The sequence below is a fragment of the archaeon genome, assembly GCA_016432545.1.
GTDB lineage: Archaea > Thermoproteota > Nitrososphaeria > Nitrososphaerales > Gagatemarchaeaceae > UBA183.
On the sequence record CP066694.1, the window covers coordinates 960,843 to 1,412,232 of the forward strand.

Here is a 451,390-nt window from a genome sequence, read left to right on the forward strand (position 1 = left end):
GGCTTGGAGCAATAATGTTCACCGACGTCGTCGGCTACTCTTCGATTACCTCCGTTGACGAGCGGCGGGCGCTGAGGCTCCTGGACGAGCACAGAGGGGTCTTGAGCTCGGTCTTCCAGAAGTATGGGGGACGGGTCGTCAAGACGATAGGGGATGGTTTCCTCGTGGAGTTCGCGAGCGCCGTGGAGGCGGTCAACTGCGCGGTCGACGCGCAGAGGCAGATGTCAAACGCCAACCAAGGGAGAGAGGCGGGCGACCGGGTCTCGGTGAGGATCGGGATACACGTGGGCGACGTGGTGCACTCTGGGGGCGACGTGCTGGGGGACGCAGTCAATGTCGCGGCTCGGGTTCAGCCGGTGGCTGAGGCGGGCGGGATCTGTGTGACCCGACAGGTGGTCGACCAGGTTGAGAGGAAGGTCGACGCCAAGTTGGTCAGGATTGGCGTCCGCGAACTTAAGAACATCAGATACCCGGTCGAGCTTTACAGGGTTGAGGTGTCAGGAAAGACGGCAAGCGTAGGTGAGCAGACCTTGGACCAGCGCAGGTTGGCCATCCTCCCCTTCACGAATCTGAGCGGCGACCCTGAAGACAGGTACTTCGCGGACGGGATGACGGAGGAACTGATCGCCACTGTGTCGAGAATCGGCGAATTGTCGGTGATCTCAAGGACCTCGGTGATGAGGTACAAGGACAGGTCCGTCTCCATAGGGGAGATCGGGGTCGAGCTTTCGGCTGGGAGCGTGCTCGAGGGGAGCGTGAGGAGGGCTGGGAACAAGGTGAGGATCACGGTCCAACTCATCGACGCTCGGAGCGAAAGGCACCTCTGGGCACAGAGCTACGACAGGGACCTGACCGACGTCTTCGCGATCCAGGCGGACATCGCCGAGAAGGTGGCCGAGGCACTCAAGGTTCAGCTGCTGTCGAAGGAGAAGGCGGGATTAGGAAAGAAGAGGCCGGTGGACCCGGAGGCGTACACCCTCTACCTGAAGGGACGGACGCTGTGGAACGAGAGGACCCAGGATGCGGTGACGACCGCCTTGAAGCACTTCGAGGAGGCGGTGAAGATCGACCCCGGGTTCGCGGAGGCATATTCAGGCCTGGCGGACTGTTACCTGATATTGGCAGACTACAGGCACATCACGGTCGCTACTGGGATAGCCGAGGGAAAGAAGTACGCTCGGAAGGCGATCGAGCTCGATGAGGCCTTGGCCGAAGGACACGCGTCGATGGGGTTGGCGTTGGGGACCGAGTGGGAGTTCGAGGCGGCCGTCGGCGAGTTCAATCGGGCCTTGGAGCTGAGGCCCAACTACGCGTTTGCCCTTCACTGGTCTGCGTTCGACCACTATTTCTTGGGGCTGTACGACGAGTCGTTCGAGTTGGAGCTGAAGGCGGCGGCGCTGGACCCCTACTCGCTCCCGATAGCGTGCTCCCTGTCCGTCTTATACATGGAGAGAGGAAGGCAGGCTGAGGCGTTGGAGAGGCTCGACAGGCTTGCCACCCTGAACCCGAACCACATGCTGGCCTACTTCTGGAGGTCCTTCGCCAGGACTTGGGCTGGGAGGAACGAGGAGGCGATAGCCGATGCGAGGAGGTGCGTTGAGCTGGGAGAAGAGACGATCGCTCTGCTGCAGCTTGCCTGGGTTCTTGCATCGGCAGGGAAGGTCGAGGAGGCGGTTGGAGTGCTCGATAAGGCTCAGTCGCGCCCGGACGCGGCTAACATGTGGGCTGCTTACCTAGGAGCCGTGCAGCTCCTGGTGGGAAGGGATGCGGAGGGGTTCGCCTCGATGCAGAGGGCGCTGAAAAAGCTGGACAACAAGCTGTTCACCTTCGGGGTGGCTCCCTCCGAAAGGAAGTTCCTGGGCGACCCTCGGTGGAAGGCCATCGAGGCGCAACTCAAGAAGTACAGAAGAAGCGCTACCGCTTCCTGACTTCTGGCCCTACTAGGACTCTCTTTGGCTTCGGCCCAAGCGCGAGCACCGCCTTCCCGTAGGCCGACCAAGACACCCCGAGCTTTTGGGCGACCATCATTTCGATCATGGTCGCAAAGTCGTGCTCCTCCCTGTAGGGAGCCCTGGGGTCGTTCCCCGGCTCGGCGTCCATGGGATGGAGGTTGCGGCGCCGCTCAGATTCGAAGTTGACGTCGAAGGCGACGACCTCGCGGTCGCTGATGCCGTTCATCTTGCAGAGCTCGTATTCGATCATCTCGTGGAGGGCGACCAGGAAGACGTACCTCTGGTCCTTCATCTTGCTGACCCGAATCTCGGCAGGCTTACCGGGTATCCAATCCCCGACGGTCTCGTACCTCTGTTTCTTGTGAGGGACCTGAGAAATCGTGAACTCCATCCTTCGGTCCTTCCCGCGGACGAGGCTCCTGGGCCTTAGTGCGCCTTTCGGGGCGGCCTTGCGAGAGCGTCTGAGGGCCTGAGAGGACATTTCGTTCGAGAGAGGCCGCCCGGAGCCGCCCTATGGGGGTGACAGTCTAAAGACGGCCCCTTTTTGGTGAAGCAATCTTGAGCCCCATGAGAGGCTCGGAAGCCCAGGTCTGAAGGTGGCGGGGCCGTTCCGGTTAATACGGGGTCTTGGGACGAGATGAGAGGCCTAATGAGACGTCCGAGGCGTAGGTGGTGGCGGCCTAGCCCTGCTTGGGCATGTCCTTCTCGTGGACGATGGACGCTGAGTTTATGCAGTATCTCAGCCCGGTCGGGTTTGGGCCGTCGTCGAAGACGTGCCCCAGGTGGGCCCCGCAGTTTGAGCAGTTGACCTCGACTCTCTTCATGCCGTAGCTGGTGTCGGTCTCCTCGCTGACGCTTTCCTTCTTGATGGGCTGGAAGAAGCTGGGCCACCCTGTGCCCGAGTCGAACTTTGTGTTAGAGTCGAAGAGCGTCTGCCCGCAGACGGCGCAGTGGAACATTCCCTTTTCGTGGCTGTTCCAGTACTTCCCGGTGAAGGCGCGTTCAGTACCCTTCAGGAAGCAGACTTCGTACTGCTCCGGAGTCAGCTGGTCCTTGAGCTTCTGCTTGAGTGCCGCCCTCTCCTGGTCGTTCATGAATCAGAATCGGCCGACCCCCCAGATAAAGTTTCGAGGAAGCGGAATGAGTTGTGCCCGGATCCTGCGAAAGACCATGTCGAGCCTGATGGTAAACGTGCACGAGTGCGGGCTGTCCAACCTTAAATCGTAATTTGGAGGCGACATACATGTTGGGCGGGGAGCCTTCCGGGCGCTCGAGACGATGGTTAGGGGCCATCGGGAGAGGAGTTGTCGCAGCGGTCCTGCTTGGACTCTTCTCAGCGGGATATTGGGCCCTGAATCAGACCTTGGACTCGGTGACCATCCTTCACAGGGCCTTCGTCGACCTTCCGTTTTCACCTTGGAGGTTGGACGTCTGGACCTACCATGACGTGGCCTTCACCCTCCTTTGGGTTTCCTACGTGGGCTTTGCCTTGTGGGAGGCCTTGCCCTGGAGGTTCGCACAGCACCACGTTGCGAGAGCCGCAATCGCACTCTTCGGCTTCTCCGTCCTTACTGCCGGGCTCTGGCTTGCCCAAGACCTGATGAACGCGGTACTCGTCCTGCGCAGGGGATATGTCGACTTCCCGTTCTTCTTGTCTAGGCCTGACCTTCTGGCGACCAGAGACATAGTGGAACTGCTCGTCCCTGCGGGCTTTCTTTCCTTGTTCGCTCTCAACCGAGTGGCAGGCCTCGTGCCGCGCGACCAGCAGTCCCGCCCAGGCGCTTGAGAAAGCTCGAGCTGGATAATCTTAAGTGCCCCTCGAGGGCATGATGTCACGTCGTTTTGGCAAAGTTCACCTCGGCGCAGCAGGGCTGGAAGGAGCAGCTCGGGACGGTGATGTCCGTCGAGGTCACGAAGCTCTTCGTAGGGAAGACCAACGTCAGGAAGAGCCCCGGCGACGTCGGGGACCTGGTAGACTCGGTCAGAGAGAAGGGGATCCTAGAGCCTGTCATAGCCAGGCCGGTGGGAGGAAGGTTCGAGCTCGTAGTCGGGTCGAGGAGGTTCGAGGCGGCCAAGATTGCGGGGATCAAGAAGATCCCGGCGGTCGTCAGGCCCATGACGGACGAAGAAGCGATCATAGTCTCGCTAGTCGAGAACATCCAGAGGAGGGACATCGAGCCTGAGGAGGAGTACGACGCCATCGCCGCGCTTAGGAAGGCCAACCCGAAGGCCTACGGGACTTCAGAGCAGCTCGCAAAGGCGATCGGCAAGTCGAGGAGGTACGTCGAAGACAGGATCAATGCGGTCGAAGCGGTCAGGAACATCAGGAGGGAGTCGAGGTCAGAGATAACGGTCAAGCAGGCCCCGCTCCCGAGGGAGCGGAGAGAGGGCGTCCTTCCGGTCAAGCACGCCACCTTCCTTCACCGCGCCGAGGAGGCTCCCACTGTCCAAGAGCTTCCCAAGAGAGAGAGGGCCGCCCAGATGAAGGAGCTGGCGGAGACAATCGCACCGATGCGCAGGCCGGAGGCGGAGAGCGTGGTCAGCCACTTCGTCATGGCCCCGCAGAGGCCTGTCGAAGACATCAAGCGGGAGGTCTCCTACCTGCACGCCGTCAAGCTCGAAGTGCTTCTCGATCCCAGGGTGGCGGAAGGCCTGAGGAGGGCCGCTGAGGAGAGGAACACCACGATGGAGGCGGTCGCGACGCTCGCCATTCACTCGTGGCTGAGACTACAGCGGTACGCATAAGCCAAGATTAATACGAATCAGCCGCCTGGCGGGACTGAGCGGAATTTGAGCGTAGAGAAGTCGGCGACCAAGCGGAGGCTTGGGGCGATCATGTTCACGGACCTCGTAGGCTACACTTCCATGTCGTCCAGGGACGAGAGCTCTGCGCTGGAGCTCCTTGGAGAGCTGAAGGGCGTGCTGGGGTCCGTCTTTTCCAGTCACGAAGGACGCATAGTCAAGACACTCGGGGACGGCTTCCTCGTGGAGTTCGGGAGTGCGGTGGAGGCTGTGGACTGCGCCGTGGAGGTTCAGAGGAAGATGGGGAGCTTCAACGAGGGGCGCGAGCGAGATGAAGGGGTAAGGGTCAGGATAGGCATCCATGTGGGCGACATCGTGCACTCTGACGGAGATGTGCTTGGGGACGCCGTCAACATCGCCTCGCGGGTAGAGCCGCTGGCCGAGCCCGGCGGAATCTGCATCACTCGCCAGGTCGTGGACCAGATTGCAGGGAAAGTGAAGTGGCAGATCACCCCGATGGGCGAGAGGACGCTCAGGAGTCTCCCCGGCCCTATGGAGGTCTTCAAGGTCTTGGCGCAGCCCGCAGAGAGAGCAGGGAGGCCTGGAGGCATCCTCGACCCTCACCGGGTGGCGATACTCCCGTTCTCGAACCTCAGCCCCGACCCGAACGACCGCTACTTCGCGGACGGGATGACCGAGGAACTGATCTCGACTGTCTCGAAGATCAGCGGGCTCAACGTGATCTCCAGAGCCTCTGCGATGAAGTACAGGGACACGACCCTCCCGATGGACCAGGTCGGCAGAGAGCTCCGGGTGGGGGCCATACTGGAAGGGAGCGTAAGGAAGGCGGGGAACAAGGTCAGGATCGCGGCGCAGCTCCTGGAGGTGGACATGGACAGATACGTCTGGTCACAGAGCTACGACAGGGACTTGACTGACATCCTCGACGTTCAGGAGGAGATTGCGAAGCAGGTCGCGGAGGGGCTGAAGCTCAAGCTCCTGAACAAGGACGTGCAGGTCCTGGAGAAGAGGTCCACTTCGAATGCGGAGGCGTACACCCTCTATCTCAAGGGGAGGTTCTACTGGGGAGAGAGGACGCTGGAGGGGACGCAGAAGGCGGTCAAGTACTTCGAGGAGGCGGTCAGGCTCGACCCCAAGTTCGCATCGGCATATTCCGGGCTCGCCGACTGCTACCTGATCTTCGCGGACTACGGGTGGATGGCGCCTGCCGCGGCCGGTGACCGGGCTAGGGACTACGCTCTGAAGGCTCTCGAGTTGGACGACTCGCTGGCAGAGGCGCACGCGTCGCTCGGACTGATGCTCGTCAACCACTCCTGGGACTTTGCGACGGGCGAGCGGGAGCTCAGAAAGGCCCTGGAACTGAACCCCAATTATGGGCAGGCCTTCCACTGGTACGGGACTACTCTGATGTTTCAGGGACGCAACGAAGAGGCACTCAAGCTGATCGAGAAGGCCATGGAGTTGGACCCGTTTTCGGTCATCCTTGCCCAGTCGAGAGGCGTCTGTCTCTTCAGGCTAGGGAAGCTGGAAGAAGCCTTCGAACAGTTCAGCGAGGTGAAGAAGGAGAGCCCCGGGTTGCCGTCGATTGACTTTTGGCTTTCGCTGGTCCTGTCGAAACAGTCCAGGTTCGTTGAGGCGATAGAGGCTTCGAAGCACGAGATAGCGGCAAATGGCAACGAGCCCGGGGCGAAGCTCGATCTTGCGTTCATCTACACGTTGGCTGGAAATGGGGACGAGGCGAAGAGGATCCTCGACGAAGTGATGGCACTGAAAGACGTGTATGTGTCTCCGACCTCGTTGGGGATTGCGTTGCTGGGCCTCGGCAAGGACGACGAGGCCTTCGGTTTCCTGGAGAAGGCTGCCACAGAGCATGACTCCAATCTGCTCTACTTCCGTTCGCTGCCTCCATACGAGGCCTTCAGGAAGGGAGCCCGCTGGCAGGAGCTTGAGAGGAAGATCGGTCTCTCCTCGGGGCCGGCTGTCAGCTCACGTACCTGATCGTCCAGAAGTCCGAGGAGAGGCTCGTCCTGGTGACGTATCGGTATGGCATCGTGAAGTATCCCTTCAGCCCGTAGCCGGGCCCCCAGGAGTTCCTGACTATCAGCCTCCTCTTGCGGTGCTCGTACCCGACGGCCATCACCGCGTGTCTCCCAAGGCGCCCCTCGTGGGCCCTCGGCATGTCGAGGCGTCCAGTGTCCCACACCACGTCTCTGAAGAGGTCGTGGGCAACGAAGCCGAAGACGAAGGGATGCCCCTCGGCCAGGCAGGCCCTGAGCTCTCGAACCTCGGGCTGTAGCCGGCGGTACTCCATGGCCTTGTGCCTTAGCGCCTTCTCGTAGCAGGCCTTGGGAGGCTTCTTGTCGAAGTTCTTCTCTGTGTACGGCCAGAGGCTCTCTGGACAGACGCCAAGCTTGTGGACCGACTTTATCGCGTCCCTCACAGAGACGCCAGTGTCTCGCCGCGTGGTTTTTTCGATGGCTCTGGCGTTGTAGAATAGGAAGAGCCGTGAGGGGGAAATGGAGCGGGTCTGGCTTTCTCTCATGAGCTCGAAGCGGACCGCGCCCGCGACCGCGTTCGCCGTGCAGCTGTCGAGGCTCTCCTGGCTGTACACGGGAGGACACTGAGGCCGGAGGTCGACATTTTCTGGGAGGGCGCTTAGTGCCTGAGAGTCGGCCGAGTATGACCAGTCTCTTTTGTCGTCGGAGTCCTCGCGGCACCCGAATCCGTATCTCTGTTCGGCTGGCACCGTCCTCCGAGCGCGAGGTAGAGTATTTTATCGTTCGGACCGCAGTGCTAGGCAGAAGTCTCGACCGCTTCGGTCCAAGCATCCGCCAGCTCGTCGCGCCTGGGCCTGTAGACGACGGCGAAGAAGTCCTCCTTGGACTTCAGGGTCTGCTGGTCGAAACCCTTGACGTAGTCCAGGGCCTCCTTCCATGCCTTTGGGAAGTATCCTCCGAACCTGGCCTTGACCTGCTTCTCGAAAGCGGCCTCGTCCTGGACCTCGCTCCCTATCGTGAAGAAGAGTTTCTTTCCTGGGGCGCGGTATGCCATGTCGTCTCCGAGGGCATATGTCCCCTCTTCTGGACTTGCCCCTCCGGAGGACTTTCCGGTCTTGCTCCCTCCTCCCTTGAATCCACGTCTGGCGGCTGCGACGAAGATTGCCCTGTTGAGGCCCCAGGAGTGCGCGGACTCCAAGGGCATGCCCAGAGTTAGGGCCCGAGCGGCCTGAAGGAGAGCGAAGACTTGGAAGCGCTTGACGACCAAGCTACCTCACCTCACTGAGGCTTGTACGAGAACCACTTGATGCTGCACCCGAAGGGCCTCGTGTCCGGGACTCGGACTTCTCTTCCGGCGACCAGGTCGTCGAGAGCGTTCCTCAGGTCGTGCGTGGTCGTCTTCGACGGGTCTCGCGAGTCGTCGACGCGTCCCCTGTATCTCAGGACGCGGCCCTTGTCGAAGGCGAAGACGTGAGGCGTGCAGACCGCGCCGTAGGCCTCGGCGACCTTCTGAGGCTCGTCTCTCAGGAAGGGGAAGTTGTACCCCTTGTCCTTGGCGCGGCTGACCATGTGGGGGAAGTCGTCCTCGGGGTAGGCCTTCTCGTCGTTGGAGTTGATCGCCACGAATTGCACCCCCTTGGAGGCATAGTCGGATTGTATCGCGACAAGGCGTCCCTCGAAATCTCGAACATATGGGCAGTGAACACAGGAGAATAGCACCACCAGCACGGGACTTTGAAACGAAGACAGGGAGTGCTGTCTGCCGTCCACGCCAGGGAGGTCAAAGTCTGGCGCTGTCGCGCCAAGCGGAATTGTAGGCATCATGACTTCTTCCTCCGCTTTGGCGGCTCTTGATAATTCTGTCGCCATGGGAGCCTGCTCCCTCCATCGTCCCCAGGATGGAGGTCGTCCACGACCTTCTCCAGAGTCTCCATTGCCGTTTCGACAGACCTAGAGACCCTTCGGAAACCAATCAGTTTCGGGCATCTCGACCAGACCATCAGGACCTTCGCGTGCGAGCCCTTCTCGGTGTGGATTTCGTCAGTGTAGACAAGGAGCTTTGCCTCTAGTTCCTTGGCCGCGTCCCTGAACTGCCCCGGCTTCGAGTGAAGCTTGTCCATGCGGACCTCGCCCCGCTCCTCGACGAGGGCCAGAAGCCTGCGACCGTCCGCCCGCAGGTTCCCCATCTGCCAGTCCGCCCTCGACGTCGCCACAGCCAAGAAGTCAGACCAGAGTCTCCGGTGGAGGTAGGTCACCTTCCCGGAGACGAGGCGCGTCACTAGCACGTCCGGGTTCGCCTCCAGATCGTTCAGCTCGTTGTATATCTTGAGGGAGTCCCTATGCCCCCACCAGGAGCCGGTCACTGAAGGTCCTCCGACCATCCTGACTGCGCTGGGGAGTTCCTTATCCGAGAGCATGATGAGCCCCTTTGACTCGAGGGAGGCGAGAAGGCGCTTCGAGGTCAAGGCTGGAGCGAGCTCAGGCTGCCCCCGAACTTCTCGAGGAAGGCCACCTCTGCGAGCGGCTTGCGGTTCTTCCTGCCGAGGAGCTTCTTCTTCGGGTAGCCGAAGCCGACTGCGATCGTAGGACTGAGGTCTTCAGGGACTCCGAAGTCGCGCGCTATCTCGGGGGCCTTCAGTCCGGTGAAGACGCCAGAGCCGACCCCGTTGTCCCATGCGGTCAGCTGCATGTCCTGGACTGCTCTTCCAGCGTCAATCATGTGATAGGACTTCTTGGGGTCAGTGCAGACCACAACCGCGAAGTTCGAGCCCGCGACCCAGCCTCCCCACGAGCTGTCCTCCCCGAGCGTCTTGAGGCTCTTTGGGTCCTGGAGAAGGATGAAGCGCCAGTGTTGCGAATTGGTCCCGCTCTGCGTCAGGCGTGCAGCTTCAAGGACTGCTAATTTGACTGCGGCGGGAACAGGGAGGTCTGAGAATTCTCTGATGTCGAGCTTTGTCTTGACAGCTTCGGTAGCGTGCATGGGCCTGTCGTCGTTTCAGGGCCTGTTAAACTGTCCGTAAGAAAAACGAGGAGAGGCCGCTCGTTGGCGGCCTGCACTGGCGCGGACCTACATCTTCTGCGCTGACTGCCAGAGGCCTATGACGTTGCCCTCTGTGTCCTTGAAGTAGGCAGACCAGCCGATGTTGCCCACCGCGGACTTCTGACCCACGACAGAGCCGCCGAGCTTCTTGATCATATCCAGCTTGGCGTCGATGTCGTCGACCTTGAGGGTCACTGTCGGGACGGACAGGGGGCCCGTCCTCTTGCCCAGGCCGCCGTTGATCGAGCCCGGAGAGGTAGGGGTTCCGTTCTGGTCGGATGGAGTCGTGCCGACCAGGAAGTAACCTGAGTTCTCCCAGTCGTTCAGCTGCCACCCGAAGGCCTTGGCGTAGAAGTCCTTTGCGCGGTTGGTGTCGTCCGCGGGTATTTCGAAGTGAACTACGCTGTCCATTTCGGGACAGGTGAAGGTCGCCCTGTATTTAACGAAAGGGCGGCTAGTCGCCTATGCTCAAGTCGGGTGCATTCAGGAGGACTGCCTCGATCCTCCCCATGATTCCCTCGGTCAGGGCCGGGACGAAGTCAAGGGACGCCATGTTCTCTTTCACCTGCTCCGGTTTGGTCGCGCCCGTGATGACTGTGCTGACGTTCTTGTTGCTCCTCGCCCATGCTAGTCCGAGCTGCGCCATGGTGCAGCCCAGCTCCTTCGCGATCGGCTGAAGCTTGGCTATCTTCTGTACGTTCTGCGGAGTGATGACGCTCTCCTGGAGCCACGCGTACCCCTTCAAGGTCGCGCGCGACCCTTCTGGGAGGCCGTTCGCGTACTTGCCCGTAAGGAGGCCCGAGGCGAGGGGGCTCCATGTGGTCGTCCCGAGACCGATCTCTCTGTAGAGCGGGAGGTACTCTTTCTCGACCCTGTCGCGGTGGAGCATGTTGTACTGCGGCTGCTCCATCTGAGGCGGGTTCAGGCCCAGCCGGGTGGCGATCCCGTGGGCCCTCATGATGTCGGCGGCGCTCCACTCGGAGGTCCCCCAGTACATGATCTTGCCCTGGTGGATGAGGTCATCCATGGCGCGGACCGTCTCCTCGATGGGAGTGTTCGCGTCCGGCCTGTGGCAGAAGTAGAGGTCGAAGTAGTCGAGCTGCATCCGCTTGAGCGAGTTCCTGCAGGCCTCGGAGATGTGCTTCCTCGAGAGCCCTTCGTTGTTGGGCCCCTTGCCGCTCCAACCGCCCCAGAAGACCTTGCTCGAGACGACTACGTCCTCGCGCCTCCAGCCCAGCTTCTTGATGACGTTGCCCATCACGATCTCGGCGTTCCCCCTCGCGTAGGCCTCCGCGTTGTCGAAGAAGTTGACACCGGCCTCGTAGGCTGCCGACATGCACTCCGTCGCGGCGCCCTCCCCGACCTGTCCCCCGTACGTTACCCAGGCCCCGAGGGAGAGCTCGCTGACCTTGAGTCCTGCGCTGCCTAGCCTGTTGTAGTTCAATCGGTGCGCCCGAGGGCCGTCCAGCCCGCTATTAGGATGATTCCTGAGCGGCGACGCGAAGCGTTATTATCGCGAGCAGGGCTTCGCCGGGCATTGGCGACGTCGCCGATCACCTTCCCCGACCTGATTCTTCTTGTGGTGACGGTCACTGCCGCGGTCGTAGCCGCAAGGGTCCTCTGGAACCTCGCCTCATCTAGGCACCGCAGGGCCTACGGCAGGCCCGTCAGGTACGTCTTCCTATTTGCGACGGTGGTCGGACTAGCCCTACCCTGGGACGAGACCGTCGGCCTCATCGGCGCGCTGCTGTCGAGCGTGGTCCTTCTCCTCCTGGCCTCGGCGTACTCGCTCCTCGGGTGGAGGACCAGCAGGTCAAGGTCGCTGGCCCTGGTCTGGATCCCGCGGGAGGCGATGCGGGACTGGTTCCTCTACCTCTCGGTCGGGGCGGGGGTGATCGGGGTCGTGACCACCCTGATCTCGCTCGCGGCGAGCCCGTTCTTGGGGCTCAGCCTGAGTTCGTACGTCCCGCTCGCCTTCGACACGGTGTCGATACTGTCGGCCCTCCTCGAGTTCACGGTCTACGTCCCGTCGTACAACCACATCTTCGCCCTGATCTACGACTTCATCGTCCACACGAGGAGGATCGCACCCGACTCGGGGGAGCCGTTCCTCGACGACCTCGACTTCAAGAGGGTCACCGAGGGGAGCCACTACACGGACTTCGAGGTCAGGGACGCGCTGGAGTTCCTTGTCAGGAGGGGCTTCGCCTCGAAGATCTCGCCGGTCCCGGTCGCGCGGGTCGTGTTCAAGATAGGCCGGTACGGGCTGAGATACCTGAAGTCTGTCTGGGAGGAGGTCTACTTCTCCATGGACAGGGAGAGGGCGCAGATCGAGTCGAGGATGCTCTACCTCAGGGAGAAGCTCAGGTATTCTTCGAACATAGACAGGGAGCTGGAGAGGCGCGTCAGGGACGAGCTGGTTGACTTCCGGAGGAACATCGACGACCTCAGCGCCTACGGAATCTTGCTTGGCGACTCGGGCAGGGCCACCCTGCTTGAGAAGCTCTCAGATCTCGAGAGGGTACTGACCAACGCAATCGGGGAGAAGGCGAGGGCCAAGGAAGAGAAGCGGAAGGCTGCCCGTGAGGAAGGCCCGGGGATCTGACCGCGGCTACCTGTGCTTCATCAGCTGGCCAATCTCTCGGTCGAGCCTGACGACCTCTTCTTGGTGCTTGTCCATCTCGCCCTGGTCGCGCTCGATGCTCTGCTTTTTGCTGGTGACCTGGGCCTTGAGCGAGGTGAGGTTCCTGTTGGTCGTGTCCATCTTGGTAGTCAGGGCGCGCATCTTGGCGTCCATGTCTGCCTTCTGTGACTGGAGGTCTGAGTAGAGCTTCTCGGTGTCTGCGAGCTGGCGTTTCAGCTCCCGCATCTCCTGCTCCTGGCGCCTGACCTTCTCGTAGTAGTCCTTGGCCTTGGCCTCGTTGTTACGCTTTCGTTCCTGCGCGCCGGCGAGGCCGTAGCTCACGGAGGCGACCGGGCGGGCTGATTATTTATTCCTGATATGGGAGGAGGCGAGGCGATTGGGGAAGGCTGGTCGGGGATCAGCTTGAGCAGGGCCACGGTGGTCATCGCCTCCCCGACGATTCCGACCGCGAGGGGGAGATGGTAGCCGTACGTCGCAGAGAGGTACCCGCCGATGATCGGGGCGGGAGCTGAGATCAGGCCTCTGTAGAAGGAGAGCATGCCTCCGATGTTGGCCCTGTCCTCCAAGGGAGCGGCTCTCATTATCAGGGAGGAGACCGAAGGGACCCAGGTCGCGACGGAGATGCCGAAGACCGCGGAGGTCGCTATGAGGACAGGGATGGACTCTGTGAAGAACCAGGCTCCCATGATCACTACGGTTAGGCCCTCGGAGAAGGCCAGGGTCCGCCTTATCCCCACCTTCTGCAGGAACTTGGTCGCGAAGTACTGGCTGACGACAACTGAAACGGAGATGGTCCCAACTATCAGGCCTATGTCGCCGTTAGTGAATCCGGCCTGGTCGGCCCAGGCTCCGTAGATGATCGCACCGCCTACACCGAAGAAGGTCGCGTCCATGGCCATCGGGACGAAGATCATCCAGAGCCCCGGAGGGACCTTTACTGACCTTCTGAGGGAGAAGGTCTTTGCTGGGCGTTCGCTCCCCTTGCCGATCGTCTCTCTCAGTTGTGTGAACATCACAAGGAGGTTCGATGACTCGATGACGGCGGCGACCGCGAAGAGGAGAAGGTAGCCGAACGTCTGGGTGAGGTATCCTGCGGCGAAGGGAATGAAGGCCCCAGGGAGGGCGGTGAAGAAGAAGACGGCGCTGAATGCGATGTTGAGCCTAGCGGGGTCCATCTCCACAGTCTCCGCGATCATGGCCTGTTGCGCTGGGTTGCCGAGGAGGGAAAGGCCCAGCAGGACGTAGCCCAGCGAGAGCGGGAGGAGGCCGTGGGTCATAGCCGCGAAGAGGAAGGAGAGCATGGAGCAGATGCCGACGACGCTCCCCAGAATGATTAGCAGCTTCCGCCCCAAGATGTCCGCCAGGGCCCCGGTGAACGGCTGGACCGACGAGCTGGCGATCCCGAGCGGCCTGGCGCCGACCGCGACCAGGACTCCAAGTATGGCGAGGCTGAACCCGAGGTCCTTGACCACGAAGGGCTGGAGCACGGTGTTTAGGAGGCTCAGGTAGGTCCCGGTCATCATGCTCGTGAAGGCGAGGACCCTCACGTTGCCGCGCAGGAGGGTCCTGGTTATCGAGAGGGTTCCTTGGGGCCTGGTCAAGAGTGCGTCCGCCCGAAGGGCTGAGCAAACGCCGTTTTCATCTTTGGGAAACGGAGTGGCCCTCGCGCCGAAGGCGTAAAAAGGCAGGTAGTCGGGGCCGCTGCATCCGAGTTGGCCAAGAACCCAATCGTCAAGGACATCCTGAAGGGTTATTCCAAGGTCTGGGCCCTGAACTCAGCACAAGCGCTGATGGGATGGGACCTGGAGACGCACATGCCTGAGGGCGCAGCCCGCTCGAGGGGTATGGCTGCGGGTCAGATTGCCATGATGGTCCAGAGAGCCAACATCGACCTCAAGGGCCTCGCGGACAGGGCCGAGCGGAGCAGGGACCTAGACGACGTCGAGTCTGGGATCGTCAGGGGAATCAAGAGGGACCTGCACTACTACACCCACGTGCCGCCTGAGCTCGTGGACGAGATTCAGCGGGTCACGTCAGAGGCGACGGTCGTCTGGAGGACAGCGAGGAAGAAGTCGGACTTCAAGCTCTTCAAGCCGCACCTCGCCAAGATCATAGGGCTCAACAGGAAGGTGGCCGAGAAGCTCGGGTACAAGGGACACCCCTACAACGCGCTGATGGACCTCTACGAGGAGGATTTCAGGGTCAAGGACGCGGACGCGGTCTTCAAGAGGCTGGTCCCGCAGACCAAGAAGATCCTGGCGAAGGTCAGGGCGGAGGGAGTCTACCCGGCCAAGCACCCGCTTGAGTCGGCGAAGTACGACATGAAAGCAATGGAGAGGGTGAACGAGGAGGCGATCAAGCTGCTGCACATGCCGACGGACAGGTTCAGGATGGACGTGTCGACCCATCCGTTTACAGTCGGAATGGCGCCCGACGACGTGAGGATCACCACGAGGTACGAAGGGACCGACTTCCGCGCTTCTCTCTTCGGCACGATTCACGAGTGCGGGCACGCGATCTACGGCCTGGGGGTCGGGCAGGAGCTGGCGTACACCCCTGCGGGCGGCGGAGCCTCCTTGGGAGTCCACGAGTCGCAGTCTAGGTTCTGGGAGAACATCGTGGGAAGGAGCATGGAGTTCGCGAAGCTCGCCGCCCCGATGATGAAGAAGAACCTGAAGTTCCTCTCGAAGTACGATGCGGAGGACCTCTACTACTACTTCAACACGGTCAGGACGAGCTACATCAGGGTCGAGGCGGACGAGCTTACCTACAACCTCCACATAGCGCTGAGGTACGAGCTTGAGAAGAAGATGCTCGCGGGCGAGGCGGACGCGTCTGACATCGCCGAGCTCTGGAACGATACTTTCGAAGAATACCTGGGCATCCGGCCGCCCAACGATGCGCAGGGGGTCCTCCAGGACATCCACTGGAGCGGAGGCTCGATGGGGTACTTCCCCACATATACGCTCGGGAACGTGATGGCAGGGATGATCTGGCACAAGATGGGCGACGGGGAAGCGATTCGGAGCGCGGTTGCGAAGGGCGACCTGATGAAGCTCAAGGCGTGGCTCGGGACGAACATCCACAAGTGGGGGGCAGTGTATCCGCCGAAGGTCCTACAGGAGAAGATCTTCGGGGAGGCGTACAATCCTTCGAGCCTGATCGCGTATCAGGAAGCAAAGTTCCTCCGCTGACGCTCGTAGTCCATAAGATTCTTCGCGGTCCTTTCCACCAACTCAGCAGTCTGCGAGCCCTTAGTATGACTGAGCCGAAAAACCGTTAATTAGGGGCAGGGTTCAAACTGGAAATATGAACATGAGCCCACAGCTCAAAGAGAAGTACACGGCCCACATCGGATCGGACGTGGAGTATCCTGCTTCATGCGATCAGATAGTTAACGCGTGTAACAACATGTCCGAGTTCAGCTCGGAAGAGAAGGCATGGTTCTCTGAGGCACTTCCTCACGGCACCTATGCCAGCCCTGCCGACGTGAACAAGGCAGTCGGCATCTAGACCCCTCTCAAGTCTCCGTTATTTTTTGCGACCCCAGAAGACACTCTAAGACGCAGGACGAGCCTTTGTCGTTCTCGCATCAGACTGCCTAATCCCGGCTGACCCAGCCCTTCCAGTCGCCGTCCCTGGCCCCGTGGGTCTTCTCGATGTGCTCTCTGAGCTCGCGCTCCTTCTCGCACGAGAACCCGCAGTAGCAATTCAAGGCCTCCCTTCAGACCAGATGGCTGGTATTACCCCTTTGCCGAGAACGCTCTCTACGGGGTTGGTCCTGCCTTCCATCAGAAAAAAAGAGAGGCGGAGCGAAGTTCTCTCGCGTCCCCTAGTCTGTGTCTGGGGAGCTCAGCTGAACGAAGAACTCGCTCGAGCCGTTCTTGAAGTCGAGTCGGATCGCGCCGACGTCTGCTGAGGTGGAGTTGCCCTGGAGCCCTGCGACCCTGATCAGGAAGGTGCCGCCGGATGTCGTCCCGGTGCCTATCCCTGACCTGCCGCCGTGGTTCAGGATGACTGAGCCGCCAGTGATGTTGTAGGTGGTCGTCCCGAGCTTGAAGCTCCCGCCTGTCAGCGAGAGTGTGCAGCCGCGGGCGTAGATCTGTGAGACCTTGAAGTCAAAGACTCCAGAGGCGTTGCCTTTGACAGAAGCGTTGGCTGCATTGACGTAGTGTCCTTGAGGAAAGGTGACTGTCAGTGTCTCGTTGGCGGTGAGACGCCAGCATGCGAGACTATGGCTGTTGGGGCCGTGCGGACCATGCGGTCCATCCGGACCGTGCTCTGGGGCCTCGTTCTGATGCCCTGAATTTGCGAGGGCGACAGCACCCAGGCCGGCTACGAGTAGCACGACCAGCGCAGACGCTGCGATAGTAGTCGTTTTCACGGGTTCTTCGCGGGCTGCACTCGATAAGATAGAGCGATTTGGTACGGGGGGACGGCTTGCGTTCAGTTTGTTGAACAGCGTCCGGCTAAGGCTGGGCGATTGTGGCCTTTTTCAGGACCGTGAGCACGACGTTGTCCTTGACGCAGCACCCTTCCTTCGCACGCATGGACTCGATTGCTTCCTTGACCCTGTCTTTTGCGGCCCTGCCGAGCGCCCTGTAGTCTTCTTTGTAGTCGGCGATTAGATCGTTGAGGGCCTCCTTGGACGTGTCGTAGCGGGTCTCGATGGAGAACTCCTCCTCGGAGATGAATGAGAATTTTGTCTCAATCAGAGAGGCGTACTTGAGGGCAAGACGCGACTGCCTGTACCTGTCGTCGTCGACGCTCGTCCCAAACTGGCCCTGGATCAGGTACGGGACCACCCCCTTCCCGAATGGCTGATACAAGGAGGGCTGAAGGTTGAGGAGAGTCCCTCCCGGGCGGAGGACTCTCCACGCCTCGTCGAGGGCCCGCCCAATCGCAGGGACGTCAACGCAGCAGAGCGACCACGAAAAGAAGACCACGTCGAAGGAGCTGTCAGGGAATCGCAGGGCCTCTGCGCGCCCGACCTTGAACTCCAGGTGTTTCTCGCCCTTCCTCTGGCTTCGCCTCGCCGCCCTGATCCTGGCGAGGTCGCTGTCGATGGCGACTACTCGTCTAGCCTTGTGGAAGTACCTGAAGGTCAATCTCCCCTCGCCGCATCCCACTTCGAGGACGTCTTTCCCCTTCAGGCTGACGGCCTTGAGGATATTGCGCAATTCGATGCCTTCGGGGTCGTCCGCGATGGGCATGGACTGGCGCCGATGGGCCGACTTCTTAGGTCTGTTGAGGACGTCGGGCCGAGGGCTCGTACGGAATGAAGTCGTTTAGCTCCCTCTCGCGCTCCCTGTAGTCAGGGCAGACGGACAGGAGTTTGTTCTTGAAGGCCCTGGAGTGGTTGAACTCCGCTAGGTGGGAGAGCTCGTGAAGGACGACGTACTCCCGAAGCCTCTCAGGCAGGGCGATGAGCTGCCAGCTGAAAGAGAGCCGGCCCGTGCGAGTGCAGTACCCCCACTTGCCTATCTCTCTCACGTCGACCTTGCTGGGGCGGACCCCGAGCCGCGGGGAGAGCTCCTTCACCTTCCTTGTGACGTAGGCAGAGGACTCCTTGAGGAACCAGCGGCGGACCAGCTCCCGCACCGACGCGGGGCCTTCGGCCGTGACCCGGACCTCTTTGCTGGCCTCGTCCACTGAGAGGGCCATGCCTGGGCCGTTGGACTGGACGATCTTCATCCGGAGGCCTCCGTACATCACGCTGCCCTCCTCGAGGACCCTCCTGGCTCTCGAAAGCCGGCGGCGCTCAGCAAGGATCCAAGGCAGCTTCCGCTTGATCGCGCTCTCTGCGTCGCCCCTCCTCCCGCGGGGAAGGACGACCTCCAAGGTCAGGTCAGGCCTGAACTTGAAGTAAGTGTAGTGCCTTCCGGCGCCCCTGAGGATGGCGTAGTCGATGCGGTTCTCTCCGATGTCCAGGCTCGGCACTGAGTGAAGAATTTCTGTGGTCGTACATAACCAGTTGGGCTGGGCCGACAAAGACAAAACACCATGGCCGCAGACCATCGTCGCCCATGTCTTCCGGTGAACGCAGGCCCAGGCCTAGGATAGAGACGCTCGCAGACCTGATCTTCGCCCTCTCGCTGTCGATAGGCTCAATCTCGCTGATCGAGAAGGCTCCCACGACGTCGGAAGAGATTCTGAGCCACATCGCGGCGTTCGGGTATACGTTCCTGATCTTGATCACGGCGTGGCTCGTCTACACGACTTACATGTCGGTCCTCCCCCATGAGTCGAGGTGGATCACGTCCCTGAACGTGGCCCTGCTCCTGCTTGTCGCCCTCCTTCCTTATCTGCTGAACAGCGTAGAGCTTGTTAACCCAGCCCTCACCCCGGCCGAGTCCTCTGCCATCCGCGACTTCTCCTCCAGCCTCTTCGCGGCTGACCTGGCGGGAATCATGTTCATCCTTGCTGGGTTCGCCCACATCATCAGCATCGAGGAGAAACAGCTGGTCGCCCCGGAGCTGGCTTCCCTCTTCAGGAACGGAAGGAACAGGCTGGCCATCCTCTCGGCGGTCCTGCTCGTTTCCATCGCCCCGATATTCTGGCAGTGGACGCTCTTCGGGGTACCGGCGAGGCTCTACGTGTGGTACGCGCCCCTGGTGTCTTACTGGCTGGGAAGGGCGGTCAGGCCCCAGAGCCGGACCTACTCACTCGGGACGTAGGCTCGGACTGCTTATCTAGAGTGCCGGGCCCGCGGAATCGTTGGCCTCTAGGAAGGTCGTCTATGCCCTCCTCCCAATCATAGCCATTGCTGTCATTCTCATGGCGTACTTTCGAGCCTTCAGTTCGACCGCTGTGATCGCACTGGTCGTCGTCCTGTACATCGTGGTGAGCGTCATGAACCGCAGGAAGTTCGCGAAGCAGGAACGCGAAGCGAAGTCAGGGAAGGCCCGCTAAAGCCACAGTGCTAGGGGACGGGTCCGACAATCACCGATGGAGAAGGTCTGGGCCTTCTCGCCCTCAGGTAGAGGACTAGCACAACAGTCAGTCCCAAGAGAGCAAGAGCGCCGAGCGCAAGGACGACCCCTCCTGCAGTGGAGGCGCCAAGACTTTCCATCCGAGAGGTTGATGTCGTCGACGGCACTGTCATCGAGGTAGCGGCGGCAGTGACGCTGGTAGTCATGTGGAGAGTAGAGGTCGCCCCGTACGAAGTCGAGACCGTGATGTCGGCGTAGTCGGGGGATTCCATGTAGGGTATCGAAGCGGGCAGGCTGTAGTACTTCTCGACGTCGGACTTGTATCGTGCGGCCGAGAGCTGGTAGAGGACATAGAGGTTGAGGGTGGACGGATGCCTGCGGTAGTCGTAGCTTCCGCTGAAGTGGTTCATCAGGTCGTTGGTGCGGGCGGTGTGCCACAGGCCCAGGCAGTGGCCCAGCTCGTGCTCCCCTATGTCTCGGAGCGCGACGTCGTCCAGCGTGATGTTCCGGTCTAGAGCACCGCCGGTCACTACCAGGTCTATCGAGACGACACAGGTGACGCTCTTGAACTTCTTGTCGGCATCCAAGTTGTAGTTCCAGTAGGCCGAACCCCAGTTCGAGTCACTCTGAACCTGGGAAAACGAGACCTTGATCGGAGCCGAGGAGTTGTTGGACAGAATCAGGTAGTAGACCGGCCGGGAAGGAAGCCCATACTGAGCCTGGAACCACAGCTGGCTGGCGTTCCACTGCGCCATCGCTTCAGCGACGGCAGACCTTGCGAGCGGCGTCCCGCCGTCGAGGTAGACCGCTATCGTGTTGCTCGGCCAGGCGAAACCTCCGGTGGGCTCAATCTCGACCGCGGTCGTCGCTATCGTGAAGAGCTGGTTCTCGACCAGCTTGCCGTCCACGTAGACGTCGACCTCCCAGAGCCCTTGCTTCATGGCTGCGGGGTGCCCAGCTACCTGAATGAACGACCACGCGTAGTAGCTCCTCCAGGTCATGCCTTGCCCCGGGTCAGGAATCGTATACGAGGTCCTGTAAAAATCCGAAAAGTTCTGGTCGAGCCAGACCCAAGTTATGTTGTGAGAGGGTGACGGAACGTTCACGAACTTCAGCCAGGAGTACACAGACTGGTCGAGGACTGAGAAGGTCTGTGTCCGGTTGATCGGCAGGTTGGTGGCCTGGTCGACCGACTGGGTGGTCGCGAAATCGGCGGGTACAAGCTGGGTAGCTCCGACTGCGTTCGGAACGATCGAAGGGACCAAGAGCAGGAGGGCCAGAGACACGGCCAGCTTCCTAATCGGCGCCAAGCCAAGTCGTGAAGACGGGCTCTTGGGACTCAGGGATGCTGCACCCTGGTCCTAGGTCCGTCCACGCCTTATCGCGCCAAGGTAGACGCCTACCAGGACCACCGCGCTGCCTGCGAGGAACACGAGTGAGATGCTCTCTCCTGCGATCGCCGAGGCGACGACGAAGGTGACGAGAGGGGAGAGCAGGGAAGTGTAGGATGAGGCGGAGGCAGTCCAGTGGTAGATGACCCACACGAGGAGGACGAAGGCCACGACGGAGCTCGTAACGAGCCAGCCCAGGGCGATCCAGGTCCGTGCCATGACGGGGTAGGCCTGGTGCTCGCCTGAAACGAGCGAGACCACGAAGAGAATCGCGGTGCCGACAGACATTCCGACCGCGTTGATGCTCACCGGGTGTCCCCGTGGGAACTTCTTGACGATGACGCCGCTCGCCGCTGCCAATGCCGCCCCGAGGAAGATCGCGACGAGAGAACCGAGTGGGTACGAGGAGCCGAGCTGCTCAGCGAAGATGAAAGCTATGCCGACGAGGGCCACGGCGGCCCCGAGCAGCGCGCCCCACCTGAACTTCTCGAGCTTCGCGCCCGCGGCCATCAGGAAGGTCATCGCGGGGACGGTGGCGAAGATTATCGCTGCCGTGGCCGAGGTCACGTGGAGCAGGCCCCAGTAGATCAGGGCGAAGTTGCCCCCGAAGGCGGTCGCGCCGAGCAGGACGGCTCCGGTGAAAGCGCCGTCCTTCGGAAGGGGGACCCTCCTGACGCCGACCACGACGAAGAGGACCGCGGATGCGATTGCGAACCTCAGGGTGGCTCCCCAGAACGGAGGAAGCTCCTGGTTGCTGAACCGGACAGCGACGAAGTTGACGCCAAGGAAGAGGACGACGAGAGTGAACGCGACCAGGACCCGGCTGTCGGGCTTGACTGGCTTCGCCAAGGTGGATGAGCCCCTGGCTGGCATATTTAGCCGGGAAGCTCCAAGTAGGGCCTAGGTCCCAGTATCAGAATTGAAGGCGAAGAATAGGTTCTCTTTCGAGGTCAGGCCGGTCCCGCCCTACGACTTCAGGGCGACGCTCAGGAAGCCTGCGGGCTGGGACTTCATCAACCACGAAGAAGTCTTCGAGGATGAAACCCTCTGGACGGCGGCCTGGGTCGACGGGAGGCTGACCGGTTTCAAGGTCAGGTCAGCAGGGACGGTAGAGGGGCCGGTACTCAGGGCCGAGGCCTACACCAAGCGGAAGCTCACTGCGGAGGAGAGGAGGAAGCTCGAACGGACCTTCAGGGCCCTTGCGGGGGCGGACGACGACCTCGCTGGATTCTACAGGTTCGCGAGGAAAGACGGCATCCTGCGCCATGCGGTGAGGGACCTCTACGGGATGCACGACACCCAGGCCTCCTCCCTGTTCAATTCTGTCGTGCTGAGCATCTGCCTCCAGATGGCGCGCCTTGAGCGGAGCTACCAGATGATGGAGGCCATCAACGAGCACCACGGCGACACCGTCGAGTTCGACGGGAGGGAATTGCTCGTGGGCCCGCCCGCAGAGAGGCTGGCGTTGGTCGACCCCGTGAAGCTGTCAAGGGAATGCAAGCTGGGCTACAGGGGGAAGTACGTCGTGGGCTCTGCGAAGATGATTGCGGACCGGTTCCCGAGCGTCGGCGAGATCTCTGAGATGGACCCTGCCAGGGCTCGAGAGTTGCTGATGGAGCTCCCCGGCGTCGGCGACTACTCAGCGGACATCATCAATCCCAAGGCAGGGTTCCCAATCGACGCCTGGTCCGTGGACGTCTTCGGGAAGCTATTCTTCGGCAGGGAGCCCAAGAACGCGAGGGACGCGATCAGCAGGGTCAAGCGCGAGGGCATCAGGAGATGGGGGCCGTGGGCATGGATGGGTTTTCTCTACGTTGCCCAGGACATAGGCAACCTCTCCAAGAAGCTTGGAATTGAGCTCAGGCTGACGTAGCCTGCTTTGGGCTTAAGAGCGGGTAGGGCGGATATGACTGAGGGGAGGTGAGCGTTACGTCAGAGGAGAAGAGCGAAGAATACTGGGAGCGCGTAGAGGACATCGGCGAAGTCGTGCTGGGCCAGGCGACGACCGTGAAGTTCCAGAGGGGAGTCACGAAGAGGAACGGGCGAGAAGTGATCTCGTTCCGCGTCTGGGTGAAGGGGAACCGCTACACGGGACCCACGAAGCAGGGCTTCAACCTGGAGCCGAAGGTCGCCGAAGAGTTCTACGCGATGCTGGGCAAGGCTCTCGGCAAGTCAGGCTAGGCCTTTCGGCCGGTGAAGAAGACCGTGTGGTCCTTGATCACAAGCTCGTGCCCGGGGGAACCCCCCAGTGCCGCCAGGGCCTCCTTCCTGAAGCTCTGAATTTCTTGCGCCGACATCTCCGCAGCTTCGTCGCGCCAGTCGAAGGCCAGCTCCCTCTCGACGTACGCCAGGGCGTCCCTGTATCTCACCACCCGGTCTTCCTGCGAGGCCTTGGAGTCGGCGTAGCCGAGCCGCCTCATGAGCGCGAGGGCCACTTCCGGGTCCCTGTACTTTTCAACGGCTTCGTTCTGAAGCAGGTCTGCCTCGCGGATCTTTGCGAGCCTCTCTGTCGGGGCCTTGGTCTTGTACTTCTCGAAGATCTCCGAAGTCGTCTCGACCTCCTTCGGGTCGCCGAGCCCGCTGTGGCTGTAAGTGATGCGGCCGCCGGGCTTCAGGACCCTCAGGCACTCCTTCAGGGCGGCCGCGTAGTCCATGAAGCAGCAGAGCGAATAGTTGCCCACGACAAGGTCGAAGGAGTCGTCGGCCAGGCTCAGCTTCTCAGCGCTCATCCCCTCGAACGTTAGGTTTGATGAGCCGGCCGCCTTTCCCTTTCTCATGGCGATTGCAAGCATCTGCTCCACGGTGTCCACGCCCAACACGCTGCCACTATCCCCGACTGCCCTGCTCATCCTGAGCGCAATCTCGCCGGTGCCGGTCCCCACGTCGAGGACTCTCGAACCAGGCGTGGCGCCTGCCCTTCCTGACATCGTGTCGTAGAGGACCTGCCAGAGCGGGACAATGTTCGCCTCGAAGTATTCGGCTGACTTGCTGAAGAGCTCGCAGTTGGAGAGGCACGCGGCTTCCTCTGGGGTCATACGGGAATCCGACTGCCCCGGGCATTAAGAAGCCTCCGCCATTGAATCGAGAACCGATAAATCGAAGCCAATCCGGAGCTTTTCGTTTGTTCTGCCCCAACTGCGGGAAGCAGTCCCTTCCGAACGACAAGTTCTGCCACAGCTGCGGAAGGAGCCTTGAGAGGGCCGCGACGGCGTTCTCTTCCGCCTCTCCAATGGGCCAGCCTTCCCAGGCTTCGCTCCCGCCGTCGGCTCCCTCTGAGCAGGTCAAGAGTCCGGCCGGCGCAGCCGTCCTGAATTTCTTCCTCCCCGGAATGGGCTACGTCTACACAGGCCTCGGAAGGGACGCGGGGGAGGTGGTCTTCGGCTTCCTTGTCTTCCTGTTCTATACGGTGGGCCTCTGGGGGGGAGTCATCGCGGTCAGCCTCTCCAACGCCGGAATCGGGAGCGGCGGGGGAGGGAGCTCGGGTACAGTGTCGCCCTTCGACGCACTGATCCTCCTGGCCTTCCTGCTGCCGTTCGCATTCGCCTACGACGGCTACAGGCGGGCAAAGTTCGCGTAGCGATGAAGTTCTGCACCCAGTGCGGCGTCGAGGTGGAGGAGGGGCAGCCCTTCTGCAGGAACTGCGGTCACGACCTGCTCGCAAGGGAGGCTCCCCGTTCCTTGGAAGCCGTGGCGGACAGACCATTTTCGATGAGAGGGTTGGGGACCAACAGCGAGGTCTTCCTGTCGGAGGAGGGGCTCCTCAAGGTCAGGATCAGGTCCGAATACTTCGTGGCTTTCATCGGCCTTGCGTCCCTGCTGGTGCTCGTCCCGCTCTACTACGTGTTCCAGACACCTTCGTGGGGAGTCTACTACACAGCCTGGTTCGTGCTCGCGGCTCCGGCCTATGAGGAGTTCAAGTGGCGTGGCATGGAGAGACTCGGGAAGCTGCCAATCGAAGAGCTGGCCAGGCGCAGAGGGTCGGTCTTCGTGGCCTGGGCGGAGGTCGACAAGGCGAGGCTGCGCGGTCGCACGGTCTTCGTCACCAGCAGGCGGCTCCGTCAGAGGCTCTCGGCGACTTTCGACGAGGCCGACGTCCAGTTGATCAACCAAGGCCTGGCCTCGAGGTTGGGCGGGAAGCTCAGGGTCGATTCCCCGAGGAGGGCCCTTGCGATCTTCTCCAACTTCCCGGCGCTCGTCGGAGTCCTGTTCGCGGCCAACGTCGCCGTGCTCTTCCTCGCGGCAGGGCTCCCGTTCTTCGCTGGAGAGGAGCAGGCCTACACCGCGACGCTGGGCACGATCAGCCAGACCGCCTCGCTCCCTCTCATTCAGGAGTTCCAGGCGATCTTCCTGAACAACACTAAGGTGGTCTTGATCAGCGGGATACCAGGCCTCGGCCTGTTCTCGCTCCTCTTTTCATCCTACAACACCGGGAGGATTCTGCAGGTCATCGCCATTCAGGGGCACATCACCGGCTGGGCCGCCACCCTGTTCCTCTTCCTCTTCCCCCACACCTGGGTCGAAGAGCTCTGCTACCCCATCGCGACCGCGGCAGGGCTGTACTACGTGTCAAACCGCAACCCGCTCCCGATTGCCGCCCTGGGGACGAGGCTCGCGAGGCGCTCGGTCAGGATGTCCTTCGCGATGCTCGGCGCGGTCTTCCTGCTTGTCGTAGCCGGAGTCCTGGAGGTGATCGAGCCGCCGTTAGGGCTCGGGGCGCTGGTGCTCTGGTTGCCCGTGGGCGTGGGAGCCTTCTTCTTCGTGCAGAGGGTCCTTCCTTGGCTCCGGAGGGCGACGGCATACAAGGCCCCGGCCTAACCTTCTGACTTCGACTCGAGTATCCGTGGCCTGCTCATCTGGAGGAGTGCGAACTCGTTCCCGCTCTTGTCGACGAAGTTGACGCAGGGGCCGTCAGGGATCTCGAAGGGCTCGCCGTCCGGTTCCCAGCCCCTCGCCTTGAGCAATTTGGTGGTCTTCTTGAGGTCCTCCACCTCGTAGATCAGCCTCTTGCTGGGTTCCTTGACGTGGTCGGCGAGGAGGATGTACGGCTCTCCGCCGAGGTCGAAGGCCGCGACCCTCGCTCCGAATTCCTTGAACTCCCACACTAGCCGCGCGCCGAGCACCTCAAGATAGAACTTGTGGTCTCCGTCGAAGTCCTTCGTCCCCGTGTAGACATAGGCCAGGCGCTTGAAGGGGTGCTCAGACGGCATCCTTGCATGACTTGACGACAGTCATAGAAGGCAGTTTCGCCTCGCGGGACAGCGAGCGGCCTTAGGTCACAGACCTAGAATATGGATTCTGGCTCTGGGAAAACGAATAGACGCCAGACTGCTCTTGGCGTGCGTGTTCGGCATCGGCTATAGAAGTCGTCAGAGGCGGCGCGGTTTCAGCCTGGCGGCTCTCACGGGCGCACCGTTTGTTTCAAGAATTTCATTAATCTGTTAGGACTTTTCGATGAAAAAGTAGAAGGAGTAACTTTGATGCCCTTCGTCTCATGTTCACGTACCAGAAGGTGAGGTTGGGTCTGTTCCTGCTGACTGTGACCCTTCCAATCCTCTCAGCGGCCCTTGGGGCATCAATCAGCCCCCTGGACGAAGTAGGCGGCGGCGTCTCCATCTAGGAGGCGCCCTCCGATTTATTAGAACTTCATGAACGGCCGTTTCATCTTCTCTAGGTCGTACTTCCAGACGCCGTCGAACATGTGGTGAGGAATGGTGAAGGCGCTCGCCTCGGTCTTCTTGACGAAGGAGAGCTCCACCCTGCCATACAGGTCGGGGATCTGGCTGTTTAGATAGTCAAAAGTCGAGTTCGCCTCCTGGACCGGGATGCAGAGGGTGGCCACATAGGAACCGTCAGACATCGTGTTCTCTTCCCAAAGGAATGGAATCCTCCCGACTGCGTCCCTGGCCCTCCCGAGCTCTCTTCCGAGTTCCCTGAAGGTGACCCTGGCAAGAAGGGCGCTGTGGGACACCGACCTCTCGATGTCGCGCTGCCACCTGATGAGGTATCCCGAGACCATCCCGGCCTTCTGCACATGGACCCTGTAGTGGTACTCCAGCGTCTTCTGGTGAACCCCAACTTTCTTTGCTATGGAGGCGATGTGCTGGAGCGCGTCAATCTGCAACTCCTTCAAGAGGAGCAGGTCGTTGTAGTCGAGGTGCGCAGGCCTCGTCTTCTTGGTCCGCTCGCCGACGGCGCGTTTAGACTGGCTCAGCTGACTCCAGTCGATGTCCCACCTGTTGGCTTGGAAGTTGAAGTAGCGGGGATTCATGGTCGGATGCCTCAAGTCGATCGCTTCTGTCAGGGCGTAGCTCTGGAGGAGACCCCGGGCCCTGAGGTAGGAGAGGAATTCTCGGTGCTCCCTCGCCCTCTCCTCGGGGACCAAGAATAGGCAAGCGAATGTGCCCTGGGGAAGCAGCTTGCCATAGTAGGCGAGGTATGCGTGCTGGTTCAGCGCCAGGAAGAGGGATCTTGGAGGCACCGAAAGCCTCGGGGATGGTCGGAGCTCTCCCCAGTGTGGCACGAGGCCCAGCCTTCTGTAGTCGGCTTCAGCGTGGACGCGGAACCCAAGCCTCTTGAACCTCTTGTTGAGCTTGTAGCGCACCGTCTCGGCGTGGACGCCCGTCAGCCTCGAAAGCAGCGACACATTCTTCGGCCCCACCTTCTGTATCGCTTCGATTATCCGGGCCTCGACGTCCCCTGAGTCCTTCTGGAACCTCTGGACAGTCTTGGGTCCTTCCAACCCGGCCACCAGGAGTTCCTAGCGATAATTAGTCTTCCGAGGCCATGTCAGCTACGGTCGTGCAGGGGTCCTACAGAGAGAACAGCCAGAGACGCTCTTGGAAGGCCACGAGCCTGCGGTCGTATCTGCGACTTTGGGCCCTCATGCGTGTTGGCTGCATCCACTGGATTTGCTCAAATCTCATGGCGTGTGGCGTTTCAAGTTTGGCGTCCGCTGTGACTTCTGGGCCACATGGCTCGGCCCGCCTTAATGGCCTACTGGATCTAGCGGGGCAACGTTAAATTACGAAGGCCCGGTTTTCACGCCGTCTTGCCCAAGGGGGACATCTTCTCAGAGGTGGAGAAGCAGGCCGACAGCGCGGCGGTCTCAAGAGCTTCATGGCGAGGGGTCCTGAGCCTGGACATCCCTACGCTGGGCCTGGGGGCGGTGGAGTACCACATGAGGGCCGCCAAGGCGCACGGAGACCTCCAGCCAGTGAAGGTGGTGAAGCTTGACAAGAAGTCGGGCAAGGAAGTCGTGAGCAGGGAAGTCCCGCGGATCTATCGCTACAAAGAGGGGCCCAGCGGGGAGCGCCTGGACGTCCAGGAAGTCTCGCCCGAGGAGGTCAAGAAGCACGTCAGGTACAAGGACGGGTTCCCCGTCTTCGCCAAGACGGAGAAGCGCTACTTTCTGAAGTACGAGCTTGAGTTCACCGGCAAGTGGATAGAGGTGCCCCTCGCGCAGACGATGGACAAGCAGGAGGGGGAGGAGGTAGAGCCCTTCGACAGGACCACGAGGATCGAGGTGGAGAAGGACGGCTTCGTCCCGCTTGACAGGGTCGCTGAGTACAAGTTCAAGGAAGTCTACCAGCTCGCGCCCGACACCGACAAGAAGGTAGGAGAGACCAACTCGAGGATCATGCAGCTTGCGCGGTACCTCATCGAGAAGGACATGGCGCTGGTCGCGTTCTTTTCGTGGGGGAGGGGCTACAACTTCTACACGAGCGTCATCTATCCGTACGAGCGGAAGGACGGAAGGCTCTGGCTGTTGATGGGGATGAGCGAGGGGATCCTGAAGCTCGACGACGCCTGGGCCATCTCGGAGGAGAAGGGGAGACAGCGCCTCCCTGCCGTCCCGGTCGCAAGAAAGAAGAAGGCGAAGGCAGTCATCTCGAAGTAGGCCTTGAGCGACCAGCTCCCGAACTATGTCGGGGAGAACTATGCGAAGGCAGTCAAGCAGGACCTCGGGACATGGCTCGTCAAGAACCCCCTGCCCGCTCTCGTCGAGAGGAAGTACGACGGCATCAGGGTCTTCCTCTTCAAGAGCGGAGAGAAGCTGGTCCTGTCGAGCAAGCACGGGGGAGTCTACACCCCCAAGGGGAGCCCGGCCGTCTTCTCGAGGGTCCCCGAATTCCTCCACGCGCCGCACAGGATGATACTCGACGGCGAGTACCTCGCAAGAGAGGCCAAGGGGCTCTTCCTCTTCGACGTGCTCCAGGTCGACGACAGGGACCTGAGGGAGAAGCCTCTGAGGGCAAGAAAGAAGGTCCTCCGAGAGATTCTCAAGGGCACGGGCCTCGAGGTGGACTACATGCAGGCCAGGACCCCTGAGAAGATACTCCAGCTCAAGGACCTCGCAATCAAGAAGGGAGGGGAGGGCGTGGTCGTGAAGAACCCCGAGTCGGCATACGGGCAGCCGGGCTCGTGGCTCAAGCTGAAGAGGTTCGACACCGTCGACTGCTTCGTAGTCGACTTCGAGGAGACCAAGGAGATGAGGCAGACGGGGGTTGCGAGGTCGTGGTGGGTCGGCGTGTACGACGACGCGGGCCAGGTCGTGGACCTGGGGAAGGTGGGGTCGACCTTCGAGAAGGTGGACCCTCGGCAGGTCAAGAAGGGCTCGGTCGTCGAGATCAGGTTCCAGGAGCTGACGCGCGACAAGAAGCTGAGGGCGCCGTACATCCTGAGGGTAAGGCACGACAAGACTCCCGAAGAGTGCCTGATGTCACAGTTCGCTTAGGCAGGAGTCGCTTGTCGCTCAAGAAGGACCTGCCACTCGAGGCCGCAGAGCGCGTGGCCCTTGATTTTCTTGCGAAGACGAAGGGTCTGTACTCGAAGTGTCTGCTCGCGGGGAGCATAAGGAGGAAGGAGCCCGTGGTCCACGACATCGACTTCGCGGTTATCCCGAAGGGAAAGGACTTCGCTGCCTGGAAGGACAGAGTGACGAAGAGGGTGGGAGAGATCGGCGGGTCAGTCGGCCCCTTCGGGGACACGATCTCCACGTTCGTCTACAAGGGCATCCAGGTCAACCTGTTCCTGTGCCTCAACGCGGACGCGTGGGGCGTGACCCAGATGTGGGCGACGGGGCCCAAGGGGCATACGATAGGCATGACCATCAAGGCCAGGGAAAGGGGGCTGATCATCAACTCGAAGGGGCTCTGGACGAGGGACGAGCCGCCGCGCCTCGTGAAGACGAGGACTGAGCAAGAAGTGGGGAGGCTCCTGGGGTGGAAGTTCAAGCCGCCCGATGACCGCGGCAAGGGGTCCAAGAAGGGCCCTGTATACGAAGAGTGAAAGGACGAGCTAGGGTCTTCGATGCAGCCCGCGGCCTAATGGAATTTCATCTCGCCAGCGCGGATTGGAACTGAGAGCCAGTTCTCGTGCGGCGGGAGTGGACAGACGAAGTCGTCGCTGTAGGCGCAGTAGGGGTTGTAGGCGTAGTTGAAGTCGAGCAGGTACTGGTCGTCGTGCTGCACCTCGAGGTCGATGTAGCGCGCGGCGCCGTATGACTCCTTCCCCGAAGTCGCGTCCCTGAACGGGATGAAGAGGTGCGGGTCTTCCCTCTCCGCGGACTGGTAGGCCTGGACGCGCGATGGTTGGCCGCCGGCAGTGAATTCAAAGTAACCGACCTTGTTGAAGAGCTGGCGGGTGCCCTTGCTGGTGGTCATGATTACGCTGTCGGTGCTCTGGTATCTCTGGAGCTTGGCCTCGAACAGAAGGCCCGGATCTGGCTCGAAGTACTTCAGACCGTCGAAAGTAGCCCGATCCCCGTGCGGAAGCGGAGAGTCGTCTCCGGTCTTGTAGAACTCGTCCTTCTGTTCCCTGAACCTCAACAGCGCCCTGTTCCAAGTATCAACATCCTCGGGCTTCATGAGAGACGTACGGAACTCGCCCAAGAAGAATCTTTCTGGGATTTGCGCCTGTTGTGCCCCGCGGCTAGGCCTCGAGTTCTTCGACGGTCACGCTCCGGTCGTGGGCTCTCCGGCCCACCAGCACGGAGAGGGGGTCAGATACCCTGGGAGACCTCCTCACCCGAATTTCTTCTCCAGAGATTGCCACGATGGAGATGATTTCGCCGGCCCTGATGCCGACCTCTTCGCGCACTTCCTTGGGGATGGTCACCTGAAACTTCGACGTCACCTTCGACTTTGGCATCAGCGACAAGCACCCTCAATCGACATTTAACCCATACGTCATACCGTAGGAAATTACCCGCATCCAGGTTCCGCGAATTCAGGTTTGATGAAAGCCTCGCGAAGTCGTGCCCACAGAAGAGCTTTGTCGTCAGCTTGGCGATATTGCAGGGACCTCTGGAGCGCCCGTCTGCGGCCCCTGCTGGGCCCAGGAGGGTTTGACATCCTTCAGGCGGAGCGTGATCACGAATGCCAAGACCCCGAGCAGCGCAGCTGCGACCATCGCCACCTGGAACCCTGCTACGATCCCCTGGGCGACCGCTGAAGGTGACCCCGCGGCCGGCGGGTCGAAAGCCCCTGCGATGGTTAGGAGCACGGCGAGTCCGACAGGAAACCCGATACGAAAAGACGTGTTGACCACGCCGGAGGCGAGGCCCTCCTCTCCGGGCTTCGTCCCCGCCACGGCAGCGATGTTGACGGCTGGGAACCCTATGCTCGCCCCGAAGGCCCAGACCACGAAGCCCGGCATGAGCACGAAGGGGCTGCCGTTGACGGACATCGGCGTCATCAGTAGAGTACCGAAGATGATCAACAGCGCCGACAGGAGGATTGCCCGCCTTGCCCCGAGGCGATTGACCAGGCGCGAAGCCCCCCATCCACCCACGAGGAAGAAGACGAGAGCCGGAGGAAGCGTAAGGATGCCAGAATAGACTGCCGAGTAGCCTAGGACGTTCTGGAAGTAGACCGGGACGATGAACGAGACGCCTCCGACGACCGAGGTCAAGACAAGGGCGATGGCGTTGGCCGTCAGGACCGACCCGCGCCTGACGAAGGAGAGAGGCATCAGAGGCGACTTCGATTTCGATTCGATGGCCACGAATGTGGCCAGGGTGGCGACCGCCAGGCCGAGTGGGACCAAGGTCGAGATTGATGCGAATCCGACGCCCGCCGCGTTGGTCAGCGCGTAAACGAACAGAATGATGCCGGTGGTGACGGTGAGGGCGCCTGGGACGTCGAGGCGCTGGTTCTTCAGCCAGCCTCCTCCTCCAGGAAGGTACCTCTGGCAGAAGAGCACCGTCACAATCCCTATCGGGACGTTGATGAACATCACCCAGCGCCAGCCAAGAAAGGTCGTCAAGACTCCCCCTGTGACGGCGCCGGCCGCAAACCCGCCAGACAGGACGGCGATGATGTAGCCGAAGGCCTTGTTCCGCTCCGGGCCTTCCGGGAAGAGTCTGATGAAGATCGCGAACGCTGTGACAGTGGTCATTGCAGCCCCTATCCCCTGGAGCGCCCTTGAGACGATCAGGAACAGGAGGGACGGCGCGAGACCGCCCGCGAAGGAGGCGACCGTGAACAGGACCAGCCCGGCCATGAATATCTTCTTCTGGCCATAGACGTCCCCCGCCCTCCCCATCAGGAGCAGGAACCCTGCTAGGGTGATCGCATAGGCGCCGTATATCCACTGGCTGGCTGCGATCGAGGCTATGAACTCGGTCCTGATGGAAGGCAGCGCGACAGTGACGATCGACGCATCGATTATGTCCATGAAGAACGCGGCTATGACGAGGATGAAGACCAGGCGGACGTGGGGCGGCCGGCTCGGGGGAGCTGCAGGTGGATTCTCCATTGGAGTTCTTTGCCCGCCCAATTGCGCCGGTTCTTAAGCCACTCTGATGGATTCTTCCCTCCTAGGTTTCTGTCCAAGCTTCAAGGCAACGGCTAGGCCGCTTAGCTCGACAGATTGAAGTCAGGTGGTTGAACTGGAAGTAGTCGTGACCGTCACTTCACAGTTGAAACACGTGACGTTTGTCGACGCCGTCGCCGTAGTGGTCTCGTAAGTAATGACAGTCGAAGTGGACGTAAGGAAGGAGGTACTGGTCACCGTGGTGGCATTGGTGAGCGTGATTGTAGAGAGCGTGGTCGTCGAGGAGACTCGGGGCCTGCAGAGGTCCCCGGTGCTGGCCGTCTGCCCCCCGTTCAGATGTACAAGGGTGACGTCGCAAGTCCTGATCACGATGTTGTCGGTGCCGGGAGTCGAAGCGCCTGTGAAGCCTGATTGAGTGTATCCGACTACGTAGGCCTGCGTCGCGAAACCAATCTTTAGCTGGAAAATCTCGAAAGTGATACCCGCAGCCCCTGACGCGAAGATGTGTATTATTGCCTGGATCTTGTGTCCTCCCAGAAGTGCGTTCACTACACTCGTACTGTAAGAACAAGGTAGGTCGAAGCCGTTAGCGTTCAGGCCGCAGCCTGAGCCCTCCGTGATGTTCACCAAGTTCAGGCCGGCCGCTCCGAGGATGATGTGACCTGCCCCGTTGGCAGAAAATCTAGTCCCTCCCCATACGAAGGTGCTAATCGGAATCCAGGCGGTCTTTGGAGGGTTAGGTCCCTGAATCAGGGCGCATGGATTCTGAGCGATAGTGCAGTCTCTGAGCTCGAGGCTCAGTGACGCTGGGTCAGAACCCAGATCGAGCGTAGTCCCCGGCGTCAGGCCAAGCGAAGGAGCTGAGGAGGGATATCTTCCAAAGGCGGCCAGGGCGCCGATTCCGAGAAGCGTGACGACTACAACCGCTGCAGCGACCATCGGAGACCCTGCTCGCACAGTTCATCCATGGTAGACGAAAATAGTAGGGGATTTTCGCGCGGACCAGGGCTGGGTTTTTTCCCTTTCTAGCTTCGTCAGGGCTGTTCTATGGCATTTTCTTCGATTTGGTATCGAGATTCGAGTCCATTGGCGCCATTCTTATGGAATACACCTCCTTTGGTTAGACGAGGCGTGGAACATGAGATTTCAATTTCGCTCGGCTGGCGGGGAGCTTCAGCAATCTATTAGAATCAAGCCGTCGCCCCAGCGAATCGAGCCAGAGCCTTGAGTCGCTCAGCCGCAGGTGCTTCGCTGAAACTCTCTCGACGGCCGGATGACCAGAGTCGCAGGCTCTTCGAATTCCTTGCCGCTTCGTTCGTTCGGGATTACATGCGGGACCGGCTCGCGCTCGAGAGTTCTGGCTGGAGGAGTTTGACTGAAGCGGCGCGAGGCGCGCACATCTCCCCCAGAAACATGTACGGGGAAACGGGCGGCCTGGGGAGTTTCGTCAGGGCCTTGATCCGCGAAGGGTCTCTAGAGGCCAGGGTCTTCCCAAAGGAGAGGGGGAGGGGCGGGCTCGTCTCCAAGCTTAGGGTGGCCTACGACAGGAAGCCAGTCCAGGCCTTCGTCGATTCCCTTGCCCTGGGGAAGACTCTCCGGAGACAGTCGGGAGGGTTGGACAGGACGAAGATAGCCGTCCTGCCCTTCGCAAGCATGAGCCGCAACCCGAGCGATGCCGACTTCGCCGACGGAGTCTGCGAGGAGTTGATTTCTAGGCTCTCAATCGTCAGCGGGCTCTCCGTCATCTCGAGGACCTCGACTCTGGCGTACCGGGCCACCGACAAGACCGCCCCGGAGATCGGTTCCGAGCTCTCGGCCGGGTCCATCATCGAAGGCAGCGTGAGGAAGTCAGGGAACAGGATACGCGTAACCATACAGCTCATCGACGCGAACACAGACGGCCACGTCTGGGCGCAGAGCTACGACCGGGAGCTCGGGGACATCTTCGAGATCCAGTCGGACGTTTCCGAGAAGGTCACCGAGTTCTTGAAGGTCAAGCTACTGCCCTCCGAGAGCCAGAGAATGGGGACGCCCCCCACTAGCAGCACGAAGGCGCTCGCCCTTTACCTAAAGGGCAGGCACTATTGGGGAGAGAGGACTGAGGCGGGCTTCGAGAAGGCGATAGCGTACTTCGAGAAGGCCGTGGAGGCCGACCCTAACTACGCCCTGGCGTACTCTGGACTCGCTAATTGCTTCTACTTTCGGGCAGCCTACGGGTTCGCCGAAAGGAAAGCGGCTTCAAAAAGGGCGAGGGAGATGGTCCTCCGTGCGATCGAACTAGACCCCGACTTGGCCGAGGCTCACGCTTCCCTCGGTTGGGTGATCTATCATGAGATTGACTGGAATTGGAGAGACGCACAGACCGAGCTTGAGAGTGCAGTCCGATTGAAGCCGAGCTTCTCGTCGGCGCACCAGTGGCTCAGCATACTCCTCAGCGAGAACGGGGTCCACGACAGGGCGATCGACGAAGCGAAGAAAGCCCTCGAACTCGACCCGTTTTCGAACGCGATGCAGACGACACTCGCGCAGGCATACTGGATGGCGCACAGAGAGCGCGAAGGCATCGAGGTGCTGGAGCGCGCAGCCGCGGCCAGCCCCGAGTTCTCCAGTTTCTACAACTACCACGCTTACTTGGGGCTGCTCAGGGTGAGCCTGGGACTTTACAGAGAAGGCGTCAAAGAGATGCAGACCGCGGTCCGCCTCAGCCATGGGCAACCCGTGCTCAAGGCTGACCTGGGCTACGCCCTTGGCAAGGCCGGGAAGAGAGTCGAAGCATTGCGAATACTTCACGAGCTCGAGTCCGGGAAGAGAGGGCTCGTGACAACCCTCAATTTGGCGGAGGTGCATTTGGGGCTGGGGAACTTCGACAAGTGCCTGGGACTCTTGGAAGCAGCTCTCAAACAAAGAGTCCCGGACTTCAGGACCCAAGTTGCGGGGCCGATTTTCGGGGAGCTGAGTGAATCCTCCCGATTGAAGAGAATACTCGAGCTGCTTGAAGTACCGCACTAGCCTGCCGGGAGTACAGCTCCTACTTCAAGGCGGAAGGATCTATGTAGTGAGTTTCAGGCTTGCAGACCTTGCAGCGCTTGGCCCCGAACTCGCGCCCGGCGGTCGCTACGCTGTCGACCCAGAAGTAGCTTCCAGTCCTCCTCTCGTTGAGGATCACCTTGACGTTGAAGTTGTCCGTGGAGATGCACGTTGAGTTGATCTTGTGCACAATCGGGTCGCGAGCGGTGTCCTTGATTACGATGTAGCCGTCGTCGGCGAGCCGAAGTTTGCGCAATTCCTCGAAGGTCGTAATCTCCTTGGACTCAGCCACGACCCACTTAGAAGCTTCCCCGTTATCTTCTTTCGCAGTGGAAACGGTTCAGTTCTTCTTCGGGTTCCTTTCCCCGAAGTAGCGGTCGTACCTGGCCTGAAGGCCTTTCAGCCTCTCTTCTTCCTTCTCTAGTCTCTGCTTCTTGGCCTGGAGCTCTTCAAGGATGTCAGGGGTGTCTCGCCCAAGAACTATCGCATCGAGCCTGCGGAGACTGGCGCTCATCTCCTGAAACTGGTTGACCGTAGAATCTGTTGCTTCGAGCGCTTGCTTGATGCTGGACTTCAGAGAGGTGTGAAGGTTTGCAATGTCCTGGGACGTCCGGACTTCGTTGAACGAAGGCCCGCAACGCCCGACGGCGTTCTTCAGCGCGCTGCGATGGCTAGACCACGAATCGCCCTCGAGCTTCATCAGGCTGGCCTCGAGAGGCCGGAATATCACGCCGTAAGAGGTGAGGAAAGATTCCTGGGTAGCCTGGGAGTCCGCCCTCAGGTCATCGCAAATTTTCCTCTGCTTGGCGATTTGAGCGAGGACCTCCTGCTCGGCCTTCTCCAGCTTGAGAAACTCGCTGTCGGACATCCGGACTACCGAAGCCCTCTCCCCGGCCTATAATGGGGTTTACGGAGATGTACTAGATGTAAGGGCAAGATCAGCGTAGGATACGTGACCAGGACGGGGCCTAGGCGCTGACAGGTGTGGTCTGAACGGAACCAGCGACCTCTGCAATTCTGGTTCGCTCTAAGAGTTGCGCCAGAAGAGCCTTGACGAGTTCCTTGGTGGTCTCGTCTTGCAGGATGAGGCCCTGAGAGAACTTCTCGTGGGCCTTTGCCACTAGGACCTGGGGATGGTTCAAAGGATGCATGTCAAGGTCGACCATTATCTGCCTGAGATGTTCCTGCGCTCTGGCGCCTCCTGTAAGTGAAGTAGAGGCGCTCACTATAGCCGCCGGCTTCCCCTTCCAGGAGTTGTCCCCCCAAGGCCTGTTGCCCCACTCGATTGCATTCTTCAGGACCGCGGAGATGCTGTGGTTGTACTCAGGGGTGGCAAAGACGATCGCGTCGGCAGCGCGGACCTTCTCCTTGAACCTCTTGACCATGGGAGGCATCTGCGACTCGGCGTCCGGGTCGTAGAGTGGGAAACGCGAAACGTCATGGATCTCCATGGAGACACCCTCGGGAAGGAGCCCCATCGCAGCTTTGAGCAGGGCCGTGTTGAATGAGCCCTTCCTGCCGCTGCCCGAAATGGCGAGGATTCGTGCGGAGTTTGTCTGAAGGGGTGTCGCTAACATATCGTTAGTTGCTAACAGAAAGCAAGTTTATAAAACCCGATGGACCCGGTGTCTACCAGATGACATCGCTGTCAGTTGCCCAAGGGGAGGAGATCGCAACCCCTGAAGTCTGCTCACTGGTCCGCGGGATCAAGAGGGCGGGCTCGCCCTGGCACCTGATCGTGGCGGCGTACCTCCTCGACGGGCCGAGGAGGTTCAACCAGATATTGGCCATGGGGAAGAGCGGCTCTCTCAACTCCAGGACGCTCTCAAGGGCCCTACGACATATGGTCGACAGTGGCTTCGTCAGGAGGAAGGTGCTCGACACCCAGCCGTTCGCGGTGGAGTACTCGCTCACGCCTCAGGGGGAGCGCCTCAGGGCCCTCCTGCAGGCCTACAGGGACCTCGACCCTCGGATAGAGGCCTGAATCTCTTTCCGTTCACATGCCGAGCCACACTACGCCAGAAAGTCCCTTGGAGTGTGGGTCGCCCGTGAGGACCTCTGCCTGCTTGATGCACGCAGTAGCGAGCACAATCTCATCAGCTAGGCCGGGCTTGGACAGTCCCCTCTCCTTGGCCCTCTTCGTGAGGTCGAGCGATGCCCTTGCGGATTCTTCGGCAACGGGGATGTTGATCCCGAGCACCTCGGTAGCTCCGTTTGTCAGCGACAACCAGTTTCTGATGGACGACTGCCCTTCGCCTGCCCTCAGGTATTTCGTTGTAAGCTCGGCCGGTATCACGTCGGGTGTGAACGCCTCATCGGAGGATTCTATCCGCTCTTTCGCGACCTCACCGGCGGCGCTCGCCTTGAAGATCTCTACCCAGGCGTAGGAGTAAACCAGGGTCTTCAAGTCGGTCTGACTCCATGAAGACTCTAGACTTCACGTTGTCATCCCCGAAAGCAGACTCGAGAGCTTCGTTTCGAAGTCTCTTGACGAGGACGCGTATGGTCTAGTCCATGTTCTTGGTGTGAAGGGTCTTCTGAAGCGCAGCCAGTTTCCTTACAGTCTCCTTCGAGACCTTCACAGTTGTTGATGCTCCCACTTCGCTCACCGAGCATAACGGTATACCCGTACATAAGAACCGTTGAAGGATGCGGGTCGTTCAGGGGCCTTTGAACAGGCTCTTCGGGCAGACCGGGTTGTACTCGCAGGCCCTGCACTTGCCCACGCTCGTGCTGGAGGTGGGCTCCCTCTCCCCGAGCCAATACCCTCGGGTCTCCATGACGTTCGCCACTGCCGCAGACCTGTCATGCGGAAGGAGGTGCACCTTCATGGTGTCCTTGTACATGGCCTCAAGCTCCACCACCTTGTCTGACTGCAGACGCTCAGACACCCTCTCGACCCAGAGCCTCCGTTCCTCATCAGAGAGTCCTTCGGTCCTCAGTCTGACAAGGGCGAGCCTGAGCCGGGAGCAGTCGAACCCCATCAGATCCAGAAGCAGCGCGTAGATCCGGATCTGGGCCATCTGGTCCGGCCAGAGGGAGGTCGGGTCGCCCCTGGTGGTCTTGAGCTCGACGAGCCAGAGAGGCTTCCCCTGGGACCAGACGATGTGGTCGGGCATCCCCACTATCCTGAGGCCCCCGACGCTTCCCCAGACTCCAAGGACCGCGAAGCTCGGCTTCTTCCTCTCTACCAGGCTGGCGAACTGTTCCTTTGTGATCGGCTCCTGGGGGATGAGCTCGTTGTGGAGCTCCGTGCCTGTGCTCTTTGCCTCAGTGGGAACCTCGCCGAAGGCGAACTCGTTCTCCAGCTTGTACTCGCAGTAGAACTGCTCCGCGATGGAAGAGACCGCTACGAAGGCAGTCTTGTGCCGGAATTCGGGCTTGGCGGACAGGCGGAATCTCTCTTCGCGCTTCCAGAGGTCGTCCCAGAACACAGCCGAGGCCTCAGCACCTGGCTTGGACCTCGTTGGTTAAATCTACCCTGGAGCGCCACCGATGCGTGGTTTCCAGAAAACTTGTGATCAGCCAGAGTTACTATTACGATTCTCCCCCGGAGACCGTGTTCAAAGCGCTGACCGAGCCGAGGCAGCTGGTGAAGTGGTTCCTGGGGAAGGCGAAAATCAAGCCGGTCGAAGGAAGCACCTACACCTTCACTTGGAGAGGAGGGAGCAGCCACACGGGCATCGTCAAGAAGGTCGTCCCAAACAAGAAGCTGGTGCTTACCTGGCCTGACAGAGTGAAGGGCAAGAAGTTCGAGACCCAGGCCTCGTTCACCCTTGCGAAGAAGGGGAAAGGGACTCTCCTGGAGGTCAAGCACACGGGATTCAAGGACGGCGACGACTGGCTCTGGCTCTTCGGGGCGATTCAATCAGGCTGGGCCTACTTCCTGACCAACCTGAAGTCCGTGCTGAGCCAAGGGGTCGACCTACGGTCGGTCCACGACAACCCTTGAGTTTCGCAAGGCCAAGCCGCCGAGGGCAAGGGCGACCTCCAGCCTGGTGGGAGAGAGCTGGGTTGAGACGGAGGAAAAGCAGAAAAAAGCCTTCGGAGGGCGTTGGCGCTGAGCCTTGAGCGAAGAGCAGTTCCGTGAATGGGTAAACAGGAGGTCGCAGCTTCCTCTCGCGGTCAAGGGGCACAGCTTCGTGCTCAAGGGAGACAACGTCATCGCGGTCGACGGGGGTAAGTTCGTCTACGAGGAGGCACTGGAACTGGTGAAGATGCTCAACTCCAGGAGCCCCCTCGCGCAACTGAACGCTACCTTCATGATCTCCGAGCGGAACGGGGCCCTCAGGCTCATCGTGATCGGATTGATAGCGGTGATCGTCGTGGTCGTCATCATCCTCGCCAGGCGCTAGTCCAGGTTCGCTAGGGCTTCACCGTGACGTAGTACAGGTAAGTGACCCCCTGGGCGGGGACTACGAAGACGCCGAAGTTGAGGTCTCCTGAGCTGTCGCTCCAGGAATAGACGGTGTGGTCGACGCTCCCGGGGCCGTAGGTCGTTATCAGGTTGGCCACGAGGGCCTTCGTCTGGTTCTCTCCCGCAGTGCTCAGGGACAAGCTGCCCTGGCTGATGTAGACCGTCGGGTTGACTGAGGTCGCGTTGACCAGGCCGTACCCCTGGGCGGCGATCAGAGCATCTACTTCATGGACCAGGGCCTCCCTGCTGGGAGTCACCCCGGTCGTGGAGTTGCCCGCTCCGAGGTCCTCAAAAGCCGCCACCGCGCTCGGGCCGACCCCGACGGCGCCTGACGAAGGGTTGACCGCAGTCATGAAGGGAAGCTGGGTCACAACTCCTGAGCTGCCCGGGTTCGTGTAGACCGCCACGAAGTATGTGAGCTGACCTCCTACGGAGTAGAGGAGGTAGGAGCCGAACCTGTAGTTGGGGAGCAGGGTCAGCTGGGTCCTAACCTGCTGGTTGGTCGTCAGGGCGTTCTCCGCGGCCGTGGGGCCGATGATCAGCGCCGACTGAGAGGGGTTCTGGTAGAGGTAGACCTGCCCCAGCCTGTCCCCGCCGTAGGCTATGTAGAGCGCCCCCAGGTTCTTGCTGACTACGCCTTGGTACTGCGCGAGCTGCAGACCTACGAAGTATGTCTGGTTCCCGACCGCGAAGGGGATGTACTGCACGCCGCTGTCCCCAGCCCTCTCGTAGAACTGGGTGCCCGACCGGAAGACGAAGGGGTCGCTGATGTGATAGATGAAGTCGTAGTCGAGCTGCCCCGGCACGTCGGGCGAGCCGAGGAGCTGTTCAGGATACCTGAGCTGGGGGACGAGCCAAGCGGGAGGGGCCGTCCAGCTGCTGTAGTACTTCTGGTAGAACTTCGTGATGAAGTCAGAAGAGTTCGTCCCCAGCAGGTTGGAGACCGTGTATCCCTGCACCGCCCCGTCCTGGATGTTGACGAGGGCCACGCCGAAGAACCTCAGGTAGGGGCTCGCGGAGAACCCCGACCGCAGGGGGTAGTCGATGTAGACCTGCACAGCGTAGAAGAGGCTGTGACCGTCTGATACGATGTAGGCCGAGGGGTCCATGGTGAGGCCCGGTATGAGCAGGTCCCCGACCCTTGAGAAGACGTTCCTGTTCCACTGCATGTCCACGGACTTGCCGGAGAAGGCGAAGCCCAGCTGCGCCTCCGCGAAGGTGAACCACATCGACTTTTGCCAGCCGTCCAGCACGTAGTCGGGCGCTCCGGCGTAGGAGGCGTTCTGAATCTCGTCGTAGCCCTGGACGTGGAGGTACACGTTCTGGTTGAACCCGTCCCCTTCGCCGTAATAGATCGGGGGCTCGGAGCCGATGCCGTAGGCGCTCTCAGTCGGGATCACCGAGCCGTTGTGCGTGTTGATCACGAGGACTTTCGCCGCGTGGGTGTAGATCAGGTGCTCGCTGATCCAGTCAGTAGAGGGGAAGGTGGGAGTCGTCGGCGAGACCCAGTACTCTGTGCGGTTGTAGAAGACGATCTCCGAGCTGGCGAGGCCCATCCAGTTGTAGGCGCCTATCTCCTTGGTGTTGGTGACCGTCGCTGCCTGCTGGTCCCACTGCCGGACGAGGTCCAGGGTCGTCATCGGGTTGCTCGTCGGCAGGCTCGTGATGTTGTTGACGTGGATCCCGTCGAGGCCAGCGGCCCACCTCGTGACAGCGATCTGCTTCTCGGTCTGGGGGTGCCACGAGTAGGCGAGGTAGTTGTTGTTCCAGTTGAAGAAATAGACTGCGCCGGCCGCCACCTGGACGAGCAGGAGTATCACGAGGACGACGGCGACGGCCTTGAAGAGCTTCAGCGTCGGTGCCTGGGCGTTCCTCCTAGAGAGGGAGGCGATGCCTAGCGCAGTGAGAAGGAGAGCGCTCCAGGCTATGCCATAGACGTAGGGCGTTGCTATGTTCATCAGCCAGTAGGGCGCGCCCAGTATGACCTCGAAGAGTATGGCGGCAATCAAAGTGAGGAAGTTCCTGATCCAGACGTCGCTCTTCCGTATGGCAAGGTTGGCCAGCAGGCGGAGCAGAGTCCGGACCGCCAGGACCAGGAGGACGGCAGAGAGAGTGTAGGAGAGGACGGCGTACTGGATGGACATCGAGGGCATGAGGGCCACGAACCCGGCACCGGACGCCGGAGCGAAAGGGAGCGTGAAGATGCGCGGGAGGTCAGACCAGCTCCCCAGGCCCATCGACATCATCATGATGGGATTCATGATCTGGCCTAGGAAGGGGAAGCCCCCTGCGGCGGTGAAGAAGTAAAAGCCCATCGCCCACTTCAAGGTCTGCCAGAGGGCCCAGAGCCAGACGTTCATCTTCTCGCTGAGTCTCAGCCCTCCCTGCTCCGATTCGTATGGCCTCGCGAGCCTCTGGAGCACAGTCCCAAGCCTCCACAGGTCGCTGCCTCCGGGCTTTGGGTGCACGAGAAGGAGTGCGAAGAGCCCCGCGGCGATGAAAGTGTACTCGTGGTAGAAGACGATGCCGAACCAGTCGAGGCCCGCCTTGGTTGAGTAGACCGACTCGGCGATTGACCACTGCAGAATCACCCATGCTATCGCCAGGACTATTGCGACCGCGATCAGAACAAGGACGAGCCGGGTCGCCCACTTAATCAGCCGGGAAGGTCCAACCGCGGAGTCAGACTCCAACTCAGTCGGAGGCCCGCGCCGTGGTTATTTAGAGTGGCATCTCAAGGAGCCAGGACAGGAATCCTCTCAACCAGTTTCGTGAATTGCGTCTTGGCGAGAGTCACCTCTGGAGTGAGATTGTCGTGGAGTTCCTCTTATATCGTGGGCCTTGGATATGTGTAGTAATGGCTCCGATTGAGAAGCGGGTCCATCACGACTCCGCATACCAATTTATCATTGGAATCGCCTTGATAACTGCCTTTATCCTGTTTTACGGCGATGTATTGTTCTCCAATGTAGGGACTACGAGTCTCTCCGCCTCCCTGGAGGCCGTAACATCGACCTTTGGTACGCTCGTTGCAGCCGTAGTCGCATTCTACTTTGGGCAGCGCCCCACCCAGACCCTCGCTCAACAAGTTCAGGACTTGACAGGTGAGCGGGAAGGTTTCAAGACGGCAGCGACCAATGCCTTGGGCACATTCCGATCCACCGAACAGGTCGTCCAGACGACGCAGGAACAATTGGAAACGATTAAGAAGATGCTAGGGATAGAATGACTGACATGGGAACCGAGAAAGAACAGATTGCTAAGAAGCTGAAGGATCTGGCGGATGATCCCAAGAAACTCGAGCTGATAGCTGCTCAGATTGCAATTCTGTCAGCCAGCCTGGAAACCGCGAAGGTCAAACTCCGGACTAACAAAGTCGAGTTGGAAAAGCAACTTCTGGCATAGGTTCCGTCAATGAACGGCCGTTGGAAGGAATGAAAGAGGAGGATGGGACGCTTCGTTGGGGACGGTTCCAAGTCATGAGAGTCCGTTGTTGTAAACTGTCCTGACGAGCATCTCGTTCCACCCGGGGCTGGGGGAGAAGTCGTTTCCATAGTCCCCTTCGTCTCCCCAGTGGGAGAGCTCGTGCAGCAGAATCACAATCAATGTGGTCGCGACCTCGTCGACCAGGTTCCTCTCGAAGTTGTCGATGAGGCTCGGCAGGCTTATCCTCACCCTGTTGTCCGTAATCTCGCCTATCACATCCCGCGAGGCCCCGTGGAGGTAGGTCAACTGGTAGTCGTAGGAGAGCCTGCGCATCCTCGTTGAGGCCCCGTTCCCTGATGTCTGGCGCTTCCCGCTTGAGGACGTCTCAAGCCACCCCGGGACTCTCTATCTGAAGTGCCCCGGCTCGGGTTCCCTTTCCGCTGGGAACAGCTTGTAGTAGGTCGGAGGGACTGGGCTTTCTGGCATGTCGATTGATTCGGCGTCCCAGGCGTCCTCGGGCCTGACCTCTCTTCCTTCGAGGCCTGCGAGGATCGTCCTCAGCCATGGGAGCGACATCTCATGGTTGTAGAGCTTGCCGCCCTGGTCTATGGCGGTCTGGACGAGGGTCCTCTGGTACTCGACGCCGCTGGAGTCGAACTTGTGTGTCTCTGTTGGTGGAGATGCCGGAACTGTGTTTTCGACTCGTGGCTCTTGGTCCGCCTCGACCTCTGGCTCAAGCGCCTGGTCTGGGTCCCAGCGCCCGGCTGTCGCGGGCTTGCTGACGGTTCGCCTGATTCGTTCGAACATCGCCAGTGGTATCGTCCGGAGGGCATTTGATACACCACTTTTGAAAGCCAGGCCAGCCCGCGTTTAGCTTGGCTGAACGGCTTCGTCAAGTGTGAACTGTCTTTCTTTCTGGCCAGGCGTTGTAATGTCGCAGAACTGAGATCTGAGACGCTCAAACGGGGGAGCAGCTGACGCAGCAACCCTGAGGAGGCTGAAGGAAGTGCGTTACTTCCCATTCGGACGTGTCTCGCTTAGTTTCTTGTGGACCTGATCAGCCGACTCTTCCTGCGAAGTGCCGGGCTACTGCAGGAGTCAGCAGCAGACCCAGGATTACGAAGTGAACCACGATGTCTATGGGCAGGAGTACGATTGCTGGCCCGAAGAAGGCGCTTACGGCCCCGAAGGCCCCGCCGTACGTGGTCACCCCCGCAGCGAGCAGGAGGTCGACTAGTCCTGCGACGTCCCACACAAGGGCGAGGGCGTACGTCCGAACGCCCCCCCTGCCTAGCATGTAAGCAACGGGAAGCGCTGTCAGCCCTACCGTGGTATCGCCGATGCCGAACGGCACCGCAAAATAAGAAGGCAACTGCCCGTTGAACCCGGCGACTATCAAGAGAGACCCGAGAAGCCTCAGGACTAAGATGACCATCAGGTATCGGGCGTATCGAAGCGTTTTGGGCATCGCCGTAGCGCTCGAGGTTGACTGCATTACTCTCTGACATCTGGTATCGAAAAGTAAGCGATATAAACTCGCACTAACAAGTCTGTAACCGACTTGCAAGAGGAGGAGTTCATCCTCGCAGTGGAGAACTACGCGAACCTGCGCCGCTGCCCGATAGCCACCGGTTTCAAGGTGCTGGGCAAGAGCTGGTCGGTCGACATCCTGAGGGAACTGGTCTTAGGGAGGACCAGGTTCAACGACATAATGAGGCACTCTCGCGGAAGCAACGCCAGGATGATTTCACTCCGGATGCGGGAGCTGATCGAGCACGGCCTCGTCGAGCGGTTGGTCGCCAGGGAGGACCCGGTCCTGATACAGTACAATCTGACTGCGAGGGGGAGGGACTTGATCCCCGTGATGTTCGCGATGGCGAGCTTTTCCTTGAAGCACTTCCCGGAGGAGGTCCTGGCTGACGGGCTGGGCAGGACACCGGACCAGGTAATGAGAGAACTTCGTCGTCCGCAGTCTCTTCGAAATCCGACTTCAGGCCCCTAACTCAGTTACCAAAGGGCCACGCGCCATGAATGGCCCCCTCCAGGCTAACCATTGGCTGCTGAATGCCCTGCCAGGTTTGATACCGCCGGGAATGAATACCGCTGTCTTAGCTTGTGCCATGACGACACAAACTACCTGACGGCCCGTTCTTACCCGGCGAGGGTGTGAACGAGAGGCCGAAATTTGAGCGCGGCACCATGAAATCCTAACCTTATCCTGATGCTCGCGTTCTCGACCTTAAATACGAACTTCGAGACTCGCAAAGCGCACGTGAGACAGACCAGCGGGCCCGTTCCTCCGCTCCGAGCAACCGCCGCGGCGAGTCCTATGGATTCGATGGAGAAGATGATTCCGATGGTCGACGACATGACCTTCTGGCTCGTCGTGAACGTGGTCCTCTTCCTTTACGTGGGAATCTTCCAGCTCGCCTACGGATACGGCCCCGGCACGTTCCTGTCAGCAGGGGCGATTTTGCTTGCGGTACTCTACCTCGTGCTCTGGATGTGGGGGAAGACGAACAAGAAGATGGCCCGCCAGGCGATAATGATGATCTCAGGGCTTGCGGTCCTGGGCGACCTCGTCGTCATTGCATGGCTGAATCATGGAGGCTTCAGCGGGACCAGCGCCCTCCTGGACTTCGCAGGGATTATGTTGTTCCGCTCGACATACAAGCTCAAGGGTTAGGTTCGAGCGGCTAGGCCTTCTCTTGCGATGACGGCACATGCCTCGGGAGTCTTTATTCCGACCCGCCGCTCACCTATGTTAGCTCAAATCCATAGATTTTGGAACCGTCGGCTCGAAGAGGGGCCTGGACCCGCACATAACTACCGGAGGAGAAACCTCTTTGACAAGCTGCTTGCAGCAGAGAAGCTGGCGCAGTAGCCTAGCAGACTAATCCTATTGCTCGACTATTCCAGCCAAGGCGAAATCGTCTCCTGCAACTCTTTCGTTTTCCGAGTTCCGTCATCGGACCATTTGCAAGGGGAACGATAAAGATCGCGACCACCAGCGAACAAGGGGACCTTGCGCTGGCGCTCCCCTCCGCATTGCTCCGTTACAAACCTCCTGAGTACCGCCTTCTCCTCCTCAGTACGATGTGAAGTGACAGTGTACCAGAAATGAGCAAACTGACAGAGAACCCGTCTGTCAGCACCGTCTCGGATAGCACGTACAACTCTTGCGATACCATCATCGCCTCGCCCCTGACTCCCCATGACTCCCAGATATTTGATAAGCAAGTCGGGATCTATTGGGTCGATTCTCAGCGCTCCTTCAATGGTCTCTAGCACTTCCGACAACTTGGCAGCATCTTCGAGTGCGATTATCTTGTTGGTGTAGTAGCCGCGCTCACTTTGACCCGATTCGATTGCTTTGGTGAATTCGAGCAGAGCCTCGTCTTCTCTCCCCGAGAGCCAGAGCACGACGCCTTTGTTATTGTGAATGTGGGACGTATTTGGGGATAGGGAGATTGCTTTGTCGTACACGACGATGGCTTCGTCCTTTCTGTCCATACTGGACAAAGCATTACCCTTGTTAAAGTTGTAGTCTGGACGCTTGGGCTCTATTGCGAGGGCCCTGTCGAATTCATTAATTGCATCTTCATTCCTGAGGACGAACCACAGGGCCACCCCCCTGTTGTTGTGGAGGTCGGGATTGTTAGGGTCAGCCTTTCTCTTCTTCATAATCGTCGATAGCACTCTTGATTGCCTTCAGCATTGCTGCCTTCGGGGACCGATGGCAGAAGGCCCTAAAACTCCTCATCGCCCCAACCTTTCTTCACGTGGCCATGAGAAATTTCCGAACTGGCCCGTTCTGACAAGGCCTGAATGCAACAAGTTGTATCACCTATTGTCTTCGCGGCTTTCTTGCGTAACTCATCCGGCTCAATATGAAACTCTCTCGGAGAGAGGGAGGTTTTCGCATGCGTGCTCCAAGTTCTTAGAGGGTGGTGTTATCAAACATTCATTTGTTGATTTGTCATGGTCCAGTTAGACTTGACCCCTTAGAGAAAGACCCGTTCCGCCCCTTGACATTTCCCCGCGCATAGGGTCACTACGCCTCCGCCGGGAGTGACTCCATCCCTGTGTTGAGCTATGACTAGCGGACGGGCTGAACTGGTCGCCCTTGCGGACTTCCAGCTATCATCTCGAATGAAAGACCTTCTGTGACGGTGCCGATTGTGACTCGCGCCTAACTCAAATAAGGTGCCGTCAAGAGTCGTGGCGACGTGGGAGCACGCCTGGACCCCCTCGAACGTCGGGAAAGCCAGTGTTGAGTGGTGCGGCCCGTCCGCATCGAAAGAATGCCCCATTCGAGGGTGAAGTGAATTAGTTCAGGAGGAAACTCACGACATCGGAGAGGTTGCAAGAGGAGTGTATGTCCTAACCGAGGGCTTTGAGCTTACGGACGGAACCGGCGAGATCCCCTTTGACAGGTTCCTCAATGGATTGAACGGAAAGAAGATGTCAGAGTCGTTCAAAGTCGGTGATAGGACTGTCACTCTCGAGGAAGTTGCCCCGGATTGGGCTAGACGCGTTTCAAGGCGCAGGTATGCAGGAGAAATTAGAGAATATGCAACTGGGAGTTCCATTGACGCGTCGGGCCATGACGAGCTATTGGCACGCATGTTCTTCAGGAAAACGACTCTTCTCACCACGAAGGGACGCAGGGGGCTAAGGACAATCAAGCTCAGAGAGATTCCTGACCTCGAAGTCTCCTTCTCCGAAGCGAATCCCGAGGCAAGAGACCAAGGTCGTCACTCACACAAGCAAATTGTGATGTCTGGTACCCAACCAAGTGATGTGTTGGAGGTAACCCCTACCACGAAAAAGACTGAATGGAGAGCGAAGGCACAGATCCTTCTCCAGGTTCAGACTGCTGAAACCGTCAAATCTGCCGAATTTCAAGAGTCAGAAGGTACCGATTCAGGATCTGAGCGCGAGACTCTCGCGAGGGCGGGAGCAATATCCCTGATTCTCGAGCCAAAGGAGGACAGAGGTGACCTCCTAGAATTCTTCAGCAACACTGACAGGTTACGCGTCGACCTAGGAGGTCTTCAAGGAACTCTCAACGGTCCTGCCCTTAGCGCTGTAATCAAGAACGGATGTCAGGAGTATTTGGAAGGGGAAAGCATTCTACTTGTGGACTTCTTGGCAGCGGTGGCTTGGGTCGAAGTTGTAAAACCTCTCAACTCGATGGTAAAGAGGAAGGGAGATGATTCGAAGGTAGAATCAACAGTACGAAGTTTTGTCAAAGGAATCCATGAATCTAGGAACGAGATATCATTCCATTACAAGGAAGTCGAGATGACGAAGCTTCCGAGCACCCTACAGTCCTCGCCTTCAAATCCATCATGGACAAGGTTTGTGACCAGACTTCTCGGATTCACCAGTGGGTTGGAGCAGGATCAGAATGCATTCGTTGAGAGGAACTTGATCCAGCTGACTCCTCACGCCCTGTTTGTCTTGAATAGAGGTCTCTATCTTTCAGATATCTCAGACCACCCCGAAGCCCTCACGGCCGCGGGGATTCTTGACTACTCAGAATGGGGGCACAAGTGGGGGGTGAGCTGGGCAATCTTGATGAGTGGAATGCTGTGCCTGCTAGCAGAGACTTTCATGATCTACAACAAAGAAATGGAAAAACACGTTAGCGAAAGGAAGAAGACCGCCGAGCTAAGAGACCTAACTCACAAGGCATTCGAGGACTTCGCGTGGTTCTATGACGTTGACTTAATTCAGGCCCACCTCTACAAAGAAGAATTCGAGACTGCCAAAAAGACGTTTGAGATAGGCGACTACTACGATATCTTGGTTAAGCGGCTCAACCTGTTCTCAAACTATGAAATTGCAGGCGAAGCGGCAAAACTCACCAGGATTTGGTTCAGGGTTTCAATTCTGATTGGCGTATCGGGCGTATTGATAGGGATCATCCTGAAGTTTGCCTAATGCGAAAGTGGGGCAAGAACTTGCCCTTTACCGTTCAGAGATGACGCCACAATTGGACGGTTCTGGGCTGTTCTTTATCTCAATCTTGGACTCTGTATGCTTATCCCATGAACAGAACTGAAGATTGCAGTTGTCGAAAGTAAGCTTGTGATTTCCCGACAGGTTATCGAACCGAGCTGACTCGACGCTCTCGCTCCTTCCTCCCCTGGCCCCGGCAAAGGACCACCCGCCAGTCATATGTATGTTGTAGAACCCGACTTGGACTAGCCGCGTCGAATTGAACTGCATTCGCCCCATAACGGCATCTCTGAACCACGTGCCGTCCGCGCCGCAGTCCTTGAATTCGACATCGTCCATTTCGCACCCCTTGAAAAGTGCTCCTGGGAGCTCGCAATCGATGAATGTGCAATGGCGAAATACGCACTTGAAGGAGAAGAGTACTCCTTTGAAACTGCATTTGACGAAACGTATGTTCTCGAGTATCGCCTTCGGCGATTTCCCAGAGCCTATCCAACAACCTGCCCAGTTTGCCCCACGAATCTCCTTGGGCAAGGAGCTCGCAGATTCGATGATTATGTCATCGCTTAGTTGGTTGAGCGAACCTAATGCGTCCTCAATAGTATGCTGTCGGGCCGCAGCCCAATCGATGAAGGGTTTGGCGAACCCGTCGTGAACCAGCTCCCAGACCTTGTCCTTCTTGTAGTCGACACTAGACCTGATGACATTCCCAGCTCCCAGCCGCTCCAGAGCTTCAAGGGCTACCTCCACTAATGTCCTGATTGATTTTGTGCGCGTCCACCCCTTGTCACTTGCCGGTCCTCCCGTAACCTCGTGAACCTCTGGGCCCGAATCTTCATTCTTAGTGAATCCAAAGGAGAACCCTTTGTCCCCAGCTTTGATTTGGGCAGCTAGCTCGTCAATAAGCTTGAATCTCTTGCTTTGGTTGAATCCTTGCGGGAAAAGCCTCCTAAGATCGTCCTCGAGACTTCGGTTGACGAGGTCGCTTTGAAGCACTAGGATTTTGAAGGAGCCTGAAGAGAAATGCGAGGCCATTCTAGTAATGCAGTGGGCCATGATCAGATCTCGGTCCTCCTTCGTGAGTTCCTTTGCTGTGATGAGGGTCTCCTTCAACCTTGTCTGTTCCAGCGAGGTCGTAATCCATCTCTGGAGAGACCCACCCACAAGCTTCTCAAGAGTGTCGGAACCCCGGTAGGATTCGAATGATGAATCGTCCAAATCAACTTCATGTTGCTTGCAGTAGGCATAGTATTCCAACAGGATTGCCTGGAGTGTTAAGAGGTCAGCATATTGCGAAGCGGAGGAGTAATTCCCCTGGGTTGAATCGGGCCGTTGATAATCTTCCAATAGTTTGAGTATCTTTCGGAGAGTGCCCAAGTCTATTCCCTTCTTCTTCTCGGCGCTCTTGATTATCGCCTCTTCGGCCCCTTTGACCGTTAGCGGCCGCAGCCAGAAAGTTCTCCCGTAGAGGCCACCAACGTGGCCCTCAAGGGACCTTAGGTCTTTGTGATACTCCTCTCGCAGCCCGACGAGAATCTTAACCCGGGGATCCCTCCTGTTCAATTGAGAAATTATCGATACAATCTCTTCCGCCGTCTTGTTTCTTAACCGTAGTAGTTCCTCGAACTGGTCGAAGATTATGACAACGCTGCCAAACGCGCTGCAAAGTTCGGAGATGTACTCGTATGGGCTACCAGTCGGCCTGACTGACCGGAATACTCTTCCGTCGGACTTGGACCTCGTTTCGAGTTCCTCCCCCGCGTTCCTGAGCATCGTTTTCAGCACTTCTTCAGGAGCTGCATTCTCGAGGGCGGGACCCCATTCGCGAAGCAATAGCACTGGCCCCACGTCGGGATTCCTGACTCCCTTCCCATGGCGAAGACTTTGTAGCGAGGACACAACTCCCGCTCCGAGCAACGAAGTCTTTCCTGCTCCGCTGGGACCCGTGACAACGACAAACCTCTCTCGCAAAATCCTTTGGACCAGTTCAACAATCTCTGACTCGCGGCCGTGAAATGAATCCCTGAATCTCCAATCGTAGGGCACAGGGCCTGGCCAAGGTGATCCTTCCGACGCCTGAGAGTAGTTCACTCAACCACCACTCAATAGCGAATGTTCAATCATCTTGCCGAGCTCTTCCAAATCGCCCAAATACACTCGTACTTGCAAGGTTCCAAGCAGCGCAGACTTGATGGCATCAATCTTACGGTTCATCGTGTTTCGGAACTCATTACTGGGTTTGTTGATGAAGTGTTCATGGGCCTGACGATAGAGACTAAGCCTTACGTTCCAGTCGCTCAGGGAATATCCAAGGAACCAAAGCTGACGGCGTGACTCTGACATCTCGGAATTCAAGAACTGCGGATAACCCTGTGGGCCCACCATTGATAGAAGATATGACGCCTCCGACAACACTAGGAAAGGTTCCTGCCTGGCGTTTTGGACTGGGTGGAGGGGCGAGCCGTGAAGTTTCACGATTATTGGCCCTTGGACGTCCACCTGCAAGGAGCCGGAGTCATCATCTCTCAGGATTCTGAACCCGCGCTCATCCTTGACCTCTGACAAGACTCCCTTCACCACTTCTCTGGGGCCATCTGAGCTTGGGATGCCTAGGCTTACGAGCCACTTCGTGTCAGGGAGTTGATCGGGCCGGTTCCTTTCAAGTACAGGATAGATTACATGATACTTTGATTGCTGATCGCTGAGGGCGATTTCCAAGCATCTATCGTAGTTTGTAGTGAACGCGATGGGGTAGAGGCCTCCTTCTTGTTTTCCTTCGACATTGTTCCATTCGTACGTCTTGAATTCCTGGACAAGCAGTTCTGCAATATCTCGATGGAAGTCGGTTGTCGATTGATGTTCGTCACCTTCGCAATACTTTAGCCAGTTCTTCAGATGCTCCACGAAGAGTGTTTCCTCTCCAAGTGCGTTCGCTCCCTCAGCCAAAGCTGCTCTTCTTGGGAGATCTTCGGTGTCCAATAGTAGGGATGCAAGGAAAGCGAGTTCGGAGGAAGATGGGTAGGCTGGAATGTCGAATCGCATGGTATACCACAGAAGGTCCCCAAGCCATTGGATTAGACTGAGTCTCATGTGCGGAACCTGGTTCTCCTTGAAGGGATTGCACTCTTCGTAAAGCGCGCTCAACATGGGAAGTTTGGCCTCATGCACCTGTTTCGATTGGTCGTTCTGAATCCACCTCACCTTTGACTTCCCCCAGACTTTACTACTTAGGAGCTTACAGGTGATTACGCCCATTCGTTTGTAGATTATTGAGGTCTCCAGTCTACGGGGCTTTCCCCCAGATCTTGTCTTATCGAGGACAAGGGCGAGCGACGCTTCGACCGCGTCGAAAAGGGGACCAACGATTCTTTCTTGTTCCCCCTCACTCATTTCGACTGAATAATCGTCAGAATCGATTCCGGGATTCTGTTCACGGGAAACGCCTGCTGCGAATGCCGCTATCAAGGCTGAAGCCAGCTTGGCAATCTTCAGCTGGAAGTTGACAATCGGGGTCTGCTTGGCCATCCTTGGCGAGACTCCTTGCGATTGACTTCGTATCCTGTAGTTCATCGCGAGCGATTGAATGTACTTTCTTGTAGTCTCGTTTCCCTTGCCCAGTGCGGATTCCAGAGTTTGGAATCTGCCTTGGACTGTTGCCCAGTAGGATCCTGGTTCGATTTCGAAGTACAAGCCCACAGAGCTTGGAGAGGACGCAGACACCCCTGCCCCTAGAAAGGGAGTGAAGGTGCCTTGCTTTATCGAAGTGGTTAGAAGGTGTTGGATGGCCTGCTTCTGCTCTGGTACGTTGATCTTTATTGGGACTACCCTCGGGCCCGAGCCATAGCTCATAGGCCGTGCCCTCCGTCAGCCTGTGTCACGAGCTAGCCTCAACTCGAGAAGAGGATTTGCTGAAGTGGCTTGCTGAAAAGCCTTCTGTCAGCTTCCTGTACTCTGGGGAAAGACTCAGCCCGTCTTGTGTCACTGATTCGTCGACGTATACCTTTGCCAATACTGCATTGGGTTTGATTCCGATTCCTTTCTGAGGCACTATGAGATACCGATTGGGCCCTTCCAAGGTCCCATTGTCTGTCCTCTCCAGAGTGGAGGGGGTGCAGTTATGGATGATTACTTGCGAAACCCTCCCTTGACTGGACGCCAAGTCCCTGAGATGGTCAATGGGTGGAGGTGTTAACCCTTGAAAGGAGGCTATGTGACAAAGAAAGACGTCTGGCCTATCGAGTTCGGCGTCCAAGCTTGCCGAGAGGGCCGAGGAACCCTGGAATCTGGGATTGACTTCCGCCAAGAGTACCTTCGCGTCGTGAACAATCGCGTCGACTCCGAATGCCCCTAGATAGCCCACCGATGCGAGCCATCTCCCGGTCTTCAGGACAATCTCTTCTAATGAATCTAGAATATTGGCTGGGAGCTCTCGAATTCTGGCGAAGTCGTTCCCGCAATAGCCGAAAGTTCTGCTTGTACATGACGGGACTCCAATTAGCTGTAGTGAGGGAGAATGGAGAGAGACAGTCCCGTCCTTGAACACGCATGCATTGACATTCAGCGGTATGTTGGGGTGGAGAAACGGGGCGACGGCGATGAACCCGTCTGCGTGATCCGGCAAGTGTTGAGATAGCCCCTTCTTGTCATGGATAAGCCCAACCCCCACTCCGCCGTCGGTCCTAGACGTCCTAACGACAACTGGTCCCAGCTCGAGGGCTTCGATGAGCCGGGTGCGATCCTCGTCTTTCACGTATCTCCACGGGACGGTAGGGACGCCAAGCTTCACTAACTCCGACTCCACCCATGGTTTGTACGTGAAAGCCTCCCTTCTTTCGTTGAACAGGCCCAGATATTCGGTCGTTTCCCATCGGGGGTAATAGGCGGCCGTGATGAAACCCCCCGTCGTGTAGGGAACCACAGCGCTGGGCTCGGAGAGGGCCTCGAACAATGCCCGCCGGAACTCGGACGCTTGTATGGTTGTGTCGTCGTCAACGCTGTATCGATCGAGGTCTGGCCGCTCCTTCTTCATGTTCTCCAAGCACGTTTCTCTCTCGACTGAAAGCGACTGGAGTGGCGCTATGATAGAGAAGACCTCCCTGAACTGCTGCAATTCCAACAAGGGAACGGCGTCTGCGCCTCGAATCCCAAACCAGATTAGCTTCCGCCTTCCCAGGCGCCCATCGATCTCTGAAATCATCCGGCGCCTGTTCGTAGACCCACCCCCACTAACTAGGAATAGAAGTAGTCCTTGCTGCCGTCAGGAAATGTAAGGGTGTTATTCTGGCATGGAATACACCGGGGCCCCAGCTTTACGCCATATCTCTCGGCGATCCTCTCCGCTTGAACATAGACGCGCTCTAGATATTCCATTGATGGTGCCTCCACAGCTTCCAGACCAGTTCCTGCGGTCGGCCTGAACGGACTTATGACCGGGTCACATCCAAGTTTGGCGAGAAACTCGATTCCCTCCAGAGTGGTATCAAGAGGCTCCAGCCCCACTACGATCAGGGACCTGACTCTGCCCGGGCCTCCCATGTGTTCGACAGCGAACTTCAGGTTCTCAGAGAGTACTGTCCTTCCCATGTAGCGGTTCTTCAATCGGGTGATTGACCTTGCCGCATCCTCGCCGAAGACTTCCATGTTGAACGAGAAACCATGGATTCCCCAATCAAGAAGTTGACCTGTGAATTGAGTTTCCCTGCGTGGAACCATCATTATGTCCACAGGTATTCCGGCCTGTTTGATCAACGTCTCGCAGGTCTCCGCGAAGTGCGCAAAGTCCCTTTGGGTTGGTGTTCCCCCACTCAACAATAGATGTCTGACACGTAGGGCTTTGTCCTGCTTGGCAATTTCAAGGGCTGCCAACAATTGTCTTGCTGATCTTGGTACGTACCTCAAACCCACGAGGCTGCAGAATTCACAGTCCATAGAACATCCGGATATCAAGGAGAGCCTTGCCCTGTCTGCATGAGTCATCACCACGTCGGTGGCGAGGTTTCCTTCAGAATCGCGGATGTCTAGGTATCCAGGCAGAGGTAGCACACGTGCAAGAAAGTCGGTACCTCTGAATCTTACGTAGTGACCTTGGGTGTCGGGGTTGTACTCCAGTGAGGCCTCTGGGTTCTTGCAGAGTGGTTCGTCGAAGGGCGCGTTGATGTATACCCCACCCTCCAGTTCCACAGTCACACCACCAGTCGTTGAGTATTCGTGCAGGGACAGTGGGACTTTCCCGTCCTGTGTCAAAGACTTCGAAGCGGACGGGCTTACTGCGATTCCTCTACTGAAGCAACTAATCTTGAGTTGTTGAATCGGGGAGAGATCCGTCTTTAGCATCGTTCTACTCCCAACATGCTGGATTGCTCAGCGACTTTCAGGTTTCTCCTACCACCAATGGGAACTCGTCGAAACCCTCATGAAGTTCGAACCCACGCCGGTCGAGGATTCTCGCTGATTTATAACCGCAATCCAACATCAGGTTTGCAAGAGCCTGAGGTCGGAGAAGTAGATACGACTTTACATACTGCGTAAACCACGGACGTCTTCCTAACCTAACGCACAGATAGTTGACCTTGACGCGTCCAAGGTCATATAGGCGGAAGTCCACCCGCATTTCGATACCTTCCCTGTTGACTCTGGTCCCTCGATATGACAATCGATGTTTCTTGAGACCTGGCCAGAGATAGTTGTGTAATCCTACCACACCGATGCCGTGGAGTCGTGTTACACTAGTCATGGCTCGAAGGGAGCGTCTTACCTCATCGAGATCAGCGACCAGAGGAATAGAGTTTCCACAGCAAATGACCGCGTCGAACGTAGAGCCTTTCCATGGTTCGAGGGTCCGGAAATCGGCAAGTGCGGTCGGAATCCTGAGTCTCTTGTCAGCTGCCTTCCTTCCCAGCTGTTTGAGCATCTTGTCTGATATGTCAGAGGCACTGACGTCGTATCCCCCTTCTGCTAGTCCTATAGCCTGAATCCCTGTGCCAGCGGCACAATCTAGTACGGACTTAACCCCGTAACGCTCGAACACTCGACTTAGAGAGTGCGATTCAAGCCGGGTCAATTCATCAGGATTCTGGAAGAGAAGGTCGAAATCGGACGCCATGTCATCGAAATCGGACTTCGGTTGACGGGTCATCGAGGTTAGCTGGAGATGCTCCAATTGTCGTTAGAACTCAACTTTGGCATAGCCGCTCCCCCCGCAGACGGGCCTGGGACGGTGTCGCGACTATCCATGTCTATTATCTCTTGACGCATACCGGCATCTGTGCCAACTGAAGCCAAGCCCTGAACTCATCATGACTTCCCTTGCTACTGACAGCGATAAGTGTTGGGGGGAGCCCTTGCGCCTCAAGAGGCAAAAGGGGCCTGTACACCGTGCATAGGGTTCATTGCGCCTCCGCCGGGAATACCTCATCCTGCGTTGGGCTATAATTAGCGGACGGGCTGAACTGGTCGCCCTTGCGGACTTCCAGCGTACACCCCCGCCATTTCAATGCCATCTTCTATGGCCGCCCTCCTCCATCCGCTCCTCCACCTTGCGGCAGAGGTTAGGACGGATTGATCACTCTTGTCGGGAGTGGCTTCCCGCTTAGATGCTTTCAGCGGTTATCCACAATTGCTTAGCTGCCCGGCGATGCCCTCTCGGACAACCGGTACGCCAGAGGCAACGCTCCGCTGTTCCTCTCGTACTGGGCAGAGCTTCCCCTCAGTGATCATCCCCTTCCATCAGGTAGAGGCCGACCTGTCTCACGACGGTCTAAACCCAGCTCACGTTCCCCTTTGATGGGCGAGCAGCCCCACCCTTGGCCCCTGCTGCAGGACCAGGATGGGAAGAGCCGACATCGCAACTTTACCCAGGCTTACGCCCGGAGTTAGACTATGTCTTCACCCTCCAGCACTTGGAGGGGTCGGCGTATGATGGCCGAAGTTTTGTATGGCGCACCCGAGCGAATGTCGCGACACGTCGGAACGTGACGCGTCCCTTGCGGGATTCTCGAGCTTGCCCTTCGGCATCTCATGACGCACTACTTCTGCGCGCTCAGTCGTTACGGGGTCACAACGGAAATGGTCGTACCTCGCTGATGATCAGAGGCATCCGGGATGTTGGCAACGCGCGACCGAGGGGAGATCAAAGGCCCCCACGGGGTCGTTTGCGCTGCCTCCGCCGTATGCCTGACTGAATCTTTCCTGTCAAAGGAAAAGAAAACCGGTGGACGCTTTCGCGTCTACTTTAGCCAGCTGACGACCTGGTCTCGCCCGAAGGCGACCAGGGTCTCCGACTTTCCGAGGTCTGTTGGAGTTCCCATGTTGAACTTCATCATCGTCTCGGCGTCGGGCGCTTCTGTGATGAACACGGCGTCATACCGGCCGAGCGTCCAGAAGGCGTGGTGCCGTTTGACACCCCACTTTTCTGCCTCGCTCCAGTATGAGTTCATCTTCTCTGTGTCTTCTTTGGTCGGCTTTCGCCTGAACTTGACCAGGACGACGAACCACATGAGCGGTGCGTAGCCCCAGTATGATATAAGAGTCAGGGGACGTCTGCCGTGCCGATGCAACGGCTGATCATCACCTGCGCTGATTGTGGGTGTGCGCCGAGCGAATGCAAGGCGAGCAGCTCCCCGAGGGAGTGCCCGAACTGCAAGCTCGACGAATGTTGCTGCTGGTCTTCGGTTAATCCTTCCATCTGACCGGGTGCTGAAATCCCGTTGGACTTCCCTCGGCGTTGCCCTCTCCCGCTCTTCCCAAAGATCCGATTGCTCGGACTCCTGGATAAAGGAGGTCGGGTTTCGCCGATATAAGCCGATACTCGTTTTTTCTTTCGGAAAACTTCAATCGCGTTACCACGATCTTGCCCCAAGGCCCACTAATGGGCCGAGGTACCAAACCGCGGGGTCGATTGGAGCTCTCGCCCGCGACGAGCCTGTTACCCCTGGGGTAACTTTTCTGTCACATCCAGCCCCCAACAGTGAGGACTTGAATGATCGCTAGGCCAAACTTTCGTTGCAGAAAGCTCTGCGTTTAAGCTTCCTGTCAGGCTGGCTTTTCGCCTTGCCGTCAACTCTGGAGTTCTGACCCAGATGAGCCAACCTTAGGGCCCCCTCGATATCTTTTCAAGGGGGTGCCGCCCCAGCCGAACTGCCCACCTGCCGTTGTCCTCCCTTAGGAGTTAGCGACGCAGTCCTGAAAGACTGGTGTTACATTGTTGCCTCCACGCCACCCGAAGGCAGCGCTTCGAAGGCTCCCAGTTACACTCTGCAACCAAAACCGCATCGCAGCAACAAGCTGCAGTAAAGCTCCACAGGGACTTCTCTCCCCGATGGAAGTTGATGGACTGTTCGTCCACCTTACGTAGGTTCGCCGGGTCGTAGATAGGGACAGCGGGGCCCTCGTTGGTCCATTCATGCACGTCGGAACTTACCCGACAAGGCATTTGGCTACCTTAAGAGAGTCAGAGTTACTCCCGGCGTTTACAGGCCCTTAGCTCGGTTGAACCCAAGTTTTAGGTACCTGCACTGGCCAGGATTCATAAGCCGTACTCATCCTTTCGGACTTGCGGCTTACTGTGTTTTTAGTAAACAGTCGAGACCCCCTTGTTATTGCAACCTGCGAACGCAATTTCACATTACGAACGCAGGCACCACTTCTAGCTAACGTACGTGGCTAATTTGCCGAGTTCCCTTACCTACAGTTCCCCGACACGCCTTAGGCTACTTACCTAGGGGCACCGGTGTCGGATCTGGGTACGATCTTCGACGAACCTTTCCAGCTCCGTTTTCACGGTCTCCGAGAGTCTGGTGAACCACCCCAACGGGCGGCCATTCTCCACTCATCATGGTTCTCGTCATTACGACACTCCCCACGACTAGTTAGATTAGACAGAGCGATAAACTCTGCACACCGTATCTCAAAGCACCGGAGCTGATGTCGAGCCTTGCGGCTCATCGGTCCGTCAAAGGCACTGGAATTTTGACCAGTTTCCCTGGTTCGTGTCTCCCTGTTGAGGATACACTTAGGATCGGCTAACCCCTGGCTGACGACGCATTGCCAGGGAACCCGTGCCCTTGCGGCGGTCAGGACTTGAGAATGTATCGCGACGCGTAAGCTGGTCAGTCCAGAACGTGAATAGCTTTCCGACTATTCCGGAGTTGATCCGGATCGAAATTGTACCATAATTGCTCCGCCCGGCCCCCTTCTTGAGGCGGACGGACGGCTTTCTGAACTTGGCCAGGGGTATGCCCATGCTCTTGGACCAGAATTCCATCAGAGGCTGGACCCTGCCGGTCGAATCCCCGAGGGGGATTCGTATCTGCAATCTTGGAGATATTGTCGATTTGTCAATTCCCAATCGGTCGAGCAGTCTCAGCATGACCGCTACGATCTTGGGGTTGCTGTTTGCGAACTCGAATGGGGTCCCTTTCCCTCCCTTGGTTCCCTCTCCTCCGAAGAGACCGCATCCGAAATTGAAGAGTTGTGTATTGATGAATCTGTTCAGGACGATACAGAACCTTCTGCCGTTGCTGTACCGTCCTGTGAGTTGAATCTGTTTGGTTGAAACTTCCTTTGTGATTCGAGTCCCTGTGATTTCCGCAGGTATCAAACCACTCAGGTCCAGCACAGAATTGGTGCCTCACACGTTGAGGCCCATACCCTATTTACGCGCCGATGCATCATTCTCACCCGACTTAGCTGCTACTACTACCAGGATCTGCACTAGAAATCGGTCCACCGGACCTCACGGCCCGGCTTCCGCCCAATCTCTACGCCCACCTACCACAAACTACTCTCAGAGTAGTTGTCCGGAGTATCGGTATCAGGCTTTAGTCCCGTCCATTTTCGGGGCCCACAAGCTCGGCAGGTGAGCTGTTACGCTATCTTTGAAGGATGGCTGCTTCTAAGCCTACCTCCCTGCTGTCTGAGCTCATAGACGCCCTTTGGCTTGACACTTAGCCTGAATTTGGGGACCTTAACTCCAGTCTGGGTTAATCCCCTCTCGGTTATGAGGCTTACCCCACATAAACCCGCTTCCCCGTTTCTCTTGCGCCGACACATTCGGAGTTTGAAAAAGAAGTGGATCCTTTCGAATCCTTGTTTCTTCATCAGTGCTCTACAGCGTCGGCTACATCCACGGAGACAGGACTGGGATCCGCTTCGGTGGGAACTAGCAATCACCGAGTTAGATAGGCTTTTGGCCCCTTGCCCCCGATCAGGGGACTAAGTTGCACGTTAAGACCCTTGTAGTCTTCCAGCAGGCTTTCGCCCGCCTTCAACTTGTCGAGGGCACGATCACTCGGTTTCTAGTCTAAACCGCCATGACTGTAAGGCACTTTCACACCTCCTCCCTGGGGCCTTGCGGCCTTGCGGAGTATCGCTTTCGCTTCGCCTCCGGGCTTTGAACCCTTAGGCTCGCCATGACAGTTAACTCCCTGGCCCGTGTTTCTAGTCAGCGGAGCTTACGCTCCGCCAATTTCTAGACGGAATGCGCGACCCTGCAGCACTTACCCCCAGATGAGCTCCATTGCTGGAACTCGACCAGGGATCGTGCTCCTTTCGGGCCGCGCACGTCTGTAACCGTATGGTTTCAGGCTCTTTTCACACCCCTTTCGGGGCTCTTTGCAACTTTCCCTCGCGGTACTAGTTTTCTATCGGTCTTGGGTAGTGTTTAGCCTTGGAGGCTGCTTTCCCCCAATCTTCCCTAGCCACTGTCAAGGCCAGGTACTCTGCCTTCAACACGACCTCGTCCCCGCACAGCCTACGTGAGTATCACACTCTTTTCTCTGCCTTTCCAGGCAAGTTCGGCCAGACGGGTCCAGGGTCGCAATCGCTGAAGGCTAACCCCACATCTCCCTCACCTTTCGATAAGGGATTCGGTTTGGGCTCTCCCGGTTTCGCTCGCCGCTAATAGCGGGATCTCAATTGATTTCTCTTCCTGCTGGTACTCAGATGTTTCCTTCCCCAGCGTTCGCGATCCTTGCGGATCACCGGGACGCCTTGCGGCAATCCCGGCAGGTTCTAACCCATTCGGAAATCCCAGGATCAATGGCTGCATGCTCCTCCCCTGGGCTTATCGCAGCTTGCCACGTCCTTCATAGCCACCCAAGCCAAGTCATCCACCATACGGCGTCGGTGCGTACGGATGAGTATAACATCCCGGCGGATGCTTGCGCGAACCCTATGCACGGCTTAATCGCGGGAGCACCGTGCGGGCGCTCCAGCTGGCCCTTCGCATCCAATCCGAGAACTGGACGCTGCATCTTTCGTGGGTCGTGCTCTACATAGATACTTTCCTCGTTGCAGTGCGTGGTCGTATCCCTCGATTGTTACACTAAGGAGGTGATCCGGCTGCAGGTTCCCCTACAGCCACCTTGTTACGACTTCTCCCCCCTTGCCGAACTTAGGTTCGATCGGCCCAATTAGAGCCGGCCTCGCCTAAACCCAACTCGGGTGAAGCGACGGGCGGTGTGTGCAAGGAGCAGGGACGTATTCACCGCGCGGTGATGACACGCGGTTACTAGGGATTCCATATTCATGAGGGCGTCCGCGATATTGCGATCGCGGCTAGCAATTACTGGCAAGGGTCTCGCTCGTTGCCTGACTTAACAGGACGCCTCACGGCACGAGCTGGCGACGGCCATGCACCTCCTCTCAGCTTGTCAAGTAAAGTCTTCAGCCTGACTCTCATACTGCTGTCGCTCCTGGTAAGTTTCCTGGCGTTGACTCCAATTGAACCGCAGGCTTCACCCCTTGTGGTGCTCCCCCGCCAATTCCTTTAAGTGAACTGTGGGTGCAAAGCGATTTCTCGCTCTACACCCAATTCAGCCTTGCGACCGTACTCCCCAGGCGGCGAGCTTAACGGCTTCCCTGCGACACTTCAATCGCGAACTGCGAGTGAATCATCTAGCTCGCATCGTTTACGGCTGGGACTACCCGGGTATCTAATCCGGTTCGCTCCCCCAGCTTTCACCCCTCACCGTCGAGCGCGTTCTGGCGGACCGCCTTCGCCACTGGTGGTCTTCCGCGGATCAAAGGATTTTACCCCTACACGCGGAGTACCGTCCGCCTCTCCCGCCTCCTAGTCCCGCAGTATCCTCTGCAGGCCAGCCGTTGAGCGACTGGATTTAACAGAAGACTTACGGAACCGGCTACGGGTGCTTTAGGCCCAATAATCGTCCCGACCACTCGAGGAGCTGGTATTACCGCGGCGGCTGACACCAGACTTGCCCTCCCCTTATTCCCCGGCCTATTTACAGCCGAGAAAAGCTCCCTTTAGCAGGAAGCACTCGGACTAGCCTCGTCACGCTTTCGCGCATTGCGAAGTTTTCGCGCCTGATGCGCCCCGTAGGGCCTGGACCCTTGTCTCAGTGTCCATCTCCGGGCTCCTTCTCTCAAAGCCCGTACCGGTTACAGGTTTGGTGGGCCATTACCCCGCCAACAGCCTGATCGGCCGCAGTCCCATCCTGGAGCGAAAGGCACGAAGCAAACTCGTGCCGCCTTTTGGACGACCTCTCCTTCCAGATGAGGTCATCTATCGCGGATTAGCCCCAGTTTCCCGGGTTTGTCCGCGTCTCCAGGGCAGGTTGACTACGTGTTACTGAGCCGTACGCTGCGTCCCCTGTAGCCAAGGAACGCACAACTAACATGGCTAAATCCCAATCCGATAGCAGTCGGGTCCGGCAGGATCAACCGGAGTCGATTATCGAGGAGTACGACCACGCATTTCTGCGAGGTGTAAAGCACAACCCACGTCAGATCTAACCAAAGTCAGATCTCCACTTGTGTCCGCGCACCTGGAGGTCGTGCGTTTCATGGCGTTCGGGCTATGCCCTTTGCTCGAGGCAGACGCCGCCAATTAATGCGCAAAACGGCCCACGGTCGGAGGTTCGTATATATGCGTTCCCCAGTGAGAGGGATTTGCCCGTTCGTTCGGAGAAAAAAGTCGGAGGCAGGGAGTCGCACCCTGCCCGCAGGGGCCTTACATCGTGGGCCGCATGGCTTCGTGGAGCTTCTGACCGAGCTCGGCGGAGACCTCGTTCATCTGATGGGTCTCCTTCGCGTGGACCTTCGTCTTGGAGACGACCTCGTCCGCGCTCGAACCGACCACGGCCCAGCTACACCCGCACACCTGCTTTAGGTCTGCTGAGAAACCGTTCATGGACTGAAGGGACTGCCTGAGATAATTAGTGATTTGCCCAGATTGCGCCCGGTTCTGTCCCCAATCTAATCGAATGGCCGCGAGTCTATTGACCTAGGGAGAAGTCCGGTCTTCAGGCTCCTCGGGGTCGGCCACAGGGGGGCGGGCCATCCTGACGGAACCAATGACGATCAGAAACACTCCGACGCCGACGAGGGAGGAGCCCCATAGCCCCGTCGAAGCGGTGCTGATCCAAGTTGGAGGCGAGTAGGCAGCGGGGCAGTCCTGAGGGTTGAAGCAACCCGGAATTGAGGATGAGGTGTTCGTGTCCGGATTCATTGTGAGCTCCCAGGCTCCCAGGGCGAGAAGAGCCACTCCTGCAATTATTAGGAGTCCCCTCATGCTGCTCACTGGGCGGACGAACCGCGTTCCGTATTACTGTTACCTATCCTGCAGGTTCAGAACCCGTAGACGCCGCGGTGGTGCCAGGGGATGAGGGCGGTGAGGACGCACTGCTCGGTCAGCTCGGCGCGGGTCATGCGGTCCTTGGTCAGGTGCTGGATGAGGCCTCCCTTGTCCCCGACCTCGGGGGTCCCGCTCAGGGCCACGGCCCACTCCTCGAGCTCCTTGCCTTCGGCGAGGAGCTTCTCCATCGAGCCCTTAGGGAGCATGTAGCCGGCGGAGTGGCCGAGGGAGGCCTTGCCCGCGGAGTCTACGATGGCGGCGAGCTGCGTGTCGAAGTAAGAGTCTCCGATCTTGAAGAGGCCCGCTTCTACTCCCACTCCGAAGTCGCCCCCGGCGGTGGACATTGCGTGCCTTGCCCTGGCTGTGGCGCCCAGGGCCATCTCTTCGAGGCCGTGGGGCTGGGCCCTGGCTATCGATGAGGCGTCGACAGGCCTGAGCTGGACGTCAGGGTAGTATCTTACGAAGGCCTTGGTGATGCCCTCGAGCTTGGATGGGTTCTCGGTCCCGGCGGAAACTATCACGAGACGCGGAGCTCTTCGAGGAGCTTCGAGATGTTGGTCAGAGGGGTCCCGTCGGGGTGGGCGATCTCCTGGGCTGCGGGCGGGTTGGTCTTGTAGGAGGGGGACCTCTTGGTGAGGCGCTCCTCGTATGTTGGGACGAACTCATTCTGATAGAAGATCCCCAGAGGGGTGTGGTCGCCGAACTCGAATGACTTCAGGACAGCCTGCTGGACCTTCTTCTCCATCTCGGCTGCGTCGGCGTTGTGGACTATCCCGTCGTATCCGGTCTCCTCGAGCTTGTAGGTCCGGGGCTTGATTTTGCCGGCTTCGTCCAGCTGTCCTTCGCCTGCCCAGTACTCCTTGGTCTGGATGTCGTTGTAGGTGGGGCAAGGCTGTAGGACGTCCAGGAACGCGAAGCCCTTGTGGCGGATGCCCTTCATTATCATGTCCTTGAGGTGGCGGACGTCGTAGGAGTAGCCTCTGGCGACCCAGGTGTATCCTGAGGCGATGGCGAGCATGATCGGATTGATCCCCTGGTTGATGTTCGGCAGGGGGAGGGACTTTGTCTTCATCCCGAGGCCCATCGTGGGGGATGCCTGGCCCTTGGTCAGGCCGTAGACTTCGTTGTCGTGGATGATGTAGAGCATGTCGAGGTTGCGCCGCCCGGAGTTGACGAAGTGGCCCGCGCCAATGCCCATGCCGTCGCCGTCGCCGCCTGCGACCACCACCTCGAGGTTGGGGTTGGCGAGCTTGATGCCGGAGGCGAAGGGGAGGGACCGTCCGTGGAGGGTGTGGACTCCGTAGGTCTTGATGAAGTGGGGGACCTTGGAGGAGCAGCCGACGCCGGAGACGACCACGGTGTTGGTAGGGTCGACGTTCATCTCTGCGAGGGCCATCTGTATCGCGTTGAGGATCCCAAAGTCGCCGCAGTTGCCGGAGGCCGTTACGCTCGTAACGAATGTGTGGGATGGGTCGTCCATCGTAAGGTCGTAGACGTGGCCGTCGAACTGGAATGTCTTGATGCTCGAAATCGGGAGGTATGCCTTTCCGTTCTTCAGGACGGTGGACCGCTTGTCGCGCATGGTCTCCCTCCTGTGGGGAACGCCGACTATCTCCGCCAGTTTGTTGTAGTCTCTCCAGTAGCTGACATACAATCGGTATGCCGTCCTGTGGATGCCTCTGGCGGGCTCAGTCTGAGTGATTGGGATGATTCCTTGTCTGAGGAGAAGCATCTTCATCTGTTCGGCGAGGACCACTGAGGTAGTCGTGTATCTGGCCTTGGACTTCTTGAAGTCGCCGTCCCCTCTCCAGAGTCCCCTAATCAGGGCCCTTTGCTTCAAGAGCGGGAGGAACATGAACTCGTGTGGGATCCTCTTGTCCTCGGCGTCCCCTCCGAAGGTCTCCTCGAAAATCTGCGCGAGGTAGGAGGAGTTGAAGACGAGGTCTACCCCTTGCCCGTCTCCAGACCTACGGCCCTTGAGGCTGAATAGCGTCTCCATGAGGCCGTTAGTGTCGTCGATGTACTCGGTCTCGTTCTTGTTGAAGCTGAGAATCAGGGACCGCTTGTGGCTGCTCCCCTCTGCGATGTAATATCCTGAGAGCCTCAGGAAGTCGTCGTCCAATGGCACCTTGGACGGGAGAGGGGCGCTCCGGGTGTCCTTCGCCTTCCTTTGGTATTCGATTTCAAAGTGGGCGAGGTCGGAGATTGTCCGCATCACAGGAAAGACGAGATAGTCGCCTACCATCAGGTCCGAAGCCTTGACTTTTTCCTCGGTGAACCTGGAATTGTGCCTGTGTCTGCCCCAAGTCCTCCTGACGGCCACGAAAGGATGTTCCGGAGTGGCGGTGATTTCCCCAAAGGCTTTCGCACGGACGCGGTACATCAGACCTTGGTGGCGGTGTCTGATCCTCGCAGCCACTCTATTGTACTCGCCGTAGGCATTTAGGACCTTGTCTCCAGGCTGAACCTCTTGAATCTGCTTGACAGAAGGATTGGAGACGACTAAGGTGTCGCCGGTCACGCAGCCTGGGCACCAGTCGTTGTGCGCCGTCGTCTTCAGGTCTGTGAGCTTAAGCGCCATGGGTCAACACCAATTTCTTAGGGGCCTTGCCTTCGTGAATCATCTTCAGGGAGTCGTAGATCTCCTCGGAGGACATGGGGCGCCCGTTGTACTTTACGACCAGCTGCTCAACGGGGATGCAAGTGCGCTCGCGGAGGATCCCGATCAGTTGGGCGGAGTAGTTCATCTCGATACCCACAATTTTCTTTGCCCTGGAGAGGACCTTCGTGACGTACTCTGTGGGGAAGGGATGGATCAGGCGGAGCTGGAGGAAGTTGACCGTGATGCCGTCCGTCTTGAGCCAGTCCATCGCGTCGAGGATGGCCCCCTTCGTGGAGCCCCAGCTGACGACCGTGACTTCGGCCTGTTCGGGCCCGAAGAAGTTGACGCGCTCCTCCATGGGGATCTCCTTGTCGGCGACCTCGAGCTTGCCCATGCGCTTCTCCATCATCAGGTTGCGGTTGGTCGGGTCCTCGCTGATGTGCCCGAGCTCGTCGTGCTCATCGCCGGTGTGCCAGTAGACCCCGCCCTTGGTGCCGACCACCGCCCGGGGGGAGATGCCGTTGGGGACGTACTTGAAGCGCTTGAACTCGCCGTTGACTGCGTCGGTGATCGGGCCCTTGATGAGAAGGCCTCGGTCGATCTTCACTCGGTTGACGTCGAACATCGGCATCGTGGCGTCCGAGTTGGCGATGGCCTTGTCCACCATGTGGATGACTGGGGTCTGGTACTTCTCGGAATAGTTGAAGGCCCTGACCGTGTCGTAGAAGGCCTCCTCTAGGTCCCCGCTCGCGAGTACGATTCGCGGGAACTCGCCGTGCCCCGCGTGGAGGGCGAAGCGGAGGTCTCCTTGCTCGTGGCGCGTCGGGAGGCCCGTGCTGGGGCCGCCTCGTGAGTATAGAGTGACCACGACTGGGACCTCGTTGATCCCCGCGTATCCGAGCCCCTCGGCCATCAGGGAAAAGCCTGGGCCTGAGGTGGAGGTCGAGGAGCGAACGCCCGCGAGGCCTCCGCCAATGGCCATGGTAACCGCCGCAATCTCGTCCTCTGACTGGACGACCGCTATCGAGGCCCTGGCCTTCATCGAGGCAACCTCTGCGACCTGGGGGTTCTCCTGGGCCGAGCCGTCGAGCTCCATCTCTGAGTGCCCCTCGAGGAATTCGCTTTCATCGCTCGCGGGTGTGATGGGATAGTAGGTCTGGAGGCGGCATCCTGCCAGCTGCTTGGCCAGTGCCACGGTCGAGTTGCCCCTGACGAAGAGGCGGACTCCGTCGATCTTGGAGGGAGAGAGCTTGTATGCGAAGCTTCCTGCGTACTTCTGGGCGACGTAGTCGTAGGTTGCGCCCACGGCTTCGGCGTTCATCTCGCCGACCTTGGGCTTGGACTTGAACTGCTTTCGGACTGCGTCCTTGACGAGGTTGGGGTCGTAGGAGAGTAGAGCGTAGGAGGCGGCGACCGCCATGATGTTGAGCATGCGCTGGAGGGTGCTGAGGGAGGTCTCGCCGAACTTGGCGCCGACTGCCTTGAGGAGCTCGTTGTAGGGGACTGGATAGATGTGGACCCCGCGCCTCCGGGCGAGCTCGAGGATGCCCTTGATGTCCGCGGAGAGGCCTGCCTTTGAAAGCTCAGCGGCCAGAGCTATTCGCGCGTCAGCTTCGATCGTCGGGACGCCGTCGAGGCGCTTGGTGTCCTGGTCGGGGTCGTAGATTATCGCACCTTCGGGCCGCACCTCGAGAGCGTGGCGGAAGATCGTTTCCTCCTCGAAGGTCGCGAGCATGTCGACGGTGTCGACGTGGGAGCGGATCTGGTCCTTGGAGACGCGGACCTGGAAGTAGCTGTGCTCACCCTTGATGTTAGAGTAGTATTCCCTCTTGCCGAATACGTAGAGCCCTCCGGACGCTGAGGCCCTGGCGAAGACGTTCGCAGAGGTGTCGACGCCGCTGCCCTGGACTCCACCGATCATCCAGGAGAAGTCGTTTCTCTTCAATTCCTGAGACATGGGGTCGCCTCCTCGTTTAAGAGTATAGCATTTATAGTAGTTATCAGTATATAGAATTCGTGGACGAGCTCAGGAAGGTGCAGAAGGTGGGGTGGTCGACTCTATCGGTGTCGATCCCTCAGGAGTTCGCGAAGAGGATGAGATTGGTGAAGGGGGACAGCCTGCTGGTCAGGGAGGACGTGGATGGGACTCTGAGGCTCATACCAACGACCAAGGCGAAGGAGGCAGGCAAGGCGATCATCAGGGCGGAGCAGGCTGGAGGGGACGAGATGCTGACGAAGCTTATCGTCGGGTCGTATGCGTTGGGGTATGATACGATCGAAGTGGTGGGGAGGGAGCCGCTGGCCCAGATGACAGTGGACCGCGTGGTGGGGACGGTCAAGAGGCTGAGGGGGATGGAAGTGGTGGAGTCGGACAGAAGGAGGATCGTGGCGCAGAGCTTCATGGACCCGACTAGGTTCCCGGTCGACTCGCTGGTCAAGAGGCTCCAGATCCTGGTGTCGCAGAGCCTCGAGTACGTGACGGATGCGCTCGACCTGAAGCAGACGGGGAGCCTCAACGAAGTCGCGAGGGTCCAAGAGCAAATCGACGAGCTTTACTGGCTCATCCTCCGCCAGCTGCTGGTCGCCCTCAACAGGAGGGAACTGGCGTCTGAGATTGGAATCGAGTCGCCGCTCCACGCGTCGGGGGACAGGGTCTCGGCGAAGACGCTGGACGAGATCGGGAGCATCATCAGGGATGTGGCCGAGGAGCTAGTCAGGCTCAGGGGTCAGGGGACCAAGATGGACCCCAGGATCGCAGAGACCATCAAGAAGCTGGCGGCGAAGTCGGGGGAGGCGTTCAACACGACGGTGGAAAGCCTGCTTGCGCCCGACATCAAGTTGGTCGCGAGGTCGGTGGAGCTGGTCGAGGAGGCGATGCAGATGGAGAGGGAGGTCTCTCACCAGATGCTCGAGTCGGGAGAGTACGGGTATGCGAGGGTGCTGGTGTCGCACTTCGGGCAGCTGGCAAGGTACTGCAACATCATCATCGAGATAGCATCCCACAGGCTCCTGAGGAAGACCAGCAGAGTCGCCGTCGTCCAGGCGTAGGCCCGTTCGTCAGGGTAGAACTATAACCGGTGGGCCGCCTCCTAAGCGTGTGGTCGAGCGGACGCTGCTTCAGAACAAGAAGACCTCCCTTCTCATCATAGCCGTCGTAGGGGGCCTCATCATCGTGGCGGCAGCGGCCCAGTACTATCCAACGCTGGCGGGATACCTCGGGCGGAACTCCCCGGCGACCAACTCGGGAGGAGGGAATTTGGTACTAGTCTCGAAGGAGTGCGCCCCAGAGCCTCGGGTGCCGGCAAACGAAAACGGTTCACAGGTCTCCTTCGAGGTGCTGGCAGGGAGCCCGCCAACCCAGACGACCACCGTAGTAGAATATTCGACCGCGACGGTCGGCTCTGGAACGGCGACGGCCAGCCCCGGAGGGTTTAGCGTTCTCAGCACTGGCCAATCGGTGGAGATTCACTGGAACCAGCTGGTGCTTACGGGGTCCTACCAGGTCGCTGATGGAGGCGTGGTAGCCGCGTGCGGGATCGCCTATTGCGAGGGAGCGAGTTGTACGCCTTCGACTGGGCTGACGACCGACAATGAGAACGTGACCACCGTTTACACCCAGACGTCGTGCCTGGAGGTGTGTTATGTGCCGCACACGACCACCACGCTGGGCCTGAAGGCGCTGTCGCCGGTGCTGCAGGTGGGGACGCCGTACACGTTCGCGTTCTACGCGGTCGATGGGACCGGGAAGGCGGCGGTGTGGACTTTGACCGTGACTTTCGTCGGGAACCAGTAGTCCTCCTCTGCTCAATAGATTCTTTATCGCAACCCGCTGAGGAGGCCGCTGTGCGGGGGTAACGAAGCCTGGTCAACCGTGCGGGACTCAAGATCCGGCCTTGCTTCGGATGGGGCATCCCGTCCCTTAGGGGTTCGTGGGTTCAAATCCCACCCCCCGCATTGAATATCGCAAAACCAGACACTCGCCTCTGGTTGGAGTCTGTCAGGACTGTACGGGGGGCCTACGGCCGACTTTTCCAGTCTTGTATGCCACGAGTATCACTGCGACAACGAACGCGACTCCCCCTGCGAGAACGAACCAGCCCACTAAATGGCCAGGGAAGGCGGATGTGGAAGGCTCCTGGAGCCAGTTGGTGAAGTTGTAGCTCGCAACTGGCGAACTCCCATTCGGTCCAAAGATTAACAGCTTCGGAGCTGATTTGGTGTTGTTCAGATGACCCCAATCTGGAATGGAGACCGACACCGTTTGAGAAGGGCGCACAGATATGGACGAAGCGTTGAGAGCTGCATGGGAACTCTGGTTGATTGAAAAGAGGACCATCGTGGTTTCGATGTCACTCGAAGTTGTCATTTCAACCCCGCTCTCAGTCGGGGAGATTGTCAGGTTGAGTGGAAGTTGTGACGAGGTGGTTAGTTGATAGCCCACAATGGACGATTCATTTCGCGGGATGATCACGGTGATCATTGAGGACGACTCTCCTGGATCTTGAATTGAAAACAGGATGCCTTTGGGAATCCCATAGACTTGGATGTTGTCCTCTTCAAACCCTACCACTCCTTGGACAGTGCTATTGAAAGTCAGGGTATTGCCGGGGTTCGTGAAAAATGAAGTTCCCTCAGATGTCACTATCTTTGTCGGTACGCTGGAGAAGACGTACGTATAGTAGGGATTTGTTGAGTTTACCGTAGAACTCCACTGAGAAGCCAGAATCCCCCTTAGTGCTAACCAGTTCCATTGCAAAGTTGTGGGCGTGATGACGTTGAAACTGTTCCACGTGAAGGACCCGCCACCTGCCACTCCCGTGTAGGAGAAGAGCCCATTATGGTAGCTCGCATGACGGGCCTGATTGCCGAAGTTGGGATCGGAGACATCGATGATAATACTACCATTTGAAGTCAGAGCGTACCCCGAAGCAACAACGGCATGTCCTTCCGAAGGACCAAGCGCGAGGATAACAGGCAGTCCGCTCTGTATGCTCTTCTCGAGTGCGAGTACGGAAGCCTGTTCATCCGTTGGGTTCAGCACTTGGTTGTTCGGATCATAGGTCTGATGGATGTAGATTGGGAAGGTGTTTTGCGAAAGACTATTGCCTCCCGTTTGACCAGACAACTCGCTCAAGTGCTTGCCCTGAGATGGGAAGAAGGGAAAGCTTAGGTCCCCTAGAGAGTAATGCCTGAAGTAGAGTATTGAACTGCTTGCAAATCCATAGCAATCTCCGCCATCGTTGAACACTCCGTAGTTTCGGAAGCTGTAGAAGTCAGCTAGGGGGTCCCAATTCGTGGTCACGTTGCCAATTGAGACTGTCAGTGCGCTAGTAGCGCTCGTTGTCGTGATTGTTTTAACGGAACAGGATGTCACTGTGTTGGTTTGACTGGTCGAGCTTGTGGAAGTGGTGAGGTAAGATGTTCGGATTGTTGATGTGACGGTCGAGTTCGACAACAAGGTATTGGTCGATGCAGATGTGCTGGTCGTGGCAATCGGGACTGTAGCAAGAATGGTCTGGTTTGAGGTGTATGTCGAGGTCGTGACCCCAGTTGTTTTCTTGACCGTAACGGTGGCTGAACTAAGAAGAACGCTTGTCGAGCTCGAGAGATAAGTCGAAGTTGTTGTATACGTGGAACCAAGGCTGCTTGATGAAAGAAGAGTGAGCGTTGTTGTAGTCGCAGTTGGGCTTGAGAATGATGTGCTATAGACCGAGGTGACCGTTGTGGTCAAGGGGCCGCCCGAGGTCGAAGTGGTATCACCAGGCAGAGTCGAGGTTGACAATATGGTCACGGTGCTGGTGACTGTAATCGTGCTCGATGTTTTGAAAGTCTGAGTGCTGCCAACGGGAGTCGTCGTCAGGTATTCGGTAGAGGTTGATGTCATCGTCGAAGCAAGGTAGCTTGTGGTGGTCACGTTGACTGGAACCAATACTGTTGAAGTCGAAGTGGATGTCGTTGGCCCGGTAGTGGAGGTCACTAGGTAGGAAGTGGTCACAACCGCAGTGAGTGTTGTCGTGCCCGATATTGTCGTTGTCGACCTTGAAGTGGATGATGAGAGAGTACTAGTGGCTGTCCGGGTAAGTGTGGACGTATGGTAAATTGTTGTAGTAGAGGTGCTAGACACAACAGCTGTCGAAGTTGCGGTAGTTGTGAGTCCTGTCGAGTACACGGATGACGTCACTGTAGTGCCCCCACTTGCCGCGGTGACGATGCTGTTGGAGGTTGTGCTTGTCTTGGATGTAACGGTCCTTAACGATGTACTGGTGGTTGTTGATGGCAAGGTAATTGTTGAGAGAGTGTAGTTGGTTGCGGTCGTGGTCGACTTGACGGTGTAAGTGCTGGTCCCGGTGGTCGTGAGGGTCTTCGTCGACGTAATTCGCGTTGTGGCGGTGGTCAAGGCTGTTGCGTTCGTAATGACAATAGTTTGGGAGGCGGTAATGGTGGAGGTACGAGTCGAACTGGTGGTCGCGGATGTAGTGGTGTAGGTGCTCACTTGAAAGGACGTACTCTTGTTTACGACGTAAAGTGTGGAGGTCGCAACCGAAGAATTGATCGAATATGTCGTGGTTTTGAGACTTGTCACGGTTGAAGTAACTGGAGACTTCGAAGTCAACGTTGTTGAAAGCGGCACAGGGGTTGTGCGCGTCGTCGTGACGGTGGAGCGCACTGTGGTGGTCACTGGAGTACCCGTTTGGCAGATAGTCGAGGATGTAGAAGCTTTGACCGATGCAGGTGCGAGCAGAATCAGTTGGATAACGGTGGATGCCGTCAGGATGAGAAGTAACGTAGTTGAGGCATCCTTGGAGAGTCGCCTCACCTTGTCTCTTCCATCAATCTCCATATTTATGGAAATCAGGAACGGACATGTTACCAAGGTTGTGGTCGTTCAACCGCTCTTGCCTGTTGAACTTGCCACGCCTAGAAGATCCGATACTAGACCTTCAATCCAGATTCGCGTAGGCCCAGATTCGCAGTCCATACACGGTAGAAACTACTCCGACGGGGGCGAGGGGAACGCTAAGGATCAAGAGTTCGGGAAGTCCTGAAACCATGAACAGGCCGGACATGAAGGTCGTGACTGCCCCGAAAGCGGCGAAGGAGAAGCGGGCGACGGCGGAGAGCCTTGTGATCCCAGGCCCCAGAAGGGCCATCCAAGCCACGCATAGGGGGAAGGCGTATGTGAGTAGGACACCGAAGGTCGTCAGGTTGCCTACAGAGGGAGACACGTAGCCGCCCTCGAAGTAGTAGGTCGCGCCCCATTGTGATGCCCAGTAGGCAAGGGACTTCAGACCGGAGGTGTCGCTAAGGCAGACAAAATGCAGACCGCACCTGAACAGGGCAGGGTCGTACAACACGGGGACGAAGATGACGACGAAGGTTCCCATGAGGAGCAGCGCCAATCCTATCCGCAACAGCCTTGAATTTGACAAGTGGGCCAGTCAACGACTTCCTCTGCCTGTCACTTACCCTTTGCGGGGTCAGATGCAGTGAAGGTTTATCACTCGTAAGAGAGGAATTCTGGATGACTTGGCAGGTCAGTCGGAGAAAGCGGAAGCCTTCAGGGCCCTTCACAAAGGGAAGATACTGGTCCTCCCCAACGGCTGGGACGTCCCAAGCGCGAGGGTCTTCGAAGACGCCGGGTTCCCGGCGGTCGCTACGTCAAGCGCAGGCCTGATGGTGTCTCTGGGCTTCCAGGACGGGGAGGAGATTGGGATTGACATCCTCGCAAAGGCAGTCGGGAAGATCGCGAACGCGCTCTCTGTCCCGCTGAGCGCCGATGTGGTCGGGGGATTCGGGCGGACGCCCGAGGAGGCGTCGGCTTCGGTACTGAAGATAGTCGAGGCGGGGGCCGTCGGTGTCAACGTGGAGGACTTTGTCACAGCACGAAGGAGCTTCTCCCGGTCGAACAGCAGGTGGAGAAGCTGAAGGCTCTGGTCGAGCTCAGGAAGAGGTGCGGAGTCCCGTTCGTAATCAACGCGAGGACGGACGCCTTCAGATTCTGCCCGGGCGACACAGAGGCGAAGTTGGCTGAGGCTGTTAGGAGGTCGAATGTGTACAAGGCCCTGGGCGTCGACTGCGTCTACCCGATGGGGCTCGTGGAGTCGGCCCACATAGGCAAGTTCGTAGAAGAGGTCCAGTTCCCGATGAACGTGATGGTCAGGAAGGGCCTGCCCCCTGTCGCAGAGCTCCAAAAGCTGGGGGTGGCGCGGATGAGCTTCGGGCCCGCGGCGTCTTATGCGACCTTCGGGTTTCTGAAAAGGGCCGCCAAGGAGGTGATGGAGAAAGGTACCTTCGAGTCTCTGGTCGAGGGTGCAATCAACTTCGACGAGCTGAACGCGCTTGCGGTACCGAGGAAATAGTCCTCAGACTTTCACTCCCAAGACCTGCTCGATGATGTCGGAGAGAGTGATCATCCCGACCATGTTCTCCCCCTCATAGACGAACGCGAGCGTGGCCGCAGAGTCCTGCATCTTCTCCATGACCGTGGGCAGGGGGTCCTCGGCCAGGACCCGGGCGGGTTGAATCATGTAGTCGTGGATTTCGGAGTCGAGGAGGCCCCGGGACAGGGCCTTTGCGAGCGTCCGGAAGGTGACTGCTCCGACATAGACCCTCTTCCTCGTGTCGTAGACCGGCATCCTGGGGTGGTTGGCTTCCCCCATCTGCTTGAGGGCCTCGAGAATCGTGGAGTCGCTGCCGATTGAGATGATCTGCCCGATGGGGGTGGCCGCCTCCTGGGCGCTGCTCTTGGAGGAGGCCAGGGCAGTCCGGAGGAGCCTGCCCGCGTCCGGCTCGATGTGCCCCGCCTTCTCGAGCATCGTGACCACGTCTTCGAACTCGGCCGCGAGGTCCACCTCTCTGTATCCGGGCTTCCCTACGATCCTCTCCGAGAGGTTGCGGGCGAAGTTGGTCATGGGGACCGCGAGGGGGGCGAAGGCGTCCATCAGCATCTTCGAGGAAGGGGCCAAGAAGAGCGACATCCGAAGGGCGTTCTCAATCCCTATGGCCTTGGGGAGGAGGTAGAGCAAGGTCATGATCACGAAAGAGCCTGCGACGACGCTGATGACCCAACCGAGGGGTCCGAAGAAGTCGGACAGGATGAGGCCGATTGTGCTGGCCAGGACGACGTTGGAGATTGTGTCGATGAAGGTGGTCACGCTGACGAGGCGCGTCTTCTCGCTGACGATTTCGAGGGCCATCGACGCTCTGGAGGAGCCACCTCCGATCGACGAGCTCAGGGAAAGAGGCCTGAGGGTCAGGTAGGTGGCCTCGATCAGGGACGACCAGAAGGCGACGACGACCGCGACCGCCAGGGCGGCGTAGACTACTATTGGTACCAAGTGTTCTCGATGCGCCGCGGCTCCGTGTCAGCTGACAAGCGTGCCTATCTTTTCGCCATGGACGGCCTTCGCGACCCCCCTGGGGTCGGCGCCGTTCATAACAATGAGTTTGACCTTTGACACCACCAGCTGGTCCACCGCGACGGGGTCGACGATGCTGTGGATGCCGGGCTTGTGAGACCCTCCTAGGATCTGCTTCATCTTGTCGTAGGTGAGGTGGTCGAGCTTCTTGGCGTTCTTGTTGACCCTCGGGTCTTCGGTGTAGATCCCTTTCTGGTCGGAGGCCTTGACCATGAGGTCCGCCCGCCATCTTTGAGCCACTATCGCTGCGACCGTATCGGTGGTGATGCCGGGCTTCAGGCCGCCCATCACCGCGACCCTGTTCCTCGAGAGGCGCTGGAGCATGCCGTCGATCGAAGTTGGGACGGAGCTGACCCCGCCGAGCTTCATGGCGACCAGGCGGGCGTTGAGCCTGGATGCGTGGATTGCGATCGTGTCTTGCTGATAAGAGGAAAGGCCCATCTGCGCGGCCGATCTGATGTACTCCCTGGAGACCTGACCTCCTCCGACCACTACTGCGACCGAGTGGCCCTCGTAGTTCAGGTCGGAGACTACCTCAGCGTACCCGTCGACCACCTTTGCGGAGGGCGGGGAGCCCAGCACCGAACCACCGATTCTTAGGACGGTTTTCATTCTCAGAACCTGTAGGATTGATATGTGAATGGTTTTATAAATGGGTAAGGGAGTTTTCGACCGTTCAAATGCCTAGTACGTCTGGATTCGACTACTCGCCTGCCGCCTGACCCAGAGGTATTCCAGCATTGTCGACAAAGGCCGATTCTGTCAGGCTATACAAGGTAAGGAAGCTCATCTCAGAGCTGAGCAGCAAGGAGGGGAGGGGGACCGAGCTCGTGTCTCTCTACGTCCCGCCCAAGAAGCCGGTGCACGAGGTGATCTCCAATCTTAGGGAGGAGTGGGGGACTGCAGGCAACATCAAGTCCGACACGACCAGGAACCACGTCCAGGACGCCCTGACCAAGACCATGCAGAGGCTCAAGCTGTACAGGACTGTCCCAGAGACTGGCCTGGTCATCTTCTCAGGGGCTCTCCCGACCAACGGGTTGGGGAGCGAGGTGGTCAACGTGTACGAGATCATCCCGCCGAAGCCTGTCACGGCCTACCTCTACCAGTGCGACGACCACTTCCACCTGGAGTGGCTCAAGGACATGCTCAGGGCGGAGAAGGTCTACGGGATCCTCGCGATAGACGCGAGCGAGGCAGGGCTGGGCATACTCAGCGGAGACAGGCTGGAGATTCCTGACGTGCTCACCTCCGGCATTTCGGGGAAGACGAGGAAGGGGGGCCAGTCAGCCCGGAGGTACGAGAGGGGCCGAGAGATGGAGCTGACGTACTACTACCACAGGGTCGCCGACCATGCGACCAGGGTCTTCATCGACGGAGGGAAGGTGACTGGGATGATAGTGGGAGGGCCCGGGCCGACCAAGGAGGAGTTCCTGAAGGGGGGGTTTCTGCACTATGAGCTGCAGAAGAAGATCCTCGTCACCCTGGACTTGGGATACTCGGGGCGAGAGGGGGTCAGGGAGCTGGTGGAGAAGGCAGCGGACACACTGAAGGACGTGAGGCTAATCGAGGAGAAGAAATTTGTCCAGAAGTTCCTGGGGGAGGTCAACAAGCAGGGCGGCCTGGCGGTCTACGGCCTTCCGAGGGTTCTGGAAGCGCTCCAGAAGGCGAGCGCGGACGTAGTCCTGGTCTCCGAGGACTTGGACACGGTGAAGGTCGAGGCGAAGTGCAAGAAGTGCGGGACTGTCAAGAGTCAGGTCGTGGAGTCGGCCAAGAAGATCAGGACGAAGCAGGAGATGCTCGCCGTGGGCTGCGAGAAGTGCGGCGCGACGGACTACGAGGCATGGGAGAGGGACTTGGTGGACGTGCTGGAGGAGCTGGCTTTCCAGGCAGGGTCCAAAGTCGAAGTGATCTCGTCCGGGACGGAGGAGGGGAGCATGTTCAAGACCTTCGGGGGCGTCGCCGCCCTGCTCAGGTACAGGTAGCCTAGGAAGCGAGAACGCTCTGGGCCGCCAGGACGTGCGAGCCCACTACCACCACGTAGTATGCGGCTCCTGCCCTGATCCCCGACCGGCCCAAAAGGGTCGAGATCGTGCCGGAGTAGCTGAAGGTCGTGGTGTTGCCTCCAAGTAGCGTGTAGCCGGACGACTGGAGCGCGGTCTTGACGAGTCCCTGGGGCCCTCCCTGTCCGGTGGTCAGGTTGAGGAGCGTGAGCGAGCCGTTGGGTCCAATCACGAAGACAGCGGCCCGGGGAAGCGAGGCCAGAGCCACCGATGGGAGGGCCATCGGAGTGACCTCCGCGATTATGACCAGTTTCAGGGTCACGGGGTCGGAGGACGGGTTGGTCGCGGAGAAGCTGAAGGAAGCGGCGGAAAGGGAGACGGAGCCCAGCGTTAGGTTGTCGGGATTAGATGTGATGAAGGACCGGAACCACGGACGACCAAGCAGAGACGCCCTGAAGCCGACGTGCCTCATCTGCTCCAGCACCTCGTGCGAGGGGACCTGGAACGCCCTAGCGCCGGTGGTAATCACGAAGTCCGGGTTGGTGGCGTTGCCGAGGTTGAGGACCGTCGGCTGGATGTCGACCACGGCAGCTGCTGGGTCGGTGGAGTTAATCGTCAGGCCGCCGAGCAGGGGGACCACAAGCTTGCCGCTGTTGACGGTCGCGCTGTAGTTGGCGCCCTGGTACTTCACTAGAGCGGATGATATGTTGAAGGCGAGGAGGTTGTACCTCCCGCTAGGGACGCTGCCCGCGGAGATCGTCTGGCTGAGGTTCACGAGCCCGAGGGTCTCGATGGTGCCCGAGGAGCCTGTCGAGAACCAGCCTGCGGAGCCGAGGCCCCTTTCGTGCACGGCCACATCTGAGTAGGTGATGTAGACTGCTGTGACACCGTCCGGGATGTTGGGCGGGTCGGTCAGCATTATCGAGAGGAATCCGGGAGAGGAGGGGTTGAATTCGCCCGTATAGAGGCCCAGGCCCGACCCTGAGAGGAGAATGAGGCCTGCGAGCGCGACCCCGGCCAGTCCGTAGGTCGCCGCCTTTGTTCTGGGGCTCAACTCCTATGAGTGGTGAGCGGTCGGGATATCAATCAACGTTTTTGAACGTAGAGAAAAGACGGGGCGGGAGGGACTCTTCGTGAGCGAACCAGCCAGACAGCCACTGCCTGACAAGCCCCCTCAGAGCATGGTCGACGCCGTCCTGAAGGGGAACACGCTGAGGGTCTACGTGTACGCTCTCAAGAAGAGGAAGGTCGGCGTGAGAGAGGTCCAGAGGGCCCTTCTCATGTCAAACCCGTCTCTGGCGCAGTATCACCTCAACAAGCTGAGGGAGTTGGGCCTGGTTGCAGAGAACAACGGAGAGTATGAGATACTGAACGAGGTCAAGGTCGACGTGATGAGAGACTTCCTGAGGGTGGGCACCCTGATCGTGCCGAGGTTCATCTTCTATGCGGCGTTCTTCACGGTCTTTGCGGGATACCTGACGTACCTCGCGGTCCCATACTTCCAGGCGGTGCCGATCCTCGAGTGGTTCGCCGGGCTCATCCTCGCCTCTGCGGCAGTCTTCTGGTACGAGGCACAGAGGGCGTGGCGCTCCGCCCCCTCCCCCTGACAGAACCCCTCGGCTCGCAATCGTTAATATTGCTCGGGGACGGCCAATCATCGGTGGTCGAGGGCGCCCATCAGAATCGGACTGATAGGGAAGACGAACGCCGGGAAGACGACGCTCTTCAACTCGATGACCCTTCTTTCGGGCGAGGTTTCTAACTATCCGTTCACGACCAAGACCCCCGAGACGGGGGTCGCGAGCGCTGTGACGCCCTGTGTCCACAAGGAGTTCGCGCTCACCGACAGCCCGATGAACTCGAAGTGCGAGGACGGGTGGAGGTTCATCCCTGTGGAGGTCACTGACCTGCCGGGATTGATCAAGGGCGCGTGGATGGGCAAGGGGCTCGGGAACCAGTTCCTCAGCGTCGCCGCCCAGTCGGACGCCCTGCTCCACGTGGTGGACGCCTCCGGGAGCGTGGACAAGGACGGGAAGATTTCGGACCCGGGGACGGGGGACCCGATGGCCGACTTCGCGGACGTCGAGCTGGAGCTTGTGCTCTGGTACACGAAGCTCTTCACCCAGAACCTGCCGAAGATCTCCAAACTCTCGAAGACGCCGGGATATGGGGTGCCGAACGCTGTGGAGGAGGTGATGCAGGGAATCGGCGTCCGGAAGGAGCACGTGGTGATGGCGATGAACGACGCAGGGCTGATGGACAAGCCCTTCGATTCTTGGAACGAGAAGGAAGCCCAGGCCTTCTGCTGGTCGCTAAGGGAGTATTCGAAGCCGACGCTGCTCATTGCCAACAAGATGGACCTGCCGTTCGCAGCTGAGAACTTCAGGAAGCTGAGGGAGAAGTTCAAGGGCCTGATCGTAGTGCCTACGAGCGGAGAGGCAGAGCTGACCCTGCGGCGGGCTGAGGGAAGGCACCTGATCAGGTACATCCCAGGCGAGGAGAGGTTCGAGATCCTGAAGCCCCAGGAACTGAACGACGCGCAGAGGAGCGCGCTGGCCTACATCAAGAGGAAAGTCTTCGGGGAGTACCTGAGGACGGGCGTCCAGTTCGCCCTGAACATCGAGGTCTTCAAGCTCCTGAAGATGAATGCGATCTATCCGGTCGCCGACGCGCAGAAGCTCACCGACACGCACGGGCGGGTCCTGCCTGATGTCTACTTGATGCCCACGGGCTCCACGGTCGAGGAGCTTGCGAAGGCGGTCCACACAGACCTGGTCAAAGGGTTGGTGTATGCTGTCGACGTGAGGACCGGGCTGCACCTGCCCACCAACTACGTGCTGAGGGACAGGGACGTCCTCTCGATAGTCTCGACGGCGAAGAGAAGTTAGGAAGAGGCTTAAAGGGCCTAGAAGGCTTCGGGGGCAGACCGATGTCGTACGGAAGGCCCCTACTGTCGGAGTTGGAACTCAAGTATCCGTTTGCGCCGAGCTCGAGGAGGTTCTTCGAGTCGATACCTGTGGAGGACGGGCTCAACAGCAGGGAGGTCGTCGATCAGACCGGAAGTCGGCTCTTGAGCGCCCTGGGGCGGGCCAAGTATGAACCGCACATATCGGAGTTGACGGAGTTTTCGAGTTTCTTTGCCGCCGCCCTGGTCGCGAGCCAGGACCCTGTGCTGACTTCTCGGTTCTCGAAGAAGGAAGCGGAGAGGGCAAAGGAACACTTCCTGGCGGAGGCCCCCAAGGCGAAGGCAGTCGCCCTGGCAGAGTGCTTCGGGGCAGCGGTCATGCTCGAGGAGAGTCAGAACGAAGGCAGGAGATACTCGATGCCCTTCGAAGTCTATCTCTCGGTCGTGTCGAAGCATGAGCTGGGCAAGAACCCGAAGTGGAAGCTTGCAAGGCAGCCGCTATCGGCGGGGACAGTCCACCTCACCGAGAACATGGTCAACGATTTCTTCGGCGACTGCGCCCAAGCCGCCATCGGGGACGGGGTCAGGAACCTCCGCAAGGCGCAGCTGCCGAAGCAGCTCTTGGGCGTGAGGGCTGAGGTCATCCAGTACGTCCCAGCTCCGAGGCCCAGGAGCGGGAAGGGCTACCTCTACGTCGAGGACCTTCTGAAACATCCGGTCTCAGACGGGAGGCACAGGCTCGTGTGGTTGGTATTGGCTCCTTACATGGTCAACGTCAAGAAGGTGGACGACACGGAGGCAGTAGAGAAGATAAGAGCGTTCGTCGCCGCGGCGGGAGAAACGAGTGCCATGAGGCGGTTCGTGGAGTACAACGTCAAGAGGGCACGGAGGAACGGCCTGCTCCCGCCGACCTTCTCGACCCTGAAGCTGGAGCATCCGGACATCTTCGGGCTCCTGCCCAAGGAAGTGGTGGCCGCCGAAGTCGCGAAACAGAAGTGACTGGGCGAGGCCCTAGCGATGAAGCTCAAGGAGTTTGGGAAGACTGGACGCCAGGTCTCCGAAGTAGGGATGGGGACATACTACGACCCGGCCTGGATTGCGACCGCATTTCTAGGATGGAAGAGGGGAGCCGCGGAGAAGGTTAGGGCGTTGAGTGTGGGGTTCGATGCGGGGGTAACAATGGTTGACACCGCCGAGATCTATCAGTCGGAGCCCTTGGTCGGCAAGGCCCTTCGGGGAAGGAAGAGGGACGAGCTCTTCGTGGCTACCAAGGTCTGGTCGAGCCATCTGCGCAGGGAGGCGATGGTGAGGTCGTTCGAAAGAAGTCTTCGTCGCCTGGGGACGGAGTACATCGACCTGTATCAGGTTCACTGGCCCAACCCTGGCGTCCCGATTAGGGAGACCATGGGCGCGATGGAGGAGCTCGTGAACAGAGGGAAGCTCAGACACATAGGGGTCAGCAACTTCAGCCTTGCTCAGATCAGGGAGGCACAGGAGGCCCTGCCCAAGAGCGAGTTCCGCATGGGAACTTACAGACATCGAAGTGCGGGAACTAGACGAGGGCTTCCGGTAATCGCTTAAATCGGCACAGGCGAAGCGGCTGGCAGGCGGGTGAGTGACCTCCACCCGATCCGCCATAGAAATCACGGTGTTGGAGGGAGCAAGAAATAGTGATTCAGAGTCAGGGGGAAACAGAGCCGCCCAGTGCGGCAAGTTCGACAGGCTACTCTGAACCCTCCAATCGCACGAGGAGGCTGGCCTTGGTGGGTGTTCTCACGGCCCTGTACGTCGCTGCCAATGCCGTTCCCATAGACGCCTTCATTGGCGGGGCGGGTTTCATCACCGCAGGAATTCTGATTCTTCCGGTCATCGCGAGGCTTGTGCGACCCATGGAGGCCGTGGTCGTCGGAATCGCAGCTCCGCTTGGCCTCTTCGCGTTCCAACTCTCGGTAATTCCAATCTTCGGTTTCTATGGTATGCTAATCCCGGCGTCCGCGATCGTCCTCGGTTCCCTAGGGTTCTACAAGTCGTACCTCGTCCCCACAGCTTACATCGTCCTTGGCGCCTTCTGGTACCTCGCCTTTTCAGGCGGGACCATCGTCTGGCTCGCTCCTTACGTCCTCGCGGTCTCTTTGGTCATAGTGAACCAAGTGCGCCCCTTCGTCCGCGGGACAAGGGCGGAGGTATTGCTCTTTTGTTTCCTTACCACAATGTGTGAACAGGTCACCATGAACATCGGGTCGGTGAGCCTCCTCCAGCTCCCTGGATTTCTGTGGACAGTGATAGCCCCCTTCATGTTCCTTGAGAGGACGGTGGCGGTGGTTGGGTCCTCTTCCGTCCTGATAGCCCTCATCAGGGTCAAGTCTGCCTTGCGGATGGCGGAAATCTGAATGTGCAGAGCGACCACTCTCTGTTGCTTCAAGTGCGCAGGCTGGTTCGACAAGGAAGGGGTCGAGTCGTGTAGGACCTGCGGAGACTGGAAGTGCCCCCACTGTGGGAGTTGCCTCTGCAGCCTAACTCTGGATGGGAAGAAGATTGCCATCGCCTACATGGCGACCTATGAGAACCTCCTCAGGGAGCTCACCGGCGAGTCCTACGACTTCGGCAGGCACAGGCGGGTCCTGAAGGAGATCGGGGTCGGGCGCAAGATCGTGACCAAGGGGAGGGTGAGCTAGTGGAGACCGATAGGAACGCCATCGACATGATCTCCGGGGGAGTTGACTCGGTCACCACAGCGTACTATGTCAGCAAGGTCCTGAAGCCCAAGGAGCAGATCCTGCTCTTCTGCGACTACAAGCAGAGGACCTACCAGTACGAGGAGTTCTGCATCAAGAAGATCGCGGAAGCGTTGGGCAAGCCCCTCAAGCTTGTCGACCTCAGGTGGCTCGGGGACATCAGTACGTCAGCGCTGACCCATCCGGAGATAGAGATTGGTCCGACCAAGGAGTCAGACCTCTGGGACCCGGACAAGGCGAGGCAGAGGATCCTGAAGTGGTGGGACCCCTGCAGGAACGCGCTCCTCCTCCTGGTGGGGCTTTCGCATGCAGAGTCGCTGTACATATCGACCGGCGCCAGGTACGACGTGCACATAGGAATCCGACGGGAGACGCCCGTCGCGATGAAAGACAACACGCCCGAGTTCCTCGAAGAGATGAACAGGATGGCCGAGCAGGCCACCCATCACGGAGGGTACAGGCTCCTAGCGCCCCTGATCACTTACGACAAGGACAAGGTCGTCAAGCTCGGGGAAGAGCTCGGTGTCCCCTGGGAGTACACCTACAGCTGCTACGCTGGGCACGGCTTCCTAGAGGTCAGCGGAAGGAGGCTCCCGGTGCACTGTGGGGTCTGTTCGAACTGCGCAAGGAGGAAGGTGGCTTTCAGGGACGCGGGGGTAAAGGACCCCTCGCTCTACAACGCATGAGACGTCAGACCCTGATTTCAGAAAACGCATGAAAAGTTGTTCTTAGGTTCAAATAGGTCAGGTGGTCGAGTTTCCGCGTCTGTTGCAGCCACAATTCACAGCGAAGCTTGAGGCGACCACCTGGGACCCCAAGCTGGAGGCAGAGATGAGGCAGATGTGGGACTACGAGCCGCTGTTCGAGTTCAAGCCCAGGAAGAACAAGAGCTCCAACTTCGTGATGGACACGCCGCCGCCCTACCCCTCGGGGAAGCCCTGGCATCCGGGGGCGCTGACGCAGTATTCACAGATCGACATGATGGCCAGGTCGGCGAGGATGAGGGGTCTCGAGGTCCTCTACCCTGTGGGGATTGACCGGAACGGGTTGCCCGTCGAAATCTTCGCGGAGCGCAAGTACAGGGTCCAGATGAGGAAGACTCCCAGGGAAGAGTTCATCAATCTCTGCAAGCACGCGCTGGACGACCTCGAGGCCTACATGGTCGGCCTCCTGAAGACCCTGGGCATCTCCGGGGATTTCCGGAACAAGTACAGGACCGACTCCGAGGACTACCGCAAGCTGACGCAGTGGTCGTTCATTGAGCTCTGGAAGAAAGGCCTGGTGTATCTGGCGAATAGGCCTAACAACTACTGCGTGGATTGCAACACGACCATCGCAGACGCCGAGATCGAGTACGAGGAGCTGCCGACGTATCTGGTCACCAACACTTTCAAGGTCAAGGACGCAAAGGGAGAGCTCCCCGTAGCGACCACCAGGCCCGAACTGCTGGCGACGTGCCAGATGCTCCTGGTGAACCCGACGGACGCGAGGTACAAGAAGTTCATCGGGAAGACGGCCGTCGTCCCTCTGTACAACAAGGAGGTGCCCATCAAGGCGCACCGGAGCGTGGACGCGAAGTTCGGGAGCGGAGTAGTGATGGTCTGCAGCTACGGAGACTATAACGATGTCCTGATGTTCAGGGAGTTCAAGCTGAAGGAGACTGTGGCCATCGACATGGAGGGGAAGATGACCGCCGTGACTGGAAAGTACGTCGGGATCGCGGTCAAGGACGCCAGGGCACAAATCATCCAGGACCTACAGGACATGGGCGTCGCTACGAAGGTGGAGCAGATCCAGCACAGGACTCCCCTCTGCGAGAGGAGCAGGACCCCAATCGAGATCGTCCCGATGGAGGAGTATTACCTCAAGCAGCTCAGCTTCAAGCCGGCTCTTAGGAAGCTAGCGAAGCAGATCGAGTTCCATCCAGAGATGCACAGGCAGATCCTGCTTGACTGGATCGACGTCCTGACTACCGACTATCCCATCTCGAGGAGGAGGTACTACTCCACAGAAATCCCCGTATGGTTCTGCAGCAAGTGCAACACTCCACACCTGCCGAGGCCCGGCGTCTACTACAGGCCCTGGAGGGACGAGGCGCCCTTCAAGAAGTGCAAGAAGTGCGGCAACACGAAGTTCGTCGGCGACTCGAGGACATTCGACACCTGGATGGACTCGAGCCTCTCCACGATGTACATCACGAAGTACCTGAAGAGCAAGCGCTTCCATTCGCTCACCTTCCCGACCACCATCAGGATGCAGGGGAAGGACATCGTGAGGACCTGGCTCTACTATTCGTTGCTGAAGTCCTACCAGCTGACCGGCAAGGCCCCGTTCAAGCACGCGTGGGTCGGAGGCCTGGGACAGGACTCTCAGGGGAGGGCGATGAGGAAGAGTCTTGGCAACTTCGTGGACGTGGAGCCGGTGTTGGCGAGGACCGGCGCGGATGCGTTCAGGCTCTGGGGCGCCTCGGAGGCCGGGCAAGGGTTCGACTTCCGGTTCAGCGAGGAGAGGATCGTGGGGGCTGGAAAGTTCCTCAACAAGCTGTGGAATACGAGCCGGTTCATCAGCTCCTTCCCTGTGCCTGAGTCTGCTCAGCTGACATGGACGGACAAGTGGATGCTCAACGAACTAGGGAAGCTGACCGAGGAGTGCGTGAAGGCGTACGAGAGGTTCGACGTGTTCACAGTCTCCACGAGGATCAGGGAGTTCCTTTGGAACGTCTTCGCCTCGAACTACCTCGAGATGGCGAAGGGAAGGGCCTACGGGGACGGCGTGCCCAAGGAGGAACAGGAGGCCGCCTGGTACACCCTGCACAAGGTGGTGAAGGGCTTGCTTCTCTTGCTCGCACCGATTACGCCCTACATCACGGACTACATCTGGAGGAAGCAGTACGGCGCATCGAGCATCCACCTGGAGGCCTTCCCCCAGGCCGAACGGTTCGAGGTGAGCGAGAAGGTCAGCCAGAGCATTATGGAGTACAACGCCGTGGTCTGGAAGACCAAGAGGGAAAGGGGACTCGCGCTCAAGGACTCGATAGCCAAGAGGGTCCCCGCGAATCTCAAGCACTTCGAGAAGGACCTCGTGCGCATGCACCACCTTACCTAGACGCGACTAGTCTGTGGGAAGCGGGATCAGGCAGTCGCTGCAGGTCTGGTAGGAGACTTCGAGGCTCCTCGTCATGTCCAGCGGCCTGCCGCACCATACGCAATGCTGGACTAGTATGCTCTGCATGTTCGGCTGACTCGACCTTTTCGTATTTATGTTAGGCCTAATGCGTATTGGTCTTCTACAGATGACGACTTCGTCAAATTGGAAGCCGTCGGCGCGTTAGTTAGCCATGGAGAGGTACTCTTCCTGAGTGAAGCGAACGGAGACGGAGTTCGCGTTCTCTTCCATGTGGTCGGCCCTGGCGGTCTTGGGTATTGCCAGGACCCGCTCGCTTCTGGTGACCCAGTTGAGCATCATCTGGGCCGGGGTCATCCCATAGCGTTCGCGGATTGGTGCCGGGAATCGAGATGACGGAATCGAGCCCCTCGCTAGAGGGGTATAGGCGATTAGGGAGATCCTCTCCCTTTCGCAGTAAGGAAGAATGTCGCGCTCGACTCCTCTGCTGACGAGCGAGTATTCGACCTGGTTGGAGGCGAGCTCGTTCTTCCTCAGGGCACTCTTTGCCTCTTCTGTCTGGGGGACGCTGAAGTTGCTGACGCCGATGTACCTGACCTTCCCCTGGTCAACCAGCTCTTCCATCGCACGCATCGTCTCCTCGATGGGGATCGACGGGTTGGGCCAGTGGACCTGGTAGAGGTCGATGTGGTCGGTCCCCAGTCGCTTGAGGCTGCTGTTGCATGAAGAGATTACCGAGGTCCGGCTGAGATTCTCAGGAGAGACCTTGGTCGCGATGAAGGCGTCATCCCGCCTTTCCCTGATTGCCTCGCCCACAGTCTCCTCTGACCTTCCTCCGGCGTACATCTCAGCGGTGTCGATCAGGTTCATGCCCAGGTCGAGTCCCCGCCGTATCGCAGCGGTCTGCTTGGCCTTCTCCTCGGGCGAGCTGAAGACTCCGATGCGCCACGTGCCCATGCCGATTACAGAGAGCTTCTCGTTGGTCTTTCCCAGCCGCCTGTATTCCACATCCCCACCTCGAGTATTGCTTGTCTTTGAAGTATCGGAGGCTGGCATCCAAGAAAGGTGATAAACCGAGCCCCAAGCTCGAGGTGCGAGCCACGGTAGCTCAGCCTGGTTAGAGCACCTGCCTTGTAAGACCGGTCAAGGAGAGCAGGGGGTCGCGAGATCGAAAGCCAGATGGCACGGGAGTCTCGCCCGTGGCTCCATCAATTCGCGGGTCAGCTTCTGCCCAGGACTTCGAAGGTGTCGGCTACAATGGCGGTGAGGTAGGCTGGGTACTCCTCGTCGTCGAACTCGATAATCTCCACCAGGCCGCTGGCAGAGGCAATCTTCAGGCCCAGGAGGTGGTAACAGTACTTGTCGTTGCCCCTCGTGACCTTGAAGTAGAAGTTGCCGCAGGAACAGTAGGGCTTCTCAAGGTCGACGAACTCGTCTCCGAGCTTGCCCACGACCGAGAGGACCTTGCGGCCGCTGGGGAGGAAGCGAGCCTCCTTCACCGAGCTGGTCAGGGCTGCGTCGAGGGCTTTTTCGAACTTGGCCCCGTACTTGGCGAGGTCAGCGAACCTCTTCTTCAGTTCGTCCCGTTGATCGCTCATCCTCGGGTCTCCTGTTCGAACTCGAACAGATTGCTCTGTGCCTCAACTGTCGCGAGTCCGGAGACTCTGACGCCTGCCCTCCGAAGGTCCTTTGCCGAGGCGTTGCACAGGTCGGCCAGCAGGATTTGAAAAGACTCCCGAATCTTTGACCCGTCAGCTATCATCGGCGAGCTGAACGTCTTGTTCTTTGTCATGATTGAGAGGTCGGTCAGGACTCCCATTGCGGTCAGCGTCCTGAAGGAGGACTTTGAGTCGGAGAGCTTCTTCGCCACTGACTCGATGCCCGCTTCGAGTTGCCCAAGGATTTCGTCGGGCCTCCTCGTATCTTGTTTCAGCGTCACCATCCGTCCGAATTGGGTCGGAGCCCGGCCGGCCTGTACGGGTTGGAGGTCGGACCCTGTCGAAGCGGCCAGGAGGTAGCTCGAGAGGTTTCTTCCCAACGCAGCTTCCAACGCCGATGGGTCGGTTCTCGAGAGCTGGAGCACCGTCAGGATCCCGAGCTGCCTCAGCGCGGCAGTGGCTTTGGGCCCCACGCCGTAGAGCCTCTCTACTCGGAGCGGGTCCAGGAAGGAGGATGTGGATTCGGGAGGGATAATCGTCAGCCCGTTGGGTTTCATAGCATCCGATGCCAGCTTGGCAACGACCTTGCTCCTCCCCAGGCCGATTGAACAGGTAAGGCTGGTCTCCTTCAAGACCGCTTCTTTGATTCCTTCTCCGAGGCCTCGCGCCCTGATGAAGTCGCCCCCGGAAGCATCTGTAATGTCGAAGAATGCCTCGTCGATGCCCGTCGGCTCGAGGACGTCCACCCTTTCTCGCACTAGTTCCATGACGTTCTCGGAGACTTTCTCGTATTTCTCGTGCTCCATCTTGATGAAGACCGCGTCGGAGCCGTCGAGTTTCCGTTTTGCGAGGGATATGGGGACTCCCGACTTCACGCCCATCGACCGGGCCTTGTAGTTCGCAGTGGCCACGGCCCCGCTGTCTTCAGTCCTGCCTGAATAAACGCAGACGACAACAGGTCTGTCTCTGATGGACGGGTTCTCGACCTCTTCTACTTGCGCATAGAAGTAATCCAAGTCAAGGTGACCTATGACCCGACGCAAGCAAACCGAGTCGGCGGCAGTCGATAAAAGAGGTTGCTGATGTTCGAGTCGCTAGGATCTTGCCATACATCCATGCGTGACGAGAGATAGAAAGACTTGAAATCGCTAAATAAACAGGGAAGTGGCGCAGTCAGGTTGACTGACCAGGACCTTCAGGGTATTTGGTTTGAGAGGCTCTGCCAAAGGACCGGCGTTCCCTTCTGGGTGGGCGTCTTGCTCTATGGCGTCCTTCCGGTCACCCTGCTACTCCCCGCTTCGTACTTCGCAGCTGGACTCTGGGGGGGATTTGTCTCCGGCGGGGGTCTGGGACTTGTGCCTCTATTGGTAGTCGTTACGATTTACACTTTGTACGCATCGAGATTCGTACGCAGGAGGCTCGAAGGAGTCGCCTCCTACGCAAACACGCTCATCCCAGCTGGACAGGGGATGGAATTGCGAGAACTGTACGGGATCAGAGGGATCGCCGTGACATATGTGGCATTGGTGACAATAGTCCAGTATTTCTACTTGGAATACGAGATTCCGGGGTCCTACAGCCTATTGCAAGGGATGATGATTTCAGCGGCCTTCTTTTACTGGAACGTCTTCATCATCACATTCATCTTCGCATTCGCGTATTCGCTTTACAAGATCTACCAAGCGGGAAAGCTACCACTCGTTCTCAGGCCCTTCACCGAGGACAGGACTCTGGGATTGAGGCCTTTCGGAAGGCTATCGCTCCAGTTGACCGCCTTGTATATTCTGATGGTCGCAATAATCATTGTCCCTCAGACTGGGCTAGGATATCCAGCCGTGCCGCTCGTCGCCTTTGGGGCGATTCTCATGCTTGGGGGAATCGTGTTGTTCATGGTCCCACTACTGAGTTTGCACGGAAGGTTGGTCGAAGCGAAGCGGATGGAGAACGGTCGGCTCGCTCCACAGTACACCGAGCTGGTCCACCAGCTCAACCAGGACGGGGTCAAGAACAGCGATGTAAGGCTCTTCCACCAGCTCATGGGAATCGACAAGGTCCAGAGAGACATTCAGCAGATTCATACTTGGCCTTTCGATGTCGGAATCATAACGAGACTCGCGGCCATAGTGTTCTCAGTGGTCGCGATACTGCTCGCGAACTACCTCAGGCTCATCCTGAAGTTCTGAGCCATCTTACGTCTGTGTGCTCGATTGTTCGAACATCTTCACGACGTTCCCGAGAGCCTTCTCGACTGCGAGTAGCATCTTCGGAGCGTTGGGAGCTCTCGCCAGCTCGGAGCAGAACCCAGTGAGTTCTAGCGCCCGTTCGTGAAGGACGATCCACGCTGCCTGGCTCCTCGGGAGCAGGTAGCTCATCCTGAACATCTCAAACGAAGGGCCTGCCGTGAGGCCTGGTCTGTGGGGTCCGATGGGCATGGTCGTGAGCAGGGTCCCTAGCGGCTTGATCACGGTGACCATGAGTCGGATCGAAGCACCGCTCAGCTTTGACAACTCCTCGTGGCTCGTTTCTACCTGCAGGAAGAACCTGCTGAGGACCTGGAGGAGGACTTCGTAGCTGGCATTGAAGAGGTCGGAGACCTTGGCGGTCATCTCGTCATCGATGAGCTCTGCGATCTCGGCGTCTCCAGGGAGCCTCGTGAAGGCTGCGAGCGCCGGCCTTGAAGGGGAGAATTGGGGGTCCGCCTTCTTGATCTCGAGGAATTCGTTCAGGATTTGCACGAACTTGCCGAAGTGCGCGTCCCTCCAGTCTCCTCTGGCCCCCTCGCCCTCTGTCACGATAGTGTCTATCGCGGCCTTGGCCGATGCCAGGTCCTTCACCGCGATGAGCTTCTTCCATCCGAAGTGCTCCGCGGTCGCCTGCGACTCCTGGGAACCGATGAAGACCTCCTTCTCACCATAGTTCTCGGCGAGGAAGTTGATGCCTTCCTCGACTCCGCGATACAGCTGTCCGATGGTTGCGAATTCCTGGCTTTCAGGGACTATCTCACCTCCCGAGGCTTGCATGCCTTCCCTTACGAACCCGGGCACGTCTTCTATGGCCATGGTCTCGGGTCTTTCCAGGTACAGGAAGTGCCGGAGGGCGACTTCGTCCAGTGGCATCAGGACGAGCCTTACCCTTGAGGGGAAGTACCTCGACTGGAGGGGAAAGTTCGGTCGCCCAAAGTAAGGGGCTGCTCCGATTGAGATTAGCAGGTTGTTGACTAGGGAGAGATGGAGCATCTCCTGTTCGGCGACCTCGGTGATCACCTTGTCCCACCTCCGTACGGCCGCGAGTTGGTCCTCAGAGACCCCTTCGGACGTGTTCCTCTTCAGGGCGAAGGATGCGTAGAGATACTGGCACATCACCATGTGCTCGAGCGTTGCCGCCTCAGAGAGCATGAAGATCAGTTGTTCTCTGTTCCTGATCACAACTGGGTTTTCCAAGCCGCTCACGTTTCCTGCATTAGGGCCTTGCGAGGAGCAGGATTGGCAGGCGACATCCCTGGCACTACTTCACGACAAGGACCGGGCAGGTGGAACTCCTTGTTACACCCGCCGCCACGCTTCCAAGCATCAACTTTGCCACTCCGCCAGTCCCGCGCGTCCCTATCACTATCATCTCGGCGCCATCCTTCGAGGCAAAGTCGCACAAAGCAGAGACGACTGATGTCGTTTTCTCGATGACCCTGCAATCGACTTCCACCCCGCTCTTCTGGGCTGAACTCTGGACCCCAGCAAGTGCCGATTGGCCTCTCTGTGTGAGCTCCTCCTTCAATCTGGAGAGCACGCTTTCAGAGAGATACTGCGGGAGTTGGATGACGTGCAGGGCCACCACCTTGCCGCCCGTGGTCTTCGCGAGCTCGATGGCATACCCTGCCGCCTTCATCGATTCCTCTGAACCATCGACCGCCGCCAGAATCCTGGTTGGAAGATGCTTGGAGGATGACACCTACTACCTCGACCTGTTGTCGGCTAGAGAAGGCCGTATTTATCGCAGTCGGGGAAGAAAAGCCATAGGCAACTCGGAAATTGAAGGCCCGAGCTCCAGGCGTTAGAACTTGAAGAGGTCCCTGATTATTGCGCTAATCAAAATTGCCAGTAGAGAGAAGATCACCGCTGCCAATCGAATAACAATCCCGGTGTCAAAGGGCCAAGTGTGAATCTGTTGGATGTCTCGCTGGACCTTGTCTATCGCCGTGATCTCGTTGACTAGGCGCTGATCTATTTCGGTCCTCTGGGTCGACTTTAGATCCCGAAGCACCGCCGTCGCCCAAGGTTCGAGCCAGGCCATCTCTCGAGACTTGGCCTCCACCAATTTGCGGTGGATGCTGTAGAGCGGCAGGAGGAAGAAGAGGAACCCCGGTGGATAGAGTACTAGAGGCACGAGTAGGGAGGCTGAAAGTGGTAGGGCGCCTCCGAAGATTATTGCCAGCGAAAGGAAAGTCGCGATTGCCAAGTAAATCAAGCTGAACCGCAATGACGCGGCGGCGAAAGGCCTCGTACCGAGGGTCTTGTCCTGGGTGTACGGCTTCAGCCTGAGGGGGAGTTTCCCAATCCTGTAGATCGAGAACATGGAGTAGCCGAATACCCAGAAGAAGGTCGCGATCAAGAAGTTCGAATACAGGTATGGAATCTCCCCTGTGAGGTTGTAGTAGATATCGCCGCCGGGGCCAAGGGTGAACAGTGGAACGAAGAACGAAAGCAGCAAGACCCACACTAACAGGACTCCTCTGATTGAAGACAGTCCTCTGACTCTCGACTCGAATGCTTTCTCTACTGCCTCATCGTCGGTCTCGATGAATTCGTGCAACGCTTCTACGCTATTTCTGAGCCGGATTGCAGTGTAGAATCCAAGGCCGACGTCCACAACTGAGATCAAACTCAGCTGGGCGATGTCAGTTAGAAGCTCTCCCAGCCCGATTGGGATGAAGAAAACCGTAAGAGAACCAAGGGCAGCCGTGGGCACTAGCGCCAAGACGAGAGCACCAACCCATAGAGGCAGGCCGACGCGCCTGGTGAATAGCTCAAACCACAGCTCGTTAGTAGGCGTCTTGACCCCGCAGCGACCTCCTCTGCTTGCCTTTTAACGATGAGACGACTTAGGTAGACTTGAACACCAAAATCGGTTCAAGCATTCGGGCTGGAAGTGAGGGTTAGTGGGGTCGGCCGGATTTGACCTAGCAGTTTTGATGGGGTTGGACTAAATCGGAATATCGATAGGGTATGGGTTCAAATCCTGGCGACCGCAGATTTTCAGCCTCTCTCTCTTCTGTAGGCTGAGCCTGTTTCTGTGAGTTTGTGAGAGATTAACTGCCGCAGAATATCTCAGAAAAAAATAATAGCGGTTAGGTCAGGCTGTCGTCTACCCCAATAATCACTACCCTTCAAACAACGGCGTGAATCAAGAAAAGAAAGGTGATTCCTAACGCACCGAACATCATCTCCTGGTAGTTGAAGTAGACAAAAGTTCGGAAAACATAGCGGGCGGGCTTGCCTACGAGGCGAGCCCAACCAAACCTCTCTATTCCCCACCGGACCAGCATCCCTGTTTCTATTAACGCAATCACAATCGCGACGCCTAATAGAGCAAGATCAAACTCGATAGCATAGGAGATTGCAATGCTTGGGGGAAAAACCGGGGCAAACGGAATCGTGAAGGCTATACCAACCAGCCCTATGAGAAACAGGGTCAAAATAGCGGGCACTGTGAACCTTCTATCCTCAGGAGGGACCCGTACCAAGTTGATGAAATACCCAATTACTGGTATCCAGAGTTCAATTGGGACAATCGCCTTGCTCCATATCTCAACTTCGTTCTCTACTCTGCTGAGGCGATAACCAACCTTGCGCCAAAAGACTTCTGACTCAGGCCCTACATCCCAGGCCTCTATCCTCGATACCCCTTGAGCATGCACTAATTGTGCCAATGCGAATACGAAATACCTGCCATATCCTTTGCGCTCACCATCTGGTCTTGTCTGCATCATTCTAATCGACAAGATGCCTTTTGTTGCATAAGCCAAGGCGTGGACCACAGGCTCCCCACCCACATCAAGCACGTGCGTTGCATCTGGACATCGGCTGAACCTTTGGTCGTCCTGGTCCGTGTCTCTTGCTAGTCTAAGGTCGTAACTTTTCAATCGTGTCGCACCCTGGAAGCTTTGTAATGAAACAATCGTCGTCTGTCTGAATACACCAATAGTGCTTAAAGGACTCGCCTTTGTTCGTTCCCATAATGGCGCCAGAAGATGACGAGATCCGCATTGGAGAAGTAACAGACATTCACCACATTCCACTACCAAGGAACCAGCGCTTCAAGCCAAGCGAGCTCTCCATGAGGGTAGTCAGAGGAGAATGGACAGCTGGGCCTAAGCCGGGCCGCAACGGTCTCAAGGTCCAGTCCAAAATCAATCTGATCCGGCGCAAAATTAGAGAACTCGACAGGTTGCTCACCTTGGCAAAAACTACCGAGGACTAGGCGTGAACGGCTGTGTCCTGCGAACCGGGGAGAGCTAATGCAGCTATGGCTCGTATTGCTTCAGCCTGGCTCGCAGTCTTTCAACCTCTTTCTGGCACTCAGCCAGTTGCTGTTGAATGCTGCTCGCTCTCGCCTCGGCTTCACCCCTTTGCTTTCTGGCCATGATACCCGGCCAAGGATTATCGTATCCCATGTGGACGAAGGTTGGGATGGTCCTCTAATAGTCTTGGAGATTGTGTCTGCTGGTGTACGTCGAAAGAAGTGCCGAATGTTTAATAGAAAACTTCTACCAGCCGTCCAAGGTTGGTCTCAAAGTTCCCGTACACCGTCAAGCAAGGTTCTCTGAAGGATTTCCTTCAGAAAATCCCAACCAACAACGTCCCCCCTAGGGTGGTTCAGGAGACATTGGAGGCACTAGGCTACAAGAGCAAGAATGACAGAGCCATCATTCCGATTCTCAAGTTCATCGGGTTCATTGACCCCAATGGCACACCGACGGAGAAGTATAGACAATTCAGAAACAAGGCTGCGGCAGGTGCTGTAATGGCTTCTACCATCAAGACCGCTTACAGCGATCTATATGCGCTGTATCCAGATGCTCACAATAAGGACACGGAGGCGCTGAGGAATTTCTTCAGCACGCAAGTTAGCGCCGGAGAAGACGTACTTCAACTGACAGTTAGCACCTTCAAGACTCTGTGCGAGTCTGCTAATTTCGAAGCAGAACTTCCAGCTGGTGTGGTACAAGCAGTAGTAACTGAGGGGAAGGCTGTGGTCATACCACAGGCGCCTGCCTCACCAAGTCTAGTGGTCAATCTCAACATTCAGCTGCAATTGCCGTCTACTGAGGATGCCACCGTCTACGACAAGATATTCGAATCGCTCAAGAAGCATCTGCTTTAGCGATGAGTAGCGAGACTGCACTAAAGGACATCATAACCAGAGCCAGGGCCTTCGAGAAGGAGGCAGACAGGATGCTCTCGAAAGAGGAGGCCGCTCCCGAACGTGTGATCAGCATTAAGGAGACTTACAAGCTGCTAACTGGGCTCAGTCTAAAGCAGGATGAACTCATCCGACAGTCCCTAAGGTGCATCGAGAACGAACTGTTCAGGGCCGCTCATGTGCTTTCATGGGCTGCACTCATGGACTTCATAGAAGCGAGACTTAGTAGGAACAAGTTTGGCAGACTAAACCGGATTCGACCAAGCTGGAAGGTGAAGTCCCTTGACGACCTCCGAGAGGTGGGGTCAGACTATCAAATCATAGAGGTTCTGAGGGACCTGAAGCTTTGTAGTAAGATTGAAGACAAGGCATTGAAGGGTCTACTCAATAAGCGGAATGAATGTGCCCATCCGACAGACTACTTTCCGGACCTGAATCAATCGTTAGGTTACGTTTCTGAGGTTCTCCAGCGTCTAAAGACGTTTCAAACCAGATGGAAGAGAGTTTGATGAGAACGCGAGGGTTCTAACTAAAATAAACCTGTTCCGTTGGCCCAAACGATGGCTGACGCTTCAGCGAGTCTGTTCAATCCTCGTACGATTTCACGAATGAGTTCTGCCATCAAAATAACTCCAAAGCAGGTTTTCAGTGCTAAGGAATGGGTCAAACTGTTGGAGTCAGGGGTATTGGAAGACGAGAAGAAGAATTATTTCAGATTCGCTTCGCTTGTTTTGGAGGGTGTGTTGGGGTATTCTATCTCGGAAGAGCTTGATTTTGAAACCGGGAATGTTGAATTCAGCTTTCGAGACTCGTCGGGAAAAGGAGGTGTCTGCATTGAAGTGAAAGGAACCAAGACTAAAGACCTCTTTGCGGATCAGCATAGGGAGAAACCAGAGCACCAGACCCCCATCAAACAAACCTGGGATTATATCGGGAGAGGGAGTTTCGAGTATGGTATTGCGACCAACTACAGGGACTTCGTTCTGATAGATCGGCTGAAGGGTTACTCTAGGTATTATCTATTCGACTTCATGGAGATTCAAGGAAACGAACAGAAGCTGAAAGAGTTCGTGGCAGTCTTCTCACGAGACGCTATCATAGTTAAGAAGCTAATTCCTCAGCTGTACTATCAATCCTCTATAGAAGAGAGATTATTCACTGCCGAGTTCTACAAACTGTATCATGAGACTCGTTTGATGATCCTGCGCGAATTCGAGACAAGGGGGAAGGCGAACCGCGAACAGGCTCTACACAGTACCCAAGTCCTTCTCAACCGACTTGTCTTCATGTTCTTCGCTCAAGGCACAGGGAAGCTTAGGAGACGAATGTTCGCCGAGTCAATTCTGGAAAGCTTGAATCCGAATCTTGTTTCGGAATACTCACACTATGCTTACGATACCATCGTGAATCTCTTTGAAAGGCTTGACAAGGGTTCGAAATCTCCTGTCGAAGTGTTCGGTTTCAATGGAGGCTTATTCAGCGAGAGGCTTTCTTCCGACTTGTTCTTCCTTGATATCCGCAGAGAGTCGTTCTTCAAGGATATTGTGCTCAATTCAAATCTAAAAGGAATGGTTGAGCTTGATGAGCCTTCCAAGGCGGTTGTAGGTCGGTTTCGGAGTAATCTGAACCCAATCATTCGCAATCTTCTGATTCTATCTTCATTTGATTTCCAGTCAGAAGTGAGTGTCAACATTCTCGGTCACATCTTTGAACAGTCTATCATGGACTTGGAGGAGCTTCAAGGGATAAGTGGACCGTCCAAGAGGAAGAAGGAGGCTATTTACTACACACCCACCTTCGTTACAGAGCATATCTGCAGAAATACGATAATCCCTTTGCTTTCGAAGTCTGGGAAGAGTGATGTTCAGAGTCTACTGAAAGAGTATTCCTCTAACATCGACGAGCTGGAGAAGAGGTTCAAGAGCCTCAAGATTCTTGACATGGCTTGTGGGAGCGGTGCCTTCCTTCTTGCAGCAGTTGATCTTCTGCTCGAAATCCATAAGCAAATCAGGATTTCAAAGGAAGTTGCAGGAGGCTACACCACCAAACTGAAAGGCGGGAGAGTAGAGGAAGATTCTGATTTCTGGACGATAACAAGATGGAACGACGAAGAGGAGGCACGAAAGATAATTGAACAGAATATCTTCGGAGTAGATAAGAACGAGGAATCCGTTGAGATTACAAAGCTCAGTCTATTCCTGAAGATGGCTTCAACGAACCGTAAGTTGATCGACCTTTCCAGTAACATCAAGCGAGGGAACAGTGTCATCTCAGATAATGTGATAGCCGATGGGGTAGGTTTTGATTGGCAGAAGGAGTTCAAGGAGACGAAGGAAGGGTTCGACCTTGTCATTGGAAACCCGCCTTACATTCCGTTGGAGAACATGACTGATGCAGAGGCAGAATACTATGCCAGTCACTATGATGGCATCTTCAGAAAGTACGATACGTCAGTTATCTTTGTCGAGGGAGGGCTTGACCTTGTCCGACCCGAAGGAATGCTTGGATTCATAATGCCGTTGACTTGGCAGACGGGAGACAATTACCTGACGTTTCGGAAAATGCTCTTTGTGGACGATAGCGTTTCTCTAACAAACCTTGTCAATCTCCCATTTGATGTGTTTCCAGATGCGTATGTGGACACAGGTATCGCTATTTTCAAGAAGAGTCCAAATGTTCCTAGTTTTGCCGCATTTCAGTACGGGAAGAACGACAAAATCTCTGCCATTGAACCTTCTCAATTTGATGCGGTAGGGAGGAGTCTTATTTTGTCTGAACAGGACCTGAAGATATTTCCAAACAAAGCTACCTACGAAATCCTCCAGAAGGTGAAGAAGAGAAGTGTAATGCTTGGAGCTATCACAGGTTCTGCCCAAGGCATCGTAACCAGCAAGTTTCCGGTTGAGAAAACAAAGAAGTCTGACAATTACTCTCCATTTCTGTTGGAGGCAGATGGAAACAGATACCGATTCATCGTAGAGCGCTCTGCTTTTATCGACTTCAGAAAGGCTGCCAGTATTCATCATCTCTACTCTCAAGACAAGTTGATGATAAGGAGAATCGTCAATCGTCAGAACCGGCTTATGGCATTCTATGACAGTTCGGGGATCATTACGAATAAGGACTACAATCCGTTTGTGGTTCTAGATGAATTCAAGGATCGGTATGATATGTTCTATCTGCTAGCACTGTTGAATTCTAAGCTGTTCTCGTTTCTTTACACCAGCAAGTCCTCTCTTGCTTTGAAAGATGACTTTAGGCAAACAACTTTGGCTGAGGTGAGGAAGTTGCCAGTGAAGGAAATCTCGAAAGCTGAGCAACAGAGTCTTGCCGCGGCAGCTCGACGGCTTAGTGAGTTGCATACAAAGTACTTCGAGCTAAAACGGAAATTGCTCAGAAGGATATCAGAGAACTTCAGGGTCCGGATAACCCAGAAGCTAGAACAGTTAGTAGGTCTCTCTTTCTCTGAATTCGAACTCGAAATCGAGAGGCTTGCCGGGAGAAGGCTAAAGCTAGCTGAACAGGATGAATGGGAGACCTACTTCAGCCAGAATGTAAGGGACCTGAAAGCAATTAGGGACGAGATTACCGCACTTGAGGGGAAATTGGACAATTTGGTCTGTGAACTGTACGAAATCAACGAGGATGAGAGGGCGTTGGTAGAGGTGAGCGTACTGGATTCTCCTCTTTGAAAGCTCGAACAAGAGAGAGTGCGGGAGAGGATAGGGTCTATTTGCTTAGGTATACTGTTTCGACAAAAGGAATAGCCCTAGAGATATCTTCTTCGTTTCTGATGTCTGAGCGGTAGTCCCCAATCCCCCAGTGTCCCTTTCTCGTGAAATCCTGAATGAACTCCGATTTGGGAAGGAGCTCTGGGTTAGTCGTAGAGTAAGTCAGTATCATCTTTTTCTTTTGGACTTCGACGGTACAAATGGATGATCCATCGTCTGTTGAGTAGAACCCGACGTAGTGCTTCTTCTGTTTGACTTCTAGTTTGCCAAACTTCTCAAGAAGTGCGGTTCGAAGTTTCTGGTAGAGTATTCTGGTTTCTGATGTACGTCTGATGTGGTCGTACTTCCCGTTAAGGTAGTCTTCCTCGGAATACTCCTGGGCCACTATTCTTGGTTTAGCAAGCGATTTCTTCGCATGTGCTGTAGCGGCAGGTTTACTCTCGATTCTGTCCAATGTGACAAATCCTCCATCGTATTTTCTAATCTCGTACAATTCCATCGGCAGGACGACGTATTGGCTGGCTCTTCTCTGGTAGGGAGTGAACTTTGGAGAGATGAAGATTACTCGAGTTTCATCCCACTTGATGTCTTTTACATCGTATAGTTTCCGTTTTTCCTTTTGATAAAGTAGTATGAACGCTTCCTTGCTCTCCAATAACAAATTGTAGTAGGTAAGCCCTTGGTCAGTCAAGGCTGCGTTCTTTATGTTCTTGTATTCGATGATGACAAATGACTTCCTGTCGGTGTCGAAGGCAATTGTGTCAGCTCTAAAATCCTCAATTTGGAACTCGCTCTTTACAAACTCAAGGCTAGGAAAGATGTCCGGAAGATTGTGTTCCAGTAGATTCTGTATTACTTTCTCGTAGTCGAAATCGCCCTCCTTTAACTCGGTTACCCTGCTAGAATCGGTGCGAAATAGTTTCAAGGATAGACTACCGCCACCGCATCTTCCAATGTTCGCCCTTTAGCCCTTCCCACGAGAGGCTGCGAGTCTTCGCGGAATAATATGGATAGGCAAGTACTTGTCCGCAACGCAATCAAAGAAAGAACTGTGGAGGAAAACCCAGACTGTGCGGCTGGACTGCAGGCCCTCATAGAGCGACGCATCTCAGACCGAGTCTCTGTAAGTTCGCAGCAGCCTAAATCCTAGGTCACTATCAAATGGGAACGAACTGCGGCGTTTCCCATAGACTGGATGCCTGACCTCGCCTAACCTTTCCTCGACAGTCTAGGTCTTACCATAGTACTCAAAAGTAGGTAATTTCCTTACTATTTGGAACTCTCCCCGGTCATGATATTCTAGCCCGGATTGAGTAGACAGCCCGGTATGGAGCCTCTGCCTTTACACCTTGGACAGATTCTCGCCCCAGAGTTGGAGGTTGTCTTTTGCTCGCATGGGGTTCGGCTTCCCTAGCAGCCATTTCCGCACAATAGGTTGATACGCGCTTCGTCGAGAGCGTTATCCCAATCATCCTTGGAAGCTTGCTCGAGGTTGATTCCCTTGCGTCTAAGAATCTCGGCTGATTCTTTGCCAATAGCGTCCGCATCATATGAAGCCTTTTGCCAAACCGCCCTTAGGGACTCTATCCACTCAGGGCTCAAGACGTTTGCTTCCCTGAGTGACTCCATTGCTAGGTTTGAGGCAAGTTCGTGATCATCTGCACCGTCAGCGTGAGCTAGTTCGTGAAGGAATACGAAAGCTAAGCATGCATCGTCTTTTATCCTCTCGACTGTAGGAACTTCGACATTAATGCTGTTGTCATCAGGGTCCCACCAGGCCAACTCAAGACTCTCAGCTTTCCTACGCTCTTCCCGCTGGTACTGGTACAGCGTGATATCGAACTTCTGGATGTCTATCTTCCCAAACGTCAGGACGGCACTCGCGATCTTCTCCACGAGCGCATCATCGAGGGGCGTCTTTGACTGGGAAAAGGATCCGGAGTACACCAGTCTAGCCTCCTATTAGTTGATCGTGCGAGCCTGAATCGTTTTGACTTGTTCTTGGGCACTCTGCTGCAGTATTTGCTGAAAGTCCTTGCCTATGTATTCCAGTCTGACTTCGCCATGGAAACTGTGGGCGTAATACCAGTACAGGTACTCTCTTCCTTGGCAGTTCCTGACCTTCTTCTGATACAGACCAAATCCCTTACCACCGCATCTCGGACAATTCTCCATAGGGACCGGGGCGGACCTAGGATGTTCCAGACACAACTCAGACCCTCTCCCTCATAGTGACGCCGCATTCACAGGTGCTAGCGACCGCTGTAATCTCTCCGAATGTGTAAACGGGAAACTGGGTGAAGAAATGAGCGTGGGGGGCACTTGGAGTACCCCCAATCTGCTTCGCTAACGATGCGAAAGTCTCGAGGTCGATGGGAGGCGTGAAGTCGAGGACTACCTGTGTCACACGCCTGCCGTGAATCTCGGGGGTCATCCTCATGCCCGTCATCATGGTCCTCGCTCCTTCAGCCACTTCTTGATTAGGGGGGCATACCGTTCCTTGATCCTGTAGAAGGTGTCCCATTCATTCCCCTCGCGTCTTTCTTCCTTGATGTATGGGCTCTCATAGCCCCAGGTACGTGAGCGGATGGAGAGTCCCGCGAGGAGACCGCCCAAGTCCCAGCCGCGGAATCCCGGGTTCTTCAATAGTTTCTTCATCTCGTTCAGGAATTCTTCGCGAGTCACCTCGCCCTTGTCACTCAGCACCTTGAGGGCCACAATCTGGTCTTCACGGGTTTCCTTGCTGAGAAACTGAGTGAGGTCCTGCTCGTTCCACTCCGTCTTGATTCCCTCGTCGGCGGAGCCCAGCGACGTCAAGTCGAAGAACTTCGAAAAATTCTCGACGGCGCTTATGAGCTCCTGAAGGCTGTCCAAGCTCACTGTCTGCTTCAGCTTGAGGGTGGTATTACCAACCTCCACAGAAGTGATGTCTGTTCCTTCTATTACTGGCTTTATTGCAGTCATATGTGACTACTAGTAGAATATTGATAACTATTTAAGTAGTATCTCCGCAGAGCGATGTACCTGGCTACACTGAACCCTACTCCTCTGCTGGGGTACCTGTCTAAGACCTTCGGCGTCTGAGCAATTGCGAACTGAATGAATGTCTGTGGACATGCGTCGAACCCTTGGCGCAGCGAAGCGCTTTCACGATAGTACTATGGGAAGAACGATGCGATTACCAAGGGAACTCCCACCACCAATACACTCGACCCGATATCATAGAATCTGGGAAAGGTCGGCTTTCTCGTCTTGGATGTAAGACTTAGTGAAAGAGACGTGGGGGCAGATTGACCGTTCTTCACCCATACGCCGTAGACGCCCTTGGGAAGTTTCTTTTCGAAACTCTGATGAATCTGAGACCGATCCTCAAGATGAACGGGGAACCACCAATCTGTAGTCCGTGACGAGACTTCGGGGACCACCGGCAGTTCCACAAGCGAGTAATCGAAGACCCCCGAATAGCTCTTGAACGATCCATCTAAGGTCGAATCATCGTCGATGATGAATGTGAATATCTTTTCAGCCTTGTCCGGATAGGGCGCCAGATTAGCACCTTGATTGTCGTAGATTATCCGTACTGCAATGCTTCTTCTTAGCCCAAGAACCATCAAGGCCATACCGGCAATCACAATTGTGATGCCTGTCTCTAACAGGGTGGCCTGTACCATAGGCTCAGCTGACTCCGGCCAGAGTTTAATTCTTCGCAAGCCAAGCAGCCTGCGATGACTATTCTCGAATCAGTCCTAGGAATCGGTCTTATCATAGCATTGGTCGTAATCGTCGTCTTGGCTCGGTACGCACAGCTAGAACATCGGCGCAGGCTGAAGAAGGCCACTGATGCCTTCCGGCTGGGAGGCAGCCAGAAGATTGGTGACATCTCCCAGCTGCTGGGGACATTCGATGTCTTGACCAAGTATGACGAGATATCGCTACTGTCATCAACCTCGGCGCAATCGAGCATGGATCTTCTTGGGAGGAAGGGGAACCAGCTTGACTTCATCGAATTCAAGAAGGCAGGGACGCCGCTCACGAAGTCCGAACGCCAGCTCAAGGGCTACATCGATTCGGGACAGCTCAAGGTCGCCTACAGGATCATAGATGTCAGTTGGCCCGAAGACATCAAGGTCGTTGACCGTCAATAAGACAGCCAAGTAGGGAGCAGTATCAGAGTCTCACCCATTCGTGAACGGAGATAGCCAGGCAGAGGAGGATGAAGCCATTGAACACGAAATACCAATGACCTGACACCGAAGGAGGGATCACGAAGTCGAAAGTTAAGAGGAAGAAGAGAAGCACTCCCGTCGTCTCAGCCCCATCGTTCCGCCTCGTAGATCTCCACGCGTCGTCCTCTCTCTTTGCCTCTCGTCTGACAGCCTCCTTGTTCAGCCTGTAGAGCAGGACCTCTCGCGGGTCGTCATACTTGTCGGGGCCGAGCGCATCATATAGGGTTCTCTTATCGGAGTTGGAAAGGACGGAGTAGGCCTCCGAGACCTCTTTGAATCTCTCCTCAGCCTCTGGGGATCTGTTCCTATCCGGGTGGTACTGGGCGGCCAGCCTCCTGTACGCCTCCTTGATTTCGTCGACGAGTGCAGTCTTCGCGACGCCAAGGACTGCATAGAAGTCTCTGCCCGTCATTCGGTCATGTGCACGGTTGTGTATACTTACGTATGTATATAGCGCCCTACGCATACAACAAACCCATGTATTATAATACGAACCTACCAACGAACATCCTATGACCGCCCAAGCCAAGGTGAAGATCTACTCGTCGAGGGGGAGGCACAGCATCAACCTCCCGACCGAGTTCGTCAGGGACAGCGCCTTTCCGTTCAAGCCGATGGAGGAGTTGGTCGCTAGGATAGACGGCAAGCGGATAGTGATAGAGAAGCCATAACGCGCTAGCCATGCCAGTAGCCGCCTGTCCTCAGATGGTGATAGTGGGAAGCGCGCTCCTCTTTTGAAGGGAAGTGGAGCTGCCTTAAGTGAGCGCAGCGGATGCCACATCAGAAATGACGGCACAAGACGATCTGACTTGGCTTCTATTGAGGATTTACGTGAGGGCTCATCACCGGAACAGGCGAAGGCGACAACGACTTGACGAAGGAATGCGCCAAAATCGAAGTGCTGCGGAGATCAGAATAGCAGAATAGATTACCCTGATGTTGAACTGCACGGGTTGTCGCGAAGCTGGCGGAAGCCTAAAGGGAGGTCTGCTTAACAATAAAGAAGGGTGCGTCGCCGGAAGGAACAGAGCACCGTCGCACACCTGTGGTTGTCGTGACAACGCCGTGACAATAGCGGATGTTCCCCCTTCAAAGCAGTTGGAGGGCCATCTCCATCGTCTCCCTGCACACTCTCTCTGAACGGGGTTCGTTCTCTACAAGATCCAGCGGCGTGGTCAATCCGTTGAACTCCCTCAGCTCTCCCACCGGCATAACCTTGGCCCAAATCCTCCCATTCGTGAGGTTCTGAACGAAAAGGATCATGGGGACGGCATACCTCTGCGCTAGTCTCAACTCTGCGAGCACCTTCCTCCTCGGTATCCATCTCTGCCGGGTCCCATCCTCCTTCAGCGTCAAAGCCTTGAATGCGCCGACCCCCCTCGCAGTGCGCGTGCCAGGCGCATAGAAGACGAAGTCCGGCGTCCCTTCCTTCAGGCTGTTGTCATGCAGCTTCCCCGCGCCGTGAAGTGTCTCTTCGGAGAACTTGAGTTGGGCCTTGTTGCCTTTGTCCCGGTTCGCAATCCCAGCTTCCTTCGTTAGTTTGCCACTCGAAGGAGAGGGCGGAGCCCCACCTTGGGGCATCTGACTCTGGGTAACTTGATTGGTGTTAAGTTCCTTAGGACTGGAGCCTGCTTGCGATTCGCTTCCTCCTCTCCCAAATGAATCGGAGAGTTCGTCTAGTTGGTCCGAGAACATGCCGAACCTCTCCAACATGTCCTGGGCTCTGTCGATCAGAAGATCGAAGCTCTTGATTGCTTCATCGCGTTGTTTGTGCCATTTGTAGTACTGGGTGATTACCTCGCTGTACTGCGCTTCCCTCTGATCGGCTCTTTTGTTTACGGCCTCCATCGCCCTCGTCTGCGCCTGTATGGAGTCGGCAAGGCTATCGTCATACGGCGCCAACTCATCCATCTCCTGGCTCAGCGCGGCGAACTTCGTGGTGAGCTCTGAAAGAGTGGTCTGCATCCCGTTGACCGCGCCGGTCAGAGGCTCCAAACGAGCTTGCAGCTCCTTGTCGATGTGTTCGACCACGCTCAGTTTCACCTGCTCCTCGCTCCTTGTGTTGGTTCGGACTTCATGATAGAGAGTCCACGAGAGGCAGACGAGGAAGATGAGCGTGAACACCCACACCCCGGAGAGGATGGGCCCATCGAGAGCCGGGACTTGTGAATAGATGATGGAAACAGACGCCGCCGAGAAGAAGCTCATGACAAACACGGTCGATATGCGTCGCTTCGCCTCCTGCGAATCTTCGGCCCTCCAACCTACGGATGCGCCGATGTCGGCTGCAAGGTAGGCCAGGAGTATGAACGCGGTCAATGGGGAAAGGAAGGGTTCAGTCAAGTTCAGCCGTCCACCTCCTCCCTGAGGATGGACAACCACGTCCCCAGCTTAGCCGCGAGGTCGGTGATGGAAACTAGGTCGGGCTCGGACAGTATCACCCTCCTCAGAACCGAATCAGGTCTGCACTTGGTAGCCACGAATTCCTTGAGCGGGCGGATGTCGACCTCGACCTCTGGCATAGGTGAGGGGGACGTGAGCGGCCCTTTCACCCCATAATCGGAGAAAACCTCTAGGACTTGGGGTCGGATTTCTCAGATTCAGAGTCCTTGGCTCTGTCTCTGTCAATCACACTCTGAATCAATGAGACGACGTGTGCCTGGTGCCTCTCCCTTGCCTCCGTCGTCATCACCAGCATCAGACTAACGACAACAGTCACTGCAATCAGGTCTAGGGCAACAAGAAGCCCACTGTATGAAGTATCGGCGCTCCACATGGCATAGCTTGGTCCCAGAGCGAGGCCGAGTACCATGGTCATCGTCGAAATGATTAGGACTTCATTCAGGCTGAAGGTTGCCAAGAATGGTCTTAGGGCTCGCCTTCCAAGTGAGGTGACCACGAACTCCTGCGGGTCCAGAATCTCTGATGGAGAGATGACGGGAACATTCGGAGCGGGGGCGATATACTTGTGCTCAAGGAGCCAGCCGAAGCTCTTCCTGATCGTGTCGTATCCCCCGATTCCGACTTCGTCTTTCAGTTTGTCGATCGAAGTGACTCGCTCGTGTCTCTTGCGCGATTCCAGATAGAGTAGGATTTTGAGAGGACTGAGTCTAATCTTCTTCGCTTTCTCTCGTCCAGACACTCTGTCAACAAATCTGACTAATAGTGATTCCTTACTGTTGGGGATCTCTCCATCCACCTGTACCACACGGGACGGTTTTTGGCACCATTGGTGATTTTAGGTGGATGCCGCCTGTGGCATCTCATTGAGGAGAGGGCAAGTCGAAAGTGTAACCGCTTCACCGTCAATTTGGACTTGGCTCTCTTGAGGAAAGAGGCCCCTGAGACTGAAAGAAATCGTATTACTCATTCGTGAACGATCATTCCACGGATAGGAATCAGGGTTCTGGTAGGCTTTCGCTGTAACTGGTCATTCTGTCAATTCCTGTAGCCTAGCGGTCTAGGCTATCATATCATTGTTTATGTATGTTAGCGCAATACTTATAACATCGTATACTCTGCGGTATACTGTTAGTCTATGGGAACACTGACCAGACCAAGGCTGAATGAAGCTATTCTCAACAAGTGGGCCATAGTCGATGCCAAGAGGCCTCTCTCATCGACTGTCGTGAACAAACTGAAGGAGAGTTTCAGGGCAGAGTACGTCTACAACACCAACGCCATCGAGGGGAATACCCTGACGCTCAGGGAGACGCAGCTCCTCATCGAGGAAGGGATAACGGTCCATGGGAAGAGTTTGAGAGAGCTAGACGAAGCACGAAACCATCCCGAGGCGCTAGACTACATAGAGAACCTGGCCACGGAGGGCAAGAGCATCACAGAGTTCGACATCACCACTCTCCACCAAATCCTGATGAAAGGGACAATCGAAGAGAGGTTCGTCGGGCGATACAGGACTGGCCAGATAGGAATCAGGGGCTCAAGGCACGTCCCCCCTCCCGCATACGAAGTCCCCCGCCTCATGGAGGAGTTCGTGAAGATGGTCAACGACAATCCGAGGGAACTCACCACCGTCGAGCTGGCAGCCGTGGCTCTGCATCGTCTTGTCTTCATCCATCCTTTCGAGGACGGGAACGGAAGAATGTCTAGGTTGCTGGCGAACCTTGTCCTTCTAAGGAAGCGCTACCCCCCGGTCATCATCCTCAACGCGGACAGGAAGAGATACCTGAACTATCTGGCGAAGGCTGACGAGGGCAACTACGCACCGCTGGTGAACTTCTTCGCCCAGTACGTGATCAAGCACCTGGACATGATCCTCAGGGCACTGGAACAGAAACCGGAAGACGACCTTCTCACCCTGGTCGAAGCCGAGAGGCTTTCGTCGTTTTCTGCCGCTTATCTACGAGTCCTCGCCAACCGCGGTCTGATTTCGGCGTCGAAGGAAGGCCGTGAGTGGAGAATTTCGAAGCGCGAGCTCCTCGACTACGTTCGGACCCACAAGAAGGCTTGAGCGGACGCTCGGTAGTCAATTTCTAGCTCGAAAAACCCACGTTTCTGGGCAAAACCTACTCTGGAAGGAAGGCCGCCACTTCTGTCAGTTGGGGAGCCTCAGAATGGTCTTCTCATTTGATAAGGAAGCTACGAACTCCCACCCCTTGGTAATGTAGCTCTCCACTTCGCTGACGGGCACTACCTTCTGATGGCTGCCGTTGTCCGCCATTTCTCCGAGGAGCCGCTCTCGCACCAGCTTCTGAATCTCCTTGTCTTCCATACCAGCGAGGTCGAGTTTGCCCACCTCTTCCTTGCTATACCCGCCCACCTTCAGCAGAATCTCTCGCTTGAATTCGGTCTTCAAATCAGGCCCCTCCCTTGTCCCGAAGACGCTGAGGTGCGGCATCAGTCTCAGGTAGTCAGAGGCCCTCTCTTCCTCGCTCTTCTGATAATAAGTGTCCATGTAGAAGCCGTGCCCGCAGAGGGCGTGGGCCGCATGCTCCCCTATGACGTCGCTCCCCTTGGTCAGAAAGTACTTGCGGAAGATGTGGAAGTGGATCTTGTGGATCCTGTGGTTGTCGAGCCTCTCACCGAGCCCTGCCCGTGACACCACCCTCCTGAAGTTCACGGTCGCAATCTTGGTCCTCGACCAGATGTCCCCGGAGTAATCGAAAATGAACCCACCGGATGAAACACTGTTGATGATCTCGTTCATCGCCTGCTTCGCCTCGTCGCTCATGTACGCCACCCTCGCCCTCTTCCCCTTGGTCATCTCAGCACGAAGAGAGGCCCGGGCTGGCTCGGCCTTCAGGTCCAAGTCGTTGATTGTAAGACTCAACGCCTCCGTGAGCCTCATACCGCTGCTCAAGAGAAGCAAGATCAGGGCCCTCATCCTGGCGTTGGGCTTCCCCGTAGTCAGCAACCGCCTGACCTGATCCATCTTCAGCGGCTCCTCGGCTATCTTCATGACCCTGGGGGTGGAGACCTTGTTCCTGAACTTCTTGTCGTCTATCTCGAACCCGCAGAAGACCAGGAACCGCTTGACGGCGCTGAGGTAGTCGACGATGGTCTTGGGCTTCAGTCCCTTCGAGTCAAGCCAGCCAACGAACGCGTCCATCGTCTCGTAGAGGTTCGCTTGGTTGGCGTCGATTCTCTTTTCATCCGCGAACTGTCTGAACTTCTTGATACCGAATGAGTAGAAGTGCTTCGAGTGGACGGAATGGCTCTTTCTGTAGACACCTTCGATGAACCTATCAACTTGGTTCCAATCAATCATGACTGACTAATTGCAGATGATATTTAGCGTCCAATACAACACAAATGCTAGAAGAAATGTCCTAAATGTCCTCTGTGTTATGGTCTTGATGGGGGTTGGATTACATTCAAAGGCGGTCGAATTAGCGTTTAATAGCTGATGCGGAGTTAATGACACGTCTGGCAGCGGCCGAACGCGTCGGGTCAATCCGGCTTGGATTCCACCAGAATGAGCGGGATTGACTGCTGGGCTCACGCGCTCGGACCGCTCTTGCCCAAATCTTCCTCAAGGCTGTCGAGGTTGCCCAGGAACCCATCCATGAACTTCCTGCTCTCTTCCCTGACACGCTCTCGACCAGCAACGAACCCCTTCGTGAATTCGGCCCAATTCGCCCCGACATACTTCACGAACCAAGGTTTTCTCCGCAAGGGACGCAGTCCGTCAAGGTCGAACCCGTGGAGTTGCGCGACCGAGTCACCGGCATCTCTCGCGAACTTGGGAGTTGCAATTTCAACCCCCTTCTCCTTGTAGCGGGCGGCAGATTCGACTGCCCAGTGCACCAGCCTCTCCACATCCGCGAACTGGCTGCTTGTCCACGGATGCGCACTCATGACAAGGCCAAGCTCGTTAATCTCCTTCAGGCCCTTCGACTTGAACGCCTCCCCGACCTTGTATGCCAACGCCCGCTGGATTTCGTGCTGGGGACCAGAGATTTCAGGCGGTATTCTGAAGAAGAGATCCTTGAAGCCCGCAGGCTTCTTGCGGGTTGCTCTCCGCATTGTAACGTATTCAGTCTCCCTACGACGAGACGCTTCGAGTTCGCCCAGGAGTTGGGATACGGACATCTCCAAGTACCTCGAGGTCGAGTCTGCGGTCTTCTGGATGTAGTCGTCGATGGTACCCTCGGAGAGGAAGAAGTCGCTCGTGAGTTCCACGTCGGCCATCTTCCTTCGCAGGGCAAGGTTGTCCCGAACGAACGCCGCAGTCGTGGGAGGTAGCATGTTCGGGCCGAGTGCCTTCAGCAAGGCCTCAGGGTCATCCTTGGAAGCCCGGGAAACGTTCTGTGCCACGCCTTCCGCGATGGAAGTCAGCAAGGCCATCTCGTTGATGCCGACTTCAATCCCCATCCTCCTCATCACCGTCGCATTTCGTATGAGGGACAGAGCATGGAAGATGAATCCGAGCCTTGCAGTCAAGAGCCTAATCAGCTCCTTCTCATCGGGGCGAAGTTCCTCGTCTCTGTAGGCTGGGAACCCGACGATCCGCCCGAAGCCTATCTCAGAGAACATCCCACCGACTTCGAACTCGTAGGCCATTCCAGGGGTTAGTCTGGCGTCGAGCTCGGCAAGGTAGCTGACCGCTATGAATTCCTTCGGTGCCTCCAGCTTCCGATAATAGGAAGCAGATCTATCCCGCCTCCTCTCAAGCACCCCTCTCTTCTCAAGCCTAGCCAGGACTCGCTCAATGGTTCTTGGCTTGACGTCCTTCAGCCTGCGAATGATGTCGCCATGCCGCAGCCAATCGTTCTTCTGGTCCCACAGTGCCATGACCATCCGTTCGCCCTCCGACGCGAGGGCGTCGACCCTGCCGGATCGGAACCTAGGTTTCTTCGGAGCCATAACTGCGGTTGATGATGGGTCACGTCTTAAAGGGGGCCGAACGTGTCACTACTGACACGTTGGGCAGCACTCCTCTGAGCTAGACGAGCGACGTCCAGCTGCCAGTCCTGATGCGTTCCTTCTTCTTGTATAGGGTGTGCACATCATAGCAGACTTCTAGATACTTGGGTGGTATCCTCACCTCCACCGAGCGGATGCTCATTATCCTCCCATCATATCTCCCGTCAAAGAAGACTGGTCGGCCGTCAAGCAGTTCCCGAGGAAACCTCAAGGGTGTTTCGTCATCTGGGTTTGTGTTGGGAGGGAGCCTACCACGAAGGTAAGAGAGGCCGTCGTCTTCACTTGCATACAGATAGAGCCTGCGTTCAGGCTCAAGTGGGACCGACTCGCCATACTGCGCCAGCCTCCACTTTGGCTCGATTGTGGAACGCAGGCCGAACCTTCTGATTGAATCGAGTCTCTTGGTCCGAGTGTTGTGATAGAAGTATCGGTCAACAGGAAGGTCGTGGGAATTGAGGGGTTTTCCCGCATCCTCGGAGGACCACAGTCTGTACTCTCGGCCGTTCCTCGCTACTCCGAAGAGACGGTGCGGTTCTTCCACCCGGACCTTCGTAATCTCTCCATCCCCGCTCTTATCGGAGAAAGCATCCGCTTCGGCCTTGGTCTTGAAGAACCCCCGGTTCCCCTGACATTCCGCTACGTACCTGAACTGGTTAGGCCTCTTGGTTAATTGCTGCACACTTCCCTGGGCCCTTCTTGCAAGTCCGATCCTCAGTTTTGCCGTGATTTGACCGTGAGTTAACTGCCAAGGTCAGTCGTCTCTGACCTCTGGTGTCTGCTCCGGTCTGTCCAATACAACAGAATTGGTGGGGTCGGCCGGATTTGAACCAGCGATCTTCAGCGCCCGAGGCTGAAAGCCTAGACCAGACTTGCCCCTTCGGGCCAGGAGTTCCGGGCCCCAAGGTCTAGCCGACGACCCCTTGGCCCGCGGCCCGGTGAGGTTCGTTTTATATCCTATCTGAGAAGCTGGCAACTCTGTTTGCTTCTCGGTTCTGGAAAGGGAATCACGCAGCAGACCAGTGCGGCGGTTCTCATCATGGCCATCGTGGTCGTCGGAGGAGCAGCCTACATCTTCTATGGTCAGATCACGGGTGGGGGTCCGACAAGTACGAGTTCGACCACACACTCATCCGCGAAGTCCGTGATTCTCTATGTGAACCAAGGAAACGGCAAGGTCAACGACACGAATTTCGCTTCGATGGTCGACTTCGCCATTGGGAAGGGCTTCAACACGGTCTTCTTCCAAGTCTACCGGGGAGGGGAACTCCTCTTCACCCAAGGCCAGCTCGGAAGCTTCGTGCTGACCTCGCATCAGTCAGGGCTGAAGATCTACTTCTCGCTGTACATCACCGCCCCGTCGCAGCCCCTCCCTTCCTTGATCTACGGCATTGGGGAGGACGGCATCAGCCTTGACATGTCAGGCCTCACAACAGCGTCCCAGGAGTCCTTTCTCAACGCTCTGAAGGGCAGCTATTCGGGCTCGACCGCCGTGACCACCACCAACATGACCTCCAGCCTACACCCAGACCTGCTCGTCTTGGAGACCTACCAGTCGTCGCTCCAGTCATTCATCGCGCCTGGGAGCGTCGGAAGTGTGGGGGTCTTCGCGACGACGAGCAAGCAGGACTACCAAGCCAGGTTCATGTACGCTTACACTCACAGTGACGGCGTGATGGTCTTCGACTACGCGGGGCTCGTGAAGTCGGGGTATTAGGTCGACCCCGGTCAATAAATACGAGGCCTGCTCATTGAAGCATGCGATGATTTCAGCCTCATGCTGTGTGGCCTGTCCCGAATGCAACGATGACTACCTGCAGCTCACAGACAGGGAGATGAGGATCTGTGAGACGGTCTGCTCCAGCAGCGCTCCCATAGGCTTCTCGGCTGTGAAGAGGGCCGTGGGACTTCACCAGGAAGTCGTCTCCAGGACCTTGAAGCGACTGGTCAACTACGGGGCCCTAGAAAGGGTCAGCGGGAAGTATCGCCGGAAGACCGGTCAATAACTACCTGCAGTCCCCATACACCTGACGGGGTGAATCGATTGGCGTGTTGCTGTTGCTGCTGTTGTTGCGACGAAGTCGAATCGAAGCCGAAGTAGCAGCTTAGGGGCTCGCGATGATTGTGACGTTGATCATCATCGCTTCGCTCGGGTTCACCGGTTGTTCTGGATAAGGGTCGGTGGACCCATAGACCTGTAGGGCCGCAAGTGCATCGACCACGCTCATCCCAGAGATGACCCGGCCGAAGACCGCGTAGCGCCCGTCCAGGTTCCTGTTGTCCCCAGTGTTGACATAAAATTGGCAACTCCCGCTGTTGTTGTCGTTTCCCCTCGCGAGTCCCAGGTAGCTTCGGTCGTTGTGTAGGCTCGCGTTCGAGACCTCGAGCGGTACCGTTGGAGTAGAACTGCCACCCCCCCATGTGCTTCGGTCGCCTGCGGCATTCCTTGTGCTCGGGTCGCCTGTCTGAATGACAGAAACATCGGGGGCCGCGGCTATTCTGTGCCAGACCAGATTGTCGTAGAAGCCCGTCTGGGCTAGGTGAACAAAGTTGGCAACGGTCTGCGGGGCCGAGGAGGGGTACAGCTCGACCTCAAACGAACCAAGGCTCGTGTAGATCCTTGCATACTTGCCGGTACCGGGGAGAGTCGAAGCCCCAGAGTTGTAGTAATACCATCCGGCGGCTACCACCAGGACGGCCACGACGACCCCGATGAGAAGGTAAGTGGTTCTCCGACTAGTGGGCTTCCTCCTGCCCGGCTTGTTAACCACTTCGGAGCCCACTCCAAACGGCCCGCTGAAATAGGATTCGGTCTTCCTCTCATGCCATGAGAGACTTTATAGCCCAAGTCGAACCTAGACGCTTCATTGGCTTCCGAAGAGAGAAAGACGGTCATCGTTGGCCAATCCAAGCCCATCCTGAACTACGTGACCGCCTGCATAACCATGTTCAACGGGGGCGCCCACCAGGTCGTTCTCAGGGCGCGCGGTGAGGCGATCAACATGTCCGTGGAGGTCGCTCAGATGCTGAAGAAGCGCTTCATGAGCAATGTGGAGATCTCCAACATCAAGATCGACGGTGAGAGCGTCACTTCGAGGGATGGAAGGCAGCTCAACCTGCCGGTCATTGAGATAGAGCTCTCGATACCCCAGTAAGTATTTTAGCCCGAAATCCTCGGCGCTTCACGATTTCTATGGGAGCACGCAAGTTCGCCAAGGTCGGCGGGAAGCTCCCCGGACCCAAGGCCGCGGCCGTCGTCAAGAAGACTGAGAAGTTCCTCTCACCTTCGATTTCACGCTTCTATCCGCTCGTGGTGGAGTCTGCCCACGGCTCGCTTGTGAAGGACGTCGACGGGAACCAGTTCCTGGACTTCGCCGCTGGGATCGCGGTCCTCAGCACCGGGTCGACGCACCCCAAAGTGGTCGATGCCATCCAGAGGCAGGCTGAGAAGTTCATCCACTTCTCTTACACCGACTTCTACTACGACAATCTCGTCGAGCTGACTGAGAGCCTTGTCTCCAAGATCCCGGGCGACTTCCCGAAGATGGCCTACTACGGCAACAGCGGCGCAGAGGCGATCGAAGCGGCGATGAAGCTATCCCGAAACTACACCAGGAGGCCGATCTACCTCGCCCATGGCGGCGCCTTCCATGGGCGGACGATGGGCTCTCTGAGCCTTACGGCGAGCAAGCCTATCCAGAGGAAGGGTTCGCTTCCCCTCGTCCCCGACGTCGTCCACTTCCCTTTTCCCTACTGCTTCAGATGTCCGTGGAAGCAGACCTTCCCGGAGTGCGACTACTACTGCGTCGACTACTTCAAGGAACAGTACCTTGAGAAGTTTGTCCCGATAGACGAGATAGCAGCGTACTTCTTCGAGCCGATTCAGGGCGAGGGTGGCTACGTCGTCCCACCGCCTGAATACTTCAAGAAGATGGAGTTCCTCAGGAAAGAGGGGGTTCTCTTCGTCTCGGACGAGATACAGACCGGAGTAGGGAGGACAGGGAAGTTCTTGGGAATCGAGAATTTCGGGGTCGTACCTGACATAGTGACGATCGCAAAGGGCATCGCGTCGGGGCTCCCTCTGGGGATTATGGTCGCCAAGTCCGAGGTCATGAACAGCTGGAAGCCTGGGCAGCACGCGTCCACCTTCGGGGCCAACCCCATCGCGGTCGAGGCCGCTCTGGCGACCCTGGAGGTCATGAAGACTGAACGGCTGATGGAGAACGCCAAGAGAGTAGGAGGGAAAGCGATGAAGAGGCTCCTCGAAATAAAGGAGAAGTTCGAGATCGTCGGCGACGTGAGAGGCCTGGGCTTGTTCATCGGTGTGGAGATCGTCAAGGACAAGAAGACCAAGACACGCGGCGAAGAGGAGGCCAAGGACATCATGGACTACTGCTTCAAGCACGGGCTCCTGGTGATAATGGCGGGAAGGAACACCATCAGGGTGATCCCACCCCTGAACATCTCCGAAGAAGAGATGACCGAGGGCCTTGACATCCTTGAGGAAGGGATCGCTCTGGTCAATTCGAAGACCGTGAAAGGTTAGGCCATGTATGACTTCGACTCGTTAGTAGGCGACCTGCTTTCGCAGAGGCCTGAGCTCTCGAGAGAGGAACTCTCGAGGAGGATTGAAGAGAAGAAGAAGACCGTGGGTGCAGGCTACCTGACCGACCAGGGGGCCCTCTTTCTGGTCGCGGGGGAGATGGGGATATCTCTGCGTAAGGACGAGACCGGCGCCGACCTCAGGATAAAGGACCTCTACATCGGAGCCAACGACGTAACCGTGGTCGCCAGGGTGCTGGCGGTCTATCCCATTTCTTCGTTCAACAAGAAGGAAGGCGGGGAAGGGAAGTACAAGCGACTTGTCCTCTTCGACGGGAGTCAGACCGCTCGGATGACTATCTGGGAGGAGGGGATCGAGGAGGTAGAGAAACTGAATCTTCAGACTGACATGCCAGTCAGGGTGATGAGCGGCTACGTCAAGCAGGGGCTGGACGGGAAGCCGAACCTCAACCTTGGGAAGAGGGGGAAGGTCGAAGTGGTCGAGGACCAGAAGGTCCTCGCGAGGATCCCGGAGCTCTCTTCTTCCATGGAGAAGACGCCGAAGCTCGACAAGGAGGAACACTTCGTCGCTCTGCAGTTCGTGGTCAGCTCTGAACCGAGGTACAGCGAGTTCACCAGGGCAGACGGGTCGGGAGGGTCTCTCTTCCAGTTCGGAGTCGAGGGAGGCAGAGGCGAGGTGAGGGTCGTGGTCTGGAGCCCGAGTGCGAGGCCCGAGCTAAAGCGCGGTGACAGGGTGGTGGTGACCAACGTCAGAGCGAGGCGCTCCTCCAGCGGGGAGTACGAGGTCCACGGCGACGCGGGCAGTGCGATAATCATCGGTCAGAAGGCGGAGCGGATGAAGCTCAGGGTCGCGGCCGCGACAAGCGGGACGTCCAGGCAGCTGCTGTGTCTCGACGCCGGTGGGAAGGTGACGGTGGTGGAGTTGGGTGAAAAGGCCAGGTCTGCGGCGATGGGCGACGTAGTCGCGCTTGCCCCGGACAGGGAGTCAGGAGGGCGGCTCTACTGCGACTCGCCCGAGTCGTTGAACCTGGTGAACGACGAGTCGCTCCCCAAGCTCGAGGGACTCGTCACGAAGCTCAAGGACGCGAGGCAGGAGGGCAAGCCGATCATGGTAGAGGTGATAGCACTCTCAGCCGGGTCGGTGGATGATGTCCGCCTGACTGACGGATCTTCGGCGCGGAAGGGTGAGCTCTTGCTAGGAGACGACACGGGTGAGGTCAAGCTCGTAGCCTGGAGGGACGCCTCGGGGAAGGTCTCGGCGGTCCAGCCCGGGGAGAAGCTGAGGATAGTCGGCGTTTCGGCCAAGCTGACAAAGATGGGAGCGTGGCTCCTGGAGGCTACGCAGACTACGGTTTTGGAAAGGGTTCGGGTCCGGAACTAAGCCTTCGTCCTGCGGAGGGCTTCGTACTCGTAGACGAAGATTATCACGAGGCCGACCACGAACAGCACTATCATCGTAGTGCTGAGGAAGTTGTAGTAGCCCGCCACGTCAAGGAGAGGGAGCCGCAAACCTTCGACTCAGGCTTCGAACTCCGATAATAAGCGTTGCTGGGTTCCGTGGGCCATTAGGGAGTCGCGTTGGCCCTTTCGAATTCTTCTCTCAGTACGCCCATGCTGACGCCGTCATGGTACTTTCCGTCGAAGTACAAGCCCTCCCTGTGGGTCCCCTCCACCTTGAACCCGTTCTTTTCGGCGGCGTGCATCATCGCCTCGTTGTCGTAACGCGTGAAGAGCTCGACTTTGTGCATGTTGTACTGTTCGAAGGCCGTCCTGGTCAAGAGTCGGAGGACCTCGGTACCAAAGCCCTTGCCCCGGAAATCCTTGTCCATCGCGATACCAAAGTCGGCGGTGGTGTGGAAGGCCCTCCACCACCTGAGCGAGCACCACCCGGCTACCTTCCCCGAGGTCTTCTCGAGTATGATGAAGGTCCTGCGAAGGTCGCTGTCGCCCGCTAATTCCTTCTCGTACTCCTTCTGGAGGGACTCCATGCTCGCAAAGTGATCGGGGCGGAACCTGGCCCAGCCCATCACTTCTTCGTCGTTCTGGAGCCGATGAAGCATCGGCAGGTCCTCTTTCTCCAGTGCCCTGAGGTCGACTAGGCGTCCGCGAATCAAGGGATGCGGAGCGGGATTGTTGGCGATATTAATCCTCGGCTGACGGTTGGGGATTCTAGAAAGCCTGCGAAGAGATGCCGGGGGCGGGACTCTCGTTTCCAATTCGAGCCCGCGATCTCCGAGGACCACGGCCCTCTTCGGATCTCGCATCTTGACCGATTATGAGTTTCGCCGCACTGGCGTGCCCCGACGCAGTAGGCCAAGCTGTGCTACCCCGGCGAGGCAGACGCCGCCTGATTGAGATTAAAAGACTCGCGGAGCCTTTGAGATGAGAGTTTTCCTTCAACGATTAAAAACCGCACTCGGGCGGTCTCCGAAGGGCCGCGGTAGCTCAGCTGGTTAGAGCGTTGCCTTGGTAAGGCAAAGGTCGTGAGTCCGAACCAAAGTGTGCGGAAGTCCCACCCGCGGCTCCATCGAACAACCTTTTTCCTGCCCCGAGGGAGCGGAGGCTCGATGCCCGGGCCCACTGCGCGGCAGCTGAAGTTCTTGAGGGACCACGAGCTCTGCAGGTTCGCGACTGCCTCCAAGGAAGCAAGGCCCCACGTGGTGCCGGTCATCTACGCGATGGACAGGGAATACATCGTGATTGTTGTCGACTATGGGACCAGGAAGCTGAAGAACCTCAGGGAGAACCAAAAGGTCGCGCTCGTGGTCGACGAGTACAGGCCCAACAGGGGCCTCATGGTGGAGGGCGACTGCGAGATCCTTGAGAGAGGGAAGGAGTACCTGCGCCTCCTCCAGGTGCTCTTCGACAAGTTCGCCTATTACAGGAACAACCCCTGGGGCGAAGGCGAGTCTCCGATCCTCAAGATCAGGCCGACGAAGTGCGTGATGTGGTAGCCCCTTACTGCAGGCCGGGGCTCCGGCGCCTCTCGTAGAGCGAGAGCAGGCCGCCGGTCGTCCTCCTCGGGTCGAAGGGCTCGAGGACTGAGGCGCAGGTCGCCGCGAGGAGCTCGATGTAGCGGCGGGCGTCGTACTTCGTCTCGTCCTTGATTACGTCGACCGGCGTGGCCCGCTTCGAGTCGTGGCCCCTGTAGTCTGTGATCACGTACCGTATCCCTTCGCCTGCGTGCAGCTGGGCCCCAGCCCCGACCAGCTGGTCGACGGCCGCACGCTGGACCGTCATGCTGCTGTACTCCTCGGGAGCCTTGGAGAGGTTGGTGGTGAATGCGAGCTCTGAAGCTGGGATCTCGTGGCGCTCGAGCGCTCCTGCTGTCCTCAGGAAGACCTCTGCGCACTCAGGAACCTTGGCCTGCGCTGCCTGGACCGAGTCGGCCTCGGCCAGGACCCTGAGGATCTCCATCTGGCAGCGCGCGAAGGCGAGCGGGGTGTCGTGCCGCCGCGCCTCGATGCCCCTGACCTTCAGCTCTCCGTCTTCGTAGGCCCCGAAGTACCTGTTGAGGACCGGGATGGCGCTGTCGACCTTGGAAGGGAGGAAGGTGACCCACTTGTAGATGCCTTCGAAGGACATCGCGAACCCTGTCTCCGACTCGATCTCGGCCTTCAGGTCGAGGTAGTCGTCCCGGTCGGCCCTCTCTCTCTTGACCCAGAGGGAGTCCACGATTCCGTGGATGACCTCGAAGCCACGCCTCTCTGCGACCCGGGCCGCGTCGAGGAGGACCCTCCTGTCCCAGGCGCAGACTGCGATGTGGGCGTCTATGCGCCCGAACTTCGCGTTGTTGAATCCGAGGTACCCGAAGGTCGTGACCCCGAGCCACTTCAGGGCCGCCTGCCTGGCGTCGTACCTCTCGTAGGCCTGGCCCTGGGCCGACTTCTTGAGCTCCTTGTACCTGAGGCGCTTCTGCACTATAATCTCGATAGCGAGGGGGACGATTCCCTTCCTCCGCTCGCAGACGTTCCAGTCGAGCTCAGGGACCCTGTTCTTCGAGTCGGGGCAGCAGGAGCACCTCACCGTCTCGGCCGAGAGGTTCTTCCTGAGCATTATGTTCGGATAGAGGCCGGAGAAGTCCAGCTCCCCGACGTCTTCGTGGACGCCCATCCTCGGCTCGTAGATGAAGCCGCCCCGGTCGGCCAGGAGGAGCTCGTTCCGGTCCTTGAAGTGCTCCACCAAGGTCGGCTTCCAGGGGACGAGGAGGTCGATCTTCGTGGCGTGGTAGAACTGGAGGCTTGAGAGGGCCTTCCCGATGCTCGCCCTGCTCGAAGTCTGGAGGGGCATCCTGCAGATTCTGCTCAGCTCGAAGAGTCCCTCGAAGCCCGCTTCGGAGTAGGCGAACGAGGTGTTGACGTCGATGTGGATGCGGCCCTTGAGCTTTATCGAGGAGGGCTTGTAGTGGATCTTGCCGTAGCTGAAGTAGGAGGTCCCGCTCTTAGAGGGGACCTTCATGAGGCCCCCGTCCCTGTCGAGGGAGAGCCTCTCAGCCACTCCTGCCGCCTCGGCCCGCCTGATGAGGTACGTAAGCAGGAAGGAGTCCCCGTCCCTCGTCGTGATGAAGTCCGGGTCGGCAGAGCGGACGGTCTTGACCAGCTCCAGAATCATCTCGGCCTCGTCGGAGCTCTGGATGACGACCTCCCCTGAATCGCTCCTGAGCTTAATCGCCTCGACCCTGTCGGAAGGCCTCGCCAGCTTCCCCTCCTTCGCTATCTCGACGTCCAACTCCACCTTCCTCAGGTTCGGGATATCGTATTCGTAGGCCCAGACGTCGTCGCGGAGGTCCCACTGGAGCCTGCCCCCCGAGGACGAGACTTCGCAGTAGGCGAGGGGGAAGAGGTCGCGCTCGTAGAGGTACGTCTGGTTGGGCGGCACGTCGGCGTTGTAGAGCCTGTAGGCGCCGAAGGGTCCGAGGCGCTCTATCCTCCCGGCCACCTGCTGGGCCCTGCGCGCGTCCTTCAGCTTCGCCTCGACGACCTCCGAGCGGGCCCTGTCCGTGACCTTCTCGTACTTCATCACAGTGTTGGTCCAGGCCAGTTCGTGGCCGACCACTCGGAGCGGGACCGCGAGGTCTGTGCCGCGGTCTGCGCCTATGAAGATCGAAGGCGACCAGGAGTCGACGAGCCTGGCGACCGAGCCGTCGTCCAGCTTGAGCCAGACGACCATCTCCCCTGGCTCGCCAGGGCAGAGGTCAAGTATCCAGCCCCGCATTCCTCTCGGCCTTGATCCTCTCTACTTCGGAGGCAAGCCAGACGATGGTCTTGTGCTGCACCAGGAGGAGGCTCATGAAGAGGGCCTCGCTGGGGAAGGGGGATTCCCTGGCCTGCATCGCTGGGAAGTATTCGTAGCAGAGCCTGAGCATCTCCCTGAAGAGGTCCCTGTCCTCTGCGCGGAGGACGTCCGCGAACCGGGCCCAGGAGTCGAGCTCCTCGATGATCTCGACGTCGGTGAGCGTCATCTGCCTTCCTCCCGGGCCGTCTCAGAGAGCGCCCCCGCGGCGCGGGCGATCAGCCTGTAGTGGTGGAAGATGACGGCCATGGCCATCCCCTCGAACCTAGACGACCTTACCGCGGCCGACGAGGCGGAAGTGTAGAGCCGAGCCGAGGTGAGCATCTGGTCGAAGACGGCCCTGTCCCCCTTCGAGAGGGCCCTCCTGAAGGGCCTCCACTCCGAGGCCTCCTGCGCCTCTGCTATCCTGAACGATGGGATCGTCCGGCCCATCAGCGCACCGGCCTCCGGTCCAGCCTGAGAAGCTGGCTCATCTTGAACGTGCACTCGATGGGAGGCCTGGTCCTGTGCTTCACGAGCTCGGCCCTTACCCGCCCCCTCGATGCGGAGAAGCTGACCATCGTGTCGGCCCACGAGGCGACCAGCTCGTCGTATTTGTTGGGCGAGCCGAGAGTCGCCAGGACGAGCGAGTTCTTCTTCGTCTTCGCGATCCCCTCGTCGACTGCCGCGAGGATCCTCCTGGCCTCCCTCTCTTCGAGCTCCGGCTCGTTGAAGGTCCCGAGGACGTCGGAGAGGACCACGAGCCCCGCGGCGTAATCGTCGGCGGCCCTGAGGAGGTGCTTGGAGACCAGGTCGGCGAGCTGGTAGAATGTGAAGATGCGGCAGCTGGCCACCCGCCTCATCGCGGTCGCAGGCTTGAGGCGCCGCTGCCTCGCGAAGGAGGAGAAGAGGTACGGGTCGGAGTTGTTGCCCCCGTCGATGAAGAGGACTGGCGAGTCGAGGCCTCCCTGCTCGAAGGGAAGCTGGGCCCTGAAAGCCGCCAGCTCCGCGACCGCCGAGGCTGGCGCGCCGTCGAGGACGACGAGGCTCCCGGAAGAGAGAGGCCTGAGCATCGAGTCCAGGCGCGGGAAGCCGAGAGAGAAGTGGGGCAGCGAGGAGGCAGGGCGGAAGTTCTCCTGCCTCCTCCGGACGGGAACCTGAGCGCTCAGATAGATGTCGGACCAGTCGTCGGGAATCGGGGCGAGCCTGCACTCTATGTTCCCCTCGAGGGGTCGCCCGCAGCCGAGGCAGCGGCCCTCCAGCGAATCGATCGTCTCGCTCGCCAGTCCCAGCTCGCGCCTGACCCTGAGGACGCAGCTGCAGCTCGCGCAATAGTAGACGAAGCGCTCACTGCCGGTTCCTTGCTGTTCGTAGAGATAGTGAAGTCTCGACATCGCGATGATTGGCTTGCTCCGGGGATTTAACGCGGGAGACAGGCGCGCGGCGTCTGGGCCGGAGGGAGACGCCCGAAAGTGATGAAAACCTCTTGCAAGATTATTAATCGAAGGAATGGCTCGCCGAGGCTGTGCGGGGGTCGCCCAGCCTGGTCAACGGCGTGAGGCTCAGGACCTCATCCCTTAGGGGTTCGAGGGTTCGAATCCCTCCCCCCGCACTACGAAGAGGATGAGACCTTCACTCATTCGACAGAGCGTAAAGCCTGTTGACGGTCCTCCAGTTCCTGGTCGTGGCATGAATCTTCAGTTTCCTTTCAAGGAAAGAGTTCGAGAGTTTAGACTTGCCATATCCGTTCGGGCAGAAGAGATAGACCTCCCTCTCTGAGATCGAGAACTTCTCGTCGGCACTCTTCGCCTCTTCAATCTCTCTCGTCGACATGCCGGGGGGCTTCGCAGAGAGGAACGTCACGTGCAGGCTCTTCTCATCCAGCCCAGCATACGGGTTGTTCTTGATCACTCTCAACATCTCTTTCTTGGTCCTGATGACCACCGATACCTCGAAGCCGAACCTGTCCGCGACCTTCTTCGTTATTTTCTCGACCAGGCCCTGGATGTTCGACCCGTCGTAGTCGAATACGACGTTCCCGCTCTGGATGTAGGTCCTGACTCTCCCGAAGCCTAACGAGTCGTAGCAGTTTGCGAGCTCACTCATTGAAACCGACTTGTGCCCGCCGACGTTAATGCCGCGAAGCATCGAGATTAGTGTCTACATACCTTCACTGCTGTTCGTCTACCTTGGCGCGCTTAAGTGATTCGAGGCATAGGGCGAGCCGGAGTGACTCTGCGCCTGAAGCGCGATGAGTATGCTTGGATGGAGGACCTCACCGACCCTCGGGTCGCGTCCTGGGCTAGGAGTCAAGACAAGGTCGCACGGGCTTCGGTAAGAAAGGACTCGGCCGTCCTCTACAAGCGGATGAGGGAGTACTACAAGCTCCCCATCGCAAGGTCGATCGAGGCGACGAAGGACGGCTACGTATTCTTCTATTCCGACGAGCGGTCCTACAAGGTAGTCCTGATCCGGCGCGACGGGTCGAGGACCAAGCTGGCGGATTCGGCCGGGATGGGCAAGGACACTGTGATACAGGGCCTCCAGGCGCGGGGTGAAGGTGGAGTCTACGCTCTCCACACTTCCGTAGGGGGCAGCGACGAGGGCGTCGTCGACTTCATCGACTACAAGGCCGAGGAGAAACTCGACTCGCTAAGGGGGCACATCGGATCTGTCGTGTGGCTCAAGGGCTCGGCAATCTATTACGTGCGCTCGTACAGGAAGGGGAAGACCCCGGACGGGGTCAAGCCGCCAGCGGACAGGGTCTTTCTCAGAAAGAACGGAAGAGAAGAGATGGTATTCGGAAAGGGGTTGAAGACAGACACCTTCATCGGTTTGAAGAAGTCGGGAGACGGCACAAGAGCGCTCGTGGACCTTGCCTTCGGATGGACCAGAAGCACACCAGTGGCTGGAAGGGTAGGGGAGCCTGACCATTGGGCCCCGCTGCTTGAGAAGAATGCCTCGATCGTCACGCACATCGGCTACAAGGGCGGCAAGCACTACCTCCTTTCCTTCAGGGAGAGCAACGGCTCAGTAGTGACTGCGACATCTGGCTCAGCGAGAAGTGTCGTGGCAGAGGGCAAGGCCCCACTGCAGGACGCCACTCTCGTGGGTGACGAATTACTTTGCACGTACCTGGAGGACGCGTCGATTCGCATGAGGCTTTTCAACCTCGACGGCAGAGCGGGGAAGAAGCTCGAGTTCGAGACGCCCGGCTCTTTGGCGGCCTTCGGCACTCCCAGCTCCTACGGGTCGGAGGCGGTCTTCGTCTTCACGTCGTTTGCCCTTCCCTACAGGATCTACAGGCTCTCCAAGGGACGGATGGACGTCATCGCCTCGGAGGAACTCAAAGGCAGATTCAAGGTAGAAAACCGGTCCGCGAAGTCGAAGGACGGCACCAGGGTCCACTACTTCATGGCCACCAAGGACCGGAGGCCTACCAAAGGAGTACTCCTCTTCGGCTACGGGGGGTTCAGGGTCTCGTTGATGCCGACGTTCAACCCGAGCTACATACCCCTGCTCGAGGACGGCATCGCGTATGGGGTGGCCAATCTGAGGGGTGGCCTCGAGGATGGGGAAGGATGGCACAAGGCAGGTATGAGGGAGAAGAAGCATCACGTCTTCGAGGATTACATCGCAGTCCTGGAGTCGCTCAAGCAGAGGGGGGACCGGGTGGTCGGCTTCGGGAGGAGCAACGGAGGCCTGCTGATGGGGACCACGATGAACTGGCGCCCTGACCTCTTCGCCGGAGTCATAATCGGCTATCCCGTCCTTGACATGCTAGCCTTCCACAGGCTCCTTGCTGGGAAGGCCTGGGTGCCTGAATATGGGGACCCAGACGACCCCAAGGACGCGAGGTTCCTCGCTTCATACTCGCCCTACCAGAACCTCGACGAGAAGAAACACTACCCTCCGGTCTTCATCTACACCGGTCTGAAGGACGACCGCGTCCACCCAGGACATGCCTTCAAGTTCCAGGCCAGGTTGAAAGACATGGGAGTCGATTCTACGATGCGGGTAGAGGTCCAGTCCGGGCACATCGGCACCACGCCGGAGGCGAGGATCAGGGAGGAGGCGGACAAGCTCGCCTTCGCGTACAAGGCCCTGGGAATCCGGGCGTCCAAGAAAGCAGTCTCCAGATAGTCATCGATCTCTCAATTAGTTAATAACCGAGAACGTCGAGCGGCCCTCTCTTCGGGTAAACTTCGCTTGGAAAACGCTGTCGAAACCACCGACCTGACAAAGTCCTACGGCAACGTGAAGGCCTTGGACGGCCTCAACCTCAACGTGAGGCGAGGGGAGATTCTGGTCATCCTCGGGCCCAACGGGTCCGGAAAGACCACCCTATTGCACCTGCTCTCGACTGTCCTCAAGCCTTCGGCCGGGACGGCGAAGGTGATGGGCTATGACATCATCAAACAGCCTCTCAAGGTGAGAGAGGTGATTGGCATCTCCTTCCAGGAGCCACGCGGCTTCTGGCGGCACAAGCCTTACCACATCCTTTCGTTTCATGCGTCGATCTACGGTCTCAAAGGCGAAGAGAGGGAACGGATAGTGGACGAGACGCTCCGTCAGTTCGACCTCTGGTCCTCGCGTAACAAGAGATTCATGGAGCTGTCGGGCGGTCAGGGGAAGAGGCTCGAGGTAGCGAAGCTCTTCGTCCACAGGCCGGGCGTCGCGGTCTTCGACGAGCCCACCGCGATGGTGGACTTGGAAGGGAAGAGGATGATCTGGGACAGGATCAGGGCTCTCCGCGAAGCAGGCTCCACTATCATAGTCGCGACCAACGAAGTCAGGGAAGCGGAGTACCTTGCTGACCGGATCAGCATCATGAAGAGTGGGAAGCAGCTCGTGATTGAAAACCTGAGGACGCTCAAGGACAGCATAACCGGAGGCGACGTCGTCGAGGTCGGGCTCTCGGCGGCGATAACTGAGCAGACGGTCAAGGTCATCTCTGAGGTCCCCGGGACCGTCAGGGTGCTTCAGGAGTCAGAGAACGTACTGAAGGCTTTCGTCAACAGGTCAGAGGACTGGCTCCCGCAGATGATGCCGTCGGTGCAGTCGCTCGGAGCCAAGGTCACCTCGATCAGGGTCTCGGAGCCTTCGCTGGACGACGTTTTCCTGCACTACACAGGAAAGCAGGTGGTCGAACAGAATGCGTGAGCTCTTCTCCCTTCTGAGGTTCGACATGAAGGAGAACTTCGACTCCATCCCGTGGACGGTCTACTTCTGGCTCTTCTTCGCCTTCCAATACTTCATCTACGGACAGCTCGTATCCAGGCTGGTCGTCTCGCTCAACGACTACTACCTGTACTACGGAACGGGCCTGCTCATCATCATGACATTCAACGTGGCCACATGGGCGGGAAGGAGGTTCGTCGAGAGTGCGCACGAGGGAAGGCTGAGGTACATACTCTCTCTGCCCATCAGACGTGGAGAGCTCTTCCTTGAGCAGCTCTTGCTGGGCCTTGTGTCCAACCTCGTCAGGATAGGGCCTCCCCTCGTACTGATACTGGTGGTCAACGGGATGCCCTGGTGGGTCCTGCTCTCCTCAATCGCGGTCCTCCTCGCGATGAGTGTCGGGATAATGGGGATAATGATCTCCCTCTCCTTCATCGCCTTCAAGTCCTTCGACATCTACAGCGCGATCATCGCGGGCCTCAGCGCCCTGCTGATTCGGTTCAGCACCATCCTGTATCCCCTCACCTTCATGCCGAGGGCCTACGCAGGGCCTTCGCTGGCCAACCCCCTCACCTATGGCGCAGACCTGCTCCGGAGCGCCATGAGCATCGATGTTGGTTCGCTCCTCAACCCTGGAGTCTCCACCTTCGTGGTCGTAGCAGTGGGCGTCTGCACCCTCACCCTGGGGATGGTCCTGGTCCCTCGGACCCTTGAAGGGGTAAAGTCTTCATGAGCCAGACGCGCCGAGCCCTGGAGATCGCCAGGGTCGACCTCTCCTACTTCTTCAGGACCAAGTGGCTTCTCGCGACTTTGATCGCCCTCAACGTCACCGACATGCTGGTGGTCGGCATAGTCTACAGAGGGATGATGAGCTTCGACTACTTCGCCTTCTTCGTCCCCGGCGTCGTGATCTCCGGGCTGTTCTTCGCGTCCTTCGACGTGGGACGCAGGGTCCATCTCGGGCTGACCGAGGGCGTCTCCCAGTACTACCTGACGCTTCCAGTGAGTCTCAACGGCCTGGTCTGGGCCCACCTCCTCTCTGCGGGCCTGGGCGGGGCGATCTACGCGGGAATCCTGATGCTCGTGGCCTCGGTCTTCCTGCCGCAGCTCGTCTCGATCTACGCACTGGCCCTGATCCCTGTCATGTTCATCCTTTCCATGGGGCTCGCCGGAATCGCGGCCGTCCTCAACCTCTTCTCCAAGGCGGGCGAAAGATACTTCGTCTTCGCAGAGGGAATCCAGACCGCGATGGTGAGCCTCTCCACGATTGCCTACCCGATAGCCTTCGTCGCGCCCTTCTTCCCCAGCTACTTCCTCCCGGTCGTCGAGCTGAACCCCCTGACCCAGGGCGCGGAGGCGCTCAGGTCGGTCGTCTCTGGGTCGTCGGCGAGCGGCGTCTTCAACCTCGGATATCTGCTCGCCACGTCTCTAGCACTGCTGGTGGTGGGAGTGGTCTCCTACAGGCACGTCTTCACGCGCCTGAGAGAAGTCGGGAAGATCTGACCCGAGACCCTCGAATAATCTTATAGGGCTCGCGCGGGATTTCTTCCGAGTTGACGCCCGAGAGCCCTCCCAAGGAATTCATGAGGTATCACTTCAACCCGAGGAAGAAGACCTGTGTGGGGTCTGTCACCCTGAACAACGTCCCGGGGGCCCTCGCCCAGGTCGCCAACACGCTCGCCTCCAGGAAGGTCAACCTTGTCTCCTCTGAGTCTGCAAATTCGAAAGGCTCGGACACGAGTGTATGGGGGTTCTTCGCTGAGATAGAGGACCCTTCGGTCGAAGTTTCGCAGCTCAAGAGTTTGGTTGCCGGGCTCCCCAACGTGGTCGGAGTCGAGATCTCCGAGGGGATCGACGGCATCGTCGTCGACAAGTATCACTACCCGCTCTACTTCAACTCCGGCGAAAAAGCGATGGTGATAAGCCGCAGGAACCTCGTCGACATGTTCTCGAGGGTAAAGAAGATCTTCGGGTCGGGGGCCGAGGTGATAATCTACGAGATGGGTGCCGCGACCGGGGAAGACGACGCGAAGGAACTCGCCAGGGGACTCGGGAAGGACATCCTAGCGAGGAACATGACCGAGATGGTCTTCCTCTACGCCGCGCAGGGTTGGGGAATGCCGGAGCTGGTCGACCTGACCCTGGAGCCTCTAACCACGATCCTTCGCATCCACGACAACTTCGAATGTGCGTACGTAAGGTCTGGAGCGCCCAACAGCCAGTACATCCGGGGGCACCTCGTCGGGCTCGCGGGCGGGGTCCTGGGGAAGAAGGTGATGATCAGGGAAACGAAGTGCATGGCCATGGGCGACAAGTACTGCGAGTTCCACGGCGAGGAAGTAATCTAAGCAACCTTGGGGGGAGCGGCCGCTGGAGGGGACGGAGGCGGCACCGGGCGCGACTGCGGAGGCTGACCCGTAATCGTCGAGAGCGCGCTCCTTCCTAGGTCGGTCAGCAGGTACTTCGCGGGACCCCCGAACAAGGCCACTGAGAACTCGATGAACCCCAGCGAAGTCAGCTGCCTGACGACCCAGAGCGTCATCCAGTTGGAATTGTCCGCGGTCACGTCGTCGAGCTCAGAATTGCTCAGGCCCGCCTTGCTCTTGGAGACGGCGGTCAAAGCTGCAATCAGGTGAGGCGACGCGCTGACCTTCCGGAGCATCCTCATCTGGGCCTTCTGGTCGGGCGGCCAGACCCAGAGCCCGGACTTCATGGACTGTTCACGAAGTCGACGGTTCATAAACGCTGCGAGGAGCCGACCTCCGTAGCGTGAAGTTGAGCGCGTTATCAATTGTTTTTTGTCAGGTATGACAAGTAAAGCCCCGGGCCGTTGTAACCTCGACAACCATGGAAGTGGTCACTGAATACGCTGACCAAAGGACAGAACTCGAGGAGAAGATCAGGTCGCTAGAAGCCGACAAGGCTTCCCTCCTCGCTGGCATCGCCTCGTTGAAGGAAAAAGTAGCCGGATACGAGCTGGAGAGGGCAGTCACTACGCTGGAAAGCGAAGTGGAAGCGCTCCGGACCGAGAAGGCGGTGTTGGACGAGAAGGCAGCGGCCTACGAAGCCGAAGCGGGATACAGCCTCCCGCCCCCCGGCACTGAAGGTACCTAAGACCCTAGCGGATCTTGGAAGCCTTCTGCTCGAGTTCGCCCTTTTCTTTTCTCAGATAGGCGACGAACTCTTCCAGGTCGGCCACCTTGGCCTTCAAGCGCTTGACTTCGTTCTCTTTCGCAGTCCGCTCCATGGTGTTCTCCATCACCCTCTGCTGCTCGGCCATCCCCTTGACTCGAGTGCCAAGCTCCTCGTTGCCCTTGCGGACTGAGGACAGCTCCTCCTGAATTGATTTCAACTGCTCCTCAGCCACTATCAGGTACCTTTGCTTGTGGATCACCGTCGGGAACTTGGTTCCGCAGTTTCCGCACGTGTACATCCCGACGCGCCGCTCGGTCATGCCCCTCTCGCCCTTCGCGGGTTCGACTATGACTGAGAAGGTCCTTGTGGGAAGGGTTTCTTTGTTCCCGCATTTCGGGCAGTTAGGCAATCGCGAGTCTCTGCGTCGTGAATGTGTTAAACCTTTACTGCTCGCGTATCGATTCCAATTCCGAGACGGCTGACCAAAGCGTGACCCTCGCGAAGGAGGGCATGTTCGGGTCCTGTGCCACCTCGTCGAGGAGGCTGATTGCGTTGGCGGCCCTTACCGCCACGCTCTGCTTCGCATCCTGGAGCATCAGTATCGAGTCCTTGACGATCTTCCTGATGTTCCTGGGCGTGATGTTAGAATCGGCTATCTGGTTGAGGCTCACGGTGGCCTTGGCCATCTTTGCGTCGTTCTCCTGCTGCTTCTTCAACTTGGCGCTCATGTGAGATGTTCCTCGTGAACCGATGCACCCAACGGTGGGATTAAGTGCTTTTCGTCAGGTTTCGTTTTTTTATAGAGGAGCCCGGGGCTCGGAGTGAGATTGGCCTCGACTAACAAGGACAAGACGAGAGTCGCAGCGCTACTGGTCAGGAAGGGCGCGACGATCCTGGGCCAGGCCTGCCCGCAGTGCGGAGGCATTCAGGTCAGGTACAAGGGGAAGGTCTACTGCACGAGCCACGAGGACCTGTCGCAGGTCGCGAAGACAGAGAGCGTCTCCTTCGACACCGTAGCGGCTGGGATGAAGGAAGTTCTGCTCACCAAGCTTGCCGAGGCCTCAGCCGCGCTCGGTTCAGAGGGCGACGTGGCGAAGCAGGAGCAGCTGGTCTCTCTCATGGCGAAGTACTTCGAGCTCCTCTCGAGACTTCCCAAGAACTAAGCGAGGCCTTAAATCGCGACGGGGTCAGTTTCCACCGTTGGCGCTGAGGATAGGACAGAAGGTCCCAGACTTCGCGCTCCCCGACAGTGATGGGAAGGCGCTATCCTTGGATGAACTGACGGAGCAAGGCAGCCTCTTGATTGCGTTCTTTCCATTCGCCTTCTCTGGCACCTGCGACAAAGAAATGTGCACGTTCCGGGATGGCTTCGGGACGCTTGAAAGCTCAGGCTCCAGACTGGTCGGGATCAGCGTCGACAGTGTCTACTCCCTGAGGGCCTTCTCCCAGACGTACGGCCTGCAGTTCCCTCTGCTCAGCGACTTCAACAAGAAGGTCACGAAGCTCTACGGAGTCCTCCAGGACCCCTGGGTGGGGCTCTCGTACAAAGGGGTCGCGAAGAGGTCGGTCTTCCTGGTCGACAAGAAGGGCATCCTGCGGTACAGGTGGGTCACAGACGTCCCCTCGGAGGAGCCGCCCTACCCGGAGGTCATGAGAGCGGTCCAGAAACTGTCACCGTAGGCCACTAATTTTTATACGAGGATGCACGGTCGACAGATTACTTGACTCAAGAGACTGCCGTCAAGCCGATAGTCGAGCTGACCGAGAAGGCTGCAGAGGAACTGAAGCTCTACCTCGGGAGGCAGGGCAAGCCGGAGGCAGCACTGCGAATCTTCGTGACCGCCGGAGGCTGTTCGGGGCTCTCTTACGGGATGGTCGTGGACGACAAGCTCACTGACGACGACTTTGTGATCAACTTCAACGGCGCCAGGGTCGCGGTGGACAGGTCGAGCGCACCGTTCATTTCAGGTTCGACCATCGACTACAAGTCCGAGAAGCTGATGGGTGGCGGGTTCGTCGTGACCAACCCAAACGCTGTCTCGACCTGCGGTTGCGGCGAATCGTTCAAGACCGCATAACCATAAAGACTCGGTCTTCCAGTGCGAGCGGCTATCCCGATTTCGCCTTGCTGGTACGGTAGTATGCGATTGACAGGGCAGTGAAGGCCAAGAAAGCGAGGCCCGAGATTGAATTAAGGAGACTGACAGCCAAAGTCAAGAGAGAGGGCAAGAATGCTGACCCGAAGTAGAAACCTCCCCCTGGCCAAAAGTACAACAACACGAACCCGAAGATAGTCCCGACCAGGCAGCCACTCAGGAGCCCACCGAGCAACTCGAGCTTGTCCTCGAAGAACCCTTCTCGGAGAGAGAGCCCAATCCAATAGAAGACGACGAAAGACAAGACTGGTCGGATTCCGAAGAAAGCTACCTGTGAGGTCAAATTGATAAATTCCAAGCCAACGCGAGGCAAGCCGCCGGGGTTCCTCAGCCAATAGGTGATTGCGAGGGAGGTGCCCCATGAAAGGATGTAAAGGAAGAACGCCGCGAGGGCGGTGAAAGTCGTCAGTTGAGCCCGGGTGCTAATACGCTTCTGGCGAGCGTCGATGGCGGGCCCCGTATCCTTGGCGGCCTCGGGAGTCTCGGTCGAACGAAGCAGGCGCCGGGGGTAGGATTCGAACCCACGAGACCCAAAGGTCACGGGCTGACTGGTCGTACGATCTCGAGTTGCGGATCCGCTTTGTCGCCTGGCGGACTGCCCGCGCATTAACCACTCTGCCACCCCGGCCCGAACCGGTCCGCGTGGCGACCTCTATTATTCCTTTGATGTCCCACGGCCCCGCTTTTTGACCTTAGCCGAGTCCTGGACGATGTAGCTCCACGTGATGAAGCAGTCGATGATTTCAGTGTCTTCCGAGCGTTCTCTCAAGGAACCACCTCGTCAGGTCCCACGACTCGACGGCCGCCCGCCTGTCGAAGACCGCCTTCCTCGTGTCGTTGAAGAAGCCATGCTTCGTCTTCGGGTAGGTCTTCAGGGTCAGGTCCTTCCCTGCCCCGAGCATCGCCTCCACGAACGCGGGGGCCTTCGAATTGATTATCTCGTCGGTCGCCGCGTAGAGCGCCAAGACCGGGACTGTAATCCTGCTCACGTCCTCCGAGGCGGGCGGCTCCCCGTAGAAGCCCACTGCCGAAGTCAGGTGCCTGCTCTTGGTGGCCGACTTGAGGGCAAGGCCTCCGCCCATGCAGAACCCCAGGGTCGAGACCCTGTCGTACTCCTTGCTCGCTTCCTCGACCGCGGCGACAGCCTTCGCCAGGAGGCGGTCCCTGAACCGCTTGTCATAGAGCACAGCCGCCACCTCCTTGATTTCTGCAGCCACTCCCTTCTCCTCGAGGACTTTTGCGACCTTCACCCTATCCCGCCTCTCCTCCAGAGTCAGCTCCCAGACCCCTTCCATGGTCTTCTGGATCTTGTCGGGCGTGAGGATGTCGTCGTGCTCGCTGTACATGTTCGGCGCCCTAGCTGCAAACCCAAGTTTGCCTAAGCGTTTACAGACGTCCTGAGTGTGGGAGACGAGCCCCCAGACCTCGTGGAACACGACCACACATGAGGAGGCACCCTTTGGAGAGAATGAATAGTCAGGTTTGGCCCGGGTCGGCGAATTCCTCGCCAATGCGCAGAGGTCCGCGGCCCATGGTTTAAATCAAATCCGCGTCTGGGTTGATACCACCCTTGAAGGTCTCTCTCGTCTGGTCTTCCCCCAAGCCGGAGAGGACGATAGCGACAGCGATGAGACGATGCTACAGCGCCAAGACGATCGAAGATATTGAAACCGAGCTGGATCAAAAGGGTCCCACCTACTGGAGGTTTCTCCTCACCAAGGCCCTGCAGGACAAGTCCCTGGACGTCCTCGAGCATTACACGATGACCATGCTGGTCGAAGGAGCCGACGAGACCGAAGTGGGGGCCCTCGTCCGCAGCTACCCCTATCTCCGAACCACGCGCCTCAAAGGGTCGGACTGGCTGGTGTCGCTCAATGCCAGGACCTTGGTGGAGGTATGGAAGGACGGGCACGCCAAGCCCTTCGCGGAGGCCTTCGTCGCGGAGCTGGACGCGAAGGGTACCTCTCCTCTGTTCAACGAGCTTGCGTTCGGTGAGAAGATCCATGCGAGTTAAGCTGCTCTACCACACCGACCTCGGGGCCCTGAAGGCAGTCCTCTCCTCCAAGGGTATTCCCTTCGAGCCTGAGGCTCTGATGGACCACGTAGTGTACATGTTCGAGATCGAGGACTGCAGCAGGATTACGACCCACCAGCTGGTCCGCCACAGAGTCGCGTCCTACGACCAGGAGTCGCAGAGATTCTCCGCGGCGACCAGGGAGGGAGTCGTGACCCCCAAGAGCATCGAGTCGAACGAGGCGGCCTACAAGGCCTTCGACGAGGCCCTCAAGGCTGTCTATGCCTCCTACGAGAAGATGGCCGCGGCCGGGGTCCCGAAGGAGGACGCGAGGTACATCCTCCCAGGGGGGATCAAGACCAAGCTCGTGATGACCCTGAGCGCCCGGAGCCTGATGCATATGGTCTGGCAGCGGACGGCGCTTCAAGCCCAGTGGGAGATCAGGGAGCTCGCGGAGACTCTCCTCAGCCAGGCCCGCGAAGCCACGCCAGACCTCTGGACCAAGATCATAGAGAGATAGCTTTGCCCAAGGCCTTCGGGACGGCCGGAGTCAGGGGAGTCTTCAACAAGACCCAGACGCCCGAGCAGGTCTACAGGCTCGCCGAGAACGTCGTCTTCGCGATAGGCAGAGGGAGGTACGGAGTCGGATGGGATGGGCGCAAGTCTTCCGCTTTGTTGGCGAGGACGGTGGCTTCCGCGGTCAGCGCGATGGGAAGCGAACCGCTCCTGTTCGGCCTCGCTCCCACCCCGGTGATAGCTTTCGGGACGAGGTCTCGCTCCTGCCTCGCGGGGTTCGCAGTCACGGCCTCGCACAACCCCGCCGAATTCTCGGGCGTCAAGATCTTCAACGCCAAGGGCATGGAGCTCCCAAAGTCCGACGAGGAGAGGATAGAGAGGGCGATGGGCGTGGACGTCATGAAGCCCTCGGGCTCGTTCGGCCAGATGACGCCCGACGACGGAGTTCTGGATGCATATGTTGAAGCCCTAGTGGCCAGATACCCGAGAGCGACCGAACCGCTGCGAATCGCGGTCGATTGCGCCAGCGGCCCCGGAGGCCTCGTTACCCCCCGGGTCCTGGGCCTGCTCGGACACCACGCAGTCCCGGTCAACGCTCAGGTCTCTTGGATGTTCCCGGCCCGCCCTCCCGAGCCGACCCCCGCCAACCTGGCTGAGTTCGCCCTGATGGTGCCCGAGCTCGGAGTCGACTTCGCCTTCGCCCACGATGGGGACGCAGACCGCCTCGTCATGGTGGACCCCCTGGGGAATGTCGTCCCCGACTCGGTCCTCTCGGTGCTCGCGCTCCGGGCGATGGACCTCTCAGGCGGCAAGGTCGTTCTGTCGGAGAACACTTCCAACGCCGTCGCAGAGGAGGCCCAGCGGCTTGGCTTGAGGGTCGTCCGGAGCAGGGTCGGCAAGACCTTCGCGGTCCTCGAGTCCGAGGGCGGAGCCTTCGCCTCTGAGCCGAGCAAGATAGTCGACCCTGGATGGGGCCTCTGGGAGGACGGGATCAACGCCTCGGCGCTGGTCTCCACCCTCCTCTCCCACGAGCGAGCCCTCCTGAGCAGGGTCCTAGAGGAAGTCCACTGGAAGTATAGGCAGGTCAACCTCGAGGTCGGGGTCGACATGAAGGTTCTTGCTGAAAGAGCGAAAGAGATCTTCAGGAAGTCCAAGGTGATTGAGGAAAGGACCTTGGATGGCCTGAAGCTGGTCTTTAGCGACGCCTCGTGGATAATGGTCCGGCCCTCCGGCACCGAGCCCAAGACCAGACTCTACGCAGAGGCGAGAGACACCCAAGCCCTCGAGGCGCTCGTCCAACAGGGCCTCCACTGTATCGAATCCTCTAATACGAAGTAATCGGGCTCGGACCCGCCGATGTCTGAATCGAAGATTGTCGCAAGAGTCCTCGCATCGGGCTACATGCTGGACGCCAAGGCCTTCGAGATGATCAGCGGGCTTCCCTCGGAGGTCGATGCCGAAGTCCTGGTGGAGAAGCTCCTCGAGCAGAAGGCGGCGGACAAGCGAGAGGCGAAGGTCATCACCGAAGAGGACGTCGCGAGCATCATTCCACGGCAAGAGCCTCCCCCGGCGCCCGAAGAGCAGGCCTTGCCTGACGACGAGAGTCGACTCGAAGTGATCAGCGACCCCACCCAGTCGATAGCCCCGTCAGAGGGGTACGAGGGGTTCGGCAAGCTCTTCCTCGACAGGTACGAGCGCCTCTACTCGATCATCAAGGCCAGGCTCGACACCAAGGGCACTGCGAGCGTGAGTGCGGCCAAGGGCCTCCAGCAGGGAAAGAAGGCCAAGGTCGCGGGCCTCCTCGCAGACAGGTCCAGCAGGCGCGGAGTCGTGGAGCTGAAGATTGACGACCCGACAGGGACCCTCAAGGTCGTCTGCCAGGACCCACTCGCAGAGAAGGCGGCCCTCGAGGCGCCCCTCGACAGCATGGTCGTCGTCGAAGTGACAAGGGCCAAGTCCGGCCAGCTCCTCGCCGGCTCCCTCGTGCTCCCGGACATCGCCAGCAGGCGTCCCGTCTCGTCTTCTCATAGGGCCTACGCTGTCCTGCTCTCCGACCTCCACATCGGGAGTAGAAAGTTCCTCGCGGACGACTTCAACCGCTTCATCCTCTGGCTGAAGGGAGGCCTGGGGGACGCCGACCTAGTCAACCGCATCAAGTACCTGGTGATCGCCGGCGACCTAGTCGACGGAGTCGGGGTCTATCCCGGCCAGGAGTTCCAGCTCGCTGAGAAGGACCCGAAGAATCAGTACGAGATGGCCGCTGAGCTCCTCAAGCAGGTCCCCCCTCACATCCAGATCATACTCTCGCCTGGGAACCACGACGCAGTCCGTCAGGCCCTGCCCCAGCCTGCGGTCTCTGTCGACCTGGCCGAATCGCTCTACGCGATGGACAACGTGCGCTGGGTCGGGGACCCTTCCTACGTCAAGCTCAACGGCGTCATGTTCCTGGTGTACCATGGGAAGAGCCTCGACGACGTCATCGCCACAACGCCCGACTTGACTTACGACAAGCCGACAGAGGCGATGAAGTTACTCCTGCGTTCGCGGCACCTGTCACCTACGTACGGGAAGAGGACCGCCCTCTCCCCCGAGTCCAGAGACTTCATGGTGGTGGACCCGGTCCCCGATGTACTCCACGTGGGTCACGTCCACACGTATGGGGAGCTGAACTACAGGGGGACGCTACTCGTGAATTCAGGGACCTGGCAGGCGCAGACCAGCTTCCAGTCGAACATGGGCCTTGAGCCTACGCCCTCTATCGTGCCGATACTCGACCTTTCGACTATGAAGACCGTCAGGCGGAACTTCGGGGCCGCTGGATTCTAGGCCTTCTGGACTAGACGGTCCTGCCGAAGGTCGTGTCCTCGGAGAGTGTCTTCTCCAAGGTCTCGCTCGGGATCAGCAGCTGGATCCGCTTCGTCCTCCCCCTGCGCCCCTTGCTGACGACCGACGCCTCAATCAGGCCCAGGAGGTCCAGCTCCGCCAGTATCCCGCTGACTCTCCTCTGGGTCAGGACCTCCATCCCCGCCTTCCTGCATAGGTCGTTGTATGCGATGTAGAGGTTCCCGGTGTTGGTCCCTCCTTTGAACCTCGAGACCGCCATGAGTATCACCTTGTTGTGGACGGGCAGGGACCGGATCGCCTCCTCAACCCTGTCGTGCTCCATCTTGTCGGAGGCCCTGCGTATGCACGAGTCGTCGATCTCCCTCAGGCCCTCTCTCTCTGCGACCTCGCCAGCGATCCTCAGGAGGTCTATGGCCCGCCTCGCGTCTCCGTGCTCAGACCCCGCCATCGCAGCGCAGATGTTAATCGCCGCCGGCGAAGCCACTGAAGGCCTGAACGCGACCCTGGCCCTCTCCGTGAGAATTTCCCTCAGCTCCTCCACAGTGTAGGGCGGGAAGACGAGCTCCTCTTCGCTAAGGCTGCTCAGGACCCGTGGGTCCAGGCCTTCCTTGAACTTCAGGTCGTTGGATATGCCCACGAGGGACAGGAACCCAGGCGCGAGCCTCTCGCTGGACCTCGTGAACTCGTAGAGTATCCCGTCGCCGAATGTCTTGACCAAATAGTCGATCTCGTCGAGAACCAGGACCGTGTGAATGCCCCTCGCTTTGATTTCCCTGAAGATCCTCGACACGACTTCCCCGATTGACAAGCCCGTGAAGGGTATCTGGACCCCGGTGGCTTGGCCGAGCTCCGCCAAGGCCCTGTATTCGGTGTTGGCAAGCCGGGTGTTGACATAGGCCACGATGAGGTTCTTCCGATCGGCCTCCTTCTCGAGTTTGGAGAGAACGTACCTTGCGACAGCGGTCTTACCTGTGCCGGTCTTTCCGTAAAGCAACAAGTTAGAGGGCTTTGATCCGTGAAGAACTGGAGCCAGGACCTCTGCGACCTCGCTGGTCTGTGAGTCACGAAAGGGCAACCTGTCTGGGACGTAATCCGGACTCAAGGCGTTGCGGTCAGCGAATAGGGCCTTTCCTTCCTTCGCTCTTCGGAAAATCTCCTCAATCCCGGCAGGCAAGTCTGAATCAGTGGAAACACTGGTTAGTTAAGCCCTCCGCCCCAGGGCTTCTCTTGCTTCCACTCCAGAAACCGCCTTAGTCGAGTGTTCTTCTACGTAAGTAAAGAATCCCGCTCTAGATACGCGGTGCTTACTGGATATGCCTTGGGGTCTATGAAAGAGGTAGGCATGGGTGTGGAATGGTCAACTGAGGGGTCTGTTTGTTCGGGGATCAGGTCCAGTGGAAAGACAGGGGCCGGGGGCCCTGGTGTGAAGTGGAGTGAAACGAGGCGCCGTCGGGCAGGTTTGGGACCCCCCAATTTCCACTGGAGCCACTCCATCCTTAGACAGGCCGAAAACCCTGATTTCAGCCCCAGTGCTTCCACTGGAGCCTGTGGAGGACGATTCACGCATTGATGCGAGTGAACCCCTGTGAACCCTCTGGACGCTATCAATGCATGGTCAAACTATGTTACGCCACCGTTCACAAGTTCACACTACCAGGGGATAAAACGCTAACAAGGCCCCAGCGAAGGACGCGCCTTGCGCAAGCGAATCAAGATCGAGTTGGAGGACGAAGAGGGAACAAAGTACACGCTTGCGTTGGAAGGAAAGGTCTCGCGCGACAAACTGATGAAAGCCATGGACATGCTCGAGGTCATGGACGTCCCGCTCGACCACTCGTACAAGGCCCCGGACGAGGGAACCTTCTTCGGGAAGGTGACAGCCCTGCTGGACTCCGAGTTCGCTGCAGGCGAGTTCTCGTCCTCTGACGTGGCCCGGGCCTTCGAAGAGAAGCACAACCAGCCGGTCAAGCTCAGCACGATCTCGACGTACCTGGCCAGGCTCGCGGAGAAGCAGTTCATCAAGAGAGAACGCTTCGGGAACTCCTGGGTCTACAGAAGGGTGTACCTGAAGACCAACCAAGTGGCTGAAAGGTAACCCTAGTCAAAATTCGCTGTAATTACGCCGTTTCCCTTTGCCGAAGCGGTCGTACGGGAACTGTACGGATTCGAGATTTCAATCAACTCAGTATTGGCGACCCAGTTCCTGAACGGATGAGGGTCCTTCTGAATGGCCTCAAGGGATATCACTTCCCCGACCTTGTATAACCCAGCCCCATAGGGAACTGTCTTGAAGGGACCATTCTGCATCACCGTGACTTTGACCAAACCCTGCCGCCCAAGCTCAACCCTGTGAAGTTCGCTCTCAGACTTCCAGTAATTCCACGAAACCACTCTGAAGGCGAATATTGATGCTATGAAGATGCCCGTGAGCAAGTAACTCCTCGCGAGTCCCGAAGCGACGGCGAGGGCCAACAGCATGATCTGGACGATGCGATAATCTGTTTTTCGCACGACAGGGCATTACATTCATCGACTGAAAAGCTCTGGCCCGATTAATGGCAGTGCGGGACGGGAGTTTTCTCAAGCCATCCTGGCTTCAAATCCTCGTCGGTGACAAGCCTTATATTTTACATCATACATTCTATATCATATGCCCACAGTCGCAGTGACCGAGACAACCCTGGACAAGCTCAAGCGAGCCATGAAGCAGCAAGGGACCCCGACGATGGACGCAACCATCAACTCCCTGCTCGAGAAGGCCGGCAAGGTCCCCCACAGCATGTTCGGGATCGACTCCAAGCGCGGCCTGAGGCTCTCCGTCAAGGAGCACGAAGAATTTCAAAGGTCCCGCTGAGGCATGCCCAGGCCCTACGTAATCGACACCTTCGCCTGGATTGAGTACTTCGCTGGCTCGGTCCAAGGCCAGAAGGCTCAGCCTTACATCGAGGGGCCCGAGCTGATCACGCCGTCCATAGTCGTCGCGGAGTTCACCGACAAGTACACCAGAGAGGGTCTGGACCCCTCGGCGAAGCTCGCCTTCATCAGGACGAGGTCAATGATCTCAGGGCTGGACGACCAGGTGGCGGAGGAGGCAGGGAGGCTCAGCGCGTCGAGGAGGAAGAAGGTCCCAGGGTGGGGCCTTGTCGACTCGGTGGTCCTGGCAACCGCAAGGTCACTAGGGTCGAAGGTGGTGACGGGCGACGCACACTTCGCAGGCCTTGATGAGACAGTGATGATCTAGAGCCCAGCCAGCCTAGCCGAAATACTTCTTTCCTTCTTCGCTCAGGCTGTAGACGAAAGGCTTCTCCGTGTCATCACGGGTCACAAGGCCTCGGTCGAAGAGCTCCTTCAGGACTCGGGCATTGTGTTCCCGGGTATTGCCCAGGGCTTCCTTGACGTCAATCGTACTCTTGGCTCCCTTCGCAAGGAACTCTAAGACCTGCCGCTGGTACTTGTCAAGGCGGAGCTTCGGTTCGATTCTTTCCGGTGCCGGCGAAGAGGTCGCCACTTGGGGGGCGGCGGGGGTAGGCTTGTCATGTTCCATCTGTGGCATTTGCTGGGTAGCTCGAGATGGGATAATGGACCTCATCTCCTTCGGGGTCGGGGACTGATTGATGACCCTGACTTGGACGACTTCAAGTCTGGCCATCAGATCTACAATTCGCTCATCCTGTCGTTTGAGTCGCTGCTCAAGGGATGACCAAAGGTCACGACCCAGATTTGTCGAAGTCGAGATGCGCCGTGAGGCCTCACGATACCTACCTAGAAGAGCCACGGACAGCGCAACAAAGAAGCCCGAAGAGACGATTAGGGCGGCTGTGATGAGGTCGTCCATCACCTGACCTCAGAGGAGTCACATCATAAGCTTAGCGGGTCATCACAGGATAATCTTCTCCAGAAGGGCGTCCAAGGCCTCTCCAACCCTCTGAAGGTCCGATTCCGAGAGCTCGCCAAGTGGTTTCCCTGCCAAATCGAACAGTCTGCGTACTTCCTCAGGCTTGATCAGACCTTCCCAAAGCGCAATCATCAAGGTTACGAGAGATGCCCTGATGTTTTTCCTTCCTTGTTTGACAGTCCTGTAGTAGGATCCTATCGTCACGCTCTTTCCCGACCTTGAAGCAGCCGCCTCTCTGAGACGAATCTGACCGCTCGACACCATTCTGAAACTCTTGAGAGATTCTAGCATCTTCGGAGTCAACAAGGACTCTCCCACGAACAAGTCTGATAGTTCCACGCGTCAACTCTTTAGCCTCAAGAGTATAAATCCACCGAGCCACGTACAAGCATGATTTTCGCGGGAAGCTCAAGATTACTCAATATAATGCATTATTTGCGCCTCCTTCTCAAAATTCATGGAGGGAGGCTCGCCGAAGTACCAACTGACCTCGAAACTATCTTAATTAGTTCAGAATCAAGACTTGCGGGTGAGCAAGGTTGGGTCGACGGCGTAGGAAAACACTCAGAGTAATCAGGCGAACCCTGCCAAAGGTCTTCGCGTGCCCCAACTGTGGGATGACAACGATCAGAATCACATCTGACGAAGAAGAAGAGTCACATGACACTGTCTTTAAGGTCACATGCGGAAATCCTTCTTGTGTCCTCCACAGCGGCCGGGAAATGCGTTATCAGACCAAGCGCGCAGACATCGATGTCTACAACAGCTTCGTAGACGATTTCGCACGCGCCGGTGCCTAGGTTGATCGAGCCAGGAAAGGTCGAAACCACTCTCATCAAACAGACTGGCAAGTCGACCATCTGCGCCGCACTAATCGATCCAGAAGACTTCTCTCCAAAGGAGGCAGCTAAGGTAGTCGAGAAAGCCATCGGAGCAGGCGTTAAAGTCATCTTGGTGGGCGGGTCCACCCTCGCGAACCAGGCGAAGCTCGATTCTGTCCTCAGAGCCATCACAAGTGTCACGAGCAGAGTCACGAGGTCACAGAGCACATCACGCGTCCCTGTCGTACTATTCCCGGGCAACGTCAGTGGGGTTTCCCGGTACGCTGACGCGATTCTGTTCAGCAGTCTCCTCAATTCGACTAATACCTACTTCATCGTCGGGGCCCAGGCTCTGGGTTCTATGGAGGTCCTGAAGTCGGGAATCGAGAGTATCCCAATGGGGTACCTTGTCTTTGGGAGCTCGAGCGCGACAAGCTTCATCGGTCAAGTCAACACCCTGCCAGCATCGAAGCCCCAGTTAGCTGTGATCTACGCGCTGGCTGCGAAGTACATGGGAATGAGGAGCCTGTACCTAGAGGCAGGGAGCGGAAGCGACGAACCGATTCAGGCAGAGACCATCCGGGCCGTGAGGAAATTCTACGAGGGTTTGCTAATCGTGGGAGGGGGGATTACTAGCGCTGAAGCAGCGCGCAAAGCTGCTAGAGCAGGTGCCGACATCGTCGTTGTGGGAAACCTTCTCCAAACAAGAGGCTTCGAAGGGACGCTAGCCAAAATCGTCGCCGCAGCGTCAAAATAGATGAGCTGCCGCTCAAATGACCCCTAGGGTGAGTAATGACAATGACGACGACAGGGAAAGCCTCATCAATCTTCTTGGGAAAAAGACTACTCCGGCACAGAAAGAAGCTAGGAAGCGATTTCTTGCAAGAATCACAGACGAGAAACCTTCACCTCAAGAAGCCCACGATTTGGTGCGCTACATCAACGCTCTCGAAACAACGATTGGATACTATGTCACCCAGGCCAGGTTAGTTCCGCGGAGACAAATCCAAGATGTAAACAAATACAATAGCGAAGACGCTGAACGTGCTTACTTCAAACTAGTGGGGATTGCGGCGGCTAGACCAAAGGAAGCCGAGGACGAATCATCAGGCTAGGGACCAGTTAGGCCCCGATACCTACCATCTGTGCAGGTATTCCCATACGCGCGGCCTGGTGAGGTAGCCCATCAAGAGAACCGTAGAAATCATGCTTGCAACCAACGATTGGGCTAGCGCAGGGCTCCGCAAGTCGCTGGTAATCTGGGTAGAGTAAATCAGTTGGACATACGCACAGTTGATTAGGAGATTGAGAATCGCAATCCCACGGCTAGTCGAGTAAGACCAAGACAAACCCTTCAGGATGCCATAGACCGTCACAAACTGCACAAAGGAGGTGAGGAAAAGCAAGATCGTCAGCATGGCAAAAGTGGTTGCTTCGGGAAAGGCTACGAGTCTCTGTGAATATGTGAGAATGAGGAAAGACAGTCCGAGATGCCTTGCTGAAGCTAGCAGGCCCAGCGAACTCTGAACAATCCACCATAGTGAGATTAGAACGAGTCCAGGTGGGCGCGTCCATTCCTTCTTGACATTTGGATTGCTTGAGAGTTTCTGCGCAATCTTGGATTGGAACGTTATTGCAAAAAGGAACGAAAGGACTGCGACCAGAACTCCAAGGTAGACGGCATCGATTACGATTTGGTCAGGCGCGTTCGGGGTCATGGTCGTACTGAGACTCATCAAAGTAGCTGGGAGGTTCTACACTACTCCTGATGAAGTCGAACTCCGAATCTCCGTTCCACACTTCACGCAGAATCTGTCGGCTAATCCGGCCGGGGTCCCGCAGTTAGTGCAGAACTTCGCTGTACTCACGGGGACTCCCGGGGACATAACAGCCGGCGGCAGGGGAGGTGAAAGCCTTCCCACGTTTGAGTAATAGTACAGCGTCGTCACAATCGGGCTCAGGGGAAGCACAAGTCCATTGAGGAGCTCTGTCACGAAGGTCTCCCCAGGACCGAAGAGCCTGGCGACGGCGCTGAAGGCGATCCCGAAGGCCCCCAGGATCAGCCCCACGAGGAGCAGAAGCCCGAGGGTCTTCAGCCAGCGCCCCGCGACCAGGCGCCGACTCCTCCCGAGCGCATCCAAAGGCCCAGCCCCTTCGATGACTATGGCTTCGTTCACCAGGGAGAACATGGCGACGACTACGAACCCGGGCACTATCAGAGCGATGAAGCCAAGGAGCTCCAGGATTCCTGCAATCAAACCGGCGAGCCAGATCCAGACTATCCTGGAAGCGGTGAACCTCAGAGCCGAAAACGGCGACGCGTCCTTGCCTTGAAGGGCTTCGGACGTCATCCTGACTCCTGACCCGGTCAGGACGGAACCGACGAGCCATGAGATGATCAAGGTGTAGAAGAGGAGCGTTATGATGGAGCTGAAGAATCCGGGAAACCACAGCTGGAAGTCCGCCGGGGTCGGGTTCATCGGAAGGGTCGGCAGCGGGATGTAGTATCTGAGCAGCGAATTGAGGATGCCGAGTACCGCGCTTATCGGCAGAAAGAGCGTCAGGAACCTCGTGAAGTTCTCTCGATAGAGGCCGACTCCACGGCTGAGGATTACGTCCCAGCTCAGCTCTTGCGCGATCGTCCCGCTCTTGACGAGGCTTAGGTCGGGCCCTTTCTGTTGTTCGTCTCCTGACAATCCGACGCCGAGGACGCAAGGCCTCTTTCTATAAACATGGGCCACGGCAGAACTTAAGACCCGCAAGCGCTCCGGCGCGACGATTGTCCTTCTCTGCTGACCTCGCATGGGAGCGCGCTCGCAAGCTCGCCCCGTTCCCAGCCCGCCTCGATTCTTACTACAAGGACATCCTTTCGCAATACGAGTCCGCCCACAAGGTCGCCTCCGACGCGCGGGCCATGGGCCTCGACCCCGTGGAGAGCGTAGAAAGCAAGACGGTCTTCGACCTGGCGGATCGTGTCAACCAAATGCTCCGGCTGGACCAGTTCGAGGGCCTCGTCGACAGGCTCAGGGAGCTGCTAAAGTCGACCTCCAAGGAGCGGGCCGCGCTCACCATTTCTCAGGAGATAGCGCTCGGCAAGTTCGGAGCTCTCCAGCGCCAGGAGGCCCTGAGCTACGGGGTCCGTGCGGGCCTGGCGGTCATGACCGACGGGGTCACGGTCGCACCGCTCGAGGGGATCTCCGGGGTCACGATCAAGCAGAACGACGACAACAGCGACTACTGCTCTGTCTCCTACGCGGGACCGATGCGCTCGGCGGGGGGAACCGAGGCTGCCTTCTCACTCGTCATCGCGGACGTGACCGCGAAGAAGCTGGGCCTCTCCAACTACAGGGCCAGGCAGGAGGAGGTGGACAGGTTCGCGGAGGAGCTCAGGATCTACGAGCGCGATGTGGGGAACTTCCAGTACAAGGTGACTGACGACGACATCAGGCAGGCAATCTCTAACCTCCCGGTGGAGATCGACGGGATCGAGACTGACGCCATCGAGGTGGTCGTCCACAGGGGCCTCAAGCGGGTCTCGACGGACAGGCTGAGGGGCGGCGCGCTCAGGGTCCTCAACGACGGAGTGATCGGACGGGGCCACAAGCTGGAGAAGAAGCTCGCGAGCCTGAGCATCTCAGGGTGGGAGTGGCTCGGGCAGGTCAAGGGCGGGACGCAGCAGACGACCAACGAGACGGAGCAGGCGGGGGCCCACTTCGAGGAGGTCATCTCAGGCAGGGCGGTCCTCTCCATGCCGAGGAGCAGGGGCGGCTTCAGGCTGAGGTACGGGAGGTCGATGAACACGGGGCTCTCGACCATCGGGATCCATCCTGCCGTCGCGATACTGCTCGACTACCCGGTGGTCACTGGGACACAGGTCAAGGTGGACATGCCTGGCAAGGCTGCGACGATCGCATTCGTGGACTCACTCGAGGGGCCGGTGGTCCTCCTGAAGGACGGGAGCGTGAGGCGGGTCTCGACGTCTGAGGAAGCGGAGAAGCTCAGGGAGAACCTGGTCAAGATTCTGGACCTCGGGGACGCGCTGGTCAGCTACGGGGACTTCCTCGAGAACAACAAGGCCCTCCCTCCGTCGGCCTACGTGACGGAGTGGTGGGTCCAGGACCTTAGGTCCGCCCTCCAGATCCCCGGTGCGCTCGAGGGGCTCGCTGGTGCAGGGCTCAGCAGGGAGAGAGTAGCCGAGGTCCTCGCTGGAGCCGCGCCGTCCGGGGCCGAGGCCCTGGCGATTTCAAAGGCCCTCGGCATCCCGCTGCATCCGAGCCACACTCCGAGGCTCGAGAGATTGACGGTCGCGTCGATATCGGAGCTGAGGAAGGCGTTCAGTCAGGTCGACGGGGGGAGGCTGACCTTCGAGGGAGGCGGCTCGGAGGCGGCCCTGAGGGCGGCGCTCGTCGAGCACACGATTGAGGGAGAGCGCCCGGTCGTCTCTGGGGAGGCGGCCGTGGTCCTAGGGAAGCTCCTCAACCTCGGCGACGGGTCTGAGCCTCCGGGGGCCGCTGGCCCGGCCGAATTCGTGCACAGCCTCTCGGGGATCACGATCAGGAAGCAGGTCGCGACCACCATCGGGGTCAGGGTCGGGAGGCCGGAGAAGGCGATGGTCAGGAAGCTCAAGCCGCCGGTGCACACGCTCTTCCCCGTGGGCTTCGCGGGCGGACAGAACAGGGACGTAGTCGCGGCCTCGAAGCAGGGCCCCATCACCATCGAGGTGGCCAACCTCTTCTGCCCCGAGTGCGGGCAGAGGCGCCTGAGCAGCAGGTGCGAGGTCTGCGGCTCCGCCACCGTCCCCTTCAAGTCCTGCCCGAGGTGCGGGACGACCACGGCAGAGGACGTCTGCCCCAACTGCAAGGCCAAGACTGCGGGGCACTCGGAGATGTCGTACGACCTCCACGCCAAGCTCGCGAAGATCGCACGGAGGATGCCGTTCAACCCGAACAAGCCGGTCAAGGGGGTCAAGGGCCTCAGCAGCGCCGCGAAGACCCCGGAGCCATTGGAGAAGGGGGTCATCAGGAGCAAGCACGACGTCTTCGTCTACAAGGACGGGACCCTCAGGATCGACGTGACCAACGCGCCACTGACCCACTTCCGGCCCAGGGACGTGAAGAGCGGGGTGGAGGCCTTGAAGGCCCTCGGCTATGAAACCGACCGCGAGGGGAAGGCCCTGGAGACCGAGGACCAGATCCTGGAGCTGAAGCCCCAGGACATCATAGTGCCTGCGGAAATAGCGGGCGAGCTGCTGAAGATGGCTGAGTTCGTGGACGACGAACTACAGAGCGTCTACGGGCTCTCGCCGTACTACGGGGTGCGGACCACATCCGACCTCCTGGGGAAAATCGTGATCGGGCTCGCGCCCCACACCTCGGTGGGGGTCGCAGGAAGGATCGCAGGCTTCTCCCAGACTCAGGTCTGCTTCGCCAACCCATACTGGCACTCGGCGAAGAGGAGGGACTGCGACGGGGACGGCGACTCCCTGCTCTTGCTGGCGGACGTGCTGCTCAACTTCTCGCTCCAGTACATCCCGCAGAGGATAGGGGGCCTGATGGACACCCCGCTCCTGATCCAGCCCATCCTGATCCCCTCAGAGGTGGACGAGCAGTCGCACAACTTCGACATAGCCAGTTCCTATCCGGCAGAGTTCTACGAGAAGACGCAGGAATCGCCCCCCGCGGCATCTGTCTCAGGCCTCATCGAGAGAATAGGCTCAAGGCTGGAGGACGAGAGGCAGTTCTACGGGTACGGGTTCACCCACGAGACCAGCGTCCTGACAGTAAGGCGCTCGAGGGGAGCCTACTCGACCCTGAGGACCCTCGCCGAGAAGATAGCAAAACAGATCGAGGTGGCATCGGAGATAGAAGCGGTCTCCACCAAGGAGGTCGTAGAGTCGATAATCCGGACGCACCTGATCAGGGACATAATGGGGAACGCCAAGAAGTACGCGACCCAGGCTTTCAAGTGCAAGAAGTGCGGCCTGACCATCCGCAGGCCCCCACTCTACTGGGCCTGCCCCAACTGCGCGGGCGAGATCAAGGGGACGCTCACGAGGGCCTCCGTAGAGAAGTACCTCTCGATAGCGCAAAGGCTCGCTCGGGACTACGACATCGAGCCGTACCTGAAGAACAGGCTCGAGACCCTGAGGCGGGAGCTGGACCAGCTCTTCCAGGGGCCGAGGGAGGCCGACCAGATGGAGTTGACCGACTTCTTGAAGGCCAGGCCTACTTGAAGAAGTAGGCGGGGGTCTCCGAGAAGGAGTACTTCACCTTCTGGAATCCACGCCTGAGCTCTTTGACCTTGGAGAGGGTCGCGCGCTTGCCCTTGCCGGCCATCGCCTGGTGGATGATCTTTGCCACCTCGACCATCTCGCCCCTGCCCATCCCCAGCCGTGTCAGCTCGGCGACCCCGAGCCTGATTCCACCGGGGTTGGTGTAGTGGCGCCCGGCGGCGAGGTCCCCGGGGATCAGCTGCCTGTTGACTATGATGTTCTGGGACTCGAGGAGCTTCTCGAGCGCGCCGCCGTCGGAGTACTTCGTCACGTCCACGGCGACCTGATGGGACATCGTGTACCCGTTCTTCTCCCCGAGGACCTTCTCTCCCAAGGAGGCGAGCTCCGTTGCCAGGGTCTGGGCGTTCCTGACGACGTCCCTCGCGTACCCGCGGCCGAACTGCAGGAACTCTGCGAAGACCATCGCCTTCCCGGCTACGCTGTGGAGGTGGTGGTTGCTGGTGGTGCCGGGGAAGACGGCCTTCTTGAGCTGGTCGGCGAACTCGGCCTTGGACGTGATGGCCCCGCCTTGGGGGCCGAAGAGCGTCTTGTGCGTGCTGAAGGTCATTATCTCGGCGCCCTCGCGGATCGGGTCCTGGAAGCGTCCTCCGGCGATGAGCCCGGCCACGTGGGCGGCGTCGTAACAGACATTCCCGCCCGCGTCCCTGACGACTTCTGCGAGCTCACGGACGGGGTGGGGGAACAGGAAGAGGCTTCCGCCGAACATAGCGAGTCGCACGGACTTCTTTGCTCTGATCCGCTTCTTCGATTCGTCGATGTCGATGTTCATCTCGTCCTTGTCGAAGGCGAAGTATTCTATCTCCAGGGAGTGCACGAGCCCGGCCGACCCTGAGAAGTCCTTTTTGCCGTGAGAAATGTGGCCGCCGTTCGGTATCGAGAGGGCCATCATGGTGTCGCCGGGCCCGCTGAGGGCCGAGTAGACTGCGAGGTTGGCGACGACCCCGGAGGTGGGCCTCACGTCGATGAACTCGGCCTTGAAGAGCTTCTTCCCCAGTGCGATTGCCTGGAGTTCGATCTGGTCGATGTACCTGCAGCCGGCGTAGACCCTCTCGCCTGGCCACCCCTCGGCATACCTGTGCCCAAGGTCGGAGGACATCGCCTCCCTGATGGGCCTGGACGCGACGTTCTCGCTGGCGATCATCGGAAGGCTCTCGGAGAACCACTTCTCGTGGGCCCTGACCTTCGAGACGACCGACCTGAACTCTGGCGCGTAGGAGGGCACGAGGTCGCCGCGCCCGCCTCGATAATTATGCGTTTCAGGGAGGCGGATGCGCGGAGGCGGGTGCGCGCCTGAGCTCCACTACCGCGCTCAGGAGGAGCCACGAAGTGACCGCGACCTGCACGACGAGCCAAAGGACCTGCCCGGTCGTCCCGTACTGATACGAGGCGATCAGGAACAGGGCGGAGCCGAGGATCAGTCTTGTCGCGAAGGCCTTCTTCATGGGTCGGGCCGGGGATGAGGCGTTACCCTTAAGAACGGAGCGGGGTCGCAAAAGTTCCGATGAGCGACAGCAAGAACAAGTCTCCGATGCCCGCCTCCAGCGCAGGCCTGCTCACATTCTTCAACGAAGAGACGCACGGAGTGAAGATCAGGCCCGAAATCGTCCTCGTTGGGTCGATCACTCTGATAGCCGTCTCAATTGCCATCAACGCCCTCTTCCGCTGAGCAAGCTCAAGCGAAGCGCTCGGCGACCGAGGTCCTGGCGAGCAGGTACAGGCATCTCTTCGTCCTCCCGTCCTCCCTGGCCCTCGCCTTCTTTGGCGCAGTCTTCACGCTGCTCCTCAGCGTGGAGGTTGCGGGCGTGGAGGCGCCGGCGCTCTTCGCCGCCACCTTCGGGGTCTTCCTTGGCTCTACCTTCGCGATCTCCACAGTTCTGAGGGGGTTCGACAGGAGCAACATAGGGAACTTCAGGAGGACGAGCGCGGTCCTCCTGACAGGGGAAGTCCTCTGGCTCCTCTGCGCGACGCCGGGCGCCCTTTACGGATGGTCGATCGGGTCCTTCCATCCTCTGGCAAATGCCCTCTTCTTCGGCGCCCTCCTCTGCGCATCGGTCGAATTCCTGGTGATCAACGGCGTCTTCACGAAGAGCACGTCCGGGTCCTTGGCCCTCGCTTCTGTCCACCCTGCACTGTCGCTCCTCCTGGTCGACCTCGCATGGCCGGGAAGGCCCGAGCCCCTCCCCGCTGCGTTGGGGGCGGTCGGCTTCGTCATAGTGGTCGCCTTCGTCTTCCTGCTGAAGCGCAAAAGGACGAGCAAGGGATACTCCGCGCTGGGCCTCTTCCGGTCCTTCATGAAGACCTGGGCGGGAGGCGAGGCGGCGGACCTGGAGGCGATAATCGCGGACCACTCCGAGGAGGCCGAGGTCGAGACCAAGGTCATGAGGTTCCAGACGGAGAAGGAGGGCGTCTTCCTCGTGCTGCCCGGGGTCCATCCTGGCCCCTTCCATCCCATAGGGAGCTACGACCTGCCTGGCGTCATCTCGAGGAGTTTCGGGACCTTGGGGAGGGCGATGACCCTCCACCGGCCCGGGGGGCACGAGAGGAACCTTTCCACAAGGGCCGAGACGGAAAAGTTTGCGGCCGAGGTGAGGAGGTTCGCGGAGAGCGTCAGAGCGGAGGCGGACGGCTCCCTCCGGGGACCCTTCAACGCCCAGATAGGGAAGGCGGCAGTCTCGTCCACAGCTTTCGGAAAGGACCTGATCTTGACGATATCATTCGCGCCCCTGGGGTCGGACGACCTGAGCGCGAGCGTCGAGGACGAGCTCGAGAGGAAGGTCGGAGGCACTGGGTTCGGGCTGAGCGTGGTGGACGCGCACAACTCGATCGACCACAGGCCGGTCTCCCCCGACACCGCTGAAGTGGGTTGGAAGCAGCTCTTCGAGCGGACGACGGAGGAGAAAGCCCGGGCCTTCAAGGTCGCCTACGCGCACTCGAGCGAGGTGGGGTTCCCTCCTGCGGAGGACCTGACTGAGAACGGGGTCGCACTCTTCATGGTCGAGGCGGAAGGCAGGAGGTCGGTCTTCGTGCTCGCGGACGCGAACAACGCCGTCCCCTCGATCAGGGAAGAGGCAGCGAAGGCCCTCGGCGCTGCCGGCACTCAGCTCATAGAATTCTGCACGTCGGACAGCCACAACTTGGCAGCGAGGGGGCTCACGGTCGCCAGGGGCTACAAGGCTCTGGGCGAAGCGACCTCGGTCAGCTCGATAGTCGGCCTCGTCGTGGAGCTCGCCAAGATCGCGGGCGAGCGCCTCGCTCCGGTCAAGTATGGTTCGGGGCAGTTCGTCAGCAGGGTCAGGGTCTTCGGCGCCAAGGCCCTCGAGGAGTTCGCTGAGATCACGCAGGCGAGTTCGAGGTTCGGACGGGCCTACCTCAGGCTCACCGTCTCCTCGGTCCTCCTGCTCCTGACTCTCTCCATCCTTCTCTGAGAAAGGGATTTAGGCGCTGGGAGTCCCGGAGGCCATCCTTGACTCCGAAGAAGGGCCTGCTGGTCGCAGTCGAGGGCATCGACGCGGTCGGGAAGAGGACCCAGAGTTCCATCCTCGAGGCTTGGCTCAGGTCCAGGGGCCTTGCCACTGGGGCGATGTCCTTCCCCGACTATGAGACTGCGATCGGGAGAGAGATCAGGAAGTTCCTGATGGGCGAGAGGGCCTATCCTCACGAAGTGAGGCACATCCTGTTCGCAGCCAACAGGTGGGAGAAGAAGGCGGCGCTGGAGGGGTTGCTCTCGAGCTGTGACATGGTGATCGTGAACAGGTACTCCGAGTCCAACCTCGCATACGGCACTGCCAACGGGCTGCCGATGGACTGGTTGGCGGGGCTCGAGAGTGGCCTCCCGAAATCAGACCTGGTCGTCGTCCTAGACGCACCGCCCAAAGACTTGTTCAGAAGGAGGGCGCTCAACAAGGACAGGAACGAGAGCAACAGGGGGCTACAGGAGGGCGCTCGTGAGGCGTACCTGAAGCTGGCCAAGGACCTAGGCTGGAAGGTCGTGGACGCCGGGCAAGGGATTGAGCCGACCGGCCAGGCCGTCTCATCGGCAGTCTCCCAACTCTTGGCCGCGTCCGGGCGAACCGTTTAAGACGACAGGGCGGAAGATTCTCACAGGATTGATTCTGAGGCCCGTGGCCGAGATCAGGGACCCTGTCCACGGGTACGTCAAGCTGACCGAGGTCGAGCGCGAACTAGTCGACTCGCCGTTCGTCCAGAGGCTCAGGAGGATCCACCAGCTGGCCGGGTCTTACCTGGTCTATCCGGGGGCCGTCCACACGAGGTTCGAGCACGTGGTTGGCGCGATGCACGTCGCTGGGATGATCGCGGAGTCGCTCCACGGGTTCTCCGAGCTGAGCGTCGACCAGGTCCAGGAGGTCAGGATCGCGGCCCTCCTGCACGACATCGGGCACGGCCCCTTCTCGCACATGTACGAGGAGGTACTGGCCGAAGACTCCAAGCTGAGCCACGAGGACATCTCTCAGAGGATAGTCGCGAAGACGTCGGTGGGCGAAGTCCTCGGGAAGTACGGCTTCTCCGCCAAGAAGATGTCCGAGTTCGCGGTCGGGAGGCAGGCCAGCCGCCCTCCCTTCATGAACGAGATAATCTCGGGGGGCCTGAGCGCCGACATCATGGACTACCTTCCCAGGGACTCCTACTTTACCGGGGTCGAGTACGGGAAGGTGGACGTCCAGAGGGTCGTCGACTCCCTGCGGGTCGCAGAGGGGCACCTCGCGATTGACGACGCGGCTCTCTATGCCTTCGAAGCCCTGCTGCTCGCGAGGTACGAGATGTTCAAGGCGGTCTACTTCCACCGCACCGTGAGGGCCGCCGAGCTGATGCTCGTCCACTCGATGAAGCTCGCCGACGAGGCCCTGGGCCTGACGGACCTCTCGGACCTAGACGGCTACCTGGAGCTGACCGATGAGATTGTGATTCACAGGCTCGCGCACCTGGACGAGTCGACGCCAGGCCTCAGGGAGGCACGGCGGCTTGCCCTGGACTTTCAGAGAAGGCGTCTGGTGAAGTGCGTCTTCGAGAGGCTGGTCCAGAGGAAGGACAGGATGGTGGGGCAGATCTTCGCGCGGGAGAGCATGAGACAGAAGGTGACTGCAGACCTGGCGAAGGCGGCAGGGGTCGAACCGATGCAAGTGTACCTTGACGTCCCGACGACCCCCTCGGTCCCCTACACCTCCTCAAGAGAGTCATTCACACAGGTCAGGATGATCAGGGGGGAAGGGAAGAGACGCCAGGCGAGGAAGGTCTCCCTCTCCGAGCTCCCTCCTCTCGGCTCGATAGTCGGGTTCATGGACATGCTGCGGGTCTACACGGCCTCTGGGAGCCGCGAGGCTGTGGCACGCGCGACCTCCGCTCTCTTCAGGGACCAGAGCTTCGTGACAAGGGCCCCCAACTGAGGCTGTAAAATAACCGGGCAGCTTCCAGGCCCGTGGGGATCGAGGCCAGGTTCGCCTACGACGACTTCCGCCCTGGGCAGAGGGAGCTAGCTCAGCGCGTCTACGAGGCCTGCTCTGGAGGGGAGACGCTCGTCGCTGAGGCGATGAGCGGGTTCGGGAAGACGGCCGCGGTCCTGTGCGGGACCCTGAGCGCGGCAGAGGAAGTGGGGGCTCGGGTCGTCTTCACCTGTAGGACGAAGCGGCAGATCAACAGGGTGATAGAAGAGGTTTCGCGGCTTCAGAGGAGGCACCCGTTCAAGGCGGCCTCAATGCTCTCGAAGTTCGACTACTGCCTTCTGCGGCGGGGCCGCCCGATTCCGCAGGGGTCCTTCGGCTGGTACTGCTCGTTCAACGTGAGCAACAACCTGTGCTCGTACTTCCTCAACGTGCCACTGCTGGGGGCAGACCTGGACGAGGTGGTCTCCGGGGCCTCGAGCTCCTCGCCCGCCCACTCCGAGCTGCTCCGGGCCTCGGAGAGGATTCACGTGTGCCCCTACGAGGTGACCAGGCTCGCGATGGCCCAGGCCAGGGTCGCGGTCGTGCCGTACCACTATGTCTTCGACGCGAAGGGCGGCCCGGCATTCTTTCAGAGGGCCTCGATGGAGAAGAAAGGGACAATCCTGGTGGTGGACGAGGCGCACAACCTTCGCGACTTCATGCGCGGCCTCAAAACCGCCACTCTGACGATGGAAGAGGTGGACGGCGCGTCCAGGGAGGCGGAGGCCCTCCTCATGGAGGAGGCCGCGACTTCGATCAGGGTCCTGAAGCGGGTCCTTGAGCGGGCCCTCTCCTCGTCCTCCTCGTGGCTGGTTGACAGGCGCGCCCTCCTGGAGCAGTTCAGGTCAGAGCGCGGTGCCTCCTGGCTCCAGAACCTGGCTCACGAGCTGGAGGCCTGTTCCGCAGCAGCATGGGGGGCTGTGGTGTACGAGCGGAGGATGCCTTCGATGGTCCTGAGGGTCGGCGACTTCCTGGCGCGCCTCTCCTCGTCGGACGGGGCGCTCCTCGTCAAGTGGGAGAGCACCCTGGGGCTCATCGACCCTGACCCGGTGAAGGGCCTCGAGGAGTTCTTCAGCGGGTTCAGGTCCTCGATCCTGCTCTCAGCGACCATCAACCCTTCGGCTCTGTTCAGCAGGTCCCTGGGTCTGGGCTCAGGCTCTTCCACATACGAGGTCAGGACCGAGGCCCTCGTCACGGTGAGGACTGCGATCGACACGGGGGTCTCAACGAGGTACAAGGCGAGGACTCCGGAGATGTTCGCAAGGATCGCGGACAAGGTTGCCGGGATCGTCTCAGGGACCGAGACGGGCGTCGGGGTCTTCGTCCCTTCCTACTCTATTCTGGGCGCAGTATCAGGGATGGTAGAGAAGAGGCTTGCAGGCAGGCCGGTCCTCCACGAGGTCTCTGGACTCTCCAGCCAGGACGCCGCAGACCTCTTCGACATGTTCAGGTCGGTGAAGGGCTCGGTCCTCTTCGCTGTCCAGGGTGGACGGTTCTCCGAGGGGGAGGACTTCGGAGAGGACATGATGGGTGCGGTCGTGGTCATCGGCCTCTGCCTGCCTCCGCCTTCCCCCCTGCTGTACGCAGAGTACGCGTGTCTGAAGAGGGCCGGGGAGACCGAGTCCTTCCTCATGCTTTCGCGCCTTCCGGCCCTCCGCAAGGCCTTCCAGGCCGCGGGGAGACACGTCAGAAGGCCCGGGAAGAGAGGCCTCGTCTTCTTCCTCGACGAGCGCTACAACTCCGACGCTGTTGCGGACCTGATGCCGTCGTGGCTCAAGAAGGACGTAGTGGTCGGGGACTTCAGTCCTGCCGCGCTGGAGGGTCTCTCTCGTGAGTTCTGGGGAGCCCCTGGTTGACTATCACGCCTTTCCGGAACGCTATCTTGGCGGCGGCGCTCTGGTCCCTCTGGACGCCCTTGAACCGCGGGCTACTCGTGGAAGTCCCAGATTCATCGACGAGCTCCACGGCGGCGCCTGGGACCTCGATGGCGAGCACCTCGGCGATCCTCTGGGCGAGGCTGGGGTTCCCGCTCCCGACCCTCACCACGAACCTCTGCGCCTTGATCCCCTTCCAGAAGGCCTGAATCCTCGCGGAGACGCTCTTCACCGAGTTGTAGGTCCCGAAGGCCAGTGGCGTCTCGCCGTAGAAGACCGCCATCCCTGTGCGCGTCCCGGGGTCGACCCCCACGAGGACGGGGAGACCCGCGCCGTCCATGCTCGACAGGAGTTGGCCCTTGAAGACGCCGGGGTTCTCGTCGAGGTCCTCCAAGGAGAGGGCCTTGTCCCCGAAGCGCGAAGCTTCGGACGTCGTGGTGAGAATGAGGGAACAGGCCTTGTAGTCGGAGTCGGGCAGCATGCTCGTGAATGGAAGGCCCGCCCTCCTGAGCCGCGAGACCAGCGCGTAGTACTCATGCCCCTTCTCGGTGACCACGCAGATCCGGTTCATTTTGAAATACTGTCAGACGAGAGACGGACTGGTGGACTATTGAGCTTTGGCGCGGTGGAGGCCGACTCCTTCCTCGGACCGCTCAGGGGGAAGGCTACGACCCTTCTCGTGGAGGACCGCGGGTCGAACCTTGCCCTCGCTGCTGCAATACTGGCTGCTGCTTCCTACACGAGTCGCGGGTGCTCAGTCCTCGACCTTGACGCCCTCTACGCTTCGAACGCGGACCGAGTCACGGGCGGCCTCTCTCCGAGGGCCGCGAGGGCGACAAGGCTCCTCGTCCCCAATCCGGGAGCCAGGGTAGAGCGGGCGTTCGCCACTCTCTGCTCGGCGGAGTCGGACGTGCTCGTCGTGGACAGCCTGAACAGTCTCTACCATCTTCTTTCGGCCGGCGAAGCGGGCTCGAGGACCAGGAGGATAGGATTCGCGGCCGAGGCTCTTTCCTTCGCCGCCAGGACCGGAGGCGCCGTCTCTCTGACCACGATGTACAGGCGCGAGGGTCCCCCGCGAGCGGGAGGGGGCAGGCCCATCTCCCATCTCGTGGAGGTGGTCGCTTCCGTCAGCGTCAGGGGCGGAAACCTAGAGCTGACCTGCGAAAAGGGCGACGCCTGGCCTGGCAGGAAGCTGACTGTCAGTATCCCTTGATTATCGCTACTTGCAGGCCTGTCAGGATTGAAACGATGATTAGCAGCAGAGACAGTCCGAGGTACAAGTTGACTGTCCTGGTCCTTGTCGTCTGCTTTCCGCTCAGGTAGGCCAGGTATATGCCCGCGCCGCCGACCACGATTACGAACGCGTTGATGATCGCCTCGGCCACACTCTGAGCGCCGCCGCTCGGGTAGATGATGAAACCCTGGCTGGGGACCGGGAAGACGATCGCGTTGATGAAGCCCGCCATGAGGCCCACTATCACGAGGACGTAGAGGACTTGGAGGAGGCCCCCTCGCCCTGTGGAGGAGTCTACGAAGCCCCAGAGCCATCCTTTTGCCGCGCCTACCGTCTTGGCATACCCCGAAGCCAGCACGCGTCTAATCAACTGATTCCAACCTCTCAGCTACCTCTTTTACCCACTGCCCCGTTTGTGCGCTGCGTTTAACGTTATCCAAATAATCTTTCCAACCCATCTTCCCATAGGCTTCGACCCACTCTTTGTAGGCAGCCTTGAGTCTCGACTTTGCCTCTTCGTGATACTGGCAGAGGTCGGACTCTGCCTCCCTGCTGCAGAGGGAGCACTTCATTTCTTGGCCCTCTTCCGCCCTGGGCAATCGATGTTGACGCAGAGCCTCCACGGGGTCCTTCCCCCTGAGACATAGACTTCAGGCCACGAGCAGTGCCTACAGGCCTTGCCGGCCCGCCTGATTGCGCCGCGCTGGGGCAGAGGCGAGGAGGCTATACATCCAGTCCTGTAGTTAGAGCATCCCACGAACCGCTTCTTCGTCTTGGCCGACCTGATGATCTTCAGTGTCCCGGTCTTGCAGACAGGGCAGGGTCCGAGGCCGTCCGCGACAGCCTCCGAGGACCGGAGGGCCCGGTCGAGTTCGTCTCCGACCTGGGAGCCATTGGCGGTGAGGCCGATCAGCTGCTCGGCGATGGTCCTGATCGCGTCCCTCAGAATGTCTGCTTCGCCAGAGCCAGAAGCCTCTATGCGCCCGAGTTCCTCCTCGATCTCCTTGGTGAGGGAGGGGCTTACTATCTGAGGGGCGTACTTCCTCATCGCCTCGACCACGGAGAACCCTAGCTCTGTGACTTCCATCTTCTCCCCTCCGACGTAGCCCCTCTGCACCAGGGTCGAGATGATCTCCGCCCGGGTGGCTTTAGTCCCAATGCCGTCCCTCTCCATCCTTTCGAGGAGAGAGGCCTGGTCGTACCTCCGCGGCGCCTGCTCTGTCTTCTCCTCGACGTCGACGCTTTCGACCTTGACGCTGTCCCCCTTGTTCGCCGACGGAAGTTCGGCCTCCCTGGACCTTGCGTATCTGCCGTACGACGCCTGCCAACCCGGTTCGAGGGTCCTGCCTCCGCTCAGTCTGAAGCGGTGCTCCCCGACTGATACCTCCACCTCGAGGACCTCCCTCTTCGCCGCTGGTCCGAAGGCGGCCAGGAAGCGCCTGACCACGAGGTCGTATACTTGCCCGTCCGGGAAGCGCAGGGCCCTGCCCGGCTCTCCCCCGGTTGGATAGATTGCAGGATGGGCGGGGTCGTACCTCTGTCCCTGCGCAGGCCTGAGGGGACTGCGCGTCAGCTCTGCGACGAGCTTGGAGTATTCAGGAGACCGGCCGAGGCCTTTGAGGATGCCCGGGTAGCCTATCGAAGGCGGGAGTCGCTGGCTCTCAGTCCTGGGGTACGAAATCAGCGCCGCCAGGTAGAGGCGTTCGGCTGCCTGCGAGGTCCTGCTCGGCGGCAGGCGGAGGTGCCGATAGGCCTCCTTCTGAAGGTCTCCCAGGTTGAAGGCGGGAGGAGCAGGGACGAGGACAGTTCCCCGCGAAGCCTTCGTCACGGTCCCCTCCCTGCCAGCGCAGGCGGCCTGGACTTCCTCGGCCCCGGCCAGCGTCGGAACCCCCTCCCTGGAGTACTGGCCTTCGAAGCTGACGTCGCCCCTTCTGAAGGTCGCTGCGACCTTCCAGAACGGGACCGGGACGAACTGGCGTACCTCGACCTCGCGTTCGTGCAGGAAGCCCAGGGTCGGGCCCTGGACGCGACCCATGCTGATGGTCGCGTACCTCCGCCCCGGCCTGAGGGCGGAGCGGGAGAGGACTCGCGACAGGTTGACCCCCCACGCGAAGTCGATGACGTGCCTCGCCCTCCCCGCGGCCGCCAGCCCCTGGTGCCTCTGGGCTTCTGCACCATCGAAGGCCGCCACTATGTCGTCCACGGTGAGCGTGGAGAACTTGGCCCTGAGGGCGTCCTCCTCCCTGCCCTCGCACGCATACCTCAACACGTTGAACCCTATGGTCTCGCCCTCTACGTCGAAGTCGCAGGCATTGATCAGTTTCTTGGCGCCGGCAGCGAGGCTCCTGATCGCTGCGACCCTCCGCGCCAGACCTTTCGAACCCTCCTCGACCAGGTCCGAGGGGTACCACTCGGTGTCAAAGACTGGGAAGACGACCCTTTCATCAAAGGGGTCGGAGACGGAGTAGACGTGCCCCAGGGCCGAGCAGACGACGAATTCCTCCACTCCGCGCCTCAGGCGGTACGCGGTAGTCCCTAGCACTACAAAGGGCCTGGCGCGGCCTCCCGACAGGGCGTCCGCGACCCTCCTCGCGGCGTCGGGCTTTTCGCAGACTACGAGGGTGTGCCCCTCGCGCGTCTTCCCGTCTACGAAAAGGAGCCGTCTATCTTCCTGACTTCCACCACATACTTCGCGGTCGAGAGCTTGGTCCCGCACTTCTTGCACCTATAGTCGGACGCCTTCATGACGTCGGCGGGGGACCTCAGGTCGAAGCCCGAGTAAAGAGCGGTCCCGCACGACATGCAGGCTATCTCGTAAGTCAGCGTCGCACCGGCGTACCCTTGGCGTGGAGGGTGTATGAAGATTTCACGACGTGGGACCTGAGTAACCGAGGCTCCGCATGTAGACGCAGTCGCTCATTGCGATGGCGAATCTCCTCGCGGGGTACTCGGCCTTGCGGAGGAGGCTCTTCTTCAGCCCCCTGACCAGCACGATGGGTGCGCCTTCGTCCGACTCTCCCATCAGGACCTCGGCGGCGGAGCTCAGGTCGTCGGCGACGGCCTGCGTGGTGACCTTGAGCACGTTCCCGAAGAGGTCCAGCTTCCCTCTCATGTCCACTATCCCCTCGATTCCCGAGGCAGAAACAGCGACGCCCACGGTTCCCCTCCTGGTCGGCGCCAGCCTGCTGTCGCAGATTACGACCCCTATGGATATGCCCAAGGAGAGCTGGATGGCTTCGCGGAGCCTCCAGGCCGAGGCCTCAGGCCGTCTCGGATAGAGCACGACGGTGCCGTGCCCAATGTTGGACTTGTCGATCCCCGCGTTGGGCGTGAGCAGCCCCTCCTTGGTGGCCATCAGGAAGCCCGGAAGTCCTCCGATGACGAGGTCGGACTCCCTGAGCACGAGTTCGCAGAGCCGAGGGTCGAGCCGATGGATCCTTGCCAGCTCTCTTGCCCTGGCGCCCGGCCTGACTCGGCTCAGGCGCACGACGCGCCCCTCAGAAATCGCGACAAACTTGCTAGAGATCACAAGGACGTCGCCGTCCTTCAGGATCCCTCCGAGGGACTCCTCCACGAGGCTGAGAAGGTCAAAGCCGGAACTCTTGGTCCCGGTCCTTACCGCCTGGAGTGTAAGCAACGGGCAACGAAAGTCACTTCGGCTCTTAAATAGACTAAAGTCTCGCACGGTCCCATGCCGCTGGAGACCCAGCTCCACTCCTACCACGCAGCCCATGCCAAGATGACCGAGTTTGCCGGATACGACATGCCGCTCTGGTACACAACCACGACGGAGGAGCACATGGCGGTCCGCAATGGCTCTGGAATCTTCGACGTCTCCCACATGGGGCGCTTCTCGCTCAAGGGGCGCGGCTCCACCGCCTACCTCGAGGGGATGGTCCCGACCGGGGTCGCGCGCCAGCAGGCGGGGAGGGCGTTCTACACGATGCTTCTGAACGAGAGAGGGGGGATCATAGACGACCTAATCATCGCGAAGCTGGGCCTTGAGGAGTACCTGCTCGTCGTAAACGCGGCCAACGCCTCGAAGGACCTTGAGCACCTCAAGGGCCGCCTGCCCAAAGAGGGGGCCCAGGTCGAGGACCTGACGTCAGGCTCTGCCATGGTCGCCATCCAGGGGCCGCAGGCCCAGGCCTCTCTGCAGCCACTGACCGACATCGACCTTGCGCAGCTGAAGAAGTTCAGGAGCTCGAGGGCCAGGGTCCTCGGAGAGGAGGCCCTCATATCGAGGACGGGGTACACGGGCGAGGACGGGTTCGAGGTGATAGTGTATGGGCCTACGAACGAGAACCCGCAGGCGGCGGTCAACTTCTGGGAGAGGCTGGCGGCGACGTCTGCCCCGTGCGGACTCGGGGCAAGGGACTCCCTGCGGCTGGAGGCAGGCCTGCCCCTCCACGGGTCCGACATCGACGAAGCAACGGACCCCTACCAGGCAGACCTCGCGTGGGTCATATCACCCGACAAGGGGGCCTACGTAGGGTCGGAGGCGATAGAGAGCCTGGCCGCGCAGGGGCCATCATCCGTCCGGAGGGGGCTTGTGCTGGAGCAGGGGATTCCGCGTCACGGGTTCGAAGTCGTGGACGGTTCGGGGAAAGTGGGGACAATCACGAGCGGAGGATTCTCTCCGATACTCAGGAAGGGAATCGCCCTGTCCTATCTCTCTCCCGCTTCGGACGTCGGCTCCGAGGTCGGCGTCGTGGTCAGGGGCTCTAGGCAGGAAGGGAAGGTCGTGAAGCCGCCATTCTACGACCAAGACGTCTACGGTTGGAAGCGCCGGAGCAACGGTAAATAGCCCGCCGCTCGCGGGCGCCTCGGATGCAAGTCGGGGGGTACTCCGTCCCGGACGACCTCCTGTACACCAAGGAGCACGAATGGGCGAAGGCAGACGGCGCGTCTGTCACGGTCGGGATCACTGATTACGCAGCCAAGACGCTCAACGACGTCGTGTACGTGACCTCCCCCAAGGCCGGGGAGAAGCTCATCCAGTTCAAGGTCATGGGGACGGTGGAGTCGATCAAGGCGGTCTCCGAGCTCTACTCCCCCCTCTCCGGGACAGTCGTCAAGGTCAACTCGAAGCTGGACATGAGCCCGGAGCTGGTCAACAAGTCCCCCTATGGAGAGGGCTGGCTGGTAGTCGTCGAGGCCCCGGACTTCGACTCCGAGCGGGGGAACCTCCTCGACGCGAAGGCCTACTCGGCGTATCTTTCCTCTCTATTGAAGTGAGAGAGGGCCACTTTTAATACCCCAGCGCCGTCCGCCGCCCGATTTGCGATTCTCCCTCGGCGGTCTCAGGTCCCTCGTCAAGAGGCCTGAGGTCTCGCGCAGGTCGATCATGCTCGCGATGGTCCTCTCCATCGTCTTCACAGTGGCGGTGACTATCAGGGCCTACTCCGCCAGGTACGGGTTCTATCTGGGCGAGTTCGACCCCTACTACGACTACTACGCTGCCTCGCACATCGCGACGCTGGCCCAGCAGCACGGGCTCTTCTACGCGCTCTTCAACAACCCGGCCGACTGCGGCTCAACAATCTACACCGCATGCCACGCACAGCAGGGCTACTTTTACTGGCACGACATAGCCACCTGGTATCCCTACGGCCGGGACGTCGCCGGGACCTCGCAGGGAGGCCTCCAGCTGGCGGGCGCGATGATCTTCCTGCTGGTCCACAACGTCTTCGGGGTCCAGATTACGCTGTACGACCTCCTGGTCCTCCTCCCAGTCATCTTCGGAGCCGTGACCTCGATCGTCTTCTTCTTCCTGGTGAGGAAGATCGCGGGCGACGCGGCCGGTCTCTTCTCCGCGCTCGTCTTCGCAGTCTCGCCGCCTCTGATCGAGAGAGGGAACCTCGGATGGTTCAAGTCTGAGCCTCTCGCGATACTGCTCTTCGTCTCGGCCAGCTACATCGTGCTTACAGTCTTCGACAAGGAGAGGCTCCTCAGGAGCAGGGTCCTCAGGGCCGTCGCTGCGGGACTCCTGGTCGGCTACGCGAACGCGGCATGGGGAGGCGGCGACTTCTTCTCAGCGGCTTTCGGCATCATGTTCCTGATTCTTCCGTTCATGAACATCGACCTGAAGGAACTGAGCCCTGCTATCGTCTCCTTCACCGCAGCTACGATCTTCGTCAGCTCCATCTTCCCGCGCCCCGGCCCTGCCATCGTGACCAACCCTGTCGGCTTGGCGCTGATCGGTGGGACGGTCTTCGTCCTCGCGGCGCAGTGGGCCAAGACCTGGTCCGACCCGAAGGAGTACAGGCGGACCCTCGGCAAGCTCCTCTTCGCCTTCATAATCGCAGGACTCTCGCTCGTCAGCTTCGGGCTCGTGGGCGGGCTCTCGCTGAGGTACATCTCGGCGATCGCACCGTGGGCCAGGAGCGGCAACGCGCTCGTCCAGTCGGTCGCGGAGCACTTCGTCCCGACGGGCGCAGACTACTTCACCTCTTACGCGATCCTCCTCTCCTTCGGAATGGTGGGGGCGCTGATCGCCCTCAGGCGGAGGAGCGTCCCGATGACCTACGCGCTCGTCTTCGGCCTGACGGGGCTGTACTTCTCGTCGGCTTTCTCCAGGCTCCTCGTTTACTCTTCCATTGCTCTGGGGCTCCTCGCCGGCATCGGCTTCGCGGAGCTGGCCTTCGCATTGGTAAAGCCAGGGACCACTCCCCTGGTAAAGAAGAGGCAGCTCGCCTCATCCTCGAGGAGCGAGATGAAGGTAGTCTTCTCGCTGGCCATAGTAGTCCTGATCGTCCTCCCGGCCGGCGCCTATTGGATCCCGAACCCGATAGCATGCACAGGCTCCAACATCCTCTCCTTCTGCGACAACAGTCCAGCCGACAGCGCGGTCAGCCTGGCCAACGGAGCCACGGTCTACTCCAGGGCCTCCTTCGGGGATTGGGTCCAGACGCTGCACTGGGTCTCCTCTGATACCGCGACCAATTCTGTGGTGATCTCCTGGTGGGACTACGGCTACTGGTTCGCAATCATGGGCAACAGGACCACGACCGCTGACAACGCGACCCTGAACAGCACGCGCATAGCGCTGATCGGCCAGATGTTCATGTCGAACGCCACGCAGGCCCACCTAATCGCAAAGAGCATAGGCGGTGACAGGCCGACCTACGTCGCCATATTCATCACCGGGAGCGTGGTCCCGCTCCAGTCCCAAACAGGGACGCAGCAGTCCTACTACGTCCTGCAGGTGCCCAACGGGGCTGGCTTCACGGCTGGCGGCGGCGACGAGAGCAAGAAGCAGTGGTTCATCCGGATCGGGAACCTGACCGAGTCCAAGTTCTTGGAGTGCCCGAACCTCAACACGCCAGGTTGCACGGCCATCGACGACTTCAACCTCACGCCTTACGCGCTGAACAACACGCTCTTCGGCCAGATGCTCCCGTTCAGGCTGGGCGGCTACCTCGTGGGCAGCACATCACAGACCACGGGCCAACCTACTATCACGATCTCGCAGACCTATCGGGTCGGCTCCAACGGGAACCCCCCGATCGAGGCGTTCACCTACCCGGCCCACTACACCTACCCCTCGAACAGCACCAGCCTCTTCAGGCTCGCGTACGCTTCGCCGAGCATGGGCGCCCCGGTTCCCTGTCCTGGGAACCCGTCGCTGAACTGCTTTACGGCGATCCTGATCTATCAGGTACTCTGAGCGGCCTCTTCGTAGGCCATCGGGCTCCTGTACCTGGCGTACCTGTCGTCCGGAGAATATCTCGCCGGGTGGACCGTGATGGTCTTACCACCGCAGCTTGGGCACTTCTCGCTGAGGGTGTACCTCCCACAGTCGACGCACTTCAGCATGAGGCCTTTCAAGACGCGCCGCCGTACTTCCTCGAAATCTCGCGCTTGAAGCTGAAAGCGTCGTGCTTCCCTACTCCGTCCTTGATCTTCTCGATGACGCTGTCCAGGGCCTTCTCGGCCTGCTTGTAGTCGTCTGCGGTTATCCTGACCCTGTACCTCGGGGCTCCGGCGTAGGTGATGTGCACGTCTGCTGATGGCGCTTGGGACGCGGCCATCAGGTTCTTCTTGACCTCCTCGATCCCTTTGGGGGACCTCGAAGAGACTTCTACAAGGGCGCCCACTTCGTACCTCGGGGGCGTAATCTTCTCGGACGCAAGCTCCGCGACCGCCTTCGCAGTCTTGTCCGGGAGTTCTGCGGCCGCGAGGCCCTTCTCGCCCTTCTTGGACGCGGTCTCGAGCGCCTCGTAGAGGGTCCCGAACTGCTCCTCGAGCTTTACCCGCAGGGCCCGCTCCTGCGCTTCATCTAATCCTAGCTTCTTTCCGATCCCGCCGAGTATCGCGAGCGCTCTCTCCTCCCTCTTCCACTCTATTACCTTGGCCCGCCTCTCCTCGTTGGTGACCTGCCGGAGCGAGAGGTCGATCTCCCTCCTCGCCCTGTTGGCCCTGATGACCTTCAGGACCAGTTTCTGCGAGACCTTGGCGACGCGTTCGATGTTCCTGACCCAGCCGGTCGAAATCTCAGAGACGTGGAGGAAGCCGTTGGTCCCCTCGTACTGGTCGAGGCTCACGTAGATCCCGTGCGAAGTAATCTCCTTCACCGTGCAGACGACGATTTCGCCTGACTCGGGGAGCTGCTTCTCAGTGCTCATCATGACTGGTCACGCTCGAAGTCGTATTAGTTGTTTGGCCTAGCCCAGGTGCTTGACCACAGTAACGTTGGCGAGCAGGACCGCCTTGCCTCCCCTGTTCTCTGCGAGGGTCCTACCGCAACCACTGCAGTTCACGATCTTTGTCGCGTTGGAGAACATTATCTTCTCCGCTTTGCACTCGTCGTCCCTTATCATCAGAAACTCGCTCTTCATCTTGGGAATCGGCTCTCGTTCGCGCTTCATGCCGCTATCTCCGCCTTCCTGAGCCTGATTCCGTCTCTCATCATCTCCCTGTTGCACTCCTTGCACTTCAGCCGGATAGTCGCCTTCTTGGTCGTCTTTGCGGTCCTGATCAGCTCCGGGAACTTCTGGCCGCCGTACCCTCTCTTCCTGCCAGCCTGCCTTCTGGCGCCCCAAGAACCGGCCCTCTCCTTTCCTCTCTTGTATAGGGCGACCGAGTGTGGCGTGTGCTTCTTGCACCAGGGACAGTGTGTCCTGATTTCTTTTGGAAACTTCATTGTCTCAGCGGGGTTTTGGCCGTCCGCGCCCCTCCCCTTAAAAGCCTTGGTCGGTTCAGTCCTACTTGGGCCCGGTCGGGCCTCTCTAATCTTCTTCGTGGTCGTCGGGAGCAGACCTCCACCATCCGCCCATCCCGTCCTTCATGATGGCGAGCATCTTGTCGGATGCTTCCCCGCTGACGCTCAATGAGGCCCTGGGCCCCGGGAGGCTCGCCGACTGGACGGAGTGGACGTTGGCCAGGTAGTACATCAGCGTGGGCGGGTCGCGCCTCCACCTCGACTCGACGAGCGCGATCTCGCGCCTCTTGTGGTAGGCGGGCGGGTTGTCGAGGATGCACCCCAAGGTGGTCCTGGCCCGGACGTCGTCGTTGCAGAGGATTCCTATGACGAAGTTCTCATCGTCCCTGCCGTTCCCTATGACCGCATCCAGGTTGAGGGTCAGGTGCATGAAGATCAAGACTCCCGTCTCCTTGTCGAGCTTCCTCACAGTGAAGTTGCAGAGGGGCTTGTCGTTGCGGCCCTCGATCTGCGGGATGAACCAGACTCTGAACCTGTCCCTCAGTGCGTCCCATTCGCCCCTCGCGAGACGGCCGACGTCGATGTCGACCGGCGTGAAGGGAACTTTGGCGACGAGGGAGAAGACCTTGCTGTCCGGACCCGGATAACTGGAGAGGGAGACTCTCAAGATGCGTACGGCCGTCGAGCGGCGTGGAGGACTTAACCAGCAAGGAGGGTTGTATAATCGATAAATCGAAGGGACCGCTCGGAGGGTGCCGTTGCCGGTCTACAGCCTTGTGGGTTCGGTGAGGGCCGAGTACATCATCGCGGAGGGAAAGCCCGTCCTCAGGCTCAGGACCGACGGGCCGCTGAGGCACCGGGCCGTCTACGCGGGGGTCGGGGAGATGCTCTTCCATTGGGTGCAGGAGGGGAAGACTCAGGTCTGGAAGTTTGACCCTTCGATGCTCGAGTCGCGCGAGGTCGGGGCACAGGAGTCGACCTCCGAGGAGGGGGCTTCAATCCTTACCATCGAGCTGGGCGAAATCATCCCTTCCGCAGGAATCCTGAAGGGGAGGATGGAGGGCGTAATCACGGCGACCGCGCTCCACGTCGACGTCCCCCTCGGGCAGGACGTCTGGGCCTTCTTCATACGGTCCCCATGGTTCCAGCTGAGGCCTACCTTCGGGAAGCCGCTCCTCTCTGTGCAGCACGACTCTTCCCAGGCGAGCGCGACAGCCGGGCCCACTGCGGTCGGAGGGATCGAGGCCAAGGTCACCCTCTCGGGCTCCCAGATGAAGGGAGCGTCGCTCACTCTCAAGAGGCGCCTTCAGTCAGCCAGTTGCGATGAGACCATCGGCCAGGCCAAGACCGGGACTCAGGAGTTCACCTGGACGCCGGTCATGAGGAACTTCGACCTCTGCCTCGTGACCCACGGGTCGATGAACCAGAACCAACTGGTGGACGTCATGACGGGCCTGGGGGCCGCCATCGACGGGGGGCTCTTCGGAGGAGGCGTCGAAGGCACCTTCGTCCTCTGCGACGGCCCTTCGATCGAATACACCCTGCTCCTCAAAGGGGATGCCGGCTTCCTGCGCCACCCGGAGGACCAGACGGAGGTGAAGCTCAGCTGGTAGGCCCCGCCTTGCTCTCTTCCGCCCCTTGGCTCCAGGCCGGGCCCGGGCCGTTCGGCCTGATTCTCACCTTCTTTGTCATCATAATCATCGTAGTGGCCGTGGCCAGAGGGCTGGGCGGTTCCTCTCGGGTCCAGCGCCCTATTTCCGATCAGACGGCCTTCCCGCCTCCTCCCCCGCCCGACTCGGTCATGGTCAAGTGCCAGTACTGCGGGACTTCGCAGCGCTTCAGCAAGGCGTGCATGAATTGCGGGGCCCCTCTGCCCAAGCCCGTCTTCCCCAGCTAGGCTCGCTGCCCGTTAAATCCCAGGCGACCCTACTACCCGGTGCAACAGTACTCACGCTACTGCCGCGAACACAACTTCTGGTATTGGCGGTCGCAGGGGTGCTACATGTGCAAGGCCGATTCAATTTCGGCGTCCCCTTCGTAAAAGTGGGCCAGAGGGAAAACAGGTTAATTACGGGCCAGGTCTGGCCCTGACCGAATTGTTCTTCGCGAAGACCGCGACCAGCCAAGAGTGGAAGGCAGTCGCCGCAGCCGTGAAGACCCTGGTGGAGGAAGCGACCTTCGAAGCGACCAGCGAAGCCCTCACCTTCAGGGCCATGGACCCGTCACACGTCGCCCTCGTGGACCTCACGCTGCCAAACGTCAGCTTCGAAAAGTACGAAGTAGACAAGCCCTTCAAGTTCAGCCTCCGGGTCGAGGACCTGGTCAAGCTGGTCGGGCGCTCCGACGGGAAGGACAGCGTTGAGATCATGTCGACGGAGGAGGACGCGATAATGATGAAGTTCATGAACGGTTACAAGCGTGAGTTCACCATACATCTCATCGAGAGCACGGGCGGCGCTGCTCCCCTGCCCAAACTGGAGTTCGACACGAAGACCACGCTGACAAAGACCATCTTCGAGAAGGTCCTGAGCGACATCTCCGTCGTCTCCGACCAGGTAACAATCTCGGCCTCCAAAGACAAGCTCTCCTTCTCAGGCAAGTCAGACGTGGGCCAGGCCTCGATCCAACTGGAGAAGAACGACGCCGACGTCCTCGACCTGCAGGTGGGAGCGGAGAGCAAGGCCACGTACTCGATCGACTATCTGATTGGAATCACGAAGGCGGTCGGCGGCGTATCCGACACGCTTGTGGCCGAGTTCTCCACCAAGAAGCCGATCAGACTAGAGTTCAAGCTCAACGACCAGGGGGCGAGGCTCCACTACTTCCTCGCTCCGAGAGTCAGCGACTAACCACTCTGGGCAGAACCTAGATTAGACGACAACCCCACGGCCGGTCGATTGATACCCCAGAGGTACGAGCTCTTGATGGAGTCCCTGAGGGCCAACGTCTCACAGCTTCTGGGCATCGACCTGCTCTCCGATGCCAAGCTCGACAGCAAAGGTCGCTTCGAGGGCAGGCTCTACATGGAGAACCCTCACTTCAATGTCCAGTACGCCTTCCTTCGGGTCAGGCAAAGCGCCAGCGCCCCCGGGACGTACGAGGTCGAGTTGAAGACGGAGATGTTCCCGGGGATCAACGAATTTTCAAAGTACTTCCCGAGGACGAAGTCCAACGTGCTGGTCAGGAGGGTCGCGTCCGCGACCCGAGCGGGCATCGCCAAGTTCGAGGGCAAACCGGCCAACGTGCTCATCGAGAGGGACATCGCGGTCAACGCAGCCTACCTCGTGGCAGCCGAGGGAGGGGCAGGAGTCGCTCTCGGCGCCTTTCTGGGCTTCCTGCTGACCCTTACGTCGAGGGGCACGCTGTACGGCGGGGCGATCGGAGGGGCGATTGGGGCCTCGGCGATGCTCTTTCTGATCTTCAGGATGTTCGACTAGGCTGCGAGGGGCGACAGCTTATCTGCCTCCGGAGGCGGCTCAGACCAGCTTGAACGCCGCGACGCTCTCATTCCTCAGGCAGGCCTACAAAGAATACTACTTCCGGGCCCCAGACTCCGTAGAGTTCCCTGAAGAGGTGGAGTCCAGGGAGTTCGGCTACATCCCCTTCGGAGGGGGGATGGTCCGCCACCTCTCGTTCAGGAGCGCAGGCGAGGCCCTGGCCGAGTTCCTAAAGCAGTCTCCCTCCTCCGTATACTGCTCAAACGCGAAGTACGACTCTCCCACGCTGCCGATCGAGGAGAAAGGATGGCGCGGCGCCGAGCTGATCTTCGACATCGACGCGACCGACATCCCCACCCCCTGCAAGCGCGGACACGACCTGTGGTACTGCGAGAAGTGCCACCACTCAGCCAAGCTCCCACGCCCCCCGAAGTGCACGAAGTGCGGGGGTCCGACCGAAGAGTACCACGGGACCTGCGACGTCTGCCTCGGGGCGGCGAAGGAACATGCGGGCCGTGTCGCAACGCTGCTCGAGGAGGACTTCGGGGTCGAGCCGGGGCTGATCACGACATACTTCTCGGGGAACAGGGGCTACCACCTGTACGTGATGGACCCGCGCTTCTTCCAACTCGATCAGCAGGCCAGGGCCGAGGTCGCAGAGTATGTCAGGGGATCTTCGCTCCCTCCGAGCCAATCGATGGCCGCGGGCCTGAGGAGGCGGCCGACGGGGGCGCCTCTGGGGGAGGGCTGGACCAGGAGGATAACGGGCTACGTTGACGAGCGCCGTTCCCAGTACCAGGGGACTCTCCAGAAGCTCGTCTCAGAGGCGGTGAACACTCAGAGGGCCCTCGTGGACTCCTCCGTGACGACCGACGTACACAGGGTCTTCAGGCTCGCCGGGACCCTCCACGGAAACACTGGCATGGCCAAGGCCAGGGTGAAGTCCCTCGACGCCTTCGACCCGCAGAAGGACCCGGTCGTCCTCGGGGCCAAGGAGGTCCGCCTCAAGGTCGACTTCTTCCCCCACTTCAGGATCGGCGGGAAAGACTTTGGGCCCTTCCTCTCGGAGAGCGTCGAGCTCCCGACCTACGCCGCGGTCTCAATCCTTACCAGGGGGCTCGCGGAGGTCTCGTAGTTGGCAGAACAGGTTCTCGAGTATCTCAAGAGGCAGCTCGACTCGGAGCTCCAGTCGTCCCATCTCGTCCCACTACCGAGCGACTTCTACTCCAAGATCTCCTCCTACAGCCAGAAGCTCAAGCGCTCCGCAGGGGGCGGCGCCAGCGATGCGGCGGTGAGGCTCATCGGAATCCAGGCAGGCATGCTCGAGTCGATGGCAAAAGAGCTCCTGGAGGCAAGAATCCGCAAGGCGGTCCTCCAGAAGCAGTACCTCCAACTCCTCCCGGAAGAGCGGTACGTGGCCTCCGCGCGCCAGAAGTTCGAGAGCCGCTTCAAGGGATTCGTGGAGGCAGTCTCGAAGGGGCAGCCCTCCTTCATCGACATGGCACACAGAAACGAGGTGGGCAGGAGCGTCACTGTCAGGTTCACGAAACAGGTGAGCGAGCTTGTCGGACTTGACCTGAAGCGATACGGCCCCTTCGAGGTCGACGACGTGGCTTCGATTCCAGCTGCGAACGCCGGCATCCTGGTAGCGAACGGGGACGCGGTGGAAATCAGCACTCGGGACGAAGCCTAGGAACAGCTACGCCAGGAGGCTGATACGGGGACAATCTTGTTCCCAACCTCTCAAGAGTATGACCTCCAGGTGTGGTTGCACTTCACGCACCTGTAGAACTGGGTCGGCGGCTCGTCGCCGCTCCTCGTCTGCAGGAACCACCACATCGCCTCGCCGTTGCCGCACTTCGGGCACTCGATCTTCGTGGTTGGAAGCGAGCTGAGCTTGGCCTCCTTCTCCCCGACTATCTTGATCTGGTCGTTTGTGCTGACCAACTCCTCCTCGGTGGCCTGCATGACCGTCTTGCCCGCCTTGTTGGAGTACCCGCAGTTGTCGCAAAGATAGGTGATCGCGACCTCGCGCGGACCCTTCACCTGCTTTAGCTTGAGACGGGTTCCGCACTTTGGGCAGAACTTCAGGAAGACCCACCGCCGAGGGCCTTCTTCACGCCCTCGAAGAGCTCCTTGGTGGTTTCGGACGCCCTCTCGACGCCGTTCGAGAAGGCCTTCTCTGGCTTTATCCTCTGGGCCCTCACCTTGAGGACCAGCTTCTTGATGAGAGGATGAGGAGGCAGGACTCCTGCGAAGGTGACGTTCTTCTCCTCGAGGAGCTCGTGGTGGACTATCTCGCCGAGGGAGTAGTCCTCTCCCGTTATCTCGACTGTAAGCCCCTTCTCATCTTCGCTGGTAGTCTGGACCTGCATCTCGTTTGGCTCGCCCGAGGTTTCTCGTTAATAAGCTCACGGTTGAATTGGGGCGTTGCCGAAGTCTGCGGCCAGCTTCCTCTCTTCCACGTTGCCGCACTCGACGCACTTTGCCCTGGACTCGTTCCCTCTCGAGAGTTGCTTCCCGCAGTTGCTGCACTGGGCCGCCACGACTCCCATGTCGGGCTCGTCGATCGTCAGGTGGATTATGTTGTTCGTCAGGCTGAAGACCCTGCACCTGACTATGTCGCCCTGCTTGACTGGGGTCCCCCTCCTGGCTCCCCTCTCCCTGCCGCCTCCCAGTCCTCTGAGGGTGAGCATCCCTGCGAAGTCCTTGTAGGTGGGGTTCCCGTTGTGGTAGTACAGCTTCACTGTGGCCGAGCTCGCATTGCCCCCTTCGACCTGGCCGGTCACCCAGTCGTCGATCTTGATGCTCGCGCGCTCGACGGACGGGGAGACAGAGATCTCCATCTTCTGCCCGTCCTTCTGTAGGCTGCCCACCCGGAGCGCCCTGATCTTGCCCTCTTTCTCATAGGTCATTGGCCCTGGCAGGAACTCTTCAGTGATGGCCAGCTTGTCCCCAGGGAAGACCGCTCCTTCCTTCTTCGTCACTTCTTGATCAACCCCACCGTCAGCTCTATCCACTTCGGCCTCTCCAGGAACTCCCCGATATCCCTTCCCTCCATGAGCGCCACGAGGGCGTCCGCCTGGGGAATCGACAGGACAGGCCTGTCGAACGTGAACCCGTCGATTGAAATCCTCGGGCAGGCCGTCTGAACGAAGGCCTCTATCTCCCTGTGAGGCGCGAGCCTCTCGGCGGTCACGTCCCTGAGCGCAAGCTGGATTACCTTCCTCCCGTTCATTTCGAGCCTCTTCGAGATCCACTTGCTCCTTCCGAGCATCTTCTGGCCCTCCTTCAGCCCCGTGATCACGCCGAAGACACGGGCGTCGAGGGCCTTGTACACCCCCAGTATCGCCCTCTTCCTCCTCTCCTCGGCGGCCTCCCTCATGTCTGTCACCTCGTTCATGTACGGGTCGAGCATGTAGGTCGGCTTGCCTGTCGCCAGCGCCAGGCCCACCGCATGGAATTCACTCTCCCCAAGGAAGACGTAGGCCTCCACGCCGTCCCGCGTCGGGAACGCGGTTGAGAAGTCGCAGCCGAAGACTTGCCCTTCGAGCATCAGGTTGTTTCCCCTGCCCACAGTGACGTCGAACCCCTTCTCCTCGAGCTTCTGTCGGACGGGGGCGAGCTGGTGCAGGTGCTGGCTGAATGTCACGAGTCCCACCTTCTTGTAAGGGGCCAGGACAGGAAGCGCTGTCTCCACGACCTCGTCGAAGTGGACGTCGTCGACCGCGTCGATCAGGTAGCTGTAGTCTCCGACCATGTTCACCGCCGCGTTGTGTCCGATGTGGAGGGCAAGGTCCGCGTGGAGCTTCTCGACCTCGTCGTCCACTGTGTCGCAGATCCCATAGCAGCTGTCCCCGGCGAGGATGCACGTCACTCCATACTTCTCTCGGACCCTCTCCATCAGGCCCTTGGTCTGCCTGAGTAGACCGCCTGGGGCGTTCACAAGGACTACAGAGGGCCTCTTGGCTTCGATTATCTCGAAGACCTTGGCCTCGTCGATTCTGATCGTCAAGCCGCTATCTTCTTCTGGAGCTGAAGGATATCGGTATGGGTCTTCATCGGGAGCTTGGTAGAGGCGGCCTTCATGGCATCCCTCCCCTTCTCCAAGTTCTCCGCCTTGAGGCTCAGCTCGAGGATCGTGTCCCCGATCTTGACCCGCGCCGCCAGGCCGATCGGCTTGCCGAAGGCCTTGCGCATGCCCTCCTGGAGCCTGTCCGCGCCCGCGGTCGCGATCATCTTGTTCTCCCTGAGTATCAGGTGCGGGTAGGTCTTGACCAGCAGGAAGTAGCTTTCCTCCCCTATCAGGGCCATCTTCTTGTTGGCCGCCACCCTCGCCGCCTCGAGCGCGTTGTGCCTTATCTGGACGCGTCCCTCTGAGATTAGCTTCAGCATGAAGTCGTAGTCTGGGTTGGCCTTCCCAGTAGTGAACCTGGCCACCTTCGGATTGGGCGCACCAGGGGCGAACTTCTTGCTGGTGTACGCCATGCCTTTGACCTGACGATAGTTCTTACCGTGCAACCTCTCACAGCTCGGAATTGGCCAGCCGACCTCGACCCCTAATTAATCTTCACGCTGGGGTGGCCTCCACGACCCTCCTCCGGCCGGAAAGAGTTTAGACCTCCAGTCGGGGCTCGCCCCCGATTGCCCTACCTCCTCCCCAGCACGCCGAAGTCTGGCCGCTTCGCGCTCGTCCTCGCCCACGGAAAGCTCTCGATTCTCGAGGCATGCTCGGTCCTCGGGGATGCAGTCCGGAAGGCCGAGTCCCCAACCGAGAGGGTCGCAGTCCTCCACCTCGGCGCCCTCGACAAGGGCCTGGTCGACTCGCTCGCCGGGTCCCACAAGATAGTCCCCCTCGAAGCCTTTCCCGACTCGCCCTCCTCTGACATCGGAAGCTTCGTAGAGGGTCTGACCGCTCTCCTCGACGACAAGTCCAACCTCTCTCTGAGCGGCTACGACCTCCCCGAGGACGACTACGACACGCTCGTCAGGTCGATCCTTGACGGGGTCCGGAGCCATGGTCTGCGCAAGGTCCGCCTCCTGAGGCCGGACGGAAACGAGCTGGTCGCAGAGCAGGTCCTCTCCAGGGCGGCGGTGGACGTGGTCGCCTTCCCCTATCAGGGGGGACTCGCGATGGGGACCACGGCCTGGGTCCCGGACTCGGCCTCCATCAGGGCGAGGGGGACGCGCAAGCCGACCCCTCACTCGGACATCTCGCTCTCCCCCCGACTCGCATCCGTCCTCGTCAACCTCTCGGGCCTAGGCCCCGGAGGCGTTGTCCTCGACCCCTTCTGCGGCTCCGGGACGATACTGATGGAAGCCTCCCTCAAGGGGCTGCGCTGCCTAGGGCTAGACGCGAGGGCCAGCAGGGTACAGGACGCGAGGCAGAACCTCCAGTGGACTGTCGGCGGCGGCAGGAACCTAGGATACGACATCAGGAAGGGGGACGCAAGGGACCTGGCCCGCATGCTCAGAGGGACCAAGGTCGACGGAGTAGTCTCCGAACCAGTTCTCCTCCCGAGGCTCGAGGCCAGGCCAAGGACGGCGACCGCCCGGGAGATGATCAGGTCTGCGAGCGAGACCTACACGAGCGCTCTCGCTTCGATGGCGAACGTCCTCCAGCGCAGCGGAAGGATAGTGATAGTCGTGCCAGTCATCCAGACCATGGACGGCGAGGAGGTCTCGATGGCCCTCGACGGCCGGAAGCTCGGGCTCCACCTCTACCAGCCTGGTCCCGTCGGCTTCGAGTACCCGGTCCGCCTCTCTTTCGAAAGCACCAGGTGGGTCAGGCGGGGGGTCTACGTCTTCGAGTCAGAATCCTGAAGCGAATCTATCGTGCTGAGGGCCTTCCCAAGGACCCCCGACAGCAAGTTGAGCTGCTTGTCGGTCAGCCTGGAGGTGCTCGCGATCCTCTTTCCAGCCTCGAAGAGGCCCTCGGCCTTGTGCTTCGGGAGCCTCGAGGCCCCGCCAAGTTCCTGCAGACTCTTCGCGAAGACCTCCCTCGCGCGCCGGCTCTGGGCGGAGCGGGGCCCGGACTTTCCCCTCGACGCCGCGTAGAGGACTATCGCAGCCGCGTGCCCCAGGTTCAGGGCCCTGTACCTCGCCGAGGTCTCGATAGTGGTCGTCGCATCGCAGAGCTTGATCTCTTCGTTGCGCAGGCCTGTCGAGTCCCTCCCGAAGACCAGCGAGGAGGTCCTCGCCGAAGAGAGGACCTCGTGGAGCCTGTCCGGGCCCACCGTCCTCCTGATGATGTTGGACTTGCTGGCAGCCCTGACAGCCGTCGTCGCGATCATCAGCTCGTTCTCTTCCCTGACCCTGTCCAGAGAGGCCACGACCGCGTCGTCGAGGACCTTGGAAGCGTGCGAAGCGTAGACCCCGGCCATCGACATGTCGACCTTGGGCTTCACGAGGTAGAGCCTCTCTACGCCGAAGTTCATGACGAGCCTGGCCACGTGTCCTACGTTGACCGGATACTGGGGCTCGACAAGGGTCACCGAGACCCCGCGGGGGAGCATGGGTCGGCCGCCGCGCGCGGGGATAAATCTCTCACGCCGAGCAGAGATCGCGGACCTCGAGAGGAGTCAGCGAGTACACCCTCCTCCGGCCGAACCCCGGGCCCCGCATCCCCAGCTCGGCGAGCGCGGAGCGGACCTCCCTCCTCCTGAGGGAGAAGAGCTTCTTGATCCTCAATGCCTCTTCCTTCCCGACCTCCGACCTGGGCCTGAACCTGACTAGGACAGAGCTGACCCTCGGAGGCGGGCTGAAGGCCGACCTGCGCACCTTCGAGAGGGTCTCTGACTCCGTGGAGAGCTGCGAAATCACAGAGACAGCCCTGTAGTCCCTCGACCCGGGCGGCGCCCTGATCTTTCCGACAAAGTCCTCTTGAAGGAGGACCAGAGCCCTATCGTAGGCCATCCCCGCGAGCCACTCCACGAATGTCGCCGACTCCGAGTAGGGAAGGCTTGAGACGAGGACCTCGAATCTCGGCCCGCCCTTGAACGCATCTCCGAAGTGCAGTCCGGGACATGAGCCCCCGAGGGCCTCGAGAGTCGCACCGTAGTTCCCCCGGTCTATCTCGTACCCCTCGAACGAGGACCCCGCCCTGGCCAGCTCCTTGGTGAGGACCCCCCGCCCCGTCCCGATCTCGAGGACGCGCTCCCCGGGGCTGATGTCCGCGGCCTCGAGAATCCTCCGCACGACCTCTGGGTCGGTCAGGTAGTGCTGCCCGAGCCTGCGCCGCTTCATCTCTTGACGAAGATGCTGACCCTCGAGTCGCCCGAGAGCTCCTCCTCGACCCGCTTCGCAATCATCTTGGCCGGCTCCCTGAGCCCGACCCGCTTCTGGATGTCTTCGAAGCTCGCGAAGGGCTCCTTCTCTCTCATTTCCACGATCTCCTTCATGAATGTCTTACCGATTCCGGGTATAAGCTCCAGGCCGTGCAGGCGGGGAGTCAGCGGCTGGAGGTCGTTGAAGTACGCCACATACTTCTGCTCGTTGGCCCTGACTATCCCTTCCACCACTCCCGACAGGGAGCCCCTGGACTCCGGCGTCAGCTCTTCGTAGGCCAGCTTCCCCAGGACGCTGACCACCTTATCGCGCCCCTCCTTCCCGATCTTGACCTTCTCTCCGACCTCGAAGTCCTTGTTCTCCATCGCGAGGAGCTCCAGCAGGGTCAGCCTGTCCTCCCCTATCGCCTGGACCATCGGGCCCTCCCTCCCCTTGATGACCACCGACTTGCCGCGCGGCATGTAGTCTAGGACATAGGCGAATTCCTCATACTTCTTGTCTACGGTGATCAATTCCCAGAACCGGCACCCCTCGCGGCAGGCCTAGTTGGGGCGGGGGCCCTCTACGCGGAAGAAACCTTGGATCTTCAACTTCTCTCCCTTCGTACCCTTAGTGGAGAAAATGGGCTCGTTCCTATTTAACGATTGGGCGTCGCTACTTCGAGTGGAGGATCTTCAGGATCTTCTCGAGCGTTTCGGTCGAGAGCAGCTTCCTCCACCCTGACGTGAAGGTCCTCAGCTCTTCGATCGACTTTGGCATTATGTTGATCAGCTCCACAGACTCCTCTTCGCTGAGCCCGCAGTCTGTCTCCAGCTCTTTGCGGAGCTTCTTGACGCCGTCGAACTCGACCTTGGAGAACTTGCTCGTGTAGTCCAGTGTCCTCTTCTGGATCTGGTCTGCCTTCTCGACATCGACCTTCTGGAGCATCTGGTTGGCCTCCGGGATCGTCAGGAGCTTCTTGACAGCCTTCTCGGACATCAGCTCGCCTCCATCCGGACGACGTGCTCTTTCCTAGCTGTGAGCTCCTTCACCTTGTTCCCCACCGGCACTTCGAGGGTCACGGCCCGCCTGCCCACCCGCTTGACGGTCCCAACCAATCCGTTGAACCTCCTGTGCGGCATCCCCTTGACCTGTGCCGGGTCGATCTTGATGACCACCCTGTCCTTCGGCGAGTACTCTACGAGGAGGTTGCTCAGGCCCCTCTTGCCCGAGGACTTCAGCAGAGACCTAGTCCTCCTGCGGTACCCGTGGGACTTTGGCATACGAAACCTCCCCTTGCCCCTCTGTTCTTAACCTCTCCGCATGGAAAGGGCCTCCTTGCCCTCGTCTCATCAGAACTTGAGGGCCCCAATCTGAGTGACGCGCAGGATGTCGAAATTCTTGCAGAAGACCCTCACGCCCAGAACCTCAGAGACCGACGGCGAGACGAGCTCTCCGCTCACGAACCTCTTGACCGGGAGCCCTCCGTCCATCTCTGCCTCGACTACCAGGCTCCTTCCCTCCGCCTGCCCCTTTGCCCTGTAGACCCTCTTCACGGTCGGACGGTCGTGGGGTCTGTCGAACTCCACCTCGGCCCTCCTGAAGGCCCTCCTGAGCTCAGAGACACGCTCGGGCTCCAGCTTGGAGGAGGCCCTGCACCAGATCCTGGTCACGAACCTGAACTTGGGGAGCCCGACGGGCTTGGACTTCAGCATCCTCCCCGAGGAGACCGCGACCTGCCCGCCCCTGAACCTCGCCGTGAACTTCCTGGGCACCTTCCTCTTGACCGGGTTCTTCACTTCGGCGACGAAGGGGCGCCCAGGGGAAAGGACCTTGCTCTCCCTGTCCTCGCTCCCCAGCCAGGTGAAGACTACCTTCTCGCTCCCACAATACCCGCCCAGCTTCTTCCCGACCTCTCCCTCCACGCTGGGCCTCTTCTGAAGCCCCGTCATCCTGCACTTCGGACATCCGGCCCCCGAGCAGTGGCGGCAGAGCTCCCTCCTCTGGGAGACCTTGGCCGGCTTCGAGTACCGCCCGTAGAAGTAGACCGGCCTTGAGGTGGCCGAGGGCTCGCCCGAGCCAAAATCGGCAAGCACCGTCACGTCGGGGCGCATCTTCTCTACCCGCCTCCGGGTCGCCGAGGCCAGGATGCGCGCTATCTCGTTCGAGGCCTGGGTCTTGATCGTCTCCGTCCCCTTGAGCTTGAGGTCTGACCTCAGCTCGTCCTCCCTCTCCTGGACCCCCTCGGGCATCGAGACCCCGACCGCGAAGGTCCGGAAGTCGTGGCGCTTCACCAGACGAGCGGCTTTCTTCCCCATCCCGGGTATCAGGTCGAGCAGCCCGCCGCACACGTAGCACGCTCCCCCCTCCACGACCTCGAAGGCCTCCGGCCTCAGAGGCTGCCTCAGCGCGCACCGCTCGCAGAGCTTGTAGACCTGCAGCGCTCCGGGCAGGCTACTGGTCACCCATCCGGCGCATCAGCTGCCTGAACTCGCGGCCCTTGCTCGTCTTGACCAGGGACTTCATCTGCTTGTACCTGGAGAGCAGCTCGCGGACGTCCTTCTCACTCCTCCCCGAGCCCCTAGCTATCCTCTTGAGCCTGGCCGAGTTGATGCTGTCCGGGTCCCCCTTCTCGTCGCCAGTCATCGATTGTATGATCGACCGGTAGACCTTGACCCTGTCCTCGGCCTTGTCCAAGTCCTCCGACTTGACAGTCCCCGAGATCCCCGGGATGTGCTCCAGGACTTTCTTGAGCGACCCGAACTTCTTCATCTGGTCGAACTGGTACATCAGGTCGTCCATCGTCAACTTCCCGGACATCATCCTCTGGACCCTCTTCTCGTCGACGTCCACCTCGGCCTGCTTGACGAGGTCCATCAGGGCCCTCAGGTCGCCCATCCCCAGCAGCCTCCCCACGAACCTCGTGGGCGCGAACTCCTCGAGGTCGTCCATTCTCTCCCCTGTCCCGATGAAGAAGACTTTGGCCCCAGTCGCCGCGGCTGCGGCCAGTGCCCCCCCGCCCTTCGCGGCCCCGTCCAGCTTGGTCACGACGATCCCTCCCACCGGAGCTGCCTGGTGGAAGGCCGAGGCCTGACTGAGGGCCTGCTGCCCGATCGTCCCGTCTATCACAAGGATGGTCGCGTCCGGCTTGACCGCGCCCACGACCTCCTTCATCTCCTGGAGGAGGGCCTTCTCCTCCTTGTGCCTCCCCGCCGTGTCGATGATCACCAGGTTCTTGGTGCCCTCGAAGTGCTTCTTGCCCTCCTTCGCGACCTTGACCGAGTCCTTCTGCTTCTCGTCGCTGAAGACCTCTGCCCCTGCGGCCGTCGCGATGGTCTTCAGCTGCGCGACCGCGCCTGGCCTGAAGGTGTCGGCAGCGACAACCCCGACCTTGAATCCCCTCTTCGTGTAGAGGCGAGCCAGCTTCGCCGTGGTCGTCGTCTTCCCAGAGCCCTGGACCCCGAGCATCACTATGACGCTCGCCTTCGCCTTGTCCAGCTGGAGGCCCCCTTCTCCCCCGAGCAGGCGCGCGAGCTCCTCGTAGAGCACGGAGACGACCTGGTCCTTCTTGGTGACCCCGGCCGGCGGCTTCTCCTCGAGGGCCCTCTTCTGGACCCTCTCCGTCACCTCGAGGGCCATCCTCACGTTGACGTCCGACTGGATGAGCGCCCTCTGGAGGTCGCGGATGAATTCCTTGACGGACTTCTCGTCCACAGCGTTGGCGCCGACCAGCTTCTTGACCGCGGCCTGGAGGCCCTCTCTCAGCGAATCCAGCATCTCAAACTTTTCCGAGCCTTCGGGTATTTATTATCTTGAGGCGGACGGCGTCCTCTCATGAAGGTCGGGGCGCTCTTCTCCGGCGGCAAGGACTCGACCTACGCGGCCTGGCTCGCCTCGAGGAGCGACCAACTCGCCTGTCTGATCACCATCTTCCCAAAGTCCGATTCCTCCTACATGTTCCACTACCCCGACCTCCAGTGGACTTCGCTGCAGGCCGAGTCCATGGGAGTGCCGCAGGTCGTCGACGAGACCCCCGGGGTCAAGGAGGAGGAGCTCTCTGATCTAAGGAGGGCCCTTGCGACCGCCAAGGGGAGGTTCCGACTGGAAGGGATCTGCACCGGGGCCCTCGCGAGCGTCTACCAGAAGAGCAGGGTGGAAAAGATCTGCGCCGACCTGGGCCTTCAGTGCATCTCCCCGCTCTGGGGGGTCGACCCCGAGGCGCACCTCCGGCGCCTGGTCAGGGACGGCTTCGAGGCGATGCTCGTCGGGGTCTCGGCGCTCGGCCTGGACGAAAGCTGGCTGGGGAGGGTCATCGACGATGCCGCCATCGAGGAGCTCGTCGCGCTGGGAAGGAAGTACAGGTTCAACGTGGGCCTCGAGGGCGGGGAAGGGGAGACCTTCGTCCTCGACTGTCCTCTGTTCAAGCGCAAGGTCGTAGTCGAGGAGTCCTCCAAGGACTGGAGGGGAGACGGGGGATGGCTGAGGATATCAAAGGCCCGCCTGGCCGACAAGGCATGACGCAAGGGCTAAATCTGAACCGGCCGGCGTCTGCCTGCTCTAGATGAAGCGGATTTAGGGAAGAGCCGTCTGAGTCGATCGATGAAGAGCCAAACCACCGATAGAGCGCTCAAGGGCATGGAAGTCTTTGTCAGACCTCCCATGGGTTTGAAGAGAAGACTCTAGTGGAAGCCGGGAGTCAAACCTGAGGAGGATTAAGTGGTCGACTTTGAAAGTCGGCCATCGATGGGAGTTTGACGACGGCCTCTCGTCTGTCTGCCTCCTCTTGGAAGACCTTGACTCATTGATTTGGACATTCCCTCCCAACTCATTCAATCAAAATTAGGAGGGAAGGAAGAAACCCACTCAGGCATTCCTCTATGTACTCCAGAATCGCATCAAGGCGGGGGGATATCACTGGCAACACTCAAACCCGTAACCATCTTGATAATCTCGCTAATTGTGGTTGGGGGACTACCGATCATCATCCCTGTGAGAATGGTGGAGGCCGCTACAACGGTTTCCCTCTCAGTGCCCGGATTCTCACCTGTTGCCGCCGCTCTTGCTTGGACGGGGACACAGGACTTCTGTTTCACCTCCTACAAGGTTCAATACTCCACAGACGGCGTAAACTGGATCCTTGCTTCTACGATTTCCCAGACGTCTCAAGTGAGTTTCTTCCAGAATGGTAGAACTCCCAACACTTTCCAGTACTATCGAATAGTTGACACCGATTGCCTTGGATCACAGAACTCAAACACTGTCGGGGTGACCTTCCCGAGAACTGCTACCCTCTCGTATAGTCTGTCTGGATCCAATATCCAACTGTCGTGGACCAATAACGCTCACTACGGTGGTATTCTCGCTTTCTCGTCCTACGCAGTATACATGTCAGTGAATGGAGGCGGCTATTCTCTAATCTGGTCTAGTTCCACCGTGTCCCAGCTTGGAGTCACTGTGTCAGGCGTGCCAGGCAGCACCTACAGCTTCTATGTGGTCACCACTGACGTTTGTTCAAGTTGCGGTGGGCCGTCGTATCCCTCTTCTTCAAATTCGAACACAGTCTCCTTGACTGTGCCCCCGTCCTCCTCTTCAGTCACATTCACCGAGTCGGGGCTCGCTTCGGGGACCTCCTGGGGTGTCACCTTCAACGGCCAGACCCAGTTCCAGACGACTAGCACAATCACCTTCACAAGTGTGTCTAATGGCCAATACGCATGGTCTCTCGCTTCGCCGATTCCAGGCGGGTACACTGGGTCCCCTTCGACAGGGACAGTAACCGTCAATGGCGCTAACGTCAACCAACCGATAACGTTCACGCGGGTGTACACGGTTACTTTCACAGAAAGCGGGTTGCCATCAGGCACCCAGTGGCAAGTGACCTTCAACGGGATTACACAAGGGGGGACGGCGAACAGCGTATCGTTCTACACGATGCCCAACGGACAGTATTCCTTCACCGTAGGAAGTGTGGCCGGCTACATCCCATCCCCTTCGACAGGAACAGTAACCGTCAATGGCGCTAATGTCAATCAGCCGATAACATTCGATTCTGCTCAATTGAGCAACTGGATGCTTGACAGCCGAATAACGGTGACACAGAACACTCTGAGCACTGTTACGCTAGGGTCTACATCTATCACCGACGCATTCACACAGAACCCCGTCACCGTATACATGCTCCAACCGTCCTCGTCTTCGGGCGTAGGGTTTGATCAGGCGTTGTCGGACTACTTCTCAGTGTCTATTCCCGCTCAGTACAAACCATCTTACGCGATGCTGATTCACATCCCTATGGTGGGCATCGTCGACACGATGTTCGGGACCAATTACCCACAACAGACATACGAGTTTGGATTCCCATCTAACCTCTCTCCCGCACTCTTCGGGGGGAATGCGATGATCCGGACGACGCAGGACGGAAGCATCAACTTGCTGATTACGTCAAGCATACCGATCGGGGAGGCCTTGACGCCCCAGCACGTTGGTGACGTAGTTGGCGCGGCCCTTTCGACCCTCGAATTTGCACTAAAGCACAATCCATCCGAGCTGATTTCTGCGCTCAAGGATGCCTTGAACGCGGCGGTTGCCACCGGAGATACGACCTTCACTATCGTGACGTCGAGTTTGTCATCCATCGGCAGTCTCTCTGCCTATGCCTTGTTAGACATCTATCACTTGGCCCAAACGATAGGGACTGTTCTGGAAGCTTCTGGCATGCTGCTGGCCCTTCTTAACATCTACAAAGACTATCAAGAGTTGTCCGCGTATCTCCTCCTTCTGATAGCTTCTCAGGGAATACCGGTAATCGACTTTGTTGGGTTCGTAGTATTCGGAGCCCTAGCAATCGCAAAATTCGTCCAACTCGCGTTTTCCGTCTTCGACTTCATCATAGATCTTCTTGGAGACGTATTCACAGACCTAAACAACAATTGGTTCTATGTTCTCCTTCGAACTTCACTTGACTTCGTCACAGCCAAAATCGACCCGGATAACACCATCATAGTGCCGACGTATTACGACTCTGCCCACAAAATCGTCCTCGGGTACAACGAGTCCTCTGGAGCTACGGTGTTCAACAGTCCTTCAGGAACACTTGTCGAGCTCGCAGACTCCTACTACGCTTATCTGGCTGAGAACGCTGCGGCACCCACGGCATACTCTAGCCGACTGATGACTGTGGGCGGTAATGGGACAGTTCCATATCTCGTCACAGTGCGGAGCTATGTCGATACTGCGGGGGTCCTGAATTATGCAGGGTTGGTGCCCGGGGGAGGGGCGACAACATTGGAGGTGCCGGTCGGAACTGACGGTTCGCTGGTCCCACAAAGCTACTTGGTTCCGAGAGTAAACGTGACGAACTCGGGAGACAACTACGTGATAACGGCCCTTCCATTCTTCAGTAACGGGACGGAAACCACCGCTACGGAAGGGTTCATTGTCATTGAAGGCATTAGCTACAGGATGTTCAAGAGCGCCTCAACATTCACAATCTCGGTGCCTAAGAGCCTGATTACTAGTGATTCGACTTCTCTCTATCTCGTCAAGCCCGGGATTGTGGGTGGGTACGTCGCTTTGCACTTGCCCTCATACAGCGGCCCCGCTAGCACCTCGGGCGCTGGCGGGAGGGCGTGGATGAAGTGCCTGATCTGACGAGTTGGACCCAACTACGTGGTTGAAAAATTTCGATAGAGCGCTTTCAGTCCCGGGGCCTTCTGCGGCGTTCGGGCACCCAGAACGCCCCGTTCGCCGCCCTGGCCTTTAATCACCTGTCCTCCTACCTACCTTCCATGCAGACGGGCCAGGCGCAAGACATGGGACGCAGGGAAGCCGCGATTTTCACCCTCGCAGTCCTGACGATGGCCGCCTGGGTCGCCGTAGTATCACTCTCAACTTCGCAGAGGATTATGCTCAGTGGGACTACCCCCGATGCGGTCCCTCAGGGCCTCGGCACTTTCACGAGTCAAGCCCAACTCCAGGCCTTCGTCGCGGCCAACGCCAAGAGCGCCCACGACTACAGCGTGCGCGGGACCTGGCTCGGAGGCCCAGTCTGGGGCCGTGCCGTCCCAATCTTCGTCGCGCTTTCAGGCACTGCCACCCTCGCCGCCACACAGTCTGTCTCGTTCACCGGGACCAACGTCCAAGTCCAGGGCGTCGACGAGCCTGACAGGGTGAAGACGGACGGCGCACACCTGTTCGTCTCCAACGGCACGGCGGTGGTAATCATGGACGCGTATCCTCCCTCGTCGGCCGCCGTGGTCTCCAAGATCACCCTCCACTCGGCGTCGATCATCGGGCTTGAGGTGGCTGACGGCCGCCTCCTCGTCATCGAGCAGTCCCAGTCCAGTTACTACTACGCGGCCGGCAGCGTGGGCCTCCTCCTCTACAACGTGACCGACCTGGCTTCGCCCAGGCTGATCGAGAACATGTCCATCTCCGGGAGCTATGTCGCCGCGCGCATGGCCCAGGGTTACGCGTACGCTGTAATACAGCAGCCCTCGTACCAGTTCGACAACGGCGGCAACTCCACCGGGGTCCTCCCCGGGGTAATCGAGAACGGGACCAAGTCGACCCTCTCCCCGAGCTCCGTCTACTACACCCCGAACAGGGCCCAGATCAGCTACTACACCTTCATCGTAAGCATGAGCATGGCCACGGGCGCGACCACGAAGGTCTCAGTCCTGACCGGGCCCTCCTCCACGATCTACGTATCGACATCAGACATCTACGTGGTCTACACCAACTACCAGGAGTGGTACGCTGACAACATCCCAGGCGACGTCTACACCGGAGGCGTCATCTCCCCAGGGAACGTCGAAAACGGACAGAACAGCACCATAGTGAGGGCCTCCTACTCCAACGGGACCATCGCGGTCAAGGCGGCGGGCGCGATCCCGGGGACAGTCCTCAACCAGTTCTCCCTCGACGAGTACTCTGGCTACCTGCGAGTGGCGACCGGGAGGTTCGCCGTTGTCGACGGCGCCTACACCCGTAGCAACGATGTCTATGTGCTCACCAAGAACATGACCCAAGTCTCGGCCGTCAGGAACCTCGCGCCAGGGGAGAACATCTATGCGGTCCGCTTCGTCGGCGACATGGGGTACGTGGTCACCTTCGAACAGATAGACCCGCTCTTCGCGATATCCTTCAAGACCCCCACGAGCCCCGTGGTCCTGAGCGCCCTCAAGGTCAGCGGCTACTCGGACTACTTGCACCCGCTCCCCGGAGGCTACCTAATCGGAGTCGGGAAGGACGCCGTCCCCTCTTCGACTGGCAGCTTCGCATGGTACCTCGGGCTCAAGCTCTCGCTCTTCAGGGTCCTGGACAACGGGACCTCGACCCAGGTCCAGAAGTACCTTATCGGCGACCGCGGGACAGAGTCGCCGGTCCTCAACGACCACCTCGCTTTCACCTTCGACAACTCGAGGAACATCACGATCCTGCCTGTCCTCCTGTACCAGGTCCCGAGCAACGCGAACGTGACCAGCTACCCAGGCAGCCCGCCCCCCTACGGCGACCCGGTCTGGCAGGGAGTCTACGTGCTCAAGGTGACCCACTCGGGCTTCACCCTCCTGGGGAGGGTCTCTCAATACTCGTCCGGCCAGAGCTACGCCACCTCGCCCGACTACGGCCTCGTCGTTGACAGGACCCTTGTCATCGGAGGATACCTCTACACGTTCTCCCAGGAGGAAGTGATGGTCAGCGACCTCACTACGTTCGCGACGGTGGCGACTGTCGGCCTGAAATAGAGATCTTCGAACGGTCGGCTAGATTCAGCTTCCGCCCTTGACCCGCATGATCTTGTTGCGGCCCATCATCTGCCAGTATTCTACTTCCATCCCCGCCGAGAGGTTGCCTCCGAGCTCTGTCATCTCTTCGCCGACCGGCTTTGGGGTCTCGAAGACCTCGAATGTCTCCAAGTCCATAAGTTGGACTGAATTATTCAAGACCGAGGTGACCTGCCCGGACCTCTTGTCGATCATCGGGATGTCGACCCTCGACTCGGCGGGTGAGACGTAGCTCTTCTTGGAGCCGGTGAAGATGGAAATCGCGACGAGTCGGACCTTGGCGCTCCCGTGCTTCCCAGGCTTGAAGTGCTCGCGACTCACGACCTTGCACGGTTCGCCGTCGATGACGATGTAGCTTCCTTCCTTGACGCTTCCGAGGTCAGCAGGGCGAGTGCTCAAAATACGGACGCGCGTGGCTCTTTGTGTAAACTAATTAAATTCATTCACGTCCGATTCTGAATCGCATCTCCATACGCCGGGGGCTACGCTGGGACCTTGGACATCGCGCCCATGACATCGTACATCCATCGCAGCATGGTCTCGTGGTGTGCAATCGCGAGTTCCACGTCCACCCCGGAGCCTGCGTGGCCGGTGCCGAACCAGACCACCTTCACGTCCTTGCCAAGCTTCTTGGCCTTCGCTTCGTAGAGCTCCACCTGCCGCGGCGGGTCGCGCACGTCGTTCTTCCCTTGGATTATCAGGAGAGGGGCCGCGAGCCTGTCCAGGTAGGTTATTGGGGAGGCCTTCACGTACGCCTCCATCTTCTCTGAAGGGGTTCCGCCGTGCAGGGCTACATCGTAGCCTCTCATCGCCTCCGGCTCGTCCTCGAACTCGCTGACCCAGTCGGCAACCACGACTCCCCCCATCCCTCCCGCCCAGAGCTCCGGTCGCAAGCCCATCGCATGCAGAGTCAGGTAGCCTCCATACGACCAGCCGGTGAGGAAGACCCTGTCCGCCATAGCGATGCCGTTGTCGACGAGCCACTGCCGCGCCGCGACCATGTCCTCTACCTCCCAGTGTCCGAGGTCGCCGTTGATCTTCTTCTCGAACTCCTTTCCGAAGGTCGTGGAGCCCCTGTAGTTGGTTGTCGCGAAGGCGAACCCATGGTCGAGCCAGATTTGGCTCCTTGGAGAGAAAATGTTGAACTGGGCTCCCGTCGGGCCTCCGTGAGTGTCGAAGATCGTAGGGAATGGCCCTTTCCCTGGCGGCGTGGCGTACCAGAGCTGTATCTCCTGACCGTCCGAAGACCTGCAGGTTGCGTTGCGCCATTGGCTAGAAGCAGGGACGTCCTGAGGCACGAGAAACTGTTTGGGGCCCGAGCCGGAGGAAGCCAGGTCGACCCTGAGGATCCTCGTGGGGCTCGTCGAGTCCTGCCAGGTGAGCAGGACGCTGTCGTCTCCCCTAAAGCAGGCCGCGGCAATCGTCCCCTCAGGATGCACGACCTTTTCCACCTTCGCCGACTCAAGGTCGCTAATCCACAGGCGGGTCGTCGCCTTCTCCGTCTGCAATAGTAGGACCCTCTTGGCGTCAGGCGACCACCCCATCGCCCGAAAGTCGCCGCCGAGGTCTCCGAGGTCGACCTCGGTCCTCTTGCCGCTCAGGGCGTCCCAGACGAGGGGGCGCATCGTCCCGCTCACGTTGCTCGTCGCCAGGACCCTTGCGTCGCCCGGGATGGGAGAGAACTCTGACGCATCGATCCGGCTCGAGTCGTCGGCGAGCTCAAGACGCTTGTCGCCCGTCGCCGTGTCGTAGGAGATGAGGTTGAAGTCCAGGCCGCCGAACTTCTCAGAAGACGTGATCAGGGACACCGTTCCGTCGTGCGAGAACGTCGGGCCATAGGAAGCCTTCTTGCTCCTGTTGATCATCCTCGGCTTCTGACCCGCTCCTCCGATGGGGACGATGTACGAATCAAAGCCGTCGGGGCCGGGTATCGTGACTCCGAGGTGCGAACCCACTCCGTCAACAGATGGGTCGACCAGTGTATAGTCCGGGAGGCTGGGTGTGAGGTCGACAACATCCCCGCCCTCGAAGGGCACGCGGACTGTGTGTCCGGTCTCGTTCCCCATCTTGTCGTCCATGTAGTAGATGTGCCGCCCGTCGGGGGAGATCATCCCGTAGACGGTGCCTGACGGCCTGCGCGTCGCCTGTCTGAGGACGTCGGCCGAGAGGTCGTAGGCATAGAGTTCGTAGATCCCAGTCTGGTTGCTAGTCACCAGCGCACGGTCCGGGTTCCCATGCGCGAACTGGACGCCGATCCTCGGCAGCCTGAACCTCCTCTTCCAGGCCTCCTCCTTTCCCAGCAGTGGTGCGGGTAACAAATTCTAACCTAGGTCGTTCGGACAGGGCCCGAACAGCCGTTCGGACGCAGACAACTAAATAAATGTCTCATACTCACACCATTCCCACAGAAGACTCGATGTCGGACCCAGCTGATTCTCCAGAACCCTGAGCGATTGATGATCCTACTACTTGTCTGATCCTGCGTACGTCCTCGACTCCACTGCGTTCTATGCCGGCATTCCCTACCAGGGTAACGGCCGATACTTCACGACCTACCTCGTCCTCGAGGAGGTAAGGCACCACAACGTGGGTTCGTCGCTCATCCATTCGCGCGTACAGGTCACAGAGCCCTCGCCCGAGTCGCTCGCCCGGGTCAAGTCGACTGCCGCCAAGACCGGGGACATCGGCGCCCTCTCGCAGACTGACGTCTCCCTCCTCGCTCTTGCCCTCGACATGGTCCATGCGGACGGTGGCGCCAGCCTCGTGACCGACGACTTCGCAGTCCGCAACGTTGCCGAGGTCCTCTCGATACCCCTTGCCCAGACCTCTCTCAAGGGCGGCGAGTGGAAGAACATCACCTGGAAGATCTACTGTCGCGGCTGCGGCAGGGAGTACACCAACCCCAAGCTGACCGTCTGTCCGGTCTGCGGGACGCAGCTCGCCCGCAAGGCCGCGAGCGGATGATTCATCTCCCACAAGTCAACCCGCAACCAGCAGGTAGACTCCCACCGCCGCGATAGTCAGACCCACGAGCGCGTCATTGTACTTCGGCGGAACCCTCGCGAGGGCCTTCGAGAGTCCCGCTGATCCTGCAGATACCAAGACCAAGAGAGTAGCAATCGAAAAGAAGGCGAAGACTACCGAGACCTCCACCGCAAGGCCCAGCCCTACCGGGACCGCGACGAGGAAGATCGGAAGTGCGCTGAGGTCAGGGGACAGAGCGGCGCCCAGCACAGCGAAGTATCTGACGCTGCTGCCGATCGAACCCCCAATCCTCCGGGCCTCGTCCTTTGCCAGCTTCTCGTAGTCGACTGGCCTTCCCGTCCTCAGGGCGAAGGCCGCATAACCAAGTCCGGCAATCACCATGATCAGGCCTGTCCCCTCGGCCAGGTAGGAAGCGGCACTCCCGGACAGTGTCAGCCCAAAGATCACTATGCCCAACCCCAAGAGAATCGAGAGCGAGATGTGCCCGACTGCGGTGGCAAGGGCGACCAAGAGCAACCTGCCCCGGCTCCACCCTGAGGTCCTTCCAAGGACGATCAAGGTGACCCAGTGGTCGGGGGCTGACATGTGGATAGTACCCACCAATGCGGCTCCAAGAAGCAGGGGGCTAAAGTCAGGCAAGGCCGGGCTCACTCCTGGCACGAGGGCTGGAAAAGCCTTCCAAGTGAGAGGGCAGTAACGTGAATGGGTTAGTACGACGATCGTTGTCTTCCCCAGAAGGACAATAGGATGGGTTGGTATCTCTCAATGGGAATCGATCACGAGGAGATCGAGTTCATCAGCATCTCTTACGGCAATGTCCTTGAAGCCGAGATGCTACAAGAGGTTTTCCCATCACATTTCTGGCCTCAAGAGAGTTCCATGACTAGCTCGAGTAGTGACGAAGGTGGGGAGTTCGACTTCATAGCAAGTGAAGCGAAAGCGAAGGCTGCCTTTCTGGCATACGAGAGCAAGGTAAAAAAATCCGCTTCCTCTGACTTGGCCAATTCCCGGCTGGGGCACTCAATTCTGGAGCTTTTACAATGTAGGACTTGAGCTCCAAAAGAAGGGCGAGAGGCCTAGAATTAGCATAGGATGACTGTTCTCCTATGCGACGCTAAAGCCAGTCGTAACCCGGAGGCCCCCTACGTAAGGCGCAGGCGCTTCATCGAAGGTAAAGTCACCAGAACTTAGTTAGTCAGGAATTACTACTATCTTTAAATATGGTTGTAGCCCTTTGGTTGTATAGTGGACAAGATGAACAAACTCAGAACTTCAGTACTACAGGTTTCCGATAAGTGCCCGAACTGCGGCATGCGCAGGCTCGTCGAGGATGCCAACACCGGCGAGATGACTTGCGCCAACTGCGGCTTCGTGGTCAGCGAGCGCGCTGTGGACCAGGGCCCCGAATGGAGGTCCTTCTCCGACGGGAAGGGCGAGGACAAGGCGCGCACGGGTGCGCCCATATCAATCACCTACAGGGACATGGGCCTTTCGACGATGATCGGCAAGTCGAACCGCGACCACTCCGGCAGGGCCTTCGCCTCCCCGATGCGCAGCTCAATCGACAGGCTCCGCAAGTGGGACAACAGGTCTCCGGCCTTCGGCAACCACGAGAAGAACCTCAGTGTCGCCCTCCGCGAGCTCGATAAGATGAGCGACAAGCTCGCAGTCTCGCAGGCGGTCAAGGAGCGCGCAGCCTACATCTACAGGAAGGCACTCGACAGAGGCCTCCTCAGGGGCCGCTCGATAGTCGGGATCTCAGCTGCCTCGCTCTACGCCGCATTCCGCGACACCGAGACTCCGAGGACCCTGAAGGACATCGCCGCTGTCAACAACCTCGACAAGAAGGCAGTCGCCAGGGACTACCGCATCCTCCTCAGGGAGATGGACATGACGATGCCGGTCGCAGACGCGGCCAAGAACGTGCACCGCATCGCCTCGAAAGTGGGCCTCTCCGAGAGGGTCGCCCGCAAGGCGATAGAGATCGTCCGCCTCACTGAGAAGAAGGAGATCTCCGCGGGCAAGGCCCCCATGGGCCTGGCGGCCAGCTCACTCTACCTCGCCGGGGTCATCGAGGGCGAGGTCAAGACGCAGAAGGAGATCGCAGAGGCGGCGGGCGTGACCGAGGTCACGGTCCGCAATAGGTACAAGGGCCTGAGGGCAGACCTAGGCGCCGAGCTCGGAATGGACGCCGAGCCGAAGATAGTCGCCAGTTAGTCGGCCCCTCCCTTTCTCTTATCTATCCATCAAGTCGCACCCGGGACTGGGTAGTCCACACCTGTGCAGACTCAGCCCGAGTCGACGACGCCCCAGAAGTCTCCAAGCTACCGGACCCTGTTCGGCAACAGGTCCTTCTCCACCCTCTGGCTGGCCCAGATAGTCTCCCAATCGGGAGACGCAGTCTTCGACGTCGCGCTGCTTCTCTTCGTCTACAACATCACCCACTCTATCTTCCTGGTGGGCTTGACCCAGGCGGTCGTCCTCCTCCCGGGGGTCTTCGCCGGGCCAATCGCAGGGGTCTACGCGGACAAGCTCAACCGGAGGGACATCATGATCGTAAGCAACGTCGTCCAGGGAGCAATCACCACGGTGGTCGCCGCCCTGTACGTAACGGCCAACCTGGGATACTCCATCATCCTAGTCCTTGTCCTGCTACTCTACACCGCGGCCCAGTTCTACCTCGCGGCCAACGGCGCAATCATACCAAAGATCGTGAGCAAGGAGAACCTCGGAGCGGCCAACAGTCTCTTCACCCTCAGCACCTCCACCAACCAGCTAATCGGATACAGCGTCGGAGGAGTGGTGGTGGCTTCCTTCGGGTACGCAATCCCGATCACCTACGACGCTCTGACTTTCCTCTTCGCTGCCGGGCTGCTAGGGCTCATCGCGAGGTCCTACGGGCAGTCTCGCCAGGTTGAGGCTGCGGTCCCTGCCGCAACTCCGAGCGGGCCCAGCTTCTGGACCAACTTTCGTGAAGGCCTGGCCTACGTCCGGCAGGACAAGCTCTTCCTGCAGCTCATAGTCTTCGGCCTCTTGGTAAATGGCTTCGGGGGAGCGACCTTCGCCCTACTCGTTCCGTATGCGAAGCAGCATCTGCAGGGCGGCACAGACTCCACCTACGGCTTCCTGCTCTCTGCCTTCCTCTTGGGCACCATCATAGGTTCGATCGTTGTGGGCAAGGTGAACTTCAGGAACTATGTGGGCAAGTTCCTCTTCTCCGGGATAATCATCTTCGGCGTCCTTCTGAGCATCCTCGGCCTGGTCACCACGATCCCCATCGCACTCGTCGTCTTCTTCACGATAGGGTCCTTCATCGCAATCGTGAATGTGCCCATCTCGACTCTCATCCAGACGCACATACCCGGAGAGCTTCTCGGAAGGACAACGACCGTGCTGCGCGCCCTGCTCTCCGCTTCCCAGCCTATCGCGGCCGTTCTCGCTGGCACCATAGCTAGTCTGCTCTCAATCACGACCGTCTTCATCGGCTCCGGCCTGGTCGTCGCGATAGGCACCGGCGTCCTTTACCTCGTCTTTGCCGAACTGAGAAGCGCAAAGTATTGAGTAACAAGAAAGATGGACCGGGGGGGAATCGAACCCCCGACCTCGGGACCCTCCTGGGGTTATCCCGCGTGCGAGGCGGGCATTCATACCGCTGAACTACCGGCCCTCGAACCGCTTCCGATGCCTGCCTTATTTAACAACGAAGACGGTTTTCTGTTTCGTCCCTCCGAGACCGCTTAAATTCGCCCGGCCTCAGACTGGACCGTTGGCACTCTACGAGTGGCTCGTCTGGGGACACATAATCAGCATCTTCGGGTTCCTCGTCTCCCACGGCGGATCGTCCATGGCCGTCTTCCGGATCAAGAAGACCGCAGAGCCTGAGAAGCTGAAGGCCCTCCTCGAGCTCTCGCGCTTCTCCATCGCGTTTTCCTACGTCTTCATCCTGTTGGTCCTGGGCACCGGGATCAGCCTGGCCTTTCTTGGCGGCTATTGGGGCCAGCTCTGGGTCTGGACCGCGATCGGGGTAGGCTTCCTCACGATGGGACTCATGTATCCGCTCGGCACCGGACCTTTCACCAAACTGAGGAGCGCCCTGGGGCTGCCCACCAACCAACGCGGGAAGAAACAAGAGCCTGGGCCTGTCGCTGATCCCCAGCAGATCGAGGCCCTCGCACGCTCGACCCGCCCGGTGGAGCTTTCCATTGTCGGGGCCGTCGGCATCACCGTCATCGCGTGGCTGATGGTCTTCAAGCCCTTCTAGGGCATCCATCTCATCCGGCCGCCTGGCTCGGGGAAACCCTTTTCCTGTGCACGCCCCGAAGGCCCTCTCAAGATGCCGAACCCCGACCTGGAGGACCGACTCTTCTGGCTCGCCTCAGAGAAGGAGATCCGGACCGCACAGACGACAGACGCCTACTTCCTGCACTCCAAGAAGGTCCTCCAAAGAAACAACATCGACTCGAAGGTCGTCATGGAGGTCTACGCACGTGATGTCCCCTACGCGGACAACTGGGGGATCCTCACGGGGGTCTACGAGGCCGCCAAGCTCCTCGAGGGCCTGCCAATCGACGTCTGGTCCTTCGACGAGGGCTCCGTCTTCGTAGCCGACCGGACGACCGCCATCTATGAGCCCCTCATGGTGATCGAGGGGAAGTACTCCGACTTCGTAGAGTACGAGAACCCTCTGCTGGGCCTGCTCTCCTCTTCGACAAGCGTTTCTAGCAGGGCCGCCAGGTTCAGGATCGCCGCCGGCTCCAGACTGCTCATCAGCTTCGGGACGCGCAGGGTCCACCCCGCCCTCGCCCCAATGGTGGAGCGGGCCTGCTACGTCGCCGGCTTCGACGGCGTCTCCAACGTACTCGGCGCGAAGCTGCTCAAGTTGGAACCCACAGGCACCATGCCCCACGCACTGGTGCAGATCCTCGGGAGCCAGGAGAGGGCCTGGCGCCTCTTCGACGAGACAATCCCCAAGGGGGTCCCCAGGGTCGCGCTCGTCGACACCTTCTGGGACGAGAAGGCAGAGTCGATCAGGGCCTTCGAAGTGCTCGGCACAAGGCTCTGGGGGGTCCGCCTCGACACCCCGGCTTCGCGCCGCGGGGACTTCCTGAAGATCGCCGAGGAGGTGAGGTGGGAGCTGGACATCCGGGGCGGGAAGAAGGTCAAGATCATCGCGTCCGGGCGCCTCGACGAAGAGGCCATCTCGAAGCTCAACCCAGTGGTGGACGGGTACGGGGTCGGCACGGCAGTCGCCTATCCCCCTGTGATCGACCTCAGCGCCAAGATAGTGGAGGTGACCGAGGGCACCAAGACCGAGTTCAGGGCCAAGCGCGGCGGGCTCGGGGGCCGCAAGACGGTCCAGCGCTCCCCTGGGTTCAGGGACTTTGTGGCCCAAGGCGGTCCTCCCAAGGCCATCCGCCCTAATGACATGCTGAAGCCCCTCCTCAAGAACGGCAAGATCGTAGGCAAGATGGACTCGACCGAGGCGGTCCGCTCAAGGGTCCTTTCCGACCTGGAGGCCCTGAAGGGGACGCAGCCCTCCCTTTCCTGGAGGTGACGCCGGGACGCGCCCTGCCCTGATCGTTGTGGATATACAGAACGACTTCTGCCCCGGTGGTGCGCTCCCCGTCAAGGGCGGCGACAGAATCATCCCACCACTGAACAAGGTGATAACGGAGTTTTCACGATCTAACCTTCCCGTTTTCTTCACGCGCGACTGGCATCCGCCCGACCACACCTCGTTCAAGGCCAGAGGAGGCCCCTGGCCTCCGCACTGCGTACAAGGCACCTGGGGGGCCGAGCTACGCCCAGACCTCAACATTCCTCCTGAGAGTGAGGTCGTCAGCAAGGGGCAAAAGCCAGGCTTCGAGGCATACTCCGGCTTTCAGGGGACCAACCTGGAGGAGAGGCTCAAGGAGCTCGTAGTCGACGAGGTCTTTGTGTGCGGCCTTGCGACCGACTACTGCGTCAAGCAGACTACTCTCGACGCCCTCAAGTCTGGGTTCAAAGTCGACGTCCTTGAGGACTGCACCATGGGGGTCAACTTGAAGCCCGACGACTCGCGCCGAGCGCTCAACGAAGTTTCCTCAAAGGGGGCCCGCCTGCTCGACTCAGCCCGCGTTGCCGAGCTTCTCACCTCCGAGGCTTAAATAACGAACCTCAGAAACCAGGCACTCGATGGTCGCTCCTGTCGTAATCACCATCTTCGCCTACCTGCACATTCTCGCCGGCATCAGCTGGCTAGGTGCGTCGATATTCTTCGTGATGGTCCTCGCCCCCGGGCTCCAGAGGTTGAGCCCCCCGACCTCGCTCGAGTTCCTCGCCAAGGTCGGAAGGAAGGCCACCAGATACTTCATGGTCGCTGCCTCGGCGACGATTCTCTTCGGTCTGATACTCCTCTACTTTGTGATTGACGGCAACTTCTCCTCCCTCACCACGTCGAACTTCGGAATCACGATTACGATCGGTTTCACGCTAGGGCTGATCGCCTTCCTGGAGTCGGCCCTCCTGATCGTCCCCACGTTCAACAAGGCATACGACGTCGCAGACGAGCTGATCAAGAACCCGCCCCAGGGCCCGCCGACCGAACTTCAGGCGCTGATGGCCAAGGGAGGGAAGGAAGCGGTCGTAGACCTGGGCCTGCTGCTCGCGGCCGTCGCGTTCATGGTCGCCTCAGGCTTTCCAATCTAGAACGAATTGGGCTGGACACGCAGCAGTAGAGTCATCATCCCGGCCCTTTCGGACCAGTCCTGATCGCCCGTCGAAGCACGCTGCGTGCCAGACCGGAAGCTTTCGGGCGGTTTTTGATATTTATCCGTTCCCAGGACACCAGTCATCCAGTCAGGCTTTTATCCGAAACAATCGGCCGAGAACCCGGACTTGCAGGAAGACACGGAGTACGTGAACTGGTGGCAGGCGCTCGCGCGCGACCCGGAGTACTACACCCGCACCGAGCAGGGCCAGAAGGAACTCGCGGAGATGATCCGCAAGGAGTCCGAGCGCCTCATCGAGGACATCGGCAAGAACGTCAAGCACACCAAGGAAGTGATATGGCTCTCGCGGTTCTGCCCGAAGTGCCAATTCTTCTCCGAGAAGGGGACCAGGGCGAACTGCACCAAGTGGGGGGTCAGGATTGTCAAGCCCTTCCAAGGGCGGGCGATCTGGAACCACACCCCTTCGATGTCTGGGTCTAATGAGGGCGAACTCGTCGTAGAGGGAATAGACTGGGACTCACGCTGGAGGGAAATCTCGGACAGGGTCGTTGAGATGGCGGTCGACATGGTCAACGGCGGCTTCCCGTACTACTGCTACAAGGGCAAGTAGCCGTTCAATTCTGTAGGTTCTAAGCCCTGGCGGGCATACTACCTTCGAAGAAAAATGAGAGCTTGGAAGTGGATAGCACTAATCGCCATAGTGGCGGTGGTGGCGCTCTTCGTCCCCTTCATACCCATGACCAATGGCCAAGGCCAGTTCTTGGGCGCGCACTACCAGTCGACTTCGACCGTCTCGCCAGCCTACTACGCCTTCCGCTGCGGCTCCTACGTCAACTCCGGAGTCTCAGCGCAGCTTGCCTCAGGTTACCAGGCCTTCTACCAATACTCCAAGGGCTACACGTTTTCCTGCGTCTACACCAGCGCGGGCTGAGTAGCTCAAACTCCTTACTTTGACGCGGGAGGGGGAAACTGCCCCTCCTCCTCCCGCCGCCCCTAGGTGGCAGCGGAACAGTCATGCAATGTCAGGCTTACCTTGAACGGCTTCTGAATCGAGGGGCCGCGAGTGGGATTTGAGCCCACGTCAAGAGGTCCACAGCCTCCTATGCTTACCAAGCTACACTATCGCGGCCACGGAATCGGACCTTCGGACGAAGACGCCTTAAATTGTTAGGTCCAAGATTGGCTGCCTGCTTTCATACGATCCCACCGGGAAAATAATGATGGAGGGTGGTTGACTCTAAGAATCAACCATCTTCACAACTGAGGACTAGCCCAGCTATCAGCTCGAGGCTTGTCCACTAGATTCGGAGGCTGGTGCGCTTTCTACGACTTGTCCAGATGCGAATCGCTCGGATACCTGCGTGACCTTTATCCTCACATTCTGGCCGACCTTAGTGCCAGGGACAAAGACGATAAATCCGTCGACCTTGGCAATTCCCTCTCCACGCCTGCTGGTGTCGGAGATACTCACGTTGTATTCCTTACCGACCTCAACCGGCTTGTTGAATGACCCGGAGCCTCTTCCGAAGCCTCCCCGGTTGCCATATCCTCCTCGTTGACCGAAACTCAATTTACTTCACACATCCTACCGTTATTCCGTCCGATAACTAGAAGCCCCGTGAGCGGGTTATTAAGTGAGACTGACCCTTCCGGCCATCCTGAGCTTCATTCCGCAACTCGCCTTCGTTGATTGACTACAGATTCAGCCGTGCAGCTACTGGGTGTACCTGAAGCCCAGACCGGAGGAGTCCATGTTCCTCACACAGCTCGCGCACCTGAGACCTCTGGGGGTCCTGTACAGGTGCCCCACGATGCCGCACTTCGGACAGGCCTGCGGGAGCTTTGAAGGAAGCTTCTGCGACTGCTGGACCGCCACTCTCATTTGGCTAGCGCCTTCTAGATCGTCTTCGGAGCGAGTCTTGAACGTTCAACTGTGTGCAGACCGGGCAGGCCAACTGGGAGGAGCTGTCGAGCGGCTGGAGCCTGATTCGATGAGTCACGCACAGCTCTGGCTGTAGCTGATTCACGGTCCACACCGCTTTGCGTGCCTATTAAACAAGGGTAGCAACTCTATTAGCGGGGTTTCCTCGTCGTCGTCGCAGTGGACCCCACAAAAGAGGCGCGAGACGCGAAGCTGAAGGAGATTTTCGCCGCATTCAACGTCGCATGGGTGAAGTACTGGGATTCCTACGTCAAGCTTCAGGATGAGCTCTATGAGACGCTCCGGGCAGGAAGGGAGGTCTCCTGGCTCGCCGCGACCGATGAAAGGAAGATGAGCGAGATCAACCAGGTCCAGCGCGAGCTCTTCTCGGAAATGCCGCGGAGGCTCGACTATTCTCCCCTCGGACAGGTCACGCGCGACCTCGACAGTGCGCCGAACAAGATCTCCGACCTCGAAGCTCAACTCCTCCTGGCTGAGGAGGGGTGCAAGCAGCTCGAGACTGCGATAGCACTGATGAAGGAGAAGGTCGACGCGATGAAGGAAGCCCTGAAAGACGCCGGTCCCTAGTGAAGTGTGGAAGGACCGAAGTCCGGTCACTCCTGCCTTAGCAGGTAGCGCCGGGTTAATATTGGGGCAGCCGCGGATGCGGATTCATGGGCAAATTCGCAGATGAGTTGGGCCACCTAAAGTCACACGTGCCATACCCTGCCTCTAAGGCGCAAGTCGTCGCAGCGTGCAACAACAACGTGCATGCAGACAGGGATGACGCCGACTGGATGTCAAAGGCCCTTCCTGAAGGAACGTACAAGAACGCGAACGAAGTTCTTGGCGCGCTCCTGACCAAACTCTAGAGTCCGCGCTCCAAGCGAGCTGCGGCACTCTCCCCTTTTGTCCAGTTCCCAGAAATCAGGTTCTTCCTTGCTCAGGCCTACTGCAGGGCCTTCTTGACCGCTTCAAAGTCGGGGAGGGTCCCCGGATTGGGCGCGACCCACTTGAAGAGGACCTTGGCCGCATCATCCACGATGAATATCGCCCTGTTCGCGCACACGTAACCCTGGACTCCGGCTAGGTTGTTCCATACGACTCCATAGTTCTGGATCGTCTCCTTCTTGAAGTCGGAGAGCAGGGGGAAAGTCAGGCTGTACTTCTCTGCGAAGGCCTTGTTGGAGAAGGGCGCATCGACCGATATCCCGACGACGTTGCCGTGGAGGCCCTCGAGGTCCCCGTACATGTCCCTGAAGGTGCACATCTCCTTGTCGCAGACTCCCGTGAAGGCTCCAGGGAAGAAAGCGAGGATCGTCCTCCTGTCCTTGGCAAGGAACTCCGACATCTGCCGCAGCTTGCGGTCGTGGTCGTAGAGCGTAAAGTCCGGTGCCTTGTCTCCCACTTCAGGCATTTCGAGCGACCGCGACGAGGCTCCCGTTTAAGCGCTACGGGAGGAGCTTCTCTCTGCGGACCACCCTTCCGAGGGAGAGGAGGAAGCCGACAGCGAGCACGAGGAGCGTCAGAGCCACTCCGACCTCCAGGTACACCGCCGCCGTCCTGAGGAGAGAAACCAGGAAGATCTCCGGCATGATGAAGAAGACACCCACCGTAATCCCCAGTGGCGAGTTCATGCCCGTCGGCCTCCTCTGCATGGAGCTGAACGTCGTCATCAGGACCGTGACCAGAGCCACGTCAGAGACTCCGGTCGCAAGAGCCAGGCCCGACCCAAAGAGCGTTCCCCAGAGCCCGCTCGACATGAAAGCCGTGTGAATTAATAGGACCGGGACCAGCGCGACCAGGGACAGCGCCACGCTAGCCTTCAGGTAGCCCAGGAAGATCTCCCTCTGGTCCATCCCGACCGCGAGCAGGTACTCGAGGACCCCCGAATTCTTGTCGTTTACGAAGAGCAGGTAGACCGGTGTCGTGATCACCAATCCAATCAGGGCAGCCAGGGGGACCACGATGCCGCTGAGGATGCCACCGACAGGCACCAGGTTTCCGTTAGGTCCCACCACGTTGCCGGCGGCGGCGCCGACGTTGAGCCCCACGCTGAGGAAGATTCCCATGACGAGGCTCAGGACGACGTAGCCGAGGCCCATCCGCGCGCTCCGCCTGAAGACCTGCCTCCAGATCTCCATCAGCTGAGTCCTCCGGTGAAGAGGTCCTCAAGCGGGTTTCCCATCTCCTTGACTTCGTAGACCGATATCCCGGCCTCGACTACTCTCTTGACGATCTCCCCGACCTCCTGAGGTCCCGTGACCATGACTACAAAGTACTCCTTCTCCTTCCGCCCGTTGGCTATGACCCCTCCCAGGTCGGCCGAGGCCCTGATCCCGACATGGTATCCTTTCGACCTCAGCTCGTCCTTCCTCCCGAAGAAAGCCACCGCCCCTTCCTTGATCAGAACGATATACTCCCCGATCTCCTGCGCCTCGTAGAGGTTGTGCGATGAGTAGAGGACGAACCTCTCCTTGCTCAGCTCGAGGAGCAGGTCCCTGACCTCCTTTGCCACAACCGGGTCCAGGGACGAGGTAGGCTCGTCCAGCAGGTACAGCTTCCTCTCTCGCAGGAAGAGCTTGGCGATCGAGGCCCTCTTCTTCTGCCCCTGGCTCAGATCCCCGACCTTCTTCATCGCTATGTCCCTCAGCCCGATTCGGTCCATGGCCTCCTGGGCCTTGCCCTCCTCGATCTTCCCATAGAACCCCAGCGCACCTGCCACTGTCATCTCCTCCGGCAGAGCATGAAGGTGCGAAAGGTACCCGATCTCGTGCCTGAGCTTGTTGTCTGCGTAGAGGTCGTTCCCGCCCAGCCTGACTTCACCAGAGAACGGCCGGAGGACTCCCGCCACTGTCCTGAAGAGTGTCGTCTTCCCCACTCCGTTCGGGCCCAGGACCACGTACACCGCCGGCTTCGAGATCTCAAGGTCGACCGAGTGAAGGATCTCGGTCTTCCCGTACCCCGAGCTCACCTTCGAGAGCTCCAGCAAGCTAGCCCTCTCTCCACCGGGCCTTGAACAGCGCCACCAGCAGGAATGCGACTGTGAATCCGAGGAGCGTGACCCAGCTCACCAAGACCGAGGAGCCAGCGACATTGAGGCCGACCGCGTCCTGGACGAGGATCGAGGAGTGGGTCGTCGGGACCAGCTCCGCAATCCACCTGAACCCTTCAGGTATGACCGTAAGGGGGTAGAAGACCGGAGGGAGGACCGACAGCAGTATCGAGATGAACGAGACCGTGAGGAACGCGGTCCTCGTGTTCAGCAGGTAGGTCGACAGGAAGAACCCTATCGAGCTAGTGGTGACCCAGGTCATGATGATCACCGCAAGGATCTCTAAGATCGCGACCGCGCTGACGCTCGAACTCAGGACGACCACCGTCAGGAGAATCGCCACCGCCGGCGCCGCGAAGACCAGCTCAGCCAGCGCCACTGCGAACATGTAGACCGCCGGGGTCACGGGCGACGCGACAACGATCGACTGGAACTTGTGCTCGATCTTCAGGTTGGTCAGGTCCGCCCCGAGGAAGAGTCCCTGCTGGGAGACCGACATCGTGATCGCTCCAGCCACCCCGAACTTGAACGCCGAAGGGTTCCCCGTCACGTACAGGATGAAGAGGATGGTGAAGGGCGTCGCGAACACGAACGGAAGGAGCGTCGGTATCCTGAACATCGGCACGATTCCGAGGTAGTAGCACAGCGCTCCGATCGTCCGAAGCCTGCTCCAGACCCGCTGCATGAGGCTCTCGCTCATCTCACTATCCCTCCTCCGCCCTGGCCTACCCCTCCCGCCTTCTTCTCGACCGTGTCCTCCTCGATGCTCGTCCCCACGATGTCCACGAAGACGTCGTCCAGCGTCACCGGCGCTATGGTCACAGCCACCTTCCGCTTGAGCGCCTCTCTGCTGATCTCTTCGGCCACGGCCTGGTCCACGAAGAGTCGTAGCAGGTTGCCTGCCTCGATGACCCTCCCGTACGACCCGAGCTCTGACTCTGCGAACCCGCCAGCGACGTCGATCCTCACCTTCCCTTTCAGATGCCCCGCCCTTACGTCAGAGGGCCTCCCCTGGACGAGGACCTTTCCCTTCTCGATTATCACCAGCTCGTCAGACAGCGCCTCTGCCTCGTCCATGTAGTGGGTGGTTAGCACGACCGACCTTCCCTCCTCTTCCTTGAGCCTGATCAGCTCACTCCAGACCTTCCTCCTCCCGAGAGGGTCAAGGCCTATCGTCGGCTCGTCGAGGAAGAGCAGCTCAGCGTCGCAGGCCATCGTCATCGCGACCATGATCCTCTGCCTCATCCCGCCCGAGAGATCCTCCGAGTGGACCTTCTCCACCTCCTTCAGCTCGACCGCCTCGATGACCTCCTTCGCCTTCTTGGAGGCCTTCTCCCTGCTCTGCCCCCTCATCATCAGCGCCAGCAGGACGTGGTCGTAGGCGTTGAGCGTCCACAGGGGCTTCGCCTCCTGCGGCGAGATCGCGATCCTCGACCGGACCTGGCGCGGGTGCTTTAGCGCGTCCACCCCGAAGACGCTCACCGAGCCTGAGGTCGGCATGAGCTGGGTGCTCGCTATCCGAAGGAACGTCGTCTTCCCAGCCCCGTTCCTGCCCAGTAAGGTGAAGATCTTCTTCTCGGGAATCTTCAGCTCCAGGCCGTCTAGGGCCGGCCCCTTCGCTTTGTCGTAGACCTTGACCAGGCCTTGCGCTTCGATGATCGAAGACATTGAACTCGGGCACTCCGCCCCCCCGCGCGTTATTTAGAGGGAAAGCACGGCGCACTACGCTTAAGCGAGGGCCTTCCACCGCGCTCTGAAGAATGTCGTCCGACCCTGCTGCCCTCTCCCCCGCCGAGGGGCAGCGCTACAGCAGGCACCTCGTCCTCCCCGAGGTCGGCAGGGACGGACAGAGGAAGCTCAAGGTCTCTTCTGCGCTCGTGGTCGGGGTCGGAGGCCTGGGGTCTCCCGCGGCGGTGTACCTGGCATCCGCCGGAGTGGGAAGGATTGGACTAGTGGACGACGACGTCGTATCCCTGCCCAACCTCCAGAGGCAGTTCCTCTTCAGCGAGGCCGACGTAGGAAGGAAGAAGGTCGAAGCGGCGGCGAAGCGCCTCGCCCTGACCAACCCCTACGTCAAGGTCGAGCCTCACGACATCCACCTGAATTCCGACAACGCCCTCGAGGTCATCAAGAAGTACGACCTTGTCATCGACGCCACTGACAACCTTCCCAGCCGCTACCTGGTCAACGACGCCTGCGTCCTTCTTGGGAAGCCGGACGTCTACGCGAGCGTCCTAGGCTTCGACGGGCAGGCCTCGGTCTTCTGGGCTCCGCAGGGGCCCTGCTACAGGTGCCTCTTCCCCAGGCCTCCGCCACCAGGCGAGGTGAAGTCCTGCGAAGACGCCGGTGTCCTCGGGATGCTGCCAGGTGTGATGGGGAGCCTACAGGCGGTCCAGGCCATCCAGTTGCTCCTGGGCAAGGGCTCGCCCCTGGTCGGCAGGCTCCTCGTCTTCAACGGCCTCGAGACCAGCTTCGACGAAGTCAGGACAAAGAAGGGCCCTGCGTGCCCGGTCTGTGGCCCCAGCCCCTCGATCACCAAACTGATCGACTACGAGGAGTTCTGCGGCACCAAGGCCAAGGCCGCCCCGGTCGAGTTCAACATCTCCCCGAAGGAGCTCAAGGCTGTCCTTGACGGGGGCAGGCAGTTGGTCCTGGTGGACGTCCGCGAGCCCTTCGAATATGACATCTGCCACATCGAGGGCTCGACCCTTGTGCCCCTGGGGCAGCTCGTCAAGAGGAAGGGCGAGCTCGACTCCAACAAAGAGACAGTCGTCTACTGCCACGTCGGGGTAAGGAGCACGCAGGCGGTCGGCTTCCTGAGAAGGGAGGGCTTCAAGAACGTCCGGAACCTCTCAGGCGGGATCGACGCGTGGTCCACCCAGGTAGACCCCAAGACTCCCAGATACTGACGCCTACCAATCTTTTAACCCAAGGCAGTTCTGAGTCGTGCGTACCTTGAGCGAACTCAGACGGCTGGCCGCCATAATGTTCACGGACATGGTGGGCTATACGGCGCTTGGGCAGAAGAACGAATCGCTCTCACTCGCCCTCGCCGAAGAACAGAGGAAGTTGATCAGACCGGTCCTCGCCAAGCACAGGGGAAGAGAGGTGAAGACCATGGGGGACGCTTTCCTGGTAGAGTTCTCTAGTGCTCTCGACGCCGTAAGGTGCGCCTATGACATCCAGCGAACAACCAGAGAATTCAACTTCTCAATGCCTGAAGACCGAAGAGTTCACCTGCGGGTGGGCATCCACCTTGGTGACGTGGTAGAGTCGGCGGGCGACATTTCGGGCGACGCGGTGAACATAGCGTCGAGACTCCAACCGCTGGCGGATGATGGCGGCGTCTGCCTGAGTCAACAGGTCTACGACCATGTCCAAAACAAGTTCGACCTCCCTTTGTCGAGCATCGGGAGCAAAGCGCTGAAAAACGTCACAGTCCCCCTGATGGTATACAAGATCGTTATGCCGTGGGAGAGAGAAGTAGACGACCGAGCCCCGACGTTGAATACGAGCAGAATCGCCGTACTCCCGTTCGCAAACATGAGTCCTGACCCCGATGATTGGTACTTTGCCGACGGCATCACTGAGGAGATCATCTCGACACTTTCGGGCGTGAAGGGGCTGAGCGTCATTTCCCGTACTTCGGTGATGGGTTACAAGGGAACTACCAAGAAATTGCGGGAGATCGGGCTGGAACTGGAGGCCGGGTCGGTTCTAGAAGGCAGCTTCAGGAAGGCCGGGAACAAGATCAGGATAACCACGCAGCTAATCAATACGACCGACGACAAGCATCTTTGGGCGCAAAGGTACGACCGCGAACTTGACGATGTGTTCAGGGTTCAGACTGACATCGCAACCCAGGTCGCCGACGCTCTGAGAATCAGGATCCTCCCTGATGAGAAAGAGAGAATTGAGAGGGCCCTCACGAAGAGCACCGAAGCATTCTCCCTCTATCTGAAGGGAAGGTACTACTGGAACGAGAGGACGGAGGAGGGCACGAAGATGGCGATGCAATGTTTTGACGAAGCCGCAAGGCTTGACCCTGCCCTCGCGATGGCGTATACTGGAATCTCTGACTGCTACAACATCCTTTCGGACTACGGATGGATGGCCCCCTCCAAGGCTCGACCACTGGCGAGGGCCAATGCCCTCAAGGCCCTCGAGCTGGATGAATCGCTGGCAGAAGCCCACGCGTCACTCGCTTTGAGCTCGGAGGACCTCACTTCGGGCGAGAGAGAGCTCAAAAGTGCGATTGGACTCAAGCCAAACTATGCGCCTGCACACCACTGGTACGCCCTAATGCTTTCCTCGCTCCGGCGGTACGAAGAGGCCTACGAGAAGGAAAGACGGGCGCTCGAACTCGACCCTCACTCCCGAGTCTATCAAATGGGAGTTGCACGAGGTCTCACGTATCTCGGCAAATTCGAAGAAGGGATCAGACAATACGAGCGGGTAATTGAAGAACACCCAGAGTTTGCGGCGGCCCGAGGTGAGTTTGCAGCGGCTCTAGCGTATCAGTCAAGATTTGAGAGAGCGATAGAAGAAGGAAGGAAGGCGGCTGAGATGGATAGAGGGTCATCGGGTTGGCTGCTGAACCTGGCTTGGATTTACGCAGTCGCGGGACAGACTGAGGATGCCGAGAAAACAGTGGAAAAGGTTCTTTCGGCAGGAGACAGAATTTTCTTTTCCTCGACCTTAGTAGCGATGGCAAAGCTGGCCATGGGGCAGAAGCAGGACGGATACAGATGGCTCGAGAGAGCCTACGCAGAACATGACCCGTATCTATTTTACTTCAGCGGTTTTCCCTGGTGTAATGAATACAGGTCGGATCCAAGGTGGACAGAGATAGCGCGAAAGTTGGGCCTCCCGACTGATACCTAAGGGAACGCCAGACAAGCCACGCTAACTCTCTCATTCCTGCAGTCGCCAGGGGTTCGACGGAGCCAATTCCTGCGATCGCCGAGACTAACTCAAGTTTGGCATGATTTCTGTGAGGAACGTGGATCTGAGCCAACCTAGGGGTAGTCCATAGCCTGACCTTTGAGTCGGGGTGTCCGACCCGCGGCATCGATTCCTCCGATGGGCTCGAAAATCGGATCCCCTGAATTTGAGCATGCACAGATTGACTCAAATCCTCAGTGAGTGCCGTGGGTAATCGCGCTGGAGTGCGCACCAAATGAAGGTAAAGAGTCACACGTGATGAGCGGCCGCCAGGACTACCACCCAGCGAGATGAGTGGAACCGGCCTCTGCTCCACGGGTTCCTGGCGAACTGACCATCAAAAGTTCCTGTCCGACCAGTCAAGGGACACGAACGATTGCATAACGGCTTTAACTTCTGAGAGACGTCATCTGGCGCCTGGAGATGCCCCAAGACCAGAGACGGCTGGCTGCGATTATGTTCACCGACATGGCTGATTACACCTCTCTCAGCCAGCGCGACGAGAAGCTGGCCCTCCGCCTCCTCGAGTCACAAGATGCCGTCCTGAAGCGTGCCTTTGGCGCTCACAACGGCCGGGTCGTGAAGGGGACAGGCGATGGCTACCTCGTGGAGTTCGGCAGCGCCCTCGAGGCGATGGAGTCGGCCGTGGACGCACAGAAGGGCCTCTCCCTGCAGAACGCAGCCGGCAAGCCAGAAGCCATCCTGAGGGTCCGCATTGGAATCCACGTCGGCGACGTCGTCGAGAAGGGAGAGGACATCTTCGGAGACGCGGTCAACATCGCCTCCCGGACCTTCCCCATGGCCGAGCCAGGCGGGGTCTGCATCACGGAAGAGGTTTACTCGCAAGTCAGGAACAAGATCCCCCTCAAGATGGAGAAACTCGCCCCCCAGCAGCTCAAGCACGTCGACTTCCCCGTGAATCTATACAAGGTAGTCCTCCGAGAGGAGGCCAAACCAGGCGAATCCAAGATGGCTCCCAAAAACAGACTCGCAGTCCTCCCTCTGACGAACATCAGCCCTGACGCGAAGGACAGCTACCTCGCCGATGGCATGACCGAGGAGCTGATCACAGTCCTCTCCAAGGTCCAGGGCCTCAGGGTCATAGCCCGCACCTCCTCCGACAGGTATCGCGGCAGCGAGAAGCGCATCTCCAGCATCGGGGACGAACTTGAGGTAGGAGTGGTCATGGAGGGAAGCATACGCAGGGCAGGCGAGAAAATCCGGGTGACAGTCCAGCTCATCGACGCCCAGACGGAGGAGCACCTCTGGGCGGAGACCTACGACCGCGAGCTGACCGACGTCTTTTCGATTCAGTCTGAGATAGCAAGGGACGTGGCGGACGCCCTGAAGCTCCAGCTCCTGCAGGCCCAGGAAAAGCAGATCGAGAAGCGGGCGACCTCCAACCTCGACGCCTACATGGCATACCTGAAGGGCCGGGCCGCGATGCCAGGGAGGACGAAGGAGGGCCTTGCCGAGGCCATAGTAGAGTTCGAGAGGGCGGCCAAGCTCGACCCAACCTACGCCCCGGCCTACGCGGGCCTTTCGGACGCCGTCTTCCTTCAGGCTGACTACAAGTACGTGCCGCTAGGGGATTCCGTCGAAAGGGCCACTGAATACGCGAAAAAGGCCCTAGCCCTAGACCCCGACAACTCAGAGGCCCACGCCTCCATGGGGCTCCTCCTTGTCCGCGAATATCGCTTCGCCGACGCTGAGCGCGAATACAAGAGAGCAATCGAACTCAACCCAAGCTACGCACCAGCGCATCACTGGTACGGAATGGACCTCGCTGAATTGGGAAAGCTGAACGAAGGCCTCGAGGAGGCCCTCCTCGCTGAAAGACAGGACCCGCTCTCGCTCATCATCGTCATGAACGCATGTGGAATGCTGTTCTTCTCCGGCCGGATAGAGGAGGCACGGAAGCTCATGGATAAGGCAAGGCACCTCTCTCCCGGGAACCAGCTCGTGGCGCAGTACGAGGCCGACTTGGACATGGCTCGGAATGACTACGCGGCCGCGGCGCTCAAGCTCGAAGCTCTCTCGGGAATCGCTCACAACAGGGTTGGGGCCATCTCCGACCTGGCCTACTGCTACGCTCAGCTCGGCCAGCGAGACAAGATCGTCAAACTAGAGGAGAGCATGAGGAATGTTGCCCTAGATGAGGACGACCGCCTCGGCATCGACTCAGGCATAGCGTACGCCTTGGGAGACATGGACAAGACCTTCGACCTGCTCTCGAAGGCAATAGACAGAAAGGCAGTCAGCTGGATCCCTCTGAGGTACCTGCCCCAGCTCGAGGGCATCCGCAAGGACCCCCGCTGGGCGGAGATGCTGAAGAAATACAACTTTCCATTGAATGCGTCAGGTTGACTTTGCCTAGGCGAGTGGGCAGAAGGACCGGGAGAGGCAATCGTTGAGAATCCTGGGGCACGACGAGCTCCCGTCCGAGCTCAAACCTGAAGCCCACTTACTCGACTTCTCTGCAGGTTGGGGCCCGATGGACTTCCGCAGGATCGAGGCGGCAAGGAGAGTCGGATACCCTGCGCCGAAGTACTTCGGCGTCTACGCGGTCGAAGGAAACAAGATCCTCTCGACGGTCAGGGTCATCAGGTTCCCCTTTACACTCCCAGACGACAGCGTGGAGACTGCCACCGGAATACAGGGGGTCGCCTCCAGGAGGGACAAGCGGAGGAAGGGGCTCGCCGGGAGGCTCTTGGAGGAAGTCCATGCCCGGGAGGCAGGCGAAGGAATCAGGCTTTCATTCCTCTGGACAAGCCGGACCAACTCCGCGCACCACCTGTACGAGAAACTCGGGTATCGGGACATCTACACCCCAGACCTTGCGTTCAGGAGTTCCCCAAGGGCCAAGCCGAAGACTCCCTACTTCCTGACGCCAGCAAAGAAGTCCGACGTGGCCCTACTCGAGCGCCTGTACGCCTCCTCGACCCGCCGAAGAACGGGCTTCGTCCCCAGGCCTCGCGGTCTCCTCAGATCGCTCATGGAACTTGGGTTCGTCAAGCTAGACTCGATCATGATGGTGAACCGGGGCAAGGAGAAGGTCGGATACGTCGAAATGCAGGCCTCGCCCAGCTGGGTCAAGGTGTCAGAGCTGGTGACCACTGAGGCCCGACCAGACGGAGACGGCCTGATCTCGGCCGTGGAGCTGGCTGCAAGCGACAAGTTGCTTGCCTTCTGGAACACCCTCGTCCGAGACTTCAGGGCCGCGCTCTTGAAACGCAGGTATTCGGTCTCCGACCTCGCCTACTACGGGCTGATGGCCACTCAGCTGAAGGGTCGGAAGGACAATTACCTCGCCCGGACGCTCGGGACAGCCAGCCTCCGATTCTCCTGCCAAGGCTACGACTACTTCTGAAGTGCTGCCGCGCCCGCACGCTTATCTCATCCCCCAAAGGCCGCCCCCTTGGGGACTCTGAACTGGAGATCCTGTCCTACGACCTCGGCCTCGAAGTAGACTTCAAGCGCTCGGTTCTCGACGGGACTGAATCGATCAAAGTCAGGTCCGCGAGGGAGCCGCTCCACCTGAACGCGACCAAGATGGAGATAATGGGCGTCGAAGTGAACGGCAAGAAGGCTCCTTTCTCACACTCGAAGTCCAAAGGGATCCTTTCAATCAGAGGCGTCCCGAAGAAACTCTCCACCGTCGGAATTGCGTACAGAAAGGAGGTCTCGGACGATTCGATCTTCGGGCTCTACAAGTCGAAATACGGCAAGGACCACCTCCTCGCCACCGACCTCGAGCCGGCCGAGGCCCGCTCAGTCTTCCCCTGCCTCGACGAACCGGCCTTCAAGGCGGTCTTCAGGCTCAAGGTGACCACAGAGGACGGACTGAAGGTCATCTCGAACATGCCCGTTGCGTCGTCGAGCCGGACCAAGGACGGGCGAAGGGCCTCGGTCTTCCAGCCGACCCCGAAGATGTCCACTTACCTCTTCTTCCTTGGAGTCGGCAAGTTCGACGAGGCCACGACCACAGCAGGCCGCTCAAAGGTGATAGTCGCATCCCGGCCGGGCCAGGCCGACAACACCCGCTTCATCGGCAAAGTCTGCGCGGACGTTCTCGAGGACTTCGGGAAGTACTTCGGAATCCCCTACCCGCTCCCCAAGCTCCACCTCGTCGCCCTCCCAGAATACCACACCGGGGCCATGGAGAACTGGGGCGCCATCGCCTCCCGCGAGTCGCTAGTCCTTGTCAGGCCCGACTCCAGCCTCTCCGACCACCGCTCCGCCGCCCGGGTCCAGGCCCACGAGATCGCCCACATGTGGTTCGGCGACCTCGTCACAATGAAGTGGTGGGACGACTTGTGGCTCAACGAGAGCTTTGCGACCTTCATGTCTGCCAAGGTACTCAGCCGCCTCCACCCCGACTGGGACCCCTGGCGCGACTTCCTTCGCGCCGAGACGTTCAGGGCTCTGAACGTGGACGCCCTCTCGTCCACCCATCCGATCCAGGTCCAGGTCAACAGCGTAGAGGAGATCAACGGGCTCTTCGACACGATCAGCTACGGCAAGGGGGCGGCCGTCCTCAGGATGCTCGAGGCCTACGTCGGCGACGAGCCGTTCAGGAAGGGGATCTCGGCCTACCTCAAGAAGTTCCGCTACTCCAACGCCGCAGGGTCGGACCTCTGGAACGCCCTGGGCAGGGCCTCGGGACTTCCCGTCTCGCGCGTAGCGAAGGCCTGGCTCACAATCGCGGGGTTCCCCGTCGTCCGGGCGAAGGCCTCGAAGGGCAAGCTGAGCCTCACCCAGAGCAAGTTCAAGCTGACCGGGAAGGAGTCCAAGGAGGTCTGGCCGATTCCGCTCACCTTCGACGACGGGGGCCGCCAGCAGCGTGTCCTCTTCGACCATCCCTCGACCACGGTCAAGGCCGCCAGGCCCGAGCGCCTCGTCCTCAACTCGCGCCGGACAGGGTTCTACAGCGTACTCTACGACGAAGCCATGTACCGCCAGCTCGCCAAGGGCTTCTCCTCCCTCCACTCGCACGACAGGGCGGGGATCATCAACGACCTCTATCTCTTCATCCAGGCCGGGATCGCCGAGCCCGCCCAGTACTTCCGCTTCGTGGCCCTCGCCTCCAAGCTCAAGGACCCGCTCATCAGCCTCGCGATCAGCGACCAGCTCCACGGCCTCCGGGCCATCGCGAGCGACGCCGAGACTGTGCGCAAAGCCTACCACGGGTTCTTCGAGTCGCAGCTTCGCCTCGTGGGCCTGACGCCGAAGCCGAAGGAGGAGGAGAGCGCGGGTATCGTGAGGGAGGCAGTCGCCATGCTCCTGGCAAAGGCGAGCCCGTCCCTGGCCGCGAAGCTGGCGCAGAAGTTCGACGACTTTGAATCGGTGGACCCCAACCTCAAGGAAGCGGTCGTGGTGGGCTATGCGATGCACCGCGGCCCCGCCGCCTTCGGCCCCCTCGTGGACCTCCTGGGGACTGTCAAGACCGAGGTGGACAGGGGCAAGGTCTACGGCGCCCTGACCTCGCTCCAACCCAGCCTCGTAGAGAAGACGCTCGACATGACCCTCGACGGTGAAGTGAGCCGCTCCGACTCGGGCCCGGCCTTCCGCGGAGCCTACAACAACCCGGCCTCGGTCCCGACCCTGTGGGGCTGGGTCGCGAAGAACTACGAGAAGTTCCGCGACGTCTACGGAGGGACCCAGCAGTTCTATCTCTACATGGGCGCGGCGATCCCGCGGATAGGGATTGGACACGAAGCCGAGGTCAGGAGCTTCATCTCCGGCAAGAGGTACAAGGGGAACGAGATGACCTTCCGCAGGGCCTTCGAACAGCTCGAGGTCAACGCCCGGCTCCGCCGCGCGCTCCTCGCAGCCCAGGCCCGCAAGGCATAACAAATCAGGCCCCGGACGCGGCTCGTGCTCGACTTCGCCACTAGCTTCCTCTATTTCGCCGTCGCGACCGCCCTGCCAGCCATCGCGGGCCTCGCGCTTGTCACATCAGCTTCATCGCTGGTCAGGCCTAGGTACCTGATTGCCCTCTCGTTTGGGATCTTCTTCTGGTTCTTCAGCGACACGATAGGAACGTCTTCCTACCTGGACGTCCAGGCGGGCTTCTCGGGGGGTGGCGTGCAGATTGCGATACTGGTTCTCTTCATCATAGGCGTGGTCCTGTTCTTCGCCGCCGACCGGGGGCTCTTCTCGTCCCTTCCTGCGGGGCCAGGCCTCGCGATCCCGATGCTCGTCGCTGTCGCCTTGGGGATTCACGGCTTCGGAGAGGGAACGGCCTTCGGGAGCACGGCGGCGGGTACTTCAGGCACAGACCTCCTCGAGACCTTCGGCGGGGTCTCAGGCGGGACGGCCTACGTCCTCCACAAGCTCCTCGAGCCGATGATGGTCGGGGCAGTCTACGTCGCGGCGCGGGAAGGAGCGGTCGCGATGTCCCGACGCTTCAAGGACGTGCTGATACTCGCAGGGCTCTTCGTTGTCCCTTCGCTCATCGGGGCCGTGACCGGGTACTTCCTAGAATACGACGCGACCTACTTCTTCGCCCTCGGGACCGGGAGCGCGGTCTACGTGGCCTTCAGGCTGGTCAGGCACCTGTTCGTCGGCGGCGAGGCGCAGGGCAGGTGGGAGTCCGCCAGGGTGGCGCTCTGGCTCCTCGCAGGGTTCCTCGCGATTTACATAGTCGCCCTCTTCCACTCGTAGGGGGTCAGCTTGGGCCTCGGTCGTAGGGGAGCTGTCATCATCCTCGTCGGGCTGCTCGTAGCCGCTAGCGCAGCGGGCGCGTCATACTACTATCTCCGGGGGTCGGGTAGAGACGGGACGCTGCCCTCTTGGTGCACAAGGCCCGCGGGGGGGTTCCTGATCGTCGCCAGCGTGAACGGGTTCAACGACAGCATCCAGCATGGCGTCCCCGAAGCCAACTGGCCGAACATCAGCGTCCAGAACGGGACCATGGTCAACATCACGGTCTGCAACATCGACCACCAGGCCCACGGGTTCCAGGTCTCGCACTATCGGGACACGCCGATTCAGTCGGTGCCGCCGGGGCAGGCGCTGCACGTGCAGTTCCTCGCGAACAAGGTGGGGACGTTCAGATTATACTGTTCGATATTCTGCACTATTCACTGGGCGATGCTGAACGGGACCCTAGCGGTGAGTTAGGCCAAGTGTCGCGCCGGAGGGATAGGGATTGTGGTTCCTGGCCGTTTCACAACCCTTCCCACCTTCCGTCAATCAGTTTGAAGAGGATTGGGAAACTAGTCGTCTGGAAACGGGCGTGCCTTCGAAAGCGTGGGAAACTGGCATCATGTCGATTCTGTCCACTTTCAAACGTCACTCATGGAAATTTCCAACAAGCTAAGCGAGAGTGTCTTTACACCTCCTACATGGAAGACGGGATGCCTGTTTTCAGGATCCTAGGCGCTCCTACTCCGAAGAAAACTTGAGACACTCCCCTTCAGGCCATCAAAACCCCTCCAGCCCTTGCGTGGGTAGCCTTTGGTCATGGCACTAACGCTTCGAGAAGGCTCCAATCCTTGGAAGAAACACATCAGTGGAATGTTCTTGGAGTCAGCGCGCTCGACCTCAGCTAACCATCCATTAGGAACTGAAATCTCGAAGATTGCGTGACCGCACTTCTCAAGAAGTTCGAATGAATGCGTCTTTTCATTGGCTCCTTCACGCGGTTTGAACCTGTCAGCAATTATCGGTATGAGTCCTTCCTCTATTACGATATTCTCTAGCATTTCAATCACCACGTAGTTCCCATAAGTACCTCCCACGAAAACACGTTGCTCTCTGTTACCGGGGATTTCATCCATACTCAACTGCCTAGTTATGACTCTAGGCTCTGCCCTCTGAAGCTTGACTAGCTTCGAATCATCCATTTGAACGCTTTCGACGAATTGACTTAGTATCGAGTTTGGATCAGTAGCTTCAGCCCCTCGTTTGCTGACCGCGAATTCCTCAAGCCCGCCCAGGAAATCCAATGGGATTCCATAAGACCCCCTCAGAATCGTACGAGCAAATGACTTCGCTCTGTCTCCACTTCCCTCTGACAAGCAGTCCTCGATAAACGAACTCAGAAAGACTGGCAAGGCAGGAGTCGGTTGACCTTTTGCGAGCAAACAGATACCAATCTGTGCAAGCGGACCTCCTTTGTGAAGTCTTCTACCCTCTCTACTTTGTCTTTCGACAATCAACCTGTAACTAACGTTATGAATTGCTATCGCATCGGAATAGTTTCCGCGCCTCCGGAGCGTCGTAGCTATCGAGTCCAACGTTTCAATTTGCTCCTTGAACTCTTCGGGGAGCTGCCACGACAAAGAGTCCTCTACCTGTAGGAGATTATCTTGCCGGTGCGGTCGTCGATAACCAATGTCTTTTTGTCGGAGTGTAGCAACCCCACATCGATGACAACTCGCCATCTTCCTCCCTTTTTCTCTACGGAAGAGACGGCACTGCCAAAGAAACCCCTTCTCAATGCAAAGGTTCTGGCTATTTCCGCGACATCGTCGACTGTCAACTTTGGCACTGATTGCCCACTTCCTCTGGCGAGCCTATGGTTGAGATAAGTGTTGGTCGTCAAACGATAACCAAGGACCTGCGTGGTCCCCAGCGCTTACCCGGACCTTCCATATACCTATTGACAAACTCCCTGTCATAATCGGACAGGCTCCCCTAACCTCGTGACATTCTCGTGATTCCAAGTTGGAGGGAAACGTGCTTTGCTTACCTCCTCGTGGGCCATCGTTAGGTCATCATACGTCCAAACCTTGCATATCTTGGAAATAGGCGGACTTAGACTCTCGAATGTCGGACGTGTCATCTCCTCCTTGGCTTTTCCCCTACGTTCTTCAGGGACGACTATGAACAAGGGGAAGCGAGTGTTCGGTTGAACTGCAATCAAGTCCGACATTCTCAAGAGACCACTGTATATTGACGTGGTGTGTTCAATCTCGAAGGCTGCGAGGATGAGGTTATTCCGCAACCACAAGACATCAATATTCTCGACAATTCTTTGGGTCTTTTCACCAAATCCAAGTTGGGGCAAGTTGTCAAGCGTCAAACCAAGGAATTTCTCATCACTGTAGGAACGACTTCTGTCTGCTCGTGGAACCCAGACCTCGCAACCTCCATACTTACCAAGCTTGATCAGGCTGTACTGAATTTCAGTGTGAGTTTGATCAGTCGTGGGGGGTTCGAATATCGTGGAGGATGTAGAGCCCTTCCGCCCGATCAGGGGGACTTCGACTTGTGCGAGGTGGGCTCCGACTGCCTGCATCTCCGATACAACAAGGTTGTAATCCGCTTCAGAAATTTCCCTTCGGAAGTTCGCGGGCGTGCCCATGAGGTAGACGTACCATGTGCTCTTGTTACCAACAAATGAAAGCCTAGATGCCACTTCCTTCGCGTTCACCCGTCCCGTCGCGAGCCATCTTGTCGCGGCACGCCAAGGCCAGTAGACCTCATGATCTTCGACTTCCTCCTTCCAAACCATATCTTGCACTCTGGACCATTGTCCGCTGATTTCTACTGCTCCTTTGAATTCACCTGTTCCCTTGACATAGAACACAATCCTGTCTCCGTGAGAAACCAAATTTTTCTTTGAAACAGTATCAACAGCCCAAATCTTGTTCTCAAACGCTATCCTAAAGTTCTCCGGGGTGGTTGAGAAGACCCAGTATCTCAACGAACCTGGTGACACTGCCCATTATTTAGGCGCTTTCAAGAACTCCTTTGACCTCACCCATGCTGATGAGACTCTTGGCGGTCAAAGACGTGCTTGTTCTAACATTCCCTCCGAATACCTCTAGTTCTTAGTGGGCGTAAAATGCCGGGGCAAGATATCGAGAACCAGTGGAACCAAGTGCGCAGTGGACCACCCCGAGAGCGAAGCGGAAGGAGGAAAGTTCTAAAGAGATATTGGCTAACTCCTCCTGAAGTCTACAATCAACTGAACGACGAGTTCCACTTTGATTTCGATCCTTGCCCGTCTCCGGGAGAATCGATTCTGCCGTTCGACGGGCTAGGAACTCAATGGGGCAAGATGAATTACGTAAACCCCCCCTTCAAGAGTGAACATGGCTCTCCCACTGCTTGGGCCAGGAAAGCCATTGAACAGAAAAATTTGGGAAGAGGCTCGGTACTGTTGCTTCCAACCCAGAGCTATGTGAACCTGCTTCTCGAGGCAGGGGCCGAGCTAAGACCTTTGGGAAGAATTCGGTGGTTAGCTGTCGAGGATCATGAACCAACTCAGTCTCCCAGTCCGATTACTGCATTCATCCTGCGACCATCCTGAGTTCCCCTTGAGGACTTCTTAGTCTCCCTGGGGCCAAGTTAAGAGCCGTCGTTTGCGAGACTTGGTTTCGCCATTCAAGCTTCACTCCCGTGTTATCTTCCCGCTTTCATCTACTCTGAGAGTATACCAGTCGTACTTTTGATGCTCAACTGCATCAACGATGCTAGCTTGGATTTCGTTCCGGAGTCTACCACTCGCCTTACTTTCCAAGAGGACTATGCGTCGAAGGTTGCCGCTAGTGACTAGGCCGTCAAAGGCAACAAAATCGACAGGATGAGAGATGAGTTTGATGTCTTCGGGCTGTACTTTGGGCTTTTCGAAGAGGGGAGAGACGGACTTTAGTCTCTTGGGAAGGAAGACTCGGCGGGCCCTTTCGATGGACTTGGCCCTGATTTCCGTTCTTCTCTCGTTCAACTCGCCAAGCTTTTCCTCCCAGACTACCACCTCGTCTTGCACCTTGTCAAACCAATCCCTGACGTATTTTGCCCGATAAGAGATACGGATGTTAAGGAGCCTCGACATCTCTCTGCACTGGGGGTTGGGGCAAACTCCGAACAGGTGTCTTTGTTCCCTGAAGAGAGCGCCAAAGCTAGCCAATTTTCACTTTATCTTCAGAACGACTTATACTCGACCCTATGCTTCTCGACGGCACGTCTTACTAACTTCTGATTGTCGTTTAACTCGTTTGCTCCAGTCTTCAGCTCGGCGAAGTGTAGCTCCTTGACCCTCCCGCCCTCCGATAGTCCGTCGAAGATTATGTAATCGATTGGCTTGAGGAGGGTCCTACAATCCCCACCGTTGAAAGGGAACGTCGGAAGACCGGGAGCAACCTCTTCGACCACAAGCCCAACATTGACAGCCAACGATCTTTGGGCCGCCAATTTTGTCAGCTTGAGTTTCAGCCTTTCGTATCGTTGTTTCACCTCGGCAGGGGATTCTTTGACTAGGTCGATAACATCCTTCACTTCTCCTGGATAATTGTCAGCATAGAAGAGGCTCCAATCTGCCAGTGGACTATCTTGGCCGCAGGCAGGACACTCACCCTTTATCCTATCATCTGATGTAAGTTCCGAAATTACGGATCTGACCTGTTTTGGGGACACTCCTGGACAGCCGGCGCTTCAAATCTCCTTCGATTCTTATATAGAATTACTCTTGGGATAACGCCGTTGAGCATTGCAATAGACCACAGCCGCGCCCTAGCGATCGGAAACTGGGTATGCAATAGCTCAATTGCCGAAACTGGTTCTAAGTATGAAGGGTTTCAGTGGAAGTTCAGGGGGAAACTTCTCAAAGATCTTACCAACCGGATAGGCCCTTGCAACAAGGAGTACCCCGGCGACTGCGTCTTTCTCGTGGACATTAACTTGCTGCGTTACAACTTCGAAAACCGCAGAATCAAGATATACCTTAAGGAGAGAGTGCAAGAGAAGGCAGGTTCCAAATCGATATCTGGTTCCTTGACCGTCTCCGAAACGAACAAGGAAGACGTCGAGTGGCTAGAGAGCCTACTTCTCGGGAAGAAGGACATCATCGGGGTGGTTTCTAACGCTCCAGGTTTCGAGCAAGAGCTCATTACCAGCCACCAACTCGAACCCGCAGTAATCACGAGAGACGGTACGCTTCGGAACGGCAACAGGCGGAAGGCGATTTTCCACGAAATCCTCCGGAAGATTGCGGCCGGGGTCAAGACCGCTGAGATGAACTACGGCAAACTCGACCCTGAGAACTTCAAGTATCTGAAAGTGATCATTCTACCTCACGACATCACCGACGACGATCTCTTCGACCTTGAGAACTTCCTTCAGACAAAGAAGGAGTGGAAGCAAGTTTACGACCCGATCTCAACCCTGATGATCATAAAGGAGGCCTACGAGGAAAGGCACTACACCTTCGAGGACATCAGACGGAAGTACCTGCATGACGTTAGCGCATCCAAGATTCAATCAGACTACAAAAAGATCATTGCCATCGACAAGTATCTCACATCAATCAATAAGCCGGGTCAGTATAGACTAATTCAAAACCAACAGGAGATGTTCGAGGACTACGTCAACTACGACTTCGCAAACACTGGGCTTGCATCCTTGCACAAGGAAAAGGCTGCTGAGAAACAGGCGATAACGAGGAAGAGGGACGAATTCTTCTACGACTTAGTGTCAGCTAACCACTACAACCCTGAGGTCCTGAGACCTAGCGAGAAGGCAGTGAGGAGCATTGCTTCTGACGTATTCAAGAGTGTAGGAAAGAACCCCTCGAGCATCATCGCAAAATTCTACTCCGGCATAGATCGCAAGAAGCTCATCCGAGGCGAAGAGACCATGACACTCAGGTTCTCGACTAATGTAGCTTCAATAGTCGATGAATACAAACTCAAGAAAGCCGACCTTGCTCCTCTGGAGAAGCTAAAACAGATTGCGCTGGACCTTAACAAATTCAGCACTTCGGCCAGGGGGCTCCTTGCTAGAAAGAGGGAGACTGGTAAGTATGTTAAGCTAGCCAAGGAGGGCTTATCAAAGATTGAACTAGAGGTCGCCAAACACAAGAAAGAGGATTGACCTTGGTCCGGCTTCACTTCCAAGGGACAGTGCTTGTATTGGCCCCAGAGGGCAATAGCTCCCTCTTGGGTGGTACGTTGAAATCTTCGTTAGTTTACGACGCTGGATTCGAATTTGATGAGGGATCCTCATCCTTCATCCTCAGGAGGGAAACAGATCTAAGGCCTGGTCTAGAATACGCCTTTAACTTGCTGAAGAGCGAGGGAATCGGTTTCACGCAGGATGAGAGCGTTAGGAAACTTCGCCTCACCATAGAGAACCAGGTGAAGGCCCTTGTCGAGTCCATTGGGGCTGGGGAGAGAATCAAGAAAGAGGCAGTTCAAAGCGAATCGTATCCTCACGGCTTCAAACTCCCACTACTCCCATCCCAGAGAAAGGCCGTCGCCTTGCATCTCGGCTTGCCTTATTCGGCCGATTTCAGCGTCCCTGGTGCTGGGAAAACATGGATTGGCTATGCGGTCTTTTCCACTCTGAGGAGAAGAAAACAGGTAAAGAAGCTCCTAGTGGTCGGACCCATCAGCTCATTCAGACCTTGGGAGGAAGAGCACTTGCTGATATTTGGCAAGAAGGCAAACTTCAGGGAGATCAAAGGCTCAAGAGCAGAGAGGCACTTGGCAATCAAGGAAGGAATCAAGAACGAGATTCTCCTTATATCCTACCACAGCATCAGCAATGATGAACAGAAGGTCGCTGAACTCCTTAGCCTTGATGACTTCATGGTCATCCTCGACGAGTCGCACAACGTCAAACAACCGGAAGCGAAACGTACGAACGCGGTCTTGCGCCTAGCGAAACTATGCAAGCATAGGATGATACTGAGTGGAACGCCAATTCCGCGTTCGATCGAAGATATCTACACACAATTCGCTTTCCTCGACCCAGACAGAGATGTCCTTGGCCAAGAGAGTGACTTCATCGGGATGGTGGACCAGGACGAATCACTGGAGCTATTGAAGCAGAGGATCTCGTCCTTCTACTACAGGATTCGCAAGTCCGAATTCGACCCCAAGCTCCCAAATGTGGAATTCTTCAAGGAATCCATCTCGATGGGTTCAGGCGAGGTCATGGGTCCTGGTGGAAAGCTGGTTGGGAAGGTAGCCCCATGCCCTAACCAGGAGTCGATATACTTTGCAATCGAAGGGCGTGTCTACAACATGATTCAGAAAGAGAGAAAGAGGAAAGGCTCGGTGTACGAGAGATGGGAGGAGATCGCACAGCTGAAGTACTGGCAGAGGGCAAGGCTGTTGAGGCTCCTGCAGGTAGCGTCGAACCCAGCGCTGCTCATGAAGGAAGACCTCCAGCTCGGGGTCGACAAATTAGACTCAGTGGGTCTCCCTATCTACCAGAGGATACGCGAATACTCAAGGCTCAACGAGAAACCTGTCAAACTGCAGAGGGCCGAGGACCTGGCCAAGTCCTACCTGAACCGCGACTCCGATTCGAAGGTCCTGATTTGGACCAGCTTCGTCCGAAACATTTTCGAACTCAAGAAGGGTCTGAAAGACTATTCCCCGGCGATTGTCCACGGCGACATAGCCAAGGACCCTGATGAGAATGTCTACTTCAACAGGATAGACGAGGTTGCGAAATTCAAGAACACCTCGAAATGCAGGGTCCTGATTGCGAATCCTGCATCGCTCGCGGAATCTGTCTCACTCCACAAGAACTTTCGTGGAGAGGTCGTGTGTAGCACTGCCATCTATGTTGATCGCACCTTCAACGGGGCCCATTATATGCAAAGCCTCGACCGCATCCATAGAATCGGGCTGAAGAAGGATCAGAAGGTGACCTATCACATCCTTCACGCAGCACAAACGGTAGACCTGGACGTCGATGATAGCCTCACTAACAAGATCCAGAACATGGAAAGATTCCTTGACGATGACATCCGTCAATTCAACTTGGAGGTGAACTACGGCGACATAACTGACGGAATTTCGGACAAAGAGGACTACGAAAGGGTCGTCAAACGCCTCGAACAACACTCGAGGGAGGGAAGGTTTGATTAGGAGTCTGGAGGAGGTAAACAGACTTCTACAGTACTTCGATCAGTACGGACTGAAGTCCACCGAGGAGGAGGCTCTTCTGAAACAGCTTTCGAGATCCCCCGTCATAACCCAGTCGTCACTCGACCACAGGTCGACTGTAGCTTTCTGCGTCTTGGCAGGACTATTGGTAAAGTCAGGCACTAGGCTGTCATTGACTTCGTCCGGACAGGAGTTGACTGCACTGGCGAAGACGAACAAGCCGTCATACCTCATAGACTTCAACCAAAGAGAGTGCCAGTACATCAACTGCAAAGTCTTCTTGGGCTCCAGTTTCGACTCGCCAATCCGGCCAGTTCTTCGAGAATACTTCGAGAGGGACGACCTAAGCAAATCCTGGCGCTACAACTATCGAGGGGAGGAGCCACTTCCCCAAGACTTCATGGAGTATGTCAACCTTCTCAAACAGTCAGGGCTCTTGCTTGAGCACTCCGGCCTATACGAAATCAATCCACAATACTCCCCCCAGGTTTCCGTCCTTGTATCAGAGAGGCCCCTGCTCTCTCAAGAAGAACTTGAAAACATTAGGGATGGACAAATGAAAACAGGGCAAGACGCTGAAAGGATCGTGACAAACCATGAAAGAGAGGAGCTACGGCGATTGGGCTGCGTAGAGGAAGCTAGGCTTGTAATTCGGGTCAGCACCTGGGATACAGCTGCAGGATACGACATCAAATCGTTCGCAGGACCAAGCAAGACAAAGAGGCATGACAAGTTCATCGAGGTGAAGGGATCAACGAGGGAGTCGCTTAGATTCATTTGGTCAGCAAACGAAATCGAAAAAGCAAGAGTACTGAAGCATCACTACTGGCTCTACTTTGTAGGCGGGGTCGCAGGGAAAAAGAGCACCAGCCTCCGGAAGTTTCAGGACCCAGTCCGCAACATACTGAACTCTTCGAAATTCGACAAGAAGAGCACCGGTTTCGTGGTCAGGGAGGCAAGGAGGGGTCGGTCCTGACAGCCGCGAAGGCATTCGGGTGGAAAGAAGATCTTGGCACAATCCCAGGGCCTCAGGTTTCCTTCCTCGAGAAACGCCTGCCCGTCCGCCGCCTTCATCAGATCGCAATGGTCGAGGGAAACTCGAAGCGTCCAATCTATCAGCTTCATAAGTGGTGGGCCAGGCGACTGGGGAGTGTATTCAGGGCCCTGATTCTCTCGTCAGCCCTATCCTCGACCGAGTCGGAAAAGGTGTTTTGGGAGAGGTATTACAACGGGCTTTCCCTCAAAGAGCTGACACTTTACGACCCCATGATGGGGGGTGGCACGAGCATCGTCGAAGGAATCCGCCTCGGTTGCAAAGTAATCGGAGCTGACTTGAACCCAGTCGCCTGGTTCGTGACTAAGAAGGAAGTCGAACCATATGAAGAGAAAGCCACAGACGCCTATTTTCGGAAGCTGGAAGAGGCAGTGGGAGAGCGGGTCAGGGCGCTCTACAAGACGAGATGCTTGCTCGGGCACGACGCCGAAATTGTCTACGGAATTTGGATTAGGCAGGTGAGATGCGCAAATTGTAATCGTCTCGGGGACCTCCCGGGCGGGACTCGCATCAGAGAAAGAGTAGTGGGAAAGCCGAGTGGGAAGAAAGTCCTCGCTACTTTGGTTTGTGGTAACCCGGAATGCGAGAATGTTTTCAGCTCGTGGGCTGAATCTCCTGTCTGCTCCAGATGCGGAGCGACGTATCATCCCGAAGTCGAAGTACCTAGAGGGATGTTCAAATGCAAGGCCTGTAAGAACATGGAGAAGGTTACCGAGGCGACTCGTCGAAGGGGGACGTTTTTGGAATCGCGCCTCAACGTAATCCAATTTCATTGCCTGATGTGCGGAACCAACTTCAAGAAGCCTGACCAGCATGACCTAGATCTGTATCACGCAGCCTCGGAGGCATTGAAGGCAAACCGAAAGTCACTTCACTTTCCCAGACAGCGAATATCGGTAAGAGGGAGGGCGGACCGCAGACCCGTCAATCATGGATTCAGGTACTACAGCGACCTCTTCAACGGTCGACAACTCCTCGCTCTGTCCATCACCCTCAACGCGATAAAGCGCATCCCGGACGCTTCTGCCCGCGAATTCCTGCTCCTAGCGTTCTCAGCTTCCCTGGAAACAAACAACGTGCTCTGCAAGTACGAATCGAAATGGGGCAAGATTTCTGCTTTGTTTGGGGTACCGGGGTACCATGTGCCCAACAGATATGGTGAGAACAATCTCTGGGGAAGGGGGCGAGGCAGTTTTGTGCGGTCATACGCCAAGCTGAAGCGGGGAAAGAAGTACGCGATGAGGCCCTATGAGGTTCTCTTCGAGTACGGTAATCTACAGGAGGGGACGCGAGGCCAGAAGATGTATCTTGAGGAAAACGTCTCCACAATGGTAAACCACTCAGCTGAATCCGAGGACCAAAGTCGCCCTCTAATCCTATGTACGGATTCGAGGAGAGTGCCGGAAATCAGGGACAAGACAGTCGACATCGTCCTGACTGATCCACCTTACTATGATAACCTGGTGTACTCCGAGTTGGCTGACTTTTTCTACGTTTGGCTCCGTCTGGTCTTGAAGCGCGAGTACGAATATTTTTCAGGTCAGACATCAAGGAGAAAACAAGAGATTCTCGTAAATGAACATTCGAAGAAGGGGGGGGCGAAATTTGCGAGCGACCTCGCTCGAGTCCTCAAAGAGTGCAAGAGGGTCTTGAAGGATGAAGGACTGATCGTCTTTACGTTCCACCACTCCAACCCTGTTGCTTGGGCCAGCCTGAGAAGGGCTATCTCTTCAGCCGGCCTTTTCGTCACTGCATCTCCAGTCCTAAGATCTGAAGGGAAGAGTGGATACAGGGCGGGCAATATCAATTACGATGTTGTTGTCGTTTGCCGGAAGCTGCCCCTTAGTTACCGAAGAGAAACAGAGGACGCCGATTATCTCTTCGATGCCTCGCTCGATTCGGTAAGGGAGATTTATGCGTTGGATCGCACGATAAGCGACTCGGACATTCTCACCGTGGTCATGGGCACCTTTCTCAGGATCAGGGGCAAGGCAACGAGAGATTTGACGGAAAGTGTGGGTGAAGCAGTCGTCAAGCTAAGGAATTCGCTTCGAGAACCTGAAGAAGTGCAGCCTCCTGAGCTCAAGACTCTTCAACAATTCGGCTCTTCGAGCACCCCCGATCAAAACCCTAGTTGAAGAGATGAGGGCCTCCAGGCTGGGAGAAGAATGCCACGGTTCGGCGTTATGCGTCGGCTTGGTGTTGAACTAGGTAGCATCCGACAATAGAGTTCAGTTTTGCGTTCCTCGCTAAACCTGCTTCCATTGAAGGCGGATTCCCGAGTCCGAAGCTAGCTTGCTAATCATTGACATAGGTATCATCTCGCCGTAGCCCAAAGGCAAGGACATGCTGCTTCCAGGCTCACTTTCTTCGTACAGCAAGCTCTGCGATGCGATTCCCATGACAATTCCGTGCTCGTTGAAGACCGGACCCCCTGAGTTCCCACGGTGTAAGAGGGCACTTAGCATTATCGGTTGGCCCTTGCTCCTCCATAGTGAGATTACCCCTAGGGTAACAGTAGGCGGATGGGTCAGTATTCCCTCGTCTTCCTCCCTTGGAGTGATCCACGGATAACCACAAGCAGCCACAACCGTTCCTAGTTCAATAGACTTTCTAGAGGTCAGGAATCTCAAGGAAGGGGTTGGTCCTCCCATTCCCAAGTATTTCCGGAACGACGGGTCGACCTTCAGTATCGCTGTGTCAGCTTCCTTGTCATACGCCACAACTTCGTACTCTTCCTCAGCGTCCTCATGCCCGTACCAGTTGACTAGGCCCTCTAGTCTGTGTGGAACGACATGAGCGCACGTGGCGACGTAGCAAGAACTGTCCAGGACAATTGCGCTGCCTTGACCCTTCCGATTTACGACCTTGACGGTGCTAGCTGCGATGTGGTCAGTGTCGAGGAATTTCACGACAGCAATTCGAGAGGATTGTCATTAAGGAGCGTGATGAGTCCGCGATTCAATCGGGTAGCCGAGACACGAATGTCGGCGGGGAATCTTCTTCGCTTATGCCGCTCAAAGCCAATTTCTGACCCACCAACGCAGCCACAGACTCATTGTCAACTACAATCGCCTCAATGTCTTGGGGAAAGCCAACCCATCCCTCGTCATCGTCTAATAGATCGACCTCGCAGTAAAGCGAACCATGTCTGACCTGGTTGCGTAACGTGCTCAGCAAGTCAGATCCATTCAGAGTCTCGATTCTATTGGCATGCTCCTTGACCGCAATATCGGTAAAGAGGAGCAACCTTCTCGCATCAGCGAACTTGAGCACCAGGTCTTCCCTGATTAGTAGGATTACTATTTCCCTGTAGTACGACCTTCGCCTAAGGACCTTGTGGAGAGACCCGTAGAAGCTGGGATTCTGGACCCTTGGGTCGTCATAATTGCTTTGGAGGTAGATGTCGAGCCCCGTTCCCCTTTGATGCGAATAGAAACCTGCAAACGTGGGAAGGTAGTTGGTCAACCCAAGCGAGGATCTCTTGGGTTGACGAAGATCTATGGAAACGTCCTTGAATGTAGTCGTAGTCGACTTCAAGCGAGCCCTACTTCTGAGAGCTGCTTGGCTGATGATGCTATCGATATTGTCGAGATGTGTGTAATGAAAGAGCGGAATCCTTGTCACAAACTAAGATAACCTGCCCTGCATTAGGTAGTCCTTCATGATGTACTTGTCTGGGACGTGCTTTTCGGCAGGAAGGTAGACTTGGACCGGTATGTCGAGGCTGAGGTAGCGACACATCACTGGTCCAATATCTTTCCAATCCAGACCTCCAAGCCCACATCCTAACGCGGGAACAGCAAGAGAGGTTATGCCGATCTGTCGATAGTTCTCCTTGATCCACTCCAGGCCTCGCTCGATGTATCTGATGTCCGACATCTCGCGCCAATGATTCTTGGTCGGAAACAGTATGAACCAGGTCCTCGCATTCGCATGCTCGAGGCTCTTTGGTTCGTCGGCTAGTTCCTCGTCGAAAGATGACTCCCTCTTGTATATGTTCGGCTTTCCAAGCTTTAGCCTTCCGCTCCGGCACTTATCTTGATAGTCGACGTAGACGTCGGGGAACTGATACTTAGCCCGTGAAGCGAGCCCCTTCCCCATGACCCCTACACAGTTGACACTCACCGTCAGCGTCTGCATTCTCGAGAAGAACATGTCGCCGTCCACGACTGAGAGGTAGGGGGTAAGCCGGGTTTCCCTAGTTGGAGCGAAGAACAATGGAGCCTGCCACATGACGTAACGGTCGTCTCTGTAGAACTCGTCTCTTAGTGCACCTGCCATGTCTTGCTTACCTACGAATACGGCCTCGACGTACTCGGGAGGCACAAAATCCGGGATGAGAACTTCTGCCATGATCCTTCGCTTGGACCCGTCGAACGAATTCCACCAGTCTGTGTCGATCTGCCTTAGAATCGATTGCTCTTCCCTGCCGAACCTGTCGATCGGATAAATGGTAGTCTCTGAACTCGCGGCGTTTCCATCAGTAAAGTAGGCTGCCTTGCTCAAGATGCCCTTCCTTACCGTGACAATCGCGATCTTCTCCAAAGGATTGTCGACGAGGACCTTGTACATCATCGGATTGCGTGCTTGGAAGTACAGGTTGGCGAAGCTCCATAGGCTGCTACCATCCGGTGTCCTGATCCCCTTTCTGTTTGCAACAATGTCCTTGTTGTAGATAGGTGTGTACTTCACCCCACTCTTCTCGACCATGCTATGCGAGAGGATTCCTTTCGTAACTATGGACTTCAGGTTATCAACATGCGTAATGTAATAGAGCTCTCTGAAGTCCCTCCTCTTTCGCGATTCTCGAGTTCCTCCCCGTCTGGCTGAAGCTTCTACCATCATCGCACAGCTGCGTTCCGCATCTGTTATACGCTTCTCTCTGGGGTTGGGATCAGCATGGAAGTTCAATCGCCCAAAGGGAAACAGGGCCGCCCCCCAGGATAGGGAGGATGCCGCGGGCCGGACACTCCCAAGCCTTGCGGCCGGATTTGAGCCGGCGACACCTCGGTCTTCAGCCGAGTGCTCTTAGGTCCGAGACGATCTCCCAGGCTGAGCTACCGCGGCACCGAGCCCCCGCACTCCCGGTTCTTGCTTAAGCCTTTCTGGGGAGAAGAGGGACCGTCGCAACATCGTTCAGTTTCGTAGGTTTCCCGTTCAATTCCGTTCAATTAAGTTTCCAAGCGCCCATTCAGGTGCCGCTGTCGACGCGTGAGCGGAGGCGGCACGCAAATGGTGAACATACCAACACAGCTGACCCCGGGACTGGGCGGCATACCAGCCTGGCTCATACCTCTGGCACTGCTCGTAGTTGCTCTCCTTCTGATCTTCGCAGGGCGGACGATTGTCAAAGTCATCGCGTTCCTCGTCGTAGGCCTGATAGGCGCCTCGATCGGAGAGATGCTCGCTTCTGGGTACCTCGCCGGGACGGGTGCCCTTGGCCAGCTGCTCGGGATCCTGGGCGGGTTCCTCATCGGAGGGATCATCGGCGTAGCCATAGTCGCCTTCGGGATCGGGCTGGCGGTGGGCTACGGCGCCTACCTGCTGGCCCTCGACCTCTTCGGGAGCCACACCGCGGCGCTCGTGGTCGGGTTCGTCTTCTTCATCATCGGGCTCGCCTTGTACGGCAAGATCCTGACGCTCGTCACGGCCTTGGCCGGAGGGCTCCTTCTCTTCCACGTCCTCCTCACGTTTGGCTTTGGCCCGACCCTCGCCACGCTCTTCGCAGCAGCGACTACCATAATCGGCATCGCTGTCGAATACGGCATGACAAGAAGGCCGAAGCCCGCTGCTCCTTCCGCCGGAGGTGGTGCGAGTGCTCCCGGCTAGGGAGATCAGGGTCCCGCACAACGACGTCGTCAGGGTCTTCGCGGTCTACGCCGACTTCACGGTCAGGGTCGACGACAACTCCCCAGTCCACTTCGACTACGACGTCCGGCGCACCGACTCCCAGGGGCTCAACTGGATTCTTACCTTCCGGGTCTACGGCCTCGACAGGAAGGGGCGTCTGATGCTCTTCGAGCACAAATGGCCCCACTCCTACCTCCAGTCCCCGCGGAGGAACGAGGTCATCGCCGAGATGGTCGGGAAGTTCGCCGAGCCCCTCAACGCGCTCCCCGGGCGCCTCGAGATGGTCGACCCCCTCAGTCTTATATCGAGACCTGAGCCTCGCGCGGAGCGAGAAGCCTGGATCCACAACCGGCAGGGACGCCAGAACCGCAAGCGCCAGCCCGGCCCAAGGGCCTGACACTGATTTCAGTCGTCTGGGGAATCTTCGGCGCAGTGAACATCTACACCTCCGCCACTACGATCAACACCGACCTCCGCGTGCTCCCCATGCTCTCAGGCTCCACCGTCGACCCCTGGTTCCAGTTCGGGGTCCCCGCCGAACTGGCGATCAGCATCGCGCTACTTATCGCGGGCCTGCTCCAGCTCCTGACGGTCTCGGGCCTCTGGTTCGGAAGGAAGTACTCGTACTACATGGCCCTGATACTCCCGGTGGTCATCCTCGCGGTCAACCTGACCTACGCCCTGCTCACCTACTCCGCCCCCGAGTCCCTCGGGCTCAGGGACTCCACGCAGTGGAGCTACGTGGTCTCCGGGGTTTTCTGGGTGGCGATCTACTGGAACTACCTGAGGAAACCGCGCGTCAAGGCCTACCTGAAAGTAGGATTAGACCCGGGCCCCAAACAAGTCCCAGCCGCCATGTCTTCAAGCGCCCCGAGCTAGCCAGGACGACTCCCCAGGGGGTCATCGGCACAATGGTGATTATATCATGGCACGCCAACGCAAACACATGGAAGGTTGGACGAACATAGAGATCTCGAGGGAGACCCTCGGCGAACTCACCTCCCTTCAGAGGAGTTACGGCTCCTCGACTTTGGATGAGACGATAAGACTGTTAGTCCACCGCTACAAACAGGACGTCTTGAAGTCGATTTCTGGAGCGGACAAAGGAAAGATCACAAGTTTCACTGAGCAAGACCGCGGTGAAGATCGCGACTGAAGCACGTTCCATGAGCCCGGCCTAGAATGGCCTCGCTCAAGCGCGACCTGGGCCTCTTCGACCTGACCAACATCGTCGTCGGGGCGATCATCGGGTCTGACATCTACATCGCCTCGGCCCTCACCGCGAACCTCGTCGGGCCCTTCTCGGTGGTCCTCTGGGTCATCGCGGGTCTCATGGCGATAGTTCTTGCGATGATCTTCGCCTACTCCGCCTACTACGTCCCCAAGGTCGGCGGGCCCTTCGCCTACGTCTCCCAGACCTTCAATGACTTCTGGGGCTTCCTGGCCGGGTGGAGCATGTGGGTCGCCGAGGTCATCTCGCTTCCCGTCTTCGCCATCACCTTCACGAATTACTTGCAGTACTTCGTCCAGCTCTCGGTCCCCGAGCAGCTCCTCGTGAAGGCCCTCTTTCTCTTCGGGCTGACCGGAGTCAACATAGTCGGGGTCAAGGCTGCAGGGAAGATCAACGACGCCCTGACCTTCATCAAGCTCGCCCCGCTCCTCCTCCTCGTCGTCATCGGGTTCGGCTCCTTCGCGGTCAACCCTGGCTTCGTCTCGAACTTCTCCCCTCTCGCGCCCAACGGCTTTGCGAACGTCGGGACCTCCCTCGTGCTCATCTTCTGGGCCTATGTCGGCTTCGAGATGGGGACCCTCCCAGCGGACGAGGTCAAGGACCCGAGCAGGAACATACCGCGGGCGATACTGATCGGCATGGCCATCGTCTCGCTCTTCTACATCTCCACCAACTTCGTGATCTTCGGAGCCGTCAGCTCAGGGACCTTGGCAACCACGGCAGTGCCGTTAGTCCTTGTCGGGGCGACCCTGCTCGGAGCCGTGGGAGGGTCGATCATGAGCGTCGGCGCCCTCTTCTCAGTCTCCGGCTCGGACGAGTCGGGCATCCTGGGGACTGCCAGGCTCTCCTACGCCCTCTCCATCGACGGGCTATTCCCCAAGGCCTTCGCAAGGATCCATAGGAAGTTCGGGACGCCGTACGTTGCCCTCTTGGCCCAGGGGACCATCGCCTTCGTCCTCTCTGCATTCTCCGGGCTCTCCAGCCTCATCTCCTTCTCGGTCCTTAACCTTGCCTTCTCTTTCCTGTTGGTCTCCATCTCATTCCTCGTGATGAAGAAGGACGCCAAGGGCCTCCGCGGGCAGAGGGTCCTCCCCTGGCTGGGCATCGCCATCTGCCTCTTCCTGCTCTACTCGACCTCCCTGCAGGACAAGCTGGTGGGGTCGCTGGTCATCCTCGCGGGCATTCCCCTCTACGCTTACTTCTCGCCCAAGGTCGACATGGCGGAGCTCAAGGGGGCCTTCCTGTCCTCGCCTGAGGTCACCCGGCGGTATCTGGAAAGGACCGACCGGTTCCTGGCCAAGCTGGTCAAACTCGCACGGCGGGCCCTTCGGAGCCGGGCCTGAAAGTACGGTCCTGTCAAGACAGGTGAATCAGAGAAATCTTCTTCAAGCGTAGCCTCATCAGTCATGATTCCCGATGGCATTTACCCGAACGATAAAGTGTGATCGTGCTTAGAATGGGGTCGTCTATTTTCTTGAAGTCTGGAGAGTGACTCACCGTCCTGATGGGGGCGAAGCCTGCTATGTTGGCCTTTGGATATGATTCCCAAAGCTTCAACGCAGAGGCAATCATCGTAGCGCCTCTTGTAACGAAGTCATCTACCAGAAGGATGTTTTCGGGGTCAGTCAGGAGTTTCTGCTCGACCTTCTGGGAGTCGTAATGCTCTTCAGCTGAAGCCTTGGTTCCGACCGCGTGAGTTCTGACTAGAGAAGTGGAGACGGACGACCCCAAGCCGACCTTGTGCATCGCTGTCGCTACTTTGAGTCCCACCCAGAGAGAGTTAGGCTGGAAGAGCGAGCTTCGGGTAACGGGCACCAGAACTGGATTGCCCTCGAATAGAGGCATGAATGGAAGGGTAGCCTTGGACTCCAGGATCGCTTGAGGAACCACTTCCGACATGAACATTTCTTTGTCTCCATATTTGACAGTCTGTTCATTCTTGAGATAGTATCGATAGTCTCTGGAACGCTTTTCGGTGGGGCTCGGTCCCCACGGAGAGTATGACCAGAGGGCACCATAAGTGAGTATCACGTTTCCGTTAGAAAGAAAGTCCGAGAACTTCAAGCAGGGATCTGAAGGATGCTATGCTTTGACGGAAGATGTTCCAGAAGTTCCTTCGGGTCGCTGAGTTTCATCGCCCCGAACTTCGCCATCTCCTTCGGCCAGGTGAACGACGAATCGAAGAGCCTTTTCCATATGAAGAGCGGCCTTCCGAGTCTCAGGGCCTCATATCCTTGAGAGATAGAACCGCTGTCCTCCCCAGCTTGGACTATGACCGAAGCGTCCGCGATTAGGGCCATCGTCCGGTTCCTGCGGACGAAGTTTGACGGAAAGACTTCCGAGCCGACCTTGTATTGGGAGACTGCGAGATGACGTTTGATAATCTCCGCCTGGAGTTCCCTATTCTCGGCAGGATAGGTCCTGTCGAGCGGCGTCCCCAAGACTGCGATTGTTTTGCCCCCCGATTCTATAGTGAACCTGTGCGCGGCCGTGTCGATTCCTTTGGCGAGACCGCTGACAATCACGACTCCTTCCCTCGTCAGGACCCTTGCAATATCTCCAGCGTCCGCTAAGCTCTCGGCTGTCGCCTGCCTTGAACCGACAATTGCGACTCTCGGACGCGGAAGGGGAATCCTCATGGTGCCCGCAGTGTAGAGCTTGCTTGGGGCGTTCCTCTGTTCAATGTCGTTCAGAGGACGGCCAAGAAGTGCTATGGGCGCCCATGTGGAGATTGCCGGCCCCATCGCTCTCTCCATCGACCTCGCACTACCGCGTTTCCTATTTACATGTTCGCTGTTCTCTCTCATAGCCTTGGAAGAGAGGGGCTTCCCCGAAGCTAAACCTTGCCTTTCTCTCTCATCTGTCTGGTGACGTTCTGAACAACGGTCAGCATCGGACTCTTCCCTTAAGTCCTGACTTCCGCCGTCTCGGCGGAATGGGGATGAGCCGACAACTCGACGAAGACTTCTCTGAGCCGTTAGCTTGATAGAACCTCGGAATACGACCCCATATATACTCAAGTCGTGGTCCTATGCTAATCTAACATGGCCTTCTGTGCTAGCTGTGGAAAAGAGCTCCCAATGGGAGCGCTCGTCTGCCCGAACTGCGGCACCCCAGTCCCCGGCGCACAGGCCTCAACCACCACTACGCAGACTGCACCAGTCAGCGGCATCGACGCCCTGACCAAGGACAGCGGTGCTCAGGACTACTGGCTGCGCAGGTTCGTAGCCTTCGTCGTGGACGCGATCATAGTGGGCATCGCCGTGGCCATCATCGGCGTCTTCGCGTTCTTCGCTCTCTTCTTTGCGGGCGGCTTCGGCTTCAGCTTCCTAGTCAACGGGCTCTTCTCCTTCTTCTTCGGCATACTCTTCGTGCTCTACTTCGCGGTCTTCGAGTCCTCGATGGGCGCGAGCATCGGGAAGAGGCTCATGGGCCTGACCGTGAAGTCCAAGACCGGGTCAAAGCCCGGCTTCGGAGAGGCTTTCGTCAGGAACATCTCCAAGATCTACTGGGTCTTCCTGCTCCTCGACGTCATCGTCGGCCTTGCCACTTCGAAGGGCTACCAGCAGAAGTACACCGACCACCTGATGGGCACGACGGTCGCCAAGGCCTAGGCCTGGTCCTCAGCAACCGTTTTACAGCCGGGCGCAGCTAGGAGTTTCAACTTGACCAAGACCAGCTCGGGCGAAAAGGCGATCATAGTCACCTACCCTGACGAGTTCGCGAAGAAGGAGATCATCGACCTGGCCAAGGCCGCCGGCTACGTCGTGGACGCCGTGATGACGCAGAAACAGGTGATAAAGTCCGAGTACGGCGTGGGCGTCGGCAAGGCCCAGGAGCTCGAGCAGATGGTCATCGAGAACGGGTCCAAGGCGATCATAGTCGACGAGACCCTCACTTCGTCCCAGGCCAACAAGCTCGGGGCGACCACCAAGGTGGAGATCGTGGACAGGGAGAGGCTGATTCTGAACATCTTCGCGAGGAGGGCCATCACCACCGAGGCGAAGCTCCAAGTCCAGCTCGCAGAGCTCCGCTACATGATGCCCAGAGCAAGGGACATGGTCAGGAACTCCACCCGCGGCGAGCAGGCAGGGTTCATGGGCATGGGCGAGTACGCGGTCGACGTCAAGTTCAGGGACCTCAAGCGCCAGATGGGCTTCGTCAAGGAGAAGCTCGAAAGGAGCAGGACCGCCCGGGTCCTCCACACGACCGAGAGGCGCAAGCTGGGCCTCCCCTTCGTCTCCCTCGCCGGCTATACCAGCAGCGGGAAGACCACGCTCTTCAACCGTCTGGCCTCAGAGTCGAAGGAGGAGTCGCCGAAGCTCTTCACCACCCTCGCCACCACCACCCGGGCCATAACCTTCCCCAACTCCGACAGGAGGATCATGCTCTCGGACACTGTGGGATTCATCTCCCGCCTCCCGACATACCTCGTCGAGTCGTTCAAGTCGACCCTGGACGAGCTCACCTACGCAGACCTGGTCCTGCTGATGGTCGATGTGAGTGAGCCGATCGACTCGGTGGACCTCAAGCTCAACAGCTGCAGGCAGACCCTCGCCGAGTTGGGGGTGGACCCGCTGAAGGTCCTGCTCATCCTGAACAAGGTCGACCTCCTCCCCGACCACGGCTCGAACAAGATAGAACTGGACCCCCTCTTCAAGGACTTCCAGACCGTCAAGATCTCGGCGACGAGGGGCGACGGCCTGCGCCAGCTCAGGAACAAGATCCTCGACATGACCAGGCCCCCCTCGAGGAAACGGCTCCCGGCAGCCTGACTTCTTCCCAGAGTCCAGATTCTCCCAGTCAAAGGCGCGCCTTCCTCCTGATGACCGCTCAAGTCTCAGGAGGCCAGAGCCTCGGCCAGTCGTTTCAATTCCGTCACTTCCAAGCCATCCCCGATTTGGGCGATTACATCCCACCTGATGGTCCGACCGCGGCTGGCTACTAGCTGTCTGAGATCTGCGATGTCTTGAGGCCTTCCGGCCCGGAGCTTGGAGACGATCAGGCCTTCTAGCGAGATCACCTGGATTACCTTCCTTCCCACCTTGACCGAGACCGATGTCTTCACAATCCAGCCTGCCGGTATCCCGCCAAGGTCCTTTGTGTAGAAGTCGGCCTTGACTCCTCTTGGAGTGTACCAGGAGTTGCGGGAGCCCTCGATTCTCCGGTACCCAAGCCCCGACAGTTTCCCTTCGTCTGGGAGGTTCACCGCGACAAGGTCGATGTCTCTTGTCCCGCGGAATCTGGCGTAGTGATTGATGGCCAGGGCACCTACGAAGACCACCTTGCCGAGCTCTCTGGTTATCCTAGATGCTTCCTGTCTGAGATCTACCCTGAGCAATATCCTCTCTCACCTTCAGGACGTCTTCTGACCTAAACGCCCCCCTAACCCTTGAATCCAGTGCGTCGCCGTGAAGAATCTCGATTGCGATTGCGTCCAACGTGCTCCTCCCGCCGTAGGCTATGCAGTCCAAGTAGGCCCGCTGCAATTCGTTCCGGAGTGACCCCATGCGGGGCAAGAGCACCACTCGACCGCGTTTCCCTTCCCAGAACATTTTCTTGCGAAGGATGGAAGAGGCCGTGTCCAGGTCTTCTACGTAGATGAAGAACGAGTAGGGCTCCTGGAGCCCAGTGAGTTCGTAAGCGCGATAGTCCAGAGTGACCGTGCCCTTCAGGATTTGGCGAGCAGCATTGACGTCGCTCTCGTTGTACGAACGGCCGAAGTGCCGTGCACCTTTCAGGGCGGACAGCGATGGGGCCAAGGTCTCCCAGAGATAGAACGGCTGGAATAGGCTGGATCGGACCGTGAAATAGCCCTTCTTCACTTGCTCGGCGAATCCGGCTTCGCGCAGTTCTCGTAGGGTCCTGTATGCTGTTGCCCTCGAGCCTGTTACTTGTTGCAATTCCTTCAGGACGTAAACCGGCTTTTCTCCCATCTCCTGAGCTACCGCAAGCTCTGGTTTCATCATCGGCGGAATTCTTTGCTTTGGAGGAATATAAATATATCTCAGAAATGAGACTAGCCCGCAATGTCCAAAGACAGATGCCAAGCCAAGGCGTCCAGCGCACGTCGGTCGGTATCGTCTGCGAACTTGCTCCTGGTCTCTCGACTTCTCTTGACCTAAACCCCAAATCCACCCGGGCAACGGCTATATCCTCTCTCTGGACTTTGCGAAATCGAATCACTTGTCAGGCGGAGAAAGGCGGCTTGCTGCCATAATGTTCACAGACCTAGTGGGCTACACCCGCCTTGCCCAGGCTGACGAGAAGATGGCCCTCAGGCTCCTCGACGAGCACAGGGCCCTGCTCAGGCCGGTCTTCGCCTCTCACGGGGGCACGGAAGTCAAGACAATAGGGGACGGCTTCCTGCTCGAGTTCAGGAGCGCCCTGGACGCGGTCGAGTGCGCAGTCGAGCTTCAGAAGAAGATGACAGACCGCAACTCCGGCGGGGACCCCTCCGGGAAGCTCGAGCTGAGGGTCGGGATCCACCTGGGGGACGTAGTCCACGGCGCAGGGGACGTCCATGGGGACGCGGTCAACGTCGCTTCAAGGATCGAGCCGCTCGCGCTCCCGGGCGGAGCCTGCATCACCCAGCAGGTCTACGACAGCATCAGGAACAAGACCAGCCTCGACTTCACTAGGATGGGAGAGATTAACCTAAAGAACGTGGAACTTCCTGTGATGGTCTACAGGATCAACATGTCGTGGAGCGCTCAGTCAAGGGCCGAGGGCCCGGCCCCGAGGGAGAGGCTGGCCGTCCTGCCCTTCGTCAACATCAGCCCCGACCCCAACGACGAGTACTTCGCCGACGGCCTCACCGAGGAGCTCATCTCGAAGCTCGCTGAGATCAGCTCGCTCAAGGTGATAGCGAGGACCTCGGTCATGAACTACAAGAAGAAGGAGAAGAAGGCCTCGGAGATAGGCCGGGAGCTCGGAGTAGGTTCGATCATCGAGGGGAGCGTCCGTAAGGCGGGCACCAAGATCAGGGTCACGGTCCAGCTCATAGACGCCAACTCCGAAGAGCACCTCTGGGCCTCAAACTACGACAAGGAGATGGACGACATCTTCGCAATCCAGAGCGACGTCGCTTCCAAGGTGGCCAGCTCGCTCAAGGCAGGAGTCTTCTCGGGGGTGAGGACGAAGGACACCGAGGACCTCGAAGCCTACACCCAGTACATCAGGGGCGTCCAGCTGGTTCACGAAGGCTCCGAAGAAGGCCTCCGCGCCGGGCTCGCGTTACTTGAGACAGCGGTCGCGAGAGACCCCAAGTTCGCCAGGGCCTACGCCTCGCTCGGCTTTGCCTGGGGCGCTCTGGCAAGCTCAGGGTACGAAGACTTCTCGAAAGCCAAGAACGCGGAGGAGGCCGCGGCAAGGGCGCTCGAGCTGGACCCTAACTGCGCGGAGGCTCACAGCTCCATGGCCCTGGCCCACAGCCTGATGGACAGGTTCCCAGACGCCATCGCAGAGGCGGAGGCTGCGCTCCGCCTGAACCCGAGCCTCGCGGGCGCGCACACGACCCTCGGCATCCAATACGCTTCGGCCGGAGACCTGGAGAAGAGCATCGGAGTCTTCAGGAAGGGGTACGAGATCGACCCCCTTTCATTCGCCGCCGGGAACATGTATTCCCTCACCCTCCGAACGGCAGGGCATCATCAGGAGGCGGTGGCCGTCCTCGAGCAGATGAGGAAATTCATGCCCCACACGGCGAGGATCTACGTGGGCCTGGCCGAGTGCTACATGTTCGTCAACGACTTCGCAAAGGCGCAGGAGTACCTGGACCAGGCTGCGAAGATCAACCCAAACGAGCCTCTGATGATCCTGGGGCAGGGGACGCTCTACGCCTTCACTGGCAGGAGAGAAGAGGCAGAGAAGACCCTTGCGCGGGTCAACGCCACCCCGACGGAGTCTGTGAGGCTCTTTGGCGAACTCTTCATCAACGCCAGCCTTGGAAGGCTCGACCCCGCCTTCAAGGCCTTGGACAGGATGGCCGTGACCCACTCCTGGCCGTTCCTCCTGAAGACGCTCCCGGTCTTCAAGGAACTCAGGGCCGACCCAAGGTTCTCGGAATTCTGCGCCAAGATCGGGCTCAAGCCGTAGCCGCTGGGCCGTTCTCGTCCATAGAACTATCAATCCACGCCTGCGCAAGGAGGCCAGTGCATGAGGGACCTAAAGGCACTCTCGCTCGTGGTAGTACTCGCAGGATCGGTGATGACGCTCTCAGCCTTGAGCCAACGAGTCAACCCCGACACGAACCTCGCCATTCTCGGCATCTTCGCAGCCTTCTCAGGGCTCCTTCTCCTGACCTTCGATTTCCTCAAAGGGCTGCGCTTCATCAATGAAAGGAGACAGTACTTCCTTTGGGTCTTCTGGCCAGTCTTCTCGTCTGGACTCCTACTCTGGCTCTATGGCCTCAGCCTCGGCGGAATGGTGGCGTGCTTCGGGCCCCTGGGGGGCGGAGGATGCAGCATACCTCAGGCTTACTCGGATGTCGTCACAGTTGGCGAGGCGATCGCTCTCGTCGGCGGCATCGGGGTTCTGGTGGGACTGGCAGTCCCACGCCGGAACAAGGATCAGAGTGTATGGAAGCCGAGACTGAAGGGAAGGACCGCGTCGACCGTAAGCTTGGCGGTCACATTCATCGCGGTCCTCGGCTTCTTCTCGTACTCGCCCGCGGTCACGATCACCAGCATCTTCCAGGTCACCCAGTTTCCCCACGGGGCCGACCTGCGCGTAATTCCATTCTACGGCTTCGTCCGTGCTGATTCCCCGACGAGCCATGGCCCAGTCCTGTCAGGCTCGGGAGAGGTCCTTCCCGTCGGAGGGAGCTTCGACTACGTGCTGGTCTTCAGGAGCGTCCAGAACTTCTCTTCATACACTGTTTCGCACCTCGGGGTCGGACAGGGATTCTCTATCCTCAAGACGAACCCAGCCCTTCCAGTCTCAGTCTCATCGAGCCAGCCTAACGCCTCCGTCGATATCACGATCCAGGCCCCGTACTATCCGTACTACGGACCACTCGGCGTCGAGATCAACGTCACGCAGTAGTGCACTCGGTCCTGGAGACGGTCAGAGTCTCTTCCTGACCACGTAGAGCCTTTCCAGCTTCTTGTGCACCTCGAAGCCCGCTTTCTCGTACATGCTCAGCGAGCCCTTGAAGCTGAGGTTCTCACCCGGTATCTCATGTTCGTTCAGCGGAAGGTCTGGCCTCCGGGGATAGGCCTCCACCACTGACATCCCCCATCCGCGTACCAGTTCGCACGCAGACTCGAGCAGCCTCTTCGCGATGCCCTGCCCTCTGTATCCCTGCAACACCAGGAAACAGGTGATCGCCCCTACGTCTTCGCCCGTGTTCACTGCCAGAGCCAGGTGTCTGAGGTTCGCGAAGCCGCCCCTCGACCTGACGTTGCACCATCCCACGGCCTTTCCGTCGACGTAGGCCAACAGACCGCTTGCGCGCCCGTCCTGAATCGTCTTCCTCCTCGCTTCCCGGTTCTCGCCTCTCTTGTCCTTGGAGGCTTTGACCTCGTCCTCGCTCCGCACATCGTCGTAGAAGGTGCAGTAGCATCCTCCCCAACCCTGGTTCTCTTCGTATCGGAGCCACTTGTCATGGTCGTAGACCTCGTCGAAGAATGCAAGGTAGTCGTCCGCCATCTCGGGTTCGAGCTCTCTTACCGTGATCTTGCCCTCCACGACGCTCACCCCTTCACTTTCTTCCTCATGAGCATCAGGCTCGTCCCCAGGGGAGAGACCTCCTCGAACCCTTCGTGCTCGAACATCCCGGTCGTGCCGAACCACTTCCACTCCGGCACTGCCAGCATCTTCTTGGAGACGACCGGGTAGGCCTCCACGACCCCTCCGCCCTTCTTCTTGATCGATTCCAGGGCCGAACGGAGCCCGGCCTTGGCCACTCCCATCCCCCTGTGGTCCTTGTCCACGAAGAAGCACGTTATCCTCCAGAGCCTCTCCGGCCCTTGCGGCGGCCCTAGCTTCTTGTAGTTCCTCATCGCGTCGATCCTCGGCAGCTCATCGGCCACCCCGTACTGGCACCACCCCACCGGCTTGGAGCCGTCGTAGACGATGGCCGCGTGGGCCCTGTCCTCCTTGACCAGCTTCCTCTTGTCCCGGACGTTCCTTTCCCTCCTCTCATCCGGGGTCATCCCCCTCGTAGCAGGCCTTGCTCTTTGATAGTAGATGCACCAGCAGCTCCCCTGCTGGACGGCCAGCTTCTCAAAGTCCTTCAGGGTCCTCTGGCTGAGCTCCTTGGTCTCGTAGGGCACGGCCCCTGCGGGTCTGCCTCTTTCTCTAAAACCCTTGGCGCGCAAGTTCAAATCCAGTCCATCCCGAGTGAGAGTATTGATCCAATACTCTGCCTCCGACTTCAAGAGGGCCCTGCTGCTCTGCGGGATCGTGGGGGCGTGGCTGGTCGCGATCAATCAGGGGAGCGAACTTCTCGCCGGGCACTTCAACGGAGTCCTGGCCCTGAGGATCTTCCTCGACTTTGCGACCCCCTTCACGGTCTCGAGCCTGACCGCTCTGATGAGAAATAAGGCGAATTAGAAGCTAATCTCAGCGGGCCAGCTGCGTCGCGACCACGTCGAGGACCCTCCTCGCGACCTCGACCTTGGGCCGCCCCTCAACTCGGATCGCCTTACCCTTCCCGAGGATCAGGACGCTGTTTTCGTCGGCGCCGAATCCCCTCCCTCCGCTCACATTGTTCGCTATTACCAGGCCAGCCCGGAGCTTCTTCCTGAAGTTCTGAGCCGTCCTCTCCAGCTCCTTGTCCGAACCGGCGGTCTCAGCCTTGAAAGCCACCATGAAGATCTTCGGCCACTTCTTCCTGACCACCTCGACTATCTTCGGGGTCGGCTTGAGAGCCAGCTCGAACCTTCCTCCGGCCGTCGGTATCTTCTTCCTGGCCCTCGTGACCGGCGCGAAGTCGGACGGGGCTGCAGCCGAGATGTACGCGTCGAATTTCGACGAGCCCAGGGCTTTCATGACCGCCGCCGACATCTCTTCGGTCGTCCTGACTTTGACAGAGTCGACTCTCGAAGGAGCCTCCAATTCACCCCCGTAAACATAGACCACCTCCGCGCCTCTCCTTGCTGCGTCCGCAGCCAGCGCCAGGCCCATCTTCCCGGAACTCATGTTAGTGATCACCCTCACAGGGTCGATGAACTCCACCGTCGGGCCTCCCGTCACTAGGATCCTGAGACCCCTGAGGTCCTGCTCGGTGAAGACTTTCACAGCCTCCTCGACGATCTCCTCCACCGCGGCCATCTTGGCCTTCCCCTCGAGGTGGACGGGGCCGACGAATGCGACGCCCCTCTGCTCAAGGCTCCTGATGTTCGCCTGGACCGCCGGGTTCCTGTACATCGGCTCGTGCGCTGCAGGCGCGACTACCAGGGGGATCCCTCCCCCGAGCGCCATCGACGCGATCGTGGTCACCGGCGTGTCGTCTATCCCGAGCGCGACCTTCGAGATCGTGTTGGCTGTGCACGGCGCGACCAGGACGAGGTCGGCCCTTCCCTTCCACTCTCCTGCCAGCCTCACATGCTCGGTCGCTCCGGTCAGCCTTCTCACCACGGGATTCCCAGTGGCCCACTCAAGGGTCTCCGGCCGGACGAGCTTCTCCGCCGCCTCCGACATGACCGCGTGGACCTCAGCCCCGTGGCGCATCAGCTCTCTTGCCAGCGAAGGCACTTCGATCGACGCCACGCTCCCGGTGACGCAGAGGAGGACCTTCCGGCCCTTCAGCTCCTTCCCCTTCGACGAGGTGATGTCCTTCAGAGGGTCACCCTCCTTGAGCGAGCCCATCTCTCCCATCTGGCTCCGGAGGCTCCGAGTAGATATCTCCTCGGCCAGCGGACTGGTTCAAACAGAAATAGCACGCCCGGCCCGCCCTTCGCATGAAGGTCGCCGCTGTCCAGCTGGGCCTCTACCCAAAGAACACCGAGAAGGCGCTTGACTCCGCCGAGGCTCTGGTCAGGGCTGCTGCGAAGAGGGGCGCAAGGCTCGTCTGCCTCCCCGAGCACTGGCTCCTGTCGAGGGTCATTGAAGAGGACGACCCGATCAACACTCGCTTCGAGTCGCTGGCGAAGGAGCTCGGGGTCTACCTGAACCTGGGCGCGAACTTCCAGAAGCGCGGGAAGAGAGTCTTCATGGCCAGCCCCACGATCTCTCCACGCGGGCGGATACTGGCGACGCAGGACAAGGTCCACCTCTATCGCAGGGAGAAGAAGGCAGCCTCTCCAGGAGAAGGGCTCCACTTGTTCAAGGTCGACGGGTACACCGTAGGGGTCCTCGTCTGCCACGACCTCGTCTTCCCCGAGCCGGCACGCACCGCCACTCTGTTGGGCGCCGAACTCCTCGTCGTGCCTTCCCTGATCGAGGCGACGGGAGGAGAGCCGTGGCTTGCATACCTCCGAGCCCGTGCTCTGGAGAACCGAATCCCCATCGTCTCCGCGAACGCCTACGCGCCACCGAGGTTCCTCGGGATGACCTTCATCGTCGACCAGAAGTACGACAAGAAGAAGCACATCATGCTCCTTGACGAGAAGAAGGCAGGGCCAGGAGCAGGCCTGCTCATGGCCGACATAGACCCGAAGAGCGCGTCCCGGCCCAGAGCTGAGAGGCTAAGAGAACTGAAGGAGTCTCGGGCCGTAAAGGGCCTCTACGAGGCCGCGCGCGTCACGGGGCGCGCCTGAACCCAAAGAATCCGACGAGGTAGAGGGCGCCTCCTGCCGCGAGGGCATAGGCTCCCAACTCCCCGCCGAGCGCCACAATCACCCCGACTCCTGCGACAATCGCCAGGATCCCACCCAGCAACGAAAGCCTCCTTCTCAACAGGCCCAGCCCTCCCGCGATGAGAGCGACAGGGACCAGGGCGATCGCCAACAGCGCCGCTCCGACCTCGGCCGGCGCCAGCATCAGAGCTGGAAGGCCCGTGCGCAGGAATATCCCTGAATAGACTGAGAGAAGCGAAAGAGGAGACGAAGACCTGCTGATCAAGGGAAGAAACAAGGAGAGTAGTACCACGAGCTCCGCGACGAGGACAAGAATCCGATAGTTCCTCGTGATGGGGACCGGCGGATGCAGAGCCAACTCCTCGGCCGTCTTCTTCTCCCGCAGCGCGACTAGGACTGCTATCTCAAGCGCCAAGAAGACGACTCCGAGAGGTCCCAAGAAGATCGCCGCGAAGAGAGCCAGGAGCGGGATCTGCACCACTGTGTTGGCGTAGAAGAACCCCCTCCGGCCCGACTTCCTCGCCACGAGGGCGATGTCGACCACGGAGAGCACGAACAACAGCGCCGCGACTGGGAAGACAACAAGGAAGACCGGCTCGTCGGTGAGCCTCGGGTACGTCGAGCCCATGACCACCGCGGAGAAGACCAGCAACGCGACATCCCTGACCGCCTGAAGGACCCTCGCAATTCTCCGCAAACCGGACGTGCCTGCACTAGCCGGCAAATCGAATCATATTAGAATTCAAGCGCCCGGCGGAAGTCGTATGGGTAAGGCTATCGAAGCTACTAGGCCTAGCGTCCCCGAAAGGCGGGGGATTCTGGTCAGACCTTGCCCAGGATCGGCAGGATGAGGCCTACGCGCAGGGCGCAGGTGATGTGGTACTTCCTGTAGCTGATGTGGTGCTTTGCTATGAATGGGTAGCTCTGGATCATCTTCTGGCAGACGTCGCATGAGGTTGGGAGCCTCGGCGAGTGGTTCTTGGCGTTCTCCACGAGCCTCACGGCGCGGCTCGGGAAGGCGAGGCCGAAGTACGCGGCTCTCTCATAGCTGATCTCGTTGCTGAGACCGCTGGGGTCGAATCCGCCGTCCTTCGAACTTCCGCTCAAAGCCTTTGGCTTTGCCAAGGGTCAGATTTAGGCGCGGGAGTCACAATTATACTTTTGCAAATCCCCCTCCCCCGCATGAAGCGACCCTTCCTATTCCGGCCCTTTCCTTATTATCAAACCACCCCGGGAGCCGTCCCATGGACGAAAAGGACGTCAGGATCTTCTGCGAGATAGCCTTCAGGGACCTCAGTTACAGCTCCACCACGCAGCGCCACGTCAGCCCGACCGAGATCGGGAGGAAGCTGGGCCTCGACGAGAAGACGGTCAGGACCCGGATCGCAGCGATGGAGAAGGACGGCTTCATCAAGTACTACCAGGCGATGCCGAGCCTCGCCCTCTTCGACAAGAAGGTCCTCGGGCTCTACAGGCTCGAGGCGATGAACATCCACACGAAGCACAAGGTGATCCAGAGCGTCCCGGAGATTCCGGGGATAGTCGAGGCGATAGACTACCTCGGCCCCAAGGTCTCGGTCGACCTAGCGGGCGAATCCCCAGACAGCGTGAAGGCAGTCGCCGACCAGGTCGCGAGACGGTTCGAGCTGACTCCGATGAGCCTCGGGCTCAGGGAGGTGCGCCCCATCACCGTCCGGGTTGACCGGCTCGACTGGCAGCTGATCAAGGAGCTCAGGTACGACGCAAGGATGACAACAACAGCCATCGCCAAGGACCTCTCGATCACGCCACGCATGGCAGAGTACAGGATCGAAAAGCTCCTCGACGACGGAGCCCTCCTGATCAGGGCCGTCGTCAACACCCAGAAGCAGGCCGGACTGGTCTTTTACGAGCTCGAGATCTCGATGGACGAGGCGAAGAAGGGCGCTCTCCTCGATGCACTGAAGAAGACGTTCGAAGACAAGTTCTGGAACGTAAGCTCTCCCTCGCCCGGCCTCATCCTTGCGAACCTCTTCGGCTTTACCCTCGGAGAGCCCGAGGATGCCGCCCTTTCGGTCTCAAAGCTACCGGGCGTCAGATACTGCCACCTGCTGATCCTCAAGGAAACGATAGAGCCGAAGCCGAGCTGGGCCGACCGTCTCATCGATGAGAAGATCGCTGCCTAGACGGTCCTTATCATCTTCTTGATCTCTTCCTCGCTGACGGAGGTGTCCGGATGCACGTCCGTCAGGTGAATCCGGGTGTGCTTCGTAGCCTGCCCCTCCCCCTGAGGCGAGATCACAGTCCATCCGCAAGGGCACGTCGACATGCTAGCCATGCCGCCTCGGGAAGTGCTCCCGTATTTATGGAAACGAGACTCCGCGTTTGGTGTCTTGCGGGCGTCCGACTCCCGCGCCGTATATGTCAGCGCAAGGGTATCTGAATCCCATGGAAAAAGGCGAACTACTGTACGAAGGAAAAGAGATGACCACATCGGTCAACATCAGGGAATTCAGCGCCCAGGGCGCGCGCCTCGACGTCACGCTGGCCGGTAAGGTCAGCGGAAAGGTCTCAGGCCTGCGCATGACCACACACAACGCCCTCATGAAGCCCGACGGCACCGTCGAGGCAGACGTGAGAGGCATCATCTTCAGCAACGGCGAGCCAATCTTCGTCTGGGGCAAGGCGACCGCAAAGGGCGTCGACCCTGCACCGATCCTCCGCATCGAAGAGAACCTCACCTTCCAGACACCCTCCCAGAGACTCTCTTTCCTCAACAACACCAAGGGCTGGTCCGAAGGATTCGACAACTTCGCGACCGGCGAATTCACGTACAAGGTCTACGCAGTCAAGTAACGGGCGTAGACCCCTCCCTTTGTTTTCCGGCGCTCTTAATACGAGACCGTCGCGGTGACCGGTTAGATGGAGCAGCCCCGCATAGACGTCGAGGCAGCTAGCTTCAGGCTGACGATCATCACGAGCTTCCTCCTCGGAGCGACCATGATAACGCTCTCGCTCAACGTCCCCATCATCAAGCTGAGCCTACTCTCAGGGACGGCAGGGATCGTCGAGGGAGCGCTCGCCGTGTCGATAGCCCTGATGCTCTTCGCCACGCTGATCATGCTCTTCATGTCGTATGTCATCCTCGCCACCATACCTCTCGCCCTGTTCACCGTGGAGGAGAAACTTCAGAGGATCGCCAGGGTCCGCGTGCTCGTCGGACTGGCGTCGATCTTCATTATGACCTCCTTCGGGTCGACCTTCATCGTCGCTCTTGGGGTCAGCTCCCCATGGTCCTGGCTCTTCGGCGGGATCGGGTACGGCAGCGGCGTTGTGTGGGCGCTCCTGCGGGCATACTATCTCACGAAGTACGTCAACCCAAAACGTCCCCAATAGCGGGCCTGTTTCTGTCGCTTTCGGGTGCGCCTCTCCCGCCTGTATGATATCAGCCGGGGCACATCGAGAAGCCATGGAAACATCCAGCCGAATGAAGATGACTGCGCTCCTAGCACTAGGGGCGACACTCGTCGCACTCTCACTCACACCACACACACTCGCTGCTACGCCCGTCCAGGCAAACTGCCTTGGGAAGGACATCAGCAGCTTCACCAAGATCTCACCGGGATTCGTTGGCTCGATCGCGAGCGCCCTTTCCGCAGGAGGCTTCGATGAGGAGATCCTTGCCCACAAGCAGGGTATCCCCCCGATCAGCTCCTGCCCGGACAACGGGTTCCCAACACCACTCCACTAGCCGCCTGATTGGGCCCTGACCAGGGCCCTTCCCCATTCTTGCGCCTCAGACCGACAACTTCTCGGCCAGCCTCTTCGCGAGTACCGCGTTCTCTCCCGTCTCGTCGTGCCGGAGATAGACAAAGGCCTCAGGAAGGCCTCTGACCAACTTCCCGATCTTCCCGGCCCAGGCGTCGACTGCTTTCGCATCGTACGAGTCCAGCCTCAGGCGGAAGTAGGCGAGCCCTCCCGTCGCCTTCAAGACCGGCGCCAAGTCCTCCGTCTCCGCCACGCAGAACCCAGCCCCGTGCTTCTCCAGGAGCTCGTAGGTGGAGTCCTGGAGCCATGACTCGTGCCTGAACTCAAAGACCCGGCCCTTGATCTTCGAGGTCTCCGTCAGGAATCCTTCCAGGAGCTTCTGGTCCTGCTTCAAGAAGGGTGGAAGCTGGAACAAGGCAGGCCCTCTCTTCTCCCCCAGCTCCTCCAAGGTCGCAGAGAACCTCTCGGAAGCCTCTGCGGAGCCCTTCCCGAGCTTCAGGGTGTGCGTAACCAGTTTCGGCGCCTTGAAGGAGAATCTGAACTCTTTGCTGACCTTCTCGCCCCAGCCCTTCACCACCTCTGCTCTGGGCGGAGCGTAGAACGAGCTGTTGATCTCGACGGTCCGCAGATTCTTGGAATAGAACGGCAAGAATTCCTCGCTCTTGGTCGTTTCGGGATAGAACTTCCCCCTCCATGAAGCGTAGCTGAACCCCGAGACGCCGACCCAAACCCTGTTCGTCAAACCCTTCCTCTCCTAGGTAGTGGAACAGGTGCCCTTGCCCGAGCTGCCTCGCTTACCTTCCGCTCAATCAGGCCGTCGACCAACTGCGGATACTCCGTGACCCGCTTGTACAGCATGAGTTCTACCGACTTGACGCCGCGAATCCTTCTGGCCGACAGCATCGAGTTCTCCACGCCTTCCAGGTCTTCGGCCCACATCGCGAGGAAGACGCTCCCTGAGCGAGTGACCATCTTCACAAAACAGTTCACCGAACAGGTGACCACCAGGTCCAGCTCCTTGATCGCTTCCTCCCTCAGCTCCGATTCAAGGGCGACCGCGATCCCGAAGAAGATGAGCCCTTTGACCCTTGTCACGTCGAAGATGCTCCTGACGAAGAACGCGTTAGAGGCGACTAGCTTCTCGAGGTGCGCCCTGACGGTCTTTCTGGTCACGCCAAGCTCGTCCGCAATCCTCCCGATGGGCTTCATCGCTCCCCTCCTCATCGCACCCAGAATCTGCCAGTCCAGGCCTGAGAGCTGCGTCTCGACCGGGCCGAACGGCTCGTCCAGGAACCTCTGAATCTTCCTGCTCTTCGTCACCTCCTCAAGGAGGGCGTGCCTCTTCGCCAGCTGGTCCTCGTCTTCGTACACGAGCCAGACCAGGATCTTGTCCCCAAGGAAGTCCAAGACCGAGGTGACGCCATCGATCAGGTGGATCTTCCCCAAAGCTGCCTCCTTCTCACTCGGGTCTGCCATCTCGACCATGAACGAGGTCGACCTGATCCCGAAGAGCCGATAGTTGGGGATCGCCTGATAGTATTGGAGGAGCCCGCTCCTTTCCCAGTTCCTGACCCTGGCCTTGACCGTCCTCACGTCCATCTGGACCATCTTTGCGACCTCCCTGGGCCCAGGCCTTCTCACGGATGCGGAAGTCGGCTCAAAGTAGCAGTCCTTGAGCAGGCAGAACAGGCGGGCATCAGAGGTATCCAAATCCTACGAACCTCTGCAGAAATGGGTAGTAAAAAGGATAGGCTCCCCGTTCTAACCGCTTCACTGCGCCAAGCTACATTACCCAGGCGCAGGACAGTCGGAGACATGGCACGATTCACCAGAACGCAGGAAGTTCAGGCTCCCCCCGAGAGGGTTTTTCAGAGCCTCACCGACGTGGAAAAGTTCCCCGAACTCTTTCCCGACATCTTCAAGAAAATGGAAGTGGTCGGAGCTGAAGGTTCCTCCCGAATCATCCTCTGTGAGGAGAAGTGGGCGGGCCGCAGCTTCAGGTACAAGATGAAGGAGACTCTCTCTCCGCCCGATAAGATAGAGCACTCCATCACCGAGGGCAACGGCAAAGGCAGCATGGAGACCATCAACCTCGAGAAGACTCCGGGCGGGACCCGGTTGACGATGGTCATGGATGCGAAGGGACTCGCAGCTGCGGTCCTCGGAAGGCTCTTCCGCAAGCAGTTCGAGGCAGAGATGAGCCACATCTTCGACGGCTACATGAAGGTCGTCGAAGCAGAGTCGAGAGACTCGGGTCTGAAGGTCTAGTACCGAAGACTCCTTCAGAAGTTCGGGCTGGCTGAGAGCACTTTCGGGGTAAACGACTGCCTTCTCGTCGACTTCTTCCGTAAATGATTTATTCGCACCGCCGCGGGTCGCCCCAAGAAGTTGTCCAGGACCAAGAGAAGGCTGGCGGCGATCATGTTCACAGACATCGTCGGGTACACCGCCCTCACCCAGAAGGCCGAGCGCAGGGCGCTCAGGCTCTTGGCGATCCATCGTAGGCTCATCCGCAGCAAGCTTGCCCTCCATCAAGGAAGGGAGATCAAGACCATGGGGGACGCCTTCCTCGTCGAGTTCTACAGCGCTCTCGAAGCACTCGAATGCGCCGTCGACATCCAGAACACCATCCACGACAACCCAAGGCTCAGGAAGGAGAGACTAGAGGTCAGGGTGGGGATCCATGTCGGCGACGTCGTGGAGAAGGACGGGGACGTCTTCGGAGACGCAGTCAACATCGCCTCCAGGATCGAGCCTCTCGCGCACGGCGGTGACATCTGCATTTCAGAACAGGTCTACGACCAGGTGCGCAACAAGATCAGCTACCCGCTTGCGAAGCTCGAGTCGCAGGACCTGAAGAACGTAGCCTTCCCTGTGGACGTCTATTGCGTCCTGCTGCCCTGGACCAAGCAGATCCAGCCCCACGCGCAGAGCAAGCCTGCGGTGAGCCTGGTCAGAAAGTACACTCCCACGCCCGGCAAGCCGGCGGAACGGGGAGTCTGGAAGAGCAGGTACATCTCAAAGATGGTCCTGAAGAACAAGATCGTCGACATCGTGCTGCTCAACTCTCCCGAGAACGCCTCGGCCCTTGCAAAGTTCGGTGGAGAGGTCGACTTCTCGCGTGGCGAGACTCTTCACATGGTCTCCGCCCTGGAGACCGTCTCTGTTGTGGTCGACGCGAAGAACCAGTCGAAGCTGGTCAGCATGGTCGCCAAGAAGGACATCCTCCGGGTGATGGAGAACCTATCGGAGGTGATAATCTCCTTCGCGGAAGAGGCCCTCAGGGTGCCAGGAGTCGCGGCGACGATCACCGAAGCGCTCGCAGCGAGCGGGGTCAACATCATCGAGTACATCACTGCGACCCTCAACGCCATCGTAATCGTCGAATCGAAGGACGCGATGAAGTGCTACCAATCGATTGAAGCGCTAACGGCCTGAATCCACCCAGAACTGCCTAGGCGCCTTTGCGGGTCGCGATGTACCACACGTTCCCCGCCACGTCCTTGACGCCGGCCTCCCTGTCACCGTAGTCCTGGTCCATAGGTTCGTACAGAGACTCGGCTCCAGACCCTATCGCCTGCCTGTAGGCGTCGTCGACGTCGCTCACATAGAGGTGGATAGCGCAGGGCATCGGCTGCCACTTGCCATGCGCCTCGCTCAGCTCGAGCATCGAGTCGCCTATCCTGACCTGAGAGTGAGCCACTGTCCCGTCTGGCTTCGAGACCCGGTTGACCTCTTCGGCCCCGAACGCCCGACCTAGGAATTCAATCAGGGCCGCTGCCCCTTTGACGTGCAGATACGGCGTCAGGGTGTGGAAGCCTTCGGGAACATGTTTCGCCAACACGGGGGCGAAAGCCCACTTCCTCGAATAAAGAGTTACGCTCGCAGACGCCCACGAGCAGGTGACGCGCTACAGTCAAGGAGATTAAGACCCCTTCCTGAACCCTCAGACCTTGGTAAGCAAAGCCGTCTCCTGGCTCCTAGAGCCCGAGAACCCTCCAGTCAGGATGTTCACCCTCACAGACGTCTTGGGGAAGCCCCAGAACGACAAAGAGGTGAAGGAGGCGAAGAGCCGGATCCTCTCCTACAGGCCCATCCAGAAACTCAAGACCGCCCAGAAGGGCAAGGGCTACTGGGCCCCTGACGACACTTGCTACAACCCGAAGTTCACCTCGACCGTCTGGCAGCTGCAGCTGCTCGGCGAGATGGGCGCCCCAAGGACGCCGTGGATCGAAAGCGCAGTCGAGCGCTTCCTGGACCAGCACCAGATGGACAACGGCGCCTTCGCATGTCCGAGCGTCCTCGAGGAGAAGCGCTTCCAAGCGAAGCACCCGAAGTCAAAGAGGGACGCGGAGCCGTGCCTCACTGGGAACATGGTGAGGACGCTGATCGCTTTCGGGTACCTCGGGGATAAGAGGGTCAAGAGGGCCATCGAGTGGATGCCTGAGGACCAACAGAAGGACGGAGGCTGGAACTGCGACTACCCGATGCAGAAGCCGACGCACAGCTCGTTCATGTCTACCATCGAGCCGCTGTGGGCCTACTCTGAGATCCCGCGCCCCTTCTGGACGAGAAAGATGAAGGACTCGGTCGAGCGCGGGGCAGAGTTCCTCCTGGCCCACCACCTCTTCAAATCCCATCGCGACTGGAAGCCCGTAGAGTTCCGGGGCCTGGACAAGGTCTTCCCAGGGAACCCCGTCACGAAGTTCCACTTTCCAATGTATTACTACTATGACGTCCTGCACGCGCTCAGGGTGCTGAGCCGCCTCGGCTACGCCGGCGACAAGAGAATGGAGGCCGCGGCGCATCTCATGCTCTCGAAGCGGGCTCCCGACGGGAAGTGGCTGCTGGAGGGGGACTGGAGCAGGGAGAGGATTGACGGGAAGCGCAAGGCCCTGGCTCCCATCGAGGAGCTGGACCAGCCGAGCAAGTGGGTGACTCTGAACTGCTACAGAGTCATGAAGATGTCAGGCACGCTCAACCTCTCGAACTGATATCCAAAGGGGACCTCCGGACTCAGAGTCAATAGATGTAGGGTATCAGCCGCTTTGTCTTACGGACGTATTCCACGTATTCCTGCCCGAAGGTGGAAGCAAGGACCTTCTCCTCAAATCTGACCCTGACGATCAGCATCGGCATCAACGCCAGTATGGTCACGAAGCCGTAGAGACTGCCAAGGACGGTGGGAATCGAGAACGCGAAGAGGATCACGGCCAAGTAGATTGGGTGCCTGATGTAGCGATAAGGCCCGCGCATGATCAACCTGTGCCCAGGTTTGATCTCCACTGTCTCCGAGAAGAACCTCCCAAGGGTCAGACGTGCGGCTACGTAGATGGCTATCCCGGCAACAAACAAGGCGAGTCCAAGCCCTTCGAAAGCACCGGGGATGAACCTCCCGTGCCGGAGGATCACTATGTCAAACGCACTGACGGCGAGGCCCGCAATGACGACCGCGCGGCCCAGTACAGGGAGCAGCCACCTATCGGCCGACTTTGCTTTTCCCGTCTCCGCAGGAGTAGTGTCCGCCATTTCAGTCGGCAACGGCAATCAATCGAGGGGTATTAGAGCTCCAGACCGCCAGGCAAGAAGGAGGAGTCAGCTAGGGTTTGGTCCCAAAGTAGGCGAAGGTCTTGCTGACGTTCATGTCCAGCAGGACGTGATAGCGGCAATAGCCGTCCATCAGGGTGTCGTCCTCGGCCCTGATGATCAGGGGCGAGATGACCGTTCCGAACTTGACCATCGCGCGCCTGAGCTCGTCCTTCCGTTCTGCCAGTCTCTTCCTGAAGTTGTAGTCGAGGGCGGGATTGGCGTAATCCATCGTCTTCGGGTCCAGCCGGATCCTATCAAGCTCGACAACGTCCAGTCTCCAAGTCCTCTTTGCTAGGCCGTCGAGCCAGTCCCGTGTCTCCTCTGACTCGCTGAGGGATAGGTCGAATTCCCACTCCTTTTGGATGTTCATGACCATGAGCCGTCCAATCTCATCCGGGTCTTCAGTCACCCAATATGAAGCACCTTCAAGTTCTCGAAGGACGGTCAACGGTTTCACTTTCAGGAACGACTCCCCATCTCATGGAGTTGGGGTCAGAATCCATAAGAACACTACCTAGGCCTTCCCGTTCCGGACTTCGCAACTTCGCCATGACAAAGTTTGTCTTAGTGCCCGGGGCCTGGCTGGGAGGCTGGGTCTGGGAGAGGATTGTTCGCATGCTCAAGGAAAAGGGGCACGAAGCGGTCCCCGTCACTCTTACTGGAATGGGAGATAGGGTCCACCTCGTTTCCAAGGACGTCGGAATTGAGACAGCGATTCAGGACGTACTGAACCTGATAGAGTACAACGACCTCGAAGATTTCGTCCTGGTCGGACACAGCTTCGCCGGGAAAGTGGTGGCGTCCGTGGCGGACCGTGTGCCCAAGAAGGTGAGGCTGCTTCTCTACCTAGACGCCTTCCGGCCTCAGAAGGTCGGGACGCCACAGGGGAGTTTCACCGATGCGGCCGGCGCAGGACTGACGATCCCTCTCACGGATGAGATCCTCAATAGCATAGGGAAGGACGTGCAAGGCGCAGACCTCGAGTGGTTGCGGTCCAAGGCAACACCCTGGCCCACGAGGTACGCTGGCGACCCCATCACCATCTCAGCCGCCCTTGACTCGGTGAAGAAGGCCTACATCTTCTGCACCCTCGGAGGTGACAGCTTAGAGGAGATCCTGAAGGAGGAACTCGACGGTCCGAAGAGGATAATCGAATCGGGTCACTGGCCCATGATAACGAAGCCGGACGAGCTCGTCAGAGACCTGCTCCAGTTGTCCGAGGGCTGACGGTTCCAATAGCTCAGGTTTTTCCCTAGGTTCGTCAAGATCATCAAGGACCTGGGGGTCCCCTTCATCCTTCCTCGCCGACCAACCTGAGGCCAAATCTTGCCTTCAATGTCGGAACCCACTCTGAGCTGAAACTCAGTCCATACCTGTTGCGAAGCTCAGCGAGCTTCGCTTCATTGGGCTGCCCGCCCTTATTGAGAATTCCTGCCAACTCTTCGAAATAGTTGGCGAACGCCCCTGGCGTTATGATCTCTATGAGTCTCGCCTCCTCCGTTCCAGCATTCCAGAAGGTGTGTTGGACGCCCCTGGGTTTGAACACCCAAGTGCCGGGTCCCGCCTTGGACTCTAGTTCACCGACTCTGATGCCGACCTCCCCCTTGGTAGTGTACGAGACTTCGTCTTCGCGGGTGTGGATGTGCGGCCTGACCAGCCTACCCGCTTCTATAGGATGCTCGACGACCGCAAGTGCTCCGCCCGTGTCTTGAGGTAGGACCTTGAAGATCACGCCCAACCCTCCCAGCGATAACGACCTGCCTTCTTCAGGAAGCTTCAGGAACGGCGTCTTGATTGGCATGGTTGTCTGGCATAGGAGTGTTCACGATAAGACTTGTGGATATCGGTCAAGACAACTCGCCTTCGCGCCAAACGTTCCGTAGGTCTCGGAGAAATTCTAATAGCCTTAATTGTGCTCCCGCGCCCGAGCCCTGAAGGAAAGGATCGCAGAGTCCAGGCATGCCGAAGATTCAACTCGCCGACGCAACCCTTCACTACGTCGAAAGTGGTGCCGGTCAGACAGTAGTGCTTGTCCACGGCGGCCTGGCTGACTACAGGCTCTGGGGCGTCCTGTCCGGGGCCCTCTCCCCAAAGTTCAAAGTAATTTCATACAGCCGTCGGGGTGCCTTCCCGAACGAAGCCCCTCAGAAAGACGCATCGGGGATACCGATGCATTCAGCAGACCTAGCAGCTCTGATTTCGCAGCTGTCCGAGGGCCCTGTCCACCTGGTCGGAGAGTCCTATGGTGCATACGTTGCGGCGCACTGCGCTCTCCACAACCCAGACAAGGTCCGTTCCCTCGCAATCGACGAGCCGCCGATCTTGCCCTTACTGATGGAGAACGATAGCGACAGGGCAGAGTTAGAGCACTTCGAAAACGACGTCCTGAAGCCAGTACTCGGGTGCTACAAAGAAGGGAAACCTGAAGACGCTGCCAGGGCCCTTCTTGGATTCCTAGAGGGGTCCCGTGACGTCTATGATTCTCTCCCAGGGGAAATCAAGGAGGCCATCATGGTTAATTCCGGAGCGATGTTCGAAGATCTGAAGGGAGGTTTCGACGGCATCAAGAGGGAAGAGGTGGCCGGGTTGAACGCTCCCACGTTGCTGATGAAGAGCGAGCTTGGGCCACCGCTCCTCAAGCGAGTAGTCGACCATCTTCACTTGCTGGTTCCGAAAAGTGCCGTAACTGAGATAGCAGGAACTTCCCACGGAACAATCGTCGACTCGCCGGCCTATTGCGCCTGCGTCCTGGGATTCCTCAGCCAGTTCTGAAGCCCGCAGGAACGAGAACCCGGGGAACTAGGTAGGTATTCTGTCGGCGCGGCTTCCGTTCCCACAAGGGATTTATCGCCAGCAAAAGAGGAACTTGAGACTAGGGACTTGTCCCAAGGGCAGCGTAGACTGGCCGCGATAATGTACACCGACATGGTAGGCTACACCGCTCTTGGCCAAAGGAACGAGTCACTCTCTCTGGCGATGGTCGACGAACAGAGGAGGCTGATCAGGCCCATTCTAAGCAGGCACGACGGAAGGGAAGTGAAGACCATGGGGGATGCGTTCCTCATCGAGTTTCCGAGCGCACTTGAAGCTGTGAGATGCGCATACGACATACAGCGAGCAGCCAAGGAGTTCAGCTTCTCCCTCTCCGAAGACCGAAGAATCCACCTCAGGGTGGGCGTTCACCTCGGCGACGTGGTGGAGTCTGACGGTGACATTTCGGGGGACGCAGTCAACGTTGCTTCCAGGATTGAACCCTTCGCAGAGGATGGCGGAGTCTGCATCACACGTCAGGTCTCTGACAGCGTCCAGGGCAAATTCGAACTCCCGCTGGTGAGCCTCGGGCTCAAGACCCTGAAGAACGTAGTCGAACCGATGGAGGTGTTCAAGATGTCCATGCCATGGGACGACCCCAGGCAGAAGGGCGCTTCCCGATTCGATGCGAGAAGAGTGGCGGTCCTGCCGTTTGAGAACATGAGTCCTGACCCAAACGATGCCTACTTCGCGAACGGGATGACTGAGGAACTCATCACCACTCTCTCGAAGATCGGGCAGCTCACCACGATCGGAAGGACCTCGGTGATGCGTTACAGGAATTCGACGAAGGGCGTCGGGGAAGTCGCGCGCGAGCTCAACTCTGGGAGCCTCATCGAGGGAAGCGTCAGGAAGGCCGGGAACAAGGTCAGAATTACGGTCAAGCTGTTAGATGTGAACACCGAGGGCAACGTTTGGGCAGAAACTTACGACCGAAATCTCGATGACATATTCGAGATTCAAACGGACGTCGCCAAACGGGTAGCGGAAGCCCTGCAGGTCAAGCTTCTCGCAAGCGAAAAGGAGAGCATCGAGAAGAAAGGATCCGAGAGCACTGAGGCCTACACCCTCTACTTGAAAGGCCGGAACTATGTCAACGAAAGGACTCGCCAGGGGTTCGAGAGAGCAATGAAGTACTTCGAAGCCGCAGTAGAACGCGACCACAACTACGCGGCTGCCTACACAGGCCTGGCTGACTGCTATCACCTCATGGAGAACTGGGGATTCATGCATCCAAGCATCGCATGGCCCAAGTCGAAAGAATTCGCTTCCAAGGCGCTCGCGATCAACGACATGCTGGCTGAGGCGCACACCTCGATGGCCATGGCGCTTGCAATCTTGGACTGGGACTGGAAGGGTGCAGAGGGAGAATACAAGAGGGCTCTGAGTCTCAATCCAAATTACGTGACGGCCCATCACTGGTACGCTGTCCATCTGTTGATTGCGCAGAAGAGATGGGACGAAGCAATCATGGAGATGACCAGGGCGCAGGAACTCGACCCATTCGCCGCGGTGATAGCAACGAACTTGGGCCGGGTTCTCTTCATCTCAGGGCGCGAGGAAGATGGGATTAGGCAGTATCAGAAGGCGTTGGAGATAGACCCGAACTTCGCCTATGCGCACCTACTTCTAGGAGTGGCACTGGTTAGGAGGTCCTCGACGAAAGAAGGCCTGATTGAAGTCACGGCAGCTGACGCTCTCTCTCCCGGGTATGTCGCCGCCAAGACTGGCCTGGCTTACGCCTTCGCTGAGGCTGGCAGGAAGTCAGACGCCAAGGAGATCCTGGAGAAGTTGTTGGGTGATGCTGCTGGTGGATACGTCCCGTCCACATCGATTGGAGGCATCTACGCCGCCATGGGGGACACTGACCGGGCCTTCGAGTGGTTGGGCAAAGCAGCGACAGAACACAGCAGTGCGTTCCCCGAGTTCTATTCAGAGCCGATGTTCGACTCTATCGCGCAAGATCCAAGGATGGGCCTCCTGCTGAAGAGCATCGGATTGTGATGACGCCACTCAGGCTTTTTTCTATCTCCGTTCAAACGCCCTGATTCGATCACGGACTAGCCGGCGTTCAAAGTCTGTCGAGAAGAGGAGTTCCTGATTGAGAGTCTTAGGACCTAGGACAAGCCGATCTGTTTCATCAATCCGACTAGATCATAGAAGAGCCGCTCTTCACGAATCTCTCCCTTTTCACTCCAGTGGGCGATCGTACAGAATTCGACAAGGAAGCTCTTGTTCGTCGGAGGTATCATCTTGCCATCAGCCGTCTTCATCGGGCCTTTCATGGTTCCAGAGAAATCAGCTACAGTGCAGGTGTAATCGCCCTGGCCGAAGAAGATCTTGTAGGGGTTGTTGATCAGATGGTTGTCGGGAAAGGTCTTGAAGAATTCTACGGCTTCAAGGTCGTGGTTGCGTCGCCCCGTTGTAGGCGGGGACCCGCCAGGCCAATAGACGGCTACGTCTTCGGCATGACGCTTCCTGAAGGTCTCCCAGAGGGGGCTTCCAGGTCCGGCGTTCCAGGCATCGTCGAGGGTCTTCATGAGGCCCAGGTTGCGACTGACAACGGACTCCATGGGTTGAGTTTCTTGTCCGGTCATATTCAAGTTTTCCCAGAGGAACGGGTGTTGTCGAGACGTATTGTCGACGGGATTTCCGACTTCATATGTGCTCTAAAATTCCCCAATGAGACAAGCGTTTTTTGGAACTATCTGCAGTGCGGGGGTGGGATTTCAGCACTATAAATTGTGCTCAAAGCCGCATCTTAACCTCTGGTATCATGCCGCTGCCGGGATTGAAGCCCTTTGGGTTCTGATCGTCGACGAGTTCTTGGTTTGTTGCTGCGGGTCAGCGTTAAGCCCTTTGGCCGAGGACCGGACCGGCACCTAGCCACTCGGTGCAATGCCAGTCAGGGACAAAATCTAACTCAGAAAGAGATAGAACGGGCTGGAGTTCGCCCAGCCCTTTCACAGGTCACGATCTGTCGGCTTGTCTTATGGCTGAATGGGGCAGAGGAAGTCGTTTGCTGGTACGGCGGTGACTGTCACGTCTCCTGCCACTTGGGCTGCGAGAACCGCTGCCTCTGATGTCAAGAGATAAGGCGACACGTTCCAGGTTACTGAAGAGAACTTCCAGTGGCCACCATGATAGCCCACATCGCCCGGAGCGACCGCGACGACGCCTTTTTGACCAGGGACGCCGTAGAAATTATCGATGCCCGTATTGGGAAAGGCGGAAGGGGGTACTACGGTGCGGACTATGGTGCCCGCGTGGTAACAACATCCACTTGGAAAGACGAATCCTGGCTGGGCAGCGAAGGTCGCACTTATTGGAAGAGCGAAGAGCGTTCCAAGGACTGCGAGAGCGACTATTGACCCACCGAATCTTGTTTTCATGAGGTGAGCGACAGCTCTAAGCTATTTGGCGATTTGTCCAGTTTAGCTCCAATTCAATTCCAAATCTCCTACCAATCTACCGAGTAACTGTTCGGCTACGGCTTCGCTCGTCCTTCCGACCAAGTCCTGCGTTGGATTCCCGGTGTAGCTTGCGTTAACGTCAGACTTGAGTGGTCATGCGTGCTCTTCGGGCTTGAATCCGAGCGTTGTGCATATTTCGTCAAAGATGTCAACATGTCCCTTCATCCAGGAACTTAGAGAATATGTCATTCCGTACTTCTCACCGCTCGCAATGAGGAGCGAGCTCCGATGAAGCACTTTGATGTGATGCTGGACAGCCTTGTACTGAAGATCGAGGTCGTTGGCCAACTGATTCATGTTGCTGGGACGGACCCGAATCTTCTGGAGTATCCTAGCCCTGTTCTCGCCTCCCCTTGTGCCCCCCAGAAGGAACCAAAGCAGGCCTCGGAGCTCCGGGTCGTCCTGCATTGTAGTTTATTCAGTTCCAGTCTATTTATCCATTGGACGAGCCTAATCGAATTGGAACAGATTTGGACAAAGAGTTAAGCGCGATGGAGGTGTCTCATCGTTGAAAGAAGATGGTCCTGCTCATGGATCTGGCGATTCTTTTTGCAGCACTAAACACTGCACTTCTTTTGGGGTTGCTTTACCTCTACGGTAAGATTTTCCGCAGGAGCAGGGCCGTATATACCGCCGGTCTCCTGATCTTCGCCGCTGCGCTATTTCTGCAGAACGCCATGACAGTCTTTGCCTATTTCACCATGACGTCCTTCTTTGCGGAGGGAGTCCTACCATATCTATTCGCCATAGCGATACTGGAGTTCGCCTCGGTTGTTGCAGTGTTCAGGATTACGATTATCTGAAAGCCTCAGTCCTGAAGCCTTTCAAGAACTGTTGGACGGAGTCTCCATCGAACGCTATTGCCTTGGTCGACTGCATACAGGATAGATACAGTAAGCATCTCATAAGCTCAGCGATTTGAGACTACATAGGTGTGCGGTCGCCGGGATTTGAACCCGGGTTACAAGCTTGGAGGGCTTATGTCCTAGACCAGAATTTCCTCTCAAAGAGATCTGGACGACGACCGCACGACCCCCCGAGCCTCGCCGAGTCCTTTTAATCGTTCATTCGCGACGAAGCCTTCTCGATCTCATACACGAGCCTCGAAGCCACGACATGCGCCTCCAGCGGCCTCTTGTCGATCCTGAGCACCTCGTCGAACGTGGCGGCCGTCGAGTCGGCGAAGTGCCCGTGCGGGAATCCCCCGATCACCACACAGGGATTCTTCAAGCCCGAGACCTTCTCGCCGACTTCCTCCAGGTTCGTGGCCTTCCCTCGAACAGAAAAGCCGATGACCGCGCCCGCCCTGACATCTCTAACCAATTCCTCGAATCCCATCCTCCTGGCTTTGACCAGTCCCCCGCCTGCCTCCTCGCGCAGCCCCTGCTCCATCAGCCCCCTGAACCTCTCGTAGCTCTTGGGAATCCTCGTCTCCTCTGCGATCTCCAGGACGATGTCCGGGTAGGTATGGACGTACAACTTGACCATCCCGTCCAGGTACAGCGGCGTCCCGGTGACGCTCAGGACTGCCGCGTGCACAAGGTCAGGCCTCCCCCTCTTCTCCCCGTCTCTGAGCTTCTCCATGGCCGCGTGGTGGAAGCTCCTGTCAAGGAGGATCCCGCCCGCCTCTACCCCCCTCCTCCTCGAATCGCTCGCGACCGCCGGATGCTTCCTGAGGCCTTCGGGGACCAGCTCCAGCGCAGACTCCGCGAGCACGAAGGTGAGCTTCACGGAGCGAGGCCGGCGAGCGCAGGGTTAATTCTTTGCAGCCCGCAGCTCCTCGCGTGAAGCCCCAGCGTAAGGACAGGGAAGGCGCCGCAGCGGTCGTAAGGCTCCTGACCGAGTCGGCCGTACGCCTGTCCTCGTCCGACCCCGAGCTCGCGAAGGCGCAGGCCGCCCTCGCCCGCAAGCTCCGCCTGAGGTTCAACATCCGCCTCGACCCTTCCCTACGCCGGTTCGCCTGCCGGGGCTGCAAGGGCATCCTCGTCCCCGGGGTCAACGCAAGGGTCCGGCTCGGCCACGGCAAGCCCCCGATCCTCCGGGTAACCTGCTCCGATTGCGGCCACGTAAATCGAAAATCGCTGGGTATGCCTTAAATACAGTAAAGCACGGGTCGGATTTCCAATTCGTGAGACAGTATGGTCAACGCACTAGACGTCCCATCCGCGAAGCTGATTGGCGCCCTAGCGGAGCAGATGAAGTCCGTCGCCACCATCCAGCAGCCCGAGTGGGCCCAGTGGGTCAAGACCGGCTCACACGCTGAAAGGCCTCCCAACAGCGCCGACTGGTGGTTCACCAGGGCGGCCTCCCTGATGCGCAAGCTCTACCTCCACGGCCCCGTGGGGCTCACCGACCTCGAGAGGGTCTACGGCGGCACCAAGGCACTTCACTACTATCCGAAGCACCACAGGGATGCCGGAGGCTCCTCCATCCGAAGGCTCCTCCACCAGCTGGAGCAGGCGGAGCTTGTCGCGAAGACCTCGAAGGGGCGCATCCTCACCCCCAAGGGAAGGGCGATGCTGGACAAGACGAGCAGGCAGCTTTTCACTACCATGGCAGAAGGCAACAAGTCTCTAGCGAGGTACGGCCAGTGATGTCCTCGCCGGGGCAAAAACAGCCCGAGAAGGACCAGGGCGAGAAGAAGGCCATGCGCGAAGCGACACTCAGGATGGCCTTCACCTCCGAGGCCAGGCAGCGTCTCGCCAATGTGAAGATGGTCAGGCCCGACCTCGCCTCCTCCATAGAAGAGTACGTCATTCAGCTCGCCTCCTCCGGCCGCCTCAAGAAGGCCGTGGACGACGAACAGGTAAAGCAGATGCTCGCTTCGATGCAGGACAAGAAGCGAGAGATGAAGATCAGGAGGATCTAAGCATGGCGCGAGTAAAGGACACTTCGAAGAAGAACAGGCTCATCAAGGCCGGGAAGCAGTCAAGGTCAGTTCCCACGTGGGTCATCCAGCGGACCAACAGGAGCGTCCGCTCCAACCCGAAGCGGCGGAGATGGCGCCAGCGCAAGCTGGGCCTGAAGTGATAGGGAATGTCTGAGAAATCCGAGCCGCTGACAAGGACGTACAACGTTCCTCTGGGAGTAGTCTACGAGGCTCCCCCCTACCGCAGGGCCAAGAAGGCGATCATCATCATCCGCGAGTTCACCACCCGCCACATGAAGGCCAAACAGGTAAGCGTCGACACAAAGGTCAACGAAGTGCTCTGGGCCCGGGGCATCAAGCACCCTCCCAGGCGGATCAGGCTGGAGATGGAGCGGGACGAAGACGGGATAGTCACAGTCAAGCTCCCTCCCGAGCCGGACCGAGCGTAGCATGGGCCTGCACCTGCTAGACATCTACAGAAGCCCCAACATCGGCGTCTACATGAAGGCCAACGACCGCCACCTCCTCGTGCCCAAGGGCCTCGCGTCGACAAAGTCCGACAAGCTCTCGGAGCTGCTCGAAGTCTCTGCCGTCCCCACCTCGATCGGAGAGTCGCGCCTCCTGGGGCCGCTCGTATGCATGAACGGCAACGGAATACTCGTCTCAAGGCTCGCCGAGGGAGAGGAGATTTCTGAGATCAGCGCAGCAACCGGCCTCAACGTCTCAAAACTCGACTCCAAGTTCACCTCGGTGGGCAACCTGGTCGCAGCCAACGACAAGCGCGCCATCGTCTCCCCGATCCTCGACGGCCGCGCCGTCTCCCAAGTCAGGGACGTACTCGGGACCGAGGTCGAGCAGGCTCCGATCGGAGAGTACTACCAGGTCGGCTCGCTGGTCGTCGCGACCAACAAGGGCGCCGCAGTCTACCCCGGGCTAGACGAGGCTGAGGTAACGCGCCTCGGAGGCCTCCTGGGCGTGGACGCCTACCCCACTTCGGTCAACAGGGGGGTCCCCTACGTCGCATCAGGGGTCGTGGCCAACTCGAAGAACGCGGTGGTCGGGAGCCAGACGACCGGACCTGAACTTGTCTTTATAACGCGGGCACTGAGCGTCTGAAATTCGCCCAGACGATCACTCTTGAGCAAGCAGCCCACAGCGGAGGAGACGGTCAACGCCCTGGTCGTTGAGATAAGGGTCCTCGAGGGGACGTTCAACGAGCTCTCAGCGCGCCAGAACCTTCTGGAGCGGGCCCTCATCGAGAGCCGCGCCGCCCTTGACGCGATCAAGAACCTCGGCGCCGCGCCGGCCGGGGAGGTCCTCGTCCAGATCGGAGGCGGAGCGATGCTCAGGTCTCCCCCGCCGGAGACCGGCAAGGTGCTCATCAGCATTGGCTCTGGGGTCGTGGTCGAGAAGCCCAAAGACGAGGCGACCTCGATACTCGAAGGAAGGACCAGGGACCTGGAAAAGTCGATCATCTCCATCGCCGGCCAGAGGAACGAGATCGCCGAGAGGCTCAACTCCGACCGGCAGATCCTGAACAACTTCATGGCCCAGCAGAACGAGGAGTAGCCTTTGTTCGAGAGGCTGAAGCAGGCCTTCTCGGCCGTGACCAGCGCGGTCCGCGAGAAGGAGTTGACCGACGCGCAGTTAGACGAAGTCGCGTTCAACTTCCAGCTCTCCCTGATCGAAAGCGACGTAGCCCAGTCGGTCGCCGAGGCCCTGACCAAGGAAGTCCAGAAGAGCCTCACCGGGACCAAGGTCGACCGATCCGCCGACCCCTCAGAAGTCGTCGGCGAAAGGCTCTCCACCGTCCTCGAGGCTGCCTTCTCGAAGGCCGGCGCCGTCGACCTGGTCCAGAACGTAGCCGAGAAGAAGAAGTCCGGCGAGCCCTACTCTGTCCTGTTCCTCGGGATCAACGGGGTCGGCAAGACCACGACGATCGCCAAGGTCGCGAGCTTCCTCAGGAAGAAGGGCCTCAGCGTGGCCCTGGCCGCGGGCGACACCCACAGGGCGGGCGCCATCGAACAACTGACCGAACACGCTGACAGGCTCGACGTCAAGGTCGTCTCCCAGCGCTATGGGGCGGACCCTGCCGCAGTCGGGAGGGACGGCATCCTCTACGCCAAAGCCCACCACATCGACTGTCTCCTCATCGACTCCGCCGGACGGATGCAGACCAACCAGAACCTGATGGAGGAGATGGCCAAGATAGTAAGGGTGGTAAGACCCGACCTCAAGGTCTTCGTAGCCGACGCCCTGACCGGCAACGACGCGGTCTCCCAGGCAGAGCTCTTCAACAAGCACGTCGGGTTCGACGGCGCGGTCCTAACCAAGGCCGATGCGGACGTCCGGGGAGGAGCGGCGCTCTCCATAGTCTACTCCACCGGCAAGCCTGTGATGTTCCTTGGAGTCGGGCAGGCCTACGAGGACCTCGTCCCCTTCGACACACCCAAGTTTCTCTCCTCGCTGCTGAAGTGACCTAGTCGGGACCCAGGACGTCCCTCGGGTGCCTGCCCTTGGCCCTGTCCGCCTCCGCCGGGTCGACAGTCACTGTCACGAACGGCGACTCTTCATTGGTGAGCCCCAGCACGTCCCCGTCCGGGCCCACGACCCATCCGCGCCCTCCGAACTCCGCCTCTCCCCTCTTGCCCGTCCTGTTCGAGGACAGGCAGAAGGCCCCCGATACGATCGCCGCCGCCTTCCCTCCGGTGACCCACTTCTCCACGCTCCCCCGCCCTGTCGCCCTCGGCACAGCGATCATCTGGACCCCCTGCTTCCCATACTCCCTCGCCTTCGTGAGGGCCCAGAGGTCGCTGCAGATCATCAGCCCCATCTTCGCGCCGCCCTCCTCGAACGGCCTGAACGTCCTGTCGCCCCTCTGATACCACCTGGCCTCGTAATACCCGGCCTCGTCGGGGAGGTAGCTCTTGACGTGGACCGCTTTGGTTTCACCGTCCTTCCTCCAGGCGAACCCCTCGTTGAGCCTGAGCCCTCCCCTGTCGACCGGCCTCGAGCCCAGCACAATGCCCACTCCCAACTCTGGAAGCCTTCCGACCCACTTCTGATGCGACTCGACGGCACGGCCCCAGACTCCGGCGTCGTACTTCGGCTCCGCGCAGAACCACGAATCGAACGGCATCTCCGGTAGCAGGACCAGGTCGCTCTGCGCCGCCTTCACGTGCTCCCTAAGCCGTCCCCACTCCTGCGAAAACAGGTCTCGGTCGTCGCTCATCTGCGTGACCGTCATCTTCATCGTCTGTCCATCCCTGCCTCTCCTGCCACTTCTTATCGGTGAGCCCTACCTGTCGTGCCCGTCCCCGAGCTTCCTCTGCTCCTCCACGACAAGCTCCGTAAGGGCCTCGAAGGCCTTCCCGGCGTCCTTCATCCTGACCACGAGGATCGTGTCGGTGTAGCAGGAGACTGTGTCCTCCACGTTCACGTGGCGCCTCGAGAGCTGGTCGTAGAACGCGCTGATGCATCCAGGAGTGGCAATGATCTCCTTGGGGCTGTGGACCGTTATCGCCGCGCACTCCTCCCCCTCCTCGAGGAGCTCCCCGCCGCCCATCGCCCTCTTCACCTTCTTGTGGAGCCTCTGGTCGAAGATCAGAGTGATCGAGGAGAGCGACTCGGAGACCTGGATGAACTCCTCCTGGTGCTCAGCCAGCAGGGCGCTCACCGCCTGGAGCGTCCTCCTCGTCTTCTCGACCGAGAGCCTCGAAACGTGCGTCCGGACGCTGACCACGCTGCCCGCGATCACGCTCCCCACCTGCCCCGTGACGCTCGAGTAAGAACCCCTGAGCCGCTTGAGGGCCGTGATCACGCTCTGCTCGCTCACCTCCCTGGGCTTCCTCCCAGTCTTTGCGGCGACCTTGGGGGCGAGCATCCTGGCGAGCTTGCTGAGGTTCGCATAGTCCCGGGCTATCGCGTCCTGGACTGAAAAGTCGAAGTCCACCTCGTCCCTCACGGCTCCCGTCACGGAGCCCTTGACCGATTTCAGGTCACGACGAGCCAATTTTGGGTCAATCAAGGCCAAAATCTATAAAAGCATTTCCCACGCGCAGAATCTAGAAATTTGCGCAGGGCCGTTGTTCTCGCCTTCTCAGGCGGACTAGACACTTCAGTTTGCGTCAAGTGGCTCCAAGAGAAGTACGACTCCGATGTCGTGACCCTCACCCTTGACCTCGGCCAGAGGGACGACCTCGACGAAGTCGAGCGGAGGTCTAGGGAGATCGGCGCCAAGGAACACTACACCCTCGACGCCAGGGACGAGTTCGTCAACGACTACGTCTTTCCCTCTATCCTCGCCAACTCCCTGTATCAGGGAAAGTACCCGCTGAGCACGGCGCTGGGAAGGCCCCTGATCGCCAAGAAGCTCGTGGAGGTGGCCCACAAGGTCGGAGCCACGGCCGTGGCCCACGGCTGCACCGGCAAGGGCAACGACCAGGTCCGGATAGACGTCACCGTGAGGGCCCTCGACCCCGCCCTGGAGGTGATCGCCCCAGTCAGGGAGTGGAACATGAGCAGAGACCAGGAGATCGAATACGCCAAGGAGCGCGGACTCCCGGTCAAGGCCTCAAAGTCAATCTACAGCGTCGACCAGAACCTCTGGGGGAGGTCAGTCGAGAGCGGGCCCCTGGAGAACCCCGAACAGGAGCCCCCCGAGGAGGCCTTCGAGTGGACCGCATCTCCCGAAGAGGCCCCCAACACCCCCGCCTACCTCGAGCTCGGGTTCAGGGAAGGCTTGCCGGTCAAGGTCAACGGCAAACCCATGCCCCCGCTGGAGCTGATCGCCTGCGTCAACGAGCTTGCCGGGACCCACGGAGTCGGGCGCATCGACCACATCGAAGACCGCCTCGTGGGGATCAAGTCGCGCGAAGTCTACGAATGCCCAGCCGCCTCGGTCGTCATCGAGGCGCACAGGGACCTTGAGAAGCTCGTCCTGACCCGCCACGAGCTCGACTTCAAGGCTCAGGTGGAGAGAGAGTGGGCTTGGCTCGTCTACTCGGGCCTCTGGCTCGAGCCCCTCCGCCTCGCGCTTGACAGATTCATCGCGGCGACCCAGCACAGGGTGACCGGGTCGGTGAAGGTGAAGCTCTTCAAGGGCTCCGCCCGCGTCGTCGGGCGCTCCTCCGACTATTCCATCTACGACGCGTCCGTCTCCACTTACAACCGCGGCTCCACCTTCGACCAGAGGAGCGCGGTCGGATTCATCGAACTCTGGGGGCTCCAGTCGAGGGCGGCCGCGAGCCTCGCTTCTAGCGCCGAGGAAAAACGAGCAAATGGACATCCGAGGGCCAAGGCTAAGGAAGCAGAGTGACGAGGCCCTCGCGTTCACCTCCTCGAGCACCTCCGACTCGAGGATCGCGCGCCACGTCATCAGGATCAACCTGGCCCACATGCTCGCATTGATCACCTCACGCGAAGTCAGCACGGGTACAGGCTCCGCCTGCGTAGGCTTCCTTCTGAAAGCATCTCCGGAGCCCAAGCCCGGCCGGCTCTCCGAGGACTTCCACCAGCAGCTCGAGCAGCAGGCAGTCGACGAACTCGGGACACGGACCGCAGGCTTCCTCAACTACGGCAAGAGCCGCAACGACCAGGTCGCGACCGCAATCCGGATGGAACTGAGGGAGCGCATCCTGGACCTCGCGGGGGCCCTCCGGTCTCTCCAGCGGTCTTGCCTGGGCGTCGCCTCAAAGTACGGGGCCTCCCTCGTCCCGGGCTACACGCACCTGCAGAGGGCCCAGCCCTTGACCGTCGCGCACCACTTCCTCGCCCACTTCGACGCTTTCCAGCGCGACGTCGATCGCCTCCTCCAGCTCTACGAGCGCGCGAACCTCTCCCCGATGGGCTCCGCTGCCCTCGCGGGCACCAGCGCCCGTCTGGACCGGAGCAAGGTCGCTTCCTCGCTGGGGTTCTCGGGTGTCGTCAGGAACTCCATCGACGCGGTCTCCTCAAGGGACCTCTCCGTCGAGGCGCTCTCCTGCGCCACGATTGCGCTCCTCGACGCAGCGAGGCTGGCAGAAGAGCAGATACTCTGGAGCTCCAAAGAATTCGGCTTCGCCGAGCTGGACGACGCCTACTCGGCCTCGAGCAGCATCATGCCACAGAAGAAGAACCCTGTCGTCGCCGAGATGGTCCGCGCCAAGTCCGGCTCGGTCCTGGGCAGCCTCGTCTCCGTCTGCGCGATCCTGAAGGCCCTCCCGTATTCTTACAACCTCGACCTCCAGGAGGCCACGCCCCACCTCTGGCAGGGCTTCGACGACGCAGTCGGCTCCGTCACCGCTCTCTCCGGGTCCGTGTCGACCATGGTCCTGAGCACCAGGAAGATGACAAAAGCGGTCCAGGAGGACGACTCGACAGCGGTGGCCCTCGCCAACTTCTTGTCAAAGCGGGGCCTCTCCTTCAGGGAGGCTCACTCCGTCGTGGGGGAACTCGTCAAGATCTCGACAACCGAAGGGACCTCCCTGGCCGAGGCGACAGCGGCCCACCTCCCAAAGGCTTCCAAGAGGTTCGGCAGGAGCCTCTCAGTCGACCTCAAGACTGCGAAGGAGATCCTCGACCCAAAGTCGTTCCTCTCCGAGATCAAGACGGCGGGCGGGAGCAACCCCGCACGCATCAGGGAAGACCTCGCGGAGCGCAACAGAGACCTGGCGGCCAGCGGAGCCGCGCTCTTGAAGCTGCGCTCCTCGCTCAGGGCCTCCGAGAAGAGGCTGCTGGGGCGCGCATCGGGCCTGGCCCTGGAGGTGAAACCTGAAAATTGAACACTGACTGCGGCGAATGCGGAGCCGGAATCTCCGTTCCGGAGGACGCGATCGTGGGAGAGATATTCTCATGCAAGGACTGCTCCTCCGAGTACGAAGTCGCCGAAATCTCAAACGGCAGGGTCCTGCTGAAGCCCGCCGAGCAGGTCGGGGAGGACTGGGGAGAGTAGTGCAGCTCTCCATCGCCTTCGACCGACTGCGCTGGGAGGAGAAGGCCCTCAAGGAGGCAGCCGACAAGGCCGGCCTCCAGGCCTCGCTGGTGGATGTCAAGGGACTCGTCTTCGAGCTGCCCAAGAAGCACCCCGAGCTGGGCGACGTGGTCCTCCAGCGCTGCATCAGCCACTACCGCTCCCTCGTCCTCTCGAGGACCCTTGAGGGGGCCGGCCTGACCGTCGTGAACAGGCACGAGGTAGCGGAGGTCTGCAGCAACAAGCTAGCGACGAGCATCGCACTCCTGCGGGCCGGGATACCCACGCCAAAGACCCTCGTGGCTCTCTCTTCAGAGACCGTGGAGAAGGCCGCCGAGGAGCTGGGGTACCCGCTGGTCCTGAAGCCTTTCAGCGGGAGCTGGGGACGCATGGTCACCATCGTCAGGGACCCTGAAACTCTCCAGTCGCTCCTCGAGTACAAGGAGGAGCTCTCGAACCCCCTCGAGCAGATGCACTACCTGCAGAAGTACGTGGAAAGGCCCCCACGCGACATCCGTGCGATAGTCGCAGGTGACGAGCTCGTCGCCAGCGTCCGCAGGTACGCCCCTCAGGGCGAGTGGAGGACGAACGTGGCACGGGGAGGGACGACCGAGGCCTTCACCCCTGAGCCCGAGCTCCGCGAGATGGTCATGAAGGCGAGCGAAGCAGTAGGAGGAGGCGTCCTAGGAGTAGACGCCATGGAGTCGCCCGAAGGCTACATGGTCCACGAAGTCAACAACACCGTAGAGTTCAAGGGGGCACAGTCAGCGGTCTCCGCAGACATCTCTGCCCGGATCATCGACTACGTCTCCAAGGTGGGTAAGCGATAGGTTGGTCCGCGTCGGGATTCTCGCCGCTTCCGGATACATCGGGGGAGAGCTCCTCAGGCTCCTCCTCCAACACCCAGGTGCCGAGGTCAAGGTCGCGACCTCGAGGAAGTACGCAGGCGAATACCTCTTCAGGGTCCACCCCAACCTGCGGGGCGTCACCGAACTCCAGTTCTCGGCCCTCGACCCCTCCAAGATTGCAGACTCTGTCGACGTCGTCTTCGCGGCCCTTCCCCACGGCGAGTCCGTCAAGGTCCTCCCGCAGCTCGCAGAGACCGGGCTCAAGGTCATCGACCTGAGCGCAGACTTCCGCCTCAGGGACGGCGGCCTCTATCCGGCATGGTACGGGTACGAACATCCCCGCCCCGACCTCCTGGAGGCCTTCGTCTTCTCGGTGCCCGAGCTCAACCGCGACCAGGTCAGAGGTGCCCGGCTCGTCTCCTCCCCCGGCTGCATGGCGATAACCACTATACTCGCCCTGGCCCCGCTCCTCAGAGAAAAGTCCCTGGGTATCGACCCTGAGAGGATAGTAGTCGACGCGAAGATCGGATCTTCCGGGGCTGGCGGCAAGCCCTCCATCTCCACCCACTTCTCCGAAAGGTTCAACGTGGTCAGGCCCTACAAGCCCGCAGGCCATCGCCACTCCGCAGAGATAGAGCAGGTCCTCTCCGCCGAGGCGGGGACCCCTGTCAAGGTCTCCATGTCGGCCCACGCCGTGAACATGGTCAGGGGGATCCTCAGCACTTCCCACCTCTTCACCTCCGCCGAGGTAAAGCCCCTCGACGTATGGAAGGCCTACCGGAGCGCGTACTCCGGCTCGTACTTCATCCGCCTCGTCAGGGACAAACAGGGGCCCTTCCGCCTCCCTGACCCCAAGGTAGTGATCGGCTCCAACTTCTGCGACATCGGCTTTGAGATCGAGGAGCGCACCAAGAGGATAGTCACACTCTCTGCGACTGACAACCTGATCAAGGGCGCAGCCGGCAACGCGGTCCAATCGATGAACCTGATGCTCGGGCTCGACGAAAAGACAGGGCTCGCCATGGCGCCCCTCCACCCGGTGTAGCAGGATGAAACTCGTAATCAAGGTCGGAGGGAGCCTGATGAAAGGGGACCTGCCGAAGGGCCTAATCGAAGACGTGGCCTCCCTCGCGGCGAAGAACTCCGTCGTCCTCGTGCACGGAGGCGGGGACGTCGTCACCGAAGTGGCGACAAGGATGGGCAAGGAGCAGAAGTTCGTCGTCTCGCCCGGGGGGATGCGGAGCAGGTACACCGACAAGGAGACGGCGGAGATCTACCAGATGGTCATGACCGGAGTCCTCGGCAAGAAGCTCGTCCAGGCCCTCGCAAGGGCGGGCTCGCGGGCTGTCTCGATTTCAGGGACCGACGCCACCCTCCTCCAAGGCAAGAGGAAGTCGCGCGTAATCGCGGTCGACGACAGGGGACGGAAGGTCGCGATGGACGGCGGATACACCGGCAAGGTCCAGGCCGTGGACCCGACCCTCGTCGACCTGCTCCTCGGCAGCGGATTGGTGCCCGTGGTCTCTCCTGTGGCTTCGAGCGAAGAGGCAGAGCCGCTCAACATCGACGGCGACAGGGCCGCCGCATCACTGGCGGCAGGCATCGGGGCGGACGCCGTAGTCTTCCTCACGAACGTCGACGGCCTGACCCTCGAGGGGGGCCTCGCGGAGAGGTTGACCCCGGAGGAGGCCGAGACGAGCCTACCCCAGGTCGGATTTGGGATGCAGAAGAAGGTCCTCGCGGCGATAGAAGCGGTCAGAGCCGGGGTGGGCGAGGCGATAATCTGCTCGGGCACGAAGCCGAATCCTGTCAGCGCCGCCCTTGCGCACGAGACGTGCACAGTGGTGACCTCGGGATGAGCGCGGAGATGCAGCTGGAGGATGCCTTCGCGACCCCGGCCTTCCAAAAGTTCCAGATCTCCATCGCCCGGGGCAAGGGTTCCTCCGTCTGGGACGCCGAGGGAAAGGAGTACATCGACTTCATGACTGGGTACGGGGTCGCACTGGTGGGGCACTGCAACGACGCCGTCGTCAGCGCAGTCGCCGACCAGGCCTCGAAGCTGATCACGTGCCACGGCTCATTCTACAACGAGGTCAGGGGCGCTCTCCTCGAGAAGCTGGCCAAGGTCTCTCCAACGGGGCTCACGCGCGCTCTCCTGACCAACAGCGGGACCGAGACCGTCGAGGCGGCGATCAAGCTCGCACGCAAGCACACCGGGCGCCGGAAGGTCGTCTCCATGAAGGGCGGGTTCCACGGAAAGACCTACGGCTCCCTGTCCGCCACCTGGAGCCGCAAGTATCGCGATCCCTTCATGCCCCTGCTCGACGGCTTCGACTTCGCCGAGTACGGCGACCCCGCTTCCCTCTCCAGCCTAGTGGGCCCGGAGACCGCGGCCGTGATCGCAGAGCCGATCCAGGGCGAAAGCGGGATCGTAGTCCCGCCCCCGGACTACCTGCGACAGGTGAGGGAGGTCTGCGACAAGGCGGGCGCCCTCCTGATCCTCGATGAGATCCAGACCGGCCTGGGCAGGACGGGCAAGATGTGGGCGTCCGAGCACTGGGGGGTCGTCCCGGACGTAATGACAGTCTCCAAGGGGCTCGGCGGGGGACTCCCGATCGGGGCCGCGATGTCGAGGGAAGACGTCGCCAAGAGCCTCAAGGGCGGAGAGCACACCAGCACCTTCGCCGGAAACCCTCTGTGCTGCGCCGCTGCCCTCGCTACGCTGAACTACATCGAGGGCAACCGCCTCCCCGAGAGGGCCGCACGCCTCGGAGAGACTATGGCAGGCGGGCTTAGGAAGGTCGCCGCAGCCCACAAGCTGGTCAGGGAGGTGAGGGGCAAGGGGCTCATGCTCGCCCTTCAGACCAGGGTCGACATCCACTCCCAGCTGGTCGCGGCTCAGGAGCGCGGGGCGATCTTCGCATACTCCGGAAGAGACGCCTTCAGGTTCCTCCCGCCGCTTATGATCGAAGAAGAAAAAATAGGCAAGGGCCTCGAGATTCTGGAGGGAGTCATAGGTGAAGAAGAAGCAAGAAGACTCTGAGAAGATCGACGACCTGCTGCTGGCCATCCTCAGGGAGGACTCGCGGCTTCCCAACACCACGATAGCCCAGAAGCTCAACCTCTCCGAGTCAGCGGTCCGCAGGAGGATCTCGAACCTGTCCTCCCGTGGCAGGATCAGAAAGTTCACCGTAGAGGTGGAGGACAGCGGGCTGAGCAGCGCGATCACCTGGGTCTCAGTGAGCCCCTCGGTCCCGACCAAGGAGGTGAGCGAAAAGATCCGTTCGGTCAAGGGGGTGGAGACTGTCTACGAGACCGCAGGGCAGTTCGACGTCGCCGTCATCCTGAGAGGTGCGAACATCGTCGCAGTCAATGCGAGTATCGAGGGGGTCCGCCGGATACCGGGCGTACTCAACACGAACACCACCATGGTCCTGAGGACTATTCGCTGATTTCGGCCGAATATCGATAAATGAGCTCTGACATGATAGCCCCTCTTGGAGAACTCCGGATGAACTGTCTCGAATGCGACGCCCGACTCGAGTTGCCCACCGACGCGATCCAAGGGGAGATCGTCTCCTGCAAGGATTGCAGCACGTCGTTCGAGCTGGTCAAGGAACAGTCCGGAGGCCTCTTCTCCCTCCGCACCGCCGAACTGGAGGAAGAAGACTGGGGCGAGTAGTAGGACGCCCTCGTTTTCGCTACTCTACGACACGGTCCGCTGGGAAGAGAAGGCCATAGCCGCCGCTGCTGAAAAGCGCGGCATAGGGGCCAACCTGGTCGACGCCAAGGCGCTCTCAATCGAGCTTGGTTCGAAGGCCGAGGGTCTAGACGAACTGGTGCTCCAGCGCTGCGTCAGCCACTTTCGGGGCCTCCACTCCACGGCCGCCCTGGAGGCCGCCGGGCACAGGGTCGTCAACACCTTCTCGTGCGCCTCAACCTGCGGCAACAAGGTCTTCGTAACTCTCGAGCTGGCGCGGCACGGCATCCCCACGCCCAGGACCAAGCTCGCCCTCTCCGAGGACTCCGCGCTCCAGACCGCCAGCGCCATGGGATACCCAGTCGTCCTCAAGCCCGCAGTGGGAAGCTGGGGGAGGCTCGCCGCCCTCCTCAAGGACCACGACTCGGCACGGGCGGTCATCGAGCACCGCGAAGAGATGTTCCCCCTCTACCAGGTCTACTACCTTCAAGAGCTCGTCAGGCGCCCTCCCCGGGACATCCGCTCTTTCGTGATCGGCGGGAGGACCGTGGCTGCGATCTACAGAATCTCAGACGGGTCAGACTGGCGGACCAACACGGCCCGGGGCGGCAGAGCCGAGGCCTGCCCAGTGGGGAAGGAGTTGGACGAGCTCTCGGTCAAGGCCGCCGAGGCCGTCGGAGGAGAAGTCGTCGGTGTCGACCTGATGGAGACCGACCAGGGCCTGGTGGTACACGAGGTGAACGGGACGACCGAGTTCAAGAACACAGTGCCCGCGACGGGGATCGATGTCCCGGGCCTGATAGTAGAGTACCTGGCCGGGGCCGCGAAGCGTTGACCCTCTCCAAGGCCGCTGCCGTGCGCCTGCTGCTCGACTCCCTCAAGATCTACTCCCCTTCCTCTCAGGAAGCGGAGCTCGGTGTCCTGCTACGCCAACAGATGGAGGACCTAGGATACTCCCGCGTGAGGAACGACACGGCTGGAAACGTCATCGGAGAGATAGGACGAGGAAGGACGAAGGTTCTGCTCTGCGGCCACATGGACACAGTCCCAGGCCCACTTCCCGTGCGTAGGTCGGGCGGATTCATCCGGGGCCGCGGAGCCGCGGACGCAAAGTCTCCGCTGTGCGCGCTCCTCCTCGCAGGGGCGATGAGCGCAGACTCTGGACTGCGAATCACGTTCGCGGGCGCGACCCGCGAGGAGAGCGACAGCCTCGGCGTAGAGACGCTCATGCAGAACGGGGGCAAGTTCGACTACGCGGTCTTCGGGGAGCCCGGGGGTGCTTCGAAGATCACTGTCGGATACAGGGGGAGGGCCGCCCTGAGCCTTACGGTCAGGACGGGCGGGGGCCACGCGGGGGCTCCGTGGGCCCATCCCAGCGCCTTTGGCGAGTTCACCTCAATCCTCGGGGAGCTCAAGGAGTACGAAGCGAAGAAAGCTGTCCCGAACGACCACTTCCGCTCGCTCTCCATCACACCAACCCTGGTCTCCGCAGGCAGGTCGCACAACGTGCTCCCCGACTCTTGCGAGGCGACCTTGGACATGAGGGTCCCGCCCACCATGAGGGCCTCTGAGGCAGTCCGCGACGTCAGGGCCATCGTAGAGAGACATCGAGAGGGTTCGACGCAGAGCCTGACCGCCGGAGAGGTCACCGAGCCGTACGAGGCTGGGGCCAGCTCAACGATCGTCAGATCCTTCCAGAGGGCGATAATCTCGACCCTCAAGGCGAAGCCGACACTTGTCCGCAAGACCGGGACCGGCGACATGAACACCTTCGCCCCGCGCTCGGGCGCCGAGTGCCTCACATACGGTCCGGGGGAGTCCAAGACCAGCCACACGGACGCCGAGGCTGTCGAGGTGCGTGACTACCTTAACAGCATAGAAGTGCTGGCGGAGGCGTTCAACCAGTTGGGGAGCCTCGGTTCGAGGGGGCCACGATGAAGGGTAAGGACTTCCTGACCCTCGCCGAACTGACGCCCACCGACCTCAATTCCATGCTCGAGCTCTCGTCGACCCTCAAGCGGGGGCGCCTGCGCCGGCTCGGGTCGTCTGCCCTCGCAGGGAAGAGCGTCGCCCTCGTCTTCGAGAAACCGAGCACCCGGACAAGGGTGAGCTTCCAAGTGGCCTGCTCTGAATTGGGAGCCCATCCCATGGCCCTCACCTCCTCGGAGCTCCAGCTCGGGCGGGGCGAGACGGTCGAGGACACGGCCAGCGTCCTCTCCCGGTACGTGCACTGCATCATGGCCAGAGTAAACGAGCACAGGCAGCTCGTCCGCCTTGCTCGCGCCGCGTCTGTTCCAGTGATCAACGGGTTGAGCGACATTCACCACCCGGTCCAGGTCCTTGCCGACCTCCTGACCCTCAAGGAGCACAAGGGGAGGCTCAAGGGCCTCAAGGTCGCCTGGGTCGGCGACGGGGACAACGTCTGCAACTCCTGGGCGATCGGGGCTGTCCTAAGTGGAATCAGGTTCGTGGCGGCGACCCCGCCCGGCTACGCACCTTCGTCCGATGCAGTCGCCATGGCTTCCAAGATCTCCTCCTCGACCGGCGGAGAAGTCGAAGTGGTCCGCGACCCCCGGGATGCGGTCGAGGGGGCCGACTGCGTGATGACAGACACCTTCGTCTCCATGGGACTCGAGGGAGAGTCAAGAAAGCGAAAGGAGGCCTTCCTCCCGAAGTTCCAGGTGACCGAGGCTCTGATGCGAAGAGCCAAGCCGGACGCCGTCTTCCAGCACTGCCTCCCTGCCCACAGGGGCGAGGAGGTCACGGCCGGGGTCATCGACGGGCCCCAGTCGGTGGTCTTCGACGAGGCGGAGAACCGCCTCCACACTACCAAGGCCTTGTTGTGTACGCTTCTTCTTGGGAAGAAGGAGCTTTCGGCGCTCAGACCCTGACCGTCTCGAGCCCAAAGGTCGAGGCGAGGCCCACAATCTTCTCCTTGTGAGTCCCCAGCCCCTTCCAATCGAGGACCGCGTACCGGACGGGGCCGCTCGTCCTCTGAACCATCCTCCCCATCATCTCCTCGTCGATGAGCCCTAGGGAGTGCTTTGGAGCTATGAACGAAAACGCCATCTCCTCTTCAATCGTCATCTTCGTGAACTTCTCCGGATAGTGAGTCCCCCCGAAGCCCAGCGCGATCTTGCTCCAGATCGTCTTCTCTGTTAGGCTCTCTACAAGGGCTTCCCCCACTACCGCCGCCGCCTTCGTGTCGCCCCAGTACTTCTCCGACGACCCGAGCTCGACGAACAGGACGGGCTTCTGCAGCGAGGTCGGCCCGTGGTGGGTCGCCTCCATCGTCAACTCGTACTCCGCTACCTTGGGCTTCCTCTTCGCAAGGGCCACCAGGTAGTTCTTGAGGAGGGACGGGTCAGACCTTCCCAGCTCGCGGTCCGTCCCGCCGAACTTGGCCTCCCCGTAGTTGCCAACCGAGTGCGCGGTAAGCGACGCGATGCCGGACTCGGCGCTGTGCCTTGAGAGGAAGATGTAAGCCTGGGGGTTGAAGAAGTTGTCCAGCTCAGGGGGGTTGACTATTATCCCGTCGAAGAAGGCAAGCAACAGGGACTCCCTCATGTAGACATCCTTACCGAACAGGTTGACCCCGGTCGACTCGAACCCCTGACCTTCTATCAGGGCCTCGCCGAGGGTCCTCGAAGCCAGGTCGGTCGCGGAGGCCACGATTACTGTGGCCGGCTCTCCCTGGGGCATCATAGGACCCGGCCCGACCCCGGAGTGATATTAACGATGAAACGCCTCACGACGCTTTAAGGCATATAAACGGCAGCGGAAACTCGAGAATTCCAAAGATGGGCGTCAGGGAGTTTCTCAGGTCGGCGGCTGCGATCTTCAGGCTCGCTCACAAGAGCGACAAGGACGAGTTCATGCTCTACCTCAAGCTGGTCGGATTGGGAGTGGCGGTCGTGGGCGCCATCGGCTTCCTCATCAAACTCATCGGAAGCATCTTCTTCGGTTGAGAAATCCGCCTTAAGGTTATAAGAACGCCAGAAACCGGCCTGCTTCCGACGTGTCTGCTTTGAGCGAACAAGAGACGAAAGGCTCGATATTCCCGGTCAAGACCACCGGAGGTCAGGAAAGGACGGTGGCCACCTTCGTTGCCAACAGGGCCATCCAGAAGAAGAAGCCGATCTTCTCGGTGCTCGCCCTCGACACCTGGAAGGGCTACGTGCTCTTCGAGGCCCCCAACTCCCAGGTCGTAGACGAAAGCATCCAGGGCTTCAAGCACGTCAGGAGCAAGATCCCCGGAATGATGCAGTACCAGGACATCGAGAAGTTCCTCGTAACAAAGTCCATGGTCGCAGAGCTCAACGAGGGCGACACCGTCGAGATCGTAGCCGGCCCCTTCAAGACAATGAGGGCCAAGATCTCGCGCGTCGAAAAGGAGAAGCAGGAGATCACGGTCGTGCTTATCGACACAGCCTTCGCGATGCCGATTACGATCGACGCCACGTACGTCAAGATCGTAGAGCGGGCCAAGCCCGAGCAGCCGAAGTGAGATAGATGGGAGAGAAGAAGATAATCAACGTCCTCGTGACCGGAGGCGAAGCGAACGCAGGCCCGCCTCTGGGCCCCGCCTTGGGACCGTTGGGAGTCAACGTCCTTGGCATTGTCAACGAGATCAACAAGCAGACTGGAGACTTCAAGGGAATGCGCGTCCCGGTCAAGGTCGAGGTTGACCAGGAGACGAAGGGGTTCACGGTCAGCGTGGGCACTCCGACAACGTCGGCCCTCATCGCCAAGGAGTCGGGGGCACCGAAGGGGTCGGGCAAGCCCAACACCGACTTCGTTGGTGACCTGACGATCGACAAGGTGGTCAGCATCGCCAAGAACAAGATGGCCGGATCCTACGCGTACACCATCCGGTCAGCGGCCAAGGAGGTAGTGGGGAGCTGCGTGAGCATGGGGGTCAAGGTCGAGGGCAAGGACGCCAGGGAGTTCATGGCCGAGATTGACGCCGGCAAGTGGGACTCCAAGCTTCAGTAGTCTCTCGGCCCGACGGCCGTCGATGGAACGCATAAGTGCCCTGAGCTTGCACTGAATTCCTATGATGATGGAGAACCTGACGAACCCACACGTCCACCCCGGAATCCACTTGGTGCCTGGTCCCACCTACGATTCAGGCTGGCCCACCCTGATAATGATAATAGCCATCGTAACAATCGCATTTCTTGGGGTCATGGGTCTGAACGCTTTCCTCGAAAGTAGAAGGTCGAAGTAATCGGCCGCCAGCAGGGTACCTTGAAACTGCCCTGACCGAACAGAAACACTCATCGTGACACAACGCTTTTATTCGCTTCACCGAGGCTCAGGTAGGAATTCGTGAGTAGCGCTTGCTATCGAACCAACAGCTCGCAGAACTTGTCAAGAAGGGAAAGGACCAGGGCACAGAGCGCAAGTTCACCCAGTCCGTAGAAGTAATCTTCACACTCAAAGACCTCGACCCGAAGAAGACCGACCTCAACGTAAACGAGATCGTCTACCTCCCTCACCCCACCAAGAAGCAGGCCAAGATCTGCTTCATCGGCTCAGGGGACCTCGCGGTCAGGGCCCGCAACGCGAAGGCAGACCTCGTCATCGACCCGTCCCAGCTTGAGAACTACGGAGGCACTAAACGCGACTCTAAGAAGCTCGCGCGGGCATACGACTTCTTCCTTGCCGACACGGCCCTCATGCCGAGAATCGGAAAGATCCTGGGCCAGGCGCTCGGCCCCAAGGGGAAGATCCCTTCCCCGGTCCCGCCCAACGCTTCAGTCGAGGGAATGATCACAAGGATGAGGACCGCGGTCCGGGTCAGGAGCAGGGGCTCCCTCGGCGTCATGGCAAAGGCCGGGGACAGCACCCTCACCGAGCCGCAGCTCGCGGAGAACATCCTCGCCGTGGTCACGGCCGTCACCAAGAAGCTCCCCAACGGCGACCGAAACATCAAGACGATCATGGTCAAGACCAGCATGGGCAAGCCGGCCAAACAGGCGGTAGACTAGGATGAGCGAAACAGTCCAGGTCCACAAGCCGAACCCCAAGAAGGTCGAGACGATCGAGCGCGTCTCAGGCTTGGCGCAGAAGTACCCCGTCGTCGCGATTACCAACCTCACGAAGGTCAGGGCCACGCAGCTCATGGCGGTCCGCAAGGCGCTCCGGGGCCACGCCGAAGTCTTCGTGGTCAAGAACCAGCTCGCCATCCTCGGCCTCCAGAAGGCAGGGATCAAGAACGCGGACCAGCTCCTCTCACACCTCACCGGCCAGAACGCTCTGATCTTCTCTACCTACGACCCGTTCAAGCTCTTCCTCACCCTCGACAAGAACAAGGTCTTCCTGCCCGCCCGCGCAGGGGACGCCGCCCCGGAGGACATCATCGTCCCGGCCGGGAACACCAGCCTGCCCGCAGGTCCGGTCCTCAGCGAATTCAGGGAAGCTGGAATCCAGACCAAGATCGAAGGAGGCAGCATATGGGTCAACAAGGACTCCGTGGCCGCGAAGAAAGGCGCGATGATCACGCCCAAGCTCGCCAGCCTCTTCTCCAAGCTCAACATCAAGCCGATCCGGGCGGGCCTCACCATCGCGCTCGCCTACGAGAGCGGCCTGATCTACGCTGGAGAGCTGGTCGCCATCGACCTTGAGAAGTACAGACAGAGTCTCCTCGACGCCTACTCGTCCTCGAGGGGCCTAGCGATCGTAATCGGATACGTCACCAAGGAGACAGCTCCCGACATCCTGGCGCGAGCCTACAGGGAGGCGATGGCCCTCGCGGTCGAGGCGGGCTTCCTGACGAAGGAGACGGCGCCGATGATAATCGGCAAGGCCGAGGCAGAAGCAGCGGCCCTCGAGGCAAAGGCCAGAGAGAAGGGTTTCGCCTAAGCCGCGAAGACACACAGCTCAGAAAGCGAAGAGCCGTGCAGCAAACAATCTAGGTTTGAGCGATTCTTGCCGGCCTTAGCCTGGACTAGCCGAAGAGCGAAGCGAGCCCCTGGAGGGCTTCCTCTTCCTTCTTCTCGTCTTCCTTCGGCTTCTCCTCGGCCTTCGCCGCAGGCGCGCCAGCCGCGGCGGGAGCCGCAGGCGCCGCAGCCATCGCGGCCGCGTTCTTGAGCGCCTCGTCGATGTTGACCTCGCTGAGAGCCGAAGCTAGGGCCTTGATCTTGACCTCGTCCGGGGCTTGCCCCGTGGCCTTGACCACGCTCGTGAGATTCTCTTCATTGACGGGCTTGCCCATCTTGTGGAGGAGCAGTGCCGCGTAGATGTATTCCATCTTCGAGTCTGGACAGGCGCTCTCAGTTCCGTATATAAGAATTAAAGCGGTCTGGGCAGGATTAGACCCGGGCTGCGGGCCGGCGCTCCCAAGCTTATCTAGTGTATGACCCTGAGACCCTCCAACTCAGTGCATCCCTCCGCTTGAATGAAAAGAAGGAAGCCCTAAAGTCGAAGTTCTCCTCAGACTACAAACGCTACTACCTCGTCGACCTGTTCAAGCGCGAGGGCTTCGTCAGGAAAAAGTGCCAGAACTGCGGCCGCTTCTTCTGGACCCTCGTCCAGGACCGGCGACTCTGCGACGAGCCTCCCTGCTCCCCCTACTCCTTCATCGGGAACCCGATCACGAAGAAGAAGCTCGGGAGGACCGAGCTCTGGCGGACTGCCGCCCGCTACTTCAAGGAGAACGGGCACCACATCGTCAACAGGTACCCGGTCGTCAGCCGGTGGCGCCCAGACCTCTACTTCACGGTCGCATCGATCATCGACTTCCAGAGGATCGAGGCCGGCAAGGTAATCTTCCAGCTCCCTGTCAATCCTCTCCTCGTCCCCCAGGTCTGCCTGAGGTTCAACGACATCCCGAGCGTGGGCGTAAGCGGCAAGCACGGCACCTCCTTCGTCATGATGGGGCAGACAGCCCTCGACAACAAGGAGGGCTACTGGAAGGACAGGTGCATCGACCTCGACTTCGAGCTTCTCACCAAGCGCCTTGGAGTCAGCCCCGAGGAGCTTACATTCAACGAGGAGGTCTGGGTCGGGTACGGTGCCTTCGGCTACTCCCTCGAGTACTTCGCGCGGGGCGCCGAGCTGGGCAACGCGGTCTTCACGGCCTTCGAGGGCGAGCCCAGTCACTACTCAGAAATGAAGGAGCGCGTCGTCGACATGGGGGCCGGCCTCGACCGGTGGGTCTGGGCCTCGCAGGGCGCCCCCAACATCTACGAGGCGAACTACGGGTCTCTCATCCAGAAGATGAAGGACCTCTGCAAGGTCGAAGTGGACCGCAGGCTCTTCATGAAGTACTCCAAGCTCGCCGGGACGATGAACGTGGACGAGTTCGGCCCACTAGGAGAACAGCGCCGCCTGATCGCCAAGAAGCTCGAAGTCGACTCGAAGCGCCTCGAGGAGAGCCTGGCCCCGGTCGAGGCAATCTACTCCATCGCAGACCACGCCCAGACCCTCCTCTTCGGGATCGCAGACGGCATGCTCCCGAGCAACTCCGGCGGGGGCTACAACCTCAGGATACTCTACAGGCGGGCCTCGAACTTCATCAACCACTTCAGGTTCCCCCTCACGCTCTCCGAGGTCGTCAACTGGCAGATTGAGGAGCTCAAGGCCATGTACCCGGAGCTGGCTGAACACAGGGACGACGTGGCCCAGGTCCTGAAGGTCGAGGAAGGCCGTCACGCGTCGACCACAGAGCGCGTCTCGAAGATAGTCTCCTCCGTCAGCGGTGCCGGAGGCCCGGTCTCCACCGAGCAGCTCATCAAGCTCTACGACTCCGACGGCGTCACCCCCGAGCAGCTGATGGACGCCGGCGCCAAGGTGGAGATGCCGGAGGACTTCTACGAAAAAGTCCAGGCCAGGCACGTCACCCGCAAGGTCGACGAGCCCAAGGCCCAGCTCGACGTCGGCTCACTGCCAGCAACGAAGCTCCTCTACTACGGCGAGAAGGACGACTTCGAGTTCAGCGCCAAAGTCCTCAAGGTCCTCCCCCGCGGCAGGGTCGTCCTCGACCGGACCTTCTTCTACCCGCGGGGAGGCGGCCAAGAGCCCGACCGGGGGACCATCGGGACCGCGAAGGTCGTCGACGTGGAGAAGTACGGAGAGGTCGTGATCCACTCCCTAGGGGGCCCCGCCCCCAAGGCGGGCGCGAAGGTCACCTGCAAGGTGGAGGTGAGGAGGAGGACGCGGATCACCCAGATCCACACAGCCACCCACATCCTCAACGGCTCATCGAGGCAGGTCTTGGGGCCCTGGGTCTGGCAGCACTCTGCCTTCAAGGAGGAGGACTACGGGCGCCTCGACATCACCCACTTCTCCCACCTGACCCCCAAGGAGGTCCAGGCGATCGAGGACCTCGCCAACGAGGTCGTCCGCAAGAACCTGACGATCAAGAACACGTTCATGCCCAGGCAGGTAGCTGAACAGAAGTACGGCTTCAGGCTCTACCAGGGGGGAGTCGTCCCGGGCAAGAGCATCAGGGTCGTAGACATCGGGGGCTGGGACATCGAGGCATGCGGCGGCACGCACACCAGGACCACGGGCGCGGTCGGGTTCATCAAGGTCACCAAGGTCGAGCGGATCCAGGACGGGGTCGAGCGTCTCGAGTTCGTAGCCGGCGAGGCGGCCATCGAGTACATGCATCGGCTCGACGTCGAGATGGACGAGCTTTCTGACATCCTCGGGACGCAGAGGGTCAACCTCCCCAAGGTCGCCCGCACCGTCCTGCAGGACCTCGACCAGGCCCGGGCCCGCGAGAAGGCCCTGGGGGAGGCTGTCGTCGACCTCTCGTCCTCCGAGGTCTCCCGCTCGGCCAAACCGATCCGCTCGGCAAAGCTTTACGTCGCGGTCCGCCCACCCATGGGCGAGGACCAGATTATTGCTCAGGGCCAGAAGAGCGTCGAAGCCGAACCGTCTCTGATCTACGTCAGCATCTTCCCCTCTGGCAACTCGGGCCGCGTAGTCTGCTTCGTAGGAGCCGCAGCCAGGCAGGCCGGATACTCTGCAGGGGACGTGATCAAGAAGCTCGCTTCGTCCTTGGGCGGGTCGGGCGGAGGCTCGCCATCCTTCGCGCAGGGCGGAGGGCCGAAGTCAGACAAGATTGAGGAGGCTGCGCGCCTCGCCGAGACGATCTTCCAGGCACAAACGAGCTGAGCCGATGGCGAACAAAGAAAAGTACTGGCTCAAGGTCTGGGCCGACCGCCGCGCCTTCGAGCCGGACCCGCTCCCCGGCAAGAAGAAGATGTTCGTCACTGTCCCATACCCCTACATGAATGCCCCCGTCCACATCGGGACGGCCTTCACCTCTGCCCGGGCCGAATTCTACGCCCGCTTCCGGCGCCTACAAGGGTACAACGTCCTCTTCCCCTGGGCCTGGCACTGGACGGGCAAGACCATAGTGGGAATGAGCTACCGGCTCAAGCAGGGCGACGAAGCGGTCCGCCGCGCCTTCGTCGAGATCGACGGCGTCCCCCCGAGCGAAGTGGAGAAGTTCGTCGACCCCGAGTACCTCGCCTCCTACTACACCAAGGTCAGCCGTCAGGTGATGAAGGACACCGGCTTCTCGATAGACTGGCGCCGCGAGTTCAGGACCGTCGACCCCACCTACCGGAGGTTCGTGGAATGGCAGTACCTGAGGCTCCGCGAGCTCGGATACGTCGTCCAGGGCACGCATCCGGTCGTCTGGTGCCCCTTCGACAAGAGCCCGACCGGGGACCACGACCGCATGGAAGGGGAGGGCGTCTCTCCCGAGGAGTTCAGCCTAATCAAGTTCCACCTCGGCGAGTTCGCCTTCGTGGCTGCCACCGTCCGCCCCGAGACTATCTACGGCGCGACCAACCTCTGGGTCAACCCCGACGCCGAGTACAGCGAGGCGCGCGTGGACGGCGAGCTCTGGATAGTCTCCTCCTCCGCCCTCTCGAGGCTCTCCGAGCAGAAGCACGACGTCACGCCCGTCCGCTCCTTCAGAGGCCAGGACTTGGTCGGGAGATACGCGATGGCCCCCCTGACCGGCAAGTCGCTACCGATACTCCCGGGGAAGTTCGTCGACGAGACCGTGGCCACAGGCGTAGTGTACAGCGTCCCGGCGCACGCCCCGTTCGACTACATGGCCCTCCAAGACATCAAGCAGGGTCGCGTCCCTGTCGGCAGGCAGGTCAAGGAAGTCGCCGACAAGATGGAGCCCCTCTCCATAATCAACGTCCAGGGTTACTCCCGCTTCCCTGCAGAGGACGCAGTCAAGAAGTCGGGAGCCGCGGACTCGACTGACCCGCGACTTGAGGCTGCGACCGAGGAGGTCTACGGGGCCGAGTTCCACAGGGGAGTCATGGCCCAGTCCTCGGGCCCTCTGGCGGGCTTGGCTGTGGCCGAAGCGAAGGCAAAGGCAGTCGAGCTGATCACCAAGACAGGACGTTTGGGCAAGATGCTCGAGCTCCCCCAGAGGGTCGTCTGCCGCTGCGGGAACCGGTGCTTCGTCAAGATCCTCGAGAATCAGTGGTTCCTGAACTACTCCAACCCCGAATGGAAGGCGAAGGCCAGGCTGGCCGTCGAGAAGGCATCGGTCTTCCCCGAGGAGGCCAGGCAGTGGTTCTACTCCACGATCGACTGGCTTGACGACAGGCCCTGCGCCCGCCGCTCTGGCATGGGGACCAAGCTGCCCTGGGACAAGGAGTGGATAGTGGACACTCTGGGAGATTCGACAATTTACATGGCGTACTACACGCTCAGCAAGTTCGTCAACCAAGAGAAGCTCGCCCCCGAGCAGATGACCCCCGAAGTCTTGGACTACGTCTTCTTCGGCAAGGGCAACCCGGCCAACCTGGCAAAGGGCGTCAAGACGACCGAGAAGCGCCTGCGCGACCTCCGCGCCGAGTTCACCTACTGGTACCCGGTCGACCTGCGGAACTCTGCCAAGGAGCTGATTCCCAACCACCTCACATTCTACGCCTTCCACCACGCGGCCCTCTTCCCGGAGAAGCAGTGGCCCAAGGGCTTCGGAATCAACGGCATGATCCAGATCGAGGGGAAGAAGATGAGCAAGACCAAGGGCAACTTCGTGACCTGGAAGGGTGCCCTTGAGAAGTACGGAGCGGACGGCCTGAGGCTCGCCCTCGCCCTCATAGCAGACGGGATGGACGACGCTGACTGGAGGGACAGGGCGGCGGAGGACGCGAAATTCAAGGTCGAGTCCGTCATCCCATTCGTGAAGAAGTCGCTCAAGGCCTCCTCCCGACGGGAGAAGAACTCGATCGACGCCTGGCTCGTCTCGACCGTACACCGGCGGATCGTTGCGGTCACCGAAGCCATGGAAGTGATGAAAATCAGGCGCGCCTCCGCGGCCACCTTCCAGGAGATGTGGAACGACATCAGGTACTACCTCCATCGTTCGGGCGACCCGAGGCGCCAGACGCTCGAGGCGGTCTTCGTGGCCTGGCTGAGGATGATGTCTCCCTTCACACCATTCATGGCTGAGGACCTCAACCACGAGCTGGGCGGCAAGGGCCTCGCGAGCCAGGCCGACTGGCCCTCGACCAAGGACTTCCCGCTCGACGAAGAGGCCGAGCTTGCGGAGGCCCTCCTGCAGAAGGTCATGGAGGACGCGAGGAACGTGATGAAGCTCATCAAAGGACCGCGCAAGGTACTGAACGTGTACGTCGCGTCAGACGAGGCCCGTCGCTACTTCGCCGAGCTCGCGGGCGCCAAGGCCAGAAAGGAGAACGTCGGGTCCGTCGTCAAGAAGTACGCTTCCCTCAAGATCTCCCCAGACCGGGTCTTCAAGCTCTCCTTCGAGCTGGGCGAAGACCTCGTGGGCAAGCTCCTGGGCATGAAGGACTTCGACGAGTTCGCCGCCCTCTCCGAAGCTCAGGAGTTCATGGGCCGCGAATTGGGAATCAAGGTCAATGTGCAGAAGGCCGGCTCCAAGGGCCTGAGCGACCCCGCCAACAAGGCAAAGGGCGCGCTGCCCATCAAGCCTGCGCTGCTGCTCGAGTAATCAAGAGGAGGGGCCGGGCCGGTGGCCTAGCCGCCGATCCGGAAGAGCCTGGTCCCGCAGACCCCGCATCTGCCGGTCGTTGCCTTCCGGCCGTTCTTCATGGTGATGGGCTGGGGCTCCACGATTTCGCGCGTCGTGCGGCACTTTACGCAGTACGCGCTCTTCACCTGAGTCTGGTACGACATAACCCTTCAATACCCGATTCGCTCTTTAAACCACCACTTTCGAACGCGCAAAAAGTGACCCGCTCTCAAGTCGCTCCCTCAGGGTTCAAATAAGCCCCGAGAGCCGCAAAATCCAGACGATGCCCGCAGAAGTCTCCTCCCTCCCTTCCGTCGCCAAGAAGCGCATGTCGGACGAATACACTGACTCCATCCTCTACGAGAGGCTCTCTCGCACCGTCTCCAAGGAGAGCCCCTTCTCCGAGGCTCTGAGACAGCTCTCCGCGACCGAGCACAGGCATTACGAGTTCTGGAAGAGATACGCCCCCGGAGAGGAGCCCACAGTCGCGCGTGCGAAGCTGTACTGGGTCCTCTTCCTCAGGAGGCTCTTCGGCCTCACCTTCGCCTCCAGGTATCTCGACCGGCACGAATCGAACGTGATCAACGATTACAAGGGGATGAGCCAGATGATACCCCCCGAAGACCGGGCCTCCTTCGAGGAAATGGTCGCCGACGAGCAAGACCACGAGAAGGCCTTCGAGCTCAAGATCGAGAGCTCCGCGATCCAGTACATTTCCTTCGTGGTCCTCGGCCTCGCGGACGCCCTGGTGGAGATAACCGGGATCCACGCCGGGTCTCTCGGGATCTACAACAGGACAGAGTACGCAGGGCTCGCCGGGGTCGTAGCCGGGGCGGCGGCCTCGCTCGCGATGGCCTCAGCCGCCTTCGCGCAGGCGAAGCAGGGCTTCAAAGGGTCGGCCAGGCTCAGCGCCATATACACCGGGGTCTCCTACTTCATCACCGCGATCATCCTCGCCACCCCGTACTTCCTGACCCCGAGCATGATCTACGCCCTGTCGTCGTCGATGGTGTTGGCCGTAATCATCGTCACACTGATCACGTACTACAGCACTGTCATATCCGGGAAGCCATTTCTCAGGGACTTCCTGGAGATCGTCGTGATAATGCTCGCCGTCACCGTCGTCCTCTACTTCTTCGGCTCTTTCATCGGGGTCAGCACCGGCATCAGGATAAGCTGACTCTAGACCTGGAAGAGGGTCTGGCCAAGGAAGACCAGAGGCTCGGCGACCTGCATCTCCTGTGCCTTGGGGAGGAACCTTGTGAAGTCAGGGTTGGTGTCGAATGCCTCGTGCTCGGACATACTCGGGACCTCCACGTGGAGTATGTAGTCTCGGACCCCCCGCTTCCCCTGGTTCCCGTCCTGGACAGGGGTCAAAGATGCCGACACGAACTTCCCTTCGGCCTTGAACCTCCGCCAAAGGGGCAGGACTTCCTTCTCAAAGAGACGTTCAAATTCTTCCGCCTTGTCCGCGTCGAAACTCAGGATTATCGCGTTTGTCTGGGTCATCGGCATCTCAGTATCCCTGCGGGCTAATCAGGCTTCTCCGCCCCGTCAAGCGATAAATAACTCGCGCCTGCTATTCTAAGACCTTCATGAAGGGGTTGAGAGAGCGGGGAGGGCAATCCTACCTTGTTGTGGCTGTCATGGTAATTCTCTTGCTTCCCTCCGTGTTCTCCCTCGCAACTATGGCCAAGTCGTGGGCCCCGAGGGTCGTGGCAACGGTCGACCTCGGAGGCAGGGCCATGTCGGTTGCCGTCGATTCCAGGGCGGGGCTCGTGTTCGCGACCAGTGCGCCGAACTCCATCGGCCCCGGCAACTCCTCAACCAAGCCACTCCTGGTGGAGGTGAACGCTTCGACGGGTGAGGTCCTGCGAACGCTCACAGTGGGCAACGGCAGCGGGCCCTTGGCTGTCGACCCCTTGGCAGGGAGGGTCTACGAGGTCAACCGAGGCCAGGGCTCGGTGTCCGTGATCGACGAGAGCACTTGGACGGTTGTCTCCACCATCAGCGTCGGGAACGACCCCGATGGGATAGCCGTCAATCCCGACCTCGGCATGGTCTACGTCTCGAACGGCGGGACCAACACTCTCTCGGTCATCAACGCCACGAAGGGCCGCGAGACAGCGCAGGTCGTAGTCGGGAACAACCCGTCCGGGATAGCGGTCGACCAGGTCAGCGGGACGGTCTACGTAGCAGGGTCACCAGACCTAATCGCAGTGATCAACGGCACTTCGAACGTCCTGATTCGAACCATCACCCTCAACGACATGCCGTTCGCCTTGGGAGTGGACTCGAGCACGGGGACTATCTACGCCTCGCTGTACTTCTCCCGGTCGCTTCTCGTGGTCAATGGCTCGACCGACATCCCTCTGACCGAAGTCCAGGTCAACAGCTCGACCGACTTCTCCGGTGGAATCGCGGTAAACCCTGACACACATGATGTGTATCTCACCAATAGGGACTCTGACTCCGTCTCGATAATAGACGGGACGACCTTCACACTCAAGGGGACCGCCAGGGTCGGGCACTACCCACAAGGGGTCGCCGTCGACCCTGCGACCGGGTTCGCTTACGTGGCCAACCTCTACTCCAACTCCCTTTCGATCGTCTCCAGCGGTCCTGGGCCGACGGACACGTATGTCTCCTGCTCTCCTTCGCTCATCCGCCTCGGAGCCTCCTCCTCCTGCACGGTCGCTCTGTACGGCTCTTCGCCCACAGGGAATGTGTCATGGACGGCTTCCGGAGAAGGAGGAGTCTCCTTCCCTTCAGGCACCTGCGCGCTCTCATTTTCGACCTGCACAGTGAGTCTCAATGGAACCAGAGCAGGCGAGGTCTTAGTTCGGGCCGAGTACGATGGAGACGGCTCCAACCCGGCCAGCTCAGGAAGCACCTCGATCACAGTCTCTGACCCGAGCAGGGTCTCCTCAGACCTCGTCCAGCACGAATTCGTCATCCCCGCATCTCCCTCGAACCGCGTCGACCTGGTCCCCGACCACCCGATACAGCAAGGAGACCTCCTTGTGGTCGGCGCCGTCTTCGGCACGAACAACTCCGGGAGCATCAAAGACTCTTCCTCCAACAACTGGTCAGGCGAGACAAACCCGAATCCATACTCCTATCCAAACGACCCAACCCTGGGAACAGGAATCTGGTCAGCGAAAGCGGCCCTCGGGACCAACGATACGATCACCATCACCAGCGGCGGCTCGGTCGCGCTGGTCGAGTTCTTCGAACTTCGCGGAGCAAACTTCTCGAGCATAGGCCGATACGGCGGCGGGGGCACAGGCGGGCTCGTGGGACTTGGGTCGGTCAACTGTTCCAACGGCTGCCCCCAGCTACCCGGCGCGTTCATCTTTGTGATTGGAGGCTCCATCTCTGGGCCTGGGGCCTCGTGCTATCCCTTCGAAGGGATTCCTGGGGAGGGCTACCCGCCCCAAGGGCCGGGCTTCACGATTGAACCTTTCTGCGGCTCTCAGAGCCCCTCCACCGGCAACCGACTGTGGGTTGAGTACGGGCTAACCGACTATCCCGGCTTCTCTGTCGGGCTGGGGTTGACTCCCGCAGTCGAACAGTACAGCCTGGACCAGGTCCTCGTCGTCGGGATTTCTACTCCTTCAGTTTCAGCCCTCTCGGAGTCCGGGATCTCAGGTTCCCAGTCGATGGCCCAATCGTACGCTCTCCTAGCCGTGATCGCCTCGGTCGTCGCTGTCTTCCTCTTCACATCCACTAGGAAATCTCCGCCTCGGCCCTGAAGAGTCGAGCCGCCTCTAGGTCCCTGCCCACTGGATCTTCCAAACACTTTTGAAACTCTCAGCGGCCCGCCCCATATGGACCGAGGCGGCAAGAGGATCTTCATCATAGACATCGACGGGACCGTCTGCACCCACGTCGGGAACGAGGAAGGCCCAGAGAAGATGCTCTCAGCAACGCCCTTCCCCGACTCCATTGCCGAGATCAACAAGCTCTACGACCAGGGCCACTTCATCTGTTTCTTCACCGCGAGGCTCGAAGAGCACCGGGCGCCCACTGAGAAGTGGCTCAGGCGCCACGGCCTGAGGTACCACCAGGTCATCTTCAACAAGCCGAGGAAGCTCCCCCCGTTCACCGAGTACCACTTCATCGACGACGCCCACGTACGGGCGACGACCTACAAGGGAAAGTTCACCCGACTGGTGAAGAAGAAGGTCGAGATCGAAGCCTTCGAGGAGTAGCCCTTCAGGGGGTCGGGGGTGTCGAGGCGGGGGACTGCGTTCCCTCCAGGTCGGGAGCTGACCACATCACCAGGGCCCCTATGATCCTGAGGACCCCAGCCACGAGGAACAGGTACGCCCCTATCCCGAAGCCCCAGGTGACGGTCGTGAAGCCGACTACCGGAAAATTCTGGCCGGCAGACCCGCCCACCGGGTTGGCCGCAATCATCCCGACGAGCTGGGACGCCTGAGCGGGAACCGCTTGTCCCCCCAACAGTGAAGCAGCCAGGGGTACCAGACTTGGCAGGTAGCCCACGAACTCATAGATGAAGACCAGCGGCAGCAGTGACAAGACCGCGCTAATGATGAACTTCCTTCCGAGCCGCTTGCCGCTCTTGACCCCGACGACATCTAGCAGAAGGAGGCCTATCCCCACTGCGAAGAACACAGCGAACGGGAACTGCGCCGAGGCAAAGCTCGTGAGCCCTGACGATGAGTCCGCAGTGGGCCCGGTGAACAGGTTGACGCTCAAGCCTTTGATTCCGTCGATGGACATCAGCTGGACCGGCGCCGAACCCGCAAGAGGCCCGCTCTGCGAGCTCGCGCTCATCGAATACCACGGCAAGAAGAGGGCTGCAGCTGTGGCTGCCATCCCGATGAGCCCGATCGCAAGACCTGCGCCTCCACGTCCTTTCAGGAACCTCTTGACCCTGAGCCCTCCCTTCCTCGAGAGCCTCACGATTCCGAAGACCTTCCAGAGGCCCCTGACGCCCGCATAGGCCAGCCAGATCAAGACGAAGTTGGCTACGAACCAGGCAAGATAGAAGTAGGTAGAACCTACAGAGAACGTCCTCCCGAGGTAGCTGTAGGGGGTCCCCCACCTGTCCCCGTTGTCGTTGAAGACCGGGCCTAGAGGGCCTGCCATGCCCGTCGCGATCTCTGTGTCAGTCCCGGTGTATCCCCACCTCCCCGGGAACGTGAGCCAGCTCTGGTCCAAGGGGGCCCCGACGCCCTCCTGAAGCATCACGAGGTGGAGGTCGGCAGGGCCTATCGTCCTGCCACCCGCGTTTACGACGTCGTTCTCGACTCCGATCTTGCCCTGGTACGACCTGAAGTAGTTGGCGTGCGAACCGAGGGCCACGTACACCACAGGATGCCCGTCCTGGGTCTCCACGTCGCCCCACGCCGCATTCTCTCCCGCGAGGTGTTGCGAGTAAAGCGCTTGAGTCGGACTCCCGCTCGCATCTAGGAAGACCTCCACGACCTCAATGTCTGCCTGGTGGTCGTTGAGCTGCCCGTTGTTGTAAGAATAGAAGAGCCAGTACTGTATCACTGTCCCGGAGCCGTCGCTCGCCACGTGCACGTAGGAATAGTAACCTATCCCGCCCTCCTTGGAAGCGTAGTCGTCCGCGATCGCCTGCTGCGTCCCGAACTTGTTGCTCAGGAAGTAGTCGGGCGAATTGTAGGCCCCGAGCGTCGAAGCCGTCGGCGAAGGATTGATGACGATTGCTCCTCCTCCCGAGACCCTCTGCATCAGTTCGGAGCTTGAGATGACGTAGTCGACAGTGGTCGGGAAGAACTCCTCTCCAGAGGCGAAGTGAAGGACGGGGGCGTACTGAGCGACCAGCGTATCAGTGGTCGCCGCCCTGGAAGATTGCGCGTAGAACTGGAGACAGAGCAAAGCAAGGGAGATTGCGGCCATGGAGACGAGCCTGCTCCGAGCCCTGTGCAACTGGTCCCGATTCCGCGGGCTTCGTTATTTAAGCCCACTCGGCTTTAGCCCCTCTACACTCATCCTTCGAATAGTCTGGGTCAGCGTCAGGCCTGGGCGTCTCTTCTTGGGAACTCAGGGCCCTACGAGGTCACCCAGAACCCGCTCCCGCTATGACTGCAGTCAATCATGGAGGGTGCACGCGGAATACTCTCGATCGGCCCTGCTTGATTGCACGCAAGCGGGTCGTACTCGTTCAGCAGCGTCTCGTGGAGGGTCATGTTGCCCGCTGCCGTGAATCCTTGGGCGGGAAGCGGGTCGCTGAATATCAATGCGTAGGGGCCTACCTGCCCTGCAGTGAATGAAAACGAACCACCGCTGGTGTTCAGATTCTGAATCAAATACGATCCGTCTGGAGACTGAATCGAAAAGAGTACGCCGTTCGCATTGGCTGAGTAGGCACGAAAGACGATTGAGAAGTCAGTTCCTGAACGCAAGTCAAGGACCTGGACGTCGGCTTCCCCTCCGCTCGCGCTAAATCCTATGTTGTTCCCATAGTAGACTGTATGGAGCTTCGCTACCGCGAGCAAGGTCGCCATGCCCGTACCTACCAAAACAATGAGAAGAACCACGGCTGGCCTATTGTTCACCTGAGCAAGTTCCTCTCCGAGAATAAAAAGTGTGCGAGCGGTCTTGCTATACCGGGCCCGGTGGGATTTGAACCCACGACCTCTGCGAGCCTCAAGCTCTCTGCAGCTTAGAAGGTTCGGCTAGATGTTCTGCCGCGCTATCCATACTGTGCTACGGGCCCAGTAGGCGTCGCCCGCAGTTTCAAGATAAGCTTTCGCGGTCGAGCGCCTCTCTCATGAGAGAGGCCGACTTTCGGAAGGTTTTACCAAGCCTGAGCGGAGGCGGGGCCCTTGGCCGCGGCCCACCAGCGGCTCTTCGGGACCAACGGAGTTAGGTTCGTCCCGGGAGTCAGCCATGACCTCGACTTTGTGATCAACCTCTGCGAGGCCATAGGCACTTACTTCGGCGAGGGCGAAGTCCTCCTCGGAAGAGACGGGCGACTCTCGAGCCCCGCCCTCGTGGAGGCCGCTGCCTCTGGCCTCATGAGCTCCGGTCGCGACATAGGCGAGGCAGGCCTGGTGCCGACGCCGGCCCTGCAGTATTCGGTCAAGGCGATGGGATACCGAGGAGGGGTCATGGTCACGGCTTCGCACAACCCCGCCCAGTACAACGGCGTGAAGGTCGCGGGCTCTGACGGGGTGGAGGTGCCCCGCCTCGACGAGCAGCGGATCGAGAAGATCTTCCATGACCGGTCCCAGACCAAGGCTGACTGGAGGACGATCGGGACCGCAAGGAGCGAGCCCTCGGTAGTCAGGACCTATCTCAAAGGGATCACGTCCAAGGTAGACGTCAAGAAGATCGCGGAGCGAAAGTTCACAGTAGTGATGGACGCAGGCAACGGCGCACAATCTTCCGCGGCCCCCCAACTGCTTGAGTCGCTGGGCTGCAAGCTGATCACGCTCAATTCCATAGTTGACGGGGCCTTCCCCGGGAGAGGTCCCGAGCCCACCCCGGACTCGTTGAGGGACCTCTCCTACGCCGTGAAGTCCGCCGGAGCGGACCTTGGCGTCGCCTATGACGGCGATGGAGACCGGTCCATCTTCTGCGACGAGGGCGGAAGGGTCCTCTGGGGGGACCAGACGGGCTGCCTCCTCTCCGACCACATCATGGAGAGGCACCCAGGCGCGACCGTCGTCACCTCGGTGGGCTCGACCCAAGGAATAGACATCGTCGCGAAGAAGCACAAAGCGAAGGTGATCAGGACCCGCGTAGGCGCGGTGGACGTTGCAAGGACGATGCTCGAGAGAGGGGCCATCTTCGGGTTCGAGGAAAACGGAGGCTGCATCTACCTCCCCCACATCGCAGTCAGGGACGGAGGCATGGCCACGGCCCTGATGCTCGAGTGTCTCGCATCACGCGGCCTCGCCTTCTCAAGGGCCGTCTCCTACTCGGTCCCCAAGTTCCACCAGGCCAAGACCAAGGTCGAGGTGGACCGAAGCAACGTCGACAAGGTCATGAAGGCCGTAGAGCGGAACGCAAAGGGCGAGGTCGACAGGACGGACGGCATCAAGCTCTGGCTCGACGATCGCTCATGGGTCCTGGTGAGGCCGAGCGGGACCGAGCCCATAGTCAGGGTCTTTGCGGAGGCCGAGACCCAGGAGCGCGCTGACCTCCTTCTGAAGCGATACGTCAAGGTAGTCAAGGCTTCCTCAGCCTAAGTGAGTCCAGCCGACGTCGGGGATCCGCCGCGGCCCTGCCCCGGACTTCAGGAAGACCCCTCTTGAACGCGTAACCTTCCCGATGACCACTAACTTCCCTCCGGCCCTACCTACCGACCTGACCGCTGCCCGGAGATGGCTCTGCGGGACGGTTCCCACCACGCAATACTCCTCTCCGCCCGCCAGGACCAAGTCCCTCCAATCCAGCCCGTTCTCCGACGCGAAGCCCTTGACGCCCGGCCCCACGGGGAGCGTTATGATCTCCAGACCCACACGGCTCGCCTTTGCCAGCTCGTGCAGGCTCCTTGCGAGGCCGTCGCTGGAGTCAATCCCTGAAGAGAGGCTCCTTGCCAGCGCTACCCCCACAGCTAGGCCTGGTGTGGGCCTAAGCACAGAGGAGACGGCCCTCTCACGAAGTCTTCCTTTCGATTTGGCCCCGGCCGTCAGTATCTTCAGACCGGCCGGCGGGTATCCAAAGAACCCCGACACCACCACCGCATCTCCGGGCTTGGCCCCAGACCTCCCGACTATCTTTCGCGCGAAACCGAACATGGCACAATCGATCACCAGTTCCTTGGCTTCGTTCGTGTCCCCGCCTACCATCCTTGCCCCCCACTCGCGCTCTGCGTCCCTGAACCCGGATGCCACCTCCCTGACCTTTGCCATGGAGGTCCCCCTCCTGACCCCTATCGAGCACATGAACGAGGAGGGCCTCACACCCTTCGCCGCAAAGTCGCTGATGCACGCGGCCACCGCCTTCCGGGCCGCCTGTCTGTAGGTCATCCCTTTCGGGACGTCGGTCCCCTCCACGAGCATGTCTACCTTCACCACCAGCTTCCCCTTCCCTGCGGGCTCCCAAGCGACGTCGTCCCCGACTTCGGAGAACCCGCGAGGCCTCTTCCCTCCGCCACCGAGCATCGCGTCGATGATCTCCTTCTCGTCGGGCGTGCTACCTGCTCAGCTCCCTCAGCTTGGAGGCAAAGGACTTTGCAATCTTTGCAGCCCCTTCTGCGGTCTCTGCCTCGGCCGAGACCCTAACCCTGTCCTCTGTTCCCGAACGGCGGACGAGGACCCAGGACCTCTTGGAGACAAAAACCTTCACACCGTCAGTCAGGTCATGTTCTCCGCTCTGATTGGCGAGCTTCGCTATCGCCTTCTGAGCCCTAGCCTTCGGAATCTCCAGCGCGATCCTCTCCTGATGGTACTCGGGGACCGAAGAGTAGGCCTTCGTCCCCTTTCCGCGTATGACCCTCATGATCACGAGGGCTGCGAGGAGCGAGTCCCTGCAATAGTTGAAGCCCCCATCTATCAGGCCCCCACTGCTTCCCTCGCCCCCGAACCTCGAGCCCGTGCGCGCCATCAATCCGACTACGTTCGCCTCCCCCACCTTCGACCTGAAGACCTCCCCGCCAGCCCTCACGACCACGTCGTCAACAGCCTGTGTAGTGTCTACAGAGACCGCCACCTTCCTCTCCTTGCTTTCGCCGACCAGCGCCGAGAGCGCGAGGGTGAGCATGAAGTCCCCCGTCCTCTTCCGCCCCGTATTGTCCACTACCGCGAGCCTGTCCCCGTCGCAGTCGAAGCCCAAGCCGATGTCGCACCCTCTCTCCTTGACGAGCCTGCACAGCAGCGAAAGGTCGTCGGCCATAGGGTCTACCCTGCGGTTGAAGACTCCGGGCGAGTCGTTGATCGATAAGACACGACACCCAAGCCTCCTGAAGAGCTCGACAGCATGGGCGACTGCCGCGCCTCCTCCGAGGTCCAAGGCCACGGTTGCGCCCTCGAGGCTCCCTGTCCCGAACCTGTCCACAAGGTCCCCGACATATGAAGACCGCGGCAACGACCTGACCGAGCCAGGGGCCCTGCCCCAGGGGGCGCCGGCCTGACCGATTACCGACTCGAACTTCTCCTGCCCGATCCCCGATCCTCCCACTATGAACTTCAGCCCGTTGAACTGCGGCTCGTTGTGCGAGGCGCTTACCATCACGGCCGGAAGCCTCCTTTTCCTGCTCTCCCTGAAGAGCGCCGGAGTGGAAACGACCCCCAGGTCAAGGACCCTGCATCCGCGTGCCGCCAGCGCGCCGGCGACCGCCTTTCGGATGGCGGGCCCCGTGCTCCTCGTGTCCCTGGCAAGGAGCACTTCGCTGTCCCCGTACCCTCCCCCGAAGTTTCCCGCGTACCGGGCAAAGTCTGCGAGGGTCAGGTCCTCGTTGAGTGTCCCCCGGATTCCGCTCAAAGACGCGATCAAGGTCCCAATTCTCTATTGTGAGGCAAAGGGCAACATAGAGTTAAGAATTATTGAGCTTCGGTCTTTTGACAACCGAGAGCGATCTTCAGACAGAATTGCGAGTCAAGGCCTTTCGCGTCCGCAGAAGCGCTACCATCGGCGAGTACAAGCTCTCAGAGATCTTCACCGGGCTAGATTCTTCGTCATCCCTCCTCAAGGTCTTCGGGAGCAAGGTGCAGATGGCGAAGATCCTGAAGCACCTCAAGCTCCGTGTCGAGCTGCACGACTCGGGCCTCTGGCTCGACAGGGACACAGGCACAATCTGCATCGGCTCCAAGCACCTAACCTCTGCGAAGAACGACTTCCTCTACCTCGACGTCATCCACGTCCTCGTCCACGTCCGCCAGTTCCTGGAGGGCAAGGAGCTCTACGACCAGGCATTCGAGTATGTCGAGAGGCCAACAGAGCTCGAAGCTTACAGGTACACGGTCGCCGAGGCCCGGCGAGTCGGGATGGACGAGGACGAGATCCTGAAGTACCTCCGGATGGACGCTGCGGACGACTCGGAGCTGGGGAAGCTCATCGAGCGGATCGGAGTCCGGTCGCGCCGCTGAATACCTGCGTTTCCCTCTGAAAACTAGCCCGACAGCTTCTTGGAAGGGATGCCCGGCCTGACAAGAGACCTCAGGTCGAGCATGGCGTCAATCTCGACTTTGGTGTAGCCAAGGGAACCGAGGGCCTTCCTGATGGGGACCCCTTTCGCAAGGCGCTTTCCAAGTACAGCTGCCTTGTCGTACCCTATCTTGGGCGATATGACTGTGATGAGCGCCGGGCTGCTCTCCGCGTACTTCCTCGCCTTCGCTTTCATGGGGACTACATGGTCCACGACGAGGGACGCGACCTTTCGCAGGGCCTCCGAGAGCAGCTTCGCCTGCAGCACGATGTTGTATCCCATCAGCGGGACGCCCATGGAGAGTTCGAACTCCCCGAGGGAGGCTGCCATCGTGTTCGCCCCGTCAAGGCCCACCACCTCCGCACAGGCCAGCAGCGCGCTCTCGAGAGTGACAGGGTTGGTCTTTCCCGGCATTATGCTGCTCCCCGCCACCTCCTCCTGCGTGGTGATGTCTATCTCGCCCAGCCCGGTGAGCGGACCCGAGAACATGAGCCTCATGTCCTGGCAGAGCCTGTAGAGGTCGATGCTCACCGTCCTCATCGCACCGCTCACGGAGAGCACATCAGTGAGGAGCCTGGTCGGCCTGAACTTGTTCTTCGCGCTCTTGAATCTGAGCCCCGACTCGGTCGAGAGCTCCTTGGCCACCATCCCCCCGAACCTCGGGTCGGCGTTGAGTCCAGTCCCCACCGCAGTCCCGCCGATCGGCAGCTCGAGGACAAAGCCCAGCGCCTTCTTCGACAGGTCGGCGTCGAGCTCGAACTCCTCTGCGTAGGCCCCGAACTCCTGCCCCATTGTGACTGGCAACGCGTCCCTCAGGTGAGTCCTCCCGGACTTGTACACCGAGCCGGTCTTCCTCGACAGCGCCCGGAGACTCCTGGCCATCATCACTATCGCAGGCAGGAGGTCCCGAGTAACCACCACCGCAGCGGCGACCCTGGCCGCCGTCGGCCCGACGTCGTTGGACGACTGGCTCATGTTGACCTGGTCGTTCGGATGGACTTTCTTCCCCAGCTCCGCGGAGGCGAGCTCGGCGACCAGCTCGTTCGCGTTCATGTTCAACCCGGTCCCAGACCCTGTCTGATAGACGTCCACGGACATCATGGCATCGTGCTTTCCCTTCATTACCTCCCGGGCCTTGGCTTGGATCGCCTTGCCAGTCGGTGCGTCGAGAAGGCCGAGCTGGACGTTGGCCTTGGCCGCCGAGAGCTTAACGGCCCCGACAGCCCAGATGACCTCCCTTGGAAATCGCGTACCAGTATTCAGGAAGACTCTCTTGGAGCCCTCCACGTACTTCATAGAACGAAGCGAACGCTGTTCGTTCTTAAGCCTGCCCCTGTGACTCGAAGGAATCGCTCGAGCCTATCTGAGTTCGCTCTTCCAGGACTCCGGCACCCTCGTCGTAAAGTCGACCTTGCTCGCGCCGAGGGACTCTGCCAGAGAGTCCACAGCCCCACGGACCCGGGCGGCTGTCTTGCGGTCCCTCGGCGCTCCCTCTTCTGCGTGGACGGCCTTGACGATGAGCCTGCCCGCCTCCCTGTCGAAGTATGGGTCGACCCTTCCGATCAGGCGGTCGCCGTCGAGGATGGGGAGGACGTAGTAGCCATGCTTCCGCTGCGACGCCGGAGTGTAGATCTCGACTCTGTACTCGAACCCGAACAGGGAGCTCGTCCTCGCTCTGTCGCAGATCAGGTTGTCGAACGGTGAGAGGAGAGTCGTCTTAGGCCTCCACTTCCCTGCCTCGATGTCGTCCAGCCTCTTCAGGTCATCAGCGTGGACATAGTAAGAGCCTTCTTCCGAGCCTGAGCCCTCCAGGAGAACTCTCCTGATCTTGTACTCTGACTCCAGCTTTCGCAGGGTCGCATCGACGTCGCGATACCTTCGACGAAGGAAGTGCAACTTGATGTGCGCCTTCGTGGCTACTCCCAGCGCCTTGACCGCACGCTGGACTGCCCTGAGCTGGACCTCCTCTTCTGACAGGTCTTCCCTGGAGACCCACTTCGGAAGGAACTCGCTCGCGAGTCCCCAGACCTTCTGCCCACCTTCCCGACCCACGACCATCACCTCTCCCCTGAACTGCAAGAAGTGCAGCATCCGAGAGACATCGCTGCCCGAGCTCCACGCTGTGGCCGCATGCCTTGGTCCGGCGTTCTCGAACCGCCTCGAGAGGCGGGGGCCCTTCGCTCTGAGCTCACCCAGGACGTAGCTCCTCAACTTTGCATTCCTGGAGACCCAAGCTCTGACCCTCGAGCGATACGACTGTGGGAACGGTGCCGATTCCAGGAACCCCTCCATCATCGAATGGTACAGGGGGTAGTCCTCAGTGAGGACGATCGACGCTTCGTGGGCCCAGTACTCGAAGAGCTTCCTCTCCTTCCACAGTAGGTCGTCAAGCTCGGGCAGGGGGAACCTTCCCAGCCTGCTCCAGAGTACGATCTGATGGCTGGGCGCGACCACCTTGATGGGGTCTATCTGCAGGCAGCCAAGGTCACGGACAACGTCGAGGATTTTCTTGGAGTCGACCTGGGCCGCAGCCTCGTCGGAGAGGTGCTGCTTCGCAACGGCAAGCCTCCTCGCCGTAGTAGTGGAGATTCTTCTTTCCGCGCCCCTGGGCAAGGGCATCCGCGTCCCTGAGAGACTGAGTTAACGCTGCCGCTGGAAGGTTAGTGTCCGCCGCAGCCGCATGCTTCTGCGTGGACATTCGGGTTCTCGATCTTGAACCCTGTCCTCTGCAGGGTTTCGATGAAGTCGATCTTCGACCCTCTGATCATGTCCGCATCCGCCTTGCCAGCCATGACCCTCAGGCCCCCGACCTCCTCGACCACGTCGGACTGTCCAGGCTTTTGCTCAAGGCTCAGCGCATATCTGAAGCCTCCGCTACAGGCGCACCCTCCGCCCTGGTAGACCTCGATCTTGAGGTATGATTCGGTCGCGTTCTCCGCGGCCAAAACCTCTCCGAGCTTTTGCCTGGCGGTAGGCGTGAACAGTACCAACGGTTGCAATTCTTGCATTTCTAAGTAGACAGGCGGCGCCGTTTGTATTTAATTCTTGCTCCGTCAAGTTTCGTACAAGGACTTTCCACCGTGTCTCTCTCCCGAGGCCCTCATGGGTCTCGCCCCTTCGAAGCCCTGATGCCCCAAAGAAACAACAGGACCACCATGACCCCTCCAACCACCACGGACACGAGGGAGGTTGCAGCTCCCTGCGGGCCAGAACCGAACACGAAGGGGAAGGGTCCAATGAAAATCACTCCTCCCGTTGAGACATCGCCTCCCCAGAGGCCAGCTATGACCAGAATCAGACCGACGAAGATAGCAATGATCCCAGCCCGGAACAGCCTGTCCAAAGTCACACCGCGTATGACAGCAGACTTACGACGATCAAGACAAGCGCCAGAAGGATCGCGATGCTCACCCACGTGGCATCCGTCCCGAAGACTATCGGAATCGGGCCTATCATGATCAGTCCAGCCCCCTTGACGTCCGTCTTCCTCCCTGACCTGAACATTGAAGCGAGAACAAGCGCAAACCCCGCGACCATCGCCAAAACTCCCAACGAGACAAGGTCCAATCGCTCGATCAAATCGTTTTCTCGATAAATCCTTTTGGCGAGGCCTCAGTTCCCGTCGGACGATTTGTCCGACTACAGGTGGTGCGAGAGGTGCATGATGAGGACGGAACACGAGGCGATAGTGGACACTCGCGACTACAATCCCAGAGGTAGGGGGACGTACAAGTGCAAGAGGTGTGGACGGGTCAAGTCGATGCGCCACCTGCGCCCCAGTTCTGAGATTGGGTACTAGGTTTCACAATACCACGGTTATTACCACATCCGTGCTAATGCACCGTTAAATATCCTGGAAAATTTGCACACTCATTGGACGATTCTAAGCAGGCCCAGCCTATGCCCGCCAAGGTCTTCGTGAGGGAGAGCACAGGTCTGGTCAAGAACGTCGGATTCTTCGACAGCATCGCGATGAACATGAGCAACATGTCCGTCGGCGCCCTCCTCGGCGTCATCGGCATAGCGGGACTCTTCCCCATGCTCATCTCAGGCCAGAGCATGGTCGGCCTCAACCTCGTCGTCCTTTCCGTGATTGCTTTCGCCCTCTCCATCCCTCAGATCATAGTCTACACGATCATGTCGCAGCGATACCCGCGCAGCGGCGGCGACTACGTCTACGTCTCGAGGGTCTTCGGAGGCCCAATTGGGAGCGTCCTCTCCTTCATGGGCTACACCATGGAGACGACCGCGTACCTGGCGCTGATAGTCCTCTCGACAGTATTCGCGATAGGCTCGGTCGCCTTGTTCTTCGTCTTCGACCCGCTCTACCTCGGACTGGCCGTCCCTCAGGGCGCGGGACCTTCGAACTCGACCAACCAGTTCCTCGTCGGCGCAATCGTCTTCGGGCTCCTGATTCTGGTCAACATAGTGAGGCCAAAGGCAGGCTTCAAGCTGGTTTCAGCGCTCACGATCTTCGGATTCGTTGCTCTTTTCGTGGCGATGGCAGTTCTTCTCGCCGCGGGCAACGCCGGCGTCGTCAGCTATGTCAACGGCCTCCAGCTCGGGAATGGTCTTGACTATGCTCACATCCAGGCTTCCGGCTCAAACGTGTTCTTCAACTGGGGTCCGAACATCTTCCTTCTCCCACTCATGGCCGCCTTCGTATACCCATGGCTCAACGCCTCGCCAGCAGTCGCCGGTGAGATCAAGGGCAGGCGCGCCTTGAAGTGGAACGTCCCAATCTCCTCTCTGCTCGTCTTCGTCTTCCTGACCAGCAGTTTGGGAGTGATGTACTACGTGGCCGGGCAGGCGTTCACGAACGCGGCGTATTCTACTCCCGCCCTGATCTTCGACCACTCTTTCAACTTCTGGACCCTTGCGATGGGCGTCTCCGGGAATCAATTCGTCGCAGCGATAATCGGCCTCGGCTGGATCCTCTCGAACCTCAGCGTCCTGGCATACGGAATAATCGTCATCTCCAGATACCTCCTCGCCCAGTCCTTCGACAGGTTCCTCCCTTCGAGGATCTCGAACGTGAGCTCCAGGTTCGGCTCGCCGATTACGGCCCACCTGGTCGACCTAATACTGACCATCGGGCTGGTCGGAATGGCGGCCTTCTACTACATCGGGGGCGCAGACGCCCTCTTCGGTGCGATACTAGCGTCAATGATCTACTTCATCTTCGTGGGCATCGCCGCCGCGGTCCACGGATCCCGCAAAGAGGTGGGCCTGACCAAGTGGCTCCTCATGCTTGCCGGAGTCGCGAATGTCTTCATCTTCGGGTTCCTTGCATGGGAGTTCCTGGCATATCCCGACGTCTGGGCGCTGCACGACCTGACCTACTACTTCATCATCGCCTCGGTGGTCGCTGGCGCGGTGATCTACGGGCTCTCCTGGTGGTACAACAAGAAGCGCGGAATCGACATATCCCTGGCGTACAAGGAACTGCCGCCAGAGTAGCGATGAGCCGGCAAGAGCACACCACAGACCCAATCCTCTACAACGACTGGCACATCATCGCGCGCTCCTCCGAGCTCCCGGAGTCTTACATCCGCCCCTCGAGGCTCCTCGGAGAAGACCTGATCGCTTGGAGATTCGGAGGCGAAGCGAGGGTCTGGCAGGACCTGTGCGCTCACAGAGGCACGCGGCTTTCTTTGGGGAAGCTTCGGGAAGGGACACTCACTTGCGCGTACCACGGATGGACCTACGACAGCGATGGCCAGTGCATCAAGTTCCCCTCGCATCCGGAGCAGAAGCCGCCCCCGACGGCCCACGTCAGGACCTACCAGACCACCGAGAAGTACGACAGTGTCTGGGCGTCCCTCGGCGAACCGATCAGGGAGGTACCCGAGTTTGAAGAGTGGGACGACCCCTCCTTCCGCAAAGTCCTCTGCGGGCCCTACAGGTACGCTGCAAGCGCCGCCCGGGCCGTGGAGAACTTCCTCGACGTGGCCCACTTCCCCTTCGTCCACCGTGGCCTCCTCGGCGACGAGGCCCACGCAGAGATCAACGACTACGAAGTGGAGACCGACGAAGCCGGCATCGAGGCCAGGAACGTAGTGGTATGGCAGCCAGACCCAGACGGGACCGGGAAGGGGAAGACTGTCAACTACACGTACCGGGTCCAAAGGCCATTCACCGCCTACTTCATGAAGACGACAGACGAAGGAAGGTTCGCGATCCAGCTCAACGTCACGCCGATGGACGAGTCCAACTGCGTAGGGTGGATGTGCCTCGCCCTGGACTACTCCCCAGAGACCCCCGACTCGGAGCTAAGGGCCTATCAGGACAAGATCACCGGCCAGGACGTACCAATCGTCGAGTCGCAGCGCCCCGAGCGCCTTCCCCTCGACCTCCAGTCGGAGCTCCACCTCCGCTCTGACCGTATCGCAGTCGCATACCGCAAGTGGCTCTCGGACCTCGGGCTCTCCTACGGGACGCTAGGCTGAAGCGGCCTGACGACGACGCACCCCTCGGAGAAGACCTTCCCAAGGCTCCTGGAAATCAGATACGGCGTCCCCGCGAGGACCGGAAGACTCAGCGCGATGAAGAACCCCTGATAGTAGGTGAGCGCAGCAGCGAAGGCTACGGCGCCCGAGCCCCAGACGAAGTTCGCGAAGAAGAGGCCTGCGCAAGTAGGGCATCCGGTGAAGAGAGCCACGGCCGCACCGAGCCCTCCAACCCAGCCCCTCCCCGCGCTCCTCGCCCTGTTGTCAAAGGCGAAGGAAGCCATCGCGAAGTTCAGGCCGACCAGGGCCGAGACTCCCACCAGCAACAGGACCGTCAGGGGGACCAGGAGCAGTCCCAGATGGTTGACGATGTAAACCGTAACGACCGGCATCAGCAGGGGCGCGCCGCAACAGGACGCGATTTGAACCGATGGGATTGCCGCGCCGTAATAGCTCGCAAAGTCAATCCCAGGCTGGTAGACCACCACGCTCGTCACCACGGCATAGAAGACTCCGTACGCGAGGGCCGAGGCCAGGAACCCAATCTTGTACCTCCTCAGTGAGAAGACGTAGGGGATGAGCCACCCAGGAGACAGGGGGACCGTCCCCTCCCTCGTGGCGACGGCGACCCTCGACCTGAGTACCCTCCTCACGTCCAGCAGAAAGACCGCCACCGCGGCAGCCAGCACTAAGAGGTAGGCCTCGCCGAAAAAGGCAAGCTGTTGTGAACGCTCCTGGGTGAGGATCTGCGCAGTGGCCTCCTCAGCGCCATACACAACCGTCGCGAAGAGGACTGCAGCCAAGGCTCCCATCGAGCGGAAGAAGCTCGCAGGAAACTGGACCTCATCTCTCAAAAGAATCCTTGGCGAACGTCGTCCGTTCTTCGTTAAAGGTTTCTGGGAAACCCTATCTAATCACAACGAGGCCCCGGTCCTCCTTGGAGTTCGAAGAGGCCGTCAGGAAGAGGAGGATGGTCAGGCACTTTGCAAAGAGAGAAGTCTCTCTGAGAGTCATCCAAAGAATCCTCGACTTGGCCCAGCACGCCCCCAGCGCGGGGTTCAGCCAAGGAAGTGCGTACGTGTTGGTGCAAGATCCAGCCGCCAAGAGGAAGCTGGCTCGCATCCAAGGAGAACAGAACTACACGTCCGGAGGCTTCCACCCGTGGATCTCCGAAGCTCCCGTGGACATAGTGGCGTGCGTCAGCGAGAAGCTCTATCACGACAGATACCAGGAGCCGGACAAGCTCCAGGACGGCAAGGAGATCGAATGGCCGACCCCCTACTGGTTCTTCGACATCGGCGCAGGATGCATGATCATCCTCCTTGCCGCCGTCGACTCTGGCCTCTCTGCCGCTTTCTCCGGAGCTGTCTATCCATCCAAGGTGAAGCGCCTTCTCGGAATCCCGAGCCACTTCCACCCGGTCGGGGTGATCTCGATCGGATACCCGGCCAAGGACAAGAGGTCGCCCTCACTGTTGAGGGGAAGGCGGGACAAGACCGAGGTGATTCATTACGAGAAGTGGGCAGTCTCCTCTTCAAAGGCATTGAATTAGAAGCCAGCGCCGCGATTTGGACGCGGGACCCCTTGCTTACGAGGCAATCGAGCCCGATTGGAGTGCTCTACCAGGCTGAGCTACGCTGGCCTAATCTCGCCCAATCTGGCTGGGCGTTAAAGCGTTATGACCACAAAGGGTTTTTAGAATTCACGCGGGCGGCTCGAAACAAGTGCGGGGGTCGCCCAGCCTGGTCAACGGCGTGGGACTGAGGCTCCCATCCCTTAGGGGTTCGAGGGTTCGAATCCCTCCCCCCGCACCACCAATTCCATTGATTGGATCAGCCTAGCACCGTATCTCGCGATGACATCTTGGCCAGGTCCCTGTACGAGGAGACGATGTCTTGGCCTAGAGCTGTGGTCCGCCTATCCCGTAGGGCGAGGAGCCACCGACGATGTTCCCCGAGCACCTGACGTGGAGATACCTGTTGTTGGTCCCCCCGCTGAGCGTCCCCGCAGTGTCATCGAAGTATCCGAAGCCCCCGTTGTTCCTCGACACGTCCCTCCCAAGGGAGTTGCCCCCTGAGGAAGAGATGTAGAACCCGCTCCCTTTGTTCGCGAGAGCGGTGTTCCTCGTGAGGGCGTTGCCGAACGATCCGTCGACGACCTGGAAACCTGAAGCGCTGTTGTTGCTGGCGAGGTTCCCGTGAAGCCTGTTGCTCCAAGCGTAGTCCAGGAGGAACCCGTTGAGGTTGTTGGTTGCAGTGTTGCCCTTCAGTTTGTTGTTGGTGGAGGAGTAAGCCAGCCGATACCCGTCCCCGGCGTTGCCACTCGCCAAATTCCCCGTCATTACGCTCCAGGAGGAGGTGTAGAGAGCGAATCCCACCCCGTTCCCGCTCGCCGTGTTCCCGGCGATCGTGCTCTCCAGGGAGTCGTAGACCCCATAGCCCGCATCGATATTGGAGCTGGCCGTGTTGGAGGTGATCTTGTTGTTGTCCGAGCTGTAGACGTCGAACCCCTCTTGGTTGCCAGTCGCCTCGTCGGATGCAATCACATTCCCCGGCGAGCCAGAAAGGTAGAAGCCATACCCCAGATTGTACTTCGCCTTGTCCGAAACGACCCTGTTCCCGGTCGACTGATACAGGCCGAACCCGTCGTTGGCATTCCCGATCGCCTTGTCCTTGGTCAGGGAATTCCCAGACGCTCCATAGAGCGCGAACCCGTCTCCCACGCTGAATCTGACGGTGTTGTTTGTCAATGCGCCGCCTGTGGTCAGATGGAAATAGATCCCCTGTCCGAATCCGTTGACATAGCAATTCTGGATTGTGACCTTGCCGAACTTACCCACGCTGACCCCGTACCCAGACCCGGAGCCGCTGATGGTGTGCTGGTTACAGTCCAGAACGACGTTGCCGGCCCCGATCACCAGGCCGTCCCCAGGGCACGGGCCCAGGTTCCCGCTCAGGAAGGTCGACTCGGTGATCACGTCCCCGCACAACGGGTCCGCGGCCGCGCGCATGGGGACAACGAGCAGGAGTGAACCCGCAACCAGCAACATGAGAACGAGCGCACCCTTCGACCTCCGGGCACCTCCGAGGCTCAATGAGATTGCGCCCAGCCCTGTTCCGGTTTATTTAGCCTTGCAAGCACTTTGGGGTCCCGGCTGTCACTCGCGAAGATGAGAGCCTAGAAGATGTCTTCGTCCCGCAGAACGTTACAGTACCCGCTGACGAACTTGCTCACCTCTCCCGTCTCCGGGTCGTAGCTGTGCCTCTTGGTGGGCCCGATGTCCCTTCCGTAGACATGGATGCTGTAGGCGTGGCCCGGGAACGGATTGTCCACCCTGTGTATTCCGGCCTCGCCCAGGACGGTCACGTTCCCCTTCTCGTTGTCCTTCTCGCTGACCAGCTCGAGGCTCGCCCTGCCAGGCACCTTCCCGTCGTCCATCCGCCTGAAGAGCGCCTCCCTCTCCTTTCCTTCGTACACCCCCACCATCGCCCATGTCAGATGGTCGTGAATCGGCGTCGTCTGGCCAGGCGTCCAGACACCTCCTATGATAGAGAAGGACTTGTCCTGCGGCAGGTGGAGGAGGTTCATTGCGAACCTGTCCTTCCTAGGAAGGAAAGCAGCCGCGGGTATCGAGCCTTCACCCTGGACCAGCCTTTGCAGCAGCGGCTTCAGGCGCCCAAGGGCCCCTGCGCCGCCGGCCAGCTCCCTCTCGGCGTCAGCGGCGAAGTCCTTCAAGCCATAGGGGGGAGCCACTCTAGTCTTCCCCCACCCCACGCCTGACCGACTTCAGGATTCCGCCGCCGCCCCTGCCCATCGCGGTCATCCTCCTCTTGACCCTCGGCGAGCCGAAGTAGAGCAGGATCAGGAAGAACGGCAGTTCAGTGTAGGAAACGAAGAAGTCGTTCGACAAGACGAAGACCGAGAACAAGAGGTAAAGGCCCGAGTAGAGGGCAACGCGTGTGCTCCCCCTTGCCTTGTAGAGAAAGACCGGGAGGATCGAGCCGACGAGCGCGAGCCTCGCATAGAGCGGGAGGGAGAAGTTCAGCGACGAAAGCAGGAACGCATTGAGCGCCAGGTTGACGTAGTATCCCAGCGGCCCGAAGTAGCTCACCACCGCGACCGTCGGTCGGACGAACTGGAACATCAGCGTGTCAAACACGAAAGCGGATGGGTTTGCAAAGAAGTACGGGGCAATTATCGCAGCCGCGACCCCCACGATGACGAGGGGCTCCTTCCAGCGCCCCTCTCTAAGGTAGTACAGCGCCACGAACGGGAAGATGAACCAGCTGAACTGGATTGAGGCCAGCGCAACCCCGAAGAAAGACGCTCCCACGAGGCCCTTGCCCCTCCTCTCCATCGCGAAGAAGAGAGCAATGAAGAGCATGGCTACGACCGTGTTGTTCAGAAACACCGTCGAGAGCAGGATCGTGAACGGGAAGAGCAGGTACGCAGACGAAGCAAGAAGCGAGCGCTTGTACCCCGACCAGACCAGGCACGCGCCGATGACCGTATCCGCCAGTATGAGGCCGAGCCTCACATCGCCCGCGAGATAGAACGGGACGAAGAAGATCGCGGTGAACGGGAGGTAGGTGAAGACATTCGACGCCCCCGGGGTGGAGAGGATCCCGAGCGGCAGGCCCCCGTAGAAGTGCCCGTAGGGACTGACCCCCTGCACTATCGCCCTCGCGGCCTCCGTGTCATAATAGTAGACGTCGGTGAGGGGCCTGACTAGCAGCAACACCATCGACCTGAGCGCGGCGCCAACCGAGAGCAGGCCTATCGCGACCCTGTTCCTCCGCGCGAACTCAGAGATGCGAGACAAGGCCCGAGCTGGGTTCCTCATGCCACCGGAAGACAGCCCGTGTTATTTTAATCGGTGCCGGGCGCGCCTGATGGCCGTCTCTTCACGAACTTCAGAGATGAGGCTATCTCCCTGAACGTCTCGATGCCCGCCTGCATCCTAGGAGTAAGGAAGTACATCGCGCCGTACTTCTCCCCCTGCGCCTCGACCAAGGAATTCGCCTTGAGGACGCCGACGTGGTGCATTATCGTCCTGTAGTCGACCCCGAGCCTCTCTGAGAGCTGGTTCATGTTGAGCGGCCTCTGGCTGAGCTCATCGAGGATCCTCGCCCTGTTCTCTCCTCCCCTGGCTCCTCCCAGGACGAACCACAGCACGCGGCGAAGCTCCTGGTCCTCTGGCAAGGCAATCCCTCCTTCCACCTCGGATTATTAGGTCGAGGCCCGATTGTGAGAACATTCTGAAATACGCTTATAGCGAATCAGAGTCATATTCAGTGCCTTGACGATGCTCCTGTCCCTCGCGATACTCCTCTACGCCGTCAACGCAGCCCTCTTCGCCGCCCTCGCCTATGTCTACGGGAGGACAGCCTTCTCGACGAAGGCCCGGTACTCTGTCGGACTCTTCATCTTCTCCCTCCTGCTCCTCATCCACAGCGCCGGGACAGCCGCTGCGTACTTCTTCCTCTCACAGTACTTCCTCGAAGAGGCGGTCCCGTACATGTCAGTCATGGGCTCCATCGAACTCGTCGGAGTGCTCGCGCTACTGAGGATCACCCTATGACTTCGGGGCACGCCGGCGGCCCCATCACTGACTTCTCAATCGGAATCTGCGCGACCGGCACTGCGCCCAACACCCCGACACTGGTCACCGCCTATCTCTCCGAATCCGACCGTGAGGGACTTCCCCTCCGGAGGCTAGTCGTCGCTCTGAGCGAATGTCCTCCTTCGCTCCTCCACGCAGTAAAGGCAATCCAGAAACGAGACGGGCGCGTCGAGATAATCCAAGAGTCCAGACGGTCCGGAAAGGCTGTCGCGATCAACCGCATAATGGACATCGCAGAAGGCCACCTCCTCGTCCTCTCCAACTCCGACGCTCATCCCGGCCCTGGTTCCCTGACGAAGCTTGTCACCGAAGCGGCTTCCGACAGTTCGATCGGGACCCTCGCGGCCGTTCCCAGGGTCCTCGGAGGCAGGGGCGTCGCGTCTTCTCTTGCAGGTCTGATGTGGGCGGCGCACAACGTCAGCTCGAGCGCACTCAACCACATGAGCATCTCCAACCACACCTGCGACGAGCTCTTCGTCGTGCGCCTGGCGAGCGTTGATGCCCTCCCGCCCGATACGGTCAACGACGGGGCCTTCCTGGCGGCCACAGCTAGGAGGAAAGGCTACTCGGTCAAGGTCCTCGAAACGGCTACGGTCGGCGTGGAAGTCCCTCGGCGGGTGACCGACCTGATCGCACAGCGGAGGCGGATCCTCTTCGGGCACGCCCAGGTCTGGAAGTCTTCGGGCCGAGCTCCGTTGACGGTCGAGTCGTTGATGCTGGTCCGCCTGCGCCTAGGGCTCAGCCTCCTCGTCCGTACCTTGGCGAGGAATCCCAGATTCCTGCTCGTCCTCCCAGTGGCGGTCGTCACCGAGCTGCTGGCCCTCGTGCTCTCGATATCGGACTCCGGCGCCAACTCCAAGCACGCGGTCTGGAAGAGAACGCAATGAAGCTCTCCGACTCGACCGCCGAGCGGATCTCCCTGATCTGTGAAGCTGCCGTCAGGCAGGGCTCTCTTGTGCCGGTCCGCGAGGTCCTCGAGCTCCTCCCAGAGGAAGCGACTGCGGACGAACTTGCGCAAGCGATCAGCGCTTCACCTCTCAGTTCGCTGATGGAGCTCAAGGAGGGATACCTCGCCCCCCTCTCGTGGTCCGACTCGAGGACGCTTGACGAAGCCGGAAACAGAAGGGCCGCGCTCGAAAATCTAAGGCACGCCCGTCGCTTCGAGCGATCCCTCCACAACACGCCATTCAGAGTGGTCGCGGTAAGCGGCTCGACCTCCTACGGGTCAGCCTCGCGGTCCAAGGACCTCGACCTCTTCTGCATCGCGAAGTCGGGGAGGATGTGGTCTACCCTTGCCAAGGGGCTCCTCATCGCGAGGGCCTACCGCCTCCTGCACCGCGACTCGCCCAGCCTGTGCTTCAGCTGCGTCATGGACGAGTCATACGCCGACTCCGTCTTCTCGCTACGGGAGGATCCCCTATTCGCAAGAGATGCCCTGCGTGCAGAGGTGCTTCGCGGAGCCACGGAGTACGAGGGCCTCCTTGGGAAGGCACGCTGGATCGCAGAATTCTATCCCCTTGCCTATGCCAAACGCATGAAGGCCGGGCCAACCCCTCCAGGCGGGGTTCGTTCAAGCGGCGGCCCCCCGCTTGTCGAGGCTGTGGCGCGCCTGTTCCTCTCAAGGTTCATCTTCACGAAGTCCAAGTTCCTCAACCGGAGGATCTCGCGGGAGGGCAGAGAGGGTGACGGGTTCGGCGTCAAGAGCGGCTCCGGGCACCTAATCTATGAGTCAGACCGATACAGGGAGCTCAGGGGAGAGTACATCGCCGCCATTGCCCCCGCAAGAGCTCCTGCTCAATAGCGAGGAGATTAGACGCTGACCGAGTCACTCATCCAGACGATGCCTATGATACTCCTGGGCGCTTCGCTCGCCCTCAGCGTCGCCTTCTTCGTCTACGGCCTCAACACGCTCCACCTTACCTTCAGAGCGGGCCGCTACCGGCCGGCCCACCCAGCCAGACTCTCGACAAAGCCCGATGTCGCGATCCATCTCCCGGTCTACAACGAGCTGTACGTGGTCCAGAGGCTTCTGACCGCCTGCGCGGGAGTCGCCGCCAGCTACGGACCGGACAAGGTCAAGGTGTACGTCATTGACGACTCGACAGACGAGACGAGCGCCAAGATCGACGAGGTCGTGAGGGATCACTCGTCGAAAGGCATCTCGTTCGAGGTGATCAGGCGAGGGAGTCGCGAGGGCTTCAAGGCAGGAGCGCTGGAGGCAGCCCTCAAGATCACAGAGGAGAAGTACGTGGCAGTCTTCGACGCCGACTTCGTCCCGCCTCCCGACTTCCTCGAAGAGCCGGTCGCGGTCCTCGAGGGCGACCCAGCGGTCGGCTTTGTCCAAGCGAGATGGGGACACCTGGACAGGAACTTCAACTCCGTGACCGAGTCGATCGCGATCGGAGTCGATGCCCACTTCCTCCTCGAACAGCAGGGAAGGAACGCGAGCGGGTACCTGATGAACTTCAACGGGAGCGCCGGTGTGATAAGGTCGGAGGCCATCCGCATGTGCGGCGGGTGGAGCCCCGACACCCTCGCCGAGGACCTTGACCTGAGCTACAGGATGCAGCTTGCCGGCTACAGGGGGGTCTACCTCAGAGACCTCGAGGTGCCGGCAGAGCTCCCTCCGACGATAGCGAGCCTGAAGAGGCAGCAGGGCAGGTGGGCGAGGGGATCTCTGCAGACGGCGACCAAGCTCCTGGGGCCCATCCGGAGGTCCGAGAAGCTCACCCGGACGCAAAAATTCCAGGCCGGCGTCCACCTGACCTATTACCTGGTCCACCCGCTGATGGTCGCCTCTTTCCTTCTGGCCGTCGCAGCCGTCTTCCTGAACATCAACGTGATCAGCTATGCCGTCAGCATCTCAATACCCAACATCTCGGGCGGCTCAGGGTCCGTCGGAACCGCACTGATGACCATCAGCGTCATCCCCTGGGTCGTCTTCTCAGTGCTCGTGGGCGCCTCCACCCTGGCCGTTCTCTTCTACTGCGTCCAGGCGGTCCGCTACCAGAGGCTCGGGCTCTTGGGCAAGGTCCGGAGGGTCGCCCTTCTCGTGGTCTTGGGGTACGGGATCAGCATCAGCAATTCAGTCTACGCACTGAAGGGGATATTCTCACGGAAGAGGGGAACCTTCCTCAGGACGCCGAAGTATGCGGTGGTCCACGCCGGAGAAGAGTGGCGGGGAAAGAAGTATCAGATTCCGGTGAATTCGGCGGCCCTATTGGAGGCAGGAGCGGTAGGAATCGCCCTGGCCTCGTTGGCCTCGGCTCTGAGGAATGGAAACCTTGGCATCCTCCCCATCCTCCTCGTGTACCTGACCGGGTATTCGTTTGTCCTGTACCTCAGCCTTCGCCAGACCCCCGGAGCCAGGGCCCGCCTCGACCGCTGAGCTGCTGGCCTTCTCCCCCTGTAACTCCTTGTAGACGACTCTCAGGTACATCAGACAGCAGAAGGTGAACGCCACTGCAGATGCGACCATCACCCCGTATCGAAGATATCCAAGTGCGCCCGCCCCGAGGGCTCTGTCAAGGCCTTCGGCGCCGCTCCACACCGGGGCCAGGAACCGTACAAGGTACGTGTTGTCTGAGAACAAAAAGACCGTCGCTGAAATCCACATCCCCCTGAAGGCGCTCCTCCCTACCCCAAGGACGCGTCCGCTCAAGAGCCCGAAGGCTATGAGGTAGACCACATACTCCTCGGGGAGGCTGAGCCGCGTGAGGAAGAAGACCAGGGTCACGAGCTCCAGTGTCAGGACGGCACGTCTGGGGGTCAACCCCCGCGAGGATGCGCCCCGAAGCGCGGCGTAGTATGCGAGCACGACCGCAGGAATCCAGAGGTAACCGAAGGCTCCCAAGAGAGGGAACGCGGACGCGGGTATGCCGTAGTACGAGTTGAGGACGAAGAGGACGACCGCGTAATTGACGCTGTTTGAGACCCTGTTCAGGGTGAAGGACTCGACCTTGAACAGCGAAAAGAAGGACCAGTTGGTGTAGTAGAGGTACGGGAGCACGGCAATGGCCGCGGCGGCCCCTCCGGCAAACATGAGATACCCGACCCTTGTCCGAGCCGAACCCTCGCCCCAGGCCAGCGCTGGCAGGAATATCACCGGGACCAGCTTCAAGACAATAGCGACTCCTTGGCTGAGCGGCCCGAGGAGCCTCCGGCCAGAGATCAGGATGGCGAACAGTACAAACATCAGCACGAGCTGGTCGAACATCCCCCAGAGGGCGGAGATCACAATAACGAAGGGCGAGACCATCCAAAACGCAAACGCCCCTTCCCCTTCCGCGGCCCTCCCCCATTGCCTGAGGAGCCTCATGAGCAGGTATCCTGCCCCGATGTCGGGAAGGATCGTCTCCTGCTTGAGGAGGAAGTAGTAAAGAAACCTGCTGTCAACCGCGGTGGCCCTGTAGAGCTCGTAGACCGCCCCCTGCATCAGGGCCCAGACCGGAGGATACGCGATCGTCGGGAGGACCCCAAACCCATAGGTGCTCAGGTCCGGCACGGGGAGCGTGCTCCCGTAGGGGTCAAGCCCCTGCGCAACGTAGTACCCCAGCCTCACCCAGAGCTCAAAGTCGAGGTGCCCCGTCCAGAACGAGAGCCCCTCCCTTATCGACAGGCCAACAAGCAGCGCAGTGGTCACTCTCATCGGAAGGATCTGTGTTTGCGCTCACGTGGAGTTAAGCCCGCCGTCGCGCCCGTCAACCCTTAATTTCTGGGCAGGAAGTCGGCGCGAATCGCGTTGTCCGACCCTGGGAGTCTCCTCCGCCTCCAGACCGTCGGCCGTAAGAGCGGAAGGCCCCACAGTGTCCTCCTGAGGTATGTCACCTACGACGGAAGAATCGTCGTCTTCCCCCAGAAGGGCTCGTCTCAGGATTGGGTGAAGAACCTGTCAGAGGGACCGGCAGTGGTCGTCCACGCCAACGGGAAAGCCATAGAGGGGGTTGCTTCTGTAAAGGAGTCTAGGGGTCTGGACGATCCGAGGTACTCGGTCTTCACCCGCAAGTATGGGACAAAGGTGGTGCGTGACAGGTACTGGGGCCAGACCACGTACATCGAGATTGAGCCGAGGTCTGAGAGCCCAGTCGACCTCGACGAGCTCGTCTACGGGGACCTCGAGGCGGCCTTCGACGGAGTCGCGGAGAACTACGACCACCACATCCTCGACAACCCGATGAATCTGTGGCTCAGGAACCGTTCAGTCGATGTCATGACGCGGGTCTTCAGGCCCGGTGAGACCATCCTCGAAATCGGATGCGGAACTGGCACTGAAACCCTCGTCCTCGCCCGCAAGGGAATCAAAGTCATAGCCTCAGACATCTCGTCCAAGATGCTCGAGGTCCTCGCCAGGAAAGCAAGCGCAGCGGGCCTCGGCGGCTCGATAGTCCCCGTACACTCCCGACCCTACGAGCTGAATGAGAAGCTGGCTCTGCTAGGCTACCATCAGGTCGACGGTGTCTACTCAACGTACGGGGCAGTCAACACGGAGCCGAGACTCGCCGAAATGTTCTCGACCGTCCAGAAGCTGCTGCGCCCCGGAGGAAAACTCGTGCTCGGCGTCTGGAACCGATACTGCCTGTACGAAATCCTCGGATACTCACTCAAGCTGCGCCCGTCGATGGCCATCGCTAGGTTCAGGAATCCCGTCCCTGTCGGGAAGTCGAGGTTCTGCATCGCTTCGAACGCCTATTCGGTCTCGGGTGTGTCCGACGTGCTCGGGGCTTACGAACTGGAGGAGGTCATCGGAGTGGGGATACTCCTCCCTCCCTCGAACCTCCTCAGGTACTTGCCGCCGGGCAGGCTCCTCGGCCTCTTCAAGAGGGCCGACGCGGCCCTCCAGGCCTACTTCCCTTGGAACAGGCTGGGCGACCACTTTATCGGAGTGTACTCGCTGCGTGCGTGACCTCACAATTTTCGTGTGCACTTACAACTCAGCCTTGACCCTTGAGAAGTGTCTGACGAGCGTAACCAATTGCGAACCCGACTCCAAGGTTGTTGTGATTGACCACGATAGCACCGACTCTACGACCGTCATAGCCGAGAGGTTCGGGGCCGAGGTCCATCGGGAGAATGTGGGCCTCGGATACGCCAGGCAGCTGGCCCTCGAATTGGCGGAGTCACGTTACTTTGCGTTCGTCGACGGCGATGAAGAAGTGACGAACCCGCTCTTCTTCAGGTGCGCTGCAAAGAGGCTCGAAGCCTCAGTAGTAGGAGCTGTGGTCGGGATGGCCGAGGGCCACAGATTCACCTACGGACTTCCCATGGGAATGACCGTCTTCAGGTCCGAAGACTTCCGGGGTAAGGTCATACCTCCAGGGATTGACGCGAGGGAGGAGTACTTCGTCCAGCGGAGGCTTAGGAGCCTCGGACTTCGAACAGTATTCCTCTCGGACGCTAAGGTCCACCGGTCCCAGTACAGGAAGTTCAAGCCCGAGTGGGAAGGGGCAAACACCCGCCTCGCCTGCGGGCTCAGTCTGCGCCAGCTCCTCTTCGCCCTGAAGGTCACCCTCCTCCTGAGCCTCAACAGCAGGAGCTTCAGGAACATGGCCTACGTCCCTGTCTTCTACCTGAGGTTCCTCAGGGGGTTCGCCAAGCCCCAGCCGTGGAGGAGGCTGAGGCTCGCACTTTGAAGCTCATCCAGGAACGGACCGCGCTGAAGTTGCTCGTTGAGAGGAACGGAGTGCTCCTGTCCGTTACCACCCAGAGACGCGCGTACTTCTTCTTCCTCTCCGCCGCTTTCGTCGGGGTTAAGGTCGCTCCGACCACTGACCCTGACCTTGGGATTGTGGAGCTCTCCGACTACGACATCCTACTAATTCTCAGGAACTGGAAGAGGCTCTCGAGGGTCAAGGTCCGACGTGAGGCGACTCGAGGAAAGTACCGAGCCCAAGTCGCAGATGACTAGGGGCAGAACCTGCGGACGGCCTCTTCTTGAGACCCTTCGATGAACTCGGGCTTGATCTTTCTTAACTCTCTGATCGCCTCGTCCGCGCCGACCTTGCCGGCGTCAACCAGGTAGGCAGCCAGGGCGCACCCGGTCCGCCCCTGCCCAGCCAGGCAGTGCACGAGAATCATCTTCCCCGACCCGAGTCCGCTTTCGATGCTCTTCGCCGCTTGCTCCAAGCTCTCTTCGCTTGGAGGTTCATGGTCCTTCATCGGCACGTGCTCAAACGAGATACCAAACCCCTCTTTCAGCTCGTCAGGCAGCGGTTTCTCGGTGAGGGTGAGGATGACGCCGACCCCTTTTTTTCGGAGCCATTCAATCTGACTTCTGGAGGCGGGGTAACCAGAGGCCGCGAGCCTTCCCTTCTCGATCCAGACAAACCCAGTCGGCTCTTCGGAGACCTTCGCCCTGAGTCTTCTGAGGAAGAGTCCACCTGTACCCATGGAGTTGCACCTGGCCGGAGGATGAGGAAATCTTAGGTCTTTCAGGCTTCTATAACGTCTAGTTTTCCGTACTTGCCCACATTCAGACGCAACTCTCCCCTGAAGCTGTTCGTGTAGCCGTTGGTCACCTTCACCTTCGACCCCTGCTTGACCATGTCAATCTGATCGTCCCACAACGAGAGCTTGATCTGGCCGCTCTCGTCTTTGAGCATGCAGTCCATCACCCTCGCCTCTCCCCCAGTCCTCAGGTTGACTGTGCGCGGCTCAGCCATCTCGGCAATCTCGCCTTCGGCATCTACCCTTCGCATCCCATCGCGTAAGTCTCGGACGTTCATGCGAGTCGCTGGTCGACCGAAGGCTGTATTTAACATTGAAGCGCTTCGAGCGAGGTCAGAAACCGTTTAATCAGAAAGTGCTGGCTCGGCCCCCGCTTGGTTCCGAGCTTGGCTGATGATGGGCTCCTCGTCATAGTCCTTGTGGTCCCGCTCTTCGCCGTTCTGTTCCTCATGCCCTCGTACCTGAGGGCCCTGGCGCGCAGAGGCAGGGTTGTCGACGACGTCCACAAGTCGCGCCCGACGAAGGTTCCCAACCCGGTAGGGCCTCTCCTCTTCATCGGCGCCGTCGGCGGCGAGGCCGCGGCCTACGTGGCCTTCGGGTCCCTCGTGCCGGTCGCGGTTCTCGGGTGTGCCGCCATCGCCTTCGCCGTGGGCTTCGCCGACGACCTGTACGTCCTCGGGGCCAGGACCAAACCGCTCCTCCTGCTACTCGCATCGCTCCCCCTGGTGGCGCTCGTGATGCTCCAGCCGGACCTCTACCAGTCGAGCCTCAGCTTCCCGGTCATCGGCGCGACCAGCGAGCACTTCACGATCTACACAGCCCTCGTGGTGCTCTCCTTCCCGGTGGTCGCGAACGCGTTCAACATGATGGACTCTTTCAACGGCCAGGTCTCTGGATTCACCCTAATCGTCTCGGTCGCCCTCGCTTTCGGGGTGGCCCTGAAGACCGCAGTCACCCCGGAATTCTCCATCGTCCACCTCGCGGCGGCCCTCCCTCTGGTCGCGGTGTCGGGGGCTTTCCTGGTCTTCAACCGATACCCCTCGAGAGGGTTCGACGGAGACAGCGGAAGCCTCATGTTCGGGGCGATGTTCGCTGCCCTCGCGGTGACTGGAGGGGTCGAGATCGCTGCAATCGTAGCCATAATGCCAGCTATTCTGAACTCATTCTACATCCTCTCAAGCGTCCGCGGCCTTGTGGAGCGGCGGAAGATGCCCTCCAGGCCCACCTACATCGGCGGAGACGGGCGCCTCTACGCGTCGATGGAGCCCAATGCCCCGACGACCCTCGTCCGCATGCTGCTCTTCGACGGCCCCATGACCGAACGAGAGCTGGTGGGCGCCATACTCACGCTGACCGTTGTCGCATGCTTATTGGCAGGCCTCACTTCTTTGATGACGTGGGTCTTCTGAGATGAGGCTGGCACCTCTGGTGGGGATCATGTCGATCGCCTGGCTCCTCATGATCGGGGAGGTCTACGTCTTCTTCTACGTGATCCTGGAGTTCGCGCCGCCCATCCACGAGACTGGGAGCCTGACCCTCCTCGCGCTCTTGAAGGTCGCCGCGACACTGGCCCTTGGAGGGCTGTGGTTCGTCGTCATGTCCGCTGTTTCGAGGTTCTACGCTTCGTCCCGGGTCAGGGCCCGGACTCCCACGCCTTCATCTTAGAGTCGAACTCCTTCCTCGTGTATCGCACCCTCGCAGGGACGCCCATCACGACCTTCCCAGGGGGAACGTCTTTGGTGACCACTGCGCCCATCGCGACCACTGCCCTCTTGCCGACCGTCACGCCTGCCTTGATGACCGCCCTCGCCCCAATCACCGCCCCATCCTCAATCGTCACGCCGATCATCCTCTTGCTGGGCGGATACGGGTCGTTGGTAAGGACGGCCGCCGGCCCGATGAAGACGTTCCTGCCTATCCTGCTCATCGGTGGGATGTACACCATCCCCTCGATCCTGCATCCGCTGCCTATCCACACGTCGTAGTCCACGTGCGCTAGCGAGCCGATCCTGACGTCGTCTCCGATGCGCGTCTTGGATCCAACGTAGGCGTAATTCCAGATCCTGACGTTCTTCCCTATCTTCGCGTCCGGGGCTACGAAGTTGACTGGCTTCATATCAGCTCAGGTAGATTGGCGCCCCGGATGAACTTGACGCAAGAACCGCCTCGGCAATCCTGGTCGTCTTCAGCCCGTCCTGAGGAGTCACCAGGGGCTGCCTCTTCTCCGAAAGAGCTGCCACGAACTCCTTCATCTCCAGCATCAGAGGCTCCTGGAAGGGCCTGGTCGGCACGGTCGTCGAGGTCCCTTCATGGATCTCGGTCTTCTGGGTGACAAAGTCCACGTCGATGACCCCGCCCGAGAAGACGGCGGTAAGCGTCCTGACCCGGTTGGGCGTGATCCAGTTGGTGACGAGGAACGCCGTCTTCTGGCCCGAGAACCCCAGCAGCACCGTGGCGAAGTCCTCGTGCTCGAGAGGAGCGTACAGGACACCCACCCTGGCGTAAACCGTCTTCGGGTCTTCGCCGAAGAGCCAGCACGCTGTGTCGATGTCGTGCACCGACGCATCCTTGACTATCCCGACGTCGCCGATGTTCTCTCCCCTCCTATTCTCCCTGTGGAACTCCAGGAGGATGAGTTCCCCCAGCTTCTCGCCTGAAATGGTCTTCTTGAGCTCGGTGATTGGAGGGTTGAACCTCTCGATGAAGCCGACCGTGACAGTCCTCTTGGCGCTCTTCGCCAGGTCGATCAGCTTCTCGCCGTCCTGAGCCGTCGTGGTCATCGGCTTCTCCACGAAGGTGTTCAGCCCGGCCTGGAGGGCCTTGGACGCGATCGCAAAGTGCGTCGAGGCCGGAGTGCAGATGGTGACCGCGTCGAGCTTCTCTTTCTTGAACATCTCGTCGACTGAAGTGTACGCCGGGACCCTGAACGTCTTCGCGAAGTGGTCCGCCCTCGCCTGGTCGAGGTCGCAGATTGCCCCCAGGCACCCCAGCTCGTTGAAGACCCTGACGTGGTTTTTCCCCCACCCTCCGGTCCCTATGACCCCCACCCTGGGCATCGGATGGCGTGGCGACATCGTAGCCAATATAGGGTTATGCGCCTTATTCTCTGCCCAGGCCGGCGGTGGCTGAGACCACCGTCACTTCCGTATTCCTCTGGCCCTTCCTCGAATGCTTGACCGCCTCTTGATCCTCCTTCGAGCAGACTATCAGCACGTTGTGCTTCAGAGGGTCCAGGACGTCTGACCCCGCCTTGAACTTCGCAGCCGAGACGATCTCCACGTCGGTGACATAGTCCCTCAGTCTCTGCTGAATCCCATCCGCGACCTGCAGCCTCTCGCCCCTCATCTCGTAGGTGTCCAGAGACCACAGCAAGGTGATCTTCGTCCTGCTCGCCTTCAGCTGTTTCTCCTTGAGGACCTCCCTGGCCTCGTCTACCACATACCTGACATAGTTGTCGAAGCTCTTGAGGGCGGCGCCGGCCAGGTACGAAATGGACTCGCCCGTATCCTCGCTCGCCTGTATCGCCTTCAGCTCGTAGAGATACTTTGAGAACTCATCGATGTACAACTCGGAACCCTTACTGATCGAGACCCTCGCCTCCCTGGCCCTCCTGGCCAGCTCTATCTCGGTCACGGACCCCACTGCTTTGGCAAGCACCGTGGCAGAATACTCCAGCTCCGCGGAAAAGATGTTCTGCGAAGTCCCCACGAACCCCAGAGCGTGCAGGAGGCCCTTCTCTCCCGTCCCAGCTTGAGCCACTACCGCGGGCTCAGCCTCCCTCGGCCCGAGGGGCATGTACGCGTAGGTGAGAGTCCCCCCGACCCGGAGCCCAGTCTGCTTCTCGACCATCATGATGTTCTCGGAGTTGCCTCCCGGGCCGGTCGGGAGGCAGTTGACCAGCGTGACGCCCTCGGAGAGATATCGCGAGAGGTCCCTCAGCTTCGTCCCGCCCTCGATGAGGCTCTCCTCGGCCGGCCTCCTCAGTTTGGGCACGAAGAAGACAACTTGGGCCTCTTCGAGGACCCGCCCGAGGGGCTTCAGGTCAAGGAACCGCTCCTCGCCCATCAGGTCCATGAGGACTGGATTCTTCTTCAGGAACTGAGCGTCCAGGTCTGAAGCCATCTGCAGTGACTCGTCGATGATGGTGACCTGGGCCTTGTCGGCCACCTCGGCCGCGAGCTTGTATCCTTCGCTTGTCAGTCCGTAGATCGCGACCTTGGTCCTTGACAAAGAGTGAGAGACGGCCCCGGAGTCCACGTAATTACGTTTTGGGCTCTTGAGAAATCGGCGGCTATCATCAATCGAGATTGGTTAAATAATTCCGAGCGCGCCGGAAGCAGCGCCCCGGTCTCTCATTGCCAACAGCACGCATATGGTTCGACATCCTGACGCCGAAGCAGATTCTCTTCTTCGGCCCTCTGGTGAAATCGCTCAGGAAAGAAGAATGCGACGTCCTCGTCACCTCCCGGGCCTACAGAGAGCTCGAACCCCTAGCGGAGATGGCAGGACTGAAGTTGACCTTCGTAGGCGAGAGAGGAGGAAAGGGCAAGGAGGCCCAGCTGGTCGCCTCGACTGAAAGGCAGAGCCTGATTATCCCGATCGCCAGGGACTTCGACCCTCAGGTCGCTGTGTCTGTCGCGTCCGGGGTCTGCGCCAGGGTCGCCTTCGGGCTCGGGGCAAAGCACATCGCAGTGAACGACTCGCCGCACTCAGAAATCGCTGGCAGGCTCTCGCTCCCGCTTAGCCATCACCTGCTTTGCCCCTGGGTCATCCCCAAGTCGGCTTGGGGGATCTACGGCCTCGCTCCGCGCCAAGTCTCGACTTACAGAGCGCTCGACCCCGCAGCATGGCTGAAGAGGCCCGCCCTAGGTGGGCCAGTCCCAAAGCTGAAATCGGGGAAGAAGACGATCACCATCAGGGCTCCAGAATCGGATGCACCATACTTGGCGAAGGCAGACTCTAGCTTCATGCGCAAGGTCTTGGGGGCAATCGCGAAAGGTTTCGCGGCTCACAACCTCGTCGTCCTCGGACGGTATGACCAACAGGTCCTGCAGCTTCAGAAGGAGTTTGGCGAGACTTTCATCGTGCCAGACGGGCCCATCGATGGAGCCTCCCTGTTGAAAAAGTCAGACGCCTTCGTCGGCATGGGCGGCACTATGAACGCGGAGGCTGCCCTTCTCGGAGTTCCTACCGTGTCTGCGTTCCAGGGCTCGCTGTACACAGACAGGTATCTGTTGTCGGAAGGCATTCTGAGTAGGGCCGGCACTCCTGCCTCTATCGTCAAGACCCTCGGAAGAATCCTCCGGGACGACTTCAAGGCCGCGCAGGAGAGGAAGGCGATGAAAATCCTGGATTGGATGGAGGACCCTGTTGCTGTCCTGCAGAGTTTCATCCTCAAAGCCGCCATGCAAGCCTAAATTACCATCGGCAAGGCAACTCGAAGCAGAGCCCGGTGGTGTAGCGGCCAAGCATACTGGCCTTTGGAGCCGGTGACCCTGGTTCGAATCCAGGCCGGGCTACCACCCCTGCGCATTGATTTCCGAGCCCGACTCCAGCGTTGATTCCCGCATCATATTATATGGCGTGGTCAAGGCGGGAAGGAAGAGGTTCTATGATGACATGGACGAAATCGAGTCCCACCAGACGGTCAAGGTCTGGCTCGCTGGAATCAAGGAGGGTCCCAGCAGGAGGGCGGCCCGATACACCTCCGCCAGGTACCACCGATGGAGGGTCTCCAGAGGGCTGCAATCGAACCCTGACGACCTGATAGAAGAGTGCCATAACGGCAACAATCGGACTCTAGTGTCCGAGGTTCGGGTTTGGAGACATTGCGATTCACGCTTAATACGGCGATGAACTCGAGCAGCGCAACTTGGGCTTCTGTCCAAGCTGTGGCAAGGAGAAATCACTGCAGGCCATGTACTGTACCAATTGCGGGCACCACTTTGAGCAACCGCAGCCTCTCGCGGCTGTCCAACCGAGTTTGAAGAAGTCGCATCGGAAGAGGAATGCCCTGCTTGGAGTCATCTTCACAGTGGCATTTCTGATTTCCATTGCGACTGCCATCAACTCGCCCATTTCGAATGCAAACTCCACCTCGTCCGCCACGCAACCAAAGGCTCCCATCAGCCCTTGCGTGTTCTCAAGCAAGTCGTTTGGGGTCTCAACTGATGGGAGCCACAGCCTTCAGGGCTGTTTGACTTCAGGGAGTCACGGAAGCTGGGGATTCGCTCTGACTTGCAGCTCATGCTTCCCCACGCTTAGAGGAACAGTCAGTTCGTCAAACCCTGTCGAAGTAGAGATACTTGCAGGAGGAGCTCTTGGCGGCATCCTCTACAGCAAGAACGACACCACTTCTGCCAGTTTTGCGGACATAGCACTGTATCCATCAACAGGATATGCCGTATACATCAAGAACCTGAGCGGAGAGAACAATTCAATATCAATTTCCCTTCAGATAAGTGGCTCCTAGTGGAAGATTGAGGTCCTCGCTGTGGGTCGTTTAGATAGCGAGGAGTGGTGGGAAAGTAGCTGCTCGACTCGGAAGTCAAAGAAGCCCAGATACATCCAGGACGTTCAGCTTGGACTCATGAAGCACCTAAGGTACAATGCCAGGCGACCGCTTCGGGGCGTGTCTTACCCGCCTTGCGTGGAAATCAATCCGACGCATATTTACCCAGGCCGGGCTACTAAATCTCCTTTGCTCCATCCTAAACGAATCTCACTCCCAGGACTGGCATTACGGCTATCCCGACATAGAGGAGTGCCAAGCATCCTAGGAGAGTCTTCTCAATCCTCGCCCCCGTCGCGACGCTTACACCAGCCCCAAGTATCCCAAGGCTCAGGGCCTGGAAGGCGACAAGGACAAGGGTAATGGACCTAGATTCAACCAACAGTGCAGGCCACGCCCTCTGAAAGAGCCAGTAGATGACGGAAAACCCTGCCAGAGGAACAAGAGCTGCGGAGATTGATACGACTAGGGGCGAGACCCTGGCCCTACACTTGAAGACAATCGACCCAAAGTACAACGAGGCAAAGAGCACCGCGACAGTCACCAGAAACCACTCGATGGAGTCCGCCGAATCTTGTGCAATTGAGACAGAGAGGATTGTGATCTTCGTGCCTGTCAATGCCACTCCAACTGCGACGGCGAGAGAGAAAATCAGCGAGCCGAAGATTGAACGCACCAGGGTCGAAGAAGCACTTTCAATCGCCGCCCTCGGCAGGAGAATCCCTGCCACGACCTCCCTGAGCCTGCTCCCTTTCGACCCTGAGAAGGACCTGGGTTCATTGACCGGCCAGGAATACACCTCCTTACCCAAACCCGTAAGCGAGTATCTGCGTTCGTTGTCGCGAACAACCAGGCCTTCCAACACGTCGAGATGATGGTACAGTGCTCCCGTGCTGGTCCCTATCGCAGAGGAGAGCTCCTTCCATGTAAGCGGGCCCGAGGCGCCAAGGGTCTGAATGATCTTCCTTCGGAGAGGATGCTCGAGGACTCTGCTTACCTCCTTAGCTCTGTCTCCCCGCCCCATAGGCGTTCCCCGAACCCTGGAGTTAAAAACACGAGATTGGAATTGGGACACTAGCTGCGACTCGGCGACTCGGGGCGGTCGGCAGCTTGAGAGAAGTCCGGTGATTTCGGGGCACTTCGAGCCACAGGATTGAAAGTTCCACAGTATTCCAATTCCTGGAAGCCAACGGCTAAAGCCTCTCTAGTCTACGCATACCCAGGAAACAGTTGAAAACGCAATCCGAAAGCAAGAAAATCGCAGCGATTTCGATTCTGCTAATCCTAATGTTCGGTGCAGCCACAGCCGTCTTCGCAAAGTCAAGCCAAGCGCAGGGGAAAGGAGCAATCTCGATCCAAGGAGCAGGTGCGACCCTTCTTTCAGTCGCCACTGGGACCTCAGATACGAACTCAACCGGGGATCATCAAGGACAGGACCAAAACGAGACTCAGCCCTCCGACTCCGCTGGGGACAACGAGACTGACGTCGGTTCAGGAGTAGAGAACGACACCTCGGGCCTTCAGGACGACCAGAACCTCAACGGGACCAACGAACTTCACTTCGCCCTAGTCCCTGTCAACTCGAGCGTGTCTGGGCACGGAGACTCAGGTCTGGAGTTCGAAGGGCTTGACCTCAGCGCCGACGCAGAAGTCGAGGGTGCACGGACGAACGCCACCTACACCTTCGTCTTGACAATCAACGGGACCACCCACTCGCTGGGGACTCTCGTCACCAACCAACAGGGCGAAGGGGAGATAGAGGCGGAGCTGGGACTACCCTCTCCTGGAGTGTACTCTTTCTCAGTCTCTCTGAAACTCGGCTCTCTCCCTGACCTGACGGGCTCCCCCTCGGTCCAGACCGCTACCTTGGGCAATTCGTCATCTTCGGAAGACCACCAAGGGGATCAGGGCGGAGACAACCAGCAAGGCGACAGCGTCGCAGCCATACAGTTGGGCCAATTTGGCCAAGGCCAGCTCAGCCAGGCACAGGCCTCGAACCAGATTCCAGGGTACATCACCTTCGACGGTTCGTCCGCGCAGGTCACTGTCAACGACCCGCGGTTCAGCCTGTCCGCAGGCACCTACCAAGGAAGCGGAATCTCGATAAGCATCAGCGGCTCGAACGTCGTCGGGTCGAGGGTGCTCCTCGTCGGCCTTCCTAGCAGCCTGGGAGGTTCGTCCCAACGCCTTCTAGTCACGTTCGACGGAACCCGGGTCACCAAGGCGTCATCTCTCTCAGAAGTGCTAGAGTCTACCTCCTCTGACCAGCCGACGTACCTAGTCGCGAACACCGCCGCTGGACTCGCCCTTCTGATCTCGATACCTCACTTCTCCACCCACACCATCAGCATTCTTCCCATTACAGCAGCCTTGGGAGGCATCCTGACCCTGAACGGGCTCACGATGTTCCTCTCAATGTCCGCCATCGGCGTCGCAATATTCGCTGCCTATACACGGAGGAGAGTCTATTCGCCTCTGGCGTAGAACTCTCCTCGCCTCCCATTTTTTCTTGTTTCCAAGGCTCTGAGAGCATGCCGAGCCAGACTCAACTGCCAGACGATCTTCGCAGTGGCCGTTGCAACTCGCCCCCAAGTCGGGGAGACGAATGAAGGGTCTCTCACCTGCCGTCGCAGCTCTGGCTCTAATCTCGATGATGCTCACCCCCTCGATTGGGGTGGTTGCCACCTCCTCCCCCACCTGCGGCTCGACAATCTCTGGATCTGTCACCCTTAGCGCGGACATCGGCCCTTGCTCTGGTGACGGCCTGTTGGTCGGGGCAGACGGGAGTTCTCTCAATTGCGCGGGCCACGCAATACGCGGGACGGGAGTAAACACGGGGATCAGTGTCGCCGGGAGGGACTCCGTCGCAGTCACGAAGTGCAAGGTCATCGGTTTCGCTGTCGGCTACCTGGTCTCGGCATCGTCGAACGTCCTCGTCGCAAAGAGCGGGGCAACGGGGAACGGACGTGACGGATTCGTGTTCGACTCATCATCCAATCTGAAGGTCACATCAGATCAAGCACTCCTTAACGGCTGGTCGGGATTCCACTTCAGCTCTTCTTCGCTGGCGACCCTGAAGGGCGACTCGGCCAAGAACAACTCCGCGTCCGGCTTCAATCTCCAGTCTACTTCTTCGAGCAAGCTCCTTTCCAACACGGCTAAGTTCAACAAGGACTCCGGGTTCTGGCTTCGGCTCTCGACCTCCAACACACTTAGGTCCGACCAGGCCCTTGCGAACGGCTACGCGGGCTTCCGATTCGAGAACTCTTCTTCGAGCCTCCTGAAAGGGAGCAAGTCGATGCAGAACGCACTTCAGGGGTTCTACTTCTACGCCTCGACGGGCAATAGTGTGCTCGGCAACACTGCCCTTAGAAACGGAGGCGGGGGGTTCTACGAGACCACGGGGTCGAACTCCAATACGCTCGTGGGGAACAGCGCAGTGCACGACGGGTCCATCGGATTCTTCGTGGACTCCTCTGCTTCGAATACTCTGCGGAGCAACACTGCCAACTTCAACACCTTCTACGGATTCGCACTCCACGGCGTCAAGAACACCGTCGTCTCGGCAAACAAGGCGACGAGCAATGCCCACGATGGGTTCTTCCTCGATGGGGGGTCATCGAATCAGCTGACCTCCAATAAGGCTATCACGAACGGTTATGCCGGATTCCTGCTGCACGACTCCTCGAGCAACACACTCAGCACAAACAGCGCGTCGAAGAACTCTCTCGTTGGCTACTACCTGACCGGTTCTTCGAATCTGAACGCGCTAAATGTCAATCTCGCACTTTCCAACGGCGACGTGGGCTTCTTCATCAGCTCTGCCTCTAACAACCTAACTGGAAACAGGGCCAATCTGAACGAGGACGATGGTTTTGTGGTGTGGAGTACGACGTCGAACTTCCTCAAAGGAAACACAGCCGGCTACAACAAGCATGACGGATACGTGGTCCACAGCTCTACGCTAATCACGCTTGCGTCCAACGTCGCCCTCCGGAACTCTGACACCGGCTTTTTCCTCGACAGCTCCAGCGCGAACACCATCAGCTCAAACGCCTCTGACCTGAACCACTTCTGGGGTTACTTTGACAACAGCGCCGGCCAGGGCACCGCGGGGACGGCAAACACCTATTCTCAGAACGAGGGCAGTGGCAACGGAGTCGCAGGATCGGCTCCTCACGGTCTTTGCTCGCCGCAGTCATAGACTGTCGCGGGTATCTTCTGACCATTTTAGAGCATGAATGGATATATACGGTAAGAGTCCCCGAACGACCTGCGAGAAGCTTGACCGAAGTTGGTACACGGGGCGCCGCGTATTCCTGGCCTCTGTACGGCTATAGTTGGTAGAACCAACTCCAGCATTCTCGCGATTCTGGAGGGATTTCATGCTTGAACAAGACTGACTTGCAGGACACGGTCGTCGTGAAGTTCGGGGGCTCCGTCCTCGAGGACGAGCGCTCGATAGGCCAAGCGGCCGCCCTGATCAGGGACGCTATGTCCCAGGGCAAGGGCGTGGTTGTAGTGGTCTCAGCGATGAAGGGTGTCACCGACAACCTCCTCAGCCTCTCCAAGGGCGTCAACCCCAACATGGATCCCTCCCTCCTCGACGAGCTGCTCTCCTCCGGCGAGAAGACCAGCGCACGCCTGGTCGCAGCAGCCCTCTCCTCCCACGGCCTGAAGCCGGTCGTCGTTGACCCCGACAGCCCCCTGTGGCCGGTAATTACTGACGACCGGCACCAGGACGCCAACCCTCTCCTAGAAGCGACCAGGGAGAACGTCCGCACGGGCCTCCTTCCCTCGATTCTGAAAGGCGAGGTCCCTGTAGTGTGCGGCTTCCTCGGAAGGACGCAGAAGGGGAAGATCACGACGCTCGGACGCGGAGGGAGCGACACCACTGCGGTCCTCATCGGGAACTGCCTCGGCTCCAAAGAAGTGATACTCATCAAAGACGTAGAGGGTGTCTACACGAGCGACCCGGCCCGCGTGAAGAATCCGCACCTCATCGAGAGCCTGAACGGCGAGGAGGCCGAGATGCTCGCGGCGGGCGGAGCGAAGTTCCTCCATCTGAAGGCTCTGCGCTATCAGCCTCCGGGGCTGAAGATCCGCGTCACCAGCCTGGGTCGGCCAGAGTCGGGCACCGTGATCGAGGGCGACATCCCGGACATCGGGGTCGAGGTCTCGAGAACAGGAGTCTCGATGGTCACGATCGTGGGGATCGACACGGCGAGCCTTGACTCCCTCACGGCGATCGCCAGGGCCATCCGCAACGGAGAGACTTCCATCCACGCGCTTTCGCTCGAGTCTTCTTCGGCAATCTTCTACGTATCAGGCGACCAGGGAGTCCTAGACAGAGTGCACCAGGTGCTAATAGACGGCCGCCTGGGGAAAGCGGTCTCGTCCTTTGACGGCCTCGCGATGGTCTCCATCAGGGGCAAGGCTCTCGAGACCCAACCCGGCGTCATCCAAAGGATCACCCAGCCTCTTGCCAGGGCGAGCATGAACCTCTACGGCATAGTGACCATACAGTCTTCGATCAGGGTCTTCGTCTCCGCGGACCAGGCCCACAAGGCGGCCCGACTGATCAAGGAAGCGATGCTGGTGGACGAGCAATGAGGGAACTGAAGGCCGCCCTTCTGGGCGCGACGGGGGCGGTGGGCCAGAGGTACGTCTCGATGCTCGGCGACCATCCCTACATCAAACTCGAGCGGCTGATGGGCGGGGAGTCGGCGGGCAAGCGATACTCCGACGCCACGCGCTGGCTCCTCCCCACTGACCTGCCGGCCGAGTTCGCTTCAAAGAGAGTTCTCCCAGCGAGCCCGAAGAACGCCTCTGGTTGCGAACTGGTCTTCTCGGCTCTGCCTTCCGAGGCGGCTTCAGCCATCGAGCCTGCCTTCGCAAAGGCTGGGTTCCAAGTTGTCAGCGAAGCCTCGGCGCACCGGATGGACGCCGATGTTCCCCTCATAGTCCCCGAGGTCAATCCCGACCACTTGTCCCTGGTCGAAACCCAGAGGCGACGGCGGCGCTGGCCCGGGTCGCTCGCGACGACTCCCAACTGCACCGTCACCGGGCTCGCAATGGTCCTCAAGCCTCTCGGAGACCGCTTCACGCTCAGGAAAGCCATAGTCACTTCTATGCAGGCGATCTCAGGAGCCGGCTTCCCCGGAGTGCCGTCTCTCCTGATTACGGAGAACGTCATACCTTACATCAAGGACGAAGAGGACAAAGTCGAGGCTGAGTCGCGCAAGATCCTGGGGGCGGCGAGCAAAGGGTCCATCAGCCCGTCCGGCCTGGAGATGGCGATTTCGTGCAACCGGGTCCCGGTCGTCGACGGCCATCTCGAGACGCTCTACGCTGAGTTCGAGGAGCCGGTCAGCCCCTCCGAGGCGACGAAGGCCCTGAGCTCCTTCAAGGGGGTCCCGCAGGAGCTCCGCCTCCCCACCGCCCCCGACCGCCCGATAATCGTAAGGCAGGAGCACGACCGTCCCCAACCGAGGCTCGACAGGCTAGCCGGAAGCGTCCCGGGGATGAGCGTGGTCGTAGGGCGTATCCGGAAGGGGATAGGAAGGAACTCCATCCAGCTGACCCTGCTTTCGCACAACACAATCCGGGGTGCGGCCGGAACGGCCATCCTCACATCGGAGCTGATGGCATCCAAGGGGTACCTGGGCCGATAGCCATGGTCACCGGAAAGGCGCTCAGGCTCTCTAGGACGACCAGCAACGGCAGGATGCTGTGCATACCGATGGACCACTCACTCACGAACGGCCCGATACCAGGCCTGGAGTACCCGGACGAAGTAGTCAAAGCCGTGGCCCACGGCGGGGCGACCTCTGTCCTGGCCCACAAGGGCTTCCTCCGCTCGCTGAAAGAGCCTCCCCTGATAGGCACGATACTACACCTTTCCGCCAGTACGGGCATGGGCCCCACCCCGAATCGCAAGGTGATCGTCTCGTCAGTCCAGGAGGGGGTCAGGCTTGGTGCCGACGCGATATCCCTCCACATCAACATCGGCAACGCCCATGAGCCAGAGATGCTCTCTCAGCTGGGCTCTGTCGCGGACGAGTGCGACTCGATGCAATTCCCCCTCATCGCCATGATGTACCCGAGAGGGGAGGCAGTCAAGGACCCCTCAGACCCCGAGGTGGTCGCTCACGTCGCAAGAGTAGGCGCCGAGGCTGGGGCTGACATCGTGAAGACAGTTTACACCGGCAGCGCGGAGTCCTTCAGGGAGGTGGTGAGAAAATGCCCCGTGCCGGTAGTGCTCGCAGGAGGCTCGAAGGTCGACTCGGACCAGGGCCTCCTCGAAATGGCTCAGGCTGCAATGACTGCCGGTGCCATGGGCGTCACCTTCGGGCGCAACGTCTTCCAACACAAGGACCCGGCAGGGATCGTCCGCGCGCTCCGACGTGTAGTCATCGACCGTAGCTCAGTCGCAGAGGGGTTGGAGTCGCTGAAGCATGCCTGAGCCCCACAAAGAAGTCGTCCTGAGGGTCGGTCCCGAAGGCCTTAGTGCCGAAACAGCAAGGCTCGCCCGTGAAGTCGGGGTGACACGTGTCATCTCGGAGCCCGGGGGGGCCGACTCGGATCGCCTCGGCGGCCTTGAGCTGGTAACCATCTCGGAAGAGCCGGGCCCGGAGAATTCCAGTTGGATCGTAATTCGAGGCGCAGCAGACGTGGCCCGCGCGGTCGACGCCAGCGCGAGGCGACAGCCATTCGTGGTCGTCGAATGCGCCGACTGGACAGTGATTCCGCTCGAGAACCTGGTGGCCGAGTTCAGGAGGAGGGGCAAGAAGATCCTCGCGTACGCAGCCACAGCGCAGGACGTCGAGACCGCTTTCGGCGTCCTTGAGAAGGGAGTAGACGGTGTCGTGGTCCCCCCCGCGTTGCTAGGCTCCGCGAGGTCTCTCTCACGCGGCAGAAGCGGCGAAGTGGCGGTGGTGGCGGCCAAGGTGACTAGGGTCGTCGACGCAGGGCTCGGGGACCGCGCGTGCATCGACACGACCTCCGAGCTGGAGAACGGTCAGGGGTTGCTCGTGGGGAGCAGGGCGAACTTCTTCTTCCTTGTGCACGGAGAGACTATTCCCTCGCAATACATCCCCGCCCGGCCCTTCAGGGTCAACGCCGGAGCCCTTCACTCCTACGTACTCTCCCCCGACGGGAATACAAGGTACCTCTCCGAACTCGAGCCGCCGGACAGGGTTAGGATCGTAGACTCCCGAGGAGGCTGGCGAGAAGCCACCGTGGGCCGAGTCAAGATTGAGCGGAGGCCCTTGGTCCTCGTCGAGGCCGAGTCCGGCGGGGCGTCAGGAACGGTGATACTCCAGAAAGCAGAGACCATCCGACTGGTCCGGCCCGACGGGACTGCGGTCTCGGTGACCGACCTCAAGCCTGGCGAGTCCGTGCTCGCGCACACGGAGGCATCCGCGGGACGCCACTTCGGCGGTGAAGTTGACGAGCGCATCGTCGAGAAGTAACTCGGGGGGTCGCCGGACGATGCTCTGCACCTCGATCTCGGGACAGTCGATCGACGACCTGTCAAGTGGAGCGGGAGAAGCGCTTTCCATCGGTTCGGACCTCGTAGAGTTCAGGCTCGACACCCTTCGAGACCCTAGACCCGGGAGCCTCGGCCAGCTGGCAACCTTCCTCGACCGCGCCGTCTTAACAGTCCGCCGCCCCGGAGAGGGAGGACGCTTCCCTGGCACGGAGTCAGAGAGGCTGACCCTCATTCGCGCGGCAATCGATCAGAAGCCTGCCTACCTGGACATCGAGCTCGAGACCCTCGAGTCTTACCCGGACCTCCTCTCCTCCCTTTCGTCAACAAGACTGATCGCCTCCTGGCACGACCTGGGCAGGACCCCTCCAGCCGGGGACCTGACGCGGGTTCTTCAGCGCGCGAGGAATTATCGAGGAGTGCCCAAGATAGTCACGACAGCTACTTCTCCGGCCGACAACCTCTCGGTCCTGTCTCTGTACAAGGGCTCGGGGGAGCCTCCTGCCGCTTTCTGCATGGGAGAACTGGGGATCTTCTCCCGGGTTATGGCGATGAAGTACGGCTCGCCGATCTCGTATGTCTCCCTCCCGGGAAGGTCAGTCGCGCCCGGACAGCTGGACTTGAAGACGGCTCTTGAGCTGAGGAGGCGACTGTCCAACGCCTGACCGCTTTCTCCTCCTAGGGTCCGATGTCTCAGCCTCACCGAGCCCAGCGATGATGAACGCGGCCTTCTCTGCGCTGAAGGCCGACTCGACCTACGAAGCGATGAACGTGGCTCATGACAAACTAGCCCCGACATTCGATCGCCTCAGGAGGGAGGGAGTGCGCGGACTGAACATCACGATGCCCTTCAAGACTGCAGTCCGCGACCTGCTGGACTCCTCCGACCCACGAGCCGAGCGAATCCGGGCAGTGAACACGGTCTCTAGAGAGGGCGGTGTCTACCGGGGGTACAATACAGACGTCGACGGCATCCTGGGCCCTCTCCGTGCCAGGGGGGTCTCGCGCATCCAGAGCGCGGCAGTCATAGGGGCTGGCGGGGCGGCCCGCGCTTTCTGCGCCGCCATGCAAGAGCTCAGATGCAACCGCCTGCTCGTCATAGCACGCGACCCGGTGCGAGCAGAGTCGCTCTCCCTCGAAATGACCCAGAGCTTTCCCTCGATGTCGATCTCCCCTGCCCGAATCGGAGGGAGGGTCGCTTCTGACTTCCAACTCCTGTTCAATGCGTCGCCTGAAGGTTCGGAGGGAGTCCCGACGCCACAGGAGGTCCTCGACCTCGTCGGGCCAGACAAGATCGTCTTTGACGCCGTCTATTCGCCGTCGAGGACTGCGCTGATCGAGGCAGCCGAAGCCTCTGGCGCCACCGCGATCAGAGGAGAGGAGATGCTCCTGGACCAGGCAATACAGGCCCTTCGCATATGGACCGGGCTCGAGCCTCCCCGCGAGGTCATGAGGCTGACCCTCTCGCGATTCCTGGAGGAGCCCCCTGCATGATCGGCTCGGCCACCTCCATGGGCGCCATCAGCGTGGTCAACGCGCTCGCCTCCGGCAAGGGCGCGACCGTTGCCGTCTCCCTCCCCACCTGGGTCAAGGTCGACATCAGACCCACCCCTGGCCCTTGGAGCGTCTCGGTAAATGGGAAGCCTGTCAACCCTGGCCTCGCCGAGGAGACCATCAGCAGGACACTCCTCTCGGAAGGAAAGGACTCGACAAAGCACTCAGGTAAAGTCGAAACCATCTCTCCCGTCCCTCGCGGCGTGGGCCTCAAGACGTCCTCTTCCTCCTCGGTCGCGATAGCCCTCGCCACGCTTTCAGCGCTTGGACACAAGGAATTCGACCCGGAGGTGGTCCTGGGCCTAAGCGTGGAGTCGTCTCTGGCCGCCGCTGTGAGTGTCACCGGTGCCCTCGACGACGCCGCCTCCTGCCTCCTCGGAGGGACCAACTTCGCTGACAACGCTAGAAGGAAGCTGACCGGGGCGAAGAAGCTCGGGGCCCGCCACCCGGTCCTCATCCACGTCCCTCCCATCAGGACTCGCAGGGGGAGTGTGAACCTGGACCAGGTCAGAGTCTTCTCTGAGGCCGCGGACGAAATCCTCACGCTGGCGCAGAACGGTCAGCACTGGAACGCACTCACGCTCAACGGACTTCTCTACTCCTCAGTCTACCAGTACGACCCCGGGCCAGCGCTGTCAGCGATCGAGGCCGGAGCCCTCGGCGCGGGCCTATCCGGCACGGGCCCTGCAACAGCTGCGGTCTTCGAGCCGGACGCCGAGCTCGAGAGAGCGAAGAGGGCCTGGGACGCTGCTGGCGGATTCATCTTGGAGACGACCACCACGGACGAGGGAGCCAAGATTGGAGTCTAGCGTCCGCGTCTCCGCGGATGGGCACCTGGAAGGCACTGTGGCCGTCCCCCCGAGCAAGAGCTACACTCACCGCGCCGTGGTGATGGCGAGCCTTGCCGAAGGCCAGAGCAGGATCGCCGGGCCCCTCCTCTCCCGAGACACCAGGGCGACCATCGGCGCCTGCGCAGCGATGGGAGCAAGAATTCTCGACGAGGACAGCCTCCTAGAAATCACCGGGACGGCTCCCCGCTCACCCAAGGAGGTGGTCGACGTCGAGAACTCCGGCTCTACGTTGAGGTTCATGACCTCGGTTTTCTCCCTAGCCCCGGAAGGCTCGTCCACCCTGACTGGCGACGCCAGCATAAGGACCAGGCCCATGCAGCCCCTCCTCGATGCCCTTGGCGAGCTGGGCGTCGACGCCAGGTCCACCAGAGGGAACGGATGCGCCCCAATAGTCGTCCGAGGCGGCGGGATGAGAGGCGGCAGGGCCAACATGAGGGGCGACGTCTCCTCGCAGTTCGTCTCTTCGATCCTGATCTCGAGCCCGCTGGCCCGCAGCGACACGACCATCGAGGTCTCGAACGCTGTCTCGAAGCCCTATCTCGAGGCGACCCTGCGCCTCTCGAGGCTATTCGGCGCCTCGATCGACAGGGACGGCTACTCCCGCTTCGCGATATCCGGAGGCCAGGCCTACAGACCGACGGACTTCCGCGTTCCAGGAGACTACTCTTCTGCGTCCTTCATCATGGCAGCCGTCGCAATCGCCGGGGGCAGGGTGGTCTTCACCGGCCTGGACGACTCGCTTCCCCAAGGCGACTCTGCGTTCGCGGGGATCCTGACCAGCCTAGGGGTTCGGGTGGCAAGGTCGAACGGCTCGGTGACCGTCGAGGCGGACGGCAAGGCGATTGCCGGGGGGACCTTCGACCTCAGCAACACGCCCGACCTCCTCCCAGCGGTGTCTGTGTTGGCCCTAAGGGCGAGCTCTCCGATCGAAGTCACAGGGGTGGCGCACGCCCGGTTCAAGGAGACCGACCGAATCAGGGTCCTCTCGACCGAGCTCCGAAAGTCTGGGGTCAGGGTAGAGGAGAGGGACGACGGCGTGAAGATCGAGCCTTCTACATCGCTCAACAAGTGCGTCCTCGACGCCCACGACGACCACCGGATGTTCATGGCCTTCGCCCTGGCCTCTCTAGCCTCCGGAGGGCGTGTGGCGGTCCTCGGGGAGGATTCGCTCGACGTCTCCTACCCTCAGTTTTTGAACGACATGGAACGGATAGGCGCCGCGGTGGCACGGGAATGAGCGGCAACCTCGTCGGCGAGAGATTCATCCTCATGACCTTTGGCGAGAGTCACGGCAAGGTCGTGGGCGCCGTCTTGGACGGCTGCCCTGCCGGCCTGGCCCTGTCAGAGTCGGACATCCAAGCCGAGCTCGACCTCCGCAAGCCAGGCCAGTCGATAGTCACGACGACCCGCAGAGAGGAGGACAGGGTCGAGATAATGTCGGGAGTCTTCAACGGTATGACAACCGGCGCACCGATAATGATGATGATCAGGAACGAGGACAAGGACCCGAGGGCCTACGAGGCGATTAAAGCCACGCCGCGCCCCGGCCACGCAGACTTCGTCGCGAGCAGAAAGTACGGAGGCTTCAACGACTACCGGGGAGGGGGCCGCTTCTCAGGAAGGATCACCGCCTCCTTCGTGATGGGCGGAGCAATCGCCAAGAAGCTTCTCAGGGAGGCCCTCGGAGTCGAAATCGTGGCGTACTCCCTCGAGATCGGCGGGGTGGTCGCGGAAGGGTTCGACTTCGAGCAGGCAAAGGCGAACCGGTACTCCAACGAGGTCAGGGCCCCCACGGCCAGCGCCGCTGAAGAGATGAAGCGGAAGATCATAGAAGTCAGAGGCAAGGGCAACAGCCTCGGAGGCGTCGTCGAGTGCGTCGCCACGAACCTCCCCGTGGGCCTCGGCGAGCCCGTCTTTGCATCACTCGACTCTGACCTTGCGAGGATAGTCCTCTCCATCCCTGCCGTCAAGGGAGTGGAGTTCGGGTCCGGCTTCTCATCTGCCCGCTCCACGGGCCTGGAAAACAATGACGAGTTCGCCTTCGAGGGTCAGAAGGTGGTCACAAGGTCCAACAACGCGGGCGGGATACTCGGGGGGCTCTCCAACGGGATGCCCCTTCTTTATCGCGTGGCCTTCAAGCCGGCGTCCTCGATCGCATCTAAACAGAGCACGGTCGACCTGACCTCCGGGAAGGAAGCAGAGCTCGTCGTCCCGGGGAGGCACGACCCGACCGTCGTCCCGAGGGCAGTCCCGGTCGTCGAAAGCGTGACAGCCCTGACCCTCGCGGACCACGCGATGAGGGCCGGGCTAATCCCCCCTGTAATCGGACGGAGCGGCTGAGCGTTGGAGTCGCAGGGATCCATCTCCGAGCTCAGGACCCAGATCGCGGAGACCACGCGAGAGATCATCAAGCTGGCAGGACAGCGCAACAAGCTCGCCCGTAGGGTCGGGGCCCTAAAGTCAAGTCAGTCCCTTCCCGCGGAGGACGAGAGAGTGGAGGACGCGCTGCTCAAGCAAGTCCTCTCCGAGTGCGACCACTCCGGCCTGGAGAGGTCGGCGGGGCTCAGGATCTTCCGCGTCCTCCTCGAAGAGTCAAAGAAGACCCAGGGCCTCTCAGACCTTCCCTCTCCGATGCTCAGGGCAGCCAAAGCGATGGCCCTCCAGAGCAAGGGCGTGAGGGTGATCAGGCTCGACGTAGGGGAGCCGGACTTCCGCCCTCCAAAGCGAGTCCTAGAAGCCTGCACCGAGGCCCTCTTGGGGTTCAAGACCCACTACACTGGTCCCCGCGGAATACCAGAACTCCTGACGGCAATCAGAGAATACGTCAAGAGAAAGCAGGGCACCCAGGTCGACCCCGACCAGGTGATGGCGACCCCGAGCGGGAGGTTCGCAGTTTACGCCGCCCTCGCCAGCACAGTCCACGAGGGGGAGAGCGCCATCGTTCTCGAGCCAAACTGGCCAGCCTACAGGGAAATCCTCAATCACCTCCACGCAAAGCCGATCACGATCCGCACTACGCTGGAGGGGAAGTGGGCCCCTTCCTTGGAGGAGATAGAAAGCGCGGTCCGTCCCAATACCAGGGCCCTCATCCTGAGCTTCCCCAACAACCCCACGGGGAAGATAATCGACCCGCGCCTCTACAAATCCATTATGCGGCTCGCCGACGAGAAGGACCTCACGGTCATCAGCGACGAGATCTACAACGAGTACTCTTATCGCAAGTGTCCCAGTGTCCTTGACTCTCCCCCGAGGAAGTTCGTCCTCACCGCATCCTTCTCCAAGACCTGGGCGATGACCGGGTTCCGAGTCGGATACGCAGTCTCCTCCAAGGAGACCATCTCCTCGATGGCCAAGGTCGCCTCCCTGACTGTGACCTCTGTGCCGGAGTTCATCCAGTACGGGGCAATCGAGGCGCTCAAGGCTGACCTTGAGGTCCGCAGGAACGTGAAGACAATTCGCTCAAGGATCGAGGCTGTCTCCGAAGCCCTCGCGGAGATCCCCTCCCTCGAGTTCACCAAGCCCGAAGGGGCGATGTACTTCTTCCCTCGTCTGAAGAGGTACAGAGGCGGCGGGGAGAGGTTCTGTGACGACCTGCTCGAGAAGGGCGTCAGCGTGACTCCGGGCACCTCGTTCGGCGACTACCACGACTTCTTCAGAATCTCCCTGGGGCAGCCGGAAGAGACAGTTCTCGAAGGCGTCTCTCGAATCGGGGGGCTCCTCGCTTGAAGGTCGCTGTCCTCGGCTCATCGGGCGCGATGGGCAGGTTCTTCGCATCGTACTTCGTCGCAAGGGGGGACGAAGTCGTAGGGTACGACCTGTCACCTCCCGACCATCCGGTCAAGGGTCTCACCCTGGCCCGCTCGACCAAGGAAGCGGCAGAGAGGGCCGACATCGTCCTCGTCGCCGTCCCGATGCCTAAGACGTTGGCCGTAGTCCGGCGCGTTTCGAGGCATCTTCGGAAGGGCTCTACGCTGATCGAGATCAGTTCGGTCAAAGGGAATTCCCTCAGGCCCCTGAGGCTCGCAGTATCCCTGACAGGCGCCCGCCTCCTCTCCATTCATCCTCTATTCGGCCCCGCAGCGCGGCGCGTCGGGATGAAGTTCTGCGTCATTGGCGGGCGGAGCGACATAGCTTCCGCGCGTAGGCTCTTCCCCCGGTCGGTGCTGATACCCATGAGCCAGCAGGGACACGACAGGGCGATGGCCTACGTCCTTTCGCTGGTCCAGCTGACCAACCTCGCCTTCCTCTCCACTATCGCAAAGGGGATGGGGCTCGAGCAATTCGGCCGCGCAGCCTCGCCCATCGCATCGGCCCAGCTGTCAGTCGCCAGAGCGACCCTCTCCCAGGATCCCTCGCTCTTCTCTTCCATCCAGACACTGAATCCCTACGCCCGCGAAACCCTCTCTTCGATGGTGGGAGAACTGACTAGGCTGCAGGGTCTCCTCGCCAAGAACGACTCGAAGGGCCTCCAGCGGAGCTACGAAGGCACTTCAAAGAGGCAGAGCCGTTCCGAGCTCCAAGGTTCGCTGCGGGCCGTCTATTCGCTGGTCTAGGCAGATGACATGGCTGCGTTCTTCATCGACCGGACGTAGGCTTGCACAGACCGCATCTCTCCATTCGAAGCCGCGATCCTATCCACTATGGCACTCCCTACAATAGCTGCGTCCGCCCCCGCCCCTATGACTGCTTTGACGTGTCCGGGCTTCGAGATCCCGAACCCCACAGCAAGCGGCACCCTGCCTTCCGTCGTCTTCTTGGCGAGCCTGACCAGGTCCGAAGTCCGAGCCCCCAGCTCCTCTCTTGCTCCGGTCACCCCAAGGAGGGAGACGAGGTACAGAAATCCAGAGGTGTTGCGAACGATCTCCTTCATCCTCACCCCCGAAGTCGTCGGGGTCGCAAGGAGTATCGAGTCGATCCCTCTCCTGCGCGCGCTCCGCCCGAAGGCGCCCGCCTCCTCAAGTGGCAGGTCAGGCACGATGAGCCCGTCCACTCCGCTCTCTTTCGCCTCCTCGAGGAACCTGGTCGGACCCTTGGACAGGATCGGGTTGAAGTAGGACATCAAGGCGATCGGCGAGTCGAATCTCTTCCTGACCCGGGCGACCAGCTCGAGCACGTCCCCTGGGGTCGTCCTGGCTCCGAGCGCCCTGACCGACGCAGCCTGGATGGACTTACCGTCTGCGATCGGGTCGGAGAACGGGACCCCCACCTCCAAGACGTCGGCACCGCCTCGAAGCACGGCCTCGATGGCTCGTTCGCTCCTTCCGAGGCCCGGGTCCCCGCCCATCACGTACGCGACGAGGCCTCCGGCCGAGCCCATGATTGCCTCTGAAATCCTGCTCAAGCCGCCGTCCTCCCCCTGCTCCTGACCACCTCGACGTCTTTGTCGCCCCTCCCAGACAGGGTCACCACTAAGCTCCTCTCGCTGCCCATGGTCTTCGCGAGCTTCAGCGCGAAAGCTACCGCGTGGGCCGACTCCAGGGCGGGAAGGATCCCCTCGTCCCTCGAGAGTTGATGGAACGCGCGGACTGCCTCCTCGTCAGAAGCATGCACGTACTCCACCAGGCCCGCATCCTTCAGATACGAGTGTTCGGGACCGACCCCGGGATAGTCGAGACCGGCAGCGACGCTGTGGGTCTCACCGATCTGTCCTTCGGGGTCCTGCAGAACGTACGTCATCATCCCATGGACGACCCCCGGCCTTCCATACGCGAGGGTGGCCGCGTTGTCCTTCGGTCCGGTCCCCCCTGCCTCCACCCCGTACAACTTCACCTCCTTCCTGCCCGCAAGGGGGTAGAAGGTCCCCATCGCATTGCTCCCTCCCCCCACGCATGCGACCGCCGCGTTGGGGAGCCCGCCCAGGGCGCTTTTCGACTGGGTCACGATCTCCTTTCCAATCACGCTCTGGAAGTCTCTGACCATCATCGGGTAGGGATGAGGGCCGACGACTGACCCGATGAGATAGTACGTGTCCTGGATGTTTGCCACCCAGTCCCTCAGCGCCTCGTTTATCGCGTCCTTGAGGGTCTTCGTGCCTGCCTCCACGCTGTGGACCTCAGCGCCCAGGAGGTCCATCCTGACGACGTTGAGCTTCTGCCTACGGATGTCCTCAGCCCCCATGTAGACCTCGCACTTCAGCCCGAGGGCTGCGCAGGCCATCGCCGTCGCCACGCCATGCTGGCCGGCTCCGGTCTCAGCTATGACCCTCTTCTTGCCCATCTTCTTGGCGAGCAGGCCTTGACCGATGGTGTTGTTGATCTTGTGCGCTCCGCCGTGAAGCAGGTCCTCCCTCTTCAGGAAGATCCGGGCTCCCCTGCCTCTCTTCGTAAGGTTGGAGGCAAAGTAGAGCGGGGTCGGCCTCCCGGCATAGTCCCTCAGAAGAGCCCTGAGCTCGGACTTGAACCCCTTCTCCTTGCTCAGTCTCCTGTAGGCCTCCTCCAGCTCGATGACTGCCGGTACCAAAGTCTCCGGGATGTACTGTCCTCCGAACTTCCCGAACCTCCCCCTGGTCATGCCCCAGCCCACCTCGCCGCCGCCTCCACGAACGCCTCGATCTTCGCCACGTCCTTGATGCCTGGCGACGACTCCACGCCAGATGACGCATCGACCGCGAAGGGCGCGACAGATGCGATTGCGTCGGCAACGTTCATCGGGTTGAGGCCTCCAGATAGGATGAACGGCATCGGCGCTAAGGTTTCTCTCAGCCTTCTGCAGGCAGCCCAGTCAGACGTCTTTCCTGTCCCCCCTTGCTTGCCGTCTACGAAGGTGTCGGAGAGGACCGCATCAAACTTGTCCAGCTCTTTCAAGCCGTTTTGGGGCCCTCCAATCAGATAGGGCCTGATCATCATCGCGTCGACCTGTCTCCTCAACTCACGGAAGTCGGGATGCTGTCCATAGAGCTGAATTGCGTCCAATCCCATCATGCGGATGGCGTCAATGTCCTGGACGACCGCCTCGACAGTCGTGACCAGGACCCTGTCCACGAACGGCGGTACCCGGCGCATCAACCTCCCGGCTGAGGCGAAGGTGACGTTTCGAGGGGACTTGGGAAAGCCACTGATGAACCCGACCGCATCTGCTCCTGCGCGGACCGCCGCCGACACGTCCTCCTCCCTAGTGAGCCCGCAGATCTTGACCCTGACCACTCTACAACACCGACAGCGTCCTCAGGGCCTCCTCCGGGTCTTGAGACCGCATCAGCGCAGACCCTACGAGGAAACCGTCTGCGCCGAGCCGCCTCAGCATGTCGACCTCGGCCCTCGTCCGGATCCCACTCTCGCAGATGACCGGCTTTCCGCTCAGTCCGAGGGACAAGAGCCGCCTCGAGACCTCCAGCGAGACCCGGAGCGTGTCCAGGTCCCTGTTGTTTATCCCGACTGCGTCCGCCTCTGTCTCGAAGGCTGCCCGGTATTCGTCCTCACCGTGCGCCTCCACGACGACCTCCAGTCCATTATCATGTCCCGCGGACACGAGCTCCCGAAGCCTTTCCTTGCCCTGTGGGCCGGGGAACGCGGACGAAATGAGCAGAATCGCGTCCGCACCCAGCCTCTGTGCGGCCTGGACCTGGACCTCGTCCAGGACGACGTCCTTCATCATCACGGGGATGCCTACTGCGGCCGCGGACTCCTCAAGATAATCGAGGCGCCCGTCGAAGTGGTCGGGCTCGGTCAGGACCGAGATGCCGGCAGCCCCTCCGCGCTCGTAGGCCTTCGCGATCGACCCCACCTCCACAGGCTTTCGCAGGACCCCCTCAGCCGGAGAAGTGAACTTCACCTCCGCCACCAGCGGCACCCTGCCCTCCTTCCTCAGGGCCGTCACGAGGCTCCTGCGGTCTCGCGTGCGCGTGCCCTCTACCGAGTAGTAGCCGCTCCTGACTCTCGCCAGGGCCGATTGGACAAGCTCCTCCAAGAATGTGCTAGGAGCTGGCTGCATAGACCTCGACCCTTGAGCTGTCCCCTCCGCTGGCTTCAACTAGCTGCCTCAACTTCTTGAGGGCCTCACCGCCCTCTAGTGAGGCCCGCGCAAGATCCATGGCGTCGCCCACGTCATCCGCAAGCCCTCCGACCACCAGCGCCGCCGCTGAGTTGACCAGGACCATCTTCTCAGTCGGCGAACCGCGCATTCCGCCTCCCAGCACTTCGATCGCCACCCTCGCCCCGTCCTCGACGCTCTGGACCTCTCCGACCGGAACCTTGGTCTTCTGAATGCCAAAGTCTTGAGGAGACAAGGAGCCGACCTTGACCTCGCCGCCCCTGAGCCTCGCCACCGCCGTCTCGCCTTCGATTGAAATCTCGTCCATCCCCTCCAGCCCGTGCACCACCATGGCTTCCTGGACCCCTGACCTTCCAAGAGCCTCTGCCACCTTCGCTACGAGCCCCGGGTCGTAGACCCCGACTACCTGGGCACTCGCGCCGGCGGGATTCAGCAAGGGCCCCATCAGGTTGAAGATAGTCCTGACCCCCAGCTCCCTCCTCACGGGCCCCACTGCCTTCATCGCGGGGTGGAATGTGGGGGCAAACATGAAACCGAGACCAATCTCCTCGATGCTCGCCTTGACCGCCTCCGGCTTCATGTCCAGGTTGAATCCCAAACGCTCCAGGAGGTCAGCGCTACCGCACTTGCTAGTCACGGACCTGTTGCCGTGTTTCGCAACGCTCGCCCCGGCCCCGGCTGCGACCACTGCGGAGAGCGTGCTCACGTTGAAGGTCTTGACCCTGTCCCCCCCCGTCCCGCAGGTGTCGACCAGCCTCCCACGCACCCTCGGCGAGATCCGGACGCTGTACTCCCTCAGAGTAGAAGCAAAGGCCGCGAGCTCCGCCGGAGTCTCTCCCTTCTGCCTCAGTGCCGCCAGGAAGGCCCCGACCTGTGCGGGCGTCGCCCTGGAGTCCGCAATCTCCCTCACGGTTTCCCCGACCTCTTCTGGCGAGAGGTCCCTTCCCTCGACGAGCTCTTCGATCGCCTGCTGGATCAAGCCTCCACCCCCTTCTCCAGGAAGTTCCTCACGATCTTCATCCCCTCCGGCGTCATCACCGATTCCGGATGGAACTGAAGGCCCTCTATCGGATACTTCGCATGCCTGATCCCCATTATCTCCGCGTCCTCCAACGAGAACGCCGTAATCTTCAGCTCGGACGGAAGCTCTTCCTTGCTGACGACCAGCGAATGGTATCTCGTCGCCTGCACCGGGTTGCCGACACCGGCCAGGACCCCCTTGCCGTCGTGCACAATCCTGCTGGTCTTGCCGTGCGTTACCCTGGTCGCTCGTCCTATCTTGGCCCCGAACGCGTAGCCGATCCCCTGGTGTCCCAGACAGACGCCCAGGGTCGGCACTTCCCTGCTTATCCCCCTGAGTATCTCGGTGCAGACTCCGAAGCTCCTCCCGTCCCCCGGGTGGCCGGGCCCCGGCGAGACGATGATCCTGTCCGGCCCCATCTCTTCGACCTCAGCCGCGGTCACTTTGTCGTTCCTCACTACGACAGGCTCGGCTCCGAGCGCTCCCACGTACTGGGCGAGGTTGTAGACGAAGGAGTCGTAGTTGTCCAGGATCAGGACCTTCAAGCAGACCTCTCCTCCGCGAGCTTCATCGCAGAAAGCAGGCCGCGGGCCTTCGCCTCAGACTCCCTCCACTCCGTGGCCGGCACCGAGTCAGCCACTATCCCCGCGCCTGCCTGGACCGAGGCCTTCGAGCCGTCCGCCACCAGCGTCCTGATCGTGATCGCAAAGTCCGCGTTCCCGTTGAACGAGAAGTATCCTACGGCCCCCGCGTATGGGCCCCTTCGCCTCCCCTCGAGCTCCTCGACGATCTCCATGGCTCGCACCTTGGGGGCGCCTGACACTGTCCCCGCAGGGAAGACCGCCCTCAGGGCGTCGTACGAGTCACAGCCGCTGCGGAGCTCCCCGACGACGTGGGTGACCATGTGCTGGACGTGGCTGTACTGCTCCACAGACATCAGCTCGGGGACCTTGACAGAACCGTACCTCGAGACCCTCCCAATGTCGTTCCTCGCGAGGTCGACGAGCATCACGTGCTCCGCGACCTCCTTCGGGTCCTCCGCGAGCTCCTTCCTTAGCCGCGCGTTCTCGGCCTCGTCTTCGACCCTCGGCCTTGTACCGGCTATCGGATAAGTCTCTATCCGGCCGTCCTCCACCCTCACGAGCATCTCGGGGCTTGACCCGACGATCCTCCTGTCCCCGAACTTCAGGAAGTACATGTATGGAGACGGATTGACCTCGCTCAGCGCCTCGTAGAACCCCGTAAGGTCGCCCTCTACTTCCATGTCATGGCGCTTGGAGAGCACAACCTGGAAGATGTCCCCCGCCTCGATGTGCTCCTTCGCCTTTAGCACGTTCTCCTCGAAGCGCTCCTGAGGGACGTTTGCCTTCGGCTCCGAGGCCCTCGTAGGCGACCTGTTGTCCATGCCTTTGGCAGCGTCCAGGACCTCCTCCAACCTGCTCTTGCCCAGAGTGTAGTAGTACGCCTCTCTCCGCGCGTGGTCAAAGACCACCCCGTCCGTGTAGATGCCGAACTGCATGTCGGGGAGTCCCAGGTCGTCGACCGAACTGCGTGGAATCTCTTCCCAGTACCTGACAGAATCGTACGACGCATATCCCACCGCTCCCCCGATGAACCTGAAGAGCCCGCTGACCGAGTTCGGGCGCACCATCCTCTTCAACTCCTCGAGGGGGTCATCAACCTCGACCCTGTCCTTCGAGTTACCGCCCGGCCCCTCGAGCTCCATCCTCCCGTCCTTTGCCGTAGCAACGAAGTCTGGCTCGAACCCCAGGAAGGAGTACTCCGCGAGCCTGGACTTGCCCTTGGCCGATTCGAGGAGGTAGCAGTCCCTGTAGGTCGATTGAAGCCTTACGAAGAGTTCCTTTGGGGAGAGCGCCAGTTCGAGGCGCTTAGCCGAGAGGTTCAGGGGGGCGGATGCCAGCAGCGGCCCAAAAGCGATCACCCATGGCTCTCGAAGAATCTGACTGTCGTCGGGTTAATAGACATTCGTAGCCAAAAATGTACACTGTCATCTTGTGAGGGTGTCGCATTGTGGTGTCGCATTGGGGTGGCGATTACCCCGCTTACCTCGAATGAAGTGGTTGGAGCCTATTGCGTTTCGAAGTTGTAGATGACCCAGCCGACGACTATGAGAAGGACCGAGTACAAGGCAATGAGTATCGTAACTTGCCATGCCTCGAACCCTATCGCAAGAGCAGTCTGTGCTATTCCAAAAGTACCTGCAAGGTAGATTACGGTAGCGACTCCGAGCAGGAGCTTCCTCGCAACACTGAGATTCCCCAGGATTTCCAATCTAAATCACCTCTTGAGTACTTCGGTCCACTCTTGGATGAGTTGGGCAAGAGCAGGCTTGGGCCTGCATAAGGGCATAGCGTCATCTGGCTCTGTAAAGTCTGCGGTTGACTGACCGAGTTCAGGGTATTGTAAAAAGTCGGTTGACAGGCTAATCCAGTTTCTCTACTCGCATCTGGAAGTCGCATTTTGCGGAATACCAGCAAGTGATAGTATACGTTCCATCCTGATTCTCGTGAACATGAAAAAGGGTCGAAGGCTTCCCAGTTGTGTGATTCTTTACTCTGTTGCACTTGAATCTCGTCATGGCTGGAAGCCAGGAGTTAGGTGATAAATGCGTTGTGTGATTGGGTTCTGAAAGTTCCGTGCCATGAGTTATTCCTAAGAAAATTGGGACGGGTTAACCCTTCAGTCCAGAGACTTTTTCGTGCTTGGTCCAGTCACTGGTGGGTCAACCCTCATGAGAATCTCCTTGAATTTCTCGTAGGGCAATGACGGAGCCATTGTTGCCGTCAACACTATGATGTCTTTGATATTTAAGATGCGCTCAGCCTTTCAGGGCGATTATGAGCGCTGTTAAGGCTGAAACTGTCATTGGGAGGACCATTGCGAACTTCATCCTATGCGTCAAGGGATTTGTCACGAGGCCTATGAAACCGATACAGACTGCAAAGATGGAAGCATCCAAGACTGTGAAAGCGTTTGCCACTTCCTTTGTCACTGATGCGGGGGAAATTTCGAGAGCGAGAGCTGACAGGCCAACCGACAGAAAATACAAGCCGTAGAAGAAGAACCTAAGCAGGTCCCTTTCGGCTCTTTCAGGAATGATTGAATAACTTGTTTCGAAGTCAACGGTGTTCTGTCTGATAGGAAGTGCAAATTCGAGAAGTTCGACCCCAACGGTTTCGTGATACCTATGAGAGTCCCCCAGAGGAATCTTTTGTCCATCGGGCATCATCTCGACAACGCTCCGCTTTCCAACAGAGATTTCGAATCCTTCGGGGGGTATGATGGTGAAATGCGACATGTAGGTATCTGAAGGCGAAACTGTTTTTGCGACCTTGAAAATTGGGAGACTGAAGATGGTCCTCGTTATTCGTGAGAAAGCTTGCTTGCCGTCGGCATAACTAAAACGGATTATCCGCGTCTCCCCCACTCCTATGGCCCTGTCCTTCGGGAGGATTATCCACTGCACGTATTTCGAGTGGGTTTCAATGCTGTTCACAAGCTCACTGGCGAGAGAATCATCTTGCTTCCTCAGATATTCCTTTACAAGGTCGTTGGTGTAGAGCGCAAGCTCTCCTGCATTGCTGTCGTAGATGTGTAGGTTCGCCTTGTAAGCGTAGGCCTCGACAATGACATGGGTCTGTTCTTGGTCTCCGTCATTCAGCAGGGTGTATTCATCGACGATTTCCCTTCTTGTGGGGCTCTTGTGTGTGATTATCTGTCTTAGGCGAATTACCTTCAAGTTGTGTTCTCGCGGGAGACCTTCAAAGACCCATTATTTGTCTCATTGGTAGCGTTCTGAATCAAGGTCTTCCACTTGTTCTCGCCCTCAATCTTGATTCCGCACTTCTCGGCAGGGGTTGCTCCGTTTAGAGCGTCGTGAGGTCTGACGTAGTTGTGGAACAGTTGGTATCCAGTCAGAATAGGCGTGTCTGTCCTCTTAAGCCCCCCTCATCACTTTCTCTCTGTCTCGTAGCTCGCCGTTGAGCCTCTCCATCTTGTTGTTGTGAACTGAGCCGTCAAACCTGATGTCTCTAACATGCTTAGTTCGGCTCTGTAAAGTCTGTGGTTGACGCTTGAGATTCAGGGTGGTGTAAAAAAGTCGGTTGATTTCATAAGGATTAGAAGATGTAGACGAAGACTGAGTCTTCGTTTCCTCCACCCAGGTCACCCTTCATTCCCATTTTCTTGAAGAAAGCTTCCACTTCCTGCGCTACGACCTTGCTATCTGCCTGCCATTGTCTCCACCTCCTGACATTGTCACCCTCGCTCTGATGTTCCCCGCTTCGGCGTTCTGGGTCATTGGTAATTCCTATTGTCCAATCAGCATATCCCCTGACAGAAACAGCGACCCAATATCTTATTTCGTCGGCTATCTGTCGTCCGTTCACGTTCTGTTCAGACCTATCATCCCCATGACTTTAGGAACTTGACAAGTTCCACGAGATTCGGGTTGCTGTCGGCCTTGGCCAGCTTGACAACAAATTCCCGTCCTCCCATGGTTACTTTCTTTTCCTCTTGGAAACTTGTTTCTGTGAAGAGAACCAGTGCATAGTGAACTATGCCTTTGAGATTCTCTTCCACGGTTTCGGGCGTTGCCCCGAAGGGGACGATAACGAAAGCGACCCCGTCTATCCAGCTGACAGCGGGGACGCCACTTTGCTTTTGGGCTTCGACTTGGGCGATTACCCCTTGAAAGAACCCTGGGACGTCCACTTTCTTGACTTCGTGAACGACAATCTTTTGATACGGGCGATACTCTATTTCGACCAATCTCTTCTACCCCGTTAGAGTTCAGTCTCGGCGAAGGCGATTATGGGCTTGTCTGGAATGAATTGAGTCCAACCGAGCTTCTTGGACCTCAAAAGCCTCTCCCGAAGGGCGACGTCAATGCGCGTTGGAGCTTCCCTGATGACCTTCAGTTCGATATTCCTCACAAGCACTTCGTGCATCCGTCTAAACTCGTTCCACCTCATCGCCTGTTCCGCCTTCGGAATCGTGAGGAACACCTTGCATATCGGGCAGTAGCAGGGAAGTAGATAGGTCGGTCTCATCTTTCGGTGAAGTTCTTCGAAAGTGTCATATGTCATATCCTCCGTGTTGTAGTAGACCCCATTCTTGGGGGGCGCTTCTTCACTTCTGCGCCCGAAGAAGTAGGGGTCCGTAGAAATGGGGAGTGAGACAGCCGAAACCCCATAACACCATCCGATGTAACTTAGATGGTCCATGTTCATGATATGAATCGGATTCCTGGCGCCTGAAGACTTCATGGCCCTATACATCTCAGAGAAGAAGTTGAAGACATTGTTGACCTGGCTTTCGTTAGAATCATCCATGTTTACAAGTCTGATACCTATTTGGTCAGGGGTCATCGAAACCGCCGTCGCGATTAGCTTGTTGTAATCCTGAGGCTTGATGACAGATGCGCTAATCGTGAGGCAGTTCATTACGTCAATCTTGCCGTAAACGCCAGTGAACACGTTCCTGAGGATGGCATTAGAATCGCGAATTGCGTCACCGCACTTCTCTATCTGGTCCGCGAACTTGGTGGTCGAAGTTATTGGGACACCAGAGATTATCACAACCGAGGCATCCTTGTCCAGTTGATACCTAATCATGTTCGCGTAGGTCTTGGAGTCGATGAGTGGGTATACGTCTCTCACGACCTTGCCCAATCGCTTGACAGGAGTATCCTCAGTCTTTGCGACTTTCAGCGCTCTGATTATCTTCTCGTCCAGGATTCCAGTCTTGAAGTAGAGGTCCCTGTCCTTCTCGGCCCCTCGGAATGCGAAGTCAAGCTCAGGGTGAACCAGAAATGCCTTGCTTAGAAGAGAGCGACCACTGAGACTTTCTTGCCGTAATTGCATTCCCTCTGTGACGTTCTCGTGGTCCTTTGCGTAAATGAGGAACCCTTCAATCTGTTCCAGGCCCGTCTCACCTGGATGGGACGGAAATCTGTCGTTGACGGAACGCAGGATTCTACCGTCGGTCTTTGTTTCTGGCGTGAGGAATACGGCTGGCGCATGGAAAAGGCCCCTGCCCTTCTTCAGATGTATTGGTCTGAGATTCAACTCATTTCCTCTTCAACATCTCATTGAGGCAGTCTTTGAGGTATTCGACGAAGTCTGGGAACTTGTCCGCAGGAATCATGATGCCGGTGTCAACGTCCTCGGTGTATCCCTTTCTCTTCTTCCTTTGCACATACACGAAGTCGCCAAGCCTGTTCCTCAGCTGATAAGTCATGAACTCGGTGTCAGCGTCAATCTCCAATTTCCTCTCCAACACCGCATGCAACGCCCTGGTGTTTGGGAAGTAGACGGTGGTTCTATCGTAGTTGAATGTGTAGATTTCGCCCGTCTTGACCATGATGCTGAGATGCTTGTCGAGGATACGCGGGTCAATCTCAAGCGCATTCTTGATTTGTTTGGTTGTGATTCCGTTTGGGTAGTTGGCTTCGACAGTTCGCTTGATGAGGTTCTTCAGGTAGTGCTCCTTCTCGTAATCTGGAAGCTTGACGTATTCCTCCTTACTCAGACGGTCTTCTGGAACTTGAATCCCAACTGCTGTCAAATCTGACTCTTGCCTACGTGAAACGGTTAATATACCTTTGGACAGGAAGTATGGACACGATGCTGTCCATGCGTGGGGCTAATAAAGCAATACTCAGCCACTCAGGCGAAATCTGTGGACACGAACATTGCGGGGCCTCGCCCTATCTGAAGGTTGGACAACGACATGTTTGCCCTTTAACTGGAAGGAATCAAGATTGAGCGGGCTAAAGAACAACCGTTCGAGACGAACCCTTTGAGACTTGCCTTTTGTACTCATCGAACTTTGGGTGCTCATTGGCCCATCGCCTTAAGAAGTCGCTACTGAGTGACGCGGTCAGGAAGAACCCAGTAAGATAGTATCTAGGAACGGACTTCCTCTTTCTCCCAGTTCGTTTGGAGTAGAATTCCCAGGCCACATCCCTATACGTCTCCGACTGAACGCGGATTTTCTCCCAGAGCTCCTCTTTGATTGTGAGGGCCACCTCTTGGTTGCTGGAGAGCCAGTCGAGAAATGACAGCGCTTCTTCCACTTCTGGCGTCGGAGTGAACGTTCCTTGGGGACTCGATGACAGGAATCCAATGGCCCTCTGGGTAGTGACGGGTATTGCCTGACTCTCGGCAAAGGCCCTTAGGACCTGAAGGTGACCACCTCCAATCATCATACCAGCCGAGCCGACTTGGGGCATTCCCTAGTTCGCCCCGATACCTATGTTCGTTGATGGAAGTGTCGGAGCCTTCGCTTTCCTCTCGACTCGACCAGAGGCAGCCAAGCTCCATGAGAATCGTCGCGCCCTTTCACGAATCTCCTGGAAAAGAGGATGAGTCCCAATGAGGACCCCCAGAACCTGCATGTCATTCAACTCCAATTCGCCGTTCGCGCTCCTCACGAAGACCATCTCAAGAAACGCCCCCTCATATGTCACCTTGACTCGGGTTGCCATACCCCCACCTACCCCATTGGGGTATTATATGGATTGCGGTATAGTGGGGTATGAGGGCGGTAGGCCCTTACTGGGTAACCAGGCTGGCTCGGCGATACAGCTTGGCACGACCAACTGGCCTGACGCTCACCATCCCCTGTTCGCGGAGCGTTTCCAAGTAAGCCGCCACAGTCTGCCTCCTTACTCCAGACAGTTTGCTCGCTTCTGCAATCGTAAGGCCCTCGGGATTGTCGCTTAGAACCGCAACCACCTTAGGCCATAGATTCTTGTCAGGGTAAGGCCTTCCCTTCGGCCTTGCTGGTGATGGAATCTTCGGTTGCTGAAGTGGAATCTCTTGCCTAGGAAATTCGGGCCTAATCCGTCGCCCATACTTCGACTTCATCGCAGCCGACTCTTCCTTTTGCATCGTCTATACGACATAATGATGGCGCACATCATCGTACGGTAAGTCTTAAATAGTATTTATCGAACATTGTGGTGCGGAAAATGGTCGACTTTCAGCCTGCGTCCTTCAGCCTCTGCAAAGCGAACTCTATGGCATGCGTCCTGTTACTGAACCTCTTGGTCTTGATTTGTGCGTCTATCCAGGCGAGCAAGTCCCTGTCCAATGAAACGCTTGTCTTGAGCTTCTTGGCCACGGCGGTCAGTCATACCCCATCGTACCGCAAAGTATTTAGGGGTTCATACCTTAGGGGGGTATATTGGGGTATTCGGAGAAGTGAGAGACCTGCGCGCAATCAAGGGGATGACGATGGCAAGTTGGCCTGGGACTGTGACGCCGACACAATCAGGGTCTTACGAGGTCCGTTCGGAGAATCATCGAGGACTCTACGTGGTGGCCCGCAATTCCGAGGAGGAGTGGGAATGCTCCTGCGAAGACTACCAATACAGGAGGATGCCCTGTAAGCATTGCTGGGCCGTAATCTACGCACTGAGGTTGGCCAGCGAAAACTTGGGGAATACCTGATGAATGGAGGCCAAGTCGACTCCCGTAAGGCTAGCGACAAGAGCGTAGTGGCACTGGAGGCAGCGGTAGCTCCAGATTCCGCGGCACCTGAGTTGCCCCTGCGGAGACGGTTGAAGGAAGATGTAATCTCGAAGGGATGGAAAATTTTCCAAGCTGGGGGTATCAAAGGGAATCCAAATGGTAGCTTCGAGGTTCCTTCGCTTACCAGTCAGGGTCAGTCGTACAAGGTAATCTTGTTCCGAAACGAATGGAGATGTTCATGCCCCAGCTTTCAGAAGACGGAAGTCGTGATGTGCAAGCACTGCTACGCGGTCAGGTTCTGGTTGACAGTGAACTTCTATGAGTCAATGAGTACCAACAAGCCAAAGGTCCTTGGGGAAAATGTGAATTCATGTTACATCTGCGGTTCTGTTAACACAATCAGGTACGGCAAGCCGCGTGGGAAACAGTGGTACTATTGCAAGGACTGCAACCGCAAGTTCACAGAGTACTCTCTTCTCAAGAAAGCTAGGTACAAGACTGAAATCAAACTAACGACCTTGGAGCTGTACTTCGACGGGCTCTCCCTCCGAAAGATTTCTGCCTTCTGGGGGCGCTACGACCTCTCTATTCCCTTTCAAACTATTGCGAAGTGGATAAGGAAGGTAATCGATATACTGAACCAGTACACCTCTACTCTAGTTCCGCAACTTGGAAGAAGGTGGAACGAGGACGAGATGAAGGTCAAGAAGAAAGGAGGTGAGGTCGAGGAGGATGGGAGTCAATATGGCTGGCTGTGGAATGTGCTTGACAAGAGCACCCGATTCCTTCTCGCATGCGAGATGAGCATGACCAGGAATGAAGTGGACGCGATGAAGGCCTTCCTGAAGGCTAAGGCTACCGCTAAGGTGAACCCTTCCGAGATAGTCACAGACAAGCTGGCCTCCTTACCCCGTGGGATTGAGCGAGCCTTCATCAACGATGCAGTAATGCCCAAACACACCGTCATCAAGTCTGGAGCTGGGACCCCGAATGCCAACGAGTGGGCAGAGAGATTCAATAACACGGTTCGGGAACGCACCAAGACTCAACGCGGCTGGAAGTCAGACGACGCCCTTATCCGTCTAGGGATGCTCCTTTGGTTCAATTTCCTTCGCCCTAATCAAGGACTCAAAGGGCTGACTCCCGCCGAAATGGCAGGTCTCTACCAGGCTTCGGGACCCAATCGCATTGCTGAACTACTGAGGAATGCGACGGCTCAGGCCTTGGATGCAACGATTAGAGGGATTCATCAGGCAAGCCGAAGTCTACCCACCACGAGCATCTCAAATGCTATGTCGGAAGCCTTCTCAACGAGAGGAACCAAGTGAGTCCGATAACCTCTCCCCTATACTCAATCTGTATTTCCTCCTCGATTTCATGATTGGGTCTACGAGATGTCGAACCTCTTTTGTGACTTCACGCTCGACTCGGGCATCTCGGCCATGCGAGAGGGCTTCGATGCGTATCCTCTGCTTCATGAGGTTGTCCCATTCATGGTATTGGCTTCTTGAAAGAAACTCCTGAGGATAGTTGAGAATGTCCATGTGGACCATTGGGAACTGTTGCCTTAATGCCTTCATCCTTGCCATATTCTCGTTTGACACTTCGAGGTCGGGCGACAGCGTGCGGACGAAGGCTTGAGTAACATCGGTCGGAGTTCTGTTCGCCTTCCTGCGGTCCTGCCATCGGGAGAAACTTGCGATGGACGCCAAAGTCGTGAGGATAGAAGCGGCCAGGGAGATTGCCGAGAGCCAGTCGAGGGTGGGTATCAAGCCGAATCCCCCGAAGGGGACCGAGGTGACTACCGACCACAGGTACGACAGTAACGGGTCTATTATCCTCCAGAGTACGATGGTCGCGAGAAGTTCGACGAACCATTGGAGTTTCTTATCCAATGCGTCTCATAGCCAGCGAATAATCTGAATAAAGCTGTATCACGAAGAGAGTTATCAGAAACACCAACGAGTCCAGCTTAATATGACAGATTCTTCGTGGAACTGTTCAAGATAGCGGCTCACCGACTTCTCCGTCAAGCGTCGGCTCATGAGGGCTTAGGTGTCGAACTTCAGCCGTCTACCGCCTGACATTCGCGCTTCTTCATCCACCGAGAACTCGTTCTCCATTTCGCGGCGGTCAAAAGAGACGACCGAATTGCCGACGATGATGAGAGCACTCTGTTTGAAACTGAATCGTCTGATGGCGGCTTCAGGTTCTACGACTGAAATCGACGACTCGCCCATAGCAACAAAGGCTCTGCCGTTCACCACATCCTTAAGCTCCAGTTCGCCCGAGGAAGTAATCTCATCCCAGCTTCCTTCAAGGCTGAGTTCTATGAACGAGAGGAATACGTCGTGTCCCACATCATAAGGGCCTCCTCTCGATTCTCTTAACTTGTCGGCAGACGCCAAAGGCGTTAGCCGTCGGCAGTTAGGGGTCGAAACTAAGGAAGATGTTCCAGAGTCTTTGCACTTGTTCCCGCACACCTATTCTGGGGATGACCTCCGCGCCAAGGGAAGACATGAATCGACCGATTTCTTCAGAGCCTTTGGCCGACTCTGAAGGCAGATACGTGAGCTTGACGCTGACTCCCTCCCCTCGTAGTTTCTTAATCGGCTCAGTGATGCAGAGCTTGTTCAGTTCTCCCTTCCTGTTCCTCTGAATCCTGAAGGCCGTGATTAGCAATGAGCAACCCCCTTTCTCGGCGAACCTCATCTTTCTATCCATGCATCTGTTCACGGCCTCGAAGTCGCAGAACGGACAATCTCTTTGTTCTTGACAGGAACCGTGGAAGATACAAACTCCCTTCCCTTCGTGAGAGAATAGGTATCTGCCTGAAACAGGTCTCAGGCTCGCCTTCAGGCCGCTATGCGCATTCTTTCCGATAGTCGTTGATTTGCCCACCCTCGCAACCCCCGCGACAATCAGCACTTTCTTCGGACGTGGCATGAGTGAGTGATGGCGAGTCAAACGAGTTAAGGCTTCTTTCCTCATCGTAATTTCTCTTTGTCTACCATCTCGTCAATCTTCACGGGCGGAGGCATCCACCCAGACCTCGCACAACTGATTTGGACGGTGTGCTCGCCGATGTCTTTGGCCTTGAAACCGGTAGAACCGCAATTGGGACATTCGTGCAAATTGTGACCGTGAGAGACGGCAAAAGTCTATATTGGTTTTCTGCCGACCCATGCCTCCGTGGCGTCTGCCCGACCCGTGGCCCAGAGCGGCGATACAAAACGCGTCGCGGAATGGTTCGGGATACCAGAATCTGATGCCCAAGACTGGCTGATTGGGAACAAGACGCTTGAGAATGTCCTCAATCTCTCCCCGTCCGAGGACGCCACGATAACGCACTTCATCGTCCCGTTCCTCCGCCGCGCCCTCGGGTATTCGGTCAAAGACATCGACATCAAACCACATCTCACGAGGAACGCTGGGAGGGCCGTCAAGCAGATGGGCGGCCAAAGCGACGTGGTGGTCAGGAAGCATGATGACCCTGTCTTTGTGATTGAGGCAAAGAGCTACGGCCACGCGCTGAAGTCAGCGACGGAAGATGCCGAAGGACAGGCTTACGATTACTCGCAGGCCAATGAACTCAAACCGAAGCCACGGTTCTACCTCGATACAAATGTCGTCGAGACCCACATCTACGAGACCAATTCGAGGAAAGAACTTCCATTCTCTCCTGTCATGGAGAACGAGCTGGTCTCAAAGTTCGTGGAGATGCAGAAGTGGCTCTCAAAGAAGCGGATAGTTGCTCTCGGAAGGCGACTGAGCTACGCCCCTGTCGTTAGGGCGCCCGTGTCCGATGACAAAGAGTTCGGCCATCTGCTCCTCAACTGCCAGAACGAAATGCGGAATGCGAGCAAGTCCAAGACAGGGAAGGATGCCTTCACCGAAATGAACAAGCTCCTCTTCATCAAACTTTACGAGGACAGAAGAGAAAGGGAGGGCAAGGAGAACCGTTTCACTCTTCAGAAGGTCGAAGCGGAAGGGGAGAACTACATAGGGGGCACGCTCTTCGAAGACCTCAAGACCCATTACCGCCTGAAGAATGTCCCGATATTCAGGAGTGAAGACAAGCTCGAACTCGACGACGTGATAGTTAACGGGATAGTAGAGACCCTTCAGAAGAAGTTCCTCGTCGACGAGGAGGGGAAGGTGTATCCCCCTGTCGCCCACGTTTACGAGAACTTCGTTAGCACCATATTCCGAGGGGAGAACGGTCAATACTTCACGCCGAGGAGAATCGTCGACTTCATGGTCGACATGGTGGGCCCGTCTTGGGGGTCAGAAGGTCTGCGTTGCGTCGACCCTGCCTGCGGAAGCGGCGGATTCCTTCTGTCCGTATTCACGATTCTTGACAACGAACTCAGACAGCGGTTCATGGAGAAGACCGCCGAAGGAAACTGGCTCCCCTTCAACGAGGCGAGTGGGGAGGAATACGATAGGGTCAAGAAAAGTCTCTGCGAGGAGATGCTCGTAGGGTTCGACAACGAAGATACAATAGCGAAGACTGCGGCCATGAACCTTAGCGTCCACGGTGACGGCTCGACTGGCATTCACTATGGAGATTCACTTAGGAGGATAGCATTTGAGAACGAGTTGAAGGAGGGTTCGTTCAAACTCGCGCTGACAAACCCTCCGTTCAGTTCCAACGCAGACCTCGGAACAGTGTATGACTTGGACGGGACGGACGCTCTTGGAGGTTTCGAACTCGCTTACATTCATCGATACGACGAAGAGAAGCACGATTTCGAATGGACGAAGAGTGAAGAGAACCTGAGAGGGAGGGACAAGAAGATTCTCTTCATCGAGCGTGGATACCAGCTCCTGGAGGAAGGTGGGACGCTCGGGATAATCGTAGATGATGGGGTCTTAGACAATCCCACCGAAGCATATGTCAGGGACTTCATCAAGAAGAAGTTCAACATCAAAGCAATCGTTTCGCTCCCGTGGGGGGCGTTCCACGAACAGGGTGCCGAGAACTTTACGAGCATACTCTTGCTCCAGAAGAAGGGGACAGGAATCACTCAGGGCCCAGAAGTCTTCATGGCAATGGCGGAGAACTTGGGCGAGAGCTACGGGAAGAGCACGAAACGGCTACCCAACGACCTTAAGGATATCCTCGACGATTACAGGAAGTTCAAGAGTGGTAGGTCGTGGCTCTCAAAGTTCTCGTTCATCTGCAAAGTTTCGGACCTTTTGAACTCATACGACCCAGTCACCAAACAGGTCAACAATAGGCTCGACCCGAAGTTCTATTCTCCCAGACGCCTCGCAATCCTCAAAGCGATAGAGGAAACGGGGAGGGCAAGACCAATCAGCGAAGTCGTCGACTTTGACCGTGAGGAGGTGACGGGGGATGCCAACGACTACGGGAGTAAGTTCATCGACCGTATTACCAAAGGAGGCGAGATACAATACGAAGTTATCGGTGGAAGCTCAGACCCGAAGCTGAAGAAGACCCAGATTTTCCGCAAAGGAGATTTGGTTGTATCGAGAATCCAGCTCAAGAACGCCATCGTCGGAGTCGTCCCTGACGACATTGACGAAATTCTTGCGACTGACGAGTATTACAAGCTCGTCCCCAAGAAAGAAGAAGGCGAGGATGTTGTTCTCAGGAAGTATCTCAGAATCGTCCTCACCTCTGAGCCGTTCAACTTCCTCGTCAACGCGACCTTCACTGGACAATACGGGAGAACGGCAGAGGAAGAGCTTGGACGGCTGAAGATTCCAGTCTACGACCTGCCCACCCAACGGGCGATAGTGGGGAAGTATGACGAGAGCATGGCGAGAGTTAAGTCGCTCGTCGAGGAGTCTGCCTCTACTGAGGACCAACTGATGACGGATATTTCGACCGATGTGTTCAAGAAGCCGCTTTAGCCGCTTTTCCCGCCTTCATCTCAACTCTCTTCCCCTTCACGACGTTTACCCAAATTGATTAGGCTGAAACGTTCGCAGAAGTCGACTTATTCCTAGGCTGACACCGCCCCAAAGCGACACCCCAACACGACACCCTCACAAGATGACAGTGTACAAAAATGTACATCAGCTTCATGGGGCCGCGCTCGCGAAGACGGGGATGTCCTTCAGCCTACAGCCAGGTAGGCGAAGAAGTAGTACACGGCTATGCCTACGAAGACGTTCAGGACCCAGAGGCTCCACGTCGTGATCATGACCGGCCTGAAGTTCTGGACCGCGAGCCTCTGCGGGAAGCGGCTCCACCTCATCCTGAGGACCAGGTAGACCCCAAGGACGGAGGTGAGCACACCGAGGGTGACCATCACCGGGATCAAGTACCAGTGCTCGTTGTAGGCCCCGAACAACGTGAGGTAGCTCTGGTATCCCCCGGTCCCGTACTCGGGGAATGAAGTCCCGTAGTTCCAGCCCAGCAGGAAGTTGGGAATCATCCAGAAGAGCGCCCCGATTCCTGACACCACCACTGCCGAAGTCATCAGGTTCTTGTGGACCCACTCGTACCTCGACCCTTTCTTGGTCTCGTCATCGTTCCCGGACGCGTATGCCCTGTGCGTCTTGATCGCGTACCTTACTCCCGCCAGTATGAGCGCGAAAGCGACCAGCTGCAGCCCCAGGTTCACCTGAGCGGCTATCGGCCCGTACATGCACCTACTCACCAGACTCCTTCGAATAAAAGCCTTGACCAAAACAGTGGGGTAGGCGAGGTGCTTCCTCGCCTAGTCTGTCTGTATTCAACTGCTGAATGGGTTGTTGTTGTTAACAGCGAACCAGAGGAACAGGTTCGTGTTAGTCGAAGAGCTGTCCGAGACCACGCTGACGCCCGGGATGGCGACCTGGGTAGGCACTCCTCCGAGAGTCGTGTAGATCGGGTTGCTCTGTGTTTGGTTGGCGTTCGCAGTGGCCGTAGTCTTCGTTGTCAGCGCCCTGGAGATGGCGTCGAACGAGGTCAGGCAGTTACCCGTGGCGCTCGAAAGATTCGAGCTTACCCACTGGTGGCACTGGCCCGTCTGACCATCAGGCATGACGTTGGGGTCGAAGACGAGGACTGTCACAACGTACCACGGAATGCTGGCGCCGCCGACGTAGTTGACCACGTGGCTGTGCGCTGGCACCGGCAGAACTCCCTCAGGGAGCTGTGCTGGAGTGTATCCGTTGTTGAGTCCCAGGTGCTTCTCCACCGCTGTGAAGTATGGCGAGTAGATCAGTGTCGGGTGGTCGGCGCACGCTGAGGTACTCCCTCCTGCCCCGCACTGGGTGAAGACGACGTTGTTGTTGTAGACCGGGTATCCCTGGCTTGTCGCTCCGAGAGCCGTGACTCCGAAGATCGACAGGCCGGCATAGGCCGGTACTAGGATGAAGACTGGGGCCGCGTTGTTCAGGGCGGTCTTGTCACCGCCTGCGACTTCACAGCTTGTCTTGGCTGCGGCCGCATTGGCCTCTGTCTGATTGGTAGCGTAGTTGGAGAGCGCAGGAAGGCACTGATACTGCTGGGAGTAGACGAAGCTGACTATGTCTCCCTTGTAGAAACCAGCGCTTGTCGTCCCGGTGAGTATCTCGTTGGTTGGGACTGAGGTGCCAGTCCTGAATGTTGTGGTGCTCGTTGTAGTGTTCGTTGTAGTGTTGTTTCCGCCTAGTTGGTAGCCGCTGTAGTAGATGTAGGCGCCGGCGCCGATGATCACTACGACCACGACGACGACTGCCCATACTGTCTTTGCAATTGCTTTTCTTCGTTGGGAAATATCTTCCACGAAAAAGGCGCATCTTGGACCGTATTTAAGGGCCGGCCGAGTTCAGGCCCAAATCTGCCCCAACTCACCGACCCTTGCACAAAGGCCCCGATTTGGGCCTGACTTGGAAAATCATTCATAAACGGACCGCGTGACCTCCTACCCTGTTTGCAGGCTAACCCCATCTGGCCGGTTACAAAGAGGCGGGCGGCACTAGAGAAGGACCTTCGCTGCGACGTGCTCGTGGTCGGAGGGGGGATGGCCGGGATCTCCTCCGCAAGGGCTCTGAAAAAGGAGGGGCGCGACGTGGCGCTCATCGAGAGGGATGAAGTGGGAGGGCCAGCTACCGGTGCCAGTTCTGGGGTGCTATACTACGGGAGCGGGACCAACTTCGTCCCGGGGGTCGAGGTCTTCGGCCAGGAGACCACAGAGAAGCTCTGGCTTGAAACCTCCAAAGTAATCTCAGAAATCAAGAGCCTGGCGCCGAAGGCCGACTGCGGGTTCCGGTCTTGCGGCGCGGTGATGATCGCCCAGAACGACGAAGATCTAGCGTCGGTGCAAGAGGAGCACGAGGCCCTCAGGACCCTGGGCCTTCCCACAACCCTCCTGAGTACAGACCAGCTGTCCGAGATCTACCCACTGGTCCTGTTCAAGGGCGGTATCTCATTCGACGCGGTCGGGCAGGTCCATCCCGCGAGGCTCGCCTCGGCCCTCGCAGAAATGGAAGGCCTGACCATCTTCGAAGGGACTCCCATGGTCTCATGGAATGAGGACGGCGACAAGGTGACCGTCAAGACAGACAGGGCCCAGATAGAGTGCTCGCAGCTCGTGCTCGCCACGAACTTAGAGCCAGTCCCCGGGATAGGCGATGGCGTCGAGACCGAGGGGTCAGTGATCATCGCGAGCACACCGACGAACAGGGTCCCGGACGTCTTCCCGGAGGAGAAGATCTACTGGACGATGGAGGAGAAGTACGACCTCTTCTATCCGAGGGGCGACAGGCTCATCCTCGAGCTCTACCAGCTCGGGGAAGAGGAGGAGAAGATGAAACGTTACTTCCCCGGCGTCGAGTTCTCGACCGACCAGATCTGGGGCGAGAACTGGTCCAAGCCAAGGGACTGGAGGCCACTCCTCGGAATGCTTACCATGAGGACGGCTCTGGCCGCAGGAATGGGCGACCAGGGGATAATCATGAGCTGGCTGAGCGGCTCGAAGGTTCCGGGGCTTCTCAAAGGAGAGCAAGACTGGTTCACCGACCTGACTTCGCCTCGAAGGTTCTCCATCGGAGGCGCGCAGGCATGATGGAAGATTTCGAGAAGGTCGCCGAGACCTCCGAGCTTCCTCCGGGAAAGGTCAAGATAGTGAAGTCGGGGAACGCGGAGGTCTGGGTCGCGAACATCGAGGGCTCGTACTTCGCTCACCCCAACAAGTGCACCCACGCAGGCGGGCCCGTCGGCAGGGGCAGGCTCAACGGGTACGTGGTCCAATGCCCGAATCACGGTTCGAGGTTCGACGTGAGAACAGGGGCCGTCGTAGGGGGCCCTGCTTCGGTGCCGCTTCCTTCGATAGAGGTCAAGGTCGAGGGCACCTCGGTCTGGGTCCGCAAGGCCTGAGCAGGCACGGCTCAACCTTTACTACTCACAGCACCTCGGGGCCCGTCGATTGCACGCGCTCGTGCGCTTTCGGCCCATGAGGGCGACGCCGCAGATGGGGCCAGCCCAAGGAGGCGAACAGGGGGCCGCCCAGGTCGACCCGGCCTTCAAGCGGGTGATGACCTACATCTTCCTAGGGACCAGGGGCGGATACAACAGGGTCCGGATAGTGGAGTTGATTAGAGAGGCGCCGCTCAACCCCAATCAGATCTCAGAGAAGCTCTCCCTGGATTACAAAACCGTCCAGCACCACATCAGACTGCTGGAGGAGAACGGGGTGATAGTGCCCAACGCGAAGGGGGCGTACGGGGCGATGTACTTCCTGACTCCCTATGCCGAGAAGCACTTCGATGCGATTAGAGGGATGTGGGCGCGATTTGGGCAAAGTTAGAAATATGATTGACGGGTGCATGAACTAGGATGGAGTTCGGGATATTCTGGATGAACGTGGCGGCCGTCTTCGCGCTGCTGAACGTGGCGTTCCTCTTAGTCCTGGGGGCGCTCTACTTCAAGAGCTGGCAGAGGCTGAAGTCGGGGGCGACGATGAGCCTCCTTGCAGTGGCACTCTTCTTCCTCCTGCAGAACCTGGTCATAGTGGTCTTCTGGTTCATACTCTACGGCCTCGTGCCTTCGGCCCAGGCCATAGTGGAAGCGGCGGCGCCTTACCTCGTCCTGATCAACCTCCTCGAGACGGCCGCGCTTGGAAACCTCGTACGTCTGACCTGGAAGTAGCCCGCTGACAGGCAGCCCTAGGCGCCACCCAAGGCCACGACGAGGTCAGTCAGAAACCCGGTGCAGAGACCGAAGAAAATGCCTCCCATCATCAGGTTGCTGCTGTACTGCCTCCTTCCCGTGTTGAACATCGTCATTGTCACGTAGACCAGCGCGCCTCCGGCGATCGAAAGAAAGAGGATGTAGGCCTCGGGGCTCGAGAACTGGCTCCCGATGATGGTGCCGAAGAAGGTTGGAGCCCCACCGATGAAGAGCACTTTGGCGAGGAAGGACTTCTTAGGCTTGGGGCTGATCCCGACCAGGGGCGCGGTGATCCCGAACCCCTCCGTGGAGTTGTGCACCCCGAACCCGACGATGAGGACAACGGCGAGACCCAGCTCGCTGGACGCGTAAGACTGTCCTATCGCCAGACCTTCGCTCAAATTGTGAGCTCCGATGCCCAGAGCTATCATCGTGGACAGCTTGTGGGCCATCGAGCCTTCGTTCCCGACCGCCATGTACCTCCTCTCGTAGAAGACGAGCCCCAGTAGCCCGAGCGCAAGGCCTCCAAACATGAGCCCGAGGTCGAGCAAGGCGGTCGAGGCCGGCAGGCCTCCATGCGAGGCGGAGAGCGCAGCGCCTGATGCCTGGTCCCACGCGTGGCTGAATACGTCAACGATGAGGAAGAGGAGGATCCCGATGGCGAAGGCGTTGAGGAACCCCCTGACCCTCTCGCTTATTCCCACAAGCACCACGGGAAGGCCGAGGAAGATCGTGAAGCCAGCTATCGCGCCAAGGAGGATGAGCTGAGTGAAGTCGACCATTGTCGGACAGCAAAGTCGCCGCGTCATAACATACGTAATATACGTTTGCTCTCATCAACCAGAATTCGGTCTGATGCCTCGCAAACCCTTAATGGCCTGAGGCCTCCGAAGTAATCGCATGTCCGCCCGGGCCCCTCTGACTGTTCCGATGGGCAAGGAGGCCGAGCTCTTCCGCCCCCTCCCAAGCGGTAGGATTCAGTGCACCGCCTGCGCCCGCAACTGCCAGATTGGTGAGGGTCAGGTCGGGTTCTGTGGAGTAAGAGGAGTGGTCGGCGGCAGTCTCTACCTTCTGGTCTACGGGAAGGTCATGGCCGGGCACATCGACCCGATTGAGAAGAAGCCGGTGGTCCACTATCGGCCCGGGTCAAAGATCTTCTCGATCGCCACAAGCGGATGTTCATGGGCGTGCCATCCGGCTGGGTCTCAGGTCTTACTTTCGGACGGCACGACGAAGGCGGTTGAAAGCGTGCTTCCTGGCGACATGCTTTGGTCTTACGACATCAATGCGGGGATGCGCATCGAACCCAACGTCGTTACCCATGCGCAGATGTTGACTGGAAGACTTTGGGAGGTGACATACGGCGATAACGACCAAAGACCAATCCTTCTGACAGAAGAGCACCCCGTCCTCACCAAGGAGGGCTGGAAGGTGGTCAGCCAATTGGGTGCAGGAGACGAGATTCTTCGGGTTTGGCAGGCACAAACAGAGAGCTGGAACAAGAAACACGCTGCCCGCGGCAGAACAGGGTTTTTCACCTGCCACAAGTGCGGAGAGAAGCTCATAGGATATGACGACTGGAACCGCCACCGGGGGCGGTGTTATACTCTGGGCATGAAGCACTCGGATGAATCGCTCCTCCGAAGCCGCGAGCGGATGAAGGCCAACAACCCGATGAAAGACCCTGATGTGGCCCGGCGTGCGCTCCAGTCCAGCAAGGAGCGTTTCCTCAGAGATGACACGCATGGATGGCACAGAAACGTCGAGCGACTGCGGACCTGGCTTCATCAGCATCCGTCGAAGTCTCAGCTCAAACTCTATCCATTGCTGGACTCCTTGGAAATGCCGTACGAGAAGGAGTACCGAGTCAAGTTAGAGAAGCGGCTCGAACACTCGAAGTCGTACTACATTGCAGACGCAGCTTTCGTGGAAGAAAAGTTAGATGTCGAGGTCGACGGATGGTGGCACTATCACGACCCTGAAGTCCAAGCCAGTGATCGCATTAGGGACGAGACCCTCCGAGCAAACGGTTGGGACGTGCTCAGAATCTCTGGCTCCTATTTGTTCAACCACTCCGAAGAGTCGAAAGCACTCGTGGTAGCTCGTCTGTCGAAGCCCCAGATGGCAAACATGAGGCTCTGGGTTGATGTAAAGTCGTCCCGACCCACTGACAGACAAGAGGCAGTTTACAGTTTCGAAACTATCACCGACCACAATTATGTTGCGGATGGGATTCTTGTCCATAATTGTTCATACTGTCAAAATAGCGACATCAGCCAGCTGCGCAAGATCGAAGGGGTCGATGCGAGGCCCGATGAAATCGTCTCCAACGCGGTCTCCTACGGCTGCGAGGGGATCGCCTATACTTACAACCAGCCGACAATCTTCATGGAGTACGCCCGGGACGTCGGTCGCCTGGCCCGCTCCAAGGGCCTCTTCAACATCTTCGTCTCCAACGGCTACGACACCCCTGAAGCCGTCTCGATGATGAACGAATTCCTAGATTGCGTCACAGTAGACTTCAAGGGGAGCGGGGAGACCGGCTTCGTCCGAAAGTACATCTCGATCCCAAACGCCGACCCCATCTTCCAGAGCCTCCTCGAGGTCAAGGAGAAGACCAAGGTGCACGTCGAGATAACCGATCTCATCGTCCCCGAGGTCGGCGAGTCCCTCGAGGCCGCCGAGAAGCTCTGCCGCTGGGTCTACGACAAAATGGGCCCGGAGACTCCGGTCCACTTCCTGCGCTTCCATCCCGACTACAAGATGATGGACCTTCCCCTTACCCCTGTCAAGACGCTTGAAAGGCACTACGACATCGCGAAGAAAGCCGGGCTCAACTACGTCTACATCGGGAACGTCCCTGGCCACCCCGCCGAGAGCACGTACTGCCCGGGCTGCGGGGGCGTCCTCATCAAGCGGAACGGGTACGAGATACTGGGCTACAACCTCGACTCGCAGAACCGGTGCACCACCTGCGGGACAAAGACGCCGATCGTCGGCCCGCTCAGCAAGTCTTACGCTGACGACCGCTTCCTGCCCGTGATTAACTGACAGCTTTCACTTCGAGCTTCTGCTTCACGAACTTCTCGGCGTCCAACAGGGCCTTGCAACCGTCCGCGGCCGCGGTGACCGCCTGCCTGTACCGAAAGTCGTGCACGTCCCCGGCGACGAAGACCCCCGGGACGCTGCTCTCAGTGTGGTTCTTGACCGCCACGTAACCCTTCTCGTCCAGCTCGACCTGCCCCCTGAAGATCTCGGTGTTGGGGTCGTACCCGATTGCCACGAAGACCCCGTCGAGCTCCAGCGTGCTTTCGCCTCCGGTCTTGAGGTTCTTCGTCTTGATCCCGTGCACCTTTCCGTCCCCGAGCACCTCGGTCACGGCCGTGTCCCACAGGAAGCTGATCTTGGGGTTCTCTCGGGCCTCCTTCTGCAGGGCTGCGCTCGCCCTCAACTCGTCCCTCCTGTGGATGACCTGGACCGAAGACGCGAACTTTGTCAGGAAGGTCGCCTCCTCCATGGCGGTGTCTCCCCCTCCTACGACAGCGACCTTCTTCCCCCTGAAGAAGAAACCGTCGCAGACCGCGCAGTTCGATACGCCCCTGCCCATCAGCTTCATCTCCGACGAGAGGTTCAGGCGCCTCGGGTTGGCTCCTGTCGCTATGATCACGCTCAAAGTCCTGGTGACGCCCGACTCGGTGTAGACTTCGAACGGATGCCTCCGGAAGTCCACCTTGACCACGTCATCCTGGACAAGCCTGGCGCCCAGCCTCTCGGCCTGGGCTCTCATCTTCATAATCAGGTCGGGGCCGAGCACGGGGTCAGGGAAGCCCGGAAAGTTCTCCACGTCGCTGGTAAGCATTAGCTGCCCTCCGTACTTCGTTCCCATGTAGACCAGGGGGTTGAGGTCGGCCCTGCAGCCATAGATCGCGGCCGTCAGCCCGGCCGGACCAGAACCGATGATCACCAGCTTCTCTACCGAGTCGCTACTCATCGAGAATGCGCGCCTTTGCCCGCCTCATAAATTTGCCCCTGGGGAGTAGAGGTGGAGCGGGCCTAGAGGAGCTTCGCTTCCTTCTGGACCACGTGGAGCTCATCCGAAAGCTGGTTGAGCGCCCGTTCGAGCCTCTTGGTGTACTGCGGGAGGAGCCTGTCGTAGACCTCCTTCCTCATCCTCCTCATGTAGTACTGTTCGTACAGGTTCAGCTTGTCCTTGGTCGCCCTGTCGACCTCCCTCTCTGTCGCGTGGATTTGGTTGAGCAGGTCGAAGAACTTCTGAGTCGTCGACTTCTGCTTGACCTCGTTGAGCCTCTGGAGGGCCCTGCTCCTGAACGCGTCGAGCCTCCCCCGAACTTCAGCGAAGTACTCCTTGTCGAATTCGTTGGGGTCCTGGCCCGAGATCTCGGCCCACATCCCGTTGATCAGGGTCGTCTTTTCGTCAAAGGCCTGCACCATGGCAGATGCGCGCTCGGTGGAAGACTCTTCCTCCGTCTCCTCCTCCTCGGTGACGGTGCTCCTCGTGACAATCAGACCAACTAGGAGCAGGACGAACACCACTGACGCACCGGGAATCGCCGATTCGACGCCCCATCCGACCGTAGGCGCGTAGGCTACGCTCACACTTCCTTCCCGCCTAGGTGCGACGTTGGTGAAGGCTCCGGGCGGGGCAGTCACGACCCTGACCCCGTTGGGGACGGTCACGGCAATCTTGTATCCGGATACGAACGCGTCGATGGGCGGGGTGTTGGGCAGGTTGAGGACGACCTGACCCCCGGAGGTGGTGTAGTATTTCGAATCCGGCGCGTACCTGTAAGTCACAGTGTAGTTTGACCCGGGCGGAACCGGGCTCGCCACGACAGAGGCGGAGAGCGGGATTATGTAGTTGGTAAGGGCGAACCTGACCGGGCCGAGGAGGCGCGGCTCGATCGGGGGCAGCAGGGTCACCAGGACCCCGGAGGGCGCGAGAGGCTTTACGACCAGGATGTTCAGCTGGTTGGCCCCCAGGTTCTCAAATGAGATCGAGTCTGTGATTAAGGGAGTCCCGTCGGGGGCGGCTGAGACTGTCCTCGATGCTGAATAGACTGCCAATGGGTGGAGGTCCTCTGCCGTGGATGTTATGACGGCCCTGATCGAAGTGTTGGCGATTCCAGGGCTAAGGCTCGCGATCGTGTTCGAGTAAGTCACGTTGCTTCCAGCGGAAAGGTCCTTCAGGCCCTTCGGTCTGGAGGTCAGAACGGTCGAGGGCGGCATCTTGACCACTTCGACGATCTTGTCCACGGTGATGCTGATCGAGGGCCTAGCGAGGAGCTCGACTACAAGGCTACCGTTCGCCGCCTTCCAGACCATCCCGGTCATGAGCACGGTCAGCGTGAAGTTCTTGGACCCGGACGGAGCTATTGTGCCTCCCCCGATTACAGTGAACGGGCCGTTGGGCGACTGCGCCGCCAGGCTGAATCCATCACCGATTAGAGAGTAGTTCGCAACCTTGGACGACAGGTTCCCAAACCCGATCGTCACCGAGGGCACGTCGGCGCCCGTCGTCGAGTTGCTGGAGAAGATGAAGGTCTCGTTGACGTAGGCGTACCCGTATCTCTGGATCTGGTACACGCTGCGCACGACCACGTGGGGGGAGCCCTGAGCCTGGGCCAGGGGAACCGACGAAGCGACAGAGACGGCAAGGAGGAGCAAGAAGAAACCTGATACAAAGCGCTTCAAGGGAACGGGCCAACGCCGCTACGTTCTTATTTTAAGCGTTTTTCGAGCCAAAAAAGATGGGACAACCTCAATCGCGCCATCCGCTCCTCCCCAATCTCGACGAGGCCCTCGTGGCCAAGATGCTGTCCAAGATCGGCGCAAAGTCCATCGACGAGCTCTTCTCCGACATACCCCCTGGCGTAAGGCTCGGGCGGGCGCTCAAAGTCCCTGAGGGCGGATCCGAGTACTCTGTAAGGCGGGACGTTCAGAACAGGCTCTCGGCCAACAAGACCCCCCCAGGGTCGCTCTGCTTCCTTGGTGGAGGCGTCTGGCCACACTACATCCCCGCGGTCGTCGAGTCGATCATGTCCAGGAACGAGTTCTACACTGCCTACACGCCATACCAGGCGGAAATCAGCCAGGGCATACTCCAGGCCCTCTTCGAATACCAGAGCCTGATGTGCGACCTCCTCGGCATGGAGGCCTGCAACAGCTCGATGTACGACTGGGCCTCCGCCGCGGGCGAAGCGGTGAGGATGGCCGCCAGGGTGACCGGTAGGAAGAAGGTCCTGGTGGCGGAGAGCACAAGCCCCAGAAGGCTCGCGGTGATCCGCACCTACAGCGAGGCTATGGGCGTAGAGATCGTGCCGGTCTCCTTCGACCGGTCCACCGGGACACTCGACTCCTCAGACCTTGTCAAGAAGGCGCCCGACTCGGCGTGCCTCTACATCGAGAACCCCAACTACTTCGGGGTCATCGAAGAGGAGTCAGAGCGGGTCGCCTCGCTGGTGAAGGCCTCGGGAGGGCTGACCATCGTCGGGGTCGACCCGATATCACTGTCCTTAGTCCGCGAGCCAGGTTCCTACGGGGCAGACATCGTGGTCGGTGAGGGGCAGCCCCTCGGCATCCCGATGAACTACGGCGGGCCTCACCTGGGGATCTTCGCCGTCAAGGACCTCAAGCTGGCCCGGAGCATGCCAGGCAGGCTGATTGGCCTCACCTCCTCGGTCGCAGACCCGGCCAGGAAGGCCTTCGCCATGGTCCTGCAGGCCAGGGAACAGCACATCCGCAGAGAGGGAGCGACCTCCAACGTCTGCACCAACCAGTCGCTGATGGCGGTCGCGGCCGCATGCTACCTCTCCCTCCTGGGGAAGGAGGGCTTCCGCTCGCTCGGCGAGGCGGTAATCGCCAACTCTCACTACGCGTCCAGGAGGCTCTCGAAGGTCAAGGGGGTCTCTTCGCCCCACTTCTCCGGCTCGTTCTTCAAAGAGTTCGTCGTTTCATACGAAAAGGCCCGGGCACCCGCAGTCCACGAGCGCCTCGCAAAGGCGAACGTCCTGGCTGGATACCCGCTCGAGCCGGCGACAGGCATCAACGGAGGCGTATACTGCGTCACTGAAGTACACACCCGGGAAGACATCGAACGTCTCTCGTCCGCGCTGGAGGGGGCCCTGTAGCATGCCGGACAGGTTCAGGCAGGCCAGATGGGACGAGCCGCTCATCAAGGACCTGAGCCGGCCGGGGCGAGTGGGCATGCTCGCTCCGAGCGACCCCGACGTCATGGCCGAATTCGCCGACCCAATGGCCCTCGTCCCAGCGTCCATGAGGCGGGCCTCGGTCAGACTCCCCGAGCTCTCTGAGCTCCAGGTCCTGAGGCACTTCAACCGCCTGTCCCAGATGAACTTCTCCGTCGAGCTCGGCATGTACCCCCTGGGAAGCTGCACCATGAAGTACAACCCGAAGGTCTCCGAGATGATAGCGGGCTCTGACACCATGAAGAACGCTCATCCCCTCCAGCCGGCCGAAACAGTCCAGGGCATCCTTTCGATCTTCTACGAGCTGGAGCGCGCCCTCTCGGAGATCGCCGGGATGAGCAGGTTCTCCCTCTCGACCGCAGCCGGAGCCCAGGGCGAGCTCGCAGGGGTCCTGATCATGCGGAAGTTCCTCAGAGACCAGGGTCGCCCCGAGAAGGACGAGATCCTTGTCCCCGACTCCGCCCACGGTACGAACCCGGCCAGCGCAGCGATGGCGGGCTTCAAGGTGGTCAAGGTCCAGTCAGACGCCTCAGGCCTTGTCAGGGCCAGGGCCGTGTCAGAGCTTGCAGGCCCCAAGACTGCGGGGATGATGTTCACCGTCCCCAACACCCTGGGCCTCTTCGAGAGCGAAGTCGTCGAGGTCTCCAAGGCGGTCCACGACGCAGGCGGCCTGATGTACTACGACGGGGCGAACATGAACGCCCTCCTGGGGAGGGCACGCCCCGGCGACATGGGCTTTGACATCGTCCACCTCAACCTCCACAAGACCTTCGCTACCCCCCACGGCGGCGGCGGCCCTGGGGCTGGGCCAGTGGGCGTGAGCAAGGAACTCGCGGACTACCTTCCAGTCCCTGTCGTCTCAAGCGAGGGGGGCAAATACTCGCTTGACTACGGTCTCAAGAACACCATCGGGCCGCTCAAGGGATTCGTGGGTAACTCCGCCATCCTCCTGAGGGCGTACGTCTACATGAGACTCCTCGGCGCCTCGGGGCTCTCCAACGTCTCCTCGCTCGCGGTCTTGGCAGCCAACTACCTGTGGAAGAGCCTCGACCCCGCGGCCTTCCCCGCCTCCCATGCGCCCAACCTTAGGAGGAAGCACGAGGCGGTGGTCTCAGTGAAGAGCGACCTGCCGGGCGGCGCCATGACCGTGGCCAAGGCGATCCTCGACTACGGGATGCACTCCCCCACGGTCTACTTCCCCCTTATCGTCAGCGAGGCCCTCATGATCGAGCCGACCGAGTCAGAACCGCTGGAGATGTTAGACGAGTACGCCTCCGCGCTCAACGAGATCTACGACTCGATGAAGGCCGGGACTCTCGGACCCGTCCCGAAGAACACGAGCATCGGGAAGATCGACGAAGTCAAGGCGTCGCATCCGATGACGCTGAAGGTCCACTGGTGAAGGGATTCTAGGCTCCTAGACGGCCGGGGGGCAAGCCCATCAAGCAAGTGCACGCCTCGCAAATTCCTAAGTATCGCCCTCTTACAATAGACATCTGGGATGAAGGCCTTTGCAATTCTTGGGATAGTTCTCATGGGAATCGCCCTTGTCCTGGCTGCTTTCGGCACTCACTACGCGACCAGCTATGAGTTACGGCAAATGCTGCCCCCGCCCACGGTCTCCTGCCCACAACTCGACTCGTGTAATGGCTTAGTCTATTTCCTAACTGAGCCAATAACCCACGCTGACTTCATCCTAAACTACGCAGGGATTTTCTTGTCCTTCCTAGGGGCCATATTATTCAGTGGGGTGTATGTACGTTCTCCTCGCGGTTTACGTAAGCGGAACGCTGATCGTCAATCTCCCGAGATGAAGGGGAGCAATCGAAGCCAAAAGTCATATAGCATGAAGATGGCGTGAAGTTCGAGATGGAGAGCGACCTCGTGGCACGGGTCACCGAACGTCTCAAGGACATCTTGGACGAAGAGACGAACAGGAAGCTCGGCGAACTGAACACCATCACCGACGTCTCCGAGCTCCAGCCCGGCACCATCAGGGTCAGGTTCCGCCCGCTTTCGGCCTACAGTCCACTGGCCGTGGACGTCGGCCGGAGCATCCGCGACGCCTGCACGTCAGTGGAGGGCGTGGCCGCAGTCAGGGTCGAGTGCGTGGGGCACATGATGGACGACCTCGTCAACCGCATCGTCAACAAGGACGAGATCAAGCCAAAGGCCGTCGGTTAGGAAAATCTCCGCCGAAAGTGCGCTGTCAACAATCTGTGTACACTTTGTCTAATGTTCTACTGGAGGGCATTGTAAATGCCCGGCGGCACATGGGGCACGCGCCCAACCAATGTTATCTAAGAATCGCCCGGAAATCACTGCCATCGGCATCGGCAGCGCGGGTTGCAAACTTGTCTCGCTCCTGAGCAGAAGGTCTCTCCTCGTGGAGAGGTTCGTCTACGTCTCCTGCGACGAAGGGGACCTTACGTTCGCAGACCCTCAAGACTCGATCCTCCTAGAGTCGCCAGTCGACCAGAAGCTGAGCCCCTCGCTCGTCAGGGGCCTGGCAAACGCCTCCATCTCAAGGATCCGTGAAGCTCTCGCAGGCTCCAAAGTGGTCTTCGTGGTCGCTGGCCTCGGCGGGGCGACCGGCAGCGGCCTCTCACCCCTGGTGGCCTCCCTTGCGAGCGAGGGCGGGGCGATAACGGTCGGGGTCGCGATGATGCCTTTCGAGTTCGAGAAGAAGATGAAGTTCTACGCGGGGGTCTCGCTAAAGCACCTCAGAGCCGCCTCGAGGGGCGTGATAGTCGTCGACAACGACGTCCTGATGTCCTCCACGGGGGACTCGACCCTCACCGGGCTCTACGACTCGGCCAACAGGCAGGCTGTCAAGGCCCTTGGTTCGCTCCTCTCAAGGTCCTCTGGAACCTCCGTAGCGGTCGGCCTCAACAAGGTCCTCGCAACCGTGCTCCAAGAAGGCTACTCTCTCCTGGGGGTCTCCAACAGTGGTACCGTCGACAAGGCGGAGGACGCTCTGGCGGGCGCAGTCCTTTCAATCGGGAAGCTTGCAGAGGCGAAGGAGGCCAGCCATGCCGTCGTCATACTCAACGGCAACTCCTCCCTCTCCGGGAAGGAGGTGGGCCTGGTCGTCGGGCGCCTCGGCTCGATGATCAACAACCAGTCGGTGGACGTGGAGTACGGAGTCAAGTACTCCGGGTCTTCACAGCTCCAGGTTAGCCTCCTCGCGTCCGGCTTCACCTCGACAAAGTACGACGACTACGACCCCCTGAACAAGATCCTCGGCAAGAGGGTCATAGACGGGGAGATGGACTTCGCCCTCCCCGAAGGGTTGGAAGGACTACAGTCCTGCGAATAGCCCCGGCCCTTCAGCCTCCGAAGTATTCCTTCACAGAGCGGCTCCTTGTCGCCAGCTTCCTCGCCTTCTCCAGGTGTTCGTCCTCGAGCCGCTTGAAGGGTATCTCCGGCTTGGAAGCCACCTTGAACCCCCGCGGGATCTTCCGGATGTCCTCCCAGCCCGCTTCAGGCGTCCCTAGGGTTGCAAGTATCTTTCGAGAAGACCCGGGCAGGAATGGCTGGAGGAGAATCGCAAGCTTCCTGCTAACTTCGAGGCACGAATAGATCACCTGCTCGCATGCCTCCTTGTCTTCCTTGATTAGCTTCCAGGGTTGACTCCGCTGAAAGAACCCGTTCCCCAGGTCTGCGATTGCGAGGATTTTCGACATCGCATCCCTGATGTCGACCTGGTCCATCAGCCGACCGACCTCGTCGCAATTCTCCAGCGCCCTATGCATGAAGTCTGCTCCGTCGGAGGGGTTCCCACCCTTGACCTCCCCCCCGAAGTAGTTCCATGCGAACGTCGTCGTCCTATGGACGAAGTTACCGATGTTAGCCACGAGTTCGTTGTTGACCTTGCTCTGGAATTCGTCCCACTTGAACTCCGTGTCCCTCGTTTCAGGGATCAGCTGGATGAGATAGTACCTCCATACGTCGGGGTCCAGCCCCACCTCAGGGACGCTTTCACAGAAGACTCCCCAACCCCTGCTCTTCGAGATCTTGTCCCCCTCGTAGTTACAGAACTGCATCCCCACTACATCGTAGGGAAGGTCGATACCTCCGTGGGCCATCAGCATCCCGGGCCAGAAGATGGTGTGGAATGGTATGTTGTCCTTGCCGAGGAAGTTGTAGATCTTCACGTCCCCTTCCAGCCAGAACTTCTTCCACTCGTTGGGCTTCCCCTTACCTTCGGCCCACTCCTTGGTCGAGGAGATGTACCCGATGGGCGCGTCGAACCACACGTAGAAGACCTTGTCCCTGTACCCTTCGATGGGGACCGGGACCCCCCATCTCAGGTCTCTAGTGATTGACCGCTTCTTGAGCCCCTCCTTGATCCAACCCAGGGCGAGGGACGTCACCTGGCTCTTCCACTCCTTCTTGGACCTGATCCAGCGCTGCAGCTCCCCCTGCACCTTCCCAAGCTCGAGAAACAGCTGCTTGCTGTCCTTGAAGACCGGAACGCTGCCGTCAACCTTGCACTTGGGGTCGATCAGCTGGATTGGGTCGAGGAGTGTCGAGCAATTCTCGCACTGATCCCCTCTTGCGAACTTGTATCCACAAACGGGGCAGGTCCCCTGTACGTACCTGTCGGGGAGGAATATCCTGTCCTTCTCGCAGTACGGCAGGCGGAGTACTCCCTCGCTTACGTAACCATTCTTGTGGATCTTGAGGAAGAACTCCTGGGTGGTCCTGTGGTGGATCTCCCTCGAAGTCCTGGAGAAGTTGTCGTAGGAAATCTCGAACCAAGAGTAGATTCCCTTCTGCACTTCGAAGAGGACGTCAGTCAGCTGCCTTGGTGTAATCCCTAGCTCAAGGGCGGCGACCTCGGTGGGGGTCCCGTTCTCGTCCGTCCCTCCTATGAACACAGTCTCGAGGCCCCTGAGCCTGCAGTACCTCGCGAAGATGTCGGCAGGCAGGTGGGAACCGACCAAGTTCCCCACGTGGGGGACGGCGTTCGTGTATGGGAGGGCGCAGAGGACGAGCACCCGCCCGCTCTTGGGTCGCGATCGCGGAGCCACTTCTGACTGCGAGCGTCAATCTTTCAGTATAAACCTTGACTCAGGTTTCCCAGCTTTTGGCGTACATCCTCTGCGCCTCGGTCTGGGCCCCGATTCTGACCCCCATCGACTCGAGAGCTGCCCTGGCGACCTCGTCCTCCACTTCGGCCGGGACCCCGTAGACCGTCTTCTCCATCTTTCCATGGTCCGTGCGGATCCGAAGGGCAGCCAGGAACTGGTTGGCGAACGACATCTGCATGACCTCCGGCGGGTGCCCCTCTGCAGCTACCAGGTTGGCAATCCTGCCTTTCCCCACGAGGTACACCTTCTTCCCACCCGGGAGCACCACCTCGTCCACGTGGGGGCGGACCTCTCTGACCGACTTTGCCTTCGAGAGGAGCGTCTTCACCTCGATCTCGACGTCAAAGTGCCCTGCGTTGGCCAGTATCGCTCCTTCCTTCATCGCCAGGATCGCGCTGTAAGGAATCACGTTCTTCTGACCCGTCGCTGTCACGAAGAGCCTCCCTCGCCCCGCCGCTCCCAGCATGTCTGTCACCTCAAACCCGTCCAGGTGAGCCTCGAGCGCCTTGACCGGGTCCACCTCCACGACCGTGACCCTCCCGCCCATCCCCCTGGCGCGCATCGCGACCCCCTTCCCGACCCACCCGTATCCGACCACGACTACGCTCATCCCGGCCAGCAACAGTGCAGTGGCCCTCATGATCCCGTCCAGGGTGCTCTGGCCAGTCCCATACCTGTTGTCGAAGAGGAACTTGGTCTTCGCGTCGTTGACCGCAATGACAGGGTACTTCAGCCGCCCTTCAGCCTCGAGGGCCTTCAGCCTGACGACCCCGGTCGTCGTCTCCTCCGACCCCCCGACAATCCCCTTCGCACCACGCCCGTGGGCCGCCACGTGCAGGTCCGCCCCGTCGTCGACGAGCTGGGTCGGTCTAAAGGAGAGGACCTTCCCCAGGCACCAGTCGTACTCCTTGGCAGTCTGCCCTCTCCATGCCCAGACCTCAGTCCTGGTCGCCAGGTAGGCCGCTATGTCGTCCTGCGTGGAAAGGGGGTTCGCGCCTGCAAGACTGACCTCGGCTCCGGCCGAGAGGAGTGTATCAACCAGGACAGAGGTCTCCTTGGTCACGTGCAGGCAGACGCCGAGCCTTACTCCGGCCAGGGGTTTCTTCTTCGAATGCCTCTCGGCCAGACCCGTAAGCGCTCCCATGTGGGCTTTCGCCCACTTGAAGTTCTTCTCGCCTTCGGCCGCGAGCTTTGGGTCTGCTATCTTCGTCAACCTAACTACCCCGCAGACTCATCTGCTTTATCGTTGCTCCTTCAGGTCGCTCGCTACTCTTTGTCATACTTCGCGAGCGAGTAGACCTCATACCCCTCGAGCTTCTCCCTCCCCTTCAGGTACGTAAGCTCGGTCACGAAGGCGAATCCCACGACCTTTCCGCCCATCCTCTCGACGAGCTTTGCTGCGGCCCGAGCGGTGCCTCCGGTCGCGAGCAGGTCGTCCACCACGAGCACCTTCTCTCCCTTCGATATGGCATCGGAGTGGACTTCAAGCCCCTGTCGGCCGTACTCCAGCTCGTAGTTCATGCTGACCTTCTTCCCTGGTAGCTTGCCCACCTTCCTCGCGGGGACGAACCCTACCCCCATTCGGTCCGCAAGCGGAGCTCCGACGATGAACCCCCTCGCTTCTATCCCGACGACCTTATCGACTCTCTTCCCCTTCCACCGGTCCTCGAGGGCCTTCGTGACCCTTCTCGAGAGCTTCGCGTCCTTCCAGAGCGTCGTCAGGTCCTTGAACGAGACGCCCTTCTTGGGATAGTCAGGGATGTTCCTCACTGCGGCCCTGACCTCTCGGTCGAGGTCCGCCAATCAGGCGCTCAGCCTCGCGTGTTTCAGGGCGGCCTTGCAGTCGCACCCTCGCTCCTCCGGGAGTCCTTTCGCCACCTCGGATATCAGGCCCCTGAGCCTCTCAATGTTCTGATTGAAGACCCTGACGACTTCCTCGTGAGAAACGGGCGCCGCCTCCGGGTCTCCCTCCAGGCCTGCGTCGTAGTCCGTCGCAAGAGACACGTTGAGGTAGCAGAGCTCGAGCTCCCTGGCGAGCACGACCTCCGGGTACTGGGTCATGTTGACCACGTCCCAGCCCTGCTTCGAGAAGAACCTGCTCTCCGCCTTGGTCGAGAACCTCGGTCCTTCGATGACCACGACCGTCCCCTTCTCATGGAACTTCAGGCCCAATTTCTTTGCGGCCGCCACAGCCACACTCCTCATCTCTGGGCAGTAGGGCTCGGCCATCCCGACGTGGGTCGTCTCCGGCCCATCGTAGAAGGTCCCGACCCTGCCCGAGGTGAAGTTCACGAACTGGTCGCAGAAGACAAAGTCGCCCGGCTTGATCTCAGCTCTCAGGCTCCCCACTGCGGTCGGCGCGATTACCCTCTGAACCCCGAGCTGGCTGAACGCGCTGACATTGGCCAAGTAGGGGACCTTGTGCGGAGGGAACTCGTGCCTGACCCCGTGCCGAGGCAGGAAGGCGACCTCTCTCCCTCCCAAACTCGAGATAGCGACCTTCGCGCTTGGCGCCCCATACTTCGTCCTCACCGTTACCTGTTCCGAGTCTCCGAAGAGCCTGTAGAAGCCTGAACCGCCAAAGACGCCGACCTCCGCCCTCGGCTTCACAGTCCGCCCTCGCCAGTTTCCGATTTAATCTTTGGGACCTCTGGGCCCCAATAGTTTGAAATACCCTATCGGTATTTTTTCTCTTCATGGCGCGATCATACGAGGAACTCCTCACGAGGGCCAGGTCTGGAGTCGCAAAGGACACCAAGAAGTCCGGCGCCCTCCGCCTCGAGCTCCCAGAAGCCGACGTGATCTGGGTTGGCAACAAGACGATCTTCCGCAACTACGCTGAGTTCCCCAAGCTTCTTCGGAGGGAGTCGCCCCGCGTCCTGATGTACCTCGCCAAGGAGCTCGCGACGGCCGCCTCGGTTGATGGAGACAGGGCCATCTTCATAGGGAGGAAGGACCGGGACTCGTTCTCGCAGCTCCTCCAGCGGTATCTCAAGGACGGGGTCATCTGCCCGGTTTGCGGGAGCCCCGACACGCACCTCGACAAGGAAAAGAGGATGTGGTTCATGGTCTGCGAGGCCTGCGGTGCCCGCTCCGTCGCCAAAGTGGCGTAGGATGGACCACAAGGGCTTCTCGGTCAGGACGGCTGCCTTCCAGGGGAGGGTCCTGGTCAACATCTGCGACGAGGAACTCGTAGGCAAGGTCGTCGAGGAGGGGAAGCTCAAGGTCCACCTGTCCAAGGAGTTCTATTCCGGCGAAGTCGTCGAGAAGGGCGAGGCTCTCAGGCTCATCCGCACTTGCTCCGTGGTGAACCTTGCAGGTGAGAGGTCGGTCTCGCTCGCAGTAGAGAACGAAATCGGGACCCCAGAGGCGATCCGTGAGATCGAAGACGTGCCGTTCCTGATGATCTACAAGTTCTCCGGCTAGGCGTCCCTGAACTTCTTCAGCAGCTCCTTCTGTGCCGAGCTCAGGCTCTTGGGAACCTCGACGTCCACCTTCACGTACTGGTCCCCTTTCCCCCACGACCCGTTCTTGGGGAGGCCCTTTCCCTTGACCTTGAACACGGTCCCCGGCTGCGTCCCATGAGGGACCGTGAGCTTCAACGCACCATATAGCGTCGGCACTTCGAGCTCAGTCCCAGTCATCGCGTCCACGACCCCCACCTTAGTCTCAAGGTAGATGTCGCTCTCCCTCCGCCCGAAGACCTTGTGCGGCGCCACGTTGACGACCACGTACAGGTCTCCGGGAGGTTCCCCGTTCTCTCCTGCGTTGCCCTCGCCCCTCAGGCGGAGGGTCTGCCCATCCTCTACTCCCCCGGGGATCATCACCCTGATCTTCCTCTGCCTTTCGACCGTCCCCCTTCCCTGGCACGCGCCGCAGGGCGAGTCGATCACGTATCCCCTTCCTGCGCAGGTCCCGCACGCCGATATCCTCACCATCCTGGCGAACCCTGAGGACTGGACCCTCTGGACCTGACCCGTCCCGCCGCAAGTCTGACAAGCACTGGGGCTCGTCCCGGCCTTGGCCCCGCTGCCCTTGCAGGTCCCGCACACCTCCTCCCTTGGGACGTCTATCTCCTTCGCAAGGTCTCCGACGACGTCCTCCAACCCCACGTTGAGATGGTAGGTCAGGTCCTCCCCGCGGCTCGCCCTCCGGGGCCCTCCCCCGCCGAAGAACTGGGCGAAGAGGTCGTCAAAGCCCCCAAACCCCGACCCCCTGAAGAACTCCCCGAAGTCCGCCCCCCTGAAGATGTCCTCCTGCGAGTACCTCCTGTAGACTCCTTCCCGTCCATAGGCATCGTACTGCTTTCTCTTCTCATCGTCAGAGAGGACCGCGTACGCCTCTGAGACTTCCTTGAACCGGGCCTCCGCCTCGGGCGACTTGTTCCTGTCAGGGTGGAATTCGAGAGCCAGCTTCCTATAGGCGTCCTTGACCTGCTGCTTGGTCGCTCCCTTCTGGACCCCCAGAACCTTGTAGTAGTCCTTCTCCGCCACGACGTCCCTCTCCTACTTGCCTTCGTCGACTACCTTGTAGTCAGCGTCCTTCACCTCGGCCCCGTCGCCCGCCCCCGCCTGCGCTCCCGGAGCCTGACCCTGGGGCTGCTGCTGCGCCTGCTGGTACAACGAAGCGCCCACCTCCTGAAGGATTTTCTTGAGCGCCTCGTTCTTCTCCCTAAGGACGGCAGGGTCCTTCCCCTCCATGGCCTTCCTCAGCTCTGCTGCCGCGGCGTCGACCCTGTCCAGGCTTCCCTTATCCACCTTGCCCTCCAGGTCCCTCTTGGTCCTCTCCGTGGTGTAAAGTATCGAGTCCGCTTCGTTCCTCAGCTCCGCCTCCTCCTTCTTCTTCTTGTCCTGTTCTGCGAACGACTCGGCGTCCTTCACGAGTCTCTCTTTCTCCTCCTTCGACAGCTTGGTCGACGCCGTGATTGCGATCTTGTTCTCCTTCCCGGTCCCGGTGTCCTTCGCGGCCACCGTCAGGATCCCGTTGGCGTCTATGTCGAAGGTCACTTCGATCTGAGGCACTCCTCTCGGGGAGGGCGGAATCCCCGCGAGGTTGAACATCCCAAGGGAGACGTTGTCTGACGCCATCGACCTCTCGCCCTGGACCACGTGAATCGTGACCGCAGTCTGGAAGTCGGCAGCTGTGGTGAAGACCTTGCTGCGCTTCGTCGGGATAGTCGCGTTCTTTTCGATCAGATGCTCAGTGATCCCTCCGAGCGTCTCGACCCCGAGCGAAAGGGGAGTCACGTCGAGGAGGAGGATGTCCTTGATCTCGCCTGCGAGCACGGCGCCCTGAATCGCCGCCCCGATCGCGACCGCCTCCATCGGGTCGACACCCCTCTCCGCCTGCTTGCCAGCCACGTCCTCCACGAACTTCCTTACGAGGGGCATCCTCGTCATGCCTCCGATCAGTATGACCTTGTCCACCTGCGACGGAGTCAGCTTCGAGTCTGACATCACCTTTCTTATCGTCTGCTCGGTCTTGGAGACTATGGGCCTGGCGACCTCCTCAAGCTTCGTCCTGGTGAGCGTGTAGTGCAGGTTCTTGGGGCCGGAGGCGTCGCTCGCGATGAACGGCAGGTCGACATCAGTAGAGGTGAGGTTCGAGAGCTCGATCTTTGCCCTCTCGGCGGCCTCCTTGAGCCTCGCCATCGCGGTCCTGTCGCCCGACAGGTCGATCCCTGTCCTCGAGCGGAACTCCTGAAGGAGCACGTTGATGACAGCGTTGTCGATGTCCGTCCCGCCGGTCTGCGTGTCCCCCGACGTCGCGAGGACCTGGAAGACCCCCTGCCCGAACTCCATTATCGTGGCGTCGTGTGTCCCTCCCCCGAAGCTGAAGACCAGGATCTTCATCTCCTTGTCCGACTTGTCGAGCCCGTACGCAAGCGACGCCGCGGTCGGCTCGTTGATTATCCTTACCACTTCAAGGCCGGCGATCTCCCCGGCGTCCTTGGTTGATTGCCTCTGGTTGTCGTTGAAGTGCGCCGGCACGGTGATGACCGCCTTCTTGACCGGATACCCGAGGAAGACGTCGGCGTCGTGCTTGATCTTCTGAAGGATGAACGCGCTGACCTGCTCGGGCGAATACTGCTTGCCGTACGCGGTCACTTTGTAGTCTGTCCCCATCTTCCTCTTGATCTCGAAGATGGTCCCCTCCGGATTCGTCACTACCTGCCTCTTCGCGGGCTCCCCAACCAGCAGCTGCCCGTCCTGAGTGAAAGCCACCACCGACGGGAACATCTTCCCCGAGGGAGTCGCCCCCTCTGCGCTGGGTATCACCACGGGCCTTCCCGCCTCCACGACCGCAGCGGCGGAGTTGGTGGTCCCGAGGTCGATCCCTATGATCTTCTCTCTTGCGCTACTCATCGCCCTTCGCCTCCTGCGCCGGCCTGATAGCCAATTCAACCTTTACCATGCTGGGTCTCATCAAGTGGCCTCTGAAGGTGTATCCGGGGCGCAGCTCTCCGACGACCGTGTCCTCTTCCCCCTCGCCCTGAACCTTTTCGACCGCTTCGTGAAGCTTCGGGTCGAACCGCCTCCCCACGCACTCTATCTTCTCCAGGCCCTCCGCCTCCAGCGCAGCGAAGAGGTTCCTCCTTACCATCATCAGCCCCTCGGCCAGCTCCGTCCCGGAGGACTCCCCGGCCCCGTGCTGCAGCGCCAGGTCAAGCTCGTCAGCGACGGGCAGAAGCCTGCTCACCAGGGCTCCGATCCTGCGCTCCGCGACCTCCTTCGCCTCCCTCTCAGACCTCTTCCTGAGGTTCTCGAGGTCTGCCTGGGCGTACTTCAGCCTGCTGAGTATCTCTGAGTTCTTCGTCCTTTCTTGGGCGAGCTCGGCGCCGAGCTCCCGCTCAGCGTGAGGTCCCTCTGTGCTGGAATCGTCCTGTTCAGACAACATCTATCGTCTCCCGCCTAGGCGGGAATCGGGTTCGCCCTCACTCCAAGGTATAAATTTTCCAAGCTTGGCGCCTGCGGGTGGAGTCAGACGACGAGTCCCCCAAGATGCGCGAGAGGCTCCTCAAATCGGAGCGCGACAACCGCTACCTGCGCAAGGACTCCGACCAGAGGAAGGTCATGGAGGAGGTCTTTGACAGGTCGACTCTCCTTGCGGTCGAGGAGCTCTTCGCCAGGAAGGACCTCTCCGAGCTCCACGGAGTCGTCAAGGCCGGAAAGGAGGCTAGGGTCTACCGCGGCGAAGACCCCTCGGGACGTCCGGTAGCAGTCAAGATCTACCTCGTCTCATCATCGGGCTTTCGAAAGAGGATGGGATACATTGCAGGGGATAGGCGCTTCGGCAAGCTCCCGTCCGGCTCCCGCGAGACGATATACCTGTGGACTCGCAAGGAGTTCAAGAACCTGCAACTCGCCGAGCACGCCGGGGTCAGGGTCCCGTCCCCGCTGACCTTCCACAAGAACATCCTCCTGATGGAGTACATCGGAGTCCCGCCTGAGCCTGCCCCCACCTTCGCCGAAGCTGAGGTGGACGAAGGGGACTACCACTGGACCTTCGAGACAATCGGCCGCCTCAGGAACGAGGCGAAGCTGGTCCACGCCGACCTCTCAGAGTTCAACGTCTTCAAGCAGCCCGACGAGAGGGTCCTATTCGACATGGGCTCCGCGGTCCTCTCCTCCCACCCTCAAGCCGAAACCTTCCTCAGGCGGGACGTCTCCAACATGGTGAGGTTCTTTAGTAAGCGCGGTCTCAAGAGCAGGGACGCTGATTACTGGATGGCAAAGATCACAGGATGAGCTTCGAACAGGTCGTAAGAATCCCCCTCGAGAGAGTGGGGGCGGTCATAGGACGGGAGGGGACAGGCAAGAAGTTCCTGGAGGGTGAGCTGGGAGTCACCCTCAAGGTCGACAGCAAGGAGGGCCTGGTCACCATCCGCTCGGGGTCGGCCGACTCGGACCCCTTCGCCGCCACCAGGGTCATCGAGGCGATCGGCAGGGGCTTCTCGCCCCAGCACGCCCGGCGCCTCTTGGAGGAGGGCTCTGCCTTCGAGGTGATCGACTTGCGCGACTACGCCGGCAAGAGCGCGAACTCCCTCGAAAGGCTCAGGGGGAGGGTCATCGGGCTCAAGGGGAAGTCCAGGCGAGTGATCGAAGAGCTGACGGGATGCAACCTCTCAGTCTATGGCAGGACCGTGGCGATCGTGGGAGGAGCCAACGAGGTGCGCCTCGCTGCAGACGCGATCCGCTCCCTTGCTACAGGCAGCCAGCACAGGACAGTCTACAACACCCTCCAGAAGGCGAGGACCAAGCGCAAGATGGAGAGGATGTTCCTCTGGGAAGGTACCTCTCCCGAAACTATGGAAGAAAAACTGAGCCGGCTGGAGGGTTAGATTATATCCGCTTCATGCAGACGTGATGGCGTCGGAGGATCCTGTCGAGGTCAACGATTGCGCTCACGTACCATCATCGCAGCCGCACCCCGAATCGGAGGTGGTTCCAACTGAGCAGCAAGACTTCGTTCGCGGAGATTTCGCCATCAGAGTTCTTTCTACCGTAACCGCGACCTGGCGGGCTTCACCAACCCCGCCCGAGCCCTCTACATGGCGGTCCGCGAGCTCGTGGAGAACTCCATGGACGCCGCAGAGCTGGCTGGGACGCCTCCCGACGTCTACGTCAGGATCACCAGCGAGAACACGAACCCGGAGTTCCAGGACCCGAAGCCATACCGGCTGACGGTGATCGACAACGGCCCCGGGGTCGCCCCCCAGCACGTCCCCAGCGCCTTCGGGAAGGTCTTCTACGGCTCGAAGTACGTCCTCCGGCAGTCGCGCGGTATGTTCGGGCTCGGAGGCACGATGGCGATACTCTATGGGCAGATCACGACCAACAAGCCGGTCACGATCATGACCTCGCCCGACGGCAAGAAGAAGCACACCTTCCAGATGATGATAGACATCGGAGAGAACAGGCCCGTGGTCCTCCGCCGCTCTTCCGCAGAGGCGAACGGCACGACTGGGACCAGGGTCGACTTGACCCTCGAGGGCGACTACCTCAGGGCCTCGCAGAAGATCGGCGATTACTTCAAACAGACTGCTCTGGTCGCGAGCTACGCGAACATCACCTTCGTCGACCCGCTGGGCCAGCTCACATTCTACGAAAGGGTCACGACCTCGATGCCCCCTGCCCCGAAGGAGACCCTTCCCCATCCCTATGGGATCGATGTCGAGGCCTTCAAGCGGATCATCAAGCTCTCCGAGGAGCACAACATGCAGTCGTTCATGGTCGCGCACTTCCACAGGGTCGGGGAGAAGATCGCGACCAAGTTCCTAGAGTTTGCGGGAGTCAGCCCGAGGCTTCCCCCCAGGCGTCTCAACAACCTCCAGATCGTCTCGCTCGTGGACGCGCTCCAACGCTTCCCCGACTTCCTGGCTCCCGACGCTGCCTGCCTCTCGCCCGTAGGGGAGGAGATACTGCTCGCAGGGATCAACAAGGAGCTCCAGCCCGAGTTCTCCACAGTGATCACCCGCCCCCCTTCGTCATACTCTGGGTTCCCATTCCTGGTCGAAGTCGGGGTCGCCTACGGAGGGAAGGTCCTCCAGCCGGGGGTCAAGCTCTTCAGGTTCGCGAACCGCATACCACTGCTCTACGACGAAAGCTCTGACGTCAGCTTCAAGATCCTCAACGAGGACATCGACTGGAGGAGGTACCACATCCCTCCCGAGGCCCCTGTGGGAGTGATCACCCACATCTGTTCCACCAAGATCCCCTACAAGACCGTCGGCAAGGAGTACATCGCGGACAGGCCCGAGATCGAAAGGGACGTCAAGAACGCAGCGAGAGAGGCGCTACGGAGGCTGGGCCTCTTCATGTCGAAGAAGGGGAGCATGGAAGCGGTCCAGAGGAAGATGAACATCTACGGCAAGTACCTCCCCCTCATAGCGAAGTTCTCCGCCGAGCTCGCGGGCCAGAAGCGCATGCCAAAGTACAGGAACCTGATCGGGGATGGCCCTCAGGACCCCGACGGCGAGCCCGTCGAGGACGCAGGCGATGCCCAAGCCGCAGCCCTGAAGGAGATCGAGATTGAGCAAAAGAAAATCGACCAGTACGGCGGAGACAAGGAAGAGTAGCGCCCAGGCCCTCCTTAAGGACCTGGGGCAGAGCGTCTACTCAGACCTCGACGCAGGGAGGTTCCCGAGCCTCACCTTTGCGAGCAGGTCCGTCAGGAACATAGTCTACGACAAGAAGCTCCAGCAGTTCATCCTGGGCGCGGCCACCGTCAAGAGGTCTTCCGGGAACATCAAGCACATACGCCCTTTCACCCAACTCCTGTGGCTCGCATTCTTCGCGAAGAAGCTGGTGGACGAAAAGAAGACCTCGACCCTCCGAGACGTCTTCTACTCTGCGCAAGCCTTCGGCGTGGAGTTCGTGGACCAGGCCGAGTCCGACGAGCTGATCACCGACCTGGAAGTCGTCATGCAGATGGCAAGGGAGGGGATGCACATCTTTCCGGAGGAGAGGAGCGCAATCTTCGGGGACCTCACCATCGAATACACGGTCCCCGGCTACGAGGGGAAGAGGGCAGACATGTCGGGTAACCCTGACGGCGTGATGATTGGGCCTGCCCTAACGACCGCCGAATTCGTAGACACAGACGCGGAGATCGTGATCGCGATCGAGAAGGGCGGCCTCTTCACTAGGTTCGTGGAAGAGCAGGTGCACAAGAAGTACAAGGCAATTCTGATCAACACCGCGGGCCAGCCGCCTAGGTCGACGCGGTTCCTACTCAGACGTCTCAACCAGGAGCTGGGGCTTCCCGTGGGCATCCTCTGCGACGCAGACCCTTGGGGTGCACACATAGCAATGGTTTGTAAGGGGGGCTCAGCCAATTCGGCTCACCTCCGGGAGCTCACCACCCCCGACGCCGTCTGGCTCGGGGTCTGGGCTTCGGACATCGTAAAGTACAAACTCCCTTCCGACAAGCTCACCGACGTCGACATCAAGCGCCTCTACGAGCTGAAGGCGGACCCACGTTATACGGACAAGATGTGGCACGACGAGCTGGACACTTTCCTCAGGATCAAGAAGAAGAGCGAGCAGGAGGCCTTCGCCAGATACGGGCTGAGCTACATCGTGGACAAGTACCTGCCCGAAAAGCTTCAGCTCATGAAGAGCTTCTAAGCCGCCTCTGCACGGCTGCACTCGAAAGTTCCCTCTTCGCATCCGCGGCCACCCACTTCGCGCTGGGCGCATCCATCTTCGAGATCCTCCCGGCAGCCCTCAGGGCGATCCCGTTGAGCCTCCTGTTCCTCTTGCCAATCTGCCTCAGCGCCCAGTTGACCGCCTTCTTGACAAAGTTCCGGGGGTCAGTGGAGCCGCGCTCGATGTGCGGAATGAACCCTTCGAAGGCGCTGTCCGGGGCCTTCTTGTCATGGACGGCCAGCTCGGCCATAAGCGCGTAGCCAGCCCTCTTCACGAACTCCTCCTCCCTCCAGCTCCACTCCACGGCTTTCCCGTATGCCAATGGGGTCTTGTCGAAGAGGGTCCCGCAGACACCGTCGCAGACGTCCCAGGAGTCGAATTCCGAGACCCAGGCTTCCATTTGCCTCTCAGTCACCTTCGACGGCTCGTCGACCATAGCCGCAAGAATCCTTGCCTCGTGGATCTTTGTCTTCCACAGGGCAGCGGCCAGCGCATGGTCTCTCCCCAACTTCTTCGAGATGGCCCTGATCGTCGGCACGGAGAGGCCCAGCGCACTTCCGGTGGTGATCCCGAACCTTGTCATTCCTTTGACAACGGAGGGGTCCGCCTTCCGCCTCATCTCCTCAATCACAGCTTGCGCGTCCACGCCCTCCATCGCATCGAAGAACTTCTAAATACCCACTGCCATCTGCCCGAACAGACCTGGATGACCTTCACAGCGCAGCAGTCTAGGGTCGACGCACTCCTGCGCCTCATGGGCCTCATCGTCCTCGCGTTCGGTCTGGCCCTGATCTACCTGAGCTACACCAACTCCTCCTTTCCAATCGCTCCCGCAATCCTGACGATCAACTACTCCCTCGGAATCATGCTCACGATAGTGGGCCTGCTCGCCACATTTTCGAAGTTCAAGTGATCTGGATGCCCGTCAGGGTGGCTCTTGCGGGCGTCGGCAATTGCGCCTCGGTCTTCCTTCAGGGCCTGGAATTCTACTCGAAGGGTAAGTCAGCCGGGCTCTGGCACCCCAGCGTGGCCGGCCTGCGCCCCGGCGATGTCAAGGTGGTGGCTGCGTTCGACATCGACCAAAGAAAAGTAGGCCTCGACCTCTCCAAGGCCGCCTTTGCGACCCCCAACGTAGTCCGAAGATACGCCGACCTCCGGAGGTCAGGCGTCAAGGTCAAGGCGGGCGTTTCCTCCGGGGACATTCCGCCGCACCTGAAGGGGAGTAAGCTGACGAAGTCTGGTACTGCCTCTGTGGCCGGAGAGCTAGAGTCGGCGGACGCGGACATCCTGGTCAACATGATCTCTTCGGGATCCGACGCATCGTCCGAGGCTTACGCCGCGGCGGCGCTCAAGGCCGGATGCGCCTTCGTGAACTGTACGCCTGCGCTCCTTCTCAAGAGGAACAAACTTGCGGCCGCCTACGCGAAGGCGAAGCTTCCCCTGGTCGGGGACGACCTCATGAGCCAGTTCGGGGGCACGGTCTTCCACAAAGGCCTCCTCGGGATGATGGTCAAGAGGGGCGTCAAGATCTCCAAGAGCTACCAGCTGGACGTTGGCGGAGGCTCTGAAACCCTCAACACGATTGACGAGTCGATCAAGATGGCCAAGAGAGAGGTGAAGACCACTTCCGTGGCTTCGGAGGTTCCTTACAAGTTCGAGACGATAGCGGGGACGACGGACTATGTCGACTACATGGGCAACGATAGGACGAGCTACTTCTGGTTCGAGGGGAGCGGTTTCATGAACTCCGGCATCTCCGTCGATGTCTACCTGAGGTCCTCAGACGGCGCCAACGCTGGGAACGTCCTCCTTGACGTGATCAGGGCCACCCACCGGGCAAGGAAGACCGGCAAGACGGGGACGGTGGGGGAGATCTGCGCCTATGGGTTCAAGTCTCCGCCGAAGCCAACGGGCTTCGAGGAAGCCGCTAGGAAGTTCGCAGCCCTCTACCTGTGACTCTCCTCACGATTGCGAAGTCGCCTGGCCAGTCAGAAGAGGGCAGGAACGAAGCCTAGTATCCCGACCAAGAACTGCAAAGCCAAGGTCCGCTTTATCGGAGCGCCCGAGCGCCTGGCAATCTGGAGTGCTAGGATGTTTGCGAAGGAGCCTATGGGCCCAATGTTGCCCGCCAGACCCGCCTCGACTGCTATCTTAGGAGCCATCCAGGGCTGCAGAGTCGATACCCCAAGGATGAGCTGCGTGGCTGGGACGTTGCCGATCAGATTGGAGACGAGTCCCATGAACAGACCCGAATAGGGCTGCACCCCCTCCGCTGCAGGCTGCGCGAGAGGACGCAGGCTCCCTGAAAGGAAGTATCCTGCAACAGTGGTCAGGCCCACGAAGGCCCACAGGGTGATGAGGCTCCGCAAGTCGAACTCGGCTGCCACTCCTCTCGCGGCATTCCGATTGAAGAGGAACCCCGACAAGAACGCCAGACCGAGAGCAACGGACGGGCCCAGCCCTAGCGAGTCCCCCGCCAACACCACGGCCGCGACCAGGACAAGATAGACCGCCGGGAGTGAGGAGCCGACGGCCGTCGGGAACTCCTTCCCAGTGCCGACTCTCTTCGCGAAGGGCAGGAGGACCACGCACGCGAGGCCGCCGGATGCCACCAGGGGCAACCAAGCCCCTTCAACAAATTGGGAGACGCTCAGTCCTGAGGCAGACCAGAGGAGGATGTTCTGAGGATTGCCGAAGGGCGAAACCGAGCTTGCGATGTTGGTGAAGGCTATCTCGGCCACAAGGAGCGGCGCCACGTCGACCGCAAAGTGCTTGGCGAACTTCACGACCACCGGTGTGAGGATGACTATCACGACATCGTTGAGGATGAAAGGAGAGAACAGGGAGGAGACCGCGACGACGGCGAAGACGATGCCCACCCGGCCTTCGAAGGAGGCGACGAACCGCCGCAGAAATTCCTCCCCGCCCATGGCTTGGAACTGGGCGGCGACTCCAAACAGGGCCGCCAAAGAGGCGTAGATCGAGAAGTCAATCAAGGCCGGAGCAGAATCGGGCCTATCCTTGGGCTCTCAAACATTTCCATCGCGGGTCTCCGGGGAGCAATCGGCCAACCTAGTTCTTTTAACGGGTGGTTCGTGGGGGTAAATTCATGGCTTCGATAAGGGTCAAGGATGACGGCTCTGTACCGGCCGTTGAGAAGGGGCGGGAAGCGCCGTTCAAGCAAGGTGAGTTCTACGTCTTTGAAGTTCCCGACGACATTGCGAGGTATTGGAACAAGATGGACCCTGGCAGGAGAGCGGAGCTTTCAAAACAATCGAGAAAGGAAGGCAAGGACCTTCGATTGATTCTCGACGCATACGTCCACAAGCCCGCACGCATGAAGTGACGCCCGAGTAGTCGAACTAGAGCGGCGCCGGTCGGACTCGAACCGACGACCAACAGGTGTCTGCACTCATGGCTAACAGCCTGCTGCTCTACCACGCTACCCGGCCAATTTGCCTCTGAGCTACGGCGCCGCGGTTTGGAGGGCCCGGAGATGCGCTCAAAAACATTGGCTTCGCTTAAATCTCAAGCAACGCCGCAGCAACGCCAATGGCCGCAGACTTCACGGGGTCCAAGAAAGAGGTAGCAGCCGTGATTCGCGCCTTCTTTGAGGCTGGCAAGAACAAGGACATCCCATCTCTCCCCACCTTCCACTCGGACTTCGAGTCATTCACGAAGTTCGACGAGAACCCTCCATACACCCGGCAGAACTCGGAGGAGGCGTTCATGTATGAGCAGGCGGCCTTCGCGAACATCTCCGACTATGAGTATCAGATAGATGCCCTTAGGATCGACCTCTTCGGTGACACTTCAGTCGCCACTTTCTACCTGATGTACAAGGGCATGTTCGTCAACGACTACTCCTTCGAAGGCTCTCCGGTCAGCTCCAAGGCGAGGGTCACGATGGTCCTCAGGAGGGGGCCGCAGGGATGGAGGATAGCTCACGAGCACTTCAGCAAGTTCCCGGAAAGGGTTGGAGGGGACCGCAAGTCGTCCGAGTCATCTCCTCCCAGGCCTGCCCCCTAGTTTGCCGATTAGTCGAGCCCATCTGAACCCTGACGGATAGTGCCACCAGTGGTAGAGGATCGCGGCCACCACTGCGACCCTGGCGTAGATCGAAAAGCCCATCAGCGCCGAGGTCACAGGGATCTTGAAGAAGCCGCCCTGGAAGTCGAAAAGGAGCTTCCCGCCCAGGAATCCCAATTGCCCCTCTAGCCACGGGACCAAATCCACGTGGAAGCCGAAGAGCAGGTCGCCCACGAAGAAGTATCCCACGTCGTTGGTCAGCGACACGAGGAGGCCTAGGCTCAAAGCGAGCTGCCAGTCTTTGGTGCCCTGGAAGACGATGAGGACTCCAAAGGGCGCCATGTACGTCAACACCAACCAGATGTGGTACGCTGGTGCCGCAGTCGCGTAGAGGTCTATCCAATTAACAAGAATGAGTCCGTAGAAGAGCGAGAAGAGGACGAGTTTGAGGACCGTGAGCTGCCTCTTGTTCGAGGGTCCTAGGCCTGAAACTACGGTTTCCACCCCGTTCACAAGGACCACCAAGGAGAGTAGGGCGACTAGCGTGAACTCGGCTATCCCAGGCACGAGGAGGGCAAGGCCTGCGAGGAACACCGTAACCACTCCCGTCGCAGCCGCGGAGCCCCTTAGCCACCTCGGGCGGCCCGCCCCGACCGCGTGGACGATCCTGCCAAGCCCTTGGAGCGTGAGACCGACCGCTAGCACGTAGGTTATGGTCCTTAGGCTCAGGTCGGGAAACAGAAAGGCGCCGAGGGCGAGACCTACTCCGAGGACCCCGCCTCCTGCGAGACCGAGAGCCTCGATGCTGACCAGCCTCCTTCTGACTCCTCCGGTGAACGCCATCCTTACCGAGCCGAGGAATATCGCCAGCGCCAACAGGACGATCAGAGAAGCGACACCAAAGCTCGGATTCGCCAGGATGACGATCGAAATGCCAACTGACGTGAGCCCAACAAGGACCTCGAAAGTTCTGTACCAAGTCGGGACGCGAGTCTCAGCATCCACGCCAGTTCCAGGGCCCATCTTCATCAATCCGAGTTTGACCACTAATTAACCGCCCTCCGAGAACTTCCGCTCGCAATTGCGGCCCCCCTCAACGGGCCATTGTAGCCAGAGGGGAAGGCCTAACCTGGGCCTGGCCGGATTTGAACCGGCGACCGTTCGGTGTCTCGGGATTGCCCGTATGAGCCGAACGCTCTTACCGAACTGAGCTACAGGCCCCGATTCATCGGTTCCCATGCCTCGTTTTTAACCTCTGGCGACCAAAGGCTAATTAGTCCCCGAAACTCCCTTGAAGTCGTCACAGTGAGCAAGGACCTAGACGAAGGATTCCAGGACATCCTAGCAGAACTAGATAGAGAAGAAGCCCGGGTCAAGATTCGTATGGAGATGCGCCGCTTCGGCAAGCCCACCACAGTCATCGAGGGGATCAAGATGAGCGAGAAGGACATGCACGAGCTGAGCTCCAAGATGAAGCGCGCCCTCGCCACGGGCGGGACTGTCAAGGACGGAATCATGATCCTCCAGGGGGACCATCGGGAGAGCGCAGCCAAGATGCTGATGCAGAACGGATTCTCCGAGGGCTCGATCGAAGTAATCTAGACCTTTACTCCGAGGTCCCTCTCAACTTACTTTTGCGCTACTCATCTTTATAAAAGGTAAAACGAAGCGCCGTCTGGAAGGTCCGACCGTGTCGAAGCCTATCACTACCTTCGAGGACTTCATCAAGAGGATTCTGAAGGTCGTCTTCTGGGTCGCGCTCTTCCTCCCGCTGATAGGCGTCCCGATCTATTACGCCCTCGACGGAATCTTCCATTTCCCCATCGACTTCTTCGCGCTCGCGACCGTGAAGCCCCTGGACTTCCTGGCCTTCCAGCTTAACCTGATCAACACCGAGCCCTTCAGGACCCTCTTCGCGCTCACGGTCTTCCCTGGCTTCACCTTCGTCGCCGTCTATTCCACGATCTTCATGGGCTGGGTCGAGCGCAAGTTCACGGCAAAGATCCAGCTGAGGACCGGACCGATGTACGCAGGAAAGTTCGAGGGCATCGCCCAGAACTTTGCAGACTTCTTCAAGCTCCTCTTCAAGGAGATAATCATCCCCAACGGGGTCGACACCGCGACCTTCGTCGCGATCCCCTTCGCATTGATGGCGGTCGCGGGAGCCCTCATCGCACTGGTGCCCCTGTCGCCCACCACCTACATCGCGAACCCTACAGTTGGCGCCATTCTCGTCTTCGCCATCCTTGGCTTCTCGCCGCTGATCGTGCTCCTCGCAGGATGGGCGAGCAACAGCAAGTATCCCTTCCTGGGCGGACTGAGGGCCCTCCACCAGCTCGTCGCCTACGAGATCCCTCTGATACTCTCGCTCCTCGGGGCTGTCATCCTTTCCGGCTCGCTCAACCTCGCGCCACTCGTCCCCGGAGGCCCGAGCATAGTGACGGCCCAGGCGAGAATCCCCTACATCCTGCTCCAGCCGCTGGGCGCCGCCGTCTTCTTCGTGGGGGCGCTCGCGGAGCTCGAACGTATACCCTTCGACCTTCCCGAGGCCGACAGCGAGCTTGTTGCCGGGTGGCAGACCGAGTACACGAGCATGCTCTTCGGGACCTTCCAGCTTGCGAACTTCTCGAGGATGTACATCATGGCAGGGCTCTTCACCACCTTCTTCCTTGGAGGCTGGCTGGGGCCCGCGCCCGTCCCTCCCGAGGTCTGGTTCATCCTGAAGACGACCGCCGTCATGATTGCCATGATGCTCCCTCGAAGCGTGATGCCAAGGGTCAGGATCGACCAGCTCCTCCGCGCCGGCTGGGTCAAACTCCTCGCCGCCTCCTTCCTCAACCTCTTCCTTACAATGGTCATCGTCTCCCTGGGGATTGCATAGCATGGGGACCCTGGCCTACCTCAAGGGAATCGCGGTCGCAACCTGGAGCGGCATCAGGCACCTCTTCCGCCCGAGGATGACCCTCCGCTACCCCGAGCAGAAGCTGGACCTCGAGGGGCCCGGATACCAGTACGACGCAAAGCAGGGCGTAGGCCTTCCCGGGTACAAGGGGCGCCACATCCTATTCCTCGACAAGTGCACGGGCTGCCAGCTCTGCGCGATCGCCTGCGACGGGGTCGCAGTCGCCATCGACATGCAGAAAGTCCAGAAGGGCAAGCCACAGAACAAGAAGGAGATCTGGCCGGCCGTGGACTATGGCCGATGCGTCTTTTGTGGACTTTGCGTTGATTTTAACACAGAAATTGTAACTAATCCGGGATTGAAGAAAATAAATACAATCCAAGTCGGAGACCTCGTCTTGACTCACAGCGGCGACTACAAACCTGTTACCAAGGTCTGGGACATGCTCTTCACTGGGCCTTTGTACAAGATCTGGGTCTTCGGGAGGCCGGAACCTTTGATTTGTACTGCAGATCACCCAATCATAGCTGTCTCCAGGGCCTACTCGAACCGAAAGGACAGAAGACTCCTAAGGACGACGGGGCCCTTGAAGTTCTACAAGCCCGGCGAACTGAAGGTCGGAGACTATCTTGTCAGTCCTATCATCCGGAAGGAGGTGCCCATAGAGAAGTTCGAAAAGGAAGTCCCCATGTACAGGGGAGGCACTCACAAGCAACATCTGAGCCTTCCCGCGACTCCCGAGCTGTTCAGACTGATTGGATACTATCTCGCCGAAGGCTCTTGCGATGGAGGGCGCAGAGTCAACTTCGACTTCAACAAGACCGAGCTTGAGACTCACGTGCGTGACTGCAACGAGCTCGTAGAGATGCTCTTCGCCAAGCCCGGGAAATTGAAGAAGAATGGAACAAACGGGGTCCGCCTTGTCGTCGACTCTGCTGTCGCTGAAGACTTCTTCTCCCAGTTCGGAAAGGGGGCTCCGAACAAGAAGATAGCCGACTGGGCCTTCTTTGCGGAACTTCCCAAAGTAGTCGAGCTCCTCAAGGGCTATTGGCGCGGAGATGGAAGTCGGATCAGTCAGCCGAGACAGAAGTACTTCAACTTCACCACCACTTCCAAAGTCCTCGCGTTCCAAGTCCAGGAACTGCTTGCAAAGCTCGGGGTCATCGGCTTGATCGAGGGCCAGCACCAAAAGGATCGACTTCCCTCCTATCACGTCAATGTCTTTGGGAGGTGGGCGCAGAAGCTCGCAAACCTCTGGAATGTCGAGCTTGGATTCGACGCTACGAAACACGCTGATAAGTTCCATTTGGAGGGGAACTATGTCTTCCTCCCTATCCGGAAGATCGAAGTGGAGTCAGTGTCAAAGCACAGAGTCATGGACGTGACTGTTGAGGGGGACCACACGTTCGCCCCAAACGGGCTTGCCACCTCGAACTGCGTAGATGCCTGCCCCTTCGACGCCCTCTACATGACCAACGAGTACGAGATGTCCGCCTACGACAAGGATGCTCTCAAGTACACTCCTGACATGTTGGCGATTCCGCCCAAGGAGGAAGGCAAGAAGTACAAGGTCAAGCTGGACACAGAGAAGGGGGTCTCCACCCACGGCTGACGCGATCTTCCTTGGGATGCTGGCCGTCACGGTCGGCGGGGCGATCATGGCCCTCGAGGCCAAAGAGATCGTCTACGGCGCGATAGGCCTCGCCGGTTCGCTCTTCGGCGTCGCGACCCTATTCTTCCTCCTCGACGCGCCCTACGTTGCGGTCTTCCAGATCGCCGTCTACATCGGTGCAGTCGCGGTCCTGATACTCTTCACGGTCATGCTCGTCCGGCAGGAGAAGTGGGCCAAGGAGCTCCCGACCGGCTCACTCGCAAGGGTCGCCGGGATAGCTACCGGACTCGCCATCGCGGTGGCCATCGCCCTCGCCGCAGCGGCGACCGGCCTGTTCAACTCCACAACGACCAACCCGGCCGACTTCGTCAGGATCGGGGAGCTGATCTCCACCTCCTACGCCCCGGTCCTCGAGGTGCTCGCCCTCGTGCTCGCAGCCTCCATAGTCGCGGCCCTCACACTCTCAAAAGTCGAACGGGAGGAGAATGCATGAACTCCCTGGCCGACTTCGTCCTCGTCTCGGCCATCCTCTTCGGCATCGGAGTCTACGGCCTGGTCACGAAGCGCAACGCCCTGCGCCTTCTCTTCGCGGTCGAGCTCATGATCAACGCCGCCAACCTGAATTTCGTCGCCTTTGGCCAGTACCTCCCTCTCGCCCAGGCGGCAGGGCCCAGTGCAGTGGGCCAGACCTTCGTCCTGTTCTCCATCGCGCTCGCAGCGGCCGAGGCGGCCGTGATCCTCGCAATAGTGGTCGTCGCTTACAGGCTGCACCAGGACGTCGACGTCAGCGAGCTGAATTCGATGAAGGGATGACAATGGGACTAGACCCAGCTTCGTCGCCTCACAAGAAACCAGTGTAAACCACAATGCAACCATATCTCCTTCTCCAAGCTATAGTCGTCCCGCTAATCGGCGCCGCGGTCTGCTACCCGGCCGCACGCCGGCTCGGCAAGAACACGGGATGGCTCGCCTTCCTGTTCATCCTCGTCTCCACGCTCGTCCTCGCCGTCTGGGCGGCTCCGCAGATCTCCGGCGCCGCGGCCGTGACGGAGTCTTACCCATGGGCTCCTACTGCCGGCCTAGAGTTCAACCTCAGCGCCGACGGCCTCAGCTTCCCCGTGTTGATGCTGGTCAACGTCGTCCTGGCCGCGACCGCCGTCTACTCAGTCCCGTACATGTCCGCCCGAGTGAAGTCCCTGAAGGGGGAGGACGACCTCGCAAAGCATGGTATGTACTACCTGAACTTCTTGCTCGTCTCCTCTGGCCTGGCTGGGATCGTGCTCTCCACGAACCTGATCGAGCTCTACCTCTTCCTCGAGATGGTCCTCATCCCCACCTTCGTAATCATCAGCCTCTACGGCTACGTCAACAAGGAGCGCGTGGCGACGATATACATCATCTGGAACCAACTCGGCGCCTTCGTCTTCCTTGCGGGGATCGCCCTCGTGTACGTGGCTACCGGCTCCTTCTCCTACTCGGCGGTCACAGCCGCCCAGGCAAGCCCCTACGCCTTCTGGATCGCAGGCCTGATACTCCTCGGCTGGCTCGTGAAGATGGCGGTCTTCGGGGTCCACATGTGGCTCCCAATCACCGAGGCCGAGCCTCCCACCTCCTTCGCCCCCACGATGGCGGTCGTCTCAGGGATCGGGACGTACGTGATCGTCCGCCTGCTCCTCCTCGGCATGCCCCTGACCTTCCACTCGTTCAGCCTCCCCCTGATGGCCTGGGCAGTAATCACGATGTTCTATGGCGGGGCCCTGACGCTGGCGCAGAACGACGCCAAGTATCTGTTCGCCTGGTCGACGATGAGCCAGAACGCCTACTCGGTCCTTGGGCTCGCGAGCCTCTCCGCCTTGGGGGCGGCTGGCAGCGTATTCTACTTCTCGAGCCACATCCTCGGCAAGTTCGTGATGTTCTCAGTCGCAGGAATCCTCCTGACCCAGACCGGGCTGCGCGACATCAGGAAGATGGGGGGCCTCGCTGCGAAGATGCCTCTGACAGCGACCCTCTTCGTCTTGGGAGCCCTCATCCTCTCGGCCGTCCCTCCGACCAGCGGGTTCCAGGCAGAATGGATCATGTTCGCTGGCATCTTCTCCCCCGCTGCCTCCGGCTCCTCCTCATACCTCCTCGTCGCCTTCCTGGGCCTTGCCGCTACTATGCTCACAGTCGCATACGCCTTCTGGCCCGTGAAGCGGATCTTCTTTGGAGAGCTCGCCCCCGACCTCGACAGCGTCAAGGACCCGCCTCTCACGATGACCCTCCCTCTCCTGGCCGTGGTCGCTGTGTCCATCGCTGTGGGCATCTTCCCTGACCTCGTCTCAAAGTTCCTCTTCGGTCTAGGCGGGCTACTACCCGGAGGCGCGCCGTAGTGGAGCTGGTACTGATCCCATACTACATGATGTGGCTCGTCTTTGGGCTCCCGCTGGTCGGTTCCCTGGCCACGGCGGCCCTCCGCAAAGCGGGGAGGGTCTCCAACTACGTGGCCGTCGCTTTCTCTCTCCTCTCTGCCCTTGCCGCTCTGACCATGATCCTTCCCATCCTCGAGGGGGTAAGCCTGGAGTCGGTCGACTACACCGTGCACTGGATCTCAGGCCTGAACCTCACATTCGGCGTGCTGTCGGACCCGTTCACCGCGATTCTAGCCAACGTTGTCGCGTGGGTCAGCTTCCTGATCATGGTGTACAGCCTCGAATACATGAAGGACGACCCGAGTTCCAACCGCTACTTCTTCTTCGTGAGCCTCTTCATCGGGAGCATGCAGCTCATCGTCCTCTCCGACAACCTCCTCTCTCTCTTCGTCGGATGGGAGATGGTCGGGCTCTGCAGCTACGCCCTGATTGGTCACTACTGGAAGGACGAGACCAAGAACTGGGTCGGGACTCCGGGCGACAAGGCCCTCGGAGAGGAGCAGGCGTATTCGCCCTCCCATGCTGGGATGAAGGCCTTCGTCATGACAAGGGTAGGAGACGTCGCGATGCTGGCCGGGATCCTGATCCTCTTCTTTTACGCAGGGACGTTCAACTACAGAGAGCTTGCCGCGTCCTCTGGCGCCTGGCTCCCGGCCCTTGCGAATGCGGGCCTGCTCGTCCCGGTCGCCCTCCTGATCTTCGGCGGGGCTGTCGGCAAGTCGGCCCAGTTCCCTCTCCACGAGTGGCTCCCTGACGCAATGGCGGGCCCCGCGCCAGTCTCCGCCCTGATCCACGCCGCGACGATGGTCAAGGCGGGGGTCGTGCTCGTCGCCCGGATCGCTCCCCTGTTCTACTTCGCGGTCCTCGCCAACCCGTCGCTGGGCGTCTCATCGGTCCAGCCCTTCTTCCTCACAGTCGCTTGGATTGGGGCCTTCACCGCCTTCCTCGCCGCGACTCAGGCGCTCGTGGGCTTCGAGCTCAAGAAGATTCTGGCCTATTCGACCATCTCCCAGATCGGCTACATGATGATGGCGATCGGGGTCGCGGGCCTCTCCACCGACTTCGTCCAGGGGCTCTCCTCGGGGCTCTACCACCTGATGAGCCACGCGATCTTCAAGGCCTGCCTCTTCCTTGCGGCGGGCGCCCTGATCCACGCCGCGGATTCGAAGTACATCAGCGATATGGGCGCGATGCGGAACAAGATGAAGCTCACCTTCGCGGCCTTCCTGATCGCAGTCGCATCGCTCTCCGGACTCCCTCCTTTCAGCGGATTTTGGAGCAAGGACGCGGTCCTGGCGACAGCGTGGAGCGCCGGACAGTACGCCCTCTTCGCGGCCGGAGCCCTTACCGCGGGCCTGACGGCCTTCTACTCCTTCAGGATGCTCGGCATGGTCTTCTTCGGCTCCAAGAGCAAGCGCCTCGAGGAGGTCGAGGCGCAGGGGCATCACCTCCATGAGCCGAGCGCGATAATGTGGGTCCCGTATGCGATACTCGCCGCTGCCACGGTCCTATTTGGGCTCGTCGCACTTGCCGGACAGGCGGTGCCTTCGCTGAACCTCGAGGCGACCTTCGACTCTGCGGCGACAGGGTACATCCAACTTCTCTACCCCCAGGCGCCTGTCGGCCAAGGAGCGGGCTTCGAGGCCGCCCCCTCCGGAATCGCGCTTCTCTTCGTTGCCATCGGCTTCGGAGTGGCCTACCTCGGATACGTCGCGAGGCGCTGGGCTCCAGGATCGCTCTCGGCCGCGGGGTTCGGGCGCAGCCTTTACGTCTTCTTCGAGAAGCGCTGGTACATCAACGCGGTCTACTACAAGGTTTTCGTCAACGCGCCCTTGGGGGCCTCCAGATGGCTCAATGACACCTTCGACTTCAAGGGGCTCTTCAGGGTCAACGACGCCGGCTCCCTCCTAGGGAACAGGCTCTCCACCGCCGGGAACTGGCTCGACGTCAGGGTCGTCGACGGCACGGCCAACGGCATCTCCTCCTTCGGGCAGCGAATCTCGCGCGGCCTCAGGCGAATTCAGACGGGTATAGTGGAGCAGTACGTCCAGGTCTTCGCGGCGGGCGTGGTCCTCCTCTTCATCTTCTTCCTACTGGCCTTCGGGGTGAAGCTCTGATGAGCTTCGTCCTCTCCGTCCTGGTCTTCCTGCCTCTCCTAGCCGCCCCGTCAGTCTACCTGGCGACCCGCGCGAACAGGCGCGCCGGCCTCTACCTCTCGCTCGCTCTCGGAGCCGTGGTCCTCGCGATAGCTCTCTACACCTCCTGGGCGGTCTACTCGAGCCCTCCCGCGCCGGGGCAGTACCAGCTGTCCGAGCGCTACTCGTGGATCAACTTCAGGCCCGTGGGCCTCGACTTCCACCTGGGAGTGGACGGCCTCAGCTCGCCCCTCCTCCTAGTCTCAGCCCTCCTCACCGTGCTCGCGATCTTCGGGTCGCGGAAGCTGATCGACCACCACGAGCCTGAGTACTACTCGCTGATCTTCCTCTTCGAGGGCGCAATCATGGGCGTCTTCACCTCGCTCAACCTGATACTCTTCTACGTCTTCTGGGAGGTCGTCCTCATTCCGATGTTCTTCTTCATCGGAGTCTGGGGCGGCCCGAGGAGGAAGTACGCCGCTATGAAGTTCATCATTTTCACTTACGCCGGGAGCACGATAATGCTCCTCGGCTTCCTCTACGTCTACCTTGGGATGGGCAGCTCCCCGTCCTTCGACATCCAGGACCTCTCCGGGCACATCCCGGTCGCTCTGCAGTACCTTCCTCTCCTAGCTTCGTTCATCGGCTTCGCCGTGAAGCTTCCCCTCGTCCCCTTCCACACGTGGCTCCCGGACGCCCACGTCGAGGCCCCCTCGCCGATCTCTGTCCTCCTGGCCGGGGTCCTCCTCAAGATGGGAGGGTACGGCTTCCTCAGGATCAGCATGGGTCTCTTCCCCCAGGCCTCGTACCAGTACGCCTGGGTCTTCCTAGTCCTTGGGCTCTTCTCGATGTTCTACGGCGCCGCAGCCGCGATCCTGCAGAAGGACCTCAAGAAGATGATAGCGTTCACGAGCATCAACCACATGGGCTTCGTCCTCTTCGGGGCCTACGCGACCCTCGCGTACGGGAACCTCCTCGGGGTCCAGGGGGCGATCTTCCAGATGTTCGCCCACGCCCTCGCCGTCGGTAGCCTCTTCATGCTCTCCGGTTACATCCAGCACCAGGCCGGGACCAGGGAGATTCCTTCACTGCACGGACTCGGAACTTCGATGCCCAGGACTGCCACGATACTCGTCCTCGCCTCGGCCGCGGCCATGGGGCTTCCCCCTTTCGCGAGCTTCCTCGCCGAGTTCCTGGTCATAGCCGCGGGCATCTCGGCCTTCAGCCTGACCGCGATTTCAATCCTGGTCCCAGTCATAACGGCGGGATACTTCCTCTGGATGATCCGGAGGGTCGTCCTCTCGGCCCCTGAGCCGGGCCACGAGGTCCACGACATGGGCTGGGCCGACGTCGCCTCCTTCGCCGCATACCTCGTCCCGCTGGTCGTCCTGATCGTCTTCTCCTATCTCATCCTCACGCCGGCGGCCCCGGTCGCGGCCTATCTGTGGGGGTTGGCCTGAGCTGGTCGACTACCTTACGATCGCGCTCCTTCTCCTTGGGGCATCTTCGCTCCTCCTGCCGCTTCTCCAGCTCCTCAAGGGACGCTCCCCCATGCTCGCCGGGTACATACTGGCCGGGGTCCTCGCCGCCTCCATGCTCCTGATCGCACTCGCGACCCTCTATCCCTCCGGCTCCTCGCCCTTCGGCGACCTGATCTCCCCCGACCAGCTCGGAGGCGTCTTCGCGCTCGTCACAGTGGGAGTGACACTCGCGGTCACCGTCGCCTCCTTCGAGACGACCAAGGGCTCCTCGGCGCCGGTCTACTACAGCCTCCTCTCCTTCACCGCCCTGGGCATGGCGCTCCTGGCCTACTCCAGGGACCTGTTGATGCTCTTCGTTGCGTGGGAGCTGATGAGCCTCCCCACCTATGCCCTAGCCGGCTATGACAAGAAGCTGAGGTCCAACGAAGCCGCCGTCAAGTACGCCATTATCGGCGCCATGTCCTCCGCGATCATCCTGTACGCCATCAGCCTCGCCTACGGGCTCACTGGCAGCACCCAGATCTCCGCGGTCGTCGCCGGGTTCTACGCGCACCCCACGGCGCTGGCGGGCATCTCGACCCTCCTCTTCGTCGCGGGCTTCGGGTTCAAGATGTCCATCGTGCCCTTCCACATGTGGATACCAGACGCATACGAGGGAGCCCCGACCACAGTCAGCACCCTGCTGGCCGCAGCGACCAAGAAGGCAGGCTTCGTCGCGGCGATCCGCGTCCTCCTTGGGATCACGACGCTCTACGCGGTGACCCAGAACCCCCTCTTTACCATGGCCAACGTCTTCGCCGTGCTTGCGCTTCTGACAATGACCGTCGGAAACGTCGCCGCGCTGACCCAGAAGAGCATGACGAGGCTCCTCGCATACTCAAGCATCGCCCAGGCCGGATACATACTGATAGGGTTCGTCGCCTTCTCCGCGGACCCCACATCTAACGCGGCGTCGATCGGCCTCACCGGCTCTATCCTGCACGTGATCAACCACGCGACAATGAAGGGCGCGGCCTTCCTGGCGGCCGCCGCGGTGCTCTTGCAGCTCAAGCGTGCCGACCTCGGAGCCTACGACGGATTGGCCCGGAGGATGCCCATTACTGCTTTCACGATGACCATAGCCTTGCTCTCTCTGGCAGGCGTCCCGCCGTTGAGTGGATTCTGGAGCAAGCTCCTTCTCTTCCTCTCGGTGGCCAACGGGCCCTTCGCCTGGCTGGCCCTCGCTGCCATTCTCAACAGCGCCTTCAGCCTCGGGTACTATGCATGGATAATCAAGCGGATGTTCGTTGACGAGCCTGAGAACCCGGAGAGGGTCAGGGAGCCGATTTGGTTCGTAGTCGTATTCGCGGTCCTCGTGGGCCTGATAGTCGGAATCGGGCTCTTCCCGCAGCAGGCGATCAGCTTCGCTTCAGGCGCGGCCTCGAGCCTCTTCGGCTAGGTCCACTTTATCTTGATCCGGAGCTTGGTTGGGAGTATCTTCCTGAAGGGGACCCCTGTCCCTCCGTAGAACTTCGTGAAGAACTCATAGAGATGGAGCCTGAGGTCCTGGACGTACACTATGAACGCCTCGAAGGCTAGGATCAGCAGGTTGAGGATGACCCACGGAACTATGTACGCCGGGTTGTTCCAGGGCTGCATCAGGTTGATGATCAGCAGCAGAGCCGCATGCACGAGGAGCATCACCGCCAGTCTCACGTAAGAAATCGTGTTGGACATGAACTGAGAAATCCTCTCGAAGACTTCCAGGCCGCCTTCTGAGAGCGCGCCTAGGACCGATCCCTTCAGCTTCCCCGTAGCCACCGCGACGCTCTTCCCCGCGAAGAGGACGAGCATGGACGGCAAAAGGATCGCCAGAGAGACGCCTCCAAGGACGTTGTTCGGGATCCCGAGAAGCTGGTTCGGAACCGTGCTCTTGAAGACGTCGAAGCTGAATCCCACCCCTATGAAGGCGAGGCCGTAGCCCACCCCTGACAGATACATCGTGAGCACAGGGACCTTCTCAAGCAGCAGCTCCATCCTGTCTCCCTCCTTCAGCCCCTGATAGATGCTGAGCGACAGCGCCGTCGTCAGATGGACGATCCCAATCAGGAAGCTGGCCACCAGCACCAGGTTGACTCCGGCAAAGGGCGTTGGAAGGAAGTTGAACGTGTCGACCGCGCCGGCAGTCCTGCGGATTATCTCCACCGACGCCGGAATCGGGACGAAGTTGTACAGGGAGAATTCGAAGAACTCTCCGAAGACCACCCCGAAGACTGTCGCAGAAATCCCGGAGACCAGGAAAATGTTCGCCCACTGCCTCATGTTGCCGTTGCTCCTCTGCCTGACGAAGAGCATGAAGATCGTGAGGAGCAGGCCGTGCCCGACGTCCCCGAACATCATCCCGAAGAAGATCGGGAAGACCAACGAGACTATCGGAGTCGGGTCTACCTCGACTCCTCCCGGAATCCCCTGCTCATTGGTTATGGGCTGGAAGAGGCTGAGGCCCGGCCTGTTAACGACCAGCGTGGGCACCTTCTCTCCCTCCTGATGCCCTTTCACCGGCTCGGAGTGGCAGATCCACCTGCCGAACGCCTCCCTGGCCGCCTCCTCCCTCCTGGCGGGTATGTACCCGGAGATCGTGGCGAGGCGCTTCATTCCTCCCGAGACCCTCGCCTCGTCGAGCATCTCCCTGGCCGCCTCCGACAGCTCGCGGACCGCAAGGAGTTCCGACCCGTCCTTCTTCCTGATCTCCGACATCCCCTCCTCCGCCTTGGACTTCTCGACCCTTGCGGTCTCGAGCCTCGCCGTGACCTCCTTGAAGGCCTCCGACGGGTTCTGGGAGAATTCTCCCGGGATCAGCAGCGGCTTCAACTCAAGGACCTTCAGGGTCTTGTCGAGCTTTCCCTCGTCCTCTTTCCGCACGGCCGCAAGGATCAGGACCGACTCCTTCGAAATCTGTTGCGTCCTCAAGATCGCCTCTGGCAGAGAGCTTCGGAGTTCCTCGAGCCTCGCAGCCTCCACGACCGTAAGGACCGCCTTGAGCCTGTGGAGCCCGCTCATCCCCCCGATGTTCGCTGAGAACTTCGACAGTGCCTGGAGGGCGTCGATCAGGGTGTGGGCGTCTGCCTCATCCTTGACCGCCTTCTGAAGCTGGGTCTTTTGCCTCTTGACCTCCTCAAAGACCCCGTCCATAGACTGTTCTGCCGAGTCCATCAGCCCCCTCCATGTGGCTGCCTCTACCTCTTTCCTCTCGACCTTCTCCCCCCTGAAGACGATGTCGATCTGCCCGGGCATCAGCTTGAGGTCGAGGTCCTTCACGGCCTGGTCGGACTGCGCGAAGAGCCTCACAGCCTTGACAGTCAGTTCCTGAATCGCCGGGTCGAAGTTCGAGGCCGCCGCCTCGATGGGATGGAAGTCCTCGAACTTGGCCAGCGCCTTCACGACGTCGCTATATTCGCTCCTCGGGGAGATTATCGTGACCTTGGAAAGACGCGCGACTCCCATGGCCGTACTTTTTCAGGCGCGACCGCGTTCCGTTATTAAGCATGATGCGGGTCTTTGGAAACTCAAGAAGTCCGAATCCTGTAAAATCGTTATAAGAGGTCCGGCTCGGCTGGCCCAGAACAGTCCAGCCTTGTCGAGTAAGACCTACGTCGGAACCAAGGCCTTCGCGATCAGGGGAACTCTGTTAGACGCCGGGTCAGTCCAGAAGCTCAGCGAAACCACCTCCCTCGAGGAGCTGGTCAACCGCCTCAGGAGTACCCCGTATGCCGAGTCTCTTTCAAACCTCGGGCAGCCATACTCTGCACGACGGATCGAGCTCGCGCTCAGGGAGCGGCTCGCAACTGTCCACCACTCCATCACTCTTGGAGCAGGGAGGTACCGTATCCTGCAGCAATACTATCTCAAGAACATCGCCTGGGACCTCAAGCTCGCGCTGAAGTCGAGGGCTCTGGGAAAGTCCTACGACGAATCTGTCGAGTACCTGGACATGAAGGCCGAGGAGCTGGTGGGACGACGAGACCTGATGGCGAAAGTACTGGCGGCGAAGGACGTCAACGAGGCAGTCTCCATGCTCTCGGGCACAGAGTTCGCCTCCGATGCCGAGAGAGCACTCTCGAGCTACTCATCGAAGGGGGAGATCAGGTTCTTTGACGTCTTCCTCGACCACGCCGTCCTCTCCGCCATATCGAGGGAGTACTCCCTAAACCCAAGGCTCTACTCCGCCAAGGCTGCGGATGCGAAGGGAGTTGCCGACATCGTCTCAATCGACGTCGACGCCTACAACGCAGTGGGCATCCTGCGCTCCAAGCTATGGGGCCTGAAGGACTCTGACATCCAGGAGCTCATAGTCAGTCCGACCGGGCGCATCTCGAGGGACACACTCTCTGCGATGATCGCGGCCGAGTCCCCTGCCGAGGCGGTCAAGCTGATCGAGTCCTCATACCGCTTCCAGCTCCAGGCAGCGAAGGGCGACGAGGAGCTCATAGACATGGTGGAGGACTCCTTTGCCCGCGAACTCAAGACCACCGCCACCCTGGCCTTCGTCTGGCAGGGCCTCAGCCCCGGGACGATCCTGGCTCTGATCAAGCTGTTGGAATTCGAGGTGAGCAACATCGCCGCCATCGCGATAGGAGTCGAAGCAGGAATCGACCCGAAGAAGATACTCTCGAAGTTGAGAAACTAGAAAACTCGGCCTCCGACGATTTTTCTCGTCAATCTTTATAAGCGGTATTTCGGGGCATTTCTTCGTCGACAGATGCGCCGCCTCTCCATGATTCTCCTCCTGGCAGCATTCGTCATGTTCCTTGCGGCAGCGCTACCGAACCCGGCGGCAGCACAGACCCCTGGCACGACTTCGAGCGGTGAGAAGTTCCTTGCAGCAGGGATCGCTTTCGGCCTGGCAGCCCTCGGCGCCGGCGTGGGAGTCGGTACCTCAGGCTCTGCGGCCATCGCCGCAGTCACTGAGAAGGCTGAGGTCAGGACGACGGCCCTCATCTTCGTGGTGCTCGCCGAGGCGATTGCGATCTACGGATTCGCGATAGCTTTCATCATCCTAGGCCAGTCCTAGAGTCTCCTCGCAGCGTATTGTTCAGAGGTCAGTATTTCCGCTGGACTGTAAACTCTGCCAGTTCCTCGAGGAAAAGGGTCGCTGGGCTCCTTCGGAGGACAAGCAGCTGCCGCTTCGCCTCCTCCGCGTACGTCTGCGCTAGGGCAGTCATCTTTCCTACGACTTCGCTTTCGCTGTGGGTCTTGAGCAAGCCCGCTGCGATCTTGTCCTTAGACCTCCAATCCAGCAGGTCGTCTCTCAGCTGGTAAGCCCTGCCCACGCTCCTGCCGTAGTCGGCCAGGGCGCCCACTTCCTTCTCCGACCCACCCGCAATCAGGGCCCCGAGTTTGGTCGAGGTCTCGAAGAGCGCCGCGGTCTTGTCAGTGATTATCCTGAGGTACTCGTCCCACGTCAGCCTGTAGATTTCGGGGTCGATCGTAAGCTCCGAGTACTCGCCCTCTGCCATGTGCAGGGCCGCGTTGCTCACCTCCTCCGCGATGCGCCTGTCGTCGTACCTCGCCGCAATCGCAAGTATCATCGCGAATACGAAGTCCGCGCTCAAGAGAGAAGCGCTGTACCCGTACTTCACGTGGAACGGAATCTTGGACCTCCTCGCCACTTCCTCGTCGATGACGTCGTCATGGATGATGGACTCGGTGTGCAGGAGCTCGACCGCGACCGAAGCCCCGAGGACGCTATCGTCCTTGCGCCCGAGAGCCTCAGCCGAGAGCATCAGCATGACAGGCCGCACTCTCTTTCCTCCCTCGATCGCATACACGAGAGGGTCGTGGAACCTCGAGTTCGCATAGAGCTTGAGTTCCCTGGCGAGGGCGGCGTCGACCCTCTCCCCATAGGCCTTCATCCGGGCCTCAATCGACCCCAGGGACGTCGCCTCGTGAGAATCCAACGGTCCTCTGGAAAAATTGCCGCTGAATATTCTATATAATGTTTCATCGTTTGAGGGGTCCAACTTGCAAGCATTCCGACTACACCTGATTCGACTGAGAGAACGCCACTACATCCTCCTTCCAAAGCTCAACGCCGTCCAACGAACCCAGCTCGCAGAACACCTCCGCGATTCCGGCTTCCGCGTGACCGGAAGTGCGAGGCTCACAGCTTCGAACAGGGCCCAGACCATCCACGTCGAGCCTGCCGGGTACTGTTGGTCCAGGGAGGACCCCTCCGACGCGGTCGCCCCGGCGATCCCGGGACTCCTCGGCTGCCCAAAGGAGAGGATCAGCACGCAGGGCCTGAAGGACCTCTACCTGAGCTTCGGGATGGCAGAAGGCAGGAGGATCGCAAGAATCCGTACAAGGCTCGAGTGTTCCCCGACTTGGGGCGACCTTCGAAGAGCTGGGGAGTGCGCCCTCACACCCGACGAGCGCGCTCTCGCGCTGATGCTGAGGTCGTCGCCGCCGGGGACCTACTTGACTGACTTCGCGGGCGAAACAGGCAGGCCCGTGAGTGTGGGAAGGAGGAGGTACTATGAAACGATGCTCAACGAACCAGAGCTTCGGTCGACCCTCCGCTCTGCGGGGGAACAGAAGCCACGCAATTCCTACCTACTTGAGCGGGGGGTCTTCGTTGGGATGTCTGACCGAACTAGCCTCGGCAACCGAGCAGAGGTCATGAGGATGCTGGGCGATTGGTGCCCCTACGAGCTGGAGGGTTCCTGAAAGGTGCCGTTGGAGAAAGGCATTAAGGCCCAGCGGGTGGAGGGCGCGACAGCCCCGGTAGTATAGAGCCAGAGTGTGTACAATCCGGTCAACTCTTACGAGGCCGAGAGTATGCTGGCCTTTCGAGTCGGCGACCCGGGTTCGAATCCCGGCCGGGGCACACAACTACATGAGACAGACTCGAAACTGAAAGACTTGTAGGATTCGAACCTATAACAGGTCCAGAACCGGAGACCGTACGCTAACCTTTTCCGGAGCATCGGAGTCAGAGAGGAAGAAGGCAATTTTTCCCAGATACTAACTTTTATAGACGTCTAACCTATTGGAAGGCTCAACTTGCCGAGTAAGCCCATCGAAGATACGCTGAGTTTCAAATTTGTGAAATTGGTAAGGGCCCATAGGGATCGGATCGCAAGTTCGCTAAGAGATTTGCATCTCTATCCAGGTCAGGAGCTGATGCTTTCCCAGCTCTGGAAAAAAGAAGGCCTGAATCAGAGCGAACTTGCTGCGACGTGTGGACTAGAACCTCCGACAATCACAAAGGTGCTAGAACGAATGTCGGGCGCGGGTTTGGTTCAGGTGAAACCCGACCCTGATGACAAGAGGGTTCGCCGTGTCTACCTAACGGATAGGGGCCGTGCATTGAAGAACGAGGTAAGAGACCTCTGGTCCTCAGTCGAGGGTCAGCTCCTGAGAGGTTTCAACAAGAAGGAACGCGACGCGCTGCACGATTTCCTCAACAGGATGCGCGATAATATTGCACAGTGACGCGTCTTTGACGCCACACAGTCTGCCACCAAGAGATGCTTAGCCGGCTAAACATTTAAGTAGTTAGCCGTCTAACCTTATGTCAATGGAAAGCAACTCGCACGCACGCAGAATGGCATCTGTTTCAGTCGAGCAGGGCGCACCAGCCCAGACGAAACCTGCCTCATCACCACGGCTGTCCCTCATCCTCACGCTGCTCGTCGTAGCGCAGTTCGTTGTCGTCCTCGATTTTTCGATAGTCCAGATAGCCCTGCAGACGATGCGCACCGAACTCGGGATATCCCTGGCCGACACCCAGTGGATAGTGAGCGCCTACGGCCTCACCTTCGCGGGCTTCCTTCTCCTCAGCGGTCGCGCCTCCGACCTCTACGGGCGCCGCAAGCTCTTCAGCATCGGGTTGGTCGTCTTTGCGCTTTCATCACTGGTGGGGGGTCTGGCCCCCTCGGAAGCCGTCCTCATCGGCGCTAGGGCCGTCCAGGGGATAGGGGCCGCGATAGCTTCGGCGACGGGCCTATCCTTGCTCGTCGTCACCTTCCCAGAAGGGCGCGAAAGGAACCGCGCCCTCAGCATCTTCGCGGCCGTCTCCTCCGCTGCTTACGCCGCCGGTGTAATCCTGGGAGGCCTACTCACCGCGACCCTGGGCTGGAGATCCATCTTCTTCGTGAACGTCCCCATTGGAATTGTGACCGCCGTCATGGCTACCCGATTCCTCGTTGAGAGCCGAGGAGATCTCTCCCAAAGACGGCTCGACCTCCCCGGCGCGCTCTCTGTGACCGCGGGACTCTTGATACTCATCTACGCTCTTACCAATGCGGCGAACCAGGGCTTGTTTTCCCTGCTGGCACTCGCGCCTCTCGCCCTCTCCGCCGTCGTACTTGCAAGTTTCCTCGTAATCGAGCACAAATCGAGCGCCCCGCTCATGCCACTGTCCTTCCTCCGGCGCGGGGCCATCTTCAGCGCGAACGCGCTCGCGATGCTTACCTTCGCAGCGATGACTGCGATGCTCATCCTCCTGACAATCTACCTCCAACAGATTCAGGGATACTCTGCCCTCTCGGCCGGGCTCGCCTTCCTGCCTACCGCCCTGGTCTTCCTCTTCGTGGGAGGCTACCTCTCTGCGAAGCTCGTCAGCCGCTTCGGCGCAAAGCCCGTCCTTTTCGTCGGCATGACGATAATGGCGGCCGGCTTCCTCCTGCTCGACCAGCTCACGGTCGGGACCCCTTATCTCACCGGGCTGCTACCTGAGATGCTCGTCGTCTCACTGGGAGCCGCCCTGACCTACACGGCCTTCTACATAGCGGGGCTGAGCGGCGCGAGGAAGGGCGAGGAAGGTCTCGCGTCAGGGCTCATCAACACCTCTATGCAGGTCGGAGGTCCCATCGGCCTTGCGATAGCCGTGACCATAGTCGGCGTCGTGGTGGCCGGTCTGGGGGGGTCCGTGACACCCGGAGCCGCGACCGTCGAGGGCTTCCGGTATGCCTTCCTAGGGGGCGCGGTGCTCTCCGGCATGGGAATAATCTTCGCTTTGCTCATCAGGAGCCCGAAGACAGTCGTCGTGCCCAGGGAGCCGTCTTTGGAGACGCCCTCTCCGTAGTCGCCCTCTGTCCCCGAACCGGACATGTCGGTCACGATGAGGAAGATACTGGTTCCTGTCGACGGCTCTGAGAACGGGGAACGGGCCGTAAGGACCGCAATCGGCTTCGCTAGGGACTACCACGCTGAGCTCGAGGTCCTGCGCGTGGTCCAATGTCCCTCCGGCGTGACCACCTCGAGCCCAAGGGACGGAGGGGCAGGGTCTGCGATTCTCAACGAACGTTACGATCACGCGGAGGTCTTTCTTGCGGCGAACGGGAAGACGCTAGACATCGAAGTCGAAGCTAGAGTCCTGACGGGCATCAGGGAAGGGTTTTATCAAACCCAAGAAGTCGTCGAGTGGTTGAGAGGTCATGGGATCAAACAATTCGTACGTCCCTGAAGACGAGTTCCGAAGGCTCCTTTCGGAGATCATCGAGAGAGATAGACGGGTCTTCGAAGCCATCGGCAAACTCTGAGGGACGCAAGTTCCCAGTCCTCATACTAGACGCAGTCCCAAACGGCACCCAGATGGTTGCTCCGTTCCCGACCGGGGCAAGCTCTTTCTGATGTTTCGTAGTCAAGGATGCAGGAAGTTCAATTTCATCCTGCCATGACACACTGACCCCGTCATCTCTTAAGAGGGGCTCCTGAAAGCATGAATTATTAGCAGGTTGGCAAGACATCGAGTGAGCTCCCGCAGAGGTCAGTCGCGAAAGCCCGCCGAGGCGCTAGCCGGTGAAGAAGGTGAACTGAAGCCGGAAGAGATGCTGAGGCGCCTGAGAGGCCTCCTTCCATATCTCAACGACTGGGACGGGTGGCAGAGAGAAGTCAACCGGCTGGAACGGAACATCATCACACTTCGGGCACACGGCTCTGTCAAACTGGCGAAGACTCTTGAGAGTGGCCTGCCCGCTCTGAGATTGGCCCTCGAGGAGGAGAGAGTCAATCATCAGTTCACCGTGAACCAATTCATGGCGGAACTTGATGAGCTGGATCGGAAACACAAGGTCGGAGACAAGCGACAGTCAGAAGACGAGCAGGTCGAGCCGGGCCGCCTCTTGGACTAGGTTCCCATCGGGTACAGGCTGCGAGGCTTTTCTGTTGACTCGAGCCCCTATGTCCATGCTCAAAGTCCGGGAGCACCGAGGGTCGAGGGGCACGCCTTTTCTCATCCTCCTTGGAGGGTCGCTCGTTGAGTGGATCCGTTCCAGAGGAAGACAGGACTGTCGAGGACATGAAGGCAGCACTCAGTACTATTACAAAGATGAGGTCGGCCGGCGATCACGGAAGCGATCTCTTCTCGCTCTCGGTTTCGCTGTCGAGGATCGGCGCGGGGCTCGCGATGCACGCACTTGCGTATGTCGACTTCCATCGGATGGACGACGAACTTGGAGAAGGCAAGCTGGACCCGCGGCTCGTCCCAGTCGTGAAGATGTCTGTAGTCCTCGCTTCCCCCGAATTCTTCCCCGAGGCCGCTAAACATCTCGCTTCAGAACTCAAGAAACACCTGGCAAGTTTCGCGGAGGCCTTGGCTCGCGGCGACCTGGAGAAGTCCAAGTCGGAAAGCCATGCAGCGCACGAACTCTATCATGAGCTCCACACGAAGGTCGCCGATTGGCTAGAATTACAATCGTCGTCAGGATCGTAGCGCGCTCTGGACACGGGGCGACTCTGAGGCTCTCCCCGGGGCACAAATTCCAAAGCCCGGACAGCGTTCAACGAGGCGTTGCATTCATCGAGTGGATCTTCGGCCCCGCCCTCTCCTCTGGGGAGGCGAGGTCCCTCCGTGACCTGCTCGGAAACGCCGTCCCTGGGGGTAGACTTCCCTCCCGCCCCTCTGTTGGTGCCTCCTCTGCACGTTCGTCGAAACAATGTCAAAGAAGATCCGCCTCTGGTTTATGGTGAAGGTTCTTGCGAAGAAATCCGCGCCGACGACCATGTCGCCAAGGTCGCGCTCCCCCAGCTCCCGAGCATCGAACCTTTCGAATGAGAGGCTGTCCTCGAGATAGGGCCTGAGCCTCGAGAAGGGCGCGTCAACGACGACATCCCTAGGAACGGTTTCTTGTTTCGAAGACCGGAGGAGGTCGTTGAGCGCGTCCCTGGCGGCCTCGTAGTTCTTCCACGCCTCTTCTACGAACCCAGGGAATAGACCGTTCGCCGCCATCACCGTTGAGAGGGACTTGGTGTCTTCAGCGTAGGCCCTGAGGAGTCGGGCCTTGATGTTCAGCTCGCTCGTCCTGTCAAGGGAGTACAGGAATTGTCGCGCGACCGCTTCGGCGTCCGACTTGTAGGCGTGATTGAGAGAATCGCCGAAAGCCCCGCAGGCGAGGAAGAATCTCGCAACGTCGTGATCGTTCCTTATCAGAGCGCTCGATATCATGTGGGAAAGGTCCGGCTCGTAGGGAATCTCGCTCATCAAGAGCCCCTTCCAGGTAGCCTGATGACTGCGGCGGTCTATCGCTCCGATCCCGATCAACCAGTCCTCCGCGAAGGCGACCTCCCTGTGGTCCACCCTTGACATGAAGTCAAGCTCCGAGAGCTTGAGGCCGTACTTCGACATCAGGAGCACCAAGTCAAACGGGGTCTCAGTCTCGAGCGACTTGCGCACAGGCTCCGGGTCGATCTTCGTTGGAATCTGCGCGTCGGTCAGGATGACAGCCCGGCCCGGCTTGAACCGGCCGATCCTCCCCATCATCTGCAGGAGTGAGTTGTTGTCTATCTTCCTATAGCGGAGCGTCTTCCGGCCCAGTACATCCTTGCTGTCGATCACGTCGTTGAAGATCAGCACGTTGTCGACGTAGATGTTCACAGAAGAAGCGATCACATTCGTGGCGAAGATCCTAAGATTCTTGTCCGTCTCTGCCTGCCGCTGAATCTTGTTGATCTCCGACCCGTCGAGGCCCCCGTGGATGTAGACTCCCCCGTAGCTGCCCGCGTACTTTTCCACCAGCCGCCTCGTCGGCAAGAAGACTAGCCACGACTCGTCTCGGGGCTGCGTGAAGAGATACTTGGACAGGGTCATGAACATCTCGTCGAGGCCTCCTGCCTGCTCGATTTCGAGCGAAACGGGGAACCTGCGCCCAGTCATTGTGTAAAGGTTGGAGATTCCCAGGAACGACAGAAACTCCTTCGGGTCGATCGTGGCGCTCATGACCCGGAAGAGATTCCTGGACCCCGCCTGCTCCTTCCTCGCAAGAGAGAAGCACAACTCTAGTTGGGAAGACATCTGGTGGCTCTCGTCAAAGTAGATAGAAGTCTCGGAAACCGAGTTCTCGGCCAGCATCCTCAGCAGGACGCCATCGGTGGTAATTCTGATCTTGCCTCCGACGTTGATCTTCGTGTCCTTGGTGACGACTGACAATTCGCCTGTCAGCTCCGGATAGAGCGCCTGGAGCGAATAGTACAAGGCATTGCAGGCCGCTCGGGAGGGTTCGCGGATGACGACCTGCCTCTCCCCTCTGCACAGTCTGTACTCGTGAATCGGGACTACCGTGCTCTTTCCTGTGCCAACATCGCCGATGATCACAAAGTGGCCTGAGAAGTCAATCGAATTCAAGATCGAAAGAATGGGAAGCGGGGGCCCAGTTACCTTTCTCCTAACTGGGTGCAGTCCCCTGGTCTCCCCCGAGAAGATCGAAGGATCGACGCGGTCCTGGTCAAGCTCCAATTCTTTCTCCTCCAATCTAGCCATCGCCTCCTTTGTTCGCCCCCGTGGGGGCCAAGATAAACAGGCCACGGCAGGTCATCGGAGCAGTCAAGCGACCCACTTTCGTAGGGCGACTTCGCGATGTCGCTGCTCAGGTGCGAGACTGAGGCGCGGTAAAGCCAAGCAAGGCTTCCGATGGATTGTTGTCCTCCCCAGCAGTTCGGCACCCGGATAACAAACGCATTCTCCGAAGAATCGTTTTAAGCGGTCTCGCGCGGCCCCGCTTCAGTCCTTTAGATGGCGACGACGCAGCTGAACAACTACGTCACGCAGTCCAGGGCGAGGGTGAAGGGCAACAAGGCCACTCCCGCCTCCGAGTTCCTGCCTCTGCTAGCCAGGGTCAAGACGACCCTTCGGAAGTCCGGCTCCAGGTCCCTCAAGGCAAACCTCAACGGGATCGTAGTAGAGCTCATCACGAACAGCGAGCACCAGGCATCCTTCTGGGCTGAAAACTGGTGGGCAGCCGACCCCTCGGTCCTTCCTCACGCCCAGATCTACTCTGTGACAGGGGTCGAAGGCGTGGAACCGTCGGCCTTCTACTGCCCCGAGCTTCACACAGCCATCTTCGCGAACACCGAATACTATGGCCAGTGCAAGTCCTGGGCTCTCGGGATGGCCGCCGCCATACTGGAGCGGAACTTCAACACCCTCTCAATCCACGGGGCGACCGCCCTGTACAAGGGGAAGGGCGTCGTGATTATCGCCCCGACCGGTACGGGCAAGACGACCCACTCCTTCAAGATCTTCCTGAACCAGAGCGGAAAGATATGCGGCGACGACTGGGCGTACATCACTTTCCCCGACGTCCTTCCTGAGCGGCCGACCTCCCCTCTCGTCGCCAGACAGCCTGAGCGGGCGCTCTACATGCGCTCCGAGTCCCAGAAAGAGCAGGCCTGGTTGCGCGGCGTCTTCGACAGGTCGATGAACGAGAACGTGACGGTCAGAAAAGAGGACTGCGAGTTCCCCACCGGTGAGGACATGTGCTCGGCGACCAAAGGCAAGTGCGTCTTCAACGAGGGCATGCAGTGGTGCTACTACTCCTTCGGGAACTCGAGGGTCCTGGTCCAAAGAGACGAAATCCTGGGCCCTGAGAAGGTCGTCGACGAGGTTCCGGTAAACCTGGTAGTGCTACTGCGGCGAGACGACCACAGCCCGGCCGAGATGCGGCTTGAGCCCTCCCAGGCGATAGACATACTCCAGAAAGGGGAGTACATGGTCCTACCTGGTGCCGGTCCGCGCGAAAAGTGGGGCACTATCTCGAACGAACCATGGTACAACCCATACCTGCTGGAGCTCGACAATTCACGCCAGGCCACGTTCTTCAGACAGATGTTCGAGACCTGGAAGATTCCCTGCATGATCCTCAACACCGGGGTCGAAGGGATAGCGCCCTCAAACCAGAGGATTCTCGCCGCGCTCGAGTCCGCTTGAGCAGACCTGGCGCAAGGGCCGTAAGTTCGTGGTGTGTGCCGACTTGATCGGTCTCGCCGAAGCCCTGCTCTTCGCAGTGGCGGCCGGGCTGATCGGGTCCATACTCGGCCTGGGCGGCGCCATGATCCTCACGCCGGTGCTTGTCTACTTCGGGGTCCCGATAAAGTACGCAATAGCTGCGAGCATGGTGGCGATCATCGCCACCTCCAGCGGCTCTGCTTCCTCCTACGTTCGCGACGGCCTCTCGAACGTCAGGGCCGCCTTCTTCCTCGAGCTCTTCACCTCTGTGGGGGCGATAGTAGGCGCGGTCATAACCACCCTCGTCGCGCCTGCCTCCTTCCTCTACTTCCTCTTCGCGGGCTTCCTCGCGACCTCGTTCTATGGACTGACCGGCCGCGTCAGGAGCCCTCCCGCCGGCCCTACGACCCAGGACGCGCTGTCCCAGTCCCTCAGCCTTGAGGGATCCTACCCCGACCGCGCTTCAGGCCAGGAGGTCCAGTACAAGCTGTCACGGCCGCTCCTGGCGGGGCCGGCAATGTTCGTAGCAGGCCTCGCAGCAGGGATGCTCGGGATCGGCGGAGGCGCCTTCAAGACAGCCGTCCAGGAGCTGATAATGGGCATGCCTTCCAAGGTCGCCACGGCCACGAGCAACTTCATGATCGGGATGACCGCTCTGGCAGGGGCCTCGGTGTACTTCTCATCGGGCCTCATCTACCTAGACTTGGCCGCCCCCCTCGCCATAGGGACGACCATCGGGGCCTTCGTCGGAGCGAGGTTCCTTCCCCGGCTCGAGGACAAGGCATTGCGGGTCCTGTTCCTCGTCGTGCTCGCGGTGTTGATGGTGGAGATGGTCTACAAGGGGCTCTCCCCTGCATGATCCACTCCTCTTCCCTACAGGTTGGTATCGGCTGGATCCTTCGAGTGGGGGTCATAGCGAGCCTTGTCCTCGAGTCCGCGGGCCTTCTCCTGCGCTACGCCCAGACCGGCGACGCTTCCATCTCACTCACTCCCTACTGGCTGGCGAACAGCGGCAACTTCTTCGCCTTCCTCCAGTCGGCCCTCTCCTCCCTAGGAGGAGGTCTGACCTCGATTTCACTCATCGAGCTGGGCCTCGCAGTGCTGGTCCTGACCCCTTACGCACGGATGCTCGCCGCGCTCGTCTACTACTCCCTCGAGCGGGACCGGAAGTACGTCGCAATCACCTTCACAGTCTTCCTAATCATCAACCTCGGACTCTTCCTGTTGTAGCAGTGAAACGATTTAGGACGCTCCGAGAAGCGCTCCTTCAGTGAGAACAAGAGTAGTCTTCTTCGACCTTGGCGGGACGCTCCTCGTCATGAGGAGGGACAAGATCTTCTCCCGGGTCCTCTCCGCCTCAGGATTTACCGTCCCCCTTGAGTCCGTCCACAGAGCCTACGTGGGAAACGAGCCCTGGTGGCTCTCAAGGTACGGGAACCGCGAACTCACCCCTGATCAGACCGAGGAAGCCTACCGGGAGAAGGACGCGATGGTCTTCGCCGCACTATTCCCCGAAGAGCGGAAGGAGAAGGCGATAGAAGTCTCCAAGCTCGCACGCTCCATGTGGCCCCAACTCGAGAAGGACATCCCGCTCGAACTCTACCCAGATGCAGAGCCAGTCATGGAGGAGCTGGTCAACGACGGATATTCAGTCGGCCTGGTCTCCAACGCTCCGCCGGACACCTCCAAAGTGGTAGAGTCTCTTGGCTTGGACAGGTACGCCTCGACCGTGGTCATCTCTGGGTTAGTCGGATGCTCGAAGCCGAGCCCGGAAATCTTCCGGATAGCGTTGCGCCGGGCCGGCTTCTCTCCCGAGGAGGCCGTGCATGTCGGTGACGTCTACGAAGCAGACGTGGTCGGAGCGCGGAGCGCAGGCATGCTGGGGGTTTTGATAGACCGAGACGATACGCAGTCGGGGCTCGAGTGTCCGAGAATCAGGTCGCTTCTCGACGTCTACAGACACCTCGAGTGATGGGTCTAGCGCCCTCAAGTCGGAGAGTAGGTTGCGCAGAGGAGCCCGAAGTAGGAGGGAACTTGATACGAGATGAGCTCTCCAACCATCGGGACCACCGACTGAGCGCCTGCGAGCATCGCCATCTGCCATAGACTGTCCGGCTTGGCCTCCTCTACGAGGCTTGCAGGTATCTTCAACAGATCTCCCAGTCTGTTCCTTTTTACCAAGTCTACGACCAGAGCGTCGTACTCGGCCGCCCTCTCGCTGAACCCGTAAGGGCCATCCTTGCTGTGCGCATGGGCCTGGTCTGCGCTCGCGACGAAGGCGACCCTCCCCCTCGACTTCTGGACCACCCTGGCGAGGGCGGCTCCGAACTGGAAGTTGAGCCTCAGAGAGATGCCCCTCGACGGCGTGACCACGAGCACTCTCGGCTTTGGCCTCGCACCCCTCATGAAAAACCACAGGGGGATCAAGGTGCCCCAGTCCATCGCAAGGTTGGAGAGAGGACCTTCAAGCCCTCCATAGTTGGCACCGACGACCGGGAGACCAGCCCTTTCACCCTCTTCAATCACTTTCAATCCAAGCTCAACGTCGCACTTCGCTTTCAGCGCGACGCGCGCCTCGCCTTCCCTGACCTCACCCGAAGTGTTCTCTGAGACGACCACCCCGATGTGTTTGAGCAGTCTCAGGTTGTGCGGGCTGGCCAGCACGATGGTGCTCGGCCTGGCCCTCTTCATCCTCTCCGCAAGCTCCCGCATTCCCCTGCGGGTCTCCGCGAAGAGCCTCGCCTTGTCTCCCGCCAGAGCCGGTATGACTTCTCCCCCGTGGGGAGCTATGCATCCATAGACGAGGGTCATGTCTATCGAGTGTCTCTCGTGATATTCAAGGATTCTTTTCGAGATAGTGTAGTATCCCCATCGCGGACGCCCTGATAGAGACCTGCGCGTACACAGGCAAGGCGGTCCCCTCTTTCGCTGCGACCTCCTCCTCGAGTTCCTTCGCCACCTCTTCCAGCTCAGCGCCTTGCGAATTCAGCTTCCTCACCTTGCCTACCCACTCCTCCACGAGCCTCCGAGTCTCTCCGATGACCCACGCGGGGTCGTCCCTCACCCCGAAGTGGGGCACGAGGAGCTTGACTGGGTTCATTCTCGAGAGGGACTCGAGCGAGGAAGAGAGCCTCGGAGGGTCGAAGCTCGCCGGCGGGGTTGTGGGGATCAGCGAGCGGAACCCGGGATAGATGATGCCCACCGCGTCCGCGGTCGCCACCAACCCTGTCCCCTCTAACAGCACCGAGACCTGGTGCGGAGCGTGCCCCGGGGTGTAGACGACCCTCGCCCAGAGCCCCTCGCCGAGGTCTATGCGGCGCTCCTGCCCGACCGAAGTGACCCTCTCCGCGGGGATCGGGTCCGGGGAACCGTACAGAGCCATGATTGCAGGTCCGAAGACCCTCGTCGCGCTCTCCATCAGCCGGGCAGGGTCTACCAGGTGGGGGACCCCCCGCTCGTGGGCGACGACCTCCGCCTTGGGCATCGACTTCAACAGCCTCCCGGCCGCGCCCGCATGGTCCAAGTGTACATGGGTGGGGATGAGGTACCTGATCTCCTCCGCTGCGACACCTGCCTCCTCAAGGCCGGCGAGCACTGCCTGGTACGAAGAAGCGTACCCGCAGTCGATCAGCGTCGGGTTCGGGCCCTTGACGAGGTAAGCTGCTACTGTGCCCGGGACGCCCAGCGCGTGGGTGTCCAGAAGGTAGACCCTATCGGCGACCCTGGTCGCGTACAAACCCCGCGCCTACGCGGGGCCCTTTGGGTTCCCGAACTCGTACGCCAGCGTCGCCAGGGAGGCGGTCCCGAGCTTCAAGACGTCCTCGTCGACCTTGAACTTCGAGCTGTGGTTCGGGTAGACGCATCCCTTTGCCGGGTTGTCCGTTCCCAGGAAATAGAACGTCCCCGGAGCCTTCTGAAGGAACCTCGAGAAGTCCTCTCCTCCCAGGATCGCTTCTATCTTCTTGACCTTCGTCCCCGGGATCTTCTTCAGGACGCGGACGGCCAATTCCGTCGCCTTGGGGTCGTTGACGGTGACCGGGTAGGCGTCCTTCTCGAACTCGACCTCGGCGGTCGCACCGAACGCTGCCGTCACGCGCTTTGCTACCTCCTCCACCTTCGTCTTTGCCCTCTTCCTCGTAGCCTCGTCGAGGGTCCTGATGGTGCCGTCGAGGGTGGCCACGTCCGGTATGATGTTCTCCTTGGTCCCGGAGTGCACCGCCCCGATCGAGATGACGAATGGCCTCACCGGGTCGATCATCCTCGAGGAGACGCCCTGCAGCGCAAGTATGACGTGGGCGGCGACGTAGATCGGGTCGATGGTCTCATGAGGCGCAGAGCCGTGCCCGCCCCTCCCCACGATCTTCACCCTGAACGTGTCCGGAGCAGCTGCGATCGCCCCCTCCCTGAGCCCGAACTCCCCAGACTTCCTCTCGCTGTCGATGTGCAGCCCGAAGACGAAATCGACCTTGGGGTCCCTCATCACCCCGTCCTCGATCATCGGCTTCGCCCCTCCGCGCCCTCCGTGTTCCTCGGCCGGCTGGAACATGAACTTGACAGTCCCGTACAGGTCCTTCCTATGCCCGGCGAGAATCTTCGCCGCTCCGAGCAGCATCGCCACGTGCGTGTCGTGCCCGCATGCGTGCATCACTCCCTTCTCCTTGGACCTGAACTCCACGTCAGCAAGCTCCTCGAGCGGGAGCGCATCCATGTCCGCCCTTAGTGCAACGACTCTTCCCTTCTTCCCCCCCTTCAGAATCCCGAGGACGCCCGTCCCACCGACTCCACGCCTAACCTCTATTCCCATCGAGTCCAGCATCTCGGCGACGAGCTTCGCCGTCTCCTTCTCCTGATATGCCAGCTCCGGCCTCTGGTGAACGGTCCTCCTCGTCTTGATTATCTCAGGCTCGATCCTCTTCGCGTCCGCGAGGAAGTCCACGGTGGCGCCCACCGACCGTCGCTCATAAAAGCTCTCATTTCCTCGAGTTGAACCGACATGAGGACCCCCGTCGTAGTGGGACTCGACCTGGCCGGGAGCGAACGGCGCGACACCGGCTTCTGCTCGATGGACTCCGCGATGCGATGCACGACGAAGGTCCTTCACTCCGACGGAGAAATCATGGCCTCCACCCTCGCGGCAAGACCGAAGGTCGTGAGCATCGACGCGCCGCTCTTCCTCCCGAAGGGGCGCCTAAGCCTCGACGTGAAGGGCCCTCCGCATTTCAGGGAGTGCGACAAGGAACTCCTCAGGATGCACATCAAATTCTTCCCCATATCGCTGGGCCCGATGCGGATGCTGACCAAGCGGGGGATGGCGCTACGGGCCCAACTCGAAGGAGCTGGCCTGGAGGTGGTCGAGAGCTTCCCGGGGGCCATCCAGGACCTGCTAGGCATGCCGCGCAAGCAGGCGGGCCTTGAGAAGCTGTCGCGGGCGCTGAAGCGATATGGCATCGGGTTCTCCTCTCGCACTTCGAGGACCCACGACGAGCTAGATGCCGTCACCTCGGCCCTGGTCGGCCTGATGTACCTCAAGGGCGAGTACCGTGCGATCGGCGACCCGGAAGAGGGTCTGATGATACTGCCCGCGACTGGTTCTGACCGCGAACAAGTCGTATGAACATCCCTCGATTGGGCTCAACCTTTTAGCCGAACCTTCCCTTCGCTCCGCTATGGCGCTGTCGGACGCGGCCAAAACCGGCGCCGCGATCTTCGTCGGGGCAGTCCAGTTTGGCATCTTCCTGGTAGTCGCCGAGGCGCTCTACCCGGAATACAGCGTGTACGGCAACGCAATCAGCGACCTGGGGGCCAACTGTACGGACGGAGTTTGTGTCATACAGCCCTCCTCTTCACTGGTGTTCGAAGCATCGGTGATAATTCTCGGCCTGCTCGTAATCACTGGAGCATACTACTTCATGCGGGCCTTCAAGTGGAAGCCCGGCGCAGCAATCGTCGGGATCGCCGGGCTCGGGGCCGTCGGCGTAGGCCTCTTCCCAGAGACGACTGGGGCGGTCCACGGCATCTTCTCCCTGATCACGTTCCTCTTCGCAGGCCTCTCGGCGCTCGTCGTCGCACGATTCCAAAGGAAGCCGATGTTCTACTTCTCCATCATCCTTGGATCTCTGACGCTGGTGGCCCTCCTGCTCTACGCAAGCAAGCTCTACCTGGGCCTCGGTCAGGGCGGAATGGAGCGGATGGTCGCGTACCCCGCCCTCCTCTGGGCCGTCGGGTTCGGCGGCCACCTGATGAACCTGGACTGAGCGGCGAGGGCTCAGGGCTCTACGCGCCCGGCGTGGAGTAGGGCGTGACCAGAAGGAACGCCTTGTACGAATGGCTCTTGTTCAGATACTCGACGAGGATGCCTGCCGATGGGTCCGTATGCGCCGACGTAGCAGGCGCATAGTTGAGGCCCCCGATGGACTCGGTCGCAATCTCCTGTGCGCCGCCCGGGAACGTCATCCTGAACCTGATGAAAGCTCCAAGTGCGCTCGAGTTGGAGGTGGTTGTCACTGTCCCGGTCGGACAGACCGAGTCGGTCACAGAACAGAGCGTCTGGAACTTGACCCCCACGAACGTAATCGACGTGTTCTTGATGTAGGTGAAGCCCTCCTGCTGGAAGACCATCAGGTCCGAAACCTCTTCTGCAAAGTAGAGCGTCCCCGCGACCTCGATGTAGAACTGTTTCTCTCCCTGCGTCGAAGTCGTTGGCCCCCGGCCAGGGATCCAAGCCTCCCAATAGTATGCGGCTACGGCCCCGGCTACAAGGACTATGACCACGGCGGCGGCCACAAGGTTGTACTTCAAATTGGCAAAGTCGAGCATGCTGGCGCTTTTAACGGTGTGGTTTCACCTGCATTAGAGTTGCGGCAAACGCGCATCTTGTGACGCTCCTCCGAATGTTCGACGAGTAGCCCTACCCTCCCTGCGCAAACGAGAGTGCGGGGGGTGGGATTCGAACCCACGGACCCCTAAGGGATAGGATTTCTTAGGAACTGCGCTTAAGTCCCACGCGTCCAATGCTCAGAGCATATTTGACCAGGCTCTGCAACCCCCGCGGGAACTGGGACCACCCATCTCAACAAAAGCATTTCGACAGCTATCTCCTGTATCGCTCTGGATGAGTGTCTCTTGTCTATCCACCAATGGCTATGCGACTGCGTTCAACAGCGCTCTGAGGCTCCCTGTGTTCATTACGTCCTTCGCTTCGACCCATCCCCTCCTCGCAGTCAACACGCCGTACGCGACGTTGTCCAGCTCTCCGACTGAGTGGGCGTCCGAGTCTATGACTAGGGGGACTCCCGCCTCGACTGCCCTCCTGGCCCACACCTCGTCGAGGTCCAGCCTCTCAGGCTGCCCGTCCACCTCCAGCCACTTCCCGTTCTCCTTCGCGGTCTTGATCACCTTCTCTAGGTCGAGAGGGTTGCCCTCCCTCCTTCCGATCAGCCGGTTTGTCGGGTGGCACATGAAATTCACCTCCGGATTCGAGAGCGCCCTCACCGCCCTCTCGGTGAGCTTCTCCCCGCTCTGCCTGAAGTTCTGATGGAGGGAAGCGCCCACCACGTCGAACTCCTCCAAGAACTTCCGCTCAAAGTCCAGGCTTCCGTCGCTCTTGATCTCCACCTCGACCGCCTTCAGGACCCTGAAAGGAGACAGCTCATCGTTCAGTTTCTCGATCTCCTTCCACTCCCTCCTGAACCTCTCCTCTGAGAGCCCGTTCGCGACCCTGACCGAGACCGAGTGATCAGTAATCGCCGCGTACTCATACCCCCTTTCCTTCGCCCCCCTTGCCATCTCCTCAAGGCTCGCGGACCCGTCGCTCCAGGTCGTGTGCATCTGCAGGTCTCCCCTGAGCTCCTCGTGCTTCACGAGCCTCGGGAGGTTCTTTTCTCTCGCGGCGTCGATTTCACCTCTGTCTTCCCTCAACTCGGGCGGGACAAACTCGAGCCCCAGCTTCTGATAGACCTCCTCCTCGGTCCTGCCAGCGAGCTTCTCCCCCTTCTTCCCATACAGCCCGTACTCGTTCAACTTCCAACCCTTCCCGACCGCCAGGCTCCTCAGGGCGATGTTGTGGTCCTTCGACCCTGTGAAGTAGAGCAGTGCGGCACCGAACTCACCTGTCCCGAAGACCCTGACGTCCACCTGGACGCCGCCCTCGAGCTTCACACTAGCCCTCCTTCCGCCGCTCTCCAGGACCTGAGCGACTCCTGGGCACTTCACGAGCGCGGCGATGGCCTTCTTGTCCGTGGCTAGCAGGTCAAGGTCTCCTACCGTGCTCTTCCCTCTCCTCAGGCTCCCGGCCATCCCGACCTCGATCCCGAGCGCACCGAAGTACGACTTCATCTTCTGAAAGACTCCCTCCGCCTCGGGCAGGAGCAGTTTCTTCTCGAAGCTCTTGAACCGGCTAATCCCGACTAGGATCGAGTCCCTGACGGAGGGGCCGAACTCGCCGTCCAGCCTGCCGTCCTTGAGCGCCGCCTCGAGCTCGGCCACGCTTTTGATCCCGAGGTCATGGGAGAGTTTGTACGCCGTTCTCGGCCCGACCCCCTGGATCTTCATGAGGGCCGGGACGCCCGGGGGCGTCTTCTCGGAGAGCTGCTCCAGCAACCTCACCTTGCCGGTGGTCAGATATTCATCAGTCTTCCTCGCTATACCTTCCCCGACATACTTGACCTCCTCCAGGCGCTTGTCCCTCCAGACCGCCTCGATGTCCTCCTCCAGGTTCCTGATGCTTGTCGCCGCCCTTCTGTAGGCGATCACCTTGAACCTGTCCTCCCCGTTGGCTTCGACCAGCTCAGCGAGCCTGTCGAGGAGCTCCGCGACGTCCTGATTCCTCAAGCATCATCCCTTGAAGCTCTGACAGTCTTAAAGCCCAACACGCCGCAAGTCGGTCTGGCCTCCCTGGTGGTGGGTGACTAGCTCCACCAGCCGAATTCTTTGGGCGTGTCAGTGATCGCCACGCCATCTCCACCTTCGACGAGAACGTCATCCTCGATCCTCACCCCCAGCTTCCCTCTGATGTACGCGCCTGGCTCGACAGTGAAGCACATCCCTTCTCCAAGCTTCTCCTTCCCTCCCTCAACAATGTACGGGGCCTCGTGCACCTCCAGGCCCAGGCCGTGGCCCGTCCTGTGGATGAAGTACCGCCCCAGTCCCGCCTTCTCGAGTGTCCCCCTCGCGGCCCCGTCGACGGCCCCGACCCTTGTCCCCGCACCCGCTTTCTTGATGCCCTTCTCCTCCGCCTCCAGGACCCTCTCGTAGACCCTCTCGACCTCCGGCGCCTTCCCTACGCAAATCGTCCTCGTGATGTCGGCGTAGTACCCCTCGAAGGTCGCCCCCACGTCGAAGATCACCCCTTCGCCCTTCCTCACCTTCCTCGAGGACGGCAGCGAATGGGGGTCTGCAGCCCTCGGCCCCGACTGGACCAGCATCGCGTCTACCTTCGTCGCGCCATGTTCGTAGATCAGCTCCGTCGCCGACTTCCCAACCTCAATCTCCGACCTGCCCTCCCTTAGGATGCCTGGAAACTCTTCGAAGGAGTCGCTCAGGATCCTCCCTGCCTTCTTCAGGAGCCTGACCTCTTCTGGGTCTTTGACCTCCCGGAGGCCCTGCAGGATCGGCTCCGCATCCTCGAACTTCGTTCTCGTCCTCTTCATCACCTTGCTCAGGAACAGGAACGGGACCTTCCCCTCGACCCCCCACTTTCCCTTCATCTCGACATCTGCGAGAGCCTTTCCGATGGCCCCGGCCGATCCCTGTGAATCGGTCCAGGAGTGTATCTTCATTGGCATCTCGCAGTCCCTGTAGGGCCCTGCCTCCAGCTCTGGGGCTATCAGCCTCGCCTCGCCCTCCGAGGGCACGAGCAGCATGAACGGCCTTTCCAGAAGGAGCGAGTCGACCCCGGTGAAGTACCTCAGATTCGGGCCTGGGACGACCACGACCCCGTCGAGCCCGGACCTCTCTAATTCAGCCCTTAGCCTCGAGGCTCTCGAACCGCTCATGCTCTTGTTCATCTCGCGCCTCCCGGTCGGGACATACCGTTAAAATCCTCTTCCCGAGGCGGAAAACCGACTTGGGACTGAAGGAGCTAGTACTCCTGAGGCTGGCCAGACGCTGGATTTCAGGGGTCGACTTCGAGTCGGCGATCAAGGACGCCAAGAAGGCAAACTCCCGGGGCCTAGGCGTGATTGTCAATTTTCTAGGCGAAGAGATCAAGGACCCCTCGACCGCCGACCTCCACGCGGCCGAGTACGCGAGACTCCAGGACGCCATGGCAGCGGAAGGGATCAAGGGCGCCCCTTCTGTGAAGCTGACCCAGCTTGGCCTGCTCTCCGGCGAAGCTCAAGCCTCGGCCCGCCTCGAGAGGCTCATCCAGAACTCCGAGCGCCATGGGCAGTGGCTCTGGATGGACATGGAAGGGTCTCCCTTCACCGACCAGACCATCTCGGTCTACCTCCGGGCGCTCGAGGCGCACAAGAACCTCGGGGTCGCCCTCCAGGCCTACATGAGGCGCAGTCCCGACGACCTCAAGGCCCTCCTGGACAAGGGCGGAAAGGTACGACTGGTCAAAGGGGCCTACAGAGAGGACTCTTCCAAGGTGTACAAGACGAGGGCTGAGGTCCGAGAGAACTACCGCAAGCTCATGTCCGAGCTCTTCGAACGGGGACAGAGCTTCGCAATCGGGACCCACGACTCAGTGCTGATCAACGAAGCCAGGAGACTGGCAGACTCGAGCCACGCGGACTTCGAGTTCGAGATGCTAAAGGGCATACGAGACGAGCTGAAGGGCGAGCTGGTCAGGTCGGGCTACAAGGTCTCCGAGTACCTCCCCTACGGAGACCAATGGTACGCCTACTCGAAGCGCCGGATGTCGGAGCACCCGAGCAACATCTGGCTCCTCCTCAGGTCCCTGGTCTGACCGCCCTGTGGGTAGCCGGCCTTGATTAACGGCTCAACTACAATAGACCCCGCTCGCAAAATACCGTTAGGGCACAAATTCATTTCAAGAGGTCAATAAAAATGACCGATTACCAAAAGGGCCAGATCTGGGGTGCCCTGCGCAAGGCCTGGAAGGGATACAGGATCGCGAAGGTCCAGGGCGACAATGCCCGAATGAAGGAATACGCGACCCGCATCAAGACCCTCCAGGGACAGCTTGGCGTTCCTCAGGCTAGCTTTCCGAACATAGGATTGTAGAGGAGCACCGCTCCTCTATCCCTTTTTACTCCGAGGCCCCGAGGTCCTTCTCTATCTCTTCCAGGATGCTGCCGACGACCTGCTGCTGCAGGCCCAGCGATGCCGACATGTCGCCGATTCCGTCTCTCTGCTCCCTCATCAGATACCTCAGGACCCTCTTCCTGTCCGAACTGGCCAGCGTAGTAGTCAGCTTCGCTGCCTCCTTGAGCGCGAGAGCCCTCAAGTAAAGTAGGACCGCCCTCTCCTCCTCCATCTCCGTGAGCTTCCTGTCGACTTCGGCCACGACCCTCGTCAGGGGCCTCAGCCTCGAAGCCTCGTCAGGATAGCGGAACGCATCGCTCGCCTGAGCCATCAGCTGCGCGTGCTCCTCGTGCTCGTCCACGCCGGGGACGGCTCCGAAAGAGAAGACTCTCGCCCTGAACAGGTTGGGCGCGAGGTCTATCGTGACTGAGAGGCTCTTCCTGAGCATGTACTCCTTCCTCTGCGGCCCGCGGGGACTGTCCTCCAGGAGAGTGCTGACCAGGCCCGCCTCCTCCATGTTCCCGAGGTGCTTCGCAACGAGCTGCTGACTGATCGCCAGCTCCTTCGACAGCTGGAGCTGATAGTTGGGCCTCTGGCTCAGCCTGGCGATGATCCTCCTTCTTACCGGATTCTCTACTGTACCCAGGACGGAGTCAAGCTCTGACTGGCTCATTCTTGGTTCACTTGAGACCGAAAAGAAGTCGATTCTTCTATAAATAGATTCCCGAGATGATACAATCTCGCCCGCGTCTCGACCTATCCTTCATATCCCCCATGAGCGCGGAGCCTCGCAATGGCCTTCGGCAAGGTCGCGGTCGCTCCGCATGCGGCGGTCGCAAGCGAACAACCCCTGGCGACCTTGGCTGGGTACGACGTCCTCCGCGCGGGCGGGAACGCTTTCGACGCCGCGGTGGCCACCAGCTTCTCCCTCGCCGTTACCTTCCACCCCGCAGGCGGCCTGGGCGGAGACTTCTTCGCGATGGCGTACGAAGCCAAGGCAGGCAAGATCCACTGCCTCAACTCCAGCGGCTGGTCGCCGTCGGGCCTGACTCTCGACCTCGTCCGCGCGAAGGGAGGCGGCCAGGTCCCCCAGTTCGGGCCTCTGACCTGCTCAATCCCTGCCTTCGTCGCCGGCGTCCACGAGATGCACCGGAAGCTCGGCCGCTCGGAATTCAAGGGTCTCCTCTCCGCCCCGACCGACTACGCCCTCAAGGGCTTCCCCGCCGGAGAAGGAATCTGCAGGTCGGTCGCCGGAGCCTACCTAGAGCTCTCCCCTCAGGCGAGGGCGGTCTTCGCCCCCTCCGGCTCTCCCCCCACGCCCGGGGAGTGGATCAGGCAGGAGGAGCTCGGGAAGGTCCTCTCCTCGGTCGCAGAGCGGGGCCCCGACGGCTTCTACTCCGGTCCCGCCGCTGACGCGATACGTTCCATCCTCGAGTCGCTCGGGGTCCCGACGGATGCCTCTGACTTTACGGAGTTCGAGCCCGAATGGGTCTCTCCTCTGACTCTGGACTACAGGGGAACGAAGGTCTACGAGCACCCTCCGAACAGCATGGGGGCCACTTCTCTCCTGATCCTCAAGCTCCTCTCGGAGTCTGAGATGCCTGCCTCGGGGGCCCTTTCTAGCAGGCGCATAGAGCTCACCATGGAGGCTGCCCTCGCGGCCTATGGGCGCAGGGACGAAATGCTCGGAGACCCTCGGTCGGGCGAGATCGACATGGCGGGGTTCATGGCAGGAAGGGCCTCCTCCGAGATTCCCGGGAGCAGGATCAGGTCTGGCGACACGACCGCGTTCTCCGTCGCGGACGCAGAAGGGAACATAGTCTCAGGGATTCAGAGCCTCTTCAACCACTTCGGCTCCAGGGTCTTCGTGCCCGAGTGCGGGGTCATGCTCAACAACAGGGGCTCAGGCTTCAGGACATCGGGCCCCAACGCTGTTGCACCCAGAAAGCGGGCCCTGAACACGCTCTCCTCAGTCATCCTGGAGAAGGACGCCACGCCCTTCCTCTCGATCGGCACCTCGGGCGGGGACTGGAGGCCGATGCAGCACGCACTCTTCGTCACGAACGCTGTGGACTACTCCATGTCGGCCGACGCCAACGTCGTCCATCCGCGCTTCCTCTGGGGAGGTGGGCGCTCCCTCATCGTAGAGGAAGGGTACGAGCTCCCAGAAGCCGGGAAGTTCGACATAAACCCCCAGCCACACCCAGGAAGGACAGGCGTCTGCCAGGCCATTGAAGTAAGGGCCAGGTTCCGGAAGGCAGTCTGCGACGTCAGGGGTGACGGCGTACCCGCTGGCTTCTGAGACACGGCGAAAAACAGGGGCGGAGGGCCCAGAGGGCCCTTCTGTGCTAGGTTGTGGTAGTCGTCGTTGTGGAGTTTGTGGACGAAGTCGCCGTCGACGTGGAGTTGGTCACCGACGTGGTCGAAGTGACCACGGTGGTGGAATTCGTGGTCGCCAGGCTCGTCACCGCCGAGGACGTGGAGCTCACCGTGTGCGTCACCACAGTGACGTGGAGGACTGGGGAGAGAACCGGCACCTTGCCATTGCTGATGTGGATGCCGCTCGGGACCAGGTCGAACTTCAGATCCGTGCTCCCGTTCGGGGAGATTGTGAAGTGGACTGGAACCATCAACTTCCCGTTCGCGACCACCTTGAGCACGCTCGAGTTGCCGCTCGTCCAGAATGCCTCAGCGCCCGAGACGTTCAAGATGATCCCCACGACTTCGCCAGCCGGGGCGTTTACAGTGCCGAGCAGGATCCCGTCCCCATGGAGCGAAGTGACGTTCACATTGGTCCCCACGCTGGGCGGGACTACGAAGGTGAACCTGTTCTCCGTCCCGCTCTGAGTCGAATTGGACGAGGCCGTGCTCGATGTCGAGTTTGTAACGGTAGTAGAGGTCGATGTCACGTTCGTACTGGTCGATGTGCTAGAGACAGTGGTAACGGTCGTCGAGGTCGTGGTTGTCGAGTCGGTCTGATTCTCGCCGGTCGCGTACTTCAGTATCACGCTTGTGACGTTGATCAGCAGGTACCTTAGGGTCGCGTTCGAGTGCGGAGTGTCGGCCAGGTAGAACCTGAGGGAGCCCGTTCCTGGGCTTCCGAGCGAGGTTGTGCTAGAAGTTCCTCCCGGAGTAGTCGAGCCGCCGTTGATTGTAGGAAGGTAGACAGTGTAGGTGTATGCCGACAACCCGAGGGTCGCAAGCAGAACCACCACTGAAATCGTAACCGCCTTGTTCATCCCGCCTATTCCCAGGGCATTGGAGTTAAGACAACACTATTGAACGGGCGTTTCAGCCCCGCCTAGCAATCTTAACCCTCCCAAAGCCCCGTTCCTAGACCGGTTTGATCTTCGAAACCAGCTCTGCCTCGGTCTGGACCACTTCGGGGTGGTGCTGCTTCAGGTGCATGGTCACATGGAGCTTGACGTCTTCCATGCCTTGAGGGGAGAAGATCGTCCAGCCACAAGGACAAGAGGTCATGTGGGCCATTGGATCGGGAGTTCGGACCGCGTCATATTAAGCCGAGGGGGTCCGTCCGGGTGAAGGAGGTGTACCTCCCTACGAGGACACGATCAGCGTCGTTGCGCTGGTCCACAGTAGGAGCGTGCCTAGAATGACGAGGAACGCAGCAATCAGTGTCAGACGCTTCTTCCCGCCTTCGCCCCTCTTGATCAGCGCGATTACAGACACTATCAGGGCGAACTCGAGGGTCAGCAGTTCGAGCTCAAGGAGAGTCTTCAGCCAGACGCTTTGCAGTACCAGGGACGTGGTCCCGAGCGTCGTGAGCAGCGTCAGCATCGTGGCTGCCGCAGTCGCCAACGCAGCCGCGACGAGATTGTAATTAGCCTCGTGCGAAGTGAGCTCGGCCTCGGAAGAGGCTTCGGATTTGGTCAACGTCGAGTCCCATCCCCTCTGACTGTCAATAATAAGCGGGCTCTCGCGCGGCGCCTGACATCTCTTCAGACTGAGTGCCTCCCTCAGGGCCTTACTTACATGACGTAGAGGTAGATGGGGTGCGACTTCTTCCACCCTTTGGGCGTTACTTCGATTTCGCGTGCGGGAGTCCAACCTGGAATCTGGTAGTCGAAATTCACAATCCTGGCCCCGGGCCTGAGTTCCTTCAAGAACTTCGGCGCCATCAAGTTCAGGATGTAGCTGGACAGGTAAAGCGCGAGGACATCCGCCTTCCTCAAGCTCACCTTCTTGAAGTTCCTGCGAGATATCGTGACTCGGTCGGAGAGTCCCAACTCCCTCGCCCTCCTTCTGCATTCTTCCACCAGGCGCTTCCGCGTCTCAACTCCGACCACCTTGGCTCGAAAGTCTCTGGCCGCCGTGATCACCATCCTGCCGTCGCCCGACCCCAGGTCGAACACCACCTCGTCAGGCTTCACGGACGCAAGGGCGAGCATCTTCGGTATGATGTCCTGAGGGGTTGGGATGTACGGCTCGGTGTAGTTCAACCAGAACAAGGAGCGCCTCTGCCTTAGATAAGGTTCAGTATGGAAGGACGACGCTTCAGATGCTTCAGCGGGCCCGGTGGGATTTGAACCCACGGCCTACAGCTCTCGCCCGAGGAGCTAGGAGGCTGCCGCGCTGTCCGTATTCCGCTCCGGATGGATCTGCGCTACGGGCCCAGCCTAGGCCCGCCGGGAGGGGGAATAATACCTATCCTCGAATCACTCGACGAGGTCAAACTCCACCTCAACCTCTCCCTTCGCGTTCCTGTACCTCGCAGCGCCCAATCGCACCCGTCCCACCGCAGCTGTGCTGTCCACATGCTTCTCGTTGCAGCAGTTGACGTTCCAGTCAGGAATCCTCACCAGTCTCAACATCGTGATCCCCTCGGGCACCGGGAATTCGTCATAGATCTGCTCCCCAAAGTGCATCTGCGCCTCTTCCCTCTCCATCTCGAACTCAACGACCTCGACCCCCTCGTCCACCTTCCTGTTGGCCGCCTCCTCCACCCTCTCCATCTCCTCGGGGCTCGGCTTCCTGTCGAACCTGACCGTCAGCCTGCCGTGACTCCCCGAGACGTACACCGAAGTGGTCAGGGTCGCCCCCAAGACCTTCTGGACCGCGCCCTTCACTACGTGCAGGGCAGTGTGCGTCCTCTCCTCTTCCGAGCTCAACTACAGCCTCGTCGCGATCTTGAAGAAGTCCGAGAGGCGGGTCTCCAGGCCGTATCTCCTCTCGTTCCCTCTCATGTACAGGAAGATGGAGAGCAGAGTCGGCCACATCGACATCAGGCTGAACCTGTCCTCGACCTTCGCCCTGATGAACCTGTACACTTTCGAGTAGACCTCGAACTTCTCCAGGACTGCCCTCCTGTATTCCTCCCTGTTCCCGAGGTGCTCCACAAACAGGTTGACGCACTGCATGCTCGGGATGATCCCTTCCCCCAGCATCGGATAGACCGTCCCTATGCTCTCTCCTACTCCTATCGCCTTCCCGTCAAAGAAGGGCTCGCAATACTTCGGAGGCGTAACCCTGACCGGCCTCCCTATCTTTCTGACCACCTCGCACTTGTACTTCCTCACGAACTCGTCCAGCTCGCCCCTGTACCTCCCCCTGAGGTCCCCCGCCCCCACGTGCGCCGTCCCGTCACCCAACGGAAAAAACCACCAGTAGCCAGAAAGCCCGGGGTACGGCTTGATCACAAAGTCGTCGTACGGCAGCTCCTTTGACTTGACTTGGTACTCGAGCGACGGTATCACCAGGTCGTCCTCGACCTTCGGCAGCAGGGCCCTCTGGAGCCCGGTCGCGTCCACCACCATGTCGAAGCCGTCGAACCTCTCACCCACTCCCTTGACCTGTTCACCCCAGTGGACCTCCTTCCCCTCGAGCATGTCGTGCGTCAGCCTGTGCTTGTCGTACGTGACCAGTCCCTTGAGCTTGATCTCCAACTCCTCGTCCCCCAAGTCCACGCGCATCTTCGTCCCCCTGTGCAGGACGTAGTCTCCGAAGTTGAACCCCGCCTCTTTGACCAAGTCGGAGATGAACGGCTCGCTGGTCCCCCAGGCGCAGACTGTGTACCAGTTCTTCTGAGCCCTCATCTCGAAGGCCTCCACCTTGTGCTCGGCCGGCATCCTGTTGAGCAAGTAAGCCCCGGCTACGCCCGTTCCGACGACCGCGACTTTCATTCTGAGCGGAGCCTCTCTCAGGAGTATGTATGTCTATTTCGCGGTGAGCTCTCGTCTCAAGTCACGAACCAACCTAAATAAACTGAGTATACCAGGGTTACCGAGATGTCCAAGGTGGTCAAAGTCTCCGAGGAGACCCATTCGAAGCTCGCCAGCATGGCAAAGTGGGGCGAGTCGATGGACCAGGTCATCCACCGCATGACCCTCCAGACAAAGGGCCTCGAGGACGTGGTCGCCGGACAGAGCTCCATCTGCTTCATCGACGGGCAGGAGGGGCGCCTCCTCTACAGGGGATTCGACATCGAGGACCTCGCCGGTCGCTCGAACTACGAAGAGACCGCCTACCTCCTGTGGAACGGACACCTTCCCACCTCGCCTGAGCTGCGGACCTTCACTTCCGAGCTTTCATCCAAGCGTCCTATCCCGAGGGAGGTCTCCCAGATCCTCACCACGCTTCCGCGGAACTGCGACGCAATGGACGCCCTGCGCGTCGGGGTCGCCGCCTTGGGGATATTCGACGACCCGATGTACACCCAGCACGAGCGCGCGATGTCCATCGCTTCAAAGGTCGGAACGGTCGTCGCTGCAATCCACCGCCACAAGCACGACCAGGACATCATACCTCCCCGCGACGACCTGAGCTTCTCCTCGAACTTCCTCTACATGGTCACCGGCGAGGAGCCGAGCGCGGCCGACGCCCGCCTGATGGATGTCCTCCTGATCCTCCACGCTGACCACGAGCTGAACGCCTCAACCTTCACCGCACGCGTCATCGCCTCCACCCTCTCCGACGTCTACTCGGCCGTAACCGGGGCCGTCGGGGCTCTCAAGGGTCCCCTCCACGGCGGGGCCAACGAGAAGGTCGTCGAGATGACAGCTGAAATCGGGACCCCCGACAAGGCAGAGGCGTACGTCTCCTCCAAGCTCGGGTCCAAGCAGAAGATCACCGGCTTTGGGCACCGGGTCTACAAGACGATGGACCCCCGCGCGAAGATCCTGAAGGACATGGCGCACAGGTTCACGAAGACCGAGAAGGAGAAGGAGGCCCTCCAGATCCTTGAGAAGGTCGAGTCGATGATGAAGGCCGAAAAGCACCTTTACCCCAACGTCGACCTGTACTCTGGGCTGGCGCTCAACCACATCGGAGTCCCCTCCTACCTCTTCACCCCCGTCTTCGCCGTCGGCAGGGCCCCCGGGTGGCTCGCGCACGTCCTCGAACAGTACGCCGACAATCGTATCATCCGCCCCAGGGCCGAGTACATCGGTCCCCCGCGCTCGAGATATGTCCCAATCGATAAGCGGACCGCAGCGGAGGCCAAGCATTGAGGGTCGAGGCTCTCATCCGCAGGAGCCCCGTCACGATCAGCGCGAGCGCGACCATCCGCCAGGCCGCCGAAGTCTTCGCCCGGGAGAAGATCGGACTTCTCGTGGTCGCCTCCACCGTAAGCCCGGTCAAGGCCGAGGCTGTGATCTCTGAGCGCGACGTGGTCCGCGCGGTCGCCAAAGGGACCCCGTTGTCCGCCCAGCTCGAAGGGATCTCCACGAAGAAGCTCGTAAGCGTCAAGCGCTCCGACCAGCCCTCTAAGGCGGTGCGGCTCATGATGGAGATGGGCATCCGCCACCTGGTAGTCGAGAACGACGACGGGACACTGTTCGGGGTGCTCTCCATCCGAGACTTCTTCCGCGAAAACAAACTCCTCCAGGCCTTTCTGAAGGACGAGGCCGAGGAGGTCCACGGCATAGACTAGTCGGGCCGACCTTTTCATCCGGAAATCATCACCAATCTTAAATAGCGTGAGACGCTCGCTTTTTTCCAGAGATGCCTCTCTTCGGGGACATCGGCACCGTCTTCCTGATGGGCCTAGTAGGAGTCGTGTTCACCCTCCCTGTAGTCCTCCTGCCTCGCCTCTTCGCCCCCCGCCGCCCCAATCCGATCAAGAACGCTCCCTTCGAGTGCGGCCAGGTCCCGGTCGGAGCCGGCAAGATGCACTACATGATGCAATACTACGCCTACCTCCTGATCTTCATAGTCTTCGACGTCCTCTCGATGTTCCTCTACGCCTGGGCCGCAGCCTACAAGCCCCTCGCCCTCGGCCTCACCTCGAGCTGGCTCGTTACGCTCTTCATTGGAATGCTCTTCGTCCCCATGGGCTTCGCCCTTGTGCTGGCGGGGAGGCGCGAGCTTTGGTAGAAAAGTCCGGGTCCTTCCAGGCTCTGGTCGGGAAGGTCAACGACATTCTCCAGTACTCAGTCGGCGACCCGATGCGCTACCTCGCCAACTGGGGCAGGCTCTATTCGCTGTGGCCCGTACACCTTGAAACGGCCTGTTGCTCGGTTGAGGTAGGAGCTGCAGCGGGTTCGCGCTTCGATTTCGAGCGCTTCGGGGCTCTCGAGGCATTCGGGTCCCTGCGCCAGTGCGACCTCCTGATCGTCATGGGTACGGTCACCCGCAAGCTCGCCCCGAGGCTCAAATTGATTTACGATCAGATGGCCGAACCTAAGTGGGTGATAGCGATGGGAGCATGCCTCCGCGGCGACTCTCTGGTGTACACTACGGACGGGCCCAGGAGGATAGACGAAATCAGAGCGGGCGAGTCTGTCTACTCCTACGACGAAGCGTCGAGGCGCCCAGCACTTTCGAAGGTACTCGCAACCAAACTAAACGGGGTCAAGGACGTCTTCCGACTCCGGGCGGGTTCGTACGAGGTCGCCGCAACCGCAGACCATCAATTCGCAGTCTACGCCAAAACTGTTAGCAGAAAGTGGATCTCTCACACTCAAGCCGCTTTGTTGACGGAAGAAGGTTTCACCCTGGCTGAATCTGCCGCATTGTTCGGGGTCTCTACCGAGACTCTGGCCCGCTGGAGAAGCAATCCCCCCAAGGAGTTTGGCATGGACCTGATCTGGAAGTCATTGAGCGAGATTCAAGAGGGCGACCTAGTTGCAACCTTCTCTGAGCCGGTCCAGCCGGCAACGCTCCCGATAGGCTACGTCCACTCTGGAAAGCTCCGAAATGCTGTAACCCTTCCTACTTCAATGAACGACGATTTGGCTTGGCTCACTGGGGTCTATCTAGGAGACGGGTGGAACACGGGCAGTAGGGTGGGCTACTCCGTACTCCCGCGAGACAAGATCAGGCAGGCACTGGAAGAGACCATCCAGAGGACCTTCGGTCTCGCTCCGTCGAAGTGGAAGCAGGTCTCCATCGAGTCCGCCGCCGTCAGCGGGATGATGACCCAGTCTCTGAATCTGCACGGTGATGTATACTCGAAGCGCATACCCTCCTGGGTCTTTGTGGCACCGATGAGCCAGGTGCTAAGCGTGATTGCCGGAATGGTCGAGTCCGATGGCAACCAGAGTCCTTACGGCTTCGCGCAGGTCAGCTCGGCAAATGAGCAAATGATGCGCGACCTAGTGGAACTCTGCCACTATCGGGGGATACACGTGGGCGGTATTTTCGTGAAGCACAAAGAGAACGTGCTCGAGGGGAGGCTACTAAAGTCCACCGAGTACATCGTAAGTTTCCCCAAGAGTGTAGTTTCCACCCTTCCACTCCGGACGCGCACAGTACCCGTAACTAAGACTAGAGAATACGATGGAAAGTCGCACCTTAAGACGAACCACGAGGGAATCGGCCTAAGCAGGGTCACATCGGTCTTTCCGCGAGGCAAGGAGCCTGTGTACGACATCGAAGTTCAAGGGAACCACAACTTCTTCGCCAACGGACAGCTGGTCCACAACTGCGCCATCACAGGCGGGCTTTACTTCGACTCTTACAACGTCCTCCGAGGCATCGACGACGTGATCCCAGTCGACGTCTACATCCCCGGATGTCCGCCGCGCGCCGAGGCACTCCTCCAAGGGATAGTCCTCCTCCAGGAGAAGATCCGCAGACTTCCGACCCTAAGCGGCACGTGACCCTGACTTGAGTCAGGCGAAGCCTACCCCGGCACCCGCTGCCAGCCCCGGTGCTCCGGCTCCCTCCGCCCCAGCCAAGGCCCCGACGCCGATGCCCCCGGCCCCGCCCAAGCCCGAGCCAGTGCGTGCCAAGGACCTGGCCTCAAAGATTGTCGCAAAGTTCCCGGCCACAAAGGTCGACTGGATGAGGGAGCGACGCCTCAAAGTCACTACGACTTCGGACAAGATCAAGGAACTCTCCCTTTTCGCCCGCGATTCCCTCGGCTTCGACCACATCAGCACAGTCAGCGGTGTCGACTGGATCGGAAAGAACGAGCTCGAAGTGGTCTACTTCGTCGGCTCCCTCCAGGTCGGCTGGACGGACTTCGTCCTCTGCCTCGCCGAGCGAATCCCACGCGACAACCCCGTCGTCCCCACCCTCATCGACATCTGGGTCGGCGTAGACTACAACGAGAGAGAGACGCACGAGATGTTCGGGATAAACTTCCAAGGGCACCCCAACCAGTCGCACCTGTTCCTCCCCGAGGACTGGAACGACCTACCTCCTCTTCGCAAGGACTATATCTCGCCGGGGCGATGAATTGACAGTCGAAACAGAGTACGTCCCCGACCCCGACCGAATCATGGCCGTGTCGCTGGGCCCCCAACACCCAGGCGCAGGCCACTTCCGAATCAAGCTCTGGCTGGATGGCGACTATCTGGTCAGGTCCGAGCCCGACCCAGGATACGTCCACCGGGGAGAGGAGAAGATGGGCGAATACAGGAACTACATACAGAACATCCCGCACCTGGAGCGCCCGGTAATCCTCGACAGCTCCAACATCCTCCTACCATACTCCCTGGGCGTGGACGAGCTCATGAACAACAACGTCCCTGTGCGTGCGCAGTACCTACGGGTCATAATGTCCGAGGCCAACCGCATCATCTCCCACATGTACTTTCTCGGGATCATGGGGATCTTCGTCGGCCACTCGACCATGATCGAATGGGCGATGGGAGACCGGGACTTTTGGATCGACTTTGCGGAGCGCATCGGGGGTGCCAGGGTCACCTTCGCCTACATCATCCCCGGCGGGGTAAGGAACGACATGCCGTCCTTCGCGGTGGACAAGGGCCTCCAGACCTGCGACTGGTTCGACAAGCGTATGGACGAGTACGAGAAGATCTTCCTGAACAACCCCATCTTCAAGCAGCGCTCGGAGGGCATCGGGGTCCTCTCCCCCGCCGATGCGACCGCTCTCGGCGCGACGGGCACAGTCCTCAGGGCCTCGGGCATCAGGCACGACCTCCGCCGGGACGAACCGTACTGCGTCTACCCCGAGCTGGACTTTGAGATACCCACCCTCAAGTCAGGCGACTCTTGGGCCCGCGCCTACGTGGCTCTTCTCGAGATGCGCGAGTCGGTCAAGATAATCCGCCAGGCGCTCAAGAAGATCCCGCCGGGCCCGGTCCGCCTCAAGCTGGGCCCGCAGCCCCGCGTCCCGGCGGGAGAAGTGTACTCGCGCACCGAGGCAGCGCGCGGAGAGATGAGCTACCACCTCATCAGCGATGGGACCCCCAGGCCGTACAGGCTGAAGATTTCCACCCCGAGTCTCAAGAACCTGAGGGTGCTCCCGCACGTGCTGAAGAATGCGCACGTGGCGGACATACCTGTCATCTATTGGGGCCTCAATCTTTGGCCCGTCGAATTTGACCGATGAGGTTGGCAGGCTGTAAGGCCTAGTCTATGGCGCCTGAGGCAAGACCAATCAAGAGCAGCACAATCGAGATCTCTGACACGAGCAAGGCCTTTGTCCGCGTCAAGCCCACTCTGAAGAAGGCCCTCGTGCTTGGTCTGGAAACGTACAGCCCTATCAGCCCACCCGCCAGGAGCACCGGGGCTACGACCAGCTCCTTAGCCAACAAGTGTGGTGCCCGGTACAGTCCTTGGAAGGCCCAGTTCCAGAAGAACAGGCTTTCGAAGAAGACTACTACAGGGGTCAGGATGACAGCGAGAGCCAAGCCCCTGGCCGCGCCTCTCACTGTCCATCGGGCTATTACGAAAAACATCAGTCCAAACAGGACCGAGAGTGCGCCGAAGACGGGGAACAACACTGCGCCACCCGTACACGTCATGCACGGTGCGAAGAACAACAATGCCCACCAGAACAGATAGAGCCCTGAAATCACGTTGACTCCAGCGAGGACCTCAGCTGCCGTAGGCCGATGTAATCTAAGCGTTCGCAATGGAGCCGCGCCCGCCCACCTCGCCATGGAGGTCGGTCATGCTCAGCCTTAAATTCAAAGGCTCCAATGGAGAGACGTGCCGTCCTCCGACGAGGAGATGCTCGCCGAGCTCAAGAAGATCCGCGAGCTTCTGACTCCCGCGCCAGGTCCCGCAGCCGCAAAGGGCCTGTCAGCCGAGTTCAAGGCCTTCCTAGAACAGTACAAAGTCCTCGGGCTGGCCGTCGCCTTCATCCTGGGCATCTACCTGGGCAACCTGGTCAAGGCCCTGGTGACCGACCTGGTCCTCCCAATCGTGGCGCTCGCCCTCCCGCCTGGCACTGACATCAACACCTACATGGTCGGGCCCTTCGGAGTGGGGGACTTCGCCAACAACGTACTCACCTTCATCATCGTGGCCCTCGTGATCTTCATCATAGTGAAGATCGCCAAGAGATACAAGATCGGCTGAGCCCGGGCACTCTTCCCGCTCATGATAGTGTAAATCATTGAGCAGACAGTCAAAGGTTCTTGGTACGGGAGAGTATGTCCTTCTCCCCCTACATCATGTTGGATATCACGTTGAGCAGCAAGTTCGAGAAGGGATGGAAGGCTCAGGAGAAGGAGTCCTTCGGAAAGCAGGTCCGCGAGACAGTTCGCGGCCCGCAGCCGATGCGTCCCCAGATCCAGAAGGCCACCCAGCAACTCACTGGGGAGGTAAACCGACTGGACCAGGCGATGAACCGGCTCAAGCAGAGGGAGAACTCCATCTTCAAGAAGACGGTGACCGCCGTCCAGGCTCACGACCAAGAGTCCAGCAAGGCGTACTCCAACGAGCTCGCCGAAGTCCGCAAGATGCAGAAGATAGTCACGCAGTCCAAGATCGCCCTAGAGCAGATCACCACGAGGCTGCAGACTGTCACCGACATCGGGGACTTCGCGGCTACGATCGCCCCGGCCATCGGGGTGATCAAGAACGTCCGCGCGACTCTCGGCGAAGCGATGCCTGACGCGCAGGGTGCCCTCGGAGAGATCGGCGCCACGCTCAACTCGATCATGGTGGACGTCGGCCAGATAACTGGCATGAACTTCTACCAGGCCGAGAACAGCGAGGAAGCCAACAAGATCCTCTCGGAGGCAGCGGCCATCGCCGAGAAGAGGATGAGCGAATCTCTACCAGAGGTTCCCAACTCCACGAGCGAGTCCATCTTCACAAGCGAATAGACGAAAAGTCGAGGCTGTTCGGCCCAGGCCGGGCGGCCTTCTTTCTGTTTTCTCAGGCCTCAGACGAAGTGCTCCACAGGAGCTCGAGGAACTGCCCGAAGTGCTGCGCCACAGTGGGGCTGTCAATCCACCCGCACGCTGAGTAATCCGGGAGCGCTATCATCGCCGCCTTCTCGTCCACCAGTAGGTCCATCGCGACCAGGTTGCCGGTCCTCACCTCGGCCCCGGGTGGAAGGATCCCCGTGGCACCTTCGTCTCCGACGACCCTGACCTCGACCCCTCTCCCCATCGCCGCCTCGAGTAGCTGGAGCAGCTTCGCGTCCTCCAGCCCCATGGTCGGGGCGACCAGCACCACGCTCTTCCTGGCTCCCATCAGCAGCTCGTAGACCTTGCCCAGGACCTTCTCCCTCCCCCTCAGGGTGTAGACGAGCTCAGCCTCAGCGGCAGGCTCGGGGCTGTACACTTTCTCCAGGGCCTCGAAGGTCTCGTCCAGTTTGGCCCTGACGGCTGACCTCACCGTCGCCGGACGCCTCGCCCTGTACGTAATCGGCTTGCTAGTGACCATGTCCACCCAGCCCTTCTCCGCCAGCGCCTTGAGCGCCTCGTACGCGCTCGGGTAGGGGACCTTGGCCTCCCTCCCGACCCTCCTAGGGTCCGAGGGACCCATCGAGGCAAGGGTGACGTAGCACTTCGCCTCGTAACCTGTCAGGCCCATCGCCCGAAGGTCCTCGACCATCCCTCTCTTGTCCACGGTGACCGCACGGCAAAGCTCTTATATAGGATTTTAGTAGCGTTCCGCACTAATGATTTCCAAGCCCGACTACGACGTAATCATAGCCGGGGGAGGCATGGCGGGCCTGATCACAGCCGCCTCGATCGGCTACCACTCCAAGGGCAAGGCAAGCGTCCTCGTGATTGACAGGAACACGGAGGATGAGCCTGGAAAGAAGACAGTCAATGGCTGGACCTGCGGGGACGCGACCAGCAAGAGGTCGCTCGACTACCTGGCCGACCACATCGGGATCAAGTATGGCTCCCCCGAGCTCGAGCACCCGGTCAGCGGGGTCTATGTCTACTCCCCAGACAGGAAGTCCAAGGTCCTCTTCGAAGGCGAAGGTTACCTCTTCAACAGGAAGGTTGCCCCGCGCAGGCAGGTAGCGGACGCGAAGAAGTTCGGGACCCAGTTCATGTACGGCGCCACCGCCGAGCGCCTGCTCTCTGACGACGGCTGGGTCACGGGCGTGACAGGGCGGAAGGCGGACCGCTCCGCATTCAAGCTGACCGCGAAGGTAGTCGTAGACGCGACAGGCTCCTCCTCAGTCCTGAGGCGCTTCCTCCCGATTGAATCGAACATCGAGAAGGAGATCGACGGGGACGACGTGGTAGGGACCGGGCGGTACATCCTCGACTTCGACCCGGCGAAGCAGGACCCCGCATTCTTCGCGCCCGACTACTGCATCATCCACCTCGACCAGTTCTTGGCGCCCGCCGGTTACGCGTGGGTCTTCCCCAAGGGGAAGACCAAGGTGAACATCGGGCTCGGTATCTCGCAGTCCGGCCTCGCGCGCAGGAACAGGCGTTTCGGGCTCAACGACAACCTCCAGACCCTGATCGACCAGTACGTGGCCGAGAACCCGGTCATCAAGGGGGCCAGGCAGCCAGAGGGCGACTTGGACTCGGGCAACACGAAGGGGAACTGGCAGGTCCCCGTCAGGAGGCACAACGACTCCATGGTGGCCAACGGGCTCGCCCTCGTGGGCGACTCCGCCTGGATGCCGAGGCCCATAGACGCCGGAGGGATCAGCCCCTCGATCTACGGCGGGACCATACTCGGGAAAGTAGTCGCCGAGGCGATCGAGGCAGGGGACACCTCGGAGGGCTCGCTGTGGAAGTACAACGTGGAGTACATGAACACCCACGGATACCCGATGGCCTCCTTCGAAGTCCTCAGGAGGTACCTCCAGACGGTGACCAACGACCAGATCAACTATGGAATGAAGCACTTCCTGTCAGAGGAGGACGTCGCCTCGATCACTGAGAGGAAGCACCCTGAGTTCAACAGGGCCCGCTTCATGAACCCGGCGATGTGGTTCAGGGTCCTCGGGCAGTTCTCGCTCGCCAGGGGCCTCAGGTACACTGTGACCAAGAGCGCGGCCCTCGTGGAAATCAATCTCGCATACCCAGAGGGCCCGGCCGGCTTCGCCCAGTGGAAGGCAAGGCTTGGGGTCGAGCTCGCAGAGACGGTCGAGAAGTTCAAGCCCCTCGACCTCGCCAACTAGAAATAGTCCGGGGGGTCGGGCAGGGCCCGTGCCTGGAGACCAGCTGGACTCTCAGATCCTAGACTTTGTCAAGGAGGTCTCACCTTCGGGCGCCTACCTGATGGGGTTCAACGACTATGCGGGCAAGTTTTTCGTCCCGTCCGACGCCAACCTCGGCGCTGCGATCCGGAAGTGCAAGCGCCTGAGGTCCAAGGCGAAGACCGAGATTCAGAGAAAGGTCCTCGATTCCATTGAGACCAACCTCCGCTTCGACGAGCCCCAGCCCGTCCTTGACGAGATCGTGAGTGCAATCTTCGCGCACCTGGTAAAGGAGGGGATCAACGACGAGCACATGGCGCCGCTGCTCGACCTGCAGATGAAGGCCGTGGAAGTCTCAATGAAGCGCTACTCGAAGAAGAAAGTGACCGCCGCTGTCAAGGCGCTCGCCCTCTACAGGCTGGATGGGCTGCTTGACATACTCAACACGGTAAAGGGAGAGACCAAGAGCCCGCGCGTCCGCGCCGCGTGCGACGCTCTCAAGGCGAGGGTCTCTGATTATGTAGAGCTCTTCAAGCTCGAAGGCTTCGGGAAAGGAGAGTTCGCCAACGTCGAGAAGGTCTTCAGGAGGGAGGGCTTCGACCTCGGGAGGCAGAAGTTCTACCCTGACGCGCTGAAGAAGGGGTACGACTACCACGAGAGCCCGGAAGAGCTCGAGAAGAAGGCCATAGGATGGCTGGACGAGGAGCTCCCCAAGTTCAGGCGCGTCTCCGAGAGGCTCGCAAAGAAGTTCGGCTGCAGACCAGTCCCCGAGGAGGTTGAGGAGAGGATCAACGGGAGGATGAAGTTGGACCCGAAGAAGCTGGTGAGGACGACGCTCGACATGAGGAAGGTCGTCCAGCGCATGGTCAACGAGGACGTGACAGGGATCAACCCGAAGTACAACACGAAGGTCGTTGAGACCCCGTCGTATCTCACGGGGACGATCCCGACGGGCGCGGCGCAGTTCTTCGACACCTTCACGAAGCGCCCCTTCCAGTACTTCTTCCAGACGACGGACCCCAAGAGGGACCCCGACCGCTCGGTCGCGGCCCTGATCGACCTGCTGGTGCACGAGGAGTACGGGCACTGCGTCCACCACTCGAACAGCGCAGTCGGGTTCGTGGGCAAGGTCCCCCTGCTGCAGATGATGCCAGCCGTGCAGACCGGGGCACCGATAACCGAGGGCCTTTCTTTCAACAGGGAGATCGAGTTCTTCGAGGCGTCCAAGGCCCTAGAGACGAAGGAGCGCCTCACCCCGGCCGAGAAGGCGTACGCGAAGCTGATGGAGAGGTACGGGGGCCTCAAGCAGGTCAACCTCGAGTTCGAGTTCATGACCCGCAGGTGGAGGATCACGAGGTTCCTGAGGGTCGTGGGCGACGTCAGGGTCAACACCGGCAAGCAGGGCCTGCTCGAGTTCGTGGACTGGGCCCACAAGTACACGGGCCTCCCCCGGAGCAGCGTCTACTTCCAACTCTTCCCCGCGCACGAGGGCCTCTTCCCAGGGTACGCGACGTGCTATGCGGTGGTGGGCCAGGAGATCAGGGCGATGGAGAGGAAGATCAAAGACCAGAGGAAGAGGGTGAAGTTCTCCACTTACCTCTGCAGCATCGGGTTCCCGCCCCGGAGCATTTACAGGAAGATGCTCCAGGAATACGCGGCGAAGCTGAGGTAGGTTCGCATGGCTCTCTTCGACGGGAAGTCCGAGGCATTCCTCAGGGAAGCGCACTTCGCGAAGCTGGCGACGGTCATGAAGGATGGGTCGCCCCACGTGACCCCCATCTGGTACGCCTACGAGGCGGGGAAGCTGATGGTCAATACGACCACCGACCGCGTGAAGTACTACAACATCAAACGCGACCCGAGGGTCTGCATCCTCGTGGACAACGGCTATCAGTACCTGATGGTCTTCGGGAAGGCGAGGGTCGCGAAGGAGAGGGACGCCATGAAGGACATCGAGGCGCTCGCAGTAAGGTACAGAGGCGAGGAGGCCGGGAGGAAGTCGGCCAGGGACAGGTACTGGAAGATGGACCGCGTCTCCATCGAGATCGAGCCCGAGAGGGTCGTCTCCGGGCTCTAGGAACTACTTCATCGCTCTGAAGAAGAGGTCTGTCACGAAGCGTCGGTAGGTCTCACGGTCGGAGCGTTTCGAGAAGTGGATGTGTTGGAAGATCACCCTGTTGAGCATCCCGAGCAGGCAGTCAGCCGCGAGGCGCGGGTCAGCCTTCCTGAAGAGGCCCTCGTCGACGCATCTTCGGATCAAAGCCTCCGCCACCTCTCCTACCCTGTCGAGGTCCTCGCTCGCCCGGCGGGCGCTCGCCTTGTCGAGGCTCGCAGAGTCGCGGAGGTAGAAGCCGGCGTCGAAGGCCCTCTCTGGGAAGGAGGAGAGGTAGACGCCGATGAAGGAGTCGAGTCCCTTCCTTGGATCTTTCGCTTTCGATGTCGAGGAGAGCTCGGCGATGAAGTTGGCCATTGAGATCCTCTTCCTGGCCGCAGCCTCGAAGAGCCCCTTCTTGCTCCCGAAGTAATAGTAGATCGCTGGCGCCGTGGTCCCTGTCGCGCGGCAGATGTCTCTGATCGAGACGTTGGAGAAGCCCTTCTCCGCGAAGAGCTTCGAAGCAGACTCGAGGATCCTGTCAGAAGTCGCAGTGTGCTCTTGGGCCTGCACTCTTAGCCAGAAGGGCGACTTTTCGTATTTAACGATTGGCGGGGGTCCCGGGGAAGCGCATTTTCTCGATCAGTGACCTGAACTCTCCGTCGGACTTCAGCCAGTCGAACCGCGGCTCGACGTTGGACCACACCAGCCAGCTGGACCTCTCCTCGAAGGCTCCCTTCATCCACTTCAGGACCTCTTCCCGGTCATGGAAGCCGTTGTAGACTACAGCAATCCAGTACGAGGGCACATACTTCTCCTTGGACCGGTCCTCGAGCCTCCTCAGGATCGCCAGCGCCTCTTCTTTCCTCCCTGCCGAGGCAAGGCCGTGCCCGAGCATCGCGAGGGCGAGGGTGCTCTCCCCCGAGAGGCGGACGGCAGTCTGGAGCTCAGAAATCGCCTCCGGAAACATCCCCTTCTGCAGGTAAGGCCTCCCAAACCACAGGTGCGTCTGCATGAAGTCAGGGTCCAGCTCGGCTGCCCGGCCATACTGTTCGATGGCGCGGTCGTACTGCCTGGAGAGATACAGAACGTGCCCCACTCCCGTGCTGATGGCAAGGGAGAGGGGGTCCAGCTCTTGAGCCTTCGCGATTTCAGACAGGGCCTCGTCGAAGCGCCCCAGGGCCTTGAGGAGGTCTGCGAAGTAGTGGTGGGCGGGCGCGTAGCTCGGGTTCAACCTGATCGCCTGGCGAAAGGCTTCTTCGGCTCCCTGCCAATCCCAATCGTACTGGAACTTGACGAGCCCCAGTGAGGACTGGGCCTCGGCCAGGCCCGGGTCGAGCACGAGTGCCTTCGCTATCGCCTCGCGCGCCTTGGGGTACGCCTCCTTCGGAGGGACCAGCTCCAGGAGCGCCAGGGCAGCGTACGAGTCCGCGAGTCCGGTGTAGGCCTTCGCGTACCCAGGGTCGACGGCCAGCGCCCTTTCGAAGAATTCGACCGCCTTGTTCAGCGACTCGAGGGTCCTGCGGTTCCACATCTGCCTCCCCCTGAGGTAGTCGGTGTAGGCCTCCGGGTCGACCGGCCTGGCCTGGCCCTCCCCCGCCTGGGGTGAGACCTGGGCCCTAAGCGCAGAGGCGACCTTGCCGGCGATGTCCCCCTGGATGACCAGGACGTCTGCAAGCTCTCTGTCGTATTCCTCCGCCCACTTCGGCTCCTCGGTTGTCGCGTCCACGAGCTGGACGGAGACCCTGATCCTGTTCCCCGACTTCCTGACGCTGCCCTCGAGGATGCTCCCCACTCGGAGGTCCTTCCCAATCTCTCCGGCCGTCTTGTCGGAACCCTTGTACTTCATCACAGAGGTCCTCGCGATGACCCTCAGTCCCGGGGTCCTCGAGACAGCGGAGATCAGCTCCTCCGTCATGCCGTCCGCGAAGTACTCGTCAGTGTGGTCGGCGCCGAAGTTCGAGAATGGCAGGACCGCGACCCTGTCCTTGGAGGGTGCCTGGTCAGGGCGCGCGGAGGCGGGTGGGGCCATCCCGCGCTCGTAGACAGAGTAAACCTGGACCGGGGCCAGGACGTTCTTCAGGTCGGGGGTCCCCAGGGACTCGAAGGAATATTCGACCTTGTTGAAGACGCTCTCCTTCACCTGCGCGGTCACGCAGACCCCTCCCGGCGTAGCGAGGGACTCGATCCTCGATGCGACGTTGACTGCGTCCCCTATCAGGTCGGAGCCGTCGTGGACCACGTCGCCCAAGTGTATCCCGACCCTGGCCTGGAGCCTGTTTCCGACACCTCTGATGGCCCTCTGCATCTCCATGCCGCATCTGACCGCCTCCAAGGCGCTCGAGAACTCGACCAGGAAACCGTCCCCGGTCGTCTTGACCTCCCTCCCGTTGAACCTGAGGAACTCCTTCCGCATCAGCTCCCTCTGCGTCCTCAGCAGTTCTATCGCTCCGGCCTCGTCCTCCTGGCTCATCTTGGTGAAACCGACCGTGTCAGTGAACATTATCGCCGCCAGAGACCTCCGTGCCTCGGGCTTAGCGACCTCCGCGGAGGGCATGTGTGCCTCGATCGCGACCTCTCCCGTGTCTAGCAATCGGAGCCTTCTCCAGGCCGAATCGTGCGGCGCGCCTCTCATCGCCCTGACCCTCATCCACTGGGTCAGCCCTTCCGTCGAGTCTTCGGCCTTGAACTCGAAGATGCCGTCGCAGAACGACTCGAACTGCTTGTAGAACGAGTCAGAGAAGGCACCCCGGAGTACGGAGTGGAAGGCGGCCATCTCCTTTCTCCTAGCATAGGGGACGGTCTGGGTCCTGAAGTGAGAAACCACCTTTGCCTCGCCGTTGAACTGCACCAAGATCGAGGTGTCGTCGTCGACGTGGAAGCGGCGCTTGTCGACTTCTGGGACCTCCAAGGCAGCCCCCTCGATGTCTGACTTGGTCCACTCGTCCAGGTCGACGGTGAGCAGGTCCACCGGGAGGCGACCCGCACCTCCCATCTTCTCAGGCTGGCCGATCCCCGTTTGGACCGTGTAGCTGTCAACGATCCTGAAGGCGTCCTGCTCCTCGAGCGCGTTGGCGTCTATGCCGAGGTTCGCAAGGCCGGCCCTCACGTCGCGGGGGATGTGGGTGAACGTATGGTAGTCTGCCTTGGAGCCCTTCCTCAGCGCCTGGGCGCAGAGGGTAAGCGACGCTTCGAACCACAGAGAGTGAGGCTCGAACTCGACTAGATAGTTGGCCCCGTAGTTGAGCCCCTTGGGCAAAAGGTCTTCGAACAGGGGGAGGCTAATTCCCGGCAAGGCTGCCTAGCGTGGGGTCGGGATAATTTATCCGATTCTCTTTCAGACCGCTCGACTGACTAGTCGAAATCGCCGCCGCCGTCACCGCCCATCCCTCCGCCTCCCGGCGGACCGGACGGTGCCTTGGACTTCCCTGCTGCGATGACGTCGTCGATGCGAAGTATCATCGATGCGGCCTCAGTGGCCGACCTGATGACCTGGATCTTGACGGCCAGGGGCTCGAAAATCTGGCGCTGGTACATGTCCTTGACCTTCCCGTCGATCGCCTCTATCCCGAACCACTTTCCGTTCTCGGTCGCGTGCTTCGCCCGGAAGTCGACCTGAGCGTCGATGGGGTCCATGCCAGCGTTGAGGGCAAGCGCGATTGGGATTGACTCCAGGGCCTCTGCGAACTTCTGCGCGGCGAGCTGCTCCCTGCCTGAAAGCTTCTCGGCCCACTTCAGGACCTGGTAGGCGGCTTCGGCTTCTGCTGCGCCGCCGCCCGCGACCACCGCTGGCCGCTCGATGACGTCCTTTGTGACCATCAGCGCGTCGTGGAGCGACCTCTCGCCCTCGTCTACTATCCGCTGCGTCCCTCCCCTGATCAGAATCGTGACTGCCTTCGGGTTCTTGCAGCCCTCGACAAAGACCCATCTGTCCTCCTCGATCTTCCTCTCCTCGACGAGCGCCGCGTACCCGAGGTCGCTCTCTGAGAGGTCCTCGAAGTTGTTGACTATCCGTGCGCCGGTGGCCTTCGCGAGCTTCGTCATGTCGCTCTCCTTCGCGCGCCTGACTGCGAGAATTCCTGCCTTTGCGAGGTAGTGCTGCGCGATGTCGTCGATCCCCTTCTGGCACACCACGACCGTGCCGCCGACCTCGGACACCTTGTCCGCCATGTCTTTCAGCATCTTGGTCTCCTCGTCTAGGAACTTCTTCATCATCGACGGGTCGTTGATGTTCAGCTTCGCGTCGAACTCTGTCTTCTCGATCTCGAATGGGGCGCTGACGAGCGCGATCTTCGCCTTCTCGACCCGCTTGGGCATGCCGCTGTGTACAACCTCTTTGTCGAGGACTATCCCCTGGATCAGCTTGGTGTCCTTCAGCGAGCCTCCGGGCTTCTTCTCTACCTTGACGTTGTCGATGTCGACCTTGTATCCCTTTTCGGCTTTCTCGGCGACCGCCAGTACTGCGTCGACCACGAGCCCTCCGAGCTCCTCCGCCTCTCTTGAAACGAGCTTCGTCTGCATGCTGGTCCTGGCGACCTTGACGAGCCACTCCCTGCTGTTGGGCGAAATCTTCTCAGCAATTTCCTCCAGCGCCTCCATCGCCTTCTTCGAGGCCTTCGAGTAACCGTCTACTATCACTGTGGGGTGGACGTCCTTGTCGAGAAGCTCCTCGGCCTTCTCCAAAAGGGCTCCCGCGAGGACGACCGCGGAGGTAGTGCCGTCACCGACCTCGTTGTCGGTCGTCTTCGAAACTTCCACCAACATCTTGGCTGCGGGGTGCTGGACGTCGATTTCCTTCAGCATCGTTGCGCCGTCGTTTGTTATCGTAACGTCTCCCAGCGAGTCGACCAGCATCTTGTCCATTCCTCGCGGGCCTATGGATGTCTTCACGATCTCGGCGATTAGCTTTGCCGCTGCGATGTTGTTCTTCTGCGCTTCCCTGCCCCTGTTCTGGCTGGAACCTTCCTTTAGGATGAGGACCGGCTGGCCGGACGAGGTCATGGCTGGAATGGCTGTTGCGGACATTATCTCAGTGGGTATACAACCCGAAGTTGTGTATATAAATTTTCCAGTGGGAAAAAGGACTCTGCTTCCTCTGCGCAGGATTCAACTTACCGCTTCCTTTGGGGGGATAGGCCTTCTGAATGAACTGACGAAGATTGCGAAGGAGAAGACAGCGCATAGACCAAGAACGAGTGCCACTACCCCGAGTCCTTCTACGGGGAGACAGGATGATACTGGAAAAGTAGGATGAGGAGGGATGAGAGGGAACGGGGCACAGGTAGACAGGGCATAGGCTATCCATGTGAGATTGGAGAAGATGACCGCTCCAAGGCCAGACATTAGTTTGACGAACAACCGACTCAATTCGCGCCTTCCTCCCATTCAACGAGCGAGGCTTTCAGCAGTTCGAGCCCTCACTCGAGGAGTCCGCCAGGCCTTTCCTTGTCTATCTCGGCCGCCAATTTGAGGTCCCGTGATGTGACCCCTCCCTCCGAGTGGGTCTGAAGCGAAAGCGTCACGTTCGTGTACCTCACCGAAATGTCCGGATGGTGGTCCAGTCGCTCTGCGACTTTCGAGACTTGGCTGATGAAGGAGATTCCGTCCATGAACTTCTTGAATGAGAATCGCCTTACGATGAAGTCCCCCTCGAGCCGCCACCCGTCGAGAGAACTCAACCCCTTCTGGACTTCGTCTGTGGTCAGAATCCTAGGCAATGAGCCCGTTTCTCCTCAAGTTGCTATTTAGTTTAGTGAACCAACTAGCTCTTTTGACTCGCTTCGTTAACGCGTCCCAGCGCCAGTCACAACCGAACTTGCAAGGGTTGCAAGGAAGGAAGCTCTTGACCGCCTCCACCGGCTCCGTCACCCGGCTTATTGAGGCGCGCGCCGAGGTGGGAAAGAACACGAGCGACGCGACGGCCCAGCACCATATGCGAAAGCTCACCAAGCCAGGCTCGCTGGCGAGTGGGATGAAGAAGGCAGGCATAGCACTTATCGCGACGCCCGATCCGATTACAGGGATCATTGGAGTCCCCCTCCTGGCCTCCTCGTACGTGATGAAGAAACGCGAACCGACCACCCTCGGGAACCTGGCGGAGGAGACCAGACGAGTCCTTCGCGAGATGCAGTCCTTGAGGCTTTAAGTATCTGAATCAGCCGCAATTACAGCCCGATGGAACTGAAACCATCGAAGGGGCTCAAGGTGGTCGTGAACGCTCAGCGCGAAGCCATCTTCGGCGACGAGTCACTCTCCATCCAGGCCATCAAGATCAAGGACGGGAACAAGTTCGGCGAGATGACAGGGCAGACCCTTGCGGGATTCTGCGAGATAGACATGAAGGGTCTTGACGGGCGTAAGCACTGGTACCCCATCGGAGACCTAGTGGGGGAGCACGGGGAGACAATAGTCGAAGAGGAGATGCCGGTCGAGCTGGAAGAAGACGGAGAGGGATCAGAGTAGAATTGTCGGGAGCCTCCAAGGGCGAGCTCCTCTTCGTAGTAGACGTTTCGCGCTTCACCCGCGCTGGGTTCTCCAGCACGGCCACTTACAAGGGGAAGAGGCTTGACCTCCACTTCGACGACCAGGACGAGGGCATCTTCCTGACCAGCGAGATGGCCAAGAAGCTGGCCGTGCGCAAGGGTTCCAAAGTTTCGGTCCTGCTTCAGGACGACGTCAACGAGCAGGTCGTGGCCAAGGTCGCGGGCGTCGGGGCCTCCTTCAGGGTCTCGCTGGCGAAGGTCTACTACGCGATAGGCAAGGAAGGCGGCGCAGTGATGAAGGTCTCGAAAGCCTAGGAGAGCATCGCGTCCCCGTCACTTTCCGGCAGGTCGTACCACTTCGCCTTCTCGCCGATGGTGGCCCTCATCCTCCACGCGAGCGACTTTGGCCTATCCTCGACCATCGAAATCAGGCGCTCTACCCTCGGCCCGATGACCCCCTTGTCGTCCGGGGCCAGTGAATCCAGCCGCGAACGGAGCTCCAGTAGGCTCTTCCTGAACGTTGTGTAGATACCCCAGTCCCTCGAGCACAGGTCTGCGATCTCGTCCCCCCTGATCCCGCTCCCGCCCGATGCGACGTCGAAGTCATTGAACGCGCAACACAGGTCCAGGTACTCCTTGTCGGTCTTCTCGACGACCTGCAGCTTGGTCATGATCAGTTGTGTGATTGGTAGAGTGTAAGTCCCGGCCAATATGCTCTCCTTGAAGTTGAACTTATGACACATCACGAACTCGTCAAGGAAGAGGTCGACCCTCCGCCTGTTGTGGAGGTCGTAGTAGATGAGCCTCTGGCCCATGTTGAGCTTGTTGAAGACCTCCCTGGGCTTGTAACCAAGCGTTTCCATGGTTTTCACGATCCCCCTGGAGTCCTGCCTCTTTCCCATCAGGTCGATGTCCTTGTTCTCCCTGAAGTACCTTCCCTTGCTGGCGCTGGGGCAGAGCCTCTTGAAGGCGAGCCCGCCCAGGAGCCTGAGGCGGACACCTCGAGCCTCGGCGGCGTCTATGATCTGGGTGGCCGCCTCGAGTCCGTCCGCCGGGGGCGCCACCACTGTCTCCAAGGCTGACTTCGCGGGACTCTTCCGATTTTAACTTGCTCGTCTTAGGAAGGAGGCGGACGCAGGTTCCGCACTTTCACTTTCACCCAGAAGTGGCCAGAACCCTGCGGCGCGCTTCAAGGTTTAAAGTCGCACAAGGGTGAGCGGCGTCCCGTTGTCCGGACCCGAAGGAGGCTACGAATCCAGGACAGTGGCAGATGTGCAGGCTTCGACGCGGTTCCTCCTCGAGTCCTTCAAGGCAAAGATCGCCGCCCTCAAGGAGTGCGGGCCAGAGATACAGGGGATCCTCAGGTTCGGGGTCGACCCCTCGGCGGCGAGGACCACGGCGCAGAGATTCTTCGGGTCCGACTCTGTCAGATACATGGCAGTTGACGGGACCGAGGACGTCGACCAGCACCTTGACCTGATTGTCTTCTACGTCGGCGCGTTCGCCTACACCGGCGAGCTGAAGTTCGCTCCAGAAGGGGTCTTGGCCGGCGAGCCAATCCCAGAGGACGAGAGCCTCTCCGTGTCGGCCGCGATCCCGCTGTCAGAGGAAGACGCCGCCCAAGTCTTCGGCCAGAGGAGGGAGTCGGGGGTCGAAGTTGACCCCAGGCGCCTCCCCGGCTCGATAATGCACCTGGCCGAGTACTACCTCGCCTATCGTGCCATGACCGCCGCCGTAGGGGCTCGGGTCGTGCTCCTCGACAGAAGCCTGGCAGGCGACCTCGCGCACCTTGTCTGGAGCACCAAGGACCTGGTCTCTAGTCGACTGTGCATCTTGGAGGGAGTCAAGACGAAGTGGGGAACTGTGACCAACTTCGACCTCGAGCTTGTCCGACTGCTTCTTCCCGAAAAAAGCCTCCAAGCACCTTCCCCGCGGAGTCACCTGCTGAAACTCGCCGCAGTCCAGGTGTTGATGGGAGGGGAAGAGATGAGCGCCGAAGAGCTGGTCAGCCGCCTCGGGGCGAAGCCCGGGCGCGCCAAGGGCCTGGAAGAGGACCTCCGAAGATACGAAGAAGTGTACGGAGTCGCCCACGAGACGTCCGGCAGGTTCCTGCTTGAGCCTGGCGTCAAGGACCACTGGGAAAGAGTGCTAGAGGCGACCCTCACAGTATGCGAACACGTCTTCAGGCCTGAGGGAGGCCACCCTCTGAGGTTCAAGGGAGGCAGAAGCGAGGTCTGGGTGACCGCAGACGACCTAGACTACATGGTCCTGGTCCTCTGCAGCGCAGTCGCGAGGCTCGCCTGGGCGCGCAAGATCCTGCCCATCGGGCTCGTCAAGGACTCCAACGCCTTCGAGCTAATCAAGGCCGGCGTCCCGATCTTGGAGGCGGCGGGACTCTACAAGACCAAGCGCAAGTTCCCCAACTTCAACAGCGACAAGATGCTGCTCCAGACGAACAGCGTGGTCAACGCCGAGGAGGTCCCGACGCCCTGGCACACCGTCGAGATCGACGCCGCCTTCAGGACGATGGCCCCCGTCCCTGATGGCCCCGTCCCACCCGGCGCAGCGCGGGTCAACGGCGCGTACAGGAACTTGATCTATCCCGAACGCCTATTCGTAAAGTCCTACATCCAGCTCTGGGCGAGCGAGAAATCTCCAGAAGTGAGAAGCCACGTCTTCGCGTTCGACCGGCCAGCCTTCGCTGAATTCGACCACTGGGACGAGGTGCTGATCGTGAACAGGGACGGCCCGGTCGATGAAGAGATCCGGCCCATCCTTCACTTCAACCGGGGCTCTGAGATGACCAACATGGCGATGTCAATCCTGTTCGAGATGGGCCGGGAGGTCATACCCGAAGCCCTAGGGCACAACTACCCTCTCTTTCTCGCCGACAAGAAGGCGAAGACAGTCCTCGCCGAGGCCAAGAAGGCCTACCTTGGGGCAGTGGAGGTGGAGCTGGCGAAGTCGGACCTCGACCAGCAGGTGCTCTTTTCGCGGAGGTTCCGGGACTACCGGAGCATGGTCGAGGGCCAGAGGAAGGTGTAGGCATGGAGCCATTCGACGACATCGGCGGGGAGTTCAAGGCGAGCCTCAGGCAGATAGTCACGACGACGCGCCAGACCGTGGAGGGGAGTTCCACAGTGACATTCAGAACAGCACTGGTCGAGTGCGCCTATTCCCCGCGGGTCATCAAGGCGCTCGCCACTGGCCAACTCGTCGCGATTCCCAACGTCCAGGCGCTTGGGGGCAACGGCGCCTATTCGCTCTACGAGATAGCTGACGTCTACCCCATGCACTACTCGATGCTCACCCTCGACAGGTCGCAGCCCGCGGCTATCAGGAGGGAGTTCATGGACCTGATCCAGAAAGAGTGGGAGAAGGGCTCCAAGAGCACCTGGATCGAGGTCGTGGCCGCGCCCATAGGATACGTCATGAAGGTCGACGGGAAGGAGGCGAACTACGAAAGGCGCGCCCAGGCTCCCCTAACCGGAAGTCCCGTCAAGCTCCTCAGCAAGGAAGCGATCCAGAAGCTCGTCTGCTACATGCCCCCGAAGGGAGACGGCGACTATGTCTTCGGCGAGCTCCTCGGGTTCGCGGAGGACACGATCCCGTTCTCGGTCAACCTC

At 59.5% G+C, this 451,390-nt stretch carries 492 protein-coding genes, 19 tRNA genes, 2 rRNA genes and 1 pseudogene (2 of these 514 only partly in view); 274 read left to right on the forward strand and 240 right to left on the reverse strand.

Annotation, left to right across the window (positions count from 1 at the left end; genetic code table 11):
• Positions 1–1,928, forward strand: partial view of a tetratricopeptide repeat protein gene (locus tag HY247_05335; GenBank protein QQG48180.1) — the 3' portion only. It extends 25 nt beyond the left edge of the window; only the last 1,928 of its 1,953 coding nucleotides appear in the window; the start codon falls outside the window, past its left edge; the stop codon is at positions 1,926–1,928.
• Here the strand turns inward: HY247_05335 and HY247_05340 are convergent.
• Positions 1,915–2,433 (reverse strand): hypothetical protein, encoded by a 519-nt coding sequence (locus tag HY247_05340; GenBank protein QQG48181.1) that lies wholly within the window; start codon positions 2,431–2,433, stop codon positions 1,915–1,917. The genes HY247_05335 and HY247_05340 overlap by 14 nt on opposite strands.
• 199 nt (positions 2,434–2,632) lie before the next feature.
• Positions 2,633–3,046, reverse strand: a complete 414-nt coding sequence (gene msrB, locus HY247_05345; protein QQG48182.1) for a peptide-methionine (R)-S-oxide reductase MsrB — start codon at positions 3,044–3,046, stop codon at positions 2,633–2,635.
• A gap of 149 nt (positions 3,047–3,195) precedes the next feature.
• Here msrB and HY247_05350 point away from each other — a divergent pair, with 149 nt between their 5' ends.
• Genes HY247_05350 through HY247_05360 form a run of 3 tightly spaced genes read left to right on the forward strand, consistent with a single transcriptional unit; the run spans position 3,196 to position 6,713 of the window.
• Entirely contained in the window at positions 3,196–3,738 is a 543-nt protein-coding gene (locus HY247_05350) for a hypothetical protein (protein QQG48183.1), read from the forward strand.
• Between the two features lie 56 nt (positions 3,739–3,794).
• The gene (locus tag HY247_05355; protein ID QQG48184.1) at positions 3,795–4,697 is read left to right on the forward strand and encodes a ParB/RepB/Spo0J family partition protein; all 903 of its coding nucleotides are present in this window, start codon (positions 3,795–3,797) and stop codon (positions 4,695–4,697) included.
• A gap of 45 nt (positions 4,698–4,742) precedes the next feature.
• A complete protein-coding gene (locus tag HY247_05360) occupies positions 4,743–6,713 on the forward strand; it encodes a tetratricopeptide repeat protein (protein QQG48185.1) in 1,971 nt (656 codons plus the stop codon).
• On the opposite strand, the gene HY247_05365 is transcribed toward HY247_05360, so the two are convergent.
• From HY247_05365 to HY247_05395, 7 genes are all read right to left on the reverse strand, one after another.
• Positions 6,697–7,461: a C1 family peptidase gene (locus tag HY247_05365; GenBank protein ID QQG48186.1), complete on the reverse strand. Its 765-nt coding sequence runs from the start codon at positions 7,459–7,461 to the stop codon at positions 6,697–6,699. The two genes, HY247_05360 and HY247_05365, sit on opposite strands and share 17 nt — an antisense overlap.
• A gap of 47 nt (positions 7,462–7,508) precedes the next feature.
• Positions 7,509–7,979 (reverse strand): hypothetical protein, encoded by a 471-nt coding sequence (locus tag HY247_05370; protein QQG48187.1) that lies wholly within the window; start codon positions 7,977–7,979, stop codon positions 7,509–7,511.
• 11 nt (positions 7,980–7,990) lie between these two features.
• Entirely contained in the window at positions 7,991–8,536 is a 546-nt protein-coding gene (locus HY247_05375) for a thioredoxin family protein (protein QQG48188.1), read from the reverse strand.
• Positions 8,533–9,177: a hypothetical protein gene (locus HY247_05380; protein ID QQG48189.1), complete on the reverse strand. Its 645-nt coding sequence runs from the start codon at positions 9,175–9,177 to the stop codon at positions 8,533–8,535. Before HY247_05380 ends, HY247_05375 begins: the two co-directional genes overlap by 4 nt.
• Positions 9,174–9,692, reverse strand: a complete 519-nt coding sequence (locus HY247_05385) for a nitroreductase family protein (protein QQG48190.1) — start codon at positions 9,690–9,692, stop codon at positions 9,174–9,176. The genes HY247_05380 and HY247_05385 overlap by 4 nt, the downstream gene beginning before the upstream one ends.
• A gap of 87 nt (positions 9,693–9,779) precedes the next feature.
• The gene (locus HY247_05390) at positions 9,780–10,163 is read right to left on the reverse strand and encodes a VOC family protein (protein QQG48191.1); all 384 of its coding nucleotides are present in this window, start codon (positions 10,161–10,163) and stop codon (positions 9,780–9,782) included.
• Between the two features lie 43 nt (positions 10,164–10,206).
• Positions 10,207–11,196: an aldo/keto reductase gene (locus HY247_05395; GenBank protein ID QQG48192.1), complete on the reverse strand. Its 990-nt coding sequence runs from the start codon at positions 11,194–11,196 to the stop codon at positions 10,207–10,209.
• Positions 11,197–11,289: 93 nt separating this feature from the next.
• Between HY247_05395 and HY247_05400 the strand changes: the two genes are divergently transcribed.
• Complete coding sequence (locus HY247_05400; protein QQG48193.1) at positions 11,290–12,357, forward strand: hypothetical protein; 1,068 nt, start codon at positions 11,290–11,292, stop codon at positions 12,355–12,357.
• Between the two features lie 6 nt (positions 12,358–12,363).
• Here HY247_05400 and HY247_05405 read toward each other — a convergent pair whose 3' ends face one another.
• Positions 12,364–12,717: a hypothetical protein gene (locus HY247_05405; GenBank protein QQG48194.1), complete on the reverse strand. Its 354-nt coding sequence runs from the start codon at positions 12,715–12,717 to the stop codon at positions 12,364–12,366.
• A complete protein-coding gene (locus HY247_05410) occupies positions 12,714–13,997 on the reverse strand; it encodes an MFS transporter (protein ID QQG48195.1) in 1,284 nt (427 codons plus the stop codon). Before HY247_05410 ends, HY247_05405 begins: the two co-directional genes overlap by 4 nt.
• Positions 13,998–14,108: 111 nt before the next feature.
• Here HY247_05410 and HY247_05415 point away from each other — a divergent pair, with 111 nt between their 5' ends.
• Together HY247_05415 and HY247_05420 are read left to right on the forward strand one after the other, a co-directional pair.
• A complete protein-coding gene (locus tag HY247_05415) occupies positions 14,109–15,590 on the forward strand; it encodes a carboxypeptidase M32 (GenBank protein QQG48196.1) in 1,482 nt (493 codons plus the stop codon).
• A gap of 115 nt (positions 15,591–15,705) precedes the next feature.
• Positions 15,706–15,909, forward strand: a complete 204-nt coding sequence (locus HY247_05420) for a DUF2795 domain-containing protein (GenBank protein ID QQG48197.1) — start codon at positions 15,706–15,708, stop codon at positions 15,907–15,909.
• Positions 15,910–16,228: 319 nt separating this feature from the next.
• Here HY247_05420 and HY247_05425 read toward each other — a convergent pair whose 3' ends face one another.
• From HY247_05425 to HY247_05435, 3 genes are all read right to left on the reverse strand, one after another.
• The gene (locus HY247_05425; protein QQG48198.1) at positions 16,229–16,780 is read right to left on the reverse strand and encodes a hypothetical protein; all 552 of its coding nucleotides are present in this window, start codon (positions 16,778–16,780) and stop codon (positions 16,229–16,231) included.
• Positions 16,781–16,865: 85 nt separating this feature from the next.
• The gene (locus HY247_05430; protein QQG48199.1) at positions 16,866–17,609 is read right to left on the reverse strand and encodes a class I SAM-dependent methyltransferase; all 744 of its coding nucleotides are present in this window, start codon (positions 17,607–17,609) and stop codon (positions 16,866–16,868) included.
• A gap of 25 nt (positions 17,610–17,634) precedes the next feature.
• Positions 17,635–18,336, reverse strand: coding sequence for a DUF45 domain-containing protein (locus tag HY247_05435; GenBank protein ID QQG48200.1), 702 nt, complete (start codon positions 18,334–18,336; stop codon positions 17,635–17,637).
• A gap of 86 nt (positions 18,337–18,422) precedes the next feature.
• On the opposite strand from HY247_05435, the gene HY247_05440 reads away from it, so the two are divergent.
• Entirely contained in the window at positions 18,423–19,073 is a 651-nt protein-coding gene (locus HY247_05440) for a DUF1211 domain-containing protein (protein QQG48201.1), read from the forward strand.
• 40 nt (positions 19,074–19,113) lie between these two features.
• Positions 19,114–19,308, forward strand: a complete 195-nt coding sequence (locus HY247_05445) for a hypothetical protein (protein QQG48202.1) — start codon at positions 19,114–19,116, stop codon at positions 19,306–19,308.
• A gap of 10 nt (positions 19,309–19,318) precedes the next feature.
• Here HY247_05445 and HY247_05450 read toward each other — a convergent pair whose 3' ends face one another.
• Both HY247_05450 and HY247_05455 read right to left on the reverse strand, forming a co-directional pair.
• Positions 19,319–20,638 carry a hypothetical protein gene (locus HY247_05450; GenBank protein QQG48203.1) on the reverse strand — a complete coding sequence of 440 codons (1,320 nt, stop codon included), beginning with the start codon at positions 20,636–20,638 and terminating at the stop codon, positions 19,319–19,321.
• A gap of 51 nt (positions 20,639–20,689) precedes the next feature.
• On the reverse strand, positions 20,690–21,568 hold the full coding sequence (locus HY247_05455; protein ID QQG48204.1) for an EamA family transporter: 879 nt from the start codon (positions 21,566–21,568) through the stop codon (positions 20,690–20,692).
• 70 nt (positions 21,569–21,638) lie between these two features.
• On the opposite strand from HY247_05455, the gene HY247_05460 reads away from it, so the two are divergent.
• Complete coding sequence (locus HY247_05460; protein QQG48205.1) at positions 21,639–22,592, forward strand: hypothetical protein; 954 nt, start codon at positions 21,639–21,641, stop codon at positions 22,590–22,592.
• Positions 22,593–22,639: 47 nt separating this feature from the next.
• The gene (locus tag HY247_05465; GenBank protein ID QQG48206.1) at positions 22,640–22,900 is read left to right on the forward strand and encodes a hypothetical protein; all 261 of its coding nucleotides are present in this window, start codon (positions 22,640–22,642) and stop codon (positions 22,898–22,900) included.
• Here the strand turns inward: HY247_05465 and HY247_05470 are convergent.
• Complete coding sequence (locus HY247_05470; protein ID QQG48207.1) at positions 22,897–23,754, reverse strand: class I SAM-dependent methyltransferase; 858 nt, start codon at positions 23,752–23,754, stop codon at positions 22,897–22,899. The two genes, HY247_05465 and HY247_05470, sit on opposite strands and share 4 nt — an antisense overlap.
• Positions 23,755–23,840: 86 nt before the next feature.
• On the opposite strand from HY247_05470, the gene HY247_05475 reads away from it, so the two are divergent.
• A complete protein-coding gene (locus HY247_05475; protein ID QQG48208.1) occupies positions 23,841–24,296 on the forward strand; it encodes a zinc ribbon domain-containing protein in 456 nt (151 codons plus the stop codon).
• 2 nt (positions 24,297–24,298) lie between these two features.
• Entirely contained in the window at positions 24,299–25,534 is a 1,236-nt protein-coding gene (locus HY247_05480) for a stage II sporulation protein M (GenBank protein ID QQG48209.1), read from the forward strand.
• On the opposite strand, the gene HY247_05485 is transcribed toward HY247_05480, so the two are convergent.
• Both HY247_05485 and HY247_05490 read right to left on the reverse strand, forming a co-directional pair.
• Positions 25,531–25,926 (reverse strand): VOC family protein, encoded by a 396-nt coding sequence (locus HY247_05485; GenBank protein QQG48210.1) that lies wholly within the window; start codon positions 25,924–25,926, stop codon positions 25,531–25,533. The genes HY247_05480 and HY247_05485 overlap by 4 nt on opposite strands.
• 428 nt (positions 25,927–26,354) lie before the next feature.
• Positions 26,355–27,458 (reverse strand): Lrp/AsnC family transcriptional regulator, encoded by a 1,104-nt coding sequence (locus tag HY247_05490; protein ID QQG48211.1) that lies wholly within the window; start codon positions 27,456–27,458, stop codon positions 26,355–26,357.
• 309 nt (positions 27,459–27,767) lie between these two features.
• Here HY247_05490 and HY247_05495 point away from each other — a divergent pair, with 309 nt between their 5' ends.
• Genes HY247_05495 through HY247_05505 form a run of 3 tightly spaced genes read left to right on the forward strand, consistent with a single transcriptional unit; the run spans position 27,768 to position 30,007 of the window.
• The gene (locus HY247_05495; GenBank protein QQG48212.1) at positions 27,768–28,616 is read left to right on the forward strand and encodes a hypothetical protein; all 849 of its coding nucleotides are present in this window, start codon (positions 27,768–27,770) and stop codon (positions 28,614–28,616) included.
• 3 nt (positions 28,617–28,619) lie between these two features.
• Complete coding sequence (locus HY247_05500; GenBank protein QQG48213.1) at positions 28,620–29,453, forward strand: ATP-dependent DNA ligase; 834 nt, start codon at positions 28,620–28,622, stop codon at positions 29,451–29,453.
• Between the two features lie 11 nt (positions 29,454–29,464).
• Complete coding sequence (locus HY247_05505) at positions 29,465–30,007, forward strand: hypothetical protein (GenBank protein QQG48214.1); 543 nt, start codon at positions 29,465–29,467, stop codon at positions 30,005–30,007.
• A gap of 35 nt (positions 30,008–30,042) precedes the next feature.
• On the opposite strand, the gene HY247_05510 is transcribed toward HY247_05505, so the two are convergent.
• From HY247_05510 to HY247_05525, 4 genes are all read right to left on the reverse strand, one after another.
• Complete coding sequence (locus HY247_05510; protein QQG48215.1) at positions 30,043–30,585, reverse strand: DUF1684 domain-containing protein; 543 nt, start codon at positions 30,583–30,585, stop codon at positions 30,043–30,045.
• Between the two features lie 64 nt (positions 30,586–30,649).
• On the reverse strand, positions 30,650–30,868 hold the full coding sequence (locus HY247_05515; GenBank protein ID QQG48216.1) for an AbrB/MazE/SpoVT family DNA-binding domain-containing protein: 219 nt from the start codon (positions 30,866–30,868) through the stop codon (positions 30,650–30,652).
• A gap of 129 nt (positions 30,869–30,997) precedes the next feature.
• A complete protein-coding gene (locus tag HY247_05520; protein ID QQG48217.1) occupies positions 30,998–32,476 on the reverse strand; it encodes an MFS transporter in 1,479 nt (492 codons plus the stop codon).
• A gap of 120 nt (positions 32,477–32,596) precedes the next feature.
• Positions 32,597–33,433 (reverse strand): hypothetical protein, encoded by an 837-nt coding sequence (locus tag HY247_05525; GenBank protein ID QQG48218.1) that lies wholly within the window; start codon positions 33,431–33,433, stop codon positions 32,597–32,599.
• A 432-nt stretch (positions 33,434–33,865) separates the two neighbouring features.
• Here HY247_05525 and HY247_05530 point away from each other — a divergent pair, with 432 nt between their 5' ends.
• Positions 33,866–35,503, forward strand: coding sequence for a tetratricopeptide repeat protein (locus HY247_05530; protein QQG48219.1), 1,638 nt, complete (start codon positions 33,866–33,868; stop codon positions 35,501–35,503).
• A 19-nt stretch (positions 35,504–35,522) separates the two neighbouring features.
• On the opposite strand, the gene HY247_05535 is transcribed toward HY247_05530, so the two are convergent.
• The 3 genes from HY247_05535 to HY247_05545 all read right to left on the reverse strand — a co-directional run bounded on the left by HY247_05535 (position 35,523) and on the right by HY247_05545 (position 37,098).
• A complete protein-coding gene (locus tag HY247_05535) occupies positions 35,523–35,813 on the reverse strand; it encodes a hypothetical protein (protein ID QQG48220.1) in 291 nt (96 codons plus the stop codon).
• 48 nt (positions 35,814–35,861) lie between these two features.
• Positions 35,862–36,389, reverse strand: a complete 528-nt coding sequence (locus HY247_05540) for a hypothetical protein (protein QQG48221.1) — start codon at positions 36,387–36,389, stop codon at positions 35,862–35,864.
• Positions 36,390–36,489: 100 nt separating this feature from the next.
• Entirely contained in the window at positions 36,490–37,098 is a 609-nt protein-coding gene (locus HY247_05545; protein ID QQG48222.1) for an NAD(P)H-dependent oxidoreductase, read from the reverse strand.
• Between the two features lie 59 nt (positions 37,099–37,157).
• On the opposite strand from HY247_05545, the gene HY247_05550 reads away from it, so the two are divergent.
• The gene (locus tag HY247_05550) at positions 37,158–37,505 is read left to right on the forward strand and encodes a helix-turn-helix transcriptional regulator (GenBank protein ID QQG48223.1); all 348 of its coding nucleotides are present in this window, start codon (positions 37,158–37,160) and stop codon (positions 37,503–37,505) included.
• Positions 37,506–37,517: 12 nt separating this feature from the next.
• Here HY247_05550 and HY247_05555 read toward each other — a convergent pair whose 3' ends face one another.
• Both HY247_05555 and HY247_05560 read right to left on the reverse strand, forming a co-directional pair.
• Positions 37,518–37,928, reverse strand: a complete 411-nt coding sequence (locus tag HY247_05555) for a PIN domain-containing protein (GenBank protein ID QQG48224.1) — start codon at positions 37,926–37,928, stop codon at positions 37,518–37,520.
• 253 nt (positions 37,929–38,181) lie between these two features.
• Positions 38,182–38,955 (reverse strand): PD-(D/E)XK nuclease family protein, encoded by a 774-nt coding sequence (locus tag HY247_05560; protein QQG48225.1) that lies wholly within the window; start codon positions 38,953–38,955, stop codon positions 38,182–38,184.
• A gap of 65 nt (positions 38,956–39,020) precedes the next feature.
• Between HY247_05560 and HY247_05565 the strand changes: the two genes are divergently transcribed.
• Positions 39,021–39,473, forward strand: coding sequence for an SRPBCC domain-containing protein (locus tag HY247_05565; GenBank protein QQG48226.1), 453 nt, complete (start codon positions 39,021–39,023; stop codon positions 39,471–39,473).
• Positions 39,474–39,588: 115 nt separating this feature from the next.
• Complete coding sequence (locus HY247_05570) at positions 39,589–39,876, forward strand: hypothetical protein (GenBank protein ID QQG48227.1); 288 nt, start codon at positions 39,589–39,591, stop codon at positions 39,874–39,876.
• Between the two features lie 10 nt (positions 39,877–39,886).
• On the opposite strand, the gene HY247_05575 is transcribed toward HY247_05570, so the two are convergent.
• Complete coding sequence (locus tag HY247_05575; GenBank protein QQG48228.1) at positions 39,887–42,631, reverse strand: hypothetical protein; 2,745 nt, start codon at positions 42,629–42,631, stop codon at positions 39,887–39,889.
• Between the two features lie 164 nt (positions 42,632–42,795).
• On the opposite strand from HY247_05575, the gene HY247_05580 reads away from it, so the two are divergent.
• Positions 42,796–43,167: a hypothetical protein gene (locus HY247_05580; GenBank protein QQG48229.1), complete on the forward strand. Its 372-nt coding sequence runs from the start codon at positions 42,796–42,798 to the stop codon at positions 43,165–43,167.
• The gene (locus HY247_05585; protein QQG48230.1) at positions 43,164–43,343 is read left to right on the forward strand and encodes a hypothetical protein; all 180 of its coding nucleotides are present in this window, start codon (positions 43,164–43,166) and stop codon (positions 43,341–43,343) included. The genes HY247_05580 and HY247_05585 overlap by 4 nt, the downstream gene beginning before the upstream one ends.
• A 72-nt stretch (positions 43,344–43,415) precedes the next feature.
• On the opposite strand, the gene HY247_05590 is transcribed toward HY247_05585, so the two are convergent.
• From HY247_05590 to HY247_05600, 3 genes are all read right to left on the reverse strand, one after another.
• Positions 43,416–43,697: a hypothetical protein gene (locus tag HY247_05590; GenBank protein QQG48231.1), complete on the reverse strand. Its 282-nt coding sequence runs from the start codon at positions 43,695–43,697 to the stop codon at positions 43,416–43,418.
• A 72-nt stretch (positions 43,698–43,769) separates the two neighbouring features.
• Positions 43,770–44,171 carry a hypothetical protein gene (locus tag HY247_05595; protein ID QQG48232.1) on the reverse strand — a complete coding sequence of 134 codons (402 nt, stop codon included), beginning with the start codon at positions 44,169–44,171 and terminating at the stop codon, positions 43,770–43,772.
• A gap of 250 nt (positions 44,172–44,421) precedes the next feature.
• A complete protein-coding gene (locus tag HY247_05600; protein ID QQG48233.1) occupies positions 44,422–44,859 on the reverse strand; it encodes a hypothetical protein in 438 nt (145 codons plus the stop codon).
• A 66-nt stretch (positions 44,860–44,925) separates the two neighbouring features.
• On the opposite strand from HY247_05600, the gene HY247_05605 reads away from it, so the two are divergent.
• Positions 44,926–45,366 (forward strand): helix-turn-helix transcriptional regulator, encoded by a 441-nt coding sequence (locus HY247_05605; GenBank protein QQG48234.1) that lies wholly within the window; start codon positions 44,926–44,928, stop codon positions 45,364–45,366.
• A 270-nt stretch (positions 45,367–45,636) separates the two neighbouring features.
• Complete coding sequence (locus HY247_05610) at positions 45,637–46,050, forward strand: hypothetical protein (protein ID QQG48235.1); 414 nt, start codon at positions 45,637–45,639, stop codon at positions 46,048–46,050.
• A 224-nt stretch (positions 46,051–46,274) separates the two neighbouring features.
• Here HY247_05610 and HY247_05615 read toward each other — a convergent pair whose 3' ends face one another.
• Positions 46,275–47,048: a tetratricopeptide repeat protein gene (locus HY247_05615; GenBank protein ID QQG48236.1), complete on the reverse strand. Its 774-nt coding sequence runs from the start codon at positions 47,046–47,048 to the stop codon at positions 46,275–46,277.
• Positions 47,049–47,738: 690 nt separating this feature from the next.
• On the opposite strand from HY247_05615, the gene HY247_05620 reads away from it, so the two are divergent.
• Positions 47,739–49,313: a hypothetical protein gene (locus tag HY247_05620; protein QQG48237.1), complete on the forward strand. Its 1,575-nt coding sequence runs from the start codon at positions 47,739–47,741 to the stop codon at positions 49,311–49,313.
• A gap of 27 nt (positions 49,314–49,340) precedes the next feature.
• Here HY247_05620 and HY247_05625 read toward each other — a convergent pair whose 3' ends face one another.
• The 12 genes from HY247_05625 to HY247_05680 all read right to left on the reverse strand — a co-directional run bounded on the left by HY247_05625 (position 49,341) and on the right by HY247_05680 (position 68,483).
• Positions 49,341–51,377, reverse strand: coding sequence for a pentapeptide repeat-containing protein (locus HY247_05625; GenBank protein ID QQG48238.1), 2,037 nt, complete (start codon positions 51,375–51,377; stop codon positions 49,341–49,343).
• A gap of 45 nt (positions 51,378–51,422) precedes the next feature.
• Positions 51,423–53,180 (reverse strand): SIR2 family protein, encoded by a 1,758-nt coding sequence (locus HY247_05630; protein QQG48239.1) that lies wholly within the window; start codon positions 53,178–53,180, stop codon positions 51,423–51,425.
• Between the two features lie 25 nt (positions 53,181–53,205).
• Positions 53,206–54,528 (reverse strand): ATP-grasp domain-containing protein, encoded by a 1,323-nt coding sequence (locus HY247_05635; GenBank protein QQG48240.1) that lies wholly within the window; start codon positions 54,526–54,528, stop codon positions 53,206–53,208.
• A 32-nt stretch (positions 54,529–54,560) separates the two neighbouring features.
• The gene (locus HY247_05640; GenBank protein ID QQG48241.1) at positions 54,561–55,664 is read right to left on the reverse strand and encodes a hypothetical protein; all 1,104 of its coding nucleotides are present in this window, start codon (positions 55,662–55,664) and stop codon (positions 54,561–54,563) included.
• A 37-nt stretch (positions 55,665–55,701) separates the two neighbouring features.
• On the reverse strand, positions 55,702–56,433 hold the full coding sequence (locus HY247_05645; GenBank protein ID QQG48242.1) for a class I SAM-dependent methyltransferase: 732 nt from the start codon (positions 56,431–56,433) through the stop codon (positions 55,702–55,704).
• A 309-nt stretch (positions 56,434–56,742) separates the two neighbouring features.
• Positions 56,743–61,466: ribosomal RNA gene (locus HY247_05650) — 23S ribosomal RNA — on the reverse strand.
• Between the two features lie 190 nt (positions 61,467–61,656).
• Positions 61,657–63,018: ribosomal RNA gene (locus HY247_05655) — 16S ribosomal RNA — on the reverse strand.
• Together the 16S and 23S rRNA genes form the textbook arrangement of a ribosomal RNA operon.
• Before the next feature lie 282 nt (positions 63,019–63,300).
• Positions 63,301–63,480: a DUF1059 domain-containing protein gene (locus tag HY247_05660; GenBank protein QQG48243.1), complete on the reverse strand. Its 180-nt coding sequence runs from the start codon at positions 63,478–63,480 to the stop codon at positions 63,301–63,303.
• Positions 63,481–63,573: 93 nt separating this feature from the next.
• A complete protein-coding gene (locus tag HY247_05665) occupies positions 63,574–63,861 on the reverse strand; it encodes a hypothetical protein (GenBank protein QQG48244.1) in 288 nt (95 codons plus the stop codon).
• Between the two features lie 56 nt (positions 63,862–63,917).
• Positions 63,918–64,445 (reverse strand): inosine/xanthosine triphosphatase, encoded by a 528-nt coding sequence (yjjX, locus tag HY247_05670; GenBank protein QQG48245.1) that lies wholly within the window; start codon positions 64,443–64,445, stop codon positions 63,918–63,920.
• Entirely contained in the window at positions 64,442–66,505 is a 2,064-nt protein-coding gene (locus HY247_05675; protein QQG48246.1) for a hypothetical protein, read from the reverse strand. The genes yjjX and HY247_05675 overlap by 4 nt, the downstream gene beginning before the upstream one ends.
• A complete protein-coding gene (locus tag HY247_05680; GenBank protein QQG48247.1) occupies positions 66,495–68,483 on the reverse strand; it encodes a 2-oxoacid:acceptor oxidoreductase subunit alpha in 1,989 nt (662 codons plus the stop codon). Before HY247_05680 ends, HY247_05675 begins: the two co-directional genes overlap by 11 nt.
• A gap of 59 nt (positions 68,484–68,542) precedes the next feature.
• Here HY247_05680 and HY247_05685 point away from each other — a divergent pair, with 59 nt between their 5' ends.
• From HY247_05685 to HY247_05695, 3 genes are all read left to right on the forward strand, one after another.
• Entirely contained in the window at positions 68,543–69,574 is a 1,032-nt protein-coding gene (locus HY247_05685) for a phosphate uptake regulator PhoU (protein QQG48248.1), read from the forward strand.
• A gap of 49 nt (positions 69,575–69,623) precedes the next feature.
• Complete coding sequence (locus tag HY247_05690) at positions 69,624–70,319, forward strand: hypothetical protein (protein ID QQG48249.1); 696 nt, start codon at positions 69,624–69,626, stop codon at positions 70,317–70,319.
• Positions 70,320–70,371: 52 nt separating this feature from the next.
• Positions 70,372–70,480, forward strand: a tRNA-Leu gene (locus HY247_05695).
• Positions 70,481–70,523: 43 nt separating this feature from the next.
• Here HY247_05695 and HY247_05700 read toward each other — a convergent pair.
• The gene (locus HY247_05700; GenBank protein QQG48250.1) at positions 70,524–71,828 is read right to left on the reverse strand and encodes a hypothetical protein; all 1,305 of its coding nucleotides are present in this window, start codon (positions 71,826–71,828) and stop codon (positions 70,524–70,526) included.
• A 133-nt stretch (positions 71,829–71,961) separates the two neighbouring features.
• On the opposite strand from HY247_05700, the gene HY247_05705 reads away from it, so the two are divergent.
• From HY247_05705 to HY247_05735, 7 genes are all read left to right on the forward strand, one after another.
• Positions 71,962–72,138, forward strand: coding sequence for a hypothetical protein (locus HY247_05705; GenBank protein QQG48251.1), 177 nt, complete (start codon positions 71,962–71,964; stop codon positions 72,136–72,138).
• 501 nt (positions 72,139–72,639) lie between these two features.
• Positions 72,640–72,828: a hypothetical protein gene (locus HY247_05710; GenBank protein ID QQG48252.1), complete on the forward strand. Its 189-nt coding sequence runs from the start codon at positions 72,640–72,642 to the stop codon at positions 72,826–72,828.
• 45 nt (positions 72,829–72,873) lie between these two features.
• Positions 72,874–73,011 (forward strand): hypothetical protein, encoded by a 138-nt coding sequence (locus HY247_05715; GenBank protein QQG48253.1) that lies wholly within the window; start codon positions 72,874–72,876, stop codon positions 73,009–73,011.
• 63 nt (positions 73,012–73,074) lie between these two features.
• Entirely contained in the window at positions 73,075–73,572 is a 498-nt protein-coding gene (locus HY247_05720; GenBank protein ID QQG48254.1) for a hypothetical protein, read from the forward strand.
• A 4-nt stretch (positions 73,573–73,576) separates the two neighbouring features.
• Positions 73,577–73,756, forward strand: coding sequence for a hypothetical protein (locus HY247_05725; protein ID QQG48255.1), 180 nt, complete (start codon positions 73,577–73,579; stop codon positions 73,754–73,756).
• A gap of 297 nt (positions 73,757–74,053) precedes the next feature.
• On the forward strand, positions 74,054–74,452 hold the full coding sequence (locus tag HY247_05730) for an isocitrate lyase/phosphoenolpyruvate mutase family protein (protein ID QQG48256.1): 399 nt from the start codon (positions 74,054–74,056) through the stop codon (positions 74,450–74,452).
• A complete protein-coding gene (locus tag HY247_05735; protein ID QQG49569.1) occupies positions 74,440–74,886 on the forward strand; it encodes an isocitrate lyase/phosphoenolpyruvate mutase family protein in 447 nt (148 codons plus the stop codon). The genes HY247_05730 and HY247_05735 overlap by 13 nt, the downstream gene beginning before the upstream one ends.
• 3 nt (positions 74,887–74,889) lie before the next feature.
• Here the strand turns inward: HY247_05735 and HY247_05740 are convergent, their stop codons facing one another.
• Positions 74,890–75,864 carry a DUF21 domain-containing protein gene (locus tag HY247_05740; GenBank protein ID QQG48257.1) on the reverse strand — a complete coding sequence of 325 codons (975 nt, stop codon included), beginning with the start codon at positions 75,862–75,864 and terminating at the stop codon, positions 74,890–74,892.
• 27 nt (positions 75,865–75,891) lie between these two features.
• On the reverse strand, positions 75,892–76,557 hold the full coding sequence (pyrH, locus tag HY247_05745) for a UMP kinase (protein ID QQG48258.1): 666 nt from the start codon (positions 76,555–76,557) through the stop codon (positions 75,892–75,894).
• A gap of 119 nt (positions 76,558–76,676) precedes the next feature.
• Here pyrH and HY247_05750 point away from each other — a divergent pair, with 119 nt between their 5' ends.
• Positions 76,677–77,930, forward strand: coding sequence for a peptide chain release factor aRF-1 (locus HY247_05750; GenBank protein QQG49570.1), 1,254 nt, complete (start codon positions 76,677–76,679; stop codon positions 77,928–77,930).
• A gap of 1 nt (position 77,931) precedes the next feature.
• Here HY247_05750 and HY247_05755 read toward each other — a convergent pair whose 3' ends face one another.
• Positions 77,932–79,002: a DUF4382 domain-containing protein gene (locus HY247_05755; GenBank protein QQG48259.1), complete on the reverse strand. Its 1,071-nt coding sequence runs from the start codon at positions 79,000–79,002 to the stop codon at positions 77,932–77,934.
• A gap of 79 nt (positions 79,003–79,081) precedes the next feature.
• Here HY247_05755 and HY247_05760 point away from each other — a divergent pair, with 79 nt between their 5' ends.
• From HY247_05760 to HY247_05795, 8 genes are all read left to right on the forward strand, one after another.
• Positions 79,082–79,555, forward strand: a complete 474-nt coding sequence (locus tag HY247_05760) for a hypothetical protein (protein QQG48260.1) — start codon at positions 79,082–79,084, stop codon at positions 79,553–79,555.
• Between the two features lie 69 nt (positions 79,556–79,624).
• A complete protein-coding gene (gene ychF, locus HY247_05765) occupies positions 79,625–80,836 on the forward strand; it encodes a redox-regulated ATPase YchF (GenBank protein QQG49571.1) in 1,212 nt (403 codons plus the stop codon).
• A gap of 41 nt (positions 80,837–80,877) precedes the next feature.
• Positions 80,878–81,852, forward strand: a complete 975-nt coding sequence (gene priX / locus HY247_05770; GenBank protein QQG48261.1) for a DNA primase noncatalytic subunit PriX — start codon at positions 80,878–80,880, stop codon at positions 81,850–81,852.
• Between the two features lie 69 nt (positions 81,853–81,921).
• The gene (locus tag HY247_05775; GenBank protein QQG49572.1) at positions 81,922–82,434 is read left to right on the forward strand and encodes an aldo/keto reductase; all 513 of its coding nucleotides are present in this window, start codon (positions 81,922–81,924) and stop codon (positions 82,432–82,434) included.
• 182 nt (positions 82,435–82,616) lie between these two features.
• Positions 82,617–83,243: a hypothetical protein gene (locus HY247_05780; protein QQG48262.1), complete on the forward strand. Its 627-nt coding sequence runs from the start codon at positions 82,617–82,619 to the stop codon at positions 83,241–83,243.
• Positions 83,244–83,528 carry a hypothetical protein gene (locus HY247_05785; GenBank protein QQG48263.1) on the forward strand — a complete coding sequence of 95 codons (285 nt, stop codon included), beginning with the start codon at positions 83,244–83,246 and terminating at the stop codon, positions 83,526–83,528.
• 26 nt (positions 83,529–83,554) lie between these two features.
• Positions 83,555–84,274: a 7-cyano-7-deazaguanine synthase gene (locus HY247_05790; GenBank protein ID QQG49573.1), complete on the forward strand. Its 720-nt coding sequence runs from the start codon at positions 83,555–83,557 to the stop codon at positions 84,272–84,274.
• A gap of 145 nt (positions 84,275–84,419) precedes the next feature.
• A complete protein-coding gene (locus HY247_05795; protein QQG49574.1) occupies positions 84,420–86,693 on the forward strand; it encodes a valine--tRNA ligase in 2,274 nt (757 codons plus the stop codon).
• Between the two features lie 222 nt (positions 86,694–86,915).
• On the opposite strand, the gene HY247_05800 is transcribed toward HY247_05795, so the two are convergent.
• A complete protein-coding gene (locus HY247_05800; GenBank protein ID QQG48264.1) occupies positions 86,916–87,719 on the reverse strand; it encodes an aldo/keto reductase in 804 nt (267 codons plus the stop codon).
• Positions 87,720–87,808: 89 nt separating this feature from the next.
• Between HY247_05800 and HY247_05805 the strand changes: the two genes are divergently transcribed.
• Positions 87,809–87,919, forward strand: a tRNA-Thr gene (locus HY247_05805).
• Between the two features lie 12 nt (positions 87,920–87,931).
• On the opposite strand, the gene HY247_05810 is transcribed toward HY247_05805, so the two are convergent.
• Positions 87,932–88,309, reverse strand: a complete 378-nt coding sequence (locus HY247_05810) for an SWIM zinc finger family protein (GenBank protein QQG48265.1) — start codon at positions 88,307–88,309, stop codon at positions 87,932–87,934.
• Positions 88,306–89,412, reverse strand: coding sequence for a DNA polymerase IV (locus HY247_05815; protein ID QQG48266.1), 1,107 nt, complete (start codon positions 89,410–89,412; stop codon positions 88,306–88,308). The genes HY247_05810 and HY247_05815 overlap by 4 nt, the downstream gene beginning before the upstream one ends.
• A 135-nt stretch (positions 89,413–89,547) precedes the next feature.
• Between HY247_05815 and HY247_05820 the strand changes: the two genes are divergently transcribed.
• A complete protein-coding gene (locus tag HY247_05820) occupies positions 89,548–90,552 on the forward strand; it encodes a hypothetical protein (GenBank protein ID QQG48267.1) in 1,005 nt (334 codons plus the stop codon).
• A 6-nt stretch (positions 90,553–90,558) separates the two neighbouring features.
• On the opposite strand, the gene HY247_05825 is transcribed toward HY247_05820, so the two are convergent.
• The 4 genes from HY247_05825 to HY247_05840 form a co-directional block, all read right to left on the reverse strand.
• Positions 90,559–91,809 (reverse strand): ferritin-like protein, encoded by a 1,251-nt coding sequence (locus HY247_05825; GenBank protein ID QQG48268.1) that lies wholly within the window; start codon positions 91,807–91,809, stop codon positions 90,559–90,561.
• Positions 91,810–91,873: 64 nt separating this feature from the next.
• On the reverse strand, positions 91,874–92,314 hold the full coding sequence (locus HY247_05830; GenBank protein QQG48269.1) for a universal stress protein: 441 nt from the start codon (positions 92,312–92,314) through the stop codon (positions 91,874–91,876).
• 102 nt (positions 92,315–92,416) lie between these two features.
• Positions 92,417–93,340, reverse strand: coding sequence for a hypothetical protein (locus HY247_05835; protein QQG48270.1), 924 nt, complete (start codon positions 93,338–93,340; stop codon positions 92,417–92,419).
• A 409-nt stretch (positions 93,341–93,749) separates the two neighbouring features.
• On the reverse strand, positions 93,750–94,505 hold the full coding sequence (locus HY247_05840) for a hypothetical protein (protein ID QQG48271.1): 756 nt from the start codon (positions 94,503–94,505) through the stop codon (positions 93,750–93,752).
• A 95-nt stretch (positions 94,506–94,600) separates the two neighbouring features.
• On the opposite strand from HY247_05840, the gene HY247_05845 reads away from it, so the two are divergent.
• The 4 genes from HY247_05845 to HY247_05860 all read left to right on the forward strand — a co-directional run bounded on the left by HY247_05845 (position 94,601) and on the right by HY247_05860 (position 99,477).
• Positions 94,601–94,843, forward strand: a complete 243-nt coding sequence (locus HY247_05845) for a hypothetical protein (GenBank protein QQG48272.1) — start codon at positions 94,601–94,603, stop codon at positions 94,841–94,843.
• Positions 94,844–95,146: 303 nt separating this feature from the next.
• Positions 95,147–95,746, forward strand: a complete 600-nt coding sequence (locus HY247_05850; GenBank protein ID QQG48273.1) for a DUF5343 domain-containing protein — start codon at positions 95,147–95,149, stop codon at positions 95,744–95,746.
• Positions 95,747–95,748: 2 nt separating this feature from the next.
• Positions 95,749–96,294 (forward strand): hypothetical protein, encoded by a 546-nt coding sequence (locus HY247_05855; GenBank protein QQG48274.1) that lies wholly within the window; start codon positions 95,749–95,751, stop codon positions 96,292–96,294.
• Positions 96,295–96,471: 177 nt separating this feature from the next.
• Positions 96,472–99,477, forward strand: a complete 3,006-nt coding sequence (locus tag HY247_05860) for an N-6 DNA methylase (GenBank protein ID QQG48275.1) — start codon at positions 96,472–96,474, stop codon at positions 99,475–99,477.
• A gap of 37 nt (positions 99,478–99,514) precedes the next feature.
• Here the strand turns inward: HY247_05860 and HY247_05865 are convergent, their stop codons facing one another.
• The 5 genes from HY247_05865 to HY247_05885 form a co-directional block, all read right to left on the reverse strand.
• Complete coding sequence (locus HY247_05865; protein ID QQG48276.1) at positions 99,515–100,441, reverse strand: hypothetical protein; 927 nt, start codon at positions 100,439–100,441, stop codon at positions 99,515–99,517.
• Between the two features lie 485 nt (positions 100,442–100,926).
• Positions 100,927–101,463 (reverse strand): hypothetical protein, encoded by a 537-nt coding sequence (locus tag HY247_05870; protein QQG48277.1) that lies wholly within the window; start codon positions 101,461–101,463, stop codon positions 100,927–100,929.
• Positions 101,464–101,728: 265 nt separating this feature from the next.
• Positions 101,729–101,968, reverse strand: a complete 240-nt coding sequence (locus HY247_05875) for a hypothetical protein (GenBank protein ID QQG48278.1) — start codon at positions 101,966–101,968, stop codon at positions 101,729–101,731.
• Positions 101,965–102,480 (reverse strand): hypothetical protein, encoded by a 516-nt coding sequence (locus HY247_05880; GenBank protein QQG48279.1) that lies wholly within the window; start codon positions 102,478–102,480, stop codon positions 101,965–101,967. Before HY247_05880 ends, HY247_05875 begins: the two co-directional genes overlap by 4 nt.
• A gap of 194 nt (positions 102,481–102,674) precedes the next feature.
• Positions 102,675–103,187 (reverse strand): hypothetical protein, encoded by a 513-nt coding sequence (locus HY247_05885; GenBank protein ID QQG48280.1) that lies wholly within the window; start codon positions 103,185–103,187, stop codon positions 102,675–102,677.
• A gap of 54 nt (positions 103,188–103,241) precedes the next feature.
• On the opposite strand from HY247_05885, the gene HY247_05890 reads away from it, so the two are divergent.
• Complete coding sequence (locus HY247_05890) at positions 103,242–103,661, forward strand: hypothetical protein (protein ID QQG48281.1); 420 nt, start codon at positions 103,242–103,244, stop codon at positions 103,659–103,661.
• 22 nt (positions 103,662–103,683) lie between these two features.
• Here the strand turns inward: HY247_05890 and HY247_05895 are convergent, their stop codons facing one another.
• Complete coding sequence (locus HY247_05895) at positions 103,684–104,154, reverse strand: J domain-containing protein (protein QQG49575.1); 471 nt, start codon at positions 104,152–104,154, stop codon at positions 103,684–103,686.
• 100 nt (positions 104,155–104,254) lie between these two features.
• Between HY247_05895 and HY247_05900 the strand changes: the two genes are divergently transcribed.
• On the forward strand, positions 104,255–104,413 hold the full coding sequence (locus HY247_05900; GenBank protein QQG48282.1) for a hypothetical protein: 159 nt from the start codon (positions 104,255–104,257) through the stop codon (positions 104,411–104,413).
• Positions 104,414–104,831: 418 nt separating this feature from the next.
• On the opposite strand, the gene HY247_05905 is transcribed toward HY247_05900, so the two are convergent.
• The 3 genes from HY247_05905 to HY247_05915 are packed head-to-tail and all read right to left on the reverse strand — an operon-like array spanning position 104,832 to position 106,950.
• The gene (locus HY247_05905; protein ID QQG48283.1) at positions 104,832–106,085 is read right to left on the reverse strand and encodes a hypothetical protein; all 1,254 of its coding nucleotides are present in this window, start codon (positions 106,083–106,085) and stop codon (positions 104,832–104,834) included.
• A 2-nt stretch (positions 106,086–106,087) separates the two neighbouring features.
• Entirely contained in the window at positions 106,088–106,264 is a 177-nt protein-coding gene (locus HY247_05910; protein ID QQG48284.1) for a hypothetical protein, read from the reverse strand.
• A 50-nt stretch (positions 106,265–106,314) separates the two neighbouring features.
• A complete protein-coding gene (locus HY247_05915) occupies positions 106,315–106,950 on the reverse strand; it encodes a hypothetical protein (GenBank protein ID QQG48285.1) in 636 nt (211 codons plus the stop codon).
• 330 nt (positions 106,951–107,280) lie between these two features.
• Here HY247_05915 and HY247_05920 point away from each other — a divergent pair, with 330 nt between their 5' ends.
• The gene (locus HY247_05920; GenBank protein QQG48286.1) at positions 107,281–108,213 is read left to right on the forward strand and encodes a Fic family protein; all 933 of its coding nucleotides are present in this window, start codon (positions 107,281–107,283) and stop codon (positions 108,211–108,213) included.
• An 84-nt stretch (positions 108,214–108,297) separates the two neighbouring features.
• Here HY247_05920 and HY247_05925 read toward each other — a convergent pair whose 3' ends face one another.
• The 3 genes from HY247_05925 to HY247_05935 all read right to left on the reverse strand — a co-directional run bounded on the left by HY247_05925 (position 108,298) and on the right by HY247_05935 (position 111,807).
• Positions 108,298–109,470, reverse strand: a complete 1,173-nt coding sequence (locus HY247_05925; GenBank protein QQG48287.1) for a tyrosine-type recombinase/integrase — start codon at positions 109,468–109,470, stop codon at positions 108,298–108,300.
• 230 nt (positions 109,471–109,700) lie between these two features.
• Positions 109,701–111,068 (reverse strand): hypothetical protein, encoded by a 1,368-nt coding sequence (locus HY247_05930; GenBank protein ID QQG48288.1) that lies wholly within the window; start codon positions 111,066–111,068, stop codon positions 109,701–109,703.
• Between the two features lie 79 nt (positions 111,069–111,147).
• Positions 111,148–111,807: a hypothetical protein gene (locus tag HY247_05935; protein ID QQG48289.1), complete on the reverse strand. Its 660-nt coding sequence runs from the start codon at positions 111,805–111,807 to the stop codon at positions 111,148–111,150.
• 300 nt (positions 111,808–112,107) lie between these two features.
• Between HY247_05935 and HY247_05940 the strand changes: the two genes are divergently transcribed.
• Together HY247_05940 and HY247_05945 are read left to right on the forward strand one after the other, a co-directional pair.
• The gene (locus HY247_05940; protein ID QQG48290.1) at positions 112,108–112,842 is read left to right on the forward strand and encodes a hypothetical protein; all 735 of its coding nucleotides are present in this window, start codon (positions 112,108–112,110) and stop codon (positions 112,840–112,842) included.
• Positions 112,843–112,888: 46 nt separating this feature from the next.
• On the forward strand, positions 112,889–113,131 hold the full coding sequence (locus tag HY247_05945; GenBank protein ID QQG48291.1) for a hypothetical protein: 243 nt from the start codon (positions 112,889–112,891) through the stop codon (positions 113,129–113,131).
• Positions 113,132–113,230: 99 nt separating this feature from the next.
• Here the strand turns inward: HY247_05945 and HY247_05950 are convergent, their stop codons facing one another.
• The gene (locus HY247_05950; protein QQG48292.1) at positions 113,231–113,908 is read right to left on the reverse strand and encodes a peptidylprolyl isomerase; all 678 of its coding nucleotides are present in this window, start codon (positions 113,906–113,908) and stop codon (positions 113,231–113,233) included.
• An 84-nt stretch (positions 113,909–113,992) separates the two neighbouring features.
• On the opposite strand from HY247_05950, the gene albA reads away from it, so the two are divergent.
• From albA to HY247_05965, 3 genes are read left to right on the forward strand one after another with little or no spacing between them, the layout of a single operon-like run.
• Entirely contained in the window at positions 113,993–114,280 is a 288-nt protein-coding gene (albA, locus tag HY247_05955) for a DNA-binding protein Alba (GenBank protein QQG48293.1), read from the forward strand.
• A gap of 38 nt (positions 114,281–114,318) precedes the next feature.
• The gene (locus HY247_05960) at positions 114,319–115,671 is read left to right on the forward strand and encodes an acetyl ornithine aminotransferase family protein (protein QQG48294.1); all 1,353 of its coding nucleotides are present in this window, start codon (positions 114,319–114,321) and stop codon (positions 115,669–115,671) included.
• A 3-nt stretch (positions 115,672–115,674) separates the two neighbouring features.
• Positions 115,675–117,069, forward strand: coding sequence for a hypothetical protein (locus tag HY247_05965; protein QQG48295.1), 1,395 nt, complete (start codon positions 115,675–115,677; stop codon positions 117,067–117,069).
• Between the two features lie 184 nt (positions 117,070–117,253).
• Here the strand turns inward: HY247_05965 and HY247_05970 are convergent, their stop codons facing one another.
• Positions 117,254–117,802, reverse strand: coding sequence for a GNAT family N-acetyltransferase (locus HY247_05970; GenBank protein QQG48296.1), 549 nt, complete (start codon positions 117,800–117,802; stop codon positions 117,254–117,256).
• 75 nt (positions 117,803–117,877) lie between these two features.
• A tRNA-Met gene (locus HY247_05975) sits at positions 117,878–118,021 on the reverse strand.
• A gap of 101 nt (positions 118,022–118,122) precedes the next feature.
• Here HY247_05975 and HY247_05980 point away from each other — a divergent pair.
• A tRNA-Thr gene (locus HY247_05980) sits at positions 118,123–118,215 on the forward strand.
• A 40-nt stretch (positions 118,216–118,255) separates the two neighbouring features.
• Positions 118,256–118,642: a pyridoxamine 5'-phosphate oxidase family protein gene (locus tag HY247_05985; protein ID QQG48297.1), complete on the forward strand. Its 387-nt coding sequence runs from the start codon at positions 118,256–118,258 to the stop codon at positions 118,640–118,642.
• A 4-nt stretch (positions 118,643–118,646) separates the two neighbouring features.
• Here the strand turns inward: HY247_05985 and HY247_05990 are convergent, their stop codons facing one another.
• Genes HY247_05990 through HY247_06005 form a run of 4 tightly spaced genes read right to left on the reverse strand, consistent with a single transcriptional unit; the run spans position 118,647 to position 122,353 of the window.
• On the reverse strand, positions 118,647–120,902 hold the full coding sequence (locus tag HY247_05990) for a hypothetical protein (protein ID QQG48298.1): 2,256 nt from the start codon (positions 120,900–120,902) through the stop codon (positions 118,647–118,649).
• A complete protein-coding gene (locus HY247_05995) occupies positions 120,883–121,149 on the reverse strand; it encodes a hypothetical protein (GenBank protein QQG48299.1) in 267 nt (88 codons plus the stop codon). Before HY247_05995 ends, HY247_05990 begins: the two co-directional genes overlap by 20 nt.
• Positions 121,146–121,412, reverse strand: a complete 267-nt coding sequence (locus HY247_06000) for a hypothetical protein (protein ID QQG48300.1) — start codon at positions 121,410–121,412, stop codon at positions 121,146–121,148. Before HY247_06000 ends, HY247_05995 begins: the two co-directional genes overlap by 4 nt.
• The gene (locus tag HY247_06005) at positions 121,412–122,353 is read right to left on the reverse strand and encodes a hypothetical protein (GenBank protein QQG48301.1); all 942 of its coding nucleotides are present in this window, start codon (positions 122,351–122,353) and stop codon (positions 121,412–121,414) included. The genes HY247_06000 and HY247_06005 overlap by 1 nt, the downstream gene beginning before the upstream one ends.
• 133 nt (positions 122,354–122,486) lie before the next feature.
• Here HY247_06005 and HY247_06010 point away from each other — a divergent pair.
• A tRNA-Leu gene (locus tag HY247_06010) sits at positions 122,487–122,571 on the forward strand.
• Positions 122,572–122,591: 20 nt separating this feature from the next.
• On the opposite strand, the gene HY247_06015 is transcribed toward HY247_06010, so the two are convergent.
• The gene (locus tag HY247_06015) at positions 122,592–123,107 is read right to left on the reverse strand and encodes a DUF1697 domain-containing protein (GenBank protein QQG48302.1); all 516 of its coding nucleotides are present in this window, start codon (positions 123,105–123,107) and stop codon (positions 122,592–122,594) included.
• Positions 123,108–123,188: 81 nt separating this feature from the next.
• Between HY247_06015 and HY247_06020 the strand changes: the two genes are divergently transcribed.
• The 5 genes from HY247_06020 to HY247_06040 all read left to right on the forward strand — a co-directional run bounded on the left by HY247_06020 (position 123,189) and on the right by HY247_06040 (position 128,488).
• Complete coding sequence (locus HY247_06020) at positions 123,189–125,102, forward strand: S9 family peptidase (protein ID QQG48303.1); 1,914 nt, start codon at positions 123,189–123,191, stop codon at positions 125,100–125,102.
• A 66-nt stretch (positions 125,103–125,168) separates the two neighbouring features.
• Positions 125,169–126,122 (forward strand): ATP-binding cassette domain-containing protein, encoded by a 954-nt coding sequence (locus HY247_06025; protein QQG48304.1) that lies wholly within the window; start codon positions 125,169–125,171, stop codon positions 126,120–126,122.
• Positions 126,115–126,873 carry an ABC transporter permease gene (locus HY247_06030; protein QQG48305.1) on the forward strand — a complete coding sequence of 253 codons (759 nt, stop codon included), beginning with the start codon at positions 126,115–126,117 and terminating at the stop codon, positions 126,871–126,873. The genes HY247_06025 and HY247_06030 overlap by 8 nt, the downstream gene beginning before the upstream one ends.
• Positions 126,870–127,643, forward strand: a complete 774-nt coding sequence (locus HY247_06035; protein QQG48306.1) for a hypothetical protein — start codon at positions 126,870–126,872, stop codon at positions 127,641–127,643. Before HY247_06030 ends, HY247_06035 begins: the two co-directional genes overlap by 4 nt.
• Positions 127,644–127,693: 50 nt before the next feature.
• On the forward strand, positions 127,694–128,488 hold the full coding sequence (locus HY247_06040; GenBank protein QQG48307.1) for a hypothetical protein: 795 nt from the start codon (positions 127,694–127,696) through the stop codon (positions 128,486–128,488).
• Here the strand turns inward: HY247_06040 and HY247_06045 are convergent.
• Positions 128,485–128,853 (reverse strand): hypothetical protein, encoded by a 369-nt coding sequence (locus HY247_06045; GenBank protein QQG48308.1) that lies wholly within the window; start codon positions 128,851–128,853, stop codon positions 128,485–128,487. The two genes, HY247_06040 and HY247_06045, sit on opposite strands and share 4 nt — an antisense overlap.
• Before the next feature lie 134 nt (positions 128,854–128,987).
• Between HY247_06045 and HY247_06050 the strand changes: the two genes are divergently transcribed.
• Positions 128,988–129,254, forward strand: a complete 267-nt coding sequence (locus HY247_06050) for a hypothetical protein (protein QQG48309.1) — start codon at positions 128,988–128,990, stop codon at positions 129,252–129,254.
• A 4-nt stretch (positions 129,255–129,258) separates the two neighbouring features.
• Here the strand turns inward: HY247_06050 and HY247_06055 are convergent, their stop codons facing one another.
• Both HY247_06055 and HY247_06060 read right to left on the reverse strand, forming a co-directional pair.
• Positions 129,259–129,684, reverse strand: coding sequence for a hypothetical protein (locus tag HY247_06055; GenBank protein ID QQG48310.1), 426 nt, complete (start codon positions 129,682–129,684; stop codon positions 129,259–129,261).
• Between the two features lie 34 nt (positions 129,685–129,718).
• Positions 129,719–130,003, reverse strand: a complete 285-nt coding sequence (locus HY247_06060; GenBank protein QQG48311.1) for a UPF0147 family protein — start codon at positions 130,001–130,003, stop codon at positions 129,719–129,721.
• Between the two features lie 99 nt (positions 130,004–130,102).
• Here HY247_06060 and HY247_06065 point away from each other — a divergent pair, with 99 nt between their 5' ends.
• The 3 genes from HY247_06065 to HY247_06075 all read left to right on the forward strand — a co-directional run bounded on the left by HY247_06065 (position 130,103) and on the right by HY247_06075 (position 131,353).
• Positions 130,103–130,438 carry a hypothetical protein gene (locus HY247_06065; GenBank protein ID QQG48312.1) on the forward strand — a complete coding sequence of 112 codons (336 nt, stop codon included), beginning with the start codon at positions 130,103–130,105 and terminating at the stop codon, positions 130,436–130,438.
• A 37-nt stretch (positions 130,439–130,475) separates the two neighbouring features.
• The gene (locus HY247_06070) at positions 130,476–130,955 is read left to right on the forward strand and encodes a redoxin domain-containing protein (protein ID QQG48313.1); all 480 of its coding nucleotides are present in this window, start codon (positions 130,476–130,478) and stop codon (positions 130,953–130,955) included.
• Positions 130,956–131,023: 68 nt separating this feature from the next.
• Entirely contained in the window at positions 131,024–131,353 is a 330-nt protein-coding gene (locus HY247_06075) for an iron-sulfur cluster assembly accessory protein (GenBank protein QQG49576.1), read from the forward strand.
• Between the two features lie 31 nt (positions 131,354–131,384).
• On the opposite strand, the gene HY247_06080 is transcribed toward HY247_06075, so the two are convergent.
• The 3 genes from HY247_06080 to HY247_06090 form a co-directional block, all read right to left on the reverse strand.
• Positions 131,385–131,675, reverse strand: a complete 291-nt coding sequence (locus HY247_06080) for a hypothetical protein (GenBank protein QQG48314.1) — start codon at positions 131,673–131,675, stop codon at positions 131,385–131,387.
• Between the two features lie 256 nt (positions 131,676–131,931).
• Positions 131,932–132,059 (reverse strand) — tRNA-Ser (locus HY247_06085).
• A 115-nt stretch (positions 132,060–132,174) separates the two neighbouring features.
• Positions 132,175–132,942 (reverse strand): dienelactone hydrolase family protein, encoded by a 768-nt coding sequence (locus HY247_06090; protein ID QQG48315.1) that lies wholly within the window; start codon positions 132,940–132,942, stop codon positions 132,175–132,177.
• A gap of 59 nt (positions 132,943–133,001) precedes the next feature.
• Here HY247_06090 and HY247_06095 point away from each other — a divergent pair, with 59 nt between their 5' ends.
• From HY247_06095 to HY247_06110, 4 genes are read left to right on the forward strand one after another with little or no spacing between them, the layout of a single operon-like run.
• On the forward strand, positions 133,002–133,445 hold the full coding sequence (locus HY247_06095; protein QQG48316.1) for an FAD-dependent thymidylate synthase: 444 nt from the start codon (positions 133,002–133,004) through the stop codon (positions 133,443–133,445).
• Entirely contained in the window at positions 133,435–133,965 is a 531-nt protein-coding gene (thyX, locus tag HY247_06100; GenBank protein QQG48317.1) for an FAD-dependent thymidylate synthase, read from the forward strand. Before HY247_06095 ends, thyX begins: the two co-directional genes overlap by 11 nt.
• A gap of 2 nt (positions 133,966–133,967) precedes the next feature.
• Positions 133,968–135,299 (forward strand): hypothetical protein, encoded by a 1,332-nt coding sequence (locus tag HY247_06105; GenBank protein ID QQG48318.1) that lies wholly within the window; start codon positions 133,968–133,970, stop codon positions 135,297–135,299.
• A gap of 18 nt (positions 135,300–135,317) precedes the next feature.
• Positions 135,318–136,787 (forward strand): DNA-directed DNA polymerase II small subunit, encoded by a 1,470-nt coding sequence (locus HY247_06110; GenBank protein QQG48319.1) that lies wholly within the window; start codon positions 135,318–135,320, stop codon positions 136,785–136,787.
• Positions 136,788–136,797: 10 nt separating this feature from the next.
• Here the strand turns inward: HY247_06110 and HY247_06115 are convergent, their stop codons facing one another.
• Positions 136,798–137,979 carry an orc1/cdc6 family replication initiation protein gene (locus HY247_06115; protein ID QQG48320.1) on the reverse strand — a complete coding sequence of 394 codons (1,182 nt, stop codon included), beginning with the start codon at positions 137,977–137,979 and terminating at the stop codon, positions 136,798–136,800.
• Between the two features lie 522 nt (positions 137,980–138,501).
• Here HY247_06115 and HY247_06120 point away from each other — a divergent pair.
• Positions 138,502–138,900, forward strand: coding sequence for a BlaI/MecI/CopY family transcriptional regulator (locus tag HY247_06120; GenBank protein ID QQG48321.1), 399 nt, complete (start codon positions 138,502–138,504; stop codon positions 138,898–138,900).
• A gap of 2 nt (positions 138,901–138,902) precedes the next feature.
• Here HY247_06120 and HY247_06125 read toward each other — a convergent pair whose 3' ends face one another.
• On the reverse strand, positions 138,903–139,277 hold the full coding sequence (locus HY247_06125) for a hypothetical protein (GenBank protein ID QQG48322.1): 375 nt from the start codon (positions 139,275–139,277) through the stop codon (positions 138,903–138,905).
• Between the two features lie 178 nt (positions 139,278–139,455).
• On the opposite strand from HY247_06125, the gene HY247_06130 reads away from it, so the two are divergent.
• Together HY247_06130 and HY247_06135 are read left to right on the forward strand one after the other, a co-directional pair.
• A complete protein-coding gene (locus tag HY247_06130) occupies positions 139,456–139,659 on the forward strand; it encodes a hypothetical protein (protein ID QQG48323.1) in 204 nt (67 codons plus the stop codon).
• Positions 139,660–139,662: 3 nt separating this feature from the next.
• Complete coding sequence (locus tag HY247_06135) at positions 139,663–140,046, forward strand: type II toxin-antitoxin system VapC family toxin (protein ID QQG48324.1); 384 nt, start codon at positions 139,663–139,665, stop codon at positions 140,044–140,046.
• A 12-nt stretch (positions 140,047–140,058) separates the two neighbouring features.
• Here HY247_06135 and HY247_06140 read toward each other — a convergent pair whose 3' ends face one another.
• Entirely contained in the window at positions 140,059–140,640 is a 582-nt protein-coding gene (locus HY247_06140) for a hypothetical protein (GenBank protein ID QQG48325.1), read from the reverse strand.
• Between the two features lie 42 nt (positions 140,641–140,682).
• The gene (locus HY247_06145; protein ID QQG48326.1) at positions 140,683–141,039 is read right to left on the reverse strand and encodes a hypothetical protein; all 357 of its coding nucleotides are present in this window, start codon (positions 141,037–141,039) and stop codon (positions 140,683–140,685) included.
• A 200-nt stretch (positions 141,040–141,239) separates the two neighbouring features.
• Between HY247_06145 and HY247_06150 the strand changes: the two genes are divergently transcribed.
• From HY247_06150 to HY247_06160, 3 genes are read left to right on the forward strand one after another with little or no spacing between them, the layout of a single operon-like run.
• Complete coding sequence (locus tag HY247_06150; GenBank protein QQG48327.1) at positions 141,240–141,500, forward strand: hypothetical protein; 261 nt, start codon at positions 141,240–141,242, stop codon at positions 141,498–141,500.
• A gap of 1 nt (position 141,501) precedes the next feature.
• The gene (locus tag HY247_06155; protein QQG48328.1) at positions 141,502–142,278 is read left to right on the forward strand and encodes a geranylgeranylglyceryl/heptaprenylglyceryl phosphate synthase; all 777 of its coding nucleotides are present in this window, start codon (positions 141,502–141,504) and stop codon (positions 142,276–142,278) included.
• A gap of 16 nt (positions 142,279–142,294) precedes the next feature.
• Positions 142,295–142,636, forward strand: coding sequence for a hypothetical protein (locus HY247_06160; GenBank protein QQG48329.1), 342 nt, complete (start codon positions 142,295–142,297; stop codon positions 142,634–142,636).
• 639 nt (positions 142,637–143,275) lie between these two features.
• Here HY247_06160 and HY247_06165 read toward each other — a convergent pair.
• On the reverse strand, positions 143,276–144,217 hold the full coding sequence (locus tag HY247_06165; protein ID QQG48330.1) for a zinc ribbon domain-containing protein: 942 nt from the start codon (positions 144,215–144,217) through the stop codon (positions 143,276–143,278).
• An 83-nt stretch (positions 144,218–144,300) separates the two neighbouring features.
• Between HY247_06165 and polC the strand changes: the two genes are divergently transcribed.
• Positions 144,301–147,753: a DNA polymerase II large subunit gene (gene polC, locus HY247_06170; GenBank protein QQG48331.1), complete on the forward strand. Its 3,453-nt coding sequence runs from the start codon at positions 144,301–144,303 to the stop codon at positions 147,751–147,753.
• Here the strand turns inward: polC and HY247_06175 are convergent.
• Both HY247_06175 and HY247_06180 read right to left on the reverse strand, forming a co-directional pair.
• Positions 147,746–149,035 (reverse strand): serine hydroxymethyltransferase, encoded by a 1,290-nt coding sequence (locus HY247_06175; protein QQG48332.1) that lies wholly within the window; start codon positions 149,033–149,035, stop codon positions 147,746–147,748. The two genes, polC and HY247_06175, sit on opposite strands and share 8 nt — an antisense overlap.
• A 34-nt stretch (positions 149,036–149,069) precedes the next feature.
• The gene (locus HY247_06180) at positions 149,070–149,255 is read right to left on the reverse strand and encodes a hypothetical protein (protein ID QQG48333.1); all 186 of its coding nucleotides are present in this window, start codon (positions 149,253–149,255) and stop codon (positions 149,070–149,072) included.
• 59 nt (positions 149,256–149,314) lie between these two features.
• On the opposite strand from HY247_06180, the gene HY247_06185 reads away from it, so the two are divergent.
• The 5 genes from HY247_06185 to HY247_06205 are packed head-to-tail and all read left to right on the forward strand — an operon-like array spanning position 149,315 to position 155,107.
• Entirely contained in the window at positions 149,315–149,479 is a 165-nt protein-coding gene (locus tag HY247_06185; protein QQG48334.1) for a preprotein translocase subunit Sec61beta, read from the forward strand.
• On the forward strand, positions 149,454–151,238 hold the full coding sequence (locus tag HY247_06190) for a DUF2070 family protein (GenBank protein QQG48335.1): 1,785 nt from the start codon (positions 149,454–149,456) through the stop codon (positions 151,236–151,238). The genes HY247_06185 and HY247_06190 overlap by 26 nt, the downstream gene beginning before the upstream one ends.
• Before the next feature lie 38 nt (positions 151,239–151,276).
• Positions 151,277–151,891 (forward strand): dTMP kinase, encoded by a 615-nt coding sequence (gene tmk / locus HY247_06195; GenBank protein ID QQG48336.1) that lies wholly within the window; start codon positions 151,277–151,279, stop codon positions 151,889–151,891.
• A 28-nt stretch (positions 151,892–151,919) separates the two neighbouring features.
• A complete protein-coding gene (locus tag HY247_06200) occupies positions 151,920–153,215 on the forward strand; it encodes an HD domain-containing protein (protein ID QQG48337.1) in 1,296 nt (431 codons plus the stop codon).
• 32 nt (positions 153,216–153,247) lie between these two features.
• Positions 153,248–155,107, forward strand: a complete 1,860-nt coding sequence (locus tag HY247_06205) for an ATP-dependent DNA helicase (GenBank protein ID QQG48338.1) — start codon at positions 153,248–153,250, stop codon at positions 155,105–155,107.
• Here the strand turns inward: HY247_06205 and HY247_06210 are convergent.
• On the reverse strand, positions 155,052–155,696 hold the full coding sequence (locus HY247_06210; protein ID QQG48339.1) for a hypothetical protein: 645 nt from the start codon (positions 155,694–155,696) through the stop codon (positions 155,052–155,054). The two genes, HY247_06205 and HY247_06210, sit on opposite strands and share 56 nt — an antisense overlap.
• Before the next feature lie 39 nt (positions 155,697–155,735).
• On the opposite strand from HY247_06210, the gene HY247_06215 reads away from it, so the two are divergent.
• The gene (locus HY247_06215; protein ID QQG48340.1) at positions 155,736–156,338 is read left to right on the forward strand and encodes a hypothetical protein; all 603 of its coding nucleotides are present in this window, start codon (positions 155,736–155,738) and stop codon (positions 156,336–156,338) included.
• Here HY247_06215 and HY247_06220 read toward each other — a convergent pair.
• From HY247_06220 to cofE, 5 genes are all read right to left on the reverse strand, one after another.
• Positions 156,325–156,729 carry a hypothetical protein gene (locus HY247_06220; protein QQG48341.1) on the reverse strand — a complete coding sequence of 135 codons (405 nt, stop codon included), beginning with the start codon at positions 156,727–156,729 and terminating at the stop codon, positions 156,325–156,327. The genes HY247_06215 and HY247_06220 overlap by 14 nt on opposite strands.
• The gene (locus tag HY247_06225; protein QQG48342.1) at positions 156,722–156,931 is read right to left on the reverse strand and encodes a hypothetical protein; all 210 of its coding nucleotides are present in this window, start codon (positions 156,929–156,931) and stop codon (positions 156,722–156,724) included. Before HY247_06225 ends, HY247_06220 begins: the two co-directional genes overlap by 8 nt.
• A complete protein-coding gene (gene topA / locus HY247_06230; GenBank protein ID QQG48343.1) occupies positions 156,928–159,075 on the reverse strand; it encodes a DNA topoisomerase I in 2,148 nt (715 codons plus the stop codon). The genes HY247_06225 and topA overlap by 4 nt, the downstream gene beginning before the upstream one ends.
• Positions 159,006–159,161 (reverse strand): hypothetical protein, encoded by a 156-nt coding sequence (locus HY247_06235; GenBank protein ID QQG48344.1) that lies wholly within the window; start codon positions 159,159–159,161, stop codon positions 159,006–159,008. The genes topA and HY247_06235 overlap by 70 nt, the downstream gene beginning before the upstream one ends.
• Positions 159,162–159,225: 64 nt before the next feature.
• The gene (gene cofE, locus HY247_06240) at positions 159,226–159,996 is read right to left on the reverse strand and encodes a coenzyme F420-0:L-glutamate ligase (GenBank protein ID QQG48345.1); all 771 of its coding nucleotides are present in this window, start codon (positions 159,994–159,996) and stop codon (positions 159,226–159,228) included.
• Positions 159,997–160,050: 54 nt separating this feature from the next.
• Here cofE and gcvT point away from each other — a divergent pair, with 54 nt between their 5' ends.
• Genes gcvT through HY247_06255 form a run of 3 tightly spaced genes read left to right on the forward strand, consistent with a single transcriptional unit; the run spans position 160,051 to position 164,028 of the window.
• Positions 160,051–161,166: a glycine cleavage system aminomethyltransferase GcvT gene (gene gcvT / locus HY247_06245; GenBank protein ID QQG48346.1), complete on the forward strand. Its 1,116-nt coding sequence runs from the start codon at positions 160,051–160,053 to the stop codon at positions 161,164–161,166.
• A gap of 23 nt (positions 161,167–161,189) precedes the next feature.
• The gene (gcvH, locus tag HY247_06250) at positions 161,190–161,597 is read left to right on the forward strand and encodes a glycine cleavage system protein GcvH (GenBank protein ID QQG48347.1); all 408 of its coding nucleotides are present in this window, start codon (positions 161,190–161,192) and stop codon (positions 161,595–161,597) included.
• 43 nt (positions 161,598–161,640) lie between these two features.
• Positions 161,641–164,028: a hypothetical protein gene (locus HY247_06255; GenBank protein ID QQG48348.1), complete on the forward strand. Its 2,388-nt coding sequence runs from the start codon at positions 161,641–161,643 to the stop codon at positions 164,026–164,028.
• On the opposite strand, the gene HY247_06260 is transcribed toward HY247_06255, so the two are convergent.
• The 5 genes from HY247_06260 to HY247_06280 form a co-directional block, all read right to left on the reverse strand.
• Positions 164,016–164,189, reverse strand: a complete 174-nt coding sequence (locus tag HY247_06260) for an RNA-protein complex protein Nop10 (GenBank protein QQG48349.1) — start codon at positions 164,187–164,189, stop codon at positions 164,016–164,018. The genes HY247_06255 and HY247_06260 overlap by 13 nt on opposite strands.
• Entirely contained in the window at positions 164,186–164,989 is an 804-nt protein-coding gene (locus tag HY247_06265) for a translation initiation factor IF-2 subunit alpha (GenBank protein ID QQG48350.1), read from the reverse strand. Before HY247_06265 ends, HY247_06260 begins: the two co-directional genes overlap by 4 nt.
• A 36-nt stretch (positions 164,990–165,025) precedes the next feature.
• Positions 165,026–165,199, reverse strand: coding sequence for a 30S ribosomal protein S27e (locus HY247_06270; GenBank protein QQG49577.1), 174 nt, complete (start codon positions 165,197–165,199; stop codon positions 165,026–165,028).
• 26 nt (positions 165,200–165,225) lie between these two features.
• Positions 165,226–165,504, reverse strand: coding sequence for a 50S ribosomal protein L44e (locus HY247_06275; GenBank protein QQG48351.1), 279 nt, complete (start codon positions 165,502–165,504; stop codon positions 165,226–165,228).
• An 85-nt stretch (positions 165,505–165,589) separates the two neighbouring features.
• Positions 165,590–166,189 carry a hypothetical protein gene (locus HY247_06280; GenBank protein ID QQG48352.1) on the reverse strand — a complete coding sequence of 200 codons (600 nt, stop codon included), beginning with the start codon at positions 166,187–166,189 and terminating at the stop codon, positions 165,590–165,592.
• A 91-nt stretch (positions 166,190–166,280) separates the two neighbouring features.
• Here HY247_06280 and HY247_06285 point away from each other — a divergent pair, with 91 nt between their 5' ends.
• From HY247_06285 to HY247_06310, 6 genes are all read left to right on the forward strand, one after another.
• The gene (locus HY247_06285; protein ID QQG48353.1) at positions 166,281–167,135 is read left to right on the forward strand and encodes a hypothetical protein; all 855 of its coding nucleotides are present in this window, start codon (positions 166,281–166,283) and stop codon (positions 167,133–167,135) included.
• 8 nt (positions 167,136–167,143) lie between these two features.
• Positions 167,144–167,419 (forward strand): hypothetical protein, encoded by a 276-nt coding sequence (locus HY247_06290; protein ID QQG48354.1) that lies wholly within the window; start codon positions 167,144–167,146, stop codon positions 167,417–167,419.
• 199 nt (positions 167,420–167,618) lie between these two features.
• Positions 167,619–168,371 (forward strand): proliferating cell nuclear antigen (pcna), encoded by a 753-nt coding sequence (gene pcn / locus HY247_06295; protein ID QQG48355.1) that lies wholly within the window; start codon positions 167,619–167,621, stop codon positions 168,369–168,371.
• A 48-nt stretch (positions 168,372–168,419) separates the two neighbouring features.
• Positions 168,420–168,959: a hypothetical protein gene (locus HY247_06300; GenBank protein QQG48356.1), complete on the forward strand. Its 540-nt coding sequence runs from the start codon at positions 168,420–168,422 to the stop codon at positions 168,957–168,959.
• Between the two features lie 49 nt (positions 168,960–169,008).
• Positions 169,009–170,094, forward strand: coding sequence for a hypothetical protein (locus HY247_06305; protein ID QQG48357.1), 1,086 nt, complete (start codon positions 169,009–169,011; stop codon positions 170,092–170,094).
• Positions 170,095–170,652: a DNA replication complex GINS family protein gene (locus HY247_06310; protein ID QQG48358.1), complete on the forward strand. Its 558-nt coding sequence runs from the start codon at positions 170,095–170,097 to the stop codon at positions 170,650–170,652.
• Positions 170,653–170,702: 50 nt separating this feature from the next.
• Here the strand turns inward: HY247_06310 and HY247_06315 are convergent, their stop codons facing one another.
• Genes HY247_06315 through HY247_06335 form a run of 5 tightly spaced genes read right to left on the reverse strand, consistent with a single transcriptional unit; the run spans position 170,703 to position 173,447 of the window.
• A complete protein-coding gene (locus tag HY247_06315) occupies positions 170,703–171,050 on the reverse strand; it encodes a transcription factor S (protein ID QQG49578.1) in 348 nt (115 codons plus the stop codon).
• Complete coding sequence (locus HY247_06320) at positions 171,047–171,334, reverse strand: hypothetical protein (GenBank protein ID QQG48359.1); 288 nt, start codon at positions 171,332–171,334, stop codon at positions 171,047–171,049. Before HY247_06320 ends, HY247_06315 begins: the two co-directional genes overlap by 4 nt.
• Before the next feature lie 36 nt (positions 171,335–171,370).
• Positions 171,371–171,946 (reverse strand): exosome complex RNA-binding protein Csl4, encoded by a 576-nt coding sequence (locus HY247_06325; GenBank protein QQG48360.1) that lies wholly within the window; start codon positions 171,944–171,946, stop codon positions 171,371–171,373.
• On the reverse strand, positions 171,943–172,974 hold the full coding sequence (gene dph2 / locus HY247_06330; GenBank protein ID QQG48361.1) for a diphthamide biosynthesis enzyme Dph2: 1,032 nt from the start codon (positions 172,972–172,974) through the stop codon (positions 171,943–171,945). Before dph2 ends, HY247_06325 begins: the two co-directional genes overlap by 4 nt.
• Positions 172,971–173,447: a 50S ribosomal protein L16 gene (locus HY247_06335; GenBank protein QQG49579.1), complete on the reverse strand. Its 477-nt coding sequence runs from the start codon at positions 173,445–173,447 to the stop codon at positions 172,971–172,973. The genes dph2 and HY247_06335 overlap by 4 nt, the downstream gene beginning before the upstream one ends.
• A gap of 156 nt (positions 173,448–173,603) precedes the next feature.
• Here HY247_06335 and HY247_06340 point away from each other — a divergent pair, with 156 nt between their 5' ends.
• The gene (locus tag HY247_06340; protein QQG48362.1) at positions 173,604–174,782 is read left to right on the forward strand and encodes a hypothetical protein; all 1,179 of its coding nucleotides are present in this window, start codon (positions 173,604–173,606) and stop codon (positions 174,780–174,782) included.
• Here HY247_06340 and HY247_06345 read toward each other — a convergent pair.
• The 7 genes from HY247_06345 to ffh all read right to left on the reverse strand — a co-directional run bounded on the left by HY247_06345 (position 174,758) and on the right by ffh (position 180,002).
• Complete coding sequence (locus HY247_06345; protein QQG48363.1) at positions 174,758–175,474, reverse strand: RNA methyltransferase; 717 nt, start codon at positions 175,472–175,474, stop codon at positions 174,758–174,760. The two genes, HY247_06340 and HY247_06345, sit on opposite strands and share 25 nt — an antisense overlap.
• Before the next feature lie 31 nt (positions 175,475–175,505).
• Entirely contained in the window at positions 175,506–176,204 is a 699-nt protein-coding gene (locus tag HY247_06350; GenBank protein ID QQG48364.1) for a hypothetical protein, read from the reverse strand.
• Complete coding sequence (locus HY247_06355; protein ID QQG49580.1) at positions 176,201–176,707, reverse strand: DUF655 domain-containing protein; 507 nt, start codon at positions 176,705–176,707, stop codon at positions 176,201–176,203. The genes HY247_06350 and HY247_06355 overlap by 4 nt, the downstream gene beginning before the upstream one ends.
• A gap of 193 nt (positions 176,708–176,900) precedes the next feature.
• Positions 176,901–177,224 carry an RNA polymerase Rpb4 gene (locus HY247_06360; GenBank protein ID QQG48365.1) on the reverse strand — a complete coding sequence of 108 codons (324 nt, stop codon included), beginning with the start codon at positions 177,222–177,224 and terminating at the stop codon, positions 176,901–176,903.
• The gene (locus HY247_06365; protein QQG48366.1) at positions 177,224–177,508 is read right to left on the reverse strand and encodes a 50S ribosomal protein L21; all 285 of its coding nucleotides are present in this window, start codon (positions 177,506–177,508) and stop codon (positions 177,224–177,226) included. The genes HY247_06360 and HY247_06365 overlap by 1 nt, the downstream gene beginning before the upstream one ends.
• Positions 177,509–177,577: 69 nt before the next feature.
• Positions 177,578–178,690, reverse strand: a complete 1,113-nt coding sequence (locus tag HY247_06370) for a hypothetical protein (protein ID QQG48367.1) — start codon at positions 178,688–178,690, stop codon at positions 177,578–177,580.
• Positions 178,680–180,002: a signal recognition particle protein gene (gene ffh / locus HY247_06375; GenBank protein QQG48368.1), complete on the reverse strand. Its 1,323-nt coding sequence runs from the start codon at positions 180,000–180,002 to the stop codon at positions 178,680–178,682. Before ffh ends, HY247_06370 begins: the two co-directional genes overlap by 11 nt.
• A gap of 57 nt (positions 180,003–180,059) precedes the next feature.
• On the opposite strand from ffh, the gene HY247_06380 reads away from it, so the two are divergent.
• From HY247_06380 to HY247_06390, 3 genes are all read left to right on the forward strand, one after another.
• Entirely contained in the window at positions 180,060–180,743 is a 684-nt protein-coding gene (locus tag HY247_06380) for a diphthine--ammonia ligase (GenBank protein QQG48369.1), read from the forward strand.
• A gap of 915 nt (positions 180,744–181,658) precedes the next feature.
• Positions 181,659–183,875, forward strand: coding sequence for a hypothetical protein (locus HY247_06385; protein QQG48370.1), 2,217 nt, complete (start codon positions 181,659–181,661; stop codon positions 183,873–183,875).
• Positions 183,876–184,012: 137 nt separating this feature from the next.
• The gene (locus HY247_06390; GenBank protein QQG48371.1) at positions 184,013–185,971 is read left to right on the forward strand and encodes a beta-propeller domain-containing protein; all 1,959 of its coding nucleotides are present in this window, start codon (positions 184,013–184,015) and stop codon (positions 185,969–185,971) included.
• 24 nt (positions 185,972–185,995) lie between these two features.
• Here HY247_06390 and HY247_06395 read toward each other — a convergent pair whose 3' ends face one another.
• Both HY247_06395 and HY247_06400 read right to left on the reverse strand, forming a co-directional pair.
• Positions 185,996–186,409, reverse strand: coding sequence for a translation initiation factor IF-5A (locus tag HY247_06395; protein ID QQG48372.1), 414 nt, complete (start codon positions 186,407–186,409; stop codon positions 185,996–185,998).
• An 83-nt stretch (positions 186,410–186,492) separates the two neighbouring features.
• Complete coding sequence (locus HY247_06400) at positions 186,493–188,328, reverse strand: S9 family peptidase (protein ID QQG48373.1); 1,836 nt, start codon at positions 188,326–188,328, stop codon at positions 186,493–186,495.
• Between the two features lie 151 nt (positions 188,329–188,479).
• On the opposite strand from HY247_06400, the gene HY247_06405 reads away from it, so the two are divergent.
• A complete protein-coding gene (locus HY247_06405) occupies positions 188,480–188,974 on the forward strand; it encodes an NOB1 family endonuclease (protein QQG48374.1) in 495 nt (164 codons plus the stop codon).
• A 15-nt stretch (positions 188,975–188,989) separates the two neighbouring features.
• Here HY247_06405 and HY247_06410 read toward each other — a convergent pair whose 3' ends face one another.
• A complete protein-coding gene (locus HY247_06410) occupies positions 188,990–189,634 on the reverse strand; it encodes a hypothetical protein (GenBank protein ID QQG48375.1) in 645 nt (214 codons plus the stop codon).
• Between the two features lie 108 nt (positions 189,635–189,742).
• Between HY247_06410 and HY247_06415 the strand changes: the two genes are divergently transcribed.
• The 3 genes from HY247_06415 (at position 189,743) to HY247_06425 (ending at position 192,556) form a co-directional block, all read left to right on the forward strand.
• Positions 189,743–190,048, forward strand: a complete 306-nt coding sequence (locus tag HY247_06415) for a hypothetical protein (protein QQG48376.1) — start codon at positions 189,743–189,745, stop codon at positions 190,046–190,048.
• Between the two features lie 201 nt (positions 190,049–190,249).
• Entirely contained in the window at positions 190,250–191,212 is a 963-nt protein-coding gene (gene tfb / locus HY247_06420) for a transcription initiation factor IIB (protein ID QQG49581.1), read from the forward strand.
• Between the two features lie 63 nt (positions 191,213–191,275).
• Positions 191,276–192,556, forward strand: coding sequence for an MFS transporter (locus HY247_06425; protein ID QQG48377.1), 1,281 nt, complete (start codon positions 191,276–191,278; stop codon positions 192,554–192,556).
• A gap of 13 nt (positions 192,557–192,569) precedes the next feature.
• On the opposite strand, the gene HY247_06430 is transcribed toward HY247_06425, so the two are convergent.
• Positions 192,570–192,662: transfer RNA gene (locus HY247_06430), tRNA-Ala, on the reverse strand.
• Positions 192,663–192,761: 99 nt separating this feature from the next.
• Between HY247_06430 and HY247_06435 the strand changes: the two genes are divergently transcribed.
• The 6 genes from HY247_06435 to HY247_06460 all read left to right on the forward strand — a co-directional run bounded on the left by HY247_06435 (position 192,762) and on the right by HY247_06460 (position 196,636).
• Positions 192,762–193,256, forward strand: coding sequence for a hypothetical protein (locus tag HY247_06435; protein QQG48378.1), 495 nt, complete (start codon positions 192,762–192,764; stop codon positions 193,254–193,256).
• A 72-nt stretch (positions 193,257–193,328) separates the two neighbouring features.
• Entirely contained in the window at positions 193,329–194,549 is a 1,221-nt protein-coding gene (locus HY247_06440; protein QQG48379.1) for a nicotinate phosphoribosyltransferase, read from the forward strand.
• A gap of 19 nt (positions 194,550–194,568) precedes the next feature.
• Positions 194,569–195,141, forward strand: coding sequence for a nicotinamidase (locus HY247_06445; protein QQG49582.1), 573 nt, complete (start codon positions 194,569–194,571; stop codon positions 195,139–195,141).
• A gap of 28 nt (positions 195,142–195,169) precedes the next feature.
• Complete coding sequence (locus tag HY247_06450; protein QQG48380.1) at positions 195,170–195,682, forward strand: hypothetical protein; 513 nt, start codon at positions 195,170–195,172, stop codon at positions 195,680–195,682.
• Between the two features lie 189 nt (positions 195,683–195,871).
• Positions 195,872–196,315 (forward strand): hypothetical protein, encoded by a 444-nt coding sequence (locus tag HY247_06455; GenBank protein ID QQG48381.1) that lies wholly within the window; start codon positions 195,872–195,874, stop codon positions 196,313–196,315.
• Positions 196,316–196,369: 54 nt separating this feature from the next.
• On the forward strand, positions 196,370–196,636 hold the full coding sequence (locus tag HY247_06460; protein ID QQG48382.1) for a hypothetical protein: 267 nt from the start codon (positions 196,370–196,372) through the stop codon (positions 196,634–196,636).
• Between the two features lie 124 nt (positions 196,637–196,760).
• Here HY247_06460 and HY247_06465 read toward each other — a convergent pair.
• The 3 genes from HY247_06465 to HY247_06475 form a co-directional block, all read right to left on the reverse strand.
• Positions 196,761–196,834: transfer RNA gene (locus HY247_06465), tRNA-His, on the reverse strand.
• 150 nt (positions 196,835–196,984) lie between these two features.
• Complete coding sequence (locus HY247_06470; GenBank protein ID QQG48383.1) at positions 196,985–197,275, reverse strand: TRAM domain-containing protein; 291 nt, start codon at positions 197,273–197,275, stop codon at positions 196,985–196,987.
• Positions 197,276–197,419: 144 nt separating this feature from the next.
• On the reverse strand, positions 197,420–197,587 hold the full coding sequence (locus tag HY247_06475) for a hypothetical protein (GenBank protein QQG48384.1): 168 nt from the start codon (positions 197,585–197,587) through the stop codon (positions 197,420–197,422).
• A 219-nt stretch (positions 197,588–197,806) separates the two neighbouring features.
• Here HY247_06475 and HY247_06480 point away from each other — a divergent pair, with 219 nt between their 5' ends.
• Together HY247_06480 and HY247_06485 are read left to right on the forward strand one after the other, a co-directional pair.
• Positions 197,807–198,214 (forward strand): hypothetical protein, encoded by a 408-nt coding sequence (locus tag HY247_06480; GenBank protein ID QQG48385.1) that lies wholly within the window; start codon positions 197,807–197,809, stop codon positions 198,212–198,214.
• An 86-nt stretch (positions 198,215–198,300) separates the two neighbouring features.
• Positions 198,301–198,498 carry a DUF2795 domain-containing protein gene (locus HY247_06485; GenBank protein ID QQG48386.1) on the forward strand — a complete coding sequence of 66 codons (198 nt, stop codon included), beginning with the start codon at positions 198,301–198,303 and terminating at the stop codon, positions 198,496–198,498.
• 77 nt (positions 198,499–198,575) lie between these two features.
• Here HY247_06485 and HY247_06490 read toward each other — a convergent pair whose 3' ends face one another.
• The 5 genes from HY247_06490 to HY247_06510 are packed head-to-tail and all read right to left on the reverse strand — an operon-like array spanning position 198,576 to position 202,349.
• On the reverse strand, positions 198,576–199,043 hold the full coding sequence (locus tag HY247_06490) for a redoxin domain-containing protein (GenBank protein ID QQG48387.1): 468 nt from the start codon (positions 199,041–199,043) through the stop codon (positions 198,576–198,578).
• A gap of 34 nt (positions 199,044–199,077) precedes the next feature.
• Positions 199,078–199,770, reverse strand: coding sequence for a hypothetical protein (locus tag HY247_06495; GenBank protein ID QQG48388.1), 693 nt, complete (start codon positions 199,768–199,770; stop codon positions 199,078–199,080).
• A complete protein-coding gene (locus HY247_06500) occupies positions 199,770–200,618 on the reverse strand; it encodes an ABC transporter ATP-binding protein (GenBank protein QQG48389.1) in 849 nt (282 codons plus the stop codon). The genes HY247_06495 and HY247_06500 overlap by 1 nt, the downstream gene beginning before the upstream one ends.
• Position 200,619: 1 nt before the next feature.
• Positions 200,620–201,381, reverse strand: a complete 762-nt coding sequence (locus tag HY247_06505; GenBank protein ID QQG48390.1) for an ABC transporter permease — start codon at positions 201,379–201,381, stop codon at positions 200,620–200,622.
• A complete protein-coding gene (locus HY247_06510; GenBank protein ID QQG48391.1) occupies positions 201,378–202,349 on the reverse strand; it encodes an ABC transporter ATP-binding protein in 972 nt (323 codons plus the stop codon). The genes HY247_06505 and HY247_06510 overlap by 4 nt, the downstream gene beginning before the upstream one ends.
• 92 nt (positions 202,350–202,441) lie before the next feature.
• On the opposite strand from HY247_06510, the gene moeB reads away from it, so the two are divergent.
• From moeB to HY247_06545, 7 genes are all read left to right on the forward strand, one after another.
• Positions 202,442–203,590, forward strand: coding sequence for a molybdopterin-synthase adenylyltransferase MoeB (moeB, locus tag HY247_06515; protein QQG48392.1), 1,149 nt, complete (start codon positions 202,442–202,444; stop codon positions 203,588–203,590).
• 46 nt (positions 203,591–203,636) lie between these two features.
• Positions 203,637–205,565, forward strand: coding sequence for a tetratricopeptide repeat protein (locus tag HY247_06520; protein ID QQG48393.1), 1,929 nt, complete (start codon positions 203,637–203,639; stop codon positions 205,563–205,565).
• A 483-nt stretch (positions 205,566–206,048) separates the two neighbouring features.
• Positions 206,049–207,992, forward strand: a complete 1,944-nt coding sequence (locus HY247_06525) for a hypothetical protein (GenBank protein ID QQG48394.1) — start codon at positions 206,049–206,051, stop codon at positions 207,990–207,992.
• 43 nt (positions 207,993–208,035) lie between these two features.
• Positions 208,036–208,995 carry a GNAT family N-acetyltransferase gene (locus HY247_06530; protein ID QQG48395.1) on the forward strand — a complete coding sequence of 320 codons (960 nt, stop codon included), beginning with the start codon at positions 208,036–208,038 and terminating at the stop codon, positions 208,993–208,995.
• A 191-nt stretch (positions 208,996–209,186) separates the two neighbouring features.
• A complete protein-coding gene (locus tag HY247_06535) occupies positions 209,187–211,478 on the forward strand; it encodes a M1 family metallopeptidase (GenBank protein QQG48396.1) in 2,292 nt (763 codons plus the stop codon).
• Between the two features lie 24 nt (positions 211,479–211,502).
• The gene (locus tag HY247_06540; protein QQG48397.1) at positions 211,503–212,291 is read left to right on the forward strand and encodes a hypothetical protein; all 789 of its coding nucleotides are present in this window, start codon (positions 211,503–211,505) and stop codon (positions 212,289–212,291) included.
• 9 nt (positions 212,292–212,300) lie between these two features.
• On the forward strand, positions 212,301–212,750 hold the full coding sequence (locus HY247_06545) for a hypothetical protein (GenBank protein QQG48398.1): 450 nt from the start codon (positions 212,301–212,303) through the stop codon (positions 212,748–212,750).
• Positions 212,751–213,004: 254 nt separating this feature from the next.
• Here the strand turns inward: HY247_06545 and HY247_06550 are convergent, their stop codons facing one another.
• The 5 genes from HY247_06550 to HY247_06570 form a co-directional block, all read right to left on the reverse strand.
• Positions 213,005–213,913 carry a hypothetical protein gene (locus HY247_06550; GenBank protein ID QQG48399.1) on the reverse strand — a complete coding sequence of 303 codons (909 nt, stop codon included), beginning with the start codon at positions 213,911–213,913 and terminating at the stop codon, positions 213,005–213,007.
• Positions 213,914–213,921: 8 nt separating this feature from the next.
• Positions 213,922–214,122 (reverse strand): hypothetical protein, encoded by a 201-nt coding sequence (locus HY247_06555; GenBank protein ID QQG48400.1) that lies wholly within the window; start codon positions 214,120–214,122, stop codon positions 213,922–213,924.
• A 126-nt stretch (positions 214,123–214,248) separates the two neighbouring features.
• Positions 214,249–215,280: an EVE domain-containing protein gene (locus tag HY247_06560; protein ID QQG48401.1), complete on the reverse strand. Its 1,032-nt coding sequence runs from the start codon at positions 215,278–215,280 to the stop codon at positions 214,249–214,251.
• A gap of 690 nt (positions 215,281–215,970) precedes the next feature.
• Positions 215,971–216,486: a hypothetical protein gene (locus HY247_06565; GenBank protein ID QQG48402.1), complete on the reverse strand. Its 516-nt coding sequence runs from the start codon at positions 216,484–216,486 to the stop codon at positions 215,971–215,973.
• Between the two features lie 14 nt (positions 216,487–216,500).
• Positions 216,501–216,992 (reverse strand): hypothetical protein, encoded by a 492-nt coding sequence (locus HY247_06570; protein ID QQG48403.1) that lies wholly within the window; start codon positions 216,990–216,992, stop codon positions 216,501–216,503.
• A 66-nt stretch (positions 216,993–217,058) separates the two neighbouring features.
• Here HY247_06570 and HY247_06575 point away from each other — a divergent pair, with 66 nt between their 5' ends.
• The 4 genes from HY247_06575 (at position 217,059) to HY247_06590 (ending at position 223,666) form a co-directional block, all read left to right on the forward strand.
• The gene (locus HY247_06575; GenBank protein ID QQG48404.1) at positions 217,059–218,447 is read left to right on the forward strand and encodes a hypothetical protein; all 1,389 of its coding nucleotides are present in this window, start codon (positions 217,059–217,061) and stop codon (positions 218,445–218,447) included.
• 38 nt (positions 218,448–218,485) lie between these two features.
• Positions 218,486–220,456: a DEAD/DEAH box helicase gene (locus tag HY247_06580; protein ID QQG48405.1), complete on the forward strand. Its 1,971-nt coding sequence runs from the start codon at positions 218,486–218,488 to the stop codon at positions 220,454–220,456.
• 211 nt (positions 220,457–220,667) lie between these two features.
• A complete protein-coding gene (locus HY247_06585; protein ID QQG48406.1) occupies positions 220,668–221,450 on the forward strand; it encodes a DUF3883 domain-containing protein in 783 nt (260 codons plus the stop codon).
• Between the two features lie 107 nt (positions 221,451–221,557).
• Positions 221,558–223,666, forward strand: coding sequence for a DUF1156 domain-containing protein (locus HY247_06590; GenBank protein ID QQG48407.1), 2,109 nt, complete (start codon positions 221,558–221,560; stop codon positions 223,664–223,666).
• Between the two features lie 111 nt (positions 223,667–223,777).
• On the opposite strand, the gene HY247_06595 is transcribed toward HY247_06590, so the two are convergent.
• From HY247_06595 to HY247_06610, 4 genes are all read right to left on the reverse strand, one after another.
• On the reverse strand, positions 223,778–224,440 hold the full coding sequence (locus HY247_06595) for a trypsin-like peptidase domain-containing protein (protein ID QQG48408.1): 663 nt from the start codon (positions 224,438–224,440) through the stop codon (positions 223,778–223,780).
• 49 nt (positions 224,441–224,489) lie between these two features.
• Positions 224,490–225,068, reverse strand: a complete 579-nt coding sequence (locus tag HY247_06600; protein QQG48409.1) for a hypothetical protein — start codon at positions 225,066–225,068, stop codon at positions 224,490–224,492.
• A gap of 90 nt (positions 225,069–225,158) precedes the next feature.
• The gene (locus HY247_06605; GenBank protein ID QQG49583.1) at positions 225,159–226,373 is read right to left on the reverse strand and encodes a DUF4433 domain-containing protein; all 1,215 of its coding nucleotides are present in this window, start codon (positions 226,371–226,373) and stop codon (positions 225,159–225,161) included.
• A 111-nt stretch (positions 226,374–226,484) separates the two neighbouring features.
• Positions 226,485–226,598 (reverse strand) — tRNA-Phe (locus tag HY247_06610).
• A 165-nt stretch (positions 226,599–226,763) separates the two neighbouring features.
• On the opposite strand from HY247_06610, the gene HY247_06615 reads away from it, so the two are divergent.
• The 5 genes from HY247_06615 (at position 226,764) to HY247_06635 (ending at position 229,955) form a co-directional block, all read left to right on the forward strand.
• Entirely contained in the window at positions 226,764–227,360 is a 597-nt protein-coding gene (locus tag HY247_06615) for a hypothetical protein (GenBank protein QQG48410.1), read from the forward strand.
• The gene (locus HY247_06620; protein ID QQG48411.1) at positions 227,347–227,778 is read left to right on the forward strand and encodes a hypothetical protein; all 432 of its coding nucleotides are present in this window, start codon (positions 227,347–227,349) and stop codon (positions 227,776–227,778) included. Before HY247_06615 ends, HY247_06620 begins: the two co-directional genes overlap by 14 nt.
• Before the next feature lie 35 nt (positions 227,779–227,813).
• Entirely contained in the window at positions 227,814–228,260 is a 447-nt protein-coding gene (locus tag HY247_06625; protein ID QQG48412.1) for a hypothetical protein, read from the forward strand.
• 67 nt (positions 228,261–228,327) lie between these two features.
• Complete coding sequence (locus tag HY247_06630; GenBank protein QQG48413.1) at positions 228,328–228,537, forward strand: hypothetical protein; 210 nt, start codon at positions 228,328–228,330, stop codon at positions 228,535–228,537.
• Positions 228,538–228,563: 26 nt separating this feature from the next.
• Positions 228,564–229,955 carry an amino acid permease gene (locus HY247_06635; protein ID QQG48414.1) on the forward strand — a complete coding sequence of 464 codons (1,392 nt, stop codon included), beginning with the start codon at positions 228,564–228,566 and terminating at the stop codon, positions 229,953–229,955.
• Between the two features lie 61 nt (positions 229,956–230,016).
• Here HY247_06635 and HY247_06640 read toward each other — a convergent pair whose 3' ends face one another.
• Both HY247_06640 and HY247_06645 read right to left on the reverse strand, forming a co-directional pair.
• Complete coding sequence (locus HY247_06640) at positions 230,017–230,676, reverse strand: phosphoribosyltransferase (protein ID QQG48415.1); 660 nt, start codon at positions 230,674–230,676, stop codon at positions 230,017–230,019.
• The gene (locus HY247_06645; protein ID QQG48416.1) at positions 230,673–231,368 is read right to left on the reverse strand and encodes a DNA-processing protein DprA; all 696 of its coding nucleotides are present in this window, start codon (positions 231,366–231,368) and stop codon (positions 230,673–230,675) included. The genes HY247_06640 and HY247_06645 overlap by 4 nt, the downstream gene beginning before the upstream one ends.
• Before the next feature lie 288 nt (positions 231,369–231,656).
• On the opposite strand from HY247_06645, the gene HY247_06650 reads away from it, so the two are divergent.
• Both HY247_06650 and hflX read left to right on the forward strand, forming a co-directional pair.
• Positions 231,657–232,226: an RDD family protein gene (locus tag HY247_06650; protein QQG48417.1), complete on the forward strand. Its 570-nt coding sequence runs from the start codon at positions 231,657–231,659 to the stop codon at positions 232,224–232,226.
• A 51-nt stretch (positions 232,227–232,277) separates the two neighbouring features.
• Positions 232,278–233,387 (forward strand): GTPase HflX, encoded by a 1,110-nt coding sequence (hflX, locus tag HY247_06655; GenBank protein ID QQG48418.1) that lies wholly within the window; start codon positions 232,278–232,280, stop codon positions 233,385–233,387.
• Positions 233,388–233,452: 65 nt separating this feature from the next.
• On the opposite strand, the gene HY247_06660 is transcribed toward hflX, so the two are convergent.
• Positions 233,453–233,953, reverse strand: a complete 501-nt coding sequence (locus HY247_06660) for a nucleotidyltransferase (GenBank protein QQG48419.1) — start codon at positions 233,951–233,953, stop codon at positions 233,453–233,455.
• On the reverse strand, positions 233,919–234,581 hold the full coding sequence (locus HY247_06665) for a hypothetical protein (GenBank protein QQG48420.1): 663 nt from the start codon (positions 234,579–234,581) through the stop codon (positions 233,919–233,921). Before HY247_06665 ends, HY247_06660 begins: the two co-directional genes overlap by 35 nt.
• 217 nt (positions 234,582–234,798) lie before the next feature.
• On the opposite strand from HY247_06665, the gene HY247_06670 reads away from it, so the two are divergent.
• Complete coding sequence (locus tag HY247_06670; protein QQG48421.1) at positions 234,799–236,709, forward strand: tetratricopeptide repeat protein; 1,911 nt, start codon at positions 234,799–234,801, stop codon at positions 236,707–236,709.
• A 60-nt stretch (positions 236,710–236,769) separates the two neighbouring features.
• Positions 236,770–237,657 (forward strand): hypothetical protein, encoded by an 888-nt coding sequence (locus HY247_06675; protein QQG48422.1) that lies wholly within the window; start codon positions 236,770–236,772, stop codon positions 237,655–237,657.
• A gap of 21 nt (positions 237,658–237,678) precedes the next feature.
• Here the strand turns inward: HY247_06675 and HY247_06680 are convergent, their stop codons facing one another.
• Entirely contained in the window at positions 237,679–238,311 is a 633-nt protein-coding gene (locus HY247_06680) for a GNAT family N-acetyltransferase (protein ID QQG48423.1), read from the reverse strand.
• Positions 238,308–238,889, reverse strand: coding sequence for a GNAT family N-acetyltransferase (locus tag HY247_06685; protein ID QQG48424.1), 582 nt, complete (start codon positions 238,887–238,889; stop codon positions 238,308–238,310). The genes HY247_06680 and HY247_06685 overlap by 4 nt, the downstream gene beginning before the upstream one ends.
• 76 nt (positions 238,890–238,965) lie before the next feature.
• Here HY247_06685 and HY247_06690 point away from each other — a divergent pair, with 76 nt between their 5' ends.
• On the forward strand, positions 238,966–239,169 hold the full coding sequence (locus HY247_06690) for a hypothetical protein (protein QQG48425.1): 204 nt from the start codon (positions 238,966–238,968) through the stop codon (positions 239,167–239,169).
• A gap of 9 nt (positions 239,170–239,178) precedes the next feature.
• On the opposite strand, the gene coaBC is transcribed toward HY247_06690, so the two are convergent.
• The gene (gene coaBC / locus HY247_06695) at positions 239,179–240,435 is read right to left on the reverse strand and encodes a bifunctional phosphopantothenoylcysteine decarboxylase/phosphopantothenate--cysteine ligase CoaBC (protein QQG48426.1); all 1,257 of its coding nucleotides are present in this window, start codon (positions 240,433–240,435) and stop codon (positions 239,179–239,181) included.
• 83 nt (positions 240,436–240,518) lie between these two features.
• On the opposite strand from coaBC, the gene HY247_06700 reads away from it, so the two are divergent.
• Positions 240,519–241,316 (forward strand): carbon-nitrogen hydrolase family protein, encoded by a 798-nt coding sequence (locus HY247_06700; GenBank protein ID QQG48427.1) that lies wholly within the window; start codon positions 240,519–240,521, stop codon positions 241,314–241,316.
• On the opposite strand, the gene HY247_06705 is transcribed toward HY247_06700, so the two are convergent.
• Complete coding sequence (locus HY247_06705) at positions 241,300–242,052, reverse strand: hypothetical protein (protein ID QQG48428.1); 753 nt, start codon at positions 242,050–242,052, stop codon at positions 241,300–241,302. The genes HY247_06700 and HY247_06705 overlap by 17 nt on opposite strands.
• A 125-nt stretch (positions 242,053–242,177) precedes the next feature.
• The gene (locus HY247_06710) at positions 242,178–242,462 is read right to left on the reverse strand and encodes a hypothetical protein (GenBank protein ID QQG48429.1); all 285 of its coding nucleotides are present in this window, start codon (positions 242,460–242,462) and stop codon (positions 242,178–242,180) included.
• A gap of 137 nt (positions 242,463–242,599) precedes the next feature.
• Here HY247_06710 and HY247_06715 point away from each other — a divergent pair, with 137 nt between their 5' ends.
• Positions 242,600–243,520, forward strand: a complete 921-nt coding sequence (locus HY247_06715; GenBank protein QQG48430.1) for an Lrp/AsnC family transcriptional regulator — start codon at positions 242,600–242,602, stop codon at positions 243,518–243,520.
• Here the strand turns inward: HY247_06715 and HY247_06720 are convergent.
• Positions 243,517–243,663: a hypothetical protein gene (locus HY247_06720; protein ID QQG48431.1), complete on the reverse strand. Its 147-nt coding sequence runs from the start codon at positions 243,661–243,663 to the stop codon at positions 243,517–243,519. The genes HY247_06715 and HY247_06720 overlap by 4 nt on opposite strands.
• 119 nt (positions 243,664–243,782) lie before the next feature.
• Between HY247_06720 and HY247_06725 the strand changes: the two genes are divergently transcribed.
• The 3 genes from HY247_06725 to HY247_06735 all read left to right on the forward strand — a co-directional run bounded on the left by HY247_06725 (position 243,783) and on the right by HY247_06735 (position 245,085).
• Positions 243,783–244,190, forward strand: coding sequence for a hypothetical protein (locus HY247_06725; protein QQG48432.1), 408 nt, complete (start codon positions 243,783–243,785; stop codon positions 244,188–244,190).
• Between the two features lie 66 nt (positions 244,191–244,256).
• Positions 244,257–244,730 (forward strand): hypothetical protein, encoded by a 474-nt coding sequence (locus HY247_06730; GenBank protein ID QQG48433.1) that lies wholly within the window; start codon positions 244,257–244,259, stop codon positions 244,728–244,730.
• 73 nt (positions 244,731–244,803) lie between these two features.
• Complete coding sequence (locus HY247_06735) at positions 244,804–245,085, forward strand: hypothetical protein (GenBank protein ID QQG48434.1); 282 nt, start codon at positions 244,804–244,806, stop codon at positions 245,083–245,085.
• A gap of 45 nt (positions 245,086–245,130) precedes the next feature.
• Here the strand turns inward: HY247_06735 and HY247_06740 are convergent, their stop codons facing one another.
• The gene (locus tag HY247_06740) at positions 245,131–245,844 is read right to left on the reverse strand and encodes a DUF72 domain-containing protein (protein QQG48435.1); all 714 of its coding nucleotides are present in this window, start codon (positions 245,842–245,844) and stop codon (positions 245,131–245,133) included.
• Entirely contained in the window at positions 245,841–246,812 is a 972-nt protein-coding gene (locus HY247_06745) for an Lrp/AsnC family transcriptional regulator (GenBank protein ID QQG48436.1), read from the reverse strand. The genes HY247_06740 and HY247_06745 overlap by 4 nt, the downstream gene beginning before the upstream one ends.
• Positions 246,813–246,917: 105 nt before the next feature.
• Here HY247_06745 and HY247_06750 point away from each other — a divergent pair, with 105 nt between their 5' ends.
• Positions 246,918–247,370: an SRPBCC domain-containing protein gene (locus HY247_06750; protein ID QQG48437.1), complete on the forward strand. Its 453-nt coding sequence runs from the start codon at positions 246,918–246,920 to the stop codon at positions 247,368–247,370.
• Between the two features lie 120 nt (positions 247,371–247,490).
• Complete coding sequence (locus HY247_06755) at positions 247,491–248,540, forward strand: hypothetical protein (protein QQG48438.1); 1,050 nt, start codon at positions 247,491–247,493, stop codon at positions 248,538–248,540.
• A gap of 16 nt (positions 248,541–248,556) precedes the next feature.
• On the opposite strand, the gene HY247_06760 is transcribed toward HY247_06755, so the two are convergent.
• The gene (locus tag HY247_06760; GenBank protein ID QQG48439.1) at positions 248,557–248,946 is read right to left on the reverse strand and encodes a VOC family protein; all 390 of its coding nucleotides are present in this window, start codon (positions 248,944–248,946) and stop codon (positions 248,557–248,559) included.
• 109 nt (positions 248,947–249,055) lie between these two features.
• Between HY247_06760 and HY247_06765 the strand changes: the two genes are divergently transcribed.
• Positions 249,056–250,096 carry a hypothetical protein gene (locus HY247_06765; GenBank protein ID QQG48440.1) on the forward strand — a complete coding sequence of 347 codons (1,041 nt, stop codon included), beginning with the start codon at positions 249,056–249,058 and terminating at the stop codon, positions 250,094–250,096.
• 28 nt (positions 250,097–250,124) lie between these two features.
• Here HY247_06765 and HY247_06770 read toward each other — a convergent pair whose 3' ends face one another.
• Complete coding sequence (locus HY247_06770) at positions 250,125–250,631, reverse strand: isoprenylcysteine carboxylmethyltransferase family protein (protein QQG48441.1); 507 nt, start codon at positions 250,629–250,631, stop codon at positions 250,125–250,127.
• A gap of 70 nt (positions 250,632–250,701) precedes the next feature.
• A complete protein-coding gene (locus HY247_06775) occupies positions 250,702–251,100 on the reverse strand; it encodes a hypothetical protein (GenBank protein ID QQG48442.1) in 399 nt (132 codons plus the stop codon).
• A 158-nt stretch (positions 251,101–251,258) separates the two neighbouring features.
• Between HY247_06775 and HY247_06780 the strand changes: the two genes are divergently transcribed.
• Complete coding sequence (locus HY247_06780; GenBank protein QQG48443.1) at positions 251,259–251,918, forward strand: alpha/beta hydrolase; 660 nt, start codon at positions 251,259–251,261, stop codon at positions 251,916–251,918.
• 64 nt (positions 251,919–251,982) lie between these two features.
• Here HY247_06780 and HY247_06785 read toward each other — a convergent pair whose 3' ends face one another.
• Positions 251,983–252,492 carry a cupin domain-containing protein gene (locus tag HY247_06785; GenBank protein ID QQG48444.1) on the reverse strand — a complete coding sequence of 170 codons (510 nt, stop codon included), beginning with the start codon at positions 252,490–252,492 and terminating at the stop codon, positions 251,983–251,985.
• A gap of 158 nt (positions 252,493–252,650) precedes the next feature.
• Between HY247_06785 and HY247_06790 the strand changes: the two genes are divergently transcribed.
• Together HY247_06790 and HY247_06795 are read left to right on the forward strand one after the other, a co-directional pair.
• Entirely contained in the window at positions 252,651–253,463 is an 813-nt protein-coding gene (locus tag HY247_06790) for an alpha/beta hydrolase (GenBank protein QQG48445.1), read from the forward strand.
• A gap of 108 nt (positions 253,464–253,571) precedes the next feature.
• On the forward strand, positions 253,572–255,506 hold the full coding sequence (locus HY247_06795; protein ID QQG48446.1) for a tetratricopeptide repeat protein: 1,935 nt from the start codon (positions 253,572–253,574) through the stop codon (positions 255,504–255,506).
• A gap of 113 nt (positions 255,507–255,619) precedes the next feature.
• On the opposite strand, the gene HY247_06800 is transcribed toward HY247_06795, so the two are convergent.
• Positions 255,620–256,075 carry an ester cyclase gene (locus HY247_06800; protein ID QQG48447.1) on the reverse strand — a complete coding sequence of 152 codons (456 nt, stop codon included), beginning with the start codon at positions 256,073–256,075 and terminating at the stop codon, positions 255,620–255,622.
• 558 nt (positions 256,076–256,633) lie between these two features.
• Between HY247_06800 and HY247_06805 the strand changes: the two genes are divergently transcribed.
• The gene (locus HY247_06805) at positions 256,634–256,873 is read left to right on the forward strand and encodes a hypothetical protein (GenBank protein ID QQG48448.1); all 240 of its coding nucleotides are present in this window, start codon (positions 256,634–256,636) and stop codon (positions 256,871–256,873) included.
• Between the two features lie 195 nt (positions 256,874–257,068).
• On the opposite strand, the gene HY247_06810 is transcribed toward HY247_06805, so the two are convergent.
• Positions 257,069–257,383: a winged helix-turn-helix transcriptional regulator gene (locus tag HY247_06810; GenBank protein QQG48449.1), complete on the reverse strand. Its 315-nt coding sequence runs from the start codon at positions 257,381–257,383 to the stop codon at positions 257,069–257,071.
• A gap of 110 nt (positions 257,384–257,493) precedes the next feature.
• On the opposite strand from HY247_06810, the gene HY247_06815 reads away from it, so the two are divergent.
• Positions 257,494–257,778, forward strand: coding sequence for a hypothetical protein (locus HY247_06815; protein QQG48450.1), 285 nt, complete (start codon positions 257,494–257,496; stop codon positions 257,776–257,778).
• 132 nt (positions 257,779–257,910) lie between these two features.
• Here HY247_06815 and HY247_06820 read toward each other — a convergent pair.
• Positions 257,911–258,003 (reverse strand) — tRNA-Gly (locus HY247_06820).
• A 28-nt stretch (positions 258,004–258,031) separates the two neighbouring features.
• The gene (locus tag HY247_06825) at positions 258,032–258,706 is read right to left on the reverse strand and encodes a ribosome biogenesis protein (GenBank protein QQG48451.1); all 675 of its coding nucleotides are present in this window, start codon (positions 258,704–258,706) and stop codon (positions 258,032–258,034) included.
• 53 nt (positions 258,707–258,759) lie between these two features.
• On the opposite strand from HY247_06825, the gene HY247_06830 reads away from it, so the two are divergent.
• The 8 genes from HY247_06830 to ftsY are packed head-to-tail and all read left to right on the forward strand — an operon-like array spanning position 258,760 to position 262,322.
• A complete protein-coding gene (locus tag HY247_06830) occupies positions 258,760–259,071 on the forward strand; it encodes an RNase P subunit (GenBank protein QQG48452.1) in 312 nt (103 codons plus the stop codon).
• A gap of 42 nt (positions 259,072–259,113) precedes the next feature.
• Complete coding sequence (locus tag HY247_06835; protein QQG48453.1) at positions 259,114–259,569, forward strand: 30S ribosomal protein S19e; 456 nt, start codon at positions 259,114–259,116, stop codon at positions 259,567–259,569.
• Complete coding sequence (locus HY247_06840) at positions 259,566–259,844, forward strand: DNA-binding protein (GenBank protein QQG48454.1); 279 nt, start codon at positions 259,566–259,568, stop codon at positions 259,842–259,844. The genes HY247_06835 and HY247_06840 overlap by 4 nt, the downstream gene beginning before the upstream one ends.
• 2 nt (positions 259,845–259,846) lie before the next feature.
• The gene (rpl39e, locus tag HY247_06845) at positions 259,847–260,005 is read left to right on the forward strand and encodes a 50S ribosomal protein L39e (GenBank protein ID QQG48455.1); all 159 of its coding nucleotides are present in this window, start codon (positions 259,847–259,849) and stop codon (positions 260,003–260,005) included.
• Positions 260,006–260,011: 6 nt separating this feature from the next.
• Positions 260,012–260,293 carry a 60S ribosomal protein L31 gene (locus HY247_06850; GenBank protein ID QQG48456.1) on the forward strand — a complete coding sequence of 94 codons (282 nt, stop codon included), beginning with the start codon at positions 260,012–260,014 and terminating at the stop codon, positions 260,291–260,293.
• Between the two features lies 1 nt (position 260,294).
• Positions 260,295–260,960 carry a translation initiation factor IF-6 gene (locus HY247_06855; GenBank protein ID QQG48457.1) on the forward strand — a complete coding sequence of 222 codons (666 nt, stop codon included), beginning with the start codon at positions 260,295–260,297 and terminating at the stop codon, positions 260,958–260,960.
• Positions 260,961–260,981: 21 nt separating this feature from the next.
• Positions 260,982–261,413 carry a prefoldin subunit alpha gene (pfdA, locus tag HY247_06860; protein QQG48458.1) on the forward strand — a complete coding sequence of 144 codons (432 nt, stop codon included), beginning with the start codon at positions 260,982–260,984 and terminating at the stop codon, positions 261,411–261,413.
• A 3-nt stretch (positions 261,414–261,416) separates the two neighbouring features.
• Entirely contained in the window at positions 261,417–262,322 is a 906-nt protein-coding gene (gene ftsY / locus HY247_06865; GenBank protein ID QQG48459.1) for a signal recognition particle-docking protein FtsY, read from the forward strand.
• A 1-nt stretch (position 262,323) separates the two neighbouring features.
• Here ftsY and HY247_06870 read toward each other — a convergent pair whose 3' ends face one another.
• Both HY247_06870 and HY247_06875 read right to left on the reverse strand, forming a co-directional pair.
• Positions 262,324–263,097 carry a carbon-nitrogen hydrolase family protein gene (locus tag HY247_06870; GenBank protein ID QQG48460.1) on the reverse strand — a complete coding sequence of 258 codons (774 nt, stop codon included), beginning with the start codon at positions 263,095–263,097 and terminating at the stop codon, positions 262,324–262,326.
• Positions 263,098–263,142: 45 nt separating this feature from the next.
• Positions 263,143–263,856: an ACT domain-containing protein gene (locus HY247_06875; protein ID QQG48461.1), complete on the reverse strand. Its 714-nt coding sequence runs from the start codon at positions 263,854–263,856 to the stop codon at positions 263,143–263,145.
• Between the two features lie 60 nt (positions 263,857–263,916).
• On the opposite strand from HY247_06875, the gene HY247_06880 reads away from it, so the two are divergent.
• From HY247_06880 to argF, 11 genes are all read left to right on the forward strand, one after another.
• The gene (locus HY247_06880; protein ID QQG48462.1) at positions 263,917–265,161 is read left to right on the forward strand and encodes an argininosuccinate synthase; all 1,245 of its coding nucleotides are present in this window, start codon (positions 263,917–263,919) and stop codon (positions 265,159–265,161) included.
• On the forward strand, positions 265,124–266,605 hold the full coding sequence (gene argH / locus HY247_06885) for an argininosuccinate lyase (protein QQG48463.1): 1,482 nt from the start codon (positions 265,124–265,126) through the stop codon (positions 266,603–266,605). Before HY247_06880 ends, argH begins: the two co-directional genes overlap by 38 nt.
• Positions 266,602–266,775, forward strand: a complete 174-nt coding sequence (locus HY247_06890) for a lysine biosynthesis protein LysW (GenBank protein QQG48464.1) — start codon at positions 266,602–266,604, stop codon at positions 266,773–266,775. Before argH ends, HY247_06890 begins: the two co-directional genes overlap by 4 nt.
• Positions 266,775–267,623, forward strand: coding sequence for a lysine biosynthesis protein LysX (lysX, locus tag HY247_06895; GenBank protein QQG48465.1), 849 nt, complete (start codon positions 266,775–266,777; stop codon positions 267,621–267,623). The genes HY247_06890 and lysX (HY247_06895) overlap by 1 nt, the downstream gene beginning before the upstream one ends.
• Before the next feature lies 1 nt (position 267,624).
• Positions 267,625–268,686 carry an N-acetyl-gamma-glutamyl-phosphate reductase gene (locus HY247_06900; GenBank protein QQG48466.1) on the forward strand — a complete coding sequence of 354 codons (1,062 nt, stop codon included), beginning with the start codon at positions 267,625–267,627 and terminating at the stop codon, positions 268,684–268,686.
• 4 nt (positions 268,687–268,690) lie between these two features.
• Positions 268,691–269,500, forward strand: coding sequence for a [LysW]-aminoadipate/[LysW]-glutamate kinase (locus HY247_06905; GenBank protein ID QQG48467.1), 810 nt, complete (start codon positions 268,691–268,693; stop codon positions 269,498–269,500).
• An 8-nt stretch (positions 269,501–269,508) separates the two neighbouring features.
• Positions 269,509–270,684 carry an aspartate aminotransferase family protein gene (locus HY247_06910; GenBank protein ID QQG49584.1) on the forward strand — a complete coding sequence of 392 codons (1,176 nt, stop codon included), beginning with the start codon at positions 269,509–269,511 and terminating at the stop codon, positions 270,682–270,684.
• Positions 270,659–271,093 carry an Lrp/AsnC family transcriptional regulator gene (locus tag HY247_06915; protein QQG48468.1) on the forward strand — a complete coding sequence of 145 codons (435 nt, stop codon included), beginning with the start codon at positions 270,659–270,661 and terminating at the stop codon, positions 271,091–271,093. Before HY247_06910 ends, HY247_06915 begins: the two co-directional genes overlap by 26 nt.
• 135 nt (positions 271,094–271,228) lie before the next feature.
• Positions 271,229–272,176: a lysine biosynthesis protein LysX gene (gene lysX, locus HY247_06920; GenBank protein ID QQG49585.1), complete on the forward strand. Its 948-nt coding sequence runs from the start codon at positions 271,229–271,231 to the stop codon at positions 272,174–272,176.
• Complete coding sequence (locus HY247_06925; GenBank protein ID QQG48469.1) at positions 272,173–273,279, forward strand: M20/M25/M40 family metallo-hydrolase; 1,107 nt, start codon at positions 272,173–272,175, stop codon at positions 273,277–273,279. The genes lysX (HY247_06920) and HY247_06925 overlap by 4 nt, the downstream gene beginning before the upstream one ends.
• Positions 273,276–274,232, forward strand: coding sequence for an ornithine carbamoyltransferase (gene argF, locus HY247_06930; protein ID QQG48470.1), 957 nt, complete (start codon positions 273,276–273,278; stop codon positions 274,230–274,232). The genes HY247_06925 and argF overlap by 4 nt, the downstream gene beginning before the upstream one ends.
• Here argF and HY247_06935 read toward each other — a convergent pair.
• Positions 274,222–275,046, reverse strand: coding sequence for a D-aminoacyl-tRNA deacylase (locus HY247_06935; protein QQG48471.1), 825 nt, complete (start codon positions 275,044–275,046; stop codon positions 274,222–274,224). The genes argF and HY247_06935 overlap by 11 nt on opposite strands.
• Positions 275,047–275,141: 95 nt before the next feature.
• On the opposite strand from HY247_06935, the gene HY247_06940 reads away from it, so the two are divergent.
• The 6 genes from HY247_06940 (at position 275,142) to HY247_06965 (ending at position 278,208) form a co-directional block, all read left to right on the forward strand.
• A complete protein-coding gene (locus HY247_06940; protein QQG48472.1) occupies positions 275,142–275,309 on the forward strand; it encodes a protein translocase SEC61 complex subunit gamma in 168 nt (55 codons plus the stop codon).
• A 59-nt stretch (positions 275,310–275,368) separates the two neighbouring features.
• Positions 275,369–275,848 carry a transcription elongation factor Spt5 gene (locus HY247_06945; GenBank protein ID QQG48473.1) on the forward strand — a complete coding sequence of 160 codons (480 nt, stop codon included), beginning with the start codon at positions 275,369–275,371 and terminating at the stop codon, positions 275,846–275,848.
• Between the two features lie 5 nt (positions 275,849–275,853).
• A complete protein-coding gene (locus HY247_06950; protein QQG48474.1) occupies positions 275,854–276,336 on the forward strand; it encodes a 50S ribosomal protein L11 in 483 nt (160 codons plus the stop codon).
• A 61-nt stretch (positions 276,337–276,397) separates the two neighbouring features.
• Positions 276,398–276,571 carry a hypothetical protein gene (locus tag HY247_06955; GenBank protein ID QQG48475.1) on the forward strand — a complete coding sequence of 58 codons (174 nt, stop codon included), beginning with the start codon at positions 276,398–276,400 and terminating at the stop codon, positions 276,569–276,571.
• Positions 276,572–276,683: 112 nt separating this feature from the next.
• The gene (locus HY247_06960; GenBank protein QQG48476.1) at positions 276,684–277,334 is read left to right on the forward strand and encodes a 50S ribosomal protein L1; all 651 of its coding nucleotides are present in this window, start codon (positions 276,684–276,686) and stop codon (positions 277,332–277,334) included.
• 1 nt (position 277,335) lies between these two features.
• Positions 277,336–278,208, forward strand: a complete 873-nt coding sequence (locus HY247_06965; protein ID QQG48477.1) for a 50S ribosomal protein L10 — start codon at positions 277,336–277,338, stop codon at positions 278,206–278,208.
• Positions 278,209–278,293: 85 nt separating this feature from the next.
• On the opposite strand, the gene HY247_06970 is transcribed toward HY247_06965, so the two are convergent.
• A complete protein-coding gene (locus HY247_06970; GenBank protein ID QQG48478.1) occupies positions 278,294–278,596 on the reverse strand; it encodes a 50S ribosomal protein P1 in 303 nt (100 codons plus the stop codon).
• 143 nt (positions 278,597–278,739) lie between these two features.
• On the opposite strand from HY247_06970, the gene HY247_06975 reads away from it, so the two are divergent.
• Positions 278,740–281,469: an alanine--tRNA ligase gene (locus HY247_06975; protein ID QQG48479.1), complete on the forward strand. Its 2,730-nt coding sequence runs from the start codon at positions 278,740–278,742 to the stop codon at positions 281,467–281,469.
• 4 nt (positions 281,470–281,473) lie between these two features.
• Positions 281,474–284,305 carry a leucine--tRNA ligase gene (gene leuS, locus HY247_06980; GenBank protein ID QQG48480.1) on the forward strand — a complete coding sequence of 944 codons (2,832 nt, stop codon included), beginning with the start codon at positions 281,474–281,476 and terminating at the stop codon, positions 284,303–284,305.
• A gap of 26 nt (positions 284,306–284,331) precedes the next feature.
• Here leuS and HY247_06985 read toward each other — a convergent pair whose 3' ends face one another.
• A complete protein-coding gene (locus tag HY247_06985; protein ID QQG48481.1) occupies positions 284,332–284,490 on the reverse strand; it encodes a hypothetical protein in 159 nt (52 codons plus the stop codon).
• Between the two features lie 119 nt (positions 284,491–284,609).
• Between HY247_06985 and HY247_06990 the strand changes: the two genes are divergently transcribed.
• Entirely contained in the window at positions 284,610–285,506 is an 897-nt protein-coding gene (locus tag HY247_06990; GenBank protein QQG48482.1) for a rubrerythrin family protein, read from the forward strand.
• Positions 285,507–285,508: 2 nt separating this feature from the next.
• On the opposite strand, the gene HY247_06995 is transcribed toward HY247_06990, so the two are convergent.
• Positions 285,509–285,835 (reverse strand): hypothetical protein, encoded by a 327-nt coding sequence (locus HY247_06995; GenBank protein QQG48483.1) that lies wholly within the window; start codon positions 285,833–285,835, stop codon positions 285,509–285,511.
• Positions 285,836–285,921: 86 nt separating this feature from the next.
• On the opposite strand from HY247_06995, the gene HY247_07000 reads away from it, so the two are divergent.
• Together HY247_07000 and HY247_07005 are read left to right on the forward strand one after the other, a co-directional pair.
• Entirely contained in the window at positions 285,922–288,081 is a 2,160-nt protein-coding gene (locus tag HY247_07000) for a YncE family protein (GenBank protein ID QQG48484.1), read from the forward strand.
• Positions 288,082–288,156: 75 nt separating this feature from the next.
• On the forward strand, positions 288,157–288,540 hold the full coding sequence (locus HY247_07005) for a phosphoheptose isomerase (GenBank protein ID QQG48485.1): 384 nt from the start codon (positions 288,157–288,159) through the stop codon (positions 288,538–288,540).
• Positions 288,541–288,544: 4 nt separating this feature from the next.
• On the opposite strand, the gene HY247_07010 is transcribed toward HY247_07005, so the two are convergent.
• The 3 genes from HY247_07010 to HY247_07020 form a co-directional block, all read right to left on the reverse strand.
• Entirely contained in the window at positions 288,545–290,251 is a 1,707-nt protein-coding gene (locus HY247_07010) for a Vps62-related protein (protein ID QQG48486.1), read from the reverse strand.
• Positions 290,252–290,373: 122 nt separating this feature from the next.
• Positions 290,374–290,829, reverse strand: coding sequence for a hypothetical protein (locus tag HY247_07015; GenBank protein QQG48487.1), 456 nt, complete (start codon positions 290,827–290,829; stop codon positions 290,374–290,376).
• Positions 290,830–290,932: 103 nt separating this feature from the next.
• Positions 290,933–291,041, reverse strand: a tRNA-Arg gene (locus tag HY247_07020).
• Between the two features lie 109 nt (positions 291,042–291,150).
• Between HY247_07020 and glmM the strand changes: the two genes are divergently transcribed.
• Positions 291,151–292,518 carry a phosphoglucosamine mutase gene (glmM, locus tag HY247_07025; protein QQG48488.1) on the forward strand — a complete coding sequence of 456 codons (1,368 nt, stop codon included), beginning with the start codon at positions 291,151–291,153 and terminating at the stop codon, positions 292,516–292,518.
• Here the strand turns inward: glmM and thiL are convergent.
• Positions 292,510–293,436 carry a thiamine-phosphate kinase gene (gene thiL / locus HY247_07030; GenBank protein ID QQG48489.1) on the reverse strand — a complete coding sequence of 309 codons (927 nt, stop codon included), beginning with the start codon at positions 293,434–293,436 and terminating at the stop codon, positions 292,510–292,512. The two genes, glmM and thiL, sit on opposite strands and share 9 nt — an antisense overlap.
• Positions 293,437–293,467: 31 nt before the next feature.
• The gene (locus HY247_07035) at positions 293,468–294,766 is read right to left on the reverse strand and encodes a hypothetical protein (GenBank protein ID QQG48490.1); all 1,299 of its coding nucleotides are present in this window, start codon (positions 294,764–294,766) and stop codon (positions 293,468–293,470) included.
• Between the two features lie 95 nt (positions 294,767–294,861).
• Between HY247_07035 and HY247_07040 the strand changes: the two genes are divergently transcribed.
• Entirely contained in the window at positions 294,862–295,359 is a 498-nt protein-coding gene (locus HY247_07040; GenBank protein ID QQG48491.1) for a hypothetical protein, read from the forward strand.
• 23 nt (positions 295,360–295,382) lie between these two features.
• On the opposite strand, the gene HY247_07045 is transcribed toward HY247_07040, so the two are convergent.
• The 5 genes from HY247_07045 to HY247_07065 form a co-directional block, all read right to left on the reverse strand.
• Positions 295,383–296,714, reverse strand: coding sequence for a fumarate hydratase (locus tag HY247_07045; GenBank protein ID QQG48492.1), 1,332 nt, complete (start codon positions 296,712–296,714; stop codon positions 295,383–295,385).
• Between the two features lie 63 nt (positions 296,715–296,777).
• Complete coding sequence (locus HY247_07050) at positions 296,778–298,031, reverse strand: YcaQ family DNA glycosylase (protein ID QQG48493.1); 1,254 nt, start codon at positions 298,029–298,031, stop codon at positions 296,778–296,780.
• Positions 298,032–298,078: 47 nt separating this feature from the next.
• Positions 298,079–298,426 (reverse strand): iron-sulfur cluster assembly accessory protein, encoded by a 348-nt coding sequence (locus tag HY247_07055; protein QQG48494.1) that lies wholly within the window; start codon positions 298,424–298,426, stop codon positions 298,079–298,081.
• 92 nt (positions 298,427–298,518) lie between these two features.
• Positions 298,519–298,767 carry a DUF131 domain-containing protein gene (locus HY247_07060; protein QQG48495.1) on the reverse strand — a complete coding sequence of 83 codons (249 nt, stop codon included), beginning with the start codon at positions 298,765–298,767 and terminating at the stop codon, positions 298,519–298,521.
• The gene (locus HY247_07065) at positions 298,764–298,961 is read right to left on the reverse strand and encodes a DUF131 domain-containing protein (GenBank protein ID QQG48496.1); all 198 of its coding nucleotides are present in this window, start codon (positions 298,959–298,961) and stop codon (positions 298,764–298,766) included. Before HY247_07065 ends, HY247_07060 begins: the two co-directional genes overlap by 4 nt.
• A gap of 88 nt (positions 298,962–299,049) precedes the next feature.
• On the opposite strand from HY247_07065, the gene HY247_07070 reads away from it, so the two are divergent.
• The 3 genes from HY247_07070 to HY247_07080 all read left to right on the forward strand — a co-directional run bounded on the left by HY247_07070 (position 299,050) and on the right by HY247_07080 (position 301,867).
• Positions 299,050–299,217: a hypothetical protein gene (locus tag HY247_07070; GenBank protein QQG48497.1), complete on the forward strand. Its 168-nt coding sequence runs from the start codon at positions 299,050–299,052 to the stop codon at positions 299,215–299,217.
• Between the two features lie 74 nt (positions 299,218–299,291).
• Entirely contained in the window at positions 299,292–300,878 is a 1,587-nt protein-coding gene (locus HY247_07075) for an amino acid permease (protein QQG48498.1), read from the forward strand.
• A gap of 2 nt (positions 300,879–300,880) precedes the next feature.
• Positions 300,881–301,867, forward strand: a complete 987-nt coding sequence (locus tag HY247_07080) for an aromatic ring-hydroxylating dioxygenase subunit alpha (GenBank protein QQG48499.1) — start codon at positions 300,881–300,883, stop codon at positions 301,865–301,867.
• On the opposite strand, the gene HY247_07085 is transcribed toward HY247_07080, so the two are convergent.
• Positions 301,849–302,721 (reverse strand): hypothetical protein, encoded by an 873-nt coding sequence (locus HY247_07085; GenBank protein ID QQG48500.1) that lies wholly within the window; start codon positions 302,719–302,721, stop codon positions 301,849–301,851. The two genes, HY247_07080 and HY247_07085, sit on opposite strands and share 19 nt — an antisense overlap.
• 83 nt (positions 302,722–302,804) lie before the next feature.
• On the opposite strand from HY247_07085, the gene HY247_07090 reads away from it, so the two are divergent.
• Positions 302,805–303,419: a nitroreductase family protein gene (locus HY247_07090; protein QQG48501.1), complete on the forward strand. Its 615-nt coding sequence runs from the start codon at positions 302,805–302,807 to the stop codon at positions 303,417–303,419.
• Position 303,420: 1 nt separating this feature from the next.
• Here HY247_07090 and HY247_07095 read toward each other — a convergent pair.
• Positions 303,421–303,509: transfer RNA gene (locus HY247_07095), tRNA-Thr, on the reverse strand.
• An 84-nt stretch (positions 303,510–303,593) separates the two neighbouring features.
• Between HY247_07095 and HY247_07100 the strand changes: the two genes are divergently transcribed.
• A tRNA-Leu gene (locus tag HY247_07100) sits at positions 303,594–303,681 on the forward strand.
• 86 nt (positions 303,682–303,767) lie between these two features.
• Here HY247_07100 and HY247_07105 read toward each other — a convergent pair.
• The 4 genes from HY247_07105 to HY247_07120 all read right to left on the reverse strand — a co-directional run bounded on the left by HY247_07105 (position 303,768) and on the right by HY247_07120 (position 307,069).
• Complete coding sequence (locus HY247_07105) at positions 303,768–304,961, reverse strand: right-handed parallel beta-helix repeat-containing protein (GenBank protein ID QQG48502.1); 1,194 nt, start codon at positions 304,959–304,961, stop codon at positions 303,768–303,770.
• 83 nt (positions 304,962–305,044) lie between these two features.
• Complete coding sequence (locus tag HY247_07110) at positions 305,045–305,620, reverse strand: cysteine dioxygenase family protein (protein QQG48503.1); 576 nt, start codon at positions 305,618–305,620, stop codon at positions 305,045–305,047.
• A 1-nt stretch (position 305,621) separates the two neighbouring features.
• Positions 305,622–306,710 (reverse strand): hypothetical protein, encoded by a 1,089-nt coding sequence (locus HY247_07115; GenBank protein QQG48504.1) that lies wholly within the window; start codon positions 306,708–306,710, stop codon positions 305,622–305,624.
• 26 nt (positions 306,711–306,736) lie between these two features.
• Positions 306,737–307,069 carry a winged helix-turn-helix transcriptional regulator gene (locus HY247_07120; protein ID QQG48505.1) on the reverse strand — a complete coding sequence of 111 codons (333 nt, stop codon included), beginning with the start codon at positions 307,067–307,069 and terminating at the stop codon, positions 306,737–306,739.
• 97 nt (positions 307,070–307,166) lie between these two features.
• On the opposite strand from HY247_07120, the gene HY247_07125 reads away from it, so the two are divergent.
• The 7 genes from HY247_07125 to HY247_07155 all read left to right on the forward strand — a co-directional run bounded on the left by HY247_07125 (position 307,167) and on the right by HY247_07155 (position 314,394).
• Complete coding sequence (locus tag HY247_07125) at positions 307,167–307,448, forward strand: hypothetical protein (protein QQG48506.1); 282 nt, start codon at positions 307,167–307,169, stop codon at positions 307,446–307,448.
• The gene (locus tag HY247_07130; GenBank protein ID QQG48507.1) at positions 307,445–308,377 is read left to right on the forward strand and encodes a glycosyltransferase; all 933 of its coding nucleotides are present in this window, start codon (positions 307,445–307,447) and stop codon (positions 308,375–308,377) included. The genes HY247_07125 and HY247_07130 overlap by 4 nt, the downstream gene beginning before the upstream one ends.
• The gene (locus HY247_07135; protein QQG48508.1) at positions 308,374–309,291 is read left to right on the forward strand and encodes a hypothetical protein; all 918 of its coding nucleotides are present in this window, start codon (positions 308,374–308,376) and stop codon (positions 309,289–309,291) included. The genes HY247_07130 and HY247_07135 overlap by 4 nt, the downstream gene beginning before the upstream one ends.
• 39 nt (positions 309,292–309,330) lie before the next feature.
• Positions 309,331–310,878, forward strand: coding sequence for a glycosyltransferase (locus HY247_07140; GenBank protein ID QQG48509.1), 1,548 nt, complete (start codon positions 309,331–309,333; stop codon positions 310,876–310,878).
• A 1,353-nt stretch (positions 310,879–312,231) separates the two neighbouring features.
• The gene (locus HY247_07145; GenBank protein QQG48510.1) at positions 312,232–313,392 is read left to right on the forward strand and encodes a nitroreductase family deazaflavin-dependent oxidoreductase; all 1,161 of its coding nucleotides are present in this window, start codon (positions 312,232–312,234) and stop codon (positions 313,390–313,392) included.
• Entirely contained in the window at positions 313,385–314,119 is a 735-nt protein-coding gene (locus tag HY247_07150; protein ID QQG48511.1) for a glycosyltransferase family 2 protein, read from the forward strand. The genes HY247_07145 and HY247_07150 overlap by 8 nt, the downstream gene beginning before the upstream one ends.
• The gene (locus HY247_07155) at positions 314,116–314,394 is read left to right on the forward strand and encodes a hypothetical protein (protein ID QQG48512.1); all 279 of its coding nucleotides are present in this window, start codon (positions 314,116–314,118) and stop codon (positions 314,392–314,394) included. Before HY247_07150 ends, HY247_07155 begins: the two co-directional genes overlap by 4 nt.
• On the opposite strand, the gene HY247_07160 is transcribed toward HY247_07155, so the two are convergent.
• Positions 314,391–314,876: a dual specificity protein phosphatase family protein gene (locus HY247_07160; protein ID QQG48513.1), complete on the reverse strand. Its 486-nt coding sequence runs from the start codon at positions 314,874–314,876 to the stop codon at positions 314,391–314,393. The genes HY247_07155 and HY247_07160 overlap by 4 nt on opposite strands.
• A 41-nt stretch (positions 314,877–314,917) precedes the next feature.
• A complete protein-coding gene (locus tag HY247_07165) occupies positions 314,918–315,211 on the reverse strand; it encodes a DNA-binding protein (protein QQG48514.1) in 294 nt (97 codons plus the stop codon).
• A 96-nt stretch (positions 315,212–315,307) separates the two neighbouring features.
• On the opposite strand from HY247_07165, the gene HY247_07170 reads away from it, so the two are divergent.
• Together HY247_07170 and HY247_07175 are read left to right on the forward strand one after the other, a co-directional pair.
• Positions 315,308–316,342, forward strand: a complete 1,035-nt coding sequence (locus tag HY247_07170; GenBank protein ID QQG48515.1) for a hypothetical protein — start codon at positions 315,308–315,310, stop codon at positions 316,340–316,342.
• Position 316,343: 1 nt separating this feature from the next.
• Positions 316,344–316,598 (forward strand): hypothetical protein, encoded by a 255-nt coding sequence (locus tag HY247_07175; protein ID QQG48516.1) that lies wholly within the window; start codon positions 316,344–316,346, stop codon positions 316,596–316,598.
• Here the strand turns inward: HY247_07175 and HY247_07180 are convergent.
• The 3 genes from HY247_07180 to HY247_07190 are packed head-to-tail and all read right to left on the reverse strand — an operon-like array spanning position 316,567 to position 319,190.
• A complete protein-coding gene (locus tag HY247_07180) occupies positions 316,567–317,049 on the reverse strand; it encodes an N-acetyltransferase (GenBank protein ID QQG48517.1) in 483 nt (160 codons plus the stop codon). The two genes, HY247_07175 and HY247_07180, sit on opposite strands and share 32 nt — an antisense overlap.
• Before the next feature lies 1 nt (position 317,050).
• Positions 317,051–317,989: a Gfo/Idh/MocA family oxidoreductase gene (locus HY247_07185; GenBank protein ID QQG48518.1), complete on the reverse strand. Its 939-nt coding sequence runs from the start codon at positions 317,987–317,989 to the stop codon at positions 317,051–317,053.
• Between the two features lie 43 nt (positions 317,990–318,032).
• Positions 318,033–319,190, reverse strand: coding sequence for a hypothetical protein (locus HY247_07190; protein ID QQG48519.1), 1,158 nt, complete (start codon positions 319,188–319,190; stop codon positions 318,033–318,035).
• A gap of 98 nt (positions 319,191–319,288) precedes the next feature.
• On the opposite strand from HY247_07190, the gene HY247_07195 reads away from it, so the two are divergent.
• The 3 genes from HY247_07195 to HY247_07205 all read left to right on the forward strand — a co-directional run bounded on the left by HY247_07195 (position 319,289) and on the right by HY247_07205 (position 321,405).
• A complete protein-coding gene (locus HY247_07195) occupies positions 319,289–320,350 on the forward strand; it encodes a DUF354 domain-containing protein (GenBank protein QQG48520.1) in 1,062 nt (353 codons plus the stop codon).
• Positions 320,351–320,379: 29 nt separating this feature from the next.
• Positions 320,380–320,455, forward strand: a tRNA-Gln gene (locus HY247_07200).
• Between the two features lie 461 nt (positions 320,456–320,916).
• The gene (locus tag HY247_07205; protein ID QQG48521.1) at positions 320,917–321,405 is read left to right on the forward strand and encodes a hypothetical protein; all 489 of its coding nucleotides are present in this window, start codon (positions 320,917–320,919) and stop codon (positions 321,403–321,405) included.
• A gap of 238 nt (positions 321,406–321,643) precedes the next feature.
• Here the strand turns inward: HY247_07205 and HY247_07210 are convergent, their stop codons facing one another.
• Positions 321,644–322,468, reverse strand: coding sequence for a helix-turn-helix transcriptional regulator (locus HY247_07210; protein ID QQG48522.1), 825 nt, complete (start codon positions 322,466–322,468; stop codon positions 321,644–321,646).
• A 206-nt stretch (positions 322,469–322,674) separates the two neighbouring features.
• On the opposite strand from HY247_07210, the gene HY247_07215 reads away from it, so the two are divergent.
• The 13 genes from HY247_07215 to HY247_07275 all read left to right on the forward strand — a co-directional run bounded on the left by HY247_07215 (position 322,675) and on the right by HY247_07275 (position 336,893).
• Entirely contained in the window at positions 322,675–323,928 is a 1,254-nt protein-coding gene (locus tag HY247_07215; protein ID QQG48523.1) for a hypothetical protein, read from the forward strand.
• A gap of 121 nt (positions 323,929–324,049) precedes the next feature.
• Positions 324,050–325,648: a right-handed parallel beta-helix repeat-containing protein gene (locus HY247_07220; protein QQG48524.1), complete on the forward strand. Its 1,599-nt coding sequence runs from the start codon at positions 324,050–324,052 to the stop codon at positions 325,646–325,648.
• 185 nt (positions 325,649–325,833) lie between these two features.
• Positions 325,834–327,057, forward strand: coding sequence for a hypothetical protein (locus HY247_07225; protein QQG48525.1), 1,224 nt, complete (start codon positions 325,834–325,836; stop codon positions 327,055–327,057).
• The gene (gene asd / locus HY247_07230; protein QQG48526.1) at positions 327,054–328,118 is read left to right on the forward strand and encodes an aspartate-semialdehyde dehydrogenase; all 1,065 of its coding nucleotides are present in this window, start codon (positions 327,054–327,056) and stop codon (positions 328,116–328,118) included. Before HY247_07225 ends, asd begins: the two co-directional genes overlap by 4 nt.
• A gap of 2 nt (positions 328,119–328,120) precedes the next feature.
• Positions 328,121–328,909: a class I fructose-bisphosphate aldolase family protein gene (locus tag HY247_07235; GenBank protein QQG48527.1), complete on the forward strand. Its 789-nt coding sequence runs from the start codon at positions 328,121–328,123 to the stop codon at positions 328,907–328,909.
• Positions 328,902–329,918, forward strand: coding sequence for a 3-dehydroquinate synthase II (locus tag HY247_07240; GenBank protein QQG48528.1), 1,017 nt, complete (start codon positions 328,902–328,904; stop codon positions 329,916–329,918). The genes HY247_07235 and HY247_07240 overlap by 8 nt, the downstream gene beginning before the upstream one ends.
• A 19-nt stretch (positions 329,919–329,937) precedes the next feature.
• Positions 329,938–330,600, forward strand: coding sequence for a type I 3-dehydroquinate dehydratase (locus HY247_07245; protein QQG48529.1), 663 nt, complete (start codon positions 329,938–329,940; stop codon positions 330,598–330,600).
• 49 nt (positions 330,601–330,649) lie between these two features.
• Positions 330,650–331,429: a hypothetical protein gene (locus HY247_07250; protein ID QQG49586.1), complete on the forward strand. Its 780-nt coding sequence runs from the start codon at positions 330,650–330,652 to the stop codon at positions 331,427–331,429.
• Positions 331,426–332,298, forward strand: a complete 873-nt coding sequence (locus HY247_07255) for a shikimate kinase (protein ID QQG48530.1) — start codon at positions 331,426–331,428, stop codon at positions 332,296–332,298. The genes HY247_07250 and HY247_07255 overlap by 4 nt, the downstream gene beginning before the upstream one ends.
• Entirely contained in the window at positions 332,288–333,577 is a 1,290-nt protein-coding gene (gene aroA, locus HY247_07260) for a 3-phosphoshikimate 1-carboxyvinyltransferase (protein ID QQG48531.1), read from the forward strand. The genes HY247_07255 and aroA overlap by 11 nt, the downstream gene beginning before the upstream one ends.
• Positions 333,574–334,680 carry a chorismate synthase gene (aroC, locus tag HY247_07265; GenBank protein ID QQG48532.1) on the forward strand — a complete coding sequence of 369 codons (1,107 nt, stop codon included), beginning with the start codon at positions 333,574–333,576 and terminating at the stop codon, positions 334,678–334,680. The genes aroA and aroC overlap by 4 nt, the downstream gene beginning before the upstream one ends.
• Before the next feature lie 3 nt (positions 334,681–334,683).
• Positions 334,684–336,066 (forward strand): aminotransferase class I/II-fold pyridoxal phosphate-dependent enzyme, encoded by a 1,383-nt coding sequence (locus HY247_07270; GenBank protein QQG48533.1) that lies wholly within the window; start codon positions 334,684–334,686, stop codon positions 336,064–336,066.
• Complete coding sequence (locus HY247_07275) at positions 336,063–336,893, forward strand: prephenate dehydrogenase (protein ID QQG48534.1); 831 nt, start codon at positions 336,063–336,065, stop codon at positions 336,891–336,893. The genes HY247_07270 and HY247_07275 overlap by 4 nt, the downstream gene beginning before the upstream one ends.
• Here the strand turns inward: HY247_07275 and HY247_07280 are convergent.
• The 15 genes from HY247_07280 to HY247_07350 all read right to left on the reverse strand — a co-directional run bounded on the left by HY247_07280 (position 336,890) and on the right by HY247_07350 (position 349,498).
• Positions 336,890–337,681, reverse strand: coding sequence for a tryptophan synthase subunit alpha (locus HY247_07280; protein ID QQG48535.1), 792 nt, complete (start codon positions 337,679–337,681; stop codon positions 336,890–336,892). The genes HY247_07275 and HY247_07280 overlap by 4 nt on opposite strands.
• On the reverse strand, positions 337,678–338,850 hold the full coding sequence (gene trpB / locus HY247_07285; protein ID QQG48536.1) for a tryptophan synthase subunit beta: 1,173 nt from the start codon (positions 338,848–338,850) through the stop codon (positions 337,678–337,680). Before trpB ends, HY247_07280 begins: the two co-directional genes overlap by 4 nt.
• Positions 338,847–339,482, reverse strand: a complete 636-nt coding sequence (locus tag HY247_07290) for a phosphoribosylanthranilate isomerase (GenBank protein ID QQG48537.1) — start codon at positions 339,480–339,482, stop codon at positions 338,847–338,849. The genes trpB and HY247_07290 overlap by 4 nt, the downstream gene beginning before the upstream one ends.
• 1 nt (position 339,483) lies before the next feature.
• Positions 339,484–340,269: an indole-3-glycerol-phosphate synthase gene (locus HY247_07295; protein ID QQG48538.1), complete on the reverse strand. Its 786-nt coding sequence runs from the start codon at positions 340,267–340,269 to the stop codon at positions 339,484–339,486.
• Complete coding sequence (gene trpD / locus HY247_07300) at positions 340,253–341,308, reverse strand: anthranilate phosphoribosyltransferase (protein QQG48539.1); 1,056 nt, start codon at positions 341,306–341,308, stop codon at positions 340,253–340,255. The genes HY247_07295 and trpD overlap by 17 nt, the downstream gene beginning before the upstream one ends.
• Positions 341,305–341,895, reverse strand: a complete 591-nt coding sequence (locus HY247_07305) for an aminodeoxychorismate/anthranilate synthase component II (protein QQG48540.1) — start codon at positions 341,893–341,895, stop codon at positions 341,305–341,307. Before HY247_07305 ends, trpD begins: the two co-directional genes overlap by 4 nt.
• Complete coding sequence (trpE, locus tag HY247_07310; protein ID QQG48541.1) at positions 341,892–343,292, reverse strand: anthranilate synthase component I; 1,401 nt, start codon at positions 343,290–343,292, stop codon at positions 341,892–341,894. Before trpE ends, HY247_07305 begins: the two co-directional genes overlap by 4 nt.
• 146 nt (positions 343,293–343,438) lie before the next feature.
• Entirely contained in the window at positions 343,439–343,642 is a 204-nt protein-coding gene (locus HY247_07315; GenBank protein ID QQG48542.1) for a hypothetical protein, read from the reverse strand.
• 547 nt (positions 343,643–344,189) lie between these two features.
• Complete coding sequence (locus tag HY247_07320) at positions 344,190–345,110, reverse strand: hypothetical protein (GenBank protein ID QQG48543.1); 921 nt, start codon at positions 345,108–345,110, stop codon at positions 344,190–344,192.
• Between the two features lie 379 nt (positions 345,111–345,489).
• Positions 345,490–345,759, reverse strand: a complete 270-nt coding sequence (locus HY247_07325) for a hypothetical protein (protein QQG48544.1) — start codon at positions 345,757–345,759, stop codon at positions 345,490–345,492.
• Positions 345,760–345,775: 16 nt separating this feature from the next.
• Complete coding sequence (locus HY247_07330) at positions 345,776–346,141, reverse strand: hypothetical protein (GenBank protein ID QQG48545.1); 366 nt, start codon at positions 346,139–346,141, stop codon at positions 345,776–345,778.
• A 14-nt stretch (positions 346,142–346,155) separates the two neighbouring features.
• Positions 346,156–347,439 carry a hypothetical protein gene (locus tag HY247_07335; GenBank protein ID QQG48546.1) on the reverse strand — a complete coding sequence of 428 codons (1,284 nt, stop codon included), beginning with the start codon at positions 347,437–347,439 and terminating at the stop codon, positions 346,156–346,158.
• A gap of 1 nt (position 347,440) precedes the next feature.
• Complete coding sequence (locus tag HY247_07340; protein ID QQG48547.1) at positions 347,441–347,938, reverse strand: hypothetical protein; 498 nt, start codon at positions 347,936–347,938, stop codon at positions 347,441–347,443.
• Between the two features lie 205 nt (positions 347,939–348,143).
• Positions 348,144–348,605: a hypothetical protein gene (locus HY247_07345; protein QQG48548.1), complete on the reverse strand. Its 462-nt coding sequence runs from the start codon at positions 348,603–348,605 to the stop codon at positions 348,144–348,146.
• A 752-nt stretch (positions 348,606–349,357) separates the two neighbouring features.
• Complete coding sequence (locus tag HY247_07350; protein QQG48549.1) at positions 349,358–349,498, reverse strand: hypothetical protein; 141 nt, start codon at positions 349,496–349,498, stop codon at positions 349,358–349,360.
• Between the two features lie 80 nt (positions 349,499–349,578).
• Between HY247_07350 and HY247_07355 the strand changes: the two genes are divergently transcribed.
• Together HY247_07355 and HY247_07360 are read left to right on the forward strand one after the other, a co-directional pair.
• Positions 349,579–349,827, forward strand: coding sequence for an SWIM zinc finger family protein (locus tag HY247_07355; protein QQG48550.1), 249 nt, complete (start codon positions 349,579–349,581; stop codon positions 349,825–349,827).
• A 110-nt stretch (positions 349,828–349,937) separates the two neighbouring features.
• Positions 349,938–351,176, forward strand: coding sequence for a DDE-type integrase/transposase/recombinase (locus HY247_07360; GenBank protein ID QQG48551.1), 1,239 nt, complete (start codon positions 349,938–349,940; stop codon positions 351,174–351,176).
• On the opposite strand, the gene HY247_07365 is transcribed toward HY247_07360, so the two are convergent.
• From HY247_07365 to HY247_07375, 3 genes are all read right to left on the reverse strand, one after another.
• Entirely contained in the window at positions 351,156–351,743 is a 588-nt protein-coding gene (locus tag HY247_07365) for a hypothetical protein (GenBank protein QQG48552.1), read from the reverse strand. The genes HY247_07360 and HY247_07365 overlap by 21 nt on opposite strands.
• Before the next feature lie 156 nt (positions 351,744–351,899).
• Positions 351,900–352,256 carry a hypothetical protein gene (locus HY247_07370; GenBank protein QQG48553.1) on the reverse strand — a complete coding sequence of 119 codons (357 nt, stop codon included), beginning with the start codon at positions 352,254–352,256 and terminating at the stop codon, positions 351,900–351,902.
• A gap of 19 nt (positions 352,257–352,275) precedes the next feature.
• Positions 352,276–352,794, reverse strand: a complete 519-nt coding sequence (locus tag HY247_07375) for a hypothetical protein (GenBank protein ID QQG48554.1) — start codon at positions 352,792–352,794, stop codon at positions 352,276–352,278.
• A gap of 246 nt (positions 352,795–353,040) precedes the next feature.
• Here HY247_07375 and HY247_07380 point away from each other — a divergent pair, with 246 nt between their 5' ends.
• The gene (locus HY247_07380; protein ID QQG48555.1) at positions 353,041–355,731 is read left to right on the forward strand and encodes an N-6 DNA methylase; all 2,691 of its coding nucleotides are present in this window, start codon (positions 353,041–353,043) and stop codon (positions 355,729–355,731) included.
• Positions 355,732–355,937: 206 nt separating this feature from the next.
• On the opposite strand, the gene HY247_07385 is transcribed toward HY247_07380, so the two are convergent.
• Positions 355,938–356,483, reverse strand: a complete 546-nt coding sequence (locus HY247_07385) for a hypothetical protein (protein ID QQG48556.1) — start codon at positions 356,481–356,483, stop codon at positions 355,938–355,940.
• 75 nt (positions 356,484–356,558) lie between these two features.
• The gene (locus HY247_07390) at positions 356,559–357,575 is read right to left on the reverse strand and encodes a hypothetical protein (GenBank protein ID QQG48557.1); all 1,017 of its coding nucleotides are present in this window, start codon (positions 357,573–357,575) and stop codon (positions 356,559–356,561) included.
• Between the two features lie 147 nt (positions 357,576–357,722).
• Between HY247_07390 and HY247_07395 the strand changes: the two genes are divergently transcribed.
• The 4 genes from HY247_07395 to HY247_07410 are packed head-to-tail and all read left to right on the forward strand — an operon-like array spanning position 357,723 to position 359,938.
• Positions 357,723–358,856, forward strand: coding sequence for an FAD-binding oxidoreductase (locus tag HY247_07395; GenBank protein ID QQG48558.1), 1,134 nt, complete (start codon positions 357,723–357,725; stop codon positions 358,854–358,856).
• Positions 358,853–359,167, forward strand: a complete 315-nt coding sequence (locus tag HY247_07400) for a Rieske 2Fe-2S domain-containing protein (GenBank protein QQG48559.1) — start codon at positions 358,853–358,855, stop codon at positions 359,165–359,167. Before HY247_07395 ends, HY247_07400 begins: the two co-directional genes overlap by 4 nt.
• A gap of 49 nt (positions 359,168–359,216) precedes the next feature.
• Positions 359,217–359,597, forward strand: coding sequence for a winged helix-turn-helix transcriptional regulator (locus HY247_07405; GenBank protein ID QQG48560.1), 381 nt, complete (start codon positions 359,217–359,219; stop codon positions 359,595–359,597).
• Between the two features lie 29 nt (positions 359,598–359,626).
• Positions 359,627–359,938 carry a hypothetical protein gene (locus HY247_07410; GenBank protein ID QQG48561.1) on the forward strand — a complete coding sequence of 104 codons (312 nt, stop codon included), beginning with the start codon at positions 359,627–359,629 and terminating at the stop codon, positions 359,936–359,938.
• Positions 359,939–359,955: 17 nt separating this feature from the next.
• Here the strand turns inward: HY247_07410 and HY247_07415 are convergent, their stop codons facing one another.
• Positions 359,956–360,741, reverse strand: a complete 786-nt coding sequence (locus HY247_07415; GenBank protein ID QQG48562.1) for a ZIP family metal transporter — start codon at positions 360,739–360,741, stop codon at positions 359,956–359,958.
• A gap of 307 nt (positions 360,742–361,048) precedes the next feature.
• On the opposite strand from HY247_07415, the gene amrS reads away from it, so the two are divergent.
• Positions 361,049–363,010 (forward strand): AmmeMemoRadiSam system radical SAM enzyme, encoded by a 1,962-nt coding sequence (amrS, locus tag HY247_07420; GenBank protein ID QQG49587.1) that lies wholly within the window; start codon positions 361,049–361,051, stop codon positions 363,008–363,010.
• Here the strand turns inward: amrS and trxB are convergent.
• Positions 363,003–363,950, reverse strand: a complete 948-nt coding sequence (gene trxB, locus HY247_07425; protein QQG48563.1) for a thioredoxin-disulfide reductase — start codon at positions 363,948–363,950, stop codon at positions 363,003–363,005. The two genes, amrS and trxB, sit on opposite strands and share 8 nt — an antisense overlap.
• A 62-nt stretch (positions 363,951–364,012) precedes the next feature.
• On the reverse strand, positions 364,013–365,671 hold the full coding sequence (locus tag HY247_07430) for a hypothetical protein (protein QQG48564.1): 1,659 nt from the start codon (positions 365,669–365,671) through the stop codon (positions 364,013–364,015).
• 56 nt (positions 365,672–365,727) lie between these two features.
• Here HY247_07430 and gcvPA point away from each other — a divergent pair, with 56 nt between their 5' ends.
• The 4 genes from gcvPA (at position 365,728) to HY247_07450 (ending at position 370,504) form a co-directional block, all read left to right on the forward strand.
• Positions 365,728–367,107, forward strand: a complete 1,380-nt coding sequence (gene gcvPA / locus HY247_07435; GenBank protein QQG48565.1) for an aminomethyl-transferring glycine dehydrogenase subunit GcvPA — start codon at positions 365,728–365,730, stop codon at positions 367,105–367,107.
• Between the two features lies 1 nt (position 367,108).
• A complete protein-coding gene (gene gcvPB, locus HY247_07440; protein QQG48566.1) occupies positions 367,109–368,587 on the forward strand; it encodes an aminomethyl-transferring glycine dehydrogenase subunit GcvPB in 1,479 nt (492 codons plus the stop codon).
• Between the two features lie 455 nt (positions 368,588–369,042).
• Positions 369,043–369,369, forward strand: coding sequence for a DUF59 domain-containing protein (locus tag HY247_07445; protein ID QQG48567.1), 327 nt, complete (start codon positions 369,043–369,045; stop codon positions 369,367–369,369).
• Positions 369,370–369,478: 109 nt separating this feature from the next.
• Complete coding sequence (locus HY247_07450) at positions 369,479–370,504, forward strand: hypothetical protein (protein QQG48568.1); 1,026 nt, start codon at positions 369,479–369,481, stop codon at positions 370,502–370,504.
• 10 nt (positions 370,505–370,514) lie between these two features.
• Here the strand turns inward: HY247_07450 and metG are convergent, their stop codons facing one another.
• From metG to HY247_07470, 4 genes are read right to left on the reverse strand one after another with little or no spacing between them, the layout of a single operon-like run.
• Positions 370,515–372,221 carry a methionine--tRNA ligase gene (gene metG, locus HY247_07455; GenBank protein ID QQG48569.1) on the reverse strand — a complete coding sequence of 569 codons (1,707 nt, stop codon included), beginning with the start codon at positions 372,219–372,221 and terminating at the stop codon, positions 370,515–370,517.
• Between the two features lie 40 nt (positions 372,222–372,261).
• Positions 372,262–373,494, reverse strand: coding sequence for an adenosylhomocysteinase (locus HY247_07460; protein ID QQG48570.1), 1,233 nt, complete (start codon positions 373,492–373,494; stop codon positions 372,262–372,264).
• Between the two features lie 53 nt (positions 373,495–373,547).
• Entirely contained in the window at positions 373,548–374,084 is a 537-nt protein-coding gene (locus HY247_07465; protein QQG48571.1) for an adenine phosphoribosyltransferase, read from the reverse strand.
• Positions 374,085–374,891, reverse strand: a complete 807-nt coding sequence (locus HY247_07470; protein QQG48572.1) for an S-methyl-5'-thioadenosine phosphorylase — start codon at positions 374,889–374,891, stop codon at positions 374,085–374,087.
• A gap of 86 nt (positions 374,892–374,977) precedes the next feature.
• Between HY247_07470 and HY247_07475 the strand changes: the two genes are divergently transcribed.
• The gene (locus HY247_07475; protein QQG48573.1) at positions 374,978–375,394 is read left to right on the forward strand and encodes a translation initiation factor IF-2 subunit beta; all 417 of its coding nucleotides are present in this window, start codon (positions 374,978–374,980) and stop codon (positions 375,392–375,394) included.
• Positions 375,366–375,707 (forward strand): DUF424 domain-containing protein, encoded by a 342-nt coding sequence (locus HY247_07480; protein ID QQG48574.1) that lies wholly within the window; start codon positions 375,366–375,368, stop codon positions 375,705–375,707. The genes HY247_07475 and HY247_07480 overlap by 29 nt, the downstream gene beginning before the upstream one ends.
• On the opposite strand, the gene dnaJ is transcribed toward HY247_07480, so the two are convergent.
• Genes dnaJ through HY247_07495 form a run of 3 tightly spaced genes read right to left on the reverse strand, consistent with a single transcriptional unit; the run spans position 375,704 to position 379,178 of the window.
• Positions 375,704–376,774 carry a molecular chaperone DnaJ gene (gene dnaJ, locus HY247_07485; GenBank protein ID QQG48575.1) on the reverse strand — a complete coding sequence of 357 codons (1,071 nt, stop codon included), beginning with the start codon at positions 376,772–376,774 and terminating at the stop codon, positions 375,704–375,706. The genes HY247_07480 and dnaJ overlap by 4 nt on opposite strands.
• A gap of 12 nt (positions 376,775–376,786) precedes the next feature.
• Positions 376,787–378,646, reverse strand: coding sequence for a molecular chaperone DnaK (dnaK, locus tag HY247_07490; GenBank protein QQG48576.1), 1,860 nt, complete (start codon positions 378,644–378,646; stop codon positions 376,787–376,789).
• Positions 378,639–379,178, reverse strand: coding sequence for a nucleotide exchange factor GrpE (locus HY247_07495; GenBank protein ID QQG48577.1), 540 nt, complete (start codon positions 379,176–379,178; stop codon positions 378,639–378,641). Before HY247_07495 ends, dnaK begins: the two co-directional genes overlap by 8 nt.
• A 77-nt stretch (positions 379,179–379,255) precedes the next feature.
• Between HY247_07495 and HY247_07500 the strand changes: the two genes are divergently transcribed.
• The 4 genes from HY247_07500 to HY247_07515 all read left to right on the forward strand — a co-directional run bounded on the left by HY247_07500 (position 379,256) and on the right by HY247_07515 (position 383,410).
• Positions 379,256–380,029, forward strand: coding sequence for a serine protein kinase RIO (locus HY247_07500; protein ID QQG48578.1), 774 nt, complete (start codon positions 379,256–379,258; stop codon positions 380,027–380,029).
• Positions 380,026–380,622, forward strand: a complete 597-nt coding sequence (locus tag HY247_07505) for an RNA-binding protein (GenBank protein ID QQG48579.1) — start codon at positions 380,026–380,028, stop codon at positions 380,620–380,622. Before HY247_07500 ends, HY247_07505 begins: the two co-directional genes overlap by 4 nt.
• Positions 380,623–380,796: 174 nt before the next feature.
• Positions 380,797–382,359, forward strand: a complete 1,563-nt coding sequence (locus HY247_07510; GenBank protein ID QQG49588.1) for a DNA topoisomerase VI subunit B — start codon at positions 380,797–380,799, stop codon at positions 382,357–382,359.
• A complete protein-coding gene (locus HY247_07515; GenBank protein QQG48580.1) occupies positions 382,313–383,410 on the forward strand; it encodes a DNA topoisomerase IV subunit A in 1,098 nt (365 codons plus the stop codon). The genes HY247_07510 and HY247_07515 overlap by 47 nt, the downstream gene beginning before the upstream one ends.
• Here HY247_07515 and HY247_07520 read toward each other — a convergent pair.
• Positions 383,394–384,086: a DNA alkylation repair protein gene (locus HY247_07520; GenBank protein ID QQG48581.1), complete on the reverse strand. Its 693-nt coding sequence runs from the start codon at positions 384,084–384,086 to the stop codon at positions 383,394–383,396. The two genes, HY247_07515 and HY247_07520, sit on opposite strands and share 17 nt — an antisense overlap.
• 51 nt (positions 384,087–384,137) lie before the next feature.
• Between HY247_07520 and HY247_07525 the strand changes: the two genes are divergently transcribed.
• On the forward strand, positions 384,138–384,344 hold the full coding sequence (locus HY247_07525) for a hypothetical protein (protein ID QQG48582.1): 207 nt from the start codon (positions 384,138–384,140) through the stop codon (positions 384,342–384,344).
• Positions 384,345–384,349: 5 nt separating this feature from the next.
• Positions 384,350–385,387, forward strand: coding sequence for an L-myo-inositol-1-phosphate synthase (locus tag HY247_07530; protein ID QQG48583.1), 1,038 nt, complete (start codon positions 384,350–384,352; stop codon positions 385,385–385,387).
• Between the two features lie 32 nt (positions 385,388–385,419).
• Here the strand turns inward: HY247_07530 and HY247_07535 are convergent, their stop codons facing one another.
• Positions 385,420–386,427 carry a hypothetical protein gene (locus HY247_07535; protein QQG48584.1) on the reverse strand — a complete coding sequence of 336 codons (1,008 nt, stop codon included), beginning with the start codon at positions 386,425–386,427 and terminating at the stop codon, positions 385,420–385,422.
• A gap of 113 nt (positions 386,428–386,540) precedes the next feature.
• Between HY247_07535 and HY247_07540 the strand changes: the two genes are divergently transcribed.
• Positions 386,541–386,777, forward strand: coding sequence for a hypothetical protein (locus HY247_07540; protein ID QQG48585.1), 237 nt, complete (start codon positions 386,541–386,543; stop codon positions 386,775–386,777).
• A 22-nt stretch (positions 386,778–386,799) separates the two neighbouring features.
• Here HY247_07540 and HY247_07545 read toward each other — a convergent pair.
• A tRNA-Asn gene (locus HY247_07545) sits at positions 386,800–386,907 on the reverse strand.
• A gap of 76 nt (positions 386,908–386,983) precedes the next feature.
• Here HY247_07545 and HY247_07550 point away from each other — a divergent pair.
• Complete coding sequence (locus HY247_07550) at positions 386,984–387,460, forward strand: nuclear transport factor 2 family protein (protein ID QQG48586.1); 477 nt, start codon at positions 386,984–386,986, stop codon at positions 387,458–387,460.
• Here HY247_07550 and HY247_07555 read toward each other — a convergent pair.
• Both HY247_07555 and HY247_07560 read right to left on the reverse strand, forming a co-directional pair.
• Positions 387,434–388,483, reverse strand: coding sequence for a hypothetical protein (locus HY247_07555; GenBank protein QQG48587.1), 1,050 nt, complete (start codon positions 388,481–388,483; stop codon positions 387,434–387,436). The two genes, HY247_07550 and HY247_07555, sit on opposite strands and share 27 nt — an antisense overlap.
• Positions 388,484–388,590: 107 nt before the next feature.
• Positions 388,591–388,681 (reverse strand) — tRNA-Ile (locus tag HY247_07560).
• A 162-nt stretch (positions 388,682–388,843) separates the two neighbouring features.
• Here HY247_07560 and HY247_07565 point away from each other — a divergent pair.
• The 9 genes from HY247_07565 to HY247_07605 all read left to right on the forward strand — a co-directional run bounded on the left by HY247_07565 (position 388,844) and on the right by HY247_07605 (position 399,436).
• Positions 388,844–389,062 (forward strand): translation initiation factor, encoded by a 219-nt coding sequence (locus HY247_07565; GenBank protein ID QQG49589.1) that lies wholly within the window; start codon positions 388,844–388,846, stop codon positions 389,060–389,062.
• 88 nt (positions 389,063–389,150) lie between these two features.
• Positions 389,151–390,341, forward strand: coding sequence for an NADH-quinone oxidoreductase subunit H (locus tag HY247_07570; protein QQG48588.1), 1,191 nt, complete (start codon positions 389,151–389,153; stop codon positions 390,339–390,341).
• Between the two features lies 1 nt (position 390,342).
• Positions 390,343–391,974, forward strand: coding sequence for a hypothetical protein (locus HY247_07575; protein QQG48589.1), 1,632 nt, complete (start codon positions 390,343–390,345; stop codon positions 391,972–391,974).
• Positions 391,868–392,467: an NADH-quinone oxidoreductase subunit J gene (locus HY247_07580; GenBank protein QQG48590.1), complete on the forward strand. Its 600-nt coding sequence runs from the start codon at positions 391,868–391,870 to the stop codon at positions 392,465–392,467. Before HY247_07575 ends, HY247_07580 begins: the two co-directional genes overlap by 107 nt.
• Positions 392,464–392,787 (forward strand): NADH-quinone oxidoreductase subunit NuoK, encoded by a 324-nt coding sequence (gene nuoK / locus HY247_07585; protein QQG48591.1) that lies wholly within the window; start codon positions 392,464–392,466, stop codon positions 392,785–392,787. Before HY247_07580 ends, nuoK begins: the two co-directional genes overlap by 4 nt.
• Positions 392,788–392,840: 53 nt before the next feature.
• Complete coding sequence (locus HY247_07590; GenBank protein QQG48592.1) at positions 392,841–394,343, forward strand: hypothetical protein; 1,503 nt, start codon at positions 392,841–392,843, stop codon at positions 394,341–394,343.
• Entirely contained in the window at positions 394,343–396,499 is a 2,157-nt protein-coding gene (locus HY247_07595) for an NADH-quinone oxidoreductase subunit L (GenBank protein QQG48593.1), read from the forward strand. The genes HY247_07590 and HY247_07595 overlap by 1 nt, the downstream gene beginning before the upstream one ends.
• Positions 396,499–397,977, forward strand: a complete 1,479-nt coding sequence (locus tag HY247_07600; protein ID QQG48594.1) for an NADH-quinone oxidoreductase subunit M — start codon at positions 396,499–396,501, stop codon at positions 397,975–397,977. The genes HY247_07595 and HY247_07600 overlap by 1 nt, the downstream gene beginning before the upstream one ends.
• A 91-nt stretch (positions 397,978–398,068) precedes the next feature.
• Entirely contained in the window at positions 398,069–399,436 is a 1,368-nt protein-coding gene (locus HY247_07605; GenBank protein ID QQG48595.1) for an NADH-quinone oxidoreductase subunit N, read from the forward strand.
• On the opposite strand, the gene HY247_07610 is transcribed toward HY247_07605, so the two are convergent.
• Positions 399,433–401,481, reverse strand: coding sequence for a hypothetical protein (locus HY247_07610; protein QQG48596.1), 2,049 nt, complete (start codon positions 401,479–401,481; stop codon positions 399,433–399,435). The two genes, HY247_07605 and HY247_07610, sit on opposite strands and share 4 nt — an antisense overlap.
• A gap of 130 nt (positions 401,482–401,611) precedes the next feature.
• Between HY247_07610 and HY247_07615 the strand changes: the two genes are divergently transcribed.
• Both HY247_07615 and HY247_07620 read left to right on the forward strand, forming a co-directional pair.
• Positions 401,612–402,664, forward strand: a complete 1,053-nt coding sequence (locus HY247_07615; GenBank protein ID QQG48597.1) for a V-type ATPase subunit — start codon at positions 401,612–401,614, stop codon at positions 402,662–402,664.
• Between the two features lie 114 nt (positions 402,665–402,778).
• Positions 402,779–403,048 (forward strand): ATPase, encoded by a 270-nt coding sequence (locus HY247_07620; GenBank protein QQG49590.1) that lies wholly within the window; start codon positions 402,779–402,781, stop codon positions 403,046–403,048.
• 28 nt (positions 403,049–403,076) lie between these two features.
• On the opposite strand, the gene HY247_07625 is transcribed toward HY247_07620, so the two are convergent.
• A complete protein-coding gene (locus HY247_07625; protein ID QQG48598.1) occupies positions 403,077–403,934 on the reverse strand; it encodes a polyprenyl synthetase family protein in 858 nt (285 codons plus the stop codon).
• Positions 403,935–403,998: 64 nt separating this feature from the next.
• Here HY247_07625 and HY247_07630 point away from each other — a divergent pair, with 64 nt between their 5' ends.
• The 7 genes from HY247_07630 to HY247_07660 all read left to right on the forward strand — a co-directional run bounded on the left by HY247_07630 (position 403,999) and on the right by HY247_07660 (position 408,694).
• A complete protein-coding gene (locus HY247_07630) occupies positions 403,999–404,703 on the forward strand; it encodes a hypothetical protein (protein ID QQG48599.1) in 705 nt (234 codons plus the stop codon).
• A 51-nt stretch (positions 404,704–404,754) separates the two neighbouring features.
• A tRNA-Glu gene (locus tag HY247_07635) sits at positions 404,755–404,863 on the forward strand.
• Between the two features lie 176 nt (positions 404,864–405,039).
• Positions 405,040–405,471 (forward strand): MarR family transcriptional regulator, encoded by a 432-nt coding sequence (locus tag HY247_07640; protein QQG48600.1) that lies wholly within the window; start codon positions 405,040–405,042, stop codon positions 405,469–405,471.
• An 85-nt stretch (positions 405,472–405,556) separates the two neighbouring features.
• Positions 405,557–407,065 carry an MFS transporter gene (locus tag HY247_07645; GenBank protein QQG48601.1) on the forward strand — a complete coding sequence of 503 codons (1,509 nt, stop codon included), beginning with the start codon at positions 405,557–405,559 and terminating at the stop codon, positions 407,063–407,065.
• Positions 407,066–407,089: 24 nt separating this feature from the next.
• Entirely contained in the window at positions 407,090–407,446 is a 357-nt protein-coding gene (locus HY247_07650; GenBank protein QQG48602.1) for a universal stress protein, read from the forward strand.
• A gap of 286 nt (positions 407,447–407,732) precedes the next feature.
• Complete coding sequence (locus HY247_07655; protein QQG48603.1) at positions 407,733–408,113, forward strand: hypothetical protein; 381 nt, start codon at positions 407,733–407,735, stop codon at positions 408,111–408,113.
• A gap of 125 nt (positions 408,114–408,238) precedes the next feature.
• Entirely contained in the window at positions 408,239–408,694 is a 456-nt protein-coding gene (locus tag HY247_07660; GenBank protein QQG48604.1) for a hypothetical protein, read from the forward strand.
• An 84-nt stretch (positions 408,695–408,778) separates the two neighbouring features.
• Here the strand turns inward: HY247_07660 and HY247_07665 are convergent, their stop codons facing one another.
• Complete coding sequence (locus HY247_07665; protein ID QQG48605.1) at positions 408,779–410,728, reverse strand: hypothetical protein; 1,950 nt, start codon at positions 410,726–410,728, stop codon at positions 408,779–408,781.
• Between the two features lie 261 nt (positions 410,729–410,989).
• Here HY247_07665 and HY247_07670 point away from each other — a divergent pair, with 261 nt between their 5' ends.
• Genes HY247_07670 through HY247_07685 form a run of 4 tightly spaced genes read left to right on the forward strand, consistent with a single transcriptional unit; the run spans position 410,990 to position 414,173 of the window.
• A complete protein-coding gene (locus HY247_07670) occupies positions 410,990–412,183 on the forward strand; it encodes a hypothetical protein (GenBank protein ID QQG48606.1) in 1,194 nt (397 codons plus the stop codon).
• Positions 412,184–412,226: 43 nt separating this feature from the next.
• Entirely contained in the window at positions 412,227–413,060 is an 834-nt protein-coding gene (locus HY247_07675) for a sulfite exporter TauE/SafE family protein (protein QQG48607.1), read from the forward strand.
• Complete coding sequence (locus HY247_07680; protein ID QQG48608.1) at positions 413,057–413,431, forward strand: DUF1634 domain-containing protein; 375 nt, start codon at positions 413,057–413,059, stop codon at positions 413,429–413,431. Before HY247_07675 ends, HY247_07680 begins: the two co-directional genes overlap by 4 nt.
• Positions 413,432–413,471: 40 nt before the next feature.
• Positions 413,472–414,173 (forward strand): HAD-IA family hydrolase, encoded by a 702-nt coding sequence (locus tag HY247_07685; protein QQG48609.1) that lies wholly within the window; start codon positions 413,472–413,474, stop codon positions 414,171–414,173.
• 14 nt (positions 414,174–414,187) lie between these two features.
• Here the strand turns inward: HY247_07685 and HY247_07690 are convergent, their stop codons facing one another.
• From HY247_07690 to HY247_07700, 3 genes are read right to left on the reverse strand one after another with little or no spacing between them, the layout of a single operon-like run.
• Complete coding sequence (locus HY247_07690; GenBank protein ID QQG48610.1) at positions 414,188–415,012, reverse strand: extradiol ring-cleavage dioxygenase; 825 nt, start codon at positions 415,010–415,012, stop codon at positions 414,188–414,190.
• 25 nt (positions 415,013–415,037) lie between these two features.
• Positions 415,038–415,937 carry an MBL fold metallo-hydrolase gene (locus tag HY247_07695; GenBank protein ID QQG48611.1) on the reverse strand — a complete coding sequence of 300 codons (900 nt, stop codon included), beginning with the start codon at positions 415,935–415,937 and terminating at the stop codon, positions 415,038–415,040.
• 9 nt (positions 415,938–415,946) lie between these two features.
• Positions 415,947–417,149 carry an amidohydrolase gene (locus HY247_07700; GenBank protein ID QQG48612.1) on the reverse strand — a complete coding sequence of 401 codons (1,203 nt, stop codon included), beginning with the start codon at positions 417,147–417,149 and terminating at the stop codon, positions 415,947–415,949.
• A gap of 45 nt (positions 417,150–417,194) precedes the next feature.
• Here HY247_07700 and HY247_07705 point away from each other — a divergent pair, with 45 nt between their 5' ends.
• Together HY247_07705 and HY247_07710 are read left to right on the forward strand one after the other, a co-directional pair.
• Positions 417,195–417,815, forward strand: coding sequence for a DUF429 domain-containing protein (locus tag HY247_07705; GenBank protein ID QQG48613.1), 621 nt, complete (start codon positions 417,195–417,197; stop codon positions 417,813–417,815).
• A 52-nt stretch (positions 417,816–417,867) separates the two neighbouring features.
• Positions 417,868–418,455, forward strand: coding sequence for a DUF998 domain-containing protein (locus HY247_07710; protein QQG48614.1), 588 nt, complete (start codon positions 417,868–417,870; stop codon positions 418,453–418,455).
• A gap of 19 nt (positions 418,456–418,474) precedes the next feature.
• Here the strand turns inward: HY247_07710 and HY247_07715 are convergent, their stop codons facing one another.
• The 4 genes from HY247_07715 to HY247_07730 all read right to left on the reverse strand — a co-directional run bounded on the left by HY247_07715 (position 418,475) and on the right by HY247_07730 (position 422,205).
• Positions 418,475–418,999 carry a hypothetical protein gene (locus tag HY247_07715; GenBank protein ID QQG48615.1) on the reverse strand — a complete coding sequence of 175 codons (525 nt, stop codon included), beginning with the start codon at positions 418,997–418,999 and terminating at the stop codon, positions 418,475–418,477.
• 133 nt (positions 419,000–419,132) lie between these two features.
• Positions 419,133–419,250, reverse strand: a tRNA-Leu gene (locus tag HY247_07720).
• Between the two features lie 91 nt (positions 419,251–419,341).
• The gene (gene polX, locus HY247_07725) at positions 419,342–421,030 is read right to left on the reverse strand and encodes a DNA polymerase/3'-5' exonuclease PolX (protein QQG48616.1); all 1,689 of its coding nucleotides are present in this window, start codon (positions 421,028–421,030) and stop codon (positions 419,342–419,344) included.
• Positions 421,031–421,107: 77 nt separating this feature from the next.
• A complete protein-coding gene (locus HY247_07730) occupies positions 421,108–422,205 on the reverse strand; it encodes an aminopeptidase P family protein (GenBank protein ID QQG48617.1) in 1,098 nt (365 codons plus the stop codon).
• Between the two features lie 59 nt (positions 422,206–422,264).
• Between HY247_07730 and HY247_07735 the strand changes: the two genes are divergently transcribed.
• Together HY247_07735 and HY247_07740 are read left to right on the forward strand one after the other, a co-directional pair.
• Positions 422,265–423,110: a proline dehydrogenase family protein gene (locus HY247_07735; protein ID QQG48618.1), complete on the forward strand. Its 846-nt coding sequence runs from the start codon at positions 422,265–422,267 to the stop codon at positions 423,108–423,110.
• Between the two features lie 101 nt (positions 423,111–423,211).
• Positions 423,212–423,388 carry a hypothetical protein gene (locus HY247_07740; protein ID QQG48619.1) on the forward strand — a complete coding sequence of 59 codons (177 nt, stop codon included), beginning with the start codon at positions 423,212–423,214 and terminating at the stop codon, positions 423,386–423,388.
• 25 nt (positions 423,389–423,413) lie between these two features.
• On the opposite strand, the gene HY247_07745 is transcribed toward HY247_07740, so the two are convergent.
• Entirely contained in the window at positions 423,414–424,082 is a 669-nt protein-coding gene (locus HY247_07745) for a helix-turn-helix domain-containing protein (GenBank protein QQG48620.1), read from the reverse strand.
• A 120-nt stretch (positions 424,083–424,202) separates the two neighbouring features.
• Here HY247_07745 and HY247_07750 point away from each other — a divergent pair, with 120 nt between their 5' ends.
• On the forward strand, positions 424,203–425,711 hold the full coding sequence (locus HY247_07750) for a gamma-glutamyltransferase (GenBank protein QQG48621.1): 1,509 nt from the start codon (positions 424,203–424,205) through the stop codon (positions 425,709–425,711).
• Between the two features lie 46 nt (positions 425,712–425,757).
• On the opposite strand, the gene HY247_07755 is transcribed toward HY247_07750, so the two are convergent.
• From HY247_07755 to HY247_07780, 6 genes are all read right to left on the reverse strand, one after another.
• Positions 425,758–426,648: a hypothetical protein gene (locus tag HY247_07755; protein ID QQG48622.1), complete on the reverse strand. Its 891-nt coding sequence runs from the start codon at positions 426,646–426,648 to the stop codon at positions 425,758–425,760.
• A gap of 319 nt (positions 426,649–426,967) precedes the next feature.
• On the reverse strand, positions 426,968–427,303 hold the full coding sequence (locus HY247_07760; protein ID QQG48623.1) for a hypothetical protein: 336 nt from the start codon (positions 427,301–427,303) through the stop codon (positions 426,968–426,970).
• A gap of 95 nt (positions 427,304–427,398) precedes the next feature.
• Positions 427,399–427,869 (reverse strand): class I SAM-dependent methyltransferase, encoded by a 471-nt coding sequence (locus HY247_07765; GenBank protein ID QQG48624.1) that lies wholly within the window; start codon positions 427,867–427,869, stop codon positions 427,399–427,401.
• 68 nt (positions 427,870–427,937) lie between these two features.
• Positions 427,938–428,043, reverse strand: a tRNA-Arg gene (locus HY247_07770).
• Between the two features lie 42 nt (positions 428,044–428,085).
• Positions 428,086–428,538 (reverse strand): alanyl-tRNA editing protein, encoded by a 453-nt coding sequence (locus HY247_07775; protein ID QQG48625.1) that lies wholly within the window; start codon positions 428,536–428,538, stop codon positions 428,086–428,088.
• The gene (locus HY247_07780) at positions 428,539–429,549 is read right to left on the reverse strand and encodes an NAD(P)/FAD-dependent oxidoreductase (protein ID QQG48626.1); all 1,011 of its coding nucleotides are present in this window, start codon (positions 429,547–429,549) and stop codon (positions 428,539–428,541) included.
• Between the two features lie 198 nt (positions 429,550–429,747).
• On the opposite strand from HY247_07780, the gene HY247_07785 reads away from it, so the two are divergent.
• The 7 genes and pseudogenes from HY247_07785 (at position 429,748) to HY247_07815 (ending at position 435,167) form a co-directional block, all read left to right on the forward strand.
• Positions 429,748–430,875 carry a citrate synthase gene (locus HY247_07785; GenBank protein QQG49591.1) on the forward strand — a complete coding sequence of 376 codons (1,128 nt, stop codon included), beginning with the start codon at positions 429,748–429,750 and terminating at the stop codon, positions 430,873–430,875.
• A complete protein-coding gene (locus tag HY247_07790; GenBank protein ID QQG48627.1) occupies positions 430,872–431,297 on the forward strand; it encodes a CBS domain-containing protein in 426 nt (141 codons plus the stop codon). Before HY247_07785 ends, HY247_07790 begins: the two co-directional genes overlap by 4 nt.
• 71 nt (positions 431,298–431,368) lie before the next feature.
• A complete protein-coding gene (locus tag HY247_07795) occupies positions 431,369–431,740 on the forward strand; it encodes an NADH-quinone oxidoreductase subunit A (GenBank protein QQG48628.1) in 372 nt (123 codons plus the stop codon).
• 71 nt (positions 431,741–431,811) lie between these two features.
• Positions 431,812–432,075: pseudogene (locus HY247_07800) on the forward strand (NADH-quinone oxidoreductase subunit B).
• A gap of 873 nt (positions 432,076–432,948) precedes the next feature.
• Entirely contained in the window at positions 432,949–433,467 is a 519-nt protein-coding gene (locus HY247_07805) for a hypothetical protein (GenBank protein QQG49592.1), read from the forward strand.
• A gap of 91 nt (positions 433,468–433,558) precedes the next feature.
• Positions 433,559–434,047 carry an NADH-quinone oxidoreductase subunit C gene (locus tag HY247_07810; GenBank protein ID QQG48629.1) on the forward strand — a complete coding sequence of 163 codons (489 nt, stop codon included), beginning with the start codon at positions 433,559–433,561 and terminating at the stop codon, positions 434,045–434,047.
• 43 nt (positions 434,048–434,090) lie between these two features.
• Positions 434,091–435,167 (forward strand): NADH-quinone oxidoreductase subunit D, encoded by a 1,077-nt coding sequence (locus HY247_07815; GenBank protein ID QQG49593.1) that lies wholly within the window; start codon positions 434,091–434,093, stop codon positions 435,165–435,167.
• Between the two features lie 19 nt (positions 435,168–435,186).
• On the opposite strand, the gene HY247_07820 is transcribed toward HY247_07815, so the two are convergent.
• The gene (locus HY247_07820; GenBank protein ID QQG48630.1) at positions 435,187–435,720 is read right to left on the reverse strand and encodes a hypothetical protein; all 534 of its coding nucleotides are present in this window, start codon (positions 435,718–435,720) and stop codon (positions 435,187–435,189) included.
• 70 nt (positions 435,721–435,790) lie between these two features.
• On the opposite strand from HY247_07820, the gene HY247_07825 reads away from it, so the two are divergent.
• Positions 435,791–436,141, forward strand: a complete 351-nt coding sequence (locus HY247_07825; protein QQG49594.1) for an MscL family protein — start codon at positions 435,791–435,793, stop codon at positions 436,139–436,141.
• A 59-nt stretch (positions 436,142–436,200) separates the two neighbouring features.
• A complete protein-coding gene (locus HY247_07830; protein QQG48631.1) occupies positions 436,201–436,893 on the forward strand; it encodes a hypothetical protein in 693 nt (230 codons plus the stop codon).
• A 52-nt stretch (positions 436,894–436,945) separates the two neighbouring features.
• Here the strand turns inward: HY247_07830 and HY247_07835 are convergent, their stop codons facing one another.
• The gene (locus HY247_07835) at positions 436,946–437,644 is read right to left on the reverse strand and encodes a hypothetical protein (protein ID QQG48632.1); all 699 of its coding nucleotides are present in this window, start codon (positions 437,642–437,644) and stop codon (positions 436,946–436,948) included.
• Between the two features lie 52 nt (positions 437,645–437,696).
• Between HY247_07835 and HY247_07840 the strand changes: the two genes are divergently transcribed.
• The 3 genes from HY247_07840 to HY247_07850 are packed head-to-tail and all read left to right on the forward strand — an operon-like array spanning position 437,697 to position 441,267.
• Positions 437,697–439,172, forward strand: coding sequence for an NAD(P)/FAD-dependent oxidoreductase (locus HY247_07840; protein QQG48633.1), 1,476 nt, complete (start codon positions 437,697–437,699; stop codon positions 439,170–439,172).
• 28 nt (positions 439,173–439,200) lie between these two features.
• The gene (locus HY247_07845) at positions 439,201–440,862 is read left to right on the forward strand and encodes a hypothetical protein (GenBank protein QQG48634.1); all 1,662 of its coding nucleotides are present in this window, start codon (positions 439,201–439,203) and stop codon (positions 440,860–440,862) included.
• Positions 440,863–440,868: 6 nt separating this feature from the next.
• Positions 440,869–441,267 carry a PPOX class F420-dependent oxidoreductase gene (locus HY247_07850; protein QQG48635.1) on the forward strand — a complete coding sequence of 133 codons (399 nt, stop codon included), beginning with the start codon at positions 440,869–440,871 and terminating at the stop codon, positions 441,265–441,267.
• Between the two features lie 3 nt (positions 441,268–441,270).
• Here the strand turns inward: HY247_07850 and HY247_07855 are convergent, their stop codons facing one another.
• The 4 genes from HY247_07855 to HY247_07870 form a co-directional block, all read right to left on the reverse strand.
• A complete protein-coding gene (locus HY247_07855; GenBank protein ID QQG48636.1) occupies positions 441,271–441,855 on the reverse strand; it encodes a TetR/AcrR family transcriptional regulator in 585 nt (194 codons plus the stop codon).
• A 28-nt stretch (positions 441,856–441,883) separates the two neighbouring features.
• Positions 441,884–444,577: a tetratricopeptide repeat protein gene (locus HY247_07860; GenBank protein QQG48637.1), complete on the reverse strand. Its 2,694-nt coding sequence runs from the start codon at positions 444,575–444,577 to the stop codon at positions 441,884–441,886.
• A 59-nt stretch (positions 444,578–444,636) separates the two neighbouring features.
• A complete protein-coding gene (locus HY247_07865; GenBank protein QQG49595.1) occupies positions 444,637–446,283 on the reverse strand; it encodes a TCP-1/cpn60 chaperonin family protein in 1,647 nt (548 codons plus the stop codon).
• Between the two features lie 416 nt (positions 446,284–446,699).
• Entirely contained in the window at positions 446,700–446,999 is a 300-nt protein-coding gene (locus HY247_07870) for a 4a-hydroxytetrahydrobiopterin dehydratase (GenBank protein QQG48638.1), read from the reverse strand.
• A gap of 107 nt (positions 447,000–447,106) precedes the next feature.
• On the opposite strand from HY247_07870, the gene HY247_07875 reads away from it, so the two are divergent.
• Genes HY247_07875 through HY247_07885 form a run of 3 tightly spaced genes read left to right on the forward strand, consistent with a single transcriptional unit; the run spans position 447,107 to position 448,079 of the window.
• Positions 447,107–447,427, forward strand: coding sequence for a hypothetical protein (locus tag HY247_07875; protein QQG48639.1), 321 nt, complete (start codon positions 447,107–447,109; stop codon positions 447,425–447,427).
• A 29-nt stretch (positions 447,428–447,456) separates the two neighbouring features.
• The gene (locus HY247_07880; GenBank protein ID QQG48640.1) at positions 447,457–447,744 is read left to right on the forward strand and encodes a hypothetical protein; all 288 of its coding nucleotides are present in this window, start codon (positions 447,457–447,459) and stop codon (positions 447,742–447,744) included.
• 2 nt (positions 447,745–447,746) lie between these two features.
• Positions 447,747–448,079, forward strand: coding sequence for a hypothetical protein (locus tag HY247_07885; protein ID QQG48641.1), 333 nt, complete (start codon positions 447,747–447,749; stop codon positions 448,077–448,079).
• Here the strand turns inward: HY247_07885 and HY247_07890 are convergent.
• On the reverse strand, positions 448,076–448,840 hold the full coding sequence (locus HY247_07890; GenBank protein ID QQG48642.1) for a nucleotidyltransferase family protein: 765 nt from the start codon (positions 448,838–448,840) through the stop codon (positions 448,076–448,078). The genes HY247_07885 and HY247_07890 overlap by 4 nt on opposite strands.
• Before the next feature lie 151 nt (positions 448,841–448,991).
• Between HY247_07890 and HY247_07895 the strand changes: the two genes are divergently transcribed.
• Entirely contained in the window at positions 448,992–450,809 is a 1,818-nt protein-coding gene (locus tag HY247_07895) for a hypothetical protein (GenBank protein ID QQG48643.1), read from the forward strand.
• A gap of 2 nt (positions 450,810–450,811) precedes the next feature.
• Positions 450,812–451,390, forward strand: partial view of an ATP-binding protein gene (locus HY247_07900; protein ID QQG48644.1) — the beginning only. It continues 1,239 nt past the right edge of the window; 579 of the gene's 1,818 nt are visible here — the first part of the coding sequence; its start codon is at positions 450,812–450,814; its stop codon lies off the right edge, out of view.

Bases quoted from the DNA above. Each gene is read 5' to 3' on its own strand.
- HY247_05340 (QQG48181.1), bottom strand. From the start codon at position 2,433: ATGTCCTCTCAGGCCCTCAGACGCTCTCGCAAGGCCGCCCCGAAAGGC.
- msrB (QQG48182.1), bottom strand. From the start codon at position 3,046: ATGAACGACCAGGAGAGGGCGGCACTCAAGCAGAAGCTCAAGGACCAG.
- HY247_05350 (QQG48183.1), top strand. From the start codon at position 3,196: ATGTTGGGCGGGGAGCCTTCCGGGCGCTCGAGACGATGGTTAGGGGCC.
- HY247_05375 (QQG48188.1), bottom strand. From the start codon at position 8,536: ATGATGCCTACAATTCCGCTTGGCGCGACAGCGCCAGACTTTGACCTC.
- HY247_05385 (QQG48190.1), bottom strand. From the start codon at position 9,692: ATGCACGCTACCGAAGCTGTCAAGACAAAGCTCGACATCAGAGAATTC.
- HY247_05390 (QQG48191.1), bottom strand. From the start codon at position 10,163: ATGGACAGCGTAGTTCACTTCGAAATACCCGCGGACGACACCAACCGC.
- HY247_05420 (QQG48197.1), top strand. From the start codon at position 15,706: ATGAACATGAGCCCACAGCTCAAAGAGAAGTACACGGCCCACATCGGA.
- HY247_05430 (QQG48199.1), bottom strand. From the start codon at position 17,609: ATGCCCATCGCGGACGACCCCGAAGGCATCGAATTGCGCAATATCCTC.
- HY247_05440 (QQG48201.1), top strand. From the start codon at position 18,423: ATGTCTTCCGGTGAACGCAGGCCCAGGCCTAGGATAGAGACGCTCGCA.
- HY247_05470 (QQG48207.1), bottom strand. From the start codon at position 23,754: ATGACCCCAGAGGAAGCCGCGTGCCTCTCCAACTGCGAGCTCTTCAGC.
- HY247_05480 (QQG48209.1), top strand. From the start codon at position 24,299: ATGAAGTTCTGCACCCAGTGCGGCGTCGAGGTGGAGGAGGGGCAGCCC.
- HY247_05485 (QQG48210.1), bottom strand. From the start codon at position 25,926: ATGCCGTCTGAGCACCCCTTCAAGCGCCTGGCCTATGTCTACACGGGG.
- HY247_05510 (QQG48215.1), bottom strand. From the start codon at position 30,585: ATGAAGCCCGAGGATGTTGATACTTGGAACAGGGCGCTGTTGAGGTTC.
- HY247_05515 (QQG48216.1), bottom strand. From the start codon at position 30,868: ATGCCAAAGTCGAAGGTGACGTCGAAGTTTCAGGTGACCATCCCCAAG.
- HY247_05520 (QQG48217.1), bottom strand. From the start codon at position 32,476: ATGGAGAATCCACCTGCAGCTCCCCCGAGCCGGCCGCCCCACGTCCGC.
- HY247_05525 (QQG48218.1), bottom strand. From the start codon at position 33,433: ATGGTCGCTGCAGCGGTTGTAGTCGTCACGCTTCTCGGAATCGGCGCC.
- HY247_05540 (QQG48221.1), bottom strand. From the start codon at position 36,389: ATGTCCGACAGCGAGTTTCTCAAGCTGGAGAAGGCCGAGCAGGAGGTC.
- HY247_05545 (QQG48222.1), bottom strand. From the start codon at position 37,098: ATGTTAGCGACACCCCTTCAGACAAACTCCGCACGAATCCTCGCCATT.
- HY247_05550 (QQG48223.1), top strand. From the start codon at position 37,158: ATGACATCGCTGTCAGTTGCCCAAGGGGAGGAGATCGCAACCCCTGAA.
- HY247_05580 (QQG48229.1), top strand. From the start codon at position 42,796: ATGGCTCCGATTGAGAAGCGGGTCCATCACGACTCCGCATACCAATTT.
- HY247_05585 (QQG48230.1), top strand. From the start codon at position 43,164: ATGACTGACATGGGAACCGAGAAAGAACAGATTGCTAAGAAGCTGAAG.
- HY247_05590 (QQG48231.1), bottom strand. From the start codon at position 43,697: ATGCGCAGGCTCTCCTACGACTACCAGTTGACCTACCTCCACGGGGCC.
- HY247_05595 (QQG48232.1), bottom strand. From the start codon at position 44,171: ATGTTCGAACGAATCAGGCGAACCGTCAGCAAGCCCGCGACAGCCGGG.
- HY247_05600 (QQG48233.1), bottom strand. From the start codon at position 44,859: ATGCAGTCAACCTCGAGCGCTACGGCGATGCCCAAAACGCTTCGATAC.
- HY247_05615 (QQG48236.1), bottom strand. From the start codon at position 47,048: ATGAAGAAGAGAAAGGCTGACCCTAACAATCCCGACCTCCACAACAAC.
- HY247_05630 (QQG48239.1), bottom strand. From the start codon at position 53,180: ATGAGCTATGGCTCGGGCCCGAGGGTAGTCCCAATAAAGATCAACGTA.
- HY247_05635 (QQG48240.1), bottom strand. From the start codon at position 54,528: ATGATTTCAGAGATCGATGGGCGCCTGGGAAGGCGGAAGCTAATCTGG.
- HY247_05640 (QQG48241.1), bottom strand. From the start codon at position 55,664: ATGCTAAAGACGGATCTCTCCCCGATTCAACAACTCAAGATTAGTTGC.
- HY247_05645 (QQG48242.1), bottom strand. From the start codon at position 56,433: ATGGCGTCCGATTTCGACCTTCTCTTCCAGAATCCTGATGAATTGACC.
- HY247_05660 (QQG48243.1), bottom strand. From the start codon at position 63,480: ATGAACGGTTTCTCAGCAGACCTAAAGCAGGTGTGCGGGTGTAGCTGG.
- HY247_05665 (QQG48244.1), bottom strand. From the start codon at position 63,861: ATGAGGGGACTCCTAATAATTGCAGGAGTGGCTCTTCTCGCCCTGGGA.
- HY247_05675 (QQG48246.1), bottom strand. From the start codon at position 66,505: ATGGCGCTTAAGCTCACAGACCTGAAGACGACGGCGCACAACGACTGG.
- HY247_05680 (QQG48247.1), bottom strand. From the start codon at position 68,483: ATGTCTCAGGAATTGAAGAGAAACGACTTCTCCTGGATGATCGGTGGA.
- HY247_05725 (QQG48255.1), top strand. From the start codon at position 73,577: ATGAACAGGCCGGACATGAAGGTCGTGACTGCCCCGAAAGCGGCGAAG.
- pyrH (QQG48258.1), bottom strand. From the start codon at position 76,557: ATGAAAACCGTCCTAAGAATCGGTGGTTCGGTGCTGGGCTCCCCGCCC.
- priX (QQG48261.1), top strand. From the start codon at position 80,878: ATGTCGTACGGAAGGCCCCTACTGTCGGAGTTGGAACTCAAGTATCCG.
- HY247_05775 (QQG49572.1), top strand. From the start codon at position 81,922: ATGGGGACATACTACGACCCGGCCTGGATTGCGACCGCATTTCTAGGA.
- HY247_05785 (QQG48263.1), top strand. From the start codon at position 83,244: ATGTGCAGAGCGACCACTCTCTGTTGCTTCAAGTGCGCAGGCTGGTTC.
- HY247_05790 (QQG49573.1), top strand. From the start codon at position 83,555: ATGATCTCCGGGGGAGTTGACTCGGTCACCACAGCGTACTATGTCAGC.
- HY247_05795 (QQG49574.1), top strand. From the start codon at position 84,420: ATGAGGCAGATGTGGGACTACGAGCCGCTGTTCGAGTTCAAGCCCAGG.
- HY247_05810 (QQG48265.1), bottom strand. From the start codon at position 88,309: ATGAGCGATCAACGGGACGAACTGAAGAAGAGGTTCGCTGACCTCGCC.
- HY247_05845 (QQG48272.1), top strand. From the start codon at position 94,601: ATGGCGCCAGAAGATGACGAGATCCGCATTGGAGAAGTAACAGACATT.
- HY247_05855 (QQG48274.1), top strand. From the start codon at position 95,749: ATGAGTAGCGAGACTGCACTAAAGGACATCATAACCAGAGCCAGGGCC.
- HY247_05875 (QQG48278.1), bottom strand. From the start codon at position 101,968: ATGATGACGGGCATGAGGATGACCCCCGAGATTCACGGCAGGCGTGTG.
- HY247_05880 (QQG48279.1), bottom strand. From the start codon at position 102,480: ATGACTGCAATAAAGCCAGTAATAGAAGGAACAGACATCACTTCTGTG.
- HY247_05885 (QQG48280.1), bottom strand. From the start codon at position 103,187: ATGGTACAGGCCACCCTGTTAGAGACAGGCATCACAATTGTGATTGCC.
- HY247_05890 (QQG48281.1), top strand. From the start codon at position 103,242: ATGACTATTCTCGAATCAGTCCTAGGAATCGGTCTTATCATAGCATTG.
- HY247_05895 (QQG49575.1), bottom strand. From the start codon at position 104,154: ATGACGGGCAGAGACTTCTATGCAGTCCTTGGCGTCGCGAAGACTGCA.
- HY247_05900 (QQG48282.1), top strand. From the start codon at position 104,255: ATGACCGCCCAAGCCAAGGTGAAGATCTACTCGTCGAGGGGGAGGCAC.
- HY247_05910 (QQG48284.1), bottom strand. From the start codon at position 106,264: ATGCCAGAGGTCGAGGTCGACATCCGCCCGCTCAAGGAATTCGTGGCT.
- HY247_05920 (QQG48286.1), top strand. From the start codon at position 107,281: ATGGGAACACTGACCAGACCAAGGCTGAATGAAGCTATTCTCAACAAG.
- HY247_05925 (QQG48287.1), bottom strand. From the start codon at position 109,470: ATGATTGATTGGAACCAAGTTGATAGGTTCATCGAAGGTGTCTACAGA.
- HY247_05930 (QQG48288.1), bottom strand. From the start codon at position 111,068: ATGGCTCCGAAGAAACCTAGGTTCCGATCCGGCAGGGTCGACGCCCTC.
- HY247_05945 (QQG48291.1), top strand. From the start codon at position 112,889: ATGATTTCAGCCTCATGCTGTGTGGCCTGTCCCGAATGCAACGATGAC.
- HY247_05960 (QQG48294.1), top strand. From the start codon at position 114,319: ATGGGAGCACGCAAGTTCGCCAAGGTCGGCGGGAAGCTCCCCGGACCC.
- HY247_05965 (QQG48295.1), top strand. From the start codon at position 115,675: ATGTATGACTTCGACTCGTTAGTAGGCGACCTGCTTTCGCAGAGGCCT.
- HY247_05985 (QQG48297.1), top strand. From the start codon at position 118,256: ATGCCCGGGCCCACTGCGCGGCAGCTGAAGTTCTTGAGGGACCACGAG.
- HY247_05990 (QQG48298.1), bottom strand. From the start codon at position 120,902: ATGCGGGGCTGGATACTTGACCTCTGCCCTGGCGAGCCAGGGGAGATG.
- HY247_05995 (QQG48299.1), bottom strand. From the start codon at position 121,149: ATGACGCTCACCGACGTCGAGATCATCGAGGAGCTCGACTCCTGGGCC.
- HY247_06000 (QQG48300.1), bottom strand. From the start codon at position 121,412: ATGGGCCGGACGATCCCATCGTTCAGGATAGCAGAGGCGCAGGAGGCC.
- HY247_06005 (QQG48301.1), bottom strand. From the start codon at position 122,353: ATGTCGAGACTTCACTATCTCTACGAACAGCAAGGAACCGGCAGTGAG.
- HY247_06015 (QQG48302.1), bottom strand. From the start codon at position 123,107: ATGCTTCGCGGCATTAACGTCGGCGGGCACAAGTCGGTTTCAATGAGT.
- HY247_06030 (QQG48305.1), top strand. From the start codon at position 126,115: ATGCGTGAGCTCTTCTCCCTTCTGAGGTTCGACATGAAGGAGAACTTC.
- HY247_06035 (QQG48306.1), top strand. From the start codon at position 126,870: ATGAGCCAGACGCGCCGAGCCCTGGAGATCGCCAGGGTCGACCTCTCC.
- HY247_06045 (QQG48308.1), bottom strand. From the start codon at position 128,853: ATGAAGTCCGGGCTCTGGGTCTGGCCGCCCGACCAGAAGGCCCAGATG.
- HY247_06050 (QQG48309.1), top strand. From the start codon at position 128,988: ATGGAAGTGGTCACTGAATACGCTGACCAAAGGACAGAACTCGAGGAG.
- HY247_06060 (QQG48311.1), bottom strand. From the start codon at position 130,003: ATGAGCGCCAAGTTGAAGAAGCAGCAGGAGAACGACGCAAAGATGGCC.
- thyX (QQG48317.1), top strand. From the start codon at position 133,435: ATGCGAGTTAAGCTGCTCTACCACACCGACCTCGGGGCCCTGAAGGCA.
- HY247_06110 (QQG48319.1), top strand. From the start codon at position 135,318: ATGTCTGAATCGAAGATTGTCGCAAGAGTCCTCGCATCGGGCTACATG.
- HY247_06130 (QQG48323.1), top strand. From the start codon at position 139,456: ATGCCCACAGTCGCAGTGACCGAGACAACCCTGGACAAGCTCAAGCGA.
- HY247_06135 (QQG48324.1), top strand. From the start codon at position 139,663: ATGCCCAGGCCCTACGTAATCGACACCTTCGCCTGGATTGAGTACTTC.
- HY247_06140 (QQG48325.1), bottom strand. From the start codon at position 140,640: ATGGACGACCTCATCACAGCCGCCCTAATCGTCTCTTCGGGCTTCTTT.
- HY247_06160 (QQG48329.1), top strand. From the start codon at position 142,295: ATGACCCCTAGGGTGAGTAATGACAATGACGACGACAGGGAAAGCCTC.
- HY247_06180 (QQG48333.1), bottom strand. From the start codon at position 149,255: ATGAAGAAGGCCTTCGCGACAAGACTGATCCTCGGCTCCGCCCTGTTC.
- HY247_06185 (QQG48334.1), top strand. From the start codon at position 149,315: ATGAGCGACAGCAAGAACAAGTCTCCGATGCCCGCCTCCAGCGCAGGC.
- HY247_06210 (QQG48339.1), bottom strand. From the start codon at position 155,696: ATGAACCGGATCTGCGTGGTCACCGAGAAGGGGCATGAGTACTACGCG.
- HY247_06225 (QQG48342.1), bottom strand. From the start codon at position 156,931: ATGAAGTGCTCCCTCTGCAGCAGGGAGGCAGAGTCCGACCTCTGCCAG.
- HY247_06235 (QQG48344.1), bottom strand. From the start codon at position 159,161: ATGTCGTGCGGGACCGCTCTTTACTCGGGCTTCGACCTGAGGTCCCCC.
- gcvT (QQG48346.1), top strand. From the start codon at position 160,051: ATGCCGCTGGAGACCCAGCTCCACTCCTACCACGCAGCCCATGCCAAG.
- gcvH (QQG48347.1), top strand. From the start codon at position 161,190: ATGCAAGTCGGGGGGTACTCCGTCCCGGACGACCTCCTGTACACCAAG.
- HY247_06265 (QQG48350.1), bottom strand. From the start codon at position 164,989: ATGATGAGCACTGAGAAGCAGCTCCCCGAGTCAGGCGAAATCGTCGTC.
- HY247_06270 (QQG49577.1), bottom strand. From the start codon at position 165,199: ATGAAGAGCGAGTTTCTGATGATAAGGGACGACGAGTGCAAAGCGGAG.
- HY247_06275 (QQG48351.1), bottom strand. From the start codon at position 165,504: ATGAAGTTTCCAAAAGAAATCAGGACACACTGTCCCTGGTGCAAGAAG.
- HY247_06320 (QQG48359.1), bottom strand. From the start codon at position 171,334: ATGCAGGTCCAGACTACCAGCGAAGATGAGAAGGGGCTTACAGTCGAG.
- HY247_06335 (QQG49579.1), bottom strand. From the start codon at position 173,447: ATGGCGTACACCAGCAAGAAGTTCGCCCCTGGTGCGCCCAATCCGAAG.
- HY247_06345 (QQG48363.1), bottom strand. From the start codon at position 175,474: ATGCTCCCCCGCGGGGTCTCGGTGACCCTTGTCGAGCCCCAGTATCCG.
- HY247_06350 (QQG48364.1), bottom strand. From the start codon at position 176,204: ATGAAGCGGCGCAGGCTCGGGCAGCACTACCTGACCGACCCAGAGGTC.
- HY247_06355 (QQG49580.1), bottom strand. From the start codon at position 176,707: ATGCCGCGCGGCAAGTCGGTGGTCATCAAGGGGAGGGAGGGCCCGATG.
- HY247_06360 (QQG48365.1), bottom strand. From the start codon at position 177,224: ATGTCCGAGAAGGCTGTCAAGAAGCTCCTGACGATCCCGGAGGCCAAC.
- HY247_06365 (QQG48366.1), bottom strand. From the start codon at position 177,508: ATGCCAAAGTCCCACGGGTACCGCAGGAGGACTAGGTCTCTGCTGAAG.
- ffh (QQG48368.1), bottom strand. From the start codon at position 180,002: ATGCTGGATTCGCTGAGAGAGGGCCTCCAGGCCGCGGTCAAGAAGCTG.
- HY247_06380 (QQG48369.1), top strand. From the start codon at position 180,060: ATGAAGGTCGGGGCGCTCTTCTCCGGCGGCAAGGACTCGACCTACGCG.
- HY247_06390 (QQG48371.1), top strand. From the start codon at position 184,013: ATGCAGACGGGCCAGGCGCAAGACATGGGACGCAGGGAAGCCGCGATT.
- HY247_06415 (QQG48376.1), top strand. From the start codon at position 189,743: ATGGGTTGGTATCTCTCAATGGGAATCGATCACGAGGAGATCGAGTTC.
- tfb (QQG49581.1), top strand. From the start codon at position 190,250: ATGAACAAACTCAGAACTTCAGTACTACAGGTTTCCGATAAGTGCCCG.
- HY247_06440 (QQG48379.1), top strand. From the start codon at position 193,329: ATGCCGAACCCCGACCTGGAGGACCGACTCTTCTGGCTCGCCTCAGAG.
- HY247_06450 (QQG48380.1), top strand. From the start codon at position 195,170: ATGGTCGCTCCTGTCGTAATCACCATCTTCGCCTACCTGCACATTCTC.
- HY247_06460 (QQG48382.1), top strand. From the start codon at position 196,370: ATGAGAGCTTGGAAGTGGATAGCACTAATCGCCATAGTGGCGGTGGTG.
- HY247_06475 (QQG48384.1), bottom strand. From the start codon at position 197,587: ATGAGAGTGGCGGTCCAGCAGTCGCAGAAGCTTCCTTCAAAGCTCCCG.
- HY247_06485 (QQG48386.1), top strand. From the start codon at position 198,301: ATGGGCAAATTCGCAGATGAGTTGGGCCACCTAAAGTCACACGTGCCA.
- HY247_06490 (QQG48387.1), bottom strand. From the start codon at position 199,043: ATGCCTGAAGTGGGAGACAAGGCACCGGACTTTACGCTCTACGACCAC.
- HY247_06495 (QQG48388.1), bottom strand. From the start codon at position 199,770: ATGGAGATCTGGAGGCAGGTCTTCAGGCGGAGCGCGCGGATGGGCCTC.
- HY247_06505 (QQG48390.1), bottom strand. From the start codon at position 201,381: ATGAGCGAGAGCCTCATGCAGCGGGTCTGGAGCAGGCTTCGGACGATC.
- HY247_06510 (QQG48391.1), bottom strand. From the start codon at position 202,349: ATGTCTTCGATCATCGAAGCGCAAGGCCTGGTCAAGGTCTACGACAAA.
- moeB (QQG48392.1), top strand. From the start codon at position 202,442: ATGTCGTCCGACCCTGCTGCCCTCTCCCCCGCCGAGGGGCAGCGCTAC.
- HY247_06525 (QQG48394.1), top strand. From the start codon at position 206,049: ATGCCCCAAGACCAGAGACGGCTGGCTGCGATTATGTTCACCGACATG.
- HY247_06535 (QQG48396.1), top strand. From the start codon at position 209,187: ATGGGCGTCGAAGTGAACGGCAAGAAGGCTCCTTTCTCACACTCGAAG.
- HY247_06590 (QQG48407.1), top strand. From the start codon at position 221,558: ATGGTCGAGGGAAACTCGAAGCGTCCAATCTATCAGCTTCATAAGTGG.
- HY247_06605 (QQG49583.1), bottom strand. From the start codon at position 226,373: ATGGTAGAAGCTTCAGCCAGACGGGGAGGAACTCGAGAATCGCGAAAG.
- HY247_06615 (QQG48410.1), top strand. From the start codon at position 226,764: ATGGTGAACATACCAACACAGCTGACCCCGGGACTGGGCGGCATACCA.
- HY247_06630 (QQG48413.1), top strand. From the start codon at position 228,328: ATGGAAGGTTGGACGAACATAGAGATCTCGAGGGAGACCCTCGGCGAA.
- HY247_06635 (QQG48414.1), top strand. From the start codon at position 228,564: ATGGCCTCGCTCAAGCGCGACCTGGGCCTCTTCGACCTGACCAACATC.
- HY247_06645 (QQG48416.1), bottom strand. From the start codon at position 231,368: ATGGAGAGAGCGATGGGGCCGGCAATCTCCACATGGGCGCCCATAGCA.
- HY247_06650 (QQG48417.1), top strand. From the start codon at position 231,657: ATGGCCTTCTGTGCTAGCTGTGGAAAAGAGCTCCCAATGGGAGCGCTC.
- HY247_06665 (QQG48420.1), bottom strand. From the start codon at position 234,581: ATGATGAAACCAGAGCTTGCGGTAGCTCAGGAGATGGGAGAAAAGCCG.
- HY247_06675 (QQG48422.1), top strand. From the start codon at position 236,770: ATGAGGGACCTAAAGGCACTCTCGCTCGTGGTAGTACTCGCAGGATCG.
- coaBC (QQG48426.1), bottom strand. From the start codon at position 240,435: ATGGGAGAGATGGGCTCGCTCAAGGAGGGTGACCCTCTGAAGGACATC.
- HY247_06700 (QQG48427.1), top strand. From the start codon at position 240,519: ATGAAGGTCGCCGCTGTCCAGCTGGGCCTCTACCCAAAGAACACCGAG.
- HY247_06715 (QQG48430.1), top strand. From the start codon at position 242,600: ATGGACGAAAAGGACGTCAGGATCTTCTGCGAGATAGCCTTCAGGGAC.
- HY247_06720 (QQG48431.1), bottom strand. From the start codon at position 243,663: ATGTCGACGTGCCCTTGCGGATGGACTGTGATCTCGCCTCAGGGGGAG.
- HY247_06725 (QQG48432.1), top strand. From the start codon at position 243,783: ATGGAAAAAGGCGAACTACTGTACGAAGGAAAAGAGATGACCACATCG.
- HY247_06730 (QQG48433.1), top strand. From the start codon at position 244,257: ATGGAGCAGCCCCGCATAGACGTCGAGGCAGCTAGCTTCAGGCTGACG.
- HY247_06735 (QQG48434.1), top strand. From the start codon at position 244,804: ATGGAAACATCCAGCCGAATGAAGATGACTGCGCTCCTAGCACTAGGG.
- HY247_06750 (QQG48437.1), top strand. From the start codon at position 246,918: ATGGCACGATTCACCAGAACGCAGGAAGTTCAGGCTCCCCCCGAGAGG.
- HY247_06770 (QQG48441.1), bottom strand. From the start codon at position 250,631: ATGGCGGACACTACTCCTGCGGAGACGGGAAAAGCAAAGTCGGCCGAT.
- HY247_06785 (QQG48444.1), bottom strand. From the start codon at position 252,492: ATGCCAATCAAGACGCCGTTCCTGAAGCTTCCTGAAGAAGGCAGGTCG.
- HY247_06790 (QQG48445.1), top strand. From the start codon at position 252,651: ATGCCGAAGATTCAACTCGCCGACGCAACCCTTCACTACGTCGAAAGT.
- HY247_06800 (QQG48447.1), bottom strand. From the start codon at position 256,075: ATGGAGTCCGTTGTCAGTCGCAACCTGGGCCTCATGAAGACCCTCGAC.
- HY247_06810 (QQG48449.1), bottom strand. From the start codon at position 257,383: ATGCAGGACGACCCGGAGCTCCGAGGCCTGCTTTGGTTCCTTCTGGGG.
- HY247_06815 (QQG48450.1), top strand. From the start codon at position 257,494: ATGGTCCTGCTCATGGATCTGGCGATTCTTTTTGCAGCACTAAACACT.
- HY247_06835 (QQG48453.1), top strand. From the start codon at position 259,114: ATGGTCAACGCACTAGACGTCCCATCCGCGAAGCTGATTGGCGCCCTA.
- rpl39e (QQG48455.1), top strand. From the start codon at position 259,847: ATGGCGCGAGTAAAGGACACTTCGAAGAAGAACAGGCTCATCAAGGCC.
- HY247_06850 (QQG48456.1), top strand. From the start codon at position 260,012: ATGTCTGAGAAATCCGAGCCGCTGACAAGGACGTACAACGTTCCTCTG.
- HY247_06855 (QQG48457.1), top strand. From the start codon at position 260,295: ATGGGCCTGCACCTGCTAGACATCTACAGAAGCCCCAACATCGGCGTC.
- HY247_06870 (QQG48460.1), bottom strand. From the start codon at position 263,097: ATGAAGATGACGGTCACGCAGATGAGCGACGACCGAGACCTGTTTTCG.
- argH (QQG48463.1), top strand. From the start codon at position 265,124: ATGGACATCCGAGGGCCAAGGCTAAGGAAGCAGAGTGACGAGGCCCTC.
- HY247_06905 (QQG48467.1), top strand. From the start codon at position 268,691: ATGAAACTCGTAATCAAGGTCGGAGGGAGCCTGATGAAAGGGGACCTG.
- HY247_06910 (QQG49584.1), top strand. From the start codon at position 269,509: ATGCAGCTGGAGGATGCCTTCGCGACCCCGGCCTTCCAAAAGTTCCAG.
- argF (QQG48470.1), top strand. From the start codon at position 273,276: ATGAAGGGTAAGGACTTCCTGACCCTCGCCGAACTGACGCCCACCGAC.
- HY247_06935 (QQG48471.1), bottom strand. From the start codon at position 275,046: ATGATGCCCCAGGGAGAGCCGGCCACAGTAATCGTGGCCTCCGCGACC.
- HY247_06940 (QQG48472.1), top strand. From the start codon at position 275,142: ATGGGCGTCAGGGAGTTTCTCAGGTCGGCGGCTGCGATCTTCAGGCTC.
- HY247_06950 (QQG48474.1), top strand. From the start codon at position 275,854: ATGGGAGAGAAGAAGATAATCAACGTCCTCGTGACCGGAGGCGAAGCG.
- HY247_06955 (QQG48475.1), top strand. From the start codon at position 276,398: ATGATGATGGAGAACCTGACGAACCCACACGTCCACCCCGGAATCCAC.
- HY247_06965 (QQG48477.1), top strand. From the start codon at position 277,336: ATGAGCGAAACAGTCCAGGTCCACAAGCCGAACCCCAAGAAGGTCGAG.
- HY247_06970 (QQG48478.1), bottom strand. From the start codon at position 278,596: ATGGAATACATCTACGCGGCACTGCTCCTCCACAAGATGGGCAAGCCC.
- leuS (QQG48480.1), top strand. From the start codon at position 281,474: ATGGCGAACAAAGAAAAGTACTGGCTCAAGGTCTGGGCCGACCGCCGC.
- HY247_06985 (QQG48481.1), bottom strand. From the start codon at position 284,490: ATGTCGTACCAGACTCAGGTGAAGAGCGCGTACTGCGTAAAGTGCCGC.
- HY247_06990 (QQG48482.1), top strand. From the start codon at position 284,610: ATGCCCGCAGAAGTCTCCTCCCTCCCTTCCGTCGCCAAGAAGCGCATG.
- HY247_06995 (QQG48483.1), bottom strand. From the start codon at position 285,835: ATGACCCAGACAAACGCGATAATCCTGAGTTTCGACGCGGACAAGGCG.
- HY247_07000 (QQG48484.1), top strand. From the start codon at position 285,922: ATGAAGGGGTTGAGAGAGCGGGGAGGGCAATCCTACCTTGTTGTGGCT.
- HY247_07005 (QQG48485.1), top strand. From the start codon at position 288,157: ATGGACCGAGGCGGCAAGAGGATCTTCATCATAGACATCGACGGGACC.
- HY247_07015 (QQG48487.1), bottom strand. From the start codon at position 290,829: ATGGCGACCTTGCTCGCGGTAGCGAAGCTCCATACAGTCTACTATGGG.
- thiL (QQG48489.1), bottom strand. From the start codon at position 293,436: ATGCTCGGTGGCGGAGGGAAGAGGCCTCGCGGGTTCTCCGAAGTCGGG.
- HY247_07045 (QQG48492.1), bottom strand. From the start codon at position 296,714: ATGAAGTACGTGGAGGGCTCCAAGAGAGTCTTCCTGAATACTGGTACG.
- HY247_07055 (QQG48494.1), bottom strand. From the start codon at position 298,426: ATGCAAGAATTGCAACCGTTGGTACTGTTCACGCCTACCGCCAGGCAA.
- HY247_07080 (QQG48499.1), top strand. From the start codon at position 300,881: ATGAGCCGGCAAGAGCACACCACAGACCCAATCCTCTACAACGACTGG.
- HY247_07115 (QQG48504.1), bottom strand. From the start codon at position 306,710: ATGAGGAACCCAGCTCGGGCCTTGTCTCGCATCTCTGAGTTCGCGCGG.
- HY247_07130 (QQG48507.1), top strand. From the start codon at position 307,445: ATGACTTCGGGGCACGCCGGCGGCCCCATCACTGACTTCTCAATCGGA.
- HY247_07135 (QQG48508.1), top strand. From the start codon at position 308,374: ATGAAGCTCTCCGACTCGACCGCCGAGCGGATCTCCCTGATCTGTGAA.
- HY247_07140 (QQG48509.1), top strand. From the start codon at position 309,331: ATGCCTATGATACTCCTGGGCGCTTCGCTCGCCCTCAGCGTCGCCTTC.
- HY247_07160 (QQG48513.1), bottom strand. From the start codon at position 314,876: ATGGGTACAGGTGGACTCTTCCTCAGAAGACTCAGGGCGAAGGTCTCC.
- HY247_07165 (QQG48514.1), bottom strand. From the start codon at position 315,211: ATGAACGTCCGAGACTTACGCGATGGGATGCGAAGGGTAGATGCCGAA.
- HY247_07175 (QQG48516.1), top strand. From the start codon at position 316,344: ATGAGGCTGGCACCTCTGGTGGGGATCATGTCGATCGCCTGGCTCCTC.
- HY247_07180 (QQG48517.1), bottom strand. From the start codon at position 317,049: ATGAAGCCAGTCAACTTCGTAGCCCCGGACGCGAAGATAGGGAAGAAC.
- HY247_07185 (QQG48518.1), bottom strand. From the start codon at position 317,989: ATGCCCAGGGTGGGGGTCATAGGGACCGGAGGGTGGGGGAAAAACCAC.
- HY247_07210 (QQG48522.1), bottom strand. From the start codon at position 322,468: ATGGGGCGGGGAGACAGAGCTAAGGAGGTAAGCAGAGTCCTCGAGCAT.
- HY247_07220 (QQG48524.1), top strand. From the start codon at position 324,050: ATGAAGGGTCTCTCACCTGCCGTCGCAGCTCTGGCTCTAATCTCGATG.
- asd (QQG48526.1), top strand. From the start codon at position 327,054: ATGAGGGAACTGAAGGCCGCCCTTCTGGGCGCGACGGGGGCGGTGGGC.
- HY247_07235 (QQG48527.1), top strand. From the start codon at position 328,121: ATGGTCACCGGAAAGGCGCTCAGGCTCTCTAGGACGACCAGCAACGGC.
- HY247_07240 (QQG48528.1), top strand. From the start codon at position 328,902: ATGCCTGAGCCCCACAAAGAAGTCGTCCTGAGGGTCGGTCCCGAAGGC.
- HY247_07245 (QQG48529.1), top strand. From the start codon at position 329,938: ATGCTCTGCACCTCGATCTCGGGACAGTCGATCGACGACCTGTCAAGT.
- HY247_07250 (QQG49586.1), top strand. From the start codon at position 330,650: ATGATGAACGCGGCCTTCTCTGCGCTGAAGGCCGACTCGACCTACGAA.
- HY247_07255 (QQG48530.1), top strand. From the start codon at position 331,426: ATGATCGGCTCGGCCACCTCCATGGGCGCCATCAGCGTGGTCAACGCG.
- aroC (QQG48532.1), top strand. From the start codon at position 333,574: ATGAGCGGCAACCTCGTCGGCGAGAGATTCATCCTCATGACCTTTGGC.
- trpB (QQG48536.1), bottom strand. From the start codon at position 338,850: ATGACCAGGGGGAGGTTCGGGAAGTTCGGAGGACAGTACATCCCGGAG.
- HY247_07295 (QQG48538.1), bottom strand. From the start codon at position 340,269: ATGCAGCCAGCTCCTAGCACATTCTTGGAGGAGCTTGTCCAATCGGCC.
- HY247_07345 (QQG48548.1), bottom strand. From the start codon at position 348,605: ATGCCCCAAGTCGGCTCGGCTGGTATGATGATTGGAGGTGGTCACCTT.
- HY247_07375 (QQG48554.1), bottom strand. From the start codon at position 352,794: ATGCCACGTCCGAAGAAAGTGCTGATTGTCGCGGGGGTTGCGAGGGTG.
- HY247_07400 (QQG48559.1), top strand. From the start codon at position 358,853: ATGATGGAAGATTTCGAGAAGGTCGCCGAGACCTCCGAGCTTCCTCCG.
- HY247_07410 (QQG48561.1), top strand. From the start codon at position 359,627: ATGGAGTTCGGGATATTCTGGATGAACGTGGCGGCCGTCTTCGCGCTG.
- HY247_07415 (QQG48562.1), bottom strand. From the start codon at position 360,741: ATGGTCGACTTCACTCAGCTCATCCTCCTTGGCGCGATAGCTGGCTTC.
- amrS (QQG49587.1), top strand. From the start codon at position 361,049: ATGGCCGGGCACATCGACCCGATTGAGAAGAAGCCGGTGGTCCACTAT.
- trxB (QQG48563.1), bottom strand. From the start codon at position 363,950: ATGAGTAGCGACTCGGTAGAGAAGCTGGTGATCATCGGTTCTGGTCCG.
- gcvPA (QQG48565.1), top strand. From the start codon at position 365,728: ATGGGACAACCTCAATCGCGCCATCCGCTCCTCCCCAATCTCGACGAG.
- gcvPB (QQG48566.1), top strand. From the start codon at position 367,109: ATGCCGGACAGGTTCAGGCAGGCCAGATGGGACGAGCCGCTCATCAAG.
- HY247_07450 (QQG48568.1), top strand. From the start codon at position 369,479: ATGTTATCTAAGAATCGCCCGGAAATCACTGCCATCGGCATCGGCAGC.
- HY247_07475 (QQG48573.1), top strand. From the start codon at position 374,978: ATGGCGCGATCATACGAGGAACTCCTCACGAGGGCCAGGTCTGGAGTC.
- dnaK (QQG48576.1), bottom strand. From the start codon at position 378,646: ATGAGTAGCGCAAGAGAGAAGATCATAGGGATCGACCTCGGGACCACC.
- HY247_07495 (QQG48577.1), bottom strand. From the start codon at position 379,178: ATGTTGTCTGAACAGGACGATTCCAGCACAGAGGGACCTCACGCTGAG.
- HY247_07505 (QQG48579.1), top strand. From the start codon at position 380,026: ATGAGCTTCGAACAGGTCGTAAGAATCCCCCTCGAGAGAGTGGGGGCG.
- HY247_07520 (QQG48581.1), bottom strand. From the start codon at position 384,086: ATGGAGGGCGTGGACGCGCAAGCTGTGATTGAGGAGATGAGGCGGAAG.
- HY247_07525 (QQG48582.1), top strand. From the start codon at position 384,138: ATGACCTTCACAGCGCAGCAGTCTAGGGTCGACGCACTCCTGCGCCTC.
- HY247_07530 (QQG48583.1), top strand. From the start codon at position 384,350: ATGCCCGTCAGGGTGGCTCTTGCGGGCGTCGGCAATTGCGCCTCGGTC.
- HY247_07540 (QQG48585.1), top strand. From the start codon at position 386,541: ATGGCTTCGATAAGGGTCAAGGATGACGGCTCTGTACCGGCCGTTGAG.
- HY247_07550 (QQG48586.1), top strand. From the start codon at position 386,984: ATGGCCGCAGACTTCACGGGGTCCAAGAAAGAGGTAGCAGCCGTGATT.
- HY247_07555 (QQG48587.1), bottom strand. From the start codon at position 388,483: ATGGGCCCTGGAACTGGCGTGGATGCTGAGACTCGCGTCCCGACTTGG.
- HY247_07565 (QQG49589.1), top strand. From the start codon at position 388,844: ATGGAGATGCGCCGCTTCGGCAAGCCCACCACAGTCATCGAGGGGATC.
- HY247_07575 (QQG48589.1), top strand. From the start codon at position 390,343: ATGGGGACCCTGGCCTACCTCAAGGGAATCGCGGTCGCAACCTGGAGC.
- HY247_07580 (QQG48590.1), top strand. From the start codon at position 391,868: ATGCTCTCAAGTACACTCCTGACATGTTGGCGATTCCGCCCAAGGAGG.
- nuoK (QQG48591.1), top strand. From the start codon at position 392,464: ATGAACTCCCTGGCCGACTTCGTCCTCGTCTCGGCCATCCTCTTCGGC.
- HY247_07590 (QQG48592.1), top strand. From the start codon at position 392,841: ATGCAACCATATCTCCTTCTCCAAGCTATAGTCGTCCCGCTAATCGGC.
- HY247_07600 (QQG48594.1), top strand. From the start codon at position 396,499: ATGAGCTTCGTCCTCTCCGTCCTGGTCTTCCTGCCTCTCCTAGCCGCC.
- HY247_07605 (QQG48595.1), top strand. From the start codon at position 398,069: ATGCTCGCCGGGTACATACTGGCCGGGGTCCTCGCCGCCTCCATGCTC.
- HY247_07610 (QQG48596.1), bottom strand. From the start codon at position 401,481: ATGGGAGTCGCGCGTCTTTCCAAGGTCACGATAATCTCCCCGAGGAGC.
- HY247_07620 (QQG49590.1), top strand. From the start codon at position 402,779: ATGTTCCTTGCGGCAGCGCTACCGAACCCGGCGGCAGCACAGACCCCT.
- HY247_07645 (QQG48601.1), top strand. From the start codon at position 405,557: ATGGAAAGCAACTCGCACGCACGCAGAATGGCATCTGTTTCAGTCGAG.
- HY247_07650 (QQG48602.1), top strand. From the start codon at position 407,090: ATGTCGGTCACGATGAGGAAGATACTGGTTCCTGTCGACGGCTCTGAG.
- HY247_07670 (QQG48606.1), top strand. From the start codon at position 410,990: ATGGCGACGACGCAGCTGAACAACTACGTCACGCAGTCCAGGGCGAGG.
- HY247_07680 (QQG48608.1), top strand. From the start codon at position 413,057: ATGATCCACTCCTCTTCCCTACAGGTTGGTATCGGCTGGATCCTTCGA.
- HY247_07690 (QQG48610.1), bottom strand. From the start codon at position 415,012: ATGACCCTCGTCTATGGATGCATAGCTCCCCACGGGGGAGAAGTCATA.
- HY247_07705 (QQG48613.1), top strand. From the start codon at position 417,195: ATGAGGACCCCCGTCGTAGTGGGACTCGACCTGGCCGGGAGCGAACGG.
- HY247_07710 (QQG48614.1), top strand. From the start codon at position 417,868: ATGGCGCTGTCGGACGCGGCCAAAACCGGCGCCGCGATCTTCGTCGGG.
- HY247_07730 (QQG48617.1), bottom strand. From the start codon at position 422,205: ATGAACAAGAGCATGAGCGGTTCGAGAGCCTCGAGGCTAAGGGCTGAA.
- HY247_07740 (QQG48619.1), top strand. From the start codon at position 423,212: ATGACCGATTACCAAAAGGGCCAGATCTGGGGTGCCCTGCGCAAGGCC.
- HY247_07745 (QQG48620.1), bottom strand. From the start codon at position 424,082: ATGAGCCAGTCAGAGCTTGACTCCGTCCTGGGTACAGTAGAGAATCCG.
- HY247_07750 (QQG48621.1), top strand. From the start codon at position 424,203: ATGGCCTTCGGCAAGGTCGCGGTCGCTCCGCATGCGGCGGTCGCAAGC.
- HY247_07755 (QQG48622.1), bottom strand. From the start codon at position 426,648: ATGAACAAGGCGGTTACGATTTCAGTGGTGGTTCTGCTTGCGACCCTC.
- HY247_07780 (QQG48626.1), bottom strand. From the start codon at position 429,549: ATGAAAGTCGCGGTCGTCGGAACGGGCGTAGCCGGGGCTTACTTGCTC.
- HY247_07785 (QQG49591.1), top strand. From the start codon at position 429,748: ATGACCCTCCAGACAAAGGGCCTCGAGGACGTGGTCGCCGGACAGAGC.
- HY247_07795 (QQG48628.1), top strand. From the start codon at position 431,369: ATGCCTCTCTTCGGGGACATCGGCACCGTCTTCCTGATGGGCCTAGTA.
- HY247_07805 (QQG49592.1), top strand. From the start codon at position 432,949: ATGATGCGCGACCTAGTGGAACTCTGCCACTATCGGGGGATACACGTG.
- HY247_07810 (QQG48629.1), top strand. From the start codon at position 433,559: ATGCCCCCGGCCCCGCCCAAGCCCGAGCCAGTGCGTGCCAAGGACCTG.
- HY247_07815 (QQG49593.1), top strand. From the start codon at position 434,091: ATGGCCGTGTCGCTGGGCCCCCAACACCCAGGCGCAGGCCACTTCCGA.
- HY247_07820 (QQG48630.1), bottom strand. From the start codon at position 435,720: ATGGCGAGGTGGGCGGGCGCGGCTCCATTGCGAACGCTTAGATTACAT.
- HY247_07825 (QQG49594.1), top strand. From the start codon at position 435,791: ATGCTCGCCGAGCTCAAGAAGATCCGCGAGCTTCTGACTCCCGCGCCA.
- HY247_07840 (QQG48633.1), top strand. From the start codon at position 437,697: ATGATTTCCAAGCCCGACTACGACGTAATCATAGCCGGGGGAGGCATG.
- HY247_07850 (QQG48635.1), top strand. From the start codon at position 440,869: ATGGCTCTCTTCGACGGGAAGTCCGAGGCATTCCTCAGGGAAGCGCAC.
- HY247_07865 (QQG49595.1), bottom strand. From the start codon at position 446,283: ATGACCTCGTCCGGCCAGCCGGTCCTCATCCTAAAGGAAGGTTCCAGC.
- HY247_07880 (QQG48640.1), top strand. From the start codon at position 447,457: ATGGAACTGAAACCATCGAAGGGGCTCAAGGTGGTCGTGAACGCTCAG.